Origin of the sequence: Bradyrhizobium symbiodeficiens, from assembly GCF_002266465.3 — a bacterium.
Taxonomy (GTDB): Bacteria; Pseudomonadota; Alphaproteobacteria; order Rhizobiales; family Xanthobacteraceae; genus Bradyrhizobium; species Bradyrhizobium symbiodeficiens.
Genome location: NZ_CP029427.2, coordinates 6,306,563 through 6,754,276, shown reverse-complemented (window position 1 = coordinate 6,754,276; position 447,714 = coordinate 6,306,563). Strand labels below are relative to the sequence as shown.

Annotated in this window: 428 protein-coding genes, 5 tRNA genes, 1 other RNA gene, 7 pseudogenes and 1 riboswitch (2 of these 442 only partly in view); of the genes and pseudogenes, 245 read left to right on the top strand and 196 right to left on the bottom strand. The window is 64.7% G+C overall.

Annotation, left to right across the window (positions count from 1 at the left end; all coding sequences use genetic code 11):
- The 7 genes from CIT39_RS31915 to phoB form a co-directional block, all read left to right on the top strand.
- Positions 1 to 64, top strand: partial view of an ATP-binding protein gene (locus CIT39_RS31915; RefSeq protein WP_094976355.1) — the end only. Its footprint begins 1,235 nt before the window's first position; only the last 64 of its 1,299 coding nucleotides appear in the window; its start codon lies beyond the left edge, outside the window; the stop codon is at positions 62 to 64.
- 144 nt (positions 65 to 208) lie between these two features.
- Positions 209 to 1,222 carry a phosphate ABC transporter substrate-binding protein PstS gene (pstS, locus tag CIT39_RS31910; protein WP_094977032.1) on the top strand — a complete coding sequence of 338 codons (1,014 nt, stop codon included), beginning with the start codon at positions 209 to 211 and terminating at the stop codon, positions 1,220 to 1,222.
- 137 nt (positions 1,223 to 1,359) lie between these two features.
- Positions 1,360 to 2,349 (top strand): phosphate ABC transporter permease subunit PstC, encoded by a 990-nt coding sequence (gene pstC, locus CIT39_RS31905; protein ID WP_162308790.1) that lies wholly within the window; start codon positions 1,360 to 1,362, stop codon positions 2,347 to 2,349.
- Positions 2,350 to 2,353: 4 nt separating this feature from the next.
- The gene (gene pstA / locus CIT39_RS31900; protein ID WP_094976357.1) at positions 2,354 to 3,205 is read left to right on the top strand and encodes a phosphate ABC transporter permease PstA; all 852 of its coding nucleotides are present in this window, start codon (positions 2,354 to 2,356) and stop codon (positions 3,203 to 3,205) included.
- The gene (pstB, locus tag CIT39_RS31895; RefSeq protein WP_094976358.1) at positions 3,202 to 4,023 is read left to right on the top strand and encodes a phosphate ABC transporter ATP-binding protein PstB; all 822 of its coding nucleotides are present in this window, start codon (positions 3,202 to 3,204) and stop codon (positions 4,021 to 4,023) included. The genes pstA and pstB overlap by 4 nt, the downstream gene beginning before the upstream one ends.
- Before the next feature lie 11 nt (positions 4,024 to 4,034).
- Positions 4,035 to 4,751: a phosphate signaling complex protein PhoU gene (gene phoU / locus CIT39_RS31890; protein ID WP_094976359.1), complete on the top strand. Its 717-nt coding sequence runs from the start codon at positions 4,035 to 4,037 to the stop codon at positions 4,749 to 4,751.
- A 23-nt stretch (positions 4,752 to 4,774) separates the two neighbouring features.
- Positions 4,775 to 5,482, top strand: coding sequence for a phosphate regulon transcriptional regulator PhoB (phoB, locus tag CIT39_RS31885; protein WP_094976360.1), 708 nt, complete (start codon positions 4,775 to 4,777; stop codon positions 5,480 to 5,482).
- Positions 5,483 to 5,747: 265 nt separating this feature from the next.
- On the opposite strand, the gene CIT39_RS31880 is transcribed toward phoB, so the two are convergent.
- On the bottom strand, positions 5,748 to 6,260 hold the full coding sequence (locus CIT39_RS31880; RefSeq protein WP_094976361.1) for a GcrA family cell cycle regulator: 513 nt from the start codon (positions 6,258 to 6,260) through the stop codon (positions 5,748 to 5,750).
- Positions 6,261 to 6,714: 454 nt separating this feature from the next.
- Here CIT39_RS31880 and CIT39_RS31875 point away from each other — a divergent pair, with 454 nt between their 5' ends.
- The 3 genes from CIT39_RS31875 to CIT39_RS31865 all read left to right on the top strand — a co-directional run bounded on the left by CIT39_RS31875 (position 6,715) and on the right by CIT39_RS31865 (position 10,051).
- Positions 6,715 to 7,923 carry an aspartate aminotransferase family protein gene (locus CIT39_RS31875; protein ID WP_094976362.1) on the top strand — a complete coding sequence of 403 codons (1,209 nt, stop codon included), beginning with the start codon at positions 6,715 to 6,717 and terminating at the stop codon, positions 7,921 to 7,923.
- Positions 7,923 to 8,858 (top strand): ornithine carbamoyltransferase, encoded by a 936-nt coding sequence (gene argF, locus CIT39_RS31870; protein ID WP_094976363.1) that lies wholly within the window; start codon positions 7,923 to 7,925, stop codon positions 8,856 to 8,858. Before CIT39_RS31875 ends, argF begins: the two co-directional genes overlap by 1 nt.
- Positions 8,859 to 9,031: 173 nt before the next feature.
- A complete protein-coding gene (locus CIT39_RS31865; protein WP_094976364.1) occupies positions 9,032 to 10,051 on the top strand; it encodes an Hsp33 family molecular chaperone in 1,020 nt (339 codons plus the stop codon).
- Between the two features lie 1,053 nt (positions 10,052 to 11,104).
- Here the strand turns inward: CIT39_RS31865 and apaG are convergent.
- On the bottom strand, positions 11,105 to 11,497 hold the full coding sequence (gene apaG, locus CIT39_RS31860) for a Co2+/Mg2+ efflux protein ApaG (protein ID WP_162308946.1): 393 nt from the start codon (positions 11,495 to 11,497) through the stop codon (positions 11,105 to 11,107).
- 214 nt (positions 11,498 to 11,711) lie between these two features.
- Here apaG and CIT39_RS31855 point away from each other — a divergent pair, with 214 nt between their 5' ends.
- The 3 genes from CIT39_RS31855 to CIT39_RS31845 are packed head-to-tail and all read left to right on the top strand — an operon-like array spanning position 11,712 to position 14,824.
- A complete protein-coding gene (locus CIT39_RS31855) occupies positions 11,712 to 13,022 on the top strand; it encodes an OpgC domain-containing protein (RefSeq protein WP_094976366.1) in 1,311 nt (436 codons plus the stop codon).
- Positions 13,022 to 13,798: an SGNH/GDSL hydrolase family protein gene (locus CIT39_RS31850; RefSeq protein WP_094976367.1), complete on the top strand. Its 777-nt coding sequence runs from the start codon at positions 13,022 to 13,024 to the stop codon at positions 13,796 to 13,798. Before CIT39_RS31855 ends, CIT39_RS31850 begins: the two co-directional genes overlap by 1 nt.
- Positions 13,799 to 13,816: 18 nt before the next feature.
- Positions 13,817 to 14,824 (top strand): SGNH/GDSL hydrolase family protein, encoded by a 1,008-nt coding sequence (locus CIT39_RS31845; RefSeq protein WP_094976368.1) that lies wholly within the window; start codon positions 13,817 to 13,819, stop codon positions 14,822 to 14,824.
- Positions 14,825 to 14,950: 126 nt separating this feature from the next.
- On the opposite strand, the gene CIT39_RS31840 is transcribed toward CIT39_RS31845, so the two are convergent.
- On the bottom strand, positions 14,951 to 16,138 hold the full coding sequence (locus CIT39_RS31840) for an O-succinylhomoserine sulfhydrylase (RefSeq protein WP_101635093.1): 1,188 nt from the start codon (positions 16,136 to 16,138) through the stop codon (positions 14,951 to 14,953).
- Positions 16,139 to 16,212: 74 nt separating this feature from the next.
- A riboswitch (SAM riboswitch) is annotated at positions 16,213 to 16,292 on the bottom strand.
- An 80-nt stretch (positions 16,293 to 16,372) separates the two neighbouring features.
- On the opposite strand from CIT39_RS31840, the gene CIT39_RS31835 reads away from it, so the two are divergent.
- The 4 genes from CIT39_RS31835 to CIT39_RS31820 all read left to right on the top strand — a co-directional run bounded on the left by CIT39_RS31835 (position 16,373) and on the right by CIT39_RS31820 (position 20,841).
- The gene (locus CIT39_RS31835; RefSeq protein WP_094977034.1) at positions 16,373 to 17,509 is read left to right on the top strand and encodes a 2'-deoxycytidine 5'-triphosphate deaminase; all 1,137 of its coding nucleotides are present in this window, start codon (positions 16,373 to 16,375) and stop codon (positions 17,507 to 17,509) included.
- Between the two features lie 140 nt (positions 17,510 to 17,649).
- On the top strand, positions 17,650 to 18,066 hold the full coding sequence (locus CIT39_RS31830; protein ID WP_094976369.1) for a PAS domain S-box protein: 417 nt from the start codon (positions 17,650 to 17,652) through the stop codon (positions 18,064 to 18,066).
- Between the two features lie 107 nt (positions 18,067 to 18,173).
- On the top strand, positions 18,174 to 19,226 hold the full coding sequence (locus tag CIT39_RS31825) for a hypothetical protein (protein WP_094976370.1): 1,053 nt from the start codon (positions 18,174 to 18,176) through the stop codon (positions 19,224 to 19,226).
- A 169-nt stretch (positions 19,227 to 19,395) separates the two neighbouring features.
- Complete coding sequence (locus CIT39_RS31820; protein WP_094976371.1) at positions 19,396 to 20,841, top strand: MATE family efflux transporter; 1,446 nt, start codon at positions 19,396 to 19,398, stop codon at positions 20,839 to 20,841.
- Here CIT39_RS31820 and CIT39_RS31815 read toward each other — a convergent pair.
- The 6 genes from CIT39_RS31815 to CIT39_RS31790 all read right to left on the bottom strand — a co-directional run bounded on the left by CIT39_RS31815 (position 20,838) and on the right by CIT39_RS31790 (position 24,383).
- Positions 20,838 to 21,332, bottom strand: coding sequence for a hypothetical protein (locus CIT39_RS31815; protein ID WP_162308788.1), 495 nt, complete (start codon positions 21,330 to 21,332; stop codon positions 20,838 to 20,840). The genes CIT39_RS31820 and CIT39_RS31815 overlap by 4 nt on opposite strands.
- Positions 21,333 to 21,460: 128 nt before the next feature.
- Positions 21,461 to 21,862, bottom strand: a complete 402-nt coding sequence (locus tag CIT39_RS31810) for an SRPBCC family protein (protein ID WP_094976372.1) — start codon at positions 21,860 to 21,862, stop codon at positions 21,461 to 21,463.
- Between the two features lie 138 nt (positions 21,863 to 22,000).
- A complete protein-coding gene (locus CIT39_RS31805; protein WP_162308787.1) occupies positions 22,001 to 22,360 on the bottom strand; it encodes a VOC family protein in 360 nt (119 codons plus the stop codon).
- Between the two features lie 104 nt (positions 22,361 to 22,464).
- Complete coding sequence (locus tag CIT39_RS31800; protein WP_148667346.1) at positions 22,465 to 22,824, bottom strand: hypothetical protein; 360 nt, start codon at positions 22,822 to 22,824, stop codon at positions 22,465 to 22,467.
- A gap of 131 nt (positions 22,825 to 22,955) precedes the next feature.
- Positions 22,956 to 23,795, bottom strand: a complete 840-nt coding sequence (locus CIT39_RS31795; RefSeq protein WP_094976375.1) for a helix-turn-helix transcriptional regulator — start codon at positions 23,793 to 23,795, stop codon at positions 22,956 to 22,958.
- A gap of 9 nt (positions 23,796 to 23,804) precedes the next feature.
- A complete protein-coding gene (locus CIT39_RS31790) occupies positions 23,805 to 24,383 on the bottom strand; it encodes a methylated-DNA--[protein]-cysteine S-methyltransferase (RefSeq protein WP_094976376.1) in 579 nt (192 codons plus the stop codon).
- 173 nt (positions 24,384 to 24,556) lie between these two features.
- On the opposite strand from CIT39_RS31790, the gene CIT39_RS31785 reads away from it, so the two are divergent.
- Positions 24,557 to 24,630: transfer RNA gene (locus CIT39_RS31785), tRNA-Gly, on the top strand.
- 133 nt (positions 24,631 to 24,763) lie between these two features.
- Here CIT39_RS31785 and CIT39_RS31780 read toward each other — a convergent pair.
- Entirely contained in the window at positions 24,764 to 25,468 is a 705-nt protein-coding gene (locus tag CIT39_RS31780) for a PRC-barrel domain-containing protein (RefSeq protein WP_244607486.1), read from the bottom strand.
- A gap of 359 nt (positions 25,469 to 25,827) precedes the next feature.
- Between CIT39_RS31780 and CIT39_RS31775 the strand changes: the two genes are divergently transcribed.
- The 8 genes from CIT39_RS31775 (at position 25,828) to CIT39_RS31740 (ending at position 34,533) form a co-directional block, all read left to right on the top strand.
- Complete coding sequence (locus CIT39_RS31775) at positions 25,828 to 26,868, top strand: LacI family DNA-binding transcriptional regulator (protein WP_094976377.1); 1,041 nt, start codon at positions 25,828 to 25,830, stop codon at positions 26,866 to 26,868.
- Positions 26,869 to 26,935: 67 nt separating this feature from the next.
- Positions 26,936 to 28,390: a xylulokinase gene (xylB, locus tag CIT39_RS31770; protein WP_094976378.1), complete on the top strand. Its 1,455-nt coding sequence runs from the start codon at positions 26,936 to 26,938 to the stop codon at positions 28,388 to 28,390.
- Entirely contained in the window at positions 28,391 to 29,713 is a 1,323-nt protein-coding gene (xylA, locus tag CIT39_RS31765; protein WP_094976379.1) for a xylose isomerase, read from the top strand.
- 12 nt (positions 29,714 to 29,725) lie between these two features.
- Positions 29,726 to 30,484, top strand: a complete 759-nt coding sequence (locus CIT39_RS31760; RefSeq protein ID WP_094976380.1) for an ATP-binding cassette domain-containing protein — start codon at positions 29,726 to 29,728, stop codon at positions 30,482 to 30,484.
- Positions 30,484 to 31,566, top strand: a complete 1,083-nt coding sequence (locus CIT39_RS31755) for an ABC transporter permease (RefSeq protein WP_162308786.1) — start codon at positions 30,484 to 30,486, stop codon at positions 31,564 to 31,566. The genes CIT39_RS31760 and CIT39_RS31755 overlap by 1 nt, the downstream gene beginning before the upstream one ends.
- A 94-nt stretch (positions 31,567 to 31,660) precedes the next feature.
- Positions 31,661 to 32,593: a sugar-binding protein gene (locus CIT39_RS31750; RefSeq protein ID WP_162308785.1), complete on the top strand. Its 933-nt coding sequence runs from the start codon at positions 31,661 to 31,663 to the stop codon at positions 32,591 to 32,593.
- Between the two features lie 107 nt (positions 32,594 to 32,700).
- Positions 32,701 to 33,678 (top strand): aldo/keto reductase, encoded by a 978-nt coding sequence (locus CIT39_RS31745; RefSeq protein ID WP_094977037.1) that lies wholly within the window; start codon positions 32,701 to 32,703, stop codon positions 33,676 to 33,678.
- 3 nt (positions 33,679 to 33,681) lie between these two features.
- A complete protein-coding gene (locus CIT39_RS31740) occupies positions 33,682 to 34,533 on the top strand; it encodes an amidohydrolase family protein (RefSeq protein WP_094976383.1) in 852 nt (283 codons plus the stop codon).
- 21 nt (positions 34,534 to 34,554) lie between these two features.
- On the opposite strand, the gene CIT39_RS31735 is transcribed toward CIT39_RS31740, so the two are convergent.
- Together CIT39_RS31735 and CIT39_RS31730 are read right to left on the bottom strand one after the other, a co-directional pair.
- Positions 34,555 to 35,784, bottom strand: a complete 1,230-nt coding sequence (locus tag CIT39_RS31735; RefSeq protein ID WP_162308784.1) for an ABC transporter substrate-binding protein — start codon at positions 35,782 to 35,784, stop codon at positions 34,555 to 34,557.
- 115 nt (positions 35,785 to 35,899) lie between these two features.
- Positions 35,900 to 36,826, bottom strand: coding sequence for a class I SAM-dependent DNA methyltransferase (locus tag CIT39_RS31730; protein ID WP_094976385.1), 927 nt, complete (start codon positions 36,824 to 36,826; stop codon positions 35,900 to 35,902).
- A gap of 134 nt (positions 36,827 to 36,960) precedes the next feature.
- On the opposite strand from CIT39_RS31730, the gene CIT39_RS31725 reads away from it, so the two are divergent.
- From CIT39_RS31725 to CIT39_RS31705, 5 genes are all read left to right on the top strand, one after another.
- Positions 36,961 to 37,998: a ligase-associated DNA damage response exonuclease gene (locus tag CIT39_RS31725; protein WP_094976386.1), complete on the top strand. Its 1,038-nt coding sequence runs from the start codon at positions 36,961 to 36,963 to the stop codon at positions 37,996 to 37,998.
- Complete coding sequence (locus CIT39_RS31720; protein ID WP_094976387.1) at positions 37,995 to 39,650, top strand: ATP-dependent DNA ligase; 1,656 nt, start codon at positions 37,995 to 37,997, stop codon at positions 39,648 to 39,650. The genes CIT39_RS31725 and CIT39_RS31720 overlap by 4 nt, the downstream gene beginning before the upstream one ends.
- A 314-nt stretch (positions 39,651 to 39,964) precedes the next feature.
- On the top strand, positions 39,965 to 40,270 hold the full coding sequence (locus CIT39_RS31715; protein WP_018320831.1) for a DUF6460 domain-containing protein: 306 nt from the start codon (positions 39,965 to 39,967) through the stop codon (positions 40,268 to 40,270).
- Positions 40,271 to 40,291: 21 nt separating this feature from the next.
- Complete coding sequence (locus CIT39_RS31710; RefSeq protein WP_094976388.1) at positions 40,292 to 41,026, top strand: MBL fold metallo-hydrolase; 735 nt, start codon at positions 40,292 to 40,294, stop codon at positions 41,024 to 41,026.
- A gap of 2 nt (positions 41,027 to 41,028) precedes the next feature.
- A complete protein-coding gene (locus tag CIT39_RS31705; RefSeq protein ID WP_094976389.1) occupies positions 41,029 to 42,354 on the top strand; it encodes an MATE family efflux transporter in 1,326 nt (441 codons plus the stop codon).
- Between the two features lie 91 nt (positions 42,355 to 42,445).
- On the opposite strand, the gene CIT39_RS31700 is transcribed toward CIT39_RS31705, so the two are convergent.
- Complete coding sequence (locus CIT39_RS31700; RefSeq protein ID WP_094976390.1) at positions 42,446 to 43,543, bottom strand: quinone-dependent dihydroorotate dehydrogenase; 1,098 nt, start codon at positions 43,541 to 43,543, stop codon at positions 42,446 to 42,448.
- Entirely contained in the window at positions 43,540 to 43,884 is a 345-nt protein-coding gene (locus CIT39_RS31695) for a DUF952 domain-containing protein (RefSeq protein WP_094976391.1), read from the bottom strand. The genes CIT39_RS31700 and CIT39_RS31695 overlap by 4 nt, the downstream gene beginning before the upstream one ends.
- 191 nt (positions 43,885 to 44,075) lie before the next feature.
- On the opposite strand from CIT39_RS31695, the gene CIT39_RS31690 reads away from it, so the two are divergent.
- Both CIT39_RS31690 and CIT39_RS31685 read left to right on the top strand, forming a co-directional pair.
- On the top strand, positions 44,076 to 44,729 hold the full coding sequence (locus CIT39_RS31690; protein WP_094976392.1) for a S24 family peptidase: 654 nt from the start codon (positions 44,076 to 44,078) through the stop codon (positions 44,727 to 44,729).
- Positions 44,730 to 44,849: 120 nt separating this feature from the next.
- Positions 44,850 to 45,602: a carbonic anhydrase gene (locus CIT39_RS31685; RefSeq protein ID WP_094976393.1), complete on the top strand. Its 753-nt coding sequence runs from the start codon at positions 44,850 to 44,852 to the stop codon at positions 45,600 to 45,602.
- 111 nt (positions 45,603 to 45,713) lie between these two features.
- Here CIT39_RS31685 and CIT39_RS31680 read toward each other — a convergent pair whose 3' ends face one another.
- The 5 genes from CIT39_RS31680 to CIT39_RS31660 form a co-directional block, all read right to left on the bottom strand.
- Positions 45,714 to 47,357, bottom strand: a complete 1,644-nt coding sequence (locus CIT39_RS31680; protein WP_094976394.1) for a lysine--tRNA ligase — start codon at positions 47,355 to 47,357, stop codon at positions 45,714 to 45,716.
- A gap of 188 nt (positions 47,358 to 47,545) precedes the next feature.
- Entirely contained in the window at positions 47,546 to 48,493 is a 948-nt protein-coding gene (locus CIT39_RS31675) for a transporter substrate-binding domain-containing protein (protein ID WP_094977038.1), read from the bottom strand.
- 204 nt (positions 48,494 to 48,697) lie between these two features.
- The gene (locus CIT39_RS31670) at positions 48,698 to 49,288 is read right to left on the bottom strand and encodes an SCO family protein (protein WP_094976395.1); all 591 of its coding nucleotides are present in this window, start codon (positions 49,286 to 49,288) and stop codon (positions 48,698 to 48,700) included.
- Positions 49,289 to 49,312: 24 nt separating this feature from the next.
- Entirely contained in the window at positions 49,313 to 49,507 is a 195-nt protein-coding gene (locus CIT39_RS31665) for a hypothetical protein (RefSeq protein ID WP_028140870.1), read from the bottom strand.
- Positions 49,508 to 49,625: 118 nt separating this feature from the next.
- Positions 49,626 to 50,144: a hypothetical protein gene (locus CIT39_RS31660; RefSeq protein WP_094976396.1), complete on the bottom strand. Its 519-nt coding sequence runs from the start codon at positions 50,142 to 50,144 to the stop codon at positions 49,626 to 49,628.
- Between the two features lie 263 nt (positions 50,145 to 50,407).
- On the opposite strand from CIT39_RS31660, the gene CIT39_RS31655 reads away from it, so the two are divergent.
- The 6 genes from CIT39_RS31655 (at position 50,408) to CIT39_RS31630 (ending at position 56,997) form a co-directional block, all read left to right on the top strand.
- Positions 50,408 to 52,066, top strand: coding sequence for an FAD-binding dehydrogenase (locus CIT39_RS31655; protein ID WP_094976397.1), 1,659 nt, complete (start codon positions 50,408 to 50,410; stop codon positions 52,064 to 52,066).
- 118 nt (positions 52,067 to 52,184) lie between these two features.
- Positions 52,185 to 52,535, top strand: a complete 351-nt coding sequence (locus CIT39_RS31650; protein ID WP_094893138.1) for a RidA family protein — start codon at positions 52,185 to 52,187, stop codon at positions 52,533 to 52,535.
- Between the two features lie 156 nt (positions 52,536 to 52,691).
- The gene (locus CIT39_RS31645; protein ID WP_094976398.1) at positions 52,692 to 53,057 is read left to right on the top strand and encodes a nuclear transport factor 2 family protein; all 366 of its coding nucleotides are present in this window, start codon (positions 52,692 to 52,694) and stop codon (positions 53,055 to 53,057) included.
- A 78-nt stretch (positions 53,058 to 53,135) separates the two neighbouring features.
- Entirely contained in the window at positions 53,136 to 55,733 is a 2,598-nt protein-coding gene (locus tag CIT39_RS31640; RefSeq protein ID WP_094976399.1) for a ligase-associated DNA damage response DEXH box helicase, read from the top strand.
- A 42-nt stretch (positions 55,734 to 55,775) separates the two neighbouring features.
- On the top strand, positions 55,776 to 56,447 hold the full coding sequence (pdeM, locus tag CIT39_RS31635; protein ID WP_162308783.1) for a ligase-associated DNA damage response endonuclease PdeM: 672 nt from the start codon (positions 55,776 to 55,778) through the stop codon (positions 56,445 to 56,447).
- Positions 56,448 to 56,565: 118 nt separating this feature from the next.
- Entirely contained in the window at positions 56,566 to 56,997 is a 432-nt protein-coding gene (locus tag CIT39_RS31630) for a hypothetical protein (RefSeq protein WP_094976401.1), read from the top strand.
- Positions 56,998 to 57,133: 136 nt separating this feature from the next.
- Here CIT39_RS31630 and CIT39_RS31625 read toward each other — a convergent pair whose 3' ends face one another.
- A complete protein-coding gene (locus tag CIT39_RS31625) occupies positions 57,134 to 57,910 on the bottom strand; it encodes a DUF2865 domain-containing protein (protein ID WP_162308782.1) in 777 nt (258 codons plus the stop codon).
- 259 nt (positions 57,911 to 58,169) lie between these two features.
- Positions 58,170 to 58,733 carry an orotate phosphoribosyltransferase gene (gene pyrE, locus CIT39_RS31620; protein ID WP_008136514.1) on the bottom strand — a complete coding sequence of 188 codons (564 nt, stop codon included), beginning with the start codon at positions 58,731 to 58,733 and terminating at the stop codon, positions 58,170 to 58,172.
- Between the two features lie 175 nt (positions 58,734 to 58,908).
- On the opposite strand from pyrE, the gene CIT39_RS31615 reads away from it, so the two are divergent.
- Complete coding sequence (locus CIT39_RS31615) at positions 58,909 to 59,535, top strand: glutathione S-transferase family protein (RefSeq protein ID WP_094977040.1); 627 nt, start codon at positions 58,909 to 58,911, stop codon at positions 59,533 to 59,535.
- A gap of 50 nt (positions 59,536 to 59,585) precedes the next feature.
- On the opposite strand, the gene CIT39_RS31610 is transcribed toward CIT39_RS31615, so the two are convergent.
- The 4 genes from CIT39_RS31610 to CIT39_RS31600 all read right to left on the bottom strand — a co-directional run bounded on the left by CIT39_RS31610 (position 59,586) and on the right by CIT39_RS31600 (position 64,769).
- Entirely contained in the window at positions 59,586 to 60,221 is a 636-nt protein-coding gene (locus tag CIT39_RS31610) for a LysE family translocator (RefSeq protein ID WP_094976402.1), read from the bottom strand.
- 220 nt (positions 60,222 to 60,441) lie between these two features.
- Positions 60,442 to 62,655 carry a DNA polymerase I gene (gene polA / locus CIT39_RS31605; RefSeq protein WP_414645232.1) on the bottom strand — a complete coding sequence of 738 codons (2,214 nt, stop codon included), beginning with the start codon at positions 62,653 to 62,655 and terminating at the stop codon, positions 60,442 to 60,444.
- Positions 62,634 to 63,506, bottom strand: a complete 873-nt coding sequence (locus tag CIT39_RS33265; RefSeq protein ID WP_414645231.1) for a 5'-3' exonuclease — start codon at positions 63,504 to 63,506, stop codon at positions 62,634 to 62,636. Before CIT39_RS33265 ends, polA begins: the two co-directional genes overlap by 22 nt.
- Before the next feature lie 195 nt (positions 63,507 to 63,701).
- Positions 63,702 to 64,769 (bottom strand): acyltransferase family protein, encoded by a 1,068-nt coding sequence (locus tag CIT39_RS31600; protein WP_094976404.1) that lies wholly within the window; start codon positions 64,767 to 64,769, stop codon positions 63,702 to 63,704.
- A 194-nt stretch (positions 64,770 to 64,963) separates the two neighbouring features.
- Between CIT39_RS31600 and CIT39_RS31595 the strand changes: the two genes are divergently transcribed.
- The 4 genes from CIT39_RS31595 (at position 64,964) to CIT39_RS31580 (ending at position 71,221) form a co-directional block, all read left to right on the top strand.
- On the top strand, positions 64,964 to 66,280 hold the full coding sequence (locus CIT39_RS31595) for a UDP-glucose dehydrogenase family protein (RefSeq protein WP_094976405.1): 1,317 nt from the start codon (positions 64,964 to 64,966) through the stop codon (positions 66,278 to 66,280).
- A gap of 147 nt (positions 66,281 to 66,427) precedes the next feature.
- Positions 66,428 to 68,902 (top strand): ATP-dependent helicase HrpB, encoded by a 2,475-nt coding sequence (hrpB, locus tag CIT39_RS31590; RefSeq protein ID WP_162308781.1) that lies wholly within the window; start codon positions 66,428 to 66,430, stop codon positions 68,900 to 68,902.
- A gap of 119 nt (positions 68,903 to 69,021) precedes the next feature.
- Entirely contained in the window at positions 69,022 to 69,534 is a 513-nt protein-coding gene (locus CIT39_RS31585) for a TIGR02281 family clan AA aspartic protease (RefSeq protein ID WP_162308780.1), read from the top strand.
- A gap of 187 nt (positions 69,535 to 69,721) precedes the next feature.
- Complete coding sequence (locus CIT39_RS31580) at positions 69,722 to 71,221, top strand: phosphomannomutase/phosphoglucomutase (RefSeq protein ID WP_094976407.1); 1,500 nt, start codon at positions 69,722 to 69,724, stop codon at positions 71,219 to 71,221.
- 12 nt (positions 71,222 to 71,233) lie between these two features.
- Here the strand turns inward: CIT39_RS31580 and CIT39_RS31575 are convergent, their stop codons facing one another.
- The 3 genes from CIT39_RS31575 to CIT39_RS31565 all read right to left on the bottom strand — a co-directional run bounded on the left by CIT39_RS31575 (position 71,234) and on the right by CIT39_RS31565 (position 72,690).
- Positions 71,234 to 72,073: a sterol desaturase family protein gene (locus CIT39_RS31575; protein WP_094976408.1), complete on the bottom strand. Its 840-nt coding sequence runs from the start codon at positions 72,071 to 72,073 to the stop codon at positions 71,234 to 71,236.
- A gap of 9 nt (positions 72,074 to 72,082) precedes the next feature.
- A complete protein-coding gene (locus CIT39_RS31570) occupies positions 72,083 to 72,394 on the bottom strand; it encodes a cysteine rich repeat-containing protein (protein WP_244607485.1) in 312 nt (103 codons plus the stop codon).
- A 74-nt stretch (positions 72,395 to 72,468) separates the two neighbouring features.
- On the bottom strand, positions 72,469 to 72,690 hold the full coding sequence (locus CIT39_RS31565; RefSeq protein ID WP_094977043.1) for a hypothetical protein: 222 nt from the start codon (positions 72,688 to 72,690) through the stop codon (positions 72,469 to 72,471).
- Positions 72,691 to 72,873: 183 nt separating this feature from the next.
- On the opposite strand from CIT39_RS31565, the gene CIT39_RS31560 reads away from it, so the two are divergent.
- Both CIT39_RS31560 and CIT39_RS31555 read left to right on the top strand, forming a co-directional pair.
- Positions 72,874 to 73,596, top strand: coding sequence for a response regulator (locus CIT39_RS31560; protein WP_094976409.1), 723 nt, complete (start codon positions 72,874 to 72,876; stop codon positions 73,594 to 73,596).
- Positions 73,596 to 74,945: a sensor histidine kinase gene (locus CIT39_RS31555; RefSeq protein WP_094976410.1), complete on the top strand. Its 1,350-nt coding sequence runs from the start codon at positions 73,596 to 73,598 to the stop codon at positions 74,943 to 74,945. The genes CIT39_RS31560 and CIT39_RS31555 overlap by 1 nt, the downstream gene beginning before the upstream one ends.
- Positions 74,946 to 75,010: 65 nt before the next feature.
- On the opposite strand, the gene CIT39_RS31550 is transcribed toward CIT39_RS31555, so the two are convergent.
- From CIT39_RS31550 to CIT39_RS31510, 9 genes are all read right to left on the bottom strand, one after another.
- Positions 75,011 to 75,520 carry an Lrp/AsnC family transcriptional regulator gene (locus tag CIT39_RS31550; RefSeq protein ID WP_094976411.1) on the bottom strand — a complete coding sequence of 170 codons (510 nt, stop codon included), beginning with the start codon at positions 75,518 to 75,520 and terminating at the stop codon, positions 75,011 to 75,013.
- 97 nt (positions 75,521 to 75,617) lie between these two features.
- Complete coding sequence (locus tag CIT39_RS31545; RefSeq protein WP_094976412.1) at positions 75,618 to 76,541, bottom strand: sugar kinase; 924 nt, start codon at positions 76,539 to 76,541, stop codon at positions 75,618 to 75,620.
- A 6-nt stretch (positions 76,542 to 76,547) separates the two neighbouring features.
- Positions 76,548 to 77,486 carry an NAD(+) diphosphatase gene (nudC, locus tag CIT39_RS31540; RefSeq protein WP_094976413.1) on the bottom strand — a complete coding sequence of 313 codons (939 nt, stop codon included), beginning with the start codon at positions 77,484 to 77,486 and terminating at the stop codon, positions 76,548 to 76,550.
- 10 nt (positions 77,487 to 77,496) lie between these two features.
- The gene (locus CIT39_RS31535; RefSeq protein ID WP_094976414.1) at positions 77,497 to 77,916 is read right to left on the bottom strand and encodes an HIT domain-containing protein; all 420 of its coding nucleotides are present in this window, start codon (positions 77,914 to 77,916) and stop codon (positions 77,497 to 77,499) included.
- 253 nt (positions 77,917 to 78,169) lie between these two features.
- Complete coding sequence (locus CIT39_RS31530) at positions 78,170 to 79,297, bottom strand: muconate cycloisomerase family protein (protein ID WP_094976415.1); 1,128 nt, start codon at positions 79,295 to 79,297, stop codon at positions 78,170 to 78,172.
- On the bottom strand, positions 79,294 to 80,049 hold the full coding sequence (locus CIT39_RS31525; protein WP_094976416.1) for an SDR family NAD(P)-dependent oxidoreductase: 756 nt from the start codon (positions 80,047 to 80,049) through the stop codon (positions 79,294 to 79,296). The genes CIT39_RS31530 and CIT39_RS31525 overlap by 4 nt, the downstream gene beginning before the upstream one ends.
- On the bottom strand, positions 80,049 to 80,843 hold the full coding sequence (locus CIT39_RS31520) for an amino acid ABC transporter ATP-binding protein (protein ID WP_094976417.1): 795 nt from the start codon (positions 80,841 to 80,843) through the stop codon (positions 80,049 to 80,051). The genes CIT39_RS31525 and CIT39_RS31520 overlap by 1 nt, the downstream gene beginning before the upstream one ends.
- Positions 80,840 to 81,502, bottom strand: a complete 663-nt coding sequence (locus CIT39_RS31515; protein WP_094976418.1) for an amino acid ABC transporter permease — start codon at positions 81,500 to 81,502, stop codon at positions 80,840 to 80,842. The genes CIT39_RS31520 and CIT39_RS31515 overlap by 4 nt, the downstream gene beginning before the upstream one ends.
- 190 nt (positions 81,503 to 81,692) lie before the next feature.
- Entirely contained in the window at positions 81,693 to 82,538 is an 846-nt protein-coding gene (locus CIT39_RS31510) for a transporter substrate-binding domain-containing protein (RefSeq protein WP_094976419.1), read from the bottom strand.
- 182 nt (positions 82,539 to 82,720) lie between these two features.
- On the opposite strand from CIT39_RS31510, the gene ffs reads away from it, so the two are divergent.
- The 5 genes from ffs to CIT39_RS31485 all read left to right on the top strand — a co-directional run bounded on the left by ffs (position 82,721) and on the right by CIT39_RS31485 (position 86,165).
- An RNA gene (gene ffs / locus CIT39_RS31505) (signal recognition particle sRNA small type) lies at positions 82,721 to 82,817 on the top strand.
- 94 nt (positions 82,818 to 82,911) lie between these two features.
- Entirely contained in the window at positions 82,912 to 84,747 is a 1,836-nt protein-coding gene (locus tag CIT39_RS31500) for a DNA polymerase III subunit gamma/tau (RefSeq protein ID WP_094976420.1), read from the top strand.
- 28 nt (positions 84,748 to 84,775) lie between these two features.
- Complete coding sequence (locus CIT39_RS31495) at positions 84,776 to 85,096, top strand: YbaB/EbfC family nucleoid-associated protein (protein WP_092226848.1); 321 nt, start codon at positions 84,776 to 84,778, stop codon at positions 85,094 to 85,096.
- A 1-nt stretch (position 85,097) separates the two neighbouring features.
- The gene (recR, locus tag CIT39_RS31490; protein ID WP_094976421.1) at positions 85,098 to 85,700 is read left to right on the top strand and encodes a recombination mediator RecR; all 603 of its coding nucleotides are present in this window, start codon (positions 85,098 to 85,100) and stop codon (positions 85,698 to 85,700) included.
- A gap of 27 nt (positions 85,701 to 85,727) precedes the next feature.
- Positions 85,728 to 86,165: a hypothetical protein gene (locus tag CIT39_RS31485; RefSeq protein ID WP_094976422.1), complete on the top strand. Its 438-nt coding sequence runs from the start codon at positions 85,728 to 85,730 to the stop codon at positions 86,163 to 86,165.
- A gap of 126 nt (positions 86,166 to 86,291) precedes the next feature.
- Here CIT39_RS31485 and CIT39_RS31480 read toward each other — a convergent pair.
- The 3 genes and pseudogenes from CIT39_RS31480 to CIT39_RS31470 form a co-directional block, all read right to left on the bottom strand.
- Positions 86,292 to 87,655: pseudogene (locus CIT39_RS31480) on the bottom strand (AmpG family muropeptide MFS transporter).
- Positions 87,656 to 87,815: 160 nt separating this feature from the next.
- Positions 87,816 to 88,118: pseudogene (locus CIT39_RS31475) on the bottom strand (GIY-YIG nuclease family protein).
- Positions 88,119 to 88,249: 131 nt separating this feature from the next.
- On the bottom strand, positions 88,250 to 89,449 hold the full coding sequence (locus tag CIT39_RS31470; RefSeq protein WP_094976424.1) for a DNA recombination protein RmuC: 1,200 nt from the start codon (positions 89,447 to 89,449) through the stop codon (positions 88,250 to 88,252).
- 171 nt (positions 89,450 to 89,620) lie between these two features.
- Here CIT39_RS31470 and def point away from each other — a divergent pair, with 171 nt between their 5' ends.
- The 3 genes from def to truA all read left to right on the top strand — a co-directional run bounded on the left by def (position 89,621) and on the right by truA (position 92,077).
- Positions 89,621 to 90,145, top strand: a complete 525-nt coding sequence (gene def, locus CIT39_RS31465) for a peptide deformylase (protein WP_094976425.1) — start codon at positions 89,621 to 89,623, stop codon at positions 90,143 to 90,145.
- A 139-nt stretch (positions 90,146 to 90,284) separates the two neighbouring features.
- Complete coding sequence (fmt, locus tag CIT39_RS31460; protein WP_094976426.1) at positions 90,285 to 91,220, top strand: methionyl-tRNA formyltransferase; 936 nt, start codon at positions 90,285 to 90,287, stop codon at positions 91,218 to 91,220.
- 119 nt (positions 91,221 to 91,339) lie between these two features.
- Entirely contained in the window at positions 91,340 to 92,077 is a 738-nt protein-coding gene (truA, locus tag CIT39_RS31455; RefSeq protein ID WP_094976427.1) for a tRNA pseudouridine(38-40) synthase TruA, read from the top strand.
- A gap of 167 nt (positions 92,078 to 92,244) precedes the next feature.
- Here the strand turns inward: truA and dapE are convergent, their stop codons facing one another.
- The 11 genes from dapE to rpmH all read right to left on the bottom strand — a co-directional run bounded on the left by dapE (position 92,245) and on the right by rpmH (position 101,764).
- Positions 92,245 to 93,411, bottom strand: coding sequence for a succinyl-diaminopimelate desuccinylase (gene dapE, locus CIT39_RS31450; RefSeq protein ID WP_094976428.1), 1,167 nt, complete (start codon positions 93,409 to 93,411; stop codon positions 92,245 to 92,247).
- Positions 93,408 to 94,058, bottom strand: coding sequence for a DUF805 domain-containing protein (locus CIT39_RS31445; RefSeq protein ID WP_094976429.1), 651 nt, complete (start codon positions 94,056 to 94,058; stop codon positions 93,408 to 93,410). Before CIT39_RS31445 ends, dapE begins: the two co-directional genes overlap by 4 nt.
- Positions 94,059 to 94,322: 264 nt before the next feature.
- Positions 94,323 to 95,168, bottom strand: a complete 846-nt coding sequence (gene dapD / locus CIT39_RS31440) for a 2,3,4,5-tetrahydropyridine-2,6-dicarboxylate N-succinyltransferase (RefSeq protein ID WP_094976430.1) — start codon at positions 95,166 to 95,168, stop codon at positions 94,323 to 94,325.
- A 187-nt stretch (positions 95,169 to 95,355) separates the two neighbouring features.
- Positions 95,356 to 96,051, bottom strand: a complete 696-nt coding sequence (locus CIT39_RS31435) for a pyrimidine 5'-nucleotidase (protein WP_094976431.1) — start codon at positions 96,049 to 96,051, stop codon at positions 95,356 to 95,358.
- Between the two features lie 13 nt (positions 96,052 to 96,064).
- Entirely contained in the window at positions 96,065 to 97,051 is a 987-nt protein-coding gene (locus tag CIT39_RS31430; RefSeq protein ID WP_094976432.1) for a DUF1036 domain-containing protein, read from the bottom strand.
- 161 nt (positions 97,052 to 97,212) lie between these two features.
- Positions 97,213 to 98,100, bottom strand: coding sequence for an acetylglutamate kinase (gene argB, locus CIT39_RS31425; RefSeq protein ID WP_094976433.1), 888 nt, complete (start codon positions 98,098 to 98,100; stop codon positions 97,213 to 97,215).
- 80 nt (positions 98,101 to 98,180) lie between these two features.
- The gene (locus CIT39_RS31420; protein ID WP_162308779.1) at positions 98,181 to 98,552 is read right to left on the bottom strand and encodes a DUF423 domain-containing protein; all 372 of its coding nucleotides are present in this window, start codon (positions 98,550 to 98,552) and stop codon (positions 98,181 to 98,183) included.
- Positions 98,552 to 99,205 carry a ribosome biogenesis GTP-binding protein YihA/YsxC gene (yihA, locus tag CIT39_RS31415; protein WP_094976435.1) on the bottom strand — a complete coding sequence of 218 codons (654 nt, stop codon included), beginning with the start codon at positions 99,203 to 99,205 and terminating at the stop codon, positions 98,552 to 98,554. Before yihA ends, CIT39_RS31420 begins: the two co-directional genes overlap by 1 nt.
- A 136-nt stretch (positions 99,206 to 99,341) precedes the next feature.
- Positions 99,342 to 101,189 carry a membrane protein insertase YidC gene (gene yidC, locus CIT39_RS31410; protein WP_162308778.1) on the bottom strand — a complete coding sequence of 616 codons (1,848 nt, stop codon included), beginning with the start codon at positions 101,187 to 101,189 and terminating at the stop codon, positions 99,342 to 99,344.
- 16 nt (positions 101,190 to 101,205) lie between these two features.
- Positions 101,206 to 101,601, bottom strand: a complete 396-nt coding sequence (rnpA, locus tag CIT39_RS31405) for a ribonuclease P protein component (protein WP_094976437.1) — start codon at positions 101,599 to 101,601, stop codon at positions 101,206 to 101,208.
- A 28-nt stretch (positions 101,602 to 101,629) separates the two neighbouring features.
- Entirely contained in the window at positions 101,630 to 101,764 is a 135-nt protein-coding gene (rpmH, locus tag CIT39_RS31400; RefSeq protein WP_008542748.1) for a 50S ribosomal protein L34, read from the bottom strand.
- Positions 101,765 to 102,130: 366 nt separating this feature from the next.
- On the opposite strand from rpmH, the gene CIT39_RS31395 reads away from it, so the two are divergent.
- The 4 genes from CIT39_RS31395 to CIT39_RS31380 all read left to right on the top strand — a co-directional run bounded on the left by CIT39_RS31395 (position 102,131) and on the right by CIT39_RS31380 (position 105,418).
- Positions 102,131 to 103,630: a sensor histidine kinase gene (locus CIT39_RS31395; protein WP_094976438.1), complete on the top strand. Its 1,500-nt coding sequence runs from the start codon at positions 102,131 to 102,133 to the stop codon at positions 103,628 to 103,630.
- A 250-nt stretch (positions 103,631 to 103,880) separates the two neighbouring features.
- A tRNA-Arg gene (locus tag CIT39_RS31390) sits at positions 103,881 to 103,957 on the top strand.
- Between the two features lie 83 nt (positions 103,958 to 104,040).
- Positions 104,041 to 104,397 (top strand): 6-carboxytetrahydropterin synthase QueD, encoded by a 357-nt coding sequence (gene queD, locus CIT39_RS31385; protein ID WP_094976439.1) that lies wholly within the window; start codon positions 104,041 to 104,043, stop codon positions 104,395 to 104,397.
- A 118-nt stretch (positions 104,398 to 104,515) separates the two neighbouring features.
- Entirely contained in the window at positions 104,516 to 105,418 is a 903-nt protein-coding gene (locus CIT39_RS31380) for a hypothetical protein (RefSeq protein WP_094976440.1), read from the top strand.
- A 98-nt stretch (positions 105,419 to 105,516) separates the two neighbouring features.
- Here the strand turns inward: CIT39_RS31380 and CIT39_RS31375 are convergent, their stop codons facing one another.
- Together CIT39_RS31375 and CIT39_RS31370 are read right to left on the bottom strand one after the other, a co-directional pair.
- A complete protein-coding gene (locus tag CIT39_RS31375) occupies positions 105,517 to 106,308 on the bottom strand; it encodes a phytanoyl-CoA dioxygenase family protein (protein WP_094976441.1) in 792 nt (263 codons plus the stop codon).
- A gap of 231 nt (positions 106,309 to 106,539) precedes the next feature.
- Entirely contained in the window at positions 106,540 to 106,917 is a 378-nt protein-coding gene (locus CIT39_RS31370) for a BA14K family protein (RefSeq protein ID WP_094976442.1), read from the bottom strand.
- Between the two features lie 293 nt (positions 106,918 to 107,210).
- Here CIT39_RS31370 and CIT39_RS31365 point away from each other — a divergent pair, with 293 nt between their 5' ends.
- Positions 107,211 to 107,876: a class I SAM-dependent methyltransferase gene (locus tag CIT39_RS31365; RefSeq protein WP_094976443.1), complete on the top strand. Its 666-nt coding sequence runs from the start codon at positions 107,211 to 107,213 to the stop codon at positions 107,874 to 107,876.
- A 13-nt stretch (positions 107,877 to 107,889) separates the two neighbouring features.
- Positions 107,890 to 108,933, top strand: a complete 1,044-nt coding sequence (locus CIT39_RS31360; protein ID WP_094976444.1) for a zinc-binding dehydrogenase — start codon at positions 107,890 to 107,892, stop codon at positions 108,931 to 108,933.
- A gap of 61 nt (positions 108,934 to 108,994) precedes the next feature.
- Here CIT39_RS31360 and CIT39_RS31355 read toward each other — a convergent pair.
- Positions 108,995 to 109,471, bottom strand: a pseudogene (locus CIT39_RS31355) (L,D-transpeptidase); the annotation flags it as partial.
- Positions 109,472 to 109,684: 213 nt separating this feature from the next.
- Between CIT39_RS31355 and CIT39_RS31350 the strand changes: the two are divergent.
- Together CIT39_RS31350 and CIT39_RS31345 are read left to right on the top strand one after the other, a co-directional pair.
- A complete protein-coding gene (locus CIT39_RS31350; protein WP_094976446.1) occupies positions 109,685 to 110,236 on the top strand; it encodes a YeeE/YedE thiosulfate transporter family protein in 552 nt (183 codons plus the stop codon).
- 10 nt (positions 110,237 to 110,246) lie between these two features.
- On the top strand, positions 110,247 to 110,798 hold the full coding sequence (locus tag CIT39_RS31345) for a YeeE/YedE thiosulfate transporter family protein (RefSeq protein ID WP_094976447.1): 552 nt from the start codon (positions 110,247 to 110,249) through the stop codon (positions 110,796 to 110,798).
- 34 nt (positions 110,799 to 110,832) lie between these two features.
- Here the strand turns inward: CIT39_RS31345 and CIT39_RS31340 are convergent, their stop codons facing one another.
- Positions 110,833 to 111,075 carry a hypothetical protein gene (locus CIT39_RS31340; RefSeq protein ID WP_109853921.1) on the bottom strand — a complete coding sequence of 81 codons (243 nt, stop codon included), beginning with the start codon at positions 111,073 to 111,075 and terminating at the stop codon, positions 110,833 to 110,835.
- Positions 111,076 to 111,289: 214 nt separating this feature from the next.
- Between CIT39_RS31340 and CIT39_RS31335 the strand changes: the two genes are divergently transcribed.
- Both CIT39_RS31335 and CIT39_RS31330 read left to right on the top strand, forming a co-directional pair.
- Positions 111,290 to 111,748: a YgaP family membrane protein gene (locus CIT39_RS31335; RefSeq protein ID WP_094977044.1), complete on the top strand. Its 459-nt coding sequence runs from the start codon at positions 111,290 to 111,292 to the stop codon at positions 111,746 to 111,748.
- Between the two features lie 31 nt (positions 111,749 to 111,779).
- Positions 111,780 to 112,163 carry a DUF302 domain-containing protein gene (locus CIT39_RS31330; protein ID WP_094976449.1) on the top strand — a complete coding sequence of 128 codons (384 nt, stop codon included), beginning with the start codon at positions 111,780 to 111,782 and terminating at the stop codon, positions 112,161 to 112,163.
- A 118-nt stretch (positions 112,164 to 112,281) separates the two neighbouring features.
- Here the strand turns inward: CIT39_RS31330 and CIT39_RS31325 are convergent, their stop codons facing one another.
- The 3 genes from CIT39_RS31325 to dsbD all read right to left on the bottom strand — a co-directional run bounded on the left by CIT39_RS31325 (position 112,282) and on the right by dsbD (position 115,566).
- Positions 112,282 to 112,977 (bottom strand): L,D-transpeptidase, encoded by a 696-nt coding sequence (locus CIT39_RS31325; RefSeq protein WP_094976450.1) that lies wholly within the window; start codon positions 112,975 to 112,977, stop codon positions 112,282 to 112,284.
- Between the two features lie 86 nt (positions 112,978 to 113,063).
- Positions 113,064 to 113,699, bottom strand: a complete 636-nt coding sequence (locus CIT39_RS31320) for a DsbA family protein (protein WP_162308943.1) — start codon at positions 113,697 to 113,699, stop codon at positions 113,064 to 113,066.
- 40 nt (positions 113,700 to 113,739) lie between these two features.
- Positions 113,740 to 115,566, bottom strand: a complete 1,827-nt coding sequence (gene dsbD, locus CIT39_RS31315) for a protein-disulfide reductase DsbD (RefSeq protein WP_094976452.1) — start codon at positions 115,564 to 115,566, stop codon at positions 113,740 to 113,742.
- 103 nt (positions 115,567 to 115,669) lie between these two features.
- On the opposite strand from dsbD, the gene CIT39_RS31310 reads away from it, so the two are divergent.
- Both CIT39_RS31310 and CIT39_RS31305 read left to right on the top strand, forming a co-directional pair.
- Positions 115,670 to 116,332, top strand: a complete 663-nt coding sequence (locus CIT39_RS31310; protein WP_094977045.1) for a response regulator — start codon at positions 115,670 to 115,672, stop codon at positions 116,330 to 116,332.
- Complete coding sequence (locus CIT39_RS31305) at positions 116,329 to 117,642, top strand: ATP-binding protein (protein WP_094976453.1); 1,314 nt, start codon at positions 116,329 to 116,331, stop codon at positions 117,640 to 117,642. Before CIT39_RS31310 ends, CIT39_RS31305 begins: the two co-directional genes overlap by 4 nt.
- 40 nt (positions 117,643 to 117,682) lie before the next feature.
- Here CIT39_RS31305 and CIT39_RS31300 read toward each other — a convergent pair whose 3' ends face one another.
- Positions 117,683 to 118,567 carry an MBL fold metallo-hydrolase gene (locus tag CIT39_RS31300; protein WP_094976454.1) on the bottom strand — a complete coding sequence of 295 codons (885 nt, stop codon included), beginning with the start codon at positions 118,565 to 118,567 and terminating at the stop codon, positions 117,683 to 117,685.
- A 94-nt stretch (positions 118,568 to 118,661) separates the two neighbouring features.
- Between CIT39_RS31300 and CIT39_RS31295 the strand changes: the two genes are divergently transcribed.
- From CIT39_RS31295 to CIT39_RS31260, 8 genes are all read left to right on the top strand, one after another.
- Entirely contained in the window at positions 118,662 to 118,994 is a 333-nt protein-coding gene (locus CIT39_RS31295) for an ArsR/SmtB family transcription factor (protein ID WP_094976455.1), read from the top strand.
- A 20-nt stretch (positions 118,995 to 119,014) separates the two neighbouring features.
- Positions 119,015 to 119,341: a rhodanese-like domain-containing protein gene (locus CIT39_RS31290; RefSeq protein ID WP_094976456.1), complete on the top strand. Its 327-nt coding sequence runs from the start codon at positions 119,015 to 119,017 to the stop codon at positions 119,339 to 119,341.
- Positions 119,342 to 119,489: 148 nt separating this feature from the next.
- Entirely contained in the window at positions 119,490 to 120,269 is a 780-nt protein-coding gene (locus tag CIT39_RS31285; RefSeq protein WP_094977046.1) for a sulfite exporter TauE/SafE family protein, read from the top strand.
- A 219-nt stretch (positions 120,270 to 120,488) separates the two neighbouring features.
- Positions 120,489 to 122,660: a GumC family protein gene (locus tag CIT39_RS31280; RefSeq protein ID WP_094976457.1), complete on the top strand. Its 2,172-nt coding sequence runs from the start codon at positions 120,489 to 120,491 to the stop codon at positions 122,658 to 122,660.
- A gap of 2 nt (positions 122,661 to 122,662) precedes the next feature.
- On the top strand, positions 122,663 to 123,805 hold the full coding sequence (locus tag CIT39_RS31275; RefSeq protein ID WP_094976458.1) for a glycoside hydrolase family 5 protein: 1,143 nt from the start codon (positions 122,663 to 122,665) through the stop codon (positions 123,803 to 123,805).
- Positions 123,806 to 123,888: 83 nt separating this feature from the next.
- Complete coding sequence (locus tag CIT39_RS31270) at positions 123,889 to 125,448, top strand: hypothetical protein (protein ID WP_181955126.1); 1,560 nt, start codon at positions 123,889 to 123,891, stop codon at positions 125,446 to 125,448.
- Positions 125,449 to 125,534: 86 nt separating this feature from the next.
- The gene (locus CIT39_RS31265; protein ID WP_094976459.1) at positions 125,535 to 125,753 is read left to right on the top strand and encodes a hypothetical protein; all 219 of its coding nucleotides are present in this window, start codon (positions 125,535 to 125,537) and stop codon (positions 125,751 to 125,753) included.
- Between the two features lie 10 nt (positions 125,754 to 125,763).
- On the top strand, positions 125,764 to 126,222 hold the full coding sequence (locus CIT39_RS31260) for a hypothetical protein (protein WP_094976460.1): 459 nt from the start codon (positions 125,764 to 125,766) through the stop codon (positions 126,220 to 126,222).
- 50 nt (positions 126,223 to 126,272) lie between these two features.
- Here the strand turns inward: CIT39_RS31260 and CIT39_RS31255 are convergent, their stop codons facing one another.
- Positions 126,273 to 126,701 (bottom strand): hypothetical protein, encoded by a 429-nt coding sequence (locus CIT39_RS31255; RefSeq protein WP_094976461.1) that lies wholly within the window; start codon positions 126,699 to 126,701, stop codon positions 126,273 to 126,275.
- Positions 126,702 to 126,762: 61 nt separating this feature from the next.
- On the opposite strand from CIT39_RS31255, the gene CIT39_RS31250 reads away from it, so the two are divergent.
- Positions 126,763 to 127,023, top strand: coding sequence for a hypothetical protein (locus tag CIT39_RS31250; RefSeq protein WP_181955125.1), 261 nt, complete (start codon positions 126,763 to 126,765; stop codon positions 127,021 to 127,023).
- A 113-nt stretch (positions 127,024 to 127,136) separates the two neighbouring features.
- On the opposite strand, the gene CIT39_RS31245 is transcribed toward CIT39_RS31250, so the two are convergent.
- The 3 genes from CIT39_RS31245 to CIT39_RS31235 form a co-directional block, all read right to left on the bottom strand.
- The gene (locus CIT39_RS31245) at positions 127,137 to 127,556 is read right to left on the bottom strand and encodes a hypothetical protein (RefSeq protein ID WP_094976463.1); all 420 of its coding nucleotides are present in this window, start codon (positions 127,554 to 127,556) and stop codon (positions 127,137 to 127,139) included.
- A gap of 214 nt (positions 127,557 to 127,770) precedes the next feature.
- Positions 127,771 to 128,181 carry a hypothetical protein gene (locus CIT39_RS31240; protein WP_094976464.1) on the bottom strand — a complete coding sequence of 137 codons (411 nt, stop codon included), beginning with the start codon at positions 128,179 to 128,181 and terminating at the stop codon, positions 127,771 to 127,773.
- A gap of 71 nt (positions 128,182 to 128,252) precedes the next feature.
- Positions 128,253 to 128,597, bottom strand: coding sequence for a DUF1236 domain-containing protein (locus tag CIT39_RS31235; protein WP_094977048.1), 345 nt, complete (start codon positions 128,595 to 128,597; stop codon positions 128,253 to 128,255).
- 446 nt (positions 128,598 to 129,043) lie between these two features.
- Here CIT39_RS31235 and CIT39_RS31230 point away from each other — a divergent pair, with 446 nt between their 5' ends.
- On the top strand, positions 129,044 to 129,202 hold the full coding sequence (locus tag CIT39_RS31230) for a hypothetical protein (RefSeq protein ID WP_162848681.1): 159 nt from the start codon (positions 129,044 to 129,046) through the stop codon (positions 129,200 to 129,202).
- Positions 129,203 to 129,272: 70 nt separating this feature from the next.
- Here the strand turns inward: CIT39_RS31230 and CIT39_RS31225 are convergent, their stop codons facing one another.
- From CIT39_RS31225 to CIT39_RS31215, 3 genes are all read right to left on the bottom strand, one after another.
- Positions 129,273 to 129,734: a DUF2846 domain-containing protein gene (locus CIT39_RS31225; protein WP_094976466.1), complete on the bottom strand. Its 462-nt coding sequence runs from the start codon at positions 129,732 to 129,734 to the stop codon at positions 129,273 to 129,275.
- Positions 129,735 to 129,834: 100 nt separating this feature from the next.
- Complete coding sequence (locus CIT39_RS31220) at positions 129,835 to 130,857, bottom strand: LLM class flavin-dependent oxidoreductase (RefSeq protein ID WP_094976467.1); 1,023 nt, start codon at positions 130,855 to 130,857, stop codon at positions 129,835 to 129,837.
- A gap of 30 nt (positions 130,858 to 130,887) precedes the next feature.
- Positions 130,888 to 131,817, bottom strand: coding sequence for a LysR family transcriptional regulator (locus CIT39_RS31215; RefSeq protein ID WP_094976468.1), 930 nt, complete (start codon positions 131,815 to 131,817; stop codon positions 130,888 to 130,890).
- Positions 131,818 to 131,922: 105 nt separating this feature from the next.
- Between CIT39_RS31215 and styA the strand changes: the two genes are divergently transcribed.
- From styA to CIT39_RS31200, 3 genes are all read left to right on the top strand, one after another.
- Complete coding sequence (gene styA / locus CIT39_RS31210; protein WP_094976469.1) at positions 131,923 to 133,173, top strand: styrene monooxygenase subunit StyA; 1,251 nt, start codon at positions 131,923 to 131,925, stop codon at positions 133,171 to 133,173.
- 24 nt (positions 133,174 to 133,197) lie between these two features.
- Entirely contained in the window at positions 133,198 to 133,683 is a 486-nt protein-coding gene (gene styB, locus CIT39_RS31205) for a styrene monooxygenase NADH-dependent flavin reductase subunit StyB (protein ID WP_094977049.1), read from the top strand.
- Between the two features lie 221 nt (positions 133,684 to 133,904).
- Positions 133,905 to 135,356: a DUF1254 domain-containing protein gene (locus tag CIT39_RS31200; RefSeq protein WP_094976470.1), complete on the top strand. Its 1,452-nt coding sequence runs from the start codon at positions 133,905 to 133,907 to the stop codon at positions 135,354 to 135,356.
- A 70-nt stretch (positions 135,357 to 135,426) separates the two neighbouring features.
- Here CIT39_RS31200 and CIT39_RS31195 read toward each other — a convergent pair whose 3' ends face one another.
- The 3 genes from CIT39_RS31195 to CIT39_RS31185 all read right to left on the bottom strand — a co-directional run bounded on the left by CIT39_RS31195 (position 135,427) and on the right by CIT39_RS31185 (position 137,664).
- Positions 135,427 to 136,110, bottom strand: a complete 684-nt coding sequence (locus CIT39_RS31195) for a class I SAM-dependent methyltransferase (protein WP_181955124.1) — start codon at positions 136,108 to 136,110, stop codon at positions 135,427 to 135,429.
- Positions 136,111 to 136,136: 26 nt separating this feature from the next.
- Positions 136,137 to 136,595: an Rrf2 family transcriptional regulator gene (locus tag CIT39_RS31190; protein ID WP_094976472.1), complete on the bottom strand. Its 459-nt coding sequence runs from the start codon at positions 136,593 to 136,595 to the stop codon at positions 136,137 to 136,139.
- A 130-nt stretch (positions 136,596 to 136,725) separates the two neighbouring features.
- Positions 136,726 to 137,664 carry an acetamidase/formamidase family protein gene (locus tag CIT39_RS31185; RefSeq protein WP_094976473.1) on the bottom strand — a complete coding sequence of 313 codons (939 nt, stop codon included), beginning with the start codon at positions 137,662 to 137,664 and terminating at the stop codon, positions 136,726 to 136,728.
- A gap of 179 nt (positions 137,665 to 137,843) precedes the next feature.
- On the opposite strand from CIT39_RS31185, the gene CIT39_RS31180 reads away from it, so the two are divergent.
- The 5 genes from CIT39_RS31180 to CIT39_RS31160 all read left to right on the top strand — a co-directional run bounded on the left by CIT39_RS31180 (position 137,844) and on the right by CIT39_RS31160 (position 142,236).
- Complete coding sequence (locus tag CIT39_RS31180; protein ID WP_094976474.1) at positions 137,844 to 138,212, top strand: transposase; 369 nt, start codon at positions 137,844 to 137,846, stop codon at positions 138,210 to 138,212.
- Positions 138,213 to 138,521: 309 nt separating this feature from the next.
- On the top strand, positions 138,522 to 139,568 hold the full coding sequence (locus CIT39_RS31175; RefSeq protein WP_094976475.1) for an ABC transporter substrate-binding protein: 1,047 nt from the start codon (positions 138,522 to 138,524) through the stop codon (positions 139,566 to 139,568).
- A complete protein-coding gene (locus CIT39_RS31170) occupies positions 139,565 to 140,392 on the top strand; it encodes an ABC transporter ATP-binding protein (protein ID WP_244607484.1) in 828 nt (275 codons plus the stop codon). Before CIT39_RS31175 ends, CIT39_RS31170 begins: the two co-directional genes overlap by 4 nt.
- A gap of 20 nt (positions 140,393 to 140,412) precedes the next feature.
- Positions 140,413 to 141,240, top strand: coding sequence for an ABC transporter permease (locus tag CIT39_RS31165; RefSeq protein WP_244607483.1), 828 nt, complete (start codon positions 140,413 to 140,415; stop codon positions 141,238 to 141,240).
- 72 nt (positions 141,241 to 141,312) lie between these two features.
- The gene (locus CIT39_RS31160) at positions 141,313 to 142,236 is read left to right on the top strand and encodes an acetamidase/formamidase family protein (protein ID WP_094976477.1); all 924 of its coding nucleotides are present in this window, start codon (positions 141,313 to 141,315) and stop codon (positions 142,234 to 142,236) included.
- A 200-nt stretch (positions 142,237 to 142,436) separates the two neighbouring features.
- Here CIT39_RS31160 and CIT39_RS31155 read toward each other — a convergent pair whose 3' ends face one another.
- A complete protein-coding gene (locus CIT39_RS31155) occupies positions 142,437 to 144,458 on the bottom strand; it encodes a YgiQ family radical SAM protein (RefSeq protein ID WP_094976478.1) in 2,022 nt (673 codons plus the stop codon).
- 221 nt (positions 144,459 to 144,679) lie between these two features.
- Between CIT39_RS31155 and CIT39_RS31150 the strand changes: the two genes are divergently transcribed.
- The 3 genes from CIT39_RS31150 to CIT39_RS31140 all read left to right on the top strand — a co-directional run bounded on the left by CIT39_RS31150 (position 144,680) and on the right by CIT39_RS31140 (position 146,162).
- Positions 144,680 to 144,865 (top strand): hypothetical protein, encoded by a 186-nt coding sequence (locus CIT39_RS31150; RefSeq protein ID WP_244607482.1) that lies wholly within the window; start codon positions 144,680 to 144,682, stop codon positions 144,863 to 144,865.
- 107 nt (positions 144,866 to 144,972) lie between these two features.
- Complete coding sequence (locus tag CIT39_RS31145; protein ID WP_244607481.1) at positions 144,973 to 145,878, top strand: DMT family transporter; 906 nt, start codon at positions 144,973 to 144,975, stop codon at positions 145,876 to 145,878.
- Positions 145,879 to 145,997: 119 nt separating this feature from the next.
- Positions 145,998 to 146,162: a hypothetical protein gene (locus tag CIT39_RS31140; RefSeq protein WP_162848680.1), complete on the top strand. Its 165-nt coding sequence runs from the start codon at positions 145,998 to 146,000 to the stop codon at positions 146,160 to 146,162.
- Between the two features lie 6 nt (positions 146,163 to 146,168).
- Here CIT39_RS31140 and CIT39_RS31135 read toward each other — a convergent pair whose 3' ends face one another.
- On the bottom strand, positions 146,169 to 146,864 hold the full coding sequence (locus CIT39_RS31135) for a GntR family transcriptional regulator (RefSeq protein WP_094976481.1): 696 nt from the start codon (positions 146,862 to 146,864) through the stop codon (positions 146,169 to 146,171).
- Positions 146,865 to 146,872: 8 nt separating this feature from the next.
- The gene (locus CIT39_RS31130; RefSeq protein ID WP_094976482.1) at positions 146,873 to 148,285 is read right to left on the bottom strand and encodes an FAD-binding oxidoreductase; all 1,413 of its coding nucleotides are present in this window, start codon (positions 148,283 to 148,285) and stop codon (positions 146,873 to 146,875) included.
- Positions 148,286 to 148,463: 178 nt separating this feature from the next.
- Between CIT39_RS31130 and CIT39_RS31125 the strand changes: the two genes are divergently transcribed.
- The 11 genes and pseudogenes from CIT39_RS31125 to CIT39_RS31075 all read left to right on the top strand — a co-directional run bounded on the left by CIT39_RS31125 (position 148,464) and on the right by CIT39_RS31075 (position 163,716).
- On the top strand, positions 148,464 to 149,348 hold the full coding sequence (locus tag CIT39_RS31125; protein ID WP_094976483.1) for a dihydrodipicolinate synthase family protein: 885 nt from the start codon (positions 148,464 to 148,466) through the stop codon (positions 149,346 to 149,348).
- A 200-nt stretch (positions 149,349 to 149,548) separates the two neighbouring features.
- Positions 149,549 to 151,879 (top strand): TonB-dependent siderophore receptor, encoded by a 2,331-nt coding sequence (locus CIT39_RS31120; protein WP_162308777.1) that lies wholly within the window; start codon positions 149,549 to 149,551, stop codon positions 151,877 to 151,879.
- Positions 151,880 to 151,881: 2 nt separating this feature from the next.
- On the top strand, positions 151,882 to 153,066 hold the full coding sequence (locus tag CIT39_RS31115; protein WP_094976485.1) for a PepSY-associated TM helix domain-containing protein: 1,185 nt from the start codon (positions 151,882 to 151,884) through the stop codon (positions 153,064 to 153,066).
- Positions 153,067 to 153,231: 165 nt separating this feature from the next.
- Positions 153,232 to 154,515 carry a DUF1963 domain-containing protein gene (locus CIT39_RS31110; protein WP_094976486.1) on the top strand — a complete coding sequence of 428 codons (1,284 nt, stop codon included), beginning with the start codon at positions 153,232 to 153,234 and terminating at the stop codon, positions 154,513 to 154,515.
- Between the two features lie 96 nt (positions 154,516 to 154,611).
- Positions 154,612 to 155,844, top strand: coding sequence for a rhodanese-like domain-containing protein (locus CIT39_RS31105; protein WP_094976487.1), 1,233 nt, complete (start codon positions 154,612 to 154,614; stop codon positions 155,842 to 155,844).
- 212 nt (positions 155,845 to 156,056) lie between these two features.
- Positions 156,057 to 157,302: pseudogene (gene serA, locus CIT39_RS31100) on the top strand (phosphoglycerate dehydrogenase).
- 179 nt (positions 157,303 to 157,481) lie between these two features.
- Positions 157,482 to 159,143 (top strand): tannase/feruloyl esterase family alpha/beta hydrolase, encoded by a 1,662-nt coding sequence (locus CIT39_RS31095; RefSeq protein WP_162308776.1) that lies wholly within the window; start codon positions 157,482 to 157,484, stop codon positions 159,141 to 159,143.
- 48 nt (positions 159,144 to 159,191) lie between these two features.
- Complete coding sequence (locus CIT39_RS31090; protein ID WP_094976490.1) at positions 159,192 to 159,656, top strand: MarR family winged helix-turn-helix transcriptional regulator; 465 nt, start codon at positions 159,192 to 159,194, stop codon at positions 159,654 to 159,656.
- A gap of 12 nt (positions 159,657 to 159,668) precedes the next feature.
- Positions 159,669 to 160,439, top strand: a complete 771-nt coding sequence (locus CIT39_RS31085; RefSeq protein WP_094976491.1) for an enoyl-CoA hydratase — start codon at positions 159,669 to 159,671, stop codon at positions 160,437 to 160,439.
- 125 nt (positions 160,440 to 160,564) lie between these two features.
- Positions 160,565 to 162,646, top strand: coding sequence for a methyl-accepting chemotaxis protein (locus CIT39_RS31080; protein ID WP_094976492.1), 2,082 nt, complete (start codon positions 160,565 to 160,567; stop codon positions 162,644 to 162,646).
- Positions 162,647 to 162,777: 131 nt separating this feature from the next.
- Positions 162,778 to 163,716 carry a dihydrodipicolinate synthase family protein gene (locus CIT39_RS31075; protein WP_094977051.1) on the top strand — a complete coding sequence of 313 codons (939 nt, stop codon included), beginning with the start codon at positions 162,778 to 162,780 and terminating at the stop codon, positions 163,714 to 163,716.
- Positions 163,717 to 163,852: 136 nt separating this feature from the next.
- Here the strand turns inward: CIT39_RS31075 and CIT39_RS31070 are convergent, their stop codons facing one another.
- The 3 genes from CIT39_RS31070 to CIT39_RS31060 are packed head-to-tail and all read right to left on the bottom strand — an operon-like array spanning position 163,853 to position 166,419.
- The gene (locus tag CIT39_RS31070; RefSeq protein ID WP_094976493.1) at positions 163,853 to 164,551 is read right to left on the bottom strand and encodes a DUF1045 domain-containing protein; all 699 of its coding nucleotides are present in this window, start codon (positions 164,549 to 164,551) and stop codon (positions 163,853 to 163,855) included.
- Positions 164,552 to 164,569: 18 nt separating this feature from the next.
- The gene (locus CIT39_RS31065; RefSeq protein WP_094976494.1) at positions 164,570 to 165,763 is read right to left on the bottom strand and encodes an alpha-D-ribose 1-methylphosphonate 5-triphosphate diphosphatase; all 1,194 of its coding nucleotides are present in this window, start codon (positions 165,761 to 165,763) and stop codon (positions 164,570 to 164,572) included.
- The gene (locus CIT39_RS31060) at positions 165,760 to 166,419 is read right to left on the bottom strand and encodes a transferase hexapeptide repeat family protein (protein ID WP_162308775.1); all 660 of its coding nucleotides are present in this window, start codon (positions 166,417 to 166,419) and stop codon (positions 165,760 to 165,762) included. Before CIT39_RS31060 ends, CIT39_RS31065 begins: the two co-directional genes overlap by 4 nt.
- Before the next feature lie 172 nt (positions 166,420 to 166,591).
- On the opposite strand from CIT39_RS31060, the gene phnC reads away from it, so the two are divergent.
- The 4 genes from phnC to phnE (CIT39_RS31040) all read left to right on the top strand — a co-directional run bounded on the left by phnC (position 166,592) and on the right by phnE (CIT39_RS31040) (position 170,196).
- A complete protein-coding gene (gene phnC / locus CIT39_RS31055) occupies positions 166,592 to 167,401 on the top strand; it encodes a phosphonate ABC transporter ATP-binding protein (protein ID WP_094976495.1) in 810 nt (269 codons plus the stop codon).
- 65 nt (positions 167,402 to 167,466) lie between these two features.
- Positions 167,467 to 168,396 (top strand): phosphonate ABC transporter substrate-binding protein, encoded by a 930-nt coding sequence (gene phnD, locus CIT39_RS31050; RefSeq protein ID WP_094976496.1) that lies wholly within the window; start codon positions 167,467 to 167,469, stop codon positions 168,394 to 168,396.
- A 70-nt stretch (positions 168,397 to 168,466) separates the two neighbouring features.
- On the top strand, positions 168,467 to 169,351 hold the full coding sequence (phnE, locus tag CIT39_RS31045) for a phosphonate ABC transporter, permease protein PhnE (RefSeq protein ID WP_094976497.1): 885 nt from the start codon (positions 168,467 to 168,469) through the stop codon (positions 169,349 to 169,351).
- A gap of 29 nt (positions 169,352 to 169,380) precedes the next feature.
- Positions 169,381 to 170,196 (top strand): phosphonate ABC transporter, permease protein PhnE, encoded by an 816-nt coding sequence (gene phnE / locus CIT39_RS31040; protein ID WP_414645259.1) that lies wholly within the window; start codon positions 169,381 to 169,383, stop codon positions 170,194 to 170,196.
- 125 nt (positions 170,197 to 170,321) lie between these two features.
- Here the strand turns inward: phnE (CIT39_RS31040) and phnF are convergent, their stop codons facing one another.
- Entirely contained in the window at positions 170,322 to 171,053 is a 732-nt protein-coding gene (gene phnF, locus CIT39_RS31035; RefSeq protein ID WP_094976499.1) for a phosphonate metabolism transcriptional regulator PhnF, read from the bottom strand.
- A gap of 118 nt (positions 171,054 to 171,171) precedes the next feature.
- Here phnF and phnG point away from each other — a divergent pair, with 118 nt between their 5' ends.
- From phnG to CIT39_RS30990, 9 genes are read left to right on the top strand one after another with little or no spacing between them, the layout of a single operon-like run.
- Positions 171,172 to 171,636, top strand: coding sequence for a phosphonate C-P lyase system protein PhnG (gene phnG, locus CIT39_RS31030; RefSeq protein ID WP_162308774.1), 465 nt, complete (start codon positions 171,172 to 171,174; stop codon positions 171,634 to 171,636).
- Positions 171,637 to 171,640: 4 nt separating this feature from the next.
- On the top strand, positions 171,641 to 172,249 hold the full coding sequence (phnH, locus tag CIT39_RS31025) for a phosphonate C-P lyase system protein PhnH (RefSeq protein ID WP_162308773.1): 609 nt from the start codon (positions 171,641 to 171,643) through the stop codon (positions 172,247 to 172,249).
- Between the two features lie 4 nt (positions 172,250 to 172,253).
- Positions 172,254 to 173,357, top strand: coding sequence for a carbon-phosphorus lyase complex subunit (locus CIT39_RS31020; protein ID WP_094976502.1), 1,104 nt, complete (start codon positions 172,254 to 172,256; stop codon positions 173,355 to 173,357).
- The gene (locus tag CIT39_RS31015; RefSeq protein WP_094976503.1) at positions 173,354 to 174,244 is read left to right on the top strand and encodes an alpha-D-ribose 1-methylphosphonate 5-phosphate C-P-lyase PhnJ; all 891 of its coding nucleotides are present in this window, start codon (positions 173,354 to 173,356) and stop codon (positions 174,242 to 174,244) included. The genes CIT39_RS31020 and CIT39_RS31015 overlap by 4 nt, the downstream gene beginning before the upstream one ends.
- Positions 174,237 to 175,028, top strand: a complete 792-nt coding sequence (gene phnK / locus CIT39_RS31010) for a phosphonate C-P lyase system protein PhnK (protein WP_094976504.1) — start codon at positions 174,237 to 174,239, stop codon at positions 175,026 to 175,028. Before CIT39_RS31015 ends, phnK begins: the two co-directional genes overlap by 8 nt.
- Before the next feature lie 22 nt (positions 175,029 to 175,050).
- A complete protein-coding gene (phnL, locus tag CIT39_RS31005; RefSeq protein ID WP_162308772.1) occupies positions 175,051 to 175,749 on the top strand; it encodes a phosphonate C-P lyase system protein PhnL in 699 nt (232 codons plus the stop codon).
- An 11-nt stretch (positions 175,750 to 175,760) separates the two neighbouring features.
- Entirely contained in the window at positions 175,761 to 176,918 is a 1,158-nt protein-coding gene (locus CIT39_RS31000) for an alpha-D-ribose 1-methylphosphonate 5-triphosphate diphosphatase (protein ID WP_094977053.1), read from the top strand.
- On the top strand, positions 176,915 to 177,505 hold the full coding sequence (phnN, locus tag CIT39_RS30995) for a phosphonate metabolism protein/1,5-bisphosphokinase (PRPP-forming) PhnN (RefSeq protein ID WP_094976506.1): 591 nt from the start codon (positions 176,915 to 176,917) through the stop codon (positions 177,503 to 177,505). The genes CIT39_RS31000 and phnN overlap by 4 nt, the downstream gene beginning before the upstream one ends.
- Positions 177,506 to 177,533: 28 nt before the next feature.
- On the top strand, positions 177,534 to 178,145 hold the full coding sequence (locus CIT39_RS30990; RefSeq protein WP_094976507.1) for a pyridoxamine 5'-phosphate oxidase family protein: 612 nt from the start codon (positions 177,534 to 177,536) through the stop codon (positions 178,143 to 178,145).
- Between the two features lie 140 nt (positions 178,146 to 178,285).
- Here CIT39_RS30990 and CIT39_RS30985 read toward each other — a convergent pair whose 3' ends face one another.
- The 4 genes from CIT39_RS30985 to CIT39_RS30970 all read right to left on the bottom strand — a co-directional run bounded on the left by CIT39_RS30985 (position 178,286) and on the right by CIT39_RS30970 (position 182,269).
- On the bottom strand, positions 178,286 to 179,017 hold the full coding sequence (locus CIT39_RS30985) for an SDR family NAD(P)-dependent oxidoreductase (RefSeq protein WP_094977054.1): 732 nt from the start codon (positions 179,015 to 179,017) through the stop codon (positions 178,286 to 178,288).
- A 168-nt stretch (positions 179,018 to 179,185) separates the two neighbouring features.
- Entirely contained in the window at positions 179,186 to 179,968 is a 783-nt protein-coding gene (locus CIT39_RS30980) for an alpha/beta fold hydrolase (protein ID WP_094976508.1), read from the bottom strand.
- 4 nt (positions 179,969 to 179,972) lie between these two features.
- A complete protein-coding gene (locus tag CIT39_RS30975) occupies positions 179,973 to 181,268 on the bottom strand; it encodes an O-acetylhomoserine aminocarboxypropyltransferase (RefSeq protein WP_094976509.1) in 1,296 nt (431 codons plus the stop codon).
- A gap of 209 nt (positions 181,269 to 181,477) precedes the next feature.
- Positions 181,478 to 182,269 carry an IclR family transcriptional regulator gene (locus CIT39_RS30970; RefSeq protein ID WP_162308771.1) on the bottom strand — a complete coding sequence of 264 codons (792 nt, stop codon included), beginning with the start codon at positions 182,267 to 182,269 and terminating at the stop codon, positions 181,478 to 181,480.
- A gap of 128 nt (positions 182,270 to 182,397) precedes the next feature.
- On the opposite strand from CIT39_RS30970, the gene CIT39_RS30965 reads away from it, so the two are divergent.
- Genes CIT39_RS30965 through CIT39_RS30940 form a run of 6 tightly spaced genes read left to right on the top strand, consistent with a single transcriptional unit; the run spans position 182,398 to position 186,999 of the window.
- Positions 182,398 to 183,363: a Bug family tripartite tricarboxylate transporter substrate binding protein gene (locus tag CIT39_RS30965; RefSeq protein WP_094976511.1), complete on the top strand. Its 966-nt coding sequence runs from the start codon at positions 182,398 to 182,400 to the stop codon at positions 183,361 to 183,363.
- Between the two features lie 3 nt (positions 183,364 to 183,366).
- Positions 183,367 to 183,984, top strand: a complete 618-nt coding sequence (locus tag CIT39_RS30960; RefSeq protein WP_094976512.1) for a flavin reductase family protein — start codon at positions 183,367 to 183,369, stop codon at positions 183,982 to 183,984.
- A 44-nt stretch (positions 183,985 to 184,028) separates the two neighbouring features.
- Complete coding sequence (locus CIT39_RS30955; protein ID WP_094976513.1) at positions 184,029 to 184,889, top strand: fumarylacetoacetate hydrolase family protein; 861 nt, start codon at positions 184,029 to 184,031, stop codon at positions 184,887 to 184,889.
- A gap of 3 nt (positions 184,890 to 184,892) precedes the next feature.
- The gene (hpaH, locus tag CIT39_RS30950; RefSeq protein ID WP_094976514.1) at positions 184,893 to 185,696 is read left to right on the top strand and encodes a 2-oxo-hept-4-ene-1,7-dioate hydratase; all 804 of its coding nucleotides are present in this window, start codon (positions 184,893 to 184,895) and stop codon (positions 185,694 to 185,696) included.
- Positions 185,697 to 185,718: 22 nt separating this feature from the next.
- A complete protein-coding gene (locus CIT39_RS30945; protein WP_094976515.1) occupies positions 185,719 to 186,111 on the top strand; it encodes a RidA family protein in 393 nt (130 codons plus the stop codon).
- Positions 186,112 to 186,123: 12 nt separating this feature from the next.
- Positions 186,124 to 186,999, top strand: coding sequence for an amidohydrolase family protein (locus CIT39_RS30940; protein WP_094976516.1), 876 nt, complete (start codon positions 186,124 to 186,126; stop codon positions 186,997 to 186,999).
- Between the two features lie 168 nt (positions 187,000 to 187,167).
- On the opposite strand, the gene CIT39_RS30935 is transcribed toward CIT39_RS30940, so the two are convergent.
- Positions 187,168 to 188,175, bottom strand: coding sequence for an LLM class flavin-dependent oxidoreductase (locus tag CIT39_RS30935; protein WP_094976517.1), 1,008 nt, complete (start codon positions 188,173 to 188,175; stop codon positions 187,168 to 187,170).
- 427 nt (positions 188,176 to 188,602) lie between these two features.
- Here CIT39_RS30935 and CIT39_RS30930 point away from each other — a divergent pair, with 427 nt between their 5' ends.
- From CIT39_RS30930 to CIT39_RS30915, 4 genes are all read left to right on the top strand, one after another.
- Positions 188,603 to 189,106 carry a peptidase associated/transthyretin-like domain-containing protein gene (locus CIT39_RS30930; protein WP_094976518.1) on the top strand — a complete coding sequence of 168 codons (504 nt, stop codon included), beginning with the start codon at positions 188,603 to 188,605 and terminating at the stop codon, positions 189,104 to 189,106.
- A 12-nt stretch (positions 189,107 to 189,118) separates the two neighbouring features.
- Positions 189,119 to 189,757, top strand: a complete 639-nt coding sequence (locus CIT39_RS30925) for a ferric reductase-like transmembrane domain-containing protein (protein WP_094976519.1) — start codon at positions 189,119 to 189,121, stop codon at positions 189,755 to 189,757.
- Positions 189,758 to 189,905: 148 nt separating this feature from the next.
- Positions 189,906 to 190,382 carry a cyclic nucleotide-binding domain-containing protein gene (locus CIT39_RS30920; protein WP_094976520.1) on the top strand — a complete coding sequence of 159 codons (477 nt, stop codon included), beginning with the start codon at positions 189,906 to 189,908 and terminating at the stop codon, positions 190,380 to 190,382.
- Between the two features lie 1,230 nt (positions 190,383 to 191,612).
- Positions 191,613 to 192,632 carry an outer membrane protein gene (locus tag CIT39_RS30915; protein ID WP_244607480.1) on the top strand — a complete coding sequence of 340 codons (1,020 nt, stop codon included), beginning with the start codon at positions 191,613 to 191,615 and terminating at the stop codon, positions 192,630 to 192,632.
- A 118-nt stretch (positions 192,633 to 192,750) separates the two neighbouring features.
- On the opposite strand, the gene CIT39_RS30910 is transcribed toward CIT39_RS30915, so the two are convergent.
- Positions 192,751 to 192,825, bottom strand: a tRNA-Thr gene (locus CIT39_RS30910).
- A gap of 317 nt (positions 192,826 to 193,142) precedes the next feature.
- Between CIT39_RS30910 and CIT39_RS30905 the strand changes: the two genes are divergently transcribed.
- The 5 genes from CIT39_RS30905 (at position 193,143) to CIT39_RS30885 (ending at position 197,295) form a co-directional block, all read left to right on the top strand.
- Positions 193,143 to 193,343: a hypothetical protein gene (locus tag CIT39_RS30905; RefSeq protein ID WP_094976522.1), complete on the top strand. Its 201-nt coding sequence runs from the start codon at positions 193,143 to 193,145 to the stop codon at positions 193,341 to 193,343.
- Between the two features lie 54 nt (positions 193,344 to 193,397).
- The gene (locus CIT39_RS30900) at positions 193,398 to 195,062 is read left to right on the top strand and encodes an FAD-dependent oxidoreductase (protein ID WP_414645230.1); all 1,665 of its coding nucleotides are present in this window, start codon (positions 193,398 to 193,400) and stop codon (positions 195,060 to 195,062) included.
- Positions 195,063 to 195,329: 267 nt separating this feature from the next.
- Complete coding sequence (locus tag CIT39_RS30895; protein ID WP_094976523.1) at positions 195,330 to 195,638, top strand: EthD family reductase; 309 nt, start codon at positions 195,330 to 195,332, stop codon at positions 195,636 to 195,638.
- A 195-nt stretch (positions 195,639 to 195,833) separates the two neighbouring features.
- Complete coding sequence (locus tag CIT39_RS30890) at positions 195,834 to 196,343, top strand: hypothetical protein (RefSeq protein ID WP_162308770.1); 510 nt, start codon at positions 195,834 to 195,836, stop codon at positions 196,341 to 196,343.
- Between the two features lie 127 nt (positions 196,344 to 196,470).
- Entirely contained in the window at positions 196,471 to 197,295 is an 825-nt protein-coding gene (locus CIT39_RS30885; protein ID WP_094976525.1) for an alpha/beta fold hydrolase, read from the top strand.
- Positions 197,296 to 197,301: 6 nt separating this feature from the next.
- Here the strand turns inward: CIT39_RS30885 and CIT39_RS30880 are convergent, their stop codons facing one another.
- The gene (locus CIT39_RS30880; RefSeq protein WP_244607479.1) at positions 197,302 to 197,499 is read right to left on the bottom strand and encodes a hypothetical protein; all 198 of its coding nucleotides are present in this window, start codon (positions 197,497 to 197,499) and stop codon (positions 197,302 to 197,304) included.
- 24 nt (positions 197,500 to 197,523) lie between these two features.
- Here CIT39_RS30880 and CIT39_RS30875 point away from each other — a divergent pair, with 24 nt between their 5' ends.
- The 8 genes from CIT39_RS30875 to CIT39_RS30840 all read left to right on the top strand — a co-directional run bounded on the left by CIT39_RS30875 (position 197,524) and on the right by CIT39_RS30840 (position 201,994).
- Entirely contained in the window at positions 197,524 to 197,688 is a 165-nt protein-coding gene (locus tag CIT39_RS30875) for a hypothetical protein (protein WP_244607478.1), read from the top strand.
- Positions 197,689 to 197,770: 82 nt separating this feature from the next.
- A complete protein-coding gene (locus tag CIT39_RS30870) occupies positions 197,771 to 198,220 on the top strand; it encodes a DUF2948 family protein (RefSeq protein ID WP_094976526.1) in 450 nt (149 codons plus the stop codon).
- A 143-nt stretch (positions 198,221 to 198,363) separates the two neighbouring features.
- On the top strand, positions 198,364 to 199,659 hold the full coding sequence (gene hisD, locus CIT39_RS30865) for a histidinol dehydrogenase (RefSeq protein ID WP_094976527.1): 1,296 nt from the start codon (positions 198,364 to 198,366) through the stop codon (positions 199,657 to 199,659).
- Entirely contained in the window at positions 199,656 to 200,153 is a 498-nt protein-coding gene (locus CIT39_RS30860; RefSeq protein WP_094976528.1) for a UPF0262 family protein, read from the top strand. Before hisD ends, CIT39_RS30860 begins: the two co-directional genes overlap by 4 nt.
- 6 nt (positions 200,154 to 200,159) lie before the next feature.
- Positions 200,160 to 200,627 carry an arsenate-mycothiol transferase ArsC gene (locus tag CIT39_RS30855; protein WP_094976529.1) on the top strand — a complete coding sequence of 156 codons (468 nt, stop codon included), beginning with the start codon at positions 200,160 to 200,162 and terminating at the stop codon, positions 200,625 to 200,627.
- Between the two features lie 159 nt (positions 200,628 to 200,786).
- Positions 200,787 to 201,416, top strand: a complete 630-nt coding sequence (locus tag CIT39_RS30850) for a Maf-like protein (protein ID WP_094976530.1) — start codon at positions 200,787 to 200,789, stop codon at positions 201,414 to 201,416.
- A 145-nt stretch (positions 201,417 to 201,561) separates the two neighbouring features.
- Complete coding sequence (gene yacG / locus CIT39_RS30845) at positions 201,562 to 201,744, top strand: DNA gyrase inhibitor YacG (RefSeq protein WP_094976531.1); 183 nt, start codon at positions 201,562 to 201,564, stop codon at positions 201,742 to 201,744.
- A 174-nt stretch (positions 201,745 to 201,918) separates the two neighbouring features.
- Positions 201,919 to 201,994: transfer RNA gene (locus CIT39_RS30840), tRNA-Phe, on the top strand.
- A gap of 96 nt (positions 201,995 to 202,090) precedes the next feature.
- Here the strand turns inward: CIT39_RS30840 and CIT39_RS30835 are convergent.
- The 4 genes from CIT39_RS30835 to CIT39_RS30820 form a co-directional block, all read right to left on the bottom strand.
- Positions 202,091 to 204,097, bottom strand: a complete 2,007-nt coding sequence (locus CIT39_RS30835) for a molybdopterin-containing oxidoreductase family protein (protein WP_334273049.1) — start codon at positions 204,095 to 204,097, stop codon at positions 202,091 to 202,093.
- Between the two features lie 82 nt (positions 204,098 to 204,179).
- Positions 204,180 to 205,052 (bottom strand): ABC transporter permease, encoded by an 873-nt coding sequence (locus tag CIT39_RS30830; protein ID WP_202975545.1) that lies wholly within the window; start codon positions 205,050 to 205,052, stop codon positions 204,180 to 204,182.
- Positions 205,049 to 205,831 (bottom strand): ABC transporter ATP-binding protein, encoded by a 783-nt coding sequence (locus tag CIT39_RS30825; protein ID WP_094976533.1) that lies wholly within the window; start codon positions 205,829 to 205,831, stop codon positions 205,049 to 205,051. Before CIT39_RS30825 ends, CIT39_RS30830 begins: the two co-directional genes overlap by 4 nt.
- On the bottom strand, positions 205,828 to 206,868 hold the full coding sequence (locus CIT39_RS30820) for an ABC transporter substrate-binding protein (protein ID WP_094976534.1): 1,041 nt from the start codon (positions 206,866 to 206,868) through the stop codon (positions 205,828 to 205,830). Before CIT39_RS30820 ends, CIT39_RS30825 begins: the two co-directional genes overlap by 4 nt.
- A gap of 138 nt (positions 206,869 to 207,006) precedes the next feature.
- Here CIT39_RS30820 and CIT39_RS30815 point away from each other — a divergent pair, with 138 nt between their 5' ends.
- On the top strand, positions 207,007 to 207,966 hold the full coding sequence (locus CIT39_RS30815; RefSeq protein ID WP_094976535.1) for a LysR family transcriptional regulator: 960 nt from the start codon (positions 207,007 to 207,009) through the stop codon (positions 207,964 to 207,966).
- Between the two features lie 27 nt (positions 207,967 to 207,993).
- On the opposite strand, the gene CIT39_RS30810 is transcribed toward CIT39_RS30815, so the two are convergent.
- From CIT39_RS30810 to CIT39_RS30800, 3 genes are read right to left on the bottom strand one after another with little or no spacing between them, the layout of a single operon-like run.
- Positions 207,994 to 209,211: an SAM-dependent methyltransferase gene (locus CIT39_RS30810; RefSeq protein WP_094976536.1), complete on the bottom strand. Its 1,218-nt coding sequence runs from the start codon at positions 209,209 to 209,211 to the stop codon at positions 207,994 to 207,996.
- A 3-nt stretch (positions 209,212 to 209,214) separates the two neighbouring features.
- Entirely contained in the window at positions 209,215 to 210,003 is a 789-nt protein-coding gene (locus CIT39_RS30805) for a DUF1365 domain-containing protein (protein ID WP_094977057.1), read from the bottom strand.
- Between the two features lie 4 nt (positions 210,004 to 210,007).
- The gene (locus tag CIT39_RS30800; protein WP_094976537.1) at positions 210,008 to 211,321 is read right to left on the bottom strand and encodes an NAD(P)/FAD-dependent oxidoreductase; all 1,314 of its coding nucleotides are present in this window, start codon (positions 211,319 to 211,321) and stop codon (positions 210,008 to 210,010) included.
- Between the two features lie 168 nt (positions 211,322 to 211,489).
- Here CIT39_RS30800 and CIT39_RS30795 point away from each other — a divergent pair, with 168 nt between their 5' ends.
- Together CIT39_RS30795 and CIT39_RS30790 are read left to right on the top strand one after the other, a co-directional pair.
- Positions 211,490 to 212,293 carry a DUF1295 domain-containing protein gene (locus CIT39_RS30795; protein ID WP_094976538.1) on the top strand — a complete coding sequence of 268 codons (804 nt, stop codon included), beginning with the start codon at positions 211,490 to 211,492 and terminating at the stop codon, positions 212,291 to 212,293.
- Positions 212,294 to 212,417: 124 nt separating this feature from the next.
- Positions 212,418 to 212,819, top strand: coding sequence for a DUF2177 family protein (locus CIT39_RS30790; RefSeq protein ID WP_094977058.1), 402 nt, complete (start codon positions 212,418 to 212,420; stop codon positions 212,817 to 212,819).
- 35 nt (positions 212,820 to 212,854) lie between these two features.
- On the opposite strand, the gene CIT39_RS30785 is transcribed toward CIT39_RS30790, so the two are convergent.
- From CIT39_RS30785 to CIT39_RS30770, 4 genes are all read right to left on the bottom strand, one after another.
- Positions 212,855 to 213,154 carry a hypothetical protein gene (locus CIT39_RS30785; RefSeq protein ID WP_094976539.1) on the bottom strand — a complete coding sequence of 100 codons (300 nt, stop codon included), beginning with the start codon at positions 213,152 to 213,154 and terminating at the stop codon, positions 212,855 to 212,857.
- Between the two features lie 19 nt (positions 213,155 to 213,173).
- Positions 213,174 to 213,758, bottom strand: coding sequence for an RNA polymerase sigma factor (locus tag CIT39_RS30780; protein ID WP_094976540.1), 585 nt, complete (start codon positions 213,756 to 213,758; stop codon positions 213,174 to 213,176).
- A gap of 79 nt (positions 213,759 to 213,837) precedes the next feature.
- Positions 213,838 to 214,479 carry a ChrR family anti-sigma-E factor gene (locus tag CIT39_RS30775; protein WP_094976541.1) on the bottom strand — a complete coding sequence of 214 codons (642 nt, stop codon included), beginning with the start codon at positions 214,477 to 214,479 and terminating at the stop codon, positions 213,838 to 213,840.
- Positions 214,476 to 215,021: a sigma-70 family RNA polymerase sigma factor gene (locus CIT39_RS30770; RefSeq protein WP_094976542.1), complete on the bottom strand. Its 546-nt coding sequence runs from the start codon at positions 215,019 to 215,021 to the stop codon at positions 214,476 to 214,478. The genes CIT39_RS30775 and CIT39_RS30770 overlap by 4 nt, the downstream gene beginning before the upstream one ends.
- Positions 215,022 to 215,319: 298 nt before the next feature.
- Between CIT39_RS30770 and CIT39_RS30765 the strand changes: the two genes are divergently transcribed.
- The 5 genes from CIT39_RS30765 (at position 215,320) to CIT39_RS30745 (ending at position 218,722) form a co-directional block, all read left to right on the top strand.
- Complete coding sequence (locus CIT39_RS30765; protein WP_094976543.1) at positions 215,320 to 215,568, top strand: hypothetical protein; 249 nt, start codon at positions 215,320 to 215,322, stop codon at positions 215,566 to 215,568.
- Between the two features lie 101 nt (positions 215,569 to 215,669).
- Positions 215,670 to 215,876 (top strand): hypothetical protein, encoded by a 207-nt coding sequence (locus tag CIT39_RS30760; protein WP_244607477.1) that lies wholly within the window; start codon positions 215,670 to 215,672, stop codon positions 215,874 to 215,876.
- A 173-nt stretch (positions 215,877 to 216,049) separates the two neighbouring features.
- A complete protein-coding gene (locus CIT39_RS30755) occupies positions 216,050 to 216,712 on the top strand; it encodes an FABP family protein (protein WP_094977059.1) in 663 nt (220 codons plus the stop codon).
- Between the two features lie 21 nt (positions 216,713 to 216,733).
- Positions 216,734 to 217,441 carry a dihydrofolate reductase family protein gene (locus tag CIT39_RS30750; protein ID WP_094976544.1) on the top strand — a complete coding sequence of 236 codons (708 nt, stop codon included), beginning with the start codon at positions 216,734 to 216,736 and terminating at the stop codon, positions 217,439 to 217,441.
- Between the two features lie 9 nt (positions 217,442 to 217,450).
- Complete coding sequence (locus CIT39_RS30745; RefSeq protein WP_094976545.1) at positions 217,451 to 218,722, top strand: flavin monoamine oxidase family protein; 1,272 nt, start codon at positions 217,451 to 217,453, stop codon at positions 218,720 to 218,722.
- A gap of 38 nt (positions 218,723 to 218,760) precedes the next feature.
- On the opposite strand, the gene CIT39_RS30740 is transcribed toward CIT39_RS30745, so the two are convergent.
- Positions 218,761 to 219,084 (bottom strand): hypothetical protein, encoded by a 324-nt coding sequence (locus CIT39_RS30740; RefSeq protein ID WP_162308769.1) that lies wholly within the window; start codon positions 219,082 to 219,084, stop codon positions 218,761 to 218,763.
- Between the two features lie 167 nt (positions 219,085 to 219,251).
- Complete coding sequence (locus CIT39_RS30735) at positions 219,252 to 219,821, bottom strand: cysteine hydrolase family protein (RefSeq protein ID WP_094976547.1); 570 nt, start codon at positions 219,819 to 219,821, stop codon at positions 219,252 to 219,254.
- A gap of 268 nt (positions 219,822 to 220,089) precedes the next feature.
- On the opposite strand from CIT39_RS30735, the gene CIT39_RS30730 reads away from it, so the two are divergent.
- Together CIT39_RS30730 and CIT39_RS30725 are read left to right on the top strand one after the other, a co-directional pair.
- On the top strand, positions 220,090 to 221,916 hold the full coding sequence (locus tag CIT39_RS30730) for an AMP-dependent synthetase/ligase (RefSeq protein ID WP_162308768.1): 1,827 nt from the start codon (positions 220,090 to 220,092) through the stop codon (positions 221,914 to 221,916).
- Between the two features lie 94 nt (positions 221,917 to 222,010).
- Entirely contained in the window at positions 222,011 to 223,570 is a 1,560-nt protein-coding gene (locus CIT39_RS30725) for an oleate hydratase (RefSeq protein ID WP_094976549.1), read from the top strand.
- Positions 223,571 to 223,573: 3 nt separating this feature from the next.
- On the opposite strand, the gene CIT39_RS30720 is transcribed toward CIT39_RS30725, so the two are convergent.
- The 4 genes from CIT39_RS30720 to CIT39_RS30705 all read right to left on the bottom strand — a co-directional run bounded on the left by CIT39_RS30720 (position 223,574) and on the right by CIT39_RS30705 (position 227,296).
- Positions 223,574 to 224,170: a hypothetical protein gene (locus CIT39_RS30720; protein WP_094976550.1), complete on the bottom strand. Its 597-nt coding sequence runs from the start codon at positions 224,168 to 224,170 to the stop codon at positions 223,574 to 223,576.
- Positions 224,171 to 224,366: 196 nt separating this feature from the next.
- The gene (locus CIT39_RS30715; protein ID WP_094976551.1) at positions 224,367 to 225,680 is read right to left on the bottom strand and encodes a tetratricopeptide repeat protein; all 1,314 of its coding nucleotides are present in this window, start codon (positions 225,678 to 225,680) and stop codon (positions 224,367 to 224,369) included.
- Positions 225,681 to 225,695: 15 nt separating this feature from the next.
- Positions 225,696 to 226,718 carry an aldo/keto reductase gene (locus CIT39_RS30710; protein ID WP_094976552.1) on the bottom strand — a complete coding sequence of 341 codons (1,023 nt, stop codon included), beginning with the start codon at positions 226,716 to 226,718 and terminating at the stop codon, positions 225,696 to 225,698.
- 152 nt (positions 226,719 to 226,870) lie between these two features.
- Positions 226,871 to 227,296 (bottom strand): PaaI family thioesterase, encoded by a 426-nt coding sequence (locus CIT39_RS30705; protein WP_162308767.1) that lies wholly within the window; start codon positions 227,294 to 227,296, stop codon positions 226,871 to 226,873.
- 71 nt (positions 227,297 to 227,367) lie between these two features.
- On the opposite strand from CIT39_RS30705, the gene CIT39_RS30700 reads away from it, so the two are divergent.
- On the top strand, positions 227,368 to 227,994 hold the full coding sequence (locus tag CIT39_RS30700; protein WP_162308766.1) for an NUDIX hydrolase: 627 nt from the start codon (positions 227,368 to 227,370) through the stop codon (positions 227,992 to 227,994).
- 53 nt (positions 227,995 to 228,047) lie between these two features.
- Complete coding sequence (locus CIT39_RS30695; protein WP_094976555.1) at positions 228,048 to 229,265, top strand: hypothetical protein; 1,218 nt, start codon at positions 228,048 to 228,050, stop codon at positions 229,263 to 229,265.
- Between the two features lie 161 nt (positions 229,266 to 229,426).
- Here CIT39_RS30695 and CIT39_RS30690 read toward each other — a convergent pair whose 3' ends face one another.
- Complete coding sequence (locus CIT39_RS30690; protein ID WP_094976556.1) at positions 229,427 to 229,732, bottom strand: hypothetical protein; 306 nt, start codon at positions 229,730 to 229,732, stop codon at positions 229,427 to 229,429.
- Between the two features lie 197 nt (positions 229,733 to 229,929).
- Between CIT39_RS30690 and CIT39_RS30685 the strand changes: the two genes are divergently transcribed.
- The 5 genes from CIT39_RS30685 (at position 229,930) to CIT39_RS30665 (ending at position 235,168) form a co-directional block, all read left to right on the top strand.
- Positions 229,930 to 230,409, top strand: a complete 480-nt coding sequence (locus tag CIT39_RS30685; protein WP_094976557.1) for a hypothetical protein — start codon at positions 229,930 to 229,932, stop codon at positions 230,407 to 230,409.
- Positions 230,410 to 230,686: 277 nt separating this feature from the next.
- On the top strand, positions 230,687 to 231,634 hold the full coding sequence (locus CIT39_RS30680; protein WP_094976558.1) for a TAXI family TRAP transporter solute-binding subunit: 948 nt from the start codon (positions 230,687 to 230,689) through the stop codon (positions 231,632 to 231,634).
- A gap of 145 nt (positions 231,635 to 231,779) precedes the next feature.
- A complete protein-coding gene (locus CIT39_RS30675; RefSeq protein ID WP_094976559.1) occupies positions 231,780 to 233,897 on the top strand; it encodes a TRAP transporter permease in 2,118 nt (705 codons plus the stop codon).
- A complete protein-coding gene (locus CIT39_RS30670; RefSeq protein ID WP_094976560.1) occupies positions 233,858 to 234,271 on the top strand; it encodes a DUF1850 domain-containing protein in 414 nt (137 codons plus the stop codon). Before CIT39_RS30675 ends, CIT39_RS30670 begins: the two co-directional genes overlap by 40 nt.
- 90 nt (positions 234,272 to 234,361) lie before the next feature.
- Positions 234,362 to 235,168, top strand: a complete 807-nt coding sequence (locus CIT39_RS30665; protein WP_094976561.1) for an SDR family NAD(P)-dependent oxidoreductase — start codon at positions 234,362 to 234,364, stop codon at positions 235,166 to 235,168.
- A gap of 67 nt (positions 235,169 to 235,235) precedes the next feature.
- Here the strand turns inward: CIT39_RS30665 and CIT39_RS30660 are convergent, their stop codons facing one another.
- Both CIT39_RS30660 and CIT39_RS30655 read right to left on the bottom strand, forming a co-directional pair.
- Positions 235,236 to 236,006, bottom strand: a complete 771-nt coding sequence (locus CIT39_RS30660) for a hypothetical protein (protein WP_094976562.1) — start codon at positions 236,004 to 236,006, stop codon at positions 235,236 to 235,238.
- A gap of 84 nt (positions 236,007 to 236,090) precedes the next feature.
- Entirely contained in the window at positions 236,091 to 237,668 is a 1,578-nt protein-coding gene (locus tag CIT39_RS30655; RefSeq protein ID WP_094976563.1) for a cation:proton antiporter, read from the bottom strand.
- A 92-nt stretch (positions 237,669 to 237,760) separates the two neighbouring features.
- Here CIT39_RS30655 and CIT39_RS30650 point away from each other — a divergent pair, with 92 nt between their 5' ends.
- The 5 genes from CIT39_RS30650 (at position 237,761) to CIT39_RS30630 (ending at position 243,497) form a co-directional block, all read left to right on the top strand.
- A complete protein-coding gene (locus tag CIT39_RS30650) occupies positions 237,761 to 238,522 on the top strand; it encodes a tetratricopeptide repeat protein (protein ID WP_094976564.1) in 762 nt (253 codons plus the stop codon).
- A 119-nt stretch (positions 238,523 to 238,641) separates the two neighbouring features.
- Positions 238,642 to 240,027 (top strand): tetratricopeptide repeat protein, encoded by a 1,386-nt coding sequence (locus tag CIT39_RS30645; protein ID WP_094976565.1) that lies wholly within the window; start codon positions 238,642 to 238,644, stop codon positions 240,025 to 240,027.
- 239 nt (positions 240,028 to 240,266) lie between these two features.
- Positions 240,267 to 242,177: a propionyl-CoA synthetase gene (locus tag CIT39_RS30640; protein ID WP_094976566.1), complete on the top strand. Its 1,911-nt coding sequence runs from the start codon at positions 240,267 to 240,269 to the stop codon at positions 242,175 to 242,177.
- A gap of 122 nt (positions 242,178 to 242,299) precedes the next feature.
- On the top strand, positions 242,300 to 242,569 hold the full coding sequence (locus CIT39_RS30635) for a hypothetical protein (protein WP_094976567.1): 270 nt from the start codon (positions 242,300 to 242,302) through the stop codon (positions 242,567 to 242,569).
- A gap of 181 nt (positions 242,570 to 242,750) precedes the next feature.
- The gene (locus tag CIT39_RS30630) at positions 242,751 to 243,497 is read left to right on the top strand and encodes an OmpW/AlkL family protein (RefSeq protein ID WP_094976568.1); all 747 of its coding nucleotides are present in this window, start codon (positions 242,751 to 242,753) and stop codon (positions 243,495 to 243,497) included.
- Positions 243,498 to 243,608: 111 nt separating this feature from the next.
- Here CIT39_RS30630 and CIT39_RS30625 read toward each other — a convergent pair whose 3' ends face one another.
- Positions 243,609 to 244,304 (bottom strand): DUF1013 domain-containing protein, encoded by a 696-nt coding sequence (locus CIT39_RS30625; protein ID WP_162308764.1) that lies wholly within the window; start codon positions 244,302 to 244,304, stop codon positions 243,609 to 243,611.
- Positions 244,305 to 244,547: 243 nt separating this feature from the next.
- On the opposite strand from CIT39_RS30625, the gene ispH reads away from it, so the two are divergent.
- From ispH to rnhA, 3 genes are read left to right on the top strand one after another with little or no spacing between them, the layout of a single operon-like run.
- Positions 244,548 to 245,516, top strand: coding sequence for a 4-hydroxy-3-methylbut-2-enyl diphosphate reductase (ispH, locus tag CIT39_RS30620; RefSeq protein ID WP_094976570.1), 969 nt, complete (start codon positions 244,548 to 244,550; stop codon positions 245,514 to 245,516).
- Positions 245,517 to 245,522: 6 nt separating this feature from the next.
- Positions 245,523 to 246,506 (top strand): homoserine kinase, encoded by a 984-nt coding sequence (locus tag CIT39_RS30615; RefSeq protein WP_094976571.1) that lies wholly within the window; start codon positions 245,523 to 245,525, stop codon positions 246,504 to 246,506.
- A complete protein-coding gene (gene rnhA / locus CIT39_RS30610) occupies positions 246,503 to 246,967 on the top strand; it encodes a ribonuclease HI (RefSeq protein ID WP_094976572.1) in 465 nt (154 codons plus the stop codon). Before CIT39_RS30615 ends, rnhA begins: the two co-directional genes overlap by 4 nt.
- Before the next feature lie 132 nt (positions 246,968 to 247,099).
- Here the strand turns inward: rnhA and CIT39_RS30605 are convergent, their stop codons facing one another.
- From CIT39_RS30605 to CIT39_RS30580, 6 genes are all read right to left on the bottom strand, one after another.
- Positions 247,100 to 247,585: a peroxiredoxin gene (locus CIT39_RS30605; RefSeq protein WP_094976573.1), complete on the bottom strand. Its 486-nt coding sequence runs from the start codon at positions 247,583 to 247,585 to the stop codon at positions 247,100 to 247,102.
- Positions 247,586 to 247,691: 106 nt separating this feature from the next.
- Positions 247,692 to 248,246, bottom strand: a complete 555-nt coding sequence (locus CIT39_RS30600) for a DUF924 family protein (protein WP_094976574.1) — start codon at positions 248,244 to 248,246, stop codon at positions 247,692 to 247,694.
- 16 nt (positions 248,247 to 248,262) lie between these two features.
- Positions 248,263 to 249,948 (bottom strand): long-chain fatty acid--CoA ligase, encoded by a 1,686-nt coding sequence (locus CIT39_RS30595; protein ID WP_094976575.1) that lies wholly within the window; start codon positions 249,946 to 249,948, stop codon positions 248,263 to 248,265.
- 188 nt (positions 249,949 to 250,136) lie between these two features.
- Positions 250,137 to 251,612 carry a D-alanyl-D-alanine carboxypeptidase family protein gene (locus CIT39_RS30590; protein ID WP_094976576.1) on the bottom strand — a complete coding sequence of 492 codons (1,476 nt, stop codon included), beginning with the start codon at positions 251,610 to 251,612 and terminating at the stop codon, positions 250,137 to 250,139.
- 189 nt (positions 251,613 to 251,801) lie between these two features.
- On the bottom strand, positions 251,802 to 253,598 hold the full coding sequence (locus tag CIT39_RS30585; RefSeq protein ID WP_094976577.1) for a glucan ABC transporter ATP-binding protein/ permease: 1,797 nt from the start codon (positions 253,596 to 253,598) through the stop codon (positions 251,802 to 251,804).
- Between the two features lie 85 nt (positions 253,599 to 253,683).
- Positions 253,684 to 254,733: an ABC transporter substrate-binding protein gene (locus CIT39_RS30580; protein ID WP_094976578.1), complete on the bottom strand. Its 1,050-nt coding sequence runs from the start codon at positions 254,731 to 254,733 to the stop codon at positions 253,684 to 253,686.
- Positions 254,734 to 254,958: 225 nt separating this feature from the next.
- Between CIT39_RS30580 and CIT39_RS30575 the strand changes: the two genes are divergently transcribed.
- The 9 genes from CIT39_RS30575 (at position 254,959) to CIT39_RS30535 (ending at position 264,344) form a co-directional block, all read left to right on the top strand.
- Positions 254,959 to 255,327, top strand: coding sequence for a hypothetical protein (locus CIT39_RS30575; RefSeq protein WP_094976579.1), 369 nt, complete (start codon positions 254,959 to 254,961; stop codon positions 255,325 to 255,327).
- Between the two features lie 116 nt (positions 255,328 to 255,443).
- Entirely contained in the window at positions 255,444 to 255,848 is a 405-nt protein-coding gene (gene hisE / locus CIT39_RS30570) for a phosphoribosyl-ATP diphosphatase (RefSeq protein WP_063200315.1), read from the top strand.
- Between the two features lie 45 nt (positions 255,849 to 255,893).
- A complete protein-coding gene (locus CIT39_RS30565; protein ID WP_162307746.1) occupies positions 255,894 to 256,496 on the top strand; it encodes a YqaA family protein in 603 nt (200 codons plus the stop codon).
- Positions 256,497 to 256,543: 47 nt separating this feature from the next.
- On the top strand, positions 256,544 to 257,062 hold the full coding sequence (locus CIT39_RS30560) for a hypothetical protein (RefSeq protein ID WP_094976580.1): 519 nt from the start codon (positions 256,544 to 256,546) through the stop codon (positions 257,060 to 257,062).
- 30 nt (positions 257,063 to 257,092) lie between these two features.
- Positions 257,093 to 258,493: an aspartate ammonia-lyase gene (locus CIT39_RS30555; protein WP_094976581.1), complete on the top strand. Its 1,401-nt coding sequence runs from the start codon at positions 257,093 to 257,095 to the stop codon at positions 258,491 to 258,493.
- Positions 258,494 to 258,742: 249 nt separating this feature from the next.
- Positions 258,743 to 259,711: an NAD(P)H-dependent flavin oxidoreductase gene (locus tag CIT39_RS30550; RefSeq protein ID WP_094892979.1), complete on the top strand. Its 969-nt coding sequence runs from the start codon at positions 258,743 to 258,745 to the stop codon at positions 259,709 to 259,711.
- A 143-nt stretch (positions 259,712 to 259,854) separates the two neighbouring features.
- Entirely contained in the window at positions 259,855 to 260,628 is a 774-nt protein-coding gene (locus tag CIT39_RS30545) for a thioesterase family protein (RefSeq protein WP_094976582.1), read from the top strand.
- 165 nt (positions 260,629 to 260,793) lie between these two features.
- Complete coding sequence (locus tag CIT39_RS30540; RefSeq protein WP_094976583.1) at positions 260,794 to 262,293, top strand: ATPase domain-containing protein; 1,500 nt, start codon at positions 260,794 to 260,796, stop codon at positions 262,291 to 262,293.
- Positions 262,290 to 264,344, top strand: a complete 2,055-nt coding sequence (locus CIT39_RS30535) for a hybrid sensor histidine kinase/response regulator (RefSeq protein ID WP_094976584.1) — start codon at positions 262,290 to 262,292, stop codon at positions 264,342 to 264,344. The genes CIT39_RS30540 and CIT39_RS30535 overlap by 4 nt, the downstream gene beginning before the upstream one ends.
- A 364-nt stretch (positions 264,345 to 264,708) precedes the next feature.
- Here CIT39_RS30535 and CIT39_RS30530 read toward each other — a convergent pair whose 3' ends face one another.
- A complete protein-coding gene (locus tag CIT39_RS30530; protein ID WP_094976585.1) occupies positions 264,709 to 266,271 on the bottom strand; it encodes an AMP-binding protein in 1,563 nt (520 codons plus the stop codon).
- A gap of 123 nt (positions 266,272 to 266,394) precedes the next feature.
- Here CIT39_RS30530 and CIT39_RS30525 point away from each other — a divergent pair, with 123 nt between their 5' ends.
- From CIT39_RS30525 to CIT39_RS30510, 4 genes are all read left to right on the top strand, one after another.
- Positions 266,395 to 267,369: an NAD(P)H-dependent flavin oxidoreductase gene (locus CIT39_RS30525; protein WP_094976586.1), complete on the top strand. Its 975-nt coding sequence runs from the start codon at positions 266,395 to 266,397 to the stop codon at positions 267,367 to 267,369.
- A gap of 140 nt (positions 267,370 to 267,509) precedes the next feature.
- Positions 267,510 to 267,758 (top strand): hypothetical protein, encoded by a 249-nt coding sequence (locus CIT39_RS30520; protein WP_094892973.1) that lies wholly within the window; start codon positions 267,510 to 267,512, stop codon positions 267,756 to 267,758.
- Between the two features lie 131 nt (positions 267,759 to 267,889).
- On the top strand, positions 267,890 to 268,606 hold the full coding sequence (locus tag CIT39_RS30515) for a hypothetical protein (RefSeq protein ID WP_162308763.1): 717 nt from the start codon (positions 267,890 to 267,892) through the stop codon (positions 268,604 to 268,606).
- An 87-nt stretch (positions 268,607 to 268,693) separates the two neighbouring features.
- On the top strand, positions 268,694 to 269,386 hold the full coding sequence (locus CIT39_RS30510) for a hypothetical protein (RefSeq protein ID WP_094976587.1): 693 nt from the start codon (positions 268,694 to 268,696) through the stop codon (positions 269,384 to 269,386).
- A gap of 63 nt (positions 269,387 to 269,449) precedes the next feature.
- Here the strand turns inward: CIT39_RS30510 and CIT39_RS30505 are convergent, their stop codons facing one another.
- Positions 269,450 to 271,009: a winged helix-turn-helix domain-containing tetratricopeptide repeat protein gene (locus CIT39_RS30505; protein ID WP_094976588.1), complete on the bottom strand. Its 1,560-nt coding sequence runs from the start codon at positions 271,007 to 271,009 to the stop codon at positions 269,450 to 269,452.
- 391 nt (positions 271,010 to 271,400) lie between these two features.
- On the opposite strand from CIT39_RS30505, the gene pcaB reads away from it, so the two are divergent.
- Positions 271,401 to 272,762, top strand: coding sequence for a 3-carboxy-cis,cis-muconate cycloisomerase (pcaB, locus tag CIT39_RS30500; protein WP_094976589.1), 1,362 nt, complete (start codon positions 271,401 to 271,403; stop codon positions 272,760 to 272,762).
- Positions 272,763 to 272,875: 113 nt separating this feature from the next.
- Positions 272,876 to 274,132 (top strand): aminopeptidase, encoded by a 1,257-nt coding sequence (locus tag CIT39_RS30495; protein WP_094976590.1) that lies wholly within the window; start codon positions 272,876 to 272,878, stop codon positions 274,130 to 274,132.
- Between the two features lie 49 nt (positions 274,133 to 274,181).
- On the opposite strand, the gene CIT39_RS30490 is transcribed toward CIT39_RS30495, so the two are convergent.
- Positions 274,182 to 274,331: a hypothetical protein gene (locus tag CIT39_RS30490; RefSeq protein ID WP_244607476.1), complete on the bottom strand. Its 150-nt coding sequence runs from the start codon at positions 274,329 to 274,331 to the stop codon at positions 274,182 to 274,184.
- A 39-nt stretch (positions 274,332 to 274,370) separates the two neighbouring features.
- Positions 274,371 to 274,508 (bottom strand): hypothetical protein, encoded by a 138-nt coding sequence (locus tag CIT39_RS30485; protein ID WP_244607475.1) that lies wholly within the window; start codon positions 274,506 to 274,508, stop codon positions 274,371 to 274,373.
- A gap of 237 nt (positions 274,509 to 274,745) precedes the next feature.
- Between CIT39_RS30485 and CIT39_RS30480 the strand changes: the two genes are divergently transcribed.
- Entirely contained in the window at positions 274,746 to 275,201 is a 456-nt protein-coding gene (locus CIT39_RS30480; RefSeq protein ID WP_162308762.1) for a cupin domain-containing protein, read from the top strand.
- 82 nt (positions 275,202 to 275,283) lie between these two features.
- Here CIT39_RS30480 and CIT39_RS30475 read toward each other — a convergent pair whose 3' ends face one another.
- From CIT39_RS30475 to CIT39_RS30455, 5 genes are all read right to left on the bottom strand, one after another.
- A complete protein-coding gene (locus tag CIT39_RS30475; protein ID WP_094976592.1) occupies positions 275,284 to 276,336 on the bottom strand; it encodes an amidohydrolase family protein in 1,053 nt (350 codons plus the stop codon).
- A 111-nt stretch (positions 276,337 to 276,447) separates the two neighbouring features.
- Positions 276,448 to 276,969, bottom strand: coding sequence for a hypothetical protein (locus CIT39_RS30470; protein WP_094976593.1), 522 nt, complete (start codon positions 276,967 to 276,969; stop codon positions 276,448 to 276,450).
- 64 nt (positions 276,970 to 277,033) lie between these two features.
- Positions 277,034 to 277,846, bottom strand: coding sequence for an MBL fold metallo-hydrolase (locus CIT39_RS30465; protein ID WP_094976594.1), 813 nt, complete (start codon positions 277,844 to 277,846; stop codon positions 277,034 to 277,036).
- Positions 277,847 to 277,937: 91 nt separating this feature from the next.
- Positions 277,938 to 279,467: a permease gene (locus tag CIT39_RS30460; protein ID WP_094976595.1), complete on the bottom strand. Its 1,530-nt coding sequence runs from the start codon at positions 279,465 to 279,467 to the stop codon at positions 277,938 to 277,940.
- Entirely contained in the window at positions 279,464 to 280,213 is a 750-nt protein-coding gene (locus CIT39_RS30455) for an ABC transporter ATP-binding protein (protein WP_162848708.1), read from the bottom strand. Before CIT39_RS30455 ends, CIT39_RS30460 begins: the two co-directional genes overlap by 4 nt.
- 273 nt (positions 280,214 to 280,486) lie before the next feature.
- On the opposite strand from CIT39_RS30455, the gene CIT39_RS30450 reads away from it, so the two are divergent.
- The 6 genes from CIT39_RS30450 to CIT39_RS30425 all read left to right on the top strand — a co-directional run bounded on the left by CIT39_RS30450 (position 280,487) and on the right by CIT39_RS30425 (position 287,277).
- Positions 280,487 to 281,362, top strand: coding sequence for a branched-chain amino acid ABC transporter permease (locus tag CIT39_RS30450; RefSeq protein WP_094976597.1), 876 nt, complete (start codon positions 280,487 to 280,489; stop codon positions 281,360 to 281,362).
- Between the two features lie 5 nt (positions 281,363 to 281,367).
- Positions 281,368 to 282,519, top strand: a complete 1,152-nt coding sequence (locus CIT39_RS30445) for a branched-chain amino acid ABC transporter permease (RefSeq protein WP_094976598.1) — start codon at positions 281,368 to 281,370, stop codon at positions 282,517 to 282,519.
- Positions 282,516 to 283,274 carry an ABC transporter ATP-binding protein gene (locus CIT39_RS30440; RefSeq protein WP_094976599.1) on the top strand — a complete coding sequence of 253 codons (759 nt, stop codon included), beginning with the start codon at positions 282,516 to 282,518 and terminating at the stop codon, positions 283,272 to 283,274. The genes CIT39_RS30445 and CIT39_RS30440 overlap by 4 nt, the downstream gene beginning before the upstream one ends.
- Positions 283,275 to 283,277: 3 nt before the next feature.
- On the top strand, positions 283,278 to 284,066 hold the full coding sequence (locus CIT39_RS30435; protein ID WP_094976600.1) for an ABC transporter ATP-binding protein: 789 nt from the start codon (positions 283,278 to 283,280) through the stop codon (positions 284,064 to 284,066).
- Between the two features lie 91 nt (positions 284,067 to 284,157).
- Positions 284,158 to 285,996: an AMP-dependent synthetase/ligase gene (locus tag CIT39_RS30430; protein ID WP_094976601.1), complete on the top strand. Its 1,839-nt coding sequence runs from the start codon at positions 284,158 to 284,160 to the stop codon at positions 285,994 to 285,996.
- Positions 285,997 to 286,077: 81 nt separating this feature from the next.
- Positions 286,078 to 287,277, top strand: a complete 1,200-nt coding sequence (locus CIT39_RS30425; RefSeq protein ID WP_094976602.1) for an ABC transporter substrate-binding protein — start codon at positions 286,078 to 286,080, stop codon at positions 287,275 to 287,277.
- Positions 287,278 to 287,445: 168 nt separating this feature from the next.
- Here the strand turns inward: CIT39_RS30425 and CIT39_RS30420 are convergent.
- Together CIT39_RS30420 and CIT39_RS30415 are read right to left on the bottom strand one after the other, a co-directional pair.
- Positions 287,446 to 288,553: pseudogene (locus tag CIT39_RS30420) on the bottom strand (lysozyme inhibitor LprI family protein).
- A gap of 180 nt (positions 288,554 to 288,733) precedes the next feature.
- A complete protein-coding gene (locus CIT39_RS30415) occupies positions 288,734 to 289,465 on the bottom strand; it encodes a transglutaminase-like cysteine peptidase (protein ID WP_094976603.1) in 732 nt (243 codons plus the stop codon).
- 620 nt (positions 289,466 to 290,085) lie between these two features.
- Between CIT39_RS30415 and CIT39_RS33260 the strand changes: the two are divergent.
- The 3 genes and pseudogenes from CIT39_RS33260 to CIT39_RS30405 form a co-directional block, all read left to right on the top strand.
- Positions 290,086 to 291,798: pseudogene (locus CIT39_RS33260) on the top strand (FecR family protein); the annotation flags it as partial.
- Positions 291,799 to 291,816: 18 nt separating this feature from the next.
- Positions 291,817 to 294,747, top strand: coding sequence for a beta strand repeat-containing protein (locus CIT39_RS33255; RefSeq protein WP_479686307.1), 2,931 nt, complete (start codon positions 291,817 to 291,819; stop codon positions 294,745 to 294,747).
- A 78-nt stretch (positions 294,748 to 294,825) separates the two neighbouring features.
- Positions 294,826 to 297,057, top strand: coding sequence for a CHASE2 domain-containing protein (locus CIT39_RS30405; protein ID WP_094976605.1), 2,232 nt, complete (start codon positions 294,826 to 294,828; stop codon positions 297,055 to 297,057).
- 132 nt (positions 297,058 to 297,189) lie between these two features.
- On the opposite strand, the gene CIT39_RS30400 is transcribed toward CIT39_RS30405, so the two are convergent.
- Complete coding sequence (locus CIT39_RS30400; RefSeq protein ID WP_094976606.1) at positions 297,190 to 298,785, bottom strand: ABC transporter substrate-binding protein; 1,596 nt, start codon at positions 298,783 to 298,785, stop codon at positions 297,190 to 297,192.
- Positions 298,786 to 298,984: 199 nt separating this feature from the next.
- Here CIT39_RS30400 and CIT39_RS30395 point away from each other — a divergent pair, with 199 nt between their 5' ends.
- The 12 genes from CIT39_RS30395 to CIT39_RS30340 all read left to right on the top strand — a co-directional run bounded on the left by CIT39_RS30395 (position 298,985) and on the right by CIT39_RS30340 (position 312,377).
- Positions 298,985 to 300,643, top strand: coding sequence for an ABC transporter substrate-binding protein (locus tag CIT39_RS30395; protein ID WP_094976607.1), 1,659 nt, complete (start codon positions 298,985 to 298,987; stop codon positions 300,641 to 300,643).
- Between the two features lie 190 nt (positions 300,644 to 300,833).
- Positions 300,834 to 301,787, top strand: coding sequence for an ABC transporter permease (locus tag CIT39_RS30390; protein ID WP_094976608.1), 954 nt, complete (start codon positions 300,834 to 300,836; stop codon positions 301,785 to 301,787).
- Positions 301,788 to 302,003: 216 nt separating this feature from the next.
- On the top strand, positions 302,004 to 302,906 hold the full coding sequence (locus CIT39_RS30385; RefSeq protein ID WP_094976609.1) for an ABC transporter permease: 903 nt from the start codon (positions 302,004 to 302,006) through the stop codon (positions 302,904 to 302,906).
- 3 nt (positions 302,907 to 302,909) lie between these two features.
- A complete protein-coding gene (locus tag CIT39_RS30380) occupies positions 302,910 to 303,971 on the top strand; it encodes an ABC transporter ATP-binding protein (RefSeq protein WP_162308761.1) in 1,062 nt (353 codons plus the stop codon).
- A complete protein-coding gene (locus CIT39_RS30375) occupies positions 303,968 to 304,165 on the top strand; it encodes a hypothetical protein (protein ID WP_094976611.1) in 198 nt (65 codons plus the stop codon). Before CIT39_RS30380 ends, CIT39_RS30375 begins: the two co-directional genes overlap by 4 nt.
- On the top strand, positions 304,162 to 305,577 hold the full coding sequence (locus tag CIT39_RS30370; protein ID WP_094976612.1) for an amidase: 1,416 nt from the start codon (positions 304,162 to 304,164) through the stop codon (positions 305,575 to 305,577). The genes CIT39_RS30375 and CIT39_RS30370 overlap by 4 nt, the downstream gene beginning before the upstream one ends.
- Entirely contained in the window at positions 305,574 to 306,551 is a 978-nt protein-coding gene (locus CIT39_RS30365; protein WP_094976613.1) for an ABC transporter ATP-binding protein, read from the top strand. The genes CIT39_RS30370 and CIT39_RS30365 overlap by 4 nt, the downstream gene beginning before the upstream one ends.
- A gap of 218 nt (positions 306,552 to 306,769) precedes the next feature.
- The gene (locus tag CIT39_RS30360) at positions 306,770 to 307,039 is read left to right on the top strand and encodes a GlsB/YeaQ/YmgE family stress response membrane protein (protein ID WP_094976614.1); all 270 of its coding nucleotides are present in this window, start codon (positions 306,770 to 306,772) and stop codon (positions 307,037 to 307,039) included.
- Between the two features lie 263 nt (positions 307,040 to 307,302).
- Positions 307,303 to 309,051, top strand: a complete 1,749-nt coding sequence (locus CIT39_RS30355; RefSeq protein WP_094977062.1) for a type I secretion system permease/ATPase — start codon at positions 307,303 to 307,305, stop codon at positions 309,049 to 309,051.
- On the top strand, positions 309,048 to 310,382 hold the full coding sequence (locus CIT39_RS30350) for an HlyD family type I secretion periplasmic adaptor subunit (protein ID WP_101635090.1): 1,335 nt from the start codon (positions 309,048 to 309,050) through the stop codon (positions 310,380 to 310,382). The genes CIT39_RS30355 and CIT39_RS30350 overlap by 4 nt, the downstream gene beginning before the upstream one ends.
- A gap of 165 nt (positions 310,383 to 310,547) precedes the next feature.
- The gene (locus CIT39_RS30345) at positions 310,548 to 312,017 is read left to right on the top strand and encodes an AMP nucleosidase (protein ID WP_094976615.1); all 1,470 of its coding nucleotides are present in this window, start codon (positions 310,548 to 310,550) and stop codon (positions 312,015 to 312,017) included.
- An 84-nt stretch (positions 312,018 to 312,101) separates the two neighbouring features.
- Positions 312,102 to 312,377, top strand: a complete 276-nt coding sequence (locus tag CIT39_RS30340) for a DUF1488 family protein (RefSeq protein ID WP_094976616.1) — start codon at positions 312,102 to 312,104, stop codon at positions 312,375 to 312,377.
- A gap of 171 nt (positions 312,378 to 312,548) precedes the next feature.
- On the opposite strand, the gene CIT39_RS30335 is transcribed toward CIT39_RS30340, so the two are convergent.
- A complete protein-coding gene (locus CIT39_RS30335; protein WP_094976617.1) occupies positions 312,549 to 313,031 on the bottom strand; it encodes a CinA family protein in 483 nt (160 codons plus the stop codon).
- A gap of 144 nt (positions 313,032 to 313,175) precedes the next feature.
- On the opposite strand from CIT39_RS30335, the gene CIT39_RS30330 reads away from it, so the two are divergent.
- From CIT39_RS30330 to CIT39_RS30320, 3 genes are read left to right on the top strand one after another with little or no spacing between them, the layout of a single operon-like run.
- Entirely contained in the window at positions 313,176 to 314,234 is a 1,059-nt protein-coding gene (locus CIT39_RS30330; RefSeq protein WP_094976618.1) for an amidohydrolase family protein, read from the top strand.
- Between the two features lie 25 nt (positions 314,235 to 314,259).
- Entirely contained in the window at positions 314,260 to 315,369 is a 1,110-nt protein-coding gene (locus CIT39_RS30325; RefSeq protein ID WP_094976619.1) for an amidohydrolase family protein, read from the top strand.
- The gene (locus tag CIT39_RS30320; RefSeq protein ID WP_094976620.1) at positions 315,369 to 315,782 is read left to right on the top strand and encodes a Rieske (2Fe-2S) protein; all 414 of its coding nucleotides are present in this window, start codon (positions 315,369 to 315,371) and stop codon (positions 315,780 to 315,782) included. The genes CIT39_RS30325 and CIT39_RS30320 overlap by 1 nt, the downstream gene beginning before the upstream one ends.
- A 117-nt stretch (positions 315,783 to 315,899) precedes the next feature.
- On the opposite strand, the gene tcuC is transcribed toward CIT39_RS30320, so the two are convergent.
- Together tcuC and CIT39_RS30310 are read right to left on the bottom strand one after the other, a co-directional pair.
- On the bottom strand, positions 315,900 to 317,225 hold the full coding sequence (gene tcuC, locus CIT39_RS30315) for an MFS transporter (RefSeq protein WP_094976621.1): 1,326 nt from the start codon (positions 317,223 to 317,225) through the stop codon (positions 315,900 to 315,902).
- A gap of 143 nt (positions 317,226 to 317,368) precedes the next feature.
- Entirely contained in the window at positions 317,369 to 318,268 is a 900-nt protein-coding gene (locus tag CIT39_RS30310) for a transcriptional regulator GcvA (protein WP_094976622.1), read from the bottom strand.
- Positions 318,269 to 318,378: 110 nt separating this feature from the next.
- On the opposite strand from CIT39_RS30310, the gene CIT39_RS30305 reads away from it, so the two are divergent.
- The gene (locus tag CIT39_RS30305) at positions 318,379 to 318,582 is read left to right on the top strand and encodes a DUF1127 domain-containing protein (protein WP_094976623.1); all 204 of its coding nucleotides are present in this window, start codon (positions 318,379 to 318,381) and stop codon (positions 318,580 to 318,582) included.
- A 68-nt stretch (positions 318,583 to 318,650) separates the two neighbouring features.
- Positions 318,651 to 319,274 carry a GNAT family N-acetyltransferase gene (locus CIT39_RS30300; protein ID WP_094976624.1) on the top strand — a complete coding sequence of 208 codons (624 nt, stop codon included), beginning with the start codon at positions 318,651 to 318,653 and terminating at the stop codon, positions 319,272 to 319,274.
- Between the two features lie 201 nt (positions 319,275 to 319,475).
- Here CIT39_RS30300 and CIT39_RS30295 read toward each other — a convergent pair whose 3' ends face one another.
- Positions 319,476 to 320,306, bottom strand: a complete 831-nt coding sequence (locus CIT39_RS30295) for an enoyl-CoA hydratase (RefSeq protein WP_094976625.1) — start codon at positions 320,304 to 320,306, stop codon at positions 319,476 to 319,478.
- 116 nt (positions 320,307 to 320,422) lie between these two features.
- Positions 320,423 to 321,124 (bottom strand): SDR family NAD(P)-dependent oxidoreductase, encoded by a 702-nt coding sequence (locus CIT39_RS30290; protein ID WP_094976626.1) that lies wholly within the window; start codon positions 321,122 to 321,124, stop codon positions 320,423 to 320,425.
- 232 nt (positions 321,125 to 321,356) lie between these two features.
- On the opposite strand from CIT39_RS30290, the gene CIT39_RS30285 reads away from it, so the two are divergent.
- Positions 321,357 to 323,141: an acyl-CoA dehydrogenase family protein gene (locus tag CIT39_RS30285; protein ID WP_094976627.1), complete on the top strand. Its 1,785-nt coding sequence runs from the start codon at positions 321,357 to 321,359 to the stop codon at positions 323,139 to 323,141.
- 45 nt (positions 323,142 to 323,186) lie between these two features.
- Positions 323,187 to 324,275: a Zn-dependent alcohol dehydrogenase gene (locus CIT39_RS30280; protein WP_094976628.1), complete on the top strand. Its 1,089-nt coding sequence runs from the start codon at positions 323,187 to 323,189 to the stop codon at positions 324,273 to 324,275.
- A gap of 33 nt (positions 324,276 to 324,308) precedes the next feature.
- On the opposite strand, the gene CIT39_RS30275 is transcribed toward CIT39_RS30280, so the two are convergent.
- The 8 genes from CIT39_RS30275 to CIT39_RS30240 all read right to left on the bottom strand — a co-directional run bounded on the left by CIT39_RS30275 (position 324,309) and on the right by CIT39_RS30240 (position 333,426).
- Positions 324,309 to 325,550, bottom strand: coding sequence for a hypothetical protein (locus CIT39_RS30275; RefSeq protein WP_244607471.1), 1,242 nt, complete (start codon positions 325,548 to 325,550; stop codon positions 324,309 to 324,311).
- A 420-nt stretch (positions 325,551 to 325,970) separates the two neighbouring features.
- A complete protein-coding gene (locus CIT39_RS30270) occupies positions 325,971 to 327,443 on the bottom strand; it encodes an amidase (RefSeq protein ID WP_094976630.1) in 1,473 nt (490 codons plus the stop codon).
- Between the two features lie 85 nt (positions 327,444 to 327,528).
- Positions 327,529 to 328,500 carry an iron exporter MbfA gene (gene mbfA / locus CIT39_RS30265; RefSeq protein ID WP_094976631.1) on the bottom strand — a complete coding sequence of 324 codons (972 nt, stop codon included), beginning with the start codon at positions 328,498 to 328,500 and terminating at the stop codon, positions 327,529 to 327,531.
- Between the two features lie 67 nt (positions 328,501 to 328,567).
- Positions 328,568 to 329,716: an alpha/beta hydrolase gene (locus CIT39_RS30260; protein ID WP_094976632.1), complete on the bottom strand. Its 1,149-nt coding sequence runs from the start codon at positions 329,714 to 329,716 to the stop codon at positions 328,568 to 328,570.
- A 157-nt stretch (positions 329,717 to 329,873) separates the two neighbouring features.
- Complete coding sequence (locus CIT39_RS30255) at positions 329,874 to 330,743, bottom strand: MBL fold metallo-hydrolase (RefSeq protein ID WP_094976634.1); 870 nt, start codon at positions 330,741 to 330,743, stop codon at positions 329,874 to 329,876.
- 15 nt (positions 330,744 to 330,758) lie between these two features.
- Positions 330,759 to 331,370 (bottom strand): glutathione S-transferase family protein, encoded by a 612-nt coding sequence (locus CIT39_RS30250; protein WP_094976635.1) that lies wholly within the window; start codon positions 331,368 to 331,370, stop codon positions 330,759 to 330,761.
- A 184-nt stretch (positions 331,371 to 331,554) separates the two neighbouring features.
- Positions 331,555 to 332,397, bottom strand: a complete 843-nt coding sequence (locus tag CIT39_RS30245) for a fumarylacetoacetate hydrolase family protein (RefSeq protein WP_094976636.1) — start codon at positions 332,395 to 332,397, stop codon at positions 331,555 to 331,557.
- A gap of 180 nt (positions 332,398 to 332,577) precedes the next feature.
- A complete protein-coding gene (locus CIT39_RS30240) occupies positions 332,578 to 333,426 on the bottom strand; it encodes an MBL fold metallo-hydrolase (RefSeq protein WP_162308760.1) in 849 nt (282 codons plus the stop codon).
- 112 nt (positions 333,427 to 333,538) lie between these two features.
- Here CIT39_RS30240 and CIT39_RS30235 point away from each other — a divergent pair, with 112 nt between their 5' ends.
- Positions 333,539 to 334,015, top strand: coding sequence for a DUF3775 domain-containing protein (locus CIT39_RS30235; RefSeq protein ID WP_162308759.1), 477 nt, complete (start codon positions 333,539 to 333,541; stop codon positions 334,013 to 334,015).
- Positions 334,016 to 334,147: 132 nt separating this feature from the next.
- On the opposite strand, the gene CIT39_RS30230 is transcribed toward CIT39_RS30235, so the two are convergent.
- On the bottom strand, positions 334,148 to 334,930 hold the full coding sequence (locus CIT39_RS30230; RefSeq protein WP_094892909.1) for an SDR family oxidoreductase: 783 nt from the start codon (positions 334,928 to 334,930) through the stop codon (positions 334,148 to 334,150).
- Positions 334,931 to 335,055: 125 nt separating this feature from the next.
- The gene (locus CIT39_RS30225) at positions 335,056 to 335,568 is read right to left on the bottom strand and encodes a CvpA family protein (protein ID WP_094976638.1); all 513 of its coding nucleotides are present in this window, start codon (positions 335,566 to 335,568) and stop codon (positions 335,056 to 335,058) included.
- 120 nt (positions 335,569 to 335,688) lie between these two features.
- Here CIT39_RS30225 and CIT39_RS30220 point away from each other — a divergent pair, with 120 nt between their 5' ends.
- Positions 335,689 to 336,450 (top strand): SDR family oxidoreductase, encoded by a 762-nt coding sequence (locus tag CIT39_RS30220; RefSeq protein WP_094976639.1) that lies wholly within the window; start codon positions 335,689 to 335,691, stop codon positions 336,448 to 336,450.
- A 166-nt stretch (positions 336,451 to 336,616) separates the two neighbouring features.
- Here the strand turns inward: CIT39_RS30220 and CIT39_RS30215 are convergent, their stop codons facing one another.
- Positions 336,617 to 338,215, bottom strand: a complete 1,599-nt coding sequence (locus CIT39_RS30215; protein WP_162308758.1) for a GMC family oxidoreductase — start codon at positions 338,213 to 338,215, stop codon at positions 336,617 to 336,619.
- A 140-nt stretch (positions 338,216 to 338,355) separates the two neighbouring features.
- Positions 338,356 to 339,825 carry a coniferyl aldehyde dehydrogenase gene (locus CIT39_RS30210; protein WP_094976641.1) on the bottom strand — a complete coding sequence of 490 codons (1,470 nt, stop codon included), beginning with the start codon at positions 339,823 to 339,825 and terminating at the stop codon, positions 338,356 to 338,358.
- 276 nt (positions 339,826 to 340,101) lie between these two features.
- Here CIT39_RS30210 and CIT39_RS30205 point away from each other — a divergent pair.
- A tRNA-Met gene (locus tag CIT39_RS30205) sits at positions 340,102 to 340,178 on the top strand.
- Between the two features lie 574 nt (positions 340,179 to 340,752).
- Entirely contained in the window at positions 340,753 to 341,700 is a 948-nt protein-coding gene (gene dusA / locus CIT39_RS30200; protein ID WP_094976642.1) for a tRNA dihydrouridine(20/20a) synthase DusA, read from the top strand.
- A 184-nt stretch (positions 341,701 to 341,884) separates the two neighbouring features.
- Here the strand turns inward: dusA and CIT39_RS30195 are convergent, their stop codons facing one another.
- Complete coding sequence (locus CIT39_RS30195) at positions 341,885 to 342,376, bottom strand: hypothetical protein (protein ID WP_094976643.1); 492 nt, start codon at positions 342,374 to 342,376, stop codon at positions 341,885 to 341,887.
- A gap of 288 nt (positions 342,377 to 342,664) precedes the next feature.
- On the opposite strand from CIT39_RS30195, the gene CIT39_RS30190 reads away from it, so the two are divergent.
- The 3 genes from CIT39_RS30190 (at position 342,665) to CIT39_RS30180 (ending at position 347,775) form a co-directional block, all read left to right on the top strand.
- On the top strand, positions 342,665 to 345,718 hold the full coding sequence (locus CIT39_RS30190; RefSeq protein ID WP_094976644.1) for an ATP-binding protein: 3,054 nt from the start codon (positions 342,665 to 342,667) through the stop codon (positions 345,716 to 345,718).
- Positions 345,719 to 346,042: 324 nt separating this feature from the next.
- Positions 346,043 to 347,257: an OpgC domain-containing protein gene (locus CIT39_RS30185; protein WP_094976645.1), complete on the top strand. Its 1,215-nt coding sequence runs from the start codon at positions 346,043 to 346,045 to the stop codon at positions 347,255 to 347,257.
- Between the two features lie 29 nt (positions 347,258 to 347,286).
- Positions 347,287 to 347,775: a DUF2059 domain-containing protein gene (locus tag CIT39_RS30180; protein ID WP_094976646.1), complete on the top strand. Its 489-nt coding sequence runs from the start codon at positions 347,287 to 347,289 to the stop codon at positions 347,773 to 347,775.
- Positions 347,776 to 347,784: 9 nt separating this feature from the next.
- On the opposite strand, the gene CIT39_RS30175 is transcribed toward CIT39_RS30180, so the two are convergent.
- The 4 genes from CIT39_RS30175 to CIT39_RS30160 form a co-directional block, all read right to left on the bottom strand.
- Positions 347,785 to 348,897, bottom strand: coding sequence for an ABC transporter permease (locus CIT39_RS30175; RefSeq protein ID WP_094976647.1), 1,113 nt, complete (start codon positions 348,895 to 348,897; stop codon positions 347,785 to 347,787).
- 2 nt (positions 348,898 to 348,899) lie between these two features.
- Positions 348,900 to 351,671 (bottom strand): ribosome-associated ATPase/putative transporter RbbA, encoded by a 2,772-nt coding sequence (gene rbbA, locus CIT39_RS30170; RefSeq protein ID WP_162848679.1) that lies wholly within the window; start codon positions 351,669 to 351,671, stop codon positions 348,900 to 348,902.
- Positions 351,668 to 352,735, bottom strand: coding sequence for an HlyD family secretion protein (locus tag CIT39_RS30165; protein ID WP_094976649.1), 1,068 nt, complete (start codon positions 352,733 to 352,735; stop codon positions 351,668 to 351,670). Before CIT39_RS30165 ends, rbbA begins: the two co-directional genes overlap by 4 nt.
- A gap of 234 nt (positions 352,736 to 352,969) precedes the next feature.
- A complete protein-coding gene (locus tag CIT39_RS30160; protein WP_094977064.1) occupies positions 352,970 to 354,175 on the bottom strand; it encodes an ABC transporter substrate-binding protein in 1,206 nt (401 codons plus the stop codon).
- 209 nt (positions 354,176 to 354,384) lie between these two features.
- Here CIT39_RS30160 and CIT39_RS30155 point away from each other — a divergent pair, with 209 nt between their 5' ends.
- Positions 354,385 to 355,998 carry an acyl-CoA synthetase gene (locus tag CIT39_RS30155; protein ID WP_094976650.1) on the top strand — a complete coding sequence of 538 codons (1,614 nt, stop codon included), beginning with the start codon at positions 354,385 to 354,387 and terminating at the stop codon, positions 355,996 to 355,998.
- Positions 355,999 to 356,013: 15 nt separating this feature from the next.
- Positions 356,014 to 357,021, top strand: a complete 1,008-nt coding sequence (locus tag CIT39_RS30150; protein WP_094976651.1) for a zinc-dependent alcohol dehydrogenase family protein — start codon at positions 356,014 to 356,016, stop codon at positions 357,019 to 357,021.
- Positions 357,022 to 357,074: 53 nt separating this feature from the next.
- On the opposite strand, the gene CIT39_RS30145 is transcribed toward CIT39_RS30150, so the two are convergent.
- Positions 357,075 to 358,277 carry an MFS transporter gene (locus CIT39_RS30145; protein WP_094976652.1) on the bottom strand — a complete coding sequence of 401 codons (1,203 nt, stop codon included), beginning with the start codon at positions 358,275 to 358,277 and terminating at the stop codon, positions 357,075 to 357,077.
- 165 nt (positions 358,278 to 358,442) lie between these two features.
- Between CIT39_RS30145 and CIT39_RS30140 the strand changes: the two genes are divergently transcribed.
- The 4 genes from CIT39_RS30140 to CIT39_RS30125 all read left to right on the top strand — a co-directional run bounded on the left by CIT39_RS30140 (position 358,443) and on the right by CIT39_RS30125 (position 362,869).
- Positions 358,443 to 359,246: an MBL fold metallo-hydrolase gene (locus tag CIT39_RS30140; RefSeq protein WP_094976653.1), complete on the top strand. Its 804-nt coding sequence runs from the start codon at positions 358,443 to 358,445 to the stop codon at positions 359,244 to 359,246.
- 156 nt (positions 359,247 to 359,402) lie between these two features.
- Positions 359,403 to 360,413 (top strand): alpha/beta fold hydrolase, encoded by a 1,011-nt coding sequence (locus tag CIT39_RS30135; RefSeq protein ID WP_094976654.1) that lies wholly within the window; start codon positions 359,403 to 359,405, stop codon positions 360,411 to 360,413.
- Between the two features lie 14 nt (positions 360,414 to 360,427).
- Positions 360,428 to 361,375 (top strand): fatty acid desaturase, encoded by a 948-nt coding sequence (locus tag CIT39_RS30130; protein ID WP_094976655.1) that lies wholly within the window; start codon positions 360,428 to 360,430, stop codon positions 361,373 to 361,375.
- 261 nt (positions 361,376 to 361,636) lie between these two features.
- Positions 361,637 to 362,869: an EAL domain-containing response regulator gene (locus CIT39_RS30125; protein WP_094976656.1), complete on the top strand. Its 1,233-nt coding sequence runs from the start codon at positions 361,637 to 361,639 to the stop codon at positions 362,867 to 362,869.
- Between the two features lie 56 nt (positions 362,870 to 362,925).
- On the opposite strand, the gene CIT39_RS30120 is transcribed toward CIT39_RS30125, so the two are convergent.
- Positions 362,926 to 363,168 carry a hypothetical protein gene (locus CIT39_RS30120; RefSeq protein WP_094976657.1) on the bottom strand — a complete coding sequence of 81 codons (243 nt, stop codon included), beginning with the start codon at positions 363,166 to 363,168 and terminating at the stop codon, positions 362,926 to 362,928.
- Between the two features lie 138 nt (positions 363,169 to 363,306).
- On the bottom strand, positions 363,307 to 364,287 hold the full coding sequence (locus CIT39_RS30115; protein ID WP_094976658.1) for a helix-turn-helix transcriptional regulator: 981 nt from the start codon (positions 364,285 to 364,287) through the stop codon (positions 363,307 to 363,309).
- Between the two features lie 86 nt (positions 364,288 to 364,373).
- Here CIT39_RS30115 and CIT39_RS30110 point away from each other — a divergent pair, with 86 nt between their 5' ends.
- Positions 364,374 to 365,015, top strand: a complete 642-nt coding sequence (locus tag CIT39_RS30110) for a glutathione S-transferase family protein (protein WP_094976659.1) — start codon at positions 364,374 to 364,376, stop codon at positions 365,013 to 365,015.
- Between the two features lie 212 nt (positions 365,016 to 365,227).
- Here CIT39_RS30110 and CIT39_RS30105 read toward each other — a convergent pair whose 3' ends face one another.
- The 3 genes from CIT39_RS30105 to CIT39_RS30095 form a co-directional block, all read right to left on the bottom strand.
- Positions 365,228 to 366,013, bottom strand: a complete 786-nt coding sequence (locus CIT39_RS30105; RefSeq protein ID WP_094976660.1) for an enoyl-CoA hydratase/isomerase family protein — start codon at positions 366,011 to 366,013, stop codon at positions 365,228 to 365,230.
- A 12-nt stretch (positions 366,014 to 366,025) separates the two neighbouring features.
- Positions 366,026 to 367,132: a cyclic nucleotide-gated ion channel gene (locus CIT39_RS30100; RefSeq protein WP_094976661.1), complete on the bottom strand. Its 1,107-nt coding sequence runs from the start codon at positions 367,130 to 367,132 to the stop codon at positions 366,026 to 366,028.
- A gap of 208 nt (positions 367,133 to 367,340) precedes the next feature.
- Positions 367,341 to 368,786 (bottom strand): TAXI family TRAP transporter solute-binding subunit, encoded by a 1,446-nt coding sequence (locus CIT39_RS30095; protein ID WP_094976662.1) that lies wholly within the window; start codon positions 368,784 to 368,786, stop codon positions 367,341 to 367,343.
- A gap of 403 nt (positions 368,787 to 369,189) precedes the next feature.
- Between CIT39_RS30095 and CIT39_RS30090 the strand changes: the two genes are divergently transcribed.
- Together CIT39_RS30090 and CIT39_RS30085 are read left to right on the top strand one after the other, a co-directional pair.
- Positions 369,190 to 369,537, top strand: coding sequence for a DUF3307 domain-containing protein (locus CIT39_RS30090; RefSeq protein WP_049801962.1), 348 nt, complete (start codon positions 369,190 to 369,192; stop codon positions 369,535 to 369,537).
- Positions 369,538 to 369,812: 275 nt separating this feature from the next.
- Positions 369,813 to 370,211 carry a hypothetical protein gene (locus CIT39_RS30085; RefSeq protein WP_162308757.1) on the top strand — a complete coding sequence of 133 codons (399 nt, stop codon included), beginning with the start codon at positions 369,813 to 369,815 and terminating at the stop codon, positions 370,209 to 370,211.
- Here CIT39_RS30085 and CIT39_RS30080 read toward each other — a convergent pair.
- Together CIT39_RS30080 and CIT39_RS30075 are read right to left on the bottom strand one after the other, a co-directional pair.
- Positions 370,208 to 370,531 (bottom strand): YkgJ family cysteine cluster protein, encoded by a 324-nt coding sequence (locus CIT39_RS30080; RefSeq protein ID WP_094977065.1) that lies wholly within the window; start codon positions 370,529 to 370,531, stop codon positions 370,208 to 370,210. The two genes, CIT39_RS30085 and CIT39_RS30080, sit on opposite strands and share 4 nt — an antisense overlap.
- Before the next feature lie 18 nt (positions 370,532 to 370,549).
- Positions 370,550 to 371,248 (bottom strand): helix-turn-helix transcriptional regulator, encoded by a 699-nt coding sequence (locus CIT39_RS30075; protein WP_094892883.1) that lies wholly within the window; start codon positions 371,246 to 371,248, stop codon positions 370,550 to 370,552.
- Positions 371,249 to 371,361: 113 nt separating this feature from the next.
- On the opposite strand from CIT39_RS30075, the gene CIT39_RS30070 reads away from it, so the two are divergent.
- Positions 371,362 to 371,622: a hypothetical protein gene (locus tag CIT39_RS30070; protein WP_094976664.1), complete on the top strand. Its 261-nt coding sequence runs from the start codon at positions 371,362 to 371,364 to the stop codon at positions 371,620 to 371,622.
- 37 nt (positions 371,623 to 371,659) lie between these two features.
- The gene (locus CIT39_RS30065; protein ID WP_094976665.1) at positions 371,660 to 372,388 is read left to right on the top strand and encodes a glutathione S-transferase family protein; all 729 of its coding nucleotides are present in this window, start codon (positions 371,660 to 371,662) and stop codon (positions 372,386 to 372,388) included.
- A gap of 194 nt (positions 372,389 to 372,582) precedes the next feature.
- Here the strand turns inward: CIT39_RS30065 and CIT39_RS30060 are convergent, their stop codons facing one another.
- The 11 genes from CIT39_RS30060 to CIT39_RS30010 all read right to left on the bottom strand — a co-directional run bounded on the left by CIT39_RS30060 (position 372,583) and on the right by CIT39_RS30010 (position 382,026).
- Positions 372,583 to 373,734: an ABC transporter substrate-binding protein gene (locus tag CIT39_RS30060; RefSeq protein WP_094976667.1), complete on the bottom strand. Its 1,152-nt coding sequence runs from the start codon at positions 373,732 to 373,734 to the stop codon at positions 372,583 to 372,585.
- Between the two features lie 90 nt (positions 373,735 to 373,824).
- Positions 373,825 to 374,244 carry an acyl-CoA thioesterase gene (locus tag CIT39_RS30055; RefSeq protein ID WP_094976668.1) on the bottom strand — a complete coding sequence of 140 codons (420 nt, stop codon included), beginning with the start codon at positions 374,242 to 374,244 and terminating at the stop codon, positions 373,825 to 373,827.
- Between the two features lie 12 nt (positions 374,245 to 374,256).
- Positions 374,257 to 375,018: an SDR family NAD(P)-dependent oxidoreductase gene (locus tag CIT39_RS30050; protein ID WP_094976669.1), complete on the bottom strand. Its 762-nt coding sequence runs from the start codon at positions 375,016 to 375,018 to the stop codon at positions 374,257 to 374,259.
- 27 nt (positions 375,019 to 375,045) lie between these two features.
- Complete coding sequence (locus tag CIT39_RS30045; RefSeq protein WP_094976670.1) at positions 375,046 to 376,929, bottom strand: feruloyl-CoA synthase; 1,884 nt, start codon at positions 376,927 to 376,929, stop codon at positions 375,046 to 375,048.
- Entirely contained in the window at positions 376,926 to 377,735 is an 810-nt protein-coding gene (locus CIT39_RS30040) for a crotonase/enoyl-CoA hydratase family protein (RefSeq protein ID WP_094976671.1), read from the bottom strand. Before CIT39_RS30040 ends, CIT39_RS30045 begins: the two co-directional genes overlap by 4 nt.
- A 128-nt stretch (positions 377,736 to 377,863) precedes the next feature.
- Complete coding sequence (locus CIT39_RS30035; RefSeq protein ID WP_094976672.1) at positions 377,864 to 378,262, bottom strand: type II toxin-antitoxin system HicB family antitoxin; 399 nt, start codon at positions 378,260 to 378,262, stop codon at positions 377,864 to 377,866.
- Between the two features lie 5 nt (positions 378,263 to 378,267).
- Positions 378,268 to 378,456, bottom strand: coding sequence for a type II toxin-antitoxin system HicA family toxin (locus CIT39_RS30030; protein ID WP_094976673.1), 189 nt, complete (start codon positions 378,454 to 378,456; stop codon positions 378,268 to 378,270).
- A 44-nt stretch (positions 378,457 to 378,500) separates the two neighbouring features.
- Positions 378,501 to 378,962, bottom strand: a complete 462-nt coding sequence (locus tag CIT39_RS30025) for a DUF3237 domain-containing protein (RefSeq protein WP_094976674.1) — start codon at positions 378,960 to 378,962, stop codon at positions 378,501 to 378,503.
- Positions 378,963 to 378,974: 12 nt separating this feature from the next.
- Positions 378,975 to 380,294: a TRAP transporter large permease gene (locus CIT39_RS30020; protein ID WP_094976675.1), complete on the bottom strand. Its 1,320-nt coding sequence runs from the start codon at positions 380,292 to 380,294 to the stop codon at positions 378,975 to 378,977.
- Between the two features lie 2 nt (positions 380,295 to 380,296).
- Entirely contained in the window at positions 380,297 to 380,806 is a 510-nt protein-coding gene (locus tag CIT39_RS30015) for a TRAP transporter small permease (protein WP_094976676.1), read from the bottom strand.
- Positions 380,807 to 381,009: 203 nt separating this feature from the next.
- Positions 381,010 to 382,026 (bottom strand): TRAP transporter substrate-binding protein, encoded by a 1,017-nt coding sequence (locus tag CIT39_RS30010; RefSeq protein WP_094976677.1) that lies wholly within the window; start codon positions 382,024 to 382,026, stop codon positions 381,010 to 381,012.
- Between the two features lie 266 nt (positions 382,027 to 382,292).
- Here CIT39_RS30010 and pobA point away from each other — a divergent pair, with 266 nt between their 5' ends.
- Both pobA and CIT39_RS30000 read left to right on the top strand, forming a co-directional pair.
- A complete protein-coding gene (pobA, locus tag CIT39_RS30005) occupies positions 382,293 to 383,462 on the top strand; it encodes a 4-hydroxybenzoate 3-monooxygenase (protein WP_094976678.1) in 1,170 nt (389 codons plus the stop codon).
- A gap of 237 nt (positions 383,463 to 383,699) precedes the next feature.
- Positions 383,700 to 384,119, top strand: a complete 420-nt coding sequence (locus tag CIT39_RS30000) for a PaaI family thioesterase (RefSeq protein WP_094976679.1) — start codon at positions 383,700 to 383,702, stop codon at positions 384,117 to 384,119.
- A 46-nt stretch (positions 384,120 to 384,165) separates the two neighbouring features.
- Here the strand turns inward: CIT39_RS30000 and CIT39_RS29995 are convergent, their stop codons facing one another.
- Positions 384,166 to 385,050, bottom strand: a complete 885-nt coding sequence (locus CIT39_RS29995; protein WP_094976680.1) for a LysR family transcriptional regulator — start codon at positions 385,048 to 385,050, stop codon at positions 384,166 to 384,168.
- A gap of 120 nt (positions 385,051 to 385,170) precedes the next feature.
- On the opposite strand from CIT39_RS29995, the gene CIT39_RS29990 reads away from it, so the two are divergent.
- On the top strand, positions 385,171 to 385,791 hold the full coding sequence (locus CIT39_RS29990) for a pyridoxamine 5'-phosphate oxidase family protein (protein ID WP_094976681.1): 621 nt from the start codon (positions 385,171 to 385,173) through the stop codon (positions 385,789 to 385,791).
- 45 nt (positions 385,792 to 385,836) lie between these two features.
- Here CIT39_RS29990 and CIT39_RS29985 read toward each other — a convergent pair whose 3' ends face one another.
- The 3 genes from CIT39_RS29985 to CIT39_RS29975 are packed head-to-tail and all read right to left on the bottom strand — an operon-like array spanning position 385,837 to position 389,383.
- On the bottom strand, positions 385,837 to 386,568 hold the full coding sequence (locus tag CIT39_RS29985) for an ABC transporter ATP-binding protein (RefSeq protein ID WP_094976682.1): 732 nt from the start codon (positions 386,566 to 386,568) through the stop codon (positions 385,837 to 385,839).
- Positions 386,565 to 388,334, bottom strand: coding sequence for a branched-chain amino acid ABC transporter ATP-binding protein/permease (locus CIT39_RS29980; protein WP_094976683.1), 1,770 nt, complete (start codon positions 388,332 to 388,334; stop codon positions 386,565 to 386,567). The genes CIT39_RS29985 and CIT39_RS29980 overlap by 4 nt, the downstream gene beginning before the upstream one ends.
- A gap of 8 nt (positions 388,335 to 388,342) precedes the next feature.
- Positions 388,343 to 389,383, bottom strand: coding sequence for a branched-chain amino acid ABC transporter permease (locus CIT39_RS29975; RefSeq protein WP_162308756.1), 1,041 nt, complete (start codon positions 389,381 to 389,383; stop codon positions 388,343 to 388,345).
- Between the two features lie 176 nt (positions 389,384 to 389,559).
- Here CIT39_RS29975 and CIT39_RS29970 point away from each other — a divergent pair, with 176 nt between their 5' ends.
- Complete coding sequence (locus tag CIT39_RS29970) at positions 389,560 to 390,093, top strand: MarR family winged helix-turn-helix transcriptional regulator (protein WP_094976684.1); 534 nt, start codon at positions 389,560 to 389,562, stop codon at positions 390,091 to 390,093.
- A 121-nt stretch (positions 390,094 to 390,214) separates the two neighbouring features.
- On the opposite strand, the gene CIT39_RS29965 is transcribed toward CIT39_RS29970, so the two are convergent.
- The 10 genes from CIT39_RS29965 to CIT39_RS29920 form a co-directional block, all read right to left on the bottom strand.
- Positions 390,215 to 391,498, bottom strand: a complete 1,284-nt coding sequence (locus CIT39_RS29965) for a glycerate kinase type-2 family protein (RefSeq protein WP_094976685.1) — start codon at positions 391,496 to 391,498, stop codon at positions 390,215 to 390,217.
- Between the two features lie 193 nt (positions 391,499 to 391,691).
- Positions 391,692 to 392,921, bottom strand: coding sequence for an ABC transporter substrate-binding protein (locus tag CIT39_RS29960; protein ID WP_094977067.1), 1,230 nt, complete (start codon positions 392,919 to 392,921; stop codon positions 391,692 to 391,694).
- 174 nt (positions 392,922 to 393,095) lie between these two features.
- A complete protein-coding gene (locus CIT39_RS29955; protein WP_094976686.1) occupies positions 393,096 to 394,325 on the bottom strand; it encodes an ABC transporter substrate-binding protein in 1,230 nt (409 codons plus the stop codon).
- A 258-nt stretch (positions 394,326 to 394,583) separates the two neighbouring features.
- Positions 394,584 to 395,810 (bottom strand): ABC transporter substrate-binding protein, encoded by a 1,227-nt coding sequence (locus CIT39_RS29950; protein WP_094976687.1) that lies wholly within the window; start codon positions 395,808 to 395,810, stop codon positions 394,584 to 394,586.
- A 120-nt stretch (positions 395,811 to 395,930) separates the two neighbouring features.
- The gene (locus CIT39_RS29945; protein WP_094976688.1) at positions 395,931 to 397,166 is read right to left on the bottom strand and encodes an ABC transporter substrate-binding protein; all 1,236 of its coding nucleotides are present in this window, start codon (positions 397,164 to 397,166) and stop codon (positions 395,931 to 395,933) included.
- 31 nt (positions 397,167 to 397,197) lie between these two features.
- Complete coding sequence (locus tag CIT39_RS29940; protein WP_094976689.1) at positions 397,198 to 398,217, bottom strand: branched-chain amino acid ABC transporter permease; 1,020 nt, start codon at positions 398,215 to 398,217, stop codon at positions 397,198 to 397,200.
- 2 nt (positions 398,218 to 398,219) lie between these two features.
- Positions 398,220 to 399,098, bottom strand: coding sequence for a branched-chain amino acid ABC transporter permease (locus tag CIT39_RS29935; protein WP_094976690.1), 879 nt, complete (start codon positions 399,096 to 399,098; stop codon positions 398,220 to 398,222).
- Positions 399,099 to 399,112: 14 nt separating this feature from the next.
- The gene (locus CIT39_RS29930) at positions 399,113 to 399,826 is read right to left on the bottom strand and encodes an ABC transporter ATP-binding protein (RefSeq protein WP_094976691.1); all 714 of its coding nucleotides are present in this window, start codon (positions 399,824 to 399,826) and stop codon (positions 399,113 to 399,115) included.
- Complete coding sequence (locus CIT39_RS29925) at positions 399,823 to 400,620, bottom strand: ABC transporter ATP-binding protein (protein WP_094976692.1); 798 nt, start codon at positions 400,618 to 400,620, stop codon at positions 399,823 to 399,825. Before CIT39_RS29925 ends, CIT39_RS29930 begins: the two co-directional genes overlap by 4 nt.
- Before the next feature lie 66 nt (positions 400,621 to 400,686).
- Positions 400,687 to 401,553 carry an IclR family transcriptional regulator gene (locus CIT39_RS29920; RefSeq protein ID WP_162308938.1) on the bottom strand — a complete coding sequence of 289 codons (867 nt, stop codon included), beginning with the start codon at positions 401,551 to 401,553 and terminating at the stop codon, positions 400,687 to 400,689.
- Between the two features lie 131 nt (positions 401,554 to 401,684).
- Between CIT39_RS29920 and CIT39_RS29915 the strand changes: the two genes are divergently transcribed.
- The 6 genes from CIT39_RS29915 to CIT39_RS29890 all read left to right on the top strand — a co-directional run bounded on the left by CIT39_RS29915 (position 401,685) and on the right by CIT39_RS29890 (position 410,380).
- Positions 401,685 to 403,781 carry a 3-hydroxyacyl-CoA dehydrogenase NAD-binding domain-containing protein gene (locus tag CIT39_RS29915; protein ID WP_094976693.1) on the top strand — a complete coding sequence of 699 codons (2,097 nt, stop codon included), beginning with the start codon at positions 401,685 to 401,687 and terminating at the stop codon, positions 403,779 to 403,781.
- A gap of 158 nt (positions 403,782 to 403,939) precedes the next feature.
- Complete coding sequence (pimA, locus tag CIT39_RS29910) at positions 403,940 to 405,622, top strand: dicarboxylate--CoA ligase PimA (protein WP_094976694.1); 1,683 nt, start codon at positions 403,940 to 403,942, stop codon at positions 405,620 to 405,622.
- Entirely contained in the window at positions 405,619 to 406,806 is a 1,188-nt protein-coding gene (locus tag CIT39_RS29905; RefSeq protein WP_094976695.1) for an acetyl-CoA C-acyltransferase, read from the top strand. Before pimA ends, CIT39_RS29905 begins: the two co-directional genes overlap by 4 nt.
- 151 nt (positions 406,807 to 406,957) lie before the next feature.
- A complete protein-coding gene (pimC, locus tag CIT39_RS29900) occupies positions 406,958 to 408,148 on the top strand; it encodes a pimeloyl-CoA dehydrogenase large subunit (protein WP_094977069.1) in 1,191 nt (396 codons plus the stop codon).
- 170 nt (positions 408,149 to 408,318) lie between these two features.
- Complete coding sequence (gene pimD / locus CIT39_RS29895) at positions 408,319 to 409,461, top strand: pimeloyl-CoA dehydrogenase small subunit (RefSeq protein ID WP_094976696.1); 1,143 nt, start codon at positions 408,319 to 408,321, stop codon at positions 409,459 to 409,461.
- A gap of 145 nt (positions 409,462 to 409,606) precedes the next feature.
- On the top strand, positions 409,607 to 410,380 hold the full coding sequence (locus CIT39_RS29890; RefSeq protein WP_094976697.1) for an SDR family NAD(P)-dependent oxidoreductase: 774 nt from the start codon (positions 409,607 to 409,609) through the stop codon (positions 410,378 to 410,380).
- Positions 410,381 to 410,395: 15 nt separating this feature from the next.
- Here the strand turns inward: CIT39_RS29890 and CIT39_RS29885 are convergent, their stop codons facing one another.
- Positions 410,396 to 411,247, bottom strand: a complete 852-nt coding sequence (locus tag CIT39_RS29885) for a hypothetical protein (protein WP_148667345.1) — start codon at positions 411,245 to 411,247, stop codon at positions 410,396 to 410,398.
- A 44-nt stretch (positions 411,248 to 411,291) separates the two neighbouring features.
- The gene (locus CIT39_RS29880) at positions 411,292 to 412,716 is read right to left on the bottom strand and encodes an MBOAT family O-acyltransferase (protein ID WP_162308755.1); all 1,425 of its coding nucleotides are present in this window, start codon (positions 412,714 to 412,716) and stop codon (positions 411,292 to 411,294) included.
- An 88-nt stretch (positions 412,717 to 412,804) separates the two neighbouring features.
- Here CIT39_RS29880 and CIT39_RS29875 point away from each other — a divergent pair, with 88 nt between their 5' ends.
- The 3 genes from CIT39_RS29875 (at position 412,805) to CIT39_RS29865 (ending at position 415,597) form a co-directional block, all read left to right on the top strand.
- Positions 412,805 to 413,197 (top strand): endonuclease domain-containing protein, encoded by a 393-nt coding sequence (locus tag CIT39_RS29875; RefSeq protein ID WP_094976700.1) that lies wholly within the window; start codon positions 412,805 to 412,807, stop codon positions 413,195 to 413,197.
- Between the two features lie 278 nt (positions 413,198 to 413,475).
- On the top strand, positions 413,476 to 414,981 hold the full coding sequence (gene glpK / locus CIT39_RS29870; protein ID WP_094976702.1) for a glycerol kinase GlpK: 1,506 nt from the start codon (positions 413,476 to 413,478) through the stop codon (positions 414,979 to 414,981).
- 22 nt (positions 414,982 to 415,003) lie between these two features.
- Positions 415,004 to 415,597: a GNAT family N-acetyltransferase gene (locus tag CIT39_RS29865; RefSeq protein WP_094976703.1), complete on the top strand. Its 594-nt coding sequence runs from the start codon at positions 415,004 to 415,006 to the stop codon at positions 415,595 to 415,597.
- A gap of 659 nt (positions 415,598 to 416,256) precedes the next feature.
- Here the strand turns inward: CIT39_RS29865 and CIT39_RS29860 are convergent.
- Entirely contained in the window at positions 416,257 to 416,676 is a 420-nt protein-coding gene (locus tag CIT39_RS29860) for a DUF6636 domain-containing protein (protein ID WP_094977070.1), read from the bottom strand.
- Between the two features lie 114 nt (positions 416,677 to 416,790).
- On the opposite strand from CIT39_RS29860, the gene CIT39_RS29855 reads away from it, so the two are divergent.
- Positions 416,791 to 417,420: a glutathione S-transferase family protein gene (locus CIT39_RS29855; RefSeq protein WP_094976706.1), complete on the top strand. Its 630-nt coding sequence runs from the start codon at positions 416,791 to 416,793 to the stop codon at positions 417,418 to 417,420.
- Between the two features lie 257 nt (positions 417,421 to 417,677).
- Here CIT39_RS29855 and metH read toward each other — a convergent pair whose 3' ends face one another.
- Complete coding sequence (gene metH / locus CIT39_RS29850; protein WP_094976707.1) at positions 417,678 to 421,523, bottom strand: methionine synthase; 3,846 nt, start codon at positions 421,521 to 421,523, stop codon at positions 417,678 to 417,680.
- Positions 421,524 to 421,529: 6 nt separating this feature from the next.
- Positions 421,530 to 422,450, bottom strand: coding sequence for a methylenetetrahydrofolate reductase [NAD(P)H] (metF, locus tag CIT39_RS29845; RefSeq protein WP_094976708.1), 921 nt, complete (start codon positions 422,448 to 422,450; stop codon positions 421,530 to 421,532).
- 400 nt (positions 422,451 to 422,850) lie between these two features.
- Here metF and CIT39_RS29840 point away from each other — a divergent pair, with 400 nt between their 5' ends.
- Positions 422,851 to 423,864, top strand: coding sequence for an LLM class flavin-dependent oxidoreductase (locus CIT39_RS29840; protein ID WP_094976709.1), 1,014 nt, complete (start codon positions 422,851 to 422,853; stop codon positions 423,862 to 423,864).
- 49 nt (positions 423,865 to 423,913) lie between these two features.
- On the opposite strand, the gene CIT39_RS29835 is transcribed toward CIT39_RS29840, so the two are convergent.
- Positions 423,914 to 424,774 (bottom strand): prephenate dehydratase, encoded by an 861-nt coding sequence (locus CIT39_RS29835; protein ID WP_094976710.1) that lies wholly within the window; start codon positions 424,772 to 424,774, stop codon positions 423,914 to 423,916.
- A 39-nt stretch (positions 424,775 to 424,813) separates the two neighbouring features.
- Positions 424,814 to 425,554, bottom strand: a complete 741-nt coding sequence (locus CIT39_RS29830) for a 3-deoxy-manno-octulosonate cytidylyltransferase (RefSeq protein WP_094976711.1) — start codon at positions 425,552 to 425,554, stop codon at positions 424,814 to 424,816.
- Positions 425,555 to 425,787: 233 nt separating this feature from the next.
- Between CIT39_RS29830 and CIT39_RS29825 the strand changes: the two genes are divergently transcribed.
- The 6 genes from CIT39_RS29825 to CIT39_RS29800 all read left to right on the top strand — a co-directional run bounded on the left by CIT39_RS29825 (position 425,788) and on the right by CIT39_RS29800 (position 434,289).
- Positions 425,788 to 426,342, top strand: coding sequence for a c-type cytochrome (locus CIT39_RS29825; RefSeq protein WP_094976712.1), 555 nt, complete (start codon positions 425,788 to 425,790; stop codon positions 426,340 to 426,342).
- Positions 426,343 to 426,554: 212 nt separating this feature from the next.
- On the top strand, positions 426,555 to 428,456 hold the full coding sequence (locus CIT39_RS29820; RefSeq protein WP_094976713.1) for an extracellular solute-binding protein: 1,902 nt from the start codon (positions 426,555 to 426,557) through the stop codon (positions 428,454 to 428,456).
- Between the two features lie 14 nt (positions 428,457 to 428,470).
- Complete coding sequence (locus CIT39_RS29815) at positions 428,471 to 430,357, top strand: extracellular solute-binding protein (protein WP_094977071.1); 1,887 nt, start codon at positions 428,471 to 428,473, stop codon at positions 430,355 to 430,357.
- A gap of 2 nt (positions 430,358 to 430,359) precedes the next feature.
- Positions 430,360 to 431,469, top strand: a complete 1,110-nt coding sequence (locus CIT39_RS29810; protein ID WP_094976714.1) for a microcin C ABC transporter permease YejB — start codon at positions 430,360 to 430,362, stop codon at positions 431,467 to 431,469.
- A complete protein-coding gene (locus tag CIT39_RS29805) occupies positions 431,469 to 432,647 on the top strand; it encodes an ABC transporter permease (protein ID WP_094976715.1) in 1,179 nt (392 codons plus the stop codon). The genes CIT39_RS29810 and CIT39_RS29805 overlap by 1 nt, the downstream gene beginning before the upstream one ends.
- A gap of 4 nt (positions 432,648 to 432,651) precedes the next feature.
- Complete coding sequence (locus tag CIT39_RS29800; RefSeq protein WP_162308754.1) at positions 432,652 to 434,289, top strand: ABC transporter ATP-binding protein; 1,638 nt, start codon at positions 432,652 to 432,654, stop codon at positions 434,287 to 434,289.
- A gap of 6 nt (positions 434,290 to 434,295) precedes the next feature.
- On the opposite strand, the gene CIT39_RS29795 is transcribed toward CIT39_RS29800, so the two are convergent.
- Both CIT39_RS29795 and CIT39_RS29790 read right to left on the bottom strand, forming a co-directional pair.
- Complete coding sequence (locus CIT39_RS29795) at positions 434,296 to 435,138, bottom strand: C40 family peptidase (protein ID WP_094976716.1); 843 nt, start codon at positions 435,136 to 435,138, stop codon at positions 434,296 to 434,298.
- Positions 435,131 to 436,504: a leucyl aminopeptidase family protein gene (locus CIT39_RS29790; protein ID WP_094976717.1), complete on the bottom strand. Its 1,374-nt coding sequence runs from the start codon at positions 436,502 to 436,504 to the stop codon at positions 435,131 to 435,133. Before CIT39_RS29790 ends, CIT39_RS29795 begins: the two co-directional genes overlap by 8 nt.
- Positions 436,505 to 436,705: 201 nt before the next feature.
- Here CIT39_RS29790 and CIT39_RS29785 point away from each other — a divergent pair, with 201 nt between their 5' ends.
- Together CIT39_RS29785 and CIT39_RS29780 are read left to right on the top strand one after the other, a co-directional pair.
- Positions 436,706 to 436,909 (top strand): hypothetical protein, encoded by a 204-nt coding sequence (locus CIT39_RS29785; protein ID WP_094976718.1) that lies wholly within the window; start codon positions 436,706 to 436,708, stop codon positions 436,907 to 436,909.
- A 180-nt stretch (positions 436,910 to 437,089) separates the two neighbouring features.
- A complete protein-coding gene (locus tag CIT39_RS29780; RefSeq protein ID WP_094976719.1) occupies positions 437,090 to 437,905 on the top strand; it encodes a tetratricopeptide repeat protein in 816 nt (271 codons plus the stop codon).
- A gap of 74 nt (positions 437,906 to 437,979) precedes the next feature.
- Here the strand turns inward: CIT39_RS29780 and CIT39_RS29775 are convergent, their stop codons facing one another.
- The 10 genes and pseudogenes from CIT39_RS29775 to CIT39_RS29730 all read right to left on the bottom strand — a co-directional run bounded on the left by CIT39_RS29775 (position 437,980) and on the right by CIT39_RS29730 (position 446,902).
- On the bottom strand, positions 437,980 to 438,954 hold the full coding sequence (locus CIT39_RS29775; RefSeq protein WP_094976720.1) for a type II secretion system F family protein: 975 nt from the start codon (positions 438,952 to 438,954) through the stop codon (positions 437,980 to 437,982).
- A gap of 9 nt (positions 438,955 to 438,963) precedes the next feature.
- Positions 438,964 to 439,941, bottom strand: coding sequence for a type II secretion system F family protein (locus CIT39_RS29770; protein ID WP_094976721.1), 978 nt, complete (start codon positions 439,939 to 439,941; stop codon positions 438,964 to 438,966).
- Between the two features lie 10 nt (positions 439,942 to 439,951).
- A pseudogene (locus tag CIT39_RS29765) lies at positions 439,952 to 441,422 on the bottom strand (CpaF family protein).
- A gap of 20 nt (positions 441,423 to 441,442) precedes the next feature.
- Entirely contained in the window at positions 441,443 to 442,711 is a 1,269-nt protein-coding gene (locus CIT39_RS29760; protein WP_094976723.1) for a CpaE/TadZ family protein, read from the bottom strand.
- Positions 442,708 to 443,442 (bottom strand): CpaD family pilus assembly protein, encoded by a 735-nt coding sequence (locus CIT39_RS29755; protein WP_094976724.1) that lies wholly within the window; start codon positions 443,440 to 443,442, stop codon positions 442,708 to 442,710. The genes CIT39_RS29760 and CIT39_RS29755 overlap by 4 nt, the downstream gene beginning before the upstream one ends.
- Before the next feature lie 20 nt (positions 443,443 to 443,462).
- A complete protein-coding gene (locus tag CIT39_RS29750; RefSeq protein WP_162308753.1) occupies positions 443,463 to 444,938 on the bottom strand; it encodes a type II and III secretion system protein family protein in 1,476 nt (491 codons plus the stop codon).
- Positions 444,939 to 444,949: 11 nt separating this feature from the next.
- Positions 444,950 to 445,747 (bottom strand): Flp pilus assembly protein CpaB, encoded by a 798-nt coding sequence (gene cpaB / locus CIT39_RS29745; RefSeq protein ID WP_162308752.1) that lies wholly within the window; start codon positions 445,745 to 445,747, stop codon positions 444,950 to 444,952.
- Between the two features lie 127 nt (positions 445,748 to 445,874).
- The gene (locus CIT39_RS29740) at positions 445,875 to 446,399 is read right to left on the bottom strand and encodes an A24 family peptidase (protein WP_018318783.1); all 525 of its coding nucleotides are present in this window, start codon (positions 446,397 to 446,399) and stop codon (positions 445,875 to 445,877) included.
- Between the two features lie 123 nt (positions 446,400 to 446,522).
- Entirely contained in the window at positions 446,523 to 446,663 is a 141-nt protein-coding gene (locus CIT39_RS29735) for a hypothetical protein (protein WP_162308318.1), read from the bottom strand.
- A 74-nt stretch (positions 446,664 to 446,737) separates the two neighbouring features.
- Entirely contained in the window at positions 446,738 to 446,902 is a 165-nt protein-coding gene (locus CIT39_RS29730; RefSeq protein ID WP_094977073.1) for a Flp family type IVb pilin, read from the bottom strand.
- A gap of 270 nt (positions 446,903 to 447,172) precedes the next feature.
- On the opposite strand from CIT39_RS29730, the gene CIT39_RS29725 reads away from it, so the two are divergent.
- Positions 447,173 to 447,714, top strand: the 5' portion of a protein-coding gene (locus CIT39_RS29725) for a sterol desaturase family protein (RefSeq protein WP_094976727.1). Its footprint extends 286 nt past the window's final position; only the first 542 of its 828 coding nucleotides appear in the window; it begins with the start codon at positions 447,173 to 447,175; its stop codon lies off the right edge, out of view.

The window sequence follows — 447,714 nt, the reverse complement described above, 5'->3', positions numbered from 1 at the left end:
GCCCAAGCAGGGCGCCACCTTCACCGCCTGTTTTCCCCAGGCGAGAGGGCCGGCGGCGACCTGAAAGACAAGCGATTACAGTCGCTTAGGCGTGTCATCCAACTGTCACCAAACCTTCGTAAAAGCACAGCCGACCGCTCCTAAAGGGGCGGCATGGGGAGCGCGATCGGGCGCGGATGGCGCTTCGCTCCCCTGTATGGAGACCAGCATGAATTTCCTCAAAACGATCGTCGCTGCCGGCATGGTCGCCGCTTCGACGACAGCGGCCTTTGCTGCCGACATCACCGGTGCCGGTGCGACCTTCCCGTTCCCGATCTATTCGAAGTGGGCTGACGCCTACAAGAAGGAGACCGGCAACGGCCTGAACTACCAGTCGATCGGTTCCGGCGGCGGCATCAAGCAGATCCAGGCCAAGACCGTGACCTTCGGCGCGACCGACATGCCGCTCAAGGCCGAGCAGCTCGAGAAGGACGGCCTCGTCCAGTGGCCGATGGTGATGGGCGCCATCGTTGCCGTGGTCAACCTCGAGGGCGTGAAGCCCGGCGAGATGGTGTTCGACGGCGAGACGTTGGCCAACGTCTATCTCGGCAAGATCACCAAGTGGGACGATCCGGCCATCAAGAAGCTCAATCCGAACGTGAAGCTGCCGTCGGAGGCGATCACCGTGGTCCGCCGCTCGGACGGGTCGGGCACCACCTTCAACTTCACCAACTACCTCTCCAAGGCCAGCGCGGACTGGAAGAGCAAGGTCGGTGAGGGCACCGCGGTCGAGTGGCCGGTCGGCGTCGGCGCCAAGGGCAACGAAGGCGTGTCGGGCAACATCGGCCAGACCAAGAACTCGATCGGCTACGTCGAGTACGCCTATGCCAAGCAGAACAAGCTGACCTACACCGGTCTCGTCAACAAGGCCGGCAAGACCGTGCAGCCGACCGTCGAAGCGTTCCAGGCGGCCGCCTCCAACGCCGACTGGGCCAAGGCGCCCGGCTACTACGTCATCCTGACCGACCAGCCCGGCGAGAAGTCCTGGCCGATCACGGCGGCGACCTTCATCCTCATGCACAAGGACGCCACCGACAAGGCGGCCTCGCAGGAAGCCATCAAGTTCTTCCGCTGGGCCTTCACGAAGGGCGACAAGGCGGCCGAGGAGCTCGACTACATCCCGATGCCGGACACCGTCGTCAAGCAGATCGAGAAGACCTGGGCTGCCGATATCAAGAGCTAAGAGCTCCTGTCCCGGACATCACTCCGGGAGTTCGAAAACCTCCGCTCCGGATCGGCCTTGCGCCGCGTCCGGAGCGCAAGACCACAACAACCGGCAACAAGCGTATATAACGGGTACAGGGGATCGGCGTGGCAGAAATGGCCGTTCAGAGCGATATCATCGACGACGCCGGACCGTATGATCGCGCCAAGGCCTTGGGCGCGTTCAAGCTCGGCGACGTCACCTTCTACTGGATCACGCGGCTGTCCGCGATCTCGGTGCTGCTGATCCTTGGCGGCATCATCATCTCGCTGATCGTCGGCGCGTTCCCGGCGATGAAGGAATTCGGCTTCTCCTTCCTGTGGACGCAGCGCTGGGCGCCGTCGGCCGATCCGCCGGTGCTCGGCGCGCTCGGGCCGATGTACGGCACGCTCGTCACCTCGTTCATCGCGATGCTGATCGCCATTCCCGTCGGTCTCGGCATTGCGATTTTCCTCACCGAGCTTTGCCCGCAATGGCTGCGCCGCCCGATCGGCATGGCGATCGAGCTGCTGGCCGGCATTCCCTCGATCATCTATGGCATGTGGGGCTTCTTCGTGCTGGGCCCGTTTCTGGCCAACAGCTTCCAGCCCTTCATGATCAAAATATTCGACGGCGTCCCGGTGCTCGGCGCGATCTTCGCGGGTCCGCCGTCCTATCTCAGCACGTTCAACGCCGCGCTGATTCTCGCCATCATGGTGCTGCCCTTCATCACCTCGATCTCGGTCGACGTGTTCAAGACGGTGCCGCCGGTGCTGAAGGAGGCCGCCTACGGCGTCGGCTGCACCACCTGGGAGGTCGTCCGCAGCGTGGTGATCCCCTACACCCGCGTCGGCATCATCGGCGGCGTCATGCTGGCGCTGGGCCGCGCGCTCGGCGAGACCATGGCGGTGACCTTCATCATCGGCAACTCCTTCCGCATCTCCTCGTCGATCTTCGCGCCGGGCACCACGATCTCGGCGGCGATCGCATCCGAGTTCGCCGAGAGCGACGGCCTGCACCAGTCCGGCCTGATCCTGCTCGGCCTGTTGCTGTTCGTGCTGACGTTCTTCGTGCTGGCCGCCGCGCGGCTGATGCTGATGCGGCTGGACAAGAAGGCGGGGAAGTAAGGTCATGGCCCTCAATCCGATCTATTCGCGTCGTCGCCGCACCGACATCGTCATCCGCGGGCTCTGCTTCGCCGCGGCGGTCTTCGGCGTCACCTGGCTCGCGTTGATCCTGGTCACGCTGCTCTACAACGGCCTTGCCGGCCTCAATCTCGAGCTCTTCGTCGCGGATACGCCGCCTCCGGGTTCGACCGAAGGCGGCCTGCGCAACGCGATCGTCGGCTCGGTCATCATGACGGTGATCGGCGTCGGCATCGGCGCGCCGCTCGGCCTGTTCGCCGGCACCTACCTCGCCGAATACGGCCGCAACGACCGCCTGACCTCGGTGATCCGCTTCATCAACGACATCCTGCTCTCGGCGCCCTCGATCATCATCGGCCTGTTCATCTACGGCGCGGTGGTGGTGCCGATGCGTGGCTTCTCCGCGATCGCGGGCAGCCTGGCGCTCGCCGTCATCGTGATCCCGGTCGTGCTGCGCACCACCGAGGACATGCTGCTGCTGGTGCCGAATCCGCTGCGTGAGGCGGCCTCGGCGCTGGGCCTGCCGCGTTCGCTGGTGATCAAGCGGATCGCCTATCGTGCGGCCCGGTCCGGCCTCATCACCGGCGTGCTGCTCGCCACCGCCCGCGTCGCCGGCGAGACCGCGCCGCTGCTGTTCACCGCGCTGTCGAACCAGTTCTTCAGCCTCGGCCTGAACAAGACGATGGCCAACCTGCCCGTCACCATCAACAACTTCGTGCAGAGCCCCTACGCCTACTGGAAGCAGTTGGCGTGGAGCGGCGCACTGCTCATCACCCTGACCGTGCTTGCCCTGAACATTGGCGCGCGCATCCTTGGCGCCGAGAGGACCGCAAAATGAGTGATCTTTCCGTATCGATGAGCGCGTCCGGTGGCCTGCCGCACGCGCCTGTGCTGCCCGAGGCGCCCGCCAAGGTGACGGTGCGCAACCTCAACTTCTATTACGGCGAGCACCACGCGCTGAAGAACATCAACCTGACGCTCGGCGCCAACCGCGTCACGGCGTTCATCGGCCCGTCGGGCTGCGGCAAGTCGACCCTGCTGCGCATCTTCAACCGGATGTACGATCTCTATCCGGGCCAGCGCGCCACCGGCCAGCTGATGCTGGACCAGACCAACATCCTCGACCTCAAGCTCGACCTCAATCTGCTGCGCGCCCGGGTCGGCATGGTGTTCCAGAAGCCGACGCCGTTCCCGATGACTATCTACGAGAACATCGCTTTCGGCATCCGCCTCTACGAGAAGATCTCGAAGTCCGAGATGGACGACCGCGTCGAGAAGGCGCTGCGCGGCGGCGCCCTCTGGAACGAGGTCAAGGACAAGCTCAACGCTTCCGGCCTGTCGCTCTCCGGCGGCCAGCAGCAGCGCCTGTGCATCGCCCGCACCGTCGCGGTGCGCCCCGAAGTCATCCTGTTCGACGAGCCGTGCTCGGCGCTCGACCCGATCTCGACCGCCAAGGTCGAGGAGCTGATCCAGGAACTGTCCGAGAACTACACGATCGCGATCGTCACCCACAACATGCAGCAGGCCGCGCGCGTCTCCGACAAGACCGCCTTCATGTATCTCGGCGAGCTGATCGAGTTCGACGACACCAGCAAGATCTTCACGTCGCCGACTGACCGGCGCACGCAGGATTACATCACTGGCCGGTTCGGCTGAGGAGACGGAACATGGGTACCGAACATACCGCCAAGGCCTTCGACACCGACCTCCAGGAACTCACGCGCCTGGTCGCCGAGATGGGCGGCATCGCCGAGCGCATGATCGTCGATTCCGTCGATGCGCTGATCCGCCGCGACGTCGCGCTCGGCCAGCGCGTCGTCACCATCGATGCCGATCTCGACGCGCTGCAGAAGCGCATCGAGGAACGCGCGGTGCTCACCATCGCCCGCCGCCAGCCGATGGCGGTGGATTTGCGCGAGATCGTCGGCGCGATGCGCGTCGCGACCGACCTCGAGCGCATCGGCGACCTCGCCAAGAACATGGGCAAGCGCGTCGCCGCGCTGGAGACCGATTTCCATCCGCTGAAACTGTTCCGCGGCCTCGAGCACATGACCGACCTCGTGCAGCAGCAGGTCAAGTCGGTGCTGGACGCCTATGCCGCGCACGATCTGCCGGCGGCGATGGCGGTGTGGAAGGGCGACGAGGAGGTCGACGCGATCTGCACCTCGCTGTTCCGCGAGCTCCTCACCTACATGATGGAGGATCCGCGCAACATCTCGTTCTGCATCCACCTGATGTTCTGCGCCAAGAACATCGAGCGGATCGGCGACCACGCCACCAACATCGCCGAGACCGTGTTCTACATGATCGAGGGCCAGGCGATCACCGACAAGCGGCCGAAGGGCGACATGACCACCTTCGCCACGGCGATCCCGAATACCTGAAGACTTTAAGGAGCGACGACACCATGGGCGCACGCATTATGGTGGTTGAGGACGAGGAAGCTCTCACCGAGCTGCTTCGCTACAACCTCGAAGGCGACGGCTATGACGTCGAGACGGTCATGCGCGGCGACGACGCCGACACCCGCCTCAAGGAGCACATCCCCGATTTGATCGTGCTCGACTGGATGCTGCCGGGCCTGTCGGGCATCGAGCTGTGCAGGCGCCTGCGCACCCGGCCCGACACCAAGCAGCTGCCGATCATCATGCTCACCGCGCGCGGCGAGGAGAGCGAGCGGGTGCGGGGGCTTGCGACCGGCGCCGACGATTACATCGTCAAGCCGTTCTCGGTGCCGGAGCTCCTGGCGCGCGTGAAGGGCCTGCTGCGGCGCGCCAGCCCCGAGCGGCTCGCCACCGTGCTGGCCTATGGCGACATCGAGCTCGACCGCGACAAGCGCCGCGTGGCGCGCTCGGGCCGGCCGATCGATCTCGGCCCGACCGAATATCGCCTGCTGGAGTTCTTCCTGGAGCATCCCGGCCGCGTGTTCTCGCGCGAGCAGCTGCTCGACAGCGTCTGGGGCCGCGACATCTACATCGACGAGCGCACCGTCGACGTTCATATCGGCCGCCTGCGCAAGCTGCTCAATCTCGGCCGCGAGCAGGACCCGATCCGCACCGTCCGCGGCGCCGGCTACGCGCTGGACGATCGCTTCGCGAAGGCCGAGCAGGCGTAGCGGGTTGTGGGCTGCCGTTTGGCGCTGTAGCCGCAATCTCAGCCGTCATCCCGGGGCGCGCGCAGCGCGAGCCCGGGATCTCCGCGCGAGCGCTTGCGCCCGTCGCGATAACCACAGGACGTAGTTTGGCGAAGACTCGGAGTGACCATCTCGCGCAATAACTGCGCCCTGTGGTTATGGATCCCCGCGTTCGCGGGGATGACACCGAGATTGTTGCGCCGTCGTCGTGTGACAGCACCGTCCTTAGTCAGCTAAATCCGCAAGCTCACCGCGGCCCCGGCTTAGGTGCTGCGCGCCGGCGATCGGCCGCCGGCTGATACGCCACGCGCGAGTGCTGGGCGCAGTAGGGCAGGCCGGACAGCGCCTTGCCGCCGCAGAAGAAGAAGTCCGGGCTGGAGGGATCTCCGACCGGCCAATGGCAGGTCGCCTCGTTCAGCTCGAGCAGCGACAGCCGCTGGCTCATCGGCACCACGTTGTCGTAGGTGACCGGCTCGGCCTCCACCTCGACCTCGAAGGCCTGGGCCAGCGCGGTGTTGCCGCGCGCGATGGGGCGGGTCACCCGCATCATGTGCTGTGCGGGGCGCGCCTTGCGCGGCCGGGGCGCGGCCGATGACGGGCTCTTTGCGCGGCCGGACAGACCGAGCCTGTGCACTTTGCCGATCACGGCATTGCGGGTCACATTGCCGAGCTCAGCTGCGATCTGGCTGGCCGAAAGTCCGGCCTCCCAGAGCTTTTTCAGCTGCTCGACGCGATCATCGGACCAGGTCAAAACCGTCATTGCACCCTTTCCCTCGTCGCGCGGCTGCCGTCCTGGCGCCCATGCGGCGATTGCTAAGCTTCGAAAAACCCGTGCCGCCAGAATCCCTTAGGGCTCGCCGGGCGCGACTGACGCCCGAACGTTTACGCCGGTACATGAGGACTCTTGAGATCAGAACCGCTGCACGAGATGTCGTATCTGACAATCCAAACGCTACAATATGGCGTGACTCCCGCGCAAGAGTCCGCCGACTCGCTTCCACATGTTCCGTGGTGAAATCCCGCAAAATCGGCACCGCAAGACTACGGATTCTGCGTTTCCCGAGGCTTTCCGGGCGGCATTGACACCCGTCTTGCCAGGCATAAGATAGTCCCGCGTGCCGCCCTTAAAAGGCGGCACGTTTCGTTTTCCGGGCCGGTGGATGGTGCGTTGCGCAATGCACGCGTCACACCGTCCGCAACATTCAAGTGACATCATGACGAACAGCGCAGCGCCGCATTTGCTCCCCGTTTTCGCCAGAGCCGACCTCGGCTTCGAGCGCGGTGAAGGCTGCTGGCTGATCGCGACCAATGGCGATCGCTATCTCGATTTCACCTCGGGCGTGGCCGTGAATGCGCTCGGCCATTGCCATCCGCATCTGATCAAGGCGCTGCAGGAGCAGGCGACGAAGCTCTGGCACATGTCGAACCTGTTCCAGAGCCCGGATGGCGAGAAGCTCGCCAACCGGCTCTGCCAGGAGAGCTTTGCGGACTTCGTGTTCTTCTGCAATTCGGGGGCCGAAGCGCTGGAGGGCGTGATCAAGCTGGTGCGCCATCATCACTTCTCCAAGGGACATCCGGAGCGCTATCGCATCATCACTTTCGAAGGCGCCTTCCACGGCCGCACGCTGGCGACGCTGGCTGCGACCGGCTCGGCAAAATATCTCGAAGGCTTCGGTCCGCCGATGGAAGGCTTCGACCAGGTGCCGCATGGCGACATCGAGGCCGTCAAGAAGGCGATCGGTCCGCACACCGCCGGCATCCTGATCGAGCCGATCCAGGGCGAGGGCGGCGTGCGCTCGGCAACGCCGACCTTCCTCAAGGCGCTCCGCCAGCTTTGCGACGAGAAGGGCCTACTGCTCGCCTTCGACGAGGTGCAGACCGGCATGGGCCGCAGCGGCGATCTGTTCGCCTATCGGCGCACTGGCGTCACGCCGGACGTGATGTCGCTGGCCAAGGCGCTCGGCGGCGGCTTCCCGATCGGGGCCATTCTGGCGACCGCGGATGCGGCCGCCGGCATGGGGCCCGGCTCGCACGGCTCGACCTTCGGCGGCAATCCGCTGGCGATCTCCGCGGCCAACGCCGTGCTCGACGTCATGCTCGCGCCCGGCTTCTTCGACCACGTGCAGAGAATGTCGCTGCTGCTGAAGCAGAAGCTTGCCTCCGTGATCGACCGCTATCCCGACATCGTCAGCGAGGTGCGCGGCGAGGGCCTGCTGATCGGCATCAAGGCCGTGGTGCCCTCCGGCGATCTCGTCGCAGCGCTGCGTCATGAAAAGCTGCTCACCGTCGGGGCCGGCGACAATGTCGTGCGTTTCCTGCCGCCGCTGATCGTGACCGAAGCCGAGATCGAGGACAGCATCGGGCGGCTGGAGCGCGCCTGTTCCGCGATCTCGTCCAGCCAGACCAAGCGGGCGGCAAGCTGATGAGCAAGTCCCCCAACAAAACTCCGAAGCATTTCCTCGATATCAACGAGCTGCCGCTGTCGGAGCTCAAGCGCATGCTTGCGGCGTCCTCCGCCATGAAGGCGAAGCAGAAGGCGCATCAGCCGGTCAGGCCGCTCGAAGGCAAGACGCTGGCGATGATCTTCGAGCGCCCGTCGACCCGGACACGCGTGTCGTTCGACGTCGCCATGCGCCAGCTCGGCGGCGAGCCCATCATGCTCACCGGTGCCGAGATGCAGCTCGGCCGCGGCGAGACCATCGCCGACACCGCGCGCGTGCTGTCGCGCTATGTCGACGCCATCATGATCCGCATCCTCAATCACGACGCGCTGCTGGAGCTTGCGGAATATGCGACGGTGCCCGTCATCAACGGCCTGACGCGGCGGTCGCATCCCTGCCAGGTGATGGCCGACCTCATGACCTACGAGGAGCATCGTGGCCCGATCGAGGGAAGGACGGTGGCCTGGACCGGCGACGACAACAATGTGCTGGCCTCGTGGGCCCACGCCGCCGAGCGCTTCAAGTTTCAGCTCAACGTCGCCACCCCGCCGGAACTCGCGCCGAAGAAAGTTATGCGCGACTTCATCAAGGCGACCGGCGCGCCGATCATGCTCGGCACCGATCCGGAGGCCGCCGTGCGCGGCGCCGACTGTGTCGTCACCGACACCTGGGTGTCGATGGGCGACAAGGAAGGCGAGCACCGCCACAACGTGCTCAAGCCCTATCAGGTCAACGGCAAGCTGATGTCGCTGGCCAAGCCCGACGCGCTGTTCATGCATTGCCTGCCCGCCCATCGCGGCGAGGAGGTCACCGATGACGTGATCGACGGTCCGCAATCGGTCGTGTTCGACGAGGCCGAAAACCGCCTGCACGCGCAGAAGGGCATTCTGGCCTGGTGCTTCGACGCGGTGAAGTAGCCCTTGATTGTAAGCCCGGATGGAGCCCAGCGAAATCCGGGGCCGACGATACGTCACGCGAATACCCCGGATTACGCGACGCTCCATCCGGGCTACGCAGCCCGTTGCTCCGGCGACGATTGAACGGGCGCGCGCCTCTTCCATTTTTGTCCACCGACCCCAGATAACGCCCCATGGTTTCCCAATCCCCCGAGATGAAAGCAGGCCCTGAAGGCCCGGTTCGCGCGCCATCAGCGGTTCCGATCGATGACGCCGTGTTGCCCTACGAGGTCGACGCGCTCGACGTCCGCGGGCGCCTGGTGCGGCTTGGCCCAGCGCTCGACGAGATCCTGACCAAGCACGATTATCCCGCGCCAGTCGGCAAGTTGCTCGGCGAGGCCATCGTGCTGACGACGCTGCTCGGCTCTGCGCTGAAATTCGAGGGACGCTTCATCCTGCAGGCGCAGACCGACGGTCCGGTGTCGTTCCTGGTGGTGGACTATCAGGCGCCCGATCGCCTGCGCGCCTATGCGCGCTTCGACGCCGCGCGCCTCGGCGATGCCCAAAAATCCGGAATGGATTCCGGCGCGCTGCTCGGTCACGGTCATCTCGCCATGACCATCGACCAGGGCCCCGACATGAGCCGCTACCAGGGCTTGGTTGCGCTCGACGGCGGCAGCCTGGAAGACGCCGCCCACGAATATTTCCTGCGCTCCGAGCAGATCCCGACCAAGGTGCGTCTCGCGGTCGGTGAGGAGTGGCGCTCGAACGACGGCGGCAAGCATCGCTGGCGCGCCGGCGGCATGCTGATGCAGTTCCTGCCGAAGGCGCCGGAGCGCGCGCGGCAGGCCGATCTGCATCCCGGCGATGCCCCCGATGGCGTCGAGGTGCACAGCGTCGCGGAAGACGATGCCTGGGTCGAGGCGCGCTCGTTGATCGAGACCGTCGAGGACGTCGAGCTGATCGATCCCGAGCTCTCCGGCGAGCGGCTGCTGTTCCGCCTGTTCCACGAGCGCGGCGTGCGCGTGTTCAATCCGATGGTCCTCAAGGCGCAATGCTCCTGCTCGCGCGATGCGGTCGCCTCGATGCTGAAGAGCTTCTCGCCCGACGACCGCGCGGCGATGGTGAAGGACGACAAGGTCGTCGTCACCTGCGAGTTCTGCAGCTCGGTGTACGATTTCACGCCGGCCGAGGCGGGCGTCGAGGACGCGTAGCGAGCAAGGCCGTAGCCCGGGTGAGCGCAGCGATACCCGGGACGTCACTCGCAGAGATCCCGGATGCCGCGGAGCCTGTCATCGGGCGGCGCTTCGCGCCGACCCGTTGGCTCATCCGGGTTACGGGACCGTGCCTGTGTCGCCCTCTGTCAATCCACGCGCGCGAAAATATTCCACTTTACCGAAATTCGGTTTCGGCGTATGTATCGCCCATCCCGGCTCACCCAAGAGGGGCGACGTGTCGTCGTCATGTTCGCGAGCCGGGCTTGCGGTGGACGCGGCAGCGTCGGCATGAGAGGTGCGGGCAGGGCGGGTAGTCCCTGTGAGTCCGTAACCGCGTGCGGACGACGGCGCTGTCAGGCTTCGTCTCGCTCGTAAGTTTCCGGCTCTGTCGACAGGGCCCGGGAATACTGCGGCGACATGGCGGGCCGTGCGTACGGCAAAACCGTGTGGTCCTGGCCGTCGTTGCCACGGTCAAGCTGTTCGAAGATGTGCGCGAGCCCAACCGGGTGGACGGCATCGTCAATTTGAACGGCGAGGGAGGCCAGAAGGAATGGTCGGCTCCCGGGAGATCACGGCATAAGCCGTCCAGCCACTGCGCAGGGAAGGCCGAGTGATCGGCGACACCTGTATGCTGCTGTGCGGTCTTTTTTGCGCGTGCATTTCGCGCAGCGGACCGCGGGTGCCAGCCGGCACCCGGCCTTCCCTGCGCCCTCTTGGATTTGGAGGGTGAAGATGAAGCAAAGCTCGGGCGCAACGCGCCGCGAGGACGAGAAGCCGTGTCTGCAAGCCGAACTGCCTGCCACAAGCCGGATCTCGTAGGGTGGGCAAAGCGCAGCGTGCCCACGCCTTGTTGCTCATGGAGGGAGATGGTGGGCACGGCGCTGGCGCCTTTGCCCACCCTACGGCGCTGCCGCTGGGATGTGCAGGGAAGCATCCCAATGACGACTTGGAGAGAGTTGCGCTACACTCCGCTCTCTTGCCCCATCCATCCGCATCGTGCCGTGTCGCGCTGGGTCCCGGTTCTGCGCCGGGACACGAGCGTGCAGCCCGCTAATTCAACACCCGCTTGTTATCCGGACTGTCCAGCGAAAACGCCGGCACGTCGATCTCGAAGCGCTCGCCGCTTTCGGTGACCATCTGGTAGCGGCCGGTCATGAAGCCGGAGGCGGTCGAGAGCGGGACGCCCGAGGTGTATTCGAACCGTTCGCCGGGGGCGAGCGTCGGCTGCTCGCCGACCACGCCTTCGCCCCTGACCTCTTGCTGGCGGCCTGAGGCGTCGGTGATGATCCAGTGCCGCGTCTTGAGCTGCACGGTCTCCTCGCCCGAATTCGTGATGACGATGGTGTAGGACCAGAAATAGCGGGAACGGTCGGCCGAGGACTGTTCCGGAACAAAGTTCGGCTCGACGGTTACTTCAATCTGGCGGGTCACGGCGCGGTACATGGCTGCTACCATACCGAAATCCGGCTCCGGAACCAAACCCCCGAGGCGGCTTTGGCGACATCGTCCCGCCAGAATTCGAAGGGAAGGACACCCCGAGGGAAATACCCCCGGAGGGGTTCGAGCCCTTCTGTGACCCGGCCGCTTTGCGAGACGACGACCGGACCGGTACACTCCTCGAGACGTCGCGATTTGCCGAAGGGTATTTGGCCCCCCGATGATCATTGCCGACCAAGTGACGGGATCGACGACCGCGGGAACCGCCAAGCCTGCTGACGTCAGGCCTGCTGACGTCAAGCCTGCGGACAGCGTGGCTGCTGACGTCAAGCCCGCGCGGGCGAAGCCGCGCGCGAGGGCGCCGGCCATCACGCTGCCCGCCATCGGCGAGCGCGAGCTCCGGCTCGACCTGTTCCGCGGGCTGGCGCTGTGGCTGATCTTCATCGACCATCTGCCGCCCAGCCTGCTGACCTGGTTCACCATCCGCAATTACGGCTTCAGCGACGCCACCGAGATCTTCATCTTCATTTCCGGCTACACCGCCGCCTTCGTCTACGGGAGGGCGATGCTGGAGAGCGGCGTCGTCATCGCCACTGCGCGCATCCTGCGCCGGGTCTGGCAGATCTACGTCGCCCACGTCTTCCTGTTCACGATCTTCCTCGCCGAGATCTCCTACGTCGCGACCCGCTTCGAGAACCCGCTCTACACCGAAGAGATGGGGATCATGGATTTCCTCAAGCAGCCCGACGTCACCATCGTGCAGGCGCTGCTGCTGCGTTTCCGCCCCGTGAACATGGACGTGCTGCCGCTCTACATCGTGCTGATGCTGGCGCTGCCGCTGATCCTGTGGTCGATGAAATGGCGACCCGACGTCACGCTCGGTCTCTCGGTCGTGCTCTACGCGGTGACCTGGGAATACGATCTCTATTTGTCGGCCTATCCGAACGGCTTCTGGGCCTTCAATCCCTTCGCCTGGCAATTGCTGTTCGTGTTCGGGGCATGGTGCGCGCTCGGAGGTGCGCGTCGCATGTCGCGTATCCTGGCTTCGCCGGTGACGATGTGGATCGCGATCGCCTATCTCGTCGCGGCGTTCTACGTGACGCTGACCTGGTACGTGCCGCAGCTCTCCCAATTCATGCCGAAGCGCGTTGAGCAATGGATGTATCCGATCGACAAGACCGACCTCGACGTGTTGCGCTTCACGCATTTCCTGGCGCTGGCCGCGCTCACCGTGCGCTTCCTGCCCCGGGACTGGCCGGGCTTGAAATCGCGCTGGCTGCGCCCATTGATTCTATGTGGCCAGCATTCCCTGGAGATCTTCTGCCTCGGCGTCTTCCTGGCCTTCGCCGGCCATTTCATTCTCGCCGAAGTCTCCGGCGGGGCAGCCGTGCATGCGCTGATTAGTCTCTCCGGGGTCCTGATCATGTGGGGCGTGGCCTGGGTGATTTCGTGGTACAAGCGCGTGGCTGACAAGGGCGGTGCGAAAACCAAGAACGCCGTCGGCAGCGCCGATCTGGCGGGAGGGGGCTGATGAAGGCGAAGGTTCTCCTGAGCCTGGTCCTGCTATGCGGTAGCCTGGCCGCGCCTGTGGCGCGCGCGGGGGATGCTGCTGCGCCTGCCGCTGCGACCGCGCCCGCGGCGTGCGAGGTGCCGTCCTATCTACTCAACAGCGAAAGCCAGCTTCCCAAGGTCGCCGAAGCCGTCAAGGCCGGTAAGCCGCTCGAGATCCTGGTCATCGGCAGCCGCTCGACCACGATTCCGGCATCGGAAAGCAGCTCCTATCCGGCGCGCATGGAGGCGATCCTGAAGGAAAAGCTGCCGCCGTCGGAGGCGGTGCACGTCTCCGTAGAAATACAGAGCAAGAAGACGGCAGAGGAGGCCGCCTCGAACTTCGTTAAGCTGATGGAAGCAAAAACGCCTACTTTGGTGGTCTGGCAGACCGGGACCGTGGATGCCATCCGATCCATCGATCCCGACGAGTTTCGCAGCGCCGTCACCGACGGGGTTATTGCGCTGCAAAAGGCAGGGGCCGACGTCGTTCTGATGAATTTACAGTACAGCCCACGTACCGAGACGATGATCTCGGCCCAGCCATTCCTCGATAATATGCGCGTGGTGGCGCAGGAGCACGACATCCCGCTGTTTGATCGTTTCGCGATCATGCGGCAGTGGAATGAGCAGGGTCAGTTCGACCTGTTCAGCCCGTCCCGCGGGCCCGAGCTGGCGAAACAAGTCCATGATTGCCTCGGCCGGGCGTTGGCACAGTTCGTGATCGACGCTGCCCATCTGGAGCCGGCCCAGCAGTAAAATTGAGGTCTAGCGTTAATGAGTTCTCTCCGCCCTTTTTGCCTGACGTTACGGCTGGTCGCGCCTGCAGCCGCAGTGCTGTTGTTGCTGACGCCGGCCTCGCATGCGCAGACCCAGGCCGCGCAGGCGCAGACCAACGCCGCGCAGGCGACGCCCGCACCGGCGCAGTCGTCTGATCCCGTGCCCGCTTCACCCTCCCAGACCACCGTTGCCGCAAGGTCACCCGAGCAGCGCGGCGTCACCTCACGCGCTATCGACAAAGTGAAAGAGGTCGCGAAGTCCGCCGCCGATATTTTCAGCCGCGTGCCATGCCTGCCGCCGAAGGGTGGTACGAAGGCGATGGGCTCGCTGCCGCATGTCGCGGGCAAGCTCGTCGCCGGCAAGCCCGTCGTCATCGTCGCGTTCGGCTCGTCGTCGACCGCGGGCTTCGGTGCGACCTCACCGGAGTTTAATTATCCGAACCGTCTTGCCGCACAGTTGCGCCGGCAATATCCGACCGCCGACATCACCGTCGTCAATGCCGGCGTCGGTGGCGAGGACGCGCCCGAGATGATGAAGCGCCTCCAGAGGGAGGTGATCGACGTGCACCCGGATCTCGTGATCTGGCAGGTCGGCACCAACGCCGTACTGCGCAATCTCGATCCCGGCGAGACCGCAAAGCTGGTCGAGGAGGGCATCGGCCGCATCCAGGCCGCCGGCGACGCCGACATCGTGCTGGTCGATCCGCAATATTCGCCGGCCGTCAACCAGCGCGCCGAAAGCGCCGGCAGGATGGTGAAGCTGCTCGGCAAGGTCGCCGAGCTCCGTCACGTCGGCATCTTCCCGCGCTTCGAAGTGATGCGCGAGTGGCACGAGAAGCAGGCCATTCCGGTCGAGGGCTTCGTCATCGCCGACGGCCTGCACATGAACGATTGGGGCTACGCCTGTTTCGCCCAGCTGCTCGGCGACGATATCATCCGCTCCGTCGGCCAGATCAAGCTGGGCGTGAACGTGCCGGCCGACGTGCGGACGTATCGGCCGATGTAAGACGGTGCCGTAGGGTGGGCAAAGGCGCGCCCTTCGCGCGCCGTGCCCACGATCTCGTCATTGTCATCGAGAATGGTGGGCACGGCGCAAGCGCGCCTTTGCCCACCCTTCGAGACCTTCACCCCCTCACGCCTTCTCCAGCGCCGCCGTCAGATCCTCGATCAGATCATCGGCATGCTCCAGCCCCGCCGAGAAGCGAATGAAGCCTTCGCTGATGCCAAGTGCGGCGCGGTCCTCCGGCTTCAGGCGCTGATGCGTCGTGGTCGCCGGATGGGTGACGAGGCTCTTGGCGTCGCCGAGATTGTTCGAGATCTTCGCCAGCTTCAATTCGTTGAGCACGCGGAACGCCGCCTGCTTGCCGCCCTTGACCTCGAAGCCGACCAGCGTCGAGCCGCCGCGCATCTGCTTCTTCACCAGCGCCGCCTGCGGATGATCGGCGCGGCCCGGGAAGACCAGCCGCGAGATCTTCGGATGGCTCGCCAGCACGTCGGCGATGCGCGCGGCGGTCTCGGTCTGCGCGCGCACGCGCACGCCCAGGGTCTCCAGGCCCTTGAGCAGGACCCAGGCGTTGAACGGCGAGATCGACGGGCCGGTCTGGCGCATGAAGTTGTGGATGTGCTCGGCGATGAAGGCCTCGGACGACAGGATGATGCCGCCGAGGCAGCGACCCTGGCCGTCGATATGCTTGGTCGCGGAATAGACCACGACGTCGGCGCCGAGCGCGAGCGGGCTCTGCCAGATCGGCGTCGCGAACACGTTGTCGACGACGAGCCGTGCGCCGGCCTTGTGCGCGATCTCGGCGATGGCAGGAATATCCAGCACGTCGAGCGTCGGGTTGGTGGGGCTCTCCAGGAAGAACGTCTTGGTGTTGGGCTTCACCGCGCGTTGCCATTCGTCGAGATTGGCTCCGTCGACCAGCGTGGTCTCGATGCCGTAGCGCGGCAGCAGGTCCTGCACGACGTAGAGGCACGAGCCGAACAGCGCGCGGGAGGCGACCAGATGATCGCCCGCCTTGAGCGGCGCCAGGATCGCGGTCGTCACCGCGGCCATGCCTGTTGCCGCCGAGCGGGCGGCTTCGGCGCCTTCGAGCTCGATCATGCGGCGCTCGAACATCGCGATGGTGGGATTGGAATAGCGCGAATAGATGAAGCCCGGATCCTCGCCCTTGAACCGCGCTTCGCATTGCTCGGCGGTGTCGTAGACATAGCCCTGGGTCAGGAACAGCGCCTCCGACGTCTCGCCAAACTGCGAGCGCAGGGTGCCGGAATGGACCAGGCGGGTTTCGGGACGGTAGTTGGTGGTCGACTTCGACATAGGTACCTCCGACATGACCGTCTCGTCGAAAACGGTCACAAAAAAACCGGCCTGGATATATCCACGGGCCGGGATCACAGAGGTCCCCGGCCTGTTTAGCGACTTATTTAACGTGGCTGCAAGCCGGCCGGCTCAAATCACCACGGGATAAGTGATGCTCATATTCCGCAATGCCCTTTCCGTCAAGGCGTCCATCGGATAGCCGTAAAAGACTTGTATTTCCGGCATGTCTGGATGCATCTGACCCCCGATGAGGACCCCCGGTTGACGTTCACGGTCGCGCCCGACGCCAATGGTATCCTGCCCGACCGCATGATCGCGGCGATGGCGGCGGCAGGCCTCATCCTGCCCGCCTATGATTTCGTCGAGAGCCAGATCCAGCCGGCGAGCCTCGATCTGCGTCTCGGCGACATCGCCTATCGCGTCCGCGCCAGCTTCCTGCCCGGTCCCGGTGCCACCGTCGCCGAGCGGATCGACGAATTGAAGCTGCACGAATTCAGCCTCGCCGACGGCGCCGTGCTTGAAACCAACTGCGTCTACATCGTGCCGCTGCTGGAGAGCCTCGCGCTGCCGCCTGAGATCGTCGCGGCCGCGAACCCGAAGAGCTCCACCGGCCGGCTCGACGTCTTCACCCGCGTGATCGCTGACGGCACCCGCCGCTTCGACATGATCGGCGCCGGCTATCACGGCCCGCTCTATGCCGAGATCAGCCCGAAGACGTTTCCGGTGCTGGTCAGCGAGGGCTCGCGTCTGAGCCAGGTGCGCTTCCGCACCGGCGACGCCATCCTCAACCCCGACGAGCTCGATGCCTTGCACGCCGCCGAGCGCCTCGTCGACGTCGACGATGCCGATCTCTCCGGCGGCGTCGCCGTCTCCGTCGATCTCTCCGGCGAAAGGGCAAACGGCTTCGTCGGCTACCGCGCCAAGCGCCACACCGGCGTCGTCGACGTCGATCGTCGCGCCGGGTATTCCGTCGAGGACTTCTGGGAGCCGATCTCGGCCCGCCCCGACGGCAGCCTGATCCTCGATCCCGGCGAGTTCTACATCCTGGCCTCGAAGGAAGCCGTGCAGGTGCCGCCCGACTACGCGGCGGAGATGGTGCCGTTCGATCCGCTGGTCGGCGAATTCCGCGTGCACTATGCCGGATTCTTTGATCCCGGCTTCGGCTATGCCGGCGCGGGCGGATTGGGATCGCGCGCCGTGCTGGAGGTGCGTTCGCGCGAAGTGCCGTTCATCCTCGAGCACGGCCAGATCGTCGGCCGCCTCGTCTACGAGAAGATGCTGGCCCGCCCCGACGCGATGTACGGCCAGCGCATCGGCTCCAACTACCAGGCCCAGGGCCTCAAACTATCGAAGCATTTCCGGGTGTAGCGATATCGCGTAGCCCGGATGGAGCGAAGCGAAATCCGGGAAGGTCTCACTTGTGGCACGATCCCGGATTACGCAGAGCCTGTCATCGGGCGGCGCTCCGCGCCGACCCGGTGGCTCCATCCGGGCTACAAGGTGGTGACATGACCAACCCATCCGAACTCGACGCAAAGATCGCCGAAGACGTCGCGGATGCGCTGATCTATTCGGATCGCTCCGGCACGATCATGCGGTGGAATCGTGCAGCGGCGGCTCTGTTCGGCTTCTCCGCCACGGAAGCGCTCGGCCAGAATCTCGATTTGATCATTCCCGAGCATCTGCGTGCCGCGCACTGGAAGGGCTTTGAAGCTGCGCTGGCCACCGGCGCGATGAAGCTCGCGGGCAGGCCGACGCTGACCCGCGCGCTGCACAAGAGCGGACGCAAGCTCTACATCGAGATGACCTTTGCACTGGTGCGGGATTCCGGCGGCAACGTGCTGGGATCGGTGGCGATGGCGCGTGACGTCACCGAACGGGTCGAGCGAGAGCGCGCAGCCAAGGCGCCGCCGCAAACTTCGTGATGCGGAATTGGCGGGCGGCCGCGCAGGGCGCTCTGCACGGGCGTCATGTTGCTTGCCGGAAGGCGCGGTGACACACTCGATCGCAACAACGATCGGGAGCGAAACCAATGACCGACGCAGCTGACGCCGCGCAGGAAGCCCAATGGAAGCGCTGGCGCGCGGTCGCCGATCTCTATCACGCTTACTTCACGGGCCTCATCCTCACCGTCGTCACGCGGCGCGGCACCGCGGATGCCGCGGAGTTCGTCTTCCGCGTGTTCCGCCGCCAGCAGCAGGAGCGCTTCCTGCCGGGCTTGCGGAAGCTCGGGATCGATCATCTGCCGCCAGCGGTGGCGGCCGCGCAATATCACTATCTCTCCAACTGGATCGGCGGCGTGCATGTCGAATACATGTATGAGAGCGACGCCAAGGCCTGGATCCGTTATCCGCCGCCGCGCTGGATCTGGAAAGGCACCGCGATCTGCGGCGTTCCGGGCGAGGTGAGCCGCGCGATGCTGCGCGGATGGCACGCCAATAACGGCGTCGCGCTCGGCGATCTCAGGCTTGGTTTCGTCTGCACCAAACAGAGCGTCGACGGCCAGGACGGACTGGAAGGCTATTATTGCCAATACGACCATCCGCTCGAGCCGGACCAGCGGCTCGTCTTCGCGCGCCACCTCGAAGCGCCGCTGTTCGATGCCAGGACTGCGCCGGCGTTGCCGGTCGCGAGCTGGCCGAAGCCGCGCCTGGAAAAAGCCTATCGCAACTACGCGATGGAATATGTCCGCACCGCCGCGCCCGTCATGGTGCAGCTGTTCGGACCGGAGGATGCGAGCTATCTCCTGCACCTCACCGGCAAGCTGATCGGCATGCAATATTTCGACGAAGTGGCCGCCCCACTGGCGATGAGCCGCGGAGGCGCAAATGAATTCGCCGCGTTCCTGAATGCGCTGTTCGCCGCGCAGGATGACGTCGCCGAGACGACGCAATCCGAAGGCACGTTCGAACTCCGCCAGCAGAGCTGGAAGCTGATGGACGACGTCGCCGACTATCATCCAGCTTGCGCCAGGGTGCTGGAGGGATTGTTCGAAGGCCTGGCTGCGGGATGCGGGCGGCACATCGGCGTGCATATGCGCTCGACCACAGGAGGGCGGCCGCCGCTGGTCTGGACGATCGGCTAAATTCATCCCATCGAAATGCGCTGCCGCAGGGCGCGCCTGCAACTGGCGCAGGAGGAATCGCCCCGCGCCGTGCTAACAAGCCTCGCGTTGCGCGCTTCTGCGCGAAGAAAATAATTGGCACACCTACGCATTGCCGCGCCGCAATTGGCGCCCGTGCCCCGGAGAAGATATGTCCGACATCGCCGAAATCCCGGTCGATGAGCAAGAGCGTCCGCTGCCGCCGCCTCCGCCTCCGGTGCGAAGCGCGCTTGTCGACGGGCCGATCCTGCGCACGCTGCTCTCCCTCGCCTGGCCCAACGTGATCGCGCTCTCGGCCGGCACCTGTACGGTGATCGCGGAGACTTCCTATATCGGCCGGCTCGGCGTCGAGGCGCTGGCGGCGATGGCGCTGGTGTTTCCGACAGTGATCCTGACCATGACGATGTCGGGCGGCGCCATGGGCGGTGCGGTGGCTTCCGCCATTGCCCGCGCGCTCGGCGCCGGCGATCGCGAGCGCGCCGGCACGCTCGCCGCGCATGCGATCCTGATCGGCATCAGCTTCGGGCTCGTCTTCATGCTGGGCATGCTGATCTTCGGCCCGCGTCTGCTGGAAATGCTCGGCGGCCGCGGCGACGTGCTGACGCACGCGATTGCCTACACACAGGTGTTTTTCGGCGGCGCCGTGCTGCCTTGGCTGCTCAACACCATGGCCGGCGTGCTGCGCGGCACCGGCAACATGAAGCTGCCGTCGTTCCTGATCCTCAACTCGGCGGCCTGGCAGATCGTGCTGGGCGGCACGCTCGGCCTCGGGCTCGGGCCGGTGCCGCAGTTCGGCATGCGCGGCGTCGCGGCCGGCGCGCTGATCGCCTATTCCATGAACATCTGCATCATGGGCTGGTACCTGTTCTCCGGCCGCGCCCGGGTGACACCGAAGCTGCGCGGCTTGCGGATTCAATGGGCGATGTTTTTCGACATCCTGAAGGTCGGCGCCATCGCCTGCTTCTCGCCGCTGCAATCGGTGCTGACGATCTCGATCTTCACCCACATGCTGGCGCAATTCGGCACCGCGATCCTCGCCGGCTACGGCATCGGCGCGCGGCTGGAATTCCTGCTGACCTCGATCGCGTTCTCGTTCGGCATCGCCTGTGTGCCGATGGTGGGGATGGCGATCGGCGCAGGCAACATCGCGCGCGCACGGCGCGTCGCATGGATCGCCAGTGTTGCCGCCTTCGTGGCCGTCGGCGCGCCTGCGTGCCTCGTCGCGATGTTCCCCGATCTCTGGATCAACATCTTCACCGACAGCGTGGCCGTGCGCGCGGCGAGCCATCAATATCTCTCGACGGTCGGACCATTCTACGCCTTTTTCGGCATTGCCACGACGATGTATTTCTCCTCGCAAGGCGCGGCCAAGGTGATCGGGCCAGTGCTGGCGCAGACGGCGCGGCTGATCTACATCTCGGCGGCCGGCTGGTGGCTGTCGACACACGAAGCCACGGCGCAGAGCTATTTCTGGCTGGCCGCGAGCTCGATGGTCCTGCTCGGCCTGCTCTCATCCTCCAGCGTCGCGCTGACGCGCTGGGGACCGCGCGCGAGCAAGCCCGCGATCAGGCCGGCGCTTTCAGGCGCCGCCGATTAGCGATGCCTGTGGCGGCGATGGCCGCTGCCGCCCACATTGGCGAGCCGCATCAGTTGCGGGATCATCGCCATCATGTCGCCGCCACTGGCGCCGCCGATCATGCCCATGATGTCGCCGCCACCAACCCCGGCATACCCGGCCGGCATGGTGCCGCCACCCATCGCGGTGTAGCCGCCGTAATTGGGTGCGCCGAGGCCGCCGCCGAGCGTGCTGCCGCCGAGGCCGCCGCCGCTCATCATGCCACCAAGCCCACCGCCGCCATTCTCCATCATGCGGCTCATCATCGGGCCCATGGTCTGCATCATCATGGCGAAGCGGCGCTTGCCCATCTTCGCCTTCATCATCTCCAGCATCGGCGCCATCTGGGTCATCATGTCCTCGCCGCCGGCACCTCCGCCGCCGAGGAACTGCGCCTTCGCCGGCGAGCTCGCGACTGAAAACAGCAGCAGCACGGCGGCCGCCTGGCAAATCACCTTGTCCGCACCTCTCATGGCATGCTCCTCGCGTGCGTGGCGCCGCCGGGAAAGCGGAGCCAACCGGACGCACGCCGCGATGGTTACGGCCGGCGAGGGCGCAGCTCTGTGAGAAAACTCACAGAGGTACAGCGCGTCGACCGCGGCTAGGCGGCAGCCGGCGGAAACGCTTGATGTATCGCAACGACGGCCTCCCTGGTCTGTCCCTCGACATAGGCTGCAAGCTCGTTCGGCAGCATGTCGATGATCCACACCAGACGGCTTCTCCGCTCGCCGTCGGCGATCACCTGCACCGAGGCGCTGTAATGCTTCAGCCGCTCGTTGCTGATGGCATAGACGAGGCGCTGCCGCGCGTCGTCGCAATCGACCAGGATCTCGCGCGCCACCGAACCGTTGGCGAAGGTGACGATACGCGCATCGCCGTCGAGCGCGCAGGCGGTGACGAAGCCGGGCGCCAGCCGCTCATGCAGCGCGCCGAAATCGCGCACCGCATCCCAGACGTCGCGCGCGGAGGCGTTGAGAGGAATGTCGTTGTGGATGGAGGCCATGGAGGTTCCTCAAATGCAGCATTGGTAGGGTGGGCGAAGCGAAGCGTGCCCACCACATCTGTCACGATTGTTGAGAGATGGTGGGCACGGCGCGTTGCGCCTTTGCCTACCCTACGAGATCTCCTAAGCGGCTAGCGCTCACGCACAAACCGCCTCGACATTGTTGCCGTCGGGGTCGATCAAAAATGCCGCGTAATAGGTCGGGCTGTAATCCTTGCGCGGCCCGGCGCCGCCATTGTCGCGGCCGCCGCTCTTCAGGCCTTCGCTGTGGAACGCCTTGACCGCGTCATGATCTCCGGCGCGGAACGCAATGTGCGCGCCGTCGGCCTTGCGGCCCTTGTTCAGGTGCAGCCACAGCGCCGGCTCGCCCTTCGGCCCGAAGCCGGCATAACCGTCGCCGCTGGAGCACAGGACGTAACCGAGCGGCGTCAGCACCGCGGTGTAGAAGCGCGTCGCGGCGTCGAGATCGGCAACGCGAAGCCCGATGTGGTCGTACATGGTCGTCTCCATCTGCAAAACGCGCCGAAAATGGCGCGCGCCGGAGGCGACCCTAGCCGGGGTGAGGTGGGCCGCTCTTGGAGAATCTTGCGCCCGGCGCCCGCCTAGTTCGCCGGGGCCTCCGACTGCCACCGGATCACCCGTTTCAGGTGATAGACGTGAACCCACATGTTCGTTCCGATCACGCTGACCGTTGCGACGATCAGCGCCGTGAGCTTCTGAGGGTCGTGATGGGCGAGAACGAGCAGGAACGCGGACAGCGCCGCCGTGATGCCGAAGCTGAACCAGAGCCCGATGAGGCGTGGTGCGAACCAGGCCGGCTGACCGTCGGTGCCCCACTGCATCGGAATCCTGCGCGAGGTGATCTGGCGGCCATAATAGACGGCACAGCCGGCGATGAAGGCAAGTCCTACGGCAAGCGCAATCAATGTGGCCGCAATCACATCACTCGAGTCACTGTCCATCTGCCGATTCGCCGCCTTCAGCGGGCGTCGTTTCGCCCGCTGGTTGTACTATCGCGCGGCCTACCGCAAGCGCCAGTGCGACGCACCCGTCTGGTCAACAGACTGTTACCCGCAAACCCGGCCGACCTGTCTCAATTGAGGACGAGGCGCTCGGCGAAGATGCTGCGCTCTCCCTTCGAGGCCTGCCGGAACCTGGTTGGCGATACGCCGGCAGCGCGGTGGAAGGTGCGGACGAAGTTGGAGAGATCGCCGAAGCCGACGTCATAGGCGACATCGGTGACCGCGATGTCGTCATCCGTGAGAAGCCGCGCGGCGTGGCGCAGCCGCGAGCGCACCAGATATTGATGCGGGGTGACGCCGAGCACGCTCGAGAACAGCCGAAGGAAATGAAACGGGCTGAGGCCCGCCTGCTTTGCCGCCTGTTCGAGATCGACCTCTTGATGCGAGTTGTCGTCGATCCATAGCGCGGCCTCGACCGCGCGGCGGCGGTCGCGCGCATTGGGCGTGGCCGGCTTGCGCGCCTTGCCCGAGACCAATTCGATGAAGCGGCCGGCCAGGATCTGGCCGACCTCGTCGAGACCGATGTCGCTGTTGCCATCTGCCGCCGTCTGGGCGAGCTCGCCCAGCACCATCAATTCGGGCAGCGGCGGCGTGGCGCCGACCTGCCAGGTCTCGCGCCGCCCGCCGAGGGCGTCGACCAGGTCCGCGCTGAGGAAGAACGACAGGCAGACATCGCCGCTGACATGCTCATGCGTGCAGGTGTATTCCTCGCCGGGCGCGCCGACCAGCATCGAGCCCGCCACCAGCTCGAAGAAGCCGGCGCGGCAATGGCAGCCAAAGCTGCCCGAGCGGACATAGGCGATGGAATGCCCGGTGCGGCATTCGGCAAACGGCGCGTCATCCGGCCCCGCATCGCAGCGAAACTCGGAGACGGTCATCGAGGGTGTATTCAGTAGCGTGGTTGCGTCCATGCCACCTATCTAGGTGGACGGCCTCGGCGGAGCAACGGGCAGCAGCACCTCGAACAGTGTCTTGCTGGCGACGGGATGGGCGCCCTCCAGCGCCAGCAGCCGCCGCTTGGAGATCACTCCGCCGAAAGGCGAGAGCCGGTCGGCGTAACTGCCGGCCTCCAGCAGGCGATGGCAGGGCACGATCAGCATGTAGGGATTCCTGGCGATCGCCTGCGCCACCGAGTGGGCCGCGCCTGAAGCGCCCAGCGCTTTGGCGACTTCGTGATAGGTCCGCGTCTCCCCGCGCGGAATGGAGCAGGCGAACTCATAGACGCGCCGGTTGAAGCCGGGCACCCCGCCGGCATCCAGGCTGACCTCGGAAAAATCGGGATCGTCGCCCTGCAGCAGGCTCACGATGCCGTCGATCGCAAGCTCAGCATTGTCGGAGGGACGCTGCTCGCGCGCTTCGGGATGGACCGCAAAGATGCGGCGGCGGGTGTCGATCTCCCGCGCCTCCGGCAATTGCACCGCCACCACGCCGGTGCCGCTCCAGATGATGCCGCAGCGCCCGATCGCCGTGTCGAATATCGAATAGCCACGCCCCACCATGCACACGCCCCACTCAGTGCACGTTTCTCCCCAGACACGAGATCATAACACCGCCACAATCCGGCGCACCTGGAATCTTACCGAAAACTTAAGGAGCGTCAGGCCGGCCGCGCCAAACCGCTTGGCGGAAGGCGCCGTCTCGGCTAATCAGGACGGGCGTGAGCAGCGCATCCGCGGGCGTAGTTCAATGGTAGAACGGCAGCTTCCCAAGCTGCATACGAGGGTTCGATTCCCTTCGCCCGCTCCAAGCCGTTTCGTCCGCTTTACGCCCATCATTCTCGAATTGCGGCGTCCTTGCTGGAGCGGACGAGAGGCCCTTGGTGGTCCGGAGCCTCTCGCGTGGCCGCGCATTGGAGCAGAGGAATGCCGACCTGTGACGGCTAAATCACGCTTCCGGCCCAACGGCCGCTATATTTGAACTCCGCCGCCGCTTTGAGCTGGTCGGCCGTGGCATTCATGCCGGCGTGCCACTTGTTGTCCTTGTAGGTGACGTGGACGGCCGACGGGGACACCGCGACGTAATGTTCGCCCATCCCCAGGAAGCCGCCGACCGACAGGATGTAGGCATTGGCGCGGCCGCTCTGATCGAGCGCGATGTCCTTGATGGTGCCGATATCCTTGTTGTCATTGTTGTAGACGTCGAGCCCAATGAGCTTGGATGCAAGATCGCCGCTTTGTTGGACGGTGACGTAGTCGCCCGCAGTGCTCGGGCGCGCCGCGTTCGAGCTGGTGTCCGCAGCGGTCTGGTGGATATCGCGGACGGTAATCATTTCGGCGAAGTGATCCGGCCCGATCGACATCCTCACCGGGTTTCCGTCGCTATCGACCGCCTGAACGTCGAACGACGTCGGGGCCAGCCTGATGTCCTTGTAGCCCGACTTTTGCAGCGTCTGCATCATGTCCTGTCGGACATTAGTCGGCTGCGCCGCGTTGTCGTTGTTGGAAGCAGCCCAGGCCGCTGAGCCCAGTGCGATCGTAGCCGCGGTAGCAAGTAAGACAGCAACACGCATCGTGCATTCTCCATCTCGTTCGAATGTCCATCCTGCCTTCGCAGAAACAACGTCACGGAAAATCACCGGTTGCATGAAACTTTGATTAGGTTGAGCTTGCAGGTCATGGCACTCGATCTGCCGGGCTTTCGCGCGAGCGACATCGCGTTCTGGATCGGTCGGGGCGCGACGCGCTGGATGCGACCGTGACGCTGAAGTCGGCACCCATGGCGAGGTGACGTCGATGCGTACGCTTGGGAGCACGCGACGCAGCTTTCGCGGCGAGATGCTCCGCCACATCATCGCGGAGGCGTGCGCGAGGTCTGAGATGGCTGAGCCTGTCCTGAAGATTGATGTGTTCGGCCGCTGAATGAGGTGGGGCGGAGCCGGGCCCGAGTTACCGAGACCCTCAAAATGAGTTGCGTACCTCAAAACACCTCTGCTACCCTTCAGCGATGGCCGAGACCCTCACCCCGACCGCGCTGACGCTCAAGGACATCGCCCGCGAGGCGGGCGTCAGCCTCGCGACCGTCGACCGCGTGCTGCACAACCGGCCGGGGGTGCGGCCGGATACGGTGCGGCGCGTCAAGGCGGCGATTGAACGCAACGCGTTCCAGCCGCACGTCGCCGCGGCCGAGCTGGCCCGCGGCCGCGCCCGCCGCTTTGCCTTCGTGATGCCGTCGGGGCCGAACCCGTTCATGCAGCAGATCGAGGCCTATCTCGGCGAAATGTCGGCCTGGCTTTCGGTTCGCCGCCTCAACGTCGAGATGGTCGCGACCGACGTGTTCGATCCGTCGGTGCTCGCAGCCTCCCTGGAGGCGCTGTCCGGCGACTGCGACGGCGTTGCGGTGGTGGCGCTGGATCATCCCGGCGTCCGCGCCGCGATCAACGATCTCGTCGATGCCGGCACCAAGGTGGTGACGCTGGTGTCCGACGTGCCGTCGTCGCGCCGCCACCATTATGTCGGTATCGACAACATCGCCGCGGGGCGCACCGCCGGCGCGCTGGTCGGGCGTTTGGCCGGCCAAAAGTCCGGCAAGGTCGCGATCGTCGCGGGCTCGCAGGGCCTGCGCGACCATGCCGAGCGCATCTTCGGCTTCAACCAGGTGATGGCGTCGGAATTTCCCGGGCTCAGCGTGCTGCCGGTGCTGGAAGGACGCGACGAGGACGATCGTTCGGAACAGGTGCTGGCGCAGCTGTTGGGCAAGCATGCCGACATTGTCGGCCTTTATAACGTCGGCGCGGGCACGCAAGGCGTCGCCAAAGCGTTGAGCGAAGCTGCTCGCGACAAGGTGGTGTTCGTCGGTCATGACGTCACCGTACTGACCCGCCGGCTGCTGCTGCAGGGCGTGATGGATGCCGCGATCTCACAGAACCCGGGGCATGAAGCGCGTGCCGCCGTGCGCGTGCTGCTCGCGCTCGCTCGCGGCGAGCCGATCCTGCGCGAACAGGAGAAGATCAGGATCGACATCGTGATGCGGGACAATCTGCCCTAGGACGGGCCGCTCTGGCGGAGAACGCGACGTCAAGATCGCGCCTCGCAATGACCAAGGAGGAGACGACGTGTATCTCGGACTGGACATCGGCACGTCCGGCGTGAAAGCGGTGCTCGTGAGCGAAGCCGGCGCGATCCACGCGACGGCGGCGCGCGAGCTCGCGCTGTCGCACCCGGCGCCGCTGTGGTCCGAGCAGGATCCCGATGCCTGGGTCGAGGTCGCCATCGGTGCGGTCGACGATCTCGCGGCCCGCCATCCGCGCGAGGTGGCGCTGGTCCGCGGCATCGGCCTGTCGGGCCAGATGCATGGCGCAACGCTGCTCGACGAGGACGGTCGGCCGCTGCGTCCGGCAATCCTCTGGAACGACGGCCGCTCGCAGGCCGAATGCGCCGTGCTGGAGCAGCGTTGCCCCTCGCTGCACGCGTTCACCGGCAATCTGGCGATGCCCGGCTTCACCGCGCCCAAGCTGTTGTGGGTCGCGCGGCACGAGCCAAAAATCTTTGCGCGGATCGCAAAGGTGCTGCTGCCCAAGGCCTATGTGCGCTATCGCCTGACCGGCGAGATGATCGAGGACATGTCGGATGCGGCCGGCACGCTGTGGCTCGATGTCGGTCTGCGCCGCTGGTCGCCCCTGTTGCTGCACGCCACCGGGCTCGATCTCCACCACATGCCGCGCCTCGTCGAGGGGAGCGCCGTGAGCGCGGTGCTCATGCCGGAATTCACGCAGCGCTGGGGCATGGCGAAGGATGTCGTCGTCGCCGGTGGCGCCGGCGACAATGCCGCGAGCGCGATCGGGCTCGGCGCCATCGCGCCGGGCGATGCGTTCCTGTCGTTGGGAACGTCAGGCGTCGTGTTCCGCGTCACCGACCGGTTCGCGCCGGCGCCTCAAACGGCGGTGCATGCGTTCTGCCACGCACTTCCGGGCCTCTGGCACCAGATGGGCGTGATGCTCTCGGCGGCGGCTTCGCTGGCCTGGCTCGCCGGTGTGATGGAGACACCGGCCGCAGCGCTGCTGGCGCCGCTCGGCGAGCGCGTCGATGGGCCGAGCCCGATCAGATTCCTGCCCTATCTCGACGGCGAGCGCACGCCGCACAACGATGCCGCCGCCAGCGGCGCCTTGGTCGGCCTGCGCGGTGCGACCGGGCGGACGCAGATCGTGCAGGCCGTGCTCGAAGGCGTCGCCTTTGCCGCGCGCGATAATCTGGCGGCGCTGAGCGCCGCGAGCGGGCCTGTTGCCGAGCTCGATCTCGTCGGCGGCGGCTCGCGCTCGCCGCTGTGGGCGCAGATCTGCGCCGATGTGCTCGGCATTCCCGTTCACCGCGTCGAGGAGGGCGAGGTCGGGGCGGCGCTCGGTGCCTCCAGGCTCGGCCGGCTCGCCGCCACCGGTGAAGATCCCGCGGACGTCTGCACCCGCCCGCGGCGGCTCGCGAGCTTCACGCCCCGCGCATCCGTCATGGAAGCCTATGACGAGGCCTACCGGAAATGGCGCGAGCTTTATCCCGCATTGAAGGAGCACACTTAAGTGAACGCGCCAGCCAAATTCTTCGATGCAAGTGCACCCGTCGCCTTCGCCGGCAAGGACGCGGGACAAGCTCCCGCGTTCCGCTGGTACGACAAGGACCGCCTCGTGCACGGCCGCAGGCTGGAGGATCATCTGCGCTTTGCGGTCTGCTATTGGCATTCATTGTGCTGGCCGGGTGGCGACCCCTTCGGCGGCGAGACGTTCCTGAGGCCGTGGCACCAGGGCGGTGACGCGATGGCGCAGGCGCGGGCCAAAGCCGACGTCGCGTTCGAGCTGTTCCGCGTGCTCGATGTGCCGTTCTTCACCTTCCACGACGTCGATGCCGCACCGGAAGGCGCTTCGCTCGCCGAATCCGTCGCCAATCTCAACGCGATTGCCGATCTGTTCGAACAAAAGATGGCATCGAGCAAGGTGCGCCTGTTGTGGGGCACCGCCAATCTGTTCACGCATCGTCGCTACATGGCGGGCGCCGCGACCAATCCGGACCCGGAGATCTTCACCTACGCGGCAGGCCAGGTCCGCGCCGCGCTGGAGGTGACGCACCGGCTCGGCGGCCAGAACTATGTGCTGTGGGGCGGGCGCGAGGGCTACGAGACGCTGCTCAACACCGATCTCAAGCGCGAGCTCGACCAGCTCGGCCGGTTCGTCTCGCTCGTGGTCGAGCACAAGCACAGAATAGGCTTCAAGGGGCCGATCCTGATCGAGCCGAAGCCGAAGGAGCCGACCAAGCACCAATATGATTTCGACGTCGCCACCTGCTACGGCTTCCTCGAACGCTACGACCTGCTCAAAGACGTCAAGCTCAACATCGAGCAGAACCACGCCATCCTTGCCGGCCACTCGTTCCACCATGAGGTCGCGCTCGCCGAGGCGCTCGGCGTGTTCGGCTCGCTCGACATCAACCGCGGCGACGATCTGCTCGGCTGGGATACCGACCAGTTCGCGATGAACGTCCCGGAGCTGGCGCTGGTGTTTCACGAGATGCTGAACCGCGGCGGCTTCACCTCCGGCGGGCTCAATTTCGACGCCAAGATCCGGCGGCAGTCGATCGACCCGGACGACCTGATCCATGCCCATGTCGGCTCGATGGATGCCTGCGCGCGGGCGTTCCTCGTCGCCGCCGACATGGTCGACGCCGGCGCGCTCACGGCGCCGCTGACTGAACGTTACCAGGGATGGGCCGGGCCTGAGGGCCGCGCCATTCTCGGCGGTCAGCGTTCGCTCGCCGATCTCGCCGACCGCGCGCTTCAGCCGGGCTTCGACCCGCAGCCGCGCTCGGGCCGGCAGGAATATCTGGAATCCCTGGTCAACCGCTATGTCTGAACGAGGTTGCTGATGGCAAACGCTGACGCGACACCGGTCCTCGAGTTGACCGGGATCGGCAAGGAGTTCGGCGCGATCCGCGCGCTGCACGGCGTCGATCTGCACGTCCTGCCGGGCGAGGTGGTCGGGCTGATGGGCGACAACGGCGCGGGCAAGTCGACGCTGGTCAAGATCATCGCCGGCAATTTCCGGCCCAGCCACGGCGAGATCCGCTTTGCCGGCAACGCGGTGCATTTCAGCCGGCCGGTCGATGCCCGCGCGGTCGGCATCGAGGTCGTCTACCAGGACCTCGCGCTATCGGACAATCTCACCGCGGCGGCCAACGTGTTCCTCGGCCGCGAGCTGAAGCGCAAATTCGGACCCATTGCTTTGCTCGACCACAAGGCGATGGCGGCGCGCGCGCTGGAACTGTTCGGCGAGCTGCGCTCGGAGACGCGCCCCGACGATCTCGTCAAGCAGATGTCGGGCGGCCAGCGCCAGGCCGTCGCGATCGCGCGGACGCGGCTCTCCAACGCGCGGCTGGTGATGATGGACGAGCCGACCGCCGCGATCTCGGTGCGCCAGGTCGAGCAGGTGCTCGGCCTGATCCACCGGCTCAAGGAGCAAGGCGTCGCCGTGATGCTGATCTCGCACCGCATGCCCGACGTGTTCGCGGTGTGCGACCGCGTTATCGTCATGCGCCGTGGCGAGAAGCGGGCGGACAAGCCGATCCACCAGACCTCGCCGGAGGAAGTCACCGCCCTCATCACCGGCGCGAAGGAGGCGGCGTGATGGCCATGCCCATGGAATCTCCCGTCATGTTCTCGAACGTCGGCAAGACGAAATGGTGGCAGCGCGGCATCTTCGCCTCGCAGACCGGCTACGTCCTGCTCGCGCTCGCGGTGCTGCTGGTGATCATGCACTTCGCCAGTTCCTATTTCTTCACCGAAGGCAACATGCAGAACGTGGCGAAGAACTTTTCCTTCATCGCCATCGCAACGCTGGGCGTCACCTTCGTCATCATCACCGGCGGCATCGATCTATCGGTGGGATCGATGATGTGCTTCTCCGCAATGATCACCTCGATGGTGATGACCGAGCTGTCGGCGCCCGGCTCGCCTGCAGGCGCCTTGTTCGTGCACATGGCGACCGACGGCAAGACCGTTGTGGCCAACGTGCCCGGCCTGATCCTGCTGGTCTCGATCCTCGCCGGCCTCGGCGTCGCGCTGATCGCGGGTCTCGTCAATGGCTTCTGCATCGCGGTGCTCGGCCTGTCGCCCTTCGTCACCACGCTCGGCATGCTCTCGATCGTGCGCGGGCTCGGCTATGTCGTCTCCAACGGACGCGGCAGCTTTCCGGGTGGGCCCGATGCGGATCGCTTCTATGCGCTCACCTCGGGCGACGTGCTCGGCGTGCCCGTGCCTTTCATCTATCTGATCGTCCTCGCGCTGGCGATGGCCGTGGTGCTGCACCACACCTCGTTTGGCCGCCACGTCTTCGCGCTCGGCGGCAACGAGAAGGCTGCGGAACTGACCGGCATCCCGGTCGTGCGGGTCAAGATCGAGGTCTACGTGCTCTGCGCGCTCGCCGCGGGCCTGCAAGGCATCATCATCTCCGGCTGGCTCGGATCGGCGCCGGCCAACATGGCGACGTCCTACGAGCTCAACGTGATCGCGGCGGCCGTGATCGGCGGCGCAAACCTCGCCGGCGGCATAGGCGGTCCGCTCGGGGCGATCGTCGGCTGCGTGCTGCTGGAGGTGATCCGCAACGGTCTCGTGCTGGCGCAGGTCTCCTCCTACTGGCAGCAGACGCTGGTCGGCGTGATCATCATCCTGGCTGTGCTGGTCGACCGCATCCGCTCGCGGATGAACTGAATCAACGTCGTTTCGGGAAGGCAAATAAAACGCTGCCTGTCCGCTTCCCGGTCGCTTTCGAGAGGATGGGCACCAAACAAGGGTGGAGGAGACGATGAGGAAATTTCTACTTGCCGGCATCGCGGTTGCGATAATGGCGACGCCGGCATTCGCCGCGAACTACCGCTTCGTGATCGTGCCCAAGGCGATGAACAATCCGTTCTTCGACTTCGCGCGCGACGGCTGCCTGAAGCGTGCCAAGGAGCTCGGCAATATCGAGTGCATCTACAAGGGGCCGGTTGAGCACGAGCCGGCGACGCAGGCGCAGATCATCCAGGATTTCGTCACCCAGAAGGTCGACGGCCTCGCCATCTCGGTCGCCGACGTCGCGGCCATGACCAAGTCGATCGAGGCGGCGAGCGCGGCCGGAATTCCCGTCATCACATTCGATGCCGATGCGCCGGGCTCCAAGCGCATCGCCTATATCGGCACCAACAACAAGGAGTTCGGCGTCGCGCTCGGCAAGCAGCTCGTGAAGATGCGGCCCGACGGCGGCAAATACGCCATGGTCTCGGGCGGCCCCGGCGCGAAGAACCTCGCCGAGCGTGTCGACGGCGTGCGCGAGGCGCTGAAGGGCTCGAAATGGACCGAGGTCGCGGGCTCTCCGACGTTCTGCAACGACGATCCCGCGCTCGCGGTGCAGCAGATGACGGATATGCGCACCGCAACGCCAGATCTCGCCGCCATCGTTCCGATCGGCGGCTGGCCGATGTTCGCGCCTGAAGGCTTCAAGGCGTTCGCTTCCAGGAGCAAGAAGGACATCGATTCCGGCAAGTTCACGCTTGTCGTCGCCGATACGCTGAAGATGCAGCTCGAGCTGTTGCGCGACGGTTATGCCAACGCGCTGGTCGGTCAACGCCCGTTCGAGATGGGCGAGAAAGCGATGGACACGCTGCTCGCCATCAAGAAGGGCGAGAAGGTTCCGGAAATCGTCTACACCGGCCTCGACCTCGTCACCAAGGACAACGTCGCGCAGATGTTGAAGTAGGAGCGCCGCCAGCCCCGCGCTCCTGCGAACCTCTCCCGCTTGCGGTTTCCGCGAGCGGGAGAGATGATTTGGACTGCTGTAATGAAGACTGCTGGAAGGCAATGGGAATGAAACGATCGCGGCTCGGCTCACTCGACGTCACCTCGATCGGGCTCGGTTCCGCCCCGCTCGGCGGATTGTTCGCCCCCGTCAGCGATGCCGATGCGGAGGCGACGGTCGCGCGCGCCTGGTCGCTCGGGGTGCGCTTCTTCGATACCGCGCCGCTCTACGGCTTCGGCCTCGCGGAGCGGCGGCTCGGCGCATTCCTGCGGCAGCAGAAGCGCGACTCCTACGTCATCTCGACCAAGGTCGGCCGTCTGCTGCGCGCGCCGGATGACGGCGCCGCCGAGGACGAGCATTACAAGGGCACGCCGCGCGAGCGGCCGGTGTTCGATTTCAGCCATGACGGCGTGATGCGATCGGTGGAGGAAAGCCTGTCGCGCCTCGGCCTCGATCGCGTTGACGTGCTCCTGGTGCACGATCCCGACGATCACTATGACGACGCCGTCGCCGGCGCCTTCCGCGCGCTGCAGCGCTTGCGCAGCGAGGGCACCGTCAAGGCGATCGGCGCCGGCATGAACCAGTCGGAGATGCCGGTCCGCTTCGCCGAGGCAGTGCCGGTCGACTGCTTCCTGCTCGCCGGGCGCTACACGCTGCTCGACCAGGGCGCGCTGGATGCGCTGTTTCCGCTCTGCACCGCGAAAGGCATCGGCATCCTGCTCGGCGGCATCTACAACAGCGGCATTCTGGCCAATCCGCACGCCGGCGCGAAGTTCAACTATCAGGATGCCGATGCGGCGCTGGTTGCGCGGGCGCTCGCGCTCGACACGCTTTGCCGCAAGCATGGCACCGAGCTGAAGGCCGCCGCACTCCAGTTCTGCATGGCGCATCCGGCCGTGACGGTCGCCGTGATGGGCGCGCGCAACGCGGCGGAAGTCGCCGACAACATCGCGATGTCGGAGACGACGGTGCCGGCGGCCTTCTGGCAGGAGCTACGGGCGCGAAACCTCGTCGATGCCCGCGCGCCGTTGCCGGGTGGAGCGTAAGCCATGATCATCGACGCCCACCAGCATTTCTGGGACCCGGCGCGGGCCGATTATCCCTGGATGGCGGCGGACGAGCTCGCGCCGATCCGGCGTGCTTTCGGTCCGGTCGATCTTGCACCGCTGCTGAGAACGAACGGCATCGACGCCAGCATCGTGGTGCAATGCCGCTCCGCGCTGGAGGAGACCGAGGAATTTTTGCAAATAGCGCACGAAAATCCCTTCGTTGTCGGCGTGGTCGGCTGGGCTGATCTGACGGATGCTTCGCTGGGTGACACGCTCGATCGGCTTCGCGCTTCACCCGGCGGCGACAAGCTGGTTGGCATTCGCCACCAGGTCCACGACGAGGGCGATCCGGAGTGGCTGCTGCGCGAAGATGTGCAGCGCGGTCTCACCGCGGTCTTCGCGCACGATCTCGCCTACGATTTCCTGGTCCGCAGCCGCGAGTTGCCCGCCGCGATCGCAACCGCGCAAGCCTTTCCGCAGGCGCGCTTCGTGCTCGACCACGCCGCCAAGCCGCCGATCGCCGATGATGGAAGCGAAATGTGGGCCGATCGCATCAAGGCGCTCGGGGCTTGCGGCAATGTCTGGTGCAAGATCTCGGGGCTTGCGACCGAGGCAGTCTGGAACGACTGGGATGCTGAGCGGCTGTTTCCGTTCGTCGCGCACGCCGCAAGCTGTTTCGGCGAGGACAGGCTGATCTTCGGCTCAGACTGGCCAGTATGCCTGCTTGCGGGAAGCTATGGCGAGATCAAGCGCGCGCTGGAGGCCTGCCTGACGAAGCTTGGCCCGCAGCTGCGGGCCAAGGCCTTTGGTGTGAATGCGACGCGGGCGTATCGGCTGGCGATCGCAGAATAGCGCTGCGGCGTGCGCCCTCGACTACTCCGACATCGGTTTGTCGGAGATGTCCCAGTCCTTGCCGGTGAAGGTGGAGATGAAGAGCGTCTTCATCGGCGTGTAGTTCTCGGGCGTGTAGCTGTAGGTGACGCCGTCGAGGAAATAGGGCGAGTGGAAACCGGCCAGCGTCGAGGCCTGCTTCAGCACGTTGGCGCGGGTGAGCTCGTCGCCGCAGCGGCGCAGGATCTCGCCCATGGTCACGGCCTGGCCGTAGCCGGCGAAAGCGATGGTGTTGTCCTGATCGATCGCAGGCGTGTACTTCTTGCGCAATTCCTCGAACGCCATGACGTCGGGATCCTTCTCCCATTTCGGCAGGCCGACCTCCTTGTTGTAGCGGATGGCGACGATACCGGCGGCGTTCTCGAGGCCCGCGGCATTGAGGATCGAGCGGCCGGTCGAGCCGGCGGAAAGAAGCTGCAGCGGCTTCCAGCCGAGCTCGGCGACCTTCCGGATCGACTGCGACGACGCCTTGCCGGTCGAGATGTTGTAGAAGACGTCGGCGCCCGACTTCGAGAGATTGATGAGTTGGGAATCGACCGTGGGATCGGTGAGATCGTAGGTCTGCTCCATGATCACCGATGCGGTGCCGCCGGCATCGGCCAGCACCTTCTTGAACGGACCGAGGAAGTCACGGCCGAAATCGTCGTTCTGGTAGAGGATGCCGACCTTGGCGTTCGGCTTCACGCTGACGACGTGGCGCGCCAGGATGCGCGCCTCGGTCGGATAGAGCGGCAGGCCCGCCATCGTCCATTTGAACTCTTTCGGGTTGTTCCACTTCGACGCGCCGGTGTTGAGCAGCAGCTGCGGCACGCCCTTGGAATTCAGGTATTTGTGCACGGCGGTCTGCGGCGCGGTGCCGAGCGAGCCGTACAGCGCGAGCACCTCTTCCTGCTCGACCAGGCGCCGCGTCGCCTCGACGCATTTCGGCGCGCTATAGGCGTCGTCCATGGTGAGGAACTTGACCTTGCGTCCGTTGATGCCGCCCTTCTCATTCAGCATCTGGAAATAGGCTTCACCGATGCGCCCCAACACGCCATAGAGCGAGCCGGGACCGGAATGCGGCACGGTCTGCCCGATCTTGATCTCGGTGTCGCTGGCGCCCGCATCGTACTTCTTGTCCGCGGCCCAGACATAAGGTGCGGGCAAGGTCGATGCGGCGATGGTAGCGAGCGCGGCGGCGCTGAAATCGCGCCGCGATGGATTCTTCGACATTTTTGTTTTCTCCCTGGCGAGCGCATTGTGCTGGCATCGCCGCACGGCTCGCAAGTGGGAAGTCACCGCTTTGCGACGCAATGACGCTGAAATTTCAGGGAGTTAGCGCCTAGACTCAAGTTTTCTCGGCGACCACGACGAGGCCACGCACGGGCTCGTTGTTTTCGATGCGCGGCGATGCCGTCTGCAATGTCAGGAGCTTCAGTCCGGCCCTGACGAGCGCGCTCCGCACATATTCCGCTGCATGGGCATAACGCAGGCCTTCGCCGAGAATGATGCCGCTGCCATCGTGGGTCTCGAGCGTGAAGGCGAGCACGCCGCCCGCTGCAAGCACGCGCCTTGCTTCCGTCAGCACCGGCGCGAGATCCGACAAATAGACGAACGCATCCGCCGCAACCATCAGGTTCGCGCTTGCATTGGGCTTGCCGCGCAAGCCATCGATCATGTCGGCGACTTCGAGCTCGGCATAAAGACCCGTCGCACGCGCCTCCTTGATCATGCCGGACGACAGGTCGATACCGGTGAAATGATCGACCTGCTTGGCGAAGGCGGCTGCCGCAAGGCCGGTGCCGCAGCCGAGATCGATGGCGCGCTTGAACAGAGCCGGCTTCCTGGCGGCGACGCGTGCGGCGATCACCGCCTTGAAGATCAGGGACGGCGCGCGGTATTCGAGATCGTTGACCAGCGCATCCTCGAAATGCGGCGCATATTGATCGAACAAGGCCTGCACATAGGCCTTCGGCATCTCCGAGAGTTGCTCGTCGCCCAGCCGTATCAAATGCAAGCCGGCGCCGTGCTGGTCGTCCGGGTCGGACTCGCGCGCCTTCCGGAAGGCGGCGATGGCCTTGTCGCGCTCGCCGAGCTCCTCGCGGATTTCGCCGAGCGTGAACCAGGCCGAGGTGAAGTTCGGCGCGAGCTCGAGCGCCTGTTCCAGCAGGTCGGCGGCGGCGGGCAGGTCGCCCTTGAGCTGGAGGTCGCGGGCGAATTCGAAGCGGCGGTCGGCGATCAGATCGCCGGAGGACAGGAACAGGCGAAGGGGCATTGAGGAACCGGTTCGTCATTGCCGGGCTTGACCCGGCAATCCATCAAAGAAGGAACTCTTTAGGACGATGGATGCGCGGGTCAAGCCCGCGCATGACGGCTTAATTTGGAGCGGCTCCTTCCTATATCACTCGCATGCGTCCACAAGACATCCTGCTGCCTGTCGCGAGCGGCCTGTGCTGCAAGCCCGGTGGCTTCCATATCGACCCTGTCCGTCCGGTCGAGCGGGCCGTGATCACCCACGGCCACTCCGACCATGCGCGCCCCGGCCATGGCGCGGTGCTGGCGACGCAGGAAACGCTGGACATGATGCGGCTGCGTTACGGCGAGAATTTTGCCGGCTCGACGCAAGCCATCCGCTATGGCGAGGAAATCCGGCTCGGCGACGTCAGCGTGAAGTTTCATCCCGCCGGACATGTGCTCGGTTCGGCACAGGTCGCGGTGACCTGCAAGGACACCTGCATCGTCGCCTCCGGCGACTACAAGGACGCGCCAGACCCGACCTGCACGCCGTTCGAGCTGGTGCAATGCGACGTCTTCATCACCGAGGCGACGTTCGGGCTGCCGGTATTCCGGCATGGCGATGCCGCCGACGAGGTCAACAAGCTGCTCGCCTCGGTAGCGCTGTTTCCGGAGCGCGCGCATCTGGTCGGCGCCTATTCGCTCGGCAAGGCGCAGCGCGTGATCAAGCTGCTGCGGCAGGCGGGCTATGCCGCACCGGTCTATCTGCATGGCGCGATGGAGAAGATCACCGAGTATTATCAGAGCTGCGGCATCGATCTCGGCGAGCTCAGGCCGGTGAAGGGCGCGAAGAAGGCGGCGCTCGCCGGCACCATCACGCTGGCTCCGCCATCGGCCACCTCCGATCTCTGGACACGGCGCTTTCCTGATCCGGTCACGGCGTTCGCATCAGGATGGATGCGCGTGCGCGCCCGGGCGCGGCAGCGTGGCATCGAGCTGCCGCTGGTAATCTCCGACCACGCCGATTGGGACGGCCTCACCGCCACCATCGCCGCGACCGGCGCCGGCGAAATCTGGGTCACGCACGGCCAGGAAGACGCGCTGGTGCATTGGTGCCAAAGCGAAGGCCTGCAAGCACGGCCACTCGATCTCGTCGGTTATGGCGACGAGGAGGAGAGCGAGGCACCGACCTCTGACGAGGCCGAGGCATGAATCGCTTCGCCGAACTGCTCGATCGTCTCGCCTACGAGCCCGGCCGCAACAACAAGCTGCGGCTGCTCACCGGCTATTTCCGCGAGGTCGGCGATCCCGACCGTGGCTATGCGCTGGCCGCACTCACGGGCGCGCTCAGTTTCAAGCACGCCAAGCCGGCGCTGATCCGCGACCTCATTGCGGCGCGCACCGATCCTGTGCTGTTCGGGCTGAGTTACGATTACGTCGGCGATCTCTCGGAAACGGTGGCGCTGATGTGGCCGAAGGCCGAGCTCGCCGCTCACAACAACCCACCGCCGCCCACCCTCACCGAAGTCGTCACCACGCTGCGCACGCTCGGCAAGACCGAGCTGCCGAAGCAGCTCGAACGCTGGCTCGACGAGCTCGACGAGACCGGGCGCTGGGCGCTGCTGAAGCTCGTCACCGGCGCGCTTCGTATCGGCATCTCGGCACGGCTGGCGAAGACCGCGGCGGCTGCGCTCGGCGACAAGGATCCGCACGAGGTCGAGCTGATCTGGCCCGGCCTTGCACCGCCCTATCTCGACCTGTTCGCCTGGCTGGAGGGCCGCGGCGACAAGCCGGTCAATCGCGATCCCGCGCCGTTCCGGCCCGTGATGCTGGCGCATGCGATCGAGGACAGCGATTTCGCCGCGCTCGATCCCGCCGACTACATCGCCGAATGGAAATGGGATGGCATCCGCGTGCAGGCCGTGGCCAGGCGCGACGAGAGCGGCCACATCACGGCCCGGCTCTATTCGCGCACCGGTGAGGACATTACCGGGAGTTTTCCCGATCTCGTACCGTCGCTGTGTCTGCCCGGCGCAATCGACGGCGAGCTTCTGATCGTGCGCGAGGGCCGTGTACAGAGCTTCAACGTCCTGCAACAGCGGCTCAACCGCAAGGTCGTCTCGCCCAAGCTGATCAAGGAGTTTCCGATCCACCTGCGCGCCTACGATCTGCTCGGCGACGACGAGAACGATCTGCGCGAGCTGCCGTTCACGGAACGGCGCGAACGGCTGGAGACCTTTATCGGGAAGCTAGGCGATCCCCGCATCGATCTGTCGCCCACGGTTCCCTTCGCAAGCTGGGAAGCGCTGACGGCCGCGCGGACCGATCCCGCCAGTGCAGGCGCTGGCGAAGACGCGGACGCCGTCGAGGGCGTGATGCTGAAGCGGCGCGACGCGCCTTATCTCCCGGGGCGACCGAAGGGCCAGTGGTGGAAGTGGAAACGCGATCCGCACATCATCGACGCCGTGCTGATGTATGCGCAGCGCGGCCATGGCAAGCGATCGTCCTATTATTCCGACTACACGTTCGGCGTCTGGACCGCGGGCGAGGGCGGTGACGAGCTGGTGCCGGTCGGCAAAGCCTATTTCGGCTTCACCGACGAGGAACTGTTGCAGATCGACCGCTTCGTCCGCCGCAACACCACGGAAAAATTCGGCCCCGTCCGCCACGTCGTCCACGAGGGCGACAAGGGCTTGGTGCTGGAGGTGGCGTTCGAGGGCCTGCAGCGCTCGCCGCGCCACAAATCCGGCGTCGCCATGCGCTTCCCCCGCATCAGCCGCCTGCGCTGGGACAAGCCGCCGCGTGAGGCGGACCGGCTGGAAACGCTGGAGAGGATGCTGAAGACGGAGGCGGCGGAGGTTTGAGGCGTGAAGGCGATGAGTCTCGACAGTCGCCACGATTGTGGTGCGCTCCCTCGCCCGCTTGCGGGAGAGGGTTGGGGAGAGGGCTGTTTCCGCATTGGGACAATCCCCAAGAGGAGATAGCCCTCTCCCGCGCCTTCGGCGCGACCTCTCCCGCAAGCGGGAGAGGTTTGGGAGCCTGCGGCGCCACCGATGCCACACTCCACATTCCTTCGCTGCCCGAATTAAACTCCCGTAACCCGATTGACCCCCCGTTGCGGGTTCCCCATCTGCCTCGCCGTGCCCTATAATGGGTCGAATCCGCCAAGGAGTTTGAGATGGTCCAAGACGTCAGAGACTTGCCGGCCGGCCGCAATGACGGGCTGAACCGCTTTCTCGGCGGCTCGCCGCTGGCGGTCGCGTTTCGCCTGGTCCTGCTCTCGATCCTGGTCGGCGTCGTGCTCGCCGCGATCGGCTTCGATCCCTGGAACATCCTCACCAGCATCCGCCTGTTGTTCCAGCGTCTGTGGGATCTCGGCTTCGACACCATCAACTGGCTGTGGCGCTACTTCCTGCTCGGCGCAGTCATCGTGATCCCGATCTGGCTGCTCTCGCGCGTGTTCGGCACGCCGCGCGGCCGGTGAGATTTTGAAGGTCCGCAGCCGATGCAACTCCGTTTCGTCGGCTGCGGCGACGCTTTCGGCTCCGGCGGCAGGCTCAACACCTGCTTCCATGTCTCGGGGCGCCAAGCCAACTTCCTGATCGATTGCGGTGCGTCGGCCCTGCCGGCGCTGAAGCGGCTCGATATCGACCGCAACGACATCGATCTCATCCTGATCACGCATTTCCACGGCGATCACTTTGCCGGCCTGCCGTTCTTTCTGCTCGACGCCCAGTTCTCGCGGCGGACGCGGCCGCTGACGATCGCAGGCCCGCAAGGCATCGAGAGGCGGCTGCGTGAGGTGATGGAGGTGCTGTTCGAGCATTCCTCGAAGACGCAGCAGCGCTTCGAGCTCGACGTCATCGAACTCGCGCCCGAGCAGAGCCGGACTTTCGGCGCCGTGACGGTGACGCCCTATCCGGTCGTGCACGGCGAATCCGGCGGGCCCTTCCTCGCCTACCGCGTCGAGGCCGAGGGCCGCACGCTCGCCTACAGCGCCGACACCGAATGGACGGAGACGCTCATTCCGCTGGCGCATGGCGCGGATCTTTTCATTGCCGAAGCCTATATGTACGAGAAGGTGGTGAAGAACCATCTCAGCCTGAAGACCCTGGAACAGCATCTGCCGGCGATCGGCGCCAAGCGGCTCGTCCTTACCCATATGAGCGACGACATGCTGTCGCGCCTCGAGACTCTGCCCCATATGGCGGCCGAGGACGGCATGGTCGTCGTGTTCTGACCATGCACGCGCCCGTCCATTCCAAAGTCGGCACCCGTCAAGTGTTCGCCATTGCCGGCCCGGCGATGGTCGCGAACCTGACCACGCCGCTGATCGGCATTGTCTCGACCACGGCGATCGGGCGGCTCGACGATGCCGCGCTGCTCGGCGGCGTCGCGATGGCCTCGGTGATCTTCGATTGCCTGTTCTGGCTGTTCGGCTTCCTGCGCATGAGCACGCTCGCCTTCACCGCGCAATCGCTGGGCGCGGGCGACACGCGCGAGCCGAGCGCGATCCTGGCGCGCGGGTTCATCGTTGCCGGCCTGATCGGCGCCGCGCTGATCCTGCTGCAACTGCCGCTGGCTGCCGTGCTGTTCGACCTCATGGGCGGCAGCGAGGGTGTGACGCGGGCCGCGAAGACCTACTTCAAGATCCGGATCTGGTCGTCGCCGTTCGCGCTCGCCAATTACGTCATCCTAGGCTGGCTGATCGGCCAGGCCCGCGCCAATTCGGCCTTGTTGCTTCAGGTCGTCATCAACCTCGTCAACATGGCGGCAACGATCCTGCTGGTGCTGGTCTACGACACCGGCATCGCCGGTGCCGCGATCGCCGCGCTGTTGTCGGAAGCGATCGGCTTCGCCCTCGGCGTGATCGTCTGCCGGCATTATGCCGATGACGGCTTCGCCGTGCCGTATGCGACCCTGCTCGACCGCGACAAGCTGTTGCGGTTGCTGGCGGTGAACACCGACATCCTGATTCGCACGGCGGCGCTGATCGCCGTGTTCCTGTTCTTCACCGCAAAGGGCGCGCAGGCCGGCGACGTCACGCTGGCCGCCAACTCCGTGCTCAACAATTTCCTGCTGGTCAGCGCCTTCTTCCTCGACGGTCTCGCCAACGCCGCGCAACAGCTGTGCGGCCGCGCCGTTGGCGCGCGCGATGCAAAAGGCTTTGCGGATTCGACCCGGCTGGTGCTGCTATGGGGCCTCGGCTTCGCGCTGGTGGTGTCGGGGCTGTTCGCGCTGTTCGGGCCGGCTCTGATCGATGTCATGACGGCGAGTGACGACGTCCGCCGTGCCGCGCGCGAATTCCTGCCGTTCGTCGTGCTCGCACCCATTCCCGGCGTGTTCGCCTTCGGCTTCGACGGCATCTATATCGGCGCGACCTGGGCACGCGAGATGCGCAATCTGATGCTGGCTTCGCTCGCCATCTTCTTCGCCGCCTGGTGGGCGCTGCAATCGCTCGGCAATGCCGGGCTGTGGTGCGCGCTGATGGCCTCCTACCTCTCGCGCGGCGGCTTGCAGGCCGCGAGGTATCCCGCGCAGTTCAGGAAGACCTTTCCGAAATCGTAGCCCGGATGGAGCGCAGCGTAATCCGGGGCCTTCGCGCTTGAGGAGACACCCCGGATTGCGCTGCGCTCCATCCGGGCTACGGGAGACCGCCTCACATCCCCGGCCAGTCTTCCGCGGTGAGCGTCGCGGCATCGGCGCCGACGATCTCGGACAGCGAGTCCCGTCCCGTCCGCAGCAGCGTCGAGGTGAGGTCGCGCTTGATCTCGTCGACGAGGCCGAGGCCCTTGTAGATCAGGGACGAATAGAGCTGGATCAGGCTCGCGCCGGCGCGGATCTTGGTCAGCGCGGCACCGCCCGAATCGACGCCGCCGACGCCGATCAGCGGGAACGCGCCCTCGACGCGCACATAGGTCTCCGCGACCATCCGCGTCGACAGGCGGAACAGCGGCCGGCCGGACAGGCCGCCTTGCTCCCTGGCGCGCATCTCCTCCCGCAGCGTGCTCGGCCGCGCGATCGTCGTGTTCGACACGATCATGCCGTCGACCCGGCGCGAGCGCGCCACCTGCACAACATCGTCGAGCTGTGCGAGGCTCAAATCCGGGGCGATCTTGAGCAGCACCGGCGTGTCGCCGGCCTTCTGCCTAACACGCTCGCGGGCGTCGATCACCCTGGCGAGGAGATCGTCGAGCAGGGCGCCTTCCTGCAGATTGCGCAAGCCCGGCGTGTTCGGCGAGGAGACGTTGACGGTGAAATAGCTCGCGACCGGCGCAAAGGTCTCGATCAGCTTGACGTAATCGGCGATGCGGTCCGGCGAATCCTTGTTGGCGCCGACATTGACGCCGACGATGCCGCCGTGCTGCGCGCGCGCGGCAAGCCGGCGCAGCGCGACGTCGGCGCCGTCATTGTTGAAGCCCATGCGGTTGATGACGGCCTCGTCGCGCTCCAGACGAAACAGTCGCGGCCGCGGATTGCCGATTTGCGGCTTCGGCGTCACCGAGCCGATCTCGACGAAGCCGAAGCCGAGCCGCAGCAGTGCATCCGGCACCTCGGCGCTCTTGTCGAAGCCTGCGGCCATGCCGATCGGATTGGGAAAGTTGAGCCCGAAGGCGCGCATCGCGAGCTTGGGATCGTCAGCGCGCGGCTTGACCGGCGGCAGGAAGCGCAGGCCCTGGATCGCGAGGCGATGGGCGTCTTCCGGATCGAGCCAGCGCAGCACCGGCAGCGAAAAGGCGTCGAAAGCGCGGATCACGGCAGCAACTCCGGAGTGTCGTGGCCGCCGTCGGAGCGGATGTTGAGGTTCATCACCGACAGCACCGCGCCGAGGTCGAGCTCGCCATAGAGATGGGGAAACAGCTCGTCATTGCGCGAGCGCTCCCAGCGCAGCACGCTGCCGAGCACGTCGCCGTCCACCTCGACCAGGAACAGCGCGCGCTGGCCGAAATAATGCTTGCGCAAGGTCTCGGGAACCTGGGCAGCGGTGGAGAAGTGGATGAAGCCGTCGCGCGCATCGTCCGCGCTGCCCCGGTAGATGCCCTGCCGTTCCGCCTCGCGCCAGGCCGAGGCCGGACAGATTTTGTAGATCTTGACCACCGCTTGTGGAGCCCTTTGAATTTCCCGGGTTTTTCGTCTCTTGCGGGTCTTGAAACCCGGCCGCGACCGTAAAGGCCACACCTCTCGAACTCAAGCGCTTGACGCGCCTGCCCTATCGCCTCTTGCGCGAAAAACGGAAAACCGGTTGATTTGAGGATAGTTTTCCTGAGTTGCGACGGGCTGGACCTTGCATGGTCAGACAGGCCAAAGCGCGGAGGATACTGACGCACGACCAGATCTGGGTCGCCCTGGATCGGCTGGCGGCGCGCGCCGGTCTGTCGCCGTCCGGTCTTGCCAAGCGCGCCGGGCTCGATCCCACCACTTTCAACAGGTCCAAGCGCGTCACCCCGGACGGCCGCGAGCGCTGGCCCTCGACCGAATCGATCGCAAAGGCGCTGGCCGCGGCCGATTCCTCGATCGAGAGCTTTGCACGGCTGATCGACGAGGACGGAGGCGACAGCCGCTCGGTACCGCTGCTCGGCTTCGCGCTGGCCGGTGCGAGCGGCGCTTTCGACGAGGCCGGCCTTCCTTCCGGCAAGGGCTGGACCGAGACCGCGCTTCCCACCGCAGAGGACAGCCACGCCTTTGCGCTGGAGATTTCCGGTGATGCGCTCGCGCCTGTGTATCGCAGCGGCGACATCGTCCTTGTCTCGCCCGGTACGCCGATCCGCAAAGGGGATCGTGTGGTGGTGAAGACCAGGAAGGGTGAGGTGCTCGTCGCGACGTTGAAGCGCCGCACTGCCAGGGCGCTGGACTTGCAGCCGCTCGAGGCGGCGCAGGCCGCGCGCACGATCGTGGCGAGCGACATTGGCTGGATCGCGCGCATCGTTTGGGCAAGCCAGTGATCGCGTCGCTCCCGGATCATGACACCGCCGGGCATCTCGCTCCGGCGAACTTGCGACTCAGCGCTGCTCTCGCCTAGGTTCCCTCGCATTGCCGGTCAAATTTATCGCAGGGGACATAAGATGAATCGCCGTCATGCTCTGAAGGCTCTCGCGGGTCTTGCGCTCTGTCCGGTGTGCAAGCCGAGCTTCGCCGCCGAAGGCGCACATTGGAGCTATGAGGGCGTCGGCGGCCCGGCCAAATGGGGCGATCTTGATGCGGCAAACAAAACCTGCGCGGTCGGCCTGCAGCAATCGCCGATCGACATCGAGGGGACGATCAAGTCACAATTGCCGGTTCTGAAGCTGAACTGGGGCAAGAGCGCCGACACCATCGTCAACAACGGGCACACGATCCAGCTCAATTTCGCCGAGGGCAGCACGTTGATGCTCGGCGACGTCAAGCACACGCTGCTTCAGGTGCACTTCCACCGGCCGAGCGAGCACATGATCGGCGGCAAGAATTTTCCGATGGAGGCGCATTTCGTCCATCGCAACGAAGCCGGCGGCCTCGCCGTGGTCGGCGTGCTGATGGCCGAGGGCAGGCCGAACCCGGCTTTCGGCAAGATCGTCAAGACCATGCCGGCGGCGGAAGGTCCCGCGGTGAAGGCGGATGCGGGCATCGATCCGCACGCCATGCTGCCAACGAAACTCAGCTACTTCCGCTATCCCGGCTCGCTGACGACCCCGCCCTGTTCGGAAGTGGTCGAATGGCTGCTGCTGACCACGCCTATCCAGGTGTCGGCCAGCGATGTCGCCGCGTTCGCAAAACTCTATCCGATGAACGCGCGCCCGGTGCAGAAGGACAACCGGCGTTACGTGCTGAAGTCGATCTGAGCGGGAGTCCCGTAGCCCGGATGAGCGCAGCGACATCCGGGACCGCTTGCGCGACATGCAAAGACCCCGGATCTCGCTGCGCTCATCCGGGCTACGCGTCCGCGACTTACCTCACGCGCTCCTTGCCAGCGCGCCGTCGATCATGTTGACCGCGTTCTGCACGCCGTACACCGCGACGAAGGAGCCGAAGCGCGGGCCCTTCTCCTGGCCGAGCAGCACCTGGTAGAGCATGTTGAACCAGTCCAGCGTGACGCCGGGACGTCCGTCCTTGCCCTTCTTGACCTGGTCGAGGAACGGCTCGCGGCGGCCGATCTCGTAGACGACGTTCTGGATGTCCTCTGGCGTTGCGTCCTGCGCAAGCTGTGACAGCGCATCGCGCAGATCCTGCAGCGCCGCCCGCTCGGTTTCGTTCGGCACGCGAAACTGCTTCGTCGGCGCGACGAAGTCGCGGTAATAATTGATGGCGTAGCCGACCATCGCATCGAGCTTCGGATGCGTCTGCGGGCTCACGCCCGGACGATAGCGGCCGATGAAACCCCACAGCGTCTCGGCGTTCTCCGCGTTCGACGACGACACCAGCGTCAGCAGGAGCTGGAAGGTGACGGGCATGTCGCCCTGCGGCGGCTTGCCGTTGTGGATGTGCCAGACCGGATTGCCGAGCTGCTGCTTGTCGTCCTGCCTGGCGAAGCCGTCGCTGAACTGCTGATAGTCGTCGACGTTGCGCGGGATGACGTCGAAATACAGCCGCTTCGCCGCCTTCGGTTCGCGATACATGAACAGCGACAGCGATTCCGGCGAGGCGTAGCGCAGCCATTCGTCGATGGTGAGGCCGTTGCCCTTCGACTTCGAGATCTTCTGGCCCTTCTCGTCGAGGAAGAGCTCGTAGTTGAAGCCTTCGGGCGGCGTGGCGCCGAGCGCCCTGGTGATCGCGCCGGAGAGCTTCACCGAATCGATCAGATCCTTGCCGGCCATCTCGTAGTCGACGCCGAGCGCGACCCAGCGCATCGCCCAATCGGCCTTCCACTGACACTTGACGTTGCCGCCGGTGACCGGCGTTTCGACTTCCTGGTTGGTGTCGGGGTCGAGATAGGTCACCGTGCCGGCGGCGACATCGCGGCGGATCATCGGGACCTGCAGCACGACACCGGTGGTCTTGCTGATCGGAAGGAACGGCGAATAGGTGGCGCGGCGATCGGGTCCGAGCGTCGGCAGGATGATCGCCATGACCTGGTCGTAGACGGCAAGCATCTTGAGCAGCGTCGCGTCGAAGCGGCCTGACGTGTAGTAGTCGGTCGAGCTCGCGAATTCGTAGTCGAAGCCGAAATGATCCAGAAACGCGCGCAGGCGCGCGTTGTTGTGCGCGCCGAACGAGGGGTACTCGTTGGAGAACGGATCCGGCACCCGCGTCAGCGGCTTGCCGAGATGCGCGGTCAGCATCTCCTTGTTCGGCACGTTGTCCGGCACCTTCCGAAACCCGTCCATGTCGTCGGAGAACGCCAAGAGGCGCGTCTTGATCTTGTCCTCGGTCAGCACGCGGAAGGCATGGCGCACCATCGAGGTGCGCGCGACCTCGCCGAACGTGCCGATATGCGGCAGGCCTGACGGTCCGTAGCCGGTCTCGAACAGCACCTCGTCCTTCGGGCTTTTCTTCAGCCGCGCGACAATGGCCTTGGCCTGCTCGAACGGCCAGGCGTTGGATTGTTCGGCGAGCGTGCGCAGATCGCTCGGGCTCATGTTGGGATCGATAACGGACATTAAGAAGGGCCTCCGGGCCGCGGAAAATAGCGATTTCCCGGCAGAATGCAAAAGTTGGCGCGCAACGATCGCGGAATCGTAGGGTGGGCAAAGCGAAGCGTGCCCACGACTTCAAAAGACGTGGGCACGGCGCTTGCGCGCCTTTGCCCACCCTACGGCAGTTTGTTCGCCGCAAGCGTAGCGAAAGATCAGAACGGGCTCACCGAGAAATACCGCAGCCACAGATCGGTGTAGCGGCCTTTTTCCCAGACCCGGAACAGGGCCCAGTTCAGGGCCTGGCGCAGCACGTCGTTGCCCTTGCGCACGGCGATGCCGATGCCTTCGCCGAAGAAACGGCTCTCGACGAAGGGACCGCCGGAGAAGGCGCAGCAATCGCCGGAATCGGTGCCGTTGATCCAGAACGCGAGCGAGATGGCATCACCGAAGATGAAATCGACCTCGCCCTTGCGCAAAGCGCTGCGGAGCGCGTCGTCGTTGGGATAGGGGTGCAGCTCGGCGTCGGTGAACATCGCCTTGAGATAGGCCTCGTGCGCGGAGCCGGCGATGACGCCGACCTTCTTGCCCTCGAGATATTCGGGTCGGATCTCCGGCATCACCGCATCCTTGCGCGAGGCGAAGCGCGCCGGCACCCGGTAATAGGGATCGGTGAAGTCGACGCGGGCGCGCAGCTGCGGGCTCACCGCCATCGAGGCGATGATGGCGTCGCCGCGGTTGGAGGAGAGCGCGTCGACCAGCGTCTCGAAGCGGCGCATCTGCACCGTGCAGGTGACCTTGATCTCCTCGCACAGGCTGCGTGCGAGATCGACGTTGAAGCCGGCCGGGTTGCCGTCGGCGCCGGTGAAATTGAAGGGCGGATAGTCGGTCTCGGTCAGGAAGCGGATCACGGTCAGGCGCGACAGGTCCGGCCGCTCCGGCCGCCGCCGCGGGTCCCAGAAGCTCGGCACGGCCTGCGGGGCGGCCTGCGCGACCCGAGGTGCGGCTTGCTGCGTCTCCTGGGGCGCCGCCGGGGGCGGCTGCTTGGCTGGGGTCTGGGCCTTGGCGTCGGGCAACCCTGCGAGCAGGCAGGCACCGACCGCCAGCCCCGCCAGCAAGCTACGGGCAGATTTGGACGATTTCGCCTGTTGCGATGGAGCCATCGGCCGGAAATGAACGAATTTCATTGGGATCGGAGGGCGTTATAGACCATCCCGGCGGGAAGGCGAGTGCGGAATGTGGCGACGGTCGTCATGCCCGGGCTTGACCCGGGCATCCACGTTCTCCGTCCCGCGGGCTTAGGCGTGGATGGAGGGATCAAGCTCGGCCATGACGATGTGGGAGCAGGTGGGCTCGAACGGCAGCCCTCAGAGATACTTCTTCAAATCCGCCGCCGCCTCGTCCGGCGTCCGCTTCAGATTGAACGGCGAGACGAAGCGGCCGTCGCGGTCCATCAGGTAGATCAGCGCGGTGTGGTCCATGGTGTAGTCGCCGTCCTTGGTCGGGACCTTCTTGGCGTAGACCCGGTAGGAGGTGATGACCTTGGCGGTCTCGGCGGGATCGCCGCTGAGGCCTTCGAGGTGCGGATCGAAGCTCGACAGATAATCCTTCATGATCGCCGGCGTGTCGCGTTCGGGATCGACCGAGATGAAGACGGCATTGACCTTGTCGGCATCCTTGCCCAGCGCGCGCAGCACTTCCGAGATCTCGAACAGCGAGGTCGGGCAGACGTCGGGGCAATGGGTGTAGCCGAAGAAGATCAGGGTCGGCTTGCCCTTGAGGCTCTTGTCGGTGACCGCCTTGCCGTTCTGGTCGGTCAGCTGGAACGGGCCGCCGATCGCGGCCGGCTGCGCCACCTTGCTGACGCCGCCCATGGCCCAGAACATGATCAGGAGGCCGGCAACGAGGCTTGCGGCGAAGGCGGTCGCGATCACCAGCGGACGGGCGGCGGAACTCATGAGCGGAAAACTTCCTGTGGCGGATCAGAAGCAGGCAGCGAAGCCGGTCCTGATCATTTCGAAGAACATCTGCGTGCCGTAGTGGAACCACAGTGCCAGCGCGCCCAGCACCAGCAATCCGCCGATCCCCGCGCCCGCCAACAGCAGCACGAACGGCGTCCGGCCGGCAGTGGGCGAATTGTCCTGTAGCGGATGCGATGGGTGCAGCGGTTGAGCCATGAAACGATCGGGGCAACGATCGGGGCGAAGGCCCCAGTTCCCAGCCTCAGATAAGCCCTGGCCCGCCTGCGGGCAAGGCACCGCTGGCGGGCCGGAACGGTCCGTCAGGCCGAGAAGGTCAGCGCAGCTGGCCCCGGGCGGATTCGATCTGGTCAGATTGCGGGAGCGGCCGGCGCGACGGCTTGATGGCCGAGGCCTGCGCGTCCAGGTAGCAGGGCTTGTACATGGCCTGGAGCTGCTTGCCCCTCAGGAACAGCATGTGCGGGGTCAAGCCGCCGCGCTGGTTGATCCAACGCTTCACCTGCGAAGGATACATCATATACAGCATCTGGGTCGCCTCGGTGTTGGTGACGGCGCGGCCGTTGCTGCCGAAATCCCAGGCGGCGTGGAAGCCGAGCGTCGCGCTCGAAGTCACGCAGATGCGGTCATGCGGAATGGCGCCGAGAACGATAGTGCAGGCCGAGGCGCAGAGGCCGTCGATGATGACGGTGTCGCCTGACTGCCTGAGGTCCTGGTATTTGTCGACGTAGGTTCCGATCCGGCCACCGCGGTCATCCGCGATCCGAACCACCGCGTGAGAAGCCCCCATGCAAGCGATGAGGAGAACTGCCGCCAGCAACCCCGTCAGAAACTTCATTGTCCCCGCCCCAGTCGAATTCGAATCTGCGTGTCAGGTGATGATGCGCGACTAGCGTCCGTCGTAACCGAGGTTTTGTCTAGGCAGGCCGGCTCGCTCAAAACAAATTCAAATCCAGTGTTGCGGCGGCGCTGCACTCGGCGGGTCTCGATCCCGAAGTGGAACAAGTTAATGATGTCTTACGCGCCACACCCTTGATCTCAGTTGCAACCGCTGGCTTCAATCCGGGCAAATACAGGGGAACTTCATGGAGGGGGAAGCACATGGCTGAAGAGACCGACGTCATCGTCGTCGGCGCGGGCCTGTCGGGACTGGTTGCCGCAACCGAGATTGCCGACGCAGGCAAGCGCGTGATCGTGGTCGACCAGGAGGGCGAGCAGTCGATCGGCGGCCAGGCGTTCTGGTCGTTCGGCGGCTTGTTCCTGGTCGATTCGCCGGAGCAGCGCCGGCTCGGCATCAAGGATTCCTTCGACCTGGCCATGCAGGACTGGATCGGTGCCGCCGGCTTCGACCGCGACGAGGATTTCTGGCCGCGGCAATGGGCGGAGGCCTATGTGGCGTTCGCGGCCGGCGAAAAGCGCGCCTGGCTGCGGGCGATGGGCCATCGCTTCTTTCCGGTGGTCGGCTGGGCCGAGCGCGGCGGCTATGACGCGATGGGCCACGGCAATTCAGTGCCGCGCTTTCACGTCACCTGGGGCACCGGCCCCGGCATCGTCGAGCCGTTCGAGCGTCGGGCGCGCGAGGCGATGAAGAGCGGCCGGCTGGTCTTCAGGTTCCGTCACCGCGTCGACGCGCTCTCCATCACCAACGGCAGAGTGGATGGCGTCAGCGGTGCTGTCCTCGCCCCCGATACGATCGAACGCGGCAAGAGCACCTCGCGCAATGTCGTCGGCGAATTTGCGCTGAAGGCGCAGGCCGTGATCGTGGCGTCCGGCGGCATCGGCGGCAATCACGAGCTGGTGCGGCAGAATTGGCCGAAGCGGCTGGGCGAGCCGCCGAAATTCATGATCTCGGGCGTGCCCGAACATGTCGATGGCCGCATGATCGGCATCACCGGGAAATCAGGTGCGCGGCTGATCAATCGCGACCGCATGTGGCATTATGTCGAGGGTATCCAGAACTGGAATCCGATCTGGCCGCGCCATGGCATCCGCATCCTGCCCGGCCCCTCCTCGATGTGGTTCGATGCCACGGGCACGCGATTGCCGGCGCCGCTATTCCCCGGCTCCGACACGCTCGGGCAGCTCCAGTACATCATGTCGACCGGCTATGATTATTCCTGGTTCATCCTGACCCAGAGCATCATCAAGAAGGAGTTTGCGCTGTCGGGCTCGGAGCAGAACCCGGACCTGACCGGCAAGAGCTGGCGCATGACCCTGCGCCGCGCCACCAACAAGGGGGCGCCGGCGCCGGTCGAAGCATTCAAAAGCCATGGTGTCGACTTCATCGTGCGCGACAAGATCGAGGACCTCGTCGCGGCCATGAACAAGCTTGCCGGCAGCGACCTCCTCAAGATCGAGCACATCAGGATGCAGATCGAGGCGCGCGACCGCGAGATCGCCAATCCGTACGTCAAGGATGCGCAGGTGATGAACATCCACAATGCGCGCCGCTATATCGGCGACAGGCTGATCCGCACTGCCTCCCCACACAGGATCCTGGATCCCGCGCAAGGGCCGCTGATCGCGGTCAAGCTCAACATCCTCACCCGCAAGACGCTGGGCGGCTTCGAGACCGATCTCGAATCCCGTGTGTTCGGCAGCGAGGGCAGTGTCATTCCCGGCCTCTATGCGGTCGGCGAAGCCGCCGGCTTCGGCGGCGGCGGCGTACACGGCTATCGCTCGCTGGAGGGCACCTTCCTCGGCGGCTGCCTGTTCTCGGGCCGCAATGCGGGCCGGTCCGCCGCCAAGGCGGTGGGCTGAATTGTTCGGTCCGCTTCGATAAGCCGCGCATGCGTTGCCAGCGACGCATGCGCCGCCGGGGTGGCAGGGCGTGAGGCGCTGGGCTAGACAGGGGCGCCATTCCAGTGAGGAGCTACCAATGAGCATTCAGCGTTTCGAAACCGGCCCGCGCATGAGCCAGGTCGTCGTGCACGGCAACACCGTCTATCTCGCCGGTGTCGTCGCCAACAACGCGGCCGGCGAAAGCGTGACGAAGCAGACCCAGGACATCCTGAAGACTATCGACGGCCATCTTGCCAAGGCCGGCACCGACAAGTCGAAGCTGCTCTCGGCCACGATCTACATCACAGACATGAAGACGTTCGGCGAGATGAATGCGGTGTGGGACGCCTGGGTGTCGGCCGGCAATACTCCCGCCCGCGCCACCGTCGAGGCCAAGCTGGCGGCGCCGCAATACACCGTCGAGATCATGGTCACTGCCGCGAAGTAATCTTCACGGGCCAATTCGCATGCGAATGGAGCGCGATGACAACATCATCGCGCTCCATTTTTCTGCGCAATGATGACCTGCGAGGTAATCGATAAGCGCGCGGGATCCTTCGATAGTCGGGGACAGCCGAATACGGCGTCATCGAAGGAGAGTGCCATGACCGACCCCATCACCATCGCCCAAAGCTACATCGAGCTCTGGAACGAGCGCACCGCCGGCCGGCGCCGCGAGATGCTCGGCGAAAACTGGACGATTGATGCGAGCTATGTCGATCCCCTGATGAAGGGCGACGGCCGCGACGGCATAGAGGCGCTGATCGCAGGCGTGCAGCAGCGCTTTCCCGATTTCAAATTCCAGCTGATCGGCGAGCCCAACGGCTACGGCGACCACGTCCGCTTTTCCTGGGGACTTGGTCCCGACGGCGCCGACAGCCCGATCAAGGGCACTGATTTTGCCGTGCTGAAGGACGGCCGGATCCAAAGCGTGACCGGATTTCTGGATCAGGTGCCGGCCGGGGCGTGAGGCCGCTCGCCCTCCTCGCGCAGGTGGGGAGGGCAGCACCCCTCGACGAAGCCACGCTCACGGCTTACCTGTCATGCCGTGCCGCCCCGTATTCTCAAAACATCGGCCGAAACGCCTGCGCTGCTGCCCGACCGCTTCAACGCGTGGTTCGCAGCCCGCGGCTGGTCGCCGCGCGCGCATCAATTGGCGCTGCTGGAGAAGGCCCGTGAGGACCGCTCGGCGCTGCTGATCGCACCGACCGGCGCCGGCAAGACGCTGGCGGGATTTCTGCCGACCCTGGTGGAGCTTTCGCAACAGCCGATCGAACGGGAGGCCGGTGAGAAGAAAAGCCTCGTCTCCACCGGTCGCAGCGTGCAACGTTCCGGCGGCCTGCACACGCTCTACATCTCGCCGCTGAAGGCGCTTGCCGTCGACATCGCGCGCAATCTGGAGCGGCCGATTGCGGAGATGGCGCTGCCGATCAAGGTCGAGACCCGCACCGGCGACACGCCGGTGTCGCGGCGCCAGCGGCAGCGGCGCTATCCGCCTGACGTATTGCTGACGACGCCCGAGCAGCTTGCGCTGCTGCTGTCCTCGGATGACGCGCCATTCCTGTTCTCCTCGTTGAAGCGCATCGTGCTCGACGAGCTGCATGCGTTGGTGACGTCCAAGCGCGGCGATCTGCTCTCGCTCGGGCTGGCGCGGCTGTGGCGGCTGGCGCCGCAGATGCGCGCGATCGGCCTGTCGGCGACGGTGGCCGAGCCGGATCAGCTCGCGCGCTTCCTGGTGCCGCAGCCCGACGGCAAGGAGGCTGCTGCCGACATCGTCATCGCCGGCGGCGCGGCGCCGCCCGAGGTCGAGATGCTCGACACGCGCGAGCGCCTGCCCTGGGCCGGCCACAGCGCGCGCCACGCGCTCCCCGAGATTTACGAGCTGATCAAGGCGAACAAGACCACGCTGGTCTTCGTCAACACGCGCAGCCAGGCCGAGATGCTGTTCCAGAATCTCTGGAGCATGAACGACGACGGCCTTGCGATTGCGCTGCATCACGGCTCGCTCGACGTCGCCCAGCGCCGCAAGGTCGAGGACGCCATGTCGGCGGGACGCCTGCGCGGCGTGGTCTGCACCTCCTCGCTCGATCTCGGCGTCGACTGGGGCGACGTCGATCTCGTCGTCAATATCGGCGCGCCCAAGGGCTCCTCGCGCCTGATGCAGCGGATCGGCCGCGCCAACCACCGCCTCGACGAGGCCTCGCGCGCGGTGCTGGTGCCGGCCAACCGTTTCGAGGTGCTGGAGTGCCGCGTCGCCATCGATGCCATCGCCGAGAACGCGCAGGACACGCCGCCCTTGCGCAAAGGTGGCCTCGACGTGCTGGCGCAGCACGTGCTCGGTTGCGCCTGCGGCGAGCCGTTCCTCTCTGATGAACTCTATGCCGAAGTGCGCACCGCCGCGCCTTACGCAGACTTGTCGCGGCCGGATTTCGACGACGTCGTCGATTTCGTCGCCTCCGGCGGCTACGCGCTGAAGACCTATGAGCGCTTTGCCCGCATCAAGCAGGACAAGGAGGGTCGCTGGCGCGTCGCCAATCCCAAGGTGCGGCAGAGCTACCGGATGAATGTCGGCACCATCGTCGAGGACGACATGCTGAAGGTGCGGCTGGTTCGCTCGCGCGGCGGTGGCCAAGGAAAGGCAGGCGGCTCTACAGGCGTGATCGCGCGGGGCGGCCGGTTGCTCGGCGAGATCGAAGAGGCCTTCATCGAGGGCCTCTCGCCCGGCGATACCTTCGTGTTTTCAGGCGAGGTGGTGCGCTATGAGACCCTGGTCGAGGATCAGGTCTATGTCTCGCGCGCGCATGACAAGGACCCGAAAGTGCCGTCCTATATGGGCGGAAAATTCCCGCTCTCGACCTATCTCGCCGAACGCGTGCGCCGGCTGCTCGATGACGCGCGCGCATGGCGTGGCTTGCCGGAGCAGGTGCGCGATTGGCTGTCGCTGCAGAAGGACGTCAGCAGCGTGCCGGCGGTGCGCGAACTCCTGGTCGAAAGCTTTCCGCGCGCCAACAAGCACTACATCGTCTGCTATCCCTTCGAGGGACGTCTCGCGCATCAGACCCTCGGCATGCTGCTGACGCGCCGGCTGGAGCGCGCCCGCGCTCGGCCGCTCGGCTTCGTCGCCAATGAATATGCGGTGGCGATCTGGGCGCTCGGCGATCTCTCCTTCATGATCCGTGATGGCCGGATCGATCTCAACGCGCTGTTCGATCCTGATATGCTCGGCGACGATTTGGAAGCCTGGCTCGCCGAATCCGCCCTGATGAAGCGCACCTTCCGCAACTGCGCGATCATCTCCGGCCTGATCACACGCCGGCATACCGGCGAGGAGAAGAGCCGTCGTCAGGTGTTGTTCTCGACCGATCTCGTCTACGACGTGCTGCGCAAGCATCAGGCCGATCACGTCCTGTTGCGCGCCGCGCGCGCCGATGCCGCCACCGGCCTGCTCGATTTGCGCCGTCTCAGCGACATGCTGGTGCGCATCCACGGCCGGATCACGCACCGGGAACTCGACCGCGTCTCCCCGCTGGCCGTGCCCGTGATGCTGGAAATCGGTCGCGAGTCAGTTTATGGCGAAGCTGCAGACGAGCTTTTGGCGGAAGCCGCCGATGAGCTCGTCAAAGAGGCGATGGATAGAAGCGGGTAAGACGTGACGATTGGCGCGCAGGTTTCGGAGGATATCGACGACATGCGCGTGTCCACAGTTGCCATCAGCGACGTGACTTTTGCCGCCGATCTCTCCGGCGCGCTGTTCTGGGAAGAGCAGCGCCTGCTCGTCGTCTCCGACCTGCATCTGGAAAAAGGCTCGAGCTTCGCCGCCCGCGGCGTGCTCTTGCCGCCTTACGATACGCTGGCAACGCTGAGCCGTCTCGCTGCTGTCATCTCTCGCCATGATCCGCGCACCGTCATCGCACTCGGCGACAGCTTTCACGACCGCACCGCACATGAGCGGCTGTCGCCGGAAAATCGCGATGCGGTCGCAGCGCTCCAGACCGGCCGCGACTGGATCTGGATCTCGGGCAATCACGATCCGATGCTGCCGAGCGATCTCGGCGGCACTGTCGCCGACGAAGTCGCGATCGGCCCGATCACTTTCCGTCACGAGCCGACCGGTGCGCGCGGTGAGATCGCCGGCCATCTCCATCCCAAGGCGCGCGTCTCCGCGCGTGGCCGCTCGATGGAGCGCCGCTGCTTCGCCTCCGACGGGATGCGCGCGGTGATGCCGGCGTTCGGCGCTTATGCCGGCGGCCTCAGCATCCGCGACGTCGCATTTGCGAAGATCTTTCCAGCCAACGGCTTCGTCGCCCATCTGCTCGGCGACCGCCGCGTCCATGCGATCGCGGCCTCGCGCTGTTCCTGAGATTTCGGCGCCGCCTCGGAACAAATTAAGAACACTTTAGCAAGTCTTTGATATATCATTGTGATTCGGTGCGTTGCCGGCACAATATCTAGCGTCTGTCAGACTTTGCGAGGACTACATGTCCACCATCGCCTTCGATCAATTTGCCCTCACCCGGATCGCCGATTTCGCGCGCTCGCTGTCGCGGTTGCATCAGGCGGCGCGGCGCCAGAGGATCGACGACGACCAGTTCGACCGCGAGTTCAATGCGGTCTGCCAGTCGATCTGGGGCTACACCATCGACGACGTCAGCGACGATCTTTTCTCGACCGAGGATCATCTGTTCCTGGACACGTTGGACGAAGCCCATGCGCGCATCTTCGCGGCCGAGCAGGGCTATGACCTCGTTGACGAAGCCGGCATGCTGACGGACTGGTGGGGCTTCTGCTGGATGATCCTGGCCGAGAAGCGCGGCTTGCTGACCCCGGACAACCGCGCCGCCGCACGCGCGGCGATCGAGGAGAAATATCTGGCGGCGCCGAACGTGATCGGGGTGATTATCGGACGATAGTCTCATGCCCCGGGCGCAGTGCAGCACTCCCGAGCGATGCGAAGCATCGTCGGGTGTGGTGCGCTGCTGAACCGGGGCCCAGGCTCGCGGCGTTCTGTGTCCCGGCTCTGCGTCGCGTCCGGGACACGAGAGTGAGTCAATCCAGCCCCGCCCGCTTCGCCGGCTTTGCCGTCTTCGGCACCGTCACATTGGGTAGCGTCTCACGCACGATCTCCGCGGCGGGCGCATCTGCCGACACCGTCTCTGCCCGCACCGGGGCCACCTTCATCTCGCCGAGGCGGGCGCGGACCTGGGCGGTAAGGCCGGGATAGGACGCAACCGGGGTGAAGTCCGCGGCCTGGTCGTTGCCGACGCGGATGCCGGTATAGGCGACGAGCCCGTCGCTGGTCGCAATCACGTCGCCGGCCTTCAGCGAGGAGTCCAGCGCGAGATCGACCGGGGCAAGGCCGGCCGGCTCGCGGCCGTTGCAGGTGCAGTCCGAACGCAATGCCTTGCGGTAGGCGAAGGCGTTCTCGCTGTCGGCGTAACGCTCGCCGGTTTGCGACGCCGCACCGTCGATCGAGGAGCCGAAATAGACCTTGGTCGCGCTCGCAGGACAGAACGCCTGACACATCTGCGCCGCCGAGGCGAGGCCGCGCATCAGCGGAAAATATTTGCCGTCGCAGCTGCGCACGCAGAAGGCCGGGCCGGAGCCGCCGGCCGCCGCCGCGCGGGTCGGCGGCACATATTGCGGCGTGGCGGCATTCTGCTGCCCGGCGAAGGGATCGGCGTAGGAACTCGCCTGCTGCGGCACCTCGCGCTGCGGCCGTTGCTGCTGCTGCATCCCGCCGAAGAAGAAGTCGAACAGGCCTTCGGCCGAAACCGGGGCCGGCGCCGCCAGCAGCGGTGCTGCAAGGGTGGCGGCTACAAGCATCGCGCGTCGCCGCCGGCGCGCATGGGACAGGACTGTACGCAACGCTCACTCCACCCGACGCTACGGGACCGGCCGAGACCCCTTGGGGATCTCAGCACATGATTCACCATAGAGCGGGATGGTAAATGAGCGGTTGAGGGGCTGAATCACCGAGCTCGTCATGGCCGGGCTTGTCCCGGCCATCTACGATCTTTCGTGCGGCAAAGACGAGGATGCCCGGGTCAAGCCCGGGCATGACGGCAGAGAAAGATTTCCCGCGTCACGCCTTCAGGAATTCCGACGCCTTGTACAGCGAGCGGAACGGCAGGCCGGCCGCGCCGAACGTGTCGGTGGCGCCTTCTTCGCGGTCGACCATGGTCAGCACCAGCACCACCTCGGCGCCGGTCTCGCGCACCGATTCCACCGCCTTCATCGCCGAGCCGCCAGTGGTGGTGACGTCCTCGACGATCACGACCCGCTTGCCCTCCAGCGTTTCGCCTCTGGGAAGGCCTTCAATCGCGAGCTTGGCGCCGTGCTCCTTCGGCTTCTTGCGCACGAAGAACGCCGCGATCGGGTGGCCCTTGATCCAGGAGATCTGCGCCAGCGCGCCGGCGAGCGGCACCGCGCCCATCTCGAGGCCGCCGATGAAATCGAGATTGTCGTCCTTCAGCGCCTCATAGGTCAGCTCGGCGAGCAGGGTCGCCCCCTCCGGGTCGAGCATGGTCGGCTTGAGGTTGAAGTAGAAATCGCTCTTGCGGCCCGACGCGAGCGTCACCTCGCCGCGGCCGAATGAGCGCCGGCGGATGATTTCGAACAGGCGGGCGCGGGAGGCTGATTTCGACACGGCGGTCCCTCGGGAGCATCTTTGGAGGAGGCGGAATTTATCCGCGACGGCTGCGACATTCCAGAGGGGGCGTCCCTCGTCAACAGGGATCGGCCATCCCGGACCGCCGGTTGTGGGGGTGCGACGTTCTGGAGTAGGTGGGGTGCCAAACCTGTTGGGGAAGGAAGCGCAAGGCATGACCATCGAGCTGCACACCTGGAATACGCCGAACGGCCGCAAGATCTCGGTCGCGCTGGAGGAAATGGGGCTGCCTTACAAGGTGATCCCGGTGAACATCACAAAGGGCGAGCAGATGGCGCCGGAGTTCCTGAAGCTGTCCCCGAACAACAAGATCCCGGCGCTCGTCGATTCTGAGGGCCCGGACGGCAAGCCCGTCAGCATCTTCGAATCAGGCGCGATCCTGCTCTATCTCGGTGAAAAGACCGGCAAATTCCTGCCGAAATCGCTTGGGCAGCGTATTCCCGTCTACGAATGGCTGATGTGGCAGATGGGCGGCTTTGGCCCGATGCCGGGCCAGGTGCACCATTTCATCGCGCTCGAAAACGAGCAGGACCGCGCCTACGGCCTGAAGCGCTACATGGCGGAGACGCGCCGGCTCTACGGCGTGCTCGACCGCCGGCTGGCTGACAGCGACTTCGTCGCCGGCGATCTCTCGATTGCCGATTTTGCCATCCTGGGCTGGGCTTGGCGTCACCCTCGCCACAAGGTTGAGCTGATCGACTTCCCCAACGTCAAGCGCTGGTACGAGGCGATGATGGCAAGGCCGGCGGTGAAGCGGGGCATGGAAGCGAAGCTGGATTGATGGACGATGCTGTCATGCCCCGCCTTCGCGGGGCATGACAGCGTTGCGCCTCACACCTTCCGCGCTTCCACCGCCATCCGCACCGCAAGCCCGGCCAGCACCGTGCCCATCAGCCAGCGCTGCACCAGCATCCAGCTCGGTCGGTTCGCCAGAAACAGCGCGATCGATCCGGCCGCCAGCGCGATCATTGCATTGACGCTGACGCTGATCGCGATCTGGATCGCGCCCAGCACCACTGACTGCGTCAGCACGCTGCCGGCTGCGGGATCGATGAACTGCGGCAGCAGCGCCAGATACAGCATCGCGATCTTCGGGTTGAGCAGGTTGGTGACGAAACCCATCGCGAACAATTTGCGCGGACTGTCGATGGCAAGCTGCTTCACCTGGAACGGCGAACGTCCGCCCGGTTTCACCGCCTGCCAGGCGAGCCACAGCAGATAGCCCGCGCCGGCAAAGCGCAGTGCGTCATAGGCAAAGGGAATGGCGAGCAAGAGGGCCGTGATGCCGAACGCCGCGCACAGCATGTAGAACACGAAGCCGAGCGCAACTCCGCCCAGGGAGACGATGCCGGCTGCCGGTCCTTGCGTGATCGAGCGCGAGATCAAATAGATCATGTTCGGTCCCGGGGTGAGCACGAGACCGAAGGAGACGAGGGCAAAGCCGAGCAGGGCGGATGTGTGGGGCATGGGTGAGCCGGTGCGGGAGATGGCACGGTTCTAATATGCGAGGCGAGGCGCGGCCATCGCGCAATTGCTCGGAGGACAATTCAACTCACGTGTCCCGGACGCGGGGCAGCGTGAAACGGTGCGCCGCAGAGCCGGGATCTGGTGGCGCGGCGTGGGCCCCGGATCAGCAGCGCACCACGCCGCGAAGGGCGGCGCTGCGCAGGATCCGGGGAAAGCAGCCTCAATGCGCTTCGTCCCAATTATTCGCCGCGCGCGCGTCGACATGCAGCGGCACCGAGAGCAGCACGGCCGGGAACGGCGCGTCCTGCATGACGTGCTGCACGACCGGCAACGTTGCTGCGACTTCGGCGTCCGGCACCTCGAAGATCAATTCGTCGTGCACCTGCAGCAGCATCTGCGCCGAGAGCTTCTTCTCGGCCAACGCGTCCTCGACCCGCGTCATGGCGCGGCGGATGATGTCGGCTGCGGTGCCCTGCAGCCGCGCGTTGATCGCGGCGCGCTCGTTGAAGGCGCGCACCGAGGCGTTCGACGCCTTAATGTCCGGATAGTGCATCTTGCGGCCGAACAGCGTGGTGACGTAGCCGTTCTGCCGGCAGAAATCGCGCGTCTCATCCATGTAGGCGCGGATGCCCGGGAAACGCTCGAAATATTTCTTGATGTAGGCGGAGGCTTCCTCGCGCGCGATGCCGAGCTGGTTGGCGAGGCCGAACGCCGAGATGCCGTAGATGATGCCGAAATTGATCGCCTTGGCGCGACGGCGGATTTCGCTAGGCATGCCTTTGATCGGCACGCCGAACATTTCCGAGGCGGTCATGGCGTGAATGTCGAGACCGTCCTTGAATGCCTGCTTCAGCACGGGAATGTCGGCGATCTCGGCGAGCAGCCTGAGCTCGATCTGCGAATAGTCGGCGGAGACCAGCTTGTGCCCGGGCGTTGCGATGAAAGCGCGGCGGATCTTGCGGCCGTCCTCGGTACGAACCGGGATGTTCTGCAGATTCGGCTCGTTCGACGACAGCCGGCCCGTCGTGGTCGCGGCCAGCGCGTAGGTGGTGTGGACGCGATGGGTCTGCGGATTGACGTAGGTCGGCAGCGCGTCGGTATAGGTCGATTTCAGTTTCGAAACCTGGCGCCACTCCAGGATCTTCTTCGGGAGATCGTGGCCCTGCTCGGCGAGTTCGTCCAGCACTTGCGCGGTGGTCGACCATGCGCCGGTCTTGGTCTTGGTGCCGCCGGACAGTCCCATCTTGCCGAACAGGATGTCGCCGATCTGCTTGGGGCTGCCGACATTGACCGGCTCGCCGGCGATCTCCTGGATCTCGGCCTCGACCCGCGCCGCCGTCTGGGCGAAGTCGCCCGAGAGTCGCGACAGCACCTGGCGGTCGATCGAGATGCCGCGCCGCTCCATGCGCGCAAGCACAGCGACCAGCGGCCGCTCCAGCGTCTCGTAGACCGCGGTCATGTGCTCGGCGACCAAGCGCGGCTTCAGCACGCGCCAGACGCGCAAGGCGACGTCGGCGCCTTCGGCCGACAGCGCCGCGGCCTTGTCGATCGGCACCTGGTCGAAGGTGATCTTGCCCTTGCCGCTGCCGAGCAGCTCGCTCTCCTTCAGCATGGCATGGCCGAACCAGCGCTCGGACAGCTGCTCGATCGCATGCGAGCCGCGGCCGGCGTCGAGCACATAGGAGATCAGCTGCGCATCGTCGGTGTTGCGCAAGGTGATGCCGTGCTGCGCCAGCATCACGGCGGTGAATTTGAGGTCGAAGCCGATCTTGAGGATGCCCGCCGATTCCAGCACGGGACGTAGGGCCTCGATCGCATCGGCGTGCTTGACCTGATCCGGTGCAAGGCCGGCGTCGAACAGGCCGGCGCCGCCGCCAGCTTGCTTGTGCGCCAGCGGCACGTAGCAGGCCTCGTTCGGCGCCAGCGTCAGCGCGATCCCGCAGAAGTCGGCCTGCATCGGATCGATCGAATTTCCGCGGATCTCGACCGCGACATGACCGGCATCGTGGATGCGCGCAATGAAGCCATTGAGTTCCTTGAGCGACTTGATCGTTTGATATTTGTCGCGATCGACTGGAAGCTTGCGCAGCGCCTCTTCACGCGCGGCGGCCAGGGAGACCGGCGCGCCCTTCAGGCTGGCCCCCTTGTCGCCCTTGTCGCCGCCCGTTGCGATCGCCGCAGGCGCGCCGAAGAGATCGCCGGAAGCCTCGGACGATCTTGCCTTGGTGGCGCCGTCGCCGGACTTGGCGCCGCTGCTGTTGCTCGCATCGGCATCGACGTTGGCGGGGTCGATCTGGGAGTAATCGGCGACGCGGCGCGTCAGCGTGGTGAATTCCATCGCCTTCAGGAACGCAATCAGCTTGCGTGCGTCGGGCTCGTGGACGGCGAGGTCGTCGAGCGGCACGTCCAGCTTCACCTTGTCATCGAGCAGCACGAGCTTGCGCGAGATTCGCGCCTTCTCGCATTCTCGATCAGCGCCTCGCGCCGCTTCGGCTGCTTGATCTCGGTGGCGCGGAACAGCAATTGGTCGAGGTCGCCATATTCGGTGATCAACTGCGCGGCGGTCTTGATGCCGATGCCGGGCACGCCGGGCACGTTGTCGGTGGAGTCGCCGGCCAGCGCCTGCACCTCGACCACCTTCTCCGGTGGCACGCCGAACTTCTCGATCACCTCGGGGATGCCGATGCGGCGATCCTTCATGGTGTCGTACATCATGATCTTGTCGTTCACGAGCTGCATCAGATCCTTGTCGGAGGACACGATGGTCGTGGTGGCGCCGCGTTCGCAGGCTTGCCGCGCATAGGTTGCGATCAGGTCGTCGGCCTCGAAGCCGCCTTGTTCCAGGCAGGGCAGGTCGAAGGCGCGTACGGCCTCGCGGATCAGCGCGAATTGCGGGATCAGGTCGTCCGGAGCCGGAGGCCGGTGCGCCTTGTACTCGGGGTAGATCGCATTGCGGAAGGTGACCTCGGATTTGTCGAACACGATGGCCAGATGCGTCGGCCGGTTGTCGGCGGGCATGTCGCGGAGCAGCTTCCAAAGCATGTTGCAGAAGCCGAGCACGGCGTTGACCTGCAAGCCGTCGGACTTGCGGTTGAGCGGCGGCAGCGCGTGGTAGGCGCGGAAGATGTAGCCGGAACCGTCGACCAGGAAGATGTGGTCGCCCCTGCCCGCCGCCTTTGCTGCAACCGGTTTGGCAGCAGCTGGCGCGGCAGCGGCCTCGGCGGCTTTGGGCGCAGCAGCCTTGGTGTCAGCCTTGGCGGTGGTCTTCGAAGATGTTTTGGGCATGGCCGCAATGTATGAATTTTTGCGGGCTTTGACAGCCTTGGAAGGGTGATTTTTGGCTCGGTGGTGCCACTATCCCCCACTGTCGTTCCCTGCGAAAGCGGGGAATGCAGTACGACGCGGCTTATTGGTCGATCCCGACTGTCTCTGGAAGACTGGGTCGCCCGGTCAAGCCGTGCGACGACAGCGAGTGCGTGGCTACTCCGCCGCCTGCAACCGCACGCCGGCTTTCTTCGGCGCGATCCAGAACGCCTCCGGCCGTTCGAAGAGGAAGCGCGCATTGAACAGCAGCGCCACCCGCCAGATCGCGAGCGCGCCGAGCACGCCGGCGACGGTGACGATCAGCGACACCGTGCCAATGTCGGGAATGATGCCGGTGCGCAGCAACAGCGTCCGCGTCGCCGCCATCGGCAGGAAGAAGGCGAGATAGATCACGATCGAATGCTCGCCGCAGAAGCGGAAAAAGTTCAGCCATTGCGCGCGCGCGAGCAGCGTGCCCATGGTGATGATGGCACAGGCACCGGCAAAGCCGAGCACGAGCGAGACGATCTTCCACTCGCTGGCCCCCGACGCGACCAGGCCGGCATTGACCAGCGCCCAGGTCGCGAGCGCCGCAAGCGCAAGGATGGGATGTTTCCGCGCGCGATCCGACAACGCGAACACGTAAGGCGCGAACAGATAGCCCGAATAAAAATAGACGAAGCGCGCGCAGAACTCGTCGATCGCGGTCCAGCCGGTGGAGATGCGGGCCGTCTCCAGTGCGGCGGCGACGAGCCAGATCACGAGCGGCGGGAATTTGCGTGTCAGTTTTGTGACGACGAAGAAGACCGGCAGCAGATAGATGAACCACAGCGTGCCGAACGGCTCCACGAAGGATTCGAGATACAAGAGGCCAACGTGGTGCCAACTCGTCTCTGCCGCGAAAGCGGGCGCCTTGAAACCGAACTGGATTGTCACCCAGACGACATAGAAATAGGCGAAATGCACCACCTTGCGGTCGAGATAGGTTCGCCAATCCCGGTCGATCACCAGCGGCAGGAACAGGCCAGAGATCAGGAAGAAGTCCGGCATCCGGAACGGCTTTGCGAAGGCTACGAGAACATGCATGAAACCGGTCTGGCCGGCGGCGAGCTCGACCCCCAGCACCGAGTGCATCATCACGACCATGATGATGCAAATGCCCTTGGCGTAGTCGACCCAGTCGACACGCGCGGCGGACGGCGCTTTGGTGCCTGCGCTCCCTGCGATTGTGCCTGATGGTGCCATGGTGTCTCTTTTCGAGGCGTGTTCCGCCCGTCCTGCCCGGGCGCGGGACAGTGTGGGGCCTTCACGGTTTCCGACTTCTTTACCGGTACAATTCTCGTGCCGCTTTTTTGTCCGCGGACTGTTCCTTCCCCTCGGGAAAATGCTAAACCGCCCAGCGTCGGGTTTCGTTAACCAATTCAAGACAGGGACTTTTCATGCGCATCGCGATGATCGGCACGGGCTATGTGGGACTGGTGTCCGGCGCCTGCTTTGCCGATTTCGGTCACGACGTCACCTGCGTCGACAAGGATGAGAAGAAGATCGCGGCGCTCCATCGCGGCGAAATCCCGATCTACGAGCCCGGCCTCGACGAACTGGTCGCGAACAACGTCAAGGCCAAGCGGCTCGACTTCACCACCGACCTGAAGAAGCCGGTCGCGGATGCCGATGCCGTTTTCATCGCGGTCGGCACGCCGTCCCGCCGCGGCGACGGCCATGCCGATCTCTCCTATGTCTACGCCGCAGCGAAAGAGATCGCGCAGTCGCTCACCGGCTTCACCGTCGTGGTGACGAAGTCGACCGTGCCTGTCGGCACCGGCGACGAGGTCGAGCGCATCATCCGCGAGACCAATCCCAACGCCGACGTCGTGGTTGCCTCCAATCCAGAGTTTTTGCGCGAAGGCGCGGCGATCCGCGACTTCAAGTTTCCCGATCGCGTCGTGGTCGGCACCTCCGACGAGCGCGGCCGCAAGGTGATGGGCGACATCTACCGCCCGCTGTCGCTGAACCAGGCCCCGCTGATGTTCACGGAGCGTCGGACCGCCGAGATGATCAAATACGCCGCGAACGCGTTTCTCGCGACCAAGATCACCTTCATCAACGAGATCGCCGACCTCTCCGAGAAGGCCGGCGCCAACGTGCAGGAGGTCGCGCGCGGCATCGGCCTCGACAACCGCATCGGCACCAAGTTCCTGCACGCCGGTCCCGGTTTTGGTGGTTCCTGCTTCCCGAAGGACACCAAGGCGCTGATCAAGATCGCGCAGGACTACGATGTCTCCCTGCGCATCGTCGAATCCGTGCTGGCGGTCAACGAGAACCGCAAGCGCGCGATGGCGCGCAAGGTGAGCCAGGCGCTCGGCGGCTCTCTGCGCGGCAAGACCATCGCCGTGCTCGGCCTCACCTTCAAGCCCGACACCGACGACATGCGCGATGCGCCGTCGATTCCGCTGGTGACGGGCCTGATCGACATGGGTGCCAACGTCAAGGCATTCGATCCCGTCGGCATGGAGCAGGCCAAGGGCGAGCTGCCCGACATCACCTATTGCGAGGACGCCTATTCCTGCGCGCAAGGTGCCGATGCGCTCGTCATCGTCACCGAATGGGTGCAGTTCCGTGCGCTCGATCTCGACCGGCTGAAGACCGTGATGGCGCAGTCCGTCATCGTCGATTTGCGCAACATCTACCGCCCCGAGGACATGGAAGCCGCCGGCTTCACCTATGACAGCATTGGCCGGCCGCCCGTGCGGGGCTGATAGCTTCACAGCTGCGCATGATTCCGCCATGGCCGGGCTTGTCCCGGCCATCCACGTCTGTTTTCTGGTCCAAGACGTGGATGCCCGGCGACTTCTGTGCGAAGACGCGCTTCGCGCCTTTGCCCGGGCATGATGAGTGGATAGGCCTTGCCCCGCAGTTTCGACACGCCCCTTCCGATCGATGCCGTGCTCGACGACCTCTCGCGCACGCTGGAGGCGCATAACGCGGCCGTGCTGGTGGCCCCGCCCGGGGCCGGCAAGACCACGCGCGTGCCGCTCGCGTTGCTCGACGCGCCCTGGGCGAAGGGCAAGAGGATCATCGTGCTGGAGCCGCGGCGTATTGCGGCGCGCGCCAGCGCCGACCGGATGGCCAAATCGCTTGGCGAACGCGCCGGCGAGACCGTCGGCTACCGCGTCCGGTTCGGCTCGAAGATCTCGCGCGCGACCCGCATCGAGGTGGTGACCGAGGGCATCTTCACCCGCCAGATCCTCGACGATCCCGAGTTGTCAGGCGTTGCCGCGGTCCTGTTCGACGAATTCCACGAGCGTTCGCTCGATGCCGACATGGGCCTGGCGCTGGCCCGTGACGCGCAAACCGGCCTGCGCGAAGACCTCCGCATCCTCGTGATGTCCGCCACGCTCGACGGCGCCCGGGTCGCAAGGCTGCTGGGCGATGCGCCCGTCGTCGAAAGCGAAGGCCGCGCCTTCCCGGTCGAGACGCGCTATCTCGGCCGCAAGGCCGATGCGCCGATCGAGCGGCAGATGGCGGATGCGATCGCCTCGGCCCTGCGCGCCGATGGCGGCTCCGTGCTGGCGTTCCTGCCGGGCGCTGCCGAAATCCGCCGCACCCAGAATTTCCTCGGCGAGCGCGTGCAGGACGCCAGCATCGAGATCGTGCCGCTGTTCGGCGCGCTCGACGCCGCCGTGCAGGACCGTGCGATTTCGCCTGCCCCCAAAGGCATGCGCAAGGTGGTGCTGGCAACTTCGATCGCGGAGACCTCGCTCACCATCGAAGGTGTGCGCATCGTGGTCGATTCCGGTCTTGCCCGCGTGCCGCGCTACGAGCCCGACATCGGCCTGACGCGCCTCGAGACCGTGCGCGCCTCGCGTGCGGCAGCCGACCAGCGCCGCGGTCGCGCCGGCCGCACCGAGCCGGGTATCTGCTACAGGCTCTGGGACGAGCCGCAGACGGCCTCGCTCGCGCCCTACACCCAGCCGGAAATTCTCAGCGCCGACCTGTCTTCGCTGGTGCTCGATCTCGCGCAATGGGGCGTCAGCGATCCCGCCTCGCTGTCATTCCTCGATCCGCCGCCCGCACCCGCCTGGAAAGAAGCCAAGAGCCTGCTCTCCGAGCTCAACGCACTCGACGGCGACGGTCGCATCACCGCGGAAGGAAAAAGCCTGCGTGCGCTGGCGCTGCCGCCGCGGCTCGCGCGCATGATCGTGGATTCGCATCGCGCAGGCGAGGGCGAAGCCGCCGCCGAGATCGCGGCCATCATCACGGAGCGCGGGCTTGGCGGCGACAGCGTCGATCTCGAGCACCGGCGCGACCAGTTCCGCCGCGACCGCTCGCCGCGCGCCGCCAGCGCGCGCGATCTGGCGCGGCGTTGGGCCTCGCAAGTGGCAGCTTCGGAGAAGGCGGGACCGCAGGATGATCTCTCGACCGGTTTGATGCTCGCCTATGCGTTCCCGGACCGCGTCGCGCGCAATCGCGGCAATGGCAGTTTCGTGCTTGCCAACGGCCGCGGCGCCGCGGTCGAGCAGACCTCCTCGCTCGCCCGCGCGCCCTATATCGCGATCGGCGAGATGACGGGCACGGCGGCGAGCGGACGTATCCTGCTCGCTGCGCAAATCACCCAGGACGAGATCGAGCGGCATTTCGCCGAGCATATCGAGAGCGCCGACGAGATTTCGTTCGACCGTGGTGCGATGGCGCTGCGCGCGCGGCGCAAGCGCGTGCTGCATGCGATCACGCTGTCCGAAGCGACACTGGCCGTGTCACCCACCGAGGACACCGCGCGCATTCTCGCCGACGGATTGATCGCCGCCGGCCTCGATCGGTTGCCCTGGTCGAAGGCCGCCAAACAATGGCGCGATCGCGTGATGTTCCTGCGCAAGGCGGAAGGCGACAGCTGGCCCGATCTCACGGACGACGGATTGATCGCGCGCCGCGACGACTGGCTGGTGCCGGCGCTCTACGACAAGATCGCGCTGAAGGACATCTCGCCCGGCGATCTCTCGGATGCACTGATGGCGCTGCTGCCGTGGGAGATGCGCGCGCTGCTCGAGCGCGAGGCACCGACGCATTTCGAGGCGCCGACCGGAAGCGTGCTGGCGATCGACTACGAGGCCGAGCAGGGGCCGACCATTGCGGTGCGGCTGCAGGAATTGTTCGGTCTCAACATCCATCCCTCGATCGCCGCCGGCAAGGTACCGCTGGTGCTGGAATTGCTGTCGCCGGCACAGCGCCCTGTCCAGGTGACGCGCGATCTTCCCGGCTTCTGGCGCGGCAGCTACGCCGCGGTCCGTTCCGACCTGCGCGGCCGCTATCCGCGCCATCCCTGGCCGGACGATCCGGCCAGCGCAGTGCCGACCCGACGCGCCAAGCCGCGCGGCACCTGAGTTCGCATTAACCGTTCGCTCATCCTTTTCGTCAAAATAGCATCGCTCTGGCCGCAGCAATGCTCGCGGCCTGGTGTGTCGCGTGGTGAAATCGAGCTTTCCGGCTCGGAAGTGGTGTGATGCGTAACATTCTGATCATCGCAGCCGTCATGATCGGCCTCGGCACCTTCATGGCGCAGATGGCGGACAAGATAAGCTCGGCTTCCGCAACCTCGGTGCCGCGCGCCACGGTCGCCGTTGCGGCGACGGCGCCTGCCGGGGGGCGCAGCCTCGCCATTTCCCGCGATGGCCGCGGTCATTTCCAGACCGAGGGCCGGATCGACGGCCAGCGCATCGGCTTCATGCTCGACACCGGCGCCTCCGTGGTTGCGCTGAATGAGACTTCGGCGGCCCGCTTTGGCCTGCGTCCCTCGCGCAGCGATTACAATGCCACCGTCTCTACCGCCAACGGCACCATCAAGGCCGCGCGCACCCGCATCGCGATGCTCGAGGTCGGCGGTCTGGTCGTGCGCGACGTCGATGCCATGGTGCTGCCCGACGAGGCGCTGTCGGAGAACCTGCTCGGCCTCTCCTTCCTCTCCCGCCTGAAGCGCTTCGAGTACGCCAACGGCCAGATGGTGCTGGAGCAATAGGCCAAATCCTTCGCGATCAAACGCCGCCTATTTCAGGATAGCAATTCGCCTCGTATCGCCCCGGCGGTAACGTTTCTTCGTTACCAAACTGCCGCAATTATCGGCCATAAGCCTTCATTCCCGCCTTCCGCTGCGGCCCGGCATTCGCTAAGGCTGCCTCTGCCCCCCATTTCACGAGATCGTCTCAATGTTCCCGAAGCCGAAATCCGTATTGTTGCCAAACACCTACGCCTTCGAATCCGAGCCGATGGTGAAGCCGACGGGCTTTCGCGAATACGACGCGCGCTGGTTGTTCCAGAAGGAAATCAACCTGATGGGTGTGCAGGCGCTCGGCATGGGGCTGGGCGCGCTGATCGCCGAGCTCGGCGTCAGCCAGGAGATCGTCACCGGGCACGATTTCCGCGGCTATTCGGCCTCGATCAAATACGCGCTGATCTCCGGCCTGATGGCGGCGGGCTGCAAGGTGCATGATATCGGCCTTGCGGTGACGCCGATGGCCTATTTCGCGCAGTTCGATCTCGACGTGCCCTGCTGCGCTATGGTGACCGCCTCGCACAACGACAATGGCTGGACGGGCGTCAAGATGGGCGCTAACCGTCCGCTGACCTTCGGGCCCGAGGAGATGACGCGGCTGAAGGAGATCGTGCTCAATGCCGATTTCAAGAACAAGGCGGGCGGCTCCTATCAGTTCCACGAGAATTATCCGGCGCGCTACATCGCCGACCTCACCAATCGTCCGAAGCTGAAGCGCAAGCTCAAGGTCGTCGCGGCCTGCGGCAACGGCACCGCCGGCGCGTTCGCGCCGCAGGTGCTGGAGGCGATCGGCTGCGAGGTGATTCCGCTCGACACCGAGCTCGACCACACCTTCCCGAAATACAATCCGAACCCCGAAGACATGGAGATGCTGCACGCGATCCGCGACGCGGTGCTGCATCACAAGGCCGATGTCGGCCTCGGCTTTGACGGCGACGGCGACCGCTGCGGCGTCGTCGACAATACCGGCGAGGAGATTTTTGCCGACAAGGTCGGCGTGATGCTGGCGCGCGACATGTCGGCGATCCACAAAAACGCGCATTTCATCGTCGACGTGAAGTCGACCGGCCTGTTCGTCACCGACCCGGTGCTGCAGAAGCAGGGCGCCAAAACCGACTATTGGAAGACCGGCCATTCCTACATGAAGCGCCGCACCAACGAGACCGGCGCGCTGGCAGGTTTCGAGAAGTCCGGCCATTTCTTCTTCAACAAGCCGTATGGGCGCGGCTATGACGACGGCCTGGTTTCGGCGCTCGCGATCTGCGACATGCTCGACCGCGCGCCGGGCAAGTCGATGGCCGACCTGAAGAATGCGCTGCCGAAGACCTGGTCGTCGCCGACGATGTCGCCGCATTGCGCCGACGAGACCAAATACGGCGTCATCGACCAGGTGGTGAAGCATTTCGAGGACTTGCAGGCCAGGGGCACGAAGATCGGCGGCCAGTCGATCCGCGATCTCGTCACCGTCAACGGCGTGCGCGTCACGGTCGAGGACGGCAGCTGGGGCCTTGTGCGCGCCTCCTCCAACAAGCCTGAGCTCGTCGTCGTGGTCGAGAGCCCGGTCTCCGAGCAGCGCATGCACGACATGTTCGAGATGGTGAACAGCGTGCTACGCACGCATCCCGAAGTCGGCGAGTACAATCAGAAGATCTAGGCGCCTGCGATCTCAATCGCCGGGCGGCCCGAACAGCGCGCGCAGCTTCGCGCCCGCGCCTCGGGCTTTCCAGGCGTCGCCCAGCATTGCGATCCATTCGCCCAGCGCGATCCGGATCGGATTGAAGGACGGCGTGCCTCCGACGAGGCCGAAACGAAGCGGCTGGTCGGCGGGCTGCTCCGCAAAGGTGCCGAATAACCGGTCGAACACGATCAGGATGCCGCCATAATTCTTGTCGAGGCACGGCGCGTTGCAGGCGTGATGCACGCGATGATGGCTCGGCGTGTTGAGCACCCATTCGAGCGGACCGAGCCGTGGTGCCAAGCCGCTGTGGATGAAGAACTGGTAGGACAGGTTGATCCCGAGCATCGCCACGATCGCGAGTGGGTGAAGGCCGATCAGCGCCAGCGGCAGGAAGAAGAGAAAGTTGCCGGAGATGTTACCGGTCCAGCCGAGCCTGATCGCCGCCGTGAGGTTCAACCGTGTGGCCGAGTGGTGCACCGCATGTGTCGCCCACATCCAGCGAATGCGATGCGAGGCGCGGTGCTGCCAGTAATAGAGAAACTCGCTGCCCAGGAATAACCCCGCAAGCGCGAGTGGGCTGGTCTGCGCGAAGTCGAACAGACGGTGCTCGTACAGGAAGGCGAACGGCACGGCCAGAATTCCGGCTTCGACCGCGCGCAGCAAATTCTGCCCCAGCGCGACGCCGAACGACGCGACGGTTTCGCGCCAGTCGTGGGTCTCGCGATGCGCGAGCCGGCCGATGCCGTATTCGAGCAGCATTAGGCCGATCGCGGTGGCCAGGATCACGCGACGGAGCGTCGGGTCGAGCAGGATGGACGCGTAACCCATGGTGGCCTCCTACTTCGGCGCGACGCCGGCGCTGGCGGCGCCGGCCCTCAGCGCCTGCGCGCGAGGCAAAGTTTGCGCACAGGTCGAGGTGAGCTGGCCGGCGTGAGATTGCAGGCAGGCGAGGATGCGTCCTCCACCCGGCGTGACGTCGCTACAATGGCGGTCATAGTCTGCGCGGCAGGCCTGCATGACCGCCCGTGCCTCGCTGCGCATCTGCGGCGTGACCTGCGTTTGCAACGCGCTTTGGGCAAACGCGGAGGTCGAGGCGCCGAGGGCGACGATGGCCGCAGCTTGGGGCAGGAAGCGGAAAATCGGTAGCACGATGCTGATCCTTTCTGATCTGGTGAGGCGGGTCGTCGCCGCGCAGGGCGAACGCGGCGACGACGTCCAAGAGCTCAGCGCGAGACCGTGCCGGTGCGGGTGTAGGTGTTGCCCGCCGGGCCGGTGCGGGTGACGTTGCGCGTGCAGCTTCCGTTGGCGCAGCCTCCCGTCGCGGTGACGCTGGAGGTGCCGCGCGGCCCGTTCGCCGTCGCCGACCGGGTCCACGCATTGGCATCGGCCGCCGCCGCAACCGAGAGGCCGCCGATCACGATCGAGGTGAGGAAGAACTTGGTCATGCTTGTCGTCTCCTTCTGGGGACTGCCGTCAGCGGCAGCCATGAGGCGGAGACTGGTCGGGCCGCGTCTGCGACGCATTGCCGGGACGAAACGATTGTTATGGCTTTGTCGGGCCGATGTAACACTGTGTAACAAGGCGGCCTGCGCCCTTGCTTGACGCGAGCCATTGCCCACAATGCGGCCATGATGACCCAAGCAGCCACGATTCTCATGGTGGAGGACGATCCGGAGATCAGCCGCCTCGTCGCCGATTTCATGCGGCGCGAGGGCTTCGAGGTCGCTTGCGTCGGCGACGGCAAGGCGATGGATGCCATGCTCCAGCGCCTGCGGCCCGATCTCGTGATCCTCGATCTCATGCTGCCGGGTGAGGACGGGTTGTCGATCTGCCGCCGTTTGCGTGCCGACGATTCCATCCCGATCCTGATGCTCACGGCCAAGAGCGACGAGATTGATCGCGTGGTCGGCCTCGAGATGGGCGCCGACGACTACCTTGCAAAGCCGTTTGGCCCACGCGAACTGCTCGCGCGGGTGCGCGCCATCCTTCGCCGCGCCAGCGGGGCGCCGGCCAAGCCGCTGGTGCGGCGCTTCGCGTTCGACCGTTTTGTCATCGATCTCGATTCGCGCAGTGTCGAGACGATTGAAGCCGAGACGCCGGAGCTCCAATTGACGAGCGCCGAGTTCGACCTGCTCGGCTGCTTCGTGCAGCGTCCGCGCCGGGTGCTCACGCGCGACCAGATTCTCGACTGGACGCGCGGGCGTTCGGCCGAGCCGTTCGATCGCACGGTGGACATGCTGATCTCGCGCCTGCGCAAGAAGCTCGATGGTGCCAGCCCGGGCTCCAACCTGATCACGACGGTGCGCAACGGCGGCTATCTGTTCACCGCAACCGTGAAGCAGGTGTCGTGATGCTGCGCGTGACGCTTGCCGCGCGGCTGGCCCTGATCGGGTTGATCGGATTCACGGTGGTGATGACCGTGATCCTGGCGATCTTCTACCGGACCACGGTGCAAGAGAACCAGCTGACGCGGCCTTCGCCCGCGCGCCTCGATGCGCTCGCGACACTGGTCGAGCGCACGGCGGCCGGCGAGCGGCAGTCCGTGCTCGATGCCGTGTCCTCATCGCAATTCAAGGTTCGAATCGCACCGAGTGGCGCGCCGGTCGGCGGCGAGACGCCGGCGCAGCAGCAACAATTGCGTGAGACCTATGCCGCGGGTCTCGCAGGGCGCCCGGTCGAGATCGTGTCGCCGCCGGACCATCGCGCCAGCCGCTGGTTTCCCCGCATCGCGCGGCTGATGGCCAACGCGATCGAATTCCGCATCGGCCTGCGCAGCGGCGAGATGCTGATCGTCGACGCCTATACCCGCCTGCCGGTCACCCCGTTCGGCCTGCCGGTCGGCTTCGGCGCCGGCCTGTTCGGCTCGATCGTGGCGCTGCTGGCATTGCTGGTTATGCAGCGCGAGACGCGGCCGCTGGCGCAACTCGCCGCGGCGGTCGATCGCGTCGACTTGTCGGCCGATCCGCCGCCGCTTCCGGACGCACGGCGCAGTGCGCCGGAAATCCGCGCCGTCATCGCCGCGTTCAACCGCTTGCAGGGGCGGCTCGCCGAGATGCTGCGCGCACGCATGACGCTGGTGGGCGGCATTGCCCATGATGTCAGGACCTTCGCGACGCGGCTGCGGTTGCGGGTCGAGCACATCCCAGACGATGCCGAGCGGCAGCGGGCGGTTGCCGATATCGACGACATGATCCGCCTGCTCGACGACGCGCTGTTGTCAACGCGTGCCGGCGCCGGCGGCCTGTCACAGGAAATGATCGAACTTGCTGCGCTGATTGCCGTCGAGGTGCACGACCGTCGCGCTCAGGGCGCGCCGGTCGACCTGGTCACGGATGCGCACGCGCGAAATGCGGTGGTGCTCGGCGACCGGCTGGCGCTGCGGCGCATCCTCGCCAACATCATCGACAACGCGCTCGCCTATGGCCATGCCGCGCATGTCAGGGCCGCGTTGAAGGACGGTGCCGTCGTCGTGTCGATCGAGGACGAGGGGCCGGGCATTCCCGACGATCATCGCCAGGCCGTGCTGGAGCCGTTCCTTCGCCTGGAGAAGTCCCGCAACCGTGCGACCGGCGGCGCGGGCCTTGGCCTCGCGGTGGTGCGCAGCCTGGTCGAGGCCCATGGCGGAACCATCGAGATCGCCGCCGCCTCCGGCGGAGGTACGCGCGTCAATGTCACCCTGCCGGTGTTTCAACCGGCTTAAAGCGTTTTCGAGCGAAGTGGATGCCGGTTCGCGTGAAGAAAACGCGTCAAAACAAGAATCGGGCGTCAGGCCGCCACCACCGCCGGGATCGGCAGCGTGGTCACGGACTTGATCTTCTCCATCGCAAAGCGCGAGGTGACGTTCTTCAGCGGCACGGCGCTGATCAGCTTCTTGTAGAACACGTCATAGGCCTGCATGTCGGCGACCACGACGCGCAGCATGTAGTCGACGTCGCCGGCCATGCGATAGAACTCCATCACCTCGGGCATCGCGCTGACGGCTTCGGCGAATTTCTTCAGCCAGGCGTCGGAATGATCGGAGCTTTCCACCGACACGAACACGGAGATGCCGAGCCCGATCTTGTTCTGGTCGACGAGGGCCACCCGCTTGATGATCACGCCATCGGCCTCCAGCCGCTGGATGCGCTTCCAGCAGGGGGTCGAGGACAGGCCGACGCGATCGCCGATCTCGGCGACGGACAGGGAGGCATCCTCCTGGAGCACCATCAGGATCTTGCGGTCGATGGCGTCGAGGCGGCGGCTGGTCTCGGGGATCGGGATGGCGATGTCGGTCATTTGAAGAACTTTGTTCCAATTCTGGGGCTGATTTCACTGATATAGAGAAAATCTTTCCCCGACAAGACCATAGTCTCGGCGCCTCCCTGGATTTGCTCTAGGGCCGTTCGCGCAAAAACTCTTCAACTTCAACGCGTTGGGGTGCAGCCATGCCGCCGCCATGGCGGGTGCATTTCAGTGCCGCGGCGGCCGCGGCGAATAGCAGCGCCCGCCGCACGTTGCCGCCCTCAGCGAGGCCAAGCGCGAAGGCGCCATGAAAGACGTCACCGGCGCCGAGCGTATCGACCGCATGGACGGGGAAGGCCGCAGTCTCCTCCAGCTCGCCTGTCTCGTTCAGCCAGATCGTACCAAGCGGACCGCGTGTCGCGGCAAGGAAGGCGGGCGTCAGCCTGGCCAGGCGCCGCAATGCCTTGCCGTCGTCGGCGATGCCCGCGGTCTCCTGCACCTGCTCGCTGGCGAACAGCAGATGTGAGGCGGCGGTCAGCAGGCCGTCCTGCAACGACATCGCGCGATCGACGCCGACGATGACGGCAATGCCGCGTCGCCGAGCCTCGGCGCAGAGGTCGCTGCAGAATGCACCGCAGCGGCTTTCGACGAGCAGGGCACGACAATCGGCCAGCAATTCGTCGGCCTTGGGCAGCTGCACGCCCCACAGGCCGGGATCGCGATAGATCGTGAGCGTCCGTTCGCCCGAAGCCTCGATCATGATCGCCGAAACCGGCGTGGTCACATCAGGCATGCGCACGATGTGGCTGGTGTCGATGCCCTCCTGCGCCATCTGCGCGAGGATGAAGCCGCTCGATGTCTCCCGTGCATCGCCCATGGGGCCAGCGAACGAGACGCGGCCGCCGAGCCGCGCAATCGCGATCGCAGCATTGAGCGCGTTGCCGCCGCAGAGCTCGGCGAGGTGGCTGGCGTTCGCCTTGCTGCCGCGCGCCGGCACGGCCGCGACCCGAAAGGTGAGGTCGCGCACGGGAATGCCGATGCAGAGGATGCGCGGCGCGATCCCGGATGCGGCCATCGGCGATCAGCTCTTGTCGTGCACCCAGCGGCCGAGCAGATGATGGGCGATGGCGAAGGGATGCGGACCGGCGAGCCCGTCCGGATGCGTCCGGGTCAGCATCAGGGCCGCCTCGTCGCGCGAGAACCAGCGCGCATCCTCCAGCTCCGAGTGATCGACGACGATGTCCTCGCTCACGGCCCGCGCGCTGCAGCCGATCATCAGCGACGACGGATAGGGCCAAGGCTGGGTCATGTAGTACCGCACGTCGGTGCAGCGAATGCCCGACTCTTCCAGGATCTCGCGGCGGACCGCGTCCTCGATGGTCTCGGCGGCCTCGACGAAGCCGGCGAGGCATGAATACATCCCTGCCGGAAACTGCTTCTGGCGGCCGAGCAGGCACTTGTCACCGGAGGCGACGTGCATGATCACGACTGGATCGGTGCGCGGAAAATGCTCGGCCTTGCAGGAAGGACACTCGCGCTTCCAGCCGCCTTCCTTCATCGCGCTGCGCGTGCCGCAATTGGCGCAATAGCCGTGGCGCTGGTGCCAGCCGACCATCGACTTCGCCATCGCGATCGCCGACAGCTCCTCGGGCGGGATCGCGCCCTGCATCGCCATGCCGCGCAGCTCGGTCACGGTGTAGTCCTCGCGGCCCACCAGCTTCTCGGCGGCCGCCTGCGACAGGCCCATGCCGAACATCGCGGCGCCGTCGCGCAAGCCTAAGAAGATCGTGCCGGGATTGGCGCCGCACTTCAGCGCCTCGTCGATCCCGAGCAGCGCGCGAATCTTGTCGCCCTCGCGCTTCACCAGCAGCGAGTCGCGATAAACGACATAGGCGCGCGAGGTCGGCTTCTGCTCCATCGCGAACAGCTTCTCGTCGTCACGGCGCAGATGCGCGGCGCGATCGAGGATGTTGGTGACGAAGGCCGGTTGTCCCAGCGGAAACGAGTCGAATGCTGACATTATCGTTCTTTCAACCCAACCAGATCTTGCGGCGAAGCGCGCTGATGAAATTCTGAACCTCTGCTGCGTCGTGCGCCAAGGGCTGCATCACGCCCCAGACCGGCCGCGGCCAAGCGGCGTCGCTGGTGCGGCGGGCGATGATGTGAACGTGAAGCTGCGGCACCAGATTGCCGAGCGCCGCGATATTGAGCTTGTCGCATCGGGTGATCTCCTTCAGCGCGCGCGAGACGCGGGAGATCTCCGTCATCAGCTGCGCCTGCTGCACCTCGTCGAGATCGATGATCTCGACGGCGTCAGTGCGCCGCGGCACCAGCAGCAGCCAGGGATAATGCGCGTCCTTGATGACCAGCACCTTCGACAGCGGCAAATCGCCGATGTCGATGGTGTCCTCTTTCAGACGGGAGTGCAGCGACCAGGCGGGTTCGGGCATGAACGTTTCCAGATGGCCCGATGGGGGCGGGCATGTTTAGCCCGACCATACGATACCGAGTCTGATTGGGGAAGGATGAGGCCACGCTGTCAGCGCATACTCGGTCGTCGTCCCGGACAAGCGGAGCGCAGATCCGGGACCCATAATCCAGGGAGTGGTTATTGCGCGAGCTGGTAACTCCGAGTCATCGCCAAACGCGATCCTGGGGTTATGGATTCCGGGCTCGCGCTGCGCGCGCCCCGGAATGACGAAACTACGCCTCCGCCAGCACCCGCGCATTGGCGCGGATCGAGGCTTCGCTGACGCGAATGCCGAGGCCGGGTCCATCGGGCACCACGACATGGCCGCCGCGGTTGGCGACGCGCTGTTCCAGCACGTCTTCGGTCAGCACGTGGTGCGGCATGTAGAATTCGCAGCCGAGCGAGATGCCCGGCGTCGCCGCGATCAGCTGCGTGCCGGCGGCAAGGCCAATGCCGCCTTCCCACAGCGTGCCGCCATAGCCGGGCAGGCCGGCGATGTCGGCGATGGCCATGATCGCCTGCGCCTCGAACAGGCCGCCGGCCTTCATCAGCTTGATCGAGACGGCGTCGGCCGCCTCGCGGCGCACCACCTCCATCATGTCGCGGCGGTCGAAGCAGCTTTCGTCGGCCAGCACGGGGGTTTCCAGAGCAGCGGTGAGCTGCGCCATCACGTCGAGATATTTGCGCGGCACCGGCTGCTCAATGAAGGTCGGCGCGAACTGCTCGACATCGCGCAGGATCTTGATGGCACCGAACGGTGCCAGTGCCTGGTTGTAGTCGACGCGAAGGTCGACCTTGTCGCCGAACTCGTTGCGGATCGCCTCGAGATGCTCGAGGTCCTCGCGATGCGGCTTCACGCCGGTCTTGACCTTGTAGATCACGTTCCCGTCCGGAACCATTTTCCGCATGCGTTCGAGATCGGCGGCGAAATCGGGATCGGCGATCGAGAAGGAGAGGGGAATGGTGTCGCGCACCCGGCCGCCGAGCAGGTCGGCGACCGAGAGTCCCGACGATTTGCCGACGATGTCCAGCAGCGCCATTTCGATCGCGACTTTCGCTTCGGCGTGCCCGACTAGCGCGCGGTCGAGCTCGGCCATCAGCGCGCGGATGCGGCGCACCGGCTTGCCGAGCACGATTGGCCTTAAATAAATGTCGAGCGCGGAGAACGCCGCTTCCGGCGTTCCCGTGAACACCTCCCACGGTGCCGCCTCGCCCCAGCCGATCACGCCGTCGCTGGAGGTGAGCTCGAGCAGAACGCGCTTCACCGTGCCCTTGACGTTGCCGACGCCCTGCAGGCGGGCCATCTTGATCGGGCTCTCGATCAAGAACAGCCTGAGGCGTTCGACGGTGGCTTCGGTCATGTCAGGCCTCCATTGACGTGCCAGACCTGGCCGGTGACGTAGGACGCCTTCAGCGATGCCAGGAAGGCGATGATCTCGGCGACTTCCTCCGGCCGTCCGCGGCGGCGCATCGGGATCAGCGCCTCGGTCGCGGCGATCTGCTCGGGCGACAGCCGGCTCTCGCTCGGTTTGTCCTTGACGATGAGGCCAGGCGCAACCGCGTTGACGGTGATGCCGTCGCCCGCGAGCTCGATCGCGGTCAGCCGCACCAACGCTTCCAGCGCGGCGCGGCTCGCGGCCGTCGCGGCGAAGGGCGCGAATTCGGGCCGGATCGCGTGCGCGACGAAGGAGGACACGGCGACGATCCGTGCATCTTGCCCTGCGCGCAGCTGCGGAAGTGCGGCAGCGACCATGCGCGTGAAGGCCAGCGCGGACTCGTCCATCGCCTGCCGAAACTGATCCGCCGGCGTGCCGATCGCGCTGCCGCGGCGGGCATGGCCGCCGACCAGGATCAATCCGTCGAGCCGGCTGAAGGCGACTTTCGCGGCGGCGACGGCGTCGGTGGCCGCGCTCTCCTCGGCGAGATCGCCAAGGCAGCTTGCCGCCACGGCGCCTTTCGCTTCGGCATCCGCTGCGGTGGCTTGAAGGCCTTCAGCGTTGGCGCGCGTATGGAGCAGCAGCCCGACGCCTGGCGCCGCCAGAACTTTGGCGGCGGCGCGGCCGATGCCGCTGGCGGCACCGGTGACGATATAGACGCGATTGATATTGGACATCACGATGCCGTTGTGGCCGGCGGCAGCGCGCCGGTGCGGTGGAAATGGCTGAGGAAGGCGCGTGTGGCGGCTTCCCTCGGGTTGTCGATCACCTGCCGCGCCGGGCCTTCCTCGACCACGATTCCGTCGCGCATGAAGATGAGGCGGTCGGCGACCTCGCGGGCGAACGCGATCTCGTGGGTCACGATCACCATGGTCATGCCCTCGGACGCCAGTTGCTGGATGACGGCGAGCACCTCGCCGACGAGTTCGGGATCGAGCGCCGAGGTGGCCTCGTCGAACAGCATCACGTCCGGCTCCATCGCGAGCGCACGCGCGATCGCGACGCGCTGCTTCTGGCCGCCGGACAGCGTCGCCGGATATTGATCCGCCTTCTCGGCAAGCCCAACCTTGACGAGCTGCGCGCGCGCGAGCTTCTCGGCGTCCGGCCTGGCCATGCGGCGAACCGTGACCGGTCCCTCCATCACGTTCTGCAGCGTCGTCATGTGCGGGAACAGGTTGAAGTGCTGAAACACCATGCCGGTGGTGGCGCGGAATCTTGCGAGTGTCTTTACGTCGGGCAGCTTCGCGCCTTCGCCGAACTGGAAGCGTGTATCGCCGACGCGAACGCTGCCACCATCCGGCGTCACCAGAAGATTAATGCAGCGGAGCAGTGTCGACTTGCCCGACCCCGACGGGCCGATCAAGGCCACGACGCCGCCCTTGGCGACGTCGAGGCTGATGTTCTTCAGGACCTCGTTGCTGCCAAAGCTCTTGCGAAGGCTGCGGATCTCGATTTTCGACGTGTCGCTCATTCGCCGACCGCCAGTCGCTTCTCGCCGCGCCGGACGAGGATGGTGAGCGGAATCAGGATCGCCGCATAGGCGACCGCGACGGCGGTGTAGGTCTCCAGCGGCCGGTAGCTGTCATGGGCGGCGACCTGGCTTTGATAGACCAGGTCGGGCACCGCCAACACCGAGACCAGCGAAGTGTTCTTGAACTGGATGATCGACTGGTTCATCAGCGCCGGGATCATGCGCTTGATCGCCTGCGGCAGCACGATGCGCCGCATGCTCTGGCCGGGCGTCATGCCGAGCGCGGCGCCGGCTTCGGACTGGCCGCGGTCGATCGAGATGATGCCGCCGCGGATGATCTCCGAATAGAACGAGCCGCCATAGAGCGACAGCGCCAGCGCGGAGGCCGTGATCGGCGTCATCTCGACGCCGGCGAGGATCGGCAGCGCGTAATAGAACCAGATCAGCTGCACCAGGATCGGCGTGCAGCGGAACGCCTCGATGAAGGTGAGCGCGAGAACACGCAACGCCTTGAAGCGCGAGAGCGTGCCGAACGCCCCGAGCAGGCCGAACAGCAGCCCGAGCACCACGATGACCACGGTGAAGCCGACGGTGACGCCAAGCCCGTTGAGGAAGAGCCAGCGATAGCTCCAGAGGATGCCGAAGTCCCACTGATACATGCGTGCTTTCTTGCTCACCTCTCCCGCTTGCGGGAGAGGTCGTATCGCATCGAAGATGCGATACGGGTGAGGGCTCTTTCCTCTGGGGAAGTCTTGCCAGCTGAGACACCCTCTCCCCAACCCTCTCCCGCAAGCGGGAGAGGGGGCGAAGCGGTGCGCCTCAATCGAGCCCGGCTCAAACTGATCTTACTTACAGCGAAACGCCCGGCGGAATGTCCGCTTCCGTCACACCCACCAGCTCCATGTTGGTGATGATCGCGTTGCGGATGAAGCCGAGGCCCTTGTTGAAGTCGATCCAGGTGTTGACGTAGTCGCGCCAGGTCTTGTCGGTCTCGCGGCGGAAGCCGGCATTCGAGGTCGTGGCGAAGATCGGCGTCGGCAGCACGAGCTGGCCGAGCGAGGGGTTCTTCTTCAGCACGGTCAGCGACAGCATGGTGATCAGGCACTGCGCGTCGACGCGGCCGGTCTGCAGCGCGGCGGTGGCATCGTCCGCGGTCTTGAGCCGCGTGATCTGCGCCTTCGGCGTCAGGCGGCTGACGACCTGGTCGTGCGAGGAGCCCTGGTCGACCGCGATCTTGATGTCGGGCGAGTTCAGCTCGGCCCAGCTCTTCGGCTTGAAGTCCTTCTTGCAGAGGATGCCGAAGGCATTGTTGAAGACGGGGACCGAGAAATCGACCACCAGCGCGCGCTTCGGGGTCGGGTTCAGGCCGAAGAAGATATCGATCTTGTTGGCCTGCAGGTCGAGCACCGAATTGCCCCAAGTGGTCTCGGTGATCTCGAGCTCGGCCTCCATGTCGTCGGCGAGCCCCTTGGCGATGTCGATGTAGAATCCCTTCCACTGGCCGCTGGAGAGATCCTTCATGTAATAGGGCGCGCCGCCGCCGACCGCGCCGATCCGCATCTTCTTGGTCCGGCGGATGCGGGCGAAGGTCGATTCGTTCTGATCGGCGGTCTGGGCCACGGCCGGCGAAGCCAGCGCGGCCGCGGTCATGGCGCCAAGCCCGACAATCGATGCAACATCACGACGTGTAACCATTGGGATCAATCGCTTTTCTGGTTGGGATAGGTTCCGGCAGGTTCATATCAAGGTCGCACTTTCAGTGAAAGCACAGCCTATCGGCTGGGCAGATCGCGAATTGCCCGGATGCTAGGCAGGCGCCGTCGATCAAGGGCGATAGCCGCTTGCTTTCCGCCCCTTTTGGCCCCAAATAGGGACCGGGAGATTGGCGGTGGACGAGCCACTCGCCAACCGGGTCAGGTCCGGAAGGAAGCAGCCCTAACGAGGTCCGGATCGGGTCGCTCGTCAGTCTCCTACTTGTTTTTCGAGCGAACCAGCGCCGGCGGCACCAGCCGCCAGCGCGCTCCTTTCCGCAAAGCCGGCCAAGAGACATTTCATTGCGGATCGACCGATGACCGACGCTGGCGCCCCTCCAAATCCCGACAGCGCCGGCCCGGCCGGCAACGCGCCTTACCGGGTGCTGGCGCGCAAATACCGTCCTTCCAGTTTCGACGATCTGATCGGCCAGGAGGCCGTGGTCCGCACCGTCTCCAATGCCTTCGAAACCGGACGGATTCCGCAGGCCTGGATCCTCACCGGCGTCCGCGGCGTCGGCAAGACCACCACCGCGCGTATCCTGGCCCGCGCACTCAACTACGAGATGCCGGATGGCTCGGTGACGGGCCCGACCATCCACATGCCGACGCTCGGCGTGCATTGCCAGGCGATCATGGAAAGCCGGCACATGGACGTGCTGGAGATGGACGCGGCCTCGCACACAGGCGTCGACGACGTCCGCCAGATCAATGACAGCGTGCGCTATGCGCCGGCCAGCGCGCGCTACAAGGTCTACATCATCGACGAAGTCCACATGCTGTCGACGGCGGCGTTCAACGCCTTCCTGAAGACGCTGGAGGAGCCGCCGGAGCACGCCAAATTCGTGTTCGCGACGACCGAGATCCGGAAAGTTCCGGTCACGGTGCTGTCGCGCTGCCAGCGCTTTGATCTCCGCCGCGTCGAGGCCGACGTGCTGATGAAGCACCTCGCCAATATCGCGGCGAAGGAAAGCGTCGAAATAGAGCCCGAAGCGCTCGGCATCATCGCGCGCGCCGCCGAAGGCTCGGTGCGCGATTCGCTGTCGCTGCTCGACCAGGCCATTGCCCATGCGGCCGGCACCGTGAAGGCCGATGCGGTCAGGCAGATGCTGGGGCTCGCCGACCGTACCCGCGTCATCGACCTGTTCGATTCGCTGGCGCGCGGCGACATCGCGGCCGCCTTCAAGGAGTTCCGCGACCAGTACGATGTCGGCGCCGATCCGATCGTCGTGCTCTCGGACCTCGCTGAATTCGTCAATTTCGTCACCCGCGTGAAGATCGTGCCCGCGACTGCCGACAACATCGCCTATGGCGAGACCGAGCGGGTGCGCGCGAAGGATTTTGCCTCGAAGATCTCGATGCGCGTGCTGTCGCGGATGTGGCAGATGCTGCTGAAGGGCATCACCGAGGTACAGGCCGCAACGCGGCCCGCAGCGGCGGCCGAGATGGTGCTGGTGCGCATCGCCTATGTCGCCGATTTGCCGACGCCGGACGAGGCGATCAGGATGCTGGAGCAGAACAGCGGCGGTTCGCCGGTCGCGAGCGGCGGCGGTGCCGGGCGCAGCAGCGCGTCGTCCGCGCCGGTTGCATCCGCATCGACCGTGTCCGCAGCGCCGGTTCGCATGCCGACATCATCGCCATCAGCGTTTGGCGGTGGCGCCCGGCCGCAGATGGTGGCGCCCGCGCCGGATCCGCAAGGTGCCGCGCCGCAGCTGCGCATCACGAGCTTCACCCAGCTCGTCGCGCTGGCCGGGCAGAAGCGCGACATCATGACCAAGAGCGCGCTCGAAGGCGACATGCGCCTCGTCCGTTTCGAGGAGGGCCGGCTGGAGGTCGCGCTCGAGCCCAACGCCTCCAAGTCGATGATCTCGGAGCTTGCGAGGAAGTTCGAGCAGTGGACCGGCCGTCGCTGGACCATCGTCGTGTCCAACGAGCAGGGCCAGCCGACGCTGCGCGCGGTGAACCAGGCCGCCAAACAGGAGCATGCGCGGACCGCCGAGGCCGATCCGCGCGTGCGGGAGGTGCTGTCGCGTTTCCCCGGCGCAAAGGTTGTCGAGGTCCGCAGGCTTGCCCCGGAGACGCCGGAGGCCAATATAAACGCGGACTATGGCAGCGACGATCCGCCCGACGGTTCCGACGGCGACGATCTCTGAGCCTAACTTTTTCCAAGGACGAGCACCGATGGCTGATTTTCTCGGCATGATGAAGCAGGCGGCGCAGCTGCAATCCAAGATGCAGGAGATGCAGGAGTCTCTGGCCAACGTGGAAGTCGAGGGCATCTCCGGCGGCGGCCTCGTCGCCGTGCGCATGACCGCGAAGATGGACGTCAAGGGCATCAAGATTGATCCCTCGCTGATGAAGGCGGAAGAGCGCGAAGTGCTGGAAGACCTGCTCGTCACCGCGCTCGGTGATGCGCGCCGCAAGGCGGAGACCGCGATGCAGGAGAAGATGCAGTCGCTGACCGGCGGGCTCGGCCTGCCGCCGGGGTTGTTCGGCCAGTAATATGGGCGCGGTTGCAGGTCCCGAAATCGAGCGGCTGGTGCAGCTTCTCGCGCGGCTGCCGGGCCTCGGTCCGCGCTCGGCGCGGCGCGCGGCGCTGCATCTGATCAAGAAGCGTGAAGCGCTGATGATGCCGCTGGCTTCGGCCATGCAGGTCGCGCTGGACAAGGTCCAGGTCTGCAAGACCTGCGGCAACATCGATACGCAGAATCCCTGCACCGTCTGCACCGATCCGAAACGCGATGACGCCATCATCGTCGTCGTCGCCGACGTCGCCGATCTCTGGGCGTTGGAGCGCGCCAATGCGACCCAGGGGCGCTATCACGTGCTGGGCGCGACATTGTCGCCGCTCGATGGTGTCGGCCCGCAGGATCTGACCATCGACGCGCTGGTCGCGCGCGCGCATGATGCGCAGGTGCACGAGATTATCCTGGCGCTGAATGCGACGGTCGACGGCCAGACCACGGCGCATTACATCACCGACCTCTTGCAGGACGCCAATGTGAAGGTGACGCGGCTCGCCCACGGAGTTCCCGTCGGCGGCGAGCTTGATTATCTCGATGAAGGTACGCTATCGGCTGCGATGCGGCAGCGCACCCTGTTCTAGGCATCCACACTTTACGGAACGGACGATATGACGAAACTTTTCGCCACACGCTTGGCTTTGGCCGCGACGATGATGCTGCTGGCGAACCCGGCCATCTCCGCGCAGCAGGACGATGGAGCGCCGCTGCCGTCCAAGCCCGGCAAGCCGATCAACACCGGCGAGGTGCTGTCGGGTGAGCTGACGGCATTGAAAGTGCGCGACGTCAAGAACGCCGGCAAGCGGATTGCGACCTACCAGATCACCTCCGAGCCGCGTCGCCTGCCGGCGCCGAACGGGCTGTGCAATCTCGAGACCGGGCCCGAGACCTTCCAGCTGGTCACCTCCAGCGACGCGCAGGCCGCGCAGCTGAAATCGTTCGTCGGCAAGGCGATCTCGGTCAAGGTCGACGAAGTCGCCTGCGCCAGCGATCCCGGCCAGATGAGCGAAGCCGTGATCACGAAGTGGAGCCTGATCAAGAAGCAGTAGGGGGCGGCGCGTCGACGAGCTGCCGTAGGGTGGGCAAAGGCGCAACGCGCCGTGCCCACGACCTGCTTCGGTTCAATACGTAGTCGTGGGCACGCTTCGCTTTGCCCACCCCACCCTACAAGACCGTCACACCCGCACCGGCCCCAACGCCTCGAAATGCCCGCGCCGCTGCAGCCAGGTCAGCAGCACCAGGCTCGGGATCGCCACCAGCACGCAGATCACGAAGAACATCGGCCAGCCGGTCGCGCTTGCGACATAGCCCGCACTCGACGACAGATAAGTCCGCCCCACCGCTGCGAGCGCGGTGAGCAACGCATATTGCGTTGCCGTGTGCAGCGGGTTCTGGCAGAGCGCCGAGAGGTAAGCCACGAAGATCACGGTGCCGATGGCGCTGGTGAAGTTCTCCGCGCAGATCGCGAGCGCCAGCGCCCATTGATTGGTGCCGACCATTGCGAGCCAGGCAAAGGACAAATTGGCCAGCGCCTGCACCACGCCGCCGATCCAGAGCGACATTGCCAGCGGATAGCGCCGCGCGACGAAGCCACCGGCAAACCCGCCGATCAGGGTCGCGGCGAGGCCGACGCCCTTCACGATCGCCGCATAATCGTTGCGGGTGAAGCCGAGGTCGATCACGAACGGCGCCGTCATCGTGCCCGAGAACGCATCGGTGAACTTGAACAGCACGACGAAGGCGAGCGCGGCGAGTGCGTCCTTGCGCGACAGGAATTCGGAGAACGCGCCGATCGCCGCGCTCAACACCCGCGCAAACGCGGTCTCGGTATGTGTCGCGGCTTCCGCCTGCGCGGATTGCGCCGGCTCGGTCGCGGCCAGCGCGGTGATCGTGCCGATCAGCACCATCGCGGCCATCACCATATAACCCCACATCCACGCCGACGTGCGGGTATGCCGGTGTCCTCGAAGCCCGAGACGATGAACAGCGCGCCCGCGGTCGAGACCAGCATGCCGATCCGGTAGGCCGCGACGTAAGCGGCCATGCCGGCCGCCTGCTCGCTCTCCGGCAGGCTCTCGACGCGGAAGGCATCGACCACGATGTCCTGCGTCGACGACGTCGTCGCCACCAGCAGCGCGCCGAGCGCGACATAGAACGGCGAGCGTGCCGGGTCGGTCATCGCCAGCAGCAGGATCGCGATGATCAGCAATAATTGCGAAAACACCAGCCAGCCGCGCCGGCGTCCGAACGCGCGGGTGAACAGCGGCACATGCAGCGCATCCACCAGCGGTGCCCACAGGAACTTCAGCGTGTAGGGCGTGCCGACCAGCGCGAACAGCCCGATGGTCTTCAGATCGACCCCGGCCTCGCGCATCCACACCAGCAACGTCGATCCCGACAGCGCCAGCGGCAGGCCGGAGGAGAAGCCGAGAAACAGCACGATCAGCACCCGCGGCTGCAGGTACACGGCAAGACTGTCGCGCCAGGAGGTCGCAGGAGCGGCGGTCGCGGCGGAGGAGGTCGCGTCGGGTGAGGTCATGGGACGATGTTAGCAGATTCTGGAGGCCGCTAGGAGGTGTAGCGGCCTTCTTCGCCGTCATCGTCCGCGAAGGCGGACGATCCAGTAACCACCAGCGTCTCGGTTCAATTACGACCGCCGCGGCATACTGGATGCCCCGCCCTCGCGGGGCGCGACAGTGTTACGGAGGTCCGGCTATCCCAGGATAAAGGTCGTCCCAGTTTGGATTGTCTTTCTCAATCAAACGGACCTTCCACGCCCTGTTCCACTTCTTGAGGCGCTTCTCTCTCTTGATCGCGTTCTCGGGATCGTCGAACTGCTCGAAATAGACTAACCTTGCGACATCATACTATTCTGTAAAGCTCTCGATGGCCTTCGACTTATGTTCGGCCACGCGACGAATGAGATCATTGGTTACGCCAATATACAGTGTGCCGCCAATCTTGTTGGCGAGGATGTACACGTAGTAGTGACGTGTGCTCATCTGCCGTCTCTCTCCGCCGTCATCGTCCGCGAAGGCGGACGATCAGTAAACACCAGCGTCACGGTTTAATCGCGACCGCCGCGGCGTACTGGATGCCCCGCCTTCGCGGGGCATGACAGCGTATTACAAAATCACTCTCCCGCTTGCAGCTTCCGCGGAAACAGCTCGGCCGGGCCCGTCGCCACCAGTTGCGGGCCTTCGGGCGCATCCGTCTTGCTGAAATCGAGCTCCTCGATCCGGCCCGCGCGCTTCTCGATCTTGTCGGCGGAGATCAGGATCTGGCGGACGTCCTCGTTCGCATCGGAAAAATGCTTCTGCAACTTGACCACGCGGTCGCGCAGACGTCCCAGATCGTCGCCGAGCTTGATGACTTCGGTCTGGATCTGGTCGGCGGCGTCGCGCATGCGCGCGTCCTTCATGATCTGCTGCATCACCTGGATCGCGAGCATCAGCAGCGAGGGTGACACCAGCACCACCCGGGCGCGATAGGCCTTCTGGATCACGTCGTCGAAGCCGTCATGGATCTCGGCGTAGACCGATTCCGACGGCACGAACATCAGCGCCATCTCCTGGGTCTCGCCGGTGATGAGGTATTTTTCGGCGATGTCGCTGACATGCTTCATCACGTCGCCGCGCAGCCGCTGGGTGGCGATCCGCTTCTCCTCGTCGGTGCGGGCGTCGTGCAGCGCCGTCATCGCCTCCAGCGGAAACTTCGCGTCGATGCAGAGCGGACGCTGGTCCGGCAGGAACACGACGCAGTCCGGCCGCTTGCCGGTCGAGAGCGTGAACTGGAACTCGTAGGCACCTTTCGGCAAACCGTCCTGGACGATCGCCTCCATCCGCGCCTGGCCGAAGGCGCCGCGCGACTGCTTGTTGGCGAGCACGTCGCGCAGGGTCGTCACCTGGGTGGTGAGATCGGTGAGGTTCTTGTGGGCGCTGTCGATGATGCCGAGCCGCTCGTGCAGCGCGCGCAGGCTTTCCATGGTGTTGCGGGTCGAATGCTCCATGGACTGGCCGACGCGGTGGGTGACCGAGTCCAGCCGCTCGTTGACCGCCCGCGCCATCTCGGCCTGGCGGCCCGCCAGCGTCTGGGTCATGGCGTCGACCCTTCCTGAGGATTCGCTCTGGGCGTGCAGCACCTGGCTCAGGCGCTCCTCGAGCTCGTCGGCCCGGATCGCGTGCGCCATTGCGAGTTCCGCGCCGCGCCGGCCCGAACGGGCGATCACGACGGCGATCGTCACCAGGAGGATGAGGACGAGGGCGCCAAAGCCGATCAGCGCATCGATCGTGCGCACCGGCCAGCCGCCGAGCATGAAAATGATCTCGTTCATGCCGACCGTTCTAGCCGATTCGCCGGTGTCCGCGAACGAATAGCGAACGCTTATGGTTAACCGCCCCCTAATTTTTATGGTTAACGAAACCTGAAAATTTATGGTTAGCGAAGGGTTAACGAGGTTCCCGGCCACATTGACCGCACCCGGCGCGGGGCTTAAATCGCGGCCATGGCCCTCAGAGAAATCATCATCCTGCCCGACAGGCAGCTGCGTCTGGTCTCCAAGCCGATCGAGAAGGTCACGGCCGAGATCCGCAAGCTTGCCGACGACATGTTCGAGACCATGTACGACGCGCCTGGCATTGGGCTCGCCGCGATCCAGGTCGCGCAGCCGCTGCGGCTGATTACCATGGACCTCGCCAAGCGCGACGAGAACGGCGAGACCACGCCGCTGCCGCGCGTCTTCATCAACCCCGAGATCATCGCCTCGTCCGAGGAACTGTCGGTCTACGAGGAAGGCTGCCTCTCGATCCCCGAATATTACGAGGAGGTCGAGCGCCCTGCGAAGGTGCGCGTGCGCTTCACCGATCTCGACGGCAAGGTGCACGAGGAGGACGCTGAAGGCCTCTATGCCACCTGCATCCAGCACGAGATCGACCATCTCAACGGCGTGCTGTTCGTCGACTACCTGTCGAAGCTCAAGCGCGACCGCGTGATCAAGAAGTTCGAGAAAGCCGCCAAGCGCGCGGAATGAGGAGGGCTCGGCCCTCTCGTCGTCATGGCCGGGCTTGACCCGGCCATCCACGCCTTGCTTGCTTCGTCGCCAAGACCGTGGATGCCCGGGACAAGCCCGGGCATGACGGAGAACCAGAACTCTCACTGAACGCAGCCACATGCCCCTCCGCCTCATCTTCATGGGCACGCCCGATTTCTCCGTGCCGACGCTGCTCGAGCTGGTCGCGCACGGCCACGAGATCGTCGCCGTCTACACCCGCGCGCCGAAGCCGGGCGGGCGGCGCGGCCTGCAATTGCAGCCGACGCCGGTCGAGGAGGCCGCGCGAAAACTCGGCATTCCCGTGCTGACGCCGAAGACGCTGAAAACCCAGGAAGCGCTCGACGAGTTCAGCGCGTTCGATGCAGATGCCGCCGTCGTCGTCGCCTACGGCATGATCCTGCCGCAGGCGATCCTCGATGCGCCAAAACTCGGCTGCTACAATCTCCACGCCTCGCTGCTGCCGCGCTGGCGCGGCGCCGCCCCCATCAACCGCGCGATCATGGAAGGCGATGCCGAGAGCGGCGTGATGGTGATGAAGATGGATGTCGGCCTCGACACCGGCGACGTCGCGATGGCCGAGCGCCTCGCAATTACCGACGACATGACGGCGGTCGATCTGCATGATCGGCTTTCCCGCCTCGGCGCCGACCTGATGGTGCGCGCGATGGCCGCGCTCGATCGCGGCGGGCTCCAGCTCAAGAGGCAGAGCGAGGATGGCGTGACCTACGCCGCCAAGATCGACAAGGCCGAGGCGCGGATCGACTGGACCAGGCCGGCGCGCGCCGTGCTGCGCCACATCCACGGTCTGTCGCCGTTCCCCGGTGCATGGGCCGAGCTCGCCGGCGTCAGCGAGAACGCGCGCGTCAAAATCCTGCGGTGTGAATTGGCGAAGGGCTCGGGCGCGCCGGGCGCGGTGCTCGATGACAAGCTCACCATCGCCTGCGGCGAGGGCGCCATTCGCATCATCGAGCTCCAGCGCGAGGGTAAGGGCCGGATGCAGGCCGCGGACTTTCTGCGCGGCGTGCCGTTGAAGGCGGGCGCCAAATTCACCTGACGCTGTCATACCCCGCGAAGGCGGGGTATCCAGTACGCCGAGACTTCTCGGCTGAATAGAGATGCCTCAGAGTACTGGATCGCCCGGTCAAGCCGGGCGATGACACCACCCGGATTGAGATGCCCCGCTACAAGCTCACCATCGAATATGACGGCGCGCCGTTCTTCGGCTGGCAGGTGCAGGACACGCTGCCCTCGGTGCAGGGCGCGCTGGAGGCGGCCGTGAAGGCGATGACCGGCGCGGATTTGCGCGTGCACGGTGCCGGCCGCACCGATGCCGGCGTGCACGCGCGCGGCCAGGTCGCACATGTCGACATCAATAAGCCATTTCCACCGGGCCGGTTTCGCGACGGGTTGAATGCGCATCTGCGCCCGCACCCGATCGCGGTGCTCGAGGCCGAGATCGTGCCTGACGCGTTCGAGGCGCGCTTCTCGGCGGTGAAGCGCCACTACCGCTATCGCGTCATCAATACCCGCGCCAATCTCGCGCTCGACATCGGCCACGCCTGGCGCGTGCCGCGCAAGCTCGATGCCGATGCGATGCACGCTGCGGCACAGCGTCTGCTCGGCAAGCACGATTTCACGACGTTTCGCGACACCGAGTGCCAGGCCAAATCGCCGGAGAAGACGCTCGATCAGCTTGACGTCGAGCGCGATGGCCGCGAGATCGTCATTGTCACCTCGGCGCGGTCGTTCCTGCACAGCCAGGTCCGCTCGATGGTGGGCTCCTTGGTCTGGGTCGGTGAAGGCCGCTGGACCGCCGACGATCTCTCCGCAGCGTTAGAGGCGCGCAACCGCGCAGCGTGCGGCATCGTCGCCCCGCCGGACGGGCTGTATCTGATGAAGGTGGATTATTAGGGACGGGAGACGGGAAACTCTCGCGAGGCCCACCACTGTCATTCCCCGCGAAGGCGGGGAATCCAGTACGCCGCGACCTATCGGTTCAGTCACTGACGCCGGTGGAATACTGGATCGTCCGCCTTCGCGGACGATGACAGCAGCGGGTTTGGCGGCGATGAGGGCCCCTACCCAAAATACCGCGTCAGTATCCCCCGATACACCTTCGTCAACGTCTCCAGATCCTTCACCGGCACGCGCTCGTCGACCTGGTGCATGGTCTGGCCGACCAGCCCAAACTCGATCACCGGGCAATAGCTCGAGATGAACCGCGCATCCGACGTGCCGCCACTCGTCGACAGCTCCGGCTTGCGCCCCGTCACCTCCTCGATCGCGGACACCGCGAGATCGGTGAATGGGCCGGGCTTGGTCACGAACACGTTGGAGTTCGAGGGCTCCCAGACGATGCGGGCCTTGATGCGGTTGCCGCAGGCATTCGTCAGCCGCGTCTCGACCAGTTCGCGCAACGACGCCTGGGTGTGGTTGTCGTTGTAGCGGATGTTGAACCTGGCGCGGGCCTCGCCCGGGATGACGTTGTTGGCTTTGTTGCCGACGTCGACCGAGGTGAATTCGAGATTGGAGGCCTGGAATTGCGCGCTGCCATGGTCGAGCGGCTCGTCGGAGATCGCCACGATCAGCCTGGAAATGTCAGGCACCGGATTCGCCGCGCGATGCGGATAAGCGACGTGGCCCTGCACGCCATCGACGTACAGCGTGCCGGATTGCGAGCCGCGGCGGCCGACCTTGATGGTATCGCCGAGGGTCTCGACATTGGAAGGCTCGCCCAGCACGCAATGGTCGAATTTCTCGCCGCGCTCGGCGGCCCATTTCAACAGCTTGATGGTGCCGTTGATCGATACGTCTTCCTCGTCACCGGTGATCAGGAACGAGATCGAGCCCTTGCCGTCGCTGCGCGGTTGGCCGCCATTGGCGGCGAGATGCTCCAGGACAGCTGCGACCGAACAGGCGATGCCGCCCTTCATGTCGACCGCGCCGCGGCCATGCAGGACACCGTCCTTTACCTCTCCGGAGAACGCACCGACGCTCCAGGCGCTCTCGTCACCGGGCGGTACCACATCGGTATGGCCGGCGAAGGTGATGTGCGGACCCTCGCTGCCGATCCGCGCATAGAGATTGTCGACGTCGGCGGTGCCGGGTTCGCTGAAGGTCACGCGGTGGCAAATGAAGCCTGCGGCGTTGAGGGCCTTTTCGAGTACCCCGAGCGCACCGGCATCTTCAGGGGTTACCGAGGGGCAGCGGATCAGATCGCGGGCAATGGAGAGAGCATCGGTCATGAGCCCCGCTTAACATGCATGCCGCCGGGTGGGCTAGCGCTGGGCGGGACAATTTCGATCTCGCGGCTCTGGTCCCAGCTTTTGGCCGAGGGAGAGACGGATGCGGAGCCGTCGCCGAAGTCAGCGCTCGGATCGGGGCCGAAGCGGTTGTGGCCCGCGGTGCCGGGCACGATGAACAGCTCGACGATTCCCCATAGCCACAGGGTCGAAGCGGTGAGGCTGAGCGACAGGGCCCAATGGGAGTCAGGCAGCAGATCCGAGAACTGACTGAACAGGCCCGGTGCGAAGAAGAATGGAATGATCCACCAGCCGCTCTTGTCGCGGTCGTGCAGCCGCTTGGTGGCCGTTGCCAGGAAGATCCATGTGAATAGCGACAGGCCTGATGCCTTCAGGATCAGGTCCGTGTGGCCGAGGGATGCCAGCGAGCGATAAATCCGGGGATCGACCAGCTTGAAGAGGTCGTCGAGGCCGAAGTCGAAATCGAGTTTGACCGATAGCTTTGACGATCCTTCGGCATTGAGGAAGTGAATGACCTGACCGATCACGCCGAGCAGGCCCGCCAGCATGGCGACGATCAGCAGCGCCTGCCACAGCAGGGCGCGGTTGATGCGGCCGTCGAAGCGGAAGAGATACCAGGTCCAGTCCATGCGAAAGGCTCCGGGCGGGAGCGGTCGCCCGGTGATTGGTCGCGATGGAGGGAGAGGGGGTTCGACGGGACACCAGACCCGTCATGCCCGCGTAGCGGCGAAGCCGTCGTCGCTGGAGGCGCGAGTGGCACGATGCAAAGCATCGCGCCGGGAGCCTGGAAGGATGAGCGGCGGGGATATCGCAGCCAGCCGGGCCGTCGCCCTTCGAGGGCCGCCGAAGAGGTGGCCACCTCAGGGTGACGGATTACGTTTTGTGGACCGGACTCAATCCCGCAGCAGCTCGTTGATGCTGGTCTTGGAGCGCGTGCGCTCGTCGACGCGCTTGACGATCACGGCGCAGGCGGTGCTCGGGCCGATCTGGCCATTCTTCATCGGCTTGCCGGGCAGCGCGCCGGGCACCACCACCGAATATTCAGGCACTTCGCCGATGAAGATCTCGCCGGTCTCGCGGTCGACGATCTTGGTCGAGGCGCCCAGGAACACGCCCATCGCCAGCACCGCGCCCTTGCGCACGATCACGCCTTCGGCAACTTCCGAGCGGGCGCCGATGAAGCAGTCATCCTCGATGATCACGGGCTCGGCCTGCAGCGGCTCGAGCACGCCGCCGATACCGACTCCGCCGGAGATGTGCACGCGCTTGCCGATCTGCGCGCAGGAGCCGACCGTCGACCAGGTGTCGATCATGGTGCTTTCATCGACATAGGCGCCGAGATTGACGAAGGACGGCATCAGCACGACGTTGCGGGCGATGAAGGCCGAGCGGCGCACGATGGAGCCGGGAACGGCGCGGAAACCGGCGTCGCGAAAGCGGTTCTCGCCCCAGCCGTCGAACTTCGAGGGCACCTTGTCCCACCAGGTCGCCTTGCCGGGGCCGCCGGGAATGGCGCCCATGTCGTTGAGGCGGAACGACAGCAGCACGGCCTTCTTCAGCCATTGATTGACCTTCCACTTGCCGCTGGCTTCGCGCTCGGCGACACGTGCCTCGCCCTTGTCCAGAATCTCCAGCGCCTGGTCCACGGCCTCGCGCACCTCGCCCTTGGTCGAGGTCGAAACGCCGTCGCGCGCGTCGAAGGCGTTGTTGATGGTGGATTCGAGGGCTGCAAGGGACATCGGGATTTCCTCTGGGGAAGGCAGGACTTGTCGCGGATTGGAGGCTTTTTCGGGATTTGGCGGGGGAGAGTCAAGCTAGGTTCGCTGTCATCACCCGCGAAAGCGGGTGATCCAGTACGCCGCAGCGGTCGTGATGAATCGAGACAGGAGTGATTACTGGATACCCCGCTTTCGCGGGGTATGACGGCTACCTGGGAGGCGACAACCTGCCCAAAAACCCCGTCAGATCATCCGTGACGTGATCGACATGGGCGGCGTCCCGGCCCTCCAGTTCCCAATCTTCCCGCACGACCTCTTTGGTCCCATCCGGCACCACCAGCACCGTGGTCATGCCGAGCTGGTGCGGGACGGTGAGGTTGCGGGCGAGATCCTCGAACATGGCGGCGCGTGTCGGATCGACCGCGTGGTCGGCGAGAAATTTTTGATACGTCTGCGCCGCCGGCTTCGGCTCGAATTGCGCGGCAATGATGTCGAACACGCCGTCGAAATGCGTTGCAAGGCCGAGCCGCGCCAGCACTGCATCGACATGGTCCACCGAGCCGTTGGTCAGGATCAGCTTGCGCCCCGACAATCTTGCGATGGCTTCGCCGAGCGCCGGATTCGGCTCCAGCGGCGAATGGTCGATCTTGTGGACGTAGGCGAGATAGTCGTCGGCGGACACGCCATGCAGGGTCATCATGCCGCGCATGGTGGTGCCGAAGCGCTGGTAATATTCCTTCTGGAGTCTTCGCGCTTCCACCGGCGTCACCTGCAGCCAGCTCGACACGAACTCGGTGATCCGCACATCGACCTGCTGCCACAGATTGACGTGATGCGGATACAGCGTGTTGTCGAGGTCGAACACCCAGGTGTCGACATGGGCAAAGGTGCGGGGTTGGCTCATCGCAAATCTTCCTTCACGGCACGGCGAAGCGCAGCGTCTTGCCGCCGCTCGACATATCCACCGCGCCAAAGCCGGTCGCCGCGAATCCGCGCGCGCCGCAATCGGTCTGCTCGGTGGTCTCGAACTTGGTCTCGCGCGTGCAGAGCTGCCTGTCACCGCCCCAGTTCAACGGCCGGTCCTTCAGCTTGACGGCGCGGTTGTCGGCGTCGACGGCCTCCGCGAAGCTGAAGATCTGCTTCGGCTGGCCGGTGACATCAGGGTGCAGGCACGTCTTGGGATCGATGCGATACCAGCCGCGGCTGGTCACGGACTTGCCGTCGTCGGTCGCGATCGCCGCCATCACCTTGTGCGGTGTGTCGTTGCACCAGGTGAGGCCGGTCGCGGACGGCGTCTGCACCGCATCGACCATGGTCTTGAAGAAATTCGGCGAGCCCACGATGTCCGCGGACAAGCCGCGGCTCTTCAGGAACGCGGCCAGGGCGGCTTGCGTCTTCGGCCCGTCGACGCCGTCGATCGGCGCAGCATCGTAGCCCGCGATCACCAGGAGCCGCTGGATGCCGGCGAGGCGGGCCTGCTCGTCGTCATATTCGGAATCCTCGGCGAGATAGGCAATCAGGTTGCCGTCGGCGCCCTGCGCAGGCGTCACTTGCGTAAAGGCGGCCTGGGTCTGGCCGCTGCGGCATTGCCGGGCCGCGGCGATGACGAAATTGTCCTGCGCCACGCACAGCATGTCGCTGCCGCTCTGTGGAATCGGGGAGGCGCCATAGACGCCGAGCGCACGGGCGTTGAGCAGGATGCGGTCGGCGGTCAGCGTGCCCTGCACCACCACGCGGCAGGTGGCGGGATCGACCCTGAACCAGCCCCGCGTCGCGGTCGCCGCCTTGTCGTCGATGCCGATCGCGGCCTCGACGACATAGGACATCCGGTTGCAGATCTTCAGATCAGCGAAGGCGGGCACCGAGGAGAAGACGAACGAGACGGCCGCGGCCGGCAGCGTCATCAGGAAGCGGGTGAGGGTGGAGCGACGACGTGGCCGAACTCTCGGCTCGTCATGGCCGGGCTTGTCCCGGCCATCCACGTGCAACCGCATGTACGGAGAAGCGTAAATGCCCGGGTCAGGCCCGGGCATGACGACCATCTTCCGTTTCTCGCGTTCGCCCATCACTTGTGGATCAGCGTTCCCGTGCCGGTGTTGGTGAACAGCTCGAGCAGCACGGCATGCTGCATCTTGCCGTCGATGATGACGACGCCTTCGACGCCCTGCTCCAGCGCATAGATGCAGGTCTCGACCTTCGGGATCATGCCGCCGGAAATGGTGCCGTCGGCGATCAGCTTGCGCGCGTCCTTCACCGAGAGCTGCGGGATCAGCTTCTTCGACTTGTCGAGCACGCCGGGCACGTCGGTGAGCAGCAACAGGCGCTTGGCCTTCAACGCGCCGGCAACCGCACCCGCAAAAGTGTCGGCATTGACGTTCAGCGTCTGGCCCTCCTTCGAGGTCGCGAGCGGCGCCAGCACCGGGATCAGCTCGTAGCCGATCAGCTGGTTGAGCAGCGTGAGGTCGACCTTCTCGGGGTCGCCGACGAAGCCGAGATCGATCGCCTTCTCGATGTTCGAGCCGGGATCGATGATGGTGCGCGTCGTCTTCGACGCCTTCACCATGTTGGCGTCCTTGCCCGACAGGCCCACGGCCTTGCCGCCGGCCTCGTTGATGTAGCCGACGATCTGCTTGTTGACGGAGCCGGCGAGCACCATCTCGACGATCTCGATGGTCGCGGCGTCGGTGATGCGCAGGCCTGCCGCGAACTCCGATTGAATGCCGAGGCGCTTGAGCATGGTCGCGATCTGCGGCCCGCCGCCATGCACCACCACCGGATTGATCGCAGTCTGCTCCAAAAGCACGATGTCGCGGGCAAAATTCTTCGCGGTCTCCTCGTCGCCCATGGCGTGGCCGCCATATTTGATGACGATGGTTTCCTCGTCATACTGTTGCATGTGCGGCAGCGCTTCGGACAGGATGCGGGCCTGGTCGAGCGGGGAGATGTCGGTCATGTCGCGGATCTCGCTGGCGGGACTGGAGCGGCCTGCGTTCTATCCGATTGGCGGGGACAGCGCAAAGTGTGACTGTCGGGCTACGAGCTGCGCTTTGCCGCCAGCGCCGCCACACTCACCGCCAACCAGCCTGCAATCATCACCGTCCCGCCGGTCGGTGCCGCCATCGGAAACAGCGAGTGCCCGGCATATTGCCGCAAGGTGAGGTCGCCCGCGAACAGCGCGGCGCCGATCGCGAAGCCGAATGCGCCGATGAGGCCAATTCCGCCGTGCAGAAGGCCGCGCGCGAGCAGCGCCGTGACGGCAAGTATGGCAGTCGCGTGAAACAGCAGCATCGCGCTGGCGGAGGCCAGCCGGCTCGCGTCGGCGCCGTGAGCGGAGGCGGCGGCCAGCGCGACGCCGGCGGCGCCCATCAAGCCGGCAAGCCCGATCAGCAGGCGCTGCGCCATCATCACGAGGCCCGCTCTTCCAGCAGCTTCGCCATCGCGGCGCGCAGGCTCTCCATGCCGGTCGAGCTGCGTGACGAGGTCGCGAGCACGTTCGGGAACGCAGCCGGATGTTTGGCCAGTGCCGCCTCGGTCTCGGCGATGCGCGATTGCAGCTCGGAGGCCTTCACCTGGTCGGCCTTGGTCAGCACGATCTGGTAGCTGACAGCGGAGCGGTCGAGCGTCTTCAAGACCTCGAGGTCGACGTCCTTGAGCCCATGACGCGCGTCGATCAGCACGTAGACGCGCGCGAGCGAGGCGCGCCCCAGCAGGAATTTGTGGATCAGCTCGGTCCAGGACGCGACCTGGCTCTTCGGCGCCTTGGCGTAGCCATAGCCGGGCATGTCGACGAGCCGCAAATCGGTCTTGCCGGGGACCTCGAAGAAGATCAGCTCCTGGGTGCGGCCCGGCGTATGCGAGGTGCGCGCCAGCGCGTTGCGCCCCGTCAGCGCGTTGATCAGGCTGGACTTGCCGACATTGGAGCGCCCGGCAAAGGCGACCTCCAGCCCCGCCATCGGCGGCAGCGTCTGGATCGAAGGCGAGGCCCAGATGAACTGCCAGTCACGGGTGAAAAGTTTTCGCCCGGCTTCGATCAGCTTCGCATCGTTGTCGTCGGTCATGCGAAGGCTTTCTGTTGATCCCTCATGGTGAGGAGGCGCGTAAGCGCCGTCTCGAACCATGAAGGCCCCGGTGCCCGTGGCCATCCTTCGAGACGCGGCCTTGCGGCCGCTCCTCAGGATGAGGGTCGAAGTATCGCTACGTCGCCTTGCGCGCGAACGTCGCCTTGAGATTGTCGAACAGCTCCACCTTCACGCCGTTGCGGCGCATGATGTAGCTCTGCTGGAGCACCGAGAGCGTGTTGTTCCAGGCCCAGTAGATCACGAGGCCCGCCGGGAAGCCCGCCAGCATGAAGGTGAAGATCAGCGGCATCCAGTTGAAGATCAGCTGCTGGGTCGGATCCGGCGGCGTCGGGTTCAGCTTCATCTGGAACCACATCGTGATGCCCATGATGATCGGCCAGATGCCGAGTGCGAGGTAATGGCCGAACACGGGCAGCGTGGTCGGATCGAACGGGATCAGCCCGAACAAAGTGAACAGATTGGTCGGATCCGGCGCGGAGAGGTCCTTGATCCAGCCGAAGAAGGGCGCGTGCCGCATCTCGATGGTGACGAACAGCACCTTGTAGAGCGAGAAGAACACCGGGATCTGGATCACGACGGGAAGACAACCGGCGACCGGATTGATCTTCTCCTTGCGGTAGATCTCCATCATCTCCTGCTGCTGCTTCACCTTGTCGTCGGGGTAGCGCTCTTTCAGCGCCGCAAGCTGCGGCTGGACCGACTTCATCTTCGCCATCGAAGCGTAGGACTTGTTCGCCAGCGGGAAGAACAGCAGCTTCACGATCACGGTCACGAGCAGGATCGAGATGCCGAAATTGCCGAAGAAGCGGAAGAAGAAGTCGAGGCCGAGGAACATCGGCTTGGTGATGAAGTAGAACCAGCCCCAGTCGATCAAGAGATCGAAATGGTTCAGCCCCAGCTCCTTGTTGTAGCCGCCGAGGCCGGCGAACGGGAACACGCCGACCACGCCGGCTTCCTTGGCGCCGGCGAACAGCCGCGCGTTCGCGGTCGCAGTGCCGCCGATCGCGACGGTGACGGGGTCGAGCAGATAGTCGGTCTGGTAGGTGTGGACGTTGCCGACCGGGTTCGAGGAGAAGCGCGCCTGAAGCGGGGCATTGGTGTCGGGCAGCAGCGCCGAGGCCCAATACTTGTCGGTGATGCCGAGCCAGCCGTTGGTGGCCTTGAAGTCCACCTTCTTGGCTTCGTCGATCTTCTTGTAGGCATATTCCTGCAGGCCGTGATCGCCGAGATAGCCGATCAGGCCTTCATGCAGGATGTAATAGCCCGAGACCTGCGGCGCTCCATGGCGCGAGATCAGCGCGAACGGATAGAGTGTAACCGGCGCATTGCCGACATTACTCACCTCGTCCTTGATGGTGAAGAGATAATGATCGTCGACGGCGATGGTGCGGCGGAAGGTCAGGCCATCGCCGTTTTCCCATTTCAGGACCACCGGCGTCGTCGGCGTCAGGCTTCCGCTGCCGTCCTGCTGCCAGACGGTCTGGGCATCGGGCATCTTCGCGGTCACACCCGTCGCCGCCACCCAGCCGAACTCGGCGTAATAGGGCTCCGCGGTACCGGAGGGCGAATAGAGGATGATCGGCGGCGATTTCGGGTCGACCGTTTCGCGGAATTGCACCAGCGCGATGTCGTCGATGCGGCCGCCCTTCAGCGAGAGGCTGCCGACGATGCGCGGCGTGTCGATCTTCACGCGCGGGCTGGCGGCAATCGCGGTTTCGCGGGCGACGACCGGCTGGGCCTGCTGGTTCACGCCCGGGGTCGACGGCTGCGCGGCGCCGCCGGCCGGCGTGGTACCCGGCGTTGCGGATGCGGTCGGCTGCGGCGTGGTCTTCTGGAGCTCAGCCTGCGTCTGCTGCTGGGCGCGCTGCTTCTCCATCGCCGGCACGTTGTAGAAATACTGCCAGGCGATCAGGACGAGGCCCGACAGAATGACGGCGAGGATGGTATTGCGATTGTCGGTCATCACTGTTGTCTCGTCATCAATCTGGTTTGCGGCTGGCAGGCGGGACGGGGCCGGGCCCTACGCGTCTTGGGCCGCGTCCCTTGTGCGTATGCCGCGCGGGCTTCGTGAACGCTATGCGCAGATCGTCGAGCATGGTGGCGAAGTCGCGCGAGAGCGCGTCCCTTCGGCCGACCAGGACATAATCATGATGGGGCTGCATCGACACCGGATCGAGCCGCTTCACCAGTTCGCGAAGCCGGCGCCGGATTCGATTGCGCACGGGGGCGTTGCCGTTCTTTTTGGTAACGGTGAAGCCGATCCGGATCGGACCGCCGTCGTCACGAGGGCGGCTTTGCAGGACGAACGCGGGACTGTTCACCCGCGCGCCATTGGCAACGGCGAGGAAATCCGCCCGCTGCCTCAGCCGATCCATGATGAAATCCCGGGAAAGGGGGTCCGGCTCAGGCGCTCAGACGCTTGCGGCCGCGGGCGCGGCGGGCGGCGAGAACCTTGCGACCGCCGGCAGTGGCGAGACGAGCACGGAAACCGTGACGGCGCTTGCGCACCAGTTTGCTGGGTTGATAAGTCCGCTTCACGGGTTTTTCTCCGCTGACCGGGCAATTTGCCTGTAGAATTGAAGGTAAAGCCCGGAAGATGCGGCCCCAAACGGGCCATTTTCGGCCCCAAGAGAGCCGCTCCCGGCATCACACCGGGTCATCTGCGGACAATTTGGCCGGCTTATAAGCGAGCGCCTTGTTTTCGTCAACGCCGCACAAGCGCGCGATTCCGGTGAATATCGCTGTTTGTGCGGGGTTTTTAACCCTTGAGGTGGCGATTCGCCATATCAGCGCCTACATCCCACATTGGTGGATTAGCGATCCGTAATTTGACCGGACCGGGGTCGGGCCGCATCTTCATACCCGCCAATCCTTCACCCGCCAGAGGCAGCGAGGGCGTATTTCGTGGCAGCGACAGACCTCCAGCCGATCCAGGATCAGGATCAGCAGGACCAGCCGGCGATGCGCTGTCGCGGGACGCGCGGGCTTGGGCTGTCTGGCAAGCTGCTGCTGCTCACCATTCCCCTGGTGATGATCGCGGCCAGCCTGCTTTATGTGCCGGCCATCGCCAACTTCTGGGTCAACCGGCTGAATGACCGCGTCGCCGCCGCCAACACGGCGGCGCTGGTGCTCGATGCGGCGCCGCTCGGCATGGTTCCCGATTCGCTGTCGCGCCAAATCCTGAAGAGCATCAATGCCCGCGCGGTCGCCATCAAGATGGGCCAGCAGCGCCGATTGCTCGCCAGCGACAATTTGCCGGCAGCCATCGAGCACGACATCGACCTGCGCGACATGACGGCGTGGGAGGCGATCACCGGCTCGTTCCGGATGATGCTGGAGACCGGCAACCAGGCCATCCGCATCGTCGGGCCCGGCGTCGGCAATGCCCAGTTCATGGAGATCGTCACCGACGAGCTGCCGCTGCGGCAGCAGATGTACCGGTTCTCGCGCAACGTCGTGGTGGTCGCGCTGATCATCGCGGCGCTGACCGCGGGCCTCGTCTATCTCGCGCTTCATTATCTCTTCGTGCGCCCGATGCGGCGGCTGACCGCGAGCCTGGTCGGCTTCCACGAAAACCCCGAAAGCTCGGCGCGGATCATCGTGCCGAGTCAGCGCAGCGACGAAATCGGGGTGGCCGAGCGGGAATTGTCGGACATGCAGCGCGATTTGATGTCGATGCTGCATCAGAAGAGCCGGCTCGCCGCCCTCGGCCTCGCCGTGTCCAAGATCAACCACGATCTGCGCAATCTGCTGGCCTCGGCCCAGCTGCTGTCGGATCAGCTCGCCAGCGTGCCCGATCCGCGGGTGCAGCGCTTTGCGCCGAAGCTGGTACGCTCGCTCGAGCGCGCCATCGCGTTCTGCCAGTCGACGCTGTCCTACGGCCGTGCCCAGGAAGCCGCGCCGGACCGGCGCATGATCCTGATCGAGCCTGTGGTGCTGGAAGTGCGCGAGACGGCGGGCCTCGCCAGCGATGCCTCGATCGCCTGGGTCGCCGCGATCGATCGCGGGCTCGCGGTCGATGCCGATCCCGATCAGCTGTTCCGGGTGCTGCTCAACCTCGTCCGCAACGCCGCCCAGGCGCTGGAAAGTCACGCCTCCGGCGAGGGCGGGGTGCAGCAGATCCGGATCACGGGAAAACGCGAGGGCGCGGTCGCAATTCTCGAGGTATCCGACACCGGCCCCGGCGTCCCCCCGAAGACCCGCGACCATCTGTTCGAGGCGTTCCAGACCTCCGGCCGCCCCGGCGGCAGCGGCCTTGGCCTCGCGATTGCCGCCGAGCTGGTTCGCGCCCATGGCGGCGACATCCACTTGGTCGAAGGCACTATCGGCGCCACCTTCCGCATCACCATCCCCGACCGGCCCGTGGAACTGCTCTCCGTCCGCAACGAGCGGCAGAGGGCGTAACGCTGATCGCCGTCATTCCGGGGCGGCGCAGCGCGCCGAACCCGGAATCCTGAGGTTTGGCGCGAGATTCCGGGTTCGATGCTCCGCATCGCCCCGGAAGATAACGGAAACCGCCATCTCCCCGCAAAATCTCCCCATCCCGGACCTTGCCAACCGCGGCAAGAGCGGTTAGTCAGAGCGCTCTTTCGCACCCCTCCGGCGCTGTCCGGAGGCTGCCTGCGGGCTTAGGCCCGCACTGTTCGCGAAAAACGCGCCCGTAGCTCAGCTGGATAGAGCATCAGACTACGAATCTGAGGGTCGGACGTTCGAATCGTTCCGGGCGCGCCATTCTTCGACGAAAGGTCATGACACAGCAGCATCCGGTCGCCAGGCGGCCCGAGACCGGGTGGCCACGTCGTGTGAGGATCTGAATGAGAATATCGCAGGCGTTCAAGTTCGAGGCGGCGCACCGGCTGCCCAATGTGCCCGAGACCCATCGATGCCGCCGGCTGCATGGTCATTCCTACCGGGTCGAGGTTCAGCTGGACGGGCCGGTCGATCCGCACACCGGCTTCGTCGCTGATTTCTTCGACATCGAAAAATGCTTTGCCGACATCCTGGCCGCGCTGGACCATCACTGCCTCAACGAGGTCAAAGGCCTCGAGAACCCGACCGCCGAGAATATCGCGATCTGGATCTGGGACCGGTTGAAGCCGGATCTTCCGCAGGTCTCGGCGGTCCGCGTCTACGAAACGGCGGATTGCTGGGCCGAATATAACGGGCAGTGACGATGGCCGCTGCTGATAGGGCCTCACCTTGCCAGGCTGGCCTGGCATCAGACGACGGATCGGAGCGCGCATGCGCGAGTCGTTCCGGGCGTGCCATTTTTCGTAGTATGTCTCTCCCATGCGCACGATCGACCGTCTGTTCTCCTGCCTCGCTCTGATCCTTGCAATCGCAGCCGTCCCGGTGCTTCCCGCGCGCGCGGCCGAAGCCTGCCCGTTCATCAGCGCGAAGGAGCTTGCCGCTGCGATGCCGGCGCTCAAATGGTCGCTGATTTCAAATCAGGACGGCCGCGGGTGCATCTATCAGGCCGGACGCGGCGACACGATGATGCTGTCGGTGTTCCGCAATCCCGACAAGGACCGCGCCAGGGAATTGTACGCGACCTTCGTCAAGACGCTTGGTGAGCGCATGGCGCTCAACGCGGTCGCGGGGATCGGCGACGAAGGCCAGGGCGGTACGACCGCAGCAGGCGCGGAGCGCCAGGAGGCCGTGGTCGTCACCTTGTCGGGCGACTACATCCTGCAACTCACCGTCTATCCGGTCGGCCGGCGCGCCGACGATGCGCTGCTCGGGCCGGTCACCGAAGCGGCGCGCGTGGCCATCGCCAATGTGAGCAGGAGCAGCGAGCGGTTCGGCAGTTGCGAGTGGCTCACGGCCGCGGATGCCGACGGCTTTCTCGACGCGAGCACGCTGACGGTGCAGCGGACCGGCGCGGGCAGTTGCATGATGTTCGATCGCGAGGCCAACACCATGACCGTCGCGGTGATCGCGACCTCGCGCGACACCGCCATCGGCATGATGAAGCGCGCAGGTCCCTGCAAGCACGTGGCGATCCCCGAACTCGGCAGTGAAGCCTTCGGCGAGTATTCCTGCACCAAGGGCAACGGCAACGCCGCCAACATCTATGTCTGGAAGAACGGCAAGCAGGCCTCGATCCTGTTCGCGCCGGTCAAGCCGCATCCGGAGTCCGGCTCGGTCGAGCGCCTGAAGGCGGTCGCCGCGCGGGTGTATCGGAAGCTGTGACGGCGCCCATCGCCGGGAGGACGCCGACATCGAGGTGCAATAGGCCTGGCGAAATCGGCAATATCCGGGACCGCCCAGCGGTCCCGGATATCGTCCGATTAGAATGTCAGCCCGCAAGCCCGCCGGATCGCGATCTGAACCGGCGAAGGGGGCAACCCCGGATCAAACTCGTCCTTCGGCAGCAGCGGAGGCTGTGCCATGAAGCGCGGCCGTTTCCCTCGGTGGGGTTGCGCGGCATGAACGAGGAACGGATGGCACAGATAAACGCTGCCTGCCGCACCGGTCGCCAGTGTCGTCTCGCAATCCATCGTCGAGGCGTAGCCCTCGGCCGAGAGCTGCCGGAGCGTTGCACCGGCATCGCCATAGGGCAGCAGCTCCCGCGCGATGGTGGCATGCGAGCCTTTCCGGATCCGCGTGGGCGCATCGTCGCCCCCGACATCCGAGAACAGGAAGAGCATCAGCAATGCACGTCCACTGCTCTTCACATTGACGCGCCACTCCATGAAATCCGGATTGGCGATGCCAAAGCTCATGTCCACATGCCAGCCATCATCACCGGGGGGTTCCGTTGACGGGAAGCGGATCGGAAAGGTTCCGAGGCCTTTCGGCGCGAGCCAGCGCCCTTCGCCGACGAGTTGATCGTAGGCCTTGTGCAGGGCTGGCGCGTTCGCGGCTTCAATGAAAGGGGGCGAAACCTTGGACCCTACCCTGACAACGGGTTGAGTCCAGTGTTCGGGTTGGTCTGGCGACAGACCAATATCCGCCCACAACTCGTCCCTGCATTGTTTCGCAAGCTGGGTGCGGAAGGCATTCTCGATTTTAACGAAACCGTCGTCGATGAAGTTCTGGACCTGACGGGGCGTCAGGCCGACCTGTTCGGTCTTGGGCATTGCACATTTCTCCGTTCAGCTGCCGCATCGAGCGCAGCCGGTTGATCTGATTGGATGCGCCGGAAACGACGTCAGCCGTTCAGATCAGCGGGAAAAATGTGGACGTGAACATCATGTTGGGAACCGTATATCGCGGCGGAGCCCGGAATCAAGACACGCTCGCTGTTTTCCGCAGGCCGAGCGTGGGCAGCTCTCGCGATCCGAGGAGGCTGCCGCACGCTCATGTGTTCGTCACGGGCAGGCGTGACGCAGGCCGTCATTGCCCAGATACGTCCCTGAGCCCGGATCGTAGGACCGAAAGCGCTGCGCGCAATAGGAGGCGGCGTTGGATTGCGCCTGGCTGTTGGCGATCGCGCCGCCGATGATGGCGCCGGCCGCGAGGCCGCCGAGTACGGCTGCACCGGTGCCACCGTGGCCGTGACGGTGCCCGTAATAGCCATGTCCATGTCGAGGCCCGTGTCCGTAGCCATGCCGGTACTGCACCTGCTGCAGGCCTTGGTCCGGGCCGGGATTTGCGATTGGCAGCGGCGCCGCGAGTACGGGTGAAACAGCCGTCGAGAGCATCGCTCCGGCGGCCGCCAGGGCGACGAACGTTCTGCGCATTGTCATATCGGGGCTCCATGCTGTTGGGGATGAAGGAGCAACGGCTGGCCGCCCGCTCCGTTCCCTTCGATTCATGGCGAGCGTCACAGCGTCGCAGAAAATGAAATGTTCGTAAGGATGTCGATCGGCTGGCTTCGCCGGGGCCGACGCCACTGCTCGGAATGACCGTCGGGGTTCCCCATCGTTGATCTGAAACAATGATGACCCCAACCACCAATGCTAGAAGGATTCGCAAGTCGCGATTCACGGCTCCCGGCTGGTCGCGACAATCGCAACGCGCGTTGGAATCCGAGGGCCGAATGGGACGACTGCTGAATATCGTGACGCCGCTGCATACGGCGACCAAGCGCGACTACATGGGGCGCATGAACGACGACAAGATCGGCTGCTCGCTGAAGGCGCGGGAATACGAGGCCGATTATTGGGACGGCGACCGCCGCTTCGGCTATGGCGGCTACCGCTTCATCGAGGGACGCTGGGCGCCGGTCGCCAAGGCGCTGATCGAGACCTATGGCCTGAAGGACGGCTCCAGCGTGCTCGACGTCGGCTGCGGCAAGGGTTTCCTGCTGTATGAGATGCAGAAGATCCTGCCGGGCCTGAAGGTCACAGGCTTCGATATCTCCAGGCACGGCCTTGCCAATTCGCATGAGCAGGTGCGACCCTATCTCTTCAACTATCGCGCCCAGGACATCTACCCCTATGGCGACGACAGTTTCGATCTCGTCATCTCGCTCGGCACCCTGCACAATCTCAGGCTCTACGAGCTCGAAGCGGCGCTCAAGGAGATCGAGCGGGTCGGCAAGAACAAATACGTCATGGTCGAGGGCTATCGGACCGTCGCCGAGTTGCACAACCTCGAATGCTGGGCGCTGACCGCGGAATCCATCCTGCACACGTCGGAGTGGATCTGGCTCTACGGCAAGCTCGGCTACACCGGCGATTACGAATTCATCTATTTCGAGTGACCGGGCGCGCCTCATGGACATCAAGACTGCCAAGGCGGCCATTCTCGTCGAATCGGGCAAGCCGCTGATCGTCGACGAGTTCACCTTGCCGGATACGCTCGAGCATGGCCAGGTGCTCGCGCATGTGCACACCTCCAGCATCTGCGGCGCGCAGATCAACGAGATCGACGCCGTCAAAGGCGTCGACAAGTTCCTGCCCCACCTTCTCGGGCACGAAGCGCTGGCCACGATCGTGGAAACCGGTCCCGGTGTCGTCTCCTGCAAGCAGGGCGACACCGTCGTCATGCATTGGCGGCCGGGCAAGGGCATCCAGTCCAACACGCCGGCCTATTCCTGGCGCGGCAAGCGCCTCAATGCCGGTTGGGTCACCACCTTCAATGAATATGCCGTGGTGTCGGAGAACCGTGTCACGCCCGTTCCCGCCACGATCGACCGCACCAGCGCGCCGCTGCTCGGCTGCGCGGTGACGACCGCGCTCGGCGTCGTCAACAACGACGCGCAGATCGCCATCGGCGAAGCCGTCGTCGTGTTCGGCGTCGGCGGCGTCGGGTTGAACATCGTGCAATTCGCCGCGATGGTCGGCGCCTATCCCGTCATCGCGATCGATCGTCTCGACAACAAGCTGGCGATGGCGAAGGATTTCGGCGCCACTCACACCATCAACTCCGAAGCGGTCAAGGATGTGGCCGCGGAGGTTCGCGCCATCACCGGCGTTGAGGGACCCGACAAGGTCGTCGAGACCACCGGCGTCAAGAATCTGATCGAGCTCGCCTACGAGATCACCGCAAGGAAAGGCCGCTGCATCCTCGTCGGCGTTCCCCGCGAGAAGGCCGAGATCTACACGCTGCCGCTCCATTTCGAGAAGGTGCTGAAGGGCTCGGAAGGCGGCCAATGCCAGCCGGCGCGCGACATTCCGCGCCTCGTGCGACTGAGCGATGCCGGCAAGGTGAGCTACCGCGGAATCGTGACCCACGAGTTCGCGCTCGACGACGTCAACGACGCGCTCGACCTGATGCGCAGCGGCACCTCGGGCCGGATCCTGCTGAACATCAGCTGAGCGCGGCGTCGAGGATGCAAGGCTTCAACGGCAGGCGTCTGTATCGATGCGCGCCCGGTCTTCACCTCTCCCGTAGCGAGAGGTCGGATCGCTGATATACTCTCTTGTTATAACGTATCCCGTAGGCTCGGAGGCCTTCCACCCGCGTTTGAAAATCATCCGTCGGACGCGGCGTCTCCACGCCGCTCGCCGGGAGCACCACGACCTTGGCTCCGGAGGGCACGCGGCGGTACAGGTCAATGACGTCCTGGTTCATCATGCGAATGCAGCCGGAGGACATCGCCTGGCCGATCGACCATGGCTCGTTGGTGCCGTGAATCCTGTACAGAGTGTCCTTGCCGTCCTTGAACAGATAAAGAGCACGCGCGCCGAGCGGATTCTGCGTGCCGCCCTCCATGCCTCGGGCCCACTTGACGTACTTGTCCGGCTCGTGGCCGATCATGTCCTTCGTGGGCGTCCAACGCGGCCATTCGCGCTTCATCGCGACATTGGCGGTGCCCGACCAGGCCATGCCAGCCCTGCCGACGCCTACGCCGTAGCTCGTGCTCGGCGGCATTTGGGTGGGAGCAGGGCTTACCGACCTGCTCATCGACCGCGGTGGGATGCTGCAATCACGGCGGCCGCGTTCCGCAGCGTCGGGTGCCTGACGCATTACTTTAGAACTTGCTAAATTGCAATTATTGAATATGTTCTTTGCCTACGGCCGATCGTTCCGGGAGTATGCGGCCGTCCTGCTGACGGGGAAACGCACATGACCACCATCACGGAAAGCTACGTTCGCGAAGCTCCGCGCGCCGCGCGGGTCGACTGGTCGCCCTATCTTATCGGCGCCGGGATCGGGCTCCTGAGCTGGATCGCCTTCGCGGTGTTCGGGGATCCGCTCGGCGTCACCACTGCCTATTCACGTATCGCCTCGTTATTCGCCTTACCGGTGATTGGGCCCGAGGCGGTTGCACAGAACGCCTATTGGAAGAGCATGCCGCTGAAGTGGGACTATGGCGTCTGGTTTCTCCTCGGCATTCCGTTCGGCGCGTTCATCTCGGCCGTGATTTCGGGAACGTGGCGGCTCGAGCTTGTGCCCGAGGTCTGGAGGGAGCGGTTCGGGCCGTCGGTCACGAAACGATTTGTCGCCGCGTTCCTCGGCGGCGTGGTGATCATGTACGGAGCTCGGCTCGCTGGCGGCTGCACGAGCGGACATGGCATTTCCGGCGGTCTGCAGCTGGCGGTATCTAGTTGGCTGTTCCTGGCCGTGATGTTTGCAACCGGGCTCGGCATTTCCGCGCTCATGTTCCGCAGAAACTGAGGGGGATGCCATGACCGCGATAATGACGATCCTTGGCCCGCTGCTGATGGGCGCAGTCTTTGGTTTCCTGTTGCAGCGCGGCAAGGTCACGAGCTGCAATGTGATCGAGAACCAGTTTCGCTTGCGCGACTTCACCGTGCTGAAAGTGATGGGCACCGCGATCGTCGTCGGCGGCATTGGCGTGCTGCTCCTCGTCGACACCGGCAACACGAAATACTATGTGAAGGACGCCAACATGCTGGCGGTCGCCCTTGGCGCCGCCCTGTTTGGCGTAGGTATGGCGGTGTACGGCTACTGCCCCGGAACGGCGCTAGGTGCCATCGCTGCAGGCAGCGTCCATGCTTTGGTCGGTGCGTTCGGCATGATCGCAGGCGCCATCCTCTACGCGCTGAGTTTCGACTGGCTGAAGGCTCACGTGCTGAACGTCTGGACGCTGGGCAAGGTCCGTCTTCCGGATGTGACGGGCGTTCCTGATATCGCTTGGTTCGCTGCGCTTGCCGTCGGTGCCGGGCTGTTCTTCTGGTGGGTCGAGTCCACGGAGGCCAGGCGGAAGCGGAGCTAGGCCGCCTCGCCTGTTGGTCCGGGCGAAACAACGCTTATCGGCTGCGAGGCGCAAGACAGTCGGTGCACGGGCGAAAGCAGCCGCTCGACTCGCCGACCCAATACGACGTGATCTCGCTATCGAGCCTGACAGCCGCCACGCTCTCGGTCGCGAGCATTGCGTGATGCTGCGACCAAGCCGCGGCAGAAGGATCGAAGTTTCCGCCGAGAGCACCTGCGGCACCCTCGCCGAATTCGACCAGCTCAGAAGATAAATAGGCGATGTCATAGGCGGACATGGGCATGAGCGCAGTCGCATCCGTGGCTTCCCGCTCGAACGGGATGCTTCAAGCAGCGGAGCTCTTGTGAAATCTTGGAAAGGGTGAGGGCTCCCACCTTCAGTTAGATCCGCTCCAGTCAGACTTACGCGCATCGGACAGACAGTCTTACTATTCGAAGCTAGGAACGAATTGGATCAGCCGGCGTAGTCGTCGCCAGCGTGTGGAGCAAATCATGACGACGACGCGAAACCGGGTACCTCTCCACTCTGCTGAGAGCGACAATCGTCGTATCAACCGAGAAATGCGGGCCAATGTCGCCTGCTTCGCCGAGCACCGCCAAGAAATCGCCGGGCGATTGCAGGAAATCGATAGAGAGGGGGACATCGAAAGAGCAATCGAGGCGAATGCCGCAGTGATCGCCTTCGCCGGCGTCGCGCTTGCCGCGACCAACAATCGGCGCTGGCTGGTCCTGCCGGCGCTCGTCACCAGCTTTCTGTTCCAGCACGCCATCCAAGGATGGTGCCCTCCGGTTCCAGTTTTGAGGAAATTGGGCTTCCGAACTTCATATGAAATCGAGGAGGAACGCCGAGCCCTGATGGCGCTGCGAGGTGATTTCGGACAGAAGGCCGAAAGCGCGGATGCCGCCCTTCGGGCTTCCGTCGGCACCGCGGACGCACCCTTACCCGCGTAGCTCTGCCGCCCACTCAGTAGAGGAGTTCGGGATGTCCTACTACTTCGCGAAGAAGCTAGACGCTCCTTTTTCGGAGGCCGTCGAGCGAACTATAGCCGCGCTCAAGGCCCGGGGCTTCGGCGTTTTGACCAAGATCGACGTGCAGTCGACGTTGAAGGAAAAGATCGGCGCCGACTTCCGCCCCTATGTGATACTTGGTGCCTGCAACCCGAAGATGGCCCACGAGGCGCAGAAGGCCGAGGACAAGATCGGGACCATGCTTCCCTGCAACGTGGTCGTCCAGGAGGTCGATGGCGGAACGGAGGTCGCGGCAGTTGACCCCGTCGCCTCGATGCAGGCCATTCAGAACGCGTCCCTGGCGAGCATCGCGGAAAAGGTCCGCGACGAGTTGAAGGCGGTGATCGAAGCGATCTAAGGCCTCCGCCGTTGTTGGCGTCGCTTTGGTTCGACGCCTCCGGCCTCGCTAAGGCCTTGCCACGCACGATACAGCCGCGGCCCATGTCCTCTGTTGGTCAACGGTCCGCATCGGAGAATCATCCGTCGGACGCGGCGGTCTCCACGCCGCTCGCCGGGAGCACCACGACCTTGGCTCCGGAGGGCACGCGGCGGTACAGGTCAATGACGTCCTGGTTCATCATGCGAATGCAGCCGGAGGACATCGCCTGGCCGATCGACCATGGCTCGTTGGTGCCGTGAATCCTGTACAGAGTGTCCTTGCCGTCCTTGAACAGATAAAGAGCACGCGCGCCGAGCGGATTCTGCGTTCCGCCCTCCATGCCTCGGGCCCACTTGACGTACTTGTCCGGCTCGCGGCCGATCATATCCTTCGTGGGCGTCCAACGCGGCCATTCGCGCTTCATCGCGACATTGGCGGTGCCCGACCAAACCATGCCAGCCCTGCCGACGCCTACGCCGTAGCGCAGCGCCTTGCCGCCTTCCTGCACCAGATAGAGGAAGCGGTTCTTCGGATCCACGACAACGGTCCCGGCGGGCTGCCCGGTCGGATCGTCGACGAGTTGACGCATGTAGCGGGCCTTCAGGTCGCCCGCGGGAACAGCCGCAACGGTGTAGGCGCCATCTGAGACCGCGCCATATCGTGGCTCGGACGTCGGGGCATAAGTCGCGGCCGCGGCCTTGGGCATGATGTCCGAGTCGGAAACGCAGCCTGCCAGCGCCGCCGGCAGAAGCAGAGCCGCGGCACAGACGGCCCATTGCTTTCGAAGCGTCATGTTCATTCCCTCGGTACGGCCTGTCGGCGCGGGTGGGGCCAGTCTCGATCCGCAGCTTAAGCCGGGCTTAAGAGCGGCTCCGTTTCTCACTTCTGTGCTGCGCGGGCGCGCGCGTCGGCAGCGACGCGCTTGAAACCTTCGTAGTTCAGGGCCTGCGTCACGCGGTACTGACCGACGATGTAGGCGGGCGTGCCCATCAGCCCCAGCGAGTCGGCTTGGGCCAGGTTGCGCCGCAGGAGCTTGGTGATGTCGTTGCCGTGGGCCTGAAAATCGGCATCCAGACGATCCATATCGACCCCAGACTTTGCAATCGCTTCCCGCATCCGCTCGGCGGGTATCTTCGGCCCGGGAATTCCCATCATCGCGAGATGCGCGGCGTCGTAGCGGTTCTGGTACTTCGCGGCCAGCGCCCACTGCGCACCCTTGATGGAATCCGGCGTGAGGATCGGCCAATCCTTGTAGACGAGGCGAATCTTGCCGTCGGTCTTCACCAGCCGCTCGAGTTCGGGCTCCGCCTTTTTGCAGAAGGGACAGTTGTAATCGAAGAAGACCACGATCGTCAGATCGCCCTTCGGATTGCCCGCAATGGGCGCGGCCGGGTCGTAAAGAATGGCTTCGCGAGATATGTCCGCCTTGGTGGGAGCGTCGTCGGCGTGCGCTGGGCCGACCATGTAGCGGATGCCCGCGACGGCGAACATCTGGGCGAGCGTGCGCCTGGAGATATGCTGAAGCATGTTGTCTTCCTTATTCCGGGAGTTGAGGTCAGTCGGCCGAGGTGGCCGCCGTCAGTTTTCCGAGCAGGGCGTCGGCATCGACGGCACCGATGATCTTGACCGCGGGATCGACATTTCCATGTGTGCCGAACAGCAGGATCGTTGGCGGCCCGACGATGTCGAAGCGCTTCATAAGGGCTCGGCTCGCCTCGTTGACGACGGTCACGTCAGCACGAACCATTCTGAAATCTTGCAGCTGCGCACGTACTTCAGGCGTGCGCAGGACGGCATCCATGACCCTGCATTCGACACACCACTCGGCGGAAAAATCGAGCAAGAGGGGCTTTCCGTCCGTGCGGGCAGCGGCGAGTTCGTCGTGCAGTGCGGCGACCGATCGAATCGTTCGGACTGGGGGTTCGGATGCGGTCTGGCGGGTCACGAACCGATCCAGAATGCGGGTCGCGTCGAGGCTGTCGTCGCCTGCCGATCCGATCATCAGGGCCGAACCGATGAGGAGCGCGATGCTCGCCAGGCCCATGGAAGCAAAGCGCCATCGGCCTTGCACCATCAGGAATTGGGTTCCGAAATAGACGGAGACGCCGGTCGCGAGCCCGCCCCAGAGCTGCAGCGTAGTCTGCTGCGACAGAACGCGAGAGAAGATCGAGATCGCGACGGCCAGCAGGAAGAACCCGAAGGCATGCCTGACGCGGACGAGCCAGGGGCCAGGCTTCGGCAGGAAACGTGGGCCCAGCGCCCCGAAGACGAGAAGCGGCATTCCCATGCCGACGCCGAACACGAAAAGCGCAGCCATGCCACGCACGACATCGCCGGTCCGCGCGACGTACAGCAGAGCGGTGGCGAGCGGAGGTGTCACGCAGGGGCCGGCGATCAGCGCCGCCCCAAATCCGAGAACGGCGGCGGCGGCCAACGGCCCGCGACTTCCGTCGGATGCCGCGCCCGATATCCGCTCGACGAAGGAGGTCGGCAGCTGGATCTCGAACAGGCCGAACATGGATAGCGACAGGATGACGAGAACGGCGCTCATTGCGCCGAGCGCGATCGGCGTCTGCAGCAGGATCTGCAGGTTCTCTCCGGATCCGGACCAGGCCGCGAACGCGCCCAGTGCCGCATAGGCCGAGGCCGACGCGCCGACGAACGCTGCCGCGAGAACGAGACCGCGACCGAACGAAAGATGTTCCTGCGATCGCGCCATCAGGCCGAAGAAGATCGGCACCAGCGGGAAAGTGCAGGGTGAGAACGACAACAGAACGCCGAAGCCGAAGAACGAGACCAGCATGCCGCCGAGCGTCACCCAGGAGGAGGTGTCCCGGTCAGGGGTTGGCGCGGCGTTCGTCGAAAGGCTATCGTCCGAGGCGCCCGCGACGTCCGGCGCGTCCACGAATTCTGACGAGGATCGGGATAAGGCCGCGCCGTTTTCGTCTCGATCCTTGATTGCCAGCGTCTGCAGGTCGATCGTCTTGGCGACGGGCGGGTAGCAGATTTGGTATTGCTCCGCACAGCCCTGATAAGTCACTGCGATCTCGCGCAGCCCTCGCAGATCGGCAGATGTGATCTGGGCTTTCGCGGAATTCCGATAGATCTCCTGCGGCCCGAAATCGGGATATTCCTTCGGTTCTCCCTGGGTCGTTTGGACTGCGACAGGGGTCCCGGGGGGCATCGCGTTCTTGGCGACGATCATCGCGCGGTAGAGATAGCTGCCTGGCCCTATCGCCCAAGTGAGCGACAGCCCCGCGTCGTCGCGCGAAACCTTCAATTGGAACGCCTCGTCGGCGGAAGGCGGCGTTCCCGCCCCCGCCTGCGCGAGCGGTAACATGAGAATGAACAATAAGATCGATAGTCGCTGAAAGCCCGGCATGTTCGGCGGTGGCCCTGCGTTTTGTGAGCGGATGCCGCGGCTTGGATAGGCTACCTTAAGCCAGCCTTAAGGCTGGCGACCGAGAGGAACCTCGGAGGTGCTGATGCGCATACTTGTGGTCGAAGACGATCCGATCCTGGCCGACGGTCTGCGAGCGGGTCTGTCATTGACGGGTGCGACGGTCGACGCGGTTGAAACTTGCGAGGACGCCGACCACGCGCTCGCGGCGTCGCGCTACTCCGCGGTCGTGCTCGACATCATGCTGCCGGATGGAAGCGGTCTGGATCTGCTGCGCAGGCTCCGGGGTCGGCGGGACGCAACGCCCGTCCTGCTCCTCACCGCGCGGGACAGCGTCGGCGACAAGATTTCGGGACTCGATTCTGGGGCCGACGACTATCTGGTGAAACCATTCGATCTCGATGAACTGGCAGCGCGCCTGCGCGCCATTGTCCGCCGGGAAGGCGGTCGTGCGGCTCCGGTCATGACCCACGGCGCCATTGTGCTCTCGCCGGCTGATCTCTCGGTGACCGTCGCAGGCGAGCCGATCAACCTGTCGCGTCGCGAGTTCGCGATCCTGGCGGCTCTGATGGAGCGTCCGGAGCAGGTCCGTTCGCGCGCCGAACTTGAGGAGCGCCTCTATGGATGGCAAGAGGACGTCGAAAGCAACGCGATCGAGGTTCACATCCATAATCTCCGCAACAAGATCGGCAAAGACGCGATCCAGACGCTGCGCGGCGTAGGCTATCGGATGGGAACGGGCCGATGAGGTCCCTAAGACTGAGATTGTTCGCGACGCTGCTCGCAGCGACCGGGATCGTCTGGTTGGCGGCGGTCGTCTGGATCTACGTCGGAACCAGGGACGAAGTGGAGCATGTTCTCGACACGCGCCTGCAGGAGGCCGCGCGCATGGTGGCCTCTCTGGCATCCGGCTTCGATGCTCTTCCCGGAGCCTCGACATCGGGCGCGCTGCAGCCCCTCGGTAGCTACGAACGTCAACTGTCATGCCAGATCTGGTCTCTCGATGGCCGTATGCTCGCGAAATCGAGCGGCGCACCCGATCAGCAGCTCTCACCCGCCGCCTCAGGGTTCTCGGACCGGATCATCGACGGCGAACCCTGGCGCGTGTTCTCGGTTGAGGACGCCGATCACAATCTCCGCGTGATGGTGGGGGACCGTGTTGGGCTGCGGGAGCGGCTGGTGACCGACCTGATCAAGGGGCTGATGTGGCCCGCGCTGCTGATCGCGCCGCTGCTCGGCGCTGCGATCTGGGCCAGCGTGGGGCAGGGTCTTCGTCCCTTGCGGCAGATGGCCCAGGACCTCGGCGCGCGCGAGCCGGACGACATGCGGCACGTCGAAACCGAACGTGCTCCGACCGAGGTCAGGCCGCTCGCGGTCGCCCTGAACGGGCTTCTCAGCAGAGTGGAAGCCGCGCGTCGGCATGAACGCGAAGTGACCGCCTTCGCGGCGCACGAACTGCGCACGCCGCTGGCAGGACTGAAGACGCAGGCCCAGGTGGCTTTGGCCGCCGACGACCCGAAGGTCGTGCGGGGGGCGCTCGAACAGATCGTGAGAGCCGTCGACAGGAGCTCGCGCCTGGTGCGCCAACTGCTGACGATCGCAAGGCTGGACTCCGAAACGGTCGATGCACCGTTGGCGCCGGTCGCGGTCGGTCCGATCCTCGAGGAGATCGTCGCCGCCACTCCAAGGCACGAACGGACGACGGTGACGATCGACGCCAGCGTCCGGGCCATGGTGCTGACTACGAACGCCGACTGCCTTCAGCTCGCGCTGCGGAACCTGCACGAAAACGCGATGCAGTACACTAGCGAGGGACAGGTCGTCTGGATGGCCCGGGGCAATGCCATCGCCATCGAGGACGAAGGGCCGGGTATCCCCGCCGACGAACTCGATCAAATCGGAAAACGCTTCTTCCGGGGTAGACTGAGGAGCCCGATCGGAAGCGGGCTGGGCCTTGCCATCGTCAAGCTCGCGCTCGCAAAGGTCGGAGCGAAACTCACCATATCGAACCGCGAAGGTGGCAGCGGCACCCGGTCGGAGCTGACGTTCGACGTCTGATCAGCGACCGGTGCCGCGGCATGAACGATCGTCTGGGGCCCTACACGCAGGTCTGCGCGCCGCCCTTGAGTTTCACGGGGATCGTGAGATAGCGCACCCCGTTGGCTTCGGCCGGCGGGAATTTGCCGGCGCGGATGTTGACCTGAATGGAAGGCAGCAGCAGCTTCGGTGCCGACAGTTTCGTGTCGCGCGCCTGACGCATGGCCACGAATTCGTCTTCCGATACGCCGTCTTTGGCGTGGACGTTGTTCTCGCGCTGCTCGCGTACCGTGGTTTCCCACGCGAACGTATCTCGGCCGGGGGCCTTGTAGTCGTGACACATGAACAGCCGTGTTTCCGGCGACAGCGCCAGCAGCCGCTTGATCGAACGGTAAAGCTTGTGAGCATCGCCGCCGGGGAAGTCGGCGCGCGCGGTGCCGTAGTCGGGCATGAACAAGGTGTCGCCGACGAACACCGCATCCTCGATCTTGTATGAGATGTCTGCCGGCGTGTGCCCCGGCGTATAGAGAACCTCGACCTCGAGTTCGCCGACCTTGAACCGCTCGCCGTCGCGGAACAGATGATCGAAATCGCTGCCGTCGGTCTTCAAGTCGGTGGCGTTGAAGATCGGCCGGAAGATGCGTTGGACGTCCTTGATGTGCTCCCCGATGCCGATCTTCGCGCCAGTCTTTGCCTTGATGAACGGCGCGCCCGAGAGATGGTCGGCATGCGCGTGCGTCTCCAGCACCCATTCGATGGTGTTGTCGGCATCTTCCGCAGCCTTCAGCATCGCTTCGACGGATCGCGTATCCGCCTCGCCCGAACTGTGGTCGTAGTCGAGCACCGGGTCGATGATGGCGGCCTTTTTGCTTGCGGGATCGGCGACCAGGTAGCTCACTGTGTTGGTTGGCTCGTCGAAGAATGATCGGATGACGGGTCGTGACATGTCTGGAACCTCCTGATGTCAGCGTCTGGTCGGTCTTGACGGATATATTAGCATTAGCTAAATAAGCAATATCTAAAGTAAGAGAGATAGGCCGATGGCGTCCTCGACGTTCGATCCGGAAACTTTCGAGAAGCAGGCCGTCGAGGTTGCCGCCATCTTGCGGGCGCTCGCCAATGAACGCCGGTTGATGATCCTGTGCAGACTCGTTGAATGCGGCGAGGACAACGTCAGTTCCCTCGCTGAAGCCGTGGGCCTGTCGCAATCGGCCCTATCCCAACACCTCGCCAAGATGCGCGAGGAGGGTCTCGTCACTTTTCGGAGGGAAAGCCAGACGCTCTGGTATCGCATCGCCGATCCGCGCATCGAGCAGCTCTTCGCCACCCTCTACAGGCTGTTTTGCGCGCCTGTCAGAACGAAGAACAAATAGGACCACAGAAGGAGCCAAGAATGTCGCTACCCACCATCAATCCTGCACAAGCACGCCATCTCGTCGAAAAGGGCGCTATCCTCATCGACATCCGCGAACCGGATGAGCACGACCGCGAAAGGATCGTGGGCGCTCGAAACCTGCCCTTGTCGAAGCTCGACGAGGCCGATTTTGCGGCGCATCAGGGCAAGCAGGTCATTTTCCACTGCAAGAGCGGCGCCCGCACACAGATCAATGCGTCCCGCCTCGCGTCGAAACTGGACCGAAGCTGCGAAGCTTTCATCGTGGAAGGCGGGCTTGACGCATGGCGCAAGGCGGGGTTGCCGGTTGAAAGCGAGCGGCGTTGAGCCACGGGCTCAACGCCAAATGCAGATCGTGCCGGACTGATCGTCGCGGCGGTCGCCGCCCCGTTGCGTGGCCGTCTTGATGTGAGCGCCCCGGCATTGCCGGACTACCACGTGCCGTCGCTGCCTGATGGCAATTGAGGAATGCACGATGCTATCCCTGACCCAAGGCGCACTTGGTGTCGCCTCCGGTTCGCTGGTCGGCTTCTCGCTCGGGCTGGTCGGAGGCGGCGGGTCGATTCTGGCCGTCCCGCTTCTGATCTATCTGGTCGGGGTGGCGGATCCCCACGTCGCGATCGGGACCAGCGCCATCGCGGTTGCGGCGAACGCTGCCGCCAACCTGGCGAACCACGTCCGCGCCGGTAACGTGAAGTGGCGCTGCGCCTCGGTGTTCGCGCTCGCCGGCATAGCCGGCGCCTTTCTCGGCTCCACTGTCGGCAAGATCATTGATGGTCAGAATCTTCTCGCCTTGTTCGCCATCGTCATGATGGTCGTGGGCGCGCTGATGCTGAGGGGCCGTTCCGGCGAGGGGGAGCCGTCGGTGAGGCTCAATCGGGAAAATCTGCCGAAGCTTGTGGGCTTGGGCCTCGCCACAGGAGCCTTGTCCGGCTTCTTCGGGATCGGCGGTGGCTTCCTGATCGTGCCCGCTCTGATCGCCGCCACCGGCATGCCGATCTTGTACGCGGTGGGTTCCTCTCTCCTGGCGGTCACCGCGTTCGGGCTGACAACTGCGGCGAACTACGCCGTGTCCGGCCTTGTGGACTGGTCTCTCGCGGGGCTGTTCATCGTCGGCGGCCTTGTTGGAGGACTTCTCGGCGCCCGCTCCGCAACTTCCCTTGCTGGCCGCAAGGGCGCGTTGAACACCGTGTTTGCGGCGCTCATATGCGCGGTCGCTGTCTACATGCTGCTCCGTAGCTTGGGCTGGATTTGATCGATCGGTGCTGATTTTTCCTCAAGGCCGCCTCGACGCGGGGCGCGTTGAAATCGGCCTGCACCGCCGGCGATCCCGGGCGCCGCGTCACCGCCGGCATGGCCGAGCCGGACATCCTGACGGCTTCGTGCCGCGGCCGTAACTGCCGGTTAACCATGGATATTTACGGTGTCGCAAGCCTCTGAACTATGACTGTCAGTTGATTTCGAGTCCAACCCCATGGCGTTCGGTAGCCGCCCATCTCCGCGAAGCATCGCCCCGACGGAGCCAGCGGCTTCGTGGGAAGCGCCGCGGGCTGCGCGCACGAATCCCGAGGGTGCCGCGCCGGCGCTGATCAAGGGATCGCTGACCGTCTCCGGAGCACTCGCGTTCCTGCGGGAGAACGGCCGGAGGATTCTGACGCTGGCGCTGGCGTTGTTCGCCCTCGGCATCATCGCCCTGATGGTTCTGCCGGTCCGCTACGCCGCAACGGCGCTGGTCGTGCTCGATCCCCGGGAGCTGCGTGTCACCACGGAGCAGGACGTCTTGCCGGGTATCGGCCAGGACGCCGCGGCGCTTCAGAGCCAGATCGAGATCGCCAAATCGGACGGCTTTCTCCGTCCCCTGATCGAGCAGCTCAAGATCGCCGATGACGATGACATCGCCGGCGGTCATACCGACATGACGCGCCTGCTCGAGAAGTTCCGCAACCGCCTTGAGATCACGCGGCGCGGGCTCACTTACGTCATCGCGATTTCCTTCACCTCGAACCGCCCCGAGCGGGCTGCCTACTACGCCAACGCCATCGCCGCGGCGTTCGTCGCCAGCCAGGGCCGTGTCCGTACCGAGGCCACGGACGAGGCCGCCGACTGGCTCAAGGACCGGCTGAAGGCGTTGAGCGAGCGCCTGCGCGCATCGGAAGACGCCGTCGCCGCCTTCAGGCTCGAGCACAAGATCCTCAATGCCGGCAAGGATTCGACCACCCAACAATTGCGGGTGACCGATATCAATCAGCAGGTCTCCGCCGCCCGTCTTCGCACCGAGGAAGCCAAGGCGCGCTACGAGCAGGTGCAACGCGATCTCAAGGCCAACGTCGAAGGTCCCGTGAAGCAGGACCTTTTGAGCATGCTGCGCGCGCAACGCTCGACCCTGAATGACCAGATCGCGCAGAAGAAGGCGGTGTACGGCGAGCGCCATCCCGATCTCGCGATCTCCTACAGTCAGCTGGCCGATATCAACCGGCAGATCGAGGTCGAGCGGAAGAAGAACATCGACACTGCCAAGTCCGAATACGAAGCTCAGCGGGAGCAGCAGAACGCGCTGGAAAAGCAGCTCAAGGCGGTCGAGACGCAGATGCTGGTCGACGGCCAGGCGCTGGTGAAGCTGCAGGAGCTGCAGCGCGACGCCGATGCCAACAAGAACATCTACGAGCAGTTCCTGTCGCGGTTCAAGACGACGAACGAGCAGCGTCAGCTGCAGAGCTCCCAGAGCAAGATCGCCTCGCCCGCCATTCCGCCGTTGCGCTCGACCCGTCCGCCGCTCGCTCTGCTGCTGGCGGCGCTGGCGATCGGCTCGCTGCTGACATCGACTGCCGCCGTCGCGATGATGACGAGCATGTCCGGCGGGCCCGCGCCTGCCGAGGCTGCCGTGCACGCGGCTGAGGACCGCCAGGTCCAGGCTCGAGTCCCGCAGCAGGTCCAGCCTCAAGTCCAACCGCCGGTCGCCGCCGCTCTCCGGCCCGAGGCGATGCCGCGGCTCCCTGTCTGGGCCCGCATTCCCGATCTGGCGTCCGCGTCCGGGACTGCGACCAGCACCGTCTGGCAACGACCGATCGCCACTCCAGCCGAGCTCGATCTCGGTCCGTATCTGCGGCCGCTGCTCGAGCGGATCGATCGCGTGCCCGTGCGCGGTTGCAAGGTCGCTCTCGTGCTGTCGGTCGGCAAGAGCGCTGGCGGAAACACCGTTGCGCGTTCGCTCAATCGCGCCGCCGTGAACAGGGGCATGATGAGCGTGCTGATCCGGTTGCAGGGCGAATTCGCAGGACACCAACCGCCGGTGACCGAATGGAACGACGGCTCGACCACGGCTGGACTTCAATCGATCGACGAGCTTCTCAGCGCCGGCCGAAAGGCCGATGCGAGGCCCGAGGACGATATTCGTTCGGAGTTCGACCTGATCATCGTCCATGCCGGCAATCTCGCCTTGCAGCCCGACGCCATCGCGCTGGCCGCGCATGCTGACCTGATCGTCCTGGTGGCGCGCGCCGGCGAGCTAGGGTCGGCAGCGATGCGCCGGGTGACCGCGGCGCTGTCGCAGTATGAGACCGTGCCGATGGGGCTCGTCGTCAATCATGCGCCGACGGGCTCGCAGGCGCCGCATCCCGAGGGCGGCGCATTGGGCCTTGCGGTTTGACGATGGCAGCCTCGCTGCGTCGTCGGCTGGTTGCTGCGATGCTCCTGTCGATCTCGTTTGGTCCGCCGGCCTTCGCCGACACTTGCGTACCCGTTCCGCAGACGGTCGCGCCCGCGAGGCTTGCCGCATTGTCCCGCGGCTTCAATGCGGACGGCTGGATCAATGGCGAGGTGCCAAGCCGCGAATTGCTGCAGCAGTTGCGCCGCGCTGGAATGAGTCACGTCCGGCTGCCGGTGCCGGCCGAGCGTGTGATGCCGCGTTTCGCATCGACGGTCGAGCGCGACGAGACGCTGGCTGTGCTTGTCAAGGCGCTGAAGCAGCTCACGGCGCTCGGCTATGCCATCTCCGTCGATCTTCATCCCGGCGAGCGCTTCAACCGCCTGCACAAGCAGGATCCGGACGCGGCGCTGCGCGAGATGCAGGAGGCCTGGAGCGGCCTCGCGGGAATCATGCACTCCTATCCAGCCGATCGAATCTTCGCCGAGCTGCTCAACGAGCCCGATATCGACGCCGACACATGGCAAAGGCAGGCCGAGACGCTCGCCGCCTTCGTCCGCAAATTGCTTCCCGCCAACACCCTCATCGTCGGTCCGGTCAACTGGCAACGCGCGGACTCCCTGCCGCGGTTTCGTCCGCTGGCGGATACTGATGTCGTCTATGCGATCCACTTCTACGATCCCATGGTGTTCACCCATCAGGCCCATTGGGATTCACAGGATCCGCTGCACGACATCATCGATCTGCCTTATCCGATCAATGCCGACGATCCCAAGGTCCAGGCGATCCGCAGCGATCTGCAGGCGAGGGGCGCGGTCAAGGCGCTCGGCATGCTCGACGTCGCAATCGCCGCTGCCAAGGACAAGCCGGTGGCCGATCGCTGGCTCGCGCCCGCGCTCGCATGGCAGCAGCAGTTCAGGCGTCCGATCATCATCAACGAGTTCGGCGTGCTGAAAGCCGGCGCGCCGAGACAAAGCCGGTTGCGCTGGCTGGCCGAGGTCACCGCCTATGCCAGGGAGCATTGCTGGGGCTGGACGCATTGGGAGCTGGCTCAGGGTTTTGGTCTTGTCGATCGCAGCACCGGCAGGCCCGATCCCGACGTGATGCGGGCGCTGCTCGGCGGTGCGAGCCGGCCCGGCCGGCGCTGACATCGCGCCGGTTCGCTATCGTTAACGAATCCTTACACAGCGGCCCGCTATCGTGCTCCCCGCGCGATGCCAAAGGACGATCGATGAGCGCCGGTTACTTGACCCAGGATCAGTGTGTGCAGGCGGTGACATCGCCGCCGGCCTGGCGCGAGCTGGCCGCGACGTTCTGCATCGCCACGGCCACGATCGGCTGTGCACCTATCCTGCATCTGGCTAATCCGGCTCTCGGCATTGTCGTCGAGGTCTTCGTCGGCATCGCCATCGTGCTGGCGGTCCCGACCTACGCGCCGGCCATCGCGATCTTCGTCCTGTTCTTCCAGAACCTGTTCGTCTCGGTCCTGTCGCCGCTGGTTCCGCTGCCGTCCGATCTCGACTTCATCAAGGGCTACAATTTCCTCGTCTGCTCCGTCATGTGGCTGGCGACGTTCGGCCTTTACGTGCTGGGCCAGCGGAATCAATCGGCCGAGGTGAACCGGATCATGCGCTGGGGTGTCGTCACGCTCGCCGTGGTGTCGCTGTATTTCGCGATCGGCTTCGTCCAGGACGGACAGCCCGCGGCGGTCTATCTGCGCAATATCGTGCTGCCGCTGTTCCTGTTCCAGCTCTCGCTTCTGACCGCCGCGACCTATGAAGTGCGCATCACGCCGTTCCTGGTGACGCTCGCGGTCATCCTTCTGCTGTGCGGCTATGTCGAGCTCGTCTTCCGCGATCTCTGGCTGGCCATCACCAACGGCTATACGTTCTGGGGGTTCGACGAGCTCAAGGCGACCCATTCGGGTGTCTGGGAAGCCCAGATGCGGGCCACCGGCAACGTGCCCGTCGACCTCAAGGACCGCTTCAGCTTCGATTTCCTGAACACGCCCCTGCTCGAGGGGTTCGGCCTGTCGAAGATGCTGCGCATCAACGGTCCGAACATGCACCCGATCAGCTTCGCCTACGGGCTCGCCTTTCTCACTCTGTTCCTGTTTTCGGTCGGACGGCCGCTGCTGGCCCTCGCGGCGTTGCCGCTGCTGGTTTTCTGCAGCGTGAAGGGCGCGCTCATTACGGTCATCTTCGTGACCGCGGCCTGGATCGGGACACGCCTGATCGGCGCCGTGGTGACGTTGTTGTTCGGCTTCCTCGGCATGATCGCCTTTGCGATCCTGGCGATCCGCCTCGGACTGCAGATCGGCGACTATCACGTGATCGGGTTGATGGGCGGTTTGGACGGATTCGTGCAGAAGCCCTTCGGCCGGGGCCTCGGCATCGGGGGCAATCTGGCGGATAGCTATTTCTCCATCGACTGGAGCGCGGCGCAGGCCGCCGGGACGATCGACGGCGCGGTCGAGAGCGCGATCGGCGTTCTCCTGTACCAGATGGGCGTGGGTGCCCTCGTGCCGCTGGCCTTCTATTTCGCGATGGCGCTCAAGGCCTGGCGCCTCTACGCGTCGTCAGGCTATCTGACGCAGGGACTCGCCGGCTTCGGCGTCATGGTCGTGCTGCTCAACGGATTGTTTCAGGAAGAGGCCTTGTTCGCGCCGCTCGCGCTGGGGCTCATGCTCTCGCTCACCGGCCTCGTCATCGGCAGTCATGCGAGAATGCAGGCAGTCGCGAGCGAGGGGACGGAAATCGAGCATGTCGCGCGATATCAGCCGGTGACCTAAGCCGCCGCTCCTGATTGCTGTCGTGGGAACTTCCGCTTTTTCCCGGCGTTGTTCGTGCTCGCCGCAAAAAGGGCCGGTCCCGCCCGATGAAAAATTTTTCCAACGCCTCATTCTCTCCCGACGTGATCGCTATCATGACGGGCGCCCTGGAAGCCGCGGTCGCGAGCCTCCCTGAGCCCGTGCATTCCTCGCATGTCACCACACTCGCCGAATCCATCCTGCGTACCGCCGGTGCTGGCGAGCGCAACGCCGCTGATCTGCAGAGGATCGCCCTGATGGAGCTGCAATTGATTCCGCGCGCGTGAGGAACCGAACATGAGGACCACATTTGCCGCCATCGTCACGTTGCTCGCGACGCTCTCAGCTGCGCGTGCGGAAAGCTGGACGGCGTACCGCATCCCTGAAGCTGGAACATCGGTGGACATTCCCATGTCGCTGTTCACGGAGCTTGCGGGCAAGCCCGACGGCTTCGGTCAGCAATTTCGAACCGCCGATGGTCGGGCCGATCTTACCGTGCAGGCTGTTTCCAACAGCCAGCGTCTCTCGCCGTCTGCGTTCCTGGCCAAGAAGGAGCCACCTTCCGGCATCATCTACAAGCGTGTGACCCCGAAATTCTTCGTCGTTTCCAGCATCAAGCGCGACAAGATCTGGTACGACCGCTGCAATTTCTCGCGAGGCTACGTGCACTGCGTGCTGATCAATTATCCCGCGGCCGAGAAGCGGCAATGGGACCGAGTCGTCACGCGTGTCAGCCACAGCCTGAGCGCTAACTGAACTGCTCAAGAAAAGCTGCCCGAACAAGTCGGGCAGCAGGGGGCGTGAGGTTAGCGTGCGGTCGTCGAGGTGGTCGACATCGTCGGCTTCGAGCCCGGCACATGCGACATCGTCTTGGTCGTCGAGCCGACCTCTTCACCAGCCTTGACCTGGGTGCGCGTATGCGAGCGGCTGAACGTGCCGCCGTCATGAGCCTGCGCCCGGGCATTGGAGTTCATCACGGGGCCGTTGCCCTTGTTCGTGCTGACGCCGGTCTGCGCCTTGCCATCGACGGCAGCGGCACTTCCGCCGGCCGCGATCGACGAGCCGGTGCTGCCGTTCGCCGACGTCGACGTGCCGCCGGTGCCAACCGTCGAGGCAGAGGTGCCGCCCGCCGTAGCCGAGCCGCCGCTTCCGCCCGTGACGCTCTTCTGTGCGAGAGCCGGTGAGGTGGCGGCAAGCAGAGCTGCGATTGCCGCGGTCGCGAATGACGTTCTCATGTTGAATCCTCTTGATGAATCTTAGGGGGACGAGGTCGAAATCGTGCAGCCGTTGACAGTGATGGTGCTCGCGCTGGTCGAGCCAGGCCCGCCCGCGGTCGAGGACGAGCTGGATACGCTGCCGCCGCCCGCCTGCACGTGCACCGACGATCCGCCGGCCGAACTCGAGCTTGAAAGCGAACCGCTCGAGGCTGTCGAACCGGTCGTGCTTGAACCCGATGAGCCGACCGCGGTGATGCTGCCGTCGGCATGTTTTTCGACCGTGACCTTGCAGGTCTCGCCCGATGCCGTCTTGCCGGTCTTTTCCAGGGTGGTTGCCTGAGCAGCGCCGCTCATCAAGCTCAACGCTGCGATCGCAACGATTGATCTGTTCATGCGAATTCTCCTCCAACAAAGACGAAGGAGCGGCATCGCTGCCGCTCCTGGGTCAAGGCATCAATCCTTGTCCTTCTTCATCTCGCCCTTGTTGTGGCCCTTGCCCTTTTCCATGCCCATGTCGCTGGCATGACCCGCAGACGAGCCGGCCGCGCCTACCGTCGAGCCGCTCTTGCCGTCGCCAGCGGACGAGCCGCCGGTGCCAAGGGTCGATGCAGAATTGGAGCCGGTGCCGGCCGCCGAGCCGCCGGTGCCGACGCTCGAACTGCTGGTGCCGCCGCCCGCCGACGAGCCGCCAGTGCCGAGCGTCGAGGCCGATCCGCTGCCGGCCGAAGAGCCGCCGGTACCCACAGTCGAACTGCTGGTGCCGCCACCCGCCGACGATCCGCCGGTGCCGACGGTCGAACTCGATTGCGCAACGGCGAGCGCCGTGCCGGCGAGCAGCGCGGCCGCAGCCGCAGAAAGTTTCAGGATCCTCATGTCGTTCTCCTCCAGTTTTTCAAAAAACGAAATGCCAAATTCAGGCTCGGGATAAACTGGCAATTGCGCAAACGTTCCTGTGTCGGGAGACGTTGACTGCAGATTCTTGCTTGTGCTGAGTTCCGTTGCGCGATGGACCGCACCGCGGTCATTCATTCGTTGTTCATCCGGGCTGAACGCTTGCAGGAATGCACGCAGTGTGCTGCGGCAGAGATCAATTCTCTCGGAACGCTCCGACGATCAGCTGATGGTCGTAGGGCCGACGTGAAGCGGCTGCACGCGCCGTTCGATTTGAGCGAAAGCTCGTTGCCCGAACGGCGCTCTGCGGAGATGCGGCTGTGTTCTGGATCTCCGGCTTTTGCGGTGCCGCTATCGCCAGCGCTTGGCCGGAGTCGTCTCGCCTCTCGGTGGCAAGCAGAGGCGAGGAGACCACGGTCGCGATCTGAGTGGACGTATCGAAGACGATCTTTTCAGGCCAGGCGCTTGCAGAGTGGATGCGGATGATGCTGCGGTCGACGCCCGTGCCCGCAGACATATCGGTGAGCGGCGGCATAGAGCGATCGAGTGCGCATAGCAGCGCGACAACGAATGCGCCTGCAACCAGAAAATATCGAACGATGGGCATCGGATGCTACCGCGCATGAACAAGGTGCGATGACGCGGCGGGCCGCTCCTCCACGGCCCGCCGCGGCGGCGTTAGTCGACCTCCTGGACGACCATGCGGGTCTCGGGGTCGACCAGCATCACGTGGCTGCCGGAATAGACGTAGCGGTACCGGGTGAGCGAAGGACCCCAGTCGCTCGGAACGGTCGCGAGCTCGACGTCGCGCGGCACCGGCGAGCCGATCACGATCTTCTCGCGTGTTTCGACGGGGCGGATCTTTTGTTCGGTGACGTAGGACCGGATCCTGGTGCGATATTCCGGCTCGATCTGCACCGCAGCGCCATGGCCGGCGCCGGTCGTGGTGACGACAGTGGTCTGCGCCAACGCGCTCGTCGACACGAGCAAGGCGGCCGCCGATATCAGTACGAACTTCTTCATCGCATTCTCCCTCGCCGCTACATGCGGCGCTGCATTGAACTTGCCATCCACCGGCCCGTTCCATCGGCGAAGGAACATTTGCCACTTTTTCCCGTTCGGTCTCCGGGAGCAACTGATAGGAGGAGAGGAAAATGCCCATCCTGATTCTTTGGGCTGTGCCGGCCATCCTGGTCGTCGGCGCCGGCATCTATCTCATTGGCCATATGCATTGAACGTGAAGGGCCCCGGTTTCTGCGAGAGTAGAATCGGGGCCGCGTCATCTGCTGCCTTTGAACGAGCCGAGGTTGCACCGACCGCTACGCCGGCGGCAGGCTTCTCGCGTTCGATGGCAGCGGCCCGCCTTCGTACACGTAAGCTCGCCTGTAATCTGCTTCACACGCAGACTGCGCCAATGACGCTAGATGAAGCATGGCCTCGCCGCCGCGTGGCCAACTTCGGAGCTGGCGATGATGGCTGCACTGGCAAAGGCAATATCCCGCGCGACGCGAACCAGTGTCGACGTCGAAACTCTGAAGGTGCTCGTGATTTTTGCAGGCGCCGGCCTGCTGCTCTCGCTCGTCGCCGCGATGATCTATCAGCAGGCCGCCAACGCTGCGTTGTGGTGACAGCGCAACTGTCGGCGGAGCGCTCCCTTTCCCGCAAGCAGGAGAGGTGAACGAGCCACGGCGCCTCAGATCACGCCTTGCCGCATGAGCTGTTGCTCTGATGCAAGCTGGCGACGTCGGCTCGGCCCTGGCCTTCCGTCACCTGAACCAAGGTGATTGCACCGGGCGTGATGATTCCCATCTGGGGCTGGGCGGAGAGGTAGGTGGTGCTGCCGGCGCGCAGATCGAGGCTGACCTTCTCGCTTCCCTGTCCGAACAGATTGCTGCTCAGCGGAAGATTGTTGACCGCAACCTCGTGACGGCCCAGAGGCAGGTCGCAGGCCACGAAGCCGGCAGCCTGACTGCCTCCAACGGAGCGTCCATCGACCGAATAGCTTGGCTGGATTGCGAAACCGAGGGCGGATGAGCGATAGACCACCAGCCGCGCAGTATTTGCCTTGACGTTGTCCGTGAGAGCCGTGCTGCCCATCGGCCCCGACGCACACCCCGCAAGCAGGAAAGCCGCAACGAAAATCCCCGGACGCAAGCCCATTCCAACCCCCTGATTCAGTCCAACAGTCCCCGCGGGGATCATTGGCGACGGTGGTGGACGAAGTCAACCGCGACTTCTGGTCGTGCCGCGCCGGCTCATGTCAGCGCCACCCCAGCGCCGGTGCCACGTGCTTCAGGATCGCCTCGATCGCATGCGCGCAGTAATCGACTCCGAGCTGGTTCGGGATCGTCAGCAGCAGAGTGTCCGCTTCCGCGATCGCCTCGTCCTGACGCAGCTGCTCGATCAGCGCATCGGGCTCGGCGGCATAACTTCGGCCGAAGATCGCCCGGGTCTGCGGGTCGATGAAGCCGATCTGGTCCTCGCCCCCGCGCTCCCGGCCGAAATAGGCGCGGTCGCGATCGTCGACCAGCGCAAAGATGCTGCGGCTGACGGAGACGCGGGGTTCGCGGGCGTGGCCGGCCTCCTTCCAGGCGGCGCGATAGCTACGGATCTGCGCGGCCTGCTGCACGTGAAAAGCTTCGCCGGTCTCGTCGTTCTTCAGCGTCGAGCTCTGCAAATTCATGCCGAGCTTCGCCGCCCACACCGCGGTGGCATTCGAGCCGGCGCCCCACCAGATCCGCTCGCGCAGGCCTTGCGCGTGCGGCTCGAGACGCAGCAGCCCCGGCGGGTTCGGAAACATCGGCTGCGGATTGGGCTCGGCAAAACCTTCGCCCCGAAGTAGGTCGAGAAACACCTCGGCATGGCGCCGGCCCATGTCGGCGTCGCTCTGGCCGTCGGCCGGGCCATAACCAAAGTAGCGCCAGCCGTCGATCACCTGCTCGGGCGAGCCGCGGCTGATGCCGAGCTGCAGCCGGCCGCCCGCGATGAGGTCGGCGCTGCCTGCGTCCTCCACCATGTAGAGCGGGTTCTCGTAGCGCATGTCGATCACGGCGGTGCCGATCTCGATCTTGCTCGTCCTCGCGCCGACCGCCGCGAGCAGCGGAAAGGGCGAGGCGAGCTGGCGCGCGAAATGGTGCACGCGGAAATAGGCGCCGTCCGCGCCGAGTTGCTCGGCCGCGACCGCAAGCTCGATCGATTGCAGCAGCGTGTCCGCCGCCGAGCGCGTCTGCGATTGCGGCGAGGGGGTCCAGTGTCCGAAGGAGAGGAATCCGATCTTTTTCATGGACGTCATTTAATGCCGGGTGAGACGGCGTCAACCACCTGCATGGATGCCGGTGCTTTCCGACGGGATAACTGCAAAATGTTCGGCGCGTTCGACCAGGAGGTTTAGAAAGCTTCGCGCCCGTGGCGTCATCCAGTGCGTCTCCGGATAGACCGCGTGCAGCGGCAGCGCGGCGATGCCGTAGTCCGGAAGCACATGCTCGAGCTCGCCGCTGCGAAGACCGTCGGCGGCATTCCATTCGGGCAGAATGGCGATGCCGAGATGATGCATCGTTGCCTCCTGCATCGCATCGGCATCGTCGACATGGATGGGGCCATTGACCGATGCGACGTGGCGGCCGTGCTCGGATTCGAACGCCCATTGATGCGCCGGCGACATCCTGGAATAGACGATGCATTGATGCGAGCCGAGATCGTCAGGCGTCCGTGGCAGCGGGCGGCCGTGCAAATAGGTGGGTGTCGCAACCAGATGGCGCTGTACGGTGCCGAGCCGGCGGGCGACCAGCGTGCTGGCCTCTAGATGTCCGATCCGCAAGGCAAGCTCGATGCCTTCTTCCACCAGGTTCACGAACCGCTCGCTGAAGCGGATGTCGACCCGGACCTCCGGATAATTCCGCACATATTCGGCGATGATGGGCATCATGTAGCGCCGTCCGAACGACGACGGCACGCCGATCCGGAGCGTGCCCGTGGGGCGGGGCGCCGCTTCTTCGACGCTCGACCGCGCCATGTCGAAACTGCCGAGAATCTGGCGCGCGAGCTCGTAGATCCGGTGCGCCTCGGCCGTCGGCTTGAGCGTGCGGGTCGTGCGCAAGAACAGCTGCGTGCCGAACTCGCTCTCCAGCATCGCGATGCGCTTGCTGATGGCGGGTTGGCCGATCCCGAGCTCCTTGGCCGCCGCCGAGAAGCTGCCACCCTCGAGGGTGCGAACGAAGGCACGCAGGCAGTCGATCCGGTCCATGATCTATTCCGATCCGGAATAAATCATATCCCAGTTATTCCGTAGTGTGCAACACGGCCGATCGTTAGGCTTCCTCAAAACGAGCAATCAGGGGAGGAGACGACAATGGCACGCAACATCGGAATCGTCGGCGCCGGCATCGCCGGGCTGCATCTCGCGCTGTATCTGCAAAAGCATGGCGTGGACGCCACTGTCATCACCGACCGGCCGCCCGAGGATTACCGCGATATCCGGCTCATCAACACGGTCGCACATCACCATGTGACGATCGCGCGCGAGGACTATCTCGGCGTCAATCACTGGACCGATCCGAAAGACCATTACTATTATCACGATCACGTCTTCAATTTCCCGCAGCCGCTGAGCTTTCGCGGTGACTTCTCGAAGCCGAGCCGCGCCGTCGACTACCGGATCTATCTGCCCGCGCTGATGAACGACTTCGCCAGCCGCGGCGGCAGGATCGAATACCGCCGCATCGAAGAGCGCGACATCCGCCCGCTGGTCGCCCGCTTCGATCTCCTGGTGGTGTCGACCGGCAAGGGTCCGCTGGGCCAGCTCTTCACCTACCGTCCGGAGCATACGCCCTATTCGCAGCCGCAGCGGCGGCTGTGTGTCGGGCTTTACACCGGCGTGCGGCAGCCCGATCCAATGAACGTCACGCTCTCGGTATCTCCCGGCCATGGTGAGATGATCGTGATCCCGACCATCACCTTCGACGGCATCGCCAACGCGCTGCTGATGGAGAACGTGCCGGGCGGCGACATGGAGGAGTTGGCGACGCTCAGCTACGACGACAATCCGAAGCACTTCCTGAAGGTGCTGCTGGGCAAGCTGGAGAAGCATCATCCGACCACCTACGACCGCATCGATACCGCGCGCTTCGACCTCGCGCAGCCGCAGGATCTGTTGCAAGGTGGCGTCGTGCCGACGGTGCGCAACACGGTGGTCGAATTCGACGACGGCAAATGCGCGATCGCGCTCGGCGACGTCCAGGCGATCGTCGATCCCATGATGGGCCAGGGCGCCAACGTCGCCTCCTATGCGGCCTTCGTGCTCGGCGAGGAGATCGTCAATTCCGACGCGTTTGACGCCCGTCTGTGCGAGAAGATCGATTTGAAGCGGCAGGACCGCGTGCTGGCGGCGTCGCGCTGGACCAACGTAATGCTGCAGCCGCCGACGGAAGCGCTGGGCATGCTGATCGGCGCGATGAGCCAGAACCCGGCGCTGGCGAACGAGTTCACCGAGAATTTCAACTATCCGGACCGGCAGTGGGACCGCATCTCGACGCCCTCGCGCATCCAGGCCTGGATCGAGCGCATGTCGGCCCCGCCTGAGCCGCTCAGGGCGATCGCGTGAGGATCGATGCGAACGGAAACCAAGATGTCGCGTGCCAATCCGGCCTCGTTCCGCGAGGCCGCCTCGCGCTTTGCGACCGGGGTCGCGGTGCTGACAGCGCTCGACGAGCACGGCCGCGTCTGCGGCATGACCGTGAACAGCTTCGTCACCGTCAGCCTGTCGCCGCCGACCGTGCTGGTCTCGGTCATGCCCGGCCGCATGCACCGTGCGATCTCGGCGACCTCACGCTACTGCGTCAACGTCCTGCCTGATCACGGCCGCGACCTCTCGCGGCATTTCGCCAGCCAGCCGAACACCGGCGCCAGTCCGGATTACGACATCGTGGATGGCCTGCCCCGCCTGTCCGGCTGCATCGCCTGGTTCGCCTGCGAAGTCACGCGTCAGGTCGATGTCAGCGACCACACGCTGATCATCGCCGAAGTCTCGGCGTGCGACTACCGCGACACCACCCCGCTGGTGTTCTATTCGAGCCGGTATCATCTCGGGCCCGGGATTCCCTTCGATCGGTGACGCGCGGATGAAGCCGTGACGCACGCCTCAGGCGCAGGCCACCCAGCCGCGGAAGTGAAGCGGCTGAGCCCGTCGAGATCGTCACCATCCAGGCGTCCACCTTTCACCCCAAGAGGCGCTCAACCGCCCTGAGCGCGACGTCCTCCGGGACTTGATCTGGATCAAGCGTCACGCGATTTGCGGCACCTAGCGTAAAAGTTCTTCGCAGAGGAGGGAAGGCAATGCGGATATCCCGACGCCAGGCGACCATTGGCGGTCTCAGTCTCTTTGCAGGGGCATCATTCAGCACATTGGCCCGCGCAGAATTCGGCGACATCTTGCGCGACTTCGGTGAAGGAGTGGAAGAGTTTGCCGTGGCTCAGGATGCCTACATCTACGGCTATCCGCTGGTGACGATGGAATACACGAGAAGGATCATCACGAATGTCGCGAGCCCGGTGGGCAATCGCGCGCCGATGGGCCAGTTCATCAAGTCGCGCCAATATCCTGACGCTTCGTTCCGCGATGTGACCGCGCCGAATGCGGACACCCTCTACACGACGGCATTCATCGACGTCGAAAAGGAGCCGTGGGTCCTCAGCATCCCCGACATGAAGGATCGCTATTTCCTGTTTCCGATGCTGGACGGCTGGACCGACGTGTTTCAGGCGCCAGGAAAGCGAACCACGGGGACGGGTGCGCAGACCTACGCGATCACCGGGCCGGGCTGGAAGGGTGCGCTCCCCTCGGGCGTCAAGGAGTACAAGTCGCCGACCAGCCTCGTGTGGATACTCGGACGGATCTACTGCACGGGAACGCCGGAAGACTATGCCGCAGTCCATGCTGCGCAGGACGCGTGCAAGCTGGTGCCATTGAGCAGCTACGGCAAGCCCTATACGCCGCCAGCCGGCGAGGTCGATCGCTCCATCGACATGAAGACCGCCGTGCGCGATCAAGTGAATGGCCTGGATGCCGTCGCCTACTTCACACTCCTGGCGCGGCTCATGAAGGCGAACCCGCCGGCCGCAGCGGATGCCCCCGCACTCGCCAGGTTCGCGCGGATTGGCCTCGTCGCCGGCCAGGAGTTCGATCCGAGCAGATTGCGCAACGCGGACTTTGCAAAACGTGTCCCGCAGATCGCCTTCGACCGGATCTTGCTTCAGTTCAAGGTCAACAAGGAGGTCAAGGATATCAACGGATGGGGGTACACGACCAAAACCGGAATCTACGGGACCGACTATTTCATGCGGGCATTTGTCACGGCCATCGGCCTCGGTGCGAACCGGCCGCAAGATGCCGTCTATCCCAGCTCGCAGAAGGATGGGGAAGGCAAGGCCTATGACGGCGCCGCCAAATATGTCCTGCATTTTGCAAAGGGACGGTTGCCGCCTGCGCGCGGCTTCTGGTCGCTGACGATGTATGACAGCAACTACTTCTTCGTAGCAAACCCGATCAACCGCTATTCGATCAGTGCCCGGCAGAATCTGAAATCGAACCCGGACGGCTCCGTCGACATCTATATCCAGAAGGACTCCCCGGGCGCAGACAAGGAATCCAACTGGCTACCGGCTCCATCCGGCAAATTCCAGTTGATGATGCGATTGTACTGGCCGAATGACAAAAGTCCCTCGATCGTCAACGGCACGTGGAAGCCGCCGGCGGTGAAGAAACTGGCGGCCGTCGTTCAGCGCTAGAGAATTTGAAGCCCTGGCGCATCCGGCGATGCATCGATGATGCCTGCCGTGTCGAGGAAGCGGTGACGCCTCAGGCGTAGGCCACCCAGCCGCGGAACGCGAAGCCGGTGTAGAACAGGGTCGGGTCAGAGAAGCCGGCCTCGCGCAGGATCACCTCGTCCTGCGCGGGTGCGAGAATCTCAAGATGGTTGGTGACGGCGTTCCGCGCGGCCGCCGCCTGCTCGGGCTCGACACCGGAGGCGGCCAGGAACGCCGAGTAGCGCGACAGCCACAGCGGGCGCTCTTCCTCGCCGTCGGGCGCGCTCAGATGCGCGACCACGAACGGTGCGCGCGGCTTGAGCCGGCGGCGGACCTCCGAGGCGATGCGGCGCCGCTCGGCGACATCGACGAAGTGCAGGGTCAACAGGCAGGTGGCGCCGTCGAACGGTCCCTCCGGCGCATCATCGATATAGCCTTGATGAAGGCGTGCACGGGGTGCGAGCGGCCCCAGGGTTTGCCCGGCCAGCGCCAGCATCGCCGCAGACGGATCGACGCCGTCGAAGCGCCAGCCGGGATGCGCTTGCGCGAACGCCTTGAGCTCGAGGCCGCCACCCGCGCCGAGGACGAGCACCTGCCCATCGCCGGGGACGCTTTCGGCGAGCAGAATCGCCGTCATTGACTGCATGGCGTCATAGCCCGGTACGAAGCGCCGCGGCCCCTCGGTGTATCTCGCCACGAATTGTGGATCGGAGAATGCGGCTTGAATGTCGGTCATGATGTTGTCCCCGTGAATGGAGCCGTTCACGCGCGATGTGCGCTGATGTCGTGGATTTTTCGAGACCCGAGCCGCTTGCGAAGATCCTCGCCCAGCATCGCCAGCGTCACCTCGCCGAGCCGTTCCAGCAGCAGCGCCTCCGCATCGTCAAAGGCCTGATCGAGCGCGGCATTGACGGCCTGCTCGACCAGACAGCCGGGCGCCTCGGTCCGGTTGCCCATCGCCAGCAGCGGGGGATTGCCGAGCGCGGCATAGACGTCGCGCAACGTCACCTTCGACAGGTCGCAGGCGATCGTCCAGCCGCCGCCGTGCCCCTTCTCGGAGCGGACGTAGCCGATCTCCCGCAGACCCGCCATGATGCGGCGGATCACCACCGGGTTGGTGTCCATGGCCTTGGCCAGCGTCTCGGACGTGAACGGCCCGGGCTGCTGCGCCATGTGCAGGAGGACGTGGAGAACACCGGAAAGTCGGGAATCCCGTTTCATGTAACTTTGTATGTTACATGATGGTTTGGAAGTCAAGTCGACGTCGTTGCCGAACGCGAGGGGCCAGCGCGTCGGCCGATGGGGAGCTGCGGTGGAGAGGTGTTGTGCTGTCTTGATCTCTTGCGTCGACCTAAAGCAGCGCTTTGGGTAGCAGCATGTGAATGCCCTTGTTGCCGTCGACGAGTTGGGTGACCCGCAGGTTGCCGGCCAGCGAGCACAGCATGTAGGCCTCGTTACGCGTGCGGTTGGTCCGCGCGCAGACGTGCTTGACCATTTCCCGGACGGCCTGCTTGGCGGCGTCATCGAGATCCTCGTCGAGCCCGATCGACATCAGATGCGTGGCGCTCTCGGCAAAGGGCCATTGGAGGCCCATGTCCTTGCGAACCGTCAGGCGGAAGGTCCCGGTGACGCCGGTCTCGAGGGCGGTGATGCAGACTTCGCCGTCGCCCTGCACGCCGTGGCCGTCACCGGCGAAGAACAATGCGCCCTCGTTGAACACCGGCAGATAAAGCGTCGTGCCGGCCCGCAGTTCCTTGTTGTCCATGTTGCCGCCGAAGGCGCGCGGAACGGGTGACCCGCAACGGCCCCAGCTTGGCGGCGGGGCCGTGGCAATGATGCCGAAAAAGGGCGCGAGCGGAATCTCGGTGCCCCATGGCATGATGCAGACCTCGCGCTCGCGGTCGATCACCGGATGGATCGTTTCATAATCCGTGAACTCGTCCGGCAGCGTTCCGAGCAAAGGAAGGATCGACACGAAGCCCCAATCCTGGCGAACTTTCACGTTGAGGATATCGACCTGGAGGGTGTCGCCGACATTGGCGCCGCGCACATAAACGGGGCCGGTGATGAAGTGAGGTCCCGGCCCCGGCTGCATCGTCTCAAGGGCAACTCGATAGTCCTCGGGGACCAGCGAGAGGTCGTCCGGCAGCGTTTCCTTGCCTCCTGCCGGGAAGCTGTGCAGCGTCACGCTGTCGCCGGAGTTGATTTCCAGCACAGGTCGTGTGCTGCAGTCCAGATAGCCCCAGACCATGTTTTCGGGCGTACTGGCTATTTCGTGGTGGCGTTGCATCGGATGAACTCCAGGCGTGGTGGGTGCTCTCTCGCGGGCGGGCGACCGTTCCGGGGGCGCCACGGGCGTGACCGGCAAAATCGTCCTCGGATATTCTAGGCTGCGGCAATCCTTCGGCTATACTTGGCCTCAGGCCCTGCGCGGTGTTCCGTGCAAATGGCGGGCCGAGGGAGAGATCGATGAGGCGGTCCCGTTTCACTGAGAATGAGATTATTCATCTCCTTGCCGAGGCGAGCTCCGGGGTGTCGATTGCAGAAATCTGCAAGGCTGCCGGCATTACAGAGCGCACGTTCTATCGCTGGCGCCGCAGCTTCGGCGGCCTAGACGTCCGCGCCGTTCAGCAGATGAACGAGCTGAAGTCCGAGAATGTGCGTTTGCGCGGCCTCGTGAGCAATCTGTTCGAACAGTTGCGCAACGCGGATACTGAAAAGAAAGACGGCACAACGACGGCCGCGCCGCAGCAGGGCACTCGCGCCAGCCGGATCGCAGCGGAGAAGTGTGGCGGCGCGCTGACCGGCCGCTTCTCCTCAGTGCGCGTCAATCCGTAACCTGCGGAATCCGCTCGAGGGGAATAGAACCTGCAAATGCATTGCGGTTCTGCAAATTCTTTGTGCAGCGATAATGTCAAAAATGACGGAATCGATCTCGGTCCGCCGACGTTTCCCGCTGACCGATTGCATAACGAGCGGAAATGAGGCGCAACGAGATCAAGAATCCAGCGTTCGCGTCACTCGCGCGACATATTCATCGCCAGGTTCAAATCACGTGCAGAATGCGTCGCTTATTTCGCCTTGATGCGCGGAGGTCGGCGCCTAGTCTTTGAGCTGCCTTTCAGCAGCTCTGGAGAATTTTGCGCCATGACCAATCATGTTCGTCCTCCGGCCACGCCGAGTGGTCGTGTGCTCAACCGCCGCCGATTCCTCGCAGCCTCGTCGATGCTCGTTGCCGGCATCGGCGCCGCACCGCTCATGGGATCCCGTACCGCGTCCGCCGCCGGGCTCAAGACCGTTCGCTTCAGCGAGGCCGTGCACAATCTGGGCTACATCAACCTCTACGTCGGCATGCATGCCGGCATCTTCAAGAAGAACGGTCTCGACATGAAGGTGAGCGCCGCCGGCGGCGACACCCAGACTTTCGCGGCCGTGCTCGGCGGCTCCGCGGACTTCGCGATCGGCGATGCGACCATGGCGCAGATCTCACGCGAGAATGGCGGCCCCGGTGTCGTTGTGGGAACGGTCGTGCAGCGCGCACATTATTTCGGCGTCTCTAAGACGCTCAAGCCGATCACCGATCCGAAGGAGTTCAAGGGTCTCAAGATCGTCACCTCGCCGGAGCCCAACACCAACTTCAGCGTCACAAAGCGGATGCTGGAAAAAGCCGGGCTCAAGCTGGGTACCGACGCCACGATCGTTCCCGTCAATCCCGGGACCGAGATCGCGGCGATGCTGGCAGGGCAGGCCGACATGGCGGTTGCCTATCAGCCGAGCGTCGCCGCCGCGGAGGCGCAAGGCGCCAAGGTCGTGTTCGATTTCTCGAATTATGTCGGGCCGTTTTGCAACACCGGAATCATGGTGTTGCCCTCGACCATCCAGAAAGATCCTGAAATGGTGCAGGCGCTCGTCACCTCGTTCGAGGAGGCCTCGCGCAAGACCTACGCCGATCCGGCCTTTGCCAAGGAGGTCGCACGGAAAGAGTTTCCGGATCTGCCCGGCGAGGTCGTCGACAAGGCGATCGACGCGGAGCTGAAATATTTGATCCCGGCGCAGTCCGTGATCACCAAGCAGGATCAGTGGAAGAATCTCATGGACATGCAGATCTACCTCGGCAATGCCAAGGGATCGGTTTCGTTCGAGCAGATCATCGACAACTCGTTCGCTGAAAAGGCGATTGCAAGCCTGAAATGATCGCCGAGGCTGCCACATACGCGAAGCCCGGAGAGGGTGGGGCCCTGGACGGCGCCGCCCTCCCGCTCGTGGTCGAGCATGTCGCCAAAGGCTACGATCTCGATGGCCAGGTCGTGCCTGTCATCGCCGATCTCAGCATGACGCTGCGCAAGGGCGAAATCGTCAGCATCGTCGGCCCTTCCGGCTGCGGCAAGACCACGCTGCTCAACACGCTGTGCGGCCTGCTGGCGCCCGATGCGGGCCGCATCCGCTGGCATGGCCGGCAGGTTTCCGGTCAGCCGCAAAACGTCGGCTACATGTTGCAGAAGGATCTGCTGCTGCCCTGGCGCACCGCGCTCGGCAACACCATGCTCGGCCTCGAGATCCGCGGCGTCGCTGCCGCAGAGGCGGAAGACCGCAGCCGGGCCATGCTCGATCAGCTCGGGCTGCACGGGTTCGCGGACCATTACCCCTCGACGCTGTCGGGCGGCATGCGGCAGCGCGTGGCGCTGGCGCGGACCCTTGTGAACGATCCGGACGTGTTGCTGCTGGACGAACCATTCGCCGCACTCGACTTCCAGACCAAGCTGCTGATCGAGAACGACATGGTGGATCTCGTGCGCAAGGGCGGACGTTCGATGCTGCTCATCACCCATGACATCGAGGAAGCGGTGTCGCTGGCCGATCGCGTCGTCGTGCTGACGCGGCGTCCGACGCGGGTCAAGACGACCTACCGGATCGAGTTCGGTGCCGACCGCGGCGACATGATCTCGCTGCGCGAGAGGCCGGATTTCAGCCAATATGTCCGGCGCATCTGGGCCGATCTCGATATCGCGATCCAATGACGACAGGTATCGAGACCCGCATGGTTGACGCGTCGAAGCCTGCCGGAAGCGTTGCATCGCCACTGGCCCGCGCAAGATGGAAGAGATTGCGCGACGGCCTCGCCGTGCTCGCGACCCAGGTGCTCGTCCTGGCCGCTCTGCTCGTCCTGTGGGAATACGCGACGCCGAAGGGCAGCCCCGCGGCCTTCATGTTCGGATCGCCGTCGGCGATCGCGGGCTTCCTGGTGCAGATGGCACGGGACGGAAGCTTGTGGCGCGATGCAGGCGTCACCGGCATAGAGACGTTGCTCGGCTTCTTCATGGGCAATCTGGTCGGCACGCTGCTCGGTTTGTCGCTCTGGTATTCGCGGTTCGTCTCCCGCGTCGTCCAGCCGTTCGTGATCGCACTCGGATCGATCCCCATCATCGCGCTCGCCCCCATCGTGATCATCTGGTTCGGCACCGGACTGGTCTCGAAGGTCGCGATGTCCACCCTGTCGGTGGTGATCGTCGCGCTGGTGACGTCCTACAAGGGAGCGGTCGGCGTCGATGGAGACCAGATCAATCTCATGAAAACCCTGGGCGCCTCGAAATTCCAGATTTTCCGGAAGCTCGTGATCCCGGCCTCGCTCACCGATATCTTCGCAGGCCTGAAGCTGACGGTCGGCTTCGCGTTGATCGGCGCGATCGTCGGCGAGTTCATGTCGTCGTCCGAGGGCCTGGGACACGCCATCTTCAAGGCCGGCTCGCTCTACATCATTCCCAAGGTGTTCGCCGCGCTGGTGGTGACGATCGTGCTCGCGCTGGTTCTGACCTGGCTGGTCGGCAAGATCGAACGGCTGCTGATGCCATGGCGCCGACCGGCATAGGGCAGATCGCTTCCGACTTCATCCGCATCGCACGTCAACCTCAGTACATCCGAAAACGCCCACGGAGGAACCATGTCCAAGCGCATCAGCAAGGCCGGAAACATCAAATACGCGCTGTCCGGGGACGACAAGTTCATCGCGAGCGTCGAGCCGGGCGAAACCTTCGTGGTGGAGTGCGCCATCAACGCCAATGACGGCACCATTCGTCACCTCGGGCAGCAGTTGACAGAGGCCGACGTGACGATGCCCTTCGTGAACGGCGCCACCGGTCCGATCGAGGTGCGCGGCGCAAAGCCGGGCGACATGCTGCGCCTCGAAATCATCGACATGGAGCTCGACAAGCTCGGCTTCACCGCGCTCTGGCCGGGCATCGGCATGTTTCCCGATTGGGTCAGGCGCAAGGAGTTCGGCATCCAGACCCGGGTCGTCGAGGTCAAGGACGGCCTCGTTCACTGGAACGAGCATCTGAAGCTGCCCATCAGGCCGATGATCGGCGTGGCCGGCGTTGCGCCGGTTCACGGCGCGGTTCTCACCGTCGACAACGGAACGCATGGCGGTAACATGGACGTTCAGGAGATCACCACCGGCAACAGCATCTTCTTCCGCGTCAACAAGGACGGTGCCCATCTTTTCCTGGGGGATTGCCATGCCATCCAGGGCGACGGCGAATGCAACGGCATGGGCGCAATCGAGATCGCGGCCAACCTCACCGTCAAGGTCTCGCTGGCCAAGGCCCCCGCGAGGCTGAATCACCCGCGCATCGAGACCGCGACCCACATCTGCACCCTCGGATGCGCCCGCCCGCTCGAAGACGCGATGCGCATCGCGTTCGAGGAGATGGTCTATTGGATGGAGGACGACTGGAAGATCCCGGCGGCCGAAGGCTACATGCTGCTGGGCCAGATCGCAGAGGCCCGCTGCACACAGGTGGTCAATCCGAAATACACGTATATCTGCAAGGTGGAGCGGAGCCTGCTGGAGCGGTATCACGGGTGAAACGGTCTCTCGGGCCTGAATGCCCGACGCTCCCGACAAGGGATGTCACAGCCCGATATTGCCGCGGATCGACGTTTTTGCGGTCAACGTAACCCCTTGATTTCCCTCATGCCGTCTACTGTGCATGGGGTTGTTTTCGATATTTTTGCTTGGCCGGTACAACGGAAACGCGCTGGCTCGGAGGCCGTCCGGCTTCCGCCCTACTTCATCACCCGCAATCCCTTGGTCGTGAACCGCTGCGACTTCTCGCCCGGCCGCACCGGCCGCCTTGTGCCGGCAGCCTTGCCTGTGCCGGGGGGCTGGTGTGCGGGCACGAGCTGATGTGGCTGCGAGCCGATCAGGTCGCGGCGGCCCATCTCGATCAGGGCCTCGCGCAGCACCGGCCAATTGTCAGGGTCGTGATAGCGCAGGAAGGCCTTGTGCAGCCTGCGCTGGCGCAGCCCCTTGATCGCCTCGACCTTGTCGCTGCCGCCGTGGCGCACGCCGCGCAGCGGGTTGACGCCGGTGTGGTACATCGCGGTCGCCGTCGCCATCGGCGAGGGCAGGAAGGTCTGCACCTGGTCGGCGCGATAGCGGTTCTTTTTCAGCCACAGCGCGAGGTTCATCATGTCCTCGTCGGTCGTGCCCGGATGCGCCGCGATGAAATAGGGGATCAGATAATACTTCTTGCCGGCGCGCTCGGCGGCTTCGTCGAACATGCGCTTGAACTTGTTGTAGGCGCCGATGCCTGGCTTCATCATCTTGTCGAGCGGGCCGCGCTCGGTATGTTCGGGTGCGATCTTGAGGTAACCGCCGACGTGATGGGTGACGAGTTCCTTGATGTATTCCGGGCTCTCGACCGCCAGGTCGTAGCGCACACCCGAGGCGACCATCACCTTCTTGATGCCCTTGGTCTCGCGCACCTTCCGATAGAGCCGGATCAGGTCGTCATGCGAGGTGTTGAGGTTCGGGCAGATCTCAGGGAAGACGCAGGACGGACGCCGGCACGCGGCCTCGACCTTGGGGTCCTTGCACGCCATCCGGTACATGTTGGCGGTGGGGCCGCCGATGTCGGAGATCACGCCGGTGAAGCCCGGCGTCCGGTCGCGGATCTTCTCGATCTCGCGGAGAATAGAACCCTCGGAGCGGTTCTGGATGATGCGGCCTTCGTGCTCGGTGATCGAGCAGAAGGTGCAGCCGCCGAAGCAGCCGCGCATGATCGTCACCGAGAACTTGATCATGTCCCACGCCGGGATCTTCGCATCGCCATAGGACGGATGCGGCGCGCGCGCGTAAGGCAGGTCGTAGACCGCGTCCATCTCGTCGCTGGTCAGCGGGATCGGCGGCGGGTTGAGCCAGAGATCGCGGTCGCCGTGGCGCTGCACCAGCGGCCGCGCATTGCCGGGATTGCTCTCCCGATGCAGCACGCGCGAGGCGCGGGCATAGGCTTCCTTGTCCTGCTCGACCTGCTCCAGCGCCGGCAGGCGGATCACGGTTAAGCCCTTCTGGCGCGTCGCGCCCTCGTCGGCGGAATCGAGATCGTCGGCGTGCAACTCCTCATAGTCCTCAGGCACGCGGCGAAACAGCGCGACGCCCCTGATGTCGTCCAGCGCGCGCGGCGCTTCGCCGGCGGCGAGCCGCTGCGCGACTTCGACCACGGCGCGTTCGGCATTGCCGTAGAGCAGCAGGTCGGCCTTGGCATCGGCGAGCACCGAGCGGCGCACCTTGTCCGACCAATAGTCGTAATGCGCGATCCGGCGTAGCGAGGCCTCGATGCCGCCGAGCACGATCGGCACGTCCTTGAACGCCTCGCGGCAGCGCTGGGCGTAGACGACGGTGCAGCGGTCCGGCCGCCTGCCGCCTTCGCCGCCCGCCGTATAGGCGTCGTCGCTGCGGATGCGGCGGTCGGCGGTGTAGCGGTTCACCATGGAGTCCATGTTGCCGCCGGTGACACCGAAGAACACTTTCGGCTTGCCGAGCACCTTGAACGGGTCGGCCGAGTGCCAGTCGGGCTGCGAGATGATGCCGACCCGAAAACCTTGCGCCTCCAGCAGCCGGCCGATGATGGCCATGCCGAAACTGGGATGGTCGACATAGGCATCCCCGGTCACCAGCACGATGTCGCAGGCGTCCCAGCCGAGCGCATCCATCTCGGTGCGGCTCATCGGGAGGAACGGCGCCGGCTTGCGTGGGCGCGCCTGAGCCATCAGGGGCTTTGCGGCGGTGATCATCTGGGTGTCCATGGCGCCTACGCATAGGACTCCGCGTCCCCGAATACAACCGACGGAGGCGTGAAAGATCGAGGTTCCCGGACGGCAGTCCAGGCACGTTAACCGTTCAAGAGCGCGTGCCGCTTCGTCATCTCCCAGCGTAGCCCGGCTCGGTGCCACCAGGTGTGTGATGCCTTCCACAGTCCGGCCGGCGCCATCGCGTCATGCTCTCTCCAATCTGGAAGGAGAGCCCCATGTTTCTGATCGACGCGCTGCTGATCCTGGCGATGTTGTTTTTCCTGTTCCTGCCGATCACCGACCGCCGGACGGTGCGGATGAGGGTCTGCATGCTGTGCGCGCTGCTGGCGGTGTTCTCGGTCTCCGTCACCCGCACCCATGTCGGACCGGTGCAGTTGGCGGGCGTCGTCTCGACCCACTGACCACCGCAATCGTCGCATGCGGCGATCCGGGTTCTCACCGCAGCCGTCATGGAGTATTCGATCACGCGATGGGCAGGGAAACATCAGAGGGCGATCGTGAGGCGGTCGTGGCCACAACATCGTCCGCCGGTGCCTGGCTCGGCGTGTTTGCGCTGATCGGCTTCGTCCTGGTCGCAACGGCGCAGGCTTCCAACCAGGTTCTGGCGCGGGGGCTCGCAGGCTCCGTCCCGCCCTTCGCGCTCGCCTTCTTCCGCTGGAGCATCGTCGCAATCGGGCTCGCGCCGATCGCGCTCAGGGAGATCCGCGATGGCCGCGTGGCGCTTGGCCGAAATCTCTGGCCGATCCTCGCCGCCGGCTTCATGGGCATGTTCCTGTGCGGCGGTCCGGTCTACGCTGCCGGCGTTTCGACGACGGCGATCCACATCGCGCTGATCATGGCGCTGTCGCCGATCACGGTGCTGTTGATCTCGGCCTTGCGCGGCATGGAGCATGTCGGTCCGCTGCAATGGCTCGGCACGGCGCTGGCGCTCGCCGGTGCGCTGCTCATCATCTCCGGCGGCCATCCGCAGACCCTGATCGAACTTCAGACCGCGGCGGGCGACGGCCTCGTCGTGATCGCGATGCTCGGCTGGTCCGGTTACACGCTGCTGCAATCGCGCGTCGCGCCAAAGGCCTCGCTGCTGGCACGCATCAGCCTGTTCTCGGGCGCCGGCGCCCTGTTCTCGCTGCCGCTCGCGGCGATGGAGATGTGGGCAAGGCCCGACGAGGTCTTCAGCACCAGGGCGTTGTCGGCCTATGTCTTCGCCGGGATCGTTCCCGGCCTGCTCGCTTATGCCGGCTTCGCCTGGCTCGGCGGCAAGTTCGGCTCGGTGCGAACCTCGCTCGTGCTCTATCTCGGGCCGATCGCAAGCGCGCTGCTGTCTTTCGCCATCCTCGGCGAACCGCCGAAGCTGATCCATCTTCTCGGCGGCCTGCTGATCCTGGGTGGCGTCTGGGCCAGCCTGCGCCGCTAGTTCCATCCGCATGCGCGCCCGCAGGAACCATCCGCATGCGCAGACATTCTGATGGAGGCGTCGCCGCGAGCCCGGCTCGCGCGCGCTCTCAAATGTTCGCCTCTCGCGATGGGGGAGCTGTGAGTTCAGTCATTGAGAACCTGCTGTTGCGAAAGCAGAAGCTCGTGGAGCAGCTCGAACAGGCGCCCTCGGTCGAGGACCGCGACAGAATCGAGCACCAGCTCGAGCAGATCAACACCGCGCTGGATTTTCTGGACAGGCCGGGACCGAGGGAAGGGCGGTAGGACCGCTCATTCCACGCCCGACGCCTCCACCTTCAAGGCCTCCACCTTCAAGGCCTTGGCGTAGACCACGCCCGAATTGGTGATATGTGTGGTCATCAATTCCTCGAAGGCGGCGAACTCGCCGCGCGCGAACAGTTCGAGCAGCCTGCGATGCTCTTCGAACGAGGTGCGGGTCCGCACGTCGATCGGCGATGTCAGATTGGTGCGGAGCGCGGCGACGCGGCCGGAGGCTAGCTGATAGGATTCGGCGAGATAACGGTTGCCGCAATGGGCGAACAGCGCCTCGTGAAAGGCCGTATCGGCGCGGCCATAGGCGATGTTGTCCTTCGTATTGACCGCCGGCTCCATCGCCGCAATGGCCTCGCTGATCGCGGCGACCGCACCGTCGCGATCGTGACGGTAGGAAAGCTCGGCAGCTTTGGGCTCCAGCGCGATGCGGAAAGTGCAGAGCGCGGTGATGTCGTCCGCACTCGGCGTGAACACGAAACTCCCGACCTGCGGGCGGATCACCACGAGGCCTTGCGCCTGCAACTGGTTCATCGCCTCGCGCACCGGCGTACGGCTGACGCCGAAGGAATTCGCCACCATCTCCTCGGAGATGGCCGCTCCCAGCGCGAACTCGCCGTCGATGATCGCCTGTCGCAGCCGCTGCATCACCCGCTGCGACAGGGATTTCGGCGTATCGAGCTTGAGCGATCGCATCGGTGCCCTCAGACCACCTTGCCGGGATTGAGCAGATTGTCGGGATCGAGCGCGGCTTTCAGCGTCCGCATCAGCGCGATCTCGGCCTCGCTCCTGGCATGGCCCAGCCACCTCTTCTTCAGCGTGCCGATGCCGTGCTCGGCCGAGATGCTGCCGCCGAGCTCGCGGACGAGACCGTAGATGATGGTGTCCATCTCTTCCTTCGGCTGCTGCTCGACGGAGAGACCGGTGACCCAGGAAACCAGGTGCAGATTGCCGTCGCCGATATGGCCGTAATAGACGCTCTCGCAGCCTTTGATGCCGGACGCCAGCGCCGCCTTGCAGCGCGCGACGAACTCGTCCATCCGCGCCACCGCAAGGCCGATGTCGTAGGAGATGTGCGGCCCCAGCACCTGACCGAACTCGGCGCAGATGTCGCGCACGCGCCAGAAGCTCTGCGTCTGCGCCAGCGATTGCGCCACCGCGGCGTCGGCCAGCAGCCCGCGCTCCATCAGCTCTTCGAGCCAGGCCTGGAATCGCGGCGCGTCCAGACTCTCGTCGGTGCCCTGCGCCTCGACCAGCACGTAAAGGCCGTGACCTGCGGCGACCGGCGGCTTGACGCCTGCGCGAGCCGTGATCACTTCCCAATAGTCCGGCCACATCACCTCGAAGGCCGACAGCAGCGGGCCAAGCCCGCTGCGCGCCGCCTCCAGCAGCGCTATCACCGCGGTATAGTCCTTCAGCGCGCAGAGCGCGGCCATGGTCGAGCGGGGCTTCGGAAACAGCTTCAGCACGACGCGGGTGATGATGCCGAGCGTGCCTTCCGAGCCGATGAACAGATGCTTCAGATCGTAGCCGGCATTGTTCTTCATCAGCTTGTTGAGGCTCGTGATGATGGTGCCGTCCGGCAGCACGACTTCGAGACCGAGCACCAACTCGCGCGTCATGCCGTAGCGGATCACGCGGTTGCCGCCGGCATTGGTCGAGAGATTGCCGCCGATCGCGCAGGAGCCGCGCGAGCCGAGATCGAGCGGAAAGAAGAAGCCGGCCTCGTCCGCGGCCTTTTGAATCGTTTCCAGCGGCGTGCCGGATTTCACCGTCATCGTCATCGAGGCGCGGTCGATCTCCTCGATGCCGCTCATGCGCTCCAGCGAGATCGCGACCCAGCCGGCCTCGGGCGATGCGCCGCGGCACAGCCCGGTCAGCCCGCCCTGCGGTACGAACGGCAGATGCGCCTGCCGGCAGGTCGCAATCGCATCGGCCACGCCCTGCGCGTCGACCGGGCGGATCACCGCGAGCGGCGTCTGCGGCAGGCTCGCGCTCCAGTCGTTGCAATTGCGGGCGGGAACGTCGGTGCCGATCAGGACGGCGGCTGCGCCGAGCTTGTCGCGCAGGGCGCCGAGCAACTGGTCGGGCCGCTTCATCGGGGTCACCATGTTCATGCGAGACCTCCCTAAATCTGGCTGCGCCCATGCGCGCCGTGACGGGGAAAAGGATTTGCCTCTTTCTTGTATGTAAGGTACAAGACCGAAAGTAAAGCAAAAACATAGCTCGAGAGCCCTTTGAGTTCCGTTGGGAATCAGGGGCTTGGTCCGAGATCGCAGCTTGGAGGGTGGTGAGATGACTGAGGCAATTCGCGGGTTCTGGGTGGCATCGGCGACGCCGCTGGCGGCCGACGGCAGCGTGGACCCGGCCAAGCTCGCCGCGCACGCCAAGCAGCTCTTCGTCAAGGGCGTCGACGGCGTCGTGCTGTTCGGCACCACCGGCGAGGGTACCTCGTTCAATGTCACCGAGCGCATTGCGACCATCGAAGCCGTGCTCAAGGCTGGTGTTGCGCCGGAACGCATCGGCATTGGCGGGGGCTTCCCCGCCATTACCGACGGCATCGCACTCTCGCGCGCCGCGCTCGGTCTCGGCCTGCGTCACGTGCTGGTGCTGCCGCCTTACTCCGATCGCAGCGTCACACCTGAAGGCATCGAGGATGCCTTTGCCGCGATCATCGACGGCGTCGCCGACGATCGGCTGCGCGCCTATCTCTATCACATCCCGCAGATCTCGGGCGTTGCGATCCCAACCGGCGTCGCCGCGAACCTGCGCAAGCGTTACGGCAAGGTGATCGCGGGCCTGAAAGATTCGAGCGGCGACTTCAAGCAGTTCCAGGCGTTCCGTGCCGCGGCTCCCGATCTGGCCATCACCGTCGGGAACGAAACCGACATCGCCCGCGCGATCGCCGCCGGTGGCGCCGGCACCATCTGCGGCATGGCCAACATCGCGCCGGAGCTGGTCAAGGCGATGATCGAGGGCAAGGATGTCGAACCGCGCATGCAGGCTGCGGCCGAAATCGTGCTGAAGACTCCGTCGTTCCTCGCGACCCTGAAGGCCATCATCGCGGCGCAGACCGGCGACCCCACGTGGTTGCGCGTGCGCCCGCCGCTCCGCGCATTGTCGGACGGCTCCGCGTTCAAGCGCAAGCTCGACGAGTTGATGGCTCCTGCCATCGCGTGAGACTGCACAACATCGCGACACGCCGCCGCGATTCGCGCGCTGCGTGTCGCCGCCGGCGCGCCGCCAATTAGAGATTGCCGTTCAATGCCGGTCTGTTCTTAGAACGGTTCCACACTAGAGCGATTCAAGCTCGGCTACGGTTCTCCTCGATCTCGCCGGCTGTTACACGCGCACACTTCGATGTCCTGACGTGAAGTGGATTGAAAGTGCGTGCCTCCGTGGATGGCCTGCGTATCGGCAGCCATCGTCATCGTGCCGGCGGGAGCCGTGCAGGTCTTCTCGTCGGTGTAGTCGTGCTGCTCACCGAATTTTCGTCCCACACGACGAGCGCGCAGGCGCAGTCGGCGCTGCCGCCGGTGACGGTGGAGGCCCCGGCGCAGCGGTCCAGGCCAGCACGCGCATCGGAGCAATCGTCACGCCGCATGCAGGCCGCTCGCCGCCAAGCCGCCCGCAATCCTGCCCCCACGCCGCCAACGCTCTCGGAGCGCGCGGCCGCGGAAGCCGCCGCGCAGCAGGCCGCCAAGCTCGGTTATCGCGCGATGCCGAGCGCGACGACGCTGCGCAGCGGCGCCTCGCCCCTTGATACGTCGCAGGCCGTCAACGTCGTGCCTGAGCAGGTGCTGAAGGACCAGCTCCCGCGCAACATCGACGATGCGCTCATCAACGTCTCCGGCGTCACCCAGACCAACACGCTTGCCGGCAGCCAGGACGCCGTCATCCGCCGCGGCTTCGGCGACAATCGCGACGGCTCGATCATGCGCAACGGCATGCCGCTGGTGCAGGGACGCAGCTTCAATCCCGCCGTCGAGAGCGTCGAGGTGCTGAAAGGACCGGCCTCGCTGCTCTACGGCATCATGGATCCCGGCGGCATCGTCAACACCATCAGCAAGCGCCCGGAGCTCTACCAGCACGGCTCGGTCACGCTGCTCGGCTCGGCGTTCAATGCCTCCAAGACCGGCGCCGACGGCCTGCTCGACGTCACCGGTCCGATCGGCGACCAGGGCCTCGCCTATCGCTTCATCGGCTACGGCGTCAGCGAGGACTATTGGCGCAATTTCGGCCGGCACCGCGAGATGTTGATCGCGCCGTCACTGGCCTGGTACGGCCAGGACACCACGGTGCAGCTCAATTACGAGCATCGCGAGTTCATCTACCCGTTCGACCGCGGCACGGCGTTCAGCCCGGTGACCAAGGCGCCCCTCGCGGTACCCGCCACGCGCCGTCTCGACGAACCCTTCAACAACACATGGGGCACGTCCGATCTGCTCCAGACCTCGGTCGAGCATCGCTTCAACCCGGATTGGAAGCTCTACGCGGGCTACAGCTACAACACCGAAACCTTCAGCGCCAACCAGCTCCGCATCACCGGCATCAACTTCACGACCGGCAACGAGACGCGCAGCAACGACGGCACGCGGGGCTCGCTCAGCAATGTCAGCTACGGAACGTCCTACATCTCGGGCGGCTTCTGGCTCGGCAACATGCGCAACGAACTGGTGTTCGGCGGCGACGGTCAGTACCGCACCATCTATCGAGACAGTCTGATCCGGCAGGCGACGCCCGCCATCAACATCTACAATCCGGTCTATGGCCTGATCGGGCCCGGTACGACGGTGTCCAACAGCGACAGCGCCCAGACCGACAAGCTCGGCCAGTGGTCGCTGTTCGTCCAGGACACGCTGCATCTGACCGACCGGCTCGCGCTGGTCGGCGGCGCGCGTTACATGGACTACGACCAGATCGCCGGACGCGGCAAGCCCTTCGTCACCAACACCAACGTGTCGCAGGACAAGGTGCTCCCGCTCGGCGGCGCCATCTTCAAGCTCACGGATCAGGTTTCGCTCTATGCGAGCTATACCCAATCGCTGAAGCCGAACTCGACCATTGCGCCGATCGGCGTCGTGATCGATTCCAACGTCGCGCCGGAAGAGGGCGTGTCGTACGAGACCGGCGTGAAGTTCGATCTGAACAAGCGCATCTCCGGGACGCTGGCGCTCTACGACCTCGACAAGAAGAACGTCCAGACGACGAAGACGAACAGTGCGGGCATCGTGGAGCTTCACACCGTTGGCCGTGCGCGCTCGCGCGGCGTCGAGCTGGACGTCACCGGCAGGCTGACCGACAATTGGGCCTTGATCGCCAGCTATGGCTACACGGATGCTCGCGTGACGGCGTCCGAGGATCCGACATTACTCGGCAGGAAGCTTCAGAACGTGGCCCTGAACACCGCTTCGCTCTATCTGGTCTACGACTTCGGCACGGCATTGCCCGGTCAGCTCCGGCTCGGCGGCGGCGCTCGTTACGTCGGCGACCGTCCCGGTGATTCCACCAACAACTTCTTCTTGCCGTCCTATGTGGTCGCCGACATCTTTGCGACCTACGAGACGAGATATCAGAACACGCCGGTGATCTACCAATTCAACGTCAAGAACCTGTTCGACACCGTCTACTATCCCTCCGCCGTCAACAATCTCAACGTCGCCATCGGCGATGCGCGGCGCGTCTCGCTGTCGGCCACGGTGAAGTTCTAGCCATGGCCGCGCGGCTGGGACACACCATTAAGGCGGTCCTGTTCCAGGTCCATTCCGTCGCGGGCCTGATCCTTGCGCTGCTGGTGTCCCTGATCGCGCTGACCGGCGCGATCATGAGTTTCGAGGACGAGATCGTCGATTACCTCAATGCCGGCATCATGCAGGTCGCGCCGCGTCAGGCGCCGGCGCTGATGCCGGACGAGTTGGTGGCGCGGTTGAAGGCAGCCCAGGACCTCGGCAAGGTCGCCGCCGTCACACTGTCGAGCGATCCATCTGCTGCGGTTCATATCCGTTTTGCGCGCGACGAGCGGGGCGGACGACCCACCTCGCTCTATGTCGATCCCTACGATGCGCGCGTGCTAGGCTCGCCGCGCGGCGAGGCGTTCTTCGCGACCGTGCGCCGGCTGCATCGCTGGCTGTTCATTCCCGGCGACGGCAAGGGCTGGGGTCGTCCGATCACCGGCACGATCGCACTCGGCCTCATCGTCATGCTGGTCTCGGGCCTCGTGCTGCGCTGGCCGCGCCGTGCAGGCAGCGTGAAGATGTGGCTGAAGCCGAATCTCGGGCTCAGCGGCCGCGGGCTGCACCGGTCGCTGCACACCGTGATCGGCACATGGGTGCTGCCGGTCTATCTGACGATGACGCTCACCGGGCTGTTCTTCTCCTTTGAATGGTACAAGGACAGCGTCACATGGCTGCTGGCGCGTCCACACGTTGCCGCGGCGAAGATGCCGGCGAAGTTGCCGCGTGCGGCCCGCCGTGCCGAGCCGGCGCCGCCAGTCGGATTCGATCTGGCATGGACGACGTTCCAGCACGAGGAGGGCGATCGCTTCTCCAGGGCCTTGCTGACGCTGCCGGCGGGGCCGGGCACGGCGGTCCGGATCCGGTCGTGGGGCAAGGATTCATTGCTGGAGACCACGCGCGACGAATTCCGCATCGATGCCGTCACCGGCCAGCTGGTCTCCGCGGAGCGTTATGCTGACAAGACGTTCGGCGAGACAATCATCGCGGCCATCTACGACATCCATCGCGGCGAGATTCTGGGCTGGCCAGGCAAGCTCGCCTTCATGATGGCCGCGATGCTGATGCCGCTGTTCTCGGTCACCGGCATCCTGCTCTATCTGTCGCGCCGCAGGCTGCGGCGTCCGGCGCAGAAGCCGCTCGGACGGCTCGTTCCGGGCGAATGAGCGGACGAGGTGGCCGCCGAGAGGCTTGAAAGCCGCTCGATCTCTTAAGCCGAGGCCGAGATACTCCAAGGCGTCCCATTGCGGCATAAGAAACTCTTGTCTGGGACGCTCTGGAATGGTTCGATCCTCTCCACACGCTCAGGTCGGTGGGAGACTTCTCCAGCAATGTCTGAACGAGACGAACTTGAAGAGACGGCGCTGCCTGCGGTGCTCGTCAGCCGCAGTGATCTGCCCGTGCCGCTGGTTCACCCGGCGCGAAGTTTCTTCGGGGGGCTTCCCAAATTGCCTCCGCATGTCGACTGGCCGACGGCAGTCGTCATGGCCTGTGAAACATTAGAGACAGTTGCGCTGACATTCGTGGCCCAGATTGACCTGGCTGAAGTTCCGGGTGCCGGCTGGTCGCCACTTCCGACGCGGGGCACGCTCTATTTCTTCTGTAGCTCTGTGTTCGTTGGCGAGAGACATCCACCCTGTCGCGTCCTGTATAGCCCGGCGGACGGCAATGCCTATCCCGACCGCGCGCCACCGCCGGATTTGATGCCGTTGGCGGGCAACGAAGGTGACCGCCAGGTGAAATGGCTCGACCCGAACCTCGATTTTCATTCCAAGGTCGAGTTCAAATATCCGGTGTCCTTCCGGCCGTTCCGCGACTTCTATTTCCGCGAGGATGCCGTCGGAGGCGAGCTGATGATCAAGGAACTATGTAAGGCGCTGGGTCCAGGCGAGCCGCCGGAGAGTGATCTGCTTCAATTTCGAAGCGTGGCCGAGTACGAGAAGGACGAGGATTGGCCCTTCAACTGGCTGCTGGTCGCTTGCGTGGTTCGGTCCGTATTGTCTCATGTCCAGCGCGATCTAACGCTTGGATATTCCGGCAGGCCGCTCACCGACGAAGCGGCTGTGGAATTGAAGCGTCTTCGCGCCGGTGCAGTCGGGTGGCTCGAGCGCTGTCGGGCGCTGACCCCGATGGACGATGTCGATGCGGACACGAAGGCAGCCTTCAGGTCCTGGTGGTTCGACATCGTGCAGGCCTACAAGAAGATGAATGGGCAAGTCCGCACCTATGCGGGTGAAATCGCGGGAGACCTTGGCAATGCCATCAACCATACGATCCGCTGCATGGCGACGCATGATGTCGACGCTCCTGACGACGCGCCTTTGAGCTACGTTGCGAATCTCGCGCGGCAAAATCATTGGACGACGCCGACCGCAGAAGATGGGCAGCGCCGCCATTTCAGAACGGCGATCCATCAGATGCTGGGATATGGCAGTGGGCCGCAGGATGCGACGGAGGAGCACCTGGAGGAGATGTTGCTGCTTCAAATCCAGGGTGATCTTGCCTTTTTCAACTGGCACTCGGATATCGGCGGCGTGCTTCAATTCTGGATCGATCGCGATGCGCTTGCTCAACGCGACTTCTCGCGGGTCGTCGCCACATACGAATGCGATTAGCCTGATCTCCGCGCGTATCTCGTGTTCTCCAATATCGCTGGCCAACGCCGCCGCAATGGTTCAAAAGCTCACGGCTCTCTTCTCGAGGTCCATCCCATGAAGCTTCCGACCGTCACTCCCGCCGATATCCGCCGCGCACTGCTGCTGCGAGAGGAGATCGCGCTGCTCGATCTCAGATATGAGGCCGGCTTCGCGACGGGGCATCCGCTGTTCTCCGCCAACATGGCCGTGGACCGGATCGCGATCGAGGCCGAGACGAGGCTGCCGCGCAAGAACGTGCCGATCGTTCTCTATGATGACGGCGAGGGACTTGTCGCGACCGGCGCGGAGCGTCTTGCCGCGCTGGGCTATACCGATATCAGCGTGCTCGATGGCGGCCTGAAGGCATGGCGCGACGCGGGCTTTGAGGTCTTCGAGGACGTCAATTCCTACTCGAAAGCGTTCGGCGAATTGGTCGAGTCGCGCAGGCACACGCCATCGTACAGCGCCGACGAGGTGGCCAAGCTGATCGCGGACAAGGCCAATATCGCCATCCTCGACGTTCGACGTTTCGACGAATATGCCACCATGAACATTCCGGGCTCTGTGAGCGTGCCCGGCGCGGAGCTGGTGCTGCGGGCGGGGCGGGCCGCGCCCGATCCTGACACCACGATCATCGTCAATTGCGCCGGCCGCACCCGCTCGATCATCGGCACCCAGTCGTTGATCAATGCCGGCGTGCCCAACAAGGTGCGCGCGCTGCGCAACGGCACCATCGGCTGGACGCTGGCGCGGCACACGCTCGATCACGGCGCGGAGAGGCGCGGCGCGATCGGGTCGTTCGAGGGCGGTCCTGCCAATGCGCGCGATGTCGCCTATCGCGCCGGTGTTCGCCATATCGGCGCAAGCGAGATGGCTGCGCTGCTCGCGCAGACGGATCGCACGCTCTATCGCTTGGACGTGCGCGACGCCGAAGAATATGCCGCCGGCCACCTCCCGGGCTTTCGTCACTATCCCGGCGGCCAGCTGGTCCAGGAAACCGACATGGCCGCGCCCGTGCGCGGCGCGCGCATCGTGCTAGCCGACGACAAAGGCGTCCGCGCCGACATGACGGCGTCCTGGTTGGCGCAGATGGGCTGGGAAGTTTATGTGCTGGAAGGCGGTTATGACGGCGCGCTGGAGATCGGCCCGCCCCGTGTGCTGCCCAAGCCCGATCCCGCCCACCGCTACCGCCGGCCCTATGAAGGTACCGACATCGCGGAGAAGGCGATGCGGGCCTATCTCGATTGGGAGTATGGACTCGTGGAGCAACTCCGACGTGACGGCACGCACGGGTTCTATGTGATTTGATTGCGGGGCAAGCGCGCGTAAGGCCTGGGCACTGATCCATCCCGTCTCTCAGGATGACGGAATGGCTGCTGTGAGCGCGGAATGACGGGGCTGCTGGTGGGATGCCAAACGCACAAGACCTCGCCATCTTCCCTCCGTATCCACCCCCTATTGTGCCCCGCACCGTCCACGGTCTATGTGCTGCGACAAAGCTCATCATCTATGGAGACACCATGCCAGCCCCAGGCCAAAGCCCTGAGCGGAGTGCCAAGGCGCTGCTGCTCGAAGGCGTCAACGACAGCGCTGTCGACCTTTTCAAGGGCGCGGGCTTCACCAATGTCGAGCGGCTGACCAAGGCGCTGGACGGCGAGGATCTGCGGCGTGCGCTCAAGGGCGTGTCGCTGCTCGGCATCCGCTCGCGCACCCAGGTCACCGACGAGGTGCTGGAAGCCGCCGATGGGCTTCTCGCGGTCGGCTGCTTCAGCGTCGGCACCAATCAGGTCGATCTCATGGCGGCGCGCAAGCGCGGCATTCCCGTCTTCAACGCGCCATTCTCCAACACGCGCAGCGTCGCCGAGCTCGTGATCGGCGAGATCGTGATGCTGCTGCGGCGAATCTTTCCGCGCTCGGTGTCGGCCCATGACGGCGGCTGGGACAAATCGGCGATCGGCAGCCGCGAGGTGCGCGGCCGCACGCTCGGCATCGTCGGTTACGGCAATATCGGCTCGCAGCTCTCGACGCTGGCCGAAGCGATCGGCATGCGCGTGATCTATTTCGACCGCACCGACAAGCTCCGCCACGGCAACACCGAACCGGTCGAGAGGCTGGAAGAGCTCTTGGCGCAGAGCGACGTCGTCAGCCTGCACGTGCCGGAGACGCCGGAGACCGCGGGCATGATCGGCGAGAAGGAGCTCCGGGCGATGAGGCCTGGCTCGTTCCTGATCAACAACAGCCGTGGCACGGTGGTCGATCTCGACGCGCTCGCGCGCGCGTTGCGCGACGGTCATCTCGCCGGTGCGGCCGTCGACGTTTTTTCCGGTCGAGCCGTCGTCGAATTCGGATCGCTTCAAGAGCCCGATGCAGGGCCTCGAGAACGTCATCCTCACCCCGCATATCGGCGGCTCGACCGAGGAGGCGCAGGAGCGCATCGGCGGCGAGGTCGCGCGCAAGCTGGTCGATTATTTCATCACGGGCTCGACCATGGGCGCGGTGAATTTCCCCGAAGTGCAGCTGCATCTGCGCCCCTCCGGCGCGCGCTTCAGCCATGTCCATCGCAACGTGCCGGGCATGCTGCGGCGGCTCAACGAGGTCTTCCTCCAGCGCGACATCAACATCGCCGCGCAATATCTGGAGACATCAGGCGATCTCGGCTACGTCGTGCTCGATGCCGATCTCGGCGGACATGATTCCGCGGCGCTGCTCCAGCAGATCCGCAGCCTCGACGGCACGATCGGAGCGCGGCTGGTGTTCGAGCATTAAAGCGTTTTCGAGCGAAGTGGATACCGGTTCGCGTCAAGAAAGCGCGTCAATCCAACAAACTGCAGCCCTGTTCCGATTCCATCGGGACAGGGCTGCAGCGCGTCGTTGACGGCCGGCAGCAGGTCGCATTGAATGCGGCCTTCGTTGATTGAACAAGAACATGGATCCGGGTGGAAACGATGACGCTGACGAGAGCGAAGCTGTGCGCATGGCTCGTGGGGACTGCGGCTGCGCTGAGCGCGAATTCCGCCCTGGCGCTCACTCTGGCGGAGGATGCAGAGACGGTCTGCAAGGGCCTTGTCGGTGGCGCCGATGCGGTGAAGATCGATGCCGCGACATTGCAGGCACCCTCGCCAATCGCCGTCGCCGAACGCGGGCCGACGCCGTCGGGGCGCATCACGCCGGCCAATCCCGGCTTCTGCAAGGTGCTCGGTCACATCGATCCGGTCGACCCCAAGGCGCCGCCGATCAAATTCCAGGTCAACCTTCCCGTCGAATGGAACGGACGTTCGCTGCAATATGGCGGCGGCGGCTTCAACGGCGTGCTGATCACGGGTCTCGGGCTGCCGCCGGCCTATCCCTTCGACAAGCCGTCGCCGCTGGCCAGTGGTTTCGTCACCTACGGCACCGACTCGGGCCACGAGACCAGGCAAGGCGAGCCGCCACAGGTCTTTGCGCTCAATGACGAAGCCTTCGAGAATTTTGCTCACCGCGCCTACAAGAAAGTGCGCGATGCCGCAATTAGGGTGATGGAGCGCGCCTACGGCAAGAAACCCGAGAAGATGTACTTCATGGGTTCATCCGAGGGCGGCCGTGAAGGCCTGACCATGGCGCAGCGCTACCCCGATGATTTCGACGGCATCTTCGCCCGCGTGCCCGTCATCAATTGGGTCGGCTTGCAGCACGCCGGCACGCGTTCGGGACTTGCGACCATGGGCGCGGGCTGGATCAATCCGGCGCAGGTGAAGCTCGTCGGCGAGGCCGTGCGGGCGGCCTGTGACAAGGCCGACGGCTCCGACGATGCGCTGGTGCAGGACCCCGTCGGTTGCAAGGCGGCATTCAAGGTCGAGACGCTGCGCTGCGCGGCCGGCCAGAGCGGCGATCAGTGCCTCACCGATGCGCAGATCAAGGCGATCGACACCTTGCACGGAACCTACAAATTCCCGTTCGCGCTTGCCAACGGCCTCGGCGATTATCCCGGCTGGGGCGTGTCGGGCGAGGATACGCCGGCGATCGGTCCGACCGGCGGCTGGACGGCGTGGTGGCTCGGCACCGCGCCGCCGGCGCAGCCGCCTGCGCCCAACAACGGCATCGCCTGGATCTACGGCGCCGGCGGCATTCAATATGTCTTTGCGCGCGATCCCAAGCTCGACGTCACCACCTACAAGGTGGAGGAGCACAAGGCGCGGCTGCTCGAAGTGTCGAAGCTGATGGACTCGACCGATCCCGATCTCAGCCGCTTCCGCGCCCGCGGCGGCCGTCTGATCATGCTCGAGCACATGGCCGATTTCGCCCAGAGCCCCTATGCCGGCATCCGCTATTTCGAGAGCGTCGAGCGCAAGCTCGGCAAGGCCGAGACGGCGGAGTTCGCGCGGCTCTACACCGCGCCCGGCGTGGATCATGTCGGCTCCGGCGCGCCGGCCAATGTCGACATGCTGAGCGTACTGGTCGACTGGGTCGAGAAGGGCAAGGCGCCCGGCGATCTCGAAGTCAGCGAGCAGAAGGTCGAGGCGCCCTCATTCGCAGCGCTGCGCGCGATGCCGCTGTGCCGCTGGCCGGCCTGGCCGCATTACAAATCGGGACCGGTGACGGAAGCGGCGAGCTTCTCCTGCGCGCCGTAGCGAGGTGGGCCGTTTGACAATGAGTTCGCGCCGGGCTATCTATTTCGCATGCGAAATAACGGCACCGGCGCGCCGCATCATCGGCTGATCTACCTGCTGAGCGTCGCGCAGCGCCGCTTGCAGCGCTGGATGGCGGCGCGGCCGGAGAACGAGGTGACGCCGGCGCAGGCCGGGCTGTTGTTCATCCTCGGCAGGCAGGACGGCGTCCTGATGGGCGAGGCGGGTGCGGCGCTCGATCTGGGGCCGGCCGGCATTTCCGGTCTCGTCGACCGCACCGAGGCCGCGAAGCTGATCGAGCGGCGGGCCGATCGCGAGGACGGACGCGCCTGGCGGATCTGGCTGACGCCGAAAGGGCGGACCGCGCTGGCGCAGGCGAAGGCCGGTGCTGCAGAGGTCAACGCCGCGCTGACGGACGGATTCACGGCCGCGGAGATCGACATCGTCGCGCGCTGGCTGACCAGCATTCAGAACAAGTTTCCAAGATCTTCAGAAGCAAGAAGTTCAGACGACTAGAAGGAGAGACCCATGACCGAGCACGTCCGGATCGAGAACAATGGCGGAATTCTCACCCTCACGCTGGCGCGCCCCGACAAGAAGAACGCGCTGACGGATGCGATGTACGGCAAGCTCGCCGACAGCATCGAATCCGCCGAGTTCGATCCGTCGGCCCGCGTGATCCTGATCCGCGGCGAGGGTGATATGTTCACCGCCGGCAACGACGTCGGCGAATTCGCCGCGGTCGCGGCCGGCAAGTCCGAGGGCAGCCGCAACGTCGTGCGTTTCATCCAGTCGCTGGCCCGCTGCACCCGGCCGCTGGTCGCTGCCGTGCAGGGCCGCGCCGTCGGCGTCGGCACCACGATGCTGCTGCATTGCGACCTGGTCGTGCTCGCCGACAACGCGCAATTGTCGACGCCCTTCGTCAGCCTGGCGCTGGTGCCGGAGGCCGCGTCGAGCCTGCTGATGCCGGCGCGCATCGGCTACGCCCGCGCCTACGAAATGTTTGCGCTGGGCGAGACCGTGCCGGCGCAGGCCGCGCTGCAATGGGGCCTCGCCAACCGCGTGGTGCCGCTCGACAAGCTCGATGCCGAGGCGCTTGCGCTGGCGCAACGTCTTGCCCGCCAGCCGGCCGGTGCGCTCACGGCGACCAAGAAGCTGATGCGCAATGGCGAGGTGTTGCTCGCGCAGATGCAGGCGGAGGGCGAGCACTTTGCACAACGTTTGCGCACCGCCGAGGCGCGTGAGGCGTTTACGGCCTTTGCCGAGCGCCGTCCGCCCGATTTCACCAAGGTCGCGTAGAAGGCGACCGGCCGCTGCGGGAATGGGTGCAGGGGAGATCACCTCAATTCAATTAAAACCTTAACGGAACTTTGGCATGTCGCGGTGCAAGGTGGCCACTCTTTCAGAGTAGGCCCTTCGACCCCATGGCAATGTTTAAGAAATCGGTAAGCTCGCTTCTCCTGACGTTGATGGCCCTGCTGGCCATCGGCGCGCTGGCCTCGACGGCGTTCCAGATGGCGGGGGCGTTCGGCCGCTACAGCGACAGTCTCGAGACCGAGCGGCTTGCCGCGGCCGACAAGGCGATCTTCCATGGCGTGCTCGCGCTGCGCAACAATCGCGGCGACGCCCAGAGCGCGCTGCTCGGCGAGGACGATCCACGTGCCAAGCTCGGCGCCGCCGAGAAGGCCGAGCAGGGCGGCTACGAAGGCATCAGTGCCGCGCTCGCGACCGTGGACTTCGCGCGTCGCGACGAACTAGCCAATACGCTGAAGCAGCGCTGGAACGACGCATCGCCGCAATTCCAGCTGTTCTACGACGAGGCCAAGCGTCCGCGCGCCGAGCGCAAGATCGAGCGGACCAGTTCCTGGTACGATGCCGTCACCAAGGTGATCGACACCGCGAACCTCGCCTCCACCGCGGTGTCGAACCGTGCCTGGATGAACGATCCCTATATCGCGCGCATGATTCAGGTGCGCCGCTTTGCCTGGCAGGTCCGCGATCGCTATGGCATTCATTGCTCGTCCCTCCGCTCGAATGTCAACGGCAGCAAGCCGCTCGACGACGCCCAGAAGCGGACGGTGGCGCAATGGGACGGCACCATCACCTCCGGCTGGGCAGGCATGGCCGAGTTGCTGGCCGCGCCCGACGCGCCGGCGGAACTGGTGACGGCAGCGACGGATGCCAAGGCCAAGACCGATGGCGTCCTCAAGCAGATCAACGAGCTCACCAGGAATTTCGACGGCAGCGGCAAGCCGGCGATGCCCCCCGCGGAATGGAACGCGTTGTGCCAGTCGCCCTTCGCGCCGATCGTGGCGGTCGCCAACAAGGCCCTCGACCAGTCGATCGCGCGTGCCGAGACCGTCCAGCAGAAGGCCCTCATCAACCTGATCGTGCAGTCGTTCGCGTTCCTGCTCGCGTTGGCCGTGACGGTGGCCGGCGTGTTCGTGGTGCGCAATCGCCTGATGCGTCCGGTTCGCGCCATTCTCGACGCCATTGCCCGCATCAGCGCGCGCGACTATGCGACGCCGGTGCCGCAATCCCGGCATCCCGACGAATTCGGCACCATGGCTGCGGCACTTGAAAGCCTGCGCGAGAGCGCGGCGACGGCCGAGCGCCTGGGCCGGGAGCGCGAATCGCAGCAGGCCTTGCAGCTGGCCCGCTCCGGGACCGTCGACGAAGCCTGCCGCAGTTTTGACGACACCGTGCAAGCGGTCATCCAGAGTGTCGTGGCCTCGACGCGGGAGCTCGATGCCACCGCAACCGGCGTGCGCTCGCTGGTCTCGCAATCGAGCAGCCAGACCTCCGCGGTCTCGTCCGCCGCCGAACAGGCCACCAACAATCTCGAGACCATCGCGGCTGCGACCGAAGAGCTCTCCGCTTCCGTCGGCGAGATCTCCGCGCAGGTGCAGTCCAGCGCCCGCGAAGCGCGCGAGGCGGTGTCGCAGGCCGAAAGGACCAACGCGACGGTCGAGATCCTCGACCAGACCGCAGGCCGCATCAGCGAAGTCGTGAAGATGATTCACGCCATCGCCGGTCAAACCAATCTTCTCGCACTGAACGCTACCATCGAGGCCGCACGCGCGGGCGAAGCCGGTCGCGGCTTTGCCGTGGTCGCCGGCGAGGTCAAGAGCCTTGCGGCGCAGACGGCGACCGCCACGGAGGAAATCTCGCGCCAGGTCGAGGAGATCCAGGGCGCGACGGGCCAGGCGGTCGCAGCCATCCGCTCGATCGGCGGTTCGATCAGCGGCATCGACGAGAAGATGACGGCGATCGCCGCCGCCGTCGAGGAGCAGCGCGCGGCCACCACCGAGATCTCGCGCAACTTCCAGCAGGCCGCGCAGGGCACCCGCGAAGTCACCGACACCATCGGCAGCGTCGCCAGGCTCAACCAGGAGACTGGCAACGCCGGCACGGTGTTGTCGGAATCCGTCAAGAAGATGTCGGCCGACGCCGATCGTCTCCGCGTCGCGGTCGAGGGCTTCCTGGGCGCGGTCAAGACCGCGTAGTTTCGCCTCATTCCTCCATCCTGACGTCGTGCGTTCGGCATTGCCGCCGGTCCGCGCGGCGGCTACATCTGGGCCGCCTCGCTCCGTGAGCGCGGCGACAGACGCAAGACATATCAGGGATGGAGAGTTCGATGCCGGTCACCCCAGACAAGGCCCAACGCCCCTATCGCGGCGTGTTTCCGGTCGCGCCCACCATCTTCGACGAGTGCGGCGAGCTCGACCTCGAAGGCCAGCGCCGCTGCATCGATTTCATGATCGACGCCGGCTCGAACGGCCTCTGCATCCTCGCCAATTTCTCCGAGCAGTTCGTGCTCACCGATACCGAGCGCGAAACCGTGATGCACGCGGTGCTGGAGCATGTCGCGGGCCGGGTTCCCGTGATCGTCACCACCACGCATTTCAGTTCGACCGTCTGCGCCGCGCGCAGCCAGCAGGCGGAAGCCGCTGGCGCCGCCATGGTGATGGTGATGCCGCCCTATCACGGCGCGACCTTCCGGGTTCCTGAGAAGGGCATCGTCGAGTTCTTCAAGGTGCTGTCGGGCGCCATCACCATTCCGATCATGATCCAGGATGCGCCGGTCGCGGGCACGCCGTTGTCGGTCGACCTGCTGGCGCGGCTGGCGCGCGACTTTGCCAACATCCGCTATTTCAAGATCGAGGTGCCGGGCGCGGCCTCAAAGCTCCGCAGCCTGATCGAGGCGGGCGGCAAGGACATCGAGGGCCCGTGGGACGGCGAGGAGGCGATCACGCTGCTGGCCGATCTCGATGCCGGCGCCACCGGCGCGATGACCGGCGGCGGCTATCCCGACGGCATCCGCCAGATCGTCGATCCCTATTTCGCCGGTGACCGCGAGAAGGCGAAGGCCGCCTACGAGCGCTGGCTGCCGCTGATCAATTACGAGAACCGTCAATGCGGCCTGATCGCCTGCAAGGCGATGATGCAGGCCGGCGGCGTGATCAAGTCGGATGCGGTGAGGCATCCACTCCAGCCGCTGCATCCGGCGACGAAAGCGGGTCTGCTGGAGCTTGCGAAAGAGCGCGACGCGCTGGCGCTGCGGTGGGGGAAGTAGGGCTGCACACACCGCAGTCGTAGGGTGGGCGAAGCGAAGCGTGCCGACCAATCGTGTGCCGTCGAGAAGAGTGGTGGGCACGGCGCTTTGCGCCTTTGCCCACCCTACGATGGCTGAGCATGACGCGCGATCTCGGCTAACTCACCAGTACCCACTCTCCGACAATGCGAAACCGCGCCTTCGCATCATCCTGCCGAAACAGCGCGATGCGGTCGATCGCCAGCGTCCCGATCCCCAGCGCTGCAAACCGTTCCCGCAGCATCGCCAAAATCGGCCCGCGCCGCTCCGCGTCCAGCCGTCCCGTCAGCGTCATGTGGAAGCGGAATTCTTCCATCACGTAGGGGTAGCCCCAGCGGTCGAGATAGTCGCGCTGCCGCTCGCTCAGCTTTTCGGGCCTGCGCCGCGCACGATCTTCCGCAGACAGTGCGGCGCGAAACGAATCGAAATCGCGGACGCAATCTGCGGCGAGCCGCTGGAGCGCATCGACCGGCTCGGTCGGAATGACAGCGATGAAGCCGCTGATGGCATCGACAACAGGGCGGATCACGGGAAGCGGCCGCGCCTTGCCGGCGAAGACCGCGCAGGCGGCGATCAGCTCCGCTTCGGTCCTGCCTGATACGAGCGCCATCGGCGCCTTCAGCGTGGCGTGAAAGCCGTATTTACGGGGATCGGCGCTGATGTCGCGCCAGTCCGGCGCGACATGCAGCGCATCAGGCGGAAACGGCAATTCGTTGCCGGTGTAGGCATCATAGCCGAGCAGCTCGGCGCCGAAGCGGGACAGCGCGGCGTCGCTGCCTGCGGCAAAATAGATCGCGTAGCGGGGAAAACCTGTCATCGGCTCAGCATAACCACTTTAGGCCGCGACGACAGCCTCGCGCGGCGCTGCCACAGTACTCAGCAGCCGCGTCGCATCGGTGAGATGCACGAGCTTTCCGCCTGATATCACCGCAATCAGCCGCGGCCGCAGCTTCACGCTGTCGTCGACCAGCAGGATGTCGGCGCGGCGGCCTTCCGCGAGCACGCCGCGATCGGCAAGGCCGGTGGCGAGCGCCGGCCCGGCCGAGACCAGGCTCCAGGCCTCGGTCAACGGCAGCACGCCATCGGCGGCAAGCCGGAACGCGGCGAGCAGCTGCGCCGGATAATAATAATCCGACGCCAGCACCGAGCAGAGCCCCTTGGCGATCATGTCGGAGGCCTTGGTCCAGCCGGTGTGGCTGCCGCCGCGCACGACGTTCGGCGCACCGTAGACGATGGCATCGCCGTGGCTTGCGGCCGCCTGCGCGGTCTCCTCGTTGACCGGAAATTCCGCGATGCCGGCGCCGAGCTCGCGAAATTCCTGGCGCATCGCCGGCGTCGCATCGTCGTGCGAGAGCATCCGCACCTCGGCCGCGCGGGCCGCGGCGGCCAGCCGCGCAACCGAAGCCGGCACCTCCTGGGCGCGCGAGACCACGCGCTCGACCAGCCGGTCGAATGCCTCGGCCGACAGGCCGGTGCGCTCCACCATGCGGTTGCGCTTGCGCGGCTTGGCCATGTCGGCGACCGTGCCGTCCATGTGGTCGTTGAAGGCGAACAGGTCGACGCGGCCCTCCGAGAGCCACAGGCTGATCTCGTCCTCGGCATCGAGATTGTAGGTCTCGTGCCGCAGATGGAAGCGGGTGTCGGCGGCGAATTGCGGGCGCTGGCGCTCGATCGCTTCCATCAGGCCGCGCGCATTGTCACTGCTGCGCAGGCCCGGCTCCCAGGAGCAGGTGGTGGCGTGAAACACCGTGGTGATGCCGTTGCTGATCGCCTGACGGTCGCTGTCGGCGAGCGCGACGTCGATCGGAAAATCGACACCGGCGCGCGGCATCATCTGCCGCTCGAAGGCATCGCCATGCAGATCGACGATGCCGGGCAGCACCAGCAGGTTGCGCGAATCGATCGCCAGCCGCGCCCGGCCACGAGAGCCACCAATCTCTGCAATGTCCGTTCCGGAGACGAGGAGCGAGGTTTCGACGAGTTCGGCGCCGACCAGGGCCCGGCCGCCTTCAAGGAAAATGTCTGTCACGCGACCGCGCTTCGTTTGCTGGTTGAGGGACTTGTCGGTGCTTCGTATGTCGCAAGAAAATCTTCAATCCCGAGCTTGCGGAAATCGGGCAGCGCTTCGCGCAATTTGTCGTGATCCCAGTCCCACCAGGCGAGCTTCGCGAGCCGTCCGGCGATCTCCTCGGAAAATCGCCGCCGCACGATGCGGGCCGGATTGCCGGCGACGATGGTGTAGGCTGGCACGTCCTTGGTGACGATGGCGCCGGCCGCGATCACCGCGCCGGTGCCGATGTTGCGGCCCGGCAGCACGATCGCGCCATGGCCGATCCAGACGTCGTGGCCGATATGGACGTGATGCTGGCGCCGCCAGTCGAAGAACTCGGCATCGTCGCTCTCGCCTTCGAAATAGGCGCTGGAGCGATAGGTGAAATGCGCCTGGGTGGCGCGGTGCATCGGATGATTGCCGGGGTTGATACGCGTCATCGCCGCGATCGAGCAGAACTTTCCGATGGTGGTGTAGGTGATTTGGGCGTCGTTCACGACATAGGAGTAATCGCCCATCGCGACATCGTGCAGGATGGTGCGCGCGCCGACCTCGGTATAGGCGCCGAGCCTGGTCTCGTGCAGCTTGGCGGAGGGGTCGATGGTCGGCTGGACCGAGAGGGTTTTGGCGGCCATGTTGCATCCGAGGCGCGAGGGCGGGTGTTCCTCTTCGAGCGGCTTGATGACGATGTCATGACATGACGATGACAGGGGATGAGGTGTACAGGATCGCGGCACTGCAATGCCGGTGTCACACAAGTGTCAAGCGCCGGCGTTAGCGGTGGGCCCAGTTAATCTGGAGCCCTGCATGCTGGTGGTGGAAGGTCTGACGTGTCGCTTCGGCGCGAAAGCCGCGGTGGACGACGCCTCGTTTCAAGTCTCCCCCGGCGGCTTCGTCGGTGTGATCGGACGGTCCGGCGCCGGCAAGTCGACGCTGCTGCGAACCATCAATCGTCTCGCGACGCCGACGCAGGGCCGCATCCTGTTCGACGGCATCGACGTCACCGCGCTGCGCGGCAAGGAATTGCGGCAGTGGCGGGCGCGTTCGGCCATGATCTTCCAGCAGTTCAACCTGGTCGGCCGGCTCGATGTCCTCACCAACGTCCTGATGGGACGACTTGCGACGATGCCGGCCTGGCGCTCGCTGTCGCAGCTCTGGCCGGAGCAGGACAAGGCGCTGGCGATGTCGGCGCTGGAACAGTTCGACATCGCCTCGCTCGCGGCCCAGCGCGCCGACCAGCTCTCCGGCGGCCAGCAGCAGCGCGTCGCGATTGCCCGTGCGCTGGTACAGCAGCCCGATATCATCCTCGCCGACGAGCCGATCGCCTCGCTCGATCCGCGCAACACCAAAATCGTGATGGATGCGCTGCTGCGCATCAACAAGCATTTCGGCATCACCGTGCTTTGCAACCTGCATTCGCTCGATCTCGCCCGCAGCTATTGCGACCGCCTGATCGGCATGGCGCAGGGCCGCGTGGTGTTCGACGGCGCGCCGTCGGCGCTGACCGACCATGTCGCGCGCGAGCTTTACGATCTCGAAGCCGCAGACGTCATGGGCGGCACGCCTGTACCGGCGCCCGAGGGCATTCCAGCGCTTGGAACGGCGGCCGCCGCCTGAGCGGCGCCTCATCTGCTTAGTTGCCAGTTTTGCGTCAACCGACCCCAACCGATGAAGAGGGAACCATGATCACTCGCAGACTAGTCCTTGCCGGCACTGCCGCGCTTGCCTTTGCCGGATCCGCTTCCGCCGAAGACTGGAAGACGAAATATCCGGAGATCACCTTCGCCGTGATCCCGGCCGAGAACGGCTCCGGCGTCACCGAGCGCTACGGGCCTTTCGTCAACTATCTGTCGAAGGAGCTCGGCATCAAGGTGACCCTGCGTGTCGCCAACGACTACGCGGCCGTCATCGAGGGCCAGCGCGCCGGCAACATCCATATCGGCTATTACGGCCCGGCCTCGTTCTCGCGTGCCCGCCTGACCGGCGTCAAAACCGACGCCTTTGTGATCGACGTCAACGCCGACGGCTCGAAGGGCTATTACTCGGTGTTCTACGTGCTGGCGAAGTCGCCGTACCAGAAGGTCGAAGAGCTCAAGGGCAAGAATCTCGGCCTGGTCGATCCGAATTCGACCTCAGGCAACAACATGCCGCGTTTCAAGCTGAACCAGATGGGCATCGATCCCGACGCCTATTTCTCCAAGGTCATCTTCACCGGCAGCCACGAGAATGCCGTGCTGGCCCTGGCCCAGGGCACGGTCGACGTCGCCGCGAATTGGTGGAATGCCGACGACGATTCCAACCTGACCCGCATGCTCAAGAAGGGCATGGTGAAGTCGGCCGACGGCACCGTGATGAAGAAGGAAGACTTCCGCATCATCGTGAAGTCCGACCTCATCATCAACTCGCCCTACGCCTACCTCAGCGACCTCCCGGACGACATGAAGGCGGCGATCAAGAAGGCCTTCCTCGAGGCGGCGCAGAAGGACCCCGAGGCGTTCAAGAAGCTCTCCGACGGCAAGAACAAGCCGTGGGAGCCGATCGCCAATGACGATTACAACAAGACCATCGAGCTGATTAAGTTCGTCGACAATCTGCGCAAGAAGGCGTCCTGATCACGTCAGGACGATGCACTGGAGCCGGGTCGATGGACCCGGCTCTTTTTCTTGATGGATCGCCCAACACATGACGCTCGCCGTTTCGATTCTCCCCGAACAGCAGCTCGCGGTGCTGAATGTGGCCTACCGCAAGGCGGTTGCCCGCAAGCGCCTGCGGCTTACGGCGGGTGCAGGGCTGTTTGTTGCTGCGCTGATCGTGGCCTCGATCGGCGCCGAAGTTAACCTGCGCACCCTCTTCACTTACTTCGGCAATTTCGTCAGCTATTTCGACCGTATTCTCACGCTCGACAACGGCCAGCGGGTCTGGACCAATTTTGGCGAGTGGTTCTGGGGGTGGCACAATTGGCTGAAGCTGCTCGCCGAGACCCTGCTGATCAGCTATGTCGGTACGCTGATCGGAGCGGTGTTCGCGTTCGCGCTCAATTTCTTCGCGGCCGAGAATACTTCGCCGGGACCCTGGCTGCGCTTCTTGGTGCGGCGGCTGCTCGAGTTCGCCCGTACCGTGCCGGGCATCGTATTCGCGCTGATCTTCGTGATCGCCTTTGGTCTCGGCCCGATGGCTGGCGTGCTCGCGATTGCGATCCACTCCACAGGCGCGCTCGGAAAGCTGTTTTCCGAGATCGTCGAGAATGCCGACATGAAGCCGGTCGAAGGCATCCGATCGACTGGCGCGAGCTGGCTCTCCTGCATGCGCTTTGCGATCCTGCCCCAGGTCTCGGCGGGCTACGCGAGCTACGCGCTGTTGCGTTTCGAGATCAATGTGCGCGAGGCCTCGGTGATGGGTTTCGTCGGTGCCGGCGGTATCGGACAGGAGCTCATCGTCGCGATCCGCAAGTTCTACTACTCCGATGTCAGTGCCATTCTCGTGACGATCATCGTCACGGTCTTCCTGATCGACATCACGACCGGCTGGGTGCGCGGCCGACTGTTCGGCAAGGAGGCGCGAACGTGAGCAAGCCGCCCGAAGTTGATGCCGCGCAGATGCGCGCGCGCTATCCCGATGTGTTCGAGCGGCCGGCTGCGGCGCGGCTCGCGACGCCGGCAATGATCGTCGCGGCGTTCGCGATTTTCATCTATGGCCTCGTCGACCTCGATTTTTCGCCGTCACGGCTCTTCAACGGCCTCAGCCAGCTCGGCTGGATCAGCATGATGATGATCCCGCCCGATCCCGGCTCCTCGCTGCCGCTATATCTGAAGGCGATGGGCGAGACGCTCTCGATTGCGCTGCTCGGCACTACGCTGGCTGCGCTGTTCGCGCTTCCGGTCAGCCTGTTTGCCGCGCGCAACGTGGTGCCGTCGGTCATCCTGCGTTTCCCGGTCCGCCGCTTCCTGGATTCGATCCGCGGCGTCGACACGCTGATCTGGGCGCTGGTGTGGATCAACGTCGTCGGGCTCGGCCCGTTCGCCGGTGTGCTCGCCATCGCGGTGTCGGATTTCGGCGCCTTCGGCAAGCTGTTCTCCGAGGCGATCGAGGGTGCCGACCAGAAGCAGGTCGAAGGCATCCGCGCTTCCGGCGGCAGCGCGCTGCACGAGATCCGCTTCGGCCTGATGCCGCAGGTGCTGCCGGTGATCGCGGGCCAGGTGCTTTATTTCATCGAATCGAACACCCGCTCGGCCACCATCATCGGCATCGTCGGCGCCGGCGGCATCGGCCTCCAGCTCGCCGAGCAGATCCGCGTGCTGGAATGGCAGAAAGTGTCGTTCCTGATCTTGATGATCCTGGTCGCGGTGGCCGCGATCGATTTCATCTCTGGCAAGCTGCGCTTTGCGATCATTGGGCGCAGGGCGGTAGCTTAGTTGCAGCTGCCGTAGGGTGGGCAAAGCGAAGCGTGCCCACCACGTCAACTCGGCTATCGGGGAGAGATGGTGGGCACGGCGCAAGTGCGCCTTTCCCACCCTACGAGCCCTGCGTGGTCGCTCGTTCACCCGTTCTCCACCAGAAACTCCACCCGCTCGGCCGCGAACCGCGAATGCTTGGTCATCAGCGGCTTGCCCTCGAGATCATGGTCGGTCGCGTCGACCACCAGGATCGGGCGTCCGAGTGCCAGGTCGAGCCGGGCCGCGTCGGTAGCGTCGACGATGCCGGCCGTGATCCTCGTCGCGCCGCGGCGATAGTCGCCCACGCCGTAATGTTCCAGCAGCTTCGTCATCGAGCGTGTCGCCGCGAACACGGCGCCTGCACCTGGAAACAATTCCGCCGACAGCCAGGTGGTGGAGACGCAGATCGGCGTGCGGTCGGCCAGCCTGATCGCCTCGATTCGCACCAGGGGCGCGCCGGTCTTCAAGCCGAGCTCGCGCGCCAGCTCACGGGTCGCGACATCGTCGGTCGCCTCGATCAACTGCCCGCGCGGCTCGCGGCCGCCGGCGCCGACAATCTCGGAGAATCGGGTGCGCGAACGCAGGGGATAGGCGAGCTTCTGCGCCTCGACATAGGTTCCGCTGCCGCGCTCGGCACGCACGAGGCCGCGCTCGGCAAGGGCTGCCAGCGCGCGCCGCACGGTGTGGCGGTTCACCCGATAGGTTTCGGCGATCTCCATCTCGCCCGGCAATTTGTCGCCGGCCGCGAAACGGCCGTCGGCGATGCCGCGCTCGATGCCGTCGGCAACGAGGCGCCATAGCGCGACGCCCGAGGAGGCGGTGTCCTGCATACTCATGTCGCGGCAACCTACTCCAGAAATCACAGCTTTGTCACGAAACAGTCATGGCGCTCCCTTATGAAGTTGTCTATTATCATAGACAACTTTGATGCGGCAAGTTCGGTCGGAAAGTTCGGTGGATCAGGTGACCCAGCACAACAACCAGCAAGCCCAGCGCCAGGCCGCCATGGCCGTGCTGGCGCGCGCGGAGGCGGGCGAGATCGCCGCCCGCCTCCGCGACTTCGTCCTGCCGGCCCATCAGGATTTGCGCGCGCCGGAGAACGGCCTCGTCATGCTGCGCGGCAGGGTCGGCGGCGACGGCGCGCCGTTCAATCTCGGCGAAGCGACGGTGTCGCGCGCGGCGGTGCGGCTGGCGAGCGGCGAGGTCGGGTTCGGCTACACGCTCGGGCGCGACGGTGAGAAGGCGCGGCTGATCGCGCTGTGCGACGCGCTGGTACAGTCCCGGGATTTTGGCGCGGCGGTGGAGCGGGACGTTATCGCGCCGTTGCGTGAGCAGCTTATGACTGCCCGCAAGCAGGCGGCGGCGGAGACCGCCGCGACGAAGGTTGATTTCTACACCATGGTGCGCGGTGAGGGGTGAGGCCATGACCACGATTGCGGAACTGCCGCCCGGTTTCGCCGACAAGGTGCTGTCGGCGCAATCGACCTTTCGCTCGGTGATGGACGCGATGGCGCGGCCTGGCTCGGTCCAGCGCATTGTCCCGATGGCCGGAGCGCCTGATACGATGATGCGCGGCACCGCCGCGATCGCGCTGACGCTGTTCGATCACGACACGCCGCTCTGGCTCGACGCGCGGATGGCGGAGAGCCCGGAATTGGTGAAATGGCTGAAATTCCACACCGGCGCGCCTGTGGTGCAGGATTCATCGATTGCGAGTTTTGCGCTGATCAGTGACGGCGGTGCGCTGCCGCAACTCGAACGCTTCGCGCTCGGCACCAGCGAATATCCGGACCGGTCCACCACATTGATCCTGCAGGTCGACAGCCTCGACGCAGGCCGCAGTTTCGAGCTGCGCGGCCCTGGCATCGACGGCGTCGCGATGCTCAATGCGTCGGTCAAGCCGTTCGATCTGTTCGAGCGCCTGCACGTCAACGAGGCGCTGTTTCCGCGCGGCATCGATGTGGTGCTGGTCGCCGATGACGCATTGGTCGCGATTCCACGCACCACGCGCATCGCGAGCAAGGGAAGCTAGAAGCATGTATGTCGCAGTCAAAGGCGGCGAACGCGCCATCGAGAACGCCCATCGCCTGCTCGCGGACAAGCGGCGCGGCGACCAAAACGTTCCGGAGGTCACGCTCGACCAGATTTCGGAGCAGCTTGGGCTGGCGGTGGACCGCGTCATGAGCGAAGGCTCGCTCTATGACCGCGAGCTCGCGGCGCTGGCGATCAAGCAGGCGCGCGGCGACCTGATCGAGGCGATCTTCCTGGTTCGCGCCTTCCGCGCCACCTTGCCCCGTTTCGGTGCGAGCGAGCCCGTGGACACCGGTGCGATGCGGGTGCAGCGGCGGGTGTCCTCGACCTTCAAGGACATTCCGGGCGGCCAGATCCTCGGGCCGACCTTCGATTACACCCACCGCCTGCTCGATCCCGCGCTCGCGCAAGGCTTCGTGCCGGAGGCGCCGGCAACGGTTGATGCGTCGACGGCGCCGACGCCGCGCGTGACCGACATTCTCGGCCGCGACGGGCTGATCGAATCTTCGCCGCAGGCCGAAGAGGGTGCCAGCGTCGGCGATCTCACTCGCGAGCCGCTGAATTTTCCGGTGGATCGCGACTTGCGGCTGCAAAACCTCGCGCGCGGCGACGAGGGTTTTCTGCTCGCGATGGGCTATTCCACCCAGCGCGGCTACGGCCGCAACCATCCCTTCGCCGGCGAGATACGCTTTGGCGAGGTCGAGGTGGAGTTCTTGGCGGAAGACGTCGGCTTCGCCGTGCCCCTCGGCTCGATCGAGCTCACCGAGTGCCAGATGGTCAACCAGTTCAAGGGATCGGCGACGGAAGCGCCGTGCTTCACCCGCGGCTATGGCCTCGCCTTCGGGCAGAGCGAGCGCAAGACCATGTCGATGGCGCTGGTCGATCGCGCCCTGCGTGCCCGCGAGCTCGGCGAGGAGGCGCTGGCCCCGGCGCAGGATGAAGAATTCGTGATGTCGCATTCGGACAACGTCCAGGCCACCGGCTTCGTCGAGCATCTGAAGCTGCCGCATTACGTCGACTTCCAGTCCGAGCTCGGCCTGCTTCGCAAGCTGCGCAAGGAATTCACCGATGCCCAGGCGCCTGACGCCATGAAGGAGGCCGCGGAATGAACGCGCCTACCTACAACTTCGCCTATCTCGACGAGCAGACCAAGCGGATGATTCGCCGCGCCATCCTGAAGGCGATCGCGATCCCCGGCTATCAGGTACCGTTCGCCAGCCGCGAAATGCCGATGCCCTATGGTTGGGGCACCGGCGGCGTGCAGGTCACCGCCGCGATCCTCGGGCCCGCCGACGTGCTGAAGGTGATCGATCAGGGCTCCGACGACACCACCAACGCGATCTCGATCCGCAAATTCTTCGCCAAGACCGCCGGGGTCGCCACCACCACGGCGACTGAAGATGCGACCGTGATCCAGACCCGTCACCGCATCCCCGAGACGGCGCTGAGCGCGAACCAGGTGCTGGTCTATCAGGTGCCGATCCCGGAGCCGCTGCGGTTCCTCGAGCCGCGTGAGACCGAGACGCGGCGCATGCACGCGCTCGCCGAATACGGCCTGATGCATGTGAAGCTCTACGAGGACATCGCCCGCTTCGGCCATATCGCCACCGCCTACGCCTACCCGGTGAAGGTGAACGCGCGCTACGTGATGGACCCATCGCCGACGCCGAAATTCGACAATCCCAAGATGGACAATTGCCCGGCGCTGCAGTTGTTCGGCGCCGGCCGCGAGAAGCGCATCTATGCGATCCCGCCCTACACGAAAGTGGTGTCGCTCGATTTCGAGGATCACCCGTTCGAGCCGTATCGTTTCAACGCGCCCTGCGCGCTGTGCGGAGCCGAGAATTCCTATCTCGACGAGATCGTCACCGACGACAAGGGTAGCCGCATGTTCGTCTGCTCGGACACCGACTATTGCGAGGGCCGCCAGGCCGCCGGCCATCACGGCAGCGAGAGTGCCGCGCCGTACAAGGAGAAGGCGAGCTCACATGGCTGATCTGCTTGAAAACGACGAGCCGCTGCTGGTCGCGACCTCCCTCAGCAAATCCTTCGGTCGCATCGCCGCGTGCCGCGACGTGTCCTTCGCGCTCTATCCGGGCGAGGTGCTGGCGATCGTCGGTGAATCCGGCTCGGGCAAGTCGACGCTGTTGCAGCTGCTGTCGGGCCAGCTCGCGGCCAGCGGCGGCCATGTGTCCTATCGGATGCGCGATGGCGTCGCCCGCGATCTCGCGACGCTCGGCGAAGCCGAGCGGCGCTTCCTGTACCGCACCGACTGGGGCTTCGTGCATCAGGATCCCGCGCAGGGCCTGCGCATGGCGGTCTCGGCCGGCGCCAATGTCGGCGAACGGCTGATGGCGGTGGGCTGGAATCACTATGGCCGGATCCGCGAGACCGCCTCCGACTGGCTCACGCGCGTCGAGATCGACACCGCCCGCATCGACGACGCGCCGCGGACCTATTCCGGCGGCATGCGCCAGCGGCTCCAGATCGCGCGCAACCTCGTCACCGAGCCGCGGCTGGTGTTCATGGACGAGCCGACCGGCGGCCTCGACGTCTCCGTGCAGGCACGCCTGCTCGATCTCCTGCGCAGCCTCGTCGCCGAGCTGCAGCTCGCCGTCATCATCGTCACCCACGACCTCGCAGTCGCGCGGCTGCTCTCGCACCGCGTGATGGTGATGAAGGGCGGCCGCGTCATCGAAACCGGTCTCACCGATCAGGTGCTCGACGATCCGCGCGAGCCCTATACGCAGCTCCTCGTCTCCTCGATTCTGCCGCCATGAGATTTTCCAGATGAGCCGCCCAATGACCGCCATGATCGACGTCGCCAACGCCAACAAGACCTTCACGATGCACCTGCAAGGCGGCATCGAATTGCCTGTCGTCAGCGGCGTGACCTTTCACGTCGACGCGGGCGAATGCGTCGTGCTGTCGGGCCCGTCAGGCGCGGGTAAATCGTCGATCCTGAAGATGATCTTCGGCAATTACCGCTGCGATAGCGGGCGCATCGGCATCCGCCATCGCGGCGCGCTGATCGATCTCGCCAGCGCCGAGCCGCGGCAGGTGCTCAACGTCCGCCGTTCCACCATCGGCTATGTCAGCCAGTTCCTGCGCGCGGTGCCGCGCGTGGCCACCATCGACGTCGTCGCAGAGCCGCTGATCGTGAACGGCATGGCCCGCGCCGATGCGCAGGCCCGCGCCGGCGAGCTGCTGCACCGCCTCAACATCCCCGAGCGTCTGTGGCAGCTTCCGCCCGCGACCTTCTCCGGCGGCGAGCAGCAGCGCGTCAACATCGCGCGCGGCTTCATCTCGGACCTTCCGATCCTGCTGCTGGACGAGCCGACCGCTTCGCTCGACGCCGCAAACCGTGCGGTGGTGGTCGAGCTGGTGGCCGAGAAGAAACGCCAGGGCACAGCCATGGTCGCCATTGTCCATGACGACGAAATCCGCCATCTGATTGCCGACCGCATCGTCGACGTCACCAGCTTCGCCGCCGCGGCCTGAGGGACATGGAAATGAACGCCAAGCCGAAGGACATTGTGATCGCCAACGCCAGGATTGTGCTGGCCGACCGGGTGATCGAGCAGGGCTGGCTCGCTCTTGCGGATGGCCGCATCGCCGAGGTCGGCGAGGGCAGGGCGCCGGCGGGCGCCGAGGATGCCGGCGGCGACCTCATCATGCCGGGCCTGATCGAGCTCCACACCGACCATCTCGAAGCCCATTACGTGCCGCGCCCGAAGGTGTTCTGGAATCCGGTCGCCGCCGTGATCTCCTATGACGGGCAGCTTGCGACGTCGGGCATCACCACCGTGTTCGACTCGCTCCGGGTCTGGCGCGAGGACGGCGCGGAGGAGGTTGACGGCCGCGCCGGCGTGCTCGCCGCCGCGATCACGACCGCGCGCGAGGCCAGCCTGCTGCGCGCCGATCACTTCCTGCATCTGCGCTGCGAAATCCCGATGCCGAGCGTGGTCGAGGAGGCGAAGGAACTGATCGACCGTCCCGACGTCAGGCTGATGTCGCTGATGGACCACACGCCGGGCCAGCGCCAGTTCCGCGACGAGGTCAAGCTGCGCGACTATTACCGGGGCAAGGGCGGCGGCAAGACCGATGCCGAGCTCGACGAGCTGTTCGCAAAGCGCTTCGAATATCAGAAGCTCTATGCCGCGGCCAACATGCGCGAGATCGTGTCTCTGGCGCATTCGTATCATATTCCACTGGCGAGCCATGACGACACCACCGAGGAAAACGTCGCCGACGCCGTGCGCGACCGCGTCTCGGTGGCGGAGTTCCCGACCACGCTGGAGGCCGCGCGCGGCCTGCACGAGGCCGGCATCGACATCCTGATGGGCGCGCCGAACGTGGTGCGCGGCGGCTCGCACTCCGGCAACATCGCCGCGGTCGATCTCGCCCGCGAAGGCCTGCTCGATATCCTGTCGTCGGACTACATTCCGTCGAGCCTCCTGATGGGCGCGCTGCAACTGCCCGAGCATGTGCCCGCCATCGGCCTTCCCGCGGCAATCCGCACCGTGACCAAGGCGCCCGCCGAGGCGGTTGGCCTTACCGACCGCGGCGAGGTCGCGATCGGCAAGCGCGCCGACCTCATTCGCGTGCATGTCGCAGGCCAGGTCCCCGTGGTCCGCAGCGTCTGGCGCGAAGGAAGCCGCGTCGCATGAGCGAGACAGCGACCATGGCGGACGGGCAGGCCGGCGCGATCGGTCCCGGCCGGCTCGTGCTGGTGGTCGGTCCCAGCGGCGCCGGCAAGGACACGCTGCTGCGGCTGGCGCAGGCGGCCTGCGTTGACGATCATGACATTGTCTTTCCGCGCCGAATCGTGACGCGTGAATCCTCCGCCGACGAAGACAATGTCGCGCTCGGTCCCGACGAATTCCGCCGCGCCTGCGAGCATGGCGATTTCGCCGTGCATTGGGACGCGCACGGGCATTCCTATGCCCTGCCGCTCGACATCAACGACGATATCCGCGCCGGCCGCACGGTCGTCGCTAACGTTTCGCGCACCGTGATCGGCGCGCTGCGCCAGACCTATGCTGACGTCGTGGTGGTCGCGATCACGGCGCCGCCGGATGTGCTGGCCGCGCGGCTGGCCGCAAGGGCGCGTCAAAGCGACGGCAACATCGCCGAACGCCTCACCCGCAGCGTCGACGACAGGTCGGCGCAGGCCAATGTCACCATCCTCAATGCCGGCAGCGCGGAGTATCACGCCCGCCAGCTGGTGCGCGTGATCAGGAACGAAGGCTGGTAGGATTAGCCAACACAGCAGGGAGAACGGAATGTCGGTGATTGAAACGATCGAACAGCTGGAGGCGATCTACGGCGCCACCAACGACGCCTCGACCGTGAAAGTCGCCGACCACGTCACCCCGCTTTATCGCATCTTCATCGAGAAGGCGCCGTTCGCCGCGCTAGCCACCATCGGACCCGAAGGCATCGACTGCTCGCCGCGTGGGGACTTGCCCGGCTTCGTCAGGATCCATGATCCCAAGACGTTGATGCTGCCGGATCGCCGCGGCAACAACCGGGTCGATTCCCTGCGCAACATCGTGCGCGATCCCAGGGTGTCGCTGATGTTCCTGATTCCCGGCTCCGGCAACGCGGTTCGCGCCAACGGCCGCGCCCATCTCTCGGTCGATCCCGAGCTGTTGGCCTCGTTCAAGGTCGAGGGCAAGGCGCCGCGCAGCGTCATGGTGATGATCGTCGATGAAATCTACTTCCAATGCGCCCGCGCTATCGTCCGCTCCGATCTCTGGAATCCCGACAAGCGCATCGACCCCAGGACGCTGCCGACGCCCGGCCAGATCCTCGCCGAGATGAGTGACAACAAGGTCGGCGGCGCGGAATACGATCGCATCTGGCCCGAGCGCGCGGCGGCGACGATGTGGTGAACGTTTTACTTTCCACGAGTCCGGAGTCGTAGGGTGGGCAAAGGCGCACTTGCGCCGTGCCCACGAATTCTCACCGATTCCACACAGATCGTGGGCACGCTTCGCTTTGCCCACCCCACGGCTCGCTCGTATTCCGCCTCCTAATTGAATGCCATGCCCCCGCTCAGCGCGATCGTCTGCCCGGTCATGTAGGCATTGTCGACCAGCAGCATCACCGCTTTCGCCACTTCCTCTGCCGTACCGAAGCGGCCGAGCGGGATGCGGCTGACGAGTTGCGGCTGGCCTCTCATCATGTCGGTCTCGATCAGCGACGGCGCGACCGCGTTGACCGTGATGCCTTCCTTCACCACGCGCGCCGCATAGCCGCGCGTGAGGCCCTCCATGCCGGCCTTGGATGCATTGTAGTGCGGGCCGATCGAGCCGGCGCCGCGCGCAGCGCCGGAGGAGATGTTGACGATGCGACCCCATTTTCGCGCGCGCATCGACGGCAGCACCGCCTGCGTGCACAGGAACGCGGATTTCAGATTGACCAGAATGGTGCGGTCGAAATCGTCCTCGGTGAGGTCGTCGACGCCGCGCGTGATGGCGATGCCGGCATTGTTGACGAGGATGTCGATCGGCCCGAGCCCGCCTGTCACGCGCTCGACCATTCCGGCCACGGCATCGCGCTGCGAGACGTCGGCGGCGACGACGATGGCGCGGCCGCCCTGCTTGCCGATCTCGCCTGCCAGCTGCTCGGCCTGCCCGATCTGTTCACGGCAATTGATCGCCACGGCGGAACCGGCCTCGGCCAGCGCAAGACAAACGGCGGCGCCGATCCCGCGCGAGCCGCCGGTGACCAGCGCCGTGCGTCCTTTGAGACTGTCCGACATGAGAAGCTCCGATTGATCCATCGACGACCGCATCGTCGAATGGCAGCCACCCGCATTCAACTCACAAGGTCGCTACACGAAGTCAGCTCCGGCGGTTTCGGGGTGCGCTTGCCCTGGCCCACCTCATAGATGTCCGACCGCAACGCGCTAGCGGGAAGATTGATCCCATCAGCCCTTCAATGCTGCCAGCAATTCATCCGGGCGCTCGGCCATGATCATGTGACCCGCGCCCTTCACGGTGACGGTCTTCGCATGCGGGATCGCGGCCGCGAGCGCCTTGCCCGCCTTCGCCGGCGTCATCATGTCGCGCTCGCCGAGGATGAGGGTCGTCGGCACCTTCACGTCCGCGGCGGCGGTCAGCGCATTCGCGTAGGCATTGCAGGCCGAGAGATCCCTGAACAGCACGCCCGGCTCGCAAGCCTTCAGCACCGCCTGCGCGCCGCCATGCATCCACAGGCCCGGCGCGAGGCTGCCGCCGAGTTCGGCGTTGAAGCCGAGGCCCCAGATCGAGACCATGTCGTTGGCATCCTGCGAATTGGCTTCTGCGGCCTTCAAGAGATCGGGGCCGACCGTCATGGTCGCGGCCGTGCCGATCAGGCTGAGTGCGGAAACCTTGTCCGGATGCCGCGCGGCGGTCTCCAGCGAGATCAGCGATCCCATGGAATGGCCGATCAGATGCGCCTTCGCGGCTCCTGCGGCATCGAGCAGCGCCGCGGTCCAGTCGGCCATCTCGGCGATGCTGCCGAGCGAAGGCCCGCTGGAGCGGCCGTGGCCGGGAAGATCCGGCGCCAGCACGCCAAACCCGTGATGGGCGAACCAGCGCGTGTGCAGCGCCCAGGTCGAATGGTCGAATCCTGCGCCATGGATGAAGACGACTGCGGGCAGCGACTTGTCGAAGTCGCGGCCGCCGGTTGCGACAAACACCTCAAGGCCGTTGACGGAGAGCTTCATGGTGTCAGACCTTCTGCGAGATGCGCAGCGCCTGCGCAAGATCGTCGATGATGTCGCCGGCCGTCTCGATGCCGACCGAGAGGCGCACCAGTTCTTCGCCGATGCCGGCCGCCTTGAGCTGTTCGGCATCCATCTGCTGATGCGTGGTCGACGCCGGGTGGATCACCAGCGTCTTGGCATCGCCGACATTGGCGAGATGGCTGATCATGCGCAGGCTCTCGATGAACTTGCGGCCCGCGGGCCGTCCGCCCTTGATGCCGAAGGAGATGATCGAGCCGGCGCCGCGCGGCAGGAGCTGCTTGGCGAGCTGATAATCCGTGTGCGTCTCCAGCGAGGGATGCAACACCCAGTCGACGGCCTTGTTGGACTGCAGTGCTTCCAGCACCAGGTTCGTGTTCTGGATGTGGCGGTCCATGCGCACGCCCAGCGTCTCGACGCCCTGCAGCAGCTGGAACGCGTTGGTCGGCGACAGGCAGGCGCCGAAATCGCGCAGGCCCTCGGTGCGCGCGCGCATGATGAAGGCGGCGGTGCCGAACTGCTCGTCGAAGACGATGCCGTGATAGCCGCCATAGGGCTCGGTCAGCACGGCGAACTTGCCTGACGCGCGCCAGTCGAAGCGGCCGCCGTCGATGATCGCGCCGCCGATCGCGATGCCGTGGCCGCCGATCCATTTGGTTGCCGAATGCATCACGATGTCGGCGCCGAGTTCGATCGGCCGGCTGAGATAAGGCGTGGCAAAGGTGTTGTCGATCAGCAGCGGGATTTTCGCGTCATGGGCGATCGCCGCGACCTTGGGGATATCCAGTACTTCCAGCCCGGGATTGCCGATGGTCTCGCCGATCACGAGCTTGGTGTTGGGCTTGATCGCCGCGCGGAACGCGTCGAGGTCGCGCGGTTTGACGAAGCTGGTGGTGATGCCGAAGCGCGGCAGCGTGTGCGCCAGCAAATTGATGGTGCCGCCGTAGAGCGAGCTGGAGGCCACGATGTGATCGCCGGCATTGAGGAGCGTCGCGATGGCCAGATGCAGCGCGGCCATGCCGCTCGCGGTGCAGATCGCACCGACGCCGCCCTCCAGCGCGGCGAGCCGCTCCTCCAGCACGCCGGTGGTCGGGTTCGAGATGCGCGTATAGATGTGGCCGGCGCGCTCCAGGTTGAACAGCGCTGCGGCGTGATCGGAATCCTGGAACACATAGGACGTGGTCTGGTAGATCGGCACCGCGCGAGCCCCGGTCGTGGGATCCGGATGCTGGCCCGCATGCAGGCTCAGGGTCTCGAAGGCAGGCGGCTTTGGCGCGGGCATGCATGGCCTCGTTGGTCGGTCGGCGGAGGGGGCGTTGTGCCATAAAAATGCATACGAAGTCAGCCCATTGACTATTCGCAGGACGTCGTCATGCCCGGGCTTGTCCCGGGCATCCACGTTCTCCGTGCGGTCGGGAAAGACGTGGATGGCCGGGACAAGCCCGGCCATGACGTCGTTTCAGCATGCGTGCAACCAATTTCTAACGCAGCCTACCCCCCGATCGCCTGCTCAATGGTCCGCGCCTCCCGCAGCAGGATCTCCACAACCTCCTGCTCGCGCCTTGGTCCAAGCCTCGTCCTAACCGCCGAGACGGTGATGGCTGCGGCCGGTCGCCCATCCGGGGTCTTGATCCAGGTCGAGATCGATTTCGTCCCCTGCACGAGGCCGATCTCCCTCAGGCCGTATCCCAGCCGTCGCGCGGAGGTGACCTCACTGATGACCGTCGCCGCATCGGTCTTGTAGGGATCGAACCGCTTCTCGTTCGCTGCGACGATCTTTCGCGCCTCCGGCGCCGGCATCGCGGCCAGGATGGCGACGCCAGCGCTGGAGACGCCGAGCGGCCGGCGCGCGCCGACTTCGATCGACAGCACCTGGATCGGATAGATTCCGATCCTGCGATCGACGCACAGCGTGTCGTTTCCGGTGCGCACCGTCAGGAACAGCGTGTCGCCGATTTCGGTGGAGGCACGTTGCAGTGACGGATTGGCGGCGATCAGCAACCGCGACGGCCGCGGCCGTGCCAGCGCCAGCTCCGGCACCTGGTTGCCGATCGCGTAGCGGCCGGTCCGCTCGTGCCGCTCGACGATGCCTTCCTCGATCAGCACGTGGACGATGCGATGCACGGTCGGCCGGGTGAGGCCGGTTGCCCGGATCACCTCGGCCAATGGCACCCCGTCCTCGCGCCCTGCGGCAAGAATGCGCAGCACGGCGAGCGCGCGGCGGATCGCCTGCGCGCCGTGCCGCGGCTCCATCGCGTTGCGGGTGAATCTGGTCCTGTCCATAATATGGACAAGAACGCCACAATTCACTCGACAGGACAAGCGCGCATCTGGAGATTGCGCCCCGATCGCGTTGCCGTGCGCATCACCGCATTCGACATAAAATTTGGAAGCGCTGCCGGGAGGTTAACATGAGATTAATCTGGATTGCCATAGCTGCCGCCACCGCGATGCTGGCAGGGCCCGCGTCCGGCCAGCAATGGCCGGCCCGCAGCGTCAAGCTGATCGTGCCCTATCCGGCCGGCGGCAATGTCGACAGCGCCGCGCGCATCGTCGCCGACAAGCTCCAGGAAAAGCTCGGCCAGCCCTTCATCATCGAGAACAAGGCCGGCGCCGGCGGCATGATCGCGGGCGAAGCCTTCGCGAAGTCGGCGCCCGACGGCTACACGCTGTTCGTCGGTGCCAACGGCCCGGTGCTGTTCGCGACCGAGATCAACAGGCGCGAAGCCTACAATTGGAAAAAGGACTTCATGCCGATCTCGACGATCTCGATGACGCCGCTGGTGCTCGAGGTCCATCCGTCGGTGCAGGCCAACACGTTCAAGGAATTCATCGACCTCGCCAAGCGCGAGCCCGGCAAGCTGACGATGGCCTCGCCCGGCCCTGGCACGACCAATCATCTGCTCAGCGAGCTGATGCAGGAGAACCTCGGCCTGCAATGGGTCACCGCGCATTACCGCGGCAACGCGCCTGCGATCAACGATCTGCTCGGCGGCCAGGTGCAGTTCGCATTCGACCAGCTCACGGTCAGCCTCCAGCACATCAAGGCCGGTCTGTTTCGCGCGCTCGCGGTCACCAGCCCGCACCGCCTGAAGTCGCTGCCCGACGTGCCGACCTTCGCCGAGCTCGGCTACAAGGATTTCGACGGCCAGACCTTCACCGGCCTGTTCGCGCCGGCAGGCACGCCGGCGCCCGTCATCGACAAGCTGCACGAGACGCTGGCTGCGATCCTGAAGGATCCTGCCGTGGTCGACAAATTCGAGAAGCTCGGCGGCGAAGCCGTCGCGATGACGCCGGACGAATTCAAGGCCTATCTCGGGCGCGAGGACGCCAAGTGGATTCCGGTGGTGCGCAAGGCCAACATCAGGGCGGATTGATCGATGCGGATCGATCCGACCGAGCTCGGCGCCGAGCGCATCTATCGCCTGATGACCGGCATCGTGGTGCCGCGTCCGATCGCCTGGGTGACGAGCCTGTCGCGAAGCGGCGTGCTCAACCTCGCCCCGTTCAGCGCCTTCACCTTCGTCTCGCAGAAGCCGCCGATGCTGGCCATCAGCGTCGGCCGCAAGGGTGCGGACTACAAGGACACTGCGCACAACATCCTCGATACCGAGGACTATGTGATCCACATCGCCGATACGCCGCTGATGCAGGCCTTGCACGACTCATCGATCGAGCATCCGCCTGAAATCAGCGAAGTCGAGCATCTCGGGTTGGAGACGCTGCCCTGCGAGCGCATCAAGGTGTCGCGGCTTGCCGCCGCGCCGGTGGCGATGGAATGCCGCTTCCGGCAGTGCCTTGAATTCGGCGAGGCCAGGAGCCGGCTGATCGTCGGCGAGGTCGTGATGTTCCATTTGCGCGACGGCCTCGTCAACGACGGCAAGGTCGAGACCAAAGCGCTCGACCCGATCGCGCGCATCGGCGGTCCCCGTTACGCCAGCCTCGGCGAGATCGTGACGCTGAACACCGTCTTCCAGACGCCCAAATCGAAAGACTGAGCGCGCCGCCCGCCGCGCTGCCCGACACAAATTGGAGAACGACCATGCGACTGCTGAGCTATCTCGTGGACGGAGAGCCGCGCTACGGCGCGGCCGTCGAAGGCGGTGTGGTCGATCTGACCCGGCGGATCGGCCGCGACTTCTCCGACGTGAAGGCGCTGATCGCGGCCAACGCGCTGTCCGATGCGCAGGAAGCGATCGCGGGCGCGAAGCCTGACTACACGCTGGAGGAACTCGTCCTGCTGCCGCCGGTGCTGGCGCCGGAAAAGCTGTGGTGCATCGGCGTCAACTACGCCGAGCGCAACGCCGAATACAAGGACAGTTCGGACCTGCCCAAATATCCCAGCCTGTTCGTGCGCAGCATGTCGTCGATGACGGGCTCCGGCCAGCCGATCGAGAAGCCCAGGGTTTCCGACCAGCTCGACTATGAAGGCGAGCTCGTCATCGTGATCGGGCAGGGCGGCCGCCACATCCCGCGCGAAAAGGCATGGTCGCACATCTTCGGCATGACCCTGTGCAACGAGGGCACGATTCGCGACTGGCTGCGCCACGGCAAGTTCAACGTCACGCAAGGCAAGAATTTCGATCGCTCCGGCAGCATCGGCCCATGGCTCGTCACGGCGGACGAGCTCGACCCGCGCGGCCCGCATGACATCGTCACGCGCGTCAACGGCGAGGTGCGGCAGCAGGACTCGACCGAGCGGTTGATGTTCCCGTTCGATTACCTGATCTCCTATCTCTCGACCTTCGCGAGGCTGAAGTCCGGCGACATGATCGTGACGGGGACGCCGACGGGCGCCGGCGCACGCTTCGATCCGCCGCGCTGGCTGAAGGTCGGGGATGTCGTCGAGGTCGAGTCCAGCCGCATCGGCGTGCTGCGCAACACCGTCGCGGCGGAGAGCTAGATCATGCTGGATACCGCGACAATCGAACGCCTTGCAGCGCGCCTCGACGAAGCCGAGCGCACGAAATCGCTGATCCCGATGTTCACGAAGGAGTATCCCGATTTCGCGATCGAGGATGCCTACGCCGTGCAGCGCGCCTGGACCAGGCTGCAGCTTGGCCGCGGCCGGATCATCAAGGGCCACAAGATCGGCCTGACCTCGAAGGCGATGCAGAACGCGGTCGGCATCTCCGAGCCCGATTACGGCGTGCTGTTCGCCGACATGTTCTATGCCGACGCGACGCCCATTCCGTTCGACCGTTTCCACGCGCCGCGCATCGAGGTCGAGCTCGCCTTCGTGCTGAAGGCGCCGCTGCGCGGGCCCGACTGCACCATCTTCGACGTGCTCAACGCCACCGATTACGTCACGCCCGCGCTGGAGATCCTGGAGACGCGCATGCATCGCGTCGATCCCGAGACCGGCAAGACGCGCAAGGTGATGGACACCATCTCGGACAATGCGGCGAACGCGGCTCTCGTGCTCGGCGGCCGGCCGTTCCGCCCGATGGATGCGGATCTGCGCTGGATCGGCGCGCTGCTGTTCCGCAATGGCGAGGTCGAGGAAACCGGGCTTGCCGCCGGCGTGCTCAATCATCCCGCCAACGGCATCGCCTGGCTCGCCAACCGCCTCGCGCCGCATGACGAGCATCTCGCCGCCGGCGAAGTGGTGCTGGCGGGATCGTTCACGCGGCCGGTCGACATCCGCCGTGGCGACACGTTTCATGCCGATTATGGCGCCTTCGGCTCGGTGTCGTGCCAGTTCGTCTGAAGCAACAAGCAGGGAGCGTATCATGAGCGGTCATTCGCGGCGCAGGAGCATCCACATCGGCGGCTTCAAGCACGCCAACCCGATTCCGAACGCCTGCCGCATCGGCAATCTCGTGATGTCCGGCGTCATCCTCGGCCGCGATGGCGCCGGCGCGATGCCGGAGAGCCTCGACGCCCAATGCGCCAACATGTTCGCGCACATGAAGGCGACGGTGGAGGCCGCCGGCGGCACCACCGACGACATCATCAAGATGACGGTGTGGCTGAAGGACCGCGGCAATCGCGGTCCCATCAATGTCGAATGGCTGAAGATGTTTCCGGACGAGCATTCGCGGCCCGCGCGCCATGCGCTGCCGATGGACAACATGGACGGCGGCGCGCTGGTGCAGTGCGACTTCACCGCAATGATCGACTGAAGGAGCGTTTGCATGCCGACCTATCTGCCGTTCGATCCCAATCCGCGTCGCCCGGTCAAGGCGCCGCCGGCCAAAACCGTCGACAGCCAGTTTCACGTGCTGGGTCCGATCGAGAAATATCCGGAGCGTCCCGGCGCCGCCTATCGGATGCCGACCGCGACCTGGGAAGCCGCGCTGCGCGTGCACAAGACGCTCGGCATCGAGCGCGGCATCATCGTGCAGACGACGACTTACGGCGCCGACCACGGCGTCGTGCTCGACGGCCTGGCCGCGATGGGTCCGAACTACCGCGGCTGCGCCAACGCGCTGGTGTTCGCGGAGGCGAACGACGCCTATCTCGCCAGGCTGCATGATGCCGGCGTGCGCGGCGCGCGCTTCAGCTTCCGCCAGGAGCTGGGAGCCGTGCTGTCGGACGCCGACTTCGCCCGCGCGATCGCCCGCATTCGCGAGCTCGGCTGGTACGTCAAGATCCAGCCGGAAAAAGACGGCATCATGTCGAGCGTCGCCAAATACGAGAATCTCGACGTCCCCGTGCTGATCGATCACATGGCGCGGCCTGATCCCGAGGCCGGCAAGAACGATCCGAACCTGCGCCAGATGCTCGAGCTGCTGGCCAAGGGCAATTTCTGGGTGATGCTGTCGCTCGGCGAGAAGACCTCGAAGGCCGGGCCTCCTTATGACGACGTGATCCCGATTGCGCGCGCCTATATCGAGGCCGCGATCGACCGCTGCGTCTGGGCCAGCGACTGGCCTCATCCGGTCTCCGTCAAGCAGCCGCCGAACGATGCCGACCTGCTCGAACTGATGTACCGCTATGTCGTGGACCAGACGGAGCTGGAGAAGATCCTGGTGCACAATCCGGCGAAGCTGTTCGGGTTTCCGGACTAAAGTACTCGAGGGCTCGCCACGAACGCGGTCGCTCCCTCTCCCGCGTGCGGGAGAGGGTTGGGGTGAGGGCTCTCTCCTCTAGGAGGTTGTCCCATTGCGGAGAAACCCTCTCCCCAACCCTCCGCCGCAAGCGGGGGAGGGGGCGCACCTCTGTCGGCGCGACCGCGTTCACACCACCGGCTGCTTCGCCAGCCGGTCGCGCACCCCGGCCGCGATCTCGAACGAGCGCAGCCGCGCGGCGTGGTCGTAGATCTGGCCCGTGGTGATCAGCTCGTCCGCGCCGGTATCCGCGATCAGCGCCTTCAGCTTCTGCTCGACCACATCAGGCGAGCCGACCGCGGAGCATGACAGCGACTGGCCGACCATGGCCTTCTCCGCCGGCGACCACAGCGCGTCCATGTCGTCGACCGGCGGCGGCAGCGGGCCCGGCGTGCCGCGGCGCAGATTGATGAACTGCTGCTGCAGCGAGGAGAACATCCGTTGCGCCTCGGCGTCGCTCTCGGCGGCGAACACATTGACGCCGACCATCGCATAGGGCTTGTCGAGTTGCGCCGAGGGCTCGAAGCGCGCGCGATATTCGCGCAGCGCCGGCATCATCATCTGCGGCGCGAAATGCGAGGCGAACGCGAACGGCAGCCCCAGCATCGCGGCGAGTTGCGCGCCGAAGGTGCTCGATCCCAGGATCCACAGCGGCACTTTCGTTCCCATGCCGGGAACGGCGCGGATCGTCTGGTTCGGCTGTACGTCGCCAAGCAGCGCCTGCAGCTCCAGCACGTCATGCGGAAAATTCTCCGATGCCGTCGCGAGGTCGCGCCGCATCGCCCGCGCGGTGAACTGGTCGGTGCCCGGCGCCCGCCCGAGCCCGAGATCGATCCGCCCGGGATAGAGCGAGTCCAGCGTACCGAACTGCTCGGCGATGACCAGCGGCGAATGGTTCGGCAGCATGATCCCGCCGGAGCCGACGCGAATCGACTTGGTCCCGCCCGCGATGTGCCCGATCACCACCGACGTCGCGGCGCTCGCGATGCCCGTCATGTTGTGATGCTCGGCCAGCCAGAACCGCTTGAATCCCCAGGCCTCGACGTGCCGGGCGAGATCGAGCGAATTGGCGAATGCCTGCGCCGCATCGCCGCCTTGGCGGATGGGCGCGAGGTCGAGCACGGAGAAGGGGATCATGGGCGGGGTACCGGTGAAAGGAGCTGTGCCACCACATGTAGTGTCCGCGCGCGGGATGGGTAGAGAGCGCTTGCGAAACCCATCATTGCCATCAAGCGACACCTGGATGGCATCCGCATTGCTCGCTCCTCCAAGACGCCGTTCGAGCTGGGCCGAGCCTCGTTCACAACACTGTTATTGCGACCTATGGCGCCGGTCGCCTCAACTGGGCGTTTCACGCCCATTGTTGTAGTGTTGCGCAGCCATGACACGGCGGACTCGTGTCCCGGACGCGGTGCAGCGTGAAACGCGGCGCCGCAGAGCTGGGACCCATGCTGCCAATTGTGGGCCCCGGCCCTGCGGCGCATCACTGCGAGCCGCACCGCGTCCGGGGCACGAGAGGCCATCGCACGGGGCACAATTCGCGCCGACGCCAGGAGGAACCGACATGACCATGGTCGTACTCAACCGCCGCAACCTGCTGGTCGCCGGCGGCTCCGTCCTGACAACCGGCGTTCTCGCAACCAGCATGCCGGGCCTGCTGCTTCCGGCCCGCGCGTCAGGCCTCGCACCGACCGAAACGATGTCGGGTGGCGCGAACAATTACCGCAAGGGCGCCGCGACCGTGGATCGCATCGGCAAGGGCGGCTTCTGGATGAGCGGCACCGTGCGCCGCGCCGGCGACGGGGCGCCGCTCGCCGGGCAACGCATCCAGATCTGGGCGCATACGGTCGAGGGCCAGGAGCACGAGCCGCAGAGCCATGGCGCCACGCTCACCGACAAGGACGGCAAGTTCCGGCTGGAGATGCCGCAGATCATTCCGATCTTCGGCCAGCCGCATGGCCACCTCGCCTATGACAGCGGCGAGTTCAAGACCGTGTTCCTGCGGCCGGTGATGCGGAGTGCCAAGGAAACCAGCCTCGAGGCGCATTTCGTCCTGCAGCCGGCCTGACCGGGCCGGCGAATGACGGGATGGAGATCGGCGCGGGTGATCCTGATCTGGGTCGCCATTGCCCTGGCCATCGGCGTGCCGGTCGCACTGGCTGCGACAAGCGAGCAGCTCGCGTGGCGCGGGCCGGTCTACATCCTCGCCGGCTTCGCCGGGATCGTCGCGCTCGGTCTCGTGCTGGTGCAGCCCATGCTGATCGGCGGCTACCTGCCGCCGTTGTCGGCCTATCGCGGACGGCGCGCCCATCGCTGGATCGGCGGCGTGCTGGTGCTGGCCGTGGTGATCCACGTCGCCGGACTCTGGATCACCAGCCCGCCCGACATGATCGACGCCCTGACCTACACTTCGCCGACGCCGTTCTCGCCCTTTGGCGTGACCGCGATGTGGGCGATCTTCATTGTTGCGCTGCTGGCGTCCCTGCGCCGGCGGTTGGAACTGCGGCCGCGAACCTGGCGCTTCATTCATATGCCGCTCGCGATCGTCATCGTCGCGGGCAGCGTGGTCCATTGCCTCCTGATTGAAGGAACGATGGAAACGATGTCGAAAGTGGCGTTGTGCGTCCTGGTCCTTGCGGTAACTGCAAAGGTCATGATTGACCTGCAGGTGTGGCGAAAGCGAAGGACGCTGCGCGGGGAGAGTGGCGCGCGGCAGTGACGCCGCGCCGGGATTCGTAGCCCGGATGAAACGAAGCGCAATCCGGGACGACTGCATCCGTGGTTGACGGCCCCGGATTATGCTTGCGCTCCATCCGGGCTACCCAGCTCCGCTTGCCGCAGTCGGTGACGCGGCGTAACCTCGCGCAATGACCGTGACGGCCCCCGATCTGGAAGCGTTCCTGCTCGCGACGCCGTTTTTCGGCGGTCTCCCGCAGCCGAGCCTCGACCTCCTGATGTCCATGCTGGTCGAGCGCAGCTTCGAGGCAGGTAGCACCGTCGTGTCGGAAGGCGAGCCGGGCCGCTCGATGTTTATCGTCAAATCCGGCCGCCTCGCGGTCAGCAAGCGGACGAAGGCGGGCCGCGTCATCCCGATTTCCGTGCTGCAGCCCGCTGACTTCTTCGGCGAGATGACGCTGATCGAGATGCAGAACCGTTCAGCAACGGTTGTGGCGGAAAGTCCGACGCTGCTGTACGAGCTGACCGCGCAAAATCTCTATGCCTGCTACAAGACCGACATCCACGCCTACGTCATCGTGCTGCAGAACATCAATCGCGAGCTGTGCCGGCGGTTGCGCCGGGCAGACGATCGGTTCGCGCGACGTGCGGCGGACAACGATAACTGATCGTGCGCAAGATGGGGACGGAAGTCTCTCAACCCGTCATTGCGCGGAGCTCGCGACAAAATTGCGAAGCAATTTTGCGCTGGTGCGATGAGCAATCCAGAGTCTTCTGCGGAAGGATCCTGGATCGCTTCGCGGAGCCTGTCATCGGGCCGCGCTTCGCGCGGACCCGTCGGCTCGCAATGACGTGGTGTGTCTCCCTCGCGCGCGCCCCACCCGTCCCGCGAGCCCGCGCCCTGATCAGCTACAGCAACGCCATCGAATGCAGCGAATTTCTGTGAAAACCGAAGGCAACAATGCCGGAGAGAAGCAGCGCAGTCCCAGTCGCGATCAAGAAAAACGCAAACACTATTTGAAGCCCCTGGTCTTCGTCACGGATGACGAAGACCATAATAGATAAAATTTTACCGACAATCGAAAGGAAGGATTAACCTTACCAGTGCGACCCGGTCGTGACCCGTCGGGCAAAACACCTCAACCCCGTCAAGCTCCCGCCGCGAAAATATTCCACTTTACCGAAATTCGGAATTGCGGCATATTCACGCCATCCCGGCCCGAGGAGAGGGGCGATCGTACGTCGCAACGAACGTGGGCGGGGGGTGCGGTGGACGCGGCTGCGTCGGGCACGGCAAGGCGGGACCAGGGCGGGTGAACTCCGTGAGGTCCTTCTCCGTGCGACGAACGAAGCAGTCGCGTACGGCTAAACCACGTGGTCCTGGCTGTCGTTGCTACAGCCAAGCCTTCGCGAAGATGCATCGGCCAACCGGACGCGGTGCATCGGTTTTCGCGAGGTGACGGAGGCCAGAAGGAATTCGGCTCCGGGGAGAGCGGGCATAGGCCGTCAGCCCATCGCGCAGGGAAGGCCGGGTGTTTCCGGCCCACCTGTTGTCCGCCTGCGCATTTGCGTGTGCAAATTCTTCGCGCAGCGGGTTATGGGTGCCAGCCGGCACCCGGTCTTCCCTGCGCCTTCTTCACAAGAGAGGGCGAAAGAGGAGAGCAGAACTCGGGCGTCTTGCGCCGCGAGAATGCGGCTTCATGCGTGATTTGAGAATCGTGCTGCCCGACAGGGGTGATGGAGAGGCGGGGTGCATGTCGCCCCAAATCCACAACGTGCTGAAAATCTCCGCCTGACGAGCCTCAAACGGTCGTATTTGCGGGTGTGATGTCTTTGCGCGCCTCCGGCGAGGTTCCATAGTGCCAGCAGATGATTTGCAACCGAGGGGCGGGTATCAAATGACAGTGCGCAAATGTTTTAGCGTGGCAGCAGGCTTGATGATTGCGGGCGCTGCCCACGCAGAAGACGTTCCATCCAACGCCGAACTGTTTCGCATGCTGAAAGCGCAGCAGCAGACCATCTCCGAACTGCGGGCCGAATTGAAGCAGGCCAAGCAGGAGCGGCGCACGACTGCTCCTCGCGAGGCGGCTGCGCCGGCAGCCACGCCGACAGGGCGTAATGCTGTAAGGGAGACGGTGGCAGCAGCTCCGCCCGCGCAGGCCTATGCGATGTACAACAAGGGCCCCGCAGTCGTGCCGGCGCGCAACGGCGGCGCCTATGTCGGCGTTTTCGGTGGCGGCGGCAGCCGCGGCGGTACCGACGTCAGCCAGCTCGGCACCGTCTTTTTCGTCGAGGCTGCCGGCGGCCCCCTGGCCGTCGATGCGTCGGGGCGGACCAGCAGCGGTGGTGTCGGGTTCGGTGGCGCGCATCTCGGTTATGAATGGTCATATGGCGCGTATGTGCGGCCCGCGCTGGAGATCGAAGGTTTCTATCTGGCCGGCAACCAGCCGCGCGCGACGCTGATGAACCCCACGGACCGGCTTGCCGAACAGTCCTTCGACAATACTTTCCCGATGCGCACCACGGTGCTTCTGGCGAACATGGTTGTCGGCTTCAACACGCCCTATCAAGGCGTCACGCCCTATATTGGTGGCGGCATCGGCGCCGCCAACGTCTCCATCAACGGCGCCACATCAACCCAGACCAACCCGGTCGAGCCTGGCATCAACCACTTCAACGCACGCCCGGATTCTTCAGCCTGGACCTTTGCGGCACAGGCCAAGGCGGGTGCTCGCTTCGCCCTCGGGAACAGCGGCGCTTATTTGTTCGGCGAGTACCGCTATCTGTATATCGGCGACATGAATCAGGTTTTCGGCTCCACCGTGAGTCCCGGTCATGCTGCGACCAGCCCGTGGACGGCCAGCTTCGGCGGCACGTCCCACCATCTGGCGGCCGGCGGCATCGGCTTTGGTTTCTAGTCGAGCTTGAGCCTTGTGAGAACCGGCGAGGGGCGGACGACGCATCTTGCCCCTTCGGGGCCTCGCAAAAGGCTCTGCGGAGAGAACTGAACAGAAGAAGGCGAATTGCTGAAGAAAATGGTGCTGCCAGACAGGATTGAACTGTCGACCTCTCCATTACCAATGGAGTGCTCTACCACTGAGCTACGGCAGCATGTGCTGGTGAAGAATCGGGCGCCCGAGGGGGCGCTACCAAGCGGGGCGATATCTGCCACAAGCCCCCCTCCGGTGCAAGCTTGCTCGGCCGGTCAAACCGAGAAAATCGGGCCGATATCGGGGCCAAAATGCCCGTTTCGGCGCGAAACCTCCGACTTTTCGGCGATTCGGGCTCCGATATCCCCCGCCAAATGGTCAGTTGCTCCAGGCATCGGATTCGATCCAATTCGCGTTTCGCACGAATGGATCGCGCTCGCCTCTTGAGCTGTCGCCATTCGGTGGCATCCTGCCGTCGACCGATGTGATGGACCCGTGATGGCCGACGAGACCGACAAGAGCACAAACCAGGCGAGGACGTCCCGGGACGACCGCCTGAAATCGGCGCTGCGTGAAAACCTCAAGCGGCGCAAGCTGCAGGCGCGCGAACGCGCCGCGGGCACGGAGCCCTCGCAGAATGAAGATGGTTCCCTAAATGAGGGGGCCGCCGGCAAAGCCGGCACCTGGAATTCGGAATGAGCGAGAATGACGATGGGGCAGAACGGACAGCAACCAAATGACGGTGAGGCGCGGATGTCGCGCTTCAGCCGCCCCGAGCAGACCTTTCCGACGCTGACGCCCGCCGAGATCGAGCGCATCAGGCATTTCGGTGAAGTCCGCAGCTATGCCGACGGCGAGTTCCTGTTCGAGACCGGCAAGCCCGGGCCCGGCATGTTCGTGGTGCTGAAGGGCCATGTCGCCATCACCCAGCGCGACGGTCTCGGCCACGTCACCCCTGTCATCGACCAGGGACCGGGGCAATTCCTCGCCGAGCTCAGCCAGCTCTCGGGACAGCCGGCACTGGTCGACGGCCGCGCCGAGGGCGATGTCGAGACGCTGCTGTTGCCGCCGGAGCGCTTGCGTGCGCTGCTGGTCGCCGAGGCGGAACTCGGCGAGCGCATCATGCGCGCGCTGATCCTGCGCCGGGTCAATCTGATCCAGGACGGCATGGGCGGTCCGGTGCTGATCGGTCCGTCGAACTCCGCCGGCGTGGTGCGATTGCAGGGCTTTCTCACCCGCAACGGTCTGCCGCATCATCTGCTCGATCCCGCAAGGGATCGCGACGCCGCCGAGGTCATCGCGCGCTATTCACCGAAGCCGGAAGACTGGCCGCTGGTCGTTGCCGCCAACGGCGCCGTGCTGCGCAATCCCAACGAGACCGAACTTGCCCGCGCCATCGGCATGATCGGCGGCGCCAAGGACGATCGCATCTATGACGTTGCAGTCGTCGGCTGCGGCCCGGCCGGGCTCGCCACCGCCGTGTACGCAGCGTCGGAAGGATTGTCCGTCGCGGTGCTCGATACCCGCGCCTTCGGTGGCCAGGCCGGCGCCAGCGCGCGCATCGAGAATTATCTGGGCTTTCCGACCGGCATTTCGGGCCAGGCCCTGACTGCGCGCGCCTTCACCCAGGCGCAGAAATTCGGCGCCGACATCATGATTCCCGTGACGGCGAATTCGCTCGATTGCACGCGCAAGGATGGCGCCTTCGCTGTCGCGCTCGACGGCAGCAATCCCTTGCGTTCGCGTTCGATCGTAGTCGCCAGCGGCGCGCGCTATCGCCGGCCGGAGATCGACAATCTCGACAAGTTCGAAGGACGCGGCGTCTGGTATTGGGCCTCGCCGGTCGAGGCGAAGCTGTGCGCCGGCGAGGAGGTCGCGCTGGTCGGTGCCGGCAATTCGGCGGGCCAAGCCGCGGTGTTCCTGTCGGGTCACGCCAAGAAAGTCCTGATGATCATCCGCGGCGGTGGCTTGGGAGCCAGCATGTCGCGCTATCTCATCGAGCGCATCGAAGCGACCCCGAACATCGAATTGATGTTCAACACCGAGATCACGGCGCTCGAGGGCGACGAGGCCGCGCTGCTGCGGCGCATCCGCTGGAAGAGCCGGCTGTCCGATGACGAGGATTCTGCCGACATCCGCAATCTGTTCCTGTTCGTCGGCGCCGATCCCGCCACCTCCTGGCTCGACGGCTGCGGCGTGACGCTAGATCGCGGCGGCTTCGTCGTGACCGGCGCGCAGTCCGAGCAGAATCAGGGCAGGCTGGTGGCGCCGCTCGAGACGTCGGTGCCCGGCGTCTATGCCGTCGGCGACGTCCGCTCCGGCTCGGTCAAGCGGGTCGGCGGCGCCATCGGCGAGGGCGCCCAAGTGGTGGCCTCCCTGCACGGCTATCTCGGCGACGCCGCAAAACCGGCGCTATAGAGCACGATCCGGAAAAGTGTGAAGCGGTTTTCCGGCAAGATCGTGCTCAAAGAAATAAGTCAAGGACAAGACAAGGTAATGGCAAGTCGAATGAGGCTTGCGGTTTTGCCGGCAACTGCAGACTATCTCCTCATCCTGAGGAGCGCGTAGCGCGTCTCGAAGGATGATGGCCCGGATGCAACAGCCGGGCCTGCATGGTTCGAGACGGCGCTCGCGCGCCTCCTCACCATGAGGGTCTAAAGACAACAAACTCAACGGGAGGACTAAATGGCTGAAATCGTCGTGCTGTACAAAACCCCCAAGGATGCTGCTGCCTTCGACAAGTACTATGCCGAGACCCACATTCCACTCGCCAAGAAACTTCCCGGCCTGAAGAAATACGCCGTGAGCAAGGGGCCGGTCGCATCTCCCGCCGGCCCATCCGGAATCCATCTCGTTGCCATTCTCACCTTCGACAGCGTGGCCGACATCCAGAAGGCTTTCGGCAGCGAAGAGGGCAAGGCGACCGGCGCCGACGTGCCGAAATTCGCTAGCGGCGGCGCCGACCTCCTGATCTTCGACACCAAGGAAGTTTGAATTTCCGATTCAACTTTCGTCGAGATCTGCCGTCGTTTGTGACAGCGGTGCAAAAAATTCAGCCATGCGCTTGTCGATTCGCACGATGGCGCATGGCTTCGCACCTGCCTGTGACGACAACGCAGGTGGCAATCCCATGAGGGTCGTAATACTAATCTCCTGAATTTTAATGCCGGACGATTAGGAGACGATACCATGGTCCTTGGCTTGAGCTTGCCCGCCTTCACGTTGGTCCATGTCGTCATCAGCCTGATCGGCATCGTCGCCGGCCTCGTCGTGATGTTCGGCCTGCTCGGCTCGAAGTCGATGCCGGGCCTGACCGCGATCTTCCTGGCTTTCACGATCCTGACCAGCGTCACCGGCTTCCTGTTTCCGTTCGAGAAGCTGCTGCCGTCGCACATCATCGGCATCATCTCGCTGGTGCTGCTCGCTATCGCCTGCTTCGCGCTTTACGGCATGAAGCTCGCGGGTGCCTGGCGCCCGGTCTATATCGTGACCGCGATGATCTCGCTCTATTTCAACGTCTTCGTGCTGGTCATCCAGTCGTTCCTCAAGGTCCCGGCGCTTGCCGCGCTCGCGCCCGCCGTGGCGCCGGCGCCGCCGTCGGGCCCCGTGTTCGCGGCGGTGCAGGGCGTCGTGCTGGTGTTCTTCGTCGTGCTCACCATCGGTGCCTGGCGTCGCTTCAAGCCGATGGCATTTGCCTGATCACACGATTCTCAACGTCCCGGTCGATGCGAGGCGTCGCATTCGGGATCGCGCGCGATTACCTGCGCAACGCGGCGCGTGCCTGTTCACGCGTAACGCAATCGAACTGCACTGAAAGAGAGCGATCATGCCCACCATCACCACCAAAGACGGCGTCGAGATCTTCTACAAGGACTGGGGCAGTGGCCAGCCGATCGTGTTCAGCCATGGCTGGCCGTTGTCGGCCGATGACTGGGACGCGCAGATGATTTTCTTCGCCAACAACGGCTATCGCGTCATCGCCCATGACCGCCGCGGCCATGGCCGCTCGTCGCAGGTTTCCGACGGCCACGACATGGATCACTATGCCGACGATCTCGCGGCCGTCACCGCGCATCTCGACCTCAAGAACGCCATCCATGTCGGCCATTCCACCGGCGGCGGCGAAGTCGTGCACTACATCGCGCGCCATGGCGAGAGCCGGGTGGCGAAGGCGGCGATCCTCTCCGCGGTGCCGCCGCTGATGGTGCAGACCGTGGCCAATCCCGGCGGCCTGCCGAAGAGCGTGTTCGACGATCTGCAGAAGCAGCTCGCCGCCAGCCGCACGCAATTCTATCGCGACCTCCCTGCCGGCCCGTTCTACGGCTACAACCGTCCCGGCGCAAAGCCCTCGGAAGCGGTGATCCAGAACTGGTGGCGCCAGGGCATGATGGGCGGCGCCAAGGCGCATTACGACGGCATCGTCGCGTTCTCGCAGACCGACTTCACCGAGGATCTGAAGAAGATCACCGTGCCGGTGCTGGTGATGCACGGCGACGACGATCAGATCGTGCCCTACGCCGATTCCGCGCCGCTGTCGGCCAAGCTGCTGAAGAAGGGCACGCTGAAGACCTACAAGGGTTTCCCGCACGGTATGCCGACCACGCACGCCGAAACCATCAACGCCGACCTGCTGGCGTTCTTCAAGGAGTAAGGCGCCTCACGTCAAGATCGCCCTGATCGCACGGAAACGCCGGCCGGTGTATCCTTGCGACAGGGCGGTCGCCGCATGAGCGGCGATGCCCTTGGGGACATCCGGATGCGAGTCATCATCTTCGGCGCGACCGGCATGGTCGGGCAGGGCGTCTTGCGCGAATAACTGGTCGAAGCCGGCATCGACCGTGTGCTCGGGCTGCACGGCGCCCGGTCCAGGACCGCCTGGGTGCAGGCGGTCTATTCCGCAACCCGGCCGCTCTGGCCGGTGCTGCGCCGGATCTTGCCGCGGCTGGTCACCTCGACCGGGCAGATCGGCCGCGCCATGATCCGGGTCGCCCGCGAGGGGTATCCGCGGAAGGTGCTGGAGATGGCGGATATCAATAGCCTCTAGCCAGCCGGCCCGTTAGTTTGAGCGGAAATTTCGGCGCCGGTCCGCGTTGAGCCCCGTCCATTCCGAAGGAGAAGCGTCGGCGATGTCGCCCCAGCTCAAACTGATCGCCCTCGACGCCGACGATCTCGCCGTGATCTCGACCCATGTCCAGGATGCCCGGGTCCAGGTCTCCGACATCATCTGGCGGCAGAGCGAGAAGCGGCTCGTGGTCGGTCTGAGCCGGCTGGACTGGGAGCAGACGCTGGGAGGACAGACCGAGCCGCGCCGGCTCGTCTCTGCGCTCCGCTTCGACCGCGTCCTCGCCTGCAAGGCTCGCAACATCGACCTGGCTGCGCCCGAGAAGGTCATGGACCTCGTCGGCATCGAGTTTCACCCGAGGGACGGGCGCGAGGCGGAGCCCGGCGGCAGCGCCCTGCTGTTGTTCGCGGAAGGCGGCGCCGTCCGGCTCGACGTCGAATGCCTGGAATGCGAGCTGACCGACCTCGGGGACGACACGCTGGGGACGGGGCTGGAGATCGAGGGGGAGCTGTGAAGCCCCCGGTATACCAGCCGCACCGGCTCAAGCCTGCGCCAGAACGGCGGCTTGCGAGGGTTGACGCCGCTTCCCCGCCGCGCCATTGAGCAGGGGACCTGGTGCGCCAATCGCCCCAAGACCAGCCAGAAGCCAAGCCTGACATGCCCGTTCGCCTCGACCGCAGCAGCGCCGATTTTGACCAGCGATTCGCGGCCTTCCTCGCCGCCAAGCGCGAGATCTCGGCCGACGTCGAGGCCGCCGCGCGCGCAATCGTCGACGACGTGGCCAGGCGGGGCGATGCCGCGCTGCTGGAGGCGACCGCCAAGTTCGACCGCCTGAAGCTGGACGCATCCGGCCTGCGCGTGACCGCTGATGAGATCGAGACCGCGACCAAGGCCTGCGAGCCTGCGACGCTGGATGCGCTCAAGCTCGCGCGGGATCGCATCGAGACCTATCACCGCCGCCAACTGCCGCAGGACGAGCGCTTCACCGATCCGCTCGGCGTCGAGCTCGGCTGGCGCTACACCGCGATCGAATCCGCCGGCCTCTATGTGCCCGGCGGCACCGCGGCCTATCCGTCCTCGGTGCTGATGAACGCGGTGCCTGCAAGGGTCGCCGGCGTCTCGCGTCTGGTGATGGTGGTGCCGTCACCCGACGGCAAGCTCAATCCACTGGTGCTGGCGGCGGCGTATCTCGGCGGCGTCACCGAGATCTACCGTGTCGGCGGCGCACAGGCCGTGGCCGCCCTGGCGCACGGCACCGCGACGATCGCGCCGGTCGCCAAGATCGTCGGCCCGGGCAATGCCTATGTCGCCGCGGCCAAGCGGCTGGTGTTCGGCAAGGTCGGCATCGACATGATCGCAGGTCCCTCCGAGGTGCTGGTGATCGCCGACGACACCGGCAATGCCGACTGGATCGCCGCCGATCTCCTGGCGCAGGCCGAACACGATGCCAGCGCGCAATCCATCCTGATCACCGATTCCGCGCGCCTTGCCGCCGACGTCGAGAAGGCGGTCGAGGCGCAGCTGAAGACATTGCCGCGCGCGGCGATCGCAGGCAGCTCCTGGGCGGATTTCGGCGCCATCATCATGGTGAAGAACCTCACCGACGCCATTCCGCTCGCGGACGCCATTGCCGCCGAGCATCTCGAGATCATGACCGTGGATCCCGACGCGTTGGCGGCGAAGATCCGCAATGCCGGCGCGGTATTCCTCGGGCCGCATACGCCGGAGGCGATCGGCGACTATGTCGGCGGCTCCAACCACGTGCTGCCGACGGCGCGCTCGGCGCGATTCTCCTCAGGGCTCTCGGTACACGACTTCATCAAGCGCACCTCGATCCTGAAATGCGGCCCGGATCAGCTGCGTGCGCTCGGACCTGCCGCGATGACGCTCGGCAAGGCCGAGGGGCTGGACGCCCATTCGCGTTCGATTGGATTGCGCCTCAATCTGTCATGACAGAGCTGCCTGAACAGGACGACTCCAGCAATCGCATCGTCGGCGTCACGCTCGACGAGGACTCGATCGGCCGTTCCGGGCCCGACATCGAGCATGAGCGCGCGATCGCGATCTACGACCTGATCGAGCAGAACCTGTTCGCGCCCGAGGGCGCCGAGGGAAGGGGCCCGTTCACGCTGCATATCGGCATCACCGGTAATCGCCTGATGTTCGACATCCGCCGCGAGGACGGCACGCCCGTGGTCGCGCATCTGCTGTCGCTGACGCCGTTCCGGCGGATCGTGAAGGACTATTTCATGATTTGCGACAGCTATTACCAGGCGATCCGCACCGCGACCCCCGACAAGATCGAGGCCATCGACATGGGCCGCCGCGGCATCCATGACGAGGGATCGCGCACGCTGCAGGAGCGGCTGAAGGGCAAGGTGCGGGTCGACTTCGAGACATCGCGCCGGCTGTTCACGCTCATCACCGTCCTTCATTGGAAAGGATAATCGCGGATGGCTGCGCCTCCACGCGCAAGCAATCCGCAGTCCGTGCTATTCGCCTGCGCGATGAACAGCGTGCGCTCGCCGATGGCCGAGAGCCTGCTGCAGCACATGTTTCCGCAAGGGCTCTACGTGAAGTCGGCGGGAACGCGGAAGGGCGAGCTCGATCCGTTCGCGGTGTCCGTGATGGCCGAGCTCGGCCAGGACATCTCCGCCCACAAGCCGCAGACCTTCGAGGAGCTGGAGGATTGGGAGGGGCTGAATTTCGACCTCATCATCACGCTCTCGCCGGAGGCGCACCACAAGGCGCTGGAGCTGACGCGGACGCTCGCGGCGGATGTCGAATATTGGCCGACGCAGGATCCCACCACCATCGAGGGCAGCCGCGACCAGAAGCTCGCCGCCTATCGCGACGTCTGCGACCAGCTCTTGATGCGCATCCGCAGGCGCTTCGCGAAATTGGGCTCGGCGCCGGTCTGACACGAGGAGCCGTGCGTAACACCCGCGTCACAGAGCGTAGGCAGATGCGTGGTGGGGAGCCTCGAATCACCAAACCTCCGGTTCCCGGGTTGTGAAACCGGCCCCCTTCCGATAGGTTCCGCGCGCAATTCACCCCCTGCTCATCCCCCAAATCACCTGATGCTTGGCCGCCCCAAATTCGTACTTGCCTCCGGTTCGCCGCGGCGCCTGTCGCTGCTCAACCAGGCCGGCATCGAGCCGGACGCGCTCCGCCCGGCCGACGTCGACGAGACGCCGAAGCGGGGCGAGCTGCCGCGCGCCTGCGCCAATCGTCTTGCGCGGGCCAAGGCCGATGCGGCGCTGAAATCGGTGCAGCTCGACGACGAGCTGCGCGGCGCCTTCATCCTCGCCGCCGACACGGTGGTGGCAGTCGGCCGCCGGATCCTGCCCAAGGCCAATCTCGTGGACGAAGCCGCGCAGTGCCTGCGGCTGCTGTCGGGCCGCAACCACCGCGTCTACACCGCGATCACCCTGGTGACGCCGCGCGAGGCGTTCCGTCAGCGCCTGGTCGAGACCCGCGTCCGCTTCAAGCGCCTCTCGGAGGACGACATCCAGGCCTATATCGGCTCCGGCGAATGGCGCGGCAAAGCCGGCGGCTACGCCGTGCAGGGCATCGCCGGCTCCTTCGTGGTGAAGATGGTGGGGTCCTACACCAACGTCGTCGGCCTGCCGCTCTACGAGACCACCACGCTGCTCGGCGGCGAGGGCTTTCCGATCCGCTTCGGCTGGCTCAACGCGACCGCCATTTGAGCCGGCAAGCTGCGGCCCAACAAAATCGCGAAAACAACCCCATGCACCGTAGAATGGCCTGACGGTGCGCACGCGCCCGCCGCCCGCGGAACCCGTTGCCCGACAGGCTCTTGAACCCTTTCACCCCGTGCAAGCCGCAGACATCATGGACGACCACGTCAAAAAGCCCGCCAGCCCGCTCAGAACCTGCCCGATCTGCGGCAAGCCGCAGTCCGAGGCCACCCGCCCATTCTGCTCCCCGCGCTGCCGCGACGTCGATTTGAACCGCTGGCTGAAAGGCTCCTACGTCATCCCCGGCCGCGACGACGACGTCGACGACCTCGAATAATTAATAATATCAATATCTTGCCGGATCGTGCACCCCGCCGCGCGCCAGCCGGGGCAGCTTGTGCACAGCCGGGCCGCGCCCGGCGGAGCCTCTTGGCGAAGCCGGGTGGACAGGCCGCCCAGAGCCCACTATAAACCGCCCGCTCGATGGGCTTTGGCCCCTCTCTAGGAGCACGCCCAGGTAGCTCAGTTGGTAGAGCATGCGACTGAAAATCGCAGTGTCGGTGGTTCGATTCCGCCCCTGGGCACCATCGCCCCGGCAAAGCCGCACTTGGTTGCGACCTGTGAAATGCTGGCGGTGTGCGACGCCCAATTCCGCTTAGACTGGATGCGCGTATTTGGGTTCTTCACCCATTTTCGATCACCGCATCCTGACTTAGCCGCCGCATCCAGACGGCCGTATCATGGAAGGCGCTTCCGCCGTTTGGCGGCACCGGATCGTCGCCGATCAGTTGGTTGACGCCAAGTCCTCCCGAGAAATCCGTATTCGGCCAGATTCCTTCGACAATCACGACCCCGGGACGACCGCTCTGGTCGATTTTCGCCGGCAGTTCGAGCCGACCGCGACGATTGCCGATCTGCACGATGTCGGCATCGGCCACGCCTTGGCGCGCGGCATCTTCAGGGTGGATGATCACGTGAGGCGCACCTTCGCGTTTCCGTGAGCTCTCGATTTCCGTGAAGGTGGTGTTGAGGAAGGTCCGCGCCGGCGGCGCAACGAGGCGGAACGGGTGCTCGCTGTCGGCAACTTCATAGTTCTCCATGAAGTCCGGCAACGGTCGCATGCCATGACCGTACGGACCGATCGCGGCCCAATCCGGCTTGAAATGGAATTTGCCGTCCGCGGTCGGGAAACGATCGGTGAAATGAGCGTCGTCGAACGGTTCGGCGCATTCCACCCAGCCGGTGTCGAAGGCCTCCGCCGCCGTTCCCCGCCCCGACGCAATGAGCGTCTTGTCGATCAGATCGAACGCGCTCATTCGAAAGCTCGGATGATCCGATCCCAGCCGCCGCGCGATGCCACAGACCACTTCGTGATTGGTCCAGCTCTCTCGATAGCGGTCGAGAACGCGCGGGCCCGCGGTAATGTAGGTGTGCCCAAGGCCGTAGTAGATGTCGTCCGCTTCGAGAAACATCGCCGCCGGCAGGACGATATCGGCATAGCGAGCCGTCGGCGTCATGAACTGCTCGTGCACGCAAAGGAACAGGTCTTCCCGGCCAAGCCCTTGAGCCACCTTGCGACTGTCCGGGGCCACATTGGCCGAGTTCGCATTCTGCATGATCATCGCGGCGACCGGCGGCCCGTCCTTGAGGGCGACCGGGTCGCCGGTCAGGATTGCGCCGATGCGCGACTGGTCGAGTATGCGGGTGTGGGGATCGCGCATGTCGAGACCATGCGCCAACGTCGTATCGAGGCGCCAGTTGTCGAGCGCGAGAAAGAAAGCGCCGCCGCCCTTGTGCTGCCAGGAGCCCGTGATCGCCGGCAGGCAGGAAACCGCGTGCATGCTGGCGGCGCCGTTGCGCGAGCGGGTGAAGCCGAAGCCGAGTCGCAGGAAGCTGCGCTTGGTCTGCCCGTAAAGCCGCGCGATGTCGACGATCTGCGCGACATCGACGCCGGTCACCTGCGCCGCCCGCTCCGGTGGCCAGCTCTCGATGTGACGCCGCACGTCGCCGTCGAAATCCGTCAGGCGCGTGAGATAGGCCTCATCCGCAAATCCCTCTTTCAAGAGGACGTGCATCATGCCGAGCGCGAGGGCGGCATCCGTGCCGGGGCGGACGATGACGGCGATATCCGCCGCAGCGATGGTCGGCGTCCGATAGACGTCCACCACGATCAGTTTCGCACCGCGCTTGCGCGCCCGCGCGATGTGGGTCATCGCGTTGACCTGGGTGGAGACGGGATTGCCGCCCCACATCAGGATCAGATCGGCCTCGACCATCTCGCGCGGGTCGCAGCCGCGCAATTCGCCGATGCCGGCCTTCCAGCCCGACTCTGCCGGCGTCACGCAGATCGTGGTCTGCTGACGCGAATAGCGGAAGGCGTGCCGCAGCCGGTCGAGACCCCAGCGCTGGATGACACCCATATTGCCACCCGAATGATAGGGCCAGACAGCTTCGGATCCATGGTTCTGTGTCGCGCGGGTGAACCGGTTCGCAATCTCGTCGAGCGCATCGTCCCAGCTGATCGGCGCAAATTCACCCGATCCCTTGGTGCCCACGCGCCGCATCGGCTGCGCAAGCCGGTCGGGATGATGCACGCGTTCGGCATAGCGCGACACCTTGGTGCAGCAGACGCCCGACGTATAGCTGTTCTCGGCGCTGCCGCGAACGCGTCCGATTCTGGTCGACGACAAGCGTTCGACTTCCAGCGCGCAGGCGCTTGGACAATCGTGCGGGCAAGCCGTCTTGACGAAGCTGCTGCTCGGCATGCGCGCCTCAATCGTTGCGGAATTCGGACGACCAATGCAGCAGTCGTCGCTCGACCGCGCTGATCAGATATACGAGACCCACGCCGACCATGCTCAGGATAACGATCGAGGCGAACATGTCTGTCGCATTGAGCGTCGCCAGAGCCGTCGTCAGAAGATAGCCGACGCCGGTCGTCGATCCCACGAACTCGGCAAGCACCACGCCGATCAGTGCGAAGCTGATCGCATTGGGGAGCGATGCGAAGGTCCATGCCGCCGCCGTCGGAATGCGCACGCGCCAGAGGATCTGCGAATGTCGGCCGCCGAGCGTCCGGCAGAAATTCACCAGTTCCTGCTCGACGCTGTTCGCACCCTTGTAGGTATTGAAGAAGACGAGGAAGAACACCATGAACCAGGCGGTCACGACCTTCGAGGCGAGACCCAGGCCGAACAGCATCGTGATCAGCGGCACGAAGGCGATGCGCGGCATCGAGTTCATCGAGACGATGAAGGGGTTGAGCACCTTTGCCCAGAACCGGCTCTGGGCGAGCATCACGCCGACGGCGAAGCCGGACGCGGTGCCGACCAGCAGACCCAGGCCGGTGGCATAGAGTGTCGACGCCAGATGGGGCCAGATGGCGTTCTTGCCCGGCTGCATCCACTGCCAGATGCGCGCGCCGATCAGCGAGGGCCGGCTGATAAAGAACGGATCGAAGATCGTATTCTGCTGAAACCAGGTGATGCGCGTCAGCGCCTCCCAGACTCCGAGCATCACGGCCAAGATAAGAACTTGCGTGAGCGTGATCCGCAAGCCGCCGGCCGAACGACGTCGCGGCTGCATCCCGGATGCGCGGCCCGCAGAAACCTCCGGGCCGGCGATTTGCACCTGGTCGCTGCTCATGCTGCCGCCCTGAACTGGTTGCCGAGCACCTTCCAGACGCGCTGGCTATGAGAGGTGAATTGGCTCGATTGCCGTAACTCGAAGACGTCGCGCGGATAGGGAATGTCGATGACCTCTTCGAGCAGGATGCGGCTGGGCGGCGTCGACAGAACGATGACGCGGCTGGCGAGCGTGACCGCCTCGTCGAGATCATGGGTGATCATCACGATGGTCTGGCCGAGCTCGCGCCAGATCTCGAGCAGCTCGCTGTGCAGATGCGTTTTCGTATGCGTATCGAGGGCGCCAAACGGCTCGTCGAGCAGCAGGATCTTCGGATCCACCGCGAGACTCATGCAAAGCGCGACCCGGCGGCGCATGCCGCCGGAAAGCTGATGCGGATAGGCTTCCGAAAAATTGCTGAGATGCGCGAGCCGCAGCAGCCGGTCGATCTTCTTGTTGGTATCCGGCCTGGCCGCGCCGGCGAATTTGAGGCCGAGACCGACATTCTGCCGCACTGTGTACCAGGGCAGCACCGTGTCCTTCTGGAAGATGTATCCCAGCGACGCCGGCACGTCGCGATCGACGCGCGCGCCGTCGACATAGACCTCGCCGCCGGTCGGCGGCATGAAGCCGGCGATCATGTTGAGGATCGTGCTCTTGCCGCAGCCGGACGGTCCAACGATGCAGACGAACTCTCCCTTCTCGACGGTCAGGGAGACGTCGCCTACGGCCTTCACGATCTCGCCGCTCTTGTTCTCGAACGACTTGCCGACGTGACGAAGCTCGATCATCGCGCTCATGCCGCGCGCGCCTTGCGAACGAAATCCATGTTGATCGCCGCCTTGTACGGAATCTTCGCCATCTGATCGGGCGTGAACTGACGGTCCTTGATGATGTTGGCGAGAAGCGCGTAGCTGTCCTCGGAAATGATGTTGTCCGGCGAAAAGACGTTCTGCTTGTAGAAGGTCAGGCCGCTCTTGACGGTCTCCTTCGGCAGCGAGTTCATGTAGTCTTCATGCAGCAACTCGGTGAGTTGCTCGGGCGAACTTGAATTGATGAGGTTCTGTGCCCTCACAAGGCCGGTGACGGCCGCCTGGATCGCTGCCGGATTCTTGTCGATCTGTTCCTGCAGGACATAGCAGCCGATGCCCGGGACATCGCCACCGAAGGTCGATTTCCAGCTGGCATCGTCGCCGATGCTGAACAGCGGCACCGCCCAGTCCTCGCCCTTCATCTGTTCGAGCATGGCTGACGTCGCGATCGTCGCGGCCACCTGCTTCGATTTCAGCGCACCGAGCATGGTCGCAAAGTCGCCGAGGCCGCGGATATCGACATCCTTGGCGCCGCCCTTCTCGGCGATGAAGACGGCCATCAGCCAGGTGGCCGATTGGAGTTGGGTCACGGCCAGTCGCTGACCACTGAGGTCGGCGACCGACTTGAACTTGCCGGCGTCTTCCTTGCGGATCAGGATGTTCGCGTAGGTAATTCTGCGATCGAGCCCGAACACGACCGTGGTGGGCTTGCCGGCAACGGTGGTGGCGAGGGCGTCATTGACGCCGCTGCATCCCACCAGCACCTGCCCGGCCGTGAGGATCTGCTTGGTGCGAGGCCCGCTCTGGGAATTCAGGTAGCCCACATCGATGCCCGCTTCCTTGAAGTACCCCTTTTTGAACGCGATGTACGGCGCACTGTAGATGGGGTCGATGCCGGCAATGCCGAATTCGAACTTCGCGGAGGACTGTGCTTTGGCTGCGGTGGACAGAACGAAGGGTGCCGCGAGCAACCCTTTGGCGACTTCGCGACGGCTCCACCGACCGTCACCATTTCTGCTCGTCATCTTCCCCTCCGGAACAATCTGCTAACCGGCGAGGCAATCTTCGTGCCTGCCTCAAAATTCAGCAAACAGTAAATTGCGCTGACTGCGATCTGATTTTAAGATTGCTGGCTGATCGGATCCGGCTGCAATGGCGCACCCATGAATCTCAAACAACTCCTGCATTTTCAGAATGTTGCGACTCATGGATGCATCACGACCGCCGCTGCACGTGGCAACATCGCCCAGTCGGCGCTTTCGAGCCAGATTGCGGCCCTGGAGGCCGATCTGGGGGTACAGCTCCTTTTCCGCCACGCGCGCGGCGTGACGTTGACACCCTGCGGCGAGATCCTCCTGGATCATGCCCGGCAGATACGTGCCCAATTCGAACTGGCCCGCCGGGAGGTTCGAGATGCTGCCGACGTGGCGGGGGAAGTCACCATCGGTATCCCCGTCAGCATGGCCTCGGTGCTGACGCTACCGCTGCTGCAGGCCCTTGAGGTCGAATTCCTTGGCGCGCAGGTCCATGTGTTCGAAGGCCTGACAGGTGACCTGCGCGGCTGGCTCCGGTCGGGCAAGATCGACACTGGCATCCTGTATGGCGATGACCAGGCCGATGGCCTGTCGCTGACCGGGCTCGCCGAGGATGAACTGGTGTTGTTCGGGCGAGTTGGCGAAGAAGCGGCGGGGCGTCAAAGCATTGCATTTGAGGAGCTCCTCCGCTGGATCATCTACACCACCGATGGCGAGCACCCGGTGCGCCCTTTGTTGAGCAAGACCGCAAAGGCTCATCATCTCGCGCTGAAATTCGGGGCCCAGATCAATTCCGTCGGGCAGCTCAAAGCCCTCGCGCGCGAAGGCCGCGGTCACACCATTCTCCCGCGCGTAGCGCTCGCAACGGAAGAACCGACGGAACGCGCGCAAATTCTGGCGATCGAGCCCTCGATCAAATTGCGCAGCTACGTCGCCACCAGGAACAATCCCAGCCGCCTGGTTCGCAAGGTTGGAGATCTCCTGCGCGACGTTGTCGAACGTCTCATTCGCAGCGGGTATTGGCCGGGAGCACGTCTGCTGCAGGCGGATGCCTTATCCGGGACTATTGATCGCTCCTTGCCGACGTGACCTCGTGTCTAAATTGTCCGGAGCGCCTCACCCCCTCCGCGCAAACACCAACTGCCCGACGTCGATCTTCCCCGCCCTGAACCCAGCCTCGCAGTAGCACAGGTAATATTCCCACAGCCGCCGAAACGGCTCGTCGAATCCGAGCGCGGTCAGGTCGGTCCAGGCCTGGCTGAAATTGTCGCGCCAGAGGGCGAGTGTCCTGGCGTAGTCCTGCCCGAAGACGCGCTCGCGGATGACGGGCATCTCGAAGCGTTCGCCGAGCGCGCGCAGGATGTTCGTCGACGGCAGCATGCCGCCTGGAAAGATGTAGCGCTGGATGAAGTCCACGCGCTGCCGATAGCTGCCGAAGAGTTCGTCGCTGACGGTGATGGCCTGGATGCCGGCCAAGCCGCCGGGCTTGAGCCGCTGGTTCAGCTGATTGAAATAGGCCGGCCAGAACTGCTCGCCGACGGCCTCGATCATCTCGATCGAGGCGATGCGGTCGAAGCGGCCGTCCTGGTCGCGATAGTCCTGCAGTCGCACGTCAACCTTCTCGGCCAGCCCGGCTTCGTGGATTCGCCGACGGGCAAATTCATGCTGCTCTCTGCTGATGGTGAGGGCGAGCACGCTGGCGTCGTAGGTCTTGGCGGCGAATTCGGCGAAGCCGCCCCAGCCGCATCCGATTTCGAGCACGCTCTGACCGGGCTGCAACTCGATGGCCTGCGCCAGCTGCTCGTATTTGTGTCGTTGTGCGGCGGGAAGGTCGGCTGTCTCGGCCGGAAACAAGGCCGATGAATAGGTCATGCTGGAATCGAGCCACGCCGCGAAGAACTCGTTGCCGAGATCGTAATGACGGTGGATGTTGTGCCGCGATCCCTGCCTTGTGTTGCGGCGCAGGAGATGGACTGCTCGCCGGCACAGCCGGACCAGCATGTTGCCGGCAAAGGCGTTGTCGACCAGATCTTCGTTGAGACAGAGCACGTAGAGAAGCTGGGCGAGATCGGGCGTGGTCCAGTCGCCGCGAATATAGGCCTCGGCCATGCCGATATCGCCGCCGATGACGAGGCTGCGCGCGAACCTGTAATTATTCAATTCGATCGTGGCAGAGGGACCCTGGAGCTGGCCACGCAAGGTCACCATCCTGTGGTCGGGCAGGCGCACGTGAACGGTGCCGCACCGAAGTTGCGATGCCAGGCGCAGAGCCAGGCGGCCAAAGAACGGGACGCCATCGAATTGCATGGGCTGATGGGTGGCTGCGAGGTCCATGGTCTAGATCTCACGTTGTTTCAAACGAGGCACGTAGGGAACACCTTTCAGCCAGAGCCGCATCGCCTCCCAGTGAATGGCTGCGATGATCTTGAACGTCAGGAAGGGCAGGCCGACCAACGCCGCGATCATCGAGCGGCTGGTCAGGGCCCGACGTCGTCCGGAGAATGCTGCCGCAAACATCGCGCCCTGCCCGTTACTCTGCAGGATCCTGACTTTGACGTCCTGCTGCGGTGGAGAAACGCTGAAACTGTAACGTGTTTCCATCTCCATGAAGGGCGAGACGTAAAACTCCTTCGGCTGGGTCTGCCGGATGGCGCAGCCCGCGGCGGCCTCCCGCACCGGCAGGGCGTAGGAATGCATTTCGCCGAAGGTGTTGCGGACTTCGTAGATCAGTAGGGCAGGAGCGCCGGTGGCGCCGTAGCAAAAATAGACCGAAAGCGGATTGAACACGTAGCCGAGAACCCTGGGATAACAGAGAAGAAGTACGCGGCCTCCGGCGAGGTCGATGCCGCGTTGCGCTGCGAGGCGCCGGACGTGTTGGCTGAGGCCCGCGCTGGTGCCTTCGCCGTGATCGCGCTCGTGGAAGCTGAAAGCCGCCGAGCGATTGACGCCGAACAGCCGGGATTGGCGATCGGCTTCGTTCAACCGGTCGAGGTCGATCAGCAGGCTCATCACGCGGTAGGTGAACCTGTGCTGCACGGGCCGCCATCGCGCGTGCATGACTTTTCCCCAATAGAGCGCAGCGGGCGCCGTTGCATCCTCCACTCTGGCTGGTTGGGGTTGGACCATCACTTTACTCGGCAGCCTCGGCCAGCAACGGCCCCGGCAGGCGCCACGGAACGTCGCTGCCAAGCGCCTCGGCAACGGAGATGCCGGCCTGCAAGCCGTCCTCGTGAAAGCCATAGCCGGTCCAGGCGCCGCAGAACCAGGTTCGGCGACGGCCCTGGATGGCGGGCAGCCGTCGCTGCGCCGCGAATGCAGCCAGGTCGTATTGCGGATGGTCGAAGCTGAACTTTCCGAACGTCAGGTGTGCCGCAGGCTCGAACGGAGGGTTGAGGCTGACGAACAACGGCTTGCGGTCGTCGATGCCTTGCAGCCTGTTCATCCAATAGGTCACCGCGACGTCGTTCTGCGCAGTCGTCTGCCGCTGCCATCGCAGGAAGTTCCAGGACGCCCATGCCTGCCGCCGCTTCGGCATGAGGCGGGGATCACGGTGCAGGTAAATGGTGTTGGGGGCATATCTGATCGCGCCGAGAATGGAACGTTCCTCGGCATCGGCATCCGACAGCGCCGCCAGGGCCTGATCGCTGTGACAGGCCATCACGACGGCATCGTAACTTTCCTCACCGCCGTGACTGTCGCGGACGGTCACGCCATGCCCGGTTCGGTCGATCGACGTTACCGCGCAGCCCAGCCGAATGTTGTGCACGAACGAAGCGGTCAGCTTGTCGACATAGCGTCGGCTGCCGCCCTCCACGGTCCGCCAGCGCGGCCGATCGAGGTGCAACAGCCGGTGGTTGTCGAAGAAGGCCACGAAGTTCTCCGCCGGAAAGGACAGAATGTCGTCGGACGAGGACGACCAGATCGCCGCGCCCATCGGGCCGAGGTAGTCGGAGAACAGCCGCGTCCCGAAGGATTGCCCGCGCAAATACTCACCGAGCGTCAGGTCGCGCAGCCGGCCGGCACTTAGATCGGCCACGCTCTGCCGGTTGAACCGCGCGACCTCCGCCAGCATGCGAAAATATGACGGCGAAGCGAGGTTGCGTGGCTGGGCAAACAGGCCGCAGACTGTTTGCAAGGCCGTCTCGCCGCCACCCCGCCATTCGAACCGGCCTTGATCGGCGGAGAGGGCGAAGCTCATGCAGGTCTCGACCGTCTTCACGCCCAGATGGGAGAACAACGATGTCAATTGCGGATAGTTCGTCTCGTTGAACACGATGAAGCCGACATCGACGTCGAGAGGCTCGCCGTCATAGTCGATTCGAACGGTGTGGCTATGTCCCCCCGGCCGTTGCTCGCGCTCGTAAACGGTGACGGCGTAACGCTTCGACAGGAGCCATGCGGCGGCATTGCCGGCAATTCCCGTCCCGATTACGGCCAAACGCATTCTCTTTCGCCCCCACTGCGGTACCGCCAGCTACGGTCCTTTGAAGCACCGGACAGGAAACGTTTGGCGCGATGGCCCGGATCACTTGGCTGATCGCCTGGAACCCGCCGCCAAGGCGAAACCGCGGCCCGGACATGACGTACAGACAAAGGTCGAATCGGTGAGAGCATGTTCCTTCCGTACGTTCAGGCGATAGCCGGCATTGCGCTGGCCCTCTGCCTCCTGATGGCACTGGCCTGGGTCGTTCAGCAGCGCACCGGCAATTCCGGCTGGGTCGATGCGATCTGGTCCTATGCGACCGGCCTCGTCGGCGCGGCCGCGGCCTTGTGGCCGCTGGATGATGGTTCGCCGGCCCGCCGGGTGCTTGTCGCGGGGCTCGTGCTGCTTTGGTCGGTGCGGCTTGGGACGCACATCGCGCAACGCTCCGCAGCCGGGATCGACGATCCCCGCTATGCGAACTATGCGCGCCAATGGGGCGCCGATGCGCCTCGCCGGATGTTCCTCTTCCTGCAATCGCAGGCGCTGGTCTCGTTGCCGCTGCCGTTCGCCGTCTTCCTCGCGGCGCATGCGCCCGGGCCTGAACTGCGGCTGCAGGACTACGCCGGGATCGTCATCATTCTGGTTGCCGTTGCCGGCGAGGCCTTGGCGGACCGGCAGTTGCGGCAGTTCAAGCGCAACCCCTCCAGCAAGGGCCTCGTCTGCGATGTCGGCTTGTGGCGCTGGTCGCGTCACCCGAACTATTTCTTCGAATGGCTGGGATGGCTGGCTTACCCGGTCATCGCGCTATCGCCGGGCTATCCATGGGGGTGGGCCAGCCTGGCAGCGCCCGCGATCATGTACTGGATCCTGGTCCATGTGACGGGCATACCGCCGCTAGAGGAGCAGATGCTGCAATCGCGCGAGGACCGCTATCGCCGCTATCAGGCCCGCACCAACGCCTTCTTTCCATGGCCGCGGCGGCGGGAACCGTGATGGACCCTGGTCGCTGCGCCGCAAAGCCGAATGAATCGCCGATGTGATCCGACATGGCTCCCGGGTCGTTAATCTGGCGCTGCTCGACAAGCCGGCCGGATGCAGGGCGACGGGAAACACGGACATGACTCTTTTCTTGACCTATCTCGCGGTGGCCGTGACTTTCGTCGCCGTCGACATGGTCTGGCTGACGATCATGGTCGACAAGCTGTATCGGCCCGTGCTGGGCGACATGTTGCGGGCTCAACCCGATCTGCCCGCCGCGGCAGCTTTCTATCTGCTGTATCCCCTCGGCTTGATTTGGTTTGCCGTGTTGCCTGCACAGCAAGACGGCGGCGCGCTGCGCGCCTTCACATCCGGCCTGCTGCTCGGCTGCTTCACCTACGCGACCTACGATCTGACCAATCAGGCGACGCTGCGGAACTGGTCGACCGGACTGACCCTTGCGGACGTGTGCTGGGGCTCGTTCCTCGCCGGCGTCAGCGCCTGGATCGGGTTTCTCGTCGCTCAAAAGCTGTCGCACTGAGCGACGGCGCCGGGTCAATCAGCCTGCCGATCGCGTCAGGTATGCGTCCGGTCTCCGACCTGCTCGAACGCTTCCCTGGTTTCCGCGATCTTGTCGGACAAGGATATGAAGGCCTTCCGGGCCTGCAGCTTCGACTCCTCGTCGAGCACGAGGGTTGCGAGATCGACCAATCGGTCGCCCATGTGCTCCATGATTGCGAGCAGCCGGTCGACGCCGGCTTCAGGCTCGTCGGCCACGATTCGCTCGACTTCTCTCACGATGGTTTCGAGCCTTGCGATCGAGGAGACGAGCCGGTCGCGTCCACGCTCGGGAAATTCAATGATCTCTGCGGCCATGCACGCTTTCCTGCCGCCTTCAGGCCGCCGCCATCGTGGCCAGGCAATCCTTGCGCACGACCAAAATGGTTCGGTGCAGCCAGGTCTTGATGGTGCCGACCGGCACACCGAAGCGCCGCGACAGGCTCGCGCGGCTCTCGCCTTCCAGATAGGCCAGAGCGACCAGCCTGCGGCGATCTTCCGGCAAACGGGCCAGCGCGCCGCGGGCAACGGGTTCGGCGCCGGCGAAATCGAATTCCTCGGTCGGTAACGGCGCAGCGTCTGCCGCGACCGCAAGCGCCTTCTCCAATTCGACACTCGGCTGTCGGCGGGTCCGCAGATGATCAATGGCGGTGTTTCGGACGATCGCGGACATCCAGGCCATGGCGGGGGCCCGTCCGGAATCGAACCGGGCAGCGTTGCGCCAGATCTTCAGAAAACTGTCCTGGAGGATATCATCGACGTCGTGCGGCGCGGCTCCAACGGCCAGCGCGGTCCGGCCCAGCCTGCCGCGGGTCAGCGTATGGAGCTCCGCGAAGGCACGTGTCTCGCCAGTCGAGACGCGGGCCAGCAATTCGCGCAGAATCTCGCTTGGTGCCTGGCTTGGCAGGTTCGAACCGGCCATGTCCTGTCTCCGTTGCGTTTCAAAGAAAACGCTCCGGACGCAGGCCCGGATCACTCGACAGGAGAGGGACGAAGCGCAATCACAGCCGTACGAACGGTCCGATCAATCGGCCGAGGAAACCGTTCATGCGCAGGTCGCCGGTCATGGCGACCAGGCAGACGCAAGGGCCTTCGTCGCCGACGATGGGACGATGATCGACCTCGTCGTCGCCATAGTCGAAATCCCCGGGGCCAAAGCGTCCGCCCTCGTGGCTGAAGCTGCCCTCGAGCACCAGCGTCAGCTCGGTGCCGGTGTGGGTGTGCTCGAGCATGCGCGAGCCCGGCGCTGATCTAAGCAGGAAGGCGCGTGCGCTGCCCGAACCGGACAACTCGATCGGTCTCATGCTGAGACCGGGCGCGACGCGCCGGCGCTTGCCGATGCGATAGTTCCGCAGTGCCGGCGGCAGATCATGGTCAATGTCGGACGCGAGGCGGGGCGCGGCGGTCTCCGCCGGAGACAGATGAATTCGCGACATCACGCGGTCGAATGCATCGGGCGCGATCGGCACCGGCTCGACATCCTCCAGCGCGGCGCCCGCAAGCTGCTCGATGGCCCGCACGAAGCGGGCGCACCGTGGGCAGCCAGCCACATGCACCCCGACAACCAGTTGATGAGCCTCTTCCAGATTGCCGGCCGCGAAATCGGCCAGAAGCTCTTCCGGCGGATGATGGCTGATCGTCATGCTTCTTCGTCCAAAATGTCTCGCAACCGGTTCATCGCGAGCCTGATCCTTGACTTGACCGTTCCGAGGGGAATCCCGAGGGTGCTCGCGATCTCCGGATGCGGTCGCTCCTCGATGAACGACAGCCTCACCACCGTGGATTGCTCTGCCGAGAGTTGCTTGATCGCCGCGGCGATCCGCGCCGCATCCTGCACGCGCGACATCAGCACGTCGGCCGTCTCGGCTTGATCCGGTGCATCAGGCAGCTCGGAATCGGATTGCAGCCGGTCCGTCCGCGCCTTGCGGCGGAATAGATCGATCCGCAGGTTGCGCGCGATCGTGAAAATCCAGGCCGGCGCGCCCGCCGTCGCGGGATCGAACTGGTGCGCCTTCCGCCACACGGCGATCATGGTGCCCTGGGCGATCTCTTCCGCCTCATCGGAGCTGCAACCGGCCTTGAGCATCAGCCCCTTGATGCGAGGCGCGAAATGCTCGAACAGCCGCTTGAAAGCCTCCCGGTCGCCGTTGGAGGCGACGTGTCCGATCAAATCAGCCCAGTCCACCTTTGCCTTCGGCCCTTCGCTCGCACCAATCGACAACAGCGCCGCAACTCTCCGGGGTAAACCGGCCTCAGCCCGGATCGGCACCTCTAAAGCCCGGATAGCAGCGATCATAGCGCCTCGACAAGCGACCTCTTGGGCTGGAAACGACCGAGGCAGGCCGCCGGATCACCGGGGGATGCCTGTTGTTGTGGGTTCCATGACCTCCCAGAGATCGCGCTCCGCGTCTGGCACCCGGCTTGCTCAGTCATGACCAAAGCCGGGCCTCGATAGAGAGACCCGTTTCAGGTTGAGGCATGCGATGCAAGAAATGTCCCGTTCTGGTACTGCCGGCGAACTCCGGCTCGATGCGCTGATCGCCGATTTGTGGTGGCGCGTTCGGCTGTTGAATACCGATATTCTCGAGGAGGAAGCCAAAGCCGGCGTGTTCGACGTGCTTGCGCCAACCTATCCGCTGCTCGCACTCAACCTTCGCGCGCGGCGCGACAATTTGGTCGCCACGATCGGCGTGCTCGAGCAGCGCGCGAATTCAATGCCGGAAGCGGCCTGAGAGCGGCCGTCGGCAAGGTCGTGCACCTGATCGTCAGCACGTGACCGACGGCACATATTTCTCTCACGGGTCAACCTGGCTTTGCCGTCCGGTGGTTCGCAGTGCTCCACCAGGCAAAGGACAAGACTCGCGCGCAATACCATCCTTGCGGCTTCGCGGCGCTCATTCTGGCAGGCGCGGTGACGCCCGCGAGCGCGCTGACCATCGTGCGCGATCATCGCGATCCGCCCATCGTGCGCGACCATCGCAATCAGACCATCGTCAGGGACCACCGCACGCAACCCGAGGTCCGCGATCACCGCCACTAAGCGTCCCGGCGGCGGAGCCGAACAGGACAGGTTCGGCTCCGTCTTGCGTCATGTGAGGCTCGGCGATCGTCTGCACGTGGCGCCCATGTCCATTCGCGGTTATGCGGTTTGAACACGAGCCAGGTTCCCGCCGCCATGCTATGGCTGCCTCCGCAATTTCCCGCGAGGCCGCCATGCTCCCCATTCCCGCCGACATCTTCACCGAGCCCGAGGACGTCTCGCCCGACGGCCTTGCCAATCTCGGCCCGCTCCGCCGTCTCGCAGGGCATTGGCAGGCGGACAAAGGCATCGACATCAATCCGAAGGCGGAGGGGCCGGAGCGGCGGACCTTCATCGAGCACATCCGCATGGACCCGATCGATCCGCAGGCCAACGGGCCGCAGCTGTTGTACGGGCTGCGCTATCACATCCACATCAACACGCCCGAAGAAGACATCACCTTCCACGACCAGGTCGGCTACTGGTTATGGGAGCCTGCGACCGGGCTGATCATGCAGACGCTGGCGATTCCGCGTGGGCAGGTGCTGCTGGCCTCGGGCAAGGCCGGGCCCGACGACAGGGCGATCTCGGTCGCCGCAAAGCGCGGCGACACCGCCTACGGCATCTGCTCCACGGATTTTCTGGAGCAGGCGTTCCGTACCGACTCCTACCGCTGCGACATCACCTTCAACGACGACGGCAGCTGGACCTATCTGATCCAGACCGCGTTGTTCGTGCGCGGCGCGCCGTTCGACCATCGCGACACCAACACACTGCAGCTCGCCGCGCCGCCGAAGCTCAATCCGCTCGCGGTGATCGTCAATGATCGCGGTAGGGCCGATGGGCCGGCGGTGTGAAGCGTGGCGTCGGAGGATCGCATGAAGCCCTATGTCATCTGCCTGATGCATTCCAGCCTCGACGGCCGCACGCATCCCAGTCGCTGGCGCCCGAAGGGTGCGGGCACGGACTGGTTCGAGAAGATCCATGACGAACTCGGCGGCGACGCCTGGGTGATCGGCCGCGTCACCGGCTCGGAGTTCGCCAAAGGCCAGCCTTATCCCGCGACGGACATGAAGCTGCCGCGTGAAAACTGGTTCGCGCGGCGTGATGCGAAAACCTATGGAATCGTGCTCGATGCGCGGGGCAAGATCGGCTGGGGCCGCTCGGACATCGGCGGCGATCCGATCGTCGTGGTGCTGACCGAGAGCGTGCCGGATTCGCATCTTGCGGGCCTGCGCGGGGAGGGCGTGTCCTATATCTTCGCCGGCCAATCCGAGCTCGATCTGGCGCTCGCGCTCGACATTCTCGGCCGCGAGCTCGGGGTGAAGCGGCTGCTGGTCGAGGGCGGCGGTGTCGCCAATGGCGCGTTCCTGCGGGCCGGTCTGATCGACGAGTTCAACCTGATCCTCAGCCCCGCGATCGACGGCGCGACGGGCGCCCCCTTCGTGTTCTCTTCGACGGAGGAAGATAGCGACAAGCGTGCGCCGATCGCCGCGATGTCGCTGGAGAGCACGCGCGAGCTCGGCGGCGGCGTCCTGCTGCTGCGCTACCTGATCAGGAACGATCCGCAAGCCGCGAGCCGGTGACGCGTGGCCATGCGCGAGGTAACAGAGCACATCGTCATCGTCGGCGCCGGTGCGGCCGGCCTGATGGCGGCGCGCGAGTTGGCGCGGGCCGGCCGCAAGGTGACGGTGCTGGAGGCTCGCGAGCGCTGCGGCGGCCGTATCCATCCGTTGCCGGACGCGGAGTTCGGCTATCGCGCCGAAGGCGGCGCCGAATTCGTCCATGGCGAGGCGCCGGTCACGCGCAGATTGCTGCGCGAGGCCGGGCTGTCCCTTCACGAGATCGCAGGCGAGCGTTGGAGCTTCGACGGGACGGCGCTCGCGCGCGAGGTGCGCGACGATCCGCACGAGGCCGAGCTGCAAGCCGTGCTTCGGGACCTGCAGGAAGATCTCCCCGTCGCCGAATTCCTGCGCCGGCATTTCGTCGGGGATGACTATGCGCCGATGCGCCGGTCGATCTTGCGGATGGTCGAGGGCTACGACGCGGCCGACCCCGAGCGGGCCTCGACGTTGGCGCTGCGCGAGGAATGGATGGATGGCGGGCACGCCGCGCAGGCGCGCATCGATGGCGGCTATGGCGCGCTGATCGACTTTCTGGTGGCCGACTGCCGCGGGTTCGGCGTGACAATCCATCTCGGCTGCGTGGTGTCGGCGATCGAGGAGAACGGCGATAGGGCGGCCGTTCGCTGCGTCGGCGGCGATGTCCATGGCTGCGATCGCGTGATCCTCACGGTGCCGCTGCCGTTGCTGCGCGAGATGGCGCTGCCGGCGAGCGCGCGCGAGAAGCTTGCCGCGGCGGGCGACATCGGCTTCGGCAACGTCATCAAGATCCTGCTGCGCTTCGCGCGGCCATGGTGGCAAGAGCGACACCAGGATCTGGCGGGCATGACCTTCCTGTTGTCCGACCGGACCATCCCGGTGTGGTGGACGCAATATCCGAGCCGGCAGGCCGTGCTCACCGGCTGGTTCGGTGGCCCGCACACGGCGGAGTTGGACAGCCTCGATCCGAAGGCATTGATCGATGCCGGGCTCGATTCGCTTGCCGCCATCTTCAAGCTGTCGCGCGAAGAGGTCGCGCGCGATCTCGTGGCCGCGGCGGCGACCAACTGGGCGCATGATCCCTTTGCCCGCGGCGCCTATTCCTGGGCGACGCCGCGGACGCGCGCGGCACAAGAAATCCTCGCGCGTGCCGATGGTCTGCTGCTGTTGTCGGGCGAAGCGCTCTATCGCGGCCGTGACATGGGTACGGTGGAAGCAGCGCTGGCGAGCGGAGTGGAGACGGTGGGGCTGATTCTGCGCGGGTAAAGAAAAAGGCCCGCATTTCTGCGGGCCTCATCTATCTCTTACCAGCGTCCGCCGCCGAAGCTGAACGTCACGCCGGGACCGCCGCCGCCGTAATAGCCGTACGGCCCGCCGCCGTAATAGCCGTGATGCCGCGGATAATAACCATAGTTCCGGTGATGCGGACGATAATAGCCGTGATGGCGGTGGTGAGGACGCCAGTGATGATGATGGCGATGGCCATGGTGACGGTGCTGCGCGCTGATGTCGGTCGATTGGGCGGCTGGCGCGTTCTGCTTCGCGCTCGACTTGCCAGCCGCGTTCGCCGCCGATCCGCCGGCAAGTGCCGCAGCTCCGACCGCAATCGCGACAATGAGATACTTCATGGTGTCATCACTCCAGTTGAATGTCGTGTGACAACAGATGGGCGTCTGCTGCGTTCCGGCCAGCGCGGGCGTCGAAACGACGCAGCGCGCGGCGTGCGATTCGCGACGAATGAGCGTACGCTGTGAGATTCATTGTCGCATCCTCGGCACTGATCGCATTGCTGCCATTACTTGGCCGCGAATGAGGCGACTACGCCGGCGGTTGTGACGATCCGCGCGAACTCGCCGTCGAGATTCGACAGCGTCATGGCATGGATCTCCTCGGCGGAATGTTCGTCGCCGTCGGGGCCGATGCGGTCGAAGGTCCATGTCGCATCGCGCACGAGGCATGCGTCGAAGCCGAGATTGCCGGCCATCCGCGTCGTCGTCTCCACGCAGTGATTGGTGGTGGCACCGCAGATCACGAGCGTGCCGATGCTGCCAGCACGCAGGCGCTGCTCCAGGTCGGTGCCGATGAAGGCGCTGTTGACGCGCTTGACGATTACGGTCTCGCCCGGCTGCTCGCGCGCCTCGTCCTTGACGGCATAGCCGGAACGCGACGGCAGGAACGACGAATTCGGTTTCGTGCCTTCATGGCGGATATGAAAGATCGGCGCGCTGTGCGTCCTGAAAGCCCGCAGGAGATCAGCGATGCGCGCCACCGCATCCGGATTGTTGCGCCGCATTCCCGCCGCCTCCCATTCGTCGAACGCGCGCTGGACGTCGACGACGATGAGGGCGGGGAGGAGGTGAGGCATGATCGGACCTTTCGCGCGGATATGGAGGCAAATATGCGAGGCGGCAGGGACGACGCGCAATGCCGATCTTCCCTCGTTTCGCGACAACTCTCGTGCCCCGGACGATGCCAGGCATCGCCCTAGGCTGCATCGCGTCCGGGACACGAAAGTTGCCCGAGCGGTGTTCTTATCCTTGCATGGTTGCTTGCTGAGGATCAAAGCGGCGAGGGCTGGCCAGCCTAGTGTCGAGTCACCAAATGATCAGGATTCGATGATGCGAGAGGACGCCATGCCGGGGCCGACGAGTCAACCGGACGGACTTGCCGGGATCAAGACACTGCCGGAGTTGCTGCGCTGGCGTATCAAGGCGACGCCGGCGGCGGAGGCCTATCGGCATTTCGATGCGACCGCGCAGCGTTGGGTCAGCCAATCCTGGCACGAGATCGATGCGGAATTCGAGCTGTGGCGGCGGGCGCTCGCCGCGGAGGCGTTCGCGACCGGCGAACGCGTCGCCATCCTGATGCCGAACGGCATTGCGCATATCGCCATGGACCAGGCGGCGCTGTCGCGCGGCCTCGTGCCGGTACCGATGCATGCCGTCGACAACCCCGACAGCATCGCGTACGTCCTGGTCGATTCCGGCGCGCTGCTCCTGTTCGTCGATACGCTGGAGCGCTGGCAGGCGATCGTGGCGACCGGCCAGCCGCTCGACCATCTCAAACGCGTCGTCTGCGCGGATGCGGGCGGGCTGATCACGCCGGATGGGCGCATCGTCGGGCTCGACCACTGGCTCGCACAAACACCCGGCGGGACCGCGCCGCTGCCCGACGTCGCGATCCAGCCGGACGACCTCGCCGCCATCGTCTACACCTCGGGCACGACCGGGCGGCCGAAGGGCGTGATGCTGTCGCACGGCAACGTGGTCGCCAATGTGAAGGCGATCGCGCATCGCATCGCCGCCGAACCGGGCGACGTCTTCCTGTCCTTCCTGCCGCTTTCGCACACGTTCGAGCGCACCGGCGGCTATTACTACCCGATCGCGGCCGGCGCCTGCGTCGCCTATGCCCGCTCGGTGCCGCAACTCTCGGAGGATCTGAAGCATGTGCAGCCGACGGTGCTGGTCTCGGTGCCGCGGATCTACGAGCGCATCTACGCGCTGATCATGCAGCACCGCGCATCAGCGGGAGGCATCGAGCGCGCGCTGCTCGACCTCACCATCGCCGTCGGCGGGCGGCGTTTCGATGCGCGGCAGCGGCATGGCGTGCCGTCGCTGCTGGACCGGCTGGCCTGGCCGCTGCTGAAGCGGATCGTCGCCGACAAGGTGCTGGCCCAGCTCGGCGGCCGGCTGCGTGTCGCGGTCTCCGGCGGCGCGCCGATTGCGGCACCCGTCATTCGCCTGTTTCTCGCGCTCGGGCTCGACGTGCTTCAGGGCTACGGCATGACCGAGACCTCGCCGGTGGTCTCCGTCAACACCATCGACGACAATGATCCGCATTCGGTCGGCCATGTCCTCGACGGCGTCGAGGTCAAGCTGGGCGAGAACGACGAATTGCTGGTGCGCGGCCCCAGCGTGATGGTCGGCTATTGGCACAAGCCGGAGGAGACGCGCCGCGTCAAGGATGCCGACGGCTGGTTGCATACCGGCGACCAGGCCCGCATCGAGAACGGGCGCATCACCATCACCGGCCGCATCAAGGATATCCTGGTGACGTCGACCGGCGAGAAGATCGCGCCGGTGGATCTTGAGACCGCGATCCTCGCCGATCCCCTGTTCGAACAGGCGCTGGTGGTCGGCGAGCAGCGGCCGTTCCTCACCGCGCTGGTCGTGCTGAATGCAAAAGCCTGGGTGCAGGAGAAGGAAAGGCTCGCTGCCAGCGGCAGGCAAGGCGGCGCGGAGGAACGGACTGCTCTGCTGGCGAGAATAGCGGCGGCCGTGAAGGCCTATCCGTCCTACGCGACGCCGCGCGCGGTGTGGTGGACGCTGGATCCGTGGACCATCGCGAGCGGCCTGCTCACGCCGACGCTGAAGAACAAGCGGCCCGCGCTCGAGCGCCGCTTCGCGGAGGAGATCGAGCACGTCTATGCGAAGAAGCCCGCGGCGATAACGCCGACGTGATTTCGCCTCGTGTCCCGGTTGATCCAGCGCAACCTGGGCCGCCGCCTCGCGATGCAATGTCGTTCGTGAGTTCGAACGACAATCGAGGCAAGTCATGAAGGCGTATTTCATCGGCGGTGGCATTGGATCGCTCGCGGGCGCGGCGTTCCTGATCCGCGACGCGCAACAGGCGGGGCGTGACATCGTGATCTACGAGGCGCAGCCGCTGGTCGGCGGCAGTCTCGACGGCGCGCTGCTCGCGAACGGCGCCTATTCGCTGCGCGGCGGGCGCATGCTCACCACCGACCATTACGAATGCACCTGGGATCTGCTCTCCAGCATTCCCTCGCTCGAGCATCCCGGCCTCAGCGTCCGCGACGAGACCATCGCGTTCAACGTGGAGAACCCGGCGCACTCGCAGGCGCGGCTCGTCGACCGCAACCGCTTCAAGGTCGATGTCTCGCATATGGGTTTTTCTGCGCGCGACCGGCTCGAGCTGCTGCGGCTCACCGAGGCCTCGGAAGAGGCGCTCGGCAACAGCCGCATCACCGACTGGCTCTCGCCGAAATTCTTCGAATCCAATTTCTGGTACATGTGGCAGACCACCTTCGCGTTCCAGCCCTGGCACAGCGCGGTCGAGCTGAAGCGCTATCTGCACCGCTTCATGAGCGAGTTTCCGCGCATCGAGACGCTCGCCGGCGTCAAGCGCACCGTCTACAATCAGTATGATGCGATCGTGCGGCCGCTGGTGGACTGGCTGAAGCGGCAGGGCGTGCAGTTCGTGCGCGGTACTGAAGTCACCGACATGGCGATCGAGAACGAGGACGGACGCCTGCGGGTGCGCCAGCTCGTGCTCGACCGCGACGGCCGCATCGCCAATGTCCGGCTCGAGGACGGCGATCTCGTGTTCTTCCAGAACGGTTCGATGACGGACGCCTCGAGCCTGGGCACGATGACCGAGCCGCCGCCGCATCTGACCAAGAAGGACAGCCAGGGCTGGGCGCTGTGGGAGACGATCGCGCAGGGACGTCCCGAATTCGGCAATCCCGCCGCCTTCAACAGCTCGATCCCGGAATCCTACTGGTTGTCCTTCACCGTCACCTGCCGCGATCCACGCTTCTTCGACCGGATGGAGGCGTTCTCCGGCAATACGGCCGGCACCGGCGGCCTGGTGACATTCAAGGATTCCAACTGGCTGATGTCGGTCGTGCTCTATCACCAGCCGCATTTCGCCGGTCAGCCGAAGAACGTGCAGGTGTTCTGGGGCTACGCGCTGCATCCCGACCGCGTCGGCAATTTCGTCGCCAAGCCGATGTCCGAATGCGGCGGCGCGGAGATCCTGAAGGAGCTGTGTGGCCATCTGAATTTCGATGGCGCCGTGTTCGAGGACGCGATCTGCATTCCCTGCCGCATGCCCTACATCACCAGCATGTTCATGCCGCGCAATCTGGCCGACCGGCCGCTGCCGGTGCCGAAGAATTCGGTCAACCTCGCTTTCGTCAGCCAGTTCGTCGAAATCCCCGACGACGTCGTGTTCACGGTCGAATATTCGGTGCGCGCGGCGCAGATGGCGGTCTATCAGCTGATGAAGACCGATCGCCCGGTGCCGCCGGTGACGCGGCACGACAAGTCGCTCGCGGTGATCTTCGCGACGCTGGAGAAGGCGTTCGCGTGACGGCTACTTGAACGGATCCTGGATCGCGGGCGCCGACTGCCGGATGCGGCGCACGCTCACCGGCTTACCGTCGGAGACGAACAGCAGTTCATATCGTCGGCCTTCGTTGTCGGTTGCCGAGCAGGTCACGTCGTTTACCTTCTTGGCAGCGAAGTTGCCAGTCTGGCGGCAGAGACCGGTGGAGGTCTGCTCCGCCGGCACCGGCAGGCCGTCGACCTTCGGCCGGTCCTTGGAGTTGAGCAGCATGCGGTCGATCGGCAGCTCGTAGGAATTGTCGTCGGCGCGCTTGCCGTTCTCGCCCGAAAACGACACCACGTGATTGGCATCGGAGGGATCATCGACCGCGACCGAGAAATTGACCCGGCCCTTGTCGCCATGGGCGTAGGCGACCGTCTTGCAGGCGAAGGTGCGACCGGCGACCTTGAGCGTCTTGCAGTGGCCGGACATCAGCGCCAGCAGGTCGATATAGGCATTCTGCGGCGCCGGTGGATTGTTGACCGGGATCGGTCTGGAAGCTTCGGCAAAACAAGGACTTAACAGCGCGGCAAGGGTTGCGGCGGCAACAAGCGTGGCGGGCAGCAGCGGTCGGAAGAGGCGCATCGGAAGGCTCAATGGCAAGGAACCCACGGACAGGTTCCGAACCATGACCATCGAACCGCAAATTGGTTGCGATCCCGTTTGTTCTACAATTCCCGCCTGGAATACCACCGCGCCACCCCGACGACGATTTGTCCAAATCGCCCAAAATCGTCCCGCAGGCACTTGCCGTCAGGCCGGTGTTTTTTTCGTGGCAGCGCTAACCCGTGGCCGCCTGCCAGCGCGTATCGCGAAGGGAGGGCCGGCGGTGCAGGCGGGCATCCAGCACGGCACGGGCGCGGGCGAGCTCGCCGCTGCGCATCAGCGCGACGATGTAGGTGTCCTCGATCAACTCGCGCTGGGCGTGGCTGCCGCCGATCCGCACGACCTCGCCGAGAACGGACGCGAGCGTTTGCGCGCAAGTCCCGTAATCCTCCTCGGCAAAGGCCGCCAGCGCGCGGAAGATCGCGGGCACCACGGGGCCGGCCGGCAGCTTTCCCTCGGCGAGGCGCTGCTCGATGGTCGCAAGGCGCGCGCCGAGCGCGGCGTGGTTTTGCGTCGCCGCCGCGAACAGGGCCATGTGGATGTCGGCGAAGGACAGGCCCGACTTCGGAAACAGCTTTTGCGCGCTGGCGTCGGCGTCGAGCCACAGCGCCTTCGGCACGGTGTGTCCGTAAGCCGACAGGCGCCACAGCAGCGACGCCGCGTCGGTGACGAGGTTGAGCGGCGGCGCCTGCGTGACGGAAGGCTGAAGCACGTCGGCATAGATCGACAACGCGCGCGCCGCATCGCCATGCTCGAGTGCGCCGAGCGCCTGATGCCAGCGGATGTGGCCGTGCAGGATTCCGGCGCGGTCGTAAGAGGGAATCCAGTCGTCGACGAGGCGGTCGGCCGCCTCGATCGAGCCGTCCTCGAACATTGCGTGCAGCACCGCATGCGCGGCGTGGGCGTTGGCCCGGCGTAAATTGAAGCCGCGCTCGGTCACGGCGCGGCCGCGTGCCACGTCGCCATTCTCCGTCATCGCCCAGCCGGCCATGGTGAGAAACCACCAGTCCTCGCCGTAATGCCGCGCGAGCCGCTCGCACAGCTCATGCCGCGCGCGGTCGTGGTCGGCCATGCCGGAGAAGGCGAACAGGCCGAACGCGCCGAGCGGCAGCGACAGTATCAAGGCATCGCGCGGCCAGCTCTCGATGTGTCTCAGCGTCGATGCGATCGCCTCCGGCAGCCGGCCTTCGATCGCCAACGCCAGCGTCTCGACATGCGAGCGCTCGCGCTCCGTGCCGCGTTTGGCGACCAGCTCGCGCGCGTGCGCCGCCTTGCCTCGGGCCAGATCGCCCTGCTGGTAGAAAGCGTGCACGCGGGCGCGGGCGATATGGGGAAGCGCAAAGTCCGGGTCGGCCGCAATCGCGTGCTCCAGCATCTCCGCCGTGCCGGTCCACCCCGCGAGCATGAGATCGACACCCTCGCGATAGGCGGATGCGGCCGCATCGGAGGTGGTGGAGAGCGGCAGGCCGTAGCGGTCTTCGAGCGCCATCGACGTCTCCCGCTCTCACGCCGTCCGCGCGCGGCGGCCTTCGATCGGATAGGCCGGGTCGTTGTAGCCCGGCGTCGAGGGATGGCCCGGCACGACCAGCCGGTCGATCAGGGCCTCGTCCTCCGCGGTGAAGCGATAGTCGAGCGCGCTGATGTAGCCGTCCCATTGCTCCTCGGTGCGCGGACCCGCGACGATCGAGGAGACGAAGGCGGAGTTGAGCACCCAGGCGACCGCGAACTGGCCGGCGGTGATGCCCTTCTTCTCGGCGTGATGCTTGATCTCCTGCGCGAGCTGCAGCGATTCCGGCCGCCATTCGGTTTGCATCATGCGGGTGTCGTTGCGGCCGGCGCGCGTCTCCTTGTCGGGGGCGGCATCCGGCTTGTACTTGCCGGTGAGCACGCCGCGCGCCAGCGGACTGTAGGGCACGATGCCGAGGCCGTAATAGGAGCAGGCCGGGAAGTGCTCGACCTCGGGCATGCGGTTCATGGCATTGTAATAGGGCTGGCTCACCGCGGGCCGGTCGATGCCGAGGCGGTCGCAGATGTTGCAGATCTCGGCGACGCGCCAGGCGCGATAGTTCGACACGCCGAAATAGCGCACCTTGCCGGCGCGGATCAGATCGCCCATCGCGCGCACCGTCTCCTCCAGTGGCGTCGCATGGTCCTCCTTGTGCAGATAGTAGATGTCGATGTGGTCGGTGCCGAGCCGCTTCAAGCTCTCATCGGCGGCTTGCAATACCCAGCGACGTGACAGCCCGCCGCGATTGGGATCGTTGCCCATCCCGGTGTTCATGGGGTTGGCGAGTTTCGTCGCGAGCACCCAGGCGTGGCGATTGCTCGCGATGGCGCGGCCGACGACCTCCTCGGAGCCGCCCTTCGAATAAGCGTCCGCCGTGTCGATGAAATTGATCCCGGCGCCGTGCGCCTTGTCGATGATCCGTCTTGACGTGGCTTCATCCGTGGGGCCGCCGAACATCATGGTGCCCAGACAAATCGGCGACACTTTCAGGCCGCTGCGGCCGAGCTGACGGTATTGCATGGGCTATCCTCGATGTTGGTGAGGGCAGCATAGCCAGCAACGGCCGTCATTGCGAGCGCAGCGAAGCAATCCGGAGCTGCATCCGCGGAGAGATGCTGGATTGCTTCGCTGCGCTCGCAATGACGGGGAGAAGACGGCGGCAGCCCGACCAACTACCCCGGCCCCTTCAAGATCTTGAACACGCCGTTCGCCATCACGAGGCAGCGACCATCCACTGTCACCTCGGTGCTCATGAAGATCAGGCTGCGGGTCGAGCGCACCACGCGAGGGCGGGAGATCAGGATGTCGCCGATCTTGCCGGCTTCGACGAAATGCGTGTCGAGCTGCACGGTCGCCAAGTATTCCTTGCCCGAGCCGTAGCGGGCGGCCATGCCGCAGGTGCGGTCTGCGAAAGTCATCATCACGCCGCCCTGGACCATGCCGCGGCGGTTGTGGTGCTTGTCCTCGGTGGCGAGTGCGAATTCGTGATGACCGTCGACCTTGCGCTCCCACAGCGGGCCGATCAGGTGCATGAAGCCGGTGGTTTCGAGGATGCTCCAGCCCTCTGATTTCAGCCTTGCGGCGGCCTTGTTGGTCATCTTTCCGTTCATCCCTGCAACGCGTCTCTCTCCTCGTTTCATCAGATGCGGTCCTGGTGTAGTCAAGCATCATGAGACCTTTCGGCGATGCCACCAGACGGAATATCGAAGCCGCCTGCGCCTCCTTCGCGCGACTGCCTGACGAGGCTGCGCCGTCGGCGCTGAAGCGCGCCGCGGTGGTGCTGGCGCTGACTGAAGCCAATGATGGTGATGACACCGCCTTCCTGCTCACCAAGCGCGCATCGAGCTTGCGCGCGCATCGCGGCCAGTGGGCGCTGCCCGGCGGACGCTGCGATGCCGGCGAGACGCCGGTCGAGGCGGCGCTGCGGGAGCTGGATGAAGAGCTCGCGCTGAAGCTTTCGGCCGACGCGGTGCTCGGTCTGCTCGACGATTATCCGACCCGTTCCGGCTATCTGATCACGCCCGTGGTGGTGTGGGCGGCCGATAGTGCCGCGATCCGGCCGAACCCGGATGAGGTCGCTTCCGTCCATCGCATTGGGCTCGACACGATCGAGCGCGACGAGGCCTTCGATTTCACAGCGATCCCCGAGAGCACCCGCCGCGTCATCCGCTTCCATCACCAGATGAGCCTGATCCATGCGCCGACGGCGGCCCTGATCTACCAGTTCCGCGAGGTGCTGGCCGGGCGGCAGACCCGCGTCACTGAGCTGGAACAGCCGGTATTCGCCTGGAAATGAAGGTAAACGGCACGTTAACGTGACGGTTACCGGATGCCTGCTAAGAGGGCGGCATGCATCATTCGATTCGAAACAAGCTCGCGCTGGTTCCACTTGCGCTCGTCCTGATCACACCTGTCGCGCGTGGCGGCGAGGCCGACGCGCTGCCGCCGGCGGTCCGCAATGCCAATGCCCAGCTGCTGTCGCAGTTTTTCGCGCAAAGCGCGGGAGCTTCTCCAGCTGTGCTCGAATATCGCCGCAAGCTCGCGGAATATCAGGCGGCGCGCGCGGCCTTCGATGCCGAGGCGGGTGCCTATTGGAGCCAGATCTCGGAGAAGCGAAAAGGCCGTAACGCCAAGCGGCGCAGCGGGCAGCAGGTGACGCTCGATAATTACGTGCTGGAGCATCCGCCGCTCTATAACGGGCCGAAGAAGCCGGTGAATCCGGAGCCGGAGGAAACGCCGGACCGTCCCGCCAAAAAGCCCATTCCGGTGGTCGCCGACTTCTTGCGCGCGGCGCAGGAGCTCTACCAGTTCACGCCGCAGCGCCCGGCGAGCGAGATCGAGTTCAAGCGCGCCTATGCACGCTACGCGCTTGCCTCCGGGCTGACCCGCGAGCAGGCCGTGCGGGTCTATTCGTTCGAGACCGGCGGCACCGGCAACCACGACGTGCAGGCGGGAATCGAGCATGGCGGCAAGCGCGCGATCTCGACCGCGATGGGCTACAACCAGCTCCTGACCACCAACAGCGTCGAGCTGCTGGCCGAGCAGGGCCATGAACTCATCCGGGCGCTCTCCGAGAAGGTGGCACGGACGTCAGGACCGGCGCGCCACGCGCTCGAGCACAAGCTCGTCGTGTTGAAGAAGATGGTGGCCCATGCGAAGTCCGTGCCCGATACCTGGTCGGAGCACGAGAAGATCGGCAACACCGCGCAGGGCTGGGCCATGCATGCCATGGTGCTCGACATCGACATCGGGCCGATGCTGCAGACCCACAAGCTGCTGACCTCGGTGCTGTTCGCGCGCGCCAAGGGCTACAGCCGTCCGCTGACGGCGGCCGAGCTAGAAATGATGAATCTCACCGGCGACGGCACCGGGCTCGACATGGTGACGATGCCGCAGGCAATGCGCGAGCAGGTGCCGACCTCGAACTTCTTCCAGCGCGGCGGCTACGAGCGCAACCCGGTCGCGATCCGCCACAACACGGTGGCGAAGCTGCTCGCGGTGACGGACGACCGGATGGATTCGAACAGCAGCAAACCCGGCGCTAGGGAAATGGCGGCGGCGTTCTAGGCCGCTGCCCTGCCACATCCTCCGCTGTCATGCCCCGGCTTGACCGGGGCGTCCAGTACGCTGCGGCCTCTCGATTCAATCACAACGGCCTCTGGAATACTGGATCACCCGCTTTTGCGGGTGATGACACCGAGTATGGGGCGGCACCGTTGCTCCGCGCCCTACTGATCCGGGCCGAACTTGAACTTGCCGTCGCCTTCCAGATACGGGCCGCTGCGCATGTAGAGCTGGCCGTTCTGACCGATGAAGAACAGCGTGCCCTTGGGCACCTTCTTGGCCCCCTTCAGCAGTTCGCCGGCATTGCTCGTGCCCATCTTGTAGGAATAGGTCTTGCCGCTCTTGTCATAGGCGTAGCCCATGTCGGGCTTGAGCTCCCATGGCGTCGCCCCAGTTTGCGCCAGTGCGGAGCCCGAGAACGCGCCGAGCGCGGCGACGAGTGCAAACGTCCTGATTGAAAATGCCGTCATCCCATAACTCCCCGCGGTCGGGACATTTCAGGCTTGAACAAATCACGAACGGTGTGTCCTGGTCAATTTGCGAAAGCGCCGCAGCGCATCACGTCTTGCCCAGTAGTTTGTGATTTTCCCTTCGTCCCCGCGCGACTATGTTCCGCTTTCCGTCTAGAACGCAATTCGACAAAAATATTGGGTAGGGGATGATTCGGATGAACCTCGTCACTAAAGCTTGTTCGGCCGCTGGCCTGTTGCTGACCGCGTTGACGCCGGCCGCCTGGGCCGATGATTACCAGCTTAGCCACAACCAACGCATTTCGTGCAGCCGCGGCCTCGCCCCGGGCAAGCTGAACACGGCGACCTGCAAATCCTACACCTATCTCTTCAACACCAAGACCTCGGAATATTTCCGCTGCCAGGTGTCGCTGGCGCTGACCCGCGACAACAAGGAAGTCATCAACGTCCAGACCGACGGCGGCTGCACCAAGAAGCCGCGCATCTTCGAGACCGACGGCAAGTATGATTTCGACGCGACCGAGACCGAGCCGCCGAACACCAATTCGTTCTTCGGCCCCGGCGGCTATTCGGTCTGGGCCGCCGATGTCGGCGCGCAGAAGATCCGCGGCTGCATCACCATCTCGTCCGGCCTCGGTTCCGACATCTCCAAGTGCCTGGATATGACGTTCCAGTGAGGGCTGTCCTCCGCGATGGGGCGATCCCCTAGAGGAAAGAACCCTCACCCCGCCTTCGGCGCGACCTCTCCCGCAGGCGGGAGAGGTGATTGAGCCAGCCAGGCGAGTGATCGAATCTCCCGTAAGTCAGCGACTGCGCCACCTCGCCGCACCCGCGGGTTCCCCGAAAATCGAGCCGGATCGACCGTTTACCGCAGCCCAGCTTTATCTTTTGGATGGGTTGACCCGCGTCCCTCATCCGGCCACTTTCGCCGCCGGTTTGGGGAGAACAACAACCATGAAACGGACCATTTTCGGCGCGGCCGCGGCTCTTGCTCTGGCGGCGTCGGCACCTTGCGCGCAGGCGCAATCCTTCATCAACGTGCTGACCGGCGGCACCTCCGGCGTCTATTATCCGCTCGGGGTCGCGATCGGGAAGATCTACGGCGACAAGATTCCGAACGTGAAGACGCAGGTGCAGGCTACCAAGGCGTCGGTCGAGAATCTGATCCTTCTGCAGCAGGGCCGCGGTGAGCTGGCGTTCACGCTGGGTGACTCGCTGAAGTCCGCCTGGAACGGCGAGGAGGAGGCGGGTTTCAAGACCAAGCTCGACAAGCTCCGCACCATCGGCGCGATCTATCCGAACTACATCCAGATCGTCGCCACCGCGGACAGCGGCATCAAGACGCTGGCTGACCTCAAGGGCAAGAGCCTCTCCGTCGGTGCACCGAAATCCGGCACCGAGCTGAATTCGCGTGCGATCCTGGCCGCCGCCGGCATGAGCTACAAGGATCTCGGCAAGGTCGAATATCTGCCGTTCGCAGAATCCGTCGATCTCATGAAAAACCGCCAGCTCGCAGCGACGCTGCAATCGGCCGGCCTCGGTGTCGCCTCGCTGAAGGATCTGTCGACCTCGAGCCCGATCACGGTGGTGTCGGTGCCGAAGGAGACCGTCGACAAGATCGGCCCGCCCTTCGTCTCCGCGATCATTCCGGCCAACACCTATAGCGGCCAGGACAAAGACGTGCCGACGGCGGCCGTGATCAACTATCTCGTCACGAGCTCTGCCGTGTCCGACGATCTCGCCTATCAGATGACCAAGCTGGTCTACGAGTCGTTGCCGGAATTGCAGAATGCGCACGCGGCCGGCAAGGAGATCAAGCTCGAGACCGCGGCCACCGGCAGCCCGGTTCCGCTGCACCCCGGCGCGATCCGCTATTACAAGGAAAAAGGGCTGATCAAGTAGGGTACTCGTCATGGCCGGGCATGACCCGGCCATCCATCCTTTAAGATCGTTTGCCAACGGATGCCCGGGTCAAGCCCGGGCATGACGCATTCAGAGCGCAGCGAGAATGCTGTAAGAATGCCCGTCAGGGCGCGGGGACATATCGATGTTGCAGGCAGAGGGCACGGCGACGGCGCCCGACAAGATCAAGGTCGAGTTCGACAATTTCGAGCACGGTTTCCCGGAAGGCTTCGGTCCGCGCGGGTGGGGCGCGCTCGCCTATTGGATCGGCATTGCCTTCGCCGTCTTCCAGCTCTATGTCGCCGCTTTCAACTATCTGCCGAGCCAGGTGGTGCGCGGCGTCCATGTCGGCTTCCTCGTCCTGCTCACCTTCGGCCTGATCGCCAACTTCACCGCGAAGAGCAATTTCGGCCGCGCGCTCGGCTGGGCGATCGGCGGCGCCGGCTTTCTCTGCGGGCTCTACCAGTGGATATTCTACGCCGATCTCATCGCGCGCGACGGCGACCCGACGCGGCTCGATCTCGTGGTCGGAACGGTGCTGGCCGTGCTGATCTTCGAGGGTACGCGGCGACTGATGGGCGCGGCGCTGCCGCTGATGTGCGGCGCGTGCCTCGTCTACTGGTTCTTCGGCCAGTATCTGCCGTCGCCGCTCAACCATCGCGGCTACGATTTCGATCAGATCATCACGCATCTGTCGTTCGGCACCGAGGGCTTCTACGGCGTGCCGATCTACGTATCGGCGACCTATATCTTCCTGTTCATATTGTTCGGTTCGTTCCTGGAGCGCGCCGGCATGATCCAGCTCTTCACCGACGTTTCGCTCGGCCTGTTCGGCCGCACCCGCGGCGGACCTGCGAAGGTCGCGGTATTCGCCTCGGGCATGATGGGCACGATCTCGGGTTCGGGCGTCGCCAATGTCGTGACCGTCGGCCAGTTCACGATTCCCTTGATGATCAGGTTCGGCTATCGCCGCGCGTTCGCCGCCGGCGTCGAGGCCACGGCTTCGATGGGCGGGCAGATCATGCCGCCTGTGATGGGCGCGGTCGCCTTCATCATGGCCGAGACCCTCGGCGTGCAATATTCCGAGATCGTCAAGGCGGCTGCGATTCCCGCCATCCTCTATTTCGCGTCCGCGTTCTGGATGGTGCATCTGGAAGCCGGCAAGCACGGCCTCGTCGGCATGAAGCGCTCGGAGATCCCGAGCGCCTGGAAGGCGCTGGTGACGCGCTGGTACCTCGTGCTGCCGCTTGCCGCGCTCGTCTACATGCTGTTCGAGGGTTTTACGCCGCTCTATGCCGGCAGCATGGGCCTCGCGCTGACCGTAGCGCTGATCCTCGGCACCGCCATCACGACGGGCGCGTCGTCGGTGGCGATCCGCTACATCTTCTGGATCGGGCTTGCGCTCGTCGTCGCCGCGCTGTCGCGTGATGGCCTGCAGATCGTCCCGGTCGCCAGCGTCGTCGTCGGGTTGATCGTGATCACGGCGTTCGTGCGCGGCGGGTTCAAGGCCTTGCGCGATTGTCGCGATGCGCTGGCCGAAAGCGCGAAGTCCGCCATCACCGTCGGCATGGCCTGCGCCATCGTCGGCGTCATCATCGGCATGATGTCGCAGACCGGCGTCGGCACCATCTTCGGCGGCTGGGTGATCGGGCTCGGCGAGAAGAGTCTGTTCCTGGCGCTGATCATGACCATGCTGCTGTCGATCCTGCTCGGCACCGGCATTCCGACCATCCCGACCTACATCATCACCGCCGCGCTCGCCGCGCCCGCGCTGGCAAAGCTCGGTGTGCCGCTGATCGCGAGCCACATGTTCGCGTTCTACTACGGCATCATGGCCGACCTCTCGCCGCCGGTGGCGCTGGCGGCGCTCGCGGCGGCGCCGATCGCCAAGGAGAATCCGGACAAGATCGGCTGGGAGGCGATGCGCATCGCGCTCGCCGGCTACGTCATCCCCTTCATCTTCGTCTATTCGCCGGCCTTGATGCTGCAGGCTGGCGATCCCATGGCGGCCAAGCTCGGCTTCTATGGCGCGGTGGCATTGGCGAGCGTGAAAGCCTTGGTGGCGATCGCCCTGTTCGGCATGGTGGCGATCGGTTTCCTGTTCACGCGGCTGACGCTGATCGAACGCCTGGTCGCGCTCGGCGCCGCGTTCTGCCTGCTCGGCGACTTCCAGCTCAGCGACACCACGGGCTTCGTGCTCGCTGCGGCCATCGTGCTGTGGCAATGGCGGCAGCGCCCGCCTGCGCCTGTCGAGGCGGTGTGAGCCTCTGCTTCGCCACCGCCGGCGGCGTGAAGGCGCTGGCGCTCTCCGCGTTCACGCTCGTCTGGACGCATTCGATCGCGAAGGTCGACTGGCAGGAGGACTGGCGCGTCACCCCCGCCGGCCTCGAACTGGTGCAGGCCCGCGTCAAGGGCACCGGCCCCGGCATGGAGCCGCCGCCCGAGGCGCGGCTGGTCGACGGCTGGTTTCAGTGGCAACCGAAGCGCGCAGCCATGCCGGAGGTCGTGCTCGGCAATTCGGGCGCGGCCGGGGAATGGCGCCTGTGCCATGACGGACAATGCCGGACGCTGTCGGAGATTGTCGGGCATCCCATTGGTGCTAACGTCACCACGATGAAGGTCTGCAAGGATCCGTAGCCCGCATGAGCGGAGCGATATGCGGGAACGGCTGCCCCGGATATCGCTGCGCTCATCCGGGCTACAAGAGCAACAACAAGGAGACACAGGATGGAGCGACTCAAGGGCAAGGTTGCGATGGTGGTGGGGGCCGGTTCGATCGGACCGGGCTGGGGCAACGGCAAGGCCACCGCGGTGACCTTTGCGCGCGAGGGCGCGCAGGTGTTTTGCGTCGACCGCAACGGCGCCGCGGCCGAGGAGACTGCGAAGATCATTACCGGCGAAGGCGGCAAGGCGATCGCCTTCACGGCCGACGTGTCCCGCGCGAGCGAGATCGAGGCGATGGTGGCGGCGTGCCTGAAGGCCTATGGCCGCATCGATGTGCTCGACAACAATGTCGGCATCGCCGAGATGGGCAGCGTGGTCGAGGTCACCGAGGAGAGCTGGGACCGCGTCTTCAGCGTCAACCTCAAGAGCGCCTATTTCGCCATGAAGCACGTCATTCCCGTAATGGTGAAGCAGGGCGGCGGCTCGATCATCAACATCTCCTCGATCGCCTCGATCCGTCATGTCGGGATTTCCTATGTCAGCTACAACGCCAGCAAAGCGGCGATGAACCAGCTGACGCGCTCCACCGCGGTCGAGTTCGCGAAGAGCCATGTGCGGGTGAATGCAATCCTGCCCGGCCTGATGAAGACGCCGATGGTGGAGCACTCGGCGGGTCTTGCCAACAGCTACGCCAAGGGCGACGTCGAAGCGATGTGGCGCGCCCGCGATGCGCAGGTGCCGATGGGCCACATGGGCGAGGCCTGGGACGTCGCCAACGCGGCGCTGTTCCTGGCGTCGGACGAGTCGAAATATGTGACGGGGATCGAGCTGGTGGTGGACGGCGGGATCACGTGCAAGGCGGGGGCGTAGTTTCAATCTCTGCTGTCGTCCCGGATCTGCGTTTCGCTTGTCCGGGACGACAGGACATTGTGGTCGCCTAGTTCGCCAGCGCCAGGATCCCGCCTGCAAACGAATGCCACGCGGCGGTCTCGCTGACCGGCCAGTTCAGCACCTTCACCGCCAGCAGCGCCAGCGTGCCATAGATGTAGACCGGATGCACACGGCCTTCGCTGCGCCAGTCGCGCACCATCGCGACCACGAGCAGCAGCGAGGCGACGACGGCGGGTGCGATCGTCACCGGCACCGGCGGAGGGCCGGGCGGTCCCGGAGGCGCCAGGAATGTCAGAAACCAGCGTGCGATCGCGGCGTCGAGGATCGAGACCGCGGCCAGCAGCATCAGGCGCTTGTGAATTTCGGGCTTGCGCGTGTTCATGATCGCCAGCACGAAGACGATTGCGAAGAACGCGATCCCGCTCATCGGCACGATCGAGAATTCGATGCCGGCCTCGCGCTGGCCGAGGGCTGCGGAATGCTGCATCACGTGCACGGAGGCAAGAAAGCCGAAGATCGTCATCGCGGTGGCGAGCGACACGCCGGCGATGCCCAGCGAGCGGTGATTGACCACGCGGCCGGAGGCCGCGAGCCACGTCTGGAGCACGAAATAGAGCGACCAGGTGAAGAACAAGAGTCCGTGAAAGTGAATCACGGGGCTTGCGGATAGCGTCCGGTTGGCGAGCGGCACCCAATAGGTCGGCGCGAAGCCGAGAAAGGCGGTGGCCGCGCAAGCCAGAGACATGTGCAGATAAAAATATCGTGCAGGCGCCGCATCTCGCGCGCGTACACGACGGTCGTCGGTCAGGGTCGTCATGTGGAGTGAGTCTGAGGAGGCGGGGTTTGGTTCAACGTCTCCCTCTCCCCCGTTCTTACGAGGAGGGGCGGGGTGAAGAAAGCCTCATCCCCCCGCGCTCAATTCCGCGCGATCGAGCTCCTCTTCGATCCGGTGGAACGCATCGTCGCCGATCACCTCGGTGTCGCGGAGCGCGATGACCGATTTGCGCGCGGCCGCGATGGCGCGGCGGCGCAGGGGATCGGCGGGCAGTTCGCCGTTGGCGACGCCGCCGTTGGGATCGCCCTCCGCCTGCATCAGGATGGCGCGATATTCGAGCCGCAGGATCTCCGCCTCCTCCGACGGATCGCTCTCGATCGCATCGAGCGCGGCGCGATAGGCGACGGCACGCGCGCGCGCGACCTCGGTGCCGACGGGATCGTCGTCTTTGAGGCCGAACGCCAGGATCAGTGGCCGCAGCGTCAGGCCCTGGATCACCAGCGATCCCAGCACCACCGCAAAAGCGATGAAGACGATGAAGTCGCGATAGGGAAAATTCTCCGGCAGGGCGAAGGCGGTGGCGAGCGTGACGAGGCCGCGCATGCCGCACCAGGAGATGATGAGGCCGCCCTTCGGCGAGGCCACGGCCTTGGGGTCCTTGGGATGAAAGATTCCCCGCGCCACCAGCACGCGCAGGATCGCGCGATAGAACGTCACCCAGAGCAGCCGGACCAGCACTACGGTGAGCAGGATCCACGCGGCGGCCACGCAATATTCCCAGCGGACGTCCGCATTGAGCCGCGTCCAGATCGGCCGCATCTGCATGCCGATCAGCATGAAGGCCAGCACGTTGAGCACGAACACGGTCGTCTCCCAGACCGCATAGGACGGCACCCGCAGCCGCGCCGGCATGCGCTGCCCCGCCGAGCGCGCCATCGTCATGGCGTAGACAACGATGGTGAGAATGCCGGAGAGGCCGAGATGCTCCGCGGCGATCCAGACCATGAAGGTGGTGGCGAACTGCACGATGATCGCGCTCGGCGCTTCCTTGACGCGTTCCAGGAGCAGCGGGATGAGGTAGCCCGCGAGCAGGCCGGCGACGACGCTGCCGACCAGGGCCAGCGCCATGGTCGGCGCGACCTGGCTCCAGGTCAGATGCTCGGTGGCGACGGCACCGACCGCGATGCGATAGATCAGGAGCGCGCTCGCGTCGTTGAGCAGGCTTTCGCCCTCCAGAACCTTCACCATGCGATGGGGCAGCTTGACCTGGCTCAGGATCGCGACCGCGGCAGCCGCATCGGGCGGCGCCACGATGGCACCGAGCGCGACCGCGGCGGCCCATGGCATCCCGGGCATCAGCTGGTGCGCGACGAAGGCGACGCCGGCCGTGGTCAGGCCGACCGCGGCGACGACCAGGGTCGACACCGGAACCCAATTGTTGCGCAAATCGCGCAGCGAGGTGTCGAAGGCGGCATCGAGCAGCACCGGTGCGACAAAAAGCGCCAATGCCAGGTCCGGCTCCAGCGCCCAGGACGGGCTGTTCGGCACGAAAGCGATCAGCGCGCCGCCGATGGCGAGAAAGGTCGGGTAGGGGACCTTGATCCGCCGCGCCAGCGCCGATAAGGCAACGGCGCCGAGCAGAAGCGCGATGATCCATTCGAATGTCGACACGACGATCCCCGAAGCGGGTTTGAGCGGCGCCACAAGCTAGCACCAATCCGGCCGTATGATGGATAGTGCGGCCCCGAGGCAAGACTCAAGGCAAGACCGAAAGCAGACTTCTCACAGCAACGAGCATGCGTCTTAAAAAACTCATTCAATCAGGCGCCGTATCGCTTTGCGCGCTGTCGTTCAATGCCGCCCAGGCTGCGACCGGCGGCGAGCCGGCTGCGGTGATACAGGTCGATGTCGCCTCATGCCTCGCGGCGGCTGCAGCCGATGACATGGACAAGGCCGCGACGGCCTGCGCCGCCGTGATCGACAATGAGAAGACGGCGAAGGCGGATCTGATCAAGGCGCTGATCGCGCGCGCCGCGCTCCATGCGCGGCACGACCAGATCGACCGCGCCATCGCCGACGACAGCCGCGTTCTTTCGCTCGACCCTGCGCTCGCCGACATCTGGAATGCGCGCGGCGAGCTCTGGCTGAAGAAGGGCGACAAGCCCAAGGCGGTGCTGGATTTCGGCGCGGCGCTGAAGATTGACCCGAACCACGAGAAGGCCAAGGCCAATCACAAGGCAATGGCGCGCGAGATCGAGCGGATCGGCGCGCAGATGGCGGTGGCGGGGAAGCCGAGCTTCAATTGCAGGAGTGCGGCCCGTGCCGTGGAGAAAGCGATCTGCGGCAACCGCGAGCTCGCCGATCTCGATCGGGAGATCTTCGGGTCGAACGCGCGAGCGATCCGGGAGGCGCGCAATCCGGCGGAAGCGAAGAGCCTCCAGCGCGAGCAGGATGAGTTCATTGCCCGCCGCAATGCGGGGTATGGACGGGCCGGGTACGATTTGAAGAAGGCGATGCAGGAGCGGCTGCAGCGGATCAACGGCGTGGACGGGTACTGAGGCGTAAGAACGGGGCGAGGGAGTGCAACTGCCGTCCGCCCCTGACGACAGGCCCGAATGAACCCATCCTCTATCTGCCGCGACAATGGTGAGAACCCGACGCCACGGAGCCCTATGCCATGTGCGGCATGCATTCTTCCGCGCAAGTGCCTTCGCTTGCCAAAACCTCGCTTCGCGCCTTTCTTCTCGGGGCGGCAATGAGCCTCGTCCTTGCAGCCCCCGCCTCGGCGGACACCGATTGCGTCATGGGCAGCAAGGCTGCTCCTGCGGAGCTGATCCCGGCCTGCACAATCATCATCGAGCAGGGCGGAAATCCCGCGCCCGACCGCGCCGCGGCGCTGCTGGTTCGTGCCGACGCCCATGCCCGCACCTCGGGCGGCCTCACGCAAGCCTTGCGGGATATCGACCGGGCCATTGCGCTCGACGGCAGGAATGCAAAGGCCTGGCGCCTGCGCGGCGACCTCCTGCGCGAGGCCGGCGGCGATCTCAATCGTGCGGCGGCCGACCTCAGCAAGGCGATCGAGCTCGATCCGCAGGATGCGGAGGCCTATGAGCTGCGCGGTGTCGTCTACACGACCCAGCGCAGGCTCGACCGTGCGCTCGCCGATTACGACCAGGCGATCAAGCTGAAGCCGGACGATGCGCAGGCCTGGTCCGACCGCGGCGTGAACTACTATCTGGGCGGCGACAACGAGAAGGCGATCAAGGATCTCAGCGAGGCACTGCGGCTCGATCCCAACCGTCCCCGCACCTACACCAACCGCGGCGCCGCATACAAGAAGCTCGGCCAGCTCGACAAGGCGGTGGCCGACGACGGCGAGGCGATCAGGCTCGATCCGAAGGTGCCCGAATACTTTGACAATCGCGGGCTCACCTATGCCGCGATGAAGGAGTACGACAAGGCGATCGCCGATTACGATCAGGCGCTGCGCCTGGCGCCCCGGCCGAACTTCTTCACCAACCGCGGCGATTCCTACCAGTTCAAGGGTGAGCTCGGAGCTGCGCTCGGTGATTACGAGGCTGCACTGAGGCTCGATCCGAATTTCGCGCTGACCTACAACAACCGCGCCGTGCTCTACAAGAAGATGGGCGAGCGCAAGAAGGCGCTGGCCGATTACGAGACGGCGCTCAAGCTCGATCCCGGCAACGAGAACGCTGCCAACGGCCGCCGCAGCATGATCGCGGAGATCGCGAAATTCGGAGATGAGCCGCTGCGGCCTCTCGCGGCCGCTTCCGGCAATGGTCCGTCCTTCGCATGCGCGACGGCCAAGCGCGAGGTCGAGAAGGTGATCTGCGCCGATCCGCAGCTCGGCATGCTCGATCGCCAGATCGCCGAGACCTACGAGCGCGTGCTGAAATCGGCGGGCAAGCGCTCGGCCAGCGAGCTGCGCAAGACCCAGCGCAATTTCCTCAGCCTGCGCAACGCCAGCTTCGGTCGCCCGGGCTACGACCTGAAGAAGATCATGCAGGAGCGGTTGCAGAAGCTGAATGCGACGGAGAGTTGAGGCGAGCTCTCCGCGAGTCCAGCTCTAACTGTGATTGCGGATGCAGCCCCTCGCTCCGACCCTCTCCCCCGTAAGAACGAGGAGAGGGAGAAATGACCCATCCTTTTGAGCTTGAACCGCGGCCCGTTCCCGGGAAAATAGCTCCCAAACAAGGCCGACATTGATCCGGGTCATGGCGGGGCGACCGTCCTGCCGCAAGGTTCAAGGTCAGGCCAATAAAGGGTAGAGGGAGCGCGGGAATGAGCATCCAGGGCAAGAGCAGTTATCACGAAGTCCATGCGCGCTCGCTGGCCGATCCCGAGGGCTTCTGGGCCGAGGCGGCGAAAGAGATCGACTGGATCGAGCCGCCGAAGACGATCTTCGATCCTTCGCAGGGAACCTACGGCCGCTGGTTCACGGGGGGCGTCGTCAATACCTGCTACAACGCGCTCGACCGCCATGTCGAAGGTGGCCGCGCCGACCAGGTCGCGCTGATCCATGATTCGCCGCTGGCGGGCAGCGTCACCAAACTCACCTATGCCGAATTGCTGCACGAGGTGCAGGCGCTTGGCGCCATCATGCAGGATTTCGGCGTCGCCAAGGGCGATCGCGTTATCCTCTATATGCCGATGGTACCGGAGGCCGTGGTCGCGATGCTCGCCTGCGCGCGGATCGGTGCGGTGCACTCCGTGGTGTTCGGCGGCTTTGCGGCGAAGGAGCTTGCCACCCGCATCGACGACGCGCAGCCGAAACTCATCCTCTCGGCAAGCTGCGGCATCGAGCCCGGCCGCATCGTGCAGTACAAGCCGCTGCTCGACGAGGCGATCAAGCTGGCCGGCAGCAAGCCGAAGGCCTGCATCGTGCTGCAGCGTCCGCAGCTCACCTGCGACATGACCGCGGGCCGGGACTATGATTGGGCGAGCCTGCGCCGCAAGGCGATGAACGACGGCAAAAAGGCGCCCTGCGCGCCTGTCGCCGCCACCGATCCCCTCTACATCCTCTACACCTCGGGCACCACGGGCATTCCGAAGGGCGTCGTGCGCGACAATGGCGGCCATCTCGTCGCGGTGAAATGGTCGATGTTCAACCTCTATGGCGTCAAGCCCGGCGAGGTGTGGTGGTGCGGCTCCGACATCGGCTGGGTGGTCGGCCACAGCTACATCGTCTACGGCCCGCTGCTGCACGGCGCGACGACGATCATGTACGAGGGCAAGCCGGTCGGCACGCCCGATGCCGGTGCATTCTGGCGCGTGATCGCCGAGCACAAGGCGGTCGCTTTCTTCACCGCGCCGACCGCGTTCCGCGCGATCCGGAAAGACGATCCGGAAGGAAAGTTCATCCGGCAATACGACCTGTCGAAATTCCGCACCCTGTTCCTCGCCGGCGAGCGGGCCGACCCGCCGACCGTCGAATGGGCGGAGCAGCAGCTGAAGGTGCCGGTGATCGACCATTGGTGGCAGACCGAGACCGGCTGGTGCATTGCCGGCAACCCGGTCGGGCTCGGCATGCTGCCGGTGAAGCACGGCTCGCCGACGGTGCCGATGCCGGGCTACCAGGTCGACGTGGTCGACGAGGCGGCGAAGCCGGTCGGACCCAACACCATGGGCTCGATCGTCATCAAGCTGCCGATGCCGCCGGGTTGCCTGCCGACGCTGTGGAATCAGGACGAGCGCTTCAGGGAGGCTTATCTCAGCGAATTCCCCGGCTACTACAAAACCTCCGATGCCGGCTACAAGGACGAGGACGGCTATGTCTTCGTCATGGGCCGCACCGACGACATCATCAACGTCGCCGGCCATCGGCTCTCCACCGGCGGCATGGAGGAAATCCTGGCCTCGCATCCCGATGTCGCCGAATGCGCCGTGCTCGGCGTCAAGGACGCGATCAAGGGCGAGGTGCCCTGCGGCTTCCTGGTGCTCAAGACCGGCGTGAAGCGTGCGCCCGCCGAGATCGAGAAGGAGATCATCGCGCTGGTGCGCGACAAGCTCGGCCCGGTCGCGGCCTTCAAGCTCGCCATCACCGTCGGCCGCCTGCCCAAGACGCGCTCCGGCAAGATCTTGCGCGGCACCATCAAGAAGATCGCCGACGGCGATAGCTGGACCATGCCGGCGACGATCGAGGACCCCAAGACCCTCGACGAGATCGGGGAGGCGCTGAAGGGGCGGGTGTGAACGAAGCTGCTCGTACTGGATTCCCGCCCTCGCGGGGAATGATGGCGTGCGCGGAACGACGTCCGGGGACTTACAATCTCCTCATTCCGCGCTAAACAGGGCCGGCCAACAGGGGACCTCGTATGCCATTCGCCGCCGTGCCGCGCCTGCTTGCAGCCTTAGCTATCGCCGTCGCTCTCTCCGCCTGCTCCGCGCGCTACCAGACGCCGGTGGCGGTGGGCGGCGACGATGATGATGCGGTCTGCCTGAGCCGGGGCAATGCGCAGGGCTCGCCGGAATACGTGGCCTGCCGCAAGGACCGCGACGTCCAGCGCAACGCCGCCACCGCCCGTGCCGACCGCCGCCAGCGCGACCTCGGCGAATACATGCTGAACCATCCCGATCGGCCCTGACATCGGACGCGGTATCATCCGGCATCTTCACGCACATTGGTCGTGACAGATCTGCAACGCTGCGGCCAAATCGCGGCGCGTTTCGCCCGATTTGATCGGCATCAAATCCTCCAGCGCCCCCTTTCTGCTCAGACGATCATATCGCGCAACGACGCGCGGAAGATGGCTGAAGGGGACTACAATGCAGAGAACGACAAGAAACCTGGCACGGCTTGCGACGGTCGGCGCGATGCTCGCGGGCACTTTTGCATCAGTGCAAGCTGCCGATCTGCCGGTTTACAAGAAGGCGCCGCCGCCGGTGGAGGCGTTCAATCCCTGGATGGTGCGTCTGCGCGTGCTTGGCGTGTTGCCGGATGGCGGTGGCTCAACCGTCAACGTGGCGGGCGTGCCCTCGCTGTCCTCGCCGAATTCCGGCCTCTCGATCAGCGACCAGGTCGTCCCCGAGCTCGACATCAGCTACTTCTTCACCAAGAACATCGCGGCTGAACTGATCCTCGGCGTGACCCGGCACTCGATCAGCGGCACCGGCTCGCTCGCGAACCTGCCGATCGGCAAGACCACTCTGCTGCCGCCGACGCTGACGCTGCAATATCACTTCGACCAGTTCGGCGCGTTCAAGCCGTATGTCGGCGCCGGCGTGAACTACACCGTGTTCTTCAACAATTCCGCGGCCAATACGCCTGCCGCAATCGTCGGTCCGCCCGCGATCGTCGCCACCACCACCAATTTGCATGTCAGCAACGCCTGGGGCGGCGCCGTGCAGTTCGGCTTCGACTACATGATCGACCGGCATTGGGGTCTCAACGTCGACGTCAAGAAGCTCTGGTTGCGTCCGGATTACAGCGCCACCGTCTCCGGCCTGCCGGTCACCGGCACCGCGCATATTGATCCGTGGCTGGTCGGCGCGGGCGTGACGTACAAGTTCTGAGGCTGAAGCGGGAGGCGCGGCGTCCCGACCAGGCCAAGGCCACAAGACAGAACGCGGCGGGTTTACCCGCCGCGTTTCAAATTGTGTTCGATCGCGAACGACGAGCGGAGCTTACTGCTCCTCGTCTTCCTGCTTCTTGCCGCCGAGCGTCTTCAGCTTGGCGAACACGGCGTCGAGGTTGAGGTCGTCGCTCGATCGCTCGGCCGGCTCGAACTCGTCCTTTTTGGTGGTCTCGGACGCCGGCAGCAGGGTGGCGCCGCCATAGGCTGTGTCGATCGGCTTCTCCTTGGCGGCGCGCGCCACCTCGAAATCGAGCTCGATCTGCGAGCAGAGACCAAGGGTAACGGGGTCGATCGGGGTCAGCTGGGAGGTGTTCCAGTGGGTCCGGTCCCGCACGCTCGCGATGGTGCTCTTGGTGGTGCCGACCAGGCGCATGATCTGGGCGTCCTTGAGCTCGGCATGGTTGCGCAGCAGCCAGAGGATGGCGCTCGGTCGCTCATGGCGGCGCGAGACCGGGGTGTAGCGCGGGCCCTTGCGCTTGGGCTGGGGCGGCAGCACCACCTTGCTCTCCTGCAGGCGAAGCCGATAATCCGGATTCTTCTCGCCCTTCTCGATCTCCTCGCGGGTCAGCTGGCCGTTGGAGAGGGGATCCATGCCCTTGATGCCCTGGGCAGCATCGCCGTCGGCGATCGCGCGCACCTCGAGGGGATGCATCTTGGTGAAATCGGCGACCTGGTCAAAGGTCAGCGCGGTGTTGTCGAGCAGCCAGACGGCGGTCGCCTTGGGCATCAGAGGTGCGTTGCTCATGGCAAATCTCCTTTGTGCTTCGCCCACCCCTCTGGAGGCGAAGCCGGTGGTCATCAGCGATGACTGGGAATTCGGGCTATATAAGCCCGGAGGGGGTAGCCACGCAATGGTTCTGCTATAGATAGTGCCTTGACAGCGCCCGAAAGGGGGCCCAATTCCCTGTAAGCCCGTACCTAAGCCCTATTCAATCCATCGACCGCTTCCCGCCCATTTGGCGAGGTGATTCGGTCCCGAGATCGCTCAATGTCAGCCAAACCAGACCTCAAGATCGTGCTTTGTTCTCCCCGCGGCTTCTGCGCCGGGGTAGTCCGGGCGATCGACACCGTCGAACGGGCGCTCGATAAGTACGGCGCGCCCGTCTACGTTCGCCATGAGATTGTGCACAACAAGTATGTCGTCGACGGGTTGAAGAAGAAGGGCGCGATCTTCGTCGAGGAGCTCGCCGAAATCCCGGAAAACACCTCCGCGCCGGTGGTGTTCTCGGCCCACGGCGTGCCGAAGTCGGTTCCGGCCGACGCCCAGTCCCGCAATCTGTTCTCGCTGGATGCGACCTGCCCGCTGGTGACCAAGGTGCACCGCGAGGCCGCGATCCACTTCAAGCGTGGCCGCGAGATATTCCTGATCGGCCACTCCCATCACCCCGAGGTCGTCGGCACGCTCGGCCAGCTTCCGGCCGGCGCCGTGACCCTGATCGAGACCGCCGAGGACGCCAAGACCATTTCCCCGAAGGACCCCAACAACCTCGCCTTCGTGACCCAGACCACGCTGTCGATCGACGACACCGCGGAGATCGTGGCCCTGCTCAAGGAGCGCTTCCCGAACATCAACGGGCCGCACAAGGAAGACATCTGCTACGCCACCACCAACCGCCAACTCGCGGTGAAGAAGGTGGCGCCGGTAGTGGACGCGCTCATCGTCGTCGGTGCCCCCAATTCGTCGAACTCGCAGCGCCTGCGCGAAGTCGCCGAGCGTGAGGGCTGTCCGATCGCGGTGCTGGCGCAGCGCGCCGCTGACCTCGACTGGAAGCGGTTCGAAAACATCACCAGCCTCGGCATCACCGCGGGCGCCTCGGCGCCGGAGGTGATCGTCGAGGAGATCATGGACGCGTTCGCCGAGCGCTTTACGCTGCATGTGGAGACGGTCTCGGCCGCGGAAGAGAACGAGTTCTTCCCGCTGCCGCGCCAGGTGCGCCCCGAAGCTGCCGCCGAGTAGACCTTTATGGCGGTCTACACCGACGTTGCCGCCGACGAACTTGCGGATTTCCTGAAGCACTACGACCTCGGCGAGTTGCTCTCCTACAAGGGCATCGCCGAGGGCGTCGAAAATTCCAACTTCCTGCTGCATACGACCAAGGGGTCGTTCATCCTCACGCTCTATGAGAAGCGCGTGGCGAAGAACGATCTGCCGTTCTTCCTCGCGCTGATGACGCACCTCGCCGAGCACGGCGTCAATTGTCCGCTGCCGGTCAAGGCGAACGACGGCGAGGCGCTGCGCGAATTGTCGGGCCGGCCGGCTGTGATCATTACCTTTCTCGAAGGCGTCTGGCCGCGTAAGCCGACTGCGGCCCATTGTGCCGGCGTCGGCGAAGGGCTGGCCCGAATGCATCTGGCCGGCGCGAATTTTGCGATCAGGCGCGCCAATGCGCTGTCGGTCCCGGGCTGGCGGCCGCTGTTCGATGCGGCGTCAAACCGTGCCGACGAGGTGCAGCCGGGCCTGCGCGCGTTTCTCGCCGCCGAGCTCGACTATCTCTCGAGCGGGATCTGGCCGGGCAATCTGCCGGAGGGCGTGATCCACGCGGACCTCTTCAACGACAATGTCTTCTTCCTCGGCGACCAGCTCTCGGGGATCATCGACTTCACCTTCGCCTGCAACGACATGCTGGCCTATGACGTCGCGATCTGCCTCAACGCCTGGTGCTTCGAGCCAGATCATTCCTTCAACGTCACCAAGGCGCGCGCCTTCCTCAACGCTTATGGCCGCGTGCGAAAGCTCTCGGACGCCGAAGAGGCCGCGCTGCCGTTGCTGGCGCGCGGTGCTGCGATCCGTTTCCTGCTGACGCGGCTGGTCGACTGGCTCAACGTGCCCGAAGGCGCGCTGGTCAAGCCGAAGGATCCGCTGGAATATGTCCGCAAGCTGCGCTTCCACCAGAGCGTGACGAGCGTACGCGATTATGGGCTGATGCCGTCGGGGCTAGTGGCGTGAGCGAGCTTCCCAATGTCACGATCTATACCGACGGCGCCTGCTCGGGAAATCCCGGGCCGGGCGGCTGGGGCGCGATCCTCAAGTTCGGCGACAAGGAAAAAGAGCTGAACGGCGGCGAGCGCCACACCACCAACAACCAGATGGAGCTGATGGCGGCGATCTCCGCCCTCGAAGCGCTGAAGAAGCCGTGCACCGTCGACCTCTACACCGACAGCCAATATGTCCGGCAGGGCATCACCGGCTGGATCCACGGCTGGAAGCGCAACGGCTGGCGCACCGCCGACAAGAAGCCGGTCAAGAATGTCGAGCTATGGCAGCGCCTGGACGCCGCGCTGAAGCAGCACGAGATCCGCTGGCACTGGGTCAAGGGCCACGCCGGCCATCCCGAGAACGAACGCGCCGATCAGCTGGCACGGGACGGGATCGTGAAGGCTAGGTTGCAGCAGAGGCTGGCGGAGTAGCGCTCGCTCTCTCCACGCGTCATGCCCGGGCTCGACCCGGCCATCCACGTCTCATCGCGCGTGACCAAGAACGTGGATGCCCGGGACAAGCCGGGCATGACGTCGTTTTTTGGAAAGGGCTGGGTCTAAAGCTCAGAGCTGCCCGAGCAGCGTATCGCCGCCGGAGACCTCGACCTTGCCGGGCATCGCCTCGAGGTTCAGCTTCTTGACCACGCCGTCCTCGACCAGCATCGAATAGCGCTTGGAGCGGATGCCGAGGCCGTTGGCGGAGGCGTCGAGCTCCATCCCGATCGCCTTGGTGAAATCGGCATTGCCGTCGGCGAGGAAGATGGCCTCGTCGCGCTGGTCGGTGTCGCGCTTCCAGGCGTTCATGACGAAGGCGTCGTTGACGGACACGATGGCGATGCTGTCGACGCCCTTGTCCTTCAGGGCGTAGGCGTTGAGGAAGATGCTCGGCAGATGCATCTTGTGGCAGGTGCCGGTGTAGGCGCCGGGCACCGCGAACAGCGCCACCTTCTTGCCCTTGAAGATCTCGTCGGTGGTCTTCACCTGCGGGCCTTCCGCCGTCATCACGCGGAATTTCGCCTCGGGCAGCTTGTCGCCAGTCTGGATCGCCATCGTCAGTCTCCCTGAATATCGATCCCGCTTTTTAGACCGTGCGGCGGGCCTGCACAATATTGCCGGCGGGCAAAGCGGCATCGCCGTCGCCTTTTACCGGGATGACTCAGCCGGAAAAGCTGCCATTGTCGAGGAAGGCCTGCTCCTCGTCGGTGGTCGGGCGCCCGAGCATGCGGTTACGGTGCGGGAAACGACCGAAACGGCGGATGATGTCGGCGTGCTCCTGGGCGTATTTCAGGTTCTCGGCGTTGTCGGCGTCTTGAAACAGCGCGATGCAGTGCTCCTGGTCCGGCAGGTGCTCCGAATGCATGAAAGGCATGTAGAGGAATTCGAGCAGGGCCGGATCGATCCTGCGATCCACTGCCCGATCGATGGCGCGGCGGGCAACATCGCGGGCCGGCGCGTCGCTGGAGAACGTCATGGGATCGCCGCGAAACATGTTGCGGGGAAACTGGTCGAGCACGATGACGAGCGCGAGTGCGCCCTCGTCGCTGGTCTCCCATAACCCCAGCTCGCCCGCAGCCGCCCTCTGCCATAGCGCGCAAAAGCGGCGCCTGACCTCCGCGTCGAAAGCGTCATCGCGCTTGTACCAGCGCTCGCGGCCGGCCTCGCGCCAAAAGGCGAGAATGTCGGCCGGCGTGATGTCCCCGACGTCAGTCATCAGTGGAAGGCGGGCCTTACGCTGCCTGCGCCTTCTTCTCGTCGCGCAGTTCGCGTCGCAGGATCTTGCCGACATTGGTCTTGGGCAGGTCGCTGCGGAATTCGATGTGCTTGGGCACCTTGTAGCCGGTGAGCTGCTCCTGGCAGAACTTGATCACGGCTTCCGGGGTGAGGTTCGGGTCCTTCTTGACGATGAAGGCCTTCACCGCTTCGCCCGACTTCGAATCAGGGATGCCGATCACGGCGCATTCGAGCACGCCCGGATGGCTCGCGATCACTTCCTCGACCTCGTTGGGATAGACGTTGAAGCCGGAGACCAGGATCATGTCCTTCTTCCGGTCGACGATCTTGGTGTAGCCCTTCTCGTCCATGATGCCGATGTCGCCGGTGCGGAAATAGCCGTCCGCGGTCATCACCTTGGCGGTATCCTCGGGCCTGTTCCAGTAGCCCGACATCACTTGCGGGCCCTTGGCGCAGATCTCGCCGGCCTGGCCGAGCGGGACTTCGTTGCCATCGTCGTCGCGGATCGAGATGTAGGTCGAGGGCACGGGAATGCCGATCGTCCCCGTGAACTCGGTTGCCGTTGCCGGATTACAGGTCAGCGTCGGCGAAGTCTCCGACAGACCGTAACCCTCGGCGATGAAGCAGTTGGTGATCGCCTTCCATTGATCGGCGACGGGGCGCTGCACCGCCATGCCGCCGCCGTTGGAGATCTTCAGCTTGGAGAAGTCGAGCTTCTTGAAATCAGGGTGGTGCATCAGGCCGTTATAGAGCGTGTTCACGGCCGGGAAGCTGTTGACCTGGTATTTCGCCAGCTCCTTGACGAAGCCGGGGATATCTCGCGGGTTGGGGATCAGGAGATTGCAGCCGCCGGCGCGCACCGCGAGCAGGTAGCAGGCCGTCAGCGCGAAGATGTGATAAAGCGGCAGCGCGCAGACGATCATGAGCTGGTCCACATGCGGCGGCGCGGCGAGCGCCGGCTGGAGCCAGGCGTCGTTCTGCAGGACGTTGGCGACGATGTTGCGGTGGAGGAGCGTGGCGCCCTTGGAGACCCCGGTGGTGCCGCCGGTATATTGCAGGAAGGCGACGTCGCCCGGCGAGAGTTTCGGCTTGTTGAACGTCATGCCGCGGCCGGCCGAGAGCGCGTCGTTGAAGGAGACCGAGCCGGGCAACGACCAGGCCGGTACCATCTTCTTGACGCGGCGGACGACGAGATTGACGATCACGCCCTTGAAGCCGAGCAGATCGCCCATGGCCGCGACGATGACGTGCTTGACCTGCGTCTTGGCGATCACCTGCTCGACGGTGTGGGCGAAATTCTCCAGCACGATGATGGCTTCGGCGCCGGAATCCTTGAGCTGGTGCTCGAGCTCGCGCGGGGTGTAGAGCGGATTGACGTTGACCACCGCGAAGCCGGCGCGCAGCACGGCCGCGGTCGCGACCGGGTATTGCAGCACGTTCGGCATCATGATGGCGACGCGTGCGCCGCGCTGCAGTCCGCGGCCCTGCAAATAGGCAGCGAGCGCGACCGACATCTGGTCGAGGTCGCGATAGCTGATGGACTTGTCCATGCAGATGAACGCCTTGCGGTCGGCGAACTTAGTGAAGCTCTCTTCAAGAAGGTCGACCAGCGATGCGTATTGGGTCGGCTCGATATCGGCGGGCACGCCGGGCGGATATTGCTTGAGCCAGATGCGCTCCATGGAAAACTCCCCTCATCTACCAGAGCCCGTTGTGTCTCGGGCTTGCCTCATTGCCGCCAGTATCGAGCCTGCCGGAACGGGAGGCAAGTCGTCGAGGATTAGGACAAAGGTCAGGGAGTGGCTACTGGATTCGTCCAGAAGCCGCGCTGCCGCAGGTGCGAAGCGCGGCGGCCCGGGTCGGTGCGGCGTTAACTGTTGTTGGCCGGCTTGGTGGCGGGCTTGGTCGCGGCCTTGGGCTTGGCGGGGCTGCTTGCCACAGGCTTCTCGGCGGGTTTGGCCGCAGCATCGTGCTTGGCGGCAGCATGCTTGGGCGCCGGCGGCTTCGCCGCAGTCTTGGCGTCGTTCTTGTCGTTGTTCTTGCCCTCAGCCGGCTTGGCAACAGGCTTCGCCGCCGCCGTCTTGATGTCCTTCGCGCCCTTGCCCGCGTCCTTCGGCTTGTCGGCCGCATCAGGTTTCTTGGCCACGCGCGACTTCTTGCCACGCGGCTTCGACGCCGTCTGCTGGTCGGCATCGGCCGCGACCGCCGCGATCAGGGCGGTGCCGGTGCGGGTCGGGCCGGTATAGACCGGCACGGGCTCGGCCGCCGCGGGGGCCTGCGCCATCAGCTCGGAGGCCTTCATCAAAGGCGGCTGAAGGCCGGCGGTGAAGAAGGTCACCTGGGCTTCGCCACCGGTGGCCGAGGCCGATCCGCTGGTGCCGCCATTGGCCGCAATCAGCGCGTCATCGTCGTCGCTGGCCGGCCGCTTGCGATGGGCGCCGCACATCTCGTCGCGCAGATTCGGCGGCGAGGCGTCGACCGGCACGAGGTTATCGACCGTGCCGAGCGAGGGGCGCAGCCACGTCAGATTGTCCTGGCTGAAGCCGCGCTCCAGCAGCTGCGCCGCCTTCACCGCGCGCGCCGTGCCGGAGCTGGAGCCGAGCACCACCGCGATCAGCCGGCGGCCGTTGCGGGTCGCGGAGGCGACGAGATTGTAGCCGGAGGCACAAATGAAGCCGGTCTTGAAACCGTCGGCACCTGGATAGCGGCCGATCAGCTTGTTGAAATTGCCGGTGACGCGTTTGCCGAAGCGGATCGCCGGGATGTGGACGAAGTATTCGTATTCCGGCAGGTCGCGCAGGAACGAGCGCGCGAGGATGCCGAGGTCTCGCGCCGAAGTGATCTGGCCGTCGGCGGGCAGGCCGTTCGGATTGACGTAGCTGGTCTGCGTCATGCCGAGCTTCTTCGCGGTATCGTTCATCATCGCGGAGAAACCGTCGATCGAACCGCCGACGCCTTCGGCGAGCACCACGGCCATGTCGTTCGCCGACTTGACCATCATCATCTTCAGCGCGTTGTCGACGGTGAGCTGCGTTCCCGGACGGAACCCCATCTTCGAGGGCGATTGCGAGGCCGCCGTCGGCGATACCGTGAGCAGCGTGTCGAGCGTCAGCCTGCCGTCCTTGACCGCCTTCAGCGTCACATAGGCGGTCATGATCTTGGTGACGGAAGCCGGATACCAGGGAATGGTCGCGTTCTCCGCCTGCAACACCTTACCGCTGTCGGCCTCGATCAGCAGCAGGGCTTCGGCGCTCGCCGCGCGTGGCGCGAGCAGCGCGGCACATGCGAGCGTCGCAGCGAACAGGTTGAACAGGGATTTGCGAAGCAGCGGGCGTAGGGCGTGCACTATCCGATTCCGGTCCTTGGAGACCCGCCTGATACGGGCGGTGCTCGTGATCTGATTGTCGGTTCTGATATCCAGCGCCGCCGCTTGCGGCGCCGCAAACCTATACCGGCTGGTGCGTCGAGAACAGGGGCATGAGCGGGGTATTCCGCAATGAAATAGGCCGAATTTCGACGATCCTGTGAGGACTTGCTAGGGGGATTTGGCAGCAGTCGCAGCAGCCTCTGCGGCTGTCACACTGGCCCGTGTGGTCTCGTGAACCATGAACTGGGCCCTGGCGAGCTCGGCGAAATGGCCGCCCTTGGCCACGAGTTCATCGAAAGTTCCGCTTTCGATCACCCGCCCGTTCTCGAACACCAGGATCCGCGTGGCGTTGCGAATGGTGGAGAGGCGATGGGCGATCACGAAGGTGGTGCGGCCCCTCATCACTTCGTCGAGAGCGGCATTCACCTTGGCCTCGGTGACGGCGTCGAGCGCGCTGGTGGCTTCGTCCAGGATCAGGATCGGGGGATCCTTCAACAGCGCGCGGGCGATCGACAGCCGCTGCCGCTCGCCGCCGGACAGCATGCGGCCGCGCTCGCCGGCATTGGTCGCGAAGCCGCCGCTGCGATCGATGAAATCGAGCGCCTGCGCACGCTCGGCCGCCTTGCGCATCTCGGCCTCGGTCGCGTCCGGCTTGCCGACGCGCAGATTCTCCTCGATCGAGCGGTTGAACAGGAGCGCCTCCTGAAACACGACGCCGATATTCCGGCGCAACGAGGTCAGCGTGACGCCGCGCACGTCCATGCCGTCGATCCTGATGAAGCCGGATTGCGGATCGAAGGCGCGATGCAGGAGCGCGATCGCGGTGGATTTGCCGGCGCCGGTCGGGCCGACCAGCGCGATGGTCTGGCCGGGCAGCGCGGTGAAGGTGAGGTCCTCGATCGCCGGCCGCTTGCCGTCATAGGAGAAGGTGACGTCGTTGAACTCGACGAGGCCGGATAGCCTGCCGGCGTCGATTGCGTCGGGCCGGTCGTGCACCGCGGGCACGGCGTCGAGCACATTGAAGAACTCGCGCAGGCGGGGCGCCTCCATGAACACGTTGTTGATGAAGCCCACCACCTGCTCAAGCTTCTGGATCAGCAGCGTCGCGAAGCTCACGAACATCACGATCTCGCCGACCGAGGTCAGCCCCTGGTCGTGCAGCGCGATGCCGAGCGTGAAGATAGCCAGCACCGTGATGGTGGTGGAGGCGCGCGTGATAACGGTGACCAGCGCCCACCACGACAGCACCGGCATTTGCGCCGCGAGCAATTCGTCGGCGACGGAGCGCAGGCCCTTCACCTCGGATTCTACGCGGACGAAGCTCTGCACCAGCGCGACATTGCCGAGTGCGTCGGAAGCGCGCGCGGACAGCTCGCTATATTGCTCCTCGACCGCCATCTGCATGCCGAAGGTCTTGCGCACCACGAAGGTCGTCAGCGCGGTGAAGACGATGCAGAGCACGAACAGCAGGATGGCCAATCGCCAGTTCAGGTAGAGCGACAGCGGCAGCAGCACCACGACCGAGAGGATCGCGGCAAAGTGCTCGCGGAAGAAGCCGAGCCACAGCCGCCACAAGGCGTCGGTGCCGTTGAGCATCACCTTCATCAGCCGGCCCGAATGGGTGCCGGAGTGGAAGGTCAGCGGCAATTGCAGGATGTGCTCGAAATAATCGGTCAGCACCGCCTGGCGCTGGCGGTGCGAGAGCCGGTCGGCCTGCAAGGCCACGAGCGCGCTGCAGAGAATGGTGAACAGCCCGAAAGCGACCCACGCCACCAGGAACGGCCAGGCCGAGCTCGACCCGGCCACCGCCTTGCCGGAGAGCACGTCGACGATCCGGCCGAACAGCACGGGCTCGGCGAACTGTGAGGCAGCGAGCAGGAGATTGGCAAATGCCAGCAGCCAGCCCAGCCGCGCCTCCTTGCCGAGCAGCTCGAGGACGCGGGTGTAGAGGCTGAAAATGGACATGCGGACCAGCAACTCGAGCGGACAATGGAGCCCGCATTCTAAGCAGGGATCGCCCGCGAGATATAGCGGAAGCTGTGAGTTTTACTCAGTTGACCAGCCGCCCCGCGACCGGCGGTAGGAAACGGTCGTCGAAAATATCGCCCGCCGTGGGCCGCTTGCGGAATTTGAAGTCCTGCGCGATCTGGTCGATCGAGCGCTCCAGGCGCCCCGGCTCGACGCCGCCGAGGCCGTTGCGCTTGACCTCGTCGGTCAGGATGTTGTCGGCGAGGACGGTGCGCAGGCGCGCCAGCTCCAGGTCGCGGTCGCCGCCGTCGATGCGGCCCGCCGCCTCGTCCGCCGCACGCGCCGGCTCCTTGACGGTCGCATTGATGCCGGCGATCAAGGCGCGGACGAAGCCTTTTACGGCATCCGGCTTTGCTGCGGCGAAGGCGGGATTGGCGACCACTGCGAAGCCATAGGCCTCGCAGCCATAGTCGGCAAAACGCAGCACGACGAGATCGGCTCCGGGCACGCCGCGGTCGCGCAGGTTCACCGCGGAGAGATAGTTGAAGCCCGCGACCGCATCGACCTGTCCCGCGGACAGGATCGGCTCGCGGACCGCAGCGCCGATCTTGTGGAATTTGACGCGCAATGCCTTAATGCCGTTCTGCTGCGCCAGCGCCGGCCACAGCCGCATCGACAGATCGCCGTCGGCAACGCCGACGGTCTTGCCGTCGAGATTGGGCAATACCTCGATGCCGCGGCTCCTGCGCGCGACGATCGCGTAAGGCGCGCGGTTGAATAGCACGAACACCGCCTTGACCGGCGGCGAGTTCTCCTTGTCGCGAAACCGGATCAACTCGTTGATGTCGACGAACGCAAGCTCGCTGTCGCCCTTGGCGACGCGCGCGAGCGCCTCCGGCGATCCGAGTGCGCTGTTGAAGGACACGTTGAGGCGTTCGGCACTGAACCTGCCGTCCTTCGCCGCAAGGAAGAACGGCGCCATGCTCGCGTCCAACGGACGATCGAGGGTGAAATGGATCGCAACGGACGGCGCAGCGGTCTCGGCCGCACCGACTTCGCGTGCAACGAGCGTTGCAAGCGAGATCGAGAGAGCCAGCAGGCAACGGAGAGTGGTCGTCTTGAATCCTGACATCGATTGCGCCGGTTCCGCATTGTTAAGTTTTGTGACGCTCGCGGCGCCGGCTGCGGCCAGTCTCTCCGCGCCAATATGAACGGCGGATGAGCGGCGGTTGCGTCACGATCACGCAACCCCGTTCAGCTTGTGTTGGGGTTGGGGAACCCAACATGGGATGCGGGTGTTTGAAAGACATGAGCCTGTCTGCAGGCCCCATTCGAGGTCCCAAGGAGGGTCCAGAACATGTTTGACAACTTTTCGAAGTTTACCGGCCGCAAGGCCGTTTTCGCCACCGCCGCGGTGCTGGCGCTGACCGCGGTTGCCCCTACCGCTTCGTTCGCGGGAGGCCGCCACTGGCATGGCGGAGGTGGCGGGGCTTTTGCCGGCGCGGCCATCGCCGGCGCCATCGGCACCGGCCTTGCGATCGCCGCCACCCGTAATGCCTACGCCTACGACGCTCCGGCTTACTATGGCGGCGGCCCGGTCTATTACGACGAGGGTCCGGTCTATTACGGCGGCGACTCCTATATCGGCCCGCGCCCGTTTCACCGTTGCGGCGGCCCCTACCAGTCTGCGCAGGGCGGCCAGGGCCAGATCTCGACCTGCTACTGAGCGGGCTCGCCCGCTTGACCTGAACAGGCCGTCGCGGTTGCCGCGCCGGCCTGTTTTCTGCTTTTATTATCGGACGTTAACACGCCCGCCATTTGTTTAGAGTAGTTTCGAGTACCATGAGTGATTCGCTTGAGCGGCTATATCTGGCTGTGCTCGCGGCCAGAGATCTTGATCCGGCAACGTCGCGGACGGCCCGGCTGTTTCAGCGCGGGCCCTCGAAAATGGCAAAGAAGCTCGCCGAAGAGGCCATCGAGGTCGTGATCGATGCCGTCAATGGCGACACCGATGCCGTGATCCGGGAAAGCGCCGACCTCTTGTACAATCTCACCGTGCTCTGGGCCTCTGCGGGCGTGCGCCCCGAGGACGTCTGGCGCGAAATGACGCGGCGCGAAGACATGCTCGGCATCGCCGAGAAGCTGCCGAAATCGTCGATGAAGCTGCCTAAAGTCGCATCACCGCGCGTGGCTGCCAGGCGGCCGATTGTCGCGCTCGAGGGCCGAACCGCGCGCAAGCGCCACTAGAAACGTCATAATTCGCCTCAATCTCGGCATGGACAAATCCGTCCCATGGTGCTTCATCGCGGCGCCATGCTGAAACGTATCTACGATTGGTGCATCGACGCCGCCCATAAGCCCTACGCGCTCTGGATCATGGGAGCCGTGTCTTTCGCCGAGAGCTCCTTCTTTCCGGTCCCGCCGGATGTGATGCTGATCCCGATGTCGCTGGCGCGCCCGCAGCGGGCCTGGCTTTATGCGATGGTCTGTACCGTCACCTCGGTGCTCGGCGGCATCGTCGGCTACGCCATCGGTGCGCTGCTGTTCGACTCCGTCGGCCAATGGCTGATTCAGGTCTACGGCCTCGGCGGCAAGGTCGAGGCCTTTCGCGCCTCCTATGCGGAATGGGGCGCGGTGATCATCCTGCTCAAGGGGCTCACCCCGATCCCCTACAAGCTCGTGACGATTACCTCGGGCTTTGCGGGCTACAACATCCTCCTGTTCGTTCTGTGCTCGATCGTTGCGCGTGGGGGACGCTTTTTCATCGTGGCGATTCTGCTCAACCGCTATGGCGACTGGATCCGCGTGAAGATCGAGAAGCATCTCGGTCTCGTGGTGGCGGTCGGTGCTGCCGTGCTGGTGCTCGGCTTCGTGGTGGCGATCAAGCTAATCTAGATCCACGGCGCTTTGCCGCAGGGGCGGCTTCGGCTACGGTTGCCATCATGATGGTTCGATCCGGCAATCCGGCCGCGCGGCTCGGGACGCTGATGTCAGCAGTGCTGCTCCTGCTCGCTGCTTGCGGGACCGGGTGGGCGCAATCGGCGCCGCCGTCGCTTGGCTTGCAGGAGCAAGGGCCTCAGGCTGCGCCGCCGCCCTCGACGCCTCCGCCTGCAGAAAATCCCGGGCTGATCCATGAAATGGGCAAGCTGTTCGACAAGCTTCCCTCGATCCTGCCGCCGATCAAAAGCCCCAGCGAAACCATGAACGACCTGTCGCGGCTGGCGAAGCCCTCGACGATGGTGTCGGGACGCACCGCCTGCCCGGCATCGTCCAACGGCGCGCCCGATTGCAAGCAGGCCGCCGACCAGCTTTGCCAGAGCAAGGGCTACAAGGAAGGCAAGAGCCTGAACGCCGATTCCGCGGAAAAATGCTCGGCCAAGGTTCTCATTCCGGGCAGGCAACGTAAGCCGGATGACTGCCGCACCGATACTTTTGTGACCAGTGCGCTGTGCCAGAACTGAAGGACGTCGCGCGAGCAACAAGGAGCGCCCATGAGCCGTACGGAGCAGGACTTCCTCGGACAGCGTGAGATCGCCGACGACATCTATTACGGCGTCCAGACCATCCGGGGTAAGGAAAACTTCCACATCACCGGCATTCCGATGAACCAGGAGCCTTTCTTCGTGAAGGCGCTCGGTTACGTCAAGAAGGCCGCCGCCATGGCCAACCGTGATCTCGGCGCGATCGACGCCAAGGTCGCGGACGCCATCATCGTCGGCTGCGACCGCGTCATCGCCGGCGACATGATGGACCAGTTCGTCACCGACTTCATCCAGGGCGGCGCCGGCACCTCCACCAACATGAACGCCAACGAGGTGATAGCCAACCTCGCGCTGGAATCGCTCGGCTTCAAAAAGGGCGACTACCAGCACGTCAGCCCCAACGATCACGTCAATTACGGCCAGTCCACCAACGACACCTATCCGACCGCGTTTCGGCTGGCGCTGATCCTGCGGCTCGAAAGCTACATGACCGCGCTGCGCCAGCTGCAGGAAGCCTTCTTCACCAAGGGCCGCGAGTTCGACCGTGTGCTGAAGATGGGCCGCACGCATCTGCAGGACGCGGTGCCGATGTCGCTTGGGGCTGAATTCCGGGGCTGGGGCACCACCATGGGCGAGGAGGTCGATCGCATCTCCGAGGCTCGGGCGCTGCTGCGCGAGATCAATCTCGGCGCCACCGCGATCGGCACCTCCGTCACGGCGGCCCACGGCTATCCCAAGCTCGCGGTCCGGCATTTGAGCGCACTCACCGGCGTCGACTTCATTCTCGCCGGCGACCTCGTTGAGGCGACCTCGGACACCGGCGCCTATGTGCAGCTCTCCGGCGTGCTGAAGCGCACCGCGAGCAAGCTGACCAAGATCTGCAACGACATCCGCCTGCTCGCCTCCGGCCCACGCGCCGGCTTCAACGAGATCAACCTGCCGCAGTTGCAGCCGGGCTCCTCGATCATGCCGGGCAAGGTCAATCCCGTCATTCCCGAGGTCGTCAACCAGACCAGCTTCCTCGTGATCGGGCTCGACACCACGGTGACACTTGCGGCCTCGGCGGGCCAGCTCCAGCTCAACGTGATGGAGCCGGTGATCTCGTTCGCGCTGTTCTTCTCGATCCGCACCATGGAGCGCGCGGTCAACAGCCTGCGCGAGAATTGCGTCGTCGGCATCACCGCCAACGAGGAGCACACCCGCAACATGGTGCTCAACTCGCTCGGCATCGTCACGGTGCTGAAGCCGCTGCTCGGCTACAAGCAATGCGCCGAGATTGCGCGCGAGGGCTACCAGAGCGGCAAGTCGCTGCACCAGATCGTGGTGGTCGAGCGCAAGCTGCTGACCCAGGAGAAGTGGGACGAGATGTTCTCGTTCGAGCGGCTGATCAATCCGGATCTGCTGGGGTAGGGGCTGTCATTCCGGGACGCGCGAAGCGCGAGCCCGGAATCCATCGGGCCTCAGCGCGAATAGCGAAATGGATTCCGCGCCCGCGCCAAGAGGCGCGCCCCGGAATGACAGCAACGGAATTCCGCGCCTAGGAATTGCTGCCTGGCTCTCCGCTGCGGCGACAAAACGCAATACTTGACAGTGGAAAGATTGCCTTGTTGGTATGGCGGTCAACCTTCCATCGACCGGCCAACAGAGGATCGTCCCGCAATGTCCATGCCTGCCTTGTTCAAAGGACGCCTGTCGATCCCCGTGATCGGCTCGCCGCTCTTCATCATCTCGGTGCCCGATCTCGTGATCGCGCAGTGCAAGGCGGGTGTGGTCGGCTCGTTTCCGTCGCTGAACGCGCGGCCGCCGGAGCTGCTTGACGAATGGCTGGCGCGGATCACCGAAGAGCTTGCGGCCTATGACCGCGCCCATCCCGACAAGCCGTCGGCGCCGTTCGCGGTCAATCAGATCGTGCACAAGTCGAACAATCGGCTCGATCACGACATGCAGCTCTGCGCCAAGTACAAGGTGCCGATGGTGATCTCCTCGCTCGGCGCGCGCGAGGAACTGAACCAGGCGGTGCACGGCTGGGGCGGCATCGTCTTTCACGATGTGATCAACCAGAAATTCGCGCACAAGGCGATCGAGAAGGGCGCCGACGGCCTGATCCTGGTCGCGGCCGGCGCCGGCGGCCACGCCGGCACCATCTCGCCGCTGGCTTTCGTTGCTGAAACACGAAAGTGGTTCGACGGTCCGATCGCACTGTCGGGCGCCATCGGCAACGGCAGGGCAATCCGCGCCGCGCGCATTCTCGGCGCCGACTTCGCCTATATCGGCTCCGCCTTCATCGCCACCAAGGAAGCCAACGCGGTGGAGAAGTACAAGGAGATGATCGCAGGCTCGACCGCCGACGACATCGTCTATTCCAACCTCTTCACCGGCGTGCACGGCAATTACCTGAAGCCCTCGATCCTGGCCGCCGGCATGGATCCGGAAAACCTGCCGACCTCCGATCCCTCCAAGATGAATTTCGGCACCGACGCATCAGGCGAGCGCGCCAAGCCGAAGGCCTGGAAGGAAATCTGGGGCTCGGGCCAGGGCATCGGCAGCGTCGAGGCCATCTTGCCTGCCGCCGAGCTGATCGCGCGCTTCAAGAAGGAATACGACGAGGCGATCGATCCGCCGTTGTAGTTCTGGCGTCCCGGACGCGCTGCAACGTGCAACGCTGCTGCGCAGAGCCGGGCCCCATCGCGACGAATGGACCCGGCTCAGCGTCGCACCGCTTGCGCGCTGCGCTACGTCCGGGAAGTGCCAGTCGAGAGATCGAGCAAAACATGACCGCCATCTACCACGTCGACGGCAACAACGTCGTTACCAGCCCTGATGCCGCGGGCCCTTGGGACCGGCGCATGCAGCACGGCTCGGCGCCGGCCTCGCTGGTGACCTGGGCGGCCGAGCGCATTCCGACACCGTCGCCGATGAACATTGCGCGGGTCACCATCGACCTGATGCGCCCTGTGCCGGTGGCGCCGCTCACGATCGAGACCACGATCCTGCGCGAAGGGCGCAAGATCCAGCTCTGTGAAATCAAGCTGCTCGCCGACGGCGTGCAGGTGGTCGGTGCCACCGTGCTCAAGATCAGGACGCAGGCTCAGGCGCTACCCGATGACGTCAAGGAGTTGCCGGTGACGCTGCCGTCGCCCGAGGATTCGTTCGCCGAGGACGGTCACGCCGCCACCAGTCCGTTCGTGCGATCGGTCTCGATGCGCGCCGCGCGCGGCCGCTTCGGCCAGGCCGGTGCCGGCGCGATCTGGTTTCGTGTCGACCACCCGTTGATCGAGGGCGAACCGCTCTCGCAGGCGATGCGCGCCGTGGTCGCAGCCGACTTTTCCAACGGCACGGCCTCGACGCTCGACTTCCGCGCCTGGACCTACATCAACGCCGATCTCACGGTAAACTTTTCGCGCCAGCCGGTCGGTGAGTGGATATTGCTTGACGGTGAATCCTGGATCGGGCCAGACGGCGCCGGTCTCGCGATGTCGCGGCTTGCGGACCGGCAGGGCTATTTCGGCCGCGCGGTGCAGAGCCTCGTTATCGAGAAGCGATAAGACCCCCCCCAAGTCTACAGCCGTATTCTGGACCCGGCGCTGGATCCGTTCCATCTTGTTGAAGATCTTTCGGAAATGGCCCTCTCTCGACCCTGCATGGGTCGTGAAGATCGGAGCGCGGAACCGATTGTTCCCTTCTCGGTTTTATCCCCGTAGAGGGAAAACATGGCTTCGATTAAGGAATTTTCCGGAAGGGCCCAAACTGGAGTTTGGGGACTGGACAACATCCTGTCCGGGGGATTGTCGCGTGGACACGTGTTCCTCGTGGAAGGTGCGCCCGGTACGGGCAAGACCACGGTAGCGCTGCAATTCCTGCGAGAGGGCACCAAGGCCGGCGAGAGGTGCCTGTACATCACCTTGTCCGAGACGGAGCGTGAGTTGCGCGAAGGCGCGGCTTCGCACGGCTGGACGCTGGACGAGGGAATTACCGTCTTCGAACTGCTGCCCCCTGAGAGCCTCCTTGATTCAGAACAGCAGCAGAGCCTTCTCTACTCCTCCGATCTCGAACTCGGCGAGACGACCAAGCAGATTTTCGAGGCGGTCGATCGGATCAAGCCGCATCGCGTCGTGCTCGACAGTCTTTCTGAAATCCGGCTTCTCGCCCAGAGTTCGTTGCGGTACCGCAGGCAAATTCTGGCCATCAAGCACTTTTTCTCCAGGTTCAATACGACCGTGATGCTTCTCGATGATCTCACGGCCGATGTCGCCGACAAGACCGTCCACAGCGTCGCGCATGCGGTTCTGCGCCTTGAGGAGCTCGCTCCGGATTATGGCGCGGAGCGCCGCCGTGTCCGCGTCATCAAGTATCGTGGCACCAGGTTTCGCGGCGGTTACCACGACGCAACCATCACCACGGGCGGCCTGAACGTGTTTCCGAGGCTGGTTGCGTCCGAGCACCGCGCCGATTTGCGGCGCACGACGTTTTCCAGCGGCATTGCGGGCTTCGACCAGTTGCTGGGAGGTGGGGTGGAAACGGGCTCGAGCACGCTCGTTCTCGGACCATCGGGTACGGGCAAATCCCTCATCGCGATCGTGTTCGCCGTCGCGGCGGTGGCGCGGGGAGAGAAAGCGGCGCTGTTCGTGTTCGACGAGGAGCTTGGTCTGCTATTCTCGCGCATGAAAGGCATGGGAATCGATCTCGACGCGCTGCGACGGACGGGTAGTATCGCGATCGAACAAGTGGACGCGGCCGAACTCTCCCCGGGGGAGTTCGCGCATATGGTCCGCAAGCGGGTCGACGAGGAGGGCATCAAGGCCGTCGTGATCGACAGTCTCAATGGCTATCAGGCTGCCATGCCCGAGGAGAATTCGCTCATCCTCCACATGCACGAACTGTTGCAATACCTCAATCGCTGCGGTGCCGCGACATTCATGACGGTTGCCCAGCACGGCCTCGTCGGTGACATGCGGGCGCCGGTCGACGTCACCTATCTCGCCGATACGGTCATCCTCCTGCGTTATTTCGAAGCGCTGGGCAGCGTGCGACGTGCGATATCCGTGATCAAGAAGCGAATGGGCCAGCATGAATCGACCATTCGCGAGTTCCGCATCGGCGGTCGTGGTCTGGCCATCGGCGAGCCTCTCGAGGAATTCCAGGGCGTTCTGCGCGGCGTGCCCGTTTACATGGGCGACCCGCGACCTCTGCTCCAGGAGCCTGGTGCGTGAGACCGGGCGACACGTCCGAACGTGCCGTTGTGCTTGCTCCGACGGGCCGCGACGCAAATGTCGCCGCGAGCCTGATCCGCGAAGCAGGCTTTGCGGCTGACGTCTGCCCCGACCTCGATGCGCTCGTTCGCGAGATGGCGGCCGGTGCGGGGCTTGCCATCATCGCCAACGAAGCCGTGAAGACCGCAGATTTGCGCAGTCTCGTCAGGTGGCTGAACGAACAGCCCTCATGGTCGGACTTTCCGATCGTTTTGCTCACCCGCCAGGGCGGCGGTCCGGAACGCAATCCGGACGCCATGCGGCTCGGTCAGGCACTCGGCAATGTGACGTTCATCGAACGGCCGTTCCATCCGACCACGCTGGTGAGCGTCGTAGGATCGGCGATCCGAGGGCGGCGCCGCCAGTACCAGTCACGCGCGATCCTTGAGACCCTCACCGAGAGCGAAGGCCTGCTGCAAACGGCATTGAGTGCCGGTCGGCTCGGTGCACTCGAACTGCATCTGCCGTCCCTGAGGCTCGAGGCCTCCAATACCTGCAAGCTGTTCTTCGGGCGACGGCCAGAGCAGGAATTTTCCTACCAGGACCTGCTCGAATCCGTGCACCCGGACGACCGCGCCCGCCGGCAGGCCGTGTTCGACCGCGCCGTCGCCAGCGGCGGCGATTACAGCATCGAATATCGAAACGTCTGGCCGGACGGCTCCCAGCACTGGGTGGATATAAGGGCGCGAGCGGTGCTTCGGCCCGACGGTACTGTGCGATCGCTGGTCGGGGTGTGCTCCGACATCACCGCGCGCAAGGTCGCCGAGATCGAGCGCGAAAATCTGTTGGCCCAGCTTGCTGCAGAACGGACCGCGCTCGCCGAACTCACGGCCACACTCGAGCAGCGCGTCGAGCAGCGCACCGCGGATCTGATGACCGAGGTAGCCGCGCGCGAAAAAGCGCAGGATCAATTGCGGCAGGCGCAGAAAATGGAGACCATCGGCCAGTTGACCGGCGGCGTTGCGCACGACTTCAACAATCTGTTGATGGCCGTGATGGGCAATCTCGATCTGCTGCGCAAGCGCATCCCGGACGACCCGCGCCTGCGCCGGCTGATCGACGGCGCGTTGCAGGGCGCGGAACGGGGTGCCTCGTTGACGCAACGTCTGCTCGCGTTCGCCCGCCAGCAGGATCTGCGGGCGGAAGCGGTCGACCTCGGCACGTTGATCCGGGGGATGAGCGACCTGCTCGAGCGATCGCTTGGTCCCCGGGTCGAGTTGCGCCTGGACGTTCCGGATCGCGTGCCCCCGGCACGAGTCGATTCCAACCAGCTCGAACTCGCGATCTTGAACCTCGCCATCAACGCGCGCGATGCGATGCCCGATGGCGGCTCGATCGAAATCCGCATCCGCGACGATCAGGCGGACGAAGAGGCGCGGCTGCCGCCGGGTCAGTATCTCGCGCTGTCCGTGATCGACACCGGCGAAGGCATGTCTGCCGAGACGTTGAAGCGGGCGGTGGAGCCGTTCTTTTCCTCGAAGCCGGTTGGGAAAGGAACCGGACTTGGCCTTTCGATGGTGCACGGTCTTGCCGTGCAGCTCGGCGGCGCCCTTCAGCTCTCGAGCGAGGTCGGAGTTGGCACCACGGCGACCCTGATTCTTCCGGTCGCCACCCAGCTTCCGAAAGCGGAGGCGTCTATCCCGGTGCGGCGACAGGCCGGCCGATCTGCCGTCATCCTTTTTGTCGACGACGATCCGCTGATCGCTATGTCGACCACCGAGATGCTCGAAGATCTCGGGCACCGCGTCATCGGCGTCAGCTCGGGCCTGCACGCCCTCGATATCATTCGCAGCGGGCAGCAAATCGATCTCATGGTGACCGATCACGTCATGCCCGGCATGACCGGGCTCGAACTTGCGGCCGCCTCGCGTCAGTTGCGACCGTCACTGCCGATTCTGCTGGCCACTGGATATGCCGAGCTGCCCGAGGGGTCTCAACTCGATCTGCCGCGACTGGCCAAGCCCTATCACCAGGATCAGCTTCGCGATCGCCTCGATCAGATGCTTCGCTGAAAGGCCGGCGCGGAAAGCATCGGCGACCCCACTTGAACGGCAGGCTTCCGCCGCCGCGGAAGTGATGCTTGGTCGCGAGCCTCGTCTTGCCTCAAGGTCTCTTGTTCGACGCAGGCATCCTGCCTGTTCAGATGCCGTAGAAGATCTTGATCTCCCACAACACGACAATGATCGCCGTGATCAACGTGACCGCGGCCACTGCACTTTCCAGGGAAGCGACTCTCATCTCACTCTCCGCTTCCCAGCCCCGATAACGCTCTAGTTGATTCCTCGATTCGCCGGCAATTGTGCGAGCAGTGCCCGCGCGCACTCTGTGGCGCGTTGTGGCGCCGAGGCCACAACGGCACCCGTAAAATCCCGGGAGTTACCCCACCATCCGGTCCCGCCCGCTCCAGAAACCCGCGCGCAAAACCTTCTTGTCGACCTTGCCGACGCCGGTCATCGGCAGCTGCTTGACGAACTGGATCTGCTTCGGCGCATGTGCCGAGCCCTTTCGGGTCTTCACGAGGTTGATCAACTCGTCCGGATCGGGCCTTGCGCCCTCGCGCGGCACGATGATGGCGGTGACGGCTTCGCCCCATTTCTCGTCGGGGATTCCGACGACCGCGACCATCGCGACATCGGCGTGCTGCGACAGCACGTCCTCGACCTCGCGCGGGAAGATGTTGAAGCCGCCTGATACGATCATGTCCTTCTTGCGGTCGAGGATGAACATGTAGCCGCGCTCGTCCTTCCGCGCGATGTCGCCGGTGTGGACCCAGCCGTTCTTCAACGTCTCGGCCGTGATGTCGGGCCGCTTCCAGTACTCTGCCATCACATGCGGGGCTCGCACGCAGATCTCGCCGGCCTCGCCCGTCTTCACCTCCTGGTCGTCGTCGCCGAGGATCTTGACCTCGCAGGCTGCGATCGGGAAGCCGCAGGACAAGAATAGCTCCGGCGTCCTGGGATCGTGATCCGCCTTGCGCAGTACCGAGACCGGGTAGCATTCGGTCTGGCCGTAGAGCTGCGAGAACACCGGTCCGATGCGCTCGATGCCCTCGACCAGCCGGCTCGGCGACATCGCCGACGCCCCGTAGAGCACCAGCTCGAGCGAGGACAGGTCGGTCTTGCTGAGCGCGGGATGGTCGAGCAGCACGTAGATCATGGTCGGCACGAACAGCGTGAAGTTGATGCGCTCGCGCGCGATTGTGACCAGCACGGCCTCGGGATCGAATCCCTTCAGCATGTGCACGGTGCCGCCGCGCATCAGGGTCGGCAGCACTTTCGTGCCGGCGACATGGCTGATCGGGGCGACCGTGAGGTAGCGTGCGGCCTCGGGGATCTCGAAATCGGCGAGGATCGCGGCGGCGGCTCCGGCATTCTCGCGATGATAGCGCAGCGCGCCCTTGGATTTGCCGGTGGTGCCGCCGGTGTAGTTCAGCGTGGAGAGATCGTCGAGGCTGGCAAGACAAATTGCGCTGGCGTGTCCCGCGCTCTCGATGGCCGCCAGCAGATCGACGCCGTAGCCGGCCGGTCCCATGGTGAAGACCGCCTTCAGCCGGGTCGCCCGCGCGGAAAGCTCGCCGCCGCGGTCGCGGAAGGCGGCCGCATCGACCACCAGCATCTCGGCCTCGGAATCCTCGAGCTGGAACAGCTGGTCCTCCAGCGATCCCAACGGATGCAGCCAGGTGATGCAGAGCCGCGACAATTGCGCGGCGACGCCGGCGCACCAGGTGTCGGCGCGGTTCGCAGTAAGGAAGGCCACGCGCGCACCCGGCTGCAATCCGAGCCGCATGAACACGCCCTGGATGCACCCGATCAGGTCGATGGTGCCCTGATAGCTCAGCGATCCCTCGGGCCAGGCGAACGCGGTGCGGCCGGGATAGCGCGACAGCGCCCGTAGCGTCTGCGCACAAGTCGGCGACGATGCGTGAAGCGGATCGGACATATGTTTCCTCGTTGCTTTGTCACCGGCTTCTGGCGTGCCAATGTTGCCGCGACGCTAGCACAGAGACTGCGGGAGGAAACGACAAAGCCCGCGCGGCGGTGCATGCGTGACGAGGAGATTTGTGTGACATCCGATCGACTGCAACGCTTCGGCGATCGTCTGGCTCTGCCGCTGATCGCGGCTCCGATGTTCCTGGTGTCGGGCGTCGAGCTCATGGTCGCGGCCTGCCGCAACGGCGTGATCGGCAGCTTCCCCACCGCGAATTGCCGCAGCACGGAGCAGCTCGATGAATGGCTCGCCGCGATCGCGGCGCGGCTGCGCCAGCACGAAGATCAGACCGGCCGCAAGGCGGCACCGTTCTGTCCGAACCTGATCGTGCATCGCTCCAACGCGCGGCTCGCGCAGGATCTCGCCGTGCTGCTGCGGCACAGGCCGGAGATCGTCATCACCTCGGTCGGCTCGCCCGCGTCGGTGTTGAAGCCGCTGCATGACGCCGGCGCGCTGGTGCTGGCGGACGTCGCCTCGATTCGCCACGCCGAACGCGCGGCGGAAGCAGGCGCCGACGGGCTCGTGCTGCTCACGGCGGGCGCGGGCGGCCAGACCGGCTGGCTCAACCCGTTTGCCTTCGTTCGCGCGGTGCGCGCATTCTACGACGGCATCATCGTGCTCGCCGGCGGCATCAGTGACGGCCATGCGCTGCACGCGGCCGAAGTGCTCGGCTGCGATCTCGCCTATATGGGCACGAAATTCATCGCGACGCGCGAGAGCATGGCGGACGAACGCCACAAGCGGATGCTGGTCGAGAGCAGCGCAGACGACATTTTGCTCACCACTGCGTTCACGGGTTTGCAGACCAGCATGCTGAGACCGTCGATCGTGGCCGCCGGCCTCGATCCCGACGATCTCCCGGCACGCGGCGCGATCGACATCTCCGAGGACATCGACGTTGCCGCGCGCGAGAGCCGGCCAAAGCGCTGGCGCGACATCTGGAGCGGCGGGCATTCCACCTCTGGGGTCACCGACGTGCTCGCTGTCGACGATCTCGTCGCGCGGACGGCGACCGAATATCGCGAAGCGAGAGTGCGCCTTTCCCCGTAGAATTGCGGAAAGAGCCGGCGCGCTCGTCCCGATCACGGTTAATCGAGCGCTCGTTCGGGACGTCCCATTTAACGGCAGATTAACCAACGCGGGCCAAGAATCCCTCCACGGCCACCAATCAGGGCCGAGAGGGACAGGCGATGGACTTCGATTTTCTCAACAGCAAGACAGCGGCTTCGCTGGACGAAATCCGCGTCCGCGTCGCTCATGCCCTGGCGCGTCATCCGCTGTGCCGCAGCGTCCGTTTTGACATCGTCAGCGTCCCCCGCACCCGCCGGGGCGGCAACTGGACGGTGACGCTGCAATCGGTCGAGCCGCGCGGGGTCTGGGAGGCCTCGGAGATCGTCGCGGACATCCAGGACGCCTACGATCTGGCGGCAGCTGCCTGATTTCCTTGAACTTCCAGGCGATGTCGCCGGAGTCCGCGCGATTGCCGCCGCATTGGCACGGTTAAGCCTTAATTATCGCCCAGTTTCCGGGCAGTGATCACGTGGACTTGAAGTTGGGCGCGGAGAAACGTTTGTCCAGAGCCATCACCATCGTCGTCCTGACCTGTTTCCTCGTCCTGGGCGCCGCCACCACCGCCATTCTCGGCCGGGACAGCGTGCCCAGCGTCAGCGAAGAGATGATCGCGCAGACGCCTCCGGCCAAACCCCTCGCCACCAACCGTGCCGCCAAGGCCGACCGTCTGGTTCCGACCCTGGCGCTGGCTTCGGCCGCGATCGAGCCGGTTCAGGTGCCGGCCGACAGGCTTTCGCAGGCGCCCGTGCTGGCCGAGCCGCTGCGCCAAGCCTTTGCCGCCGCCACGCCCTCCGATTTCCCGATGCCCAAGGCGTCGAGCCTATCCGAAGCGCCCGCCGCGGCGGAGGTTCCCGCCGTCGAAGTTCCGGCCAAGCCGAAGGTTGTCGCCAAGCCGCAGCCGCAGAAACATTATACCCTGCTGTCCGACGCACAGATCTCCGGCATCCGGGATCGCCTGAAGCTGTCCTCGTCGCAGGAATATTACTGGCCTTCGGTCGAGACCGCGCTGCGCAACGTCGTCCGCAAGATCTCGGCCAACAAGCTCTCCAATCCGAACGCGCCGCCCAGCGCACAGATCGATCCGAACTGCGACGAGGTCCAGCAATTGAAGTCGGCTGCAATGCCGCTGCTGTTCCAGCTGCGTGACGATCAGAAGGAAGAAGTGCGCAAGCTCGCCCGCCTGATCGGGCTCGAGAAGGTCGCGCAGCAGATCTGACTCGCGGGTTTCCTCTAGGAACCGCGCCTGCATCAGGAACATCTGGCAATCGACGCGCGTTGCTCGCCCCAAAGAGGGAGTGGATCAATGCGCGCCTCGACAGCCTATTTCGTCGGTGCCGGAACTATCGTCGCGGCCATTGCCATCGGTCTCGGCGGCGGCATCGTTGCCGGCAACATCATGAACCCTGTCGCGTCCAAACAGGGCCCGGACACTAGCAAGATGGCGCAGCGCGCCGAATCCGCTGGCACGGCGGCACAGGCGAGCGCGCCGCCGTCGGAACGCGTCAATTATCTCACGGGGTCGCAAGTCTTCGGCGGAATGATCGCCGCGCCGGCGCAAGCCGAAGCGAAGCCGGAACCGGACGCGCAGCCCGCTCAGGCGAAAGCCGAACCGCCGGCCCCGCCGCTCTCACAAGCGGCCGCGGTTGAGCCGCCCAAGGAACAGTCGAAGCCGACGGTCGCATCGTCACCGAAAGCGGCAAAACCCACCGAGCAGCAGGCATCGGCCGACCCGGCCTCTTCGCCCGAGAACGCCTATGCCAAGGCGAAAGATTCCGACGTGAAGCGCGCGGCGCCCGAGCGGCGCCGGATGGAGCGTCGTGAGCGCTGGGCCGAGCGCCGCCACTATGACACCCGCGAGCAACGCGGCCAGCGCGACCGCACCGATTGGGACGACGTCGCGCGCAACATCCGTGAAGATTCCGATTCGCGTGATTATGCCGGCCGTTCGCGCGGCGGCTTCCCGCAGATCAGGCTGTTCGGGCCGGACGACGATTAGCGTTTAGCGCGCGGTTGACGCTGCAATGGAAGAAAGGTGCGCCATCATTGTCGCGCACCGCTGTTACTTCAATCCCGCGCGCCGCAATCCTTCGAGATAATGCGCACGATCCTCGTCCCGCAGCATCGGCAGCTCGCGCGTGATCCAGGCAAGCGAGACCTCGGGCTGGGCGCGGCGCAGGCCCTCAAGGGCGGTCGCTGCGAGCGCCGGATCTCCTGACATGCCGGCGGCGGCCGTCAGAACGCGGTGCGCGCCGACGAAATCGCTACGCTGCCGCATCGACTCCCGCGCCATCTGCACGGCTCCGTCGTAGTCACGGCCGATGAACCGGGCATAGGCCGCAACCCCGCAATAGATCGCCGCGAGCGGATCGCGCGGACTGAGCCGCAGCGCGCGGCGTGCGGCGGCATCGCCGTCCTGCCATCGTCCGGCGTAGCACAGCGTCACGCCGTAAAAGGCATGAGCCATGGCGAAGTTCGGATTGAGCTGCAGCGCCAGCTCGAACTCGGCGAGCGCATCGTCGAAGCGGCGCCGGAACAGATAGGTGTAGGCGAGGCCGTGATGGGCCCATGCATCCTCACGATCGGCCTCCACCGCCGCGAGCGCCGCGCGTTCGGCGATCGGCACGGTCGCGGCCATGTCGGCCCAGCCCATATGTGCGCCGAAGATATGACTGGTCGCGAGCAGGCCCAGCGCCTTGCCATAGGCGGGATCGATCGCGACGGCTTTTTCGAGCAGACCTTGCGCGGCGGCATTGTCCTCGCGCGTGCTGCGCCAGTGATACGACAAGGCGCGCATCACGAGGTCCCAGGCGTCGAGACTCCCTGGCGGCTTCTGCTGGGCGCGAAAACTTTCGGCGGCATAGAGTTGCGGCTCGATCGCGGCGACGATCGCCTCAGTGATCTCGTCCTGCACGGCGAAGATGTCGGCAAGCTCGCGGTCGTAGCGCTCGGCCCAGAGATGGCTGCCGGTCGAGACGTCATTGAGTTGGGCCGAGATTCGCACCCGTTCGCCGCTCCTTCGCACGCTGCCTTCGACCACGTAGCGCACCCCGAGCTCCTGCGCGACCTCGCGGATGTGCACGGCGCGGCCCTTGTAGACGAAGGAGGAGTTGCGGGCGACGACGAAGAACCAGCGCAGCTTCGACAGCGCGGTGATGATGTCCTCGCTGATGCCGTCGGAGAAATAGTCTTGCCCGGCTTCGCCGCTCATATTGGTGAAGGGCAGCACGGCGATCGCGGGCCGCTCGGGAAGCGCGAGCGTCGGGCGGGGCGCCCAGGCGGCATGACTAGGTTCGGGCGCGATCGCCCCGTCCTTGGCCTCGACATCGCCGACGAAGCGAAACCCCTTGCGGGCTATGGTGCGGATCAGCGCCTGGCTCGCGCCATTGTCGCCGACGGCCTTCCGCGCCGCGTTGATCCGGCTGGTCAGGGTGGATTCGGAGACGCTGCGCCCGTGCCAGATCTTGTCGATCAGTTCGTCCTTGCTGACCACCCGGTCGCGGTTCTGCATGAGGTGGACGACGAGATCGAAGACCTGCGGCTCCACGGCAATGGGAACCTGCTCGCGGCTCAGCTCGCGCCGGTCGGTATCGAGAAGGTGGTCACGGAACAGAAACTGCACGTCGAAAACTCAGGCCTCATGACGAGATCGGTCAGGCGAAATGACAAAAAGAAATTTTGGTCGAAAACCGTGAGTCTGCCGAAGCGGCCGCTCGGTTCATCGCGATCACGTGAGGGCAGTCATGCGGTTTCGGATGGGAATACAACCGCGGCTAGAATGTCGCGGTGTGGGCGGGATTGCCGAAGGCTTGGGGCGCCGGACCCCCAACCGGCGAGCGACGTCCCGGGCGGGTCGTCCTGCATATATCGCTGCGCGACGCCCTCTCGTCGTCTCCGGGCTCGCGCCACGCGGGGCCATCGGATTGGCGAACGTGCCGGCTTTATCCATTGCCGAACACCATGACCTGCGTAAGGTACCGCTCACATAAAACGCAAACCACAAAGAAACGCCCATGCCCGCCTTGTCCCCCTCCACCACCGTGCTCGATTCCATGCTGTTCCGCGACGCCTTCGGCACGCCTGAGATGCGTGACGTGTTTTCCGACATCGCGACGGTCGCGCGCTATGCCGAGGTCGAGGTGGCGCTGGCGAAGGCGGAAGCCCGATGCGGTGTGATTCCGCAGGAAGCCGCCGACGCGATTGCGGCGCGGACCGACGTCGCAGGGTTCGATTTCGAACTGTTGCGGCAGGAGACCGACATCGTCGGCTATCCGATCCTCCCTCTGGTGCACCAGATGGCGAAGCAGTGCGGTGAGGCCGGCCGCTACGTGCATTGGGGCGCGACCACGCAGGACATCATGGACACCGCCGTGGTGCTGCAGCTCCGTGCCGCGCTGGAGATCGTCGCGCGCGACATCGCCGAGCTGCGCAAGATACTCGCCGATCTCTCGAAGCGATATCGCGACACGCCGATGGCGGGCCGCACCCATCTCCAGCAGGCGCTGCCGGTGACCTTCGGCTACAAGACGGCGATCTGGCTTGCCATGTTCGATCGCCACGCCGAGCGCTTGGCGCAATTGAAGCCGCGCGTGCTGGTCGGCCAGTTCGCTGGCGCTGCCGGCACCTTGGCCTCGCTCGGTGACAAGGGCTTTGAGGTGCAGGAGGCGCTCTGCGCGGAGCTGGAGCTCGGCGTTCCCGCCTCGACCTGGCACGTCGCGCGCGACGGATTTGCGGAAGGCGTGAATTTTCTCGCACTCGTCACGGGGTCGCTCGGCAAGATCGCGCTCGACATCATGATCATGGCCTCGACCGAGTTCGCCGAGGTCTACGAACCGTTCGTCAAGGGACGCGGCGCCTCGTCGACCATGCCGCAGAAGCGCAACCCGATCTCGTCGGAGCTGATGCTTGCGGCGTCCAAGGCGGTGCGCCAGCACGCCGGCCTGATGCTCGACGCCATGGTGCAGGATTTCGAGCGTGCCACGGGCCCCTGGCACGCCGAATGGATGGCGATCCCCGAGAGCTTCGTGCTGACCGCGGGCGCGCTGCACCAGGCGAAGTTCGCACTCGCGGGCCTGATCGTGGACGAGGCGAAGATGAACGAAAATCTCGCCGTCAGCCGCGGCCTGATCGTGGCCGAAGCGGTCATGATGGGGCTCGCACCGCAGCTCGGCCGGCAGGAGGCCCATGACGTGGTCTATGACGCCTGCCGTCAGGCCAACGAAAAGGGCATGAGCCTCGCCGATGCGCTGTCCGCGGACACGCGGGTCGCGAGCCGCATCGATCGTGCCACAATCGAGGCGCTCACCTCACCGAAAAATTACCTGGGGCTCGCGCCCGCCATGGTTGACCGGGTGCTGAAATCGGCAACGCGTTGAAAACCAAATTGCGTGAAACCGCGTACCTCCCTCATGTCGCAAGGTGCTCGCGCACTTGCGTCTCGCGATGCTAGACTTAGATTGAACGAGAGACTTTCGGCAGAGGGCCCCGCATGACTGATCAGCGCAATTCCACCGCTCCCATCGATCCCGTGAAGCTCGACCGGCTGGCCGAGGTGGCGGTGAAGGTGGGCCTGGGCTTGCGGCCCGGACAGGATCTTCTTCTGACGGCCCCCGCCATCGCGCTGCCGCTGGTGCGGCGGATCGCCGTGCATGCCTACAAGGCCGGCGCCGGCATCGTGACGCCGATCCTGTCGGACGAGGAGATGACGCTGGCGCGCTATCGCCACGGCCACGACAACAGCTTCGATCGCGCCGCCAACTGGCTCTACGAGGGCATGGCCAAGGCGTTCTCGGACAACACCGCGCGGCTGGCCATCGTCGGCGACAATCCGATGCTGCTGTCGGGCGAAGATCCTTCCAAGGTCGCGCGCGCCAGCAAGGCGAATTCGATGGCCTACCAGCCAGCCCTGGAAAAGATCGTCAATTTCGACACCAACTGGAACATCATCGCCTATCCGAGCCTGTCCTGGGCGAAGCAGGTGTTCCCTGATGATCCCGAGGACGTCGCGGTCGGCAAGCTCGCGGATGCGATCTTCGCAGCGTCTCGCGTCGATCGCGAGGATGCGATGGGCAATTGGGCGAGCCACAATGCGGTGCTGCGCGAGCGCACCAACTGGCTCAACGGCCAGCGCTTTCGCGCGCTGCAATATTCGGGGCCGGGCACCGATCTCACCATCGGTCTTGCCGACGGCCACGAATGGGAGGGCGGCGCCTCGTCCGCCAAGAACGGCATCAGCTGCAACGCCAACATTCCGACCGAAGAGGTCTTCACCACGCCGCATTGCCGCCGCGTCTACGGCCATGTCGTGAGCTCGAAGCCGCTGTCCTATCAGGGCACGCTGATCGACAACATCGCGGTGCGCTTCGAAGACGGCAAGATCGTCGACGCAAAGGCTTCGCGCGGCGCAGAGGTGCTGAACAAGGTGCTCGACACCGACGAGGGCGCCCGGCGCCTCGGCGAAGTGGCGCTGGTGCCGCATTCCTCGCCGATCTCGCAGAGCGGGCTGTTGTTCTACAACACGCTGTTCGACGAGAACGCAGCGTCCCACATCGCGCTCGGCCAGTGCTATTCGAAGTGCTTCGTCAACGGCGCGCAACTCACCCCGCAGCAGATCGCCGCGCAAGGCGGCAACCAGAGCCTGATCCATATCGACTGGATGATCGGCACGGCCGAGACCGATATCGACGGCATCTTGCCCGATGGCAGCAAGGTGCCGGTATTCCGCAAGGGCGAGTGGGCGAAGTAGCTTCACCTCTCCCCGTTGGGGAGAGGTGAACGTCCTCGCAATAGTCGCTCTATTCCGCCGCACTCCGCATCTCCGCGAGGTCGCCGCCGGAAAATCTGAGGATGTCGACCCAATAGGGGCGGGCGACGACAAGCTGGACGAACGCCTCGAACGTATCGGCGATAATTCCCGTCTGGCCGTCCGATGAGACGTAGAGCACGTTCTGCGGCGGCAGCAGTACGAACGCGCCCCGGAGCCGTCACTGCCGATCTGCCGGGGCCTCGATGCCGTCGATGGTGAACCAAGGCTCCTCGTCCGGCGCGAAGGAGACATTGAGGCTGACCAGCCAGGCGAGGGCCTCACGATTGGCTGTCACGACCTCGGGCGAGAGAGGCATCGGCGTGGCTCCGTTTTGGGCTCCCGCGCACTTTGTCGCACCCCGGAAAAGATCGGTTCATGTGCTCGAATTTGCAGGAGAATCGCGACGTCAACCGTTTCGCACCTGCAGCTTCCGGCTGATTTTCGAGGCCTGCGTAAGAAAGAATTAAAAACCGGTGACTAGCGTTCCCGACATCATTCGAAACGATCCGGGCCGAGCCCCGGCAATATTTTATTATATCCCCTGGGGCAGAAGATGTCGCGTTCATTAATTGAAATCGGTAGTTGCAATGTCGAGCTCGAGCTGCGGCCGATCGAGCCGTCCTGGATCATCGAGGGCAACCCCGTGTCGCGCTCGCACATCCTGTCAACCAGTGCCGACGGCACCGCCTCGACCATCATCTGGCAGTGCACCGAAGGCCGCTTCAACTGGTACTACGATATCGACGAGACGATCATGATCATGGAAGGATCGATCGTGCTCGAAAGCGACGGCATGCCGCCAAAGCGCTACGGCCCCGGCGACGTGATCTTCTTCCGCGACGGTGCGCATGCCAAATGGCATGTCGAAGGCCACGTCAAGAAGATCGCCTTCTGCCGCAAGACCAATCCGGTGATGATCGGCTTCCTGATCCGCGTCGTCAACAAGCTGAAGAAGATCTTCGCCTTTACCGGCGAGCGCCGTCCGGCCTCCCTGTTGGGTGCCGGCTAGAGCACCCAATAACGTTTCAAGGACGCTTCCCAGCGGCCACGACGAAGAGGGGTCGGGATCAACATCCCGGCCTCTCCTTTCGTTATGACGGCAATTCGAGCCGGTAGACATCGATCGCTGTCCGCGAGAACAGCGCCATCTTCTCGGCCTCGCTCAGGGACGACGCGATGCGCTTGAAAGCGTTGAAGATCACCTGGTAGCTGCATTGGCCCTTGTCCGGCGGGAAATTACTCTCGAACATCGCGCGCTTCGCCCCGAAAGCCTCGATGCAGGTCTCGATATAGGGCCGCCAGGCCGCGGCAAGCTCGTCGGAGGACGGCGGCCTCTCGCGCAGATGGAAATCGTAGCCGAGCAGGCACATCGCGAGGCCGCCGAGCTTCACCACGACGTTCTCGCATTTGGCGATCTCGCGGATCGAGGCGCGCCATTGCGGAAACACCTCCTCGCGCCGTCCTGCGAAGCGACCTATTCCAGCCGGACCGCCGCAATGGTCGAGCACGATCCGGGTGTCAGGGAAGGCGCGCGCAAGCTCGGTGAGTTCACCGATCTGCGGATGGAATAACCAGGCATCGAAGCTGAGCTTCAGTGGTGCGAGGCAGGCAAATCCCTTGCGAAAGGTCTGGTCCTGCAACAGCCCCTTCGGCCTGTTCGCATACATGCCGGCGACAACAGGGTCTTCGTCCCAGGCCGAGGAATGCCGGATACCGCGAAAGCGGCCGTTGCCCGCAGCGATCTCGGCTTCCAGCACCCCCTTTGCGGCGTCGCCCAGCAGCAGATTGGCGTGGCTGACGATGCCGGCGCAGATCGCCGCCTTGCCGTAAGCACCGCTTGCGCTCATGGCGGCGACGCCGTTGGCGAACTCGACTTCGCCGACCGGCCGGAAAGCTTCGGGCCCATGTGCGCGGTACATCGAACGGCAATCGACATAGACGGTGGCAACGATGTTGTGGCCGGAAGCGATGTCGGCCGCCATTTCCTCGATCAGGTAGCGGTGCCCGCGATTCCAGAGATGGTGATGGGGATCGACGATCGGCCGCAACGGATCGATGATCTCCTCCTGATGCAGCGCAAGCCAGTCCTCGCGCGGCTCGACGAACAGCCCGCTCGTGTTGGCGGGCACACCGCTTGCTGCCATCTGCGCTCGCTCCCTCTATGTCTTTTGTGATGGGAGCCTAGCATCTTATCTCGCCACGCGGCAGCGCGCGCCATGCAACCGCACCTGTCGCCGCGAGCACAGCGGCTGTCGTCAGCCCTTGCGCCGCCTTGCCCTCACATCCACCACCAACCGCCAGCCCACTGCCGTGACAGGCTTGACCTCGCCAAGCCAATGGAAGGAATCGCCGGTGATGTCCGTAAAGCTCCAGCGCGTCAGTTCGCCGGCTTCGGTCGTGCCTTCCTGCACGATGTCATCGCCCCGCGGACGACCGATCTGCTGGCGGAACACGCTCCGGCCGGGATCGAACCAGGAAATTCGCCACGCATCGATGGTCGGATCGTAGACGCGCAGCGTCGTGCCGTACCAGTTGCCGGCGATCGGAAAGGCCGGGCTGCTTGCCCGGCGGGGGATGATCCAGACGTCCTGGACGGCACGGCCCTCCAGCACCCAGCCAAAATGGATTTCGCCGGGGGCGGTATGTTTCGTCGCATCCGGGCCGTGAGCGGTGATCTCGGCGTCCCAGTCACCGACGAAGCGGCCGTAAAGCCGGAGCGCCGCGGCGTGCTCGGGATTTGGTCCGTCCGCGTGCAACAATCTCGCAAAATAGGTCATGTTGATCTCCTCTCGCGGGAGATCAGCACGACCGGCCGACGGCCAGCTTGGAGAAAATTGCGCCTCAGACCCCGTCGAGAATGATCACCGTCGGCTTCGGCGGCAGCGCATCCCGTGACATCCGGAATGACCGCCCGGAGCGCCGGTCGATCTCGAACTGCTGGCCGATGCGGTGCATGAAATCGTCGAGCGGGGTGGCAAAGCGGTGCATGGGCAGCACCACCGAGGCGCGCAACCGCTTGGTGATGTCGGAAACACCGTCCAGCGACATGGTGTAGGTGCCGTCGATCGGCACCATCACGATATCGAGCCGTCCGATCTGGGCGAAATGGCTGTCGTCAAGCTTGTGATGGAGGTGGCCGAGATGGCCGATGCAGAGGCCGGCGACCTCGAAGATGAAGATCGAATTGCCGTCGCGGATCATGTCGGTGCCGGCGTCGTCGCCGAAATAGCGGCGGATGTCGGTGGTGACATTGCGGATGAAAGTGTCACTGATGCGCTCCGACACGATCGCCGGCTTGCCGTCCTCACTCCAGCCATGCAGCACGCGAGGAATGCGCTTGTCGGGGAACAGGGAGTAATGCGTGCTGTGGGCGCGGTTCATGGTCACGACGTCGGGCAGCCGTCCCACCTGGTAGGCGCCACTGTAGTCGGTCGCGATGCGCAAGCCGCCAGGCGTGTCGATGAAATAGGTGGAGTGGCCGGCATAGGTGATCTCGACCTCAGCCGTGCCGGCTGCCGGCCGAAACGCAACCGGCGTGGCCCGCGGGGCCGCGTTGGCCATCGCCAGGCACTCGCTGCGCTGTGGCTGCTGGGCGAGGGCAGGTGTCAGGAATGCGCCGAACAGCGCCAGAGCCGCCGAAACCAGTCGCCGCATGGATCCGTCCCCGATGACTTCACAACGAAGTCTAGCGTGCAATGCGGCGCTGCGCCAATGGGGTGGGATCGCCAGTGCGTCCGTGTCGCACCTATTGCTCGTGTTTCGGGCTGAACTTCCAGGTGATCCCGACGAGGCTCGCGGTGATCAGACCGCTGATAAGGCCGGCGATCGGCAAAGCAAGTAGCAGCGCGGCGCTGGCGGCCCAGCCGATCGAGGAGAAAGCTTCGGCGAACGTGGCCAGCCGCGACGAGGTCTGGCGGCGGCGGAATTGGCTGCGCCGGGCTTGCACCCGGAACCAGAGCTGGATCGCGGTCGCGGAGGCCGCGCTGATGATAATCGCGGCGGCACTGATCGCAGCCTGGATCGGTGCGGCGAAAGCGAGCGCGGCGATCAGCGGGCAGAAGATGAGAGCGATCGCTATCAGCACCACCTCGATCTTGGCGCGGATGACGCTGGATGGCGTCAGTGGCGCAGTCGCGACCAGGTCGGGGGCGTCCTCGCCCGAGATCGTCAGCCAGGCCAGCCCGCCGGCGAGCTGTCCGGCCGCCATCACCACGACCGGCGTAATCAGGGTCAGCGCCGCGGAGCTGTCGGCAAAATTGCGCCAGAGCAGTAAGGCCGGCGGCACCAGATAGAGCAGCTGCATCAGGGTCTGCGAGATCAGCCAGGGATCGCGCCAGAGCAGCAAGAATTCCTTGCGCCGCAGCGCCTGCTGCCGCGATCCGCCGCGGAACGGGCGCTCCTTCGCGCGCTTGCTGCCGGAGGTGCCGTAGGCCGCGGCATCGATCGCCGTGTCGGCAAAGCGGTGCGAGAAGATCGCCATGACGCTTCCGAGCAGCACCAGGGCGAGCGCCATGAGCAGCAGCAGCGCTTCGCTGTCGCCCATCGCCGCCCGCGCCGGCCACCACCAGATGCTGTCGACGTCGGGGGCATGCGCGGCCACGCTGCCCGACGTCAGGATGGTGAAGCGCGACAGCGTGCCGTAGGACATGATCGCGGCGACCTGGAGCGCGATCACGAAGCCGGCGCCGATGATCGCGGCGAGGATCTGGGCGATCAGGCGTGTCCGCGCCGGGCCTATCAGCCGAAACAGCAGGATGGTGACGGCAATCGCGACCGCCGCGGCCGACAGGCCCATGACGACGACCACTCCGAATGCGCTGAGCCAGCGTGCGCCGCCGCCGATCACCAGCACGTCGATGAAGGGCGTCGAGAACAGCAGCGCGATCAGGGTGACGGTCAGCGCGATCGCGGCGATGCGGACCGAGAACAGATTGGCGAGCGTCGCCGGCGAGGACATGATCAGGTCGAGATCGGCGCGGGCATAGAATACCCGCGTCACCGATTCGATCGCCTGCGACAGCATCAAGGTCCAGGCGAGGAAGATCGTCGCCGAGATCACGATCAGCGAGGATTTGTCGAGCGGCAGCTGCAGATCGGCGAAACGGCCGATCACCGCCCAGGCCGGCAGGTGCAACAGCGCGGCAAAGCAGACCATGCCGATGATTGCGGCGCGCGTCCGCTTGCGCCGTCCTCCGGTCATCATGGCGAACCATTCGCGCCAGGCGAGCCGGAGCTCGTGGCGTGCGAACCAGGACAGCGCGGTTGCCGAGCTCATGCGGCTTCCGAAAGCGTCACCAGCGCGATGAAGAGATCCTCCAGGCTGGTGTCGGCATGGCCGTTCTGCTGGCGCAGCTCGGTCAGCGTGCCCTCGGCGACGAGGCGGCCCGAGGCGATCACTCCGATGCGGTCGGCCATGCGCTCGGCGACCTCGAGAATATGGGTGGTCATGATGACGGTGCAGCCGGCGTGGACACGCGCGCTGAGAAGTCCCTTGACGTGGCGGGCGGAGACGGCATCGAGCCCGGTCAGCGGCTCGTCGAGGATGATGAGGCGGGGGTCGTGCACCAGCGCGCCGGCGAGCGCGACCTTCTGGCGCATGCCCTTGGAAAAGCCTTCGCAACGCTCGTGCCGATGCGGCTCCAGACCGAGCGAAGAGAGCAGGTCCTGCGCGACCGGCTCCGAGACCGACGGGGCGATGCCCCAGAGGCCGGCGACGAATTCGAGATATTCGAGCGGCGTCAGCTTGTCGTAGATCATCGGTTCGTCGGAGACCCACGCCATCACCTGCTTGGCGGCGACGGGGTTTTCGAGCGCATCGATGCCGAAGATCGAGACCGCGCCGGCATCGGGGCGCAAGAGGCCCGCAACCATGCGCAAAGTGGTGGTCTTGCCGGCGCCGTTGGGGCCCACCAGCGCATAGAATTCGCCGGCGTGGATGGTGAGATCGAGGCTATCGACCGCCAGACGGTCAAAACGCTTCGTTAACCCCTTAACTTCCAGCGCCGAGCTGTCCGGCTTCATGACGGCCACACCATCCGGTTTTGCATCGCTCGCGACCATGACCTGAAGATGTTTCGGCACCATGAATCGCGCTGCCGCAAATTCCGTCATCCGGATTGGACTAATGGCAAGTCGCCGTGCAAGTCACCGTTTGTTGACAGCGCTGAACGGTTCAGGCTGAATTGGTTCCGGACAAATGGCGCTAACGCGGCGAAACGACTGCGTAGCGACTGGACACAAGATGCGGCAAGGCGGTCAAAAGAACCGCCGGTTGTATCGGGAGGACGCGCGTCAATGCTGGATTTCGTTCAGCAGCTGGTCAGCGGTGTTGCGCTCGGCTGCGTCTACGGCCTGATCGCGCTCGGCTTCGTGCTCGTCTACAAGGCCACCGAGGTCGTCAATTTCGCCCAGGGCGACCTGATGATGCTCGGCGGCTTCTTCGCCTTTACCTTCATCGGCATGATGGGCCTGAACTACTGGATCGGCTTTGCCGGTGCGGTGGCCGCAATGGCGCTGTTCGGCATGCTGGCGGAGCGCGTGGTGGTGCGGCCGATCCTCGGCTATCCGCAATTCTCGATCATCATGGCCACCATCGGCCTCGGCTACTTCCTGCGCTCGATCGCCGGCATGATCTGGGGCACCGACGATCTGAAGATCGAGACGCCGTTCAGCCACGGCGTGCTGCGCATCGGCTCGCTGGTGCTCGCCTACGACAAGCTGTCGGTGATCGCGGCGACGATGATCCTGTGCACGCTGCTCTATCTGTTCTTCAACAAGACCACGCTCGGTACTGCGATGCGTGCGAGTTCCGAGAACATGCTGGCGGCCTACTACATGGGCATTCCGGTCAAGCGCGTGGTGTCGATCGTCTGGGCGATCAGCGCGGCGGTCGCCACCTGCGCTGGTGTGCTGCTGGCGCCAATCACCTTCATCCATTCCAATGTCGGCCTCGTGCTCGGCCTGAAGGCGTTTCCCGCGGCCGTGCTCGGGGGGTTCGGCTCGATCCCGGGCGCCGTGGTCGGCGGCGTCCTGATCGGCGTGATCGAGAGCATGGCCGGCTTCTACCTGCCCGAAGGCTGGAAGGATGTCGCGCCATACCTCGTGCTGCTCGCCGTGCTGCTCTTGAAGCCCGAAGGCCTGTTCGGCCACCACGTCCGCAAGAAGGTCTGAACGCCATGCGCTTCCTGTTCAAGACCGACTATGAGGATGACATCAAGCTGTTCCCGCATTCGGGCTATTACGTCTCCTACGGCATTCTGCTCGCCCTGCTGCTGATCGCGCCATTTGTGCTCTCCAGCTATCTGATGAGCCAACTGGTCTTCGTCTGCATTTATGCGACCGTCGGGGTCGCGCTGCTGATCCTGACCGGCTTTACCGGCCAGGCCTCGCTCGGCCACGCCGCCTTCCTCGCCATCGGGGCCTACACGGCGGCCTATTTGCAAAAGTATAACGTGCCGTTCCCGGTCTATTTCCTCGCCGCAGGAGGTTTGACCGGCATCATCGGCGCGATGGTCGGCTTTCCCGCGCTGCGCCTGACCGGCATCTACCTCGTCATCGCCACCATCTCCTTCGCCTTGATCGTCGAGGAGATCCTGGCGCGCTGGGAAAGCGTGACCAACGGCAACGAGGGCATGCGGGTCAAGACGCTGTCGCTGCTCGGGGTCACGGTGCCGCGCGACAGCCCCACCTTCTATTTTCTCTGCCTCGCCGTGCTGGTGCTGACCATCGTCGGCACACTCAATCTGCTGCGCTCGCCCACGGGGCGTGCCTTCGTTGCGATCCGCGACAGTGAGACGGCGGCGCGCAGCATGGGCATCAATGTCTCGCTCTACAAGGTGAAGTCGTTCGCGATCTCGGCGGCGATTACCGGCTTTGCCGGCGTGCTGTTCGCCCATAAGCTCTCTTTCATCTCGCCCGAGATGTTCACGCTGCAACTCTCGATCGAGTTCATCATCGTGATCCTGATCGGCGGCACTTTCAGTCTGCACGGCGCGGTGCTGGGGGCGATCTTCATCGTGATGATCGATCCGTTCCTGACGTACCTCAAGGACGACATGCCTGGCATGATCGCCGGGGTCGCGGCGACGTTCGGCGCCGGCCCGGCCGCCGCGGGAAACATCAAATCGACCGTCGCCGCCTTTGCCTCGCTCAACGGCCTGAAAGGCGCGATCTACGGCATCATCATCGTACTGTTCGTGCTGTTCGAGCCGCTCGGGCTCTACGGCCGCTGGCTCAAGATCAAGCTGTTCTTCCAGCTGTTCCCGCTCTACAAGCGCGCGACTTTCAAGCGGCAGAAGATCTACGTGAAGTCGGAGCGGAACCGATGAGCTATTTCCGCGCCGAGAATTTGTCGCTGCACTTCGGCGGCCTCAAGGCGGTCGATGCGGTCTCGTTCGCGGTCGAGAGGGGCGAGATTCTCTCGATCATCGGCCCCAACGGCGCGGGCAAGAGCTCGATCTTCAACCTGATCTCGCGCATCTACCGGCCGACCTCGGGCCGTATCTTCTTCGAGGACCAGGACATCACGGAAGAGCCGCCCTACGACATCGCCAGGCTCGGCATCGCCCGCACCTTCCAGAACATCGAGTTGTTCGAGAATGCGACCGTGCTCTCCAACCTCCTGGTCGGTCGGCATCGCCACTCGACCACGCAGCTCTGGCAGGAGCTGCTGTTCCTGCCGAGCGTACGGGCCAACGAGAAAGTGCACCGCCGCAGAGTCGAGCAGGTCATCGAATTCCTCGACCTCGAGCCCTATCGCGACAAGCTGATCTCCGGCCTGCCCTACGGCGTACGCAAGGTGATCGAGTTGGCGCGCGCGCTGTGCTCGGAGCCGAAGCTGATCCTGCTCGACGAGCCGTCCTCCGGCCTCAATGTCGAGGAGACCGACGACATGTCGTTCTGGATACGCGACATGAAGAGCGAGCTCGGCGTCACCGTTCTGATGGTCGAGCACGACATGTCGCTGGTCAACCGCGTCTCCGATCGCGTCATCGCGCTCAACTATGGCCGCGTGCTGGCGATGGGCTCGCCCGCCGAGGTGCAGCAGCACCCCGACGTCGTTGCCGCGTATCTGGGAGCCTGACGCATGGACGCCGCCGTCAAGCCCGAGATCATCCTGAAACTCTCCAACATCGAGAGCTATTACGGGCCGATCATGGCCATCCGCGGCATCTCGCTGGAAGTGCCGCGCGGCCGCATCGTCACGCTGCTGGGTGCCAATGGCGCCGGCAAGACCACCGTGCTGAAGACCATCTCCGGCATTCTCGACCCGCAGAAGGGCTCGATCGAATTTTTGGGCAAGCCGATCCAGCGCATGGAGGCGGACCGGATCGTGCGGCTCGGTCTCAGCCATGTGCCGGAGGGGCGCGAGGTGTTTCCGTTCCTGTCGGTGCGCGAGAACCTGATGATGGGCGCCTATCCGCGCAAGGACCGTGACGGCGTGGCGGAGGATATCGAGCGCGTCTACGGCTATTTCCCGCGGCTGAAGGAGCGCATCAACCAGCCGGCCGGCCAGCTCTCCGGCGGCGAGCAGCAGATGCTGGCGATCGGACGCGCCTTGATGAACCGCCCAACGCTGCTGCTGCTCGACGAGCCCTCGCTCGGCCTGTCGCCGCTGCTGGTGAAGGAGATCTTCACCATCATCCGCCGCGTCAACGAGGAGCAGGGCATGTCGATCCTGCTGGTCGAGCAGAACGCCAAAGTGGCGCTGGAGACGGCGCATTACGGCTACGTGCTGGAGATCGGCCGCATCGTGATGAACGACAGCTGCGACCGCTTGATGCATTCCCAGGACATCCAGGAGTTCTACCTTGGCGCCAAGGAAGCGGGCGCCCGAGGCGAGCGGCGCTGGAAAAAGAAGAAGACGTGGCGGTGAGGACAAGCTGGCAGTAAGATGAGCCTGTCATCCGCAACAGAGACCGCCGGCAAGGCAGGCAGCGGAGGCAGGCGACAGGGAGGAGAGGCGCATGGCCCGACCGGCGGTGCTGACGGTCGCTGATACGATCGCGAAGAGCTTCTTGCGCGCTGCGGAGACGCGGGGCGACCGGCCGGCCATCCGCGAGAAGAAATTCGGCATCTGGCAGCCGACCAGCTGGGGCGAGTGGTTGGAGATCTCGAAGGAGATCGCCTACGCGCTTCGCGCGATCGGCTTCATGCCCGGCGACGTCGCCTCCATCATCGCCAACGCCGTGCCGGAATGGGTCCATGCCGACATGGGCATCCTGTGCGCGGGCGGCGTGTCCTCTGGAATCTATCCGACCGACGCGTCGTCCCAGGTCGAATATCTCGTCAACGATTCCCGCACAAAAGTGATCTTCGCCGAGGACGAGGAGCAGCTCGACAAGATCCTCGCCTGCCGCGCGCGCTGCGCGAGCCTGCAGAGGATCATCGTGTTCGACATGGAGGGCCTCAGCGGCTTTTCCGACGACATGGTGATGTCGCTCGACGAGTTTCGCGCGCTCGGCCGCAATCACATGGTCGGCCGTGAGGCGCTGTGGCAGGAGATGATCGACAGCCGCAGCGCCGGCGATCTTGCCATCCTGGTCTATACCTCAGGCACGACCGGCCCGCCCAAGGGCGCGATGCACGCCAACCGCAGCGTGACGCACCAGATGCGGCACGCCAACGACTTCATCCCCGCGCGGGAGGACGAGGACCGACTGATCTTCCTGCCGCTCTGCCACGTCGCGGAGCGCATCGGCGGCTATTACATCTCGGTCGCGCTCGGCTCGGTGATGAACTTCGCCGAGAGCCCGGAGACCGTGCCGGACAATCTGCGCGAGGTACAGCCGACTATCTTCCTCGCGGTCCCCCGCATCTGGGAAAAATTCTACTCCGCCATCACCATCGCGCTGAAGGATGCGACCCCGCTGCAGCAATGGGTCTATCGCCGCGCCATCGCCATCGGCTACCGCATGGTCGATTACCGGATTGAGGGCAAGCAGCCGCCGCTGTCGTTGCGCCTCGCAAGCCGGATCGCCTATCGGCTCGCATTCCGCAACATCCGCCGCATGATCGGGCTCGATCGCTGCCGTACCGCCTTCACCGGCGCCGCCCCGATCGCACCGGAGCTGATCCGCTGGTATCTCGCGCTCGGCATCGACATCCACGAGGTCTACGGCCAGACCGAGAATTGCGGCGTCGCCACCATGATGCCGACGGAGAGGGTCAAGCTCGGCTCGGTCGGTACCGCGGTGCCCTGGGGCGAAGTCGCGCTATCGCCCGATGGCGAGATCCTGATCAAGGGTGACTTCCTGTTCATGGGCTATCTGAACCAGCCGGAGAAGACGGCCGAAGCGATCGATCCTCGCGGCTGGCTGCGCACCGGCGATGTCGGCACCATCGACAACGAGGGCTTCGTCCGGATCACCGACCGGATGAAGGATATCATCATCACCTCCGGCGGCAAGAACGTGACGCCGTCCGAGATCGAGAACCAGCTCAAATTCTCGCCTTACATTTCCGATGCCGTCGTCATCGGCGACAAGCGGCCGTACCTCACTTGCCTCGTGATGATCGACCAGGAGAATGTCGAGAAGTTCGCCCAGGACCACGACATTCCCTTCACCAATTACGCGAGCCTGTGCCGGGCGACGGAGATTCAGGGCCTGATCGGCCGCGAGATCGAGCAGGTCAACGGCAATTTCGCCCGCGTCGAGACCATCAAGAAATTCTACCTGATCGAACGCCAGCTCACGCCGGAGGACGAGGAGCTGACGCCGACCATGAAGCTGAAACGCGGCTTCGTGAACAAGCGTTACGCCGCCGAGATCGAGGCGATGTATCGCCAGCGCGCGGTGGCGTGACGCGCAGGACTACTCGGTCAAGCGAAGGAGCGACGGCCCTCGCCCTTCGTCCTACACGGGCCTTTAGGAGAGGAGACGTCAATGTCGAAATCGTTCAGCGCATTCGGCCTTGCTGTGGGTGCCGTGGTGCTCACCTGTCTGCCGGCCGCGGCGCAAACCAAGGTCACCAACGAAGGCATCTCGGCAAGCGAGATCGTCGTCGGGACCCATCAGGACCTCTCGGGCCCGATCAAGGGCTGGGGCGTCCCTGTTTCCAACGGCATGAAGATGGCGGTGGAAGAGATCAACGCGGCGGGCGGCGTCAACGGCCGCAAGATCCGGCTGGTCGTCGAAGACAGCGGCTACGATCCGAAAAAGGCCGTGCTGGCGTCGCAGAAGCTGATCGAGCGCGACAAGATCTTCGCGATGGTAGGGCCGATGGGGTCGCCTACCGTGCTCGCCGCGCAGGACATCCTGCTCGACGCCGGCGTGCTTCAGCTGTTTCCGCTCACGGCGGCCGAGTTCACCTTCAAGTTCGATCCGGCCAAGCCGCAGGAGCGGCTCAAGTTCAACAATCTGCTGCCCTATGTCGAGAGCACGCGCGCGGCGCTGAAATACATGATGGAGTGGAAGAACTTCAAGAAGCCCTGCATCATGCACCAGGACGACGAGTACGGAAAGAACGTGCTCGACGGCTTCAACCAGCAGCTCACCGCGATGAAGGTGCAGCCGGCCTCGATCACGAGCTACAAGCGCGGCGCCTCCGACTTCAGCGCCCAGGTCGCCAAGATGAAGTCCGACGGCTGCGACCTCGTCGTGCTCGGCGCAGTGCTGCGTGAACCCATCGGGGCCATGACCGAGGCCAAGAAGCTCGGCTGGGACGTCACCTTCCTCGGCGCGACGCCTACCAACGTGATGGAAGTGCCGATGCTCGGCAAGGAGGCCGTCGAAGGTCTCTACGCCGCAAGCGGCTTCGAGATTCCCTATGAGGACACCGCGAAGGGCAAGGTCAAGGACTGGCTCGTCAACTACAAGAAGATGTTCGGTACCGACGCCAACACCCAGGCGATCATCGGCTATAATGCAATGATGACCTTCGCCTTCTACGCGCAGAAGGCGGGCAAGGACCTCACGGGTCAGAAGATGCTGGACTCGCTGGAGTCGGGCGAAAAATTCCTCGACATCTTCAACTCGCCGCCGACCAAGTTCTCCAAGACCGACCACCTCGCCAACACCATCACCCAGGTGCAGCAGGTCAAGGGCGGCCGCTGGGTGCTGGTGAAGGACAATCTGATGTTCTGATCTCTCGCCGCGATGACGGTGCACCCTCGCCCCTTGCGGGAGAGGGTGGATCGCCGCGAAGCGGCGAGCCGGGTGGGGGGCTCCCAACGAACGATCTTGCGAGGGGAGAGTACCCCTCGTCCGGCGCTCCGCGCCACCTTCCCACAAGGGGAGAAGGAAAGCAGGAGTTCAAGACCCCCCGCTCGCCGTCCCAGAATTCACCGGCGCCATCTCGTCCTCCCGGCAGCGCCAGCCGTCGGCGGCTTTGACGAACGCAAAGGTTCGCTGGATGCGCAGGCGGCGCGTCACGTTGAAGGCTTCTGCCGAGCGCTCCCTGTTGGCGGCGCCTGGCTGCGGACGCCCCGTCCTGGCGTCCCAGCAAGTGCCGGTGCAGCTGGAAGCGACCTTGCTGCACATGGTGAAGGGCGCCAGCACCACCATCTCGATCTCGCCCGTGACCTGCGCTTCGTGCTCGGTCACCTGGCTGTCGAGGGCGTAGACGCGGTTGATGCGGAGGAAGTTGCCGCACGAATTGGCCGCATGGATCCGCGCCGCGCAGAAATCGACCGCGTCGGTATCGGGCGAGCGGGCCGCGACTTGCCGGCCGAAGACCTTTTTGGGATCTCCCTTCGCCGCGCGAATTTCGTCGGTCCTGCGCTTCAAATGCTCGGCAAGACATTCCTCCGCGGTTTCCAGCTCCTGCAGCGGCACGTTCTCCTTGCCGACCAGATTGCATTTGCGATCGCGCTCCCGGGTCCACCGACCATATTCGGCGAAGGCAAAGCGCGCCGCGATCGGGTCGAGCTTGCCGATCAGGCCGAGCACCTGGCCATTGAGCTCGGTTTCGGCAAGCGCCAGCGAGGGGTCCGCACAGATCAGCGCGCCCGCTGCGGTGTTGGCTGCGAGGCAGTCGAAATCAGGATCGCGCAGGATCGCGGCGCGCTCCTCGGTCAAGCAGGCATGCCTTCACCCGCTCGAAATCGTCGGGGCGGATCGCGGTCTGGCCGACGATGCCGCAGCCGAGATTGCGCTGGCGGATCCAGATCGCATTCTCCTCGATCGCGGGCAGGCGATCGGGCAGGCGGGCGAGCCGCGCCTCGATCGCCGTGTTTAGCTTCTCGGCGGCGGCGGCAAGCGCGGCATCGCCGCAGAACAATTGATTGCCGGGGTCGCGAATCTGCTGGCAGTTGTTCTTGGCAAACAGCGGCAGCCTGTCGGCGATGGAGCGGTCGGACTGCGCGAACGTGGGTGCGGCGAGCGCCAGCAGCGCAATCACAGTCAGCACGATGAACCGCATTCCCCTCGCCCCCGCAAAAGCCCTCGCCATGCTACCCGCCCGGATCGCGTGGTGGAATGGGTTTTTGCTGAGTGAGCGGTGTGAGGTCCGCAGTCCGGATGGAGCGAAGCGCAATCCGCGACCGGTGCTAGCGGTGAGAATCCCGGATTTCGCTGCGCTCCGTCCGGGCTACGAGATGGATTAACGGGCCGCGGCGGCCATCATGGAGACCTGCACCGGTTCGTCGACATATTTCAGCACGGTCGACTGCTGGAGCGCGAACAGCGGCTGGTAGCTCCGCGCAGCGTCGTCCTCGACCATCGCCATGCGGCGGTTGTCGAGCATCAGCCAGTGGCCGTCGAGACGCGCGGCGACAACCGCGTGCTCCTCGCCGGCCCTGACGTCGCGCACCACGAGGATGCGGAGGTCCGAGGTGGCCACGCCCGCCAGCCGCAGCGCGGCCAGCTTGGCGATGGCATAATCCTCGCAATCCCCAGTGCCGCGCGCGAAGGTCGCAAGCGGCGAGCTCCAGACGTCGTCGATGCCGTCATCGGCGGGCCGGATCGCAAGGTTGATGGCGCGGTTGGTCTCGCCGAGCCGGGCGCGGCCGTCGCGGGCGCGGGCCTGGTCGACGATGGCGAGCAGCTTCAGGGCCGCAGGCGAGGCGCAATTGTCCCGGTCACCGTCGCATAGCGCGAGCTGCACCATGTCGCCGTCAAGCTTGTCCTTCAGCGCGAGCCATTTCTGTTGCAGGCTGCCGGCGGAGATGGCGAAGGCGAACACGCCAAACGGCTCGGCGGATTTGCGCACGAGAACGCCTGCGCCCGGCGACAGCAGCGTGCCGGCGCGAAGTTCGGCGGCCGATCCGAAAAGGATCAATCCGCACAGGACAAGGATTGCGCGCCAAGCGCGCGAGCGAGCAGCCGTCTCCATCTGACATCCCCTTCCGGCTTCGGCCCAAGTCCCCCTCGACCTGAACGTGCCGGGCTTTGTTGCTTTCGCGGAGATAGTGCGAGGCGGGCCGTTTTGTTCTGCTTAACGCGCCCGGCTGGGGTCCCAAAACCGGGGAACAGGCTGAAATGGGTCTGCCCGAATTGCGTAAAACTTTACGATTCGCCGGCTAGAGGTGTCCGGTCGCCGCGAAATCGAGCCAATTGCAGACAGAGGTTGTGGTGGCGCCGAATCTGGATCCTATGGCTAACGACCCCCTATTTCATGGGGTTCTGTTAGTTAGGTCACAGATTTAACTCCGTATTTGCCGCAGGATGCTGCGGGACGTCGTGAAGGGAAGATAACGCAAGTATCTCTTCCATGACTATACGGAAAGTTACTTTGGATGACTGGGAATGCGTGGAAACAGGCCGAGTTCGACTTCCGAACATTTGAGGGATTACATTCGCTACTCTGTAGGGCGCCGATCTGCGGGGGCCTCGAAGGGCCAAGTGATGCGAAATCACACAAGCAATAGATGGTATCCCTAAGGACTTGCTAATGCTATGCAAGCTTAGGCGGTCGATACTTACTTAAATTTTAACTCTTTTCACGGTGCCCGGTTGAATTACGCTGGCCAATTTGACGCCGCGATTTCTTTGGACGGCCAGGGTTCCCGTTCGCCCGCCGGCGCCCATGTCGATTCCTTTACGGCGAAAGCGCACGGTCACGTGCCCGAGGGCGCGTTCGTCGTTCCCGACCCCAACCTGATCTTCAACGGCGAGTTCAAACGCGCGGGCCTCGATCTCGTGCTGTCCCATGAGGGGCACGAGTTCGTCGTTCACGATTATTTCAGGGGCGAAAAGCGCGCCGCGCTCGCGTCACCCGACGGCGCCCATCTCACCGGCGACATCGTCAACGCGCTCACGGGCCATGTCCAGGTCGCTCAAGCCGCCTCCGGAGGCGCGGCTGCGGCCCAGGTCATCGGCCATGTCACCAAGCTCGCGGGGAGCGCGACCGCGATCCGCAACGGCGTCTCGGTCATCCTGAACAACGGCGACAATGTCGAGAAGGGCGACGTGGTCTCGACCGGATCGGATTCGACGCTCGGCATCACCTTCATCGACGGCACCGTGTTCGGCCTGTCCTCCAATGCGCGGATGGTGCTGAACGAGATGGTCTACGACCCCAACGGTTCGAGCAATTCTTCGCTGCTCAGCCTGGTCGCAGGCACCATCACCTTCGTCGCCGGCGAGACCGCCAAGCACGGCGACATGAAGATCGACACGCCGGTCGCCACCATGGGCATCCGCGGCACAGCCGTGCTGACCCAGATCAACTTCGTCGTTCCCGCTGGCGGCGGCGATCCGCAGCCGCAGGCGAGCTTTCAGGTGCTGGTCGAGCCGAACGGCACGACGGGCTCCTACATCCTGTTCGACAAGGTGACGCTGCTGCCGATCGCGACGGTCAACCAGGCCGGCCAGATGATCCAGATCAGCGGTGGCAACGTCTCGATCTCCAATGCGCTGATGTCGCCGGACGTTCAGAAGCTGATCACCGACGTGTTCACGCTGAAGTTCACCGACAACAACACCAACACCAAGCTGACCACGAACTTCACCGACACGCTCACGCCGATGGGCCAGGACGTGGTGTTCAAGTCGGGGTCCGGCGCCATCGTGACCGCGACATTCGTCAACCTCAATCCGCAAGGGCAGGAGGGGCCGAGCACTCCCCCGCCGCTCGTCACCCGTATTCCCGGCCAGCCACTGGTGCAAAGCCTCGATTCCAGCGGCAATGTGAAGACGGCCTTCGCGCTGACCGAGCGCCCGGACACCACGGGCGACACGCAGGCCGACACGGTTTCCGGCCGCATCACCTTCGTCGATCAAAATCTCGGCGACCGGCCGTCGGTGAGCGTAAGCCTCGCAGAGGCGCCGAACTACCTCTACAAGAATGCCGGTCAGCAGGACGTCACCGGCTCGCTCACCGCGCTGCAGAAGCAGGCCATCGCGGCGACGCAGATCCAGATCAGCGTCGCCCCAGATCCCGGCAACAACAACAACGGCTCGGCGGTCTGGACCTACACGATTCCGGACAAGGTCTTCGACTTCCTCGCCGCCGACGAAACGGTGACGCTGACCTACATGGTCCGCGTCGACACCAATTTCGCGGTGAGCCCCGAGAGCAAGTTCATTCCCATCACCGTCACGATCACGGGAACGAACGACAAACCCACCGTCGCGACGTCAGGTGGCACCGTCATCGAGCTGATCGGAACCGGCAACGAGGCGCTCAACGTCATCACGGGCACGGTCACCTTCACCGACGTCGATCTGACTGACCGGCCGATCGTGAGTGCAGAGCTCTCGTCCGTCCAGCCGTTCAAATACCTTGATGCCGAAGGTAACGATATCACGGCGACGTTGACCCCGGCGCAGCTCGCGGCGATCGCCGCCGTCAAGGTGCCCCTGACCGTGGTTCAGGGTGCTGGAAACGGCAACAACGGGACGGCCACCTGGACCTACAAAGCTCCCGACCATCTCTTCGATTTCCTCGCCGAGGACGAGAAGCTGATCCTCAACTACGTGGTGCAGGTCGATGACGGCCACGGCGGTGTCGTCAGCACGCCGCTCACGGTCTCCATCGACGGCGCGGACGTCAATGTCGAAGGCACGAATGACGTCCCGACGATCGTCGAAGATTCGACGACGCCGAGCGGCGCGGTGACCGAGGATACGTCGTCGGCGACCCTGACGGCGATCGGCACCATTACCTTTAACGATCCCGACCTCACGGACACGCACACTGCGAGTTACGTCCTGAAGTCGACGACGTCGAGCGCGCATCTGCCTGGCTTCGGCAACGGCACGTCGCAAATCGGCACTTTCGCGCTTGCAGCGGTGAACGAGAGCCCGGGCGCCAGCTCTCGCGGGTCGGTCGGCTGGACCTTTACGCTCAACAACAACGATCCGGTGCTGCAGTCGCTGGCCGAAGGCCAGACCATTACCCAAGTCTACACCGTCACTGTCGACGACCATCACGGCGGAACGGTCACCCGGGACGTCACGGTCACCATCACCGGCACCAACGACGCGCCGATCGTCACGAGCGATGCAAACGCTGCGAAAGGCGGCGTCACCGAGGATGGCGGCCTGACACTCTCGATCGCCGGTACGCTGGCGATCCAGGATCTGGACCTGGTCGACACCCATTTAGCGCAGGCGGTGTTTACCTCGTCATCCGTCAACTCGGCCTTGCCGGGGTTCGGTGCCAACGCGAACATCGGCACCTTCACGATCGATCCGGCGGTCCTGGAATGCAGCACCGACACCAACAACGGCGCGACGCTGGGCTGGCACTTCACGCTCGAGAACAGCAGCGCGGTGCTGCAGTCGCTGGCCGAAGGGCAGACCATCACGCAGGTCTACACCGTCACCTTCACGGACAATCACGGTGCCCACGTCTCGCAGGAAGTCACCGTCACGATCACGGGCGTCAACGATACGCCGACCATCACCAGCAGCGGGGCGGCGGCAACTGGTCATGTCATCGAGGACGCTGGCTCGCTGTTGACGATTGACGGCACCCTGGCGATCCAGGACCTCGACCTGATCGACACTCATACCGCGGAGGCGGTGTTCAAGTCTTCCTCTGTCAGCTCGCCTCTGCGGGGGTTCGGCGCCAACGCGAACATCGGCACCTTCACGATCGATCCGTCGGTGCTGGAATCCAGCGCCGAAACCAGCAACAATGCGACGCTGGGCTGGCACTTCAGCCTCGGCGACAACAATGCGGTGCTGCAGTCGTTGGCGCACGGCCAGGCCATCACCCAGGTCTACACGGTCACCTTCAAGGATGATCACAACGCGACGGTCACGCAGGACGTCACCGTCACGATCACGGGCGTCAACGACGGTCCCACGATCACCAGCGATGCCGACGCGGCAAAAGGCGCGGTCATCGAGGATGATTGCGCAACGCTGACGGCCAGCGGCACGCTGGCGATCAAGGACGTCGACCTGATCGACACCCATACGGTCGAGTGGTCGTTCACCTCGTCATCCGTCAGCTTGGCTCTGCCGGGCTTCGAGGGCGGCACTACGAACATCGGCACCTTCTCGATCGGCTCGCTGTCCGAATCCAACACCGACACCAGCGACGGCGCGACGCTGAGCTGGCAGTTCGCGCTGGACAACAGCAATCCGGTGCTGCAGTCGCTGGCGCAGGGCCAGACCATCACCCAAGTCTACACCGTCACCTTCACCGACAATCACGGCGCCCAAGTCTCGCAGGACGTCACCGTTACGATCAATGGCGCCAACGACGCGCCAACGCTGTCCGATCTCCACATCGGTCTGCTCACGGACACCGCCTTCTCCAATCTCACCGGCCACTTGGCTGGGACCGACGTCGACAGCGGCGAGACGGCAACGCTGTCCTATGCCGTCTTCAATTCAGATCACCAGCCGGCGACAACGGCAGTGGGGCTGTGCGGGACGCTGACGGTCAACGCCGACGGCAGCTATAGCTACGTTCCGAATGCCGCCGCGATCAACGCGCTGGCGGACGATTCGTACGTCGATACGTTCACCGTCCAGACCACCGACGTCCATGGTGCAACCGACACGGCGACGCTCACGGTAGACGTGACCGGCGCGAACGATACCACCTATGCGCCCGTGATCGACGTCGCCGAGGTCAATGTCACGCAGGAAGGCGAACAGATCTTCGTTCACGGCATTTCCGTCAGCGACGCTGACGCTGCCGCCGATGAAACCTTCACGCTCGCCGCCACCGCCGATTCGGGCACCTATGTGGACCCCGCATCGACCTCCGACACGTTGGACAACGTCAATTCGGCGCTCCAGACGTTGACATACACCGATCCGAGCCAGAGCGCGTCCACGACGGACACGGTCGCGATCACCGTGACCGACGGCCACGGCGCGAGCGATACGGTCAATTTGATCTTCAACCTGAGCGAAGAAGGCCCGGTGACTCTTGCCAGTACCGAAGGCAAGGACGTGCTGTTCGGTACGGGCTATCAGGATCAGTTCGTGTTCGCTGCCAATTCGAGCCACGACACGATCCTCGGTTTTGCGCACGGTCAGGACCACATCAACCTGACCGCGGTTGTAACGACAGATATCGACGCGGCATGGATAGCCCAACACGTCGCGGCCTCAGGCTCAGACACCCTGGTCACGATCAATGCGACGGACACCATACTCTTGAAGGGCGTCGCAAGCGTCCAGGCGAACGACTTCATCGTCCACGCCTGATCGCAGCGCGAGGTGCTGCGGTCGTCCGCACACCGATCGGAGCTGCCGCCTGCCACGAAAGCGTGATATCCAACCAGCATGAAACGTCTAAAAATCCTGCGGCGGTGGTTTGCGCGGAAGCTGGGCTATGCGCGGCTGATGTGCCTTGCGCTGCTGGTCGTGTTCGCCGGCGCGCGCCTGTGGGATCCGCCGCCGATCCAGGAATTGCGGCTGCGCACCTTCGACATGTTCCAGCTGATCGATCCGCGCCACAAGACGGCGCGACCGGTCACCATCGTCGACATCGACGACAAGAGCCTCGCCAGGCTCGGCCAGTGGCCGTGGCCGCGTACGCGGATCGCCGATATGATCCAGAACCTCACCAGCAACGGCGTGGTGGCGATCGGCTTCGACGTGGTGTTTTCGGAGCCCGACCGGCTCAATCCAGATCTGGTCGCGAGCCAGATGCGCTCTCTCGACGATGCCACCCGCGCCAAGCTACGCGAACTGCCGACCAACGACCAGATCCTCTCCGAGGCGATCAAGCGCTCGCGCGTGGTGCTGGGCGAGACCGGACAGCGGGCGATCTCGTCCGAGCTCGACAAGTCGCTGCCGTTCACCGGCATCGCGACGGTTGGCGAGGAGGGTGCTGAACGTTTCCTGTTCGAATTCCCTGGCCTGCTCCGCAACGTGCCCGTCATCGAGAAGGTCGCGGCCGGCCGCGGCCTGTTCACCATCAAGACCGAGCGCGACGGCTTGATCCGCCGCGTGCCGATGGTGATGCGCGCCCAGGGCAACATCATGCCCTCGCTCAGCCTCGAGATCCTGCGCGTCGCCACGGGCACGCCGACGGTGCTGATCCGGACCGACAAGAGCGGCGTGCGGGCCGTACGCCTCAAGGGCGTCGAGATTCCGACCGACAAGAACGCTCAGCTTTGGGTGCATTATGCGCGCCAGGACCCCTCGATCTACGTCTCGGCGGCCGACGTCCTCGACAACACCGTGCCGCCCGCCAAGCTCGCCGGCAAGCTGGTGCTGGTCGGCACCTCCGCAGTCGGGCTCAACGACATCAAGACCACGCCGGTGTCCTCGACCATGCCTGGGGTCGAGATCCATGCCCAAGTACTCGAGAGCCTGCTGAGCGGCGCGGTGATCTCGCAGCCGAACTACGCCCTCGGCGTCGAATTGCTCGCCGCGCTCGTCATCGGCCTGCTCGTCATCATCTTCACGCCGAACTTCGGGCCGGTACGCCTGGTGCTCGCGGGCGCGACCTTCGCCGCCATCTTGGTCGGCGTGTCCTGGTTCTTCTACGCGCAGTACCGCTACCTCATCGATTTCACCTATCCGCTGCTGTCAACCACGGCGATCTATCTGACGCTGATCTTCGCCAGCTTCGTGCGCGAGCAGCGCCAGCGCGTGCAGATCCGCGGGCAGTTCGCGCAATACATGTCGCCGGTGCTGGTCGAGCAGCTGGCGCAGTCGCCGGAAAAGCTCGTGCTCGGCGGCGAAGAGCGCGAGATGACGATCATGTTCTCGGACGTGCGCGGCTTCACCACGATCTCGGAGAGCTACAAGCACGACCCGCAAGGCCTGATTGCGCTGATGAACCGGTTCCTGACGCCGCTCACCGACGTGATCATCGAGCGGAAGGGCTATATCGACAAATACATGGGCGACGCCATCATGGCGTTCTGGAACGCGCCGCTCGACGATTCCGAGCACGAGGTCAACGCCTGCGAGGCCGCGATCCAGATGCTGGAGCGGATCGACGCGGTCAACAAGGAGCGCGAGCTGGAGGCCGCCGAGGGCGGCCATGTCTACATTCCGCTCAATGTCGGCATCGGCCTCAACACCGGCATCGGCGTGGTCGGCAACATGGGCTCGGACCTGAAGAAGAACTATTCGGTGCTCGGCGACAGCGTGAACCTGGCTTCACGGCTGGAAGGCCAGTCGAAGGAATACGGCTTTCCCATCATCGTGGGATCCAGGACTGCGCTTGCTGCCAAGGACAAGTTCGCGATCCTCGAGCTCGACTTCATCATGGTCAAGGGCAAGACCGAACCCGAGGTGATCTACGCCATCGCGGGCCGCGAGGACGTGATGCATTCGGCCGCCTTTCAGCGCCTGCGCAACATCACCATCGAGACACTCGGCTGCTATCGCGGCCGCGACTGGCAGGGAGCACTCGACGCGATCGAACGCGGCCGCAAGAGCGAGGACGCCGATACGCTGGAAAAGCTGTTCAAGCTGTACGAAGTGCGGATTAAGGAATTCCAGGTCAATCCGCCGCCGGAGGGCTGGAACGGGGCATATGCGCTGCTGACGAAGTAGTTGCCCCCGTCATTGCTCCCGTAGGGTGGGCAAAGGCGTGTCAGCGCCGTGCCCACGATCTTACTCCGTAATGCCGAGGTGGTGGGCACGCTTCCGCTTTGCCCACCCTACGGCAGCGGTGTTCGCCGCCCCTCACTCCATCCCGATCGTCGTCAGATCCTGGAACCAGTGCTGCGCCTGCACGAACTGCTTGATCTTCGGCGACAGCGCATGCGGGTTGGTATCGTGGACGACCCACACCAGCGCGGCATCGTCCACGATCAGCGCATGCGCCTGCGCGATCAGATCGTCCTGCTTGGCAGTGTCGAAGGTCTGCTTGGCCTGATTGATCAGCGCGTCGACCTTCGGGTTCTTGTAGCCGCCCCAGTTGACGCCGACAGGCGCGATCTGGTCGGAGGCGAAGAAGCGGACGATGGCGTAGAGCGGGTCGGAAGTGACATAGGCGATGTTGTTTGCGGTGATGCCGGCGTTGATCTCGTCGGCCGCGCCCTTGCGCCAATGCGTATAGAGCGTCTCGAGCTCGACCACCTTGAAGTCGATGTCGATGCCGATCTCCTTGAAGCTCTGCTGCAGGAATTCGTTCATCGGCAGCGACAGCATCTGGCCGGTGCCGCCCTGCGCGATGATGAAGGTGGCCTTCAGCGGCTTCGCCTTGGAGTAGCCGGCTTCCTCGACCAGTTTCTTGGCTGCGGCCGGATCGTATTTCAGCTCGAAGCTAGGCTTGCCGAACCAGGGGCTCGACGGGTCGACCTGGCCCTTCGCGGGCTTGGCAAGGCCGTTCATCAAGCCGACCACGGCGTCGCGGTCGATCGCGAGGTTCAGCGCCTTGCGCAGGCGGATGTCGGTCCAGGGCGAACCCGGCAGCACGCTGAGATGGTAATTCCAGACATGCGGCGTGACGTTGTCGACCAGCTTCATGCCGGCGGCCTTGAGCTGCGGCACGGCGTCCGGCGCCGGCGTTTCGATCAGGTCCACCTGTCCCGCGAGCAGCGCATTGGTCCGCGTCAGCGCTTCCGGCATCGGCACCAGCACGATCTTGTCGACCTTGGGAATGCGCTTCTTGTTCCAGTAGTCCGGATTCTTGCTGAGCTCGGCGAGCTCGCGCGGCACCAGCTTCGTCAGCTTGAACGGGCCGGTGCCGGACGGCTGGCTGGCGAACTTGTCCCAATCCTTGCCGAGCTTGTCATATTGCGCCGGGCTCGACACCAGGAACCACAGCATCTGATAGGGAAAGAAGGAATCGACGGTTTTGGTCGTAATTTCCACGGTGGAATCGTCGATCTTGGCGTAGCTGGCGACGGAGGGCAGGCGGGTCTTCACCTGCGCGCTCTGCCGCTTGTCGAATTGCGGCGCCTTGTCGTTGAGCACCTTGTCCAGATTCCAGATCACCGCGTCGGCGTTAAACTCGCTGCCGTCGTGAAACTTGACGCCCTTGCGAAGCGTGAAGCGCCATTTGGTCTTGTCGTTGTCATCCACCTTCCACTCGGTCGCGAGCCCCGGCACCAGCTTGCCGGGACGGTCCGCGACGTCCATCTCCCACGCCACAAGCGGATCGTAGATCGTATAGGCCGTGAACTGATAGGCGCCGGCCCCGCGATCCGGCTGGCCGGTCGTCAGCGGGATGTCCGCCATCGAGATGCCGTAGCGCACCACCGTTTCGGCGCGCGCCGAGATTGCGGACAACGCCAGTGCAAGCACGGCGAGACAAGTCGATAGACGGATACGCATGGCCCAAAGCTCCCAGGAGATTTCGGGGCTGAGCCTGCAATCTTGATGCCAGAATAGGCAGCGCGGTGCGTGCGCGCGCCTTCAGTCTCTAAGGACTTGTCGCCGCAGGGCCAAATCGCACAATAAGTTTCTCTTTGGCATAGCCATTGCATACGATTGCATCAAAAATAGTCATCGAAGCCGGAAAAGGATTGAGGCGATGCTTATGAAAAAGACCACGCGCGCGGCATTGATCGCGGTACTCGCTCTAACGACGGCGGCTGCATGGCCGCGTGCGGTCAGCGCCGAGACCGTGCTGCGCATCGGCATGACCGCTGCCGATATTCCGCGCACGTTGGGCCAGCCCGACCAGGGCTTTGAGGGCAACCGCTTCACCGGCCTCACCATGTATGACGCGCTGACCGGCTGGGACCTGTCCTCCGCCGAGAAGGCGAGCGTGGTGATTCCCGGCCTTGCGACCGAATGGAAGGTCGACGATACCGACAAGACCAAATGGACCTTCAAGTTGCGCCCCGGCGTCACCTTCCACGACGGCTCGCCGTTCAACGCGGATGCGGTGGTATGGAACGTCGAGAAGGTGTTGAAGCAGGACGCGCCGCAGTTCGACGCCAGCCAGGTCGGTGTCACGGCCTCGCGCATGCCGACGCTGGCCTCTGCCAGGAAGATCGACGACATGACGGTCGAGCTCACCACCAAGGAGCCCGACAGCTTCCTGCCGATCAACCTCACCAACCTGTTCATGGCCAGCCCGGCGAAGTGGCAGCATTTCTATGACAAGGCGGAAGGCGTTGACGCCAAGGCCAAGTCGCAGGCCGCCTGGACCGCGTTTGCCAAGGATGCCGCGGGAACCGGCCCGTGGAAGATGGCGAGCTTCACGCCGCGCGAGCGGCTCGAGCTCGTGAAGAACGCGAATTATTGGGACAAGGCGCGCGTGCCCAAGGTCGACAAGATGGTGCTGCTGCCGATGCCGGAAGCCAACGCGCGCACCGCGGCGCTGCTCTCCGGGCAGGTCGATTGGGTCGAGGCACCCGCGCCGGACGCGCTGCCCGAGCTGAAGCAGCGCGGCTTCAAGCTCTACGCCAACGAGCAGCCGCATGTCTGGCCCTGGCAGTTCTCGCGGGTCGAGGGTTCGCCCTGGAACGACATCCGCGTGCGCAAGGCCGCGAACCTCTGTATCGATCGTGAAGGCCTCAAGGACGGCTTGCTCGCCGGCCTGATGGTGCCCGCGACCGGCACCTTCGAGCCCGGCCATCCCTGGCGCGGCAAGCCGACTTTCGAGATCAAGTACGACAAGGCGGCTGCGCAGAAGCTGATGCAGGAGGCCGGCTTCGGTCCCAACAAGAAACTGACGGTGAAGACTCAGACGTCGGCGTCCGGTTCGGGCCAGATGCAGCCGCTGGCGATGAACGAATATCTCCAGCAGGCGCTGGCCGAATGCTATTTCGACGTGAAGCTCGACGTCATCGAGTGGAACACGCTGTTCACCAATTGGCGCCGCGGCGCCAAGGATCCCTCGGCCAACGGCTCTAACGCGACCAACGTGACCTACGCGGCGATGGACCCGTTCTTCGCGCTGGTGCGCTTCCTGCAGTCCGGCATGGCCCCGCCGGTCTCGAACAATTGGGGTTTCATCAACAATCCCAAGTTCGACGAGCTGGTGAAGAAGGCGCGCCAGACCTTCGATCCTGCCGCGCGTGACGCAGCGCTGGCCGAGCTGCACGCCGCCTCCGTCGACGATGCCGCCTTCCTCTACGTCGCCCACGACGTCGGCCCCCGGGCGATGAGCCCGAAGGTCACGGGCGTCGTGCAGCCGAAGAGCTGGTTCATCGACTTCTCGCTGGTGTCGATCGCGCAGTAGTTCGCGCCGTATACTCGGTGCACCCTCTCCCCCTGTGGGAGAGGGTGGCTTCGCCAAGCGAAGCCGGGTGAGGGGTCTCTCTCCGCGAGTGACCCTCTCTCATCCGATAGCGCTACAGCAGGTAGAACCCCTCATCGGCGCTTCGCGCCACCTTCTCCCACAAGGGGAGAAGGGAAGAAAAAGAAACAACGTGCTCGCCTATATCGCCAGACGCATCGTCTACGTCATTCCGATCGTCATCAGCGTCGCGCTGGTGTGTTTTCTGCTCGTGCACATCACGCCGGGCGATCCGCTGGTCGCGGTGCTCCCCGCAGATGCCTCGCAGGAGCTCGCGGCGCAGCTTCGCACCGCCTACGGATTCGACCGTCCGCTACCGGTGCAGTTCGGGCTTTGGCTGCTTCGTGCCCTTCACGGCGACCTCGGCAATTCCATCGCCACCGGGCGCCCGGTCCTCGCGGAGGTCATGCGCGCGGTCAGCAATACCGTTACGCTCGCGATTGCCGCCGCCATTATCGGCTTCACCATGGGCGTCCTGCTCGGCTTGATCGCCGGCTATTTCCGCGAGACCTGGATCGACAAGCTCGCGACCTCCTTTGCCATCGCGGGCGTGTCGGTGCCGCATTACTGGCTCGGCATGGTGCTCGTCATCATCTTCTCGGTGCAGCTCAACTGGCTGCCCGCAGTCGGCGCCGGGCCGAACGGCTCCAACTCCTGGGCCTGGGACTGGGCGCATCTGAAATATCTCGTGCTGCCGGCGATCACGACCTCGGTGATTCCGATGGGCATCGTCACCCGCACGGTGCGCGCGCTGACCGGCGACATCCTCAGCCAGGATTTCGTCGAGGCCTTGCGCGCCAAGGGGCTGCACGAGCGCGGCGTGTTCCGCCACGTCATCAAGAACGCCGCTCCGACCGCGCTGGCGGTGATGGGGCTTCAATTGGGCTACATGCTCGGCGGCTCGATCCTGATCGAGACCGTGTTCTCCTGGCCGGGCTCGGGCTTCCTGCTCAACTCCGCGATCTTCCAGCGCGATCTGCCGCTGCTGCAGGGCACGATCCTGATCCTGGCGCTGTTCTTCGTGTTCCTCAATCTCATGGTCGACATCGCGCAAGCCGCGATCGACCCCCGCATCAAGCGGGGCTAGCGGGATGAGATCGAGCCCAGCTATAGCCGCGACGGCAGTGCGCTCCCTCCCCCGCCTGCGGGGGAGGGTTGGGGAGAGGGTGTCTCTCCTCGCGAGACCCCCCGAGTGGAGAGAACCCTCACCCGCGCCTGCGGCGCGACCTCTCCCGCAAGCGGGAGAGGTGCACCGCCGCTTTGGCTTGCATCGAGTGACCCATTGCTCACCGGGAGCCTGCCGATGAGCGAGCTTCCGTTGTCCGCCACCAGCGACGCCGCGCTGCAAGCCGCGCCCGCGACCAAGGCGCGCGGCTATTGGGCGACTGTCGGCCGCCGCATCCGGCGTGACAAGGTCAGCATGGCCTGCGCGCTGGTGCTGCTGCTGATCTTCCTGTCCGCGGTCCTCGCGCCATGGCTCGGCCTGGAAGATCCCTATAAGGGCTCGATGATCCGTCGCCTGCGCCACATCGGCACGGCAGGCTACCCGCTCGGTACCGACGAGCTCGGCCGCGACATGCTGGCGCGCCTGATCTATGGCGGCCGGTTGTCGCTGGTGATCGGCATCCTGCCCGTGATCCTTGCGTTCTGCATCGGCACCTCGCTGGGTCTCGTCGCCGGTTATGTCGGCGGCAAGCTCAACACCGCGATCATGCGCACGATCGACGTATTCTATGCCTTTCCCTCGGTGCTGCTGGCGATTGCGATCTCCGGCGCACTCGGCGCCGGCATCCTCAATTCCATTGTGTCGCTCACGGTCGTGTTCGTGCCGCAGATCACCCGCGTCGCCGAGAGCGTCACCACGGGCGTGCGCAACATGGACTTCGTCGAGGCCGCGCGGGCTTCGGGCGCCGGACCCTTCACCATCATGCGTGTGCACATTCTCGGCAACGTGCTGGGTTCGATCTTCGTCTACGCCACCAGTCTCATTTCGGTCTCGATGATTCTGGCGGCAGGTCTCTCCTTCCTCGGCCTCGGCACCAAGCCGCCGGAGCCCGAATGGGGCCTGATGCTCAACACGCTCCGCACCGCGATCTACGTCAATCCGTGGGTTGCCGCATTGCCGGGCGCCATGATCTTCGCGGTCTCGATCTGCTTCAATCTGCTCTCGGACGGCCTGCGCAGCGCCATGGATATCAGGAACTAGGCCATGAGCGAGAGCAACACATCCGTTGAAATGCTCGAGCCGGTCGAAGACGTCGGCGGCGTCGCGCAGCCGCTGCTTCAGGTCAACGGCCTCACCAAGCACTTCCCTGTTCGCGGTGGGCTGTTTGCCGCGAAGCGTACCGTGCGCGCCGTCGATAACGTCTCCTTCGCCGTCGCCAAGGGCGAGACCGTCGGCATCGTCGGCGAATCCGGTTGCGGCAAGTCCACCACCGCCCGGTTGTTGATGCACCTGATGCCCCGCGATGCCGGCGACATCATCTATGACGGAATGACCGTGGGACAGTCGCTGAGCTTGCGCGAGCTGCGCCGCGGCATGCAGATGGTGTTCCAGGACTCCTACGCCTCGCTCAATCCGCGCCTCACGATCGAGGAGTCGATCGCCTTCGGCCCGAAGGTGCACGGCATGGCCGATGGCGCCGCGCGTGCATTGGCGCGCGAGCTGCTCGGTAAGGTCGGCCTGGTCCCTGCAAACTTCGCCAACCGCTATCCGCACGAGATCTCCGGGGGCCAGCGCCAGCGCGTCAACATCGCGCGTGCGCTGGCGCTGTCGCCGCGTCTGGTGATCCTGGACGAAGCCGTCTCCGCACTCGACAAATCGGTCGAGGCGCAGGTGCTCAACCTGCTGGCGGACCTCAAGCGCGAATTCGGGCTGACCTATCTCTTCATCAGCCACGACCTCAACGTCGTGCGCTACATCAGCGATCGCGTGCTGGTGATGTATCTCGGCGAAGTCGTCGAACTCGGCCCGGTCGACCAGGTCTGGGATAACCCCGCGCATCCCTACACGCGCGCACTCCTTGCGGCGATGCCGTCGTCCGACCCCGACAGGCGTACCGAGCAGCCTCCGATCACGGGCGATCCGCCCAATCCGATCGATCCGCCCCCCGGCTGCCGCTTCCACACCCGTTGCCCGTTTGCGGAGCCGCTCTGCGCAAATGCGACACCAAAGCTCGTCGCGCTCGATAAGATGGGCCACGAGGCCGCGTGCTACATGGCGATACCGGGTTCAGGCCATAGCCGCGCGCCCAGGGAGAAGACCACATGACGAGACCAACACCGAAAGAGATCAAGCCAATCGCCCAAATCGCCGGCGTCCCCGTCGACGACGAGATCGCGACGCGCATCTCCAATTCCATCGGGCCTGCCTTCGAAGGCTTCGCGACTATCGCCGGCACGCTGCCGTTCGATCTCGAGCCCGCGCTCTATCCGGTCGTGCAGGCGCAGAAGGTGTCGAAATGAGCAGTGAGCCTGCATTGATGACGCTCACCGAGGTCGCGCGCGCGATCGCGATGAAGCAGGTGTCCTCGCATGAGGTGACGCGCGCGCTGCTGCACCGTGTCGCGCAGTGGCAGCCGCATCTCAACGCCTTCATGTCGATTGAGGCCGAGGCTGCATTGAAGGCGGCGGATGCCGCCGATGCCGAGCTGGCCAAGGGCAATGTCCGTGGCCCCCTGCATGGCGTGCCACTCGCGCACAAGGACATGTATTACGATTCCGGCCACGTCGCGACTTGCGGCTCGCTGATCCGCCGCGATTTCGTGCCGACCGTGACCTCCACGGCGTTACAGCGGTTGAAGGACGCCGGCCAGATCAGGCTCGGCACGCTGCATCTGGCCGAATTCGCCTATGGCCCGACCGGGCATAACGCTCACTACGGCCCGGTGCGCAATCCCTGGAATGTCGCCCACATCACCGGCGGCTCCTCGTCCGGCTCCGGCTCGTCGGTCGCCGCGCGCCTGACGTTTGCGGCGCTCGGCTCCGACACCGGCGGCTCGATCCGCATGCCCGCGCATTTCTGCGGCGTCACCGGGCTCAAGACCACGGTCGGCCGCGTCAGCCGCGCCGGCGCGATGCCGCTGTCGCAATCGCTCGACACCGTCGGCCCGCTCGCCCGCACCGCGGAGGATTGCGCGCTGCTGCTGGCGCTGATGGCTGGCCCCGACCCGGCGGACTCCACCTGCAGCCACGAGCCGCTGTCGGACTATGTCGGCGCGACCAAGGGCTCGCTGAAAGGCCTCAAAATCGGCGTGCCCACCTCGTTCTACGTCGACGATCTCGACGCCGAGGTCGCGCGCGTGCTGGACGAGACCATCGCGGTGCTCAAGCGCGAGGGCGCCGACATCGTCAAGGTCGAGCTGCCGGACCAGCGGCAATTGTCGTCGGCGAGCCAGCTCGTGCTCGCGGCCGAGGCTGCCGCCTTCCACAAGCGCTGGATGATCGAGCGGCCGCAGGATTATGGTGCGCAGGTCCTGATGCGGCTGCAGAACGGCCTCGCCGTTCCTGCCATCACCTATCTTGAGGCGATGCGCTGGCGCGGTCCGGCGCTCGCCGCGCACAACGCTGCGACCGCTGGCGTCGATGCGGTGATCGCGCCGGCATCCCCGGTGCCGGCACCGACGATCGAGGAGAGCGACGTCGGCGGCGGTCCGAACGCGCCGGCCATGGTGCAGCGCCTGACGCTGTTCACCCGCCCCGTGAACTATCTCGGTCTGCCGTCCCTCACCATTCCCTCGGGCTTCACGAAGAGCGGCCTGCCGGTCGGCATGCAGCTGATCGGCCGCTCGTTCGACGAGGCGACCCTGCTCACCATCGGCGCCGCCTTCCAGCGCGTCACCGACTATCACGATCGATTGCCGAAACTGCCGTCATGACAAAGCTCGTCGACATCTCAGGTCTCAACATCCGCTTCACCGGCGAGCGCACGGTCTATGCCGTGAACGACCTCAGTCTCTCGCTCGGGGACGGCGAGGTGCTGGGCCTGCTCGGCGAGTCCGGTTCGGGCAAGAGCGTGACATTGCGCGCGCTGATGCGGCTGTTGCCGAAGAAGCGCACGCAGATCACGGGCAAGGTCGACGTGATGGGCCGCGACGTGCTCGCCATGAACGACGACGAGCTGTCGTCCTTCCGCGGCCAGACCGTGTCGATGATCTTCCAGGAGCCCGCGCTCGCGCTCGACCCGGTCTACACCATCGGCGCGCAGATCGCCGAAAGCGTCGTGCGCCACGAAGGCAAGAGCTATGCGGAAGGCAGGGCGCGCGCGCTCGAAATGCTCGAGGTCGTGCGCATTCCCTCCGCAAAACGCCGGCTCGATGCCTATCCGCATGAGATGTCCGGCGGCATGCGCCAGCGCGCGATGATCGCGCTGGCGCTCGCCTGCCGGCCCAAAATCCTGCTCGCGGACGAGCCGACCACCGCGCTCGATGCCACCGTGCAGATCCAGATCCTGCTGCTGCTGCGCGAGCTGCAGCGCGAGTTCGGCATGTCCGTCATCTTCGTCACCCACGACATTGGTGTGGCGATCGAGATCTGCGACCGTGTCGCGGTGATGTATGCCGGCCAGATCGTGGAGCAGGGCACGCTTCGCGACATCGTCCGCAACCCCGTGCATCCCTATGCCAAGGGCCTGCTCGCCTCGACCATTCACGGTGCCAAGCGTGGTGCGCGGCTCGAAACCATCCCCGGCACGCCGCCCTCGCTGGCCGAGAAACCCCACAACTGCTCCTTCGCCCCGCGCTGCGCCGTGGCGCAGTCGCGTTGCCTGGAGCAACTGCCTGCCAATGTGGCGGTCGGGCCGGGCCGGGCGGCGCGATGTGTGCTGGCGGAGCAGGCGGCGGCGCTGTCATAATATTTGAACGCTGTCGCCGCTACGCTCCTTCCTTTGAAATTCCTCTGCGGCAACACCGGGTTGTCACAGTTCACGTAGCACTGCAGGCAAACGCCGTTCTACTTTGCATGGGGTTGTTTTCGACATTTTGGTCGGAGCCGTCTGAGGCGAACAGCATTCAGACCCTATTCATTCCGGTTCCCGTTCCATGCGGCCATTCATGGAGAGGAACCAGATTTATGTACATTTCCAACGAAGGCCTGCTCGTCATCCTGTTCGTCGGCCTCGTAGCCGGCTGGCTCGCTGGCAAGGTCGTTCGCGGAACGGGATTCGGGATCATCGGTGATATCGTCGTTGGCATCTGTGGTGCGCTGGTGGCGAGCTTCCTGTTTCCGAAGCTCGGTATTCGCATCGGCACGGGCCTGGTCTCAGAGATCGTCTATTCCGCCATCGGCGCGGTCATCCTGCTGCTGGTGGTGCGGCTGGTGCGGGGCGGCGGGCGGTTCTAGCAGCCACCCGGTTCGATCGATCGGAACTTGCCGCCCTCTCTCGAACTCTGGGAGAGGCGGCGAGCACTGCACTAAAAAGCCGCAAAGACTGTGAAATACCGGACTTGTGCGCGAGGCCATCCCGGGTAGATGTGACCCATCAGGGCTTTGGATGAGCCCGGCTGTGTTGGACGCAGGGTGAACCTGATGTTAATCGGGGGCGAGTACCCTGAATCGCCCGTGAAATCAGGGGCCTTGGCCCCCACGTGAAAGAGATCAGACTGATGGCAGCCGGTCCCGGCGTCCGCCGTTCAGAACTCGGTGACGCCTTGCGCGCCTGTCGCACGGCGTTCGTCGGCGTCGGCTTGATGAGCTGCATGATCAACCTGCTCTATCTGACCGGGTCGATCTTCATGCTGGAGGTTTACGACCGGGTGCTGCCGAGCCGCAGCATCCCGACGCTGGTCGGCCTGATCATCCTCGCCAGCTTCCTCTACATGGCGCAGGGCGTGCTCGACATGATCCGCAACCGGATCCTGGGGCGGATCGGCACCGCGCTCGACGAAGCCCTCAACAAGCGCGTGTTCGACACCATCGTGCGTCTGCCGCTGCTGGTCGGCAGCCGCAACGAAGGTCTCCAGCCGCTGCGTGATCTGGACAACGTCCGTTCCTTCCTCGGCGGCATGGGTCCTAGCGCGTTCTTCGACCTGCCCTGGCTGCCGCTCTATCTCGCCATCTGCTTCGCCTTCCATGTCATGATCGGCGTCACCGCTCTCGTCGGCGCCATCATCCTGGTCGGGCTGACGCTGGTCACCGAGTTCATGTCCCGCCAGCCGGCGAAGGACGCCATGGGCCTTGCCGCGCAGCGCAACGATCTCGCCCAGGCCAGCCGCCGCAACGCCGAAGTCATGGTGTCGATGGGCATGGCCGGCCGGATGAACGCGCGCTGGAGCGAGGCCAACGAAAAATATCTCGCCGGCAATCAGCATGCGAGCGACGTCGCCGGCGGTCTCGGTGCGGTCGCAAAGGTGCTGCGCATGATGTTGCAATCGGCCGTGCTCGCGGTCGGCGCCTATCTCGTCATCCACCAGGAGGCGACCGCCGGCATCATCATCGCCGGCTCGATTCTCTCCGCCCGCGCGCTCGCGCCGGTCGATCTCGCGATCGCGCACTGGAAATCCTTCGTCGCGGCACGCCAGAGCTGGCACCGCCTCACCCGCTTGCTGGAGCAGATGCCGGCGCAGACGATGCCGACCCAGTTGCAGGCGCCCACCAGCCGGCTCTCGGTCGAAGGCGTCGCCATGGTGCCGCCCGGCGACCAGCGCCTGATCGTGCAGGACATCACCTTCGCGCTCGCCGCCGGCAACGGCCTCGGCGTGATCGGCCCGAGCGGCTCGGGCAAGTCGTCGCTGATCCGCGCTCTGGTCGGGGTCTGGCAGCCGGTACGCGGCAAGGTGCGGCTCGACGGCGCGGCGCTCGATCAATGGTCGTCCGACGTGCTAGGCCGGCACATCGGCTATCTGCCGCAGGACGTCGAATTGTTCGGCGGCACCATCGCCCAGAATATCAGCCGGTTCGATCCCGAGGCGACGTCAGAGGGCATCATCGCGGCTGCGAAAGAGGCCGGCGTGCACGAGATGATCATCAAGATGCGCGAGGGCTACAACACGCAAGTCGGCGAGCAGGGCACCGCGCTTTCCGCAGGCCAGGCGCAGCGCGTGGCGCTGGCGCGCGCGCTCTATGGCAACCCCTTCCTGATCGTGCTCGACGAGCCCAACTCAAACCTCGACACCGAAGGCGACGAGGCGCTGACCCGCGCCGTCCGAGCCGCCCGCGAGCGCGGCGCCATCGTCGTCGTGGTGGCGCACCGCCCGATCGGCGTCGAGGCGGTCGACCAGGTCCTGGTGCTGCGCGACGGCCGCATGCAGGCGTTCGGCCCCAAGGAGCAGGTGCTCGCCCAGGTGCTGCAGCCGCGCGTGACCCCGCCGGCCCCGATCAAGATCGTCAGCGAAGGCGGAGTGGCCAAGCCATGAGCACGATGGCCATCGGCGGCGCGAAGCCGGCCGCGAAGAAGTCGGTGCAAGACTCGATCAAGTTCCACCTCCTGCTCGGACTTGGCATCGTGGTGGTCCTGGCCGTCGGTCTCGGCGGCTGGGCGTCGACCGTGCTGATCTCGGGCGCGCTGATCGCGCCGGGCCAGATCGTGGTCGAATCCAACGTCAAGAAGGTGCAGCATCCGACCGGCGGTGTGGTCGGCGAGGTGCGAGCCCGCGACGGCGACCTGGTCAAGGCTGGCGACATCGTGGTGCGGCTCGACGACACCGTCACCAAGGCGAATCTCGCCATCGTCACCAAGAATCTCGACGCCGCGCTGGCGCGTGCGGCCCGCTTGCAGGCCGAGCAGCGCGGTGTCGACAGGATCGAATATCCGCAAGCCCTGCTCGATCGCGCCGGTGATCCCGACGTCAAGCTGCTGCTGTCCGCTGAAACCAAGCTGTTCGACGTCCGCGTCAACGGCCGCACTGGACAGAAGGCCCAGCTTCGCGAGCGCATCACGCAGCTCAACGAGGAGATCGCGGGCCTCGCCGCCCAGGAGAAGGCCAAGGATCAGGAGATCGCGCTGGTGCTGAACGAGCTCACCGGCGTGCGCGAGCTCTACGACAAGCGCCTGGTGCAGATTTCGCGCCTGACCCAGCTCGAACGCGACTCGGCCCGTCTCAACGGCGAGCGCGCGCAGTACATCGCCTCGCGCGCCCAGGCCAAGGGCAAGATCACCGAGACCGAACTCCAGATCATCCAGGTCGACAAGGACGTGGTGAGTGAGGTCTCCAAGGACCTGCGCGAGACCAACGACAAGATCGGCGAGTTGATCGAGCGCAAGGTCGCCGCCGAAGACCAGCTCCGGCGTATCGATATCCGCGCGCCGCAAGCCGGCATGGTGCTGCAATCCAACGTGCACACCGTCGGCGGCGTCGTCACCGCCGGCGACGCACTGATGCTGATCGTGCCACAGGGCGACGATCTCCAGGTCGAGGCCAAGGTCAATCCGGTCGATATCGACAAGCTTCAAATCGGCCAGAAGACGCTGCTGCGCCTCTCCGCGTTCAATCAGCGCACCACGCCCGAGCTCAACGGCCTCGTCAGCCGCGTGTCGCCCGACGTCACCACCGACCAGCGCACCGGGCAGAGCTACTACACCATCCGTGTCACGATGCCGGCCGAAGAGATCGCCCGTCTCGGCGACGTCAAGATGATCCCCGGCATGCCGGTGGAAGCCTTCGTCCAGACCGGTGACCGCACCATGCTGTCCTATCTGATGAAGCCCCTGCGAGACCAGCTGATGCGGGCGTTCCGGGAGAAGTGACGCGCGGCAAACTCGATCTCGTAGGGTGGGTTAGGCGAAGCCGTAACCCACCGCTTCTCCATCCGCGCAAGCGGAAGTGGTGGGTTACGCTGCGCTAACCCACCCTACGACACCTTCTTTTTGCTATAGTTCGACTCAAGCCCCAAGCAACCCGGCGGTCGAACCATGCAATCCCTTCCCACCATCGCCACCGAATCCTTCTCCGACGCCTCGCTTGCCGTGGCGCGGCTCGAAGAGATCTACGAGCGCAACACCAAATTCCTGCGCGACCGGTTCGAGGCTTACGTCAATGGCGAGGCGATCACGACGCGGGTGCGGGCCTATTATCCCTTCGTGCGCATCACCACCGCGACGCATGCACGGCTGGACTCGCGTCTCGCTTACGGCTTCGTTGCCGGACCGGGCGTACACGAGACCAGCGTGACGCGGCCTGATCTGTTTCGCAGCTATCTCACCGAGCAGATCGGCCTCCTGATCCAGAATCACGGCGTGCCCGTCGAGATCGGCGAATCCGCCGAGCCGATCCCGATCCATTTCGCATATCGCCGCGACATCAACATCGAAGCCGCGATCACCACCAGCGAGAATTCCCCCGTCGCGCGATCGCTGCGCGATGCGTTCGACGTGCCCGATCTCGGCACCATGGACGATTCCATCGCCGACGGCACCTTCGCGCTGCAGCCCGGCGCGCCCGAGCCGCTGTCGCTGTTCCGCGCCGCCCGCGTCGATTACTCGCTGCGCCGGCTCTATCACTACACCGGCACCGACCCCGAGCATTTCCAGAATTTCGTCATCTTCACCAACTACCAGTTTTATGTCGACGCCTTCGCGCAGCTCTCCCAGCAGCGGCTCCAGGCGAGCGAGGCTGGCCTCGAAGCCTTCGTCGCGCCGGGCAACGTCGTCATGCGCAGCGGCGGTGGCACCACTGGGGATGCACCGGCGCGCATGCCGCAGATGCCGGCCTTCCATCTGGTCGCGCCGGGCTATCGCGGCATCACCCTGATCAACATCGGCACCGGCCCGTCCAACGCGCGCAACGTCACCGACCATGTCGCCGTGCTGCGGCCGCATGCCTGGCTGATGCTCGGCCATTGCGCCGGCCTGCGCAACACGCAACGCCTCGGCGACTACGTGCTCGCCCACGGCTATGTGCGCGAAGACCACGTGCTCGACCGCGAGCTGCCGCCGTGGGTGCCGATCCCTGCGCTGGCCGAGATGCAGGTCGCGCTCGAGGAGGCGGTCGAGGACGTCACCGGCCTCGAGGGGTTCGAGCTCAAGCGCCTGATGCGCACCGGGACTGTGGCCAGCGTCGACAACCGCAATTGGGAGATCAGCGGCCCCGAGATGATCCGCCGCCTTTCCCAATCGCGCGCGGTCGCGCTCGACATGGAATCGGCCGCGATCGCCGCCAACGGCTACCGCTTCCGGGTCCCCTACGGCACGCTGCTCTGCGTTTCCGACAAGCCGCTGCACGGCGAGATCAAGCTCGCCGGCATGGCCAGCGAATTCTACCGCCGCCGCGTCGGCCAGCATCTCGAGATCGGGCTGAAGGCGCTGGAACGGCTCAAGCAGCAGGAATCGGAGCGGCTGCATTCGCGAAAGCTCCGCAGTTTTGCCGAAGTCGCGTTCCAGTAGGGGGCGGTGCTCCCGTCGCTTCGCTGCTGACAGGGGTGGAGATTTTCAGCATTGTCGGCCCGGGGGCCGACCGGACCGTTCTCAATGCCGCTCACGCGCGACATGATCATCGGCCATGACCGCGAACGGCTGGCTTTCCGCTTCACCATGCTGAACGACGGCGAGGTCGTGCAGTGCCAGATCAGCGATGCCGCGATGGACGAGCTCGCCGGCATGCAGGGCACCGAAAGCAGCGCGCGCCAGGCGCAATTCCTGTCCCTGCGCGAGACCATCGAGCGGATCGCGTCCGATATCTACGACGAGGCGCCGCGGGTGCAGGGATATGTGGTGCGGATCTTCATGAGGCATTTGGGGCGGTAGTTGATGCTCCAATCTCCGCTGTCATCGCCCGGCCTTGACCGGGCGATCCAGTACGCCGAGACGGTCGTGATTAAATCGCTAGGCCGCGGCGTACTGGATGCCCCGCTTTCGCGTGGCGTGACAGCGATATTGGTGGCGAGATTGTCCCGGCTCACTGGCCTCCACAGCAGCTCACCCTTCCAATTTCCTCAGCAACTGCTTCAGCGCCGTCGCCGCAAACACCTGCATGTTCGCAAGCCGGTCACTGCTTCCCGTCTCCAGCGTCATCACCTCCGCCACAGGTCCGCTCACCGCCATGCAGCTATGGCCGGCGGCGTCGCCGTAACGGTTGCCGGTGGGGCCGGCGGCGCCGGTCTCGGAGAGGCCCCAGTCGGAGCTGAAGCGGCTGCGCATCTGCTCCGCCAGCAGTTGCGCGTAGGGCTCCGACGAGGAGCGAAAGCCCTTCATTCCTTCGTCCGAAATATCCATCAGCACGCGCCTGGCATCGCGGGTGTAGACCACCGCGCCGCCGAGAAAATAGGCGGACGCGCCGGGCACCGCGAGCAGGCTGGCCGCGATCAGGCCGCCGGTCGAGGATTCCGCGACGGCGATGGTCTGCTTGCGCGCAATCAGCTGCGCCGCGACCTGTTCCGCAATGCCGACGAGCTCTTTCATCCCTGACCCCTTATCCCTTCGCAACCGAGCTCAGCCTTCCTAGCATATGACAGGACGCTTGGCCGAGTTGCGGGCGACGGGCAGGCCTGCTTGAATAGCAGGTACAAGAAGAGACATACGAGGAAACGTGAGAAGGGAGACGTCATGGCGTCCCTGATCGCCGGCGGGGTGGATTGCGACGTGCATCCGGCCGTGCCGCATCTGACCAGCCTGCTGCCCTACCTGAACGACTATTGGCGCGACCAGGTGACGACGCGCGGCATGGTCGACCTCGTCTCGCAATCCTATCCGCAGAATTCACCGATCACGGCGCGGCCCGACTGGCGCCCCGAGAGTGGAAAACCCGGCGAGAGCCTGGAGGACATGCAGCGCCATGTGCTCGATCCCTTCCAGCTCAGCTACGCGATCTGCAATCCGCTCTACGGCGTGCAGATGGTATTTTCGGAAGATTTGCAGGCTGCCTTCTGCCGCGCGCTGAACGACTGGCTGGTGAAGGAGTGGCTCGATCGCGACAAGCGGCTGCGCGGCTCAATCGTGATCCCGACGCAAAGCGTCGAGAAGGCCGTGGCCGAGATCGAACGCTGCGCGCAGGACAAGCGTTTCGTCCAGGTGCTGATGCTGGTGATGGGCGATACGCCGCTCGGCAAGCGCGCGCTGTGGCCGATCTATGAGGCCGCGGAACGGCTGGAGCTTCCCGTCGGCATTCACGCGGGTTCCGCCTATCACAATCCGCCGACCGCCGTGGGATGGGGGTCCTACCACATCGAGGATTATGTCGGGCAGGCCCAGGCGTTCCAGGCCCAGCTCACCAGCCTGATTGTCGAGGGCGTGTTTGCCAAATATCCGCGCCTGAAAATGGTGATGCTGGAATCCGGCGTTTCCTGGATCTCCCCCTATCTCTGGCGCCTGCACAAGTTCTGGCGCGGGGTGCGGATGGAGACGCCTTGGGTCGATCGCGCGCCGCTGGATATTGTGCGCAGCAACATCCGCTTCTCCTTACAGCCATTTGATGCGCCGCCGGAGGCCGAGACATTAATTCGCCTGTTTGATCATATGCAGTCCGATGAATTGGTCCTATTCTCCACGGACTATCCGCACTGGCAGTTCGAGGGCCAGGACGCGCTGCCCGAAGGTCTCACCCCCGATCTCGTGCGCAAGATCATGATCGAAAATCCGCATGCGACCTATCCCCGCCTGACATGAGCCCGCTGCCAAAGGAGGCAAGGCGATGAATATCCAATTCCGCGAGAGCCAAGAAGCCGCTTCCCCATTGACCGTCAAAACCGCGATCGCGGACTGCGACATCCATCCGGCACGCGCCACCCGCACCGAGCTTTATCCCTATCTCGCCAAACGCTGGCAGCATCATCTCGAGATTTACGGCGTCCATGCCTATCAGGGCATGATGGAAGGCCCGCCCTATCCGAAGGCCCAGCCCAACGCCTCGCGCCGCGATGCCTATCCGCCCGAGGGCGGCCCGCAAGGCTCCTCGCTGTCATTCATGCAGAAGCAGCTGCTCGATCCCAACAACGTGCAGCTGGGCGTGCTCAATCCGCTCAACACCGGGCAGGGCATCCGCAATCACGAGCTTTCGGCCGCGTTGTGCTCGGCGATCAACGACTGGCAGATCGACAAATGGACCAGCAAGGACAAGCGGCTGAAAGCCTCCATCGTCGTCGGCAATGAGGACGGGCTATCGGCCGCCGCCGAGATCCGCGAGCGCGCCGGCGACAAGAATTTCGTGCAAGTGCTGCTGCTCAGCCGCAATGTCGAGCCGCTCGGCCAGCGCCGCTACTGGCCGATCTACCAGGCCGCGGAGGAAGCCGGTCTTCCCGTCGGCGTCCACGCCTTCGGCTTCGGCGGCAACCCGATCACGCCGTCGGGCTGGCCGTCCTATTACATCGAGGAGATGGTGGGCCATTCGCAGTGCCAGCAATCGGCGCTGGCGAGCCTCGTGCTGGAAGGCGTGTTCGAGCGCTTCCCGAAACTGAAGATAGTGATGATCGAGGCCGGCTTCGGCTGGGCGCCTTCGCTGGCCTGGCGGCTCGACAAGGTCTGGCAGCGGCTCAGGAGCGAAGTGCCGCATGTAAAAAGGCTGCCGTCGGAATATATCCGAGAGCAGGTGTGGTGGACCACGCAGCCGATGGAGGATCCGGAGCGGCGCGAAGATCTGTTCGACGTCATCAACTGGATCGGCTGGGACCGGCTGCTGTTCGCGACCGATTATCCGCATTGGGATTATGACGAGCCGTCACGCGTGCTGCCGGCCGGTGTCAGCGAAGCCAATCGCGAGGCGTTCTATTTGGGCAACGCCAAGAAGCTGTACGGCATTTCCTGATGGCAAGACACGTCATTGCGTCGGTCGACGAGTTGCCGCCCGGCACGCGAAAATTCCTGGAGATCGAGGGGCGGCCGATCGCGGTCTTCAACATCAAGGGCGAATATTTCGGCCTGATGAACCGCTGCCCGCATCAGGGCGCGGCGCTGTGCGAGGGCCCACTGATCGGTCTTGCTCAGTCGAAGGAGCCCGGTGAGATCGAGTATACGAAACTCGGCGAGATCATCCGCTGCCCCTGGCACGGCTGGGAGTTCGACATCCGCACCGGCCAGTCCTATTGCGATCCCCGCCGCTTCCGCGTGAAGGCCTATCCGGCCCATGTCGAGCCGGGTGCGAGCGTCGTGAAGGGGCCGTATGTCGCCGAGACGATCCCGGTGAGCGTCGAGAGCGATTACGTGGTGGTGGAGCTGTAAGCCTCCGTCATTCCGGGGCGCGCGTAGCGCGAGCCCGGAATCCATTTTCTCCCAGCACTCTTGTCGCACGATGGATTCCGGGCTCGCCTCCTCGACGCACCCCGGAATGACACCAATCTAGTGCCCCGCCACTGGCTCCGCCACAGCATCATACGTTGTCACCGCCCGGCGGCCGCCGCGGTAGACCGTCGCTGCCGCGATGATGCCGAGCACGGCCGCGAGCATCAGCCAATAACCGGGCGATGCCTTGTCGCCGGTATGCTCGATCAGCAAGGTCGAGGCGAACGGCGTGAAGGTGCCGAACAGGGCGGCGGCGAGCGCGAAGGCGAGCGAGAAGCAGGTGGTGCGCACATGCGCCGGCACGATCTCGACCAGCGCGCCGAGCATGGTGCCGCTGTAGACGCCGAAATAGAACGAGAACATCATCTCGACCGCGAGCAGCTTGCCGAAGCTCGGCGCGGCCACCAGCCAGTGCAGCGCCGGATAGGCGGTGACCAGCGACAGGCAGGCGATCGTGATCAGCACCGGCTTGCGGCCGATGCGGTCGGACAGCGCGCCGCCGACCGGATTCCAGAAGAAGTTGGTCACGGCAACGAGCAGCGTGACCAGCAGTGCGTCCTGCGTCGACAGCTTCAGCACGGTCTTGCCGAAGGTCGGCGTGTACACCGTGACGAAGTAGAACGTCGTCGTGGTCAGGATCGCGATCATCATGCCGAGGATGACGATGCGCCAGTTGGCGAGCGCGGAGGCAAACACCTCGCTGGCCGTCGGATGCTTCTTCATGGCGAGGAAGGCCGGCGTCTCCTCCAGCGTCCGCCGCAGGGAGAAGATCAGGGGGATGATCAGACAGCCGACGAAGAAGGGAATGCGCCAGCCCCAGGCGGCGACGGTGTCGGCCGGCATCACCTCGGACAGGAGATAGCCGAGGATCGACGCCACGAAGATCGCGACCTGCTGGCTCGACGACTGGAACGAGGTGTAGAAGCCGCGATTGCCCGGCGTGGAGATCTCCGAGAGATAAACCGACACGCCGCCGAGCTCGACGCCGGCGGAGAAGCCCTGCAGCAAACGTCCGATCAGCACGATGACGGGCGCGGCGATGCCGATGGTCGCGTAGCTCGGACAGAACGCGATGACGACGGTGCCGATAGCCATGATCCCGAGCGTGACGATCAGGCCCTGGCGGCGGCCGATGCGGTCGACGTAAGAACCGAGCACGATCGCGCCGACCGGCCGCATCAATGCGCCGAGCCAGAATACGCCGAAAGTATTGAGCAGCGATGCCGTTTCATCAGAGGACGGGAAGAACGCTTTGCCGATCGCGGCCGCATAGAAGCCGAACAGGAAGAAGTCGAACTGTTCGAGGAAATTGCCTGAGGTGGCACGCAGGATCGCGCCGATGCGCGATTTGAGTTCAGGCGGACTGGTTGCTGGTCCAACCATGGCGTTGCTCCCTTTCGAGACGTGGCCGGACCGGGAATCATTTCACGGCAAGGCGACAGATTGTTGCTGTGACAATATGTCCCATCCTTTCTCGCGCAGGACGCGGCGAGTCAATCAATTTTGACGTGGAAGCTGATGATTTTTCAGGCTTTATTTTGCGTTGCAGCGAGCATCCATTGGCGGAATGCGGTCAGCTTCGGCGCTTCGCGGCGGCCCTCGGGCGCGACCAGGTAGAAGCCGGCGTCGGCGGGCAGCGCGATCTTAAAGGGAACCACGAGGCGGCCCTTGGCGATGTCGTCCTGAACGTAAGAGGTCCGTCCCATCGCCACGCCGATGCCGTCGATCGCGGCCTGGATGGTCATGAAAATCATATCGAAGGTGATGCCGGGCTGCCGCGCGATATCGGCCGGCAGGCCCGCCGCGGTCAGCCATAGCCGCCAATCGTCGCTGTTGGCGTTCGAGGTGTGCAGCAGCGGATAGCCTCGCAAATCCTCCGGTTGGCGCAGCGGCTTGTCGCCGCGCAACAGCGACGGGCTGCACACCGGAAACAGCTCGTCCGCCATCAGCCAGTCGGCGCGCAGGCCCGGCCATTGGCCGCGGCCATAGCGGATGGCGGCATCGACATTGTCCCGCTGGAAGTCGACCAGGCTGGTCGAGGTGGTGATGCGCACGTCGATGCCGGGATGGCTTTCCTGGAAATCCGTCAGCCGCGGCAGCAGCCATTTTGCCGCGAGCGAGGCCAGCGTCGAGACCGTCAGCACCTTGTCGTCGTCCTTGCGCAGCAGACGATCGGTGGCCAGCCGGAGATCGTTGAAGGCGGCGCGGACGCCCGGGAGGTAGTCGCGCGCTTCCGGCGTCAGCGCCAGCGCGCGGTTCTGCCGGATGAACAGGCGGATGCCGAGCTCCTCCTCGAGCCTTCGGATCTGATGGCTGATCGCGGTCTGCGTCACGTTCAGCTCGGAGGCCGCCAGCGTGAAGCTGAGATGGCGCGCGGCGGCCTCGAACGCCCGCAATCCGTTGAGGGAGGGCAATCTGGCAGTCATCTGGCAGCAGGATACATGACGTTAATTCATGCGAATGGGTACAAATTGTCGTTTGTCGCAGTGCACTAAGAGGAAGATATTAGCAGTGAAGTTAGCTCAAGGAGCTTCAAATGTCTACTTTGACCCATAATTCGATGACAAATCATCATGCGCCAAGCCTGATCCAGCAGATCGGCGAGGCACTTCATGTCTGGCACGAGCGCTACCGCACCAGGCGCGAGCTCGCCCATTGGACCGCGCGCGATCTCCACGACGTCGGACTGTCCTGGTCCGATATCGCCTATGAGGCCGACAAACCCTTCTGGCGGGCCTGATTGGCCGCCAGGCCGGCGCCGCCTGATGACAGGGGCGCCGGCGGTCCCTTTTGTGAAGGGCTCGTATCATGAGCACTCTCCGCCTCGAAGACCTCAAGCAATATTCGGACACGCTGCGCACCCGCGATGGCACGGCGCTCGACGTCCGGTTCGTCGAGCCGCGCGATACCGAGGAGCTTCAGCACTATTTCCGCTCGCTCTCGACCCGCTCCCGCTACAACCGCTTCTTCGGTGCCATCAGCGAACTGCCGAACGGCCTGCTCCACGACTTCCTGCAGATCGGTGAGCGCGAACGTTTCACCGTGGTCGCGACCATGATGGTCGACGGCTTCGAGACCATCGTCGCCGAAGCGCGCTATGCGTTGCACGCTGAAACCGCGACGCTCGAATTCGGCCTGTCGGTCCATGATCGCTGGCAGGGCCGCGGCATCGCCACAGCGCTGATGAAGAACCTCGAATGCCGCGCCGCCGCGCTTGGCGCCGAGCATATCTTTGGCGACACGCTGCGTTCCAACGAGACCATGATCTCGCTCGCGCGCAAATCCGGCTTCGCCTTCGTCACTCACCCCGATGATTGGAAGCTGGTGCGCTTCGACAAGGGGATCAGCGTCGCAGCCAAGGATATTCCCTGCGCCAGCTGGCGCCTCGCCGCCCTTTCCCGTCAGGCCGAAAGCCCCTCAGCCTCGGTTTGACACAACTGCAAGCCCGGCCTGGTTTTCAGTGCCGGGCTTCTTTTGCCTTCTCGCTGTCATTGGATGGGCGAGCTGTTTCCACACCGTCACTCCGGGGCGCGCGTAGCGCGAACCCGGAATCCATTTCACCAGGCGTTTTGCGGCTCGATGGATTCCGGGCTCGATGCTGCGCATCGCCCCCGGAATGCCGGGCGAATGCCGCTACTTCCCCGTGAACACCGCCTTGCGCTTCTCGATGAATGCCTGCACCGCCTCCTTGTGGTCGGCGGTCGTGGTGAGGCGGATCAGCCGCTCGGCTTCGTGGTCGCGCGCGGTTTCGAAGTCGAACAGCACGGCCTCGTCGAGATTGTCCTTCATGTAGCGCAGCGCCAGGCGCGGGCCTTCGGCGAGCGACTTCGCCAACGCAAAGGCTTCGGCCTGCAATTTGTCGTCAGGCACGACGCGGTTGACGAGGCCGATGGCCTCGGCGCGCGCGGCATTGACGCGGTCGCCGGTGAACATCAGCTCCCGCGCCCGCGCAGTCCCGACCAGACGTGTGAGCAGCCAGGCGATTCCGTAATCACCGCTCAGCGCGATGCGGGCATAGCCGGTGGCGACGAAGGCCGATTGCGCGGCGATGCGGATGTCGCAGGCCATGGCGATGGCAAGCCCGGCGCCGACCGCGGGGCCGGGCAGGGCGGCGATGGTCGGCTTGCGCACAGACACCAGCGCGCCGGTGAGCAGCCGCTGCCGTTCCTGCAGGTCGGCGATGCGATCTTCAAGCGGCATCTCGAGCTTTGCCTTGTCGCGATGCGCGCCCATGCCCTTGACGTTGCCGCCGGCGCAGAACGCTTCGCCCGCGCCGGTGATCAAGAGCGCGCCGACGTTGCGATCCTCGCCGCAGCTCCGGATCATCGTGCGCAGCGCCGGGGTCAGCGCATCCGACAGCGAATTGCGCGCCTCCGGCCGGTTCAGCGTGATGATCGCGACGCGGTCGCGGATGACGCAGAGGAGCTCGTTGGTGCCGGTGTCGATCGTGGTTTCCGTGGTCATGTCGCTCCCTACTCTTGTAAGGTGGGCAAAGCGAAGCGTGCCCACCATTTCAGCATCCGGTGTTCGTGAAGGTGGGCACGGCGCTATGCGCCTTTGCCCACCCTATGACCTCGTCTTCAAAACTTCTCCACCCAGGGCCGCAGCTCGAGCTCCCAGCTCCAGGCGCTGCGCGGCTGCTGCAGTACGTTCCAATAGCTCTCCGCGATCGCATCGGGATCGAGCATCGAATCCGGCTTGTCTTCGGCTTCCGTCCTCGCCGCACTGCGGATGCCGCCGTCGATGACGAAATGCGCGACATGGACGCCTTGCGGCGACAATTCGCGCGCCAGGCTCTGCGCGAGGCCGCGCAACGCGAACTTGCCCATCGCGAACGAGGCCGACTGCGCGTAGCCCTTGACGCTGGCGGAGGCGCCGGTGAACAGGATCGCGCCGTGCTTGTTGGGCAACATGCGCTTGGCCGCCTGCTGCGCCACCAGGAAGCCGCCATAGGCGCTGATCGCGATGGCTTGCGCGACGTCGGCCGGAACAAGGTCGACGAACGGGCCGCGGGTGCGGCCGCTGGCGTTGTAGACCACGACGTCCGGCGTGCCGATCTCGCGCTCGACGAGGCCAAACAACCGCTCGACCTCATCGGGCTCGGTCGCGTTGCAGGCATAGGCCCTGGCGCCGGTCTCGCTACAGAGCGCGCCGAGCTTCTCGATCTTTCGCGCGGCAAGCGCGACACGGATGCCCTGCTTGGAGAGCAGTCGTGCCAGCGAGGCGCTCAGGCCTTCACCGGCGCCGACGATGAGAGCGATCTTGTATTTCGGATGTTCCATGGCGTGATCTCTCGGAGACAGGGAGCCGCTGATCTATGCACGGTCCGGGCTGACGGCCAGCCGCGTTGGTCACAATTCCGCAGAGCGAATTGCTCCTTCAAAGCGCTCATGCCTCCCTGACAATTTGCGGCTTTATCGCTTCTCGCGCTTGGAGCATGATCGACATCATTCAACGCGGCAAGCGCCAAATCAGCGCAAAATGTTCGCAGGGGTAGGAACGAAGAGGACGATCATGCACAAGCCGGTCACAGGGCAGGCAAGACATGTCGCGGCCGCACCATCCGGCCTGCTGGCGCCCGATACATCAGGCATGAACTTCTACCGCGCCGACCCCGCGCTGGCCGACCTGTTGCGCATCCACCTGCCGGACGCGCTGTTTCGTCACATCGAGCCGCATCTCGACCGCCTCGGCGCGCTCGCCGGAGGTCGCCTCGACGAGTGCGCGCGGCTTGCCGACCGGCACACGCCGGTACTGCACCAGCGCGACAAGTTCGGCCGCGACGTGCAGTGGATCGAGTATCACCCGGCCTATCGCGAGTTGGAGAACGCCGCGTTCGGCGAGTTCGGCATCCACGCGCTTTCGCTCCGCAAGGGCATCATGGGCTGGCCGGACAAATACCCTGTCGTGGCCAAGCACGCCTTCACCTTCCTGTTCAACCAGACCGAATTCGGCATGGGCTGCCCGATCAACGTCACCGACGGCTGCGCCAAGCTGCTGGCGAATTTCGGCAGCGAGGCGCTGAAGGCGAAATATCTCGACGGCCTGACCTCGACCGACATGAGCAAGCTGACCCAGGGCGGCCAGTTTATGACCGAGAAGGAGGGTGGCTCCGACGTCGGCACGCTGACCACGCGCGCGGTACAGGAGGGCGACCATTGGCGGCTCTATGGCGAAAAATGGTTCTGCTCGAACGCCGACGCTAAGGTCGTGATGCTGCTGGCGCGTCCCGAAGGCGCCGGCCCCGGCACGCGCGGCGTCGGCCTGTTCCTGATGCCGCGCTTCCTCGACGATGGCTCGCAGAACCACTACCGGATCGTGCGCCTGAAGGACAAGCTCGGCACGCGCTCGATGGCCTCGGGCGAGATCAAGCTGGAAGGCGCCATCGCCTATGCCGTCGGCAAGCTCGACCGCGGCTTCGTGCAGATGGCCGAGATGGTGAACTCGTCGCGGCTCTCCAACGGCGTCAAGTCGACCGCGCTGATGCGCCGCGCCTATCACGACGCCATGACGGTCGCGACCAACCGCGTGGTGTTCGGCAGCCGCATCATCGACCTGCCGCTCGGCCGGCGGCAGATGCTGAAGATCATGCTACCGGTCGAGCAGGCGCTGTCGATGAGCTTCCTCACCGCCGACGCGCTCGACCGTGCCGAGGCCGGCAGCCAGGATGCGGCGGCATTGTTGCGCATTCTCACCCCGACGCTGAAATTCCGCGCCACCCGTGATGCGCGAAAGGTCTGCGGTGATGCGCTCGAGATGCGCGGCGGCATCGGCTATATCGAGGAGTTCGCCACACCGCGCCTGCTGCGCGACGCGCATCTCGGTTCGGTCTGGGAAGGCACCGGCAACATCGTCGCGATCGATGCGCTCAGGCGCGCGGTCGGCCGCCATGGCGCGGAATCCGCGCTTGCGGCCGATCTGCATGCCCGGCTCGATGACAGCGCGTCAGTGCCGCAGGCCTGGCGCGACAATCTGCGCGGCCTGGTCGATCGCGCCGTCGGCTTCGCGCGCGAGGTTGCGGGGAAATCCGAGAACGAAGCCGATGCGCGTCGTGCGACGAGCCTGCTCTATCATGTCGCAAGCGCGGTCGCGCTCGCCTGGGAGGCGCACCGCATCCACGAGATGCGCGGCGATGCGCGCCGGCTGCTGTTGTCGCGGCTGGTGATCGATCATCGGGTGGCACCGAGCGATCCGTTCCGGCTCACGGAAAATGCCACGCAGGCCAGGCTCGCCGCGCTGCTGCTCGGCGAACGCTCAGCCGGCATGAGCGAGGTTGGCGAACTGGTTCTGGCGGCGTAGGCTGCACGCCACGATCAAACCAAGAAACGCGACAGGGAGTGCTCGATGAAGGCCGCCGTCCTCTATGAAGTCAACCAGCCGCTGGTCATCGAGGATGTCAGCCTGCCGAAGCCCGGTCCGCGCGAAGTCCTGATCCGCACCACGGTCGCCGGGCTTTGTCACTCCGACCTGCATTTCATGGAAGGGCTTTATCCGCATCCGCTGCCCGCGGTGCTCGGCCACGAGTCCGCCGGCGTCGTCGAGCAGGTCGGCTCCGATGTCACTTACGTCAAGCCGGGTGACCACGTCGTCACCTGCCTGTCGGTGTTCTGCGGCACCTGCGACAACTGCACCACCGGCCGCACCGTGCTCTGTACCGACACCACCGTGAAGCTGCTGCCGGGCGTCTCAAACCGGATGCAGTGGTCCAAGCCCGAAAAGCTGCACCAGTTCCTCAATCTCTCGTCCTTTGCCGAACAGATGCTGGTGCACGAGAACGCGATCGTCAAAATCCGTAAAGAAATGCCGCTCGATCTCGCCGCGCTGATCGGCTGCGGCGTCATCACCGGCTATGGCGCCGTGGTGAATACTGCGAAAGTGACGGCGGGTGAAACCGTGGCGGTAATTGGCTGCGGCGGCGTCGGCATGGCCGCGATCAACGGCGCCCAGATCGCAGGCGCCGGCCGCATCATCGCCATCGACACCAATCCGGCCAAGCTCCAGCTCGCGACCAAGCTGGGTGCGACCGACATCGTCAACCCCGCCGACGGCGACGTGGTGAAGCAGGTGCGCGACCTCACCAATGGCGGGGTGCATCATTCCTTCGAGGTGCTTGGCCGCAAGGAAACCGCTGAGCAGGCGTTCGGCATGCTCGCCTCCGGCGGCACGGCCACCATCGTCGGCATGATCCCGTTCGGCCAGAAGATCGAGCTGCACGGTTTCGATTTCCTGCGCGAGCGCCGGATCCAGGGCTCCTCGATGGGCTCGAACCATTTCCGCGTCGACATGCCGCGACTGGTCGATTTCTACCTGCGGGGACGGCTGCATCTGGAGGACTGGATCTCGGCCAAGTTGAAGCTGAGCGAGATCAACGAAGGCTTTGCCAACATGAAAGCCGGCAAGACGCTGCGTAGCGTGATCGTCTTCGACAGCTAGCGCAACGGACGCCGTCGTCGCCGGGAGCTCGAGTCAACGCGACGCGGCGAGAGCGTCGGCCGAGGCGCAGCGCGTCTCCTTCACGAGCAGCAGCGTCATGGCCGTGGCGAGACCTGCGACGAGCATATAGGCGAGGGATACGTTCAGGCCGGGACCCGCGAACAGCAAATAGGAGAACGATCCCGCGGTCGATGCGGTGAAGCCAAGCCAGGCAAACCTCGCAAAGCGAAATCCAATTTCGCCGTGGCGTAGATCGAGCACGAGGTACAACACGAGAACGGTGTTGCAGAGCGCCGCCGGCAGCAGGCCCATGACGATCCCGCTCTCGAATGCGAGATAGGATAGCACGCCATCCACCTGGGCGATCACCGCGAAGGGCAGATACCGCAGATTGAGGCAGGCCAGGGCGATGGACGCGAGTTCGAACGCATAGAAATAGCGCTCGTGCATCTTCGGAAGCAGGTAGGGCATGAGGACGAACGATACGCACGCGACGAGCAGAATGAACTCCGGGCCCGTCCGCTTGGACTGTGCGATGAAGATCGACAGGGCAAGTCCGCTCGCCGCTGCGAGCACGAGGCCGGCGGCAACTCCGACCGCGTACGGCGTTACGCCGGCGAATACCCAGACATTCGCTGCATTCATCGTGAGGCGGTGAAAGGTGTGAGCCTGGTCGAGATAGACCCCGAGCACGGAGACCACGGATCTGCCGGCGACGAGAACCGGAATGGCGAGGACCGCATAGACTGCCGGAATTGCGGCAAGCCATGCCAAATGGATCCTGCGACGCAGGATCATGCCCAACACGAACGGCCCCAGGAAGACGCCCTGGGCCTTCACCGAACAGGCGACTGCGAATGGCACAACGCCGTTTCGGTCCCCCATGAACATCGCCACGGAAATCAGCGCGAAGAAAGCCCAGATCGAATCGGCCTGTCCCCACATGGCCCCGTTGAAGAGCACCGTCGGCGCAAGCCACACCGCGCAGAAGGCCAGGGACGCGCGCAACGGCACGCTTGTAACGCGCCAGACCATCCGGGCCACGACAATCGCGCAGCCGACCTCGAAGATTGCCGAGATCATCTTCACGAGGGACAGCGGCTGGCCCAGCCAGTCAAATCGGGCAGCGATCAGCAGCAGGTAGCTGTAAAACGGCGTGTAGTTGGTGAAAGCCTCGGCCAGCCCGCCAATGCCATGATCTCGCGCAAAGGTATACCAGGTGATGTACTCGGCGGCGTCGGCGGTCGCGTGTTCCCGCGCGAGGTAACGGAGCACGATGCCCAGAAGCCCGCATCCGATCGCTATGGCAATCGGAGTGCGCCATCTCTCGGGCAGCGTCTCGTCCGGATTGGCGCGATGATAGGGATCGCGGAGCGCGCCTATCTCGATTGTGTCCTTTATCACGCAATCACTCTTGCTGGATTTGAGCGGTCGCCTTCACCAGGCTCAGAAGCACTCCGGATTTCGCAACGCGCCCCCCGCGACTTCCTCTTTGAGGGGGGCTGCCGTGACCTGCAATGTCTAGTGGCGAACAATTGCCAGCCGGATAAACGTCAGATGTGCGGTTGGCACATCGCTCGGGAAAAGATTGTTTGGTTAGCGATTGATTTATGGGCAGCAAGCAATCCAGGAATGTCTCCGCGGATGCAATCCGGATTGCTTGGTCGCAAGGGCTCCTCACCCCGACGGGGAGCATTAATCGTCGAACATTTTCGGCGGCGTGAACCCGCCGAATTCACGCTCGATTAGCTCGGCAAGCTTCAGCGGCGTGCGGTCTTCGAGGAAGGGGCCGATGATCTGGACGCCGACCGGCAGGCCCTCCTTGGACAGACCGAGCGGAACGGCCGTGGCCGGCAAGCCCGTCAGCGTGGCGATGCCGGGCCAGGCAAGCTGGTCCGGATAGACATGGTCCTTGCCATCGATATTGATCCGGCGCTTCTCCTGCTCCGGCGAATGGTCATGCGGATAGGCGGGGGTCGGCATGATCGGACAGATCACCGCATCGAATGTCCTGAACAACTGCCGCCACTGCGCGCGCAGCCCGGCGCGCGCGCCCTCGTCGAACACCCAGGCCTGATGGGTGCTGGTCATGCCGCGCAGTCGTTCGGCGGCAAGGCTCTTGTCGTCGGTTGAGAGCTGCGCCGCGCCGGCCCGCGCGCCGGCGAGGATGTCGGGCGGAAAGAAGGCGCCCAGGAAGCTCATCAGCATGCGCATATAGAGGCGCGTGGCCTCGCGGAAGTCGGGAAACAGCGGGCTTTCGCGCGCGACGCTCGCGCCGGCGCCCGTCAATCGCCCGGCCAGCGTCTCGATCGCGCCGCGAATGTCGGCATTCGCGGGCAACAAGGGATGACTGTCGATCACGAGCAGGCGGAAATCCTTCAGCTTGTCGTGGCGTGCATCCGGCAGCGCGAGCTTGTAGCCGACGCCGAGGTCGATCGGATCGGGACCGGCCATCACGTCCAGCAGCAGCATCAGATCGGCCGCACTCCGCGCCATCGGACCGATCACCGCCATATCGCGTTCCATCGGGATCGCCGGAAATGGCGGCGGCGTATGGCCGCGCGTCGGGCAGAGATTGTAGGTCGGCTTGTGCGCATAGACACCGCAATGGAATGCGGGCACGCGCAGCGAGCCGCCGATGTCGGATCCGAGCGAGAGCGGTCCGTAGCCGGCCGCAAGCGCTGCCGACGAGCCGCCCGATGAGCCGCCGGGCGTGCGGCCGAGATCGTATGGATTGTTGGTCGTGCCGTAGATGTCGTTGTAGCTCTGCCAGTCCCCCAGGCCCACGGGAACGTTGGTCTTGCCGAGAATGACGCCGCCGGCGTTCTTCACCCGGGAGATCGACAGCGCGTCCTCCGTCGGCTTGAAATCCTTTTGCGGCGTCCAGCCCCAGGTCGTGGGCAGGCCCGCAATGTTGAAGGATTCTTTCACCGTGACGGGCAGGCCGAGCAAGGGCTTGCGCTCGCCGCGCGCCAAGGCGGCGTCCGCATCGCGCGCGGCACTCAGCGCGCGGTCGAAATCGCGCACACAGATCGCGTTGACCTTGCCGTCGTGACGCTCGATGCGGTCGATGGCATTCTGGGTAAGCTCGACCGCGGAGACCTTCTTTGCGGTCAACGCGGCCGACAGTTCGACCGCGCTCTTGAAACTCCATTCCGATCTCGCCACGGCGCTTCTCCTGCTCTTGTTGTCGGAGGATGATGCGCAGTTTGTCCGAATGCTGCAACGGCTGTTTGACCGCGATTGACGCGACCTACGCCGCCCCGATCAATATCCCCACCGCCAGCACGATCGCGCCGCCGAGCACGATCTGGAATACGGCCTGGAGGAACGGCGTGTCCATGTACCGCGCGCGGATGAAGGCGATCGCCCATAATTCGAAGAACACGACGACGCCGGCGATCGCGGTCGCGATCCAGAACGCGTTGGCCCAATGGTCCGGCACGAGATAGGGCAAGGTATGGCCGAGCCCGCCGAGCGTCGTCATCGCCCCGCAGGTGAGACCACGCAGCCAGGGCGAGCCGCGGCCTGTCAGCGAGCCGTCGTCCGAAAGCGCTTCCGCAAACCCCATGCTGATGCCGGCGCCGATCGAGGCGGCAAGACCGACGAGGAAGGTCTGCCAGTTCTGGTGCGTGGCGAAGGCCGCCGCAAACAGCGGCGCCAGCGTCGAGACCGAGCCGTCCATCAGGCCGGCGAGGCCCGGCTGCACGTATTGCAGCACGAACATGCGGCGGTTGGTGCGATCCTCCTCGGCGCGGACGTCGGAATTCAGGATCTCGCCGGTCAGCTTTGCGGCGGTCTCCTCATGGGCCTTCTCGGCTTCGGCGAGATCGCCGAGCAGGCGGCGCACGCCGACATCCTGGGCCTGTTGGGCGGCCTTCACATAGAAGCGCTCCGCCTGCATCTCCATGGTCTCGACTTCCCTGCGGATGGCGTCGAGCGACAGGTTCTTGGTCAGCCAGACCGGGCGGCGGCGCAGGAATCCCTTGACGTCCTCGCGCCGGATCGGCGGCAGATGCGGGCCGAAGCGCTGCTCATAGAGTTCCAGCAGCATATGGCGATGGCCGCGCTCCTCCTCGGCCATCTGCTCGAACAGCTTGGCAGAGTCCGGATAGCGTTCCTTCAGGTCCTCCGCGAAGGTCATGTAGATACGGCTGTCCTCCTCCTCGGAGGAGATCGCGACCGCAAGCACCTCGCGCTCGGTCAGGTCGGCAAAATTCTTCACGGTGGGCCTGTTTTGATAGTTTAGAATTATTCTAAACTATATAGGGCGCCTCCGTTTCCGGGTCAAATCAGGCCGTGCTGGCCCTGGCGAGGAAGTCGAGCAGCAGCCGGCTTACCTCGGCGGGTTGCTCCTGTTGCACCCAATGGCCGGCGCCGTCGACGAGGTGGCACCCGAGCATCTTCGTGCAGCCGCGCCCCTGCATCGCCTCGAAGGTGCCGGGGCGCTGATAAGTGCCCCAATCCTGCTTGCCCGAGATGAAGCATGAGGGCACGTCGATACTGCGGCCCGCGAACAATTGCATCTCGCTGTTGAGCATGCCCGTGGTGCCGTAGCGGTACCATTGCAGCCCGCCCTGGAATCCAGTGCGGCCATATTCGGCGGCGTAGTAGGCGAGGTCGCTATCCGGCAGCCATCGATTGGCGGCGATCGCCGCGGCCGACGGCATCTCCTTCGCGACCGTCTCGGCCATGGTCTCGCCGGCATCCATCACATAGTAAGTCGGCAGCTTTGCCAGCTCGCCGGCTGACCACGATTTCAGCGGATACGGCTTGTTATCGGTCCAGTCGGCGCTCTTGTGATGATAATAGGCGCGCAGGAAATCATGCACGCCCTGCGGCGCGTGCAGCATGTCCGCATTGGCCGGGCGTGTCGAATAGTACCATTGATAATGAATGCGCGCGCGCGGCAGCGCGGCGAGCTCGCGATGAACAGGGTCTTCGGCGGGCGGCTTTGCCGGTGTGTCGACCGTATTGAACGGCAGCGTCGGCGCTCCGCCGAACGGCGCGCTCATCAGCGTCACCGAGCGAAATACGTCGGGCCGGATCAGTGCGCACCATGCCGCAACCGGGCTGCCGAAATCGTGCCCGGCCAGATCGACCTGCCTGTAGCCGAACGCCGACACCAGGGCGAGCGCGTCGCGCACGAGGTTGAGAAGCGAGAACGGCGTGAGGTCGCCGTCATAGTCCGCTGTCCAGCCCGTGGTGCGGCCATAGCCGCGCTGGTCCGGCGCGATCACGTGATAGCCGGCAGCAGCCAGCGTCGGCATCACCTTGCGCCAGGAGAAGGCGAGCTCCGGAAAACCGTGCAACAGCAGGATGCAGGGACGGCCCTTGGTCTCGAAGCCCGCCTCGAGCACATGCATGCGCAAGCCGTTGATGCCGTCGACGGTGCGCGAGCGGATTCCGGCGGGCAGGGGGATGTCGGGGAGAGCAGTCATGTTTGTTTCCTCGTCATGGCGGGGCATAGCCGTCCGAAGGACGGCGTCGCTTCCGCTCGCCTATGTCCCGGCCATCCACGTTCTTCGTTGCCGATGGATTGTAAGAACGTGGATGCCCGGGACAAGCCCGGGCATGACGTGGTGATCGGCAATCCTGCTACAGCGCCGCGCAGACGAAGCCGCTGCCCTTGCGCCTGATCTTCCCCACCGATGGCGAGGGGAAATGCGCGGTGCAGCACAGCGTGTCGGTGTCGCAATAGCGCTCCAGGAAGTTGCGGCGTGTCGTTGCCGCCGCGGCCGGGTCGACGTCAAACTTCACCGACATTTCCGGATAGAGCGTCTGGATCGGCGAGTGCATGAGATCGCCACTGAAGACAGCGTCGTCTTTGCCGCGACCAAAGGTGAACGCGACGTGGCCGGGCGTGTGGCCCGGCGTCGGCAGGATGCGGACGTGGTCGCCGATTTGATGATCTTTGCCGACGACTTCATGGCGCTTCGCCTCGACCACCGGCAGCACGCTATCGACGAAGGGCGGCACAGGTGCCTTCGCATTCTGCTCCGTCCAGTAGTCGAACTCCTGCTTGCCGAACACGTAGCGCGCCTTGGGGAAGGTCGGCATCCAGCGGCCGTTCTCCATTCGCGTGTTCCAGCCGACGTGATCGACATGCAGATGCGTGCACATCACGAAGTCGATGTCGTCAGGCGAAAAGCCCGCGCTCGCGAGTCCGCGCAGGTAGGTGTCATCGGTCTTCATGTTCCATTTCGCCCGCTGCGGCCTCGGCTTGTCGTTGCCGATGCAGCTGTCGACCAGAATGGTGTGATGCGGCGTCTTGATCACATAGGACTGGAAACACAGGATCAGCGTATCCTGCTCGTCCAGCGCCTTTGCTTGCTGCATCCATGCGCGGTTCTCCGCCAGCACCTCTGGCGTCAAACCCGGCAACATCTCCAGCGCCGGCAGGAAAGTCGTCTCCTGCTCGATGATGCGATGGATGGTGAGATCGCCGACCGAGAACTTCAGGCTCATGAGGACTCCAGTTGCTTACGCTGCCGGCGGCACCGAGATCTTGACCGAGGGCCGCTGCAGCATCTTCTGATGGAAGGCATCGAGCTTCGGATAGGCCTTGCGCCAGCCGCAATCGGCGAAGCGGAAGTCGGCATAGCCGAGCACGCAAACGAGGCCGATCTGCGAGATGTCGAACGGGCCGTTCAGAACCTCAGGCATGTTCTCGAACCGCGCCATGCCGGTCCACGCCCTGTTCCAATGGTCGTCCGACCATGCCTGCCATTGCAGGCCCTGCGGCCGCACCATCTTCTCGTAGCGGCAAAGCAGCATGGAATCGAGCATGCCGTTGAGCAGGGAATGATTGGTCTTGGCCTTCCAGCGCGCGGGACCGTAACCGGGGATCAGGGCGCCGCCGGCGATTTCGTTGAGATATTCGACGATGACGTAGGAGTCCAAAATCACGTCGCCGTCATTGGTGATCAGCACCGGCAGCTTCTTCAGCGGCGTGATCTTGGAATAGTCCTCATTGGCCGTGCCCGGCGCGACGCTTGCGGGCGTGAATTCGATCTTGTCGATCAGCCCAAGCTCGATCGCAGCGATGCGCACCTTGCGGGCGAAGGGCGAAGCGGGGGAAAAAGAGAGTTTCATGGGAAATAACCTCTATCCAGACAGACGGTCCTCATCCTGAGGAGCGCGCCCCTTGGCGCGCGTCTCGAAGGATGGCAGCGGGAGGTGTTCTCTCGTCACCCGGCGCGAACGTCGGGCGACTGTGTTCTTGGCGCATCCTTCGAGACGCGCGCTTTGCGCGCTCCTCAGGATGAGGGCGGACCGCTTACGCCGCGATAATCTCCTGCCTCTGCTCGCCGAGGCCCTCGATGCCGAGGGTCACGACGTCACCGACATTGAGGAAGGTCGGCGGCTTCATGCCGAGGCCGACGCCGGGCGGCGTGCCGGTGGTGATGACGTCGCCGGGCAGCAGCGTCATGAACTGCGAGACATAGGAGATGCACTTGGCCATGGAGAAGATCATGGTCTTGGTCGAACCGGTCTGGCGGCGCTGGCCGTTGACGTCCAGCCACATCGACAGGTCCTGCACGTCCTTGATCTCGTCCTTGGTGGCGAGCCAGGGGCCGAGCGGGCCGAACGTGTCGTGCGACTTGCCCTTGGTCCACTGACCCAGGCGCTCGGTCTGGAAGTTGCGCTCGGAGACGTCGTTGCAGACGCAATAGCCGGCGACGTAGTTCAGCGCGTCGGCTTCCGAGACGTACTTGGCGCGGGTGCCGATGATGGCGGCGATCTCGACTTCCCAGTCGAGCTTGGTCGAGCCGCGCGGCTTCTCGACCGCGTCGTTCGGACCGGACAGCGAGGTGTTCGCCTTCAGGAAGATGATCGGCTCGGTCGGGATCGCGGCGCCGGTTTCCTTGGCGTGGTCGCTGTAGTTGAGGCCGATCGCAACGAATTTCGAGATGCCGGTCACGGGGGCGCCGAAACGGGGCTTGCCGGAGACCCCGGGCAGCGAGGCAGGATCGAGGCCTGCCAGCTTCTTCAGGCTCTCGGGCGAATAGGCCTCGCCGGTGAGGTCCTTCAGATGCGCCGACAGGTCGCGCAACTGGCCGGATTTGTCGATCAGGCCGGGCTTTTCCGCACCCTTTTCGCCGTAACGAACAAGCTTCATTCTCGTTTCTCCCTGGAGATTGGACCGATCGGTTAACAGCTTCATGGAACAGGGCGCCGGGAAATTCAACCGCCCAGAGAGGGGCGCATTGCAGCCCTCGAAATTCGGTAGGCGGGACCAGTCTCGTGCCCCGGCTCTGCGGAGCAGCGTTGCACGCTGCACCGCGTCCGGGACAGGGGATCATCCAAGCGCCACAAACCTGAAGGCGTCTCCATCCCGCCTGATATGTCCGGCCGAAAAGTGCCCGCCGATCACCAGCGTCGGCGTGTCGGCAAAGCGGCCGAACAGCGTTGCCCGCGTCGCAGCTGACTGCGTCTGGTCGGAATCCGCGGTCGAGGACCAGTCGAGATGCGCCATCTGGCATGGGTGATGGGCGACGTCGCCAGTCAGCAGGCCCTGCTCGCCGTCCGATCGGATGAGAATGCTCATATGGCCGGGACTGTGGCCGGGGGTCGGGATCATGCTGATCTCTTCGCACAGCTGATGATCGTCCGGGATCAGATCGGCCTTGCCGGCATCGACGATCGGCTGCACGGAATCATTGAACACCGCCGCCTTGTCCGGCTCGGTCGAATGCTCGCGCCAATGCTCGTATTCGGTCCTGCCGAAAACGTAGCGCGCGTTCGCAAAGGTCGGCACCCACTTTCCGCCGACCAGCTTCGTATTCCAGCCGACATGGTCGACATGAAGATGTGTGCACAGCACGGTGTCGATGCTTTCAGGGGCAAAGCCCGCCGCGGCCATGGTCTCCAGGAACGGCGTGGTACGGCTGTTCCAGGTCGGCACGTTGCGGCCCTGCTTGTCGTTGCCGAGGCCGGTGTCGACCACGATGCGGCGCGACGGCGTCTCCACCACCAGCGAATGGATCGACATTTTCAGCCGGCCCTCGTCGGTGGCGAAATGCGGGATCAGCCAGGGCAGCTTCTGGATCTCGGCGTTATCAGCGAGCGGCAGGATGAAGCGGGTCGAGCCGACCGTCTCCAGCTCCACAACTTTGGTGATTTTGACCTGCCCGACCTTCCACTGCATCCGGCGCCCTCCCATTTTATTGCTTTGGCGCCGAAACATGCGGTTTTCCGCCATAATCCGCAATGGATCATCTGACGCGATGCGGCGTTATCGCGGGAACCGGAGGAGAGCCATGCCAGAGCTTGCAATATCGGCTGAAAAGCTCGCGTTCATCATCGAGAAGGCACGTGAGTTCGACGTCAAGGAAGGGAATTCCGATCCGGATTCCGGCTCCAACCCTGGCGATGACGATGCGCTCGATGTCCTGGAGGACGACGGCTCCGATCCCGTCGTCCAGGAGCTCGGCGGCTTCATCATCGCCTTGAACGAGGACGAGCAGCTTGATCTCGTCGCGCTGACCTGGCTCGGCCGCGGCGACGGCACGATCGACGATTGGGATGATTTGCGCGCCCGCGCGGTGGAGGCGCGAGCTGAGTACGGCAGTCCGCGCCGCGAAACCGTGCGCTATCTGCTCGGCGACCCCATGCTGGGCGATCTGCTCGCCAACGGGCTCGACGAATTCGGCATCGACTGGACCGACGAGCGCACGACGGCCGATTCCTCCGCTCCCAGTCAGCAGGACGAAGACGAGCCGACAAAGCAGCGCTGATGATCGGGCTCTGACGCCTTCCCATCGTCATGGCCGGGCTTGCCCGCCTGCGCGGCCGAAGCCGCTTCGGCGAGGCGAAGGCCCGGGCATGACGATCTTCTGTGAAATGGCCGTTGTGGATGCGATGGTGGATTACAGCGTGCCCGGGAAAGCGCCGCCATCCAGCAGGATGTTCTGGCCCGTGATGAAGCCGGCCTTGGCACCGCACAGGAAGGCGCAGGCGTAGCCGAATTCGTCGGGCTGGCCGAAGCGGCCGGCGGGGTTGAGCTTGGCGCGCTCGGCCAGGATCTGCTCGGGCGTTGTGCCGCGCTTGTCGGCTTCACCCTTAGCGGTGCTGGTCAGGCGATCGGTCTCGAACGGGCCGGGCAGCAGGCCGTTGATGGTGACGTTGTTGATCACGGTCTTGCGCGACAGGCCGGCGATGAAGCCGGTGAGGCCGGCGCGCGCGCCGTTGGAGAGGCCGAGGATGTCGATCGGCGCCTTCACCGCGGCCGAGGTGATGTTGACGATGCGGCCGAATTTGCGCGCCATCATGCCGTCCACGGTCGCCTTGATCAGCTCGATCGGCGTCAGCATGTTGGCGTCGATCGCCTTGATCCAGTCGTCGCGGGTCCAGTTGCGGAAATCGCCGGGCGGCGGGCCCCCGGCATTGTTGATGAGGATGTCGGGCTCGGGGCACGCCTTCAGCACCGCCTCGCGGCCGGCCGGCGTCGTGATGTCGCCGACGATCTCGGTGACCTTCACGCCAGGATAGGCTTTCCGGATCTCGTCCGCCGTCTTCTTCAAGGCTTCGGCGCCGCGCGCGGTGAGCGTGACGTCGACGCCGGCCTCCGCCAGCGAGATGGCGCAGGCACGCCCGAGGCCTTTGCTGGATGCACAGACGATGGCGCGGCGACCTTTGATCCCAAGATCCACTGTTTCACTCCCGTAAAATGCAGGCAGGTTTTGGATGGCGGCACTCTAGCCAACATCGGCGCCGCTGATAAGGCATGGGCCCGCGTCAAAATGCATGGCGCCCGGCGCGGCGATGCAAATGCGCTCTAGATCCGTCGTTCCTGCTTGAGGCGGTCGATCGCCGAGGCCGCCTCCGGTGGCAGCGACTTGAAGCCCATCTGACCCGCCGTCGAGAACAGCGGCCGCAGATATGAGCCGGCGAGGAAGGGCGGCTGCTTGTTGGCCGGCACGATCTGGTCGAACACCAGCACCAGCGTGGTGGCGACGAGGCCGACCCTGACGGCGCCGAGCGCGGCGCCGCCGAGCCGGTCGCCGATGCCGGCGTCGCGGATCGTGTCGTTCAGCGCCAGGCCGCCGATATAGCCGAACAGCATGCCGACCACCACGAAGATGCCGAACAGCCAGATCCAGTTCTGCAGCAATGGCGCATTCGGGTTGCCGGCGATCTGCGGCACGATCAACGGCATCAGCGCCACCGCGATCGGCGCGGCGAGCAGATAGGCGAGGATGGTCATGGCGCTGCGGAGCAGGCCGGTCCTGAAACCGAAGCCGACTGCGATGGCGAGCGCGGCATAAACCGCGAGATCGAAACTGTTCATCAGAAGAAACTCGCCTCGGTTAAACGAATGAACGCCGGACCGATCATTCCGGTTTCAGATCGATAAAATCGTCTGTATTGATGGCTCCAAAAGCTCGAGGGTTACGCCGGGGAAATCGTCATGTCAGGCCTATTCGACGTCAGTAAAGAAACCATCCTCGTCACGGGCGCGAGCCAGGGGCTGGGGCGGCAATTTGCCCGGGTGCTGGCGGCCCATGGGGCGGCGGTCGCGCTCGCGGCGCGTCAGGCCGGCAAGCTGAAGAGCCTGGAGGAGGAGATCCGCGGCAAGGGCGGCCGCGCCGCCGCGGTCGCGCTCGACGTCACCGACACCGCCTCGATCGCGCGGGCCGTCGACGCGGCGGAGGCCGTGCTCGGTCCCGTCACCGTGCTGATCAACAATGCCGGCATCGCCATCGAGAAGCTTGCGACCGAGCAGACCGAAGCGGATTGGGACGCGGTGATCGGCGCCAATCTGAAGGGCGCCTATTTCCTGGCAACGGAAGTCGCACGGCGCATGATCGCGCGCAAGCAGTCAGGCAACATCGTCAACATCGCCTCCGTGCTCGGCACCGGCGTGTTGAAGGCGGTGTCACCTTACGCGATCTCCAAGGCCGGCATCATCCAGGCGACGAAAGCGATGGCGCTGGAGCTCGCCGGCCAGAACATCCGCATCAACGCGCTCGCGCCCGGCTATATCGACACCGAGATGAACCACGCCTTTTGGTCGACGCCGGCCGGCGAGCGCCTGGCCAAACGCATCCCGCAGCGCCGCGTCGGCGCCGAGTCCGATCTCGACGGCGCGATCCTGCTGCTGGCATCACAGGCGTCGCGGTACATGACGGGAAGCGTGGTGACGGTCGATGGCGGGTTCTTGCTGAATTGAACGCTGCTGTCGTCCCGGGGCGCGCGCAGCGCGAGCCCGGGATCCGTAGCCACAGGAAGCAGTTTTGCGAAGATTTGGAGTTGCCTGTTTACCCCACAGGATAGCCTGTGGTTATTGATCCCCGCCTTCGCGGGGATGACAGCGGAGGATGGCGCGACACCGTCGCTCAACTCGCCTTCATCTCCGCCCTGATCATGTCTGCCGCCTTCTCCCCGATCATGATGGTCGGCGCGTTGGTGTTGCCGCCGATCAGCGTCGGCATGATCGAAGCGTCGACGATGCGTAATCCTTCGACCCCGTGCACCTTCAGTGCCGGATCGACCACGGCCATCGCATCCATCCCCATCTTGCAGGTGCCGACGGGGTGATAGACGGTGTCGACGCGCTCGCGCAAAATGTTGCGGATGTCGTCGTCGGTTCGGACGTCGGACGTGAACATGTCCTTCTTCTGCAGCGCGCGCAGCGCCGGCGTCTCCATCAGGCGGCGCGTGGTCCTGAAGCCTGCGACCATCCCCTCGACATCTTCTTCCTCGCCGAGGAAATTCGGATCGATCATCGGCGCCGCGAGCGGATCGGCGCTTTTCAGCCAGACGCTGCCGCGGCTCTTCGGCCGTAGCAGGCAGACATGGCACGAGAAGCCCGCCTCCTTGTGCTTTTTACGGCCGTGGTCGTCGAGCATCGCGATGACGAAGTGGAGCTGGATGTCGGGTACGTCGAGGTCAGGCCGGGTTTTCAAGAAGCCGCCGCACTCGGCAAAATTGCTGGTCATCAGGCCGCGCCGTTCGCGGCGATATTGCTGGATGGCGCGGAGCAGGGATGGCAGCCGGCCGAGCGAGGCATGAACAAAGTGCGGATAATCGGAGGCGTAGACGAACACGAAATCCGGGTGGTCCTGCAGATTGCGCCCGACGCCCGGCAGATGATGGACGGCGTCAATGCCGTGCGTTCGAAGCGCATCGCCGTCGCCGATGCCCGACAGCATCAGCAATTGCGGCGACTGGAAGGCGCCGCCGGCAAGGATCACCTCGCGGCGCGCGCGCAGCTGCTTCGTCTGCTTGCCCTGCAGATATTCGATGCCGACCGCGCGCCCTCCTTCGAACAGGATTTTCGTGGCGTGTGCGCCCGTCTCGACGCGCAGATTCGCGCGCTTGTCCGTGTGAGGCTGAACATAAGCCCGCGCCGCGCTCCAGCGCTCGCCATTGTGCTGCGTCGCCTGGTAGCTGCCGAGCCCTTCATGGTCCTCACCATTGAAGTCGTCGCGGATGCGAAACTGCGCCTCTCGCGCGGCTTGATGGAAGACGTCATGGATCGGATTGTCCGAGCGCAGCCTGTTGACATGCAGCGGGCCGCCCTTGCCATGATACTCGCCGTCGAAATCGGAATTGTTCTCCGAGCGCTTGAAATAAGGCAGCACGTCCGCATACGACCAGCCGGCATTGCCGAGCGAGGCCCAGTGGTCGTAGTCGGAGCGATGGCCGCGGATGTAGACCATGGCGTTGATCGCCGAGGAGCCGCCGAGGCCCCTGCCGCGCGGCTGATAGCCGATGCGGCCGTTCAATCCCTTTTGCGGCACCGTGTCGAAAGCCCAGTTGGCCGCGCCGTAGGGCAGCGCGAGTCCGAACGGCGTGGTGATCCGCCAGCTGTCGTTCTTGCCGCCGGCATCGAGCAGCGCCACGGACGTCGCCGCATCCTCGGACAGCCGCCCCGCCACGGCGCATCCGCCGGAGCCCGCGCCCACGACGACGAAATCGAATGTGTCAGTCACTGATGTTTCCCCCATTGCGAGCTTTTTGTTGTTTCGTCATTCCGGGGCGCGCGTAGCGCGAGCCCGGAATCCATTCACCACAATTGATGCCGATAGATGGATTCCGGGCTCGCGCTACGCGCGCCCCGGAATGACTGCCCCTACGACATGAACCGCATCAATTTCTCCAGTCGCGCGATCCTGCCGCCATAGGGCGGATAGAGATCGGCGAGGCGGTTGAACTTGGAGCGATAGAACACCGGCTTCAGCTTGCTGAACGTGCGAAAGCCCCATTCGCCGTGATAGGCGCCGGTGCCGGATGCGCCGACGCCGCCCATCGGCTGGTTGATTTGCGTGAAGTGAAACAGGCAGTCGTTGATGGTAACGCCGCCGGATATGGTGCGCGCCAGCACCTCGTCGCGCGCGGCGCCGTCCTTGCCGAACCAGTACAGCGCCAGCGGCCGGTCGCGATGGTTGATGAAAGCGATGGCATCACTGGGATCGCCATAGCCGAGAATCGGGAGAACTGGCCCAAAAATCTCCTCCTGCATCGCCGCCATCGCTTCGGTCGCACCGACGATCAGCGTCGGCGGGAATTTGCGGTGGGCCTTCCAGTTCGGGTCGTCCGCCTTCGCCGGTTGCAGGATTTTTGCGCCGCGCTGCGCCGCGTCCGCAACGAGGCCTTCGAGCCGGGCGTAATGCCGGTCCGAGATGATCGAGCTGTAGTCCTTGTTCGAGGGATCGGTGCCGAACATCCGCCGCATCTGCGCGCGCACCTTCTCGGCAAAGGCCTGCAACGCCTGCTCCGGCACCAGCACATAGTCCGGCGCGATGCAGGTCTGCCCGGCATTGAGCAGCTTGCCGTAGGCGATGCGCTCGGCCGCTTCGTCGAGGTCGGCCGAGGCGTCGATGATCGCAGGCGACTTGCCGCCGAGCTCGAGGGTGACCGGCGTGAGGTTACGCCCCGCGGCCTCCGCCACGATTCGCCCGACCCGGGTCGAGCCGGTGAACACGAGGTGATCGAACGGCAGGCGCGCAAACGCCTCTGCGATCTCGCCCTCGATGCCGGTGACCAGCAGCTCGGTCGCATCGAATCGCGCGGCGACCGTCTCCTTCAGCAGGCCTGCGAAATGCGGCGTGAGCTCGCTCGGCTTGATCAGGACGCGATTGCCGGCGGCGAGCGCGCCGATCGCCGGCGCGAGCGTGAGCTGGAGCGGATAGTTCCAGGGCGCGATGATGCCGACGACGCCGAGCGGCTGCGGTATCAGCCGGTTGCGCGCGGGCAGGAATTGCAGCGCGGTCGCGACCCGCTGCGGCGTCATCCAGCTCTTCAGGTGTTTTGTGGCGTGCCGGATCTCGGAAAACACCAGCATCGTCTCGGCGATGGTGGTCTCGACCGCCGAGCGGTGGCCGAAATCGGCCGAGATCGCCTGCCGGAAACGCTCCTCGTTGTCGGCGACCACGGCCCGCAGCCGCGCCAGCCGGTCGAGCCGCTCGGCAAGGCCGGCCGGCGGCTCGTCCCGCGACCGTGCGACCATGGCGTGGAAGGCTTCCTCCAGCGCTCCGATCGGGGCGCTCGTCAGGGATTTGTCCACGGCGTTCCTCCCACGAGGGTGCGTTTCGGCCCTCATCTTGTTGCCGCAAGCTGGCCCTTTGTGGAACTTCTGGCAAGAGCGCGGGGAACGCAGCGGAAATTGGTCGATTCCCCTGTCATAAAGTCGAAAAAAACGTTCCCGCAGCCCTTTCCAAAGACAGCCCGCCTTGATACATACGCCCAGCACCCGACGGGCTTTGCCCCGGGTTGCCTTCCAAGGAAGCCTTTGGGACGGACGAGAAAAGCCACGCGAACAGCGCCGGCCTCAACCAACCGTCCCCGGGATCCAGCTGAAGGCAAAGCAAGTGTTTAACGCGGGGTGGAGCAGCCCGGTAGCTCGTCAGGCTCATAACCTGAAGGTCATAGGTTCAAATCCTATCCCCGCAACCAAATTCGGATTTTACCGGATCCGATACGAAAATGGCCCGCATCGCGCGGGCCATTTCTGTTTCGGGGGAATGTGCGGGCAGGGTCGTCGCGGCGCCGCTCCATCCTGAGACCGTTTGCGGCCATACCCGACGACGTCAGCGCGCGGGAGCTCCGAAAGCTTCGGCGGGCCAAGCATTGGTCGAATGCTTTCAGGCAAGCGCTGTCTGGTCCTGCCAGCCTCGTCAGATCGATTTCGCGCGCCAGCGCCAATCCCCACGCTTCGGCATCTTCTCTTTCTCGAAATGCCCTTGTTGCGAATTCGAACGCGCCAGCTTCTCCACGGCAGCCTGACAATGGATCATCCCTGTCCTTTTTCAGGGATCGTTGGATCTCGAAAATATCGAAGAGATCGCTTCCTGCTGCGCATCGATTTGCAGAGCTCTGCGCGCAAAAAGACCTGCTTGGTTCAGGCATTGCCAGGGCCGGCTCGGGTTGAATTGTGGTGACCCCCGCGGTATTTCCCAGACCGGAAGCACGTTCCTCCAAGAAGGCAGCAAGTTTGCAGATCTCGCCAAGTCGCTTTTCCGTGGCTCCCATGATGGATTGGACCGACCGCCATTGTCGGGTGTTCCACCGTCACCTGTCCCGGTCGGCGTTGCTCTATACGGAAATGCTCACGACCGGCGCCGTCATTCATGGCGATCGGGAACGGCTGCTTGGGTTCGACCAGATCGAGCACCCGGTCGCGTTGCAGCTTGGCGGCTCGAATCCCGGCGACCTCGCGGAGGCAGCGCGGATCGGCGAGGGCTTCGGCTATGACGAGATCAATCTCAATGTCGGCTGTCCGTCCGATCGGGTGAAGGACGGTCGCTTCGGTGCCTGCCTGATGGCGGAGCCGCAATTGGTGGCCGAGGGCGTCGCCGCGATGAAACGGGCGGTCGCCATTCCCGTTACGGTGAAATGCCGCATCGGGATCGACGACCAGGATCCTGAAGTCGCGCTCGATACGCTGGCGCGGGCAGTGGTCGCCGCGGGTTGCGATGCGCTGATCGTGCATGCGCGGAAGGCCTGGCTCAACGGCCTGTCACCGAAAGAGAACCGTGACATCCCGCCGCTCGACTATGACCGCGTCTATCGTCTCAAGCGCGCAATGCCGGACGTGCCCATCATCATCAATGGCGGCATCTTGAGCATCGACGAGGCGAGAGGGCATCTTGCGCATGTCGACGGCGTGATGCTGGGCCGCGCGGCATATCAGGAGCCGTGGCGGTTACTCTCGGTGGATGCCGACATCTTCGGCGAGGTGCCGCCTCACGAAACCATGCAGGATGCGCTCGAGGCGATGATACCCTATGTCGAGCGGCAGCTTTCACGCGGCACGCGGTTGCACGCGATCACGCGGCATTTCGTCGGCGCATTCCACGCAGTCCCTGGCGCGCGATCGTTCCGCCGACATCTTGCCGAGCAAGGGACACTGCGGGGGGCAGACATTAGCGTATTGAGAGATGCGATCGGTAAGCTGGCGTTCACGCAGGCTGCTTAATGCGTCGTCCGTGGCCTGGAAAACTTCGCGCTTCGCCTGTTGTAACCTTTTCGCGATAACAGCCTGACCGATCTCCCGGGCCGCGCGCCCATGCGCGCGCGGCGGCAACGGACCGTTTCCTTTCACCTCGGCGAAGCAGGCGCCTAGGTCGAAGGCATTCGCTTCCGGGGGCTGGGATGGTGGATCAATCCTTGTACGGACAGACCATCGTCAGATAGAGCAGCGTCGGCTTGTCCGAGCCCTTCTTGTATTCCCACTCCAGCCGGATCTCGTGCCGGTGGGCATAGGCGTCGCTCGGCGCGTGGACGATGATGTTGGTCTTCATCGGGATCGGCGGCTCGGAGTTGAAGCATTTCCGGACGCAGGCATCGAGCAGATCGCACCGCGTCAGGGGAATCACGCCTGCCTCGTCCCTGGACAGCGGGACCGTGTTCGGCTGGGTGCTGAGGTCGAGGCGGGCCCGGCCCTTTTCCTTGTGCCAGTACCTGGCGCTTCCCTGTGGCCATCTCGATGGCGGGTTCAAGATCAAATGGTACTGGCCGTATTCCAGGGTCGGCAGGTCGATGTCATCGGACGCCTTCAGCTTGGCGACGCTCTTTTTCATGTTCGCCAGGGGATAATAATTGGCGTTCATCAAGTCTCGAAATGCCTTGCCGCTATATGGCTTTCCGCCCATCGTCTTGTCCTTCGATACGATCTAATCAATCAGGGAATCGTGCAGCCCAGCAAAAGCTCTTCGGCCGTTATGAAAGCCTCGGCGCCCGACCAACGCGCGGCCCCATTTTCGCGCGACGCAAAGCTACCACCCGAAAATGCATTTCGTCCAGAGAGCCACCTTGGACGACACAGCTATGTTTCGCGGCAAGTTCGATTGCCATGCATGTCCCGATAGGTATTCTACGCTAGGCTCCGCCGCGAGCACCGGTCGGCATGGGATGCCGTCGTGACTTTTGAAGGCTCCGGAATGCATTGTGTCGCATGTCAGGCGACGATCGACCCGAGCGATAGCTGGTGCGCGAAATGCGGGCTGGCCGTGCGACGTTCCGATCCCGATAGCGAACGCCGGTTCGTCACCATTCTTCGTGCCGACGTCATAGATTCGACCGGGCTGGTGGCCGAGCTGGAGCCGGAGGAGGCGATCTCGCGCCTTGAGCCGGCCCTGGCCGCGATGAGAGGGGCGGTGCGTCAGTTCGGGGGCATTGTCAGCAAGGAGCTCGGTGATGGGATCGCCGCGGTGTTCGGCGCTCCCATCGCGGACGACAACCATGCCCCGCTGGCCTGCCATGCGGCGCTCGAACTCGTCCGGCGCGTCGGGAGCCTCGGCGATTCCGGCCTGCAGGTGCGGGTTGGCCTCCATTCCGGACATGTCGTCGCCTACATGGTCGCCAGCGAATTTTCCAAGGTCTACGAGATCGGCGGGGCCGCCCAGCATCTGGCAGCGCGGCTGGAATCGGCGGCGGAAGCGAATCAGATCTATGTGTCGGAAGCCTGCCAGAAGCTCGCGGATGGGCATGTCCGGTTTGAATTCCTGGGCGGCAGGACCCTGCGTGGCTTCAACCAGCCCCTGCCGGTCTATCGAATCGTCGGCGCCAGCGATCTTTCGAGTTGGCGGGTGCGGCGCGCGCGCAGCGTTTCACGGTTCGTCGATCGTGTCACAGAGCGCGCGCTGCTCAGCCGCGCCGCAGGAAGTGTGGGTGTCAGCCGTCAGACGGTTCTGCTGCTGGGTGATGCGGGCATCGGCAAGTCGCGGCTGGCGCACGAGTTCGCCCAGGAACGCAAGGCCGATGGCTGGCGCCTGGTCGATGCCGAATGCAGCCCGAACCTCCAGGGCGCTCCGTTCAGTACGCTGAAGCGCCTCTTGCTCTCGTTGCTGGAGGCGGCCGGGAAGGATCCGGATGGCTCCGGGGACCCGCGAAGCGGTCTGCCGCCGATCCAGCAAAGCGCCCTCGACGCCGTGCTGGACCTGCCGATCTCGGAGCCTGAGTGGAATGAGCTGGAGCCTCACGCACGGGGGCGCGCGATTTCCGATGCGAGCTGCGCCGTCGTCGAGGGCCTCGCTCGCCGTCAGCGAGCGGTCCTTTTGCTCGAGGACCTGCATTGGATCGACCGGGCCAGCGATACGGTCGTGGCCGCGATTGCTTCGTTGCAGGCGCCCGGTCTTCTCGTGCTCCTCACCTCCAGGCCGAACGGAATGCCGGTGTGGATCGCGCGCTGCCGCGCCGAAATCGTGGCGATGCGGCCCCTCGATGACGATTCGGGGCTGGCTATGCTGGCAGACATGCTCGGTCCCTCTACCGCGAACGACGATCTCAAGAGCCGGATCATTTCGCACACGGCCAATGTCCCTCTGTTCATCGAGGAGGTCTGCCGCGGGCTGAGGGATAGTGGAACGCTTCGCGGCCAATGGGGCGATCTCGCGCTCATGCGTCCCATCGACGAGCTCGGCATCCCCTCGAGCATCCAGGGCGTGATCGCAGCACGCCTCGATCGCGTGTCGCGGCAGGAACGTTCCGTCTTGCAGATCGCGGCAGCGCTTGGGCCGCGATCGAGCGTAGCCATGCTGCGCAAGCTCGTCGAGTTTCCCGTGGGTAGCGTCGAGGATTGCCTTGCCGCGCTCGATCGCGCCGAGCTGCTGGTCAGGATCGACAGCGAATTGGGCGATGAACTCGAATTTCGGCACGAGATGGTTCGCCAGGTCACATACGACTCGATGGTCGAAAAGGTGCGCGAGGAGATTCATACACGCATTCTCGGGACGCTGGAGAGCGACGAAACCCGCGCGGATGAGCCCGATACGCTGTGCTATCACGCGGTGCGCGCCAAGGATTGGCACAAGGCCTTTGTCCACGGCAGGAGTGCCGGACGAAAATGTTTGAGCCGGTCGGCATTTGCGGACGCGGCCAACTATTTCGAGATCGCGATGGGCTCGCTCGACAAGACGCCGATGAGGGTGCCGCGGGAGGCCGACGCGATCGATCTGCGGATGGAGGCGCGCTCGGCGTTCATCGCGTCCGGTCAGGTCGCCGAGTGGCTGGACCTGGGAAAGGAGGCCGAACGGCGGGCCGACGCGATCGATGACATCGGACGCAAGGTCGCCGCGATGACGGTCAGGGCCGGCGCGAAGAACTTCTATGGAGCGCCGGTCGAAGCGGTCGCGGTCAATGAAGAGGTCGTCCGCCTCGCGGAAGGGTGGGGCAATCTGGGTTGGCTCAATCTCGCAAGATATGGTCTCGGGCAAGCCTATTTCCTTGCCGGCCGTTACCACGAAGCAGAGCGGACGGTGGCATTGGCGCACGCTCAATTGGCGGGACCGGAAGCCAGCGCTCCGATCGGGACGACTCCAAGGTATTTGCTTCTCCTCTGCTGCATGATGAAGAGCTTTACCCACACGGTCATGGGCGAGTTCGATGCCGCCGAGCAGCTCCAGCGCGAGGCCGCCGCGATCGCCGCAGAGACCAATCGCCCGTATGATCTTGCGGGAGCCGCCTATAGCGGCGGCTGGCTGATGCTCGGCCGGGGCGATGCGGCGGCCGCCGCCGCCATTCTCGAGGACGGTTTTGTGCTGGCGCAGAAGCACGGCATCCGCCTGTTCGTGCCGGTGCTCGCCTGTCACCTCGGCATGGCCTATCTGGAGCAGGGGCTGTTCGACCGGGCGCGCGGCGTGCTGGCCGAGGCGCGCGAGGAGGCCAAGGCGGTCGGCTATACCTCGGCGGTACTGCGCAGCTCGATCTATCTTGCGCTCGCGACCTGCCGCCTCGGCGACGTCAGGGCCGCGCAGAACATGCTGCGCGAGGCCCGCAACACCGCCCGCCAGCAGGGGTTTTCGGGCCTCGAGGCCGAGGCCCTGTTCGGCGAGGCCGTCGTGACGCCGGCCTCCAGTGCGGAGAGCAGGGCGGCCATTCTCGCGTCCCTGCGCGCCGCCATCGCGATCGCCTCCGAGAGCGGCGCGCGGCCGCTCCAGCGCAAGGCCGAGGCGATGCTGACCGAGGTGCTCGGCCAGGGCAGCGAGCTTATCTGACGCCGCGTCCGATCGGGTCTGCACTGCGCCGCCGCGGACCGAACCGTCGGCCCAAAGTGCCCAAAATGCCGAATAAATCTCATAGGCGGCACAAAGGGTTAGCTACTGTGCATGGGGTTGTTTTCGAGATTTTTGGTCAGGCCCGTCGCCGGGCGGCTGCGAGAGGCAGCCTCGCACACCGCAGTGACGAAGCCCTTGCACCGAAGCCGAGGTCGGCTACCGTCGGTGCTAGCCGCAGGGCCAGATGACTTTTGATCTGCATTTTTTAGCATCGCATTTTGCCGGCGCCGCCATGGCGCGACGCCCACCGGACGAGGCGGGGTCATGATCATGCGGGACCAGTCAGCTTTGTTGGCGCCGGTCGAGCGCGATCTCAGGCTCGATCTCTTCCGCGGCATCGGCCTTTGGATGATCTTCCTCGACCACATCCCGCACGACGTCGTGGCCTGGCTGACGCTGCGCAATTACGGCTTCAGCGATGCCGCCGAATTCTTCGTCTTCATCTCCGGCTATCTGGTCGGCTGGATCTACGGCCCGATCGTTGCCGGCGGCTGGCTTCTCGCCGCGATGAAGCGGCTGTGGCGGCGGGCGACCGAGTTGTATGTCGCGCACATCATGCTGTTCCTGCTGTTCACCGCGCAGATCGCCCGCACCACGCGCCGCTTCGACAATCCGATGTACCAGCACGAGTTCAACGTGTTCAACTTCCTGTCACATCCGGACGAACTGATCGGGCAGGCGATCCTGCTGAAATACAAGCCGGTCAATCTCGACGTGCTGCCGCTCTACATCATGCTGGTGCTCGTCTCGCCCTTCATGATCTGGTGCCTGGTGCGCCGGCCGAACCTGACGCTCGCCGCCTCCGTCGTGCTCTACGTGCTGTCGCGCTGGTTCAACTGGAACATCGCTTCCTATCCGCCCGGCACGACCTGGTACTTCAACCCGTTCTGCTGGCAGCTGATGTTCGTGTTCGCGGCATGGTGCGGCGTCGGCCAGATCGACAAGGTCGCCAGATGGGTGTGGTCCAGGGCGGCGATGGGGCTGGCCGCGGCCTGGCTGGTGTTCGCGCTGCTGATCGTGATGACCTGGCACGTCCCCGCGCTCGAGGCGCTGATCCCGAAATGGATGATCAAGGCGATCTACCCGATCGACAAGACCGACCTCGACATGCTGCGCTTCACGCACTTCCTGGCGCTGGCGATCTGGGTGACCCATTTCATCTCGCGCAAATGGCGGGTGCTGCACGGGGCCTGGCTGCGGCCCGTCATCCTCTGCGGCCAGCATTCGCTGCCGATCTTCTGCCTCGGCGTGTTCCTGTCGTTCTCGGCGCACTGGATCCTGACGCAATACACCAAGGGCGTCTGGGAGCAGCTCGCCGTCTCCCTCGTCGGCATCGCCATCATGATCGGCGCGGCCTGGCTGCTCGACCGCGCCAAGCGCGTGCCGGACCTGTTCGTGAAGGTGACCGAGGTCGAGGAGCCGGAGATCGTCGAGAGCGCGCAGGCCGCGACCGCCGGCGCGGCTCCCGCGAACCGCTGAAGCATCGTCCGCATGTCCTGGAGAGCCCCATGTCCAAACGCTTGTTGACGATCGCCGGCACGCTCCTGTTTTTCGTCTGCGGTGCGTCGGCACAGGCGCCGTCGCCGGAGGCGATGAGCGCGGCGCGCAAGCTCGTCGTCACCTTGAAGGTCGCCGATCAGTACCGCGTATTGCTGCCGCAGCTTCTGCTCAAGCTTCGGCCCGTGGTTGCGCAGGACAGGCCGGAGATCGAGCGCGACTACGATGCGGTGACGGCACCCGGCTCCGGGATCTATGCTCCGTTCGTGGCGTCCATGGTCGAGCGGATCGCGGTGGTCTATGCCCAAAGCTTCAGCGTGGACGAGCTGCGCCAGATCGACGCCTTCTACGCCCAGCCGGCCGGGAAGAAGCTTTTGGAGAAGTCGGACGCGCTGGCGCAGGCGAGTGCGCAGATCGGCCAGGACGTCAGCCAGAAGGCCGCCGACGAACTGAAGCAACGCCTGATCGAGGCGCTGCGCCAGAAGGGGCACAAGCTCTAAAGCCGAGGCCTAAGCCAGGAACGCGCGGAAGCGCCGCAGCGCGATCACGAAGAAGACGCCGCCGATCACGGCGAGCGCGACCAGTTGGGGCCACACCGCCTCCAGGCCCGCGCCGCGGAACAGGATTGCCTGCGCGAGCATCACGAAATGCGTGTTGGGCGCCGCCAGCATGATGTCCTGGACGAATTGCGGCATGCTCTCCCGCGGCGTCATGCTGCCTGACAGGGTCTGCAGCGGCAGCAGGGTCATCATCAGGAGCAGTCCGAACTGCGGCATCGACCCCGCGACGGTCGCGAGGAAGATGCCCATGCTGGTGGTCGCGAACAGCTGCAGCGCCGCCCCGAGCAGAAACAGTGCGACCGAGCCGTCGATTGTGACCGCCAGCCACCCCTTGACCACGAAGACGATGGAGAACGCGGAGGCCGCCAGCACCACGAGCCCCATCGACCACACCTTGCTGACCATGATCTCCAGCGGCGTGACCGGCATCACCAGCAAATGCTCGATCGTGCCGTGCTCGCGCTCGCGGATCAGCGCCGCGCCGGTCAGGATGATCGAGAGCATGGTGATCGAGTTGATGAGTTCATCGACGGCACCGAACCAGGATTTCTTCAGCTCCGGGTTGAAGCGTGCCCGCAGCGCCAGCTCGATTGGGGGCGACTGTGCATTGCGGGTGCGCGCCAGGAATTCGGCAATTTCTGCGCTGACGATCTGCTCGATATAACCGCCGCCGTTGAACGCCTGTGAGATCCGCGTTGCGTCGATGTTGAGCTGAATAGCTGGCGACTTCCGTGCCAGAAGGTCGCGCTGGAAGTCTGGAGGGATATTCAGCGCAAAGGTGTCGAGGCCCGCGTCCATCCGCTGGTCCATCTCATATTGCGAGATCAGGCGCGGTTGGGAAAAGTAGGGCGGCGTGAATGCCAGTTCGATGCGGCGCGACACTGGCGAACGATCTTCGTCGACGATGGCGATTGCAGCGCGGTTCAGGGTTTCCGGCAGCGCCTTGGCCCCGGCATAGATCGCCAGCGTGAAGGAATAGACGATGAGCACGAGCAGCATGGGGTCGCGCACCACGCCGCGCAATTCCTTTACACCGAGCTGAAAGACGTTGTCCAAGCGCATGGTCACCGGGCCTGTTTCTTCAGCAGCATCGCCCCCACCGTCATCAGAATGGGTACCATGACGGCGAGTGCCAGCAGATCGCTATGGAGGTCCTCGAAGCCGAGGCCCTTGGAGAAGGTGCCGCGCGAGATCGTGACGAAATAGGTTGTGGGATAAAGCTTCCCGATCACAGCCCCGAGCCCCTGGAGCGACGAGACCGGATCGATCAGGCCGGAATACTGGATGGCCGGAATCAATGTGATCAGGACCGTGCCGAACAGCGCGGAGATCTGGCTTTTCATGAAGGCCGAGATCACCAATCCCATGCCAGTCGTCGCCGTGACGTAGAGCAGCGCCGCGAGGGCATAGGTCGCAAAGCTCCCGGTGAACGGCACGCGGAAGACGACGAGGGCAAAGCCGACGAGAAGGAGGAAGTTTCCGAACGCCAGCACGACATAGGGCAGCTGCGTGCCGAGCAGGAATTCCAGCCGCGTCACCGGCGTCACGTAGAAGTTGACGATCGAGCCGAGCTCCTTCTCGCGAACCACCGCCAGCGCGGCGAGCACGGCAGGGATCATGACCAGCAGCAGCGGGATGATGCCCGGCGCCATGGCGACGACGCTGATGACATCAGGGTTGTAGCGGTAGCGCAGCTGGAGCTGGTAGGAGCCGGCGATCGCCGCCTCGCCATAGAGCTCGCGGCCCTTTTGCGCGAGCCAGGTGGCGTGGATCGCCTGGGCGTAGGAGCGCAGCGTTTCAGCCCGCGTCGGATTGGCGCCGTCGACCCAGGCGCCGATCTCGACATGGCGGCCACGGCTGACGTCGCGGCCGAAGCCGGGCGGCAGCTCGATGGCGAGGCCGATCTCGCCGGCGCGCATCCGGCGGTCGAGATCGGCATAGTCGATGATCGGGGATTTCTCGGTGAAATAGCGCGAGCCCGCGATCTGGAGGCTGTAGTCGCGGCTGATCGCGCTGTCGTCGCGGTCGAGCACGGCGAAGGTCAGGTTCTCGACGTCCATGCTGATGCCGTAGCCGAGCACGAACAGCAGCAGCACGCTGCCGAGGATCGCGAGCGTGGCGCGGATCGGATCTCGCCGCAGCTCGAGTGCTTCGCGCCGGGAATAGGCGAGCATGCGCGTCGGATTGAATGTCGTGCCGCGCTTGCGTGGCGGCTCCGCCGTCGCGGCCGGTAGGGGCGAAGCGATCGAAGGCTGGCCGGCCGGTTCCGACGTGTCCGCAATCGCCTCTTCCAGGCAGGCGATGAAGGCCTGCTCCAGCGTCGCAGTGCCGCGCGCGGCCACGATCGCCGCGGGCGTGTCCGACGTCAAGACCTTGCCCGCATGCATCAGCGAGACCCGGTCGCAGCGTTCGGCCTCGTTCATGAAGTGGGTCGAGACGAAGATGGTGACGTTGTCCTTGCGCGAGAGTTCGGCGAGGATCTGCCAGAAGCGGTCGCGGGCGACCGGATCCACGCCCGAAGTCGGTTCGTCGAGGATGAGGATGTCGGGCGCATGGATCATGGCGACCGCCAGCGACAATCGCTGCCGCAGCCCGAGCGGCAGGGCATCGGGCAGGGCGTCGACGACGCCGGCAAGATCGAACCGGGCGACCATCTCGTCGATGCGCGCGGCGATGGTTTCCGCCGGAAGCTCGAACAACCGCGCGTGCAGGTCTAGATTTTGTGCGACCGTGAGCTCCGAATAGAGCGAGAAGCCCTGCGACATGTAGCCGATGCGCCGCCGCACCGACATGTCGCGGGCATCGATGGTGTTGCCGAACAGCCGCGCGGTGCCCTCACTGACCGGCAACAGGCCGGTGAGCATCTTCATGGTTGTGGTTTTGCCGCACCCGTTCGAGCCGAGGAAGCCGAAGATCTCGCCCTTCCTGATCCGAAAGCTGACGTCGTCGACGGCGACGAACCCGTTGAACCGTCGGGTCAGGTGGTCGGCCTCGATCGCGATCTCATCGTGGTCGTCGCTCCGCGGCGGGATCACGACAGCGGTATGGTTGCTGCGATCCGCGTCGGGCAAGAGGCGGATGAAGGCCTCATCGAGCGTATCGGCTCCGGTCTGCCGCTTGAGCTCGGCGGGCGTTCCGGTCGCCAGCACGCGGCCGGCGTTCATCGCGATCAGGACGTCGAACTGCGCGGCCTCTTCCATGTAGGCGGTCGAGACGATCACGCTCATGCCGGGCCGCCCTTGCCGGATCGAGGCGATCAATTCCCAGAACTGGCGGCGCGACAGCGGATCGACGCCGGTGGTCGGCTCGTCCAGGATCAGGAGTTCGGGATCGTGGATCAGCGCGCAGCACAGGCCGACCTTCTGCTTCATGCCTCCGGAGAGATTTGCCGCCGGCCGGTCGGCGAAGGGCGTCAGCCCGGTGTCGCGCAGCAGGCCGGCGATCCGCCTGTTCCGCTCGGCCTTGCCGTGTCCGAACAGGCGGCCGAAGAAGTCGATGTTCTCGAACACCGACAGTGTCGGATACAGATTCCTGCCGAGGCCCTGCGGCATGTAGGCGATGTCGGGGCACACGTTGCGGCGGTGGCGCGCGCTCGCCATATCGCCGCCGAGGACATTGACGTGCCCCTGCTGGATCGCGCGGGCCCCGGCGATCAGCGAAAGCAGGCTGGATTTGCCGACGCCGTCGGGGCCGATCAGTCCGACCATGCAGCCGGACGGCAGGTCGAGGGTGATGTCATCGAGCGCCCGGGCCTTGCCATAGCTCAGGCCTACGCCTTCCAGATGCACCACGCTGCCGGCGGCAGCCGATGCATCGGTTGTGGCGGTCGCGTTCATCGGGTCAGCTTGATCTTGAGATTGTCGGGCCATTGCGCGGCCGGATCGAGCTGCACATAGGCCATGCCGGGCAGGCCGGTCTTCACATGCTCGATGTGCTGCCGCAGCAGCTCGGGTGCGATATGCGCCTTGATCCGGAACATCAGCTTCTGCCGCTCCTCCTCGGTCTCGACGGTCTTGGGCGTGAATTGCGCGACGTCGGCGACGAAGGTGGCCTTGGCGGGGATCACATATTGCGGGATGGCGTCGAGCACGAGGCGGACCTCGGCGCCGATCGCGACACGCCCGGCATCGGCCGTCGGCAGGAAGAACGTCATGTAGACGTCGCCGAGATCGACCATGTTGAGGACGCGGCCGCCGGCGGCGAGCACCTCGCCGGGCTGCGATACGCGATATTGTACCCGGCCGTCGCGCGGCGCCTTCAGCACGCTGTCATTGAGGTCGGCGTTGATGCTTTCGATCGCGGCCTTCGCGGCGTCGACTGCAGCGCCGGCATCGATCACCATGGCGCGGGAGGAGCTGATCGCGGCTTCCGATGCGGCGACCTGGGCGTGGGACGCGGCAAGCGCCGCCTTCGCCGTGGCGTTAGCGGAGCGATCGTCGTCGAGGACCTGCTGCGACACCGCGCTCGTCTTGATCAATTGTTCGGAGCGATCGAGCTTGCGGCTCGTGGTGTCGAGTTGGGCGATGCGCTGGTCGACCACGGCCTCGGCGGCCTTGCGTTCGGCTTCGCGCTGGTTCACCAGGCTCTTCGCGGTCTCGACATTGATGGACGCGCGCTGGAGCTGCGCCTCGGCCTGGCGGCGCTGGGCCTGCAATTGCTCGGTGTCCATGCGCGCCAGAACCTGGCCCACACGCACGAAGTCGCCTTCGTTGACCAGGATCTCGCGAATCCGTCCCGGCGTCTTGGTGGCGATGTCGATCTCGACCGCTTCGATCCGGCCGTTGCCGCGGGCGAAGCCTGCCGGCAGCGTGTTGGTATCGCGGTGCTGCCAATAGTAATAGCCGCCGCCCGCAACGAGGACGGCGATCGCGGCGATGACGCGACCCGGAGTGAAGTTCATCTGTTCAAAACGCCGTGAAGCGGCGCCCATTGTTGAGATACGAACGCCCGGCCGCTGATCGCGGGAGGGCGGCCTCAACATTGCAGCGAATTCCGCATCGCAACTTGATGCAGATCAGCCCGCGGCGTGAGGCGTCCTGCCTCTATTTTGGGCCTGCGCTGATGACCGCTCGTCCGCTTGAGCGGACGAGCGAAAGTCGCTGAACGGATTACTGTCGGCTCGATTCGGGCCGTCTCACTTCACCAACGGGCAGCCGCCGTCCTTCAGCGGGCGGAACGCCTGGTCGGCGGGAACTTCGGCGAGCAGCTTGTAATAATCCCACGGCCCCTTCGATTCTTCCGGCTTCTTCACCTGGAACAGGTACATGCTGTGCACCATGCGGCCGTCCTCGCGCAGCACGCCGTTGTCGGTGAAGGCGTCCTTCACCGGCAGCTCGCGCATCTTCGCCATCACCGTCTTGGTGTCCCTGGTGCCCGAGGCCTGTACAGCCTTGAGGTAATGCAGCGTCGCGCTATAGGTGGCAGCCTGGTTCATCGTCGGCATGCGCTTGACGCGCTCGATGAAGCGCTTGCCGAAGGCACGGGTCTTGTCGTTGAGATCCCAGTAATAGGCCTCGGTGATGATCAGGCCCTGCGCGAGCTTCAAGCCCAGGCTGTGCACGTCGGAGATGAACATCACGATCGCCGCCAGGTTCTGGCCGCCGGCGACGATGCCGAACTCGCCGGCCTGCTTGATCGCGTTGATGGTGTCGCCGCCGCCGTTGGCGAGGCCGATGATCTTGGCCTTGGAAGCCTGCGCCTGCAGCAGGAAGGACGAGAAGTCCGCGGTGTTGAGCGGATGCTTGACGCTGCCCAGCACCTTGCCGCCCGCGGCCTTCACGACATCGCCGGTGTCGCGCTCGACCGAATGGCCGAACACGTAGTCGGCGGTCAGGAAGAACCAGGTGTCGCCGCCGTTCTTGACGATCGCGCTGCCGACGGTGTGCGCGTTGGCGTAGGTGTCGTAGGTCCAGTGCGCGGTGTAGGGCGAGCAGGATTTTCCGGTGATGTCGGAGCTCGCCGCGTCGGTCACGATCATGATCTTCTCGTACTGCTTCGACAGCTCCATCACCGCGAGCGCGGTCGCCGAGGTCGGCAGGTCGATGATCATGTCGACGCCCTCGGTCTCCCACCATTTGCGGGCGATGGTGGAGGCGACGTCGGGCTTGTTGAGCACGTCGGCGGAGACCATGTCGATCGGCTTGCCGAACATCTGCCCGCCGAAATCCTCGATCGCCATCTTGGTGGCCTCGACATTTCCCATGCCGCCGATATCGGAATAGACGGACGAGAAGTCGGAGAGTACGCCAATCTTGAGCGGCGCCTGCTGGGCCGAAGCCGAACCGACCGAGGACGTCAACAGCAATCCAATCGCAACGGCAACGCCCGCATTCCGGTACATGAACATTTCCCCCGTGAAATTATTATTTATGGCGCACAAACTTAGGTTCGCGCCGCCGAAGCGCCAAATCTTGCGTGATGGCGTCGGAGCGGGGCCGATTTGACGCGGCCTGTTGCGGCCATTACGCTTCGCGCAGATCCAAAAGGGCGCACATGTCGAGGCTGTCCAAGCCGGCATTTGCGTCGACAACAAATTCCAGGGGAACGGAAATGTCGAGCGATACCGCAGCCACCATCGCGAAGGCGCGCGAGCATTCGATCGGCGATCTCCTGCGCCGTTCTGCAAGCCGCGAACCGGACAAGCTTGCGGTGAGCTGCGGCAATGTCAGCTGGACCTTTGCCGAGATGGACGCGATCTGCAACCGGCTCGGTCGTGGTCTGCTTGGTCTCGGCGCCAAGAAGGGTGACCGCATTGCGGTGCTCTCGCGCAATTCGCATGCCTTTGCCGCGCTGCGGTTTGCGGTGGCGCGGATCGGCGCGGTGCTGGTGCCGATCAACTTCATGCTCAATCCGGACGAGATCAATTTCATCCTGAAGAGCTCCGGGGCAAGATTGCTCGCGACCGGCCCCGATTTCGTCGGGCCGGCGAGCGCAGCTAGCGCCAAGGATTGCGCGGTCGAGAAGATGATCTGGCTGCCGGGCGAGGATCCCGCGTCGGCGCCCGCGGGTCTCACCACCTTCGACGATCTGCTTGATGCCGACGGTTCGTCCCTCGAAGCGTCGGTCGACAGCCGCGATCTCGCCCAGATCGTCTACACCAGCGGCACGGAATCCCTGCCCAAGGGGGCGATGCTGACCCATGAGGCCGTGATGTGGCAGTATGTCAGCTGCATCATCGACGGCGGCATGAGCGTGGAGGACAAATTCCTGCACGCGCTGCCGCTCTATCACTGCGCCCAGCTCGACGTGTTCCTGGGGCCGCAGATCTATCTCGGTGCCTCCGGCGTGATCACGGGCAAGCCGACGGCCGACAACATTCTCGCGCTGATTCAGGCGCACAAGATCACGTCCTTCTTCGCGCCGCCGACGATCTGGATCGCGATGCTGCGCTCGCCGAATTTTGACAAGACCGATCTGTCCACGCTGCAGAAGGGGTATTACGGCGCCTCGATCATGCCGGTCGAGGTGCTGCTCGAACTGCAGCGTCGCTTGCCCGCCGTCAAGTTCTGGAACTTCTACGGCCAGACCGAGATCGCGCCGCTCGCGACCGTGCTACGGCCGGAGGACCAGCTGCGCAAGGCGGGCTCGGCGGGCAAGCCCGTGCTCAATGTCGAGACGCGCGTGGTCAACGCGTCGATGGAGGACATCAAGGTCGGCGAAGTCGGCGAGATCGTGCATCGTTCACCGCATCTATTGTCCGGCTATTACAACGACCCTGAAAAGACCGCGGCCGCGTTCGCCGGCGGGTGGTTTCATTCCGGCGATCTCGCCACCGTCGACGAAGAGGGCCACATCACCGTGGTCGATCGCGTCAAGGACATGATCAAGACCGGCGGCGAGAATGTTGCGAGCCGTGAGGTCGAGGAGATGGTCTACCGCATCCCTGCGGTCTCCGAGGTCGCCGTGGTCGGCCTGCCCGATCCGCGCTGGATCGAGGCGGTCACCGCCATCGTCGTGGTCAAAAGCGGTGAAAAGCTCGACGAAGAATCCGTCATCAGGCATTGCGCCGGCCAGATGGCGCATTTCAAGGTGCCCAAGCGCGTCATCTTCGTGGATGCCTTGCCGAAGAATCCGAGCGGCAAGCTGCTCAAGCGCGAGCTGCGCCAGCGCTTCGTCGGCGGTGAGACACTGGACAAGGCGGTGCAGAAGAGCTTTGGCACCTGAGACGGAGCGCTTCTCATGAAAGTCTGGCAGGTTGCGCGCGACTGGTCGATCGAAGGGATGGAACTGACTGATTTGCCGGAGCCTGCGCCCGGACCGGGTCAGGTCGCGGTGCGGATGAAGGCGGCATCGCTCAACTATCGCGATCTACTCACCATACATGGCAAGGGTGGCGTCTCCAGATTGCCGTTGATCCCGTTCTCCGACGGCGCCGGCGAGGTGGTCGCCGCCGGCGACGGCGTGACCCGGGTCGCGGTCGGCGATCGCGTCTGTCCGATGTTCTTCCAGTCCTGGATGGATGGGAAAGTTTCGGCGACCAGCCGTCGTTACGCGCTCGGCGGCACGCGGCCGGGCGTTCTGCAGCAGGTGATGGTGCTCGACGCCGAGGGCGTGAGCCGCATTCCTTCGCATCTGTCGTTCCAGGAGGCTGCGACGCTGCCTTGCGCGGGGCTCACGGCCTGGCGCGCGCTGTTCGAAGAATCAAAGGTACGGCCCGGCGACACCGTGTTGGTGCAAGGCACCGGTGGCGTGTCGATCTTCGCGCTGCAATTCGCCAAGCTCGCTGGCGCAAGCGTGATCGTGACGTCGTCGAGCGACGAGAAGCTCGAACGCGCCAGGGCGCTCGGTGCCGACCATACCATCAACTATCGTTCCGTGCCGGATTGGGGCAAGGCTGCAGCGGAGTGGACCGGCGGAGGGGTCGATCACGTCGTCGAGGTTGGCGGCAAGGACACTTTCGCGCAATCGCTCGAGGCGGCGCGGGTCGGGGGCACCATTCTCGTGATCGGCGTGCTCACGGGCGTCTCGCAGCAGATTGCAATCCCGACTCTGTTCGCCAAGAACCTGCATGTCGTTGGTCTCTCCGTCGGCAGCCGCCGCATGTTCGAGGGTATGAGTGCTGCAATCGGACGGAATGCGATGAGGCCCGTGATCGACCAGGTGTTCGCTTTCGAGGCGGTGCCCGAAGCGCTGCGCCTGATGCAGCAGGGTGGTCATTTCGGAAAGATCGTGGTGGAGTTTCCCTGAACGGAACTCGGAACATTGGAGCGCGCCACTGGCTCCGCGCCTCGCAATGACGATCAATACTTCTTCACCGCCGCCCCGAACGCCAGCCACAGTGCCATCGAGGCGAGGCCAAAGCCGCCGAGCAGCAGGAAGGTCGGTCCGTAGCCGATCCATTGCGCGATCCAGCCGCCGAGCGCGGGACTGAGGCTGGCACCGACGCCCTGCACCGTGATCACGGCGCCCTGGCCGAGATTGATGCGGCCGGTGCCGTTGAGCGCGCGCGCGACTATGCCGGGAACGGCGACCGTCTGCAGTCCGGTGCCGATGCCGTCGAGCACCTGCATCGGTACCACGCCCCACCATCCCGTGACGAAGAAGGCCAGCACGCCGCGGATGGGCAGGAACATGAAAGAGATCAGGACGATCGGCCAGTAATTGCGCTTGCTCGCGGCCTTCATCGCGATCAGCGACGTCACGACCATCACGCCCTGCGCGATCACCACGGTGGTTGCGACGAAGCTCGGGCCGCTGGCCTGTCCTTCGGCCACCGCCGCAAGGCCGTAGAGCGGAACGATCGCGGCATTGCCGAGATGAAACAGTGCGAGCGCCAGCGCCAGCACCAGCAGCGCCCGGTGCTTGAGCAGCATCGTGAATGCGTCCGGCGCGCTGTCGGGATCATCCTCCTTGCTGCCGCGTGCGGCGCGATCGTCGATCGCCTTGGCCGGGATCATCATCACGCAGGCGATCGCGATGGCGCCGAACACGGCCGCCAGCACGAATACGGCGACGTAACCGAATCTGTAGCCGAGATAGCCGGACAGTGCCGCGCCAACCATGTTGCCGGCGTGGTTGAACGCCTGGTTGCGGCCGTTGAGCGCGTTGAAGCCCTTCTGCTTGGCGATGCCGAGTGTGATCCCGGTGACCGCCGGCACGATGGCGGCGCTCGCCAGCGACTGCGCGACCTGGGAGAACGTCACCGCCCAGAAATTCTGCGAAATCAGGATGATGGCGGAGGCGAGAACGACACAGACGCCGGGAATGACGACCCACAGGCGTTTGTTGCGGCTGGAATCGATGAAGCCGCCGATCGGCGTCGTGACCAGCATGCCCGCGACATTGCCGATCGTCATCGCGGTGCCGATCAGCCCGGTCGCCCAGCCACGCTCCTGGAGAAAGACGCCGACGAACGGCCCGATGCCCGACTGCATGTCGGCCATGAAGAAGTTGAGCGCGAAGAGGGGCCAGATACGGGACGAGGAGGGAGGCCGCGAAGTCATCGATACCTGAACATGCTCGCGATCCTCTTGGCCAATCGCTCCGGCGTGGACCAGAACGTAACCGGCGCTCGTCGCGTTGGTTCCAGTCACGCCCCTGCTGCTCGTCGACCTTGCTGAAAGCGTGTTCGCAATGTCATCTTGCGATCTTCTCACGGAGCTCTGGTCATGCCTCTCTGGACCTGCGAAACCTGCGGCGCGCAATTCCCGGACGGCGGAAATCCACCCGCCTCCTGCGTGATCTGCGAGGACGAGCGGCAGTTCGTGAACTGGAACGGGCAGACCTTTCTCACGCGCGAGGAACTCGCGCGGGGACACAGGCTGGTGCAACGCGACGATCTCGGCCTCACCGGAATCGGCATGGAGCCGAGCTTCGCCATCGGGCAGCGCGCGCTGCTGGTGCCTCAAGGCGACGGCTGCGTGATGTGGGATTGCATTCCGCTCGCAACCGACGACGCCATCCCATACGTCGCAGCGCTCGGCGGCCTGAAGGCGATCGCGATCTCGCATCCGCATTACTACGGCGCGGCCGCCGACTGGAGTGACGTCTTTGGCGGCGTGCCGGTTTATCTGCATGCCGACGATCGCGCTTTCGTCACGCGGCCGCATCCTTCCATCGTGCACTGGACCGGAGAAAGCCACCGCATCTCCGACGATGTGCTGCTGCTGCGCACCGGCGGTCATTTCGCCGGCGCCACCATGCTGCACTCGGCGCGCAGTGCGGATGGCAGGGGCGCCCTGCTCACCGGCGACATCGCACAGGTGACGATGGACCGCCGCTTCGTCAGCTTCATGTATTCCTACCCCAACTACATGCCGCTCAATGCAGCCGCGGTGCGACGGATCGCGGCCGCCGTCGAGCCGCTCGCCTTCGACCGCATCTATGGCGCCTGGTGGGGGCGCAACATCGCTGGCGGCGCCAAGGCGGCCTTCGCGGCATCGGTGGAACGCTATCTGGCGGCCATCGCGTGAACCGGCGGGCGTTCGGATTTATCTTGCCGGCCCGTCATAACTGGACTAAAAGTACAGTTATTGAGCGTGGCGCAACGGCGCGTCCGCTGGGCCCGGCATGATCGATGCATTGCCGCGTCAGCGGCGTATTCTTTGGCTGCGGGCGGAGTTCGGTTCATGACGGCGCACTACGAGATCTTCGAGGCTGGCGAGGTCACCCTGCAGTCCGGGACCGTCTTTCCCTCGATGAAGCTCGCCTACAAGACCTACGGCACGCTGAGCCCGGCCAAAGACAACGTCATCCTCTATCCGACCTCGTTCAGTGCGCAGCACGCCGACACCGAATGGCTGATCGGTCCGGACGGCGTGCTCGACCCCACGCGCTACTTCATCGTCATCCCGAACCTGTTCGGCAACGGCCTGTCGTCTTCGCCGTCGAATACAGCAGTGCAGTTTCCCGAGGTGAGTTATCACGATGCCATCGCGGTCCAGCACCGGCTCCTCACCGAGCGCTTCGGCATCACGAAGCTTGCTCTCGTCTATGGCTGGTCGATGGGCGGCATGCAGGCCTATCACTGGGCGGCGCTGCACCCTGATATGGTCGAGCGTGCCGCCGTGGTCTGCGGCAGCGCGCGTTGCGCGCCCTACAATTACGTCTTCCTGGAGAGCGTGAAGGCCGCGCTCACCGCCGATCCCGCTTTCCGCGACGGCCGCTTCGCCGAGAGGCCCGTTGCCGGTTATCGCGCCATGGGGCGGGTCTATGCCGGCTGGGCGATGTCGCACGGCTTCTATCGCGACGAGCTCTGGCGCGAGGCCGGGTTCACCTCGCTGGAGGATTATCTCGTCCGTGTCTGGGACGTGACGTTCGCTCGCCGCGACGCCAATGACCTGCTGGCGCAGATCGGCATTTGGCAGAATGGCGACATCAGCCGCTGTGCGAGCTTCGCCGGCGATTTCGATCGCGCGCTGGCGGCGATCAACGCGCACATGCTGCTGATGCCGGGCGCGACCGACCGCTATTTCGATGTCCGCGACAACGAAGACGAACTCGGCCGGCTGACTGGCGCGAGATCGGCGGTGCTGCGTCCGATCCCGTCGCTGCATGGCCATCGCGCCGGCAACCCCATTGGCAATCCGCGCGACCAGGCCTTTCTCCGGGCCGAGGTCGCGGCGCTTCTCGGCAAGTAAGGCAGGGATCGATCATGACCGACGCGACCGTTTCAGAGTCCGGCCACCGCCTGAAGCCGCTGACGCCGGTGATGCTGCGCGAGCTGTCGGTCCGCTCCGATCTCAGGGGCGCGGCGCAGAGCCTCGGCCATTATGGCGTGATCGTGCTGATGGGGATGCTGATCTGGAAGATTTCGTCGAATTGGGGCGTGCTCTGGGCGCTGCCGTTGATGGCGGTGCAGGGCTATGTCGTCGCCTTCCTGTTCATGGCGGTGCACGAGACCGCGCACAAGACCGCGTTCAGGAGCCGGAGCCTCAACCTCGTCGTCGGTTATCTCTCGGCCTTCCTCATCGGACTGCCTTACGAATATTACTGCCTGTTTCACTGGGACCATCACCGCTACACCCAGGATCCGGACAAGGATCCCGAACTGATCGTCGGGGTGAAGCCGACATCCGACACCCAGCTCGCGATCGCCTATAGCGGTGTGCTCCAGGTCGCCGGCCGCCTCCGGCTGATGCTCGTCCATGCGGTCACCGGAGAGGTCACCGTCCCCTGGATCCCCGAAAACAAGCGCGCCGTCATCGTGAGAGAGGCGCGTGTCTATGTCGCGCTCTATGCGCTGCTGCTCGCGCTGTCGCTGTGGTGCTCCTCGGCCTTGCTGCTCTGGGTCTGGATCGTTCCGCTCGTCATCGGGCAGTTCTTCCTGCGGCCCTATCTCTATGCCGAGCATACCGGCTGCGAGCGCACCCGCAGCGCTTTCCAGAATACCCGCACCACCTACACTGGCGCGATGGTCAAATGGTTTGCGTGGAACATGCCCTACCATGTCGAGCATCACGCCTATCCCTCGATCCCGTTTCACGCGCTGCCGAAGCTGAACGAGATCGTCGATGACGACATCGTCCATCGCGGCCGCGGCTACATCAGAACGACGCGCGAGACCTGGGCCTGGTTTCGCCGGCAGCGGCGGGCGGGCTAGTCGCGCGCACGCATTTGCCAGCTTCCGATAGAGAGCTTCACGACGCGTTCATTGCAATTGCGCATGGCGCGGAATATTCCGCTACCGCTGCGCCGAGCTTCAAGAAAACACCATGAGAATCAATCGCTTGAAGGCCGCAAAAACGTGCCTAACGTTTCCTTCCGGATCTGGAAAGTTTTAGCCGTCTTGTATTCATGACCAGGGGAGGCCGCCGCTCTAGGTTGACGACATCAACGCCGCCGACGTGTGGAGAGATGGGTGATGAGTGCGACGAGAGGCCGTCTTCTGGTGGTCGACGACGATCTGGTGCAACGCGTTCTGATCGGCAAGATCGGGGCGAAGCTCGGTTACGAGACGGTCGTTGCTTCCTCCTACGAGGCGGCAACCGAGCTTCTGACGCGCGAGGCCTTCGAGATCATGGCACTCGACCTGTCGCTCGGCGAGCGTGACGGAGTGGAGTTGTTGCGCTTCGTCGCGGAAGCTGGCCTCCGCGCGATGTCGATCGTGATCATCAGCGGTTGCGATGACCGCATCATGAAGGCCACGCGACGGGTCGCGAACGGTTTGAAGCTGTCGCTCGGCGGATGCCTGACGAAGCCGCTGGATCTGAACCGCCTGCGCAGCGCACTGGAATTACCGGACCGCGCGCCGCCGGCCGCGACGTCCGCCTCGCCGCAGTTCCGGATCACACCGGAGAGGATTTTGCGAGGGCTCGCCGACGGCGAATTCTTCGTCGAGTTTCAGCCGAAGGTCGCGCTCCAGACCGGCAGGGTCGTCGGCGCCGAGGCGCTGGCGCGCTGGCGCACGGCCGAATTCGGAATGGTCTCGCCGATGGTCTTCGTTCCGATCGCCGAGGAGGCCGGCCTGATGCGCGAAGTGACCGATTGCATCCTGTCATCGGCGATGTCGCAGGGCCGCAAGCTGATCGAGCGCAATCCCGGTTTCACCATTGCCGTCAACATCTCGGGCTCGCTGATGTCGGATCTGGCCCTGCCCGACCGGATCGAGGAGATCCTGCGCCGCGAAAACATCTCTCCGTCCTCGCTGACGGTGGAGATCACCGAGACTTCGGCGATGGCCGACGTCGATCGCGCCAACGACATTCTGGTGCGGTTGCGGATCAAGAAGATCGGCACGGCAATCGACGATTTCGGCACCGGCTATTCGTCGCTGGCGGCCTTGGCGCGGCTTCCGTTCAGCGAGCTGAAGATCGACCAGTCCTTCATCAAGGGCTGCGCATCAGACGACGACATGATGAAGATCGTCGATGCCTCCGTGGCGCTAGCGAAGGCGTTCAACATGAAAGTGGTGGCCGAAGGCGTCGAGACTCCGGAGGCGCTCGAGATCATCCGTCGGATCGGCTGTGACGTCGCACAGGGCTTCCTGTTTGCGCCCTCGCTGCGGCGCTCGCGCGCGGAACGATGGATCTCTGAGCGCAATGCTCTCGCGGACGACCAATCCGCATCCGCGACCCCGACGGCTCTCGCGAGTTGAAGCGGCGAGCCCCGGTCGCGGAACGACCGGGGCTGCGTCGACCGATCAGGCGGGCATCAGTAGATGCCGTAGGCGCAGACATTCACGACGCGCACGCGCAGGCCGTGGCGGGTCCGGACGAGGCGCTCCTGGTAGCAGTTGCTGACGCCGGTGTTGAGGTAGATGCCGCCGCCGTGGCCCCAGCCGTGACCCCAGTGATGATGAGGATAGAAGCCGCCGGCCGACGCCGCGGTGGGCGCGAGAGCGGCGACGCCGAGCGAACCGGCAACGATCAGACCAAGAGCAAGCTTACGAAACATTTTCATTCTCCAGTGTGGCGCTAAGGCCGTTGTTGTGTCCCTGCATCTCGGTCGGGCCGAAACGCGAATGCGTTCACACGGCAAGGGGAGAATCGTGTTTCAGGACTGTTTCGTGGGCCTCGGCGAAATATGCCGGCGTCATGTTTTTCGCGCCGCGCGATATCGCGCAGCCATCGCCTCCGTCATCTCGGCCATTTTGTCGCGGAGATCGGCGGGCTCCAGCACTTCGACCTCGGAGCCAAGCCGCAGCAATTCGGACGCGGCGTGCCAGGACGTCTTGCCGACAGGCACGCGCGCGATGCGCCAGCCCTCTGCATCGGCTGTCTCCTCAAGCTGCGTGCGCGCCTTGACGTAAGGCTGGCTCAGCGCGTCCAGTAGTTTGACGCCGAACGGCGACAGCCTGACGATCGCGATATTGGGATGCATCTCCGCTTCGAGGCGGAGCGTCGCGGCCTGCCAATAGCCGGCGAGATCGAAATCGGCGGGACGATCGAAGCGGTCGTCGAGCGCGGTGCAGTCGAGCACGCGCGCGATCCGGTACGTGCGCACGCTGGTGTCGACTTGTCCGGCCAGATACCAGCCGCCGCCCTTCAGCACGAGGCCGAGCGGCGCGAGGCGACGCTGCTTCTCCGCGCGCCAGCTCTGATAGCGGATCTTGATCAGCGTCCCGCGCAACACGGCGCCCGCAATCGTGCGCAGATGCTTCGGCTCTTCGGCCTCGCCGAACCAGCCCGGCGCGTCCAGATGAAACCGTTCCTGCATCCGGCCGGCATCCTGGCGCAGGTGGACCGGCAGCGCCGCCATCAGCTTGTTTTGCGCGGCAATCATTGCCGCATCCAGCCCGAGCGCCGCCGCCGGGCCCGGCAAGCCCGCCAGAAACAGCGTCTCGGCCTCGCTCGGTGACAGGCCGTTCAGCCGCACGCGATAGCCGTCGAGCAGCCGATAGCCGCCTTCCGCGCCGCGGTCGGCGTAGACGGGAACGCCGGACGCGGCGAGCGCGTCGATGTCGCGATAGATCGTGCGGACCGAGACCTCGCAGGCCTCCGCGAGTTCAGGCGCGGTGACCTGCCCCCTGGCCTGGAGGGTGGTGAGGATCGACAACATCCGGCTCGCGCGCATGATTGTTTAAACCATACCTGACACAGGATGTCAGGTATGGCCCGCTACAAGCTGCGCCATCGCCAGCAGGCCAGATAGGATTTGCCATGACCGATTCGAACCGCGTTACCCTGTATTACTCGCCGCAAAGCCGCGCCACCGGCACGCGGGTGCTGCTGGAGGAACTGGGCGCGCCCTACGATCTGCATGTTCTCAACATGAAGGCCGGCGAGCAGCGCCAGCCCGCTTATCTCGCCATCAATCCGCTCGGCAAGGTCCCGGCGATCAGCCACGGCGGTGCCCTGGTGACCGAGCAGGTTGCGATCACCATCTATCTCGCCGATCTCTTCCCGCAGGCAGGTCTGACGCCCGCGCTGAACGATCCGTTGCGCGGGCCCTATCTGCGCTGGATCGCCTATGCCGGCTCATCCTTCGAGCCGGCGCTGATCGACAAGTTCATGCAGCGCGAGCCGGCGCCGATCACGCAGTCGCCCTACGCCGACTACGACATCATGCTCGGCGCGCTGGAAGCGCAGCTGTCGAAGGGTCCGTATCTGCTCGGCGAGCGCATGACGGCCGCGGATGTGCTGTGGGGTGTCGGGTTCAACTGGACGATGATGTTCGGGATCGTGCCGAAGAAGGACGTCTTCGTCCGCTATGCCGAACGCATGACGTCGCGGCCGGCCTTCCAGCGGATCGCTGCGGCCGACGCCGAGATGGCCGCGCAGCATGCGAAGGCTATAGAGTAACCAGGCGCGCCTCAATCTCCGCTGTCGTCCCGGGGCGCGCGTAGCGCGAGCCCGGGACCCATAACCACAGGGAGATGTGGTGACGGGGATTCGGAGTGACCCCTGTTGCGCAAAAAGTTCGCCCTGTGGTTATGGGTCCCGGGCTCATCGCTTCGCGGTGCCCCGGGACGACAGCGGAGTGTGGATGCGCGCTCGCACTCCCAACTGCTCTCTCAAAACCGCGGCGCTCGCTTCTCTGCGAACGCCTTGATGCCTTCCTTGATCTCGTCGCCGCGCATGCTGTCGCGGTGACGCTGGTCGGCGGCGGCTTCATCGAGCTCGCCGCGGGCGAATTCGTTGATCGCGCGCTTCATGCCGCGCATCGCTTGGGGCGCGTTGCCGGCGAGGATATTCGCGAGCTTGTCGACTTCCTCGTCGAGCGTCTCCTCGGGCACCATCGCGGTGAGATAGCCGATGCGCAGCATCTCCGGCGCGCTGATCTTCTGAGCCGTTAGGAACAGCTTCTTCGCATTGTCGACGCCGAGTCGCGTCACGTAGCGCTTCATGCCGCTCCGGTAATAGTGCAGCCCGAGCCGCGCCGCCGGCATGAACATCTCGGCGGTGTCGATGCCGATGCGGAAATCGCAGGCGAGTGCGAGATCGGTCGAGCCGCCATAGACGCCGCCGTTGAGCCGGCAGATCGTCGGCACGCCCAAATCCTCCAGACGGTTGACGACCACCTCGAAGGCGGAGCCCGCGCTCGGCTGCGCGTTTGCGCTCACCGCGCGCTCGGCGACCGAATTGAGGTCGTAGCCCGCGGAGAAGGCGCGGCCGGTACCGGTCAGCACCAGCACGCGGATCGCAGGATCGGCCTCGACCTGGTCGAACAACTTGACAAGCTCTGCGAGGTCCTCGGCCTGCAGGCGGTTGAGATGCTTGGGCCGGTTGAGGCGGATGGTGGCGCGTGCGCCGTCGCGTTCGAGCACGGGGCTGGTGGCTGCGTCGGTGATGTCCGACATTCTCGTCTCCTTTTACCTGTTTTCGAGTGCGCGCCGTTTCGCCTCGGCGTCGATGGTCTCCGCGAGATCGGGATGCCGTGCCATCAGCACGCGGAAGTCGACGAGGTCGAGCACCAGAAGCCGCGACACTTTCGTGGTCGAGACATTGGCGCCGCGCATGTTGTTGCCGAGCAGCGCCATCTCGCCGAAGAATGCGCCTTCGCCGAGTTGCACCTTCTTGCCGGGCAGGTCGACCTCGACCTCGCCGGCCGCGATGAAATACATGCAGTCGCCCTGCGCGCCCTTGCGGATGACCAAAGTGCGCGCCGGCAGCTCCATGGTCCGCAGCATGTGGGTGACGTCGGCAATCGCGGAGGGTCCGAGGGCCGCGAAGAACGGCACCTTGCTGACGGCCTCCCAGGTCCTGAGGAAATTGTCGCGCCGCGTCTCGGCGGCAAATCCTGTCGCCAGGATACCGGTCCAGAGGCCGAACACGCCGAGGCCCGAGATCATTACTGCGGCCGCCACCAAGCGCCCGAGCGGCGTGACCGGCACGGCGTCGCCATAGCCTGTCGTCGTCAAGGTGACTACCGCCCACCACAGCGCGGCCGGCACGCTGCCGAAGGTCTGTGGCTGCACGTCCCGCTCCAGGAAATATTCGGCGACGGAGGCGAGGAAGACCACCATCAGGAAGATCACGAGCACGCTGAGCAGCGGGCCCGATTCCAGCACCAGCACGCGGCGAAGCTGCCGCAGGCCGGGAATGCCCGGCACCACCTTCAGCACCCAGAGCACGCTCAGCAGCCAGGCCGTTCTGGGCTCGGCGCCAAGGAGAAGCGCGACCGGCACGGACAGCGCCCCGATCGCATCGACCAGCCCGGCCGAGGAGGACACATAGAGCGACAGCCGCCCCTGCCGCGCCATATGGCGCAGCCGGACCAGCCATTCGAACACGAAATAGGCGAGGCAGGTCCAGAGCAGGCCGCTGACCCACTTGTGCGCCTCGTCGGCCCGCCTGTCCGTCAGCAGCACCATGCTGAGCACGCCGGCGGTCACCGCGACATAGGCCGCCTTGGTCATGTTGCGGCCGGCCGTGGCGGCCGTGAACTGGGCCAGAGCGGTAGTCAGCGGCTTGGACATGCGGGAAGGCGGCTCGGTATCGGGACTGGTCTTACGAGGTCCCTGCTGGGACGGCGGCGCCAAAGTGCCTGCCTGTGCGGAGGCCGTCAACGAGGGGGAAGGCTCTATCTGCGCCGCGGCGTTCGGGTCCCGACTCTGCGCCGCAACGCCTTTGGGCGCTGCAGCTTGTCCGGGACAAAAGAGCAAGGGGCGGCCGGCCGGCGTGCCGTCAGGCGCTCTGGGCGGTCTTCACCACCACGACATTGCTGTCGTCGTGCTGGGCAAGGCCGGCATCGCGCACCGTCTTTTCGGTTTCGCCGGCATGGCGCTTCAGATGGTCGCGGCGCATGCCGATCTCGTCGCGGACGAATTCGTAGCCGAGCTTGAAGGTGTCGAGCCCGTCGGTACTGATCGTGCCGTCCCTCAGGCCGATGACGGCGCCGCGCAGGATGCCCTCCAGCTCGTCCTGGAGACATTCGAGTTGGTCCAGAGAGTGGGCGTGCTCGATCCGCTCGCCGACGTCGAGGATGGCGGTGGAGAGCTCGCTGGCCTTCTCCGGCGCGATGCGGGTGATCTTGGCGTAGATCGCCGCGAAGATCGATCCGATGACGCTGAGCGCGACGGCGCCCAGATACATCAGGTCGCTGTACTTATCCATGAACGACTTGGTATCGTCGTTGATGTAGTCGGCCGCCCCTTGGTGCGCCATCACGAAGGCGTCCTTCTCTGTCGAGGCCGGCTCGATTCTGGTAGCAAAGCCGTTGTCGAGCCCGAGTGCGGATTTGTTCTCGAAGATCGTGCGCGCCAGCTCGCCAGCTGTGGTCGGAGACATCCTGGATTGCGTAACCAGCAGCCATTCGAGCCCGATCGTGTCGAGGTCGTCGTCGGGAATTTGCGGCGAGGTCGATAGCGTGCCCGCCGTCAGCGTCTCGCTGGAAATGCCGGGAAGCCTGCGCGCCAGCGCCTTGGCCTCGTCGATCGCGTTGAGCGTGAAGCCGCCGCGCTTGGCGACCTGCTCATAGGTCTTGTCCCTGACAGCCCTGGAGGCATGGACGATGGCGATCACCGCGCCAAAGCCGTTCGACGGCGCAAACAACTTGTCGAGCGTTGCGCCCTGCGGCGCAATCTGGATCTTGGCGGCGTCCGGACCGTCGGGGATGTCGAGCATGCTGCGGACGAAGGCGAGCGAGGCTTCGCTCTCGGCGAGAACGGCGATCTTCTTTTTCTTCAGCTCGGCGATCGACTTGATTTTCTTGTTGCCGGGACCAAGCAGAAGCACGAGATCGTGCTCGAGGATCGCGAGCGTGCGCGCCCGCAGCGGCACCTTGGCGTCGGTGCGCAGCACGGCGAGATCGGCCTGCTTGCGGTCGAACTGCGCGAGCGCCTTGGCGTTGTCGGGGTTGTTGACGACCTTGATCCGGAAGCGCGAGGCGTTGGTCTCCAGCACCGTGGCGAGCTTGGCCGCGAACAGCGCCTCGTCGCTGTTGGGGGCGCCGACGGCAAAGGTCAGCGTCTCCGAATTGTGCAGCAGGGCGCGGCCGCCCCAGACGGTGGCGAGCGACAGCAGCAGGGTCAGCACGACGTAGAGGAAGACCTGTTGCTGATTGGTCTTGATCACCTTGGGGCGCCGCGGCGGCGGCTCGATCGGAGATGCGGTGGGGCCTTCAGTACTCATGGCAGCACTCTGGCCTTATTCTCGGGTGACGAGCAGCTCGCGGACGTGATCGCGGCGGGTGCCCTGCAATTCCTAAAGCTCTGAAAAAAGAACGATAATCTGTGCCGGCAATGATAGCGCGCCAAGTCCGGAATGCAAATTTCGAGCCGAGGGTAACCTTACTCGTCGCGGCCTCGGCGAAAGGGCATCCTATCACCGGTTAGCCACACTTGGCGATTTTCCGGTTCCCCCGGCTGCATTCCGACACGGGAGATGTCATAAATCAGAGGTCCCGGCGATTTGACCGGTCCAAGAAGAAGTTGCGCTGAACGCTCCAATTTTTCTTGTCACCTCAATGAGGGCGTCGGCCTTGTCGTTTCCACCCATGTCATCGGCGGTTCCGGTCGAAGCGCTCATTGGCTGGATGTTGCTGCTCACCTTCAAGCACATCATCGCCGATTTCGTCCTACAGACCGCCTGGATGGCGCACGGCAAGGACCAGAAGCACGGCTGGGCCCTGCCGCTTCTGGTGCATTGCCTGATTCACCTTGCGGTTGCGCTGCCGCTGATCCTGATCGTGGCGCCGAAATTCTGGTTCGTGGCCTTCATCGACTTCGTGATCCACATCACGATCGACCGCGCCAAGGGGCTGGTCTCGGCAAATTTCGGGGTCGACCTTGCGCATCCCTGGTTCTGGACCCTGATCGGCGTCGACCAGGCGCTGCACCACCTCACCGGCTTCGGCTTGTCCATCTTCATGGCGGCGAACTGAGGGCCGGCCCAGTTTGGCTGCTCGGACTTCATGGTTCGAGGCGCGCCGTCAGGCGGCGTTCCTCACCATGAGAGTTTGGGATCTCGCCGCGAACCAATTCCTCATCCTGAGGGCCCGCCAAAGGCGGGCGTCTCGAAGGATTGCCGCAACCGCAGTCCCGGCCAGCGCCTCTGATTCGCGGCGCGCGCGCAAGCACACCGGGTGACTACCGGGCAGGGTGGTTAACCTTTCATTAGAGAATTGCGCTGCATCTTCGTCGTCGAGGGAGAACTGCAATGTTTTCAAGCCGCGACGCCTTTGAAAGCGATTTCTGCCCGGTTCAGGACGAACTCCTTGGCGAGATGTATCGCGCCAGCGAGAGCGGCCTGCCGAGGTTGGTTGAGAGTGTTTCCCCAGACGCACGCGCGAAGCTGGCGCTGTTCTGCTATCGCCGCAGCCATCTGCATTCACTGGCGGTCGCGATCGCGGGAAGCTGTAACGAGCGCGACCTGATCGAGAACGGCGGCCGCGTCGGCTCGACGCTCTATGCGCTGTCGCGCGAAAGCAGGGCGAAATCCTCGCCGTCGCTGTCGGGCGGGCGCAAGCCGATCACGCTGTCGACCAAGCCGCTCTCGGTGCTCGCACCGCTGGACGACGAGATCGACGACGACATCAGCGAAGCCGTTCCGGCCTAAACGCTGGGGATCACGGGTAACCCGAACTTCCGCCGCGCCATCGCGCATTCGGTATCGCCCGGCATGCAGGTGCGGCACACTTCCGGCCGTACCGCATAGATGCCGCATGCGGTCGCTTTTCCAATATCTCCGTGCAGGGCCGAGCAGCGATCGCCCTCGCAACGCATGCCGGATTGGCGGTCGTTGACCAGCGCCTCCGGAATCGCGGCAAGCTCTTCGTCGCTCTCGATCGAGAAGCGCGGCCAGTTGGCCGAATAGCCGCAGCAGGCGCCGCAACTCTGGCAACAGCTCGACGGATCGATCTCTTTCATCGTCGTCATTTGTCCTTCGAGCATCCTTCAGGTGTCCTTGGGCGGACCCCAGACCAGGCTCTGCCGCCATTTCGCCCGCAGCACGTCGCGCCGCTCCGGATATCTCTCGTCGAGATAGTTGGCATCGACCACGCGGTCGGTGCGGAAGCTGCGGAAGTCGCCGCGTAGCTCGCACCAGGCTGCCAGCAGCCGCACGGCCTCGAGATAGCCGACCGAGATCGGCCAGATCATGCGCTCGCTGGCGCGGCCCTGCTCGTCGCGATAGCGCAGCATGATCTTCTTGCCTTCGTGGATCTGCGTGCGCGTGCGTACCATGTCCAGGCGGTCCGGCTCCCTGTTCCAGCTCGGCCGTGCCCGGCTCGCCGGCTCCAGCACGAAGGGACGCAGGCGCTCGGGCACGGTGTCGGCGATCTTGGCCATCAGATCCTCGGCCGCGCGTGCCAGTGCCGAATCGGCATGGCCGGCGACCCATTGTGCGCCCAGCACCGCCGCCTCGATCTCGTCGGGCGTCAGCATCAGCGGCGGCAGGTCGAAACCCTTCTCCAGAATATAGCCCATGCCGGCTTCACCGCGGATCGGCACGCGCTGGCCGATCAGCGTCGCGATGTCGCGATAGATCGTGCGCTTCGAGGTCTCGAGCTCGGCCGCGATGGCGTCCGCCGTCAGCGGCTTACGCGTGCGCCTCAGCACCTGGATGATCTGAAACAGCCGGTCGGCGCGTCTCATGACGGGTCTCTCGTTGGAGGTCTTTTCAGAAAGCGGCGCGCGGCTGCTGACAGGATGTTGGCAGCAGGGGGGTTCTATACCGGGACAACACATCGACTGAAGGGGATTTGTCCATGATCATTCCGACCCATTTCGGCCCGGCCATTCCGATGCTGCGGGCACAGACGTGGTCCGCATCGGCGTTCGGCCGCCTCGTTTCACTCGATCTCATGGCCGTCGACCTCCGGTTTGCCCTCGCCAGCGTGGTGACACGCTCGCTGATCCAGGCTGCGGACGCGCTGGCCCGCCATGTGATGAGCCGTGCCTGGCGGGGGGCCCGTTTCGCAGAAGATATCACGGCTGCTGCCACCATGGTGGCAGCAGCCCGGCACTAGGTTCCGTCAACTTTTTCGGTGGTTCAGGAGAAGCTTCATGATCACGCTCTACGGATTTGGCACCGGCTTCGGCCTGCCAGAAATCAGCCCCTTCGTCACCAAGACGGAGGTGCAGCTCAAGATGGCGGGGTTGCCCTACCGGAAGGAGCGGGCGATGCCGCCGGCCTCGCCCAAGGGGCAGTTGCCGTTCATCGACGACGGCGGCGAGGCGGTGGCCGATTCCACCTTCATCCGCGCCCATATCGAGCGCCGCTACGGCTTCGATTTCGATGCCGGCCTGTCGCTGGCCGAGCGCGCGCAGGCCTGGGCGTTCGAGCGGATGATCGAGCACCACGTCTATTGGGGGTTGGTCGGCGCGCGCTGGGTCGATCCGGTCAATTTCGCCAAGGGGCCTGCGCATTTCTTCGACGGCGCACCGGAGCACAATCGCGAGAAGCTCCGCGAGGATGCACAATTCCGCGTCGCCGAGAACTATCTGCTCTCGGGGCTCGGCCGCCATGGGCCCGATGACGACGTCGCCCTCGCCGTGCGTTCACTGTTCGCGCTCTCGGTGCAGCTCGGCGACAAGTCCTATCTGATGGGTAGCAAGCCCTGCGGCGTCGACGCCACCGCCTTCGGCATGCTCGCCGGCATCCTCTCGCCGTTCTTCGAATCGGCGCTGCGCGAGCGTGCCGAGGGCTTTCCGAACCTCACCGCCTATGTCGATCGCATGATGGACAATTACTATCCGGAGTTCGCCTGGACCCCGCTGCGGCAGGCAGCGTGAGGAACGCAGCGTATCCGCTTCGTCATGCCCGGGCTTGTCCCGGGCATCCACGTTCTTCGCGCCGCGTGGCAAGGCGTGGATGGCCGGGACAAGCCCGGCCATGACGACCTCAGTGGCAATGCCATTCTAGAAGCACGAAACAAAAGAGCCGGCCCTTTGAGCCGGCTCTCATCGTCTCAAATCTTTCGCAGCGCCTACTTCACCAGCGAGTACTTGCCGTCCTTCACCGTGAGCAGGATGCGCGAGCGGTCGTCGAGGCCGTAACGGTCCTTTTCGGTGAAGTTGTAAACGCCCTGGCTCGCCGCCAGCTCCTTCTCCGACAGCAGCGCCTGGCGGATCGCTTCGCGGAATTCCGGCGTACCGGGTTTTGCGGTTTTCAGCGCCGCGGGAATGATGCGCTTCAGGATCTCGAACGCATCGTAGGAATGGCCGGCGAACTGGCTGCGGCTGTTCGGGCCGTATTTGGCTTCATAGGCCGAGTTGAGCGCCAGACCCGGCTTCTTGGTCAGCGCGCTGTCCGGCTGGTCCTCGGGATCCATGACGGGACCGGAGGCCATCAGCACGCCCTCAGCCGCCTTGCCGGCGATGCGGATGAAATCCATGCTGGCGGCGCCGTGGGTCTGGTAGATCAGACCCTTGTAACCGCGTTCGCGCAATTCGGTCTGCGGCAGCGCGGCCGCGGTGCCGGACGCGCCGACCAGGATCGCGTCGGGATTGGCGGCGACCAGCTTCAGCACCTGGCCGGTCACCGAAGTATCGGGACGGGCAAAGCGTTCCTCGTCGGCGATGGTCATGCCCATCGGCACGGCCTGTGCCTTCAAATCGTTGAACCAGAGGTCGCCATAGGAGTCGGAATAGCCGATATAGCCGACTGTCTTCACGCCCTTGCTCTTCATGTGCTCGTACAGCACCTTGCCCACGATCGGGATCGGCTGCGGCATTGCCACCGACCACTTCATGCGCTCCGGCGTGATCGGGAACGGCGCCAGGCCGAAATGCGGAATGCCGGCTTCGTTGGCGACGTTGGAGACCGCGATCGTCGGCGGCGTCAGCGCCGAGCCCATGATGATGTCGGCCTTGGATTCGGTCACGAAGCGGCGCGCGTTGGTGGTCGCGGTGGTGGGATCGCCGCCGTCGTCGAGCACGATCACCTTCAGCGGCACGCCGCCGATTTCCTTCGGCACGAATTCCAGCGCGTTACGCTCGGGAATGCCGAGCGCTGCGCCGGGGCCGGTCGTGGTGGTGGTGATGCCGATGGTGATTTCGCTGGTCTGGGCCAACGCGGGCAGCGCCGGCAGGGCAAGCGTCGCCGCGGTGATGGCGGCGGTCAGGTAAAAGCGTTTCATTTATTCCTCCCTTTACGTGTTTCTTTGAAAGCAGAAATCGGGGGGTAATTCAGCCCCCTCTTTTGGTGATGCGGCGATTTAGCTCCGGACTTAGCTCCCTGTGAACTTGGCTACCATTTCCGCCGGGAACGGTGCCGATTTCAGCTTGTCGGGGTTAACGGGATCGCGGCCGACCAGAACGCGGGTCTCGAAACCCTCGATCGCCAGCGCCTCGCCCTTGTAGACGTTGTGCTTCACCTCGAAGCTCGAGCGCTTGATGCTCTCGATCTTGGTTTCGATGGTGATCCAGTCGCCATAGGTCGAGGGGATGTAGAACTTGGACCGTGTGTCGACCATAGGGATGCCCACCAGGCCGTATTTGCGGACCAGGTCCTGCTTGGAGAACCCGGCGACCTCGAACAGGGTCGAGGTCGAATCGTCGAACATCGCGAAATAGCGCGGGTAGTAGACGATATTGGCGGGGTCGCAATCGCCCCACTGGATCTGGACCTCGCGCCGGTTCACGAACATGTGTCGCGGACCTTATTTCGGCGCCATGCGCAGCGAGCCGTCGAGGCGCACCACTTCGCCGTTCAAGTACGAATTCTCGACCATGTGCAAAGCGAGCGCGGCGAATTCGTCGGCATGGCCGAGCCGGCGCGGGAAGGGGATGGCGGCGGCGAGCGAATCCTGGGCTTCCTGCGGCAGGTTCGCCAGCAGCGGAGTCAGGAACAGGCCGGGTGCGATGGTCAGCACGCGGACGCCGAATTGCGCCAGCTCGCGCGCAATCGGTAGCGTCATGCCGACGATGCCGCCCTTGGAGGCTGAATAAGCCGATTGCCCGATCTGGCCGTCATAGGCGGCAACGGAGGCCGTGTTGATGATGACGCCGCGCTCGCCAGTCGCTTGGGGCTCCAGCTTGGACATCTCGGTGGCGGCGAGGCGCAGCATGTTGAAGGTGCCGATCAGATTGACCTTGATCACCTTGTCGAAATCGGCGAGCGCCATCGGGCCGTCGCGACCGACGACGCGCTTGGCAACGCCGATGCCGGCGCAATTGACCAGCACGCGCGCCGGGCCGTGAGCTTTCGCAGCCTGCGCAACAGCGGCTTCGGCCGAGGCGGCATCGGAGACGTCGCAGGTGATTGCGACGCCCTTGATCTCGGCGGCGACGGTTTCAGCGAGCTTGGAATTGAGATCGCAGACCGCGACCTTGGCGCCCTGCGCCGCCAGTTTTCGCGCGGTGGCAGCGCCGAGGCCCGATGCGCCGCCGGTGACGATGGCTGCCTGATCCTTCAACAACATGGCGTTCTCCTGTAGTTTATGTCGGGGTCAACCGACCGATATCACACGGTCCGATGGATTGGCAGCATAGAGCTCCTCGATCAATTCGGTGCGGTGCTCGAGCACGGCGCGCTGGTTGATCGAGCCCTTGTCGGTGACTTCGCCCTTGTCAATCGAGAGCGGCGCGTCCATCAGGATCGCGCGCGTGATCCGGGTCGAGGAGCCGGTGGCCGAAGAAAGGAAACGGGTCAGGCGCTCGCGAAAAGCCTCGCGGACCAGCCGGTCGCGCGTCGCGACGACGAGATCGTCGGTCGGCAGCGTCGGGTTGATCAGCCGGCAGCCGTCGAGGTCGAGCACCACGAGCGCCGAGACCTCGTCGCGGTTGATGCCGGCGATGACGACGTCGCGCACCAGCGGAGCGCAGGCCGCCGTGAGGCGCGCGCGTAAGGGGCCGACGCTGACCCAGGTGCCGCTGGCGAGCTTGAAGTCCTCGCCGACGCGGCCGTCGAAATCGAAGCCGGCGTTGAAATCATGGGGATCGGACGGCTTGAGCGCGTCGCCCATCTTGTAAAATCCTTCCTCGTCGAAGGATTTCGCGGTGATGTCGGGCTGGCGCCAGTAGCCGGGCATCACGTTCGGCCCCTTGGCGCGCACTTCCAGCTTGCCGTTGTTCGGCACCAGCTTGGCGTCATTGCCCGATACGGGCAGGCCGACATGGCCGGAGCGGCTGGTGCGTGGATTGACCGACATGAAGAACGGCGCGGTCTCGGTCGCGCCGAGCCCGGTCAGCATCGGCACGCGATAGCCTTTTTCCTTCACGGCGAGCTCGTCGAGGCTGTCCCAGATGAACGGCGACAGCGCGGCGCCCGAGAAGAACATCGCGTGCAGGCGGTCGAAGAATTTTGCGCGCAGGCCCTGGTCGTCGCGCAGATAGGGCAGCAGCGATTCATAGCCCTTGGGCACGTTGAAATAGACCGTCGGCGATATCTCCTGGAGATTGCGCACGGTCTCCTCGATGCCGCCGGGCATCGGCTTGCCGGCGTCCAGATACATCGAGCCGCCGTTGTAGAGCGTCAGCCCGATATTGTGGTTGCCGCCGAAAGTGTGATTCCAGGGCAGCCAGTCGATGATGACGGGCGGCTCGTCCTTGAGGAAGGCCAGCGTCTCGCGCAGCATCACCTGGTTGGCGCAGATCATGCGCTGGGTGTTGATGACGGCCTTGGGGTTGCCGGTCGAGCCCGAGGTCAGCAGGAATTTTGCGATCGTGTCCGGGCCGATCCTGCCATGGACATCGTCGAGATCGCTGCGGATCGGCGTCGCCATGAGGTCGGCGAGCGTGGTGACGTCGCGCCCCGGCACGTGGCCATAGGACGTGGCGATCTCGGTGCCGAGCGAGACGTTGGCGGCAAGCGCATCGGCGAACTTGTCGGCATCCTCGGCGAAGACGAGGCCGGGCGTCAGCAGCTTCATCAGATAGGACAGCTTGCCGTAGTCCTTCGACACCAGCGAATAGGCCGGCGACACCGGGCAGAACGGAATGCCGGCATAGAACGCGCCGAACGCGAGCAGGGCGTGGTCGATCGAATTGCCCGAGAGGATGACGACCGGCCGCTCCGCCGACAGGCCGCGCGCGATCAGGCTCGATGCGATGTGACGGCTTGCGACGAGCAGCTCGGCGTAGCTGATCTTGCGCCAGAAGCGGCCGCCTTCGCGCTCGGCCATGAAGACGCGGTCCGGCGTCGTGGCGGCCCAATGATGCAGGCGGTCGGTGAGGCGCACCGGATAATCGCCGAGCGGCTGTGTGGGTCTGAGGTAAATCGTGCCGTCGTCGCGTCGCTCGATGTTGACGGCGGGATCGCCGAACGAGATGGGCCGCAGCGGGAAAGTGCTCGCGCCGCGCTCCATGCTGGAAGAGGACGGCTGCGCGCTCATGACTTCGGCTTCACCTTTGCGGTCTTGTGTTCGAGGAATTCGCGGATCCTGCGCTTTGCCTCCTTGTCGCTCTGCGCGACGGTCGCCATCAGCGATTCCATCAGCAGGCCGGTCTGCGGATTGGCCTCCGCGATCATAGGCAGCGCCTGGAGCACGGCGAAGTTCGTCAGTGGTGCGTTGGAAGCGACTTTGGTTGCAAGCTCCATCGCCTTGCCGAGCCCGTTGCCGGCTTCCGTGACATATTGCGCGAAGCCGTAGGACGCGCCTTCGGTCGCGCTGTAGACGCGGCCCGTCAGCATCATGTCCATCATCCTGGCAACGCCGATCAATCGCGGCAGCCGCACCGAGCCGCCGCCGCCGACGAAGATGCCGCGCTGTCCTTCCGGAAGCGCGAAATAGGTCGAGGGCTCGGCGACGCGGATATGCGCCGAGCAGGCGAGCTCCAGCCCGCCGCCGATCACGGCGCCCCTCAGCGCCGCGATCACGGGGACGCGGCTGTACTGGATGCGGTCGAACACCCGGTGCCACATCTGGGAATGCAGCAGGCCGCCGGTCGCGTCATGCTCGGTCAGTTCGGACAGGTCGAGGCCCGAGGAGAAATGATCGCCGATGCCGTGGATGACCACCGCGCCGATATCCTCGGGCAGGGACGCAAAACACTCGCCGATTTCCAGGATGATGCCGTCGTTGAGCGCATTGCGCTTGGCCGGCCGGTTCAGACCCACGGTCAGAACCCGGTCCGCCCTCTCGATCCGGAGTAGCCCGGAGGCGCCCGCGTCAGCGGTCTCGGCGTTTCCCTGTGTCATTTGCGTCCTTGTTAGAATAGTTATGTTGTATAACGAATTCCCGGGGAGTCAAGGAGGGCCGTCCTCGCACTCGCGAGGGTGAACCATCAGGTAATCGGTGCCACATGGGCGCAAGACGCGGAAATGCTTCAGGCGGCTTCAGTCATCAGCTTTTTTGCGGCCTGGGCAAGCAGGCCCGATCGTGTGTAGCCGTGGGCTTCAGCGTACTTGTCGATCTGCTCCAGGACGTCACCGGGCAACGTGACATTGACGCGTACGATCTTGGGCTGGCCATCTTTCACCGACACCAGAATGGCGACGCCAGAGCGGTTCGCGGGATCCGACATGATGTCTTCGAGCGACGAAGGCTCGGGAATAGCCTCGCCGTCTTCTTCCAGCCCTTCAAGATGAAACGCCAGCGCTTCTTCGGCCATGTCCCGCGCTTCATCCAGGGTGGACCCCGCAGTCACAACGCCGGGCAGGTCAGGAAACGACACGCCGAAATCGCTGTCGGCATCCTTATGGATAAGACCAATATAGTGACGCATGGCGCTTACCTCAGTTGCAGTCCTGATTGCTGTTCAATGCTCTTCAACGTTCCGAGCGCGATGTCTCGCTTCGGATGAGGGACCGTCACGCGGCCCTTTTTGGTCGGATGCCTGAACTGGACGTGGCTGCCCTTCTGAGCCACTTGCACCCAGCCATCCCTGTGAAGGGCCGAGATGATGTCTCGGCTATTCATGGTGTGTATTTATACACACCGATGTGGCGGCGGTCAATGCGGCCTCACATCACCTGATGCACGTCGATCACGACGCGGTCCGCATGGCGCGCGGCCGAGCCGACGAAAATGCACTCCATCAGCCAGCGATAGTTCTCATGCCCGGTCTCGAATTTCGGCACGGTGCGGAAGTAGATCAGCCTGGGATCGACCGGCTCGCCGCGCTTGAGCTTTTGCAGGAGCTCGACCGGACCGAAGCGCATGCCCTTGTTCTCGACATAGACGATGGCGCCGTCGTCGGTTTCGAACGCGTATTTGGCTTCGAGATCGATCAGTTCGTTGGGGCGAATGGTCTGGAAGTCGGCGCCGAACGGCAGCACCTTTCCTGAGATCGCGCCTGTCACCTCGCCGCCGACGATCGGAATGATGCGGCGAACGCCGATCCCGGTCTCGCCGGCGGTGACGACGTCGCCGATGCGCGCGGTGACGGTGAAGACGTATTTGGTCTCGAGCGTCGGTGTGGTCATCGCTTCACCTCTTCAATTCGCCATCATCCGCGTCGGTAGCCAGGTCGCCAGCAGCGGGAAGGCGATCAGGATCACGAGGCGGATCAGGTCCGTGACCACGAAGGGAATCACGCCCTTGAAGATCGTGGAGAAGGAGACGTCCTTCACCACGCTCTTGATGACAAAGACGTTCATGCCGACCGGCGGGTGGATCAGGCCGAGCTCGACGGTCATCACGATGATGACGCCGAACCAGATCGGATCGAAACCGAGATGCGTGATCACGGGGAAGATGATCGGCACCGTGAGGATGATCATCGCCATGGCGTCCATCAGGCAGCCGAGCACGAGATACATCACCATGATCAGCGCCAGCACGCCGTAGGGGCCAAGGCCGAGGCCGGTGAGGAATTCCGTCACCTTCTGCGGCGTCTGCGTCACCGTGAGGAAATAGCCGAAGATCAGCGCGCCGATCAGCACGGTGAAGACGGCGGCCGCGGTGCGCGTCGCCTGCAGCAGCGACGCCAGGATCTTCTCGCGGTCGAGCCGGCCGGTCACCACGCCGATGATGAACGCGCCGGCGGCGCCGACGCCGCCAGCTTCGGTCGGTGTGAAGCGCGGCAAATAGGGCAGGCCGTAGAGTCCGCCGATCACGAAGATGAACAGCAGCACCGGCGCCCAGATCTCCTTCAGGCCGGCAAAGCGCTCGCGCCACGGCGTCACCTTGCCCTTCGGCAGGAAGTCGGGACGAAAATAGCCGATCAGGAAGATCGTGATCATGTACATGCTCATCGCCAGCAGGCCCGGGATGATGCCGGCGATGAAGAGCTTCCCGATGTCCTGCTCGGTGATGATGCCGTACACCGCAAGCACGGTGGAGGGCGGCAGCATCGCGCCCAGCGTGCCGCCGGCGGCGATCACGCCGGTGGCGAACGATTGCGGATAGCCGAAGCGGCGCATCTCGGGATAGGCGACGGCGGAGAAGGTGGCGGCGGTCGCGACGGAGGAGCCGCAGATCGCGGCAAAGCCGCCGCAGGCGCCGACGGTGGCGATGCCGAGCCCGCCGCGCAAATGTCCGACGAAGCCGTTGGCGGCGCGGAACAGCTCGCGGCTCATGCCCGAATTGGACACGAACGAGCCCATCAGCAGGAACATCGGGATGACGCCGAAGGTGTAGTCGGTCACCGTGCGCATCGAGGTCTGGCCGACCAGCTTCAGCGCCGCATTGCCGTTGACGAGATAGGCGAAGCCGGAGACGCCGACGAGGCCCATGGCCATGCCGACGGGCACGCGGAGCAGCATCAGGACGAACAGGGAAACGAAGCCGATTAAGGCGACGGCATCGGTGCTCATGATTACTCCGTCGCCTTCAATTTGGGATCGTGCATGTCTTCAGGATGAAAGATCAGGCGGTAGGTGCGGATCGCGATCAGCAGCACGGCTGCGGCATCGCCGATCCATGCGACCGCAAAGAACGGCCATGTCGGCATGTGCATGTCGAAGGTCTGGACATTGTCGTTGTAGGTGCCGCGCACCTTGTCGAACAGCGTCCAGGTCTGCACGGTCACGACGAACAGCAGCACCAGCGTTGCGAACACGTCGATCCAGCGCTGCTGGCGCGGCCCGACATTGCCCCACACGAGGTCGACCGTGATGTGGGTGCCGCGATAGGAGGTCGCCGCGATCCCCCAGAAGATGAGAATGCCGAGCAGCAAGCGGCCGATGTCGAAGCTGTCGGGGATCGAGTAGTTCAGCGTGTTGCGCAGCAGCACCGACAGGAAGATGTCGAGTGCGACGATGCCGACGAAGCCGGCCGCGATCCATTCGATCGTGTCGATGACGCGGTCCATCCAGGAGCGCTTCATGAGGGAAGAGTCCTATCTAAAATCCAGCGAAGTCGGGTTCCGAGAGGGAGGTGCGCTCCCTCTCCCGCTTGCGGGGGAGGGCTGGGGTGGGGGTGCATCCGCAATGAACGATCCCAAAGTGGAGAGAGCCCCCACCCGGCGCTTCGCGCCGACCTCCCCCGCAAGCGGGAGAGGTGCAGCGAGTGCGTGATCGCGTCTCGGCTTCACTCCGCCAGCGCGTTGTACTTCTTCAGCGAGGCCTTGAGCTCCGCGAGCGCGGCATCGGGATCGGCGCCGGTCTTCTTCGCGCCCTCGGACCAGGTCTTGACCAGCGGCTCGGCGGCCTTCTTCCAGGCGGCGGTCTGCTCGGGCGTCAGCTTGTAGACCTCGTGGCCGGATTCCGCCTTCACCTTGTCGATGCCGGCATCCTCGAACTTGCCCCAGTGCTCGCCGACCACGCCGGCCATTTCGGTCGAGCAATTCTTGTCGATCGCGGCCTTCTGCTTGTCGGACATCGCATTGTATTTGTCCTTGTTCATTACGAACACGAAGGTCGTGGTGTAGAGCGGCGCCTCCATGTCGTACTTGGTCACCTTGTCGATGCCGAACAGCACCAGGGAACCCCAGGGGAAGGTGACGCCGTCGGCGACGCCGCGCTCGATGATGTCGCGGACCTCAGGCGCGGAGGACTGCACGTTGGTGCCGCCGAGCGATGTCACGAAGTTCGCCATGGTGGCGTGCGCCGGGCGGATCTTCATGCCCTTCACGTCCTCGGGCATCACGATCTTCTTGGTCTTGGAATGGAACGAAGAGGGCGAGTGGACGAACGCCAGGCAATATTTGACGTCCTTCATCTCCTTCTCGGCATATTTGCGATACCAGGCGTCCAGGCCCATCGAGCCGCCCTTGGCATCCGAGATCAGGAACGGCAGCTCGCCGGCGCCGATGATCGGGAAGCGGCCGGGCTGGTAACCGGGATTGACATAGGTGACGTCGGCGATGCCGTCGCGCGCCATGTCGTAATGGTCGAACGCTTTGCCGAGCTGCTGGGCCGGAAACACCTTGCCCGTGATAGTGCCGCCGGAATCCTTGTTCACCGCGGCTACCCAGTCTTCCAATGATTTCTGCAGCGGATGCGAGGCCGGCACCCAGTGCGAGACCTTCAGGTCGAAGGTCTTGTCCTGCGCAAACGCAGGCGTCACGCTTGCTGCCAGCAGCAAAGCCAGACAGGCTTTCCTCATCACACGTCTCTCCCTTTTTGGCGAGGCGGGCTTCGATGGCCCGGTCTCATTAATTAACATGTTATCTAAATGGCGGGCCTGTTCAAGCCGGAACTGACGCGCGCGCTCGCGCATCCTCATCGTCAGCCTTGGTGCATGGATTTGTCGCCGTTCGCGGCGACCGGCACTCCCCTTTTGCCCAACCGTTATATGATATAATTATCCTGCACAGAGCAATGCGACAAGCGGGCTGCGACGAAAGCCTAAGGGATCGGGAGGAGCAAGTATTGCGGACAAAAGTCGCAATTATCGGGGCGGGACCGGCAGGATTGTTGCTGGGGCAACTGCTGCACGCTTACGGCATCGAGAATGTCATCCTGGAGCGGCAGAGCCCGGATTACGTGCTCGGCCGGATCCGCGCCGGCCTTCTGGAAGAGGGAACCGTCGGGCTGCTCGACCGGATCGGCGCCGGCGCGCGGGCGCATGCCGAGGGTCTGGTGCATGAAGGCATCGAGCTCGCCTTCTCCGGCCGCCGTCACCGCATCGACATGAAGGGTGCGACCGGCAAGACGGTCATGATCTACGGCCAGACCGAGGTCACGCTCGATTTGATGAATGCGCGGAAAGCTGCGGGTCTTACTTCGGTCTACGAGGCCAGGGACGTGCAGCCGCACGATTTCGACGGCAGTCACCCGCGCGTAACCTGGGTGAAGGACGGCGTCACCCACACGCTGGATTGCGATTTCATCGCCGGTTGCGACGGTTTTCACGGCGTCAGCCGCGCCAGCGTGCCCGTAACGGCGATCGAAGAGTTCGAGCGGATCTATCCGTTCGGCTGGCTCGGCATTCTGTCGGAGACGCCGCCGGTCAGCCATGAGCTGATCTACTCCAACCACGCCCGCGGCTTTGCGCTTTGCACCATGCGCTCGACGAAGCGCAGCCGCTATTATGTGCAGTGTTCGCTCGACGATCATGTCGACCAATGGCCGGACGACCGTTTCTGGGACGAATTGAAGCGCAGGCTCGACCAGGAGGCGGCCGACAGCCTCGTCACGGGCCCCTCGATCGAGAAGAGCATCGCGCCCCTGCGCAGCTTCGTCGCCGAGCCGATGCGCTTCGGCCGGATGTTCCTGTGCGGCGATGCCGCCCACATCGTGCCGCCGACCGGCGCCAAGGGCCTGAACCTCGCCGCCAGCGACGCGCATTATTTATCGAGCGCGCTGCGCGAATTCTACGACGAGAAATCCGGCGCCGGCCTCGATGCCTATTCCGCTACGGCGCTCGCGCGGGTCTGGAAGGCCGTGCGCTTCTCCTGGTGGATGACCTCGATGCTGCACAAATTCCCCGACAACGGCACCATCGGTGCCCGCATCCAGCTCGCCGAGCTCGATTACGTCACGCAGTCGCAGGCCGCGATGACGTCGCTGTCGGAGAATTACGTGGGATTGCCGTTTTAGGGCACGTCGCTGCCAGTAGTCGTAGGGTGGGCAAAGCGAAGCGTGCCCACGAAATTCTATGTCGTCGCGGAACGATGGTGGGCACGGCGCAATGCGCCTTTGCCCACCCTACCGCTGCGCATCGCGACGGCCGAGCCCGTTTCAAACACCCGCGCAAATCCCGTTTAAAACTTTGTAGGCGGTGAATCCGTCATCCACATCGCGTTCAATGGTGGCGACCAGCAACGCGAGATCGCCATGACCAACACCGACATTCCCGCCGGCTTCGAGCCGCATTTCCGCAAGGCTCCGCTCACCGATCCCTGGGAGCCGCTCTACTCCAGTAAGACCGACAAGGCTGTGATCATCGGCCTGCGCCTGGCAACACCGCACACCAATGCGCGGGGATTGATCCATGGCGGTCTGATCGCGGCGCTGGCCGATGCGGCCATGGGCTACAGCTGCGCGCAGGCGACGGGCTGGACGACGTCGTTCGTCACGATCTCGCTCTCGGTCGACTACGTTGGCTTCGCCGAGATCGGCCAGTGGCTCGCGATCGAGGGCGAGGCGATCAAGACCGGCAGCACGATCTGCTTCGCGCAGTGCCTGGCGAAGGCCGACGATGCCGTGATCGCGCGGGCCAGCGGGACGTTTCGCGTGGTGCCGAAGAAGCAATGAAGGTCTCGTGCCCCGGACGGGGTGCGGCGCGTCCGGGACACGGGCCTCACCCGAACCTCCACTCCGCCGTTTCCACCACGAGATCGACGAACGCGCGCACCTTGGCCGAGAGCAGGCGCGAGGTCGGGTAGATGATGTGGATCGGCAGTGCCGGCTGCTCGTATTTCGCCAGCACGATCTTCAGCCGTCCGCGCTTCAGCCCCTCGGCGGCTTGATAGGCCAGCACGCGCGTCACGCCGCCGCCGGCCTCGGCGTATTGCAGGGCGGCGTCGGCGCTGTTGCTGATGAAGCGGGGCGATGGCGTGACCTCGATGTCGCGGCCGTCCTGCACGAAGTGCCAGCCGGCGGTTGGGCCGAACTGGATGGTCTGGTGTTGGAGCAAAGCTTCCGGCGTCTTCGGCTCGCCGTGGCGCTTCAGATAACCCGGCGTCGCCACCACGATCCGCCGCATCTCGCCGACCTGGCGCGCTACCAGCGTGGAATCGGCGAGATGACCGATCCGCACCGCGACATCGACGGCGTCCTCCACGAGATTGACGAGATGGTCGGACAGGCGCAATTCCGCGCCGACCTCGGGATAGCGTTTGAGATAGGCCGTCATGACCGGCCCGACATGCAGCCGGCCGAAGCCGACCGGCGCCGAGACCACCAACCGTCCGCTCGGCCGGTTGCGCTCCTCCCGCGCGGAGCCGTCGGCCTCCTCGACATCGGCGAGGATCCGCCGCGCGCGCTCCAGGTAGCGCGTGCCCACGTCAGTCAATCTCACCTGCCGGGTGGTCCGCTGCAACAGCCGGGCGCCGAGATGCTCCTCCAGCGCCGCGATCAGCCGCGTCACGGCCGAGGGTGACAGGTGCAGCTTGCGCGCCGCCGGTGCGAAGCCGCTGAGATCGGCTACGGTGACGAAGACGTGCATGGCTTCGAGGCGGTCCATCTCATTATTGCATATATCGCAATGATGAAGTGTCAAGCAGGTAGATTGTTTTGATCGGCGGAAGGTCCATGTTGGGAGGCGAAAGACGCAGCAATGCGCCGGAATTCAGGAGATGTTCCGATGACGACGGCAGTCCACACTTATGCAAGCGACGTTGCCTTCACCCCCGCGGTGAAGGCGATCCAGGCGCGCAAGGGTTCGCGCGAGGCTTATGGCCGCGTCGAGCAGCGCGGCTGGCGCACCGAGGTCGATGAAAACCTCGAGGCCTTTCTCACGGACGCGAACAGCTTTTACTTCGCCACCGCATCGGCCGATGGCCAGCCCTATATCCAGCACCGTGGCGGCCCGAAGGGCTTCCTAAAGATACTGGATAAGCAGACACTCGCCTTTGCCGACTATGCCGGCAATCAGCAGTTTATCACCCAGGGCAATCTCTCGGAGAATCCAAAGGCCTATATCTTCGTGATGGACTACGCCCATCGCCGCCGGGTGAAGCTCTGGGGCGAGGCGCGCGTTGTCGAGGACGACGAGGCGCTGACAGCGTCGATGATGCCGAAGGGCTACCGCGCTCGGCCCGAGCAGGTGATCCTGTTCAAGATCGAAGCCTGGGACACCAACTGCCCGCAGCACATTCCGCAGAAATTCGACGCAGGCGATGTCGCCGCGGCGCTGGCGGCGAGGGATGCGAGGATTGCGGAGCTGGAGGCAGAGGTGGCGGCGTTGAAGGGAGAGGCGAGCTGAGCGGTTTCTTCGCCTCTTCCCGCCTGCGGGACGAGGAAGAAAAACCTAGATCACACTCTCGCCTTCATGATGGAAGCCGAGATAGCTGGCTGCCACCCGCTCGTTCGCCGCGATGTCGCTGGCCTTGCCGCTGAGCACGAACTCGCCGAGCTCCATCACGTAAGCCTGGTCCGCGATCTTCAGCGCGGCCTGCGCATTCTGCTCGACCAGCAGCACGGAGACGCCGCTGGCGCGCAGCTCGGTGACGATGCGGAAGATGTCGGCGACGATGATCGGCGCAAGCCCGAGGCTCGGCTCGTCCAGCATCAGCAGCTTCGGTTCGCCCATCAGCGCGCGACCCATCGCGAGCATCTGCTGCTCGCCGCCGGAGAGCGTGCCGGCGAGCTGCTTTCGGCGTTCCTTCAGTCGCGGAAACAGCGTGTAGACGCGCTCCATCGATGCTTTCGCCTTGCGCTTCTCGATGCGGAAGGCGCCGAGCTCCAGATTGTCCTCGACATTCATGGTCACGAACAATTCGCGGTGCTCAGGCACCAAGCCGAGCCCCATCGCGACGCGGTCCTCGATGTCGAGCCGGGCGAGATCCTGCCCCGCAAAGGTGACGCGGCCTTTCAGCGGCAGGATGCCGATGATAGCCGACAGCAGCGTGGTCTTGCCGGCGCCGTTGGCGCCGACGATGGTGACGATCTGGTTCTGGCCGACCTCGAGCGAGACCGAGCGTACCGCCTCGACCTTGCCATAGGCGACATGTGCGTCGGTGACGGACAACAGCGCGCTCATGCCGCCACTCCGAGATAGGCCTTGATCACTTCGGGATTGGTCTTGATCGTGGCGGGCGTGCCTTCGGCGATCTTGGTGCCGAAATCGAGCACCACGATGCGGTCGGCGAGGTTCATCACGAAGCCCATGTCGTGCTCGACCAGGAGCACGCTCATGCCGCCGTCGCGCAAGTCGCGCAGCAGCTTGGCGAGCTGCTGCTTCTCCATGTGGCGCAGGCCGGCGGCCGGTTCGTCGAGCAGCAGCAGCATCGGATCGACGCAGAGCGCCCGGGCGATCTCGACGATGCGCTGCTGGCCGAGCGAAAGGCTGCCTGCGAGCTGATGCATCTGGTCGACAAGGCCGACGCGCTCGATCTGGCGGGCTGCCTCGGCGAGCAATCTGGCCTCGTCGGCACGGTCGAGCCGCAGCATCGAGGCGATCGGCCCGGAATGACCGCGCAGATGCGCGCCGATCGCGACGTTCTCCAGCACGGTCATGTCAGGGACCAGTTTCACATGCTGGAAGGTCCTGCTGATGCCGAGCTTGACGATCTCCTGCGGCGGCGCCTTGTCGACCTTCCTGCCGAGCACCGAGACCGAACCTGACGTGGCCGACAGCACGCCGGTGATCAGGTTGAAGGTCGTGCTCTTGCCGGCGCCGTTCGGGCCGATCAGCGCGACGATCTCGCGGGCCTGGACGTCGAAGGAGACGTTGTTGACCGCGACCACGCCGCCGAACTGTTTTCGCGCCTTGTCGACCTGGAGCAGGATGCCGGACTGGCCGGGCGCGCGGGGTCGCTGCTCGAGCTTCAGCGAGGTGTCCGGCTTCTTGCCACTGGTCCGCTCCGGCAGGAACGACATCAGCCACGGCCAGAGGCCGCCGGGTGCAAGTTGCAGCAGTGCCACCAGCATGATGCCGAATACGATGGTCTCGACCTGCCCGGAGCCGGGCAGGATCAGCGGAAGATAGCTCTGCAGCACCTCCTTCAGCACCACGACGATCGCAGCGCCGAGCACGCCGCCCCAGACATAGCCGGCGCCGCCGACCACCGCGATGAAGAGATATTCGATACCGGCCTGCGCGCCGAACGGCGTCGGGTTCACGGCGCGCTGGAGATGCGCGTAGAGCCAGCCCGAGAGACCGGCGAGCACGGCGGCATGGATGAACACCAGCAGTTTGGCGCGTGGCGTGTGCACGCCGAATGCCTCCGCCGCGACATGGCCGCGCCGGAGCGCACGGATGGCGCGGCCGGTGCGGGAATCCAGCAGGTTCATGGTCAGCAGGGCCGAGACGATCACCGCGATCCAGATCGCGTAATAGATCGAACCGGGCGAGAGCATCTTGAACGTGCCGATCGACAGCGGCGGAATCGCCGAGATGCCGTCGTTACGGCCTAGGAATTCCAGCTTGCTGAAGAGATAGAACAGGCCGAGCCCCCAGGCGAGCGTGCCGAGCGGCAGATAGTGGCCGGAGAGGCGGACGGTGATCAGCCCGAGCAGCACCGCCAGCGATCCGCTGACCACAAGCGACAGCGGCAGCGTCAGCCAGGGCGACAGGCCGTAGGCCGTCGACAGCACCGCGGTGGTGTAGGCGCCGAAGCCGACGAAGGCCGCCTGTCCGAACGAGGTCAGGCCGCCGACGCCGGTCAGCAGCACGAGGCCCATCGCGACGAGGGCCGCAAGCCCGATATTGTCGAGCAGCACGATCCAGAACGGCGGCATGCCCGGGACGAACGGAATCGCGGCCATGACGAGTGCGAAGACGATGATGGGAAAGCGGCTCTGCATCTTAAGCCTCAGTCCTTCTCTTCTTCGACGGCGGGCGCGGCGAGCGAACGCAGCAGCAGCACGGGGATCAGCAGCATGAAAACGATCACCTCCTTGTAGTTGGAGGCATAGAAGGACGAGAACGCCTCGACGAGGCCGACGACCAGCGCCGCGACGGCGGTGAGAGGATAGCTGACGAGGCCGCCGATGATCGCGGCGACGAAGCCCTTCAGGCCGATCAGGAAGCCTGAGTCATAGTAGAGCGTCGTGATCGGCACGATCATGATGCCCGACAACGCGCCGATGACGGATGCCAGCAGAAAGGCGATCTGCCCCGACAGCGTGGTGCGGATGCCGACGAGCCGCGCTCCCAACCGGTTCACGGCGGTCGCGCGCAGCGCCTTGCCGTAGAGCGTCAGGCCGAAGAACAGCCAGAGGCCGACGATGAAGGCGATGGTGATGCCGTAGACGGTGAGGCTCTGGCCGGTGAAGCGCAGCGAGCCTGCGGTGAATGCGCCGGACAGCACCGCAGGTCCGCGCTGGCCTTCGGCGCCGAAGAACAGCAGGCCGAGGCCCTGCAGCGCCAGATGGACCCCCACGGATGCGATCAGCAGCACCAGCACGGAGGTGTGTGCCAGCGGCTGGAATGCGACGCGATAGAGATAGAGGCCGATCATCGCCACGATCACCAGCGACAGCGCGATCGAGACCGCGACCGGCGGCTTCTGGGCGGCGAAGTACACCGTCAGCGCCAGCACGATGGCCGGCAGCACGATATTGGTGAGGGCGCTGCGGACGATCAGGCGGCCATGCAGCGCCTTGCGCGCGACGAACAGGTCGAAAGCGAAGGCGCCGATGCCGAGCGCCAGCGCGAGCTTGGCCGTACCCGGCATCTGGCCTGCGGCCAGCGAAGCGTAGGTCAGCGCGCCATAAGTGACGAATTCGCCCTGGGGGATGAGGATGACGCGGGTGACGGCGAACACCAGCACCAGCGCCAGGCCGAGTAGCGCATAGATCGCGCCATTGGTGATGCCGTCCTGCACCAGGAACAGCATGATGGTGGTATTCAAGACCGGACGCTCCCCCTTAAGATAACGGACCGGTCCCCCCGATTGCGGTGGACGGTCAGCTCACAGCCATTGAAAAACGCTGACGATATTTGATATGGTCCATAACAATTATCAAATATAACATCAAGGGCGGGAACGATCCCTCCCGAATTTAGCGGGATTACGAGCACGAGGCGATGACCGTTTCCAAAGCCGCCGAAAAGTCCTCCGAAAAGCTTGCCGACGCGGCCAAGGGCCGCAAGGACGCGGCCGAGCTGCAAGGTCAGGGGGCCGGCGAAGCGCTCCAGCTCGGCGAGCTCTCGGAACAGCTCGGCTATGTGCTGAAGCGGGCGCAGCTCAAGGTGTTCGAGAACTTCCTGCGCTGCATGGCCTCGCTCCAGCTCACGCCGGCGCAATTTTCCGTGCTGCTGCTGGTCGAGAAGAACCCGGGCCGTAACCAGACCGAGATCGCCTCCACTCTCGGTATCCTCAGGCCGAACTTCGTCGCCATGCTCGACAATCTCGAGAGCCGCGACCTTTGCGCACGGATCCGTTCCACCAACGACCGCCGCTCGCACATCCTGGTGCTGACCGACAAGGGCAAGGCGGTGCTGGCCCGTGCCAAGAAGCTCGTCGCCACCAAGCACGAGGCCCGCCTGAACGAGCTGCTCGGGCAGGCCAACCGCGAAGCCCTCATCGCGATGCTCGCGAAGGTCGCGAGCGACTTCTGAGGGCGTGCACCCTATCCACCGTCATGCCCGGGCTTGTCCCGGGCATCCACGTTCTTGGTGCCCTGAAGAAGTCGTGGATGGCCGGGACAAGCCCGGCCATGACGGAGAAGACACCCCGGCCTCAGTCCACCAGGATCACCCTGATGTCGTTCACGTTGGTCAGCGTCGGTCCCGGCAGCAGCAAGTCGCCTGTTGCCTCGAAGAACGTCGTGGCGTCGTTGTTGTCCAGGTACGCCTGCGGCTGGAGCCCCTGCGCCTTCATCTTTGCGAATGTCGTCGCATCGATCAGCGCGCCGGCGGGGTCGGTGGGATGGCCGGCGCCGCCGTCGGCGCCGTCGGTGTCGCCCGCCAACGCCGAAACATCAGGTGTGTCCTGCAGCAGGGCGGCCAGCGCCAGCGCGTATTCCTGGTTCGGTCCGCCGCGCCCCTGGCCGCGCACGGTGACCGTGAGCTCGCCGCCGGAAAGGATCGCGAGGCGCTTGCCTTGCGCGCGCGCTTGCAGCGCCAGCCTGGCGTGATCGGCGGCGACCTCGCGCGCCTCGCCTTCGAGATCGGCGCCGAGGTCGATGGTCTCGTAACCGGAGGCGCGCGCGAGCTTCACCGCGGCGTCGAGCGACTGCTTCGGCCGTGCAATCAATTCGAAATGCGCGCGGGCGAAGGCGGCATCGCCGGGCTTGCAGCTCTCGTTGGCGGGATCGTCGAGCGCGCGGCGCACGGCATCGTCGATGTCGAGCTTGTATTTCGCGACGATGGCGCGCGCATCGGCCAGCGTGGTCGGATCAGGCACGGTGGGACCGGAGGCGATCGCGGAAGGATCGTCATGCGGCACGTCCGAGATCGCGAGCGTCACGATCTCGGCGGCATTCCTGCCGGCACGTGCGAGGCGGCCGCCCTTGATCCGCGACAGATGTTTGCGCACGACGTTCATCTCGCCGATCGGCGCGCCCGAGCGGAGCAGCGCCTTGTTGACCGCCTGCTTCTGCGCAAAGCTGATGCCCTCGCTGGGGGCGATCCAGTTCGCCGAGCCGCCGCCCGTGAGCAGCACCAGCAGCAGATCGTCAGGGCCGGCTTCGCCCGCGAGCGCGAGCGTATCGGCGGCGCCCTTGAGGCCAGCTTCATCCGGCACGGGATGACCGGCCTCGACCACGCCGATGCGGCGCGTCGGCACGCCGTAGCCGTGGCGCGTGGTGGCGATGCCGACCATGCGTTCCGGTGCGAGCTGCAGCGTGTCGAGATAGTGCCGTTCGGCCGCCGCGGCCATGGCGGCTGCGCCCTTGCCGGCGGCCAGGCAAATCACGCGTCCCTTGGGCGCCGGCCGCAAGTGCGGCGCCAGCACCACATTGGGATGAGCGGAGGCAACGGCGGCGTCGTACAGCGCGCGGAGCAGGGGACGGCGATCGGTCATCACGATGGCTTTCGGCAGACGGAAGAAATCGGCGGCCTTTGCCGCTTCACCTGCCTACCGCATCGGGCGCCAAAGCGTAAGCCGGCTTTGCCGTCATTCGATTGTGCAATCGCGTGATCACAATCGGCAGGCAAGCAAAAGCCCCCTGCGACGGTCTCGCAGGGGGCCTTTTCCTCGTCGTGTGCTTCAGATGCTAGCCGCCGGCTTGAGCGTTGATCACGTCGCCGAACAGCTCCCATCGCTCGCCCTTGAAGCGCTGAAGCTGCAGCGAGCTGATCGGCGCGAAGTCGGTCGCCGACGTGTTGATCTTGATGCCGGGCAGCAGCACCTCGGTGCGGAAGTCCTTCAGGCTGGCGGCCTGCTTCATGACGTTCGCGCGCGTGAGGTCGTCGCCGCAGTTCTTGAGCACCTGGACCAGTGTCTGCGCCACGCCGTACCCGACGATCGTGCCGCCATCGGTCTTGTCGCCTTCGGGGAAGTATTTCGCCATGAAGTCGAGGAAGCCCTTCATGCCGGCGTCGTTCGCCCATTGGGTGTCCGTGGTGTCCTTCAAATAGGCCGCCGAGATGACGCCTTGCGCGTTTTCGAAGCCTGCCGGCTTGATCACGCTTCCGACCGACGCCGAGACGTTGTTGAGGAAGTGGGTGGGCTTCCAGCCGATCTCGGCATTCTTCTTGATGGCCTGCGCGGCAAATTTAGGCGTGGTGATGTTGACGAAGACGTCGGCGCCCGTCGCCTTCAGCTTGACGATGTGGTTGTCGATCGTCGGCTCCGAGGTCTCGTAGCTTTCCTCGGCGATGATCATGCTCGCGGCTTTCGATCCGAGGCCGTCCTTCAGGCCCTTGAGATAGTCCTTGCCGTAGTCGTCGTTCTGAAACAGTACGGCGATCTTGGCGTTCGGCATCTCTTTCAGAATGTATTTCGCGTAGATCTGCGTTTCGCTCTGGTAGTTGGGCTGCCAGCCCATGGTCCATGGGAAGTCCTTCGGATCGTTCCACTTGGTGGCGCCCGTGGCGACGAACAGCTGCGGCACCTTCTTGGAGTTCATGTATTTGTGGATCGCCGAGTTCGGCGGCGTGCCGAGCGAGTTGAAGATCAACAGCACCTCGTCGCTCTCGACCAGCTTGCGCGCCTGCTCGACGGTCTTGGGCGGCGAATAGCCGTCGTCGTAGGAGATGAAGTTGATCTTGCGGCCGTTGATGCCGCCCTCCTCGTTGATCTTCTTGAAATAGGCGGCTTCGGTCCGCCCGATGATGCCGTAGGCGGAGGCCGGTCCGCTGTAAGGCATGATGTTGCCGATCTTGATCTCGGTATCGGTCGCACCGGTATCGTATTTCTTCTGGGCCGACGCGGTGGAGGTCGTGGCCGCAATGAGCGCAAGCGCCAGTGACGCAACCGCAAATTTGCCGGTGACAGCAGGCATTCCATTCTCCCTATTTTTCTTGGTGTGTGCGTCCTTTTTCTTGGCCTGATTGTTTTTGGCGACGCGCCCGCAATTGAATACGATTTGCCCGAAAGCTTCAAGGAAAAGCCCCCGCGGCATGGCCGCGGGGGCTGCGTCTTTAGTCGGTGGCTGGATCCTGGGCGACTGGCAAGGTCAGCCGCCGACGTCGCCGCTCAGGATCTCGCCAAATCGCTCCCAATGCTCGCCCTTGAATCGGATCAATTGAACCTGGGAAATGGGTGCGAAGTCGCTGGCCGACGTGTTGACCTTGATGCCGGGCAGCAGGCCCGCCGGCTCGTAGTCCCTGATGTTGGCGGCCTGCTTCATGATGTTCTCGCGGGTCAAATTGTCGCCGCAAGCCTTGAGCACGTGCACGAGACCCTGGCTCACGATGTAGGCGTACATCACCGAGGCGTCGGCGCGGTTCGCTTCCGGATAGTACTTATCCAGGAATTCGTTCCACGCGATCATCGCCGGGTCAGTCTTCCATTGGGCATCGGTGGGGTCCTTGAAATATTGCGACGAGATGATGCCCTGCGCGTTCTCGAAGCCGGCCGGCTTGATCACGCTGCCGATCGAGCCGGAGACGTTGTTGAGGAAATGCAGCGGCTTCCAGCCGAGCTCGCCGTTCTTCTTGATCGCCTGTGCCGCAAATTTCGGCGTGGTGATGTTCATGAAGACGTCGGCGCCCGAGGCTTTCAGTCTCACGATATGCGAGTCGATGGTCGGCTCGGAGACCTCATAGCTGTCCTCGATGACGATCATCGAGGCCGCCTTGGCGCCAAGCCCATCCTTGAAGCCCTTCAGGTAGTCCTTGCCGTAATCGTCGTTCTGATAGAGCACCGCGATCTTTGCGTCCGGCTTGTTCTTCAAGATATACTTCGCATAGATGATGGTTTCGCTCTGGTAATTAGGTTGCCAGCCCATCGTCCAGGGAAACTCCTTCGGATCGTTCCACTTCGTGGCACCGGTGGCGACGAACAGCTGCGGCACCTTCTTCGAATTCATGTATTTCTGAATTGCGGAGTTGGGCGGCGTACCGAGCGAATTGAAGATCAGCAGCACCTCGTCGCTCTCGACCAGCTTGCGCGCCTGTTCGACCGTCTTCGGCGGCGAGTAGGCATCGTCATAGCTGATGAAGTTGATCTTGCGGCCGTTGATGCCGCCTTCGGCGTTGATCTTGCGGAAATAGGCTTCTTCCGTCTTGCCGATCACGCCATAGGCGGACGCAGGTCCGCTGTAGGGCATGATGTTGCCGATCTTGATTTCGCCGTCGGAGGCGCCGGTGTCGTATTTTTTCTGCGCGAACGCCGTCGTGGACAGGACGGCAGCCAGCGCGAGGGCAGCCGAGAAGGCGCCCAACCGCACATGCATTGCAGGCATCTTGATCTCCCTGGGTGGATTTGAATGTGTCGTATTCTTGATTGGGAGCGATCGTTGCGCGCCGCTCCGACACACATTGAATACCCTTCCCGGGCGGCCAGCAAGCAGAACGCCTCGCGGGCGCTGTCGCAGCGAGGCGCTCTTTTGTCGAGAGGATGCGGAATATTCCGGCGCGCGAGATGAAATTCGTCTGCACTCGGCCACGCAGAAATTGTCTTGCGAGGTTCGGCTATTTTGAGTTGCGTGTTTGCGCGGGCTTCAGTGATCGATCTCGCTCGAGATCACATCGCCGAACAGCTCCCACTTCCGGCCCTTGAAGCGCATCATCTGCAGCTGCTCGATCGGGGCGAAATTGTCGGCTGCGGTGTTGATCCTGATGCCGGGCAGCAGCGTGTCGGGCTCGAAATCCTTCAAGGACGCTGCCTGCTTCATGACGTTGTCGCGGGTGAGGTCGTCGCCGCACATCTGCAGCACCTTCACCATGGTTTGAGCTGCGGCATAGCCGAACACGACGCCGGCATCGAGCTTGTTGGCCTTGGGATCGTATTGCGCGACGAAGTTGTAGAATTTCTTCATGCCGTCGTCGGCATTCCACTGCGGATCGGAGCCGTCCTTGGTGTAGCTCGCCGACAGCAGGCCTTGCGAGATCTCGAGGCCCGCCGGTTCGATCACGCCGCCGACGGAGGCGGAGACGTTGGAGACGATCTGGACCGGATGCCAGTTGATCTCCGCCGCCTTCTTGATCCCCTGTGCGGCGAATTTCGGCGTGGTGATGCTGATGAAGACGTCGGCGCCCGAAGCCTTCAGCTTCACCACGTGCTCGTCGATCGCGGGCTCGGAGGTGTCGTAAGCCTCTTCCAGCACGATCATCGAGGTCTTGGGCCCGAGGCCGTCCTTCAGCCCCTTCAGGTAGTCCTTGCCGAAATCGTCGTTCTGGTAGAGCACGCCGATCTTTCCGTCCGGCTTCTCCTTCATGATGTACTTGGCGTAGATGCGCGCCTCGCTCGCGTAGCTCGGCTGCCAGCCCATGGTCCACGGATATTGCCTGGGATCGTTCCACTTCGAGGCGCCGCTCGCCACGAACAATTGCGGCACCTTCTTCTCGTTCATGTATTTGCGGATGGCGCTGTTGGTGGAGGTGCCGAGCGAGCCGAAGATCAGCAGCACCCCGTCGCTCTCGACCAGCTTGCGCGCCTGCTCCACCGTCTTCGGCGGCGAATAGGCGTCGTCATAGGAGATGAACTTGATCTTGCGGCCGTTGATGCCGCCCTCGGCATTGACCTTGTTGAAATAGGCCTCCTCGGCCTTGCCGATCGCGGCATAGGCCGAGGCCGGGCCGCTATAGGGCATGATGTTGCCTATTTTGATCTCGGTATCGGAGGCGCCGCTGTCGTACTTCTTCTGCGCCAGTGCCGGGTTGCTTATCGCGGTGCACAAAGCGAGCGCTGACCAAAGGGCCGCAACCTGAAAACGAACGGCGGTCATTGTTCTCCTGCCCCGAGTTGGATCGGCGCCGCATTGAACAAAATTGGCGCCCGCCGTCAACAAAAAGCCCCCGCGATCGCTCGCGGGGGCCTCTTGGACTTGGACTATTACGTCAGCGTGTCATTCGGACTGGAGGTCGCCGCTGATGATCTCGCCGAACAGTTCCCACTTCTCGCCCTTGAAGCGCTGCATCTGGAGCTGGGCGATCGGAGCGAAGTCGGTGGCGCTGGTGTTGATCTTGACACCGGGCAGCAGCGTATCCGGCGCAAAGTCCTTCAGGCTCGCGGCCTGCTTCATGATGTTTGCGCGGGTGAGATCGTCACCGCACATTTCCAGCACCTTGGCGAGGGTCGATGCGGCGCCATAGCCGTAGACCATGCTGGTGTCGGACTTGTCGGCGCCGGGCATGTACTTGTCGACGAACTCGTTCCACTTCTTCATGCCGGGGTCGTTGGCCCATTGCGGATCGGTGGAGTCCTTTGCATAGGCCGCCGACAGCACGCCCTGCGCGGCCTCGAAGCCGGCCGGCTTCATCACGCTGCCGACAGAGATCGACACGTTGGTGAGGATCTGGAGCGGCTTCCAGCTGAGCTCGGCCGTCTTCTTGATCGTCTGGGCCGCGAACTTCGGTGTGGTGTAGATCAGCAGCACGTCGGGATTGGCAGCCTTGATCTTGACGATGTGGCCGTCGATCGAGGGCTCGGACACTTCATAGCTCTCTTCCATGATGATCATGGACGAGGCCTTGGCGCCGAGGCCGTCCTTGGTGCCCTTGAGGTAGTCTTTGCCGAAATCGTCGTTCTGGTAGAGAATCGCGACTTTGGCGTCGGGCTTCTCCTTCATCAGCCATTTGGCGTAGATCTGCGCTTCGCTCTGGTAGGAGGGCTGCCAGCCCATGGTCCAGGGGAAGTTCTTCGGATCGTTCCACTTGGTGGCGCCGGTGGCGACGAAGAGCTGCGGGATCTTCTTGGCGTTGAGGTATTTCTGGATCGCCGAGTTCGAGGGTGTGCCGAGCGGGTTGAAGACGACGAGAACCTCGTCGCTCTCGACCAGCTTGCGGACCTGTTCGACGGCCTTGGGCGGCGAATAGCCGTCGTCATAGGTAACGAAGTTGATCTTGCGGCCGTTGATGCCGCCCTTGTCGTTGATCATCTTGAAGTAGGCTTCTTCGGTCTTGCCGATGATGCCGTAAGCCGACGCCGGACCACTGTACGGCATGATGTTGCCGATCTTGATCTCGGTATCGGAAGCGCCGGTGTCGTACTTCTTTTGGGCGAGTGCTGCGCCCGAGGTGATAGTGGTGGCCGCCGTTGCCGTGATAAGCGCGGCGGCTCGCAGTGTTCTTCCAAGATGCAAATCTAGTCTCCTTCGCTAAGGTAACAGGTTTTCAGTTTCTTCTGAGCTTGCCGGCGAGTTGCTGGCCCATTATCGCGATCTGCCTTGCGCCGTGCGGCACGAGGTAGATGACGAGGAACAACAGCACGCCGAACACGGCGCCGGACAGGCCCTTGGAGATGCTCTCCGCCATGTTCGGCACGAAGATGATGAAGGCCGCACCGACGAACGAGCCGGGCAGCCAGCCGACGCCCCCGACCACCATGCCGAGGAACAGCGAGATCGCGAGCGTGATGGTGTAGCTGTCGGGCGCCACGAACTGCACGGCAATGGCGCCGAGCGAGCCGGCTACGCCGGTGACGGCGGCGGAGACGCCAAAGGCGAGCGTCTTGTAGAGGGCGACGTCGACGCCCATGGCCGATGCCGCGATCTCGTTGTCGCGGATCGCCATGAAGGCGCGGCCCGAGCGTGAGCGCAGCAGGTTCACCGCGAAGATATAGATCGCGATCGTCACGACCAGCGTGAAGTAATACAGCCACATGTCCTGCGACATGGGCAGCCCAAACGGCGCGTCCGGCTTGGTGACGACGAGGCCCTGCACACCGCCGGTCCAGTGCTCGAGGAAGTTCAGCTTCAGCAACTGCGGCATCGCGGTGGCAAGCGCGAACGTCGCGAGCGCGAGATAAACGCCCGACAGCCGCAGCGCCGGCTTGCCGAACAGGTAACCGAATCCGAAGCAGACCACGGCGGAAACCGGAATTGTCAGGGCATAGTTGACGTTGAAGTACTCCATCAGCACCGCCGACGTATAGGCGCCGACGGCGTAGAACGCGCTCTGGCCGAGCGAGAACTGGCCTGAGCCGCCGGTCAGGATGTTCAGCGCCAGCACGGCGAGCCCGTAGATCAGGAGCATCGTCATCTGGAAGATGATGAAGTTCTTGACGAGCAGCGGCACGATCAACAGCGCCGCGAGCACCACCAGCGAGGTGCCGGTGCCCAGCGTCATGGCCCGCTTCGGAACGGCCTCGACCGCCTGGTGGCCTTCGGCAACGACTTCTTCTGCTGCGCTCATGATCAAACTCGCTTGACGATGTGCCGGCCGAACAGGCCAGCGGGTTTGACGACCAGGACGGAGATGATCAGCGCGAGCGCGATCGGGAGTTTCAACTCGTTGCCGACGCCCGGGATGTAGGTGCCGGCGAGGTTTTCGAAGATGCCCATGAGGAAGCCGCCGACGACGGCGCCGAACGGGCTCGTCAATCCGCCGAGCACGGCGGCTGCAAAACCGTAGATCAGAACGCCGCCCATCATGTTGGGCTCCAGGAACACGACCGGCGCGATCAGCATGCCGGCGATGGCGCCGATCGCCGAGGCCATGCCCCAGCCGAGCGCGATCATCCAGGAGGTGTTGATGCCGACGAGGCGGGCGGATTCAGGCACCGAAGCGGCGGCCCGCATGGCGAGGCCGATCCGCGTGTACTGGAAGAAGAAGTACAGCGCGATCAGCAGCAGCACCGTGACGCCGATCATGCCGGCCTGGTGGGTCGAGATCAACTGGCTGCCGAGGAACGGCGAGGAGCCGAACGGGGTCGGGTATTGCTTGATGGTGAAGTCCCAGATCAGGCCGGCCGAGGAGTTGATGATCGCGAACAGCGCGATGAAGCCGGCGACATTGGTCAGCACCGGCGCCTTGGCGAGCGGCTTGAACAGGATACGCTCGATCGCGACGCCGCCGACGAAGGCGAAGGCCAGCGTGATCACGAACGAAGCCCAATAGGGCACGCCCCACTGCATCAGCTGCCATGAGACGAAAGTCGCAAACATCGCCATCTCGCCTTGCGCGAAGTTGAGATGGTCGATGGCCTGGTAGATCATCACCACGGCCAGCGCCATGCAGGCGTAAATGGCACCGGTGGCGATTCCAGCCAGGACCTGGTTGGTGAAAAGCTCCATTTGTCCCGGCTCCCTCAGTAACCCAGATAGGATTTGCGGATTTCTTCGTTGTTCGCGATGTCCTTGGCGTTGCCCGACATCACGATGCGGCCGGTCTCGATCACATAGGCCTGGTCGGCGAGCTCGAGCGCGAGCTGGGCGTTCTGCTCGACCACCAGGATCGAGACCTTATCCTCGCGGTTGATCTTGCTGAGGATGCCGAACAGGTCGCGCACCACCAGCGGCGCGAGGCCGAAGGAGGGCTCGTCCAGCAGCATCAGGCGCGGTCGCAGCATCAGGGCGCGGGCGACCGCGAGCATCTGCTGCTCGCCGCCGGAAAGCGTGCCGGCCTGCTGGGTGTGGCGCTGCTTCAGCACCGGGAAATGCGCGTACATACGCTCGATGTCGGAGACGATCCCGGCGCTGTCCTTGCGGGTGATGGCGCCGAGCTGGAGGTTTTCCTCCACCGTCATGGTGGTGAAGGTGCCGCGGCCCTGCGGCACGTGGGCGATGCCGAAACGCACGATGCTCTCGGTGGAGCGGTTGTTCAGCGGCTTGCCGTCGAACTCGATGCCGCCGGTGGAGCGCACCATGTTGCAGATCGCGCGCAGCGTGGTGGTCTTGCCGGCGCCGTTGGCTCCGAGCAGCGTCACGAGCGAGCCCTCGTTGAGCGAGAAGGACAGGCCATGGAGCGCCTGGACCTGGCCGTAATAGGCGCGCAGGTCCTTGACGTTGAGCAATGTCGTCATTGGTCCTTGCTCCCGAGATAGGCCTTGATGACGTCGGGGTCCGCCTGCACCTGGCTGGGGGTGCCCTCCGCGAGCTTCTTGCCGAAATTCAGTGCGACGACGTGGTCGGCGATCGACATCACGAGGCCCATGTGATGCTCGACCAGCAGCACCGTCATGTGGCGCTCGCTGCGGATTTTGCGGATGAGGTCGCCGAGCACGTAGACTTCCTCGTGGTTGAGGCCGCCGGCGGGTTCGTCGAGCAACAGGATCTTCGGGTCCGCCGCGAGCGCGCGCGCCAGCTCGACGCGCTTCTGCGTGCCGAAGGGCAGGCCGGACACGACGGTGTGGGCGACGTCCTCGAGGTCGAGATAGGCGAGGATCTCGTGCACCTTCTTGTTCACGTCGCTCTCGCTGCGGCGGATCCAGGCCAGGCGCAGCGAGTCGCTGATGATGTCGCTGGAGGTTCGGGCGTGGGTTCCGACGCGGACATTGTCCATCACCGAGAGGTTCGGGAACAGCGCCACGTTCTGGAAGGTGCGGCCGATGCCGATCTCGGCGATCCGGTGCGGCGGCCGCGACAGGATGCTCGCGCCTTCCATCAGGATGTCGCCGGACGACGGCTGATAGAGCCGGGACAGGCAGTTGAAGAGCGTCGTCTTGCCGGCGCCGTTGGGGCCGATCAAGCCGAGGATCTGGCCCTTCTGCATGTCGAAGGACACGCCGTTGAGCGCGATGATGCCGCCGAACACGACGCTGACGTCGCGAACCGCGAGCAGGGGCGATGTCCCCTGCGCGAGCTGTGCCTGCGTCATCTCGTCTCGCTCACGTCGTTCAGTGAGCGAAGGGGCGATGCGAACCGCTCCCGATGATGACAAAGGCTATCTGATCCCCTCGGCCACACGAGCAAGTTTCCCTCCTGATTTCAGCTTTTTGCTGACGTCTTTTTTGGAATGCGGCATCAGACCCCCGAGTGCCGCTTCGATGTTCCTTACCATCGCTAGCAGACGCGGTCCAATGTCGTTGATCAAACGCTCTTCCGTGAAGCGGAATGCGGGCGCGCCGCAATTGAATGCGTACGGACCGGTTCCGTCGTTGAGCCTGAGTGCGACGCCGGCGGCGCCGATGTCGTCGTGCCAGTCGCCGACGGAGATCGCAAAACCGTGTTTCGCCACGGTCTCGCCGGAACGTTCCAGTCCGTCGCGCATCTTGGGCCAGCGGCTGCCGTAATGTTCGCGCAACAGGCGCGACAGCTCTGCGCGGTCCGTGTCGTCGAGCGCCCAGAAATAGGCACGGCCCATCGCACTGGTTGCAATCGGCACGCGGGCGCCGACGTCAAGTTGAACCCCGACGGTCTCGCTGCCGCGGCTTTGCCCGAAATAGATCATGCTGTGACGGTCGCGGCCGCCGACGGCGACGGCGCCGCCGGTCGCGCGCATCACGTCCTCGCGGAAAGGCTCGGACAAATGCCGAACGCCGAGATTGGCGAGCGCGGCGTAGCCGAGCGACATCGCCGCAGGTGTGAGCTGGTACTTCTCGAAGCGGGGAACCGGGGCAAGATAGCCGAGCTTGGTCAAGGTGTAGGTCAGCCGCGACACGGTCGGCTTCGGCAGATTGGTCCGAGCCGCAATCTCCTGGTTGCCGAGAAGGCCGTCATTGGGGTGGAATGCGCGCAATACGTCCAGTCCGCGGGAGAGCGCGACGACGAAATTCCGATCGGTCGCGGTCTTCTTTCCTGTACGCTTCATCCCTGATCTGCTTCTTGCGCGGAGTCGTTGACAAGCCACGTGCTTCAAAATAACCCTGCCGTCAAGATGCGGAATTAAATTCCGCACCGCGAAATCGAACAAAAGTAAATCCCCACCAAGGAGGGAACACCGTGAGCGAAGTGGTCAAGCTTGAGCGTCATGACGAGGTCGGGATCGTCACGGTCGACAGCCCTCCGGTCAATGCTCTGAGTGCCGCAGTCCGCGGTGGCATCCTGGAGTGCATCAAGGCCGCAATCGCCGATCCCGCCATCAAGGGCATCGTGCTGACCTGTGCCGGCCGCACCTTCATCGCCGGCGCCGACATCACTGAATTCGGCAAGCCGCCGAAGCCGCCCGGCCTCAACGAAGTGCTGGCCGAGATGGAGAATTCGCCGAAGCCGATCGTGGCCGCGATCCACGGTACTGCGCTCGGCGGCGGCCTCGAGGTCGCGCTGGCCTGTCATTTCCGCGTGGCTGTTAAAGAGGCAAAGCTCGGTCTGCCTGAGGTGAAGCTCGGTCTCCTGCCCGGCGCCGGCGGCACCCAGCGTCTGCCGCGCGCGGTGGGTCCCGAGCTCGCCGTCAAGATGATCGTCGGCGGTGATCCGATCGGTGCGGCGGAAGCCCTCAAGACCGGCCTGATCGAGGAGATCGTCGAGGGCCCGGCTTCAGGCGGCGAGGCTTTCGTGCGCAAACTGCTCGCCGAGAAGCGCCCGCTGCGCCGCCTGCGCGACGACGATTCCAAGATCGCTGCCGCCAAGGCCGACCGCTCGATCTTCACCAATGCGGTCGCCGCCATGACCAAGAAGTCGCGCGGTCTGGAAGCGCCGTTCGCCGCCGCCGACGCCGTCGGCTACGCCATTGACCTACCCTTCGACGAAGGTCTGAAGAAGGAGCGCGAGGGTTTCCTCAAGCTCGTCGCCAGCGATCAGTCCAAGGCGCAGCGTTATGCCTTCTTCGCCGAGCGTGAGGCCGCCAAGATTGCGGGCGTCCCCGAGGGCACCAAGCCTCGTCCCGTGAACCGCGTCGCCATCCTCGGCGCCGGCACCATGGGCGGCGGCATCGCGATGTCCTTTGCCAATGCCGGCATTCCCGTCACCCTGATCGAGACCGGCGAGGAGCAGCTCAAGCGTGGCATGGGCATCATGCAGAAGAACTGGGAAGCGACCGCGGCGCGCGGCGGCATCCCGGCCGACGCGCCCGCCAAGCGCATGGCGCTGATCAACGGCGTCGTCGGCATCGAGAACGTCGGCGATGCCGACCTCGTCATCGAAGCCGTGTTCGAGACCATGGCGGTGAAGAAGGAGGTGTTCGGCAAGCTCGACCAGTACGTCAAGCCCGGCGCCGTGCTCGCCTCCAATACGTCCTATCTCAACATCGACGAGATCGCGAAGTCGACCAAGCGTCCGCAGGACGTGCTCGGCATGCACTTCTTCTCGCCGGCCAACGTCATGAAGCTGTGCGAGATCGTGCGCGCCGACAAGACCGCGCCGGATGCGCTGGTCACCGCGGTGAACATCGCCCGCAAGATCGCGAAGGTGCCGGCTGTGGTCGGCGTCTGCGATGGTTTTGTGGGCAACCGCATGCTGGCCCAGCGCGGCAAGCAGTCGGAAAAGCTCTTGTTCGAAGGCGCGTTGCCGCAGCAGGTCGATGCCGTCGTCACCAAGTTCGGCATGCCGATGGGTCCGTTCGCGATGGGCGACCTCGCCGGCCTCGACATCGGCTGGCGCTCGCGCAAGGACCGCGGCATCAAGTCGGAGATCGCGGACGCGCTGTGCGAAGCCGGCCGTTTCGGCCAGAAGACCGGCAAGGGCTACTACAAGTACGAAGCAGGCAGCCGCTCGGCGCTGCCCGATCCGGAGGTCGAGAAGCTGATCGACGAGACGCTTGCCCGTCTCGGCCGCAAGAAGCGCGTCGTCAGCGACGACGAGATCCTCGAGCGCATGATGTATCCGATGATCAACGAGGGCGCGAAGATCCTCGAAGAGGGCATTGCCGCGCGTCCCTCCGACATCGACGTGGTCTGGCTCTACGGCTATGGCTGGCCGATCTACCGCGGCGGCCCGATGTTCTGGGCCGACAGCGTCGGCCTCAAGCACATCGCCGATCGCCTCGCCTTCTACGCCAAGGAGACCAACGATCCCAGCCTCGAGCCGGCGCCGCTGCTGAAGAAGCTCGCGGCCGAAGGCAAGACGTTCGCTTCGCTCGCGGCGGCGTCGAAGGCGGCTTGATGGCCGCTTCGTCTCAACCCTCGTCATTCCGGGATGCGCCGCAAGGCGCAGGCCCGGACTCCATAATCCCAGCTGGTGGTTATGGATTCCGGGCTCGCGACTTTGTCGCGCCCCGGAATGACGGTTTGTGTTAGTTGCACGCTCAAACAATCAAGAAAATGACCCATCCCGGCGAACAGTTTTACCCCGAGGGCGTGCGTTGGGACGACACCATCGTCCAGGGCTCGCTGCCTGATCTGCTGTCGAAGTCGGCCGCCGACTACGGACCGCGCACCACACTCGAGTTTCGCGATCGCCCGATCACCTACACCGAGCTCGCAGCTCGGGCCGAGCGCGCGGCGGCTGCGTTCCTGCGCGCCGGTTGCGGCAAGGGCACGTCGGTCGCGCTGTTCCTCGGCAACACGCCCGATCACCCCGTCAATTTCTTCGGCGCGTTGAAGGCGGGGGCCCGCGTCGCGCATCTGTCGCCGCTCGACGGCGAGATAGCGCTGACCCACAAGGTCTCGGATTCCGGCTCGCGCCTGCTCGTCACCTCGAACCTCCAGGCCCTGCTGCCGACCGCGCTGAAGTTCCTTGAAAAGGGGCTGATCGATCGCCTCGTCGTCTGCGAGGACGATGATTGGGGCAAGGTCGGCACGCCGCAGGCGGCGATCCCCGACGATCCCCGCATCGTCACCTTCAAGGCCTTCGTCGAAGGTGCCGCAGCGCCCGCGCAATGGCCGTCGGTAACGGCCGACGACGTCGCGCTGCTGCAATACACCGGCGGCACCACCGGCCTGCCCAAGGGCGCCATGCTGACGCATGGCAATCTCACCTCTGCGGTGTCGATCTACGACATCTGGGGCAAGCCGTCGCGCGCTGCGCGCGGCGATACGATCGAGCGCGTCATCTGTGTGCTGCCGCTGTTTCACATCTACGCGCTGACCGTCGTGCTCTTGTCCTCGCTCAGCCGCGGCAATCTGATTTCGCTGCATCAGCGCTTCGACGTCGAAGCCGTGATGCGCGACATCGAGCTCAAGCGCGCGACGTATTTTCCGGGCGTGCCGACGATGTGGATCGCGATCGCGGCGCTGCCTGATCTGGACAAGCGCGACTTTTCCTCGCTCGCCACCATCGGATCCGGCGGCGCGCCGCTGCCGGTGGAGATCGCGAACTTCTTCGAGCGCAAGGTCGGCAAGAAGCTGCGCAGCGGCTGGGGCATGACCGAGACCTGTTCGCCCGGCACCGGCCATCCGCCCACAGGCCCCGAGAAGCCGGGCTCGATCGGCCTGATGCTGCCCGGCATCGAGCTCGACGTCGTTGCCCTGGATGATCCCACGAAGGTGTTGCCATCAGGCGAAGTCGGCGAGATCCGCATCAAGGGCCCGAACGTCACCAAGGGCTATTGGAACAAGCCGGAGGGATCTACTGATGCCTTCGTCGACGGCCGCTTCCTCACCGGCGACATCGGCTATGTCGACGCCGACGGCTATTTCTTCCTGGTCGATCGCAAGAAGGACATGATCATCTCCGGCGGCTTCAACGTCTATCCGCAGATGATCGAGCAGGCGATCTACACGATTGCAGGCGTGCACGAGGTGATCGTGCTCGGCATTCCCGACCAGTATCGCGGCGAGGCCGCCAAGGCCTTCATCAAGCTGAAGCCTGGCGTCAAGCCGTTCTCGCTCGGCGAGCTGCGCGCGCAGCTCGCCGGCAAGGTCGGCAAGCACGAGCTGCCGGCCGAGGTCGAGTTCGTCGACGATTTGCCGCGCACGCCGGTCGGAAAATTGTCGCGCCACGAATTGCGCCAGCAGCAGAAACCGTCACAATCCACTCAAGCCATATCAGGAGGTCGCTCTTGACCGACGCCGTCATCGTTTCCACCGCCCGCACCCCGATCGGCAAGGCCTATCGCGGCGCGCTCAACGCCACCGAGGGCGCAACCCTGCTCGGCCACGCCATCGGCGAAGCCGTCGCGCGCGCGAAAGTCGATCCGAAGGAGATCGAGGACGTCGTGATGGGCGCCGCGCTGCAGCAAGGCGCGACCGGCGGCAACATCGCGCGTAAGGCGTTGCTCCGCGCCGGCCTTCCCGTGACCGTCGCCGGCACCACCATCGACCGGCAATGCGCCTCCGGCCTGCAGGCCATCGCGCTGGCCGCGCGCTCGGTGATCTTCGACGGCGTCGAGATCGCGGTCGGCGGCGGCGGCGAGTCCATCTCGCTCGTGCAGAACGACAAGATGAACGTTTTTCACGCCCAGGACCCGGCGCTGCTCAAGATCAAGGGCGATGTCTACATGCCCATGATCGACACGGCCGAAGTCGTCGCCAAGCGCTACGGCATCTCGCGCGAGAAGCAGGACGAATATTCGCTGGAGAGCCAGCGCCGCACGGCGGCGGCCCAGCAGGGCGGCAAGTTCAAGGAGGAGATCGCGCCGATCACGACGCAGATGGCGGTCACCGACAAGGCGACCGGCGCGGTGTCGATGAAAGAGGTAACGCTGTCGCAGGATGAGGGCCCGCGCCCCGAAACCACGCTCGAAGGTCTCGCCGGCCTCAAGGCCGTCCGCGGCGAGGGTTTCAGCATCACCGCCGGCAATGCCAGCCAGCTCTCGGACGGCGCCAGCGCCAGCGTGATCATGAGCGACAAGGAAGCTTCAAAGCGCGGCCTCAAGCCGCTCGGCATCTTCCGTGGCTTCGTCTCGGCCGGTTGCGAGCCGGACGAGATGGGCATCGGTCCGGTCTTTGCCGTGCCGCGCCTGCTCAAGCGCCACGGCCTCACCGTCGACGACATCGGCCTGTGGGAGCTCAACGAAGCCTTCGCGGTGCAGGTGCTCTATTGCCGCGACAAGCTCGGCATCGACCCCGACAAGATCAACGTTGACGGCGGCGCGATCGCGGTCGGCCATCCCTACGGCATGTCGGGCGCGCGCCTCACCGGCCACGCTTTGATCGAGGGCCGCCGCCGTAAGGCGAAATATGCGGTCGTCACCATGTGCGTCGGCGGCGGCATGGGCGCGGCCGGTTTGTTCGAGGTGTTGCAGTAGATGTTTCTGTCATTCCGGGGCGCCGCGAAGCGGCGAGCCCGGAATCCATAACCACCAGTCGGGGATATGGATTCCGGGCCTGCGCCTTGCGGCGCATCCCGGAATGACGGCGGAATTCGTTGAAAACAAGATTCGCTCACAGGAGGATCCGATGGATCTCGCATTCACGAAGGAAGAGCAGGCGTTTCGCGAGGAAGTGCGGCAGTTCTTCCGCGACAACGTGCCGCCGGATACCCGGCGCAAGATGGTCGAGGGCCGCCACCTCTCGAAGGACGAGATGGTGACCTGGTGGCGCATCCTCAACAAGAAGGGCTGGGGCGTCAGCCACTGGCCCAAGCAATATGGCGGCACCGGCTGGACCTCCGTGCAGCACTACATCTTCAACGAGGAACTGCAGTCCTATCCGGCGCCGCAGCCGCTCGCCTTCGGCGTCAGCATGGTCGGCCCCGTCATCTACACTTTCGGCAATGAGGAGCAGAAGAAGCAGTATCTGCCGCGCATCGCCAATGTCGACGATTGGTGGTGTCAGGGCTTCTCCGAGCCCGGCTCCGGCTCCGACCTCGCCTCGCTCAAGACCAAGGCCGAGCGCAAGGGCGACAAGTGGATCATCAACGGCCAGAAGACTTGGACCACTTTGGCCCAGCACGCCGACATGATCTTCTGCCTCTGCCGCACCGACAACAATGCCAAGAAGCAGATGGGCATCTCCTTCATCGTGTTCTCGATGAAGTCGAAAGGCGTCACCGTGCGCCCGATCCAGACCATCGACGGCGGCGTCGAGGTCAACGAAGTGTTCTTCGACGACGTCGAGGTGCCCTACGAGAATCTGATCGGTGAGGAGAACAAGGGCTGGGATTACGCAAAATTCCTGCTCGGCAACGAGCGCACCGGCATCGCCCGCGTCGGCGTCTCCAAGGAGCGGCTGCGCCGCATCCGTGATCTCGCCGGCAAGGTCGAATCCGGCGGCAAGCCGATCATCCGGGACGCCGCGTTCCGCGAGAAGCTGGCAGCCTGCGAGATCGAGCTGAAGGCGCTCGAACTCACCCAGCTGCGCGTCGTCGCCGACGAGGGCAAGCACGGCAAGGGCAAGCCCAATCCGGCGTCGTCCGTGCTGAAGATCAAGGGCTCCGAGATCCAGCAGACCACCACCGAGCTCTTGATGGAAGTGATCGGCCCGTTCGCCGCGCCCTACGACGCGCACGGCGACGACGGCTCGAACGAAGCCATGGACTGGACCGCCCAGATCGCGCCGAGCTACTTCAACAACCGCAAGGTCTCGATCTACGGCGGCTCCAACGAGATCCAGCGCAACATCATCGCCAAGGCGGTGCTGGGGCTTTGACGCAACAAAAGACGGTGTCGTCCCCCGCGAAGGCGGGGGACCCAGTACGCCGCGGCGGTCGTAAGTACGACGGACGGCTGCGTTTACTGGATCCCCGCCTTCGCGGGGATGACGTCTGAAGATGAGGCGACGGCCGGCGAGAAGCGCGGCGTCGATTTTTGGAGAGAGAAATGGATTTTGATCTGAACGAGGAGCAGCGGCTTCTCAAGGACAGCATCGACGGCCTGCTGACCGATTCCTACGATTTCGAGAGCCGCAAGAAGTACATGAAGGAGAAGGGCGGCTGGAGCAAAGCGGTCTGGCTCAAGCTCGCCGAGCAGGGCCTGCTCGGCCTGCCGTTCGCAGAGGCCGATGGCGGCTTCGGCGGCGGCGGCGTCGAGACCATGATCGTGATGGAGGCGCTCGGCAAGGCGCTGGTGCTCGAGCCGTATCTCGCTACGGTCGTGATCGGGGGCGGCTTCCTGCGCCATGCCGGCACCGACGCGCAGAAGGCCGCGCACGTGCCGGGGATCATCGACGGCAGCAAGACGCTGGCGTTCGCCCAGCTCGAGAAGAACTCACGCTACGATCTGTTCGACGTCGCAACCACCGCAAAGAAGAAGGGCGAGGCTTACGTCATCGACGGCGAGAAGTTCGTCGTGCTCAACGGCGAGAACGCCGACACCCTCATCGTCACCGCCCGTACCAGGGGCGACCGTCGCGACAAGTCCGGCATCGGTGTGTTCCTGGTCCCGGCCAACGCCAAGGGCGTGACCAGGAAGTCATATCCGACCCAGGACGGCCTGCACGCCGCCGACATCACCTTTACCGGTGTCGAGGTGGGCGCGGACGCCGTGCTCGGCAACCCCGAGGATTCGCTCGCGCTGATCGAGCGTGTCGTCGATGAAGCCCGTATCGCGCTTTGCGCCGAAGCGGTCGGGCTGATGGACGAGTCGCTCAAGACCACTGTCGAGTATATCAAGACGCGAAAACAGTTCGGCGTCGCGATCGGCTCGTTCCAGTCGCTGCAGCATCGGGCGTCCGACATGTTCGTTGCGGCCGAGCAGGCGAGATCGATGTCGATGTTCGCGACCATGGCCGGTGATTTCGAGGACGCCAAGGAGCGCTCCAACGCGATCGCCGCGGCCAAGGTGCAGATCGGCAAGTCGCTGAAGTTCGTGGGTCAGCAGGCGATCCAGCTCCATGGCGGCATTGGCATGACCATGGAGGCCAAGATCGGCCACTACTTCAAGCGCCTCACCATGATCGAGAACAGTTTTGGTGACACCGACTACCACCAACGCCGCGTCGCGGATTCGGGCGGGTTGATCTGATCCACGGGTGCTGTCATCCCCCGCGAAGGCGGGGGATCCAGTACGCCGTGGCTCATCGGCCCAATCACTGCGGTCTCTGCAATACTGGATCGCCCGGTCAAGCCGGGCGATGACACCGAGCAAGTTGAATCAGCGGAGTCCCCCCATGAAAAACACCCCGTTCGATCTCACCGGCAAGGTCGCAATCGTCACCGGCTCGAGCCGCGGCATTGGCCGCTCCTCCGCTGAACTTCTGGCGAAACTCGGCGCAAAGGTGGTGGTGTCCTCGCGGAAAGCGGAAGCCTGCCAGGAGGTCGTCGACGGCATCATCGCGGCCGGCGGCGAGGCGACCGTCATTCCCTGCAACATCGCGCGCAAGGCCGAGGTCGAGGCGCTGATCGCAGGCGCGACCAAGCATTATGGCAAGATCGACATCCTCGTCTGTAACGCCGCGGTGAATCCCTATTACGGCCCGCTGCTCGATATCACCGACGAAGCCTTCGACAAGATCATGGGCTCCAACGTCAAGAGCAACATCTGGCTCTCCGCGCTGGCGATCCCGCAAATGGCCGAGCGCGGCAACGGCTCCGTCGTCATCATCTCCTCGATCGGGGGCCTGCGCGGCTCCACCGTGATCGGTGCCTACGGCATCTCCAAGGCCGCCGATTTCGCGCTGTGCCGCTCGCTCGCCGGCGAATGGGGTCCGAAAGGCGTCCGCGTCAACTGCATCGCGCCCGGCCTCGTCAAGACCGATTTCGCCCGCGCGCTGTGGGAAGACGAAGCCAACCTCAAGCGCCGCACCGCCACCACGCCGCTGCGCCGCATAGGCGAACCCGACGAGATCGCCGGCGCGGTGGCCTATCTTGCCTCGGATGCGTCGAGCTTCATGACGGGGCAAACCATCGTGATCGATGGTGGTGTGACGACGGCGGCGGTGTAGCCGCCGCTCGCATCGCTACGGCCCGCGCGCGTCGCGGCGCCCGGTGAGTGCGCTTTCGATGGCGCGCGCGACGATCAGGGAGGATCGCTCGTCGAGATGCACCCCGTCGTCCCAGCGCAGCTCGCTTCCCGGCGGATCGACCGGCAGCCAGAGGCTGGGATCGGGGAAGGCTTCGTGGACGATCTCGCCCGTCGTCCGGACCATGCGCGAGCCCTCGATCTCCGGCGCGAAGGGAATGTGGATCAGGAAGACACGAACGCCGCGCCGCTGCAGCTCGTCGATGAGTTGCCGCATGCGGACAACATTCGCGCGTGCCGGGCCGGTCGGGCCGCCGTCATTCATCTGCTGCAGCGCGCGGTCGAGATAGACCTTGTTGTCGAACGTACCAGGCGGGCGGCTGAGCAGGCGATCCTGCTCGGCGCGCGACCGGGCGGCATCGGGGCCGGCATGATTCCAGGTCTCATAGGCGGCGATCGCCGTCCGCACCGGCCGCAGCAGCAGTGCCTCCGCGCCCGCGCCATGCGAAAATTTCTCGATCAGCGCGCCGTCGGCTTCGCGCGACAGCACATTGGTCTCGATCAGAACGATCTTCGGCAGGCGCGCTTGCCCGGCGACGATTGCGAGTCCGGTCACCGGTGAGCCGCCGGCCAGCGCCAAATTGCGCAGGCGCGGAAGCGAGAAATACTCTTCCTTGAGACGCCACGTGACCGAGCTGCCGACCAGCACGATGTCGGGCGTCGGCTCCTGAACATAGCGGTTGAGGGTGACGATTGTGCCGTCTCGTGTGGTGACGGCAGGCTGCTGCAGGCCCGAGCCGTGGCGTGGGGTGGCCAGGCTGCAGGCCAGCAGCAGAGCGGCCGCGGTCACCGCGCACCTGACCAGCCATGAAAGCGTCGAGACCTGCTGCATCGTCAAAACTGGAAGTAGATGAAGGCGCTGTCGGGGCCGGCTTCGAGATGAGCCAGCGCCGCGAGCCCGCCATAGAGATATGGCTCCCATCGCCGCAACCGGCCCGCGACCAGCACGCCGATGCCGGCATGTTGGAGGATCACCGGCAGTGCGTAGAGCAAAGCGAGATTGGTGAACAGCTTGGGCGGATTGGGCGCGTCGGTCGCGATGAACATCCCTTGGAGGTAGCCGAGCGCATGGTCGAAGTTCGGCAGCTTGAAGAAGATCCAGAGCATGGTGACGCAGAAGAACACGATGCCCATCCTGATCACCCGCAGCGCCGGAGCCTCATTGCTGACGAGCTTCAGGAACGGCCGCTCGACGACCAGCAGCAGCCCGTGCGCCATGCCCCACAGCGCGTAGCTCAGGCTCGCGCCGTGCCAGAGCCCGCCGAGCGTCATCACGATCATCAGGTTGAGATAGGTGCGCACCCGTCCATGCCGGTTGCCGCCGAGGGGAATGTAGAGATACGTCCTGAGCCAGGTCGACAGGGAGATGTGCCAGCGCGTCCAGAACTCGGAGAACGACGTCGAGATGTAGGGCAGGTTGAAGTTCATGGGCAGGCGATAGCCGAACAACAGCCCGAGCCCGAGTGCAATCGCCGAGTAGCCGAAGAAGTCGGCGTAGATCTGGTAGCTGTAGAGAAACATCAGCAGCCAGCGATCCTGCGTGCGCAGCGTTTCGTAGAGCGGGAAGTCCATGTAGGACGTCATCTCGTTGAGATTGTTCGCCACGTACAGCTTGAAGAAATAACCGACGAGAATCCACTTCGCGGCCTCGACGAAGGCGACGTCGCCGATCCGCTTCGGCACGATCTGCGGCATGAACTGCGCCGCACGCGTGATCGGCCCGGACACCAGCTGCGGGAAGAAGATGATGTAGAGGAACACGTCGCGCAGGCGCACGGTGCGCTTCTCGCGCGTGAGGTCGACCAGCAGGCTGATGTTGTGGAACACGAAGAACGAAATGCCGATCGGCAGCGGCAGCCGCAGCAGGAAGTCGATCGGCCCGGCGCCGGTCAGCTGCGCTGCGCCGGAATCGACGAACAGGAACTTGTATTTGAAGAAGGCCAGCAGGCCGAGATTGAAGACGATGCCGGCCGGCATCCAGACGGCGCGGTTCTCGAACGCGAGCAGCAGGCAGACGTAAGTGCCCAGCACCGCGACGAGCAGCAGCGGCAGCAGCTCGGGCTGCCCAAAACCGTAGAAGAACACGCTCGCGAGCACCAGCAGCTGCACCTGGAAACGGCGCAGCGGGGCCAGGTAATAGGCGCCGAACACCACCGCGACGAACACGCCGAACTGATAGGAAGTGAACGTCATGCCGCCCCATTGTCCCGGCATGGCGTTTAGCATTTTGGTCGAGATGGTCATAGCCTTGCGGGCCATGCAGGGATGCGACTTTTGGTTGCCGGCATGAGGGGCCTCGCTTACCCTCCCCTGGATGGGCACGACGGGATGGGGTGAAGCCAGGGCCATGGTGTCAACATCAATCCGACGCAACGCCGCGAAAAAGCTGAGGGCGAATACAACCCCACATGAGCGGATCCTGTGGCGTGCCCTCAAGGAATTGCCGATCGAGGGCTCACACTTCCGCCGTCAAGCGCCGATCGGTCCATACATCGTCGACTTCTTCTGCCCCGCCAAGCGTCTCATCATCGAGCTCGACGGCGGCCACCACAATGAAGACGCCGTGGCCGCACGCGACCTCGATCGCCAACGTTGGCTCGAACGCGAAGGTTACCGCGTCATCCGGTTTTGGAATTCGGAGATCACAGGAGACCTGACAGCAGTTCTCGAACGAATCTATGTCGAGCTCTACGGATCGCGCGAAGCCGAGACTACGCCGCTGAAGCATCGCCGAACTTAGCGGATCGGGCGCTCTTCTCTTACCCTCCCCTGGAGGGGGAGGGTCGGCTCACATTGAGCGTAGCGAAATGTGAGACGGGGTGGGGTGACGGTCTCTCCACATCCGACACCGCCCGTGTTGAGAGATCACCCCGCCCCGCTCGCGCTACGCGCGATCGACCCTCCCCCTCCAGGGGAGGGTAAGGAACGCGCCCTGCATCCCACCTTGACCTTCTGCTTCCAATCCGCTCCCTTTGGCCCGACACAACGACTCCTCCGGGAAACGCCAAGGTAACTTCCATGTCTTTCGTCCTCGCCATCGACCAGGGCACCACCTCCTCGCGCGCGATCGTGTTTCGCGGCGACATATCCATCGCGGCGAAGGCGCAAGCCGAGTTTCCGCAGCATTTCCCGGCCTCGGGCTGGGTCGAGCACGAGCCGGAGGATATCTGGACCTCGACCGTGAAGGTCTGCCGCGACGCCATTGCGCAGGCCGGCATTGGTGCAAAGGACATCGCCGCGATCGGCATCACCAATCAGCGCGAGACCACCGTGGTGTGGGACCGCGCGACGGGGCAGGCCGTGCACCGCGCCATCGTCTGGCAGGATCGCCGCACCGCCGACATCTGCGCAAAGCTCAAGGCCGATGGCCGCGAGCCCGTGATCTCGCAGAAGACCGGCCTGATCATCGATCCCTATTTCTCCGGCACCAAGATCGCCTGGATTCTCGACCACGTCCCCGGCGCCCGCGCCCGCGCCGCGCGCGGCGAATTGATGTTCGGCACCGTCGATTGCTATCTGCTGTGGCGCCTCACCGGCGGCAAGGTGCACGCCACCGACGCCACCAACGCCTCGCGCACGTTGCTGTTCAACATCCACACCGGCCAGTGGGACGACGAACTGCTGGAGATCATCGGCGTGCCGCGCTCGATGCTGCCCGAGGTGAAGGACTCCTCCGCCCGCTTCGGCGAGAGCACGCCCGATCTGTTCGGCGGCGCGATTGCCATCTCCGGCATCGCCGGCGACCAGCAAGCCGCCACCATCGGCCAGGCCTGCTTCCGACCGGGCATGATGAAGTCGACCTACGGCACCGGCTGCTTTGCGCTGCTCAACACCGGCACCACGCCTGTGGTGTCGAAGAACAAGCTGCTCACCACCGTCGCCTATCAGCTCGACGGCAAGCGCACCTACGCGCTCGAAGGCTCGATCTTCGTCGCAGGCTCAGCGGTGCAATGGCTGCGCGACGGCCTCGGCATCATCAAGCACGCCGCCGAGACGGGACCGCTCGCGGATCAGTCCGATTCCATGCAGAGCGTCTATCTCGTCCCCGCCTTCGTCGGCATGGGCGCGCCCTACTGGAATCCGCGCGTGCGCGGCGCGCTGTTCGGCCTCACCCGCAACACCGGTCCCGCCGAGCTCGCCCACGCCGCGCTGGAAAGCGTCTGCTACCAGACCTTCGACCTCTGGGCCGCGATGCGCGCGGACTGGCCAAGCTCGGAAACCGCCAGCGTCGTGCTCCGCGTCGACGGCGGCATGACCGCCTCCGACTGGACCATGCAGCGCCTCGCGGATTTGCTGGATGCCCCGGTCGATCGCCCCGTGATTCAGGAAACGACGGCGTTAGGGGCCGCGTATCTCGCGGGGCTCCAGGCCGGCGTCTATCCCGAGCCGACCAAGTTTGCCGACAATTGGCGGCTGGAGCACCGCTTCAAGCCGGCCATGAGCCAGGCGACGCGCGAGCGGAAGCTCGCCGGCTGGGCGAGAGCAGTGAAGGGCGTGCTGGCGAGCGACGAGGGGGAGGGGTAGCGGTCAACCTGGCTGTGAGAAAATGATCCTTCCCGACGGATATTCCGACGTCCCCGCCGGCAAGATCGCCGCCGTCGTCACTCATCTGGAGATGACCGCGCCTCCCGCGCGCCGCGATGATCCGCCGGGCGCGTGGACCCTGCGCAAGGTGGACGCCCCCGCACTCGATTGGTATCGCGACATCTTCCGCCGCGTCGGCGAGGAATGGCTGTGGTTCTCGCGCGCCCGCATGAGCGATGCCGAGCTTGCCGCAATCATCCATGCGCCTGATATTGAGGTCTACGCCCTGGCGGCGGACGGCCACGACGAAGGCCTGCTGGAGCTGGATTTCCGCGAGCCCGGCCAATGCGAGCTGGTCTATTTCGGCGTCACCGGTAGCTTGATCGGCACCGGCGCCGCCCGCTTCCTGATGAACCGCGCGCTGGAGCGCGCCTGGTCACGCAACGTCAGCCGCGTCTGGGTGCACACCTGCACCCTCGACCATCCCTCAGCCGTCGCGTTCTACCAGCGCTCCGGCTTCCGCCCGTTCCGCCGCCAGGTCGAGATTGCCGACGATCCTCGGCTGGATGGTACGGCGCCGCGGCCGGCCGCGAGGCATGTGCCAGTCATCGATTAGCCGTAGCCCGGATGAGCGAAGCGCAATCCGGGAGGCGATTCCCCGCATGTCGCTTCGCTCATGCGGGCTACGCTCCGTGTTATTGGCACGGTCACTCGGTTCTGGCGGATCATAGGAAACGAGACGCCATGGCCGTTCGGAAAGCGGCTGTACGGCAGGAGCTTGAAGCTCTCCGTAGCTGGAGCGCAGCGGCAGGCCAGGCTCCCAACGATGGATGACGAACACGACACGATACTCGTTAGCCGCAGGCAGCCTTTGCCGGTAATCGGTCTCGATCTCCGTCTCGCCATCTGCGGTCAGGAACATCTCGTTCCACGCCATCTCTGAGTGGTCCTTGGGATTGGTCGGGTCAATCTGAGCGAAGTCATGAGGATTGAATCCTGCGTCCGGATTCTCCACGAGCACTTCGAGAACAGCGGCATCGTCCATATGGGAGTGCAGCTCGTCTTCCCAATCCTGTTTCTCTTCAGGAGTCAGCGGCACGATTTCGTCACCCCTGCCGCGGCGCAAGATGTCCTTCACTTCTTCGCTGAAATTGGGCGGATCGAAGGAATCGATTAACTCCCGGATGAAGCGGGCATAGGCAACTTTGTCCGCGCTGTAGGAGTAGACGCCCAGAATAGTGAGTGAAGGAGCCTTGTCAGCGGTCATGTCGTTGCTCAAAACACCTCCTGCTTCCCCCGCGCTAGCGAGAACCCGCGCTGCATCGCGTTGAAGCACGTCAGCCCCGTCTGCTCCGATCGGCACGTAAACCCCCCGCGCTGCCACACCTCGCCATAGGCCAGCACCGGCAGCGACGGGTCCATCACGGTGTCGCCGGCGCAGATGCGCCCCGCGGCTCCCTTCGCGCTCATCTCGAAGGCGTTGCCCCATTCGAGTTCGCAATCGGCGGGCCGGCGCGGGCGGCTTTCCAGGCTCATGATGTCGCAGCGAAGAACACCTTGGCCGTTATCCGTGAAGAACTGGCAGGCGATGTTTTTGGACGGCGTCTGGAAGCCGATCGGGCGATCCTGCGCGTGGGCGGCGCCCGCGGCGAGCAGGCAGAGTCCAAATGCCAGCGTCGCCAGTCGCCGCGTCATGCGTGTCTTCCCGCTCAGATCGTCATGCCCGGACTTGATCCGGGCATCCATCAAACTCTAGTCTGAAGCGTGATGAATTGCCGGGTCAAGCCCGGCAATGACGAGAGGTGACCCATGTTCCTGATCGGCCAATACGACTCCCCCTTCGTCCGCCGCGTCGCGATTGCGCTGAAGCTCTACGGCCTCGCTTTCGCGCACAAGCCGTGGTCGACCTTCGGCGATGCCGACAAGATCGCGCCGTATAATCCGCTGCGCCGCGTGCCGACTTTGGTGCTCGACGACGGCGAGGCGCTGATCGAGAGCATGATCATTCTGGACTATCTCGACGAACTGATGGGGCCGGAAAAGGCAATGCTGCCGCGCGGCGGCGCCGAGCGGCGAAAGCATCTGCGCATCTGCGCGCTGGCCTCCGGTCTCGGCGACAAGGCGGTCAGCCTGCTGTACGAGCGCGTGTTGCGGAAGGAGCAGCTCGCGCTGTGGGTCGAGCGTTGCCAGGCGCAGATCGGCGACGTGCTGAAAGTGCTGGAGGCCGAGCGCGCAAAGGTGACGACGCCGTACTGGCTGGGCGATCGCATCGGCCACGCCGATGTCGCGGTGGCCTGCGCCGTCCGCTTCACCCGCGAAGCCCATCCGCAGCTGTTCGACGCCGCGCGCTATCCGGCACTGAGCGCACATGCCGAGCGTTGCGAGGCCTTGCCGCCGTTCCAGGAGATCGTGCAGCCGCTGGCGCCGCCGAAGGGATGAGACGCTCTCGTGTCCCGGACGCGACGCAGCTTGCAACGCTGCGCCGCGTCCGGGGCACGAAACCGAGCGCAAGGTGAGCGGCGCCCCTATCCGCCCGACTGCGAAGACCGTCACAGCAGCCGATCGTGCAACGATACTCCTGTTTTGCCCGACGTCGCAAAACCCGCCCGACGCCACAAAGAAATTGCTGAATTTTTTCAACCCCATCGCTACTGTGCATGGGGTTGTTTTCTCAAATTTTGCTTTGGAGCCGGCGCCTAACCTGCGCCGGCGCGCTTCTTCTGCCAGACGAGGTGCACGGCGCAAGTGCAGCCCGGCGGATGCGAGGCGAGATCCGCCGGGGGCTCGTCGTTCGCGGGCGTCGCGGCAAACGTCTTGTCCTCGCGCGACGGGATGTAGTTCAGCACCGGTGCGAGCCAGCGCTCGGTCTCGGCCACCGTCATGCCCTTGCGCGCGGCGTAGTCCTCGACTTGGTCGCGCTCGATCTTGCCGACGCCGAAATAATAGCTCTCTGGCGCAGCGAAATAGAGCCCGGATACCGACGAACCCGGCCACATCGCAAAGCTCTCGGTCAGCTTCACGCCGCAATTTGCCTCCGCATCGAGCAACTCGAACAGCGTCGCCTTCTCGGTGTGGTCGGGCTGGGCGGGATAGCCCGGCGCGGGGCGGATGCCCTGGTACTTTTCGAGGATCAGATCCTCGGTGGAGAGCGTCTCATCCGGCGCGTAGGCCCAGAACTCGCGGCGCACGCGGGCATGCATGCGTTCCGCGAACGCCTCGGCGAGGCGGTCGGCCAGCGCCTTGCACAGGATCGAGGAGTAATCGTCGTTCGCCATCTTGAAGCGGTCGGCGACCGCATCCTCGCCGATGCCTGCGGTGACGACGAAGCCGCCGACATAGTCGGGAATGCCTGCCGGCGCGACGAAGTCGGCGAGCGCCGCATTGAAGCGGCCCTCGCGCTTCTCGAGCTGCTGGCGCAGCGTGTGCAGCGTCGCGATCGTCTTCGTGCGGCTCTCGTCGGCATAGAGCACGATGTCGTCGCCTTGCGCGTTCGCCGGCCAGAAGCCGACGGTCGCGCGCGCGCGGAACCATTTTTCCTTGACGATGGTGTCGAGCATCTTACGGGCGTCGTCGTAGAGCGAACGGGCGACCTCGCCGACCTTGGCATCATCGAGGATGGCGGGGAAGCGTCCGGCGAGCTCCCAGGTCTGGAAGAACGGCGTCCAGTCGATGTAGTCGACAAGCTCGGCGAGATCGTAGTCGTCGAAGCTCTTGATGCCGAGGAAGGTCGGCCTCACCGGCTTGCTCTTGGCAAAGTCCACCGGCACGCGGTTGGCGCGCGCTGCGGCGAGCTTCAGGCGCTTCTTGTCGGCCTGCGCGCGCAGATGCGCTTCCGAGATCTTGGCGTACTCGGCGCGCACCTCGGCGGCATAGGCGTCGCGCTTCTCGGGCGAGAGCAGCGAGGAGGCGACGCCGACCGCGCGGCTGGCGTCGTTGACGTGCACGACGGGGCCGGCGCGATAGCTCGGGTCGATCTTCACCGCGGTGTGCACCCGGCTCGTGGTGGCGCCGCCGATCAGCAGGGGCAGCTTGAGGCCTTCGCGCTGCAATTCGCCGGCGAAGAACGCCATCTCGTCGAGCGAGGGTGTGATCAGGCCGGAGAGCCCGACGATGTCGGCCTTCTCGGCCTTCACGGTCTCGACGATCTTGGCAGCGGGCACCATCACGCCGAGGTCGATCACCTCGTAATTGTTGCACTGGAGCACGATGCCGACGATGTTCTTGCCGATGTCGTGGACGTCACCCTTCACCGTCGCGAGCACGATCTTGCCCGCGGAGGAGGAGCCTTCCGTGCCGATGCCGTTCGCGGCATTGCGCGCCTTCTCTTCCTCCATGAACGGCATCAGCCAGGCCACGGCCTGCTTCATGACGCGGGCGGACTTCACGACCTGCGGCAGGAACATCTTGCCGTCGCCGAAGAGGTCGCCGACCACGTTCATGCCGGCCATCAGCGGGCCCTCGATCACGTCGAGCGGACGCTTCGACGCCTTGCGGGCCTCTTCGGTGTCCTGCTCGATGAACTCGGTGATCCCATGCACCAGCGAATGCGAGAGACGCTTGGCGACCGGCCATTCGCGCCAGGCGAGATCGGCCTCTTTGGTCTGGGTCTTGTTGCCGCGGAATTTCTCCGCGAGCGCCAGCAGGCGTTCGGACGCGCCCGGATCGCGATTGAGGATGACGTCCTCGCAGACCTGGCGCAGCTCGGGGTCGATGTCGTCATAGACGATCATCTGCCCGGCATTGACGATGCCCATGTCCATGCCGGCCTTGATGGCGTGATACAGGAACACCGAGTGCATGGCCTCGCGCACCGGCTCGTTGCCGCGGAACGAGAAGGAGAGGTTCGAGACGCCGCCCGAGATATGAGCGCCCGGCAGGTTCTGCCGGATCCAGCGCGTCGCCTCGATGAAGTCGACGCCGTAATTGTTGTGCTCCTCGATGCCGGTCGCGATCGCGAAGACGTTCGGATCGAAGATGATGTCCTCGGGCGGGAAGCCGACCTTGTTCACCAGGATGTCGTAGGCGCGCTTGCAGATCTCGGTCTTGCGCTTGAATGTGTCGGCCTGGCCGACCTCGTCGAACGCCATCACCACCACAGCCGCGCCGTGACGGCGGGCGATGTTGGCTTCGTGAATGAACTTCTCCTCGCCTTCCTTCATCGAGATCGAGTTGACGACCGGCTTGCCCTGAACGCATTTCAGGCCGGCTTCGATCACCGAGAATTTCGAGGAATCGACCATCACGGGGACGCGGGCGATGTCGGGCTCGGCGGCAACCAGGTTGAGGAAGGTCACCATCGCGGCTTCGGAATCGAGCAACCCCTCATCCATGTTGACGTCGATGATCTGCGCGCCGTTCTCGACCTGGTCGCGCGCCACCTGCAGCGCAGCGGTGTAGTCGCCGGCGGTGATCAGCTTGCGGAAGCGCGCCGACCCCGTGACGTTGGTACGCTCGCCGACGTTCACGAACGGGATCGCGTCGGTCAGGATGAAGGGCTCAAGGCCGGAGAGCCGCAGGCGCGGTTCGATCTCGGGCACGATGCGCGGCTTGTGCGGGGCGACCGCGGCCGCGATCGCTGCGATATGGTCAGGCGTGGTGCCACAGCAGCCGCCGACGATGTTGACCAGGCCGTCGCGTGCGAACTCGCCGACCAGGCGCGCCATGTATTCGGGCGTCTCGTCATACTGGCCGAACTCGTTGGGCAGGCCCGCGTTTGGATAGGCGCACACCAGCGTGTCGGCGACGCGGCCGATATCGGCGATGTGCGCGCGCAAATCCTCGGCGCCGAGCGCGCAGTTGAAACCGATCGTGATGGGCTTGGCGTGCCGCACCGAATGCCAGAACGCCTCCGGCATCTGGCCCGAGAGCAGGCGGCCGGACTTGTCGGTGATGGTACCCGACACCATCACGGGCACGTCGATGCCGCGCGCTTCGGTGATCTCGGCGATGGCGTAGAGCGCCGCCTTGGCGTTCAGCGTGTCGAAGATGGTTTCGACCAGCAAGAGGTCGACACCGCCGTCGAGCATGCCGTTGATCTGCTCGCCGTAAGACTTGCGCAGATCGTCGAAGGTGACGGCGCGGTAGCCGGGATTGGACACGTCTGGCGAGATCGAGGCGGTGCGGTTGGTCGGCCCAATGGCGCCGGCGACGAAGCGCGGCTTGCCGTCCTCGGCCTCGACGCGGCGCGCGGCGTTGCCGGCGAGGCGGGCGCCTTCACGCGCCATCTCGTAGACGATGTCGGTGAGATCGTAATCGGCCTGCGCGATCGAGGTGGTCGAGAAGGTGTTGGTGGCGACGATGTCGGCGCCCGCGCGCAAATACGCTGCGTGGATGTCCTCGATTGCCTGCGGCTGGGTCAGGATCAACAGGTCATTGTTGCCGCGCAGGTCGCGATGGAAGTCCTTGAAGCGCTCGCCGCGGAAGGCCGCTTCGTCGAACTGCAGATTCTGGATCATCGTGCCCATGGCGCCGTCGAGCACGAGGATGCGCTCGCGCGCGGCGTTGAGCAGGGCAGTTCGCTTCGGAGAGATGGGTACGGTCATGTTGTCTTACGCCGCCTTCTGCGCGCTCTTGGCGCGGATGCCGAGCAAATGGCTGATCGCGAACACGAGATCGGCGCGGTTCATGGTGTAGAAATGGAAGGTGTCGACGCCGTTCTTGGCGAGCTTCTGCACCTGGCCGGCGGCAACGGTCGCCGCGACGAGCTTGCGGGTCTCGGCGTCGTCGTCGAGGCCCTCGAACTTCGCGGCGAACCAGTCCGGCACCGTGGTGCCGGCGCGGGTGACGAAATTGCGCGCCTGCTTGAAATTGTGCATGGGCATGATGCCCGGCACGATCGGAATGTCGATGCCGCGCGCGCGGACCCGGTCGAGATAGCGGAAGTAGAGGTCGTTGTCGAAGAACACCTGGGTGATCGCGCGCGCAGCGCCTGCATCCACCTTGGCCTGCAGCGTGTCGATATCGGCATCGAAGTCGCGCGCTTCGGGATGCTTCTCGGGATAGGCCGACACCGACACTTCGATGTCGCCGTGCCGCTTCTTGATGCCGGCGACGAGGTCGGCCGAGTTCTGGTAGCCGTCGGGATGGCTCGAATAGGGCGTGCCGATACCGCCGGCGGGATCGCCCCGCAGGGCCACGATGTGGCGGACGCCGACCTCGTGATAGCGGTCGACGATCCCGTCGATCTCGCCGCGCGAGGCGCCGACGCAGGTCAGATGCGCGGCCGGCAGCAGCGCGGTCTCTTTCAGGATGCGGGCGATGGTCGAATGGGTGCGCTCGCGGGTCGAGCCGCCGGCGCCATAGGTCACCGAGACGAATTTCGGGTCGAGCGGGGCGAGCCGGTTGATGGTCTCCCAGAGATTGCGCTCCATATCCTCCGTCTTGGGCGGAAAGAATTCGAAGGAGATCGCAGGCCGCTTCAGGTGCCCGTCTTGCCCGTCGGCCCGGGCAGGAATCGTCAGATCGGTCATGGCACCATTCGCTCCAGATATGTCGCCAGATCCTGGCGGCCGACGGTCAGGTCTAGCTTGGGAGTGCCTAAGATAGGGCAAAGGCTGTTCGATCGACAGCCCATCGGAGATGGGAAATGGCCCACTTGCACCGGTAATATCCGGATTATTGGTCGTAATCCGATTTTGTTGGGCCGTCGTCGTAGCGACGAAATTATATGAATATCAATGCATTAATGGAATGTTGAGATTGAATTTGGAGGCAGAATCCATGGTGGGCAATAGGAAAATTTGGTCATATGGACGTTAATCGGCCCAATCATCTCGCGTTGACCAAGCCCCTCGGCTCGCGACCTGCACACGTCAGACCTGCGCAGCCACCCCATTGTCGCCGCCCGGTCCTCCACTAGGTTAGCGCGCCATGATCCCGCTCTCAGTCCTCGACCTCTCGGTCGTCACCACAGGCACCAAGCCCGCTGCGGCCTTGCGCAACAGCATCGACCTGGCGCGCCATGTCGACGGGCTCGGCTATGTCCGCTACTGGCTCGCGGAGCACCATAACCTCGCCTCGGTCGCGAGCCCGGCGCCCGACGTCATGATCGGCCAGATCGCGGCGGTGACGAAGCACATCCGCGTCGGCTCCGGCGGGGTGATGCTGCCCAATCATGCGCCGCTGGTGGTGGCCGAACGTTTCAAGATGCTGGAAGCGCTGTTTCCCGGCCGTATCGACCTCGGCCTCGGCCGGGCGCCCGGCACCGACGGTGCCACGGCCTACGCGCTGCGCAGCCGGCTCGACCGCCGCGAGGGTGACGATTTCCTGGAGCGGTTGCACGAACTGATCCTGTGGGAGACGCGCGAATTCCCCGCAGGCCACCCCTACCACAACGTCGTCGCCATGCCCGACGACACCGCCCTGCCGCCGATCTGGCTGCTCGGCTCCAGCGATTATTCCTCGGAACTGGCCGCGCAAGTCGGCATGGGCTTCGCGTTCGCCCATCATTTCGCGTCCCATGACGCGGTCGATGCGATGGTGCACTATCGCAACCGCTTCCAGCCTTCGGCCTGGCGTGCGAGCCCGCACGCCATCCTCGCGGTCGCCGTCATCACCGCCGATACCGACGAGGAGGCCGAACGGCTTGCCTCTTCGTTCGACCTCAACCGGCTGCGCCGCGACCGCGGACAATATCTGCCGCTGCCGAGCGTCGAGGAGGCGCTGGCCTATCCTTACTCCGACGCCGAGCGCACCTCGATCCTCCGCAACCGCTCGCGTCTGTTCGTCGGCAGCCCCACGACGGTGCAGAAGAAACTGCAGCTGCTGATCGACGTGAGCAAGCCGGACGAACTGATGGTGATCACCGCCGTGTACGATCACGAGGCGCGGAAGAAGTCCTATTCGCTGTTGGCGGAGGCGTTTGGGCTCCGAGCGGCCGCGTAAACGCTATCGTACCCCGGACGCTCGCGCTTCGCGCGGCCGGGACACGCGACTAATCCTGCTTCGACTCGCTGAAAGTGGCTCGGAACGGATGCCCCGGATAGACGCCGACGATGCGGAATTCGCGCGAGAAGAATTTCAGCTCCTCGATCGCGAAGGCCAGGCCCTTGTCGTCAGGGTGGCCGTCGACGTCGGCGTAAAACTGCGTGGCGAAGAAATTGCCGTCGACCATGTAGCTCTCGAGCTTGGTCATGTTGACGCCGTTGGTGGCAAAGCCGCCGAGCGCCTTGTAGAGCGCGGCCGGCAAATTGCGCACCCGGAACACGAAGGTCGTGACCAGCGGGCCGGAGCCTTGCGCCGCCCATTTCGGCTCGCGCGCCAGCACCACGAAGCGGGTGGTGTTGTGGGCCTCGTCCTCGATGTCCTCGGCGAGGATGTCGAGGCCGTAGATCTTGGCGGCGAGGCGGGACGCGATCGCGGCCACCGTCTTGTCCTTGCGCTCCGAGATGTCGCGGGCGCTGCCGGCGGTATCGGCATGCACGATCGGCTTGATGCCGAGCTTGCGGATGATGCGGCGGCATTGGCCGAGCGCATGGACATGGCTCTCGACGCTCTTGATGTCTTCGAGCTTGGTGCCCTTCACCGCCATCAATTGATGCCGAACGGGGAGAAACCATTCACCGATGATGAAGAGGCCGGAGGCCGGCAGCAGATGATGAATGTCGGCAACGCGGCCTGCGACCGAGTTCTCGATCGGAATCATGCCGAGATCGGCCTCGCCCGAGGAGATCGCCGACAGCGCGTCCTCGAAGGTGGCGCAGGGCAACGGCTCGGCGTCGGGATAGGCCTCGACGATGGCGATGTGGGAATTGGCTCCGGGCTCGCCCTGGAATGCGATCTTCATCTTGCTCATGTCTTAAAAGTGCTCCTGGGTCGGCCTTGTAACAGCGGCTCAGGATTTGGAAAGGATGCTGCGGGCGGTTTCCAGGTCCGCCGGCGTGTCGACCCCGCGGGGCACGGTGTCGACGATGGTGAAGTCGATGCGCATTCCCGCCTCGAGCGCTCGGAGCTGTTCGAGCTTCTCCTGCAATTCCAGCGGCGAGGGCGGCAGGGAAACGTAACGCTCCAGCGCCGCGCGGCGATAGGCGTACAGACCGATATGGTGGTAACGCGGTCCGTCGCCGGTCGGCGCGGTCGCACGGGTGAAATAAAGTGCGCGCATGCGCTTGCCGCCGAGCGAGGTTCCGATCGCCTTCACGACGCTCGGGGCGAGGTCTTCCTCCTCGGTGTGGATCTGCGAGGCCAGCGTCGCGATGTCCACGGCCGGGTCTTGCAGCGGCGGCAGCACCTGGCGGATGTTGTCGATCGTGATGGTCGGAAAATCGCCCTGCAGATTGACCACGATCTCGGCCTTGCCGTCCGGATCGAGCTTCTGCATGGCCTCGTGGATGCGGTCGGAGCCGGAGGGGTGTGCCGGGCTGGTCATCACGGCCTCGCCGCCATGGGCCGTCACGACAGAAGCGATCTCCGGCGTATCGGTCGCGACCGCGACCCGGCCGATGCCGGCGGCCTCGGCGCGGCGCAGCACGTGCACGATCATCGGCAGCCCCGCGATATCGGCGAGCGGCTTGCCGGGCAGGCGGGTGGCGGCCATGCGGGCCGGGATCAGCACCAGGATGCGAGGATCGATCATTGGGTCTGGAGATCCGGGGTCAGGAGCCTGGAAACGGGGCGTTTTCCGCGCCGGGAAATGGGTGGGGACGGGTCGAAAGCGGGGTCGCTTATACGGGTTGCCAGACCCCGGGCAAACCGATATCTCAATGGCAAAACTCGGGGAAACAGTAAGGAACGATTGATTCTCCCGAGGCTCGTCCTGGCGGCCGCCCGGCCGCTCGATCCTTCTTGCGGTGTGGGGCCTGGCCGGAAATGGACTCTTTCGAACTCAACAAGATTCTCGGTGCCGTGCTCGGCACCTGTCTCCTTCTGCTGGTGACGAGCTTCACCGCCAATGCGTTGTTCTCGCCCAAGATGCCGGAAAAGCCGGGTTTCGAGATCGCCGTGAAGGAAGATGCCGGTCACGGCAAGGAAGGCGCCGCTGCCGCCGCGCCCGCCGAGCCGATCGAAAAGCTGCTCCAGACCGCGTCTGTCGAGAAGGGCGCTGCCGCCGCCAAGAAGTGCGCCGCCTGCCACACCTTCGAGAAGGGCGGCCCGAATCGCGTCGGTCCGAACCTCTATGGCGTCGTCGGCGACCACCGGGGCGAAGGCCGCAACGGCTTCAACTTCTCGGCGGCGATGAAGGCCAAGGGCGGCACCTGGACGATCGACGATCTCAACAAGTTCATTGCCAATCCGAAGGGCTTCATTCCCGGCACCGCGATGGGCTTCGCGGGTATCCAGAAGGACTCCGAACGCGCCGACGTCATCGCGTACCTGAACAGCCTCTCCGACAGCCCGAAGCCGCTACCGACCGCGGCGAAATAAGGCGCCTCGGTATCGATCTTGGAATATGCGGCCAGGCTGAGAAGCCTGGCCGTTTCCATATCCGGGCCTCGCGGTGAGTTTATCGGGGCGTTTGGCCGCATCCGACAGGCCGCACGGCCTTCCAAGATGAGGAAAAAGCAACATATTCGGTCGAAACCTCGCCTATATTGGGACCTTAAAGGAGTAGCCTCCTTCAAGACAGGACTATTGATTTGGCCATTACCCGACGCGATCTCCTGCTCACCGGCACTGCGGTTGCAGCGCTTCCCGCCCTCGGTTCCGTGGCGGGCCTCTCCGTCGTCGGTAGCGCCGATGCGCAAGCGGCGAATGAGCTTCCCTGGCGCCACGGGTTGTCGCTGTTCGGAAAGGTCAAGTACCCCGCCGACTTCAAGCGCTTCGACTACGTCAATCCGGAAGCGCCCAAGGGTGGCGTCGCGCGGCAGATCGCGGTCGGCACTTTCGACAATTTCAACATCGTCGTGTCGGGTGTGAAGGGGCAGGTCGCCGGTGCCGTCGCATTCATCTACGAATCCCTCACGACGCCCTCGCTCGACGAGGTCTCGACCGAATATGGCGCGCTGGCCGAGGCCGTGAGCCATCCCGATGATTTTTCCTTCGTCACCTACCGCCTGCGCCCGCAGGCCAAATGGCACGACGGCAAGCCGGTGACCGCCGACGACGTGATCTTCTCGCTCGATTCCTTCAAGAAGCACCACCCGATGTACTCGGCCTATTACAGCCATGTGGTGAAGGCCGAGAAGGTCGGCGAGCGCGAGGTGAAGTTCGTGTTCGACGCGCCGGGTAATCGCGAGTTGCCGCAGATCGTCGGGCAGCTCACCGTCCTGCCGAAGCATTGGTGGGAAGGGACCGACGCGCAAGGTCGCAAGCGCGATGTGTCCGCCACCACGCTTGAGGTGCCGCTTGGTTCCGGTCCCTACAAGGTCAAGGACTTCGTCGCCGGACGGTCGATCGCGCTGGAGCGCGTCAAGGATTATTGGGGTCGCGACCTCGCGGCCAATGTCGGCCGCAACAATTTCGACGAGCTGCGCTACGAATATTTCCGCGACGCCACCGTCGCGATCGAGGCTTTCAAGGCCGACCAGGTCGATTGGCGTACCGAGAACAGCGCGAAGAGCTGGGCGACGGCCTACGACTTCCCCGCCGTGAGCGAAAAGCGCGTGATCCTCGAGGAATTCGCCAATCGCAGCTCGGGCGTGATGCAGGCCTTCGTGCCGAACCTGCGCCGCGGCAAGTTCAGCGATCCCCGCGTGCGGCGTGCGCTCAATTATGCGTTCGACTTCGAGGAGATGAACAAGCAGATCTTCTACGGCCAGTACAAGCGCATCAGCAGCTATTTCGACGGCATCGAAGATCTGATGGCGACCGGCTTGCCGCAAGGCAAGGAGCTCGAAATCCTCGAAACCGTCCGCGCCCAAGTCCCGCCCGAAGTCTTCACCACCGCCTACAGCAACCCGGTCGGCGGCAGTCCCGAAGCCGTGCGCGACAATCTGCGCGAGGCGCTGCGCCTGTTCAAGGAGGCCGGCTACGAGGTGCGCGACCGCAAGCTGACCGACGTCAAGACCGGCGTCCAGTTCTCCCTGGAACTGCTGAACTCGGATCCGAGCTTCGAGCGGATCACGCTGTTCTACAAGCCGTCCCTGGAGCGGCTCGGCATTGCCGTCAGCGTGCGGACGGTTGATCCGACCCAATACGAGAACAGGACGCGCGAATGGGATTTCGACATCGTCACCAACTCCTGGGGCGAGTCGCAGTCGCCGGGCAACGAGCAGCGTGAGTTCTGGTCGTCCAAGACGGCCGACATCGCCGGCTCGCGCAACATTGGCGGCATCAAAAATCCTGCGATCGACAAGCTGATCGAACGGGTGATCTACGCCAGGGACCGCGACGATCTCGTCGCCGCAACCAAGGCGCTCGACCGCGTGCTGCTGTGGAATCACTACGTCGTGCCGCAATGGACCTATACGAAGGTGCGCACCGCGCGCTGGGATCGTTTCGGCCGCCCGGCGGAGTTGCCCAAATACGGTCAGTCCGGCTTCCCGTTCATCTGGTGGTACGACGCAGACAAGGCGGCGCGGATCGCAAAGAAGTCGTGAAGGACATTTTCCGCATGACGCAGATGTCACGCCGCCACGTGCTGTCCCTGGCTGTCGGCGGCGCCGTCGGTGCGTCGCTGAATGCGCAGCTGTTGCGTGGGGCTCATGCATCGGAAGGAGGAAGCGAGGCGCACGGCATCTCGGCGTTCGGCGATCTCAAATATCCCGCCGACTTCCACCATTTCGACTACGTCAACGTCGATGCGCCGAAAGGCGGCACGTTCTCGCTCATTCCGTCGGTACGCGCCTATAACCAATCCTACCAGACCTTCAATTCGCTCAACGCCTTCATCCTGAAGGGCGACGGCGCGCAAGGCATGGACATGACCTTCGCGCCGCTGATGGTGCGCGCCAGCGACGAGCCTGATGCGATGTACGGGCTCGCGGCCAAATCCGTTCAGGTATCGCCGGATAGACTGGTCTATCGCTTCACCATGCGGCCGGAGGCGAAATTCCACGACGGCACGAAGCTCACCGCGCATGATGCGGCGTTCTCGCTGATGGCTCTGAAAACCAAGGGCCATCCCCTGATCCTGGTGCAGCTGCGCGACATGGTCGGCGCGGAAGCGATCGACGATGCAACGCTCGTCGTCACCTTTGCCAAGGGGCGCGCGCGCGACGTGCCGCTCTATGCCGCGAGCCTGCCGATCTTCTCGAAGGCTTACTACGCGTCCCGCCCGTTCGATGAGACGTCTCTGGAGATCCCGCTGGGCTCGGGGCCGTACAAGGTCGGCAAGTTCGAGGTCAATCGCTACATCGAGTATGAGCGGGTGAAGGACTGGTGGGCTGTGGATCTTCCGCCCTGCCGCGGCACTTATAATTTCGACGTCGTGCGGTATGAGTTCTATCGTGATCGCGACGTCGCTTTCGAGGGGTTCACCGGCAAGAACTATCTCTACCGCGAGGAGTTCACGTCCCGCATCTGGGCGACGCGCTATGATTTCGCCGCCGTCAAGGAGGGCCGCGTCAAGATGGAAGTCGTGCCCGACGAGACGCCGTCGGGCGCGCAGGGCTGGTTCATCAACACGCGACGTGAAAAATTCAGGGACCCGCGGGTGCGCGAGGCCCTGATCAATGCGTTTGACTTCGAATGGACCAACAAGACCATCATGTACGGCGCCTATGCCCGCACGGTGTCGCCGTTTCAGAATTCCGACCTCATGGCCAAGGATGGCCCGCCAACCCCGGAAGAATTGAAGCTGCTCGAGCCGTTCCGGGGCCAAGTCCCCGACGAGGTGTTCGCCGCGCCTTTCTCCCCGCCGGTCACGGACGGCTCCGGACAGGATCGCAGCCTGCTGCGCAAGGCGCAGCAATTGCTGACCGACGCGGGTGTGCCGATCAAGGACGGCAAGCGCGTCCTGCCGAACGGTGAGGTCTTCCGCATCGAATTCCTGCTGGACGAGCCCTCGTTCCAGCCGCACCACGCGCCCTATATCAAGAATTTGGGGACGCTGGGCATCGAGGCCAACATCCGGCTCGTCGACGCCGTGCAATACAAAGCGCGCCAGGAAGATTTCGACTTCGACATGACGATCCAGCGCTTCAGCATGTCGGCGACACCAGGCGACGCCATGCGCGCGTTCTTCTCCTCGCAGGTTGCGGCAACCAAGGGCTCGTACAATCTCGCGGGTGTTGCCAGCCCGGCCATCGACGCCATGATCGAGAAGATCATGGCGGCCGACAGTCGCGAGGAGTTGACCGTCGCCTGCCGGGCCTTCGATCGCCTGTTCCGCGCCGGCCGTTATTGGGTGCCGCAATGGTATAACAAGACGCACCGGCTGGCTTATTGGGATCAGTTCGGTCATCCGCAGAAATTGCCGCGTTATGCCAATGGCGTCGGCGCGCCCGACATCTGGTGGCATGACCCCGCCAAGGCCGCCAAGCTCGAGCAGGCGAAATAATCATGAGCGCCTATATCGCCCGCCGCATCCTCCTGATGATTCCGACCCTGCTCGGAATCCTGTTCGTCTCCTTCGTCGTCGTGCAATTCGCGCCGGGCGGCCCGGTCGAGCGCGTGATCGCGCAGCTCTCGGGGGCCGACACCGGTGGAACCTCGCGCATATCCGGCGGCAGCGATTTTGCGCAGCGTGCGCCGGGGCAGTTGGGAGCCGGCGGCGATGCCATCAACTCGAAATATCGCGGCGCGCAGGGCCTTGATCCCGACTTCATCAAGAAGCTGGAAAAGCAGTTCGGCTTCGACAAGCCGGCACCGGAGCGCTTTGCGCTGATGGTCTGGAATTTTGCCCGGTTCGATTTCGGCAAGAGCTATTTCCGCGACGTCAGCGTCCTGCAGCTGATCAAGGAGAAGCTGCCGGTCTCGATCTCGCTCGGCCTGTGGCTGACGCTCCTGACCTATCTGATCTCGATCCCGCTCGGCATCCGCAAGGCAGTGAAGGACGGCACACGCTTCGACACCTGGACGTCGACCGTGCTCGTGCTCGGCTATGCGATTCCCGGCTTCCTGTTCGCAATTCTCCTCATCATCCTGTTTGCCGGCGGCTCCTTCTTCAACTGGTTCCCGTTGCGCGGACTGACCTCGGACGGCTGGTCGCAGTTCCCCTGGTACTGGAAGATCATCGATTACTTCTGGCATCTGACGCTGCCGCTGATCGCCATGGGGCTCGGTGCGTTCACCACCATGACGTTCCTGACCAAGAACTCGTTTCTGGACGAGATCCGCAAGCAGTACGTGATGACCGCGCGCGCGAAGGGCTGTAGCGAGAACCGGGTGCTTTATGGGCACGTCTTCCGCAATGCGATGCTGATCGTGATCGCAGGCTTTCCCAGCACCTTCATTCATGCGTTCTTCTCGGGCTCACTTCTGATCGAGACCATCTTCTCGCTGGATGGGCTGGGGCTGCTCAGCTTCGAGAGCGTGCTCAATCGCGACTATCCCGTGGTGTTCGGCACGCTCTACATCTTTTCGCTGGTCGGCCTCGTGATCAATCTGGTCTCCGACCTGACCTATATGTGGATCGACCCCCGGATCGATTTCGAGGCGCGGGAGGTCTGATGACGATTACCGCGCCGACACCGATCGAGACCACGACACAATCCCCGCTGGGCGAGGTCGTTCCGATCACGCGCAAGCCTTTCGCGCCTTCGCCGCTCAACAGGCGGCGATGGCAGAACTTCAAGGCGAACCGCCGCGGTTATTGGTCGTTCTGGCTGTTCATCGCCCTGTTCGTGCTCTCGCTGTTCGCCGAGCTGATCGCCAATGATCGGCCTTTCCTGATCAAGTTCGACGGCCGTCTCTATTGGCCCGCCTTCGTCACCTATTCGGAAACCACCTTCGGCGGCGACTTCGAAACCGCGGCGGACTACCGCGACCCCTATTTGCAGAAGCTGATCAAGGACAAGGGTGGCAGCATCCTCTGGCCGCTGATCCGCTATTCCTACGACACCCACAATCTCGACCTGCCGACGCCGGCGCCGTCGCCGCCGACCTGGATGCTCACCGAAGCGCAATGCAAGCCGGTGGTGGAGAAGAAGGGGCTGAAGAGCTGCCGCGACCTCGAATATAACTGGCTCGGGACGGACGATCAGGGGCGCGACGTGGTCGCGCGGCTGATCTATGGCTTCCGCATCTCGGTTCTGTTTGGCCTTTGTCTCACGATCGTCTCGTCCGTCATCGGCATCGCGGCGGGGGCGGTGCAGGGCTATTTCGGCGGCCGGGTCGATCTCATCTTTCAGCGTTTCATCGAGATCTGGACGGCGATACCCTCGCTCTATCTTCTCCTGATCCTGTCCTCGGTGCTCGTGCCCGGCTTCTTCGTGCTGCTCGGCATCCTCCTGCTGTTCTCCTGGGTCTCTCTGGTCGGTCTGGTGCGGGCCGAGTTCCTGCGCGGCCGCAATTTCGAATATATCCAGGCGGCGCGCGCCCTCGGCGTCTCCAATCCCGTCATCATGTTTCGCCATTTGCTACCGAACGCGATGGTCGCGACCATGACGTTCCTGCCCTTCATCGTGTCGAGCTCGGTGATGACATTGACGGCGCTCGATTTCCTAGGCTTCGGCCTGCCGCCGGGATCACCTTCGTTGGGCGAATTGCTGTCCCAGGCCAAGTCCAATGTGCAGGCGCCCTGGCTCGGTTTCTCCGGCTTCTTCTCGGTCGCAATCATGCTGTCGCTCCTGATCTTCGTCGGCGAAGCGGTGCGCGACGCCTTCGATCCGCGCAGGACGTTCAGGTAAACCAATGGACGCGATCAACCAGCCCCTGCTCGCCGTTCGCGACCTTTCGGTGGCCTTCCACCAGGGCGGCGCCACCACGCTCGCGGTCGACAAGGTCTCGTTCCAGATCAAGCGCGGCGAATGCCTGGCGCTGGTCGGTGAATCCGGCTCCGGCAAGTCTGTCAGCGCGCTCTCGATCCTGAAACTGCTGCCCTATCCGAACGCCTCGCACCCCTCGGGAAGCATCCACTTCAAGGGGCAGGAGCTAATCAACCGCTCCGAGCAAGAGATGCGGGAGATTCGCGGCAGCGATATCTCCATCATCTTCCAGGAGCCGATGACCTCGCTCAATCCGCTGCACACGATCGAGGCGCAGATCGGCGAGATCATCCAGCTGCACAATCCGACCAGCAATGCGGAGGCGCGCAAGCGGACGCTGGAGCTCTTGACGCAGGTCGGCATTCCCGAGCCGGAAACGCGGCTGAAGAGCTACCCGCACCAGCTCTCCGGCGGCCAGCGCCAGCGCGTGATGATCGCGATGGCGCTCGCCAACGAGCCGGATCTGTTGATCGCGGACGAGCCGACCACGGCGCTCGATGTCACCGTGCAGGCGCAGATCCTGGCGCTGCTCGCCGAGATCCGCTCGCGGCTCGGCATGAGCCTGCTCTTCATCACCCACGACCTCGGCATCGTGCGCCGCATCGCCGACACCGTCTGCGTCATGAAGGGCGGCGTGATTGTCGAGCAGGGCCCGGTCGAGCAGGTCTTCAAGGGCCCGAAACATCCCTATACGCGCGACCTGCTCGCGGCGGAGCCGAAGCCCGATCCGGCGCCGCCGCAGCCGGATGCGCCGGTGGTGATGTCGGCGGATGACCTGAAGGTCTGGTTTCCGATCAAGCGTGGCCTGATGCGCAAGACTGTCGGCCACATCAAGGCGGTCGACGGCGTCAGCATCGCGGTGCGCAAGGGCGAGACGCTCGGCGTGGTCGGCGAATCCGGCTCGGGCAAGACCACGCTGGGGCTCGCTCTGATGCGGCTGATCTCCTCGAACGGGCGCATCGTGTTCCTGGGAAAAGACATCCAGGGGCTGCGTTTCAAGGAGATGCGGCCGTTCCGGCGCGACATGCAGATCGTGTTCCAGGATCCGTTCGGCTCGCTCTCACCGCGCATGTCGGTCGCCGACATCATCGCCGAGGGCCTCACCGTGCATCAGCCGAAACTGTCGCGCGAGGAGCGTGAGGTGCGCGTCGTCAAGGCGCTCGAGGACGTCGGGATGAAGCCGGACACGCGCTACCGCTATCCGCATGAGTTTTCCGGCGGCCAGCGTCAACGCATCAGCATCGCGCGGGCGGTGGTGCTGGAGCCGGATTTCGTTGTGCTGGACGAGCCGACCAGCGCGCTCGACATGCTGTTCCAGGCGCAGATGGTCGATCTGTTGCGCGAGCTTCAGCGCAAGCGCGAGCTCACCTACATGTTCATCTCCCACGATCTGCGCGTCGTCGCCTCGCTTGCGAGCCACCTGATCGTGATGCGCGGTGGCAAGGTCGTCGAAGAGGGACAGGCCGCCGAGCTGTTCAAGAATCCGAAGACCGACTACACGCGCGCGCTGTTCGCCGCGGCGTTCCGGCTCGAGACGGCGGGCAACGGGGCGGTGGGAACGTAAGGCCCGTCATAACCGCTTGATTGCAACGACCTCGCTGCCGGCCTGCCTGATCCGCGCGATGGCCGGATCGATCGGTTCGATCGCGGTCGCCATGTGATGCGCGTTGGCGTGAACCATGGTGGTCCGATCGCGAACGATGGCGACGTGGCCCTTCCAGAAGATCAGATCGCCGCGCAGCAGGCCGCCTCGCTCATGCGGCTCCAGTGCGCGGCCGAGACCGGCCTGTTGCATGTCGCTGTCGCGCGGACAGCCGATCCCCGCCGCCGTCAGCGAGACCTGGACGAGGCCGGAACAATCGATGCCAAGACTGCTCTTGCCGCCCCAGAGATAGGGCGTGCCGACGAAGCGCTCGGCGACTGCGACGAAGTCCGGCTCGCGATGACCGAGCGGGGCGAGATGCGCCTTCGGCAGGTATTGTCCGTCGCGCGTCACGGCGAAGCTGCCGTCCTCGCGCGCCACCGCGAGCCTGGATCCCATCACCAGCGTCTCGGCCGGCGGCAGCTTGATCGAGGGGCCGGGGAAGGCAAACGTCCGTAGCGCGCTGACCTTGTGCGTCGGGGCGACCGACGGCTTTACGAGTGCCGCATCCGGCAGCCAGCCGACATAACCGTCGCCATTGAGCTGGCCCCAGGCCCAGCCTTCGCCGTTGCGGTCGTAGACGGTGACGCGTTCGCCGCGCAGTGCCTCCGTCATCAGCATGGCGTTCGAGGACGGCTGCTCGCGCACAGGCGCGACCGGATCAACCACCTCGAATTCCTCGCCGGCGACGAAGCGATCCGCCTCGACCTTGCCTTCGAGATATTTCGCGGCGAGGTCGCTCCGCGCCGGGGTTATTCGCGGATCATGCATAGCGCTCGCTCAGAAGTGCGTAGATGGCACGCGCGGCCTGGCACTCGCCGCCCTCGGTACGCGCCGGCTTCGCCGACGGCGTCCAGCCGTAGATGTCGACATGCAGCCAGCTCTTCGCCTGCTCGACGAAGCGTTGCAGGAACAGCGCGCAAATGATCGAGCCGGCAAAGCCGCCTGACGGTGCGTTGGTGATGGTAGCGGTCTTGGAGTCCAGCCAGGAATCGTAAGGCGGCCACAGCGGCATGCGCCACAACGGATCGTTCTCCTGCACCGCGCAGCGCGCGACATCGGCGGCAAGGGTCTCGTCATCGGTGTAAAAGGGCGGCAGATCCGGTCCCAGCGCGACGCGCGCGGCGCCGGTCAGCGTGCCCAGATCGATCAGCAGATCGGGCTTCTCCTCATCGGCCAGTGCCAGCGCGTCGGCGAGTACCAGCCGGCCTTCCGCATCGGTATTGCCGATTTCCACCGTGATGCCCTTGCGCGAGGTAAAGATGTCGAGCGGGCGGAAGGCGTTGCCGGCGACCGCGTTCTCCACCGCCGGAATCAGCACGCGCAGCCGCACCTTCAGCTTCGCATCCATCACCATGCGCGCCAGCGCCAGTACGTTGGCGGCACCGCCCATGTCCTTCTTCATGATCAGCATGCCGCTCGAGGGCTTGAGGTCGAGCCCGCCGGTGTCGAAGCAGACGCCTTTGCCGACCAGCGTCACCTTGGGATGATCAGGATTGCCCCAGCCGATGTCGATCAGCCGCGGCGCGCGGTTGGAGGCCATGCCGACGGCGTGGATCAGCGGGAAGTTCTTCTCCAGCTCAGCGCCGATGGTGCAGGCGAAGCTTGCTCCGAATTCGGCGGCGAGCGCTTGCGCAGCGGCGGCGAGCTCTTCCGGTCCCATGTCGTTGGAGGGCGTATTGATGAGGTCGCGCGCGAGCATGGCGGCATCAGCGATCCGCTCGACCTCGGCCGCATCGACGCCTTCAGGCGGCACCAGTCGTACGTCGGGTCTGTCAGCCTTGCGGTAGCGCGCGAAGCGGTAGCGCCCCATTGCAAAAGCGAGCGCCGCCAGCCGGACATCGTGTGGCGCATTGGCAAAGCGATAGATGCCCGGCGGCAGCAGGCCGGGCAGGGCGCCGGGCCGGAACAGGTCGCGCGATCTTGCACTCTCTTCCTCGAGGCCGAACAGCACCTGCGCGATTGCGCCGTCGGGCGCAGGCAGCGCCAGATAGGCGCCCGGCTTGGCGGCAAAGGCGCATGCCGTGGCGAACGCGCGTTGCGGCGCCGGCAGCGTCTCGACGACCTGGTCCCAGCTCGATTTGGTGACGAAGCTGATCGGGATGGCGGCGGGAGACGTCTCGAAGACAGAAGGCATTGGCGGGTCCGGATCGTCAGATCAAACGGGTGATGCGAATGGATGAGACTTCGCAGAGTTTCGCCGCCGCTGCAATCGGCTTTGCTGTCACCGTTCAGCGAGCCGCTACTCGCGGCAAGGGGGTCATGATAAGGTTCCGGCAACGGTCGCCGGAGTTGGACATCATGCGGCCGACAACGAAGCGCGCCGGGAGGACATGCAATGGAATTCGTGTGGAGCGTGGTCGCATTCATCGGCGAGGCGATCGAGGCGATCTTCGGCTATGCCGAGCACCACCACTGGCTCTTTGCGCTCCTTGCCGGCGGTTACGTCTTCTATCTCCACGACCGCTCCGTCCATGCGCGGTTCGATGCGCTCGACAAGCGCGTCGACGAAATCCGCAGGCGGCTTGCCATCGAATATTGAGGCGGCAATTGCCAAGGCATCCGAGCGAACAGGTGAGGGTGCTCGGCCTCGGCGGTATGGCGCCGCAGCAGACGCCGACATGAGCCGCACGGCCCGGGAGCGGTGTTAACCGGCCGTTAGGGTTAACGGTCTATTGCTGGCGCGTTCGGCTCGATCAATCGGCTCGAGAGTCACAGCGTCATGCGTCTACGGTTCAGTCTTGCCCGGCTTGTTGCGTCCACCTCGCTGGTCGCGGTGGTGGCCATGGGCCTCGGCGGCTGCACGGGCATGTCGAAACTCTCCGACGTGACGGGCTCGATCGGCGGACCACGGGCAGAGGCGGCTCCCACCGATCCGGTGCGCGCCATCGAGGTCTATGGCGAGCGCTACCGCGCCAATCCCAAGGACGCCGATGCCGCGCTCGCCTACGGTCAGGCGTTGCGCGCCAACGGACAGCGCGCCCAGGCAGCCGCCGTGCTCGAGCAGGCGACCATCGCCAATCCCGGCAACAAGGCGCTGCTCGCCCAATACGGCCGCGCCCTCGCCGACAACGGCAATTTCCAGCAGGCCTACGACGTGCTGTCGAAAGCGCATTCGCCTGACAATCCGGACTGGCGCCTGCTCTCGGTGCAGGGCACCACGCTGGACCAGATGGGCCGTCACGAGGAAGCGCGTTCCTACTACGCGAGCGCGCTCAAGATCGCACCGGGTGATCCCGGCGTGCTCTCCAATCTCGGCCTGTCCTACATGTTGTCGAGAGACCTTCCGAAGGCCGAAGAGGCGCTGCGGCAGGCCTACGCTTCGCCGCGTGCGGGCGTCCGGGTGCGGCAGAATCTCGGCCTTGTCGTCGGTCTGCAGGGCCGCTTCGCCGAAGCCGAGACCATCGTGAAAGCAGATCTGCCGCCGGATCAGGCCGCGGCCAATGTCGCCTATCTCAAGGAGATGCTCAGCCGCAGCGACGCTCCCCGCGGCGCGCCGAAGCGGACGCCGGTCGCCTCGCTCAGCCGACCGGACTGATCAGGGCCGATCGTCCCTTCTATCGTCTCATCTGAAAGCCGCCCCCGAGCCGCATGCGCGGCCCGCGTCTTGCGTCATTGCATCTCGGAGATCTTGATGCCGGTCGGTCCGAGAATGACGACGAACAGCACGGGCAGGAAGAACAGGATCATCGGCACCGTCAGCTTCGGTGGCAGCGCGGCCGCCTTCTTCTCGGCCTCGTTCATGCGCATGTCGCGATTTTCCTGCGCCATGACGCGCAGCGAATGTCCGAGCGGGGTGCCGTAACGTTCCGCCTGCTGAAGCGCGAGACACACCGATTTGACGCCTTCGAGCCCGGTGCGTCGCGCCAAATTCTCATAGGCGACCTTGCGATCCTGCAGATAGGATAATTCGGCCGTCGTCAGCGTGAACTCCTCCGACAGTGCGATCGACTGTCCGACGATCTCGGTGGCGACTTTCCGGAACGCCATCTCGACCGACATGCCGGATTCGATGCAGATCAGGAGCAGGTCGAGCGCGTCGGGGAAGGCCCGCTTGATCGAGAGTTGGCGCTTGGAGATCGCGTTCCTGAGGAACAGCATCGGCGCCTGGAGGCCGAGATAGGCGGCGCCGATGCAGATGCCGATCTTGATCGGCATGGCCTGCTCCATATGCGCGATCACGAAAACGTAGACGACCGAGCCGATGAAGAGCACCATCGGCGCGACCATGCGGGCAAACAGGAAAGTGATGTAGGGCGCCTGACCGCGGTACCCCGCCATGATCAGCTTGTCGCGCGCGGCTTCCTGCGCGAGCCATTTGGTGAGGTTGAAGTCGTCGACGACCTTGGAGACGAGCTGCTTCGGAGTCTGGCGCAGCGTGACCTTTTCGCTCTTGTGAAGGCGCTCACGCTCGCGCTGCCGGATGCGCTCGCGCTCGCTCGCCACCGCCTTCATGCGCTTGGAGAGGCCCTCGCCGGCGAACAGGGGCATCACCAGCGTATAGACGGTGGCGCTGGCGGCAATGGCCGCCAGCATCATGGTCATGAAGTGGACGTCATGTAGTTTCGCAACGAGAAACTGGACCATACTGCACCGTCAGAAATCGAAATTGATCATCTTCTTCATCACCATGATGCCGACCGCCATCCAGACGACGCAACCGACCAGCATGAGCTGGCCGGTGGGATGGGTCCACAGCACCGAGATGTAATTTGGCGTCGTGAGATAGACCAGGAACATCACGATGGGCGGCAGCGAGCCGATGATGCCGGCCGAGGCCTTGGCTTCCATCGACATCGCCTGGATCTTCTCCCTCATCTTCTTGCGGTCGCGCAGCACCTTGGAAAGGTTGCCGAGCGCTTCGGAGAGGTTGCCGCCGGATTTCTGCTGGATCGAGATGACGATGCCGAAGAAGTTGGCCTCCGGCAACGGCATGCGATCATAAAGCCGCGTGCAGGCCTCGCCGAGTGGCATGCCGATGGCCTGGGTCTCGATGATCGCCAGAAACTCGCTGCGCAGCGGCTCGGGCGCGTCGGCCGCGACGACCTTGATCGATTCGAACAGGGGCAGGCCCGCCTTGATGCCGCGAACGATGACGTCGACGGCGTCGGGCAGCGCCGCCAGGAATTTGGCCTCGCGACGCTTCTTCAGGAAGCCGAGCGCCCAGCGCGGCAGGCCGAAACCGCCGGCAAAGGCGAGACCGACAGCGCCGATCAGGCCGCCGCCAGCGAACAGAGCGGCCGCGAAGAACACGCCCGCCACGACAGCGGAGACGATCCAGAATTTCTGCGGCGTCCAATCGAGCCCTGCCTGCGACAGGCGAACGGGCAGCGGAGCGCTCTTCTGCTGCAGGCGTCGCGCCTCGAGGTCCTTCAGCGAGGTCTCGACCTGCTCGCGACGCGAGCGCTGGCTCTTCTCGGCCTGGCGGACCGTGGGCGCCTCGGCGCGCGAGATCGAGGCGCGACGGCTTTCGGCCTTTCGTTCCCCCGACAGCAGCGGATAGAGGAAGACCCAGGCGATGCCACCGACCGCTGCGGTGGCAAGGAATGCGAGGGCGAGGACCTGCATGTTCATGCTGACCTGCTCACGTCTTCGGCGCGACTTCCGCCGCGTCCAGCGCAGCGGCAAGGCGCTTCTCGTCGCCGTAATAGCGGGCGCGTTCCCAGAACTTCGGACGGCCGATGCCGGTCGAGCGGTGCCGGCCGATGATCTTGCCGTTGGCGTCCTCGCCGACTATGTCATAGAGGAAGATGTCCTGGGTGATGATGGTGTCGCCTTCCATGCCCATCACCTCGGTGATGTGGGTGATGCGGCGCGAGCCGTCGCGCAGGCGCGCCGCCCTGGACGATGACGTCGATGGAGGCGCAGATCATCTCGCGGATGGTGCGTGAGGGAAGCGAGAAGCCTCCCATCGTGATCATGGATTCGCAGCGCGACAGGGCTTCGCGCGGGTTGTTGGCGTGCAGCGTGCCCATCGAGCCGTCATGGCCGGTGTTCATGGCCTGGAGCAGGTCGAACGCCTCGGGTCCGCGGACCTCGCCGACGATGATACGCTCGGGGCGCATACGCAGACAGTTGCGCACCAGCTCGCGCATGGTGACCTGGCCCTCGCCCTCGATGTTGGGCGGTCGGGTTTCCAGCCGCACCACGTGAGGCTGCTGGAGCTGGAGCTCGGCGGCGTCTTCGCAGGTGATGACGCGCTCGTCATGCTCGATATAGTTGGTCAGGCAGTTGAGCAGCGTGGTCTTGCCGGAGCCGGTACCGCCGGAGATCAGCACGTTGCAGCGGACGCGGCCGATGATCTGGAGGATTTCGGCGCCTTCCGGCGAGATCGCGCCGAACTTGACCAGCTGATCGAGCGTCAGCTTGTCCTTCTTGAATTTGCGGATGGTGAGCGTGGGGCCGTCGATCGACAGCGGCGGCACGATGGCGTTGACGCGGGAGCCGTCGGCAAGGCGCGCGTCGCAGATCGGCGAGGATTCGTCGACGCGCCGGCCGACCTGGCTGACGATGCGCTGGCAGATGTTGAGGAGCTGCTGGTTGTCGCGGAAGCGGATGCCGGTCTTCTGGATCTTGCCGTTGACTTCGATGAAGACGGTGTTGGCGCCGTTGACCATGATGTCGGCGATGTCGTCGCGCGACAGCAGCGGCTCGAGCGGACCGTAACCCAGGACGTCGTTGCAGATGTCGTCGAGCAGCTCTTCCTGCTCGGCGATCGACATCACGATGTTCTTGATCGCGATGATCTCGTTGACGATGTCGCGGATTTCCTCGCGCGCGGACTCCGAATCGAGCTTGGCGAGCTGGGCGAGGTCGATCGCCTCGATCAGCGCGCCGAAGATGGTCGCCTTGACCTCGTAATAATTGTCCGAGCGCCGGCTCTCCATGGCCGGAGGCGGCGGCGCCTTGGCAGGCGCGAGCGGGGGCGAGGCGACCGCCGGCGGAGCCGGGGCGCGCGACACCGTCGGCGCCGGAGCCTGGGCAGGCTCGGGCGACACGGCGCCGGGCTTGGGCGCCCGAAGGTCGGTGTCTGTTCCGCTACGCTTACCGAACACTTAACAACTCCATGCGGGACCTATTTTCCCCGCAACTTGTCAATCAGGGGTGAAAGCAGGGACGACTTTTGTTTCTTGGTCTCGCTGCGGCCGGTCAGGCGTTGGGCGATCTGAAGGAACATCTCGATCGATTTGTGGTTGGCGGAGATCTCCGCGATCATCTGGCCGTTATTGGCGGCCGAGCCGAAAATCTGCGGCTCGAACGGGATCGAGACGATCGGCTGGCTCTCGATCGCCTTGGCGAACTCCGTGGCGGCGATTTCGGGCCGTTTCGGCACCCCGACCTGGTTCAGGCAGTAGAGCGGCGGCCGGTCGTTGGGGCGCGCGGCCTTCAACAGATCGAACAGGTTCTTGGTATTGCGCAAATTGGCGAGATCAGGCGCGGCCACGATCAGGATGTCGTCTGCCCCGATCAGGGCGCGCTTGGTCCAGCCCGACCATTGGTGCGGAATGTCGAGCACGATGCAGGGCATGGTGGAGCGCAAGGTGTCGAACACCGCGTCGAATGCGTCGGTGCCGAAATCATAGACCCGGTCGAGCGTCGCCGGCGCCGCCAGCAGGCTGAGATGGTCGGTACATTTCGACAGCAGGCGGTCGATGAAGGCGGTGTCGACCCGATCGGGCGAGAACACGGCGTCGGCAATGCCTTGCGGCGGGTCCTGGTTGTAGTCGAGCCCGGCGGTGCCGAAGGCGAGGTCGAGATCGGCGACGACGGCGTCCATCGCAAGGTCGCGCGCGATCGCCCAGGCGACGTTATGGGAGATGGTGGAAGCCCCGACGCCGCCCTTGGCGCCGACCACGGCGATGATGCGGCCGACAGCCTTGGCTTCCGGCGCGGAGAAGAGGTTGCAGATCGAGCGCACGACGTCGATCGCGCCAACCGGCGCGAGCACGTAGTCGCTGACACCGCGGCGCACCAGCTCGCGGTAGAGCGTGACGTCGTTGATGCGGCCGATCACGACCACGCGGGTGCCGGCGTCGCAGACGGTGGCGAGCTGGTCGAGCCCGCCGAGCAGGTCGTTGCGTCCGTCGCTTTCGAGCACGATGACGTTCGGCGTCGGGGCCGAGCGGTAGGCCTCGGTTGCCGCTGCCATGCCGCCCATCTGGATCTTCAGGTGGGCCTTGCCGAGACGGCGGTCTTCACCGGCCGCCTGGACCGCGGCAGCAGTCTCCACGGTCTCGCAGAAGGCCTGGACCGAGACGCGCGGCGCGGGCGCAATATGCTCCTCGACCGGCGGAGGAGCTGCGTCCGGCTGCTCTTCGTGTGTCTGGCGTGCGTAGCTGATCATTTGCCGGTGTCGCTGAGTTTGGCCTTGTCGGACTCGGGATAGGTGGTCGCCGTCGTGAGACCCTTGCGATATTTCTCGAGAGAGGTGATGCGCCGCGGCGTGTAGGACGGAGTTTCAGGACGCGGCTGCTCGAGGTCAGACGGATTGTCCACCATCGCCGCGAGGTTGCGCTGATAGGCGCAGCCGTAATTGTAATAGTCCTTGTTCTCGAACCAGGTCTTGTTCTTCATCGAAGGGCCGATGTCGTCCGGCCACAGGCCGCAGGGACCCGCGACCGCAGCGATCTTGGAATATGTGAGCCGGATCGGCGGCAGGAAGCGCTTGTCTTCCGGCTGGTAGGGGCGAACGTTGACGCCGCGCGGCGGAACGCCCGCTCCCGCGAGCATCGCCTGGATTTCACGCATCGTGTCCGCGACCGGACGCGCATTGGGCGTGCCGGACGGCACGTCGATACGGATGGCGCCGGTGCCTTCCTGCAACCATGCCGATGCGACACCCATCACGTCGGCGCGCTGGGCCGCGGTCAATCCACCGCGGGCATGGCCGACGAAGACGACGATCGAACGATTCTGCTCCTCGATCGCGATCGGATGGCGCTGCTTGTAGTCGTCGGGAATGGAGGCCGTGACGGCCTGGTCATGCTGGCAGCCGCAGAGCGCGAGCGCCATGCCGACGAGCGCACCACCAAGGCGGATGGCGCGTTTGCGAAGCTGGGGTGGTCTTATGATCATCTTGAAGTCCCCGTTCCGCCTCACTCGGTGATGAAGCCGTAGGTACCGCGGTAGTTCCTGGCCGGTTCGGTCCGGCCAGGCACGCCGTAGATGCGGTTGATGTTGCCGAGCAGTTGGGCCTGTGGATCCGCAGGCGGGGCGAAGCCGTCATCCGGCCGCGACAGGTCCTTTGGCGCCACTGCGCGAACGACATAGGGCGTCACGATCACGACCAGTTCGGTCGCGTTGTTGACGAAGTCGCGGCTGCGGAACAGCGTGCCGAGGATCGGGAGTTGCATCAGTCCCGGCAATCCGCTGATGGCTTGCTTGGTCTGCTGCTGGATCAGGCCGGCCATCGCCATCGCGCCGCCGGAGGGAATTTCCAGCGAGGTCTCGGCGCGGCGGGTCCTGATCGAGGGCACCGTCAGCGAGTTCACCGACGTCGAGGTCACGGCCTGGGACAGCGTGATCGCATTTTCGTTCGACAGCTCGGAGACCTCGGTCATGACGCGCAGGCTGATCTTGCCTTCGCTCAGCACCACGGGGGTGAAGTTGAGCGAGATGCCGAACTTCTTGAAGCTGATCTGGGTGGTACAGACATGCGTTACGGGGTCGCACGCATAGCCTGCCGGCACGGGGAATTCGCCGCCGGCGATGAACGTCGCCGATTCACCGGAGATCGCGGTCAGGTTCGGTTCGGCCAGCGTGCGGATCACGCCCGCGGTTTCCATCGCGCGCAGGGTGGCCTGCACCGACGTCGCGCCGCCAAACTTGGTCGTCAAATTGTTGCCGTCCACGAGGTTGTGGCCGAGCGCGGTGAACGGATTGGAGTTCGTGAAGCTCACCACCGACGTGCCGTAGTTGAGGCTGGCGCTCAGGTCGATGCCGAGCTGCTTGACGATGGTGCGCTGGACTTCCGCCACCGTCACCTTGAGCATGACCTGGTCGCGGCCGCGCACCACGATCGAGTTCACCACCTTGTCGGCGCCGCCGGCCAGGCGCGCGGCGAGCTCGTTGGCCTGCTGCGCTTCCATCGGGTTCGCCGCCGTGCCGGTCAGGACGATGCCGTCGCCGAGTCCGTCGATCTGGATGTCCGAATTGGGCAGGACCTGCTTCAGCGCCGCCCGCACACCATTGAGGTCGCGCTTGACTGCGATGTCATAGGCCGCGATCTGCTGGCCTGCGGAATCGAAGAACACGATGTTGGTCTGGCCGATCGCGGCGCCGATGATGTAGGCGCGCTGCGCCGAGCGGACCACCGCATTGGCGATCTTGGGGTCAGCGACCAGCACGTCCTTGATGTCGCGCGGAAGGTCGATCACGATCGACTTGCCGATGCCGAGCGAGAGGAAGCGGGCGTTCATCTGGCCGTCGGCGGCGGGCGGCGCGGCGGGACGATAGTCGGCGGCGACCACGGGGGTCAGCACCGGGTTGAACGCCAGTGCGAAGGCGGCCGAGAACGACAGGGCGCGGACCATTGAGGTTCGCATCGTCGCCAGATCTGCCCTGCATTTCATGTCGCCTGTCCTCATCGTGCTTTCGCCGTCGAGCTCGGGACGCCGTAGCGAATGATCGAGATGCCGTCGCGCTTCTGAGCGGATTCGTCGAGCGTGATTTCGCTCATCTTGACGTCGGCAATGCTGCGCAGCGCCAGCGACAGCGTTCCGGCCTGACGGGCCGAGGAAAGCGCCTGGGTCTGTGCGGAAGTGAGTTCCAGGGTCACGGTCTTGCCGACCACGGCGTTCTGGCCGTCCTTCTCCTTCGGAGCCTGGTCGATGGCGAGCACGCGCACATTGACCAGGATGATCTCGGACGTGACGACGTCCTGGCCGCCGGCGGCCTGGTCCGGGTTCTTGAGACGGCGCGTGAGCAGGACGTCGACGCGGTCATTGGGCAGGATGAAGCCGCCTGCGCCGGTCTCCGGCGAGATTTCGGTCGAGATGGCCCGCATGCCGCTGGGCAGGATGGCCGCCATGAATCCGGAGCCCTCGGCCTTGACCAGCTTCTGGTCGCGGATCGGCTCACCCTGAATGAAGGGGGCGCGCGCGATCGAACCGGTCACCTGGGTCACGCCCTCGGGACGCTCGTTGCGGCGGATGAAGGTGGCGCTGGCGGTCGCGGCCGGCCAGGTCTGCCATTGCACATCTTCCGGCTTCACGGTCTGGCCGAGGCCGATGTCGTTCTTGGCCACGAGGACGTCGACGGTCGCAAGCTGCGCGACCGGGGCCTGAGGCGGCGCAGAATTGTCCGAGCCGCTCGCCAGGTACGCGGCGGCACCGCCGGCGCAGATGGCGACCGTCAGGACGACAATGCGTGCCCTATTCATACGCTTCACTTTCCACAAAACGCCGCGACGCTGCCGCCGCCTTGATCGGCAGTTGACCAGCTATTCGTCAAAGCATGGTTAATGAGGCGTATCTAAATCGCCTTAACGCCGGGTTTACCCGGTGCGTTCAGCGCAGCGCGAGGTGAGCGAGATCAATCGCCTTCACCCATTCGGTCTCCGGGTAGACCATCAGCGCACTCAGCGCGAGCGCGATGCCGTAGGGGATGCCGCTCTCCTTGGCGTGCAGCCGGGCGAGCCAGGCCTGGCCCGCCAGCCCGTAGGGCAGCGGCCATTGCCGGAATTGCAGCAGGAGCAGCGTCAGCGCGCCGCCGAACAAGGAGGCGTAGAGCAGGAAGTTCATCAGCGGTGCGAAGCCGAACCAGAGCGCGACGGAGGCCGCGACCTTGGCGTCGCCGCCGCCGACCCAGCCCATCGCAAAGCAGGTGAAGGCGATGACCAGGAGAAGCGCGCCGGCGCCGACATGACTGAGCATCTCGTAAGGTGCCATGCCACCGGCGAGGGCGAGCGCGAAGAAGCCCGCGACCAGCGCCAGCGACACGCGGTTCGAGATCGTCATCGTGAAGAGATCGCTCGCGGCTGCGAACGCCATCAGGGCCGGGAAGAGCAGAAGGCGCGCGAGGTCGAGGATCATGGGCTGCGTCTTGAGGCCTGGGATTGCCGCGGGAACCGGCGTCGGCCGATGCTAGCCGGCAGTGCTAAACAAACCGACAACGGCAGCAAGTCCCGCGCGAGCCTGAAGCCGCAAAACGCGTCGTCACCACAGGCTGGCAATGCGCGCGGCGAGCGCGGCCGTCGCAAGCAGCAGCGCAACGCAGACCCAATAGACCGGCGAGCCGGCCTGTGCCTCCGCCGTCGCATTTGCCGCGACCGCGGCATCGGTTCTGTATTTACGCAACGCCACCGGAACTCGCCGTCTTCAAAAACAAAGGCCCCGGAGGTCCCGGGGCTCTTGCCGTCGTTCGTCCGGCTTTACTTGAGGCCGGTCGAGATCGCGGTGAACTTGGTGTTCAGCGTGGTGCCGAGATTGTTGACGACGGTGATGATGGCCAGCGCGATGCCGGCTGCGATCAGGCCGTATTCGATGGCGGTGGCGCCGGATTCATCCTTCGCGAAACGTGCAATCAGGTTCTTCATGAACATAACTCCAACTGGGGTGGGGATCGCCTCGTTCGGCGCCGTCATTGACGTGATGACCATGAGAGCCGAGCTCTTTCGGTAGAGTTAATTCGATCGGGCAAACCCGCTTGCGGCGCGATGCTTTAATGCAGAGTGAATTTCGTCTTAAAGGCAGCCGCTGTCATTCGTTCCGGTTCCGGATGTACCGTCGGCGCGGCGCCGGCTTCACGCTCCCTTAAATTTCGCGGCGTAGGCGTAACGGAGCTGGAATTCGCAAGAGAGGCGACGATGTCGAGCCTGCCCATGCAAGTCGCCCTGATGCTCGGCGAGACCATCGTCAAGGTGATCCCCATCACCTTCGCGCTCGCGGCGGTCTTCACCGTGCTCGAACATCTCTGGGCCTGCAATGCCGGCGCGCCGTGGTGGCGCAAGCGCGAGATCGTCACCGACATCTGCTACTGGTTCTTCGTTCCGGTGTTCGCCCGCACCATGCGGATCGGACTTCTGATCGTCGGTGCGAGTCTCGTCTTCAACATCCACGACGCCGACGAACTCATCGCCTTCTACGACAACGGCCACGGCCCGCTCTCGTTGATGCCGCTGTGGGCCCAGGCCGCGCTGTTCCTGGTCCTGTCCGACTTCATGCTGTACTGGCTGCACCGGCTGTTCCACGGCGGCGGGTTCTGGAAGTACCACGCGATCCATCACTCCTCGGAGGAGATAAGCTGGATTTCGGCGGCCCGCTTCCATCCCGTCAATCTCGTGCTCGGCTCGATCGGCGTCGACGTCGTGCTGCTGATGGCCGGCATTTCCCCGAACGCGATGGTCTG

Excerpts from the sequence above, each read along its gene's own strand:
- CIT39_RS31670 (WP_094976395.1), bottom strand. The coding sequence starts at position 49,288 with ATGAGTTCCGCCGCCCGTCCGCTGGTGATCGCGACCGCCTTCGCCGCA.
- CIT39_RS31645 (WP_094976398.1), top strand. The coding sequence starts at position 52,692 with ATGACCGACCCCATCACCATCGCCCAAAGCTACATCGAGCTCTGGAAC.
- metH (WP_094976707.1), bottom strand. The coding sequence starts at position 421,523 with ATGACCGTACCCATCTCTCCGAAGCGAACTGCCCTGCTCAACGCCGCG.
- CIT39_RS29995 (WP_094976680.1), bottom strand. The coding sequence starts at position 385,050 with ATGGACCGCCTCGAAGCCATGCACGTCTTCGTCACCGTAGCCGATCTC.
- CIT39_RS31730 (WP_094976385.1), bottom strand. The coding sequence starts at position 36,826 with ATGCCCCTTCGCCTGTTCCTGTCCTCCGGCGATCTGATCGCCGACCGC.
- CIT39_RS30415 (WP_094976603.1), bottom strand. The coding sequence starts at position 289,465 with ATGGAGACGGCTGCTCGCTCGCGCGCTTGGCGCGCAATCCTTGTCCTG.
- pstB (WP_094976358.1), top strand. The coding sequence starts at position 3,202 with ATGAGTGATCTTTCCGTATCGATGAGCGCGTCCGGTGGCCTGCCGCAC.
- CIT39_RS30070 (WP_094976664.1), top strand. The coding sequence starts at position 371,362 with ATGATCATTCCGACCCATTTCGGCCCGGCCATTCCGATGCTGCGGGCA.
- CIT39_RS30305 (WP_094976623.1), top strand. The coding sequence starts at position 318,379 with ATGTCTACTTTGACCCATAATTCGATGACAAATCATCATGCGCCAAGC.
- CIT39_RS31020 (WP_094976502.1), top strand. The coding sequence starts at position 172,254 with ATGTATGTCGCAGTCAAAGGCGGCGAACGCGCCATCGAGAACGCCCAT.
- CIT39_RS30680 (WP_094976558.1), top strand. The coding sequence starts at position 230,687 with ATGAAACGGACCATTTTCGGCGCGGCCGCGGCTCTTGCTCTGGCGGCG.
- CIT39_RS30725 (WP_094976549.1), top strand. The coding sequence starts at position 222,011 with ATGAAGGCGTATTTCATCGGCGGTGGCATTGGATCGCTCGCGGGCGCG.
- CIT39_RS29800 (WP_162308754.1), top strand. The coding sequence starts at position 432,652 with ATGGACGCGATCAACCAGCCCCTGCTCGCCGTTCGCGACCTTTCGGTG.
- CIT39_RS31865 (WP_094976364.1), top strand. The coding sequence starts at position 9,032 with ATGGTTTCCCAATCCCCCGAGATGAAAGCAGGCCCTGAAGGCCCGGTT.
- CIT39_RS30650 (WP_094976564.1), top strand. The coding sequence starts at position 237,761 with ATGCGTCTTAAAAAACTCATTCAATCAGGCGCCGTATCGCTTTGCGCG.
- CIT39_RS30280 (WP_094976628.1), top strand. The coding sequence starts at position 323,187 with ATGAAGGCCGCCGTCCTCTATGAAGTCAACCAGCCGCTGGTCATCGAG.
- CIT39_RS31095 (WP_162308776.1), top strand. The coding sequence starts at position 157,482 with ATGACGCTGACGAGAGCGAAGCTGTGCGCATGGCTCGTGGGGACTGCG.
- CIT39_RS31230 (WP_162848681.1), top strand. The coding sequence starts at position 129,044 with ATGATGGCTGCACTGGCAAAGGCAATATCCCGCGCGACGCGAACCAGT.
- CIT39_RS30860 (WP_094976528.1), top strand. The coding sequence starts at position 199,656 with ATGACAGAGCTGCCTGAACAGGACGACTCCAGCAATCGCATCGTCGGC.
- CIT39_RS30010 (WP_094976677.1), bottom strand. The coding sequence starts at position 382,026 with ATGAGGAAAGCCTGTCTGGCTTTGCTGCTGGCAGCAAGCGTGACGCCT.
- CIT39_RS29865 (WP_094976703.1), top strand. The coding sequence starts at position 415,004 with ATGATCCTTCCCGACGGATATTCCGACGTCCCCGCCGGCAAGATCGCC.
- CIT39_RS31520 (WP_094976417.1), bottom strand. The coding sequence starts at position 80,843 with ATGAGCGACACGTCGAAAATCGAGATCCGCAGCCTTCGCAAGAGCTTT.
- CIT39_RS31085 (WP_094976491.1), top strand. The coding sequence starts at position 159,669 with ATGACCGAGCACGTCCGGATCGAGAACAATGGCGGAATTCTCACCCTC.
- CIT39_RS30015 (WP_094976676.1), bottom strand. The coding sequence starts at position 380,806 with ATGAAGCGCTCCTGGATGGACCGCGTCATCGACACGATCGAATGGATC.
- CIT39_RS30670 (WP_094976560.1), top strand. The coding sequence starts at position 233,858 with ATGGCGGCAGCGCCCGCCTGCGCCTGTCGAGGCGGTGTGAGCCTCTGC.
- CIT39_RS31235 (WP_094977048.1), bottom strand. The coding sequence starts at position 128,597 with ATGAAGAAGTTCGTACTGATATCGGCGGCCGCCTTGCTCGTGTCGACG.
- CIT39_RS31420 (WP_162308779.1), bottom strand. The coding sequence starts at position 98,552 with ATGATGGCGCAGCGCCTGCTGATCGGGCTTGCCGGCTTGATGGGCGCC.
- CIT39_RS30035 (WP_094976672.1), bottom strand. The coding sequence starts at position 378,262 with ATGCGTCACTATATTGGTCTTATCCATAAGGATGCCGACAGCGATTTC.
- CIT39_RS31160 (WP_094976477.1), top strand. The coding sequence starts at position 141,313 with ATGTCCAAGCGCATCAGCAAGGCCGGAAACATCAAATACGCGCTGTCC.
- CIT39_RS31615 (WP_094977040.1), top strand. The coding sequence starts at position 58,909 with ATGACCATCGAGCTGCACACCTGGAATACGCCGAACGGCCGCAAGATC.
- CIT39_RS29920 (WP_162308938.1), bottom strand. The coding sequence starts at position 401,553 with ATGAAGCGTACAGGAAAGAAGACCGCGACCGATCGGAATTTCGTCGTC.
- CIT39_RS30560 (WP_094976580.1), top strand. The coding sequence starts at position 256,544 with ATGATGGTTCGATCCGGCAATCCGGCCGCGCGGCTCGGGACGCTGATG.
- recR (WP_094976421.1), top strand. The coding sequence starts at position 85,098 with ATGGGCGCGGTTGCAGGTCCCGAAATCGAGCGGCTGGTGCAGCTTCTC.
- CIT39_RS30695 (WP_094976555.1), top strand. The coding sequence starts at position 228,048 with ATGCATCATTCGATTCGAAACAAGCTCGCGCTGGTTCCACTTGCGCTC.
- CIT39_RS31430 (WP_094976432.1), bottom strand. The coding sequence starts at position 97,051 with ATGACGCTGCCGGCCGCGGCCGTCTCGTTCGTCTTCTCCTCGGTGCCC.
- CIT39_RS30775 (WP_094976541.1), bottom strand. The coding sequence starts at position 214,479 with ATGACGATCAGCCATCATCCGCCGGAAGAGCTTCTGGCCGATTTCGCG.
- CIT39_RS30940 (WP_094976516.1), top strand. The coding sequence starts at position 186,124 with ATGCCGACCTATCTGCCGTTCGATCCCAATCCGCGTCGCCCGGTCAAG.
- yidC (WP_162308778.1), bottom strand. The coding sequence starts at position 101,189 with ATGACCGACAATCGCAATACCATCCTCGCCGTCATTCTGTCGGGCCTC.
- pimA (WP_094976694.1), top strand. The coding sequence starts at position 403,940 with ATGACCCATCCCGGCGAACAGTTTTACCCCGAGGGCGTGCGTTGGGAC.
- CIT39_RS29880 (WP_162308755.1), bottom strand. The coding sequence starts at position 412,716 with ATGGCCCGCAAGGCTATGACCATCTCGACCAAAATGCTAAACGCCATG.
- CIT39_RS30685 (WP_094976557.1), top strand. The coding sequence starts at position 229,930 with ATGAACCTCGTCACTAAAGCTTGTTCGGCCGCTGGCCTGTTGCTGACC.
- CIT39_RS30080 (WP_094977065.1), bottom strand. The coding sequence starts at position 370,531 with ATGACGACGATGAAAGAGATCGATCCGTCGAGCTGTTGCCAGAGTTGC.
- CIT39_RS30585 (WP_094976577.1), bottom strand. The coding sequence starts at position 253,598 with ATGTCCATTTTCAGCCTCTACACCCGCGTCCTCGAGCTGCTCGGCAAG.
- hisD (WP_094976527.1), top strand. The coding sequence starts at position 198,364 with ATGCCCGTTCGCCTCGACCGCAGCAGCGCCGATTTTGACCAGCGATTC.
- CIT39_RS30140 (WP_094976653.1), top strand. The coding sequence starts at position 358,443 with ATGCCTCTCTGGACCTGCGAAACCTGCGGCGCGCAATTCCCGGACGGC.
- CIT39_RS31155 (WP_094976478.1), bottom strand. The coding sequence starts at position 144,458 with ATGGACACCCAGATGATCACCGCCGCAAAGCCCCTGATGGCTCAGGCG.
- CIT39_RS29750 (WP_162308753.1), bottom strand. The coding sequence starts at position 444,938 with ATGAAATGCAGGGCAGATCTGGCGACGATGCGAACCTCAATGGTCCGC.
- CIT39_RS31795 (WP_094976375.1), bottom strand. The coding sequence starts at position 23,795 with ATGGACGCAACCACGCTACTGAATACACCCTCGATGACCGTCTCCGAG.
- CIT39_RS29960 (WP_094977067.1), bottom strand. The coding sequence starts at position 392,921 with ATGCCTGCTGTCACCGGCAAATTTGCGGTTGCGTCACTGGCGCTTGCG.
- CIT39_RS31090 (WP_094976490.1), top strand. The coding sequence starts at position 159,192 with ATGCGAAATAACGGCACCGGCGCGCCGCATCATCGGCTGATCTACCTG.
- CIT39_RS30175 (WP_094976647.1), bottom strand. The coding sequence starts at position 348,897 with ATGCGCTTGGACAACGTCTTTCAGCTCGGTGTAAAGGAATTGCGCGGC.
- CIT39_RS31060 (WP_162308775.1), bottom strand. The coding sequence starts at position 166,419 with ATGGCCGCCAAAACCCTCTCGGTCCAGCCGACCATCGACCCCTCCGCC.
- CIT39_RS30960 (WP_094976512.1), top strand. The coding sequence starts at position 183,367 with ATGCGGATCGATCCGACCGAGCTCGGCGCCGAGCGCATCTATCGCCTG.
- rnpA (WP_094976437.1), bottom strand. The coding sequence starts at position 101,601 with ATGGATCGGCTGAGGCAGCGGGCGGATTTCCTCGCCGTTGCCAATGGC.
- CIT39_RS30545 (WP_094976582.1), top strand. The coding sequence starts at position 259,855 with ATGACCGCCATCTACCACGTCGACGGCAACAACGTCGTTACCAGCCCT.
- CIT39_RS31115 (WP_094976485.1), top strand. The coding sequence starts at position 151,882 with ATGGCCGCGCGGCTGGGACACACCATTAAGGCGGTCCTGTTCCAGGTC.
- CIT39_RS30380 (WP_162308761.1), top strand. The coding sequence starts at position 302,910 with ATGAGCGAGAGCAACACATCCGTTGAAATGCTCGAGCCGGTCGAAGAC.
- fmt (WP_094976426.1), top strand. The coding sequence starts at position 90,285 with ATGCCCCTCCGCCTCATCTTCATGGGCACGCCCGATTTCTCCGTGCCG.
- CIT39_RS29965 (WP_094976685.1), bottom strand. The coding sequence starts at position 391,498 with ATGACCGATCGCCGTCCCCTGCTCCGCGCGCTGTACGACGCCGCCGTT.
- phnK (WP_094976504.1), top strand. The coding sequence starts at position 174,237 with ATGGCTGATCTGCTTGAAAACGACGAGCCGCTGCTGGTCGCGACCTCC.
- CIT39_RS30990 (WP_094976507.1), top strand. The coding sequence starts at position 177,534 with ATGTCGGTGATTGAAACGATCGAACAGCTGGAGGCGATCTACGGCGCC.
- CIT39_RS31125 (WP_094976483.1), top strand. The coding sequence starts at position 148,464 with ATGACTGAGGCAATTCGCGGGTTCTGGGTGGCATCGGCGACGCCGCTG.
- CIT39_RS30980 (WP_094976508.1), bottom strand. The coding sequence starts at position 179,968 with ATGAAGCTCTCCGTCAACGGCCTTGAGGTGTTTGTCGCAACCGGCGGC.
- CIT39_RS30300 (WP_094976624.1), top strand. The coding sequence starts at position 318,651 with ATGAGCACTCTCCGCCTCGAAGACCTCAAGCAATATTCGGACACGCTG.
- CIT39_RS29855 (WP_094976706.1), top strand. The coding sequence starts at position 416,791 with ATGTTCCTGATCGGCCAATACGACTCCCCCTTCGTCCGCCGCGTCGCG.
- yihA (WP_094976435.1), bottom strand. The coding sequence starts at position 99,205 with ATGACCGACGACAACGATGCGAAGCTGATCGAAGCCGGGCGAAAACTT.
- phnC (WP_094976495.1), top strand. The coding sequence starts at position 166,592 with ATGCTGGTGGTGGAAGGTCTGACGTGTCGCTTCGGCGCGAAAGCCGCG.
- CIT39_RS30495 (WP_094976590.1), top strand. The coding sequence starts at position 272,876 with ATGACTGATCAGCGCAATTCCACCGCTCCCATCGATCCCGTGAAGCTC.
- CIT39_RS30335 (WP_094976617.1), bottom strand. The coding sequence starts at position 313,031 with ATGAAAGAGCTCGTCGGCATTGCGGAACAGGTCGCGGCGCAGCTGATT.
- CIT39_RS31500 (WP_094976420.1), top strand. The coding sequence starts at position 82,912 with ATGACCGACGCTGGCGCCCCTCCAAATCCCGACAGCGCCGGCCCGGCC.
- CIT39_RS31285 (WP_094977046.1), top strand. The coding sequence starts at position 119,490 with ATGCTATCCCTGACCCAAGGCGCACTTGGTGTCGCCTCCGGTTCGCTG.
- CIT39_RS31495 (WP_092226848.1), top strand. The coding sequence starts at position 84,776 with ATGGCTGATTTTCTCGGCATGATGAAGCAGGCGGCGCAGCTGCAATCC.
- CIT39_RS29740 (WP_018318783.1), bottom strand. The coding sequence starts at position 446,399 with ATGATCCTCGACCTCGCGCGCCTTCTGCTCTTCCCGGCCCTGATGGCG.
- CIT39_RS29930 (WP_094976691.1), bottom strand. The coding sequence starts at position 399,826 with ATGACGACATTGCTCAACGTCAAGGACCTGCGCGCCTATTACGGCCAG.
- CIT39_RS30470 (WP_094976593.1), bottom strand. The coding sequence starts at position 276,969 with ATGACCTATTTTGCGAGATTGTTGCACGCGGACGGACCAAATCCCGAG.
- CIT39_RS30900 (WP_414645230.1), top strand. The coding sequence starts at position 193,398 with ATGTCGCGCTTCAGCCGCCCCGAGCAGACCTTTCCGACGCTGACGCCC.
- phnN (WP_094976506.1), top strand. The coding sequence starts at position 176,915 with ATGAGCGAGACAGCGACCATGGCGGACGGGCAGGCCGGCGCGATCGGT.
- phoU (WP_094976359.1), top strand. The coding sequence starts at position 4,035 with ATGGGTACCGAACATACCGCCAAGGCCTTCGACACCGACCTCCAGGAA.
- CIT39_RS30360 (WP_094976614.1), top strand. The coding sequence starts at position 306,770 with ATGTACATTTCCAACGAAGGCCTGCTCGTCATCCTGTTCGTCGGCCTC.
- CIT39_RS29925 (WP_094976692.1), bottom strand. The coding sequence starts at position 400,620 with ATGACGCAGGCACAGCTCGCGCAGGGGACATCGCCCCTGCTCGCGGTT.
- CIT39_RS30480 (WP_162308762.1), top strand. The coding sequence starts at position 274,746 with ATGTCGCGTTCATTAATTGAAATCGGTAGTTGCAATGTCGAGCTCGAG.
- CIT39_RS31575 (WP_094976408.1), bottom strand. The coding sequence starts at position 72,073 with ATGGGTTACGCGTCCATCCTGCTCGACCCGACGCTCCGTCGCGTGATC.
- CIT39_RS31485 (WP_094976422.1), top strand. The coding sequence starts at position 85,728 with ATGACGAAACTTTTCGCCACACGCTTGGCTTTGGCCGCGACGATGATG.
- CIT39_RS30595 (WP_094976575.1), bottom strand. The coding sequence starts at position 249,948 with ATGGAGCGCATCTGGCTCAAGCAATATCCGCCCGGCGTGCCCGCCGAT.
- CIT39_RS30605 (WP_094976573.1), bottom strand. The coding sequence starts at position 247,585 with ATGGCGATCCAGACTGGCGACAAGCTGCCCGAGGCGAAATTCCGCGTG.
- phnD (WP_094976496.1), top strand. The coding sequence starts at position 167,467 with ATGATCACTCGCAGACTAGTCCTTGCCGGCACTGCCGCGCTTGCCTTT.
- CIT39_RS29935 (WP_094976690.1), bottom strand. The coding sequence starts at position 399,098 with ATGGAGCTTTTCACCAACCAGGTCCTGGCTGGAATCGCCACCGGTGCC.
- CIT39_RS31675 (WP_094977038.1), bottom strand. The coding sequence starts at position 48,493 with ATGGCTCCATCGCAACAGGCGAAATCGTCCAAATCTGCCCGTAGCTTG.
- CIT39_RS31290 (WP_094976456.1), top strand. The coding sequence starts at position 119,015 with ATGTCGCTACCCACCATCAATCCTGCACAAGCACGCCATCTCGTCGAA.
- CIT39_RS29955 (WP_094976686.1), bottom strand. The coding sequence starts at position 394,325 with ATGCCTGCAATGCATGTGCGGTTGGGCGCCTTCTCGGCTGCCCTCGCG.
- phnF (WP_094976499.1), bottom strand. The coding sequence starts at position 171,053 with ATGAGTATGCAGGACACCGCCTCCTCGGGCGTCGCGCTATGGCGCCTC.
- CIT39_RS30325 (WP_094976619.1), top strand. The coding sequence starts at position 314,260 with ATGAATATCCAATTCCGCGAGAGCCAAGAAGCCGCTTCCCCATTGACC.
- hisE (WP_063200315.1), top strand. The coding sequence starts at position 255,444 with ATGAGTGATTCGCTTGAGCGGCTATATCTGGCTGTGCTCGCGGCCAGA.
- CIT39_RS29810 (WP_094976714.1), top strand. The coding sequence starts at position 430,360 with ATGAGCGCCTATATCGCCCGCCGCATCCTCCTGATGATTCCGACCCTG.
- CIT39_RS30660 (WP_094976562.1), bottom strand. The coding sequence starts at position 236,006 with ATGACGACCCTGACCGACGACCGTCGTGTACGCGCGCGAGATGCGGCG.
- phoB (WP_094976360.1), top strand. The coding sequence starts at position 4,775 with ATGGGCGCACGCATTATGGTGGTTGAGGACGAGGAAGCTCTCACCGAG.
- CIT39_RS31185 (WP_094976473.1), bottom strand. The coding sequence starts at position 137,664 with ATGCAACGCCACCACGAAATAGCCAGTACGCCCGAAAACATGGTCTGG.
- phnE (WP_094976497.1), top strand. The coding sequence starts at position 168,467 with ATGACGCTCGCCGTTTCGATTCTCCCCGAACAGCAGCTCGCGGTGCTG.
- CIT39_RS30710 (WP_094976552.1), bottom strand. The coding sequence starts at position 226,718 with ATGCAATACCGTCAGCTCGGCCGCAGCGGCCTGAAAGTGTCGCCGATT.
- CIT39_RS31070 (WP_094976493.1), bottom strand. The coding sequence starts at position 164,551 with ATGACAGGTTTTCCCCGCTACGCGATCTATTTTGCCGCAGGCAGCGAC.
- CIT39_RS30065 (WP_094976665.1), top strand. The coding sequence starts at position 371,660 with ATGATCACGCTCTACGGATTTGGCACCGGCTTCGGCCTGCCAGAAATC.
- CIT39_RS31270 (WP_181955126.1), top strand. The coding sequence starts at position 123,889 with ATGAGCGCCGGTTACTTGACCCAGGATCAGTGTGTGCAGGCGGTGACA.
- CIT39_RS30675 (WP_094976559.1), top strand. The coding sequence starts at position 231,780 with ATGTTGCAGGCAGAGGGCACGGCGACGGCGCCCGACAAGATCAAGGTC.
- CIT39_RS30510 (WP_094976587.1), top strand. The coding sequence starts at position 268,694 with ATGCGCGCCTCGACAGCCTATTTCGTCGGTGCCGGAACTATCGTCGCG.
- CIT39_RS29760 (WP_094976723.1), bottom strand. The coding sequence starts at position 442,711 with ATGATCAGCTACGCACGCCAGACACACGAAGAGCAGCCGGACGCAGCT.
- CIT39_RS31555 (WP_094976410.1), top strand. The coding sequence starts at position 73,596 with ATGCTGCGCGTGACGCTTGCCGCGCGGCTGGCCCTGATCGGGTTGATC.
- CIT39_RS30135 (WP_094976654.1), top strand. The coding sequence starts at position 359,403 with ATGACGGCGCACTACGAGATCTTCGAGGCTGGCGAGGTCACCCTGCAG.
- CIT39_RS31375 (WP_094976441.1), bottom strand. The coding sequence starts at position 106,308 with ATGCCCAAGACCGAACAGGTCGGCCTGACGCCCCGTCAGGTCCAGAAC.
- CIT39_RS30445 (WP_094976598.1), top strand. The coding sequence starts at position 281,368 with ATGCGCTTCCTGTTCAAGACCGACTATGAGGATGACATCAAGCTGTTC.
- CIT39_RS31190 (WP_094976472.1), bottom strand. The coding sequence starts at position 136,595 with ATGAAACGGGATTCCCGACTTTCCGGTGTTCTCCACGTCCTCCTGCAC.
- CIT39_RS30310 (WP_094976622.1), bottom strand. The coding sequence starts at position 318,268 with ATGACTGCCAGATTGCCCTCCCTCAACGGATTGCGGGCGTTCGAGGCC.
- CIT39_RS30870 (WP_094976526.1), top strand. The coding sequence starts at position 197,771 with ATGTCGCCCCAGCTCAAACTGATCGCCCTCGACGCCGACGATCTCGCC.
- CIT39_RS30475 (WP_094976592.1), bottom strand. The coding sequence starts at position 276,336 with ATGGCAGCAAGCGGTGTGCCCGCCAACACGAGCGGGCTGTTCGTCGAG.
- CIT39_RS31280 (WP_094976457.1), top strand. The coding sequence starts at position 120,489 with ATGGCGTTCGGTAGCCGCCCATCTCCGCGAAGCATCGCCCCGACGGAG.
- CIT39_RS30190 (WP_094976644.1), top strand. The coding sequence starts at position 342,665 with ATGCATTGTGTCGCATGTCAGGCGACGATCGACCCGAGCGATAGCTGG.
- CIT39_RS31360 (WP_094976444.1), top strand. The coding sequence starts at position 107,890 with ATGGACATCAAGACTGCCAAGGCGGCCATTCTCGTCGAATCGGGCAAG.
- CIT39_RS30805 (WP_094977057.1), bottom strand. The coding sequence starts at position 210,003 with ATGGTCCAACCCCAACCAGCCAGAGTGGAGGATGCAACGGCGCCCGCT.
- CIT39_RS30915 (WP_244607480.1), top strand. The coding sequence starts at position 191,613 with ATGACAGTGCGCAAATGTTTTAGCGTGGCAGCAGGCTTGATGATTGCG.
- CIT39_RS31610 (WP_094976402.1), bottom strand. The coding sequence starts at position 60,221 with ATGCCCCACACATCCGCCCTGCTCGGCTTTGCCCTCGTCTCCTTCGGT.
- CIT39_RS31220 (WP_094976467.1), bottom strand. The coding sequence starts at position 130,857 with ATGAAAAAGATCGGATTCCTCTCCTTCGGACACTGGACCCCCTCGCCG.
- CIT39_RS30905 (WP_094976522.1), top strand. The coding sequence starts at position 193,143 with ATGGCCGACGAGACCGACAAGAGCACAAACCAGGCGAGGACGTCCCGG.
- CIT39_RS30120 (WP_094976657.1), bottom strand. The coding sequence starts at position 363,168 with ATGTTTCGTAAGCTTGCTCTTGGTCTGATCGTTGCCGGTTCGCTCGGC.
- CIT39_RS30755 (WP_094977059.1), top strand. The coding sequence starts at position 216,050 with ATGCTCCCCATTCCCGCCGACATCTTCACCGAGCCCGAGGACGTCTCG.
- CIT39_RS30430 (WP_094976601.1), top strand. The coding sequence starts at position 284,158 with ATGGCCCGACCGGCGGTGCTGACGGTCGCTGATACGATCGCGAAGAGC.
- CIT39_RS31660 (WP_094976396.1), bottom strand. The coding sequence starts at position 50,144 with ATGAAGTTTCTGACGGGGTTGCTGGCGGCAGTTCTCCTCATCGCTTGC.
- CIT39_RS29950 (WP_094976687.1), bottom strand. The coding sequence starts at position 395,810 with ATGACCGCCGTTCGTTTTCAGGTTGCGGCCCTTTGGTCAGCGCTCGCT.
- CIT39_RS29730 (WP_094977073.1), bottom strand. The coding sequence starts at position 446,902 with ATGAAGAACCTGATTGCACGTTTCGCGAAGGATGAATCCGGCGCCACC.
- CIT39_RS31075 (WP_094977051.1), top strand. The coding sequence starts at position 162,778 with ATGCCGGTCACCCCAGACAAGGCCCAACGCCCCTATCGCGGCGTGTTT.
- CIT39_RS31380 (WP_094976440.1), top strand. The coding sequence starts at position 104,516 with ATGCGCACGATCGACCGTCTGTTCTCCTGCCTCGCTCTGATCCTTGCA.
- CIT39_RS30260 (WP_094976632.1), bottom strand. The coding sequence starts at position 329,716 with ATGACTGCTCTCCCCGACATCCCCCTGCCCGCCGGAATCCGCTCGCGC.
- CIT39_RS30130 (WP_094976655.1), top strand. The coding sequence starts at position 360,428 with ATGACCGACGCGACCGTTTCAGAGTCCGGCCACCGCCTGAAGCCGCTG.
- CIT39_RS29785 (WP_094976718.1), top strand. The coding sequence starts at position 436,706 with ATGGAATTCGTGTGGAGCGTGGTCGCATTCATCGGCGAGGCGATCGAG.
- CIT39_RS29790 (WP_094976717.1), bottom strand. The coding sequence starts at position 436,504 with ATGCCTTCTGTCTTCGAGACGTCTCCCGCCGCCATCCCGATCAGCTTC.
- CIT39_RS31350 (WP_094976446.1), top strand. The coding sequence starts at position 109,685 with ATGACCACCATCACGGAAAGCTACGTTCGCGAAGCTCCGCGCGCCGCG.
- CIT39_RS30440 (WP_094976599.1), top strand. The coding sequence starts at position 282,516 with ATGAGCTATTTCCGCGCCGAGAATTTGTCGCTGCACTTCGGCGGCCTC.
- CIT39_RS31725 (WP_094976386.1), top strand. The coding sequence starts at position 36,961 with ATGCGTCCACAAGACATCCTGCTGCCTGTCGCGAGCGGCCTGTGCTGC.
- CIT39_RS30810 (WP_094976536.1), bottom strand. The coding sequence starts at position 209,211 with ATGGACCTCGCAGCCACCCATCAGCCCATGCAATTCGATGGCGTCCCG.
- CIT39_RS31745 (WP_094977037.1), top strand. The coding sequence starts at position 32,701 with ATGAAACGATCGCGGCTCGGCTCACTCGACGTCACCTCGATCGGGCTC.
- CIT39_RS30970 (WP_162308771.1), bottom strand. The coding sequence starts at position 182,269 with ATGGACAGGACCAGATTCACCCGCAACGCGATGGAGCCGCGGCACGGC.
- CIT39_RS30235 (WP_162308759.1), top strand. The coding sequence starts at position 333,539 with ATGCCAGAGCTTGCAATATCGGCTGAAAAGCTCGCGTTCATCATCGAG.
- CIT39_RS30050 (WP_094976669.1), bottom strand. The coding sequence starts at position 375,018 with ATGTTGTTGAAGGATCAGGCAGCCATCGTCACCGGCGGCGCATCGGGC.
- CIT39_RS31830 (WP_094976369.1), top strand. The coding sequence starts at position 17,650 with ATGACCAACCCATCCGAACTCGACGCAAAGATCGCCGAAGACGTCGCG.
- pimC (WP_094977069.1), top strand. The coding sequence starts at position 406,958 with ATGGATCTCGCATTCACGAAGGAAGAGCAGGCGTTTCGCGAGGAAGTG.
- CIT39_RS31715 (WP_018320831.1), top strand. The coding sequence starts at position 39,965 with ATGGTCCAAGACGTCAGAGACTTGCCGGCCGGCCGCAATGACGGGCTG.
- CIT39_RS29970 (WP_094976684.1), top strand. The coding sequence starts at position 389,560 with ATGACCGTTTCCAAAGCCGCCGAAAAGTCCTCCGAAAAGCTTGCCGAC.
- CIT39_RS31265 (WP_094976459.1), top strand. The coding sequence starts at position 125,535 with ATGAAAAATTTTTCCAACGCCTCATTCTCTCCCGACGTGATCGCTATC.
- CIT39_RS31880 (WP_094976361.1), bottom strand. The coding sequence starts at position 6,260 with ATGACGGTTTTGACCTGGTCCGATGATCGCGTCGAGCAGCTGAAAAAG.
- CIT39_RS30705 (WP_162308767.1), bottom strand. The coding sequence starts at position 227,296 with ATGACCAACAAGGCCGCCGCAAGGCTGAAATCAGAGGGCTGGAGCATC.
- CIT39_RS30350 (WP_101635090.1), top strand. The coding sequence starts at position 309,048 with ATGAGCACGATGGCCATCGGCGGCGCGAAGCCGGCCGCGAAGAAGTCG.
- CIT39_RS30575 (WP_094976579.1), top strand. The coding sequence starts at position 254,959 with ATGTTTGACAACTTTTCGAAGTTTACCGGCCGCAAGGCCGTTTTCGCC.
- CIT39_RS29825 (WP_094976712.1), top strand. The coding sequence starts at position 425,788 with ATGGACTCTTTCGAACTCAACAAGATTCTCGGTGCCGTGCTCGGCACC.
- CIT39_RS31710 (WP_094976388.1), top strand. The coding sequence starts at position 40,292 with ATGCAACTCCGTTTCGTCGGCTGCGGCGACGCTTTCGGCTCCGGCGGC.
- CIT39_RS31170 (WP_244607484.1), top strand. The coding sequence starts at position 139,565 with ATGATCGCCGAGGCTGCCACATACGCGAAGCCCGGAGAGGGTGGGGCC.
- CIT39_RS30690 (WP_094976556.1), bottom strand. The coding sequence starts at position 229,732 with ATGACGGCATTTTCAATCAGGACGTTTGCACTCGTCGCCGCGCTCGGC.
- CIT39_RS29805 (WP_094976715.1), top strand. The coding sequence starts at position 431,469 with ATGACGATTACCGCGCCGACACCGATCGAGACCACGACACAATCCCCG.
- pstS (WP_094977032.1), top strand. The coding sequence starts at position 209 with ATGAATTTCCTCAAAACGATCGTCGCTGCCGGCATGGTCGCCGCTTCG.
- CIT39_RS30780 (WP_094976540.1), bottom strand. The coding sequence starts at position 213,758 with ATGGCCGGTTCGAACCTGCCAAGCCAGGCACCAAGCGAGATTCTGCGC.
- CIT39_RS30320 (WP_094976620.1), top strand. The coding sequence starts at position 315,369 with ATGGCAAGACACGTCATTGCGTCGGTCGACGAGTTGCCGCCCGGCACG.
- CIT39_RS30830 (WP_202975545.1), bottom strand. The coding sequence starts at position 205,052 with ATGAGCAGCGACCAGGTGCAAATCGCCGGCCCGGAGGTTTCTGCGGGC.
- CIT39_RS30045 (WP_094976670.1), bottom strand. The coding sequence starts at position 376,929 with ATGAGCGCGCAGCCGTCCTCTTCCAGCATGGAGCGCGGCGCGAGCACT.
- CIT39_RS31825 (WP_094976370.1), top strand. The coding sequence starts at position 18,174 with ATGACCGACGCAGCTGACGCCGCGCAGGAAGCCCAATGGAAGCGCTGG.
- CIT39_RS30945 (WP_094976515.1), top strand. The coding sequence starts at position 185,719 with ATGAGCGGTCATTCGCGGCGCAGGAGCATCCACATCGGCGGCTTCAAG.
- styA (WP_094976469.1), top strand. The coding sequence starts at position 131,923 with ATGGCACGCAACATCGGAATCGTCGGCGCCGGCATCGCCGGGCTGCAT.
- CIT39_RS31750 (WP_162308785.1), top strand. The coding sequence starts at position 31,661 with ATGAGGAAATTTCTACTTGCCGGCATCGCGGTTGCGATAATGGCGACG.
- CIT39_RS29770 (WP_094976721.1), bottom strand. The coding sequence starts at position 439,941 with ATGAACATGCAGGTCCTCGCCCTCGCATTCCTTGCCACCGCAGCGGTC.
- CIT39_RS30365 (WP_094976613.1), top strand. The coding sequence starts at position 305,574 with ATGACAAAGCTCGTCGACATCTCAGGTCTCAACATCCGCTTCACCGGC.
- CIT39_RS31195 (WP_181955124.1), bottom strand. The coding sequence starts at position 136,110 with ATGACCGACATTCAAGCCGCATTCTCCGATCCACAATTCGTGGCGAGA.
- CIT39_RS30795 (WP_094976538.1), top strand. The coding sequence starts at position 211,490 with ATGTTCCTTCCGTACGTTCAGGCGATAGCCGGCATTGCGCTGGCCCTC.
- CIT39_RS30730 (WP_162308768.1), top strand. The coding sequence starts at position 220,090 with ATGCCGGGGCCGACGAGTCAACCGGACGGACTTGCCGGGATCAAGACA.
- CIT39_RS31585 (WP_162308780.1), top strand. The coding sequence starts at position 69,022 with ATGCGTAACATTCTGATCATCGCAGCCGTCATGATCGGCCTCGGCACC.
- dsbD (WP_094976452.1), bottom strand. The coding sequence starts at position 115,566 with ATGCCGGGCTTTCAGCGACTATCGATCTTATTGTTCATTCTCATGTTA.
- CIT39_RS31875 (WP_094976362.1), top strand. The coding sequence starts at position 6,715 with ATGACGAACAGCGCAGCGCCGCATTTGCTCCCCGTTTTCGCCAGAGCC.
- CIT39_RS30090 (WP_049801962.1), top strand. The coding sequence starts at position 369,190 with ATGTTGCTGCTCACCTTCAAGCACATCATCGCCGATTTCGTCCTACAG.
- CIT39_RS29775 (WP_094976720.1), bottom strand. The coding sequence starts at position 438,954 with ATGGTCCAGTTTCTCGTTGCGAAACTACATGACGTCCACTTCATGACC.
- CIT39_RS30460 (WP_094976595.1), bottom strand. The coding sequence starts at position 279,467 with ATGAGCTCGGCAACCGCGCTGTCCTGGTTCGCACGCCACGAGCTCCGG.
- CIT39_RS31850 (WP_094976367.1), top strand. The coding sequence starts at position 13,022 with ATGAAGGCGAAGGTTCTCCTGAGCCTGGTCCTGCTATGCGGTAGCCTG.
- CIT39_RS31760 (WP_094976380.1), top strand. The coding sequence starts at position 29,726 with ATGGCAAACGCTGACGCGACACCGGTCCTCGAGTTGACCGGGATCGGC.
- CIT39_RS30465 (WP_094976594.1), bottom strand. The coding sequence starts at position 277,846 with ATGCGGCGACTGGTTTCGGCGGCTCTGGCGCTGTTCGGCGCATTCCTG.
- truA (WP_094976427.1), top strand. The coding sequence starts at position 91,340 with ATGCCCCGCTACAAGCTCACCATCGAATATGACGGCGCGCCGTTCTTC.
- CIT39_RS29980 (WP_094976683.1), bottom strand. The coding sequence starts at position 388,334 with ATGCAGAGCCGCTTTCCCATCATCGTCTTCGCACTCGTCATGGCCGCG.
- phnL (WP_162308772.1), top strand. The coding sequence starts at position 175,051 with ATGACCGCCATGATCGACGTCGCCAACGCCAACAAGACCTTCACGATG.
- dusA (WP_094976642.1), top strand. The coding sequence starts at position 340,753 with ATGATGGATTGGACCGACCGCCATTGTCGGGTGTTCCACCGTCACCTG.
- CIT39_RS31560 (WP_094976409.1), top strand. The coding sequence starts at position 72,874 with ATGATGACCCAAGCAGCCACGATTCTCATGGTGGAGGACGATCCGGAG.
- CIT39_RS30615 (WP_094976571.1), top strand. The coding sequence starts at position 245,523 with ATGGCGGTCTACACCGACGTTGCCGCCGACGAACTTGCGGATTTCCTG.
- CIT39_RS31245 (WP_094976463.1), bottom strand. The coding sequence starts at position 127,556 with ATGAGGATCCTGAAACTTTCTGCGGCTGCGGCCGCGCTGCTCGCCGGC.
- CIT39_RS30975 (WP_094976509.1), bottom strand. The coding sequence starts at position 181,268 with ATGCCCGCGCCAAAGCCGCCTGCCTTCGAGACCCTGAGCCTGCATGCG.
- CIT39_RS31510 (WP_094976419.1), bottom strand. The coding sequence starts at position 82,538 with ATGGTTACACGTCGTGATGTTGCATCGATTGTCGGGCTTGGCGCCATG.
- CIT39_RS29990 (WP_094976681.1), top strand. The coding sequence starts at position 385,171 with ATGACGACGGCAGTCCACACTTATGCAAGCGACGTTGCCTTCACCCCC.
- CIT39_RS30220 (WP_094976639.1), top strand. The coding sequence starts at position 335,689 with ATGTCAGGCCTATTCGACGTCAGTAAAGAAACCATCCTCGTCACGGGC.
- cpaB (WP_162308752.1), bottom strand. The coding sequence starts at position 445,747 with ATGAATAGGGCACGCATTGTCGTCCTGACGGTCGCCATCTGCGCCGGC.
- CIT39_RS30715 (WP_094976551.1), bottom strand. The coding sequence starts at position 225,680 with ATGGCGCTCGAAGACCGCTACGGCCTGCCGCTCTCCACCACCTCCGAT.
- CIT39_RS29755 (WP_094976724.1), bottom strand. The coding sequence starts at position 443,442 with ATGATCATAAGACCACCCCAGCTTCGCAAACGCGCCATCCGCCTTGGT.
- CIT39_RS30735 (WP_094976547.1), bottom strand. The coding sequence starts at position 219,821 with ATGCCTCACCTCCTCCCCGCCCTCATCGTCGTCGACGTCCAGCGCGCG.
- CIT39_RS30375 (WP_094976611.1), top strand. The coding sequence starts at position 303,968 with ATGACGAGACCAACACCGAAAGAGATCAAGCCAATCGCCCAAATCGCC.
- CIT39_RS30240 (WP_162308760.1), bottom strand. The coding sequence starts at position 333,426 with ATGCAGTGGAAGGTCGGGCAGGTCAAAATCACCAAAGTTGTGGAGCTG.
- glpK (WP_094976702.1), top strand. The coding sequence starts at position 413,476 with ATGTCTTTCGTCCTCGCCATCGACCAGGGCACCACCTCCTCGCGCGCG.
- CIT39_RS30700 (WP_162308766.1), top strand. The coding sequence starts at position 227,368 with ATGAGACCTTTCGGCGATGCCACCAGACGGAATATCGAAGCCGCCTGC.
- CIT39_RS30530 (WP_094976585.1), bottom strand. The coding sequence starts at position 266,271 with ATGTCCGATCCGCTTCACGCATCGTCGCCGACTTGTGCGCAGACGCTA.
- CIT39_RS30145 (WP_094976652.1), bottom strand. The coding sequence starts at position 358,277 with ATGACTTCGCGGCCTCCCTCCTCGTCCCGTATCTGGCCCCTCTTCGCG.
- CIT39_RS31275 (WP_094976458.1), top strand. The coding sequence starts at position 122,663 with ATGGCAGCCTCGCTGCGTCGTCGGCTGGTTGCTGCGATGCTCCTGTCG.
- CIT39_RS31680 (WP_094976394.1), bottom strand. The coding sequence starts at position 47,357 with ATGTCCGTTATCGATCCCAACATGAGCCCGAGCGATCTGCGCACGCTC.
- CIT39_RS31855 (WP_094976366.1), top strand. The coding sequence starts at position 11,712 with ATGATCATTGCCGACCAAGTGACGGGATCGACGACCGCGGGAACCGCC.
- CIT39_RS31300 (WP_094976454.1), bottom strand. The coding sequence starts at position 118,567 with ATGTCACGACCCGTCATCCGATCATTCTTCGACGAGCCAACCAACACA.
- CIT39_RS30185 (WP_094976645.1), top strand. The coding sequence starts at position 346,043 with ATGATCATGCGGGACCAGTCAGCTTTGTTGGCGCCGGTCGAGCGCGAT.
- CIT39_RS30250 (WP_094976635.1), bottom strand. The coding sequence starts at position 331,370 with ATGAAACTCTCTTTTTCCCCCGCTTCGCCCTTCGCCCGCAAGGTGCGC.
- dapE (WP_094976428.1), bottom strand. The coding sequence starts at position 93,411 with ATGACCGATGCTCTCTCCATTGCCCGCGATCTGATCCGCTGCCCCTCG.
- CIT39_RS30055 (WP_094976668.1), bottom strand. The coding sequence starts at position 374,244 with ATGTTCGTGAACCGGCGCGAGGTCCAGATCCAGTGGGGCGATTGCGAC.
- CIT39_RS31255 (WP_094976461.1), bottom strand. The coding sequence starts at position 126,701 with ATGAGAACGTCATTCGCGACCGCGGCAATCGCAGCTCTGCTTGCCGCC.
- CIT39_RS30935 (WP_094976517.1), bottom strand. The coding sequence starts at position 188,175 with ATGATCCCCTTCTCCGTGCTCGACCTCGCGCCCATCCGCCAAGGCGGC.
- CIT39_RS30195 (WP_094976643.1), bottom strand. The coding sequence starts at position 342,376 with ATGGGCGGAAAGCCATATAGCGGCAAGGCATTTCGAGACTTGATGAAC.
- CIT39_RS30790 (WP_094977058.1), top strand. The coding sequence starts at position 212,418 with ATGACTCTTTTCTTGACCTATCTCGCGGTGGCCGTGACTTTCGTCGCC.
- pdeM (WP_162308783.1), top strand. The coding sequence starts at position 55,776 with ATGCGCGTGTCCACAGTTGCCATCAGCGACGTGACTTTTGCCGCCGAT.
- CIT39_RS30425 (WP_094976602.1), top strand. The coding sequence starts at position 286,078 with ATGTCGAAATCGTTCAGCGCATTCGGCCTTGCTGTGGGTGCCGTGGTG.
- CIT39_RS30075 (WP_094892883.1), bottom strand. The coding sequence starts at position 371,248 with ATGAGACGCGCCGACCGGCTGTTTCAGATCATCCAGGTGCTGAGGCGC.
- CIT39_RS29815 (WP_094977071.1), top strand. The coding sequence starts at position 428,471 with ATGACGCAGATGTCACGCCGCCACGTGCTGTCCCTGGCTGTCGGCGGC.
- nudC (WP_094976413.1), bottom strand. The coding sequence starts at position 77,486 with ATGTCAGCATTCGACTCGTTTCCGCTGGGACAACCGGCCTTCGTCACC.
- CIT39_RS30555 (WP_094976581.1), top strand. The coding sequence starts at position 257,093 with ATGAGCCGTACGGAGCAGGACTTCCTCGGACAGCGTGAGATCGCCGAC.
- CIT39_RS31130 (WP_094976482.1), bottom strand. The coding sequence starts at position 148,285 with ATGAACATGGTGACCCCGATGAAGCGGCCCGACCAGTTGCTCGGCGCC.
- CIT39_RS30020 (WP_094976675.1), bottom strand. The coding sequence starts at position 380,294 with ATGAGCACCGATGCCGTCGCCTTAATCGGCTTCGTTTCCCTGTTCGTC.
- CIT39_RS31225 (WP_094976466.1), bottom strand. The coding sequence starts at position 129,734 with ATGGGCTTGCGTCCGGGGATTTTCGTTGCGGCTTTCCTGCTTGCGGGG.
- CIT39_RS30115 (WP_094976658.1), bottom strand. The coding sequence starts at position 364,287 with ATGCGCGCGAGCCGGATGTTGTCGATCCTCACCACCCTCCAGGCCAGG.
- CIT39_RS30565 (WP_162307746.1), top strand. The coding sequence starts at position 255,894 with ATGGTGCTTCATCGCGGCGCCATGCTGAAACGTATCTACGATTGGTGC.
- metF (WP_094976708.1), bottom strand. The coding sequence starts at position 422,450 with ATGACCGATCTGACGATTCCTGCCCGGGCCGACGGGCAAGACGGGCAC.
- CIT39_RS30825 (WP_094976533.1), bottom strand. The coding sequence starts at position 205,831 with ATGAGCGCGATGATCGAGCTTCGTCACGTCGGCAAGTCGTTCGAGAAC.
- CIT39_RS31260 (WP_094976460.1), top strand. The coding sequence starts at position 125,764 with ATGAGGACCACATTTGCCGCCATCGTCACGTTGCTCGCGACGCTCTCA.
- CIT39_RS29835 (WP_094976710.1), bottom strand. The coding sequence starts at position 424,774 with ATGAGCAAGATGAAGATCGCATTCCAGGGCGAGCCCGGAGCCAATTCC.
- CIT39_RS31810 (WP_094976372.1), bottom strand. The coding sequence starts at position 21,862 with ATGGCCTCCATCCACAACGACATTCCTCTCAACGCCTCCGCGCGCGAC.
- CIT39_RS30085 (WP_162308757.1), top strand. The coding sequence starts at position 369,813 with ATGTTTTCAAGCCGCGACGCCTTTGAAAGCGATTTCTGCCCGGTTCAG.
- argF (WP_094976363.1), top strand. The coding sequence starts at position 7,923 with ATGAGCAAGTCCCCCAACAAAACTCCGAAGCATTTCCTCGATATCAAC.
- CIT39_RS30785 (WP_094976539.1), bottom strand. The coding sequence starts at position 213,154 with ATGGCCGCAGAGATCATTGAATTTCCCGAGCGTGGACGCGACCGGCTC.
- CIT39_RS30290 (WP_094976626.1), bottom strand. The coding sequence starts at position 321,124 with ATGGAACATCCGAAATACAAGATCGCTCTCATCGTCGGCGCCGGTGAA.
- CIT39_RS30640 (WP_094976566.1), top strand. The coding sequence starts at position 240,267 with ATGAGCATCCAGGGCAAGAGCAGTTATCACGAAGTCCATGCGCGCTCG.
- CIT39_RS30255 (WP_094976634.1), bottom strand. The coding sequence starts at position 330,743 with ATGAGCCTGAAGTTCTCGGTCGGCGATCTCACCATCCATCGCATCATC.
- CIT39_RS30455 (WP_162848708.1), bottom strand. The coding sequence starts at position 280,213 with ATGAAGCCGGACAGCTCGGCGCTGGAAGTTAAGGGGTTAACGAAGCGT.
- CIT39_RS31845 (WP_094976368.1), top strand. The coding sequence starts at position 13,817 with ATGAGTTCTCTCCGCCCTTTTTGCCTGACGTTACGGCTGGTCGCGCCT.
- CIT39_RS30040 (WP_094976671.1), bottom strand. The coding sequence starts at position 377,735 with ATGACACAGGGAAACGCCGAGACCGCTGACGCGGGCGCCTCCGGGCTA.
- CIT39_RS31305 (WP_094976453.1), top strand. The coding sequence starts at position 116,329 with ATGAGGTCCCTAAGACTGAGATTGTTCGCGACGCTGCTCGCAGCGACC.
- CIT39_RS29795 (WP_094976716.1), bottom strand. The coding sequence starts at position 435,138 with ATGCATGATCCGCGAATAACCCCGGCGCGGAGCGACCTCGCCGCGAAA.
- CIT39_RS31135 (WP_094976481.1), bottom strand. The coding sequence starts at position 146,864 with ATGCGATCGCTCAAGCTCGATACGCCGAAATCCCTGTCGCAGCGGGTG.
- CIT39_RS30855 (WP_094976529.1), top strand. The coding sequence starts at position 200,160 with ATGGCTGCGCCTCCACGCGCAAGCAATCCGCAGTCCGTGCTATTCGCC.
- CIT39_RS29860 (WP_094977070.1), bottom strand. The coding sequence starts at position 416,676 with ATGACGCGGCGACTGGCGACGCTGGCATTTGGACTCTGCCTGCTCGCC.
- yacG (WP_094976531.1), top strand. The coding sequence starts at position 201,562 with ATGGACGACCACGTCAAAAAGCCCGCCAGCCCGCTCAGAACCTGCCCG.
- CIT39_RS30820 (WP_094976534.1), bottom strand. The coding sequence starts at position 206,868 with ATGACGAGCAGAAATGGTGACGGTCGGTGGAGCCGTCGCGAAGTCGCC.
- CIT39_RS30925 (WP_094976519.1), top strand. The coding sequence starts at position 189,119 with ATGACGGGATGGAGATCGGCGCGGGTGATCCTGATCTGGGTCGCCATT.
- styB (WP_094977049.1), top strand. The coding sequence starts at position 133,198 with ATGTCGCGTGCCAATCCGGCCTCGTTCCGCGAGGCCGCCTCGCGCTTT.
- phnE (WP_414645259.1), top strand. The coding sequence starts at position 169,381 with ATGCGCGCGCGCTATCCCGATGTGTTCGAGCGGCCGGCTGCGGCGCGG.
- CIT39_RS29780 (WP_094976719.1), top strand. The coding sequence starts at position 437,090 with ATGCGTCTACGGTTCAGTCTTGCCCGGCTTGTTGCGTCCACCTCGCTG.
- CIT39_RS31705 (WP_094976389.1), top strand. The coding sequence starts at position 41,029 with ATGCACGCGCCCGTCCATTCCAAAGTCGGCACCCGTCAAGTGTTCGCC.
- CIT39_RS31655 (WP_094976397.1), top strand. The coding sequence starts at position 50,408 with ATGGCTGAAGAGACCGACGTCATCGTCGTCGGCGCGGGCCTGTCGGGA.
- CIT39_RS30100 (WP_094976661.1), bottom strand. The coding sequence starts at position 367,132 with ATGTCCAAGCCGCTGACTACCGCTCTGGCCCAGTTCACGGCCGCCACG.
- CIT39_RS30370 (WP_094976612.1), top strand. The coding sequence starts at position 304,162 with ATGAGCAGTGAGCCTGCATTGATGACGCTCACCGAGGTCGCGCGCGCG.
- CIT39_RS30740 (WP_162308769.1), bottom strand. The coding sequence starts at position 219,084 with ATGAAGTATCTCATTGTCGCGATTGCGGTCGGAGCTGCGGCACTTGCC.
- CIT39_RS31815 (WP_162308788.1), bottom strand. The coding sequence starts at position 21,332 with ATGAGAGGTGCGGACAAGGTGATTTGCCAGGCGGCCGCCGTGCTGCTG.
- CIT39_RS30885 (WP_094976525.1), top strand. The coding sequence starts at position 196,471 with ATGCCCACCATCACCACCAAAGACGGCGTCGAGATCTTCTACAAGGAC.
- CIT39_RS30160 (WP_094977064.1), bottom strand. The coding sequence starts at position 354,175 with ATGTACCGGAATGCGGGCGTTGCCGTTGCGATTGGATTGCTGTTGACG.
- CIT39_RS30105 (WP_094976660.1), bottom strand. The coding sequence starts at position 366,013 with ATGTCGGACATCACCGACGCAGCCACCAGCCCCGTGCTCGAACGCGAC.
- CIT39_RS31735 (WP_162308784.1), bottom strand. The coding sequence starts at position 35,784 with ATGTCGAAGAATCCATCGCGGCGCGATTTCAGCGCCGCCGCGCTCGCT.
- CIT39_RS31690 (WP_094976392.1), top strand. The coding sequence starts at position 44,076 with ATGGTCAGACAGGCCAAAGCGCGGAGGATACTGACGCACGACCAGATC.
- CIT39_RS30955 (WP_094976513.1), top strand. The coding sequence starts at position 184,029 with ATGCGACTGCTGAGCTATCTCGTGGACGGAGAGCCGCGCTACGGCGCG.
- CIT39_RS29940 (WP_094976689.1), bottom strand. The coding sequence starts at position 398,217 with ATGAGCGCAGCAGAAGAAGTCGTTGCCGAAGGCCACCAGGCGGTCGAG.
- CIT39_RS30095 (WP_094976662.1), bottom strand. The coding sequence starts at position 368,786 with ATGAGTACTGAAGGCCCCACCGCATCTCCGATCGAGCCGCCGCCGCGG.
- CIT39_RS29830 (WP_094976711.1), bottom strand. The coding sequence starts at position 425,554 with ATGATCGATCCTCGCATCCTGGTGCTGATCCCGGCCCGCATGGCCGCC.
- CIT39_RS30520 (WP_094892973.1), top strand. The coding sequence starts at position 267,510 with ATGGACTTCGATTTTCTCAACAGCAAGACAGCGGCTTCGCTGGACGAA.
- CIT39_RS30540 (WP_094976583.1), top strand. The coding sequence starts at position 260,794 with ATGGCTTCGATTAAGGAATTTTCCGGAAGGGCCCAAACTGGAGTTTGG.
- CIT39_RS31165 (WP_244607483.1), top strand. The coding sequence starts at position 140,413 with ATGGTTGACGCGTCGAAGCCTGCCGGAAGCGTTGCATCGCCACTGGCC.
- CIT39_RS30720 (WP_094976550.1), bottom strand. The coding sequence starts at position 224,170 with ATGCGCCTCTTCCGACCGCTGCTGCCCGCCACGCTTGTTGCCGCCGCA.
- CIT39_RS30930 (WP_094976518.1), top strand. The coding sequence starts at position 188,603 with ATGACCATGGTCGTACTCAACCGCCGCAACCTGCTGGTCGCCGGCGGC.
- CIT39_RS30125 (WP_094976656.1), top strand. The coding sequence starts at position 361,637 with ATGAGTGCGACGAGAGGCCGTCTTCTGGTGGTCGACGACGATCTGGTG.
- CIT39_RS30800 (WP_094976537.1), bottom strand. The coding sequence starts at position 211,321 with ATGCGTTTGGCCGTAATCGGGACGGGAATTGCCGGCAATGCCGCCGCA.
- CIT39_RS30580 (WP_094976578.1), bottom strand. The coding sequence starts at position 254,733 with ATGTCAGGATTCAAGACGACCACTCTCCGTTGCCTGCTGGCTCTCTCG.
- CIT39_RS30000 (WP_094976679.1), top strand. The coding sequence starts at position 383,700 with ATGACCAACACCGACATTCCCGCCGGCTTCGAGCCGCATTTCCGCAAG.
- apaG (WP_162308946.1), bottom strand. The coding sequence starts at position 11,497 with ATGTACCGCGCCGTGACCCGCCAGATTGAAGTAACCGTCGAGCCGAAC.
- CIT39_RS31835 (WP_094977034.1), top strand. The coding sequence starts at position 16,373 with ATGCATCTGACCCCCGATGAGGACCCCCGGTTGACGTTCACGGTCGCG.
- CIT39_RS31365 (WP_094976443.1), top strand. The coding sequence starts at position 107,211 with ATGGGACGACTGCTGAATATCGTGACGCCGCTGCATACGGCGACCAAG.
- CIT39_RS33265 (WP_414645231.1), bottom strand. The coding sequence starts at position 63,506 with ATGCCCAAAACATCTTCGAAGACCACCGCCAAGGCTGACACCAAGGCT.
- CIT39_RS30405 (WP_094976605.1), top strand. The coding sequence starts at position 294,826 with ATGAAACGTCTAAAAATCCTGCGGCGGTGGTTTGCGCGGAAGCTGGGC.
- queD (WP_094976439.1), top strand. The coding sequence starts at position 104,041 with ATGAGAATATCGCAGGCGTTCAAGTTCGAGGCGGCGCACCGGCTGCCC.
- CIT39_RS31105 (WP_094976487.1), top strand. The coding sequence starts at position 154,612 with ATGAAGCTTCCGACCGTCACTCCCGCCGATATCCGCCGCGCACTGCTG.
- CIT39_RS31015 (WP_094976503.1), top strand. The coding sequence starts at position 173,354 with ATGAACGCGCCTACCTACAACTTCGCCTATCTCGACGAGCAGACCAAG.
- CIT39_RS30645 (WP_094976565.1), top strand. The coding sequence starts at position 238,642 with ATGTGCGGCATGCATTCTTCCGCGCAAGTGCCTTCGCTTGCCAAAACC.
- CIT39_RS30330 (WP_094976618.1), top strand. The coding sequence starts at position 313,176 with ATGGCGTCCCTGATCGCCGGCGGGGTGGATTGCGACGTGCATCCGGCC.
- CIT39_RS30210 (WP_094976641.1), bottom strand. The coding sequence starts at position 339,825 with ATGAGGGCCGAAACGCACCCTCGTGGGAGGAACGCCGTGGACAAATCC.
- CIT39_RS30635 (WP_094976567.1), top strand. The coding sequence starts at position 242,300 with ATGCCATTCGCCGCCGTGCCGCGCCTGCTTGCAGCCTTAGCTATCGCC.
- CIT39_RS31515 (WP_094976418.1), bottom strand. The coding sequence starts at position 81,502 with ATGTATCAGTGGGACTTCGGCATCCTCTGGAGCTATCGCTGGCTCTTC.
- hpaH (WP_094976514.1), top strand. The coding sequence starts at position 184,893 with ATGCTGGATACCGCGACAATCGAACGCCTTGCAGCGCGCCTCGACGAA.
- CIT39_RS30180 (WP_094976646.1), top strand. The coding sequence starts at position 347,287 with ATGTCCAAACGCTTGTTGACGATCGCCGGCACGCTCCTGTTTTTCGTC.
- CIT39_RS30435 (WP_094976600.1), top strand. The coding sequence starts at position 283,278 with ATGGACGCCGCCGTCAAGCCCGAGATCATCCTGAAACTCTCCAACATC.
- CIT39_RS31755 (WP_162308786.1), top strand. The coding sequence starts at position 30,484 with ATGGCCATGCCCATGGAATCTCCCGTCATGTTCTCGAACGTCGGCAAG.
- CIT39_RS31325 (WP_094976450.1), bottom strand. The coding sequence starts at position 112,977 with ATGACGCTTCGAAAGCAATGGGCCGTCTGTGCCGCGGCTCTGCTTCTG.
- CIT39_RS31310 (WP_094977045.1), top strand. The coding sequence starts at position 115,670 with ATGCGCATACTTGTGGTCGAAGACGATCCGATCCTGGCCGACGGTCTG.
- CIT39_RS31685 (WP_094976393.1), top strand. The coding sequence starts at position 44,850 with ATGAATCGCCGTCATGCTCTGAAGGCTCTCGCGGGTCTTGCGCTCTGT.
- def (WP_094976425.1), top strand. The coding sequence starts at position 89,621 with ATGGCCCTCAGAGAAATCATCATCCTGCCCGACAGGCAGCTGCGTCTG.
- ispH (WP_094976570.1), top strand. The coding sequence starts at position 244,548 with ATGTCAGCCAAACCAGACCTCAAGATCGTGCTTTGTTCTCCCCGCGGC.
- CIT39_RS31180 (WP_094976474.1), top strand. The coding sequence starts at position 137,844 with ATGAGGCGGTCCCGTTTCACTGAGAATGAGATTATTCATCTCCTTGCC.
- CIT39_RS31565 (WP_094977043.1), bottom strand. The coding sequence starts at position 72,690 with ATGACCAAGTTCTTCCTCACCTCGATCGTGATCGGCGGCCTCTCGGTT.
- CIT39_RS30665 (WP_094976561.1), top strand. The coding sequence starts at position 234,362 with ATGGAGCGACTCAAGGGCAAGGTTGCGATGGTGGTGGGGGCCGGTTCG.
- CIT39_RS31080 (WP_094976492.1), top strand. The coding sequence starts at position 160,565 with ATGGCAATGTTTAAGAAATCGGTAAGCTCGCTTCTCCTGACGTTGATG.
- CIT39_RS31330 (WP_094976449.1), top strand. The coding sequence starts at position 111,780 with ATGTCCTACTACTTCGCGAAGAAGCTAGACGCTCCTTTTTCGGAGGCC.
- CIT39_RS30895 (WP_094976523.1), top strand. The coding sequence starts at position 195,330 with ATGGCTGAAATCGTCGTGCTGTACAAAACCCCCAAGGATGCTGCTGCC.
- CIT39_RS30965 (WP_094976511.1), top strand. The coding sequence starts at position 182,398 with ATGAGATTAATCTGGATTGCCATAGCTGCCGCCACCGCGATGCTGGCA.
- CIT39_RS31545 (WP_094976412.1), bottom strand. The coding sequence starts at position 76,541 with ATGGCCGCATCCGGGATCGCGCCGCGCATCCTCTGCATCGGCATTCCC.
- CIT39_RS30600 (WP_094976574.1), bottom strand. The coding sequence starts at position 248,246 with ATGACTGACGTCGGGGACATCACGCCGGCCGACATTCTCGCCTTTTGG.
- CIT39_RS30550 (WP_094892979.1), top strand. The coding sequence starts at position 258,743 with ATGTCCATGCCTGCCTTGTTCAAAGGACGCCTGTCGATCCCCGTGATC.
- CIT39_RS31150 (WP_244607482.1), top strand. The coding sequence starts at position 144,680 with ATGTTTCTGATCGACGCGCTGCTGATCCTGGCGATGTTGTTTTTCCTG.
- CIT39_RS31665 (WP_028140870.1), bottom strand. The coding sequence starts at position 49,507 with ATGGCTCAACCGCTGCACCCATCGCATCCGCTACAGGACAATTCGCCC.
- CIT39_RS31370 (WP_094976442.1), bottom strand. The coding sequence starts at position 106,917 with ATGACAATGCGCAGAACGTTCGTCGCCCTGGCGGCCGCCGGAGCGATG.
- CIT39_RS30890 (WP_162308770.1), top strand. The coding sequence starts at position 195,834 with ATGGTCCTTGGCTTGAGCTTGCCCGCCTTCACGTTGGTCCATGTCGTC.
- CIT39_RS31630 (WP_094976401.1), top strand. The coding sequence starts at position 56,566 with ATGTCCACCATCGCCTTCGATCAATTTGCCCTCACCCGGATCGCCGAT.
- CIT39_RS30750 (WP_094976544.1), top strand. The coding sequence starts at position 216,734 with ATGAAGCCCTATGTCATCTGCCTGATGCATTCCAGCCTCGACGGCCGC.
- CIT39_RS31625 (WP_162308782.1), bottom strand. The coding sequence starts at position 57,910 with ATGCTTGTAGCCGCCACCCTTGCAGCACCGCTGCTGGCGGCGCCGGCC.
- tcuC (WP_094976621.1), bottom strand. The coding sequence starts at position 317,225 with ATGGTTGGACCAGCAACCAGTCCGCCTGAACTCAAATCGCGCATCGGC.
- CIT39_RS30450 (WP_094976597.1), top strand. The coding sequence starts at position 280,487 with ATGCTGGATTTCGTTCAGCAGCTGGTCAGCGGTGTTGCGCTCGGCTGC.
- CIT39_RS31335 (WP_094977044.1), top strand. The coding sequence starts at position 111,290 with ATGACGACGACGCGAAACCGGGTACCTCTCCACTCTGCTGAGAGCGAC.
- CIT39_RS31295 (WP_094976455.1), top strand. The coding sequence starts at position 118,662 with ATGGCGTCCTCGACGTTCGATCCGGAAACTTTCGAGAAGCAGGCCGTC.
- CIT39_RS30225 (WP_094976638.1), bottom strand. The coding sequence starts at position 335,568 with ATGAACAGTTTCGATCTCGCGGTTTATGCCGCGCTCGCCATCGCAGTC.
- CIT39_RS31650 (WP_094893138.1), top strand. The coding sequence starts at position 52,185 with ATGAGCATTCAGCGTTTCGAAACCGGCCCGCGCATGAGCCAGGTCGTC.
- CIT39_RS30150 (WP_094976651.1), top strand. The coding sequence starts at position 356,014 with ATGAAAGTCTGGCAGGTTGCGCGCGACTGGTCGATCGAAGGGATGGAA.
- CIT39_RS29985 (WP_094976682.1), bottom strand. The coding sequence starts at position 386,568 with ATGAGCGCGCTGTTGTCCGTCACCGACGCACATGTCGCCTATGGCAAG.
- CIT39_RS30345 (WP_094976615.1), top strand. The coding sequence starts at position 310,548 with ATGCAATCCCTTCCCACCATCGCCACCGAATCCTTCTCCGACGCCTCG.
- CIT39_RS30025 (WP_094976674.1), bottom strand. The coding sequence starts at position 378,962 with ATGACCACACCGACGCTCGAGACCAAATACGTCTTCACCGTCACCGCG.
- CIT39_RS30155 (WP_094976650.1), top strand. The coding sequence starts at position 354,385 with ATGTCGAGCGATACCGCAGCCACCATCGCGAAGGCGCGCGAGCATTCG.
- CIT39_RS31720 (WP_094976387.1), top strand. The coding sequence starts at position 37,995 with ATGAATCGCTTCGCCGAACTGCTCGATCGTCTCGCCTACGAGCCCGGC.
- CIT39_RS30355 (WP_094977062.1), top strand. The coding sequence starts at position 307,303 with ATGGCAGCCGGTCCCGGCGTCCGCCGTTCAGAACTCGGTGACGCCTTG.
- CIT39_RS31595 (WP_094976405.1), top strand. The coding sequence starts at position 64,964 with ATGCGCATCGCGATGATCGGCACGGGCTATGTGGGACTGGTGTCCGGC.
- CIT39_RS31215 (WP_094976468.1), bottom strand. The coding sequence starts at position 131,817 with ATGGACCGGATCGACTGCCTGCGTGCCTTCGTTCGCACCCTCGAGGGT.
- pimD (WP_094976696.1), top strand. The coding sequence starts at position 408,319 with ATGGATTTTGATCTGAACGAGGAGCAGCGGCTTCTCAAGGACAGCATC.
- CIT39_RS31820 (WP_094976371.1), top strand. The coding sequence starts at position 19,396 with ATGTCCGACATCGCCGAAATCCCGGTCGATGAGCAAGAGCGTCCGCTG.
- CIT39_RS30060 (WP_094976667.1), bottom strand. The coding sequence starts at position 373,734 with ATGAAACGCTTTTACCTGACCGCCGCCATCACCGCGGCGACGCTTGCC.
- CIT39_RS30030 (WP_094976673.1), bottom strand. The coding sequence starts at position 378,456 with ATGAATAGCCGAGACATCATCTCGGCCCTTCACAGGGATGGCTGGGTG.
- CIT39_RS30765 (WP_094976543.1), top strand. The coding sequence starts at position 215,320 with ATGCAAGAAATGTCCCGTTCTGGTACTGCCGGCGAACTCCGGCTCGAT.
- pcaB (WP_094976589.1), top strand. The coding sequence starts at position 271,401 with ATGCCCGCCTTGTCCCCCTCCACCACCGTGCTCGATTCCATGCTGTTC.
- CIT39_RS31535 (WP_094976414.1), bottom strand. The coding sequence starts at position 77,916 with ATGCCCGAACCCGCCTGGTCGCTGCACTCCCGTCTGAAAGAGGACACC.
- CIT39_RS29890 (WP_094976697.1), top strand. The coding sequence starts at position 409,607 with ATGAAAAACACCCCGTTCGATCTCACCGGCAAGGTCGCAATCGTCACC.
- CIT39_RS30400 (WP_094976606.1), bottom strand. The coding sequence starts at position 298,785 with ATGCGTATCCGTCTATCGACTTGTCTCGCCGTGCTTGCACTGGCGTTG.
- CIT39_RS30395 (WP_094976607.1), top strand. The coding sequence starts at position 298,985 with ATGCTTATGAAAAAGACCACGCGCGCGGCATTGATCGCGGTACTCGCT.
- CIT39_RS30340 (WP_094976616.1), top strand. The coding sequence starts at position 312,102 with ATGCCGCTCACGCGCGACATGATCATCGGCCATGACCGCGAACGGCTG.
- CIT39_RS30815 (WP_094976535.1), top strand. The coding sequence starts at position 207,007 with ATGAATCTCAAACAACTCCTGCATTTTCAGAATGTTGCGACTCATGGA.
- CIT39_RS30165 (WP_094976649.1), bottom strand. The coding sequence starts at position 352,735 with ATGAACTTCACTCCGGGTCGCGTCATCGCCGCGATCGCCGTCCTCGTT.
- CIT39_RS30850 (WP_094976530.1), top strand. The coding sequence starts at position 200,787 with ATGCTTGGCCGCCCCAAATTCGTACTTGCCTCCGGTTCGCCGCGGCGC.
- CIT39_RS31530 (WP_094976415.1), bottom strand. The coding sequence starts at position 79,297 with ATGACCGAAGCCACCGTCGAACGCCTCAGGCTGTTCTTGATCGAGAGC.
- CIT39_RS31550 (WP_094976411.1), bottom strand. The coding sequence starts at position 75,520 with ATGACCGACATCGCCATCCCGATCCCCGAGACCAGCCGCCGCCTCGAC.
- CIT39_RS31445 (WP_094976429.1), bottom strand. The coding sequence starts at position 94,058 with ATGGACTGGACCTGGTATCTCTTCCGCTTCGACGGCCGCATCAACCGC.
- CIT39_RS31790 (WP_094976376.1), bottom strand. The coding sequence starts at position 24,383 with ATGGTGGGGCGTGGCTATTCGATATTCGACACGGCGATCGGGCGCTGC.
- CIT39_RS31600 (WP_094976404.1), bottom strand. The coding sequence starts at position 64,769 with ATGGCACCATCAGGCACAATCGCAGGGAGCGCAGGCACCAAAGCGCCG.
- CIT39_RS30745 (WP_094976545.1), top strand. The coding sequence starts at position 217,451 with ATGCGCGAGGTAACAGAGCACATCGTCATCGTCGGCGCCGGTGCGGCC.
- CIT39_RS31780 (WP_244607486.1), bottom strand. The coding sequence starts at position 25,468 with ATGCAACCGGTGATTTTCCGTGACGTTGTTTCTGCGAAGGCAGGATGG.
- CIT39_RS31250 (WP_181955125.1), top strand. The coding sequence starts at position 126,763 with ATGGTGCTCGCGCTGGTCGAGCCAGGCCCGCCCGCGGTCGAGGACGAG.
- CIT39_RS31580 (WP_094976407.1), top strand. The coding sequence starts at position 69,722 with ATGTTCCCGAAGCCGAAATCCGTATTGTTGCCAAACACCTACGCCTTC.
- CIT39_RS30110 (WP_094976659.1), top strand. The coding sequence starts at position 364,374 with ATGACCGATTCGAACCGCGTTACCCTGTATTACTCGCCGCAAAGCCGC.
- CIT39_RS31775 (WP_094976377.1), top strand. The coding sequence starts at position 25,828 with ATGGCCGAGACCCTCACCCCGACCGCGCTGACGCTCAAGGACATCGCC.
- CIT39_RS30920 (WP_094976520.1), top strand. The coding sequence starts at position 189,906 with ATGACCGTGACGGCCCCCGATCTGGAAGCGTTCCTGCTCGCGACGCCG.
- CIT39_RS31435 (WP_094976431.1), bottom strand. The coding sequence starts at position 96,051 with ATGAGCCAACCCCGCACCTTTGCCCATGTCGACACCTGGGTGTTCGAC.
- pstA (WP_094976357.1), top strand. The coding sequence starts at position 2,354 with ATGGCCCTCAATCCGATCTATTCGCGTCGTCGCCGCACCGACATCGTC.
- rbbA (WP_162848679.1), bottom strand. The coding sequence starts at position 351,671 with ATGAACGCGACCGCCACAACCGATGCATCGGCTGCCGCCGGCAGCGTG.
- CIT39_RS29875 (WP_094976700.1), top strand. The coding sequence starts at position 412,805 with ATGGTGTCAACATCAATCCGACGCAACGCCGCGAAAAAGCTGAGGGCG.
- CIT39_RS31110 (WP_094976486.1), top strand. The coding sequence starts at position 153,232 with ATGTCTGAACGAGACGAACTTGAAGAGACGGCGCTGCCTGCGGTGCTC.
- CIT39_RS31340 (WP_109853921.1), bottom strand. The coding sequence starts at position 111,075 with ATGTCCGCCTATGACATCGCCTATTTATCTTCTGAGCTGGTCGAATTC.
- CIT39_RS30385 (WP_094976609.1), top strand. The coding sequence starts at position 302,004 with ATGAGCGAGCTTCCGTTGTCCGCCACCAGCGACGCCGCGCTGCAAGCC.
- CIT39_RS30985 (WP_094977054.1), bottom strand. The coding sequence starts at position 179,017 with ATGTCGGACAGTCTCAAAGGACGCACGGCGCTGGTCACCGGCGGCTCG.
- CIT39_RS31200 (WP_094976470.1), top strand. The coding sequence starts at position 133,905 with ATGCGGATATCCCGACGCCAGGCGACCATTGGCGGTCTCAGTCTCTTT.
- argB (WP_094976433.1), bottom strand. The coding sequence starts at position 98,100 with ATGACCGACATCTCCCCGCTCGACCAGGCCCGCATCCTGTCCGAAGCG.
- CIT39_RS31345 (WP_094976447.1), top strand. The coding sequence starts at position 110,247 with ATGACCGCGATAATGACGATCCTTGGCCCGCTGCTGATGGGCGCAGTC.
- phnH (WP_162308773.1), top strand. The coding sequence starts at position 171,641 with ATGACCACGATTGCGGAACTGCCGCCCGGTTTCGCCGACAAGGTGCTG.
- CIT39_RS30295 (WP_094976625.1), bottom strand. The coding sequence starts at position 320,306 with ATGACCACGGAAACCACGATCGACACCGGCACCAACGAGCTCCTCTGC.
- CIT39_RS31175 (WP_094976475.1), top strand. The coding sequence starts at position 138,522 with ATGACCAATCATGTTCGTCCTCCGGCCACGCCGAGTGGTCGTGTGCTC.
- CIT39_RS31805 (WP_162308787.1), bottom strand. The coding sequence starts at position 22,360 with ATGTACGACCACATCGGGCTTCGCGTTGCCGATCTCGACGCCGCGACG.
- CIT39_RS31470 (WP_094976424.1), bottom strand. The coding sequence starts at position 89,449 with ATGAACGAGATCATTTTCATGCTCGGCGGCTGGCCGGTGCGCACGATC.
- CIT39_RS30625 (WP_162308764.1), bottom strand. The coding sequence starts at position 244,304 with ATGAGCAACGCACCTCTGATGCCCAAGGCGACCGCCGTCTGGCTGCTC.
- CIT39_RS30630 (WP_094976568.1), top strand. The coding sequence starts at position 242,751 with ATGCAGAGAACGACAAGAAACCTGGCACGGCTTGCGACGGTCGGCGCG.
- CIT39_RS29840 (WP_094976709.1), top strand. The coding sequence starts at position 422,851 with ATGATCCCGCTCTCAGTCCTCGACCTCTCGGTCGTCACCACAGGCACC.
- CIT39_RS30245 (WP_094976636.1), bottom strand. The coding sequence starts at position 332,397 with ATGAAGCTTGTTCGTTACGGCGAAAAGGGTGCGGAAAAGCCCGGCCTG.
- CIT39_RS31000 (WP_094977053.1), top strand. The coding sequence starts at position 175,761 with ATGAACGCCAAGCCGAAGGACATTGTGATCGCCAACGCCAGGATTGTG.
- dapD (WP_094976430.1), bottom strand. The coding sequence starts at position 95,168 with ATGTCCCTTGCAGCCCTCGAATCCACCATCAACAACGCCTTCGACGCG.
- CIT39_RS31240 (WP_094976464.1), bottom strand. The coding sequence starts at position 128,181 with ATGCCCATCGTTCGATATTTTCTGGTTGCAGGCGCATTCGTTGTCGCG.
- CIT39_RS31525 (WP_094976416.1), bottom strand. The coding sequence starts at position 80,049 with ATGTCCAATATCAATCGCGTCTATATCGTCACCGGTGCCGCCAGCGGC.
- CIT39_RS31840 (WP_101635093.1), bottom strand. The coding sequence starts at position 16,138 with ATGTCGAAGTCGACCACCAACTACCGTCCCGAAACCCGCCTGGTCCAT.
- CIT39_RS30485 (WP_244607475.1), bottom strand. The coding sequence starts at position 274,508 with ATGCCTCTCTCGCCCGAGGTCGTGACAGCCAATCGTGAGGCCCTCGCC.
- pstC (WP_162308790.1), top strand. The coding sequence starts at position 1,360 with ATGGCCGTTCAGAGCGATATCATCGACGACGCCGGACCGTATGATCGC.
- CIT39_RS31800 (WP_148667346.1), bottom strand. The coding sequence starts at position 22,824 with ATGGACAGTGACTCGAGTGATGTGATTGCGGCCACATTGATTGCGCTT.
- CIT39_RS31740 (WP_094976383.1), top strand. The coding sequence starts at position 33,682 with ATGATCATCGACGCCCACCAGCATTTCTGGGACCCGGCGCGGGCCGAT.
- CIT39_RS30285 (WP_094976627.1), top strand. The coding sequence starts at position 321,357 with ATGCACAAGCCGGTCACAGGGCAGGCAAGACATGTCGCGGCCGCACCA.